At 39.3% G+C, this 461,373-nt stretch carries 337 protein-coding genes, 7 tRNA genes, 16 pseudogenes and 2 riboswitches (2 of these 362 cut by a window edge); of the genes and pseudogenes, 160 read left to right on the forward strand and 200 right to left on the reverse strand.

Features of this window, described 5'->3' with window-relative positions:
- The 6 genes and pseudogenes from gcvH to E2I05_RS15435 all read left to right on the forward strand — a co-directional run.
- Positions 1-97: the end of a glycine cleavage system protein GcvH gene (gcvH, locus tag E2I05_RS15410; RefSeq protein WP_121854810.1), read on the forward strand. The gene continues 293 nt to the left of window position 1, outside the view; only the last 97 of its 390 coding nucleotides appear in the window; its start codon lies beyond the left edge, outside the window; the stop codon is at positions 95-97.
- A gap of 72 nt (positions 98-169) precedes the next feature.
- Complete coding sequence (gene gcvP / locus E2I05_RS15415; RefSeq protein ID WP_121854809.1) at positions 170-3,058, forward strand: aminomethyl-transferring glycine dehydrogenase; 2,889 nt, start codon at positions 170-172, stop codon at positions 3,056-3,058.
- A 191-nt stretch (positions 3,059-3,249) separates the two neighbouring features.
- Entirely contained in the window at positions 3,250-3,447 is a 198-nt protein-coding gene (locus E2I05_RS15420) for a hypothetical protein (protein WP_121854808.1), read from the forward strand.
- 499 nt (positions 3,448-3,946) lie between these two features.
- Positions 3,947-5,011: a transposase gene (locus E2I05_RS15425; RefSeq protein WP_425325197.1), complete on the forward strand. Its 1,065-nt coding sequence runs from the start codon at positions 3,947-3,949 to the stop codon at positions 5,009-5,011.
- Positions 4,980-5,486 (forward strand): annotated as a pseudogene (locus tag E2I05_RS15430) (IS701 family transposase); the annotation flags it as partial. The gene E2I05_RS15425 and the pseudogene E2I05_RS15430, both read left to right, overlap by 32 nt.
- Positions 5,487-6,575: 1,089 nt before the next feature.
- On the forward strand, positions 6,576-7,031 hold the full coding sequence (locus E2I05_RS15435) for a c-type cytochrome (RefSeq protein ID WP_121855163.1): 456 nt from the start codon (positions 6,576-6,578) through the stop codon (positions 7,029-7,031).
- Between the two features lie 77 nt (positions 7,032-7,108).
- Here E2I05_RS15435 and E2I05_RS15440 read toward each other — a convergent pair whose 3' ends face one another.
- Positions 7,109-7,789, reverse strand: a complete 681-nt coding sequence (locus E2I05_RS15440; protein ID WP_121855164.1) for a cytochrome b/b6 domain-containing protein — start codon at positions 7,787-7,789, stop codon at positions 7,109-7,111.
- Between the two features lie 882 nt (positions 7,790-8,671).
- Between E2I05_RS15440 and hpf the strand changes: the two genes are divergently transcribed.
- From hpf to E2I05_RS15455, 3 genes and pseudogenes are all read left to right on the forward strand, one after another.
- The gene (gene hpf / locus E2I05_RS15445; protein ID WP_121855165.1) at positions 8,672-9,037 is read left to right on the forward strand and encodes a ribosome hibernation-promoting factor, HPF/YfiA family; all 366 of its coding nucleotides are present in this window, start codon (positions 8,672-8,674) and stop codon (positions 9,035-9,037) included.
- A 946-nt stretch (positions 9,038-9,983) separates the two neighbouring features.
- Positions 9,984-10,361 (forward strand): annotated as a pseudogene (locus E2I05_RS22650) (IS110 family transposase); the annotation flags it as partial.
- A 733-nt stretch (positions 10,362-11,094) separates the two neighbouring features.
- Positions 11,095-11,601 carry an IS110 family RNA-guided transposase gene (locus E2I05_RS15455; RefSeq protein WP_121855044.1) on the forward strand — a complete coding sequence of 169 codons (507 nt, stop codon included), beginning with the start codon at positions 11,095-11,097 and terminating at the stop codon, positions 11,599-11,601.
- Positions 11,602-12,129: 528 nt separating this feature from the next.
- On the opposite strand, the gene E2I05_RS15460 is transcribed toward E2I05_RS15455, so the two are convergent.
- Genes E2I05_RS15460 through aptA form a run of 5 tightly spaced genes read right to left on the reverse strand, consistent with a single transcriptional unit; the run spans position 12,130 to position 17,835 of the window.
- On the reverse strand, positions 12,130-12,315 hold the full coding sequence (locus tag E2I05_RS15460; RefSeq protein WP_121855045.1) for a hypothetical protein: 186 nt from the start codon (positions 12,313-12,315) through the stop codon (positions 12,130-12,132).
- Positions 12,312-13,754, reverse strand: a complete 1,443-nt coding sequence (gene hydA / locus E2I05_RS15465) for a dihydropyrimidinase (protein ID WP_121855046.1) — start codon at positions 13,752-13,754, stop codon at positions 12,312-12,314. Before hydA ends, E2I05_RS15460 begins: the two co-directional genes overlap by 4 nt.
- A complete protein-coding gene (locus E2I05_RS15470) occupies positions 13,754-14,998 on the reverse strand; it encodes a Zn-dependent hydrolase (protein ID WP_121855047.1) in 1,245 nt (414 codons plus the stop codon). The genes hydA and E2I05_RS15470 overlap by 1 nt, the downstream gene beginning before the upstream one ends.
- Positions 14,999-15,015: 17 nt before the next feature.
- On the reverse strand, positions 15,016-16,506 hold the full coding sequence (locus tag E2I05_RS15475; RefSeq protein WP_121855048.1) for a CoA-acylating methylmalonate-semialdehyde dehydrogenase: 1,491 nt from the start codon (positions 16,504-16,506) through the stop codon (positions 15,016-15,018).
- A gap of 9 nt (positions 16,507-16,515) precedes the next feature.
- Positions 16,516-17,835 (reverse strand): omega-aminotransferase AptA, encoded by a 1,320-nt coding sequence (gene aptA, locus E2I05_RS15480; RefSeq protein WP_121855049.1) that lies wholly within the window; start codon positions 17,833-17,835, stop codon positions 16,516-16,518.
- A gap of 637 nt (positions 17,836-18,472) precedes the next feature.
- Here aptA and E2I05_RS15485 point away from each other — a divergent pair.
- Positions 18,473-18,865 carry a helix-turn-helix domain-containing protein gene (locus tag E2I05_RS15485; RefSeq protein ID WP_133309734.1) on the forward strand — a complete coding sequence of 131 codons (393 nt, stop codon included), beginning with the start codon at positions 18,473-18,475 and terminating at the stop codon, positions 18,863-18,865.
- Between the two features lie 132 nt (positions 18,866-18,997).
- Here E2I05_RS15485 and E2I05_RS15490 read toward each other — a convergent pair whose 3' ends face one another.
- Entirely contained in the window at positions 18,998-20,062 is a 1,065-nt protein-coding gene (locus E2I05_RS15490; RefSeq protein WP_133309569.1) for an IS701 family transposase, read from the reverse strand.
- A gap of 54 nt (positions 20,063-20,116) precedes the next feature.
- Here E2I05_RS15490 and E2I05_RS22115 point away from each other — a divergent pair.
- From E2I05_RS22115 to E2I05_RS15520, 6 genes and pseudogenes are all read left to right on the forward strand, one after another.
- Positions 20,117-20,440 (forward strand): annotated as a pseudogene (locus E2I05_RS22115) (transposase); the annotation flags it as partial.
- A gap of 63 nt (positions 20,441-20,503) precedes the next feature.
- Positions 20,504-21,631, forward strand: a complete 1,128-nt coding sequence (locus tag E2I05_RS15500; protein ID WP_133309736.1) for an IS4 family transposase — start codon at positions 20,504-20,506, stop codon at positions 21,629-21,631.
- A gap of 55 nt (positions 21,632-21,686) precedes the next feature.
- Positions 21,687-21,872, forward strand: coding sequence for a hypothetical protein (locus E2I05_RS15505; protein ID WP_133309406.1), 186 nt, complete (start codon positions 21,687-21,689; stop codon positions 21,870-21,872).
- A 49-nt stretch (positions 21,873-21,921) separates the two neighbouring features.
- Positions 21,922-22,006 (forward strand): annotated as a pseudogene (locus E2I05_RS23070) (transposase); the annotation flags it as partial.
- A gap of 433 nt (positions 22,007-22,439) precedes the next feature.
- A complete protein-coding gene (locus E2I05_RS15515) occupies positions 22,440-24,461 on the forward strand; it encodes a hypothetical protein (RefSeq protein WP_121855246.1) in 2,022 nt (673 codons plus the stop codon).
- Positions 24,462-24,643: 182 nt separating this feature from the next.
- Positions 24,644-24,904: a hypothetical protein gene (locus E2I05_RS15520; protein ID WP_121855247.1), complete on the forward strand. Its 261-nt coding sequence runs from the start codon at positions 24,644-24,646 to the stop codon at positions 24,902-24,904.
- A 179-nt stretch (positions 24,905-25,083) separates the two neighbouring features.
- On the opposite strand, the gene E2I05_RS15525 is transcribed toward E2I05_RS15520, so the two are convergent.
- Both E2I05_RS15525 and E2I05_RS15530 read right to left on the reverse strand, forming a co-directional pair.
- On the reverse strand, positions 25,084-25,269 hold the full coding sequence (locus E2I05_RS15525) for a hypothetical protein (protein WP_133309406.1): 186 nt from the start codon (positions 25,267-25,269) through the stop codon (positions 25,084-25,086).
- 55 nt (positions 25,270-25,324) lie between these two features.
- Complete coding sequence (locus E2I05_RS15530) at positions 25,325-26,452, reverse strand: IS4 family transposase (protein ID WP_133309737.1); 1,128 nt, start codon at positions 26,450-26,452, stop codon at positions 25,325-25,327.
- A 281-nt stretch (positions 26,453-26,733) separates the two neighbouring features.
- Here E2I05_RS15530 and E2I05_RS15535 point away from each other — a divergent pair, with 281 nt between their 5' ends.
- The 3 genes from E2I05_RS15535 (at position 26,734) to E2I05_RS15545 (ending at position 29,132) form a co-directional block, all read left to right on the forward strand.
- Positions 26,734-27,105: a hypothetical protein gene (locus tag E2I05_RS15535; protein WP_133309502.1), complete on the forward strand. Its 372-nt coding sequence runs from the start codon at positions 26,734-26,736 to the stop codon at positions 27,103-27,105.
- Complete coding sequence (gene tnpB / locus E2I05_RS15540) at positions 27,102-27,434, forward strand: IS66 family insertion sequence element accessory protein TnpB (protein WP_133309503.1); 333 nt, start codon at positions 27,102-27,104, stop codon at positions 27,432-27,434. Before E2I05_RS15535 ends, tnpB begins: the two co-directional genes overlap by 4 nt.
- Before the next feature lie 90 nt (positions 27,435-27,524).
- On the forward strand, positions 27,525-29,132 hold the full coding sequence (locus E2I05_RS15545) for an IS66 family transposase (RefSeq protein WP_133309504.1): 1,608 nt from the start codon (positions 27,525-27,527) through the stop codon (positions 29,130-29,132).
- A gap of 686 nt (positions 29,133-29,818) precedes the next feature.
- Here the strand turns inward: E2I05_RS15545 and E2I05_RS15550 are convergent.
- The 4 genes from E2I05_RS15550 to E2I05_RS15565 all read right to left on the reverse strand — a co-directional run bounded on the left by E2I05_RS15550 (position 29,819) and on the right by E2I05_RS15565 (position 36,405).
- Positions 29,819-32,080, reverse strand: coding sequence for a class I adenylate-forming enzyme family protein (locus E2I05_RS15550; protein ID WP_133309738.1), 2,262 nt, complete (start codon positions 32,078-32,080; stop codon positions 29,819-29,821).
- A 538-nt stretch (positions 32,081-32,618) separates the two neighbouring features.
- Entirely contained in the window at positions 32,619-34,814 is a 2,196-nt protein-coding gene (locus E2I05_RS15555; protein ID WP_121854424.1) for a tetratricopeptide repeat protein, read from the reverse strand.
- 796 nt (positions 34,815-35,610) lie between these two features.
- Positions 35,611-35,811, reverse strand: a complete 201-nt coding sequence (locus E2I05_RS15560; RefSeq protein ID WP_121854423.1) for a hypothetical protein — start codon at positions 35,809-35,811, stop codon at positions 35,611-35,613.
- A 39-nt stretch (positions 35,812-35,850) separates the two neighbouring features.
- Positions 35,851-36,405 carry a UPF0236 family transposase-like protein gene (locus tag E2I05_RS15565; RefSeq protein WP_133309739.1) on the reverse strand — a complete coding sequence of 185 codons (555 nt, stop codon included), beginning with the start codon at positions 36,403-36,405 and terminating at the stop codon, positions 35,851-35,853.
- A 678-nt stretch (positions 36,406-37,083) separates the two neighbouring features.
- Here E2I05_RS15565 and E2I05_RS15575 point away from each other — a divergent pair.
- A pseudogene (locus tag E2I05_RS15575) lies at positions 37,084-37,254 on the forward strand (4-hydroxy-2-oxovalerate aldolase); the annotation flags it as partial.
- A gap of 53 nt (positions 37,255-37,307) precedes the next feature.
- Here the strand turns inward: E2I05_RS15575 and E2I05_RS15580 are convergent.
- The 7 genes from E2I05_RS15580 to cysS form a co-directional block, all read right to left on the reverse strand.
- The gene (locus tag E2I05_RS15580; RefSeq protein WP_121854421.1) at positions 37,308-37,616 is read right to left on the reverse strand and encodes a TapY2 family type IVa secretion system protein; all 309 of its coding nucleotides are present in this window, start codon (positions 37,614-37,616) and stop codon (positions 37,308-37,310) included.
- Positions 37,604-38,038 carry a type IV pilin protein gene (locus E2I05_RS15585; RefSeq protein WP_121854420.1) on the reverse strand — a complete coding sequence of 145 codons (435 nt, stop codon included), beginning with the start codon at positions 38,036-38,038 and terminating at the stop codon, positions 37,604-37,606. Before E2I05_RS15585 ends, E2I05_RS15580 begins: the two co-directional genes overlap by 13 nt.
- 3 nt (positions 38,039-38,041) lie before the next feature.
- Positions 38,042-41,584, reverse strand: coding sequence for a pilus assembly protein (locus tag E2I05_RS15590; RefSeq protein WP_121854428.1), 3,543 nt, complete (start codon positions 41,582-41,584; stop codon positions 38,042-38,044).
- 15 nt (positions 41,585-41,599) lie between these two features.
- A complete protein-coding gene (locus E2I05_RS15595; RefSeq protein ID WP_244935395.1) occupies positions 41,600-42,079 on the reverse strand; it encodes a pilus assembly PilX family protein in 480 nt (159 codons plus the stop codon).
- Positions 42,080-42,086: 7 nt separating this feature from the next.
- Positions 42,087-43,094, reverse strand: coding sequence for a PilW family protein (locus E2I05_RS15600; RefSeq protein ID WP_121854419.1), 1,008 nt, complete (start codon positions 43,092-43,094; stop codon positions 42,087-42,089).
- The gene (gene pilV / locus E2I05_RS15605; RefSeq protein WP_243641114.1) at positions 43,091-43,669 is read right to left on the reverse strand and encodes a type IV pilus modification protein PilV; all 579 of its coding nucleotides are present in this window, start codon (positions 43,667-43,669) and stop codon (positions 43,091-43,093) included. The genes E2I05_RS15600 and pilV overlap by 4 nt, the downstream gene beginning before the upstream one ends.
- Positions 43,670-43,858: 189 nt before the next feature.
- Positions 43,859-45,238: a cysteine--tRNA ligase gene (gene cysS / locus E2I05_RS15610; protein ID WP_121854418.1), complete on the reverse strand. Its 1,380-nt coding sequence runs from the start codon at positions 45,236-45,238 to the stop codon at positions 43,859-43,861.
- A gap of 196 nt (positions 45,239-45,434) precedes the next feature.
- Here cysS and E2I05_RS15615 point away from each other — a divergent pair, with 196 nt between their 5' ends.
- Together E2I05_RS15615 and E2I05_RS15620 are read left to right on the forward strand one after the other, a co-directional pair.
- Positions 45,435-45,929: a peptidylprolyl isomerase gene (locus tag E2I05_RS15615; RefSeq protein WP_121854417.1), complete on the forward strand. Its 495-nt coding sequence runs from the start codon at positions 45,435-45,437 to the stop codon at positions 45,927-45,929.
- A 9-nt stretch (positions 45,930-45,938) separates the two neighbouring features.
- A complete protein-coding gene (locus tag E2I05_RS15620; protein ID WP_121854416.1) occupies positions 45,939-46,649 on the forward strand; it encodes a UDP-2,3-diacylglucosamine diphosphatase in 711 nt (236 codons plus the stop codon).
- A gap of 59 nt (positions 46,650-46,708) precedes the next feature.
- Here E2I05_RS15620 and E2I05_RS15625 read toward each other — a convergent pair whose 3' ends face one another.
- The 4 genes from E2I05_RS15625 to miaE all read right to left on the reverse strand — a co-directional run bounded on the left by E2I05_RS15625 (position 46,709) and on the right by miaE (position 52,102).
- Positions 46,709-47,773 carry an IS701 family transposase gene (locus E2I05_RS15625; protein WP_133309569.1) on the reverse strand — a complete coding sequence of 355 codons (1,065 nt, stop codon included), beginning with the start codon at positions 47,771-47,773 and terminating at the stop codon, positions 46,709-46,711.
- Between the two features lie 43 nt (positions 47,774-47,816).
- Positions 47,817-48,881 carry a hypothetical protein gene (locus tag E2I05_RS15630; protein WP_121855155.1) on the reverse strand — a complete coding sequence of 355 codons (1,065 nt, stop codon included), beginning with the start codon at positions 48,879-48,881 and terminating at the stop codon, positions 47,817-47,819.
- 773 nt (positions 48,882-49,654) lie between these two features.
- Complete coding sequence (locus E2I05_RS15635) at positions 49,655-50,926, reverse strand: hypothetical protein (protein WP_121855154.1); 1,272 nt, start codon at positions 50,924-50,926, stop codon at positions 49,655-49,657.
- Positions 50,927-51,340: 414 nt separating this feature from the next.
- Positions 51,341-52,102, reverse strand: coding sequence for a tRNA isopentenyl-2-thiomethyl-A-37 hydroxylase MiaE (gene miaE / locus E2I05_RS15640; protein WP_121855156.1), 762 nt, complete (start codon positions 52,100-52,102; stop codon positions 51,341-51,343).
- A 605-nt stretch (positions 52,103-52,707) separates the two neighbouring features.
- Between miaE and E2I05_RS15645 the strand changes: the two genes are divergently transcribed.
- Entirely contained in the window at positions 52,708-53,310 is a 603-nt protein-coding gene (locus tag E2I05_RS15645; protein WP_121855153.1) for a Yip1 family protein, read from the forward strand.
- A 130-nt stretch (positions 53,311-53,440) separates the two neighbouring features.
- Here the strand turns inward: E2I05_RS15645 and ltrA (E2I05_RS15650) are convergent, their stop codons facing one another.
- The 8 genes from ltrA (E2I05_RS15650) to rpsP all read right to left on the reverse strand — a co-directional run bounded on the left by ltrA (E2I05_RS15650) (position 53,441) and on the right by rpsP (position 62,073).
- Positions 53,441-54,721 carry a group II intron reverse transcriptase/maturase gene (gene ltrA, locus E2I05_RS15650; protein WP_133309740.1) on the reverse strand — a complete coding sequence of 427 codons (1,281 nt, stop codon included), beginning with the start codon at positions 54,719-54,721 and terminating at the stop codon, positions 53,441-53,443.
- A gap of 1,207 nt (positions 54,722-55,928) precedes the next feature.
- Positions 55,929-57,602, reverse strand: a complete 1,674-nt coding sequence (gene glnS / locus E2I05_RS15655) for a glutamine--tRNA ligase (RefSeq protein WP_121855223.1) — start codon at positions 57,600-57,602, stop codon at positions 55,929-55,931.
- A gap of 298 nt (positions 57,603-57,900) precedes the next feature.
- Positions 57,901-59,052, reverse strand: a complete 1,152-nt coding sequence (gene ltrA, locus E2I05_RS15660; RefSeq protein WP_244935396.1) for a group II intron reverse transcriptase/maturase — start codon at positions 59,050-59,052, stop codon at positions 57,901-57,903.
- A gap of 246 nt (positions 59,053-59,298) precedes the next feature.
- On the reverse strand, positions 59,299-59,439 hold the full coding sequence (locus E2I05_RS22120) for a hypothetical protein (protein WP_170179642.1): 141 nt from the start codon (positions 59,437-59,439) through the stop codon (positions 59,299-59,301).
- A 681-nt stretch (positions 59,440-60,120) separates the two neighbouring features.
- Complete coding sequence (gene rplS / locus E2I05_RS15670) at positions 60,121-60,474, reverse strand: 50S ribosomal protein L19 (protein ID WP_121855199.1); 354 nt, start codon at positions 60,472-60,474, stop codon at positions 60,121-60,123.
- Positions 60,475-60,508: 34 nt separating this feature from the next.
- Positions 60,509-61,255, reverse strand: a complete 747-nt coding sequence (gene trmD / locus E2I05_RS15675; protein WP_121855198.1) for a tRNA (guanosine(37)-N1)-methyltransferase TrmD — start codon at positions 61,253-61,255, stop codon at positions 60,509-60,511.
- 15 nt (positions 61,256-61,270) lie between these two features.
- Entirely contained in the window at positions 61,271-61,801 is a 531-nt protein-coding gene (rimM, locus tag E2I05_RS15680) for a ribosome maturation factor RimM (protein WP_121855197.1), read from the reverse strand.
- Positions 61,802-61,821: 20 nt separating this feature from the next.
- Positions 61,822-62,073 (reverse strand): 30S ribosomal protein S16, encoded by a 252-nt coding sequence (rpsP, locus tag E2I05_RS15685; protein WP_121855196.1) that lies wholly within the window; start codon positions 62,071-62,073, stop codon positions 61,822-61,824.
- Between the two features lie 313 nt (positions 62,074-62,386).
- Between rpsP and E2I05_RS22785 the strand changes: the two are divergent.
- Together E2I05_RS22785 and E2I05_RS22790 are read left to right on the forward strand one after the other, a co-directional pair.
- Positions 62,387-62,938: pseudogene (locus E2I05_RS22785) on the forward strand (ISAs1 family transposase); the annotation flags it as partial.
- Entirely contained in the window at positions 62,919-63,326 is a 408-nt protein-coding gene (locus tag E2I05_RS22790; RefSeq protein ID WP_165905587.1) for an ISAs1 family transposase, read from the forward strand. The pseudogene E2I05_RS22785 and the gene E2I05_RS22790, both read left to right, overlap by 20 nt.
- On the opposite strand, the pseudogene E2I05_RS15700 reads toward E2I05_RS22790, so the two are convergent.
- Positions 63,285-64,445 (reverse strand): annotated as a pseudogene (locus E2I05_RS15700) (IS630 family transposase). The gene E2I05_RS22790 and the pseudogene E2I05_RS15700 sit on opposite strands and share 42 nt — an antisense overlap.
- A 113-nt stretch (positions 64,446-64,558) precedes the next feature.
- Between E2I05_RS15700 and E2I05_RS22380 the strand changes: the two are divergent.
- Positions 64,559-65,137: a hypothetical protein gene (locus tag E2I05_RS22380; protein WP_133372244.1), complete on the forward strand. Its 579-nt coding sequence runs from the start codon at positions 64,559-64,561 to the stop codon at positions 65,135-65,137.
- Positions 65,064-66,206 (forward strand): IS66 family transposase, encoded by a 1,143-nt coding sequence (locus tag E2I05_RS15705; protein ID WP_218939892.1) that lies wholly within the window; start codon positions 65,064-65,066, stop codon positions 66,204-66,206. The genes E2I05_RS22380 and E2I05_RS15705 overlap by 74 nt, the downstream gene beginning before the upstream one ends.
- 136 nt (positions 66,207-66,342) lie before the next feature.
- Here the strand turns inward: E2I05_RS15705 and E2I05_RS15710 are convergent, their stop codons facing one another.
- Complete coding sequence (locus E2I05_RS15710) at positions 66,343-67,098, reverse strand: transposase (RefSeq protein WP_133309741.1); 756 nt, start codon at positions 67,096-67,098, stop codon at positions 66,343-66,345.
- Between the two features lie 16 nt (positions 67,099-67,114).
- Positions 67,115-67,687, reverse strand: coding sequence for a transposase (locus tag E2I05_RS15715; protein ID WP_133309742.1), 573 nt, complete (start codon positions 67,685-67,687; stop codon positions 67,115-67,117).
- 185 nt (positions 67,688-67,872) lie between these two features.
- On the opposite strand from E2I05_RS15715, the gene E2I05_RS15720 reads away from it, so the two are divergent.
- Positions 67,873-68,070 carry a hypothetical protein gene (locus E2I05_RS15720; protein WP_121854972.1) on the forward strand — a complete coding sequence of 66 codons (198 nt, stop codon included), beginning with the start codon at positions 67,873-67,875 and terminating at the stop codon, positions 68,068-68,070.
- A gap of 31 nt (positions 68,071-68,101) precedes the next feature.
- Here the strand turns inward: E2I05_RS15720 and ffh are convergent, their stop codons facing one another.
- A complete protein-coding gene (gene ffh, locus E2I05_RS15725) occupies positions 68,102-69,475 on the reverse strand; it encodes a signal recognition particle protein (protein WP_121854973.1) in 1,374 nt (457 codons plus the stop codon).
- Positions 69,476-69,716: 241 nt separating this feature from the next.
- On the opposite strand from ffh, the gene E2I05_RS15730 reads away from it, so the two are divergent.
- Positions 69,717-70,505: a cytochrome C assembly family protein gene (locus E2I05_RS15730; protein ID WP_121854974.1), complete on the forward strand. Its 789-nt coding sequence runs from the start codon at positions 69,717-69,719 to the stop codon at positions 70,503-70,505.
- 88 nt (positions 70,506-70,593) lie between these two features.
- Positions 70,594-71,862 carry an HlyC/CorC family transporter gene (locus tag E2I05_RS15735; protein ID WP_121854975.1) on the forward strand — a complete coding sequence of 423 codons (1,269 nt, stop codon included), beginning with the start codon at positions 70,594-70,596 and terminating at the stop codon, positions 71,860-71,862.
- Between the two features lie 950 nt (positions 71,863-72,812).
- Here E2I05_RS15735 and E2I05_RS15740 read toward each other — a convergent pair.
- The 8 genes and pseudogenes from E2I05_RS15740 to E2I05_RS15775 all read right to left on the reverse strand — a co-directional run bounded on the left by E2I05_RS15740 (position 72,813) and on the right by E2I05_RS15775 (position 79,951).
- Positions 72,813-73,004 (reverse strand): helix-turn-helix transcriptional regulator, encoded by a 192-nt coding sequence (locus E2I05_RS15740; RefSeq protein WP_121854976.1) that lies wholly within the window; start codon positions 73,002-73,004, stop codon positions 72,813-72,815.
- Positions 73,001-73,426 carry a hypothetical protein gene (locus E2I05_RS15745; RefSeq protein ID WP_121854977.1) on the reverse strand — a complete coding sequence of 142 codons (426 nt, stop codon included), beginning with the start codon at positions 73,424-73,426 and terminating at the stop codon, positions 73,001-73,003. The genes E2I05_RS15740 and E2I05_RS15745 overlap by 4 nt, the downstream gene beginning before the upstream one ends.
- Before the next feature lie 396 nt (positions 73,427-73,822).
- Positions 73,823-74,029: pseudogene (locus tag E2I05_RS15750) on the reverse strand (IS630 family transposase); the annotation flags it as partial.
- Between the two features lie 301 nt (positions 74,030-74,330).
- Complete coding sequence (gene tyrA / locus E2I05_RS15755) at positions 74,331-75,470, reverse strand: bifunctional chorismate mutase/prephenate dehydrogenase (RefSeq protein WP_121854979.1); 1,140 nt, start codon at positions 75,468-75,470, stop codon at positions 74,331-74,333.
- Between the two features lie 364 nt (positions 75,471-75,834).
- Positions 75,835-76,206 (reverse strand): group II intron maturase-specific domain-containing protein, encoded by a 372-nt coding sequence (locus E2I05_RS22665; RefSeq protein WP_243641152.1) that lies wholly within the window; start codon positions 76,204-76,206, stop codon positions 75,835-75,837.
- Positions 76,207-76,328: 122 nt separating this feature from the next.
- Positions 76,329-77,024: a reverse transcriptase domain-containing protein gene (locus E2I05_RS22670; RefSeq protein ID WP_244935397.1), complete on the reverse strand. Its 696-nt coding sequence runs from the start codon at positions 77,022-77,024 to the stop codon at positions 76,329-76,331.
- A 450-nt stretch (positions 77,025-77,474) separates the two neighbouring features.
- A complete protein-coding gene (gene feoB / locus E2I05_RS15770; protein ID WP_121853257.1) occupies positions 77,475-79,724 on the reverse strand; it encodes a Fe(2+) transporter permease subunit FeoB in 2,250 nt (749 codons plus the stop codon).
- Complete coding sequence (locus tag E2I05_RS15775) at positions 79,721-79,951, reverse strand: FeoA family protein (protein WP_121853258.1); 231 nt, start codon at positions 79,949-79,951, stop codon at positions 79,721-79,723. Before E2I05_RS15775 ends, feoB begins: the two co-directional genes overlap by 4 nt.
- 1,537 nt (positions 79,952-81,488) lie before the next feature.
- On the opposite strand from E2I05_RS15775, the gene E2I05_RS15780 reads away from it, so the two are divergent.
- The 3 genes from E2I05_RS15780 (at position 81,489) to E2I05_RS15790 (ending at position 91,232) form a co-directional block, all read left to right on the forward strand.
- Entirely contained in the window at positions 81,489-84,101 is a 2,613-nt protein-coding gene (locus E2I05_RS15780) for a TonB-dependent receptor plug domain-containing protein (protein WP_121853259.1), read from the forward strand.
- 1,069 nt (positions 84,102-85,170) lie between these two features.
- Complete coding sequence (locus E2I05_RS15785) at positions 85,171-87,936, forward strand: TonB-dependent receptor plug domain-containing protein (protein WP_121853260.1); 2,766 nt, start codon at positions 85,171-85,173, stop codon at positions 87,934-87,936.
- A gap of 485 nt (positions 87,937-88,421) precedes the next feature.
- Entirely contained in the window at positions 88,422-91,232 is a 2,811-nt protein-coding gene (locus tag E2I05_RS15790) for a TonB-dependent receptor domain-containing protein (protein WP_121853261.1), read from the forward strand.
- Positions 91,233-91,462: 230 nt separating this feature from the next.
- Here E2I05_RS15790 and E2I05_RS15795 read toward each other — a convergent pair whose 3' ends face one another.
- The 4 genes from E2I05_RS15795 to E2I05_RS15810 all read right to left on the reverse strand — a co-directional run bounded on the left by E2I05_RS15795 (position 91,463) and on the right by E2I05_RS15810 (position 95,695).
- Positions 91,463-92,299: a c-type cytochrome gene (locus E2I05_RS15795; protein ID WP_165905474.1), complete on the reverse strand. Its 837-nt coding sequence runs from the start codon at positions 92,297-92,299 to the stop codon at positions 91,463-91,465.
- Positions 92,300-92,599: 300 nt separating this feature from the next.
- Complete coding sequence (gene focA, locus E2I05_RS15800) at positions 92,600-93,451, reverse strand: formate transporter FocA (RefSeq protein ID WP_121853263.1); 852 nt, start codon at positions 93,449-93,451, stop codon at positions 92,600-92,602.
- Positions 93,452-93,670: 219 nt separating this feature from the next.
- Positions 93,671-93,777, forward strand: a riboswitch (TPP riboswitch).
- A gap of 334 nt (positions 93,778-94,111) precedes the next feature.
- Complete coding sequence (locus E2I05_RS15805) at positions 94,112-94,864, reverse strand: hypothetical protein (RefSeq protein WP_121853264.1); 753 nt, start codon at positions 94,862-94,864, stop codon at positions 94,112-94,114.
- A 63-nt stretch (positions 94,865-94,927) separates the two neighbouring features.
- On the reverse strand, positions 94,928-95,695 hold the full coding sequence (locus E2I05_RS15810) for a hypothetical protein (RefSeq protein WP_121853265.1): 768 nt from the start codon (positions 95,693-95,695) through the stop codon (positions 94,928-94,930).
- Positions 95,696-95,797: 102 nt separating this feature from the next.
- Positions 95,798-95,896: riboswitch (TPP riboswitch) on the forward strand.
- A gap of 76 nt (positions 95,897-95,972) precedes the next feature.
- Here E2I05_RS15810 and E2I05_RS15815 point away from each other — a divergent pair.
- The 4 genes from E2I05_RS15815 (at position 95,973) to E2I05_RS15830 (ending at position 100,730) form a co-directional block, all read left to right on the forward strand.
- Positions 95,973-98,132 carry a TonB-dependent receptor gene (locus E2I05_RS15815; protein ID WP_121853266.1) on the forward strand — a complete coding sequence of 720 codons (2,160 nt, stop codon included), beginning with the start codon at positions 95,973-95,975 and terminating at the stop codon, positions 98,130-98,132.
- 704 nt (positions 98,133-98,836) lie between these two features.
- A complete protein-coding gene (locus tag E2I05_RS15820; protein ID WP_121853267.1) occupies positions 98,837-99,097 on the forward strand; it encodes a hypothetical protein in 261 nt (86 codons plus the stop codon).
- Positions 99,098-99,106: 9 nt separating this feature from the next.
- Positions 99,107-99,721 carry a nicotinamide riboside transporter PnuC gene (gene pnuC / locus E2I05_RS15825; protein WP_121853268.1) on the forward strand — a complete coding sequence of 205 codons (615 nt, stop codon included), beginning with the start codon at positions 99,107-99,109 and terminating at the stop codon, positions 99,719-99,721.
- Between the two features lie 4 nt (positions 99,722-99,725).
- Positions 99,726-100,730 carry a phosphotransferase gene (locus E2I05_RS15830; RefSeq protein ID WP_121853269.1) on the forward strand — a complete coding sequence of 335 codons (1,005 nt, stop codon included), beginning with the start codon at positions 99,726-99,728 and terminating at the stop codon, positions 100,728-100,730.
- A gap of 80 nt (positions 100,731-100,810) precedes the next feature.
- Here E2I05_RS15830 and E2I05_RS15835 read toward each other — a convergent pair whose 3' ends face one another.
- The gene (locus E2I05_RS15835) at positions 100,811-101,788 is read right to left on the reverse strand and encodes a zinc-dependent alcohol dehydrogenase family protein (protein WP_121853270.1); all 978 of its coding nucleotides are present in this window, start codon (positions 101,786-101,788) and stop codon (positions 100,811-100,813) included.
- Positions 101,789-101,966: 178 nt separating this feature from the next.
- Between E2I05_RS15835 and E2I05_RS15840 the strand changes: the two genes are divergently transcribed.
- Positions 101,967-102,869, forward strand: a complete 903-nt coding sequence (locus E2I05_RS15840) for a LysR family transcriptional regulator (RefSeq protein ID WP_121853271.1) — start codon at positions 101,967-101,969, stop codon at positions 102,867-102,869.
- 307 nt (positions 102,870-103,176) lie between these two features.
- On the opposite strand, the gene E2I05_RS15845 is transcribed toward E2I05_RS15840, so the two are convergent.
- Entirely contained in the window at positions 103,177-103,683 is a 507-nt protein-coding gene (locus tag E2I05_RS15845; RefSeq protein ID WP_121853272.1) for a hypothetical protein, read from the reverse strand.
- An 891-nt stretch (positions 103,684-104,574) separates the two neighbouring features.
- On the opposite strand from E2I05_RS15845, the gene E2I05_RS15850 reads away from it, so the two are divergent.
- Positions 104,575-105,240, forward strand: a complete 666-nt coding sequence (locus E2I05_RS15850) for a sterol desaturase family protein (protein ID WP_121853273.1) — start codon at positions 104,575-104,577, stop codon at positions 105,238-105,240.
- 56 nt (positions 105,241-105,296) lie between these two features.
- Here the strand turns inward: E2I05_RS15850 and E2I05_RS15855 are convergent, their stop codons facing one another.
- Both E2I05_RS15855 and murJ read right to left on the reverse strand, forming a co-directional pair.
- Complete coding sequence (locus E2I05_RS15855) at positions 105,297-105,734, reverse strand: acyl-CoA thioesterase (protein ID WP_121853274.1); 438 nt, start codon at positions 105,732-105,734, stop codon at positions 105,297-105,299.
- A 20-nt stretch (positions 105,735-105,754) separates the two neighbouring features.
- Positions 105,755-107,320 (reverse strand): murein biosynthesis integral membrane protein MurJ, encoded by a 1,566-nt coding sequence (gene murJ / locus E2I05_RS15860; protein ID WP_121853275.1) that lies wholly within the window; start codon positions 107,318-107,320, stop codon positions 105,755-105,757.
- A gap of 308 nt (positions 107,321-107,628) precedes the next feature.
- Between murJ and rpsT the strand changes: the two genes are divergently transcribed.
- Together rpsT and E2I05_RS15870 are read left to right on the forward strand one after the other, a co-directional pair.
- Complete coding sequence (gene rpsT / locus E2I05_RS15865; protein ID WP_121853276.1) at positions 107,629-107,895, forward strand: 30S ribosomal protein S20; 267 nt, start codon at positions 107,629-107,631, stop codon at positions 107,893-107,895.
- Between the two features lie 388 nt (positions 107,896-108,283).
- Entirely contained in the window at positions 108,284-109,684 is a 1,401-nt protein-coding gene (locus E2I05_RS15870; protein WP_121853277.1) for a M28 family peptidase, read from the forward strand.
- Between the two features lie 134 nt (positions 109,685-109,818).
- Here E2I05_RS15870 and E2I05_RS15875 read toward each other — a convergent pair whose 3' ends face one another.
- The gene (locus E2I05_RS15875) at positions 109,819-113,883 is read right to left on the reverse strand and encodes an ankyrin repeat domain-containing protein (protein ID WP_133309743.1); all 4,065 of its coding nucleotides are present in this window, start codon (positions 113,881-113,883) and stop codon (positions 109,819-109,821) included.
- A gap of 507 nt (positions 113,884-114,390) precedes the next feature.
- Positions 114,391-115,671 carry a group II intron reverse transcriptase/maturase gene (gene ltrA / locus E2I05_RS15880; RefSeq protein ID WP_133309744.1) on the reverse strand — a complete coding sequence of 427 codons (1,281 nt, stop codon included), beginning with the start codon at positions 115,669-115,671 and terminating at the stop codon, positions 114,391-114,393.
- Positions 115,672-116,815: 1,144 nt separating this feature from the next.
- Here ltrA (E2I05_RS15880) and E2I05_RS15885 point away from each other — a divergent pair.
- Positions 116,816-117,703 carry an RING finger protein gene (locus E2I05_RS15885; protein WP_121855299.1) on the forward strand — a complete coding sequence of 296 codons (888 nt, stop codon included), beginning with the start codon at positions 116,816-116,818 and terminating at the stop codon, positions 117,701-117,703.
- A gap of 953 nt (positions 117,704-118,656) precedes the next feature.
- On the opposite strand, the gene E2I05_RS15890 is transcribed toward E2I05_RS15885, so the two are convergent.
- The 4 genes from E2I05_RS15890 to E2I05_RS15905 all read right to left on the reverse strand — a co-directional run bounded on the left by E2I05_RS15890 (position 118,657) and on the right by E2I05_RS15905 (position 122,497).
- Positions 118,657-119,070 carry a hypothetical protein gene (locus tag E2I05_RS15890; protein ID WP_121854807.1) on the reverse strand — a complete coding sequence of 138 codons (414 nt, stop codon included), beginning with the start codon at positions 119,068-119,070 and terminating at the stop codon, positions 118,657-118,659.
- 396 nt (positions 119,071-119,466) lie between these two features.
- The gene (locus E2I05_RS15895; protein WP_121854806.1) at positions 119,467-120,099 is read right to left on the reverse strand and encodes a hypothetical protein; all 633 of its coding nucleotides are present in this window, start codon (positions 120,097-120,099) and stop codon (positions 119,467-119,469) included.
- A gap of 182 nt (positions 120,100-120,281) precedes the next feature.
- Positions 120,282-121,052, reverse strand: coding sequence for a peroxide stress protein YaaA (gene yaaA, locus E2I05_RS15900; RefSeq protein WP_121854805.1), 771 nt, complete (start codon positions 121,050-121,052; stop codon positions 120,282-120,284).
- Positions 121,053-121,063: 11 nt separating this feature from the next.
- The gene (locus E2I05_RS15905) at positions 121,064-122,497 is read right to left on the reverse strand and encodes an alanine/glycine:cation symporter family protein (protein ID WP_121854804.1); all 1,434 of its coding nucleotides are present in this window, start codon (positions 122,495-122,497) and stop codon (positions 121,064-121,066) included.
- A 445-nt stretch (positions 122,498-122,942) separates the two neighbouring features.
- Here E2I05_RS15905 and E2I05_RS15910 point away from each other — a divergent pair, with 445 nt between their 5' ends.
- The 4 genes and pseudogenes from E2I05_RS15910 (at position 122,943) to E2I05_RS15925 (ending at position 134,183) form a co-directional block, all read left to right on the forward strand.
- On the forward strand, positions 122,943-125,309 hold the full coding sequence (locus E2I05_RS15910) for a phosphoketolase family protein (protein ID WP_121854803.1): 2,367 nt from the start codon (positions 122,943-122,945) through the stop codon (positions 125,307-125,309).
- A 543-nt stretch (positions 125,310-125,852) separates the two neighbouring features.
- Positions 125,853-128,699 carry a hypothetical protein gene (locus tag E2I05_RS15915; RefSeq protein WP_121854802.1) on the forward strand — a complete coding sequence of 949 codons (2,847 nt, stop codon included), beginning with the start codon at positions 125,853-125,855 and terminating at the stop codon, positions 128,697-128,699.
- A gap of 716 nt (positions 128,700-129,415) precedes the next feature.
- Positions 129,416-130,179 (forward strand): annotated as a pseudogene (locus E2I05_RS15920) (IS1 family transposase).
- A gap of 269 nt (positions 130,180-130,448) precedes the next feature.
- Entirely contained in the window at positions 130,449-134,183 is a 3,735-nt protein-coding gene (locus E2I05_RS15925) for a pentatricopeptide repeat-containing protein (RefSeq protein WP_121855185.1), read from the forward strand.
- A gap of 173 nt (positions 134,184-134,356) precedes the next feature.
- Here the strand turns inward: E2I05_RS15925 and E2I05_RS15930 are convergent, their stop codons facing one another.
- On the reverse strand, positions 134,357-134,737 hold the full coding sequence (locus E2I05_RS15930; protein WP_170179643.1) for a group II intron maturase-specific domain-containing protein: 381 nt from the start codon (positions 134,735-134,737) through the stop codon (positions 134,357-134,359).
- 75 nt (positions 134,738-134,812) lie between these two features.
- Positions 134,813-135,637: a reverse transcriptase domain-containing protein gene (locus tag E2I05_RS15935; protein ID WP_133309747.1), complete on the reverse strand. Its 825-nt coding sequence runs from the start codon at positions 135,635-135,637 to the stop codon at positions 134,813-134,815.
- A gap of 946 nt (positions 135,638-136,583) precedes the next feature.
- On the opposite strand from E2I05_RS15935, the gene E2I05_RS15940 reads away from it, so the two are divergent.
- Positions 136,584-136,889, forward strand: a complete 306-nt coding sequence (locus tag E2I05_RS15940; RefSeq protein ID WP_121855068.1) for a hypothetical protein — start codon at positions 136,584-136,586, stop codon at positions 136,887-136,889.
- Between the two features lie 121 nt (positions 136,890-137,010).
- Positions 137,011-137,148: a hypothetical protein gene (locus E2I05_RS22125; RefSeq protein WP_165905572.1), complete on the forward strand. Its 138-nt coding sequence runs from the start codon at positions 137,011-137,013 to the stop codon at positions 137,146-137,148.
- Here the strand turns inward: E2I05_RS22125 and E2I05_RS15945 are convergent.
- Positions 137,139-137,504: a hypothetical protein gene (locus E2I05_RS15945; protein ID WP_121855069.1), complete on the reverse strand. Its 366-nt coding sequence runs from the start codon at positions 137,502-137,504 to the stop codon at positions 137,139-137,141. The genes E2I05_RS22125 and E2I05_RS15945 overlap by 10 nt on opposite strands.
- An 866-nt stretch (positions 137,505-138,370) precedes the next feature.
- Here E2I05_RS15945 and E2I05_RS15950 point away from each other — a divergent pair.
- The 3 genes from E2I05_RS15950 to E2I05_RS15960 all read left to right on the forward strand — a co-directional run bounded on the left by E2I05_RS15950 (position 138,371) and on the right by E2I05_RS15960 (position 143,267).
- On the forward strand, positions 138,371-138,706 hold the full coding sequence (locus E2I05_RS15950) for a hypothetical protein (RefSeq protein WP_145964475.1): 336 nt from the start codon (positions 138,371-138,373) through the stop codon (positions 138,704-138,706).
- Between the two features lie 435 nt (positions 138,707-139,141).
- Entirely contained in the window at positions 139,142-140,209 is a 1,068-nt protein-coding gene (locus E2I05_RS15955) for an efflux RND transporter periplasmic adaptor subunit (protein ID WP_121855072.1), read from the forward strand.
- A gap of 1 nt (position 140,210) precedes the next feature.
- Positions 140,211-143,267: an efflux RND transporter permease subunit gene (locus tag E2I05_RS15960; protein WP_121855073.1), complete on the forward strand. Its 3,057-nt coding sequence runs from the start codon at positions 140,211-140,213 to the stop codon at positions 143,265-143,267.
- 71 nt (positions 143,268-143,338) lie between these two features.
- On the opposite strand, the gene E2I05_RS15965 is transcribed toward E2I05_RS15960, so the two are convergent.
- Positions 143,339-143,545 carry a hypothetical protein gene (locus E2I05_RS15965; protein WP_121855074.1) on the reverse strand — a complete coding sequence of 69 codons (207 nt, stop codon included), beginning with the start codon at positions 143,543-143,545 and terminating at the stop codon, positions 143,339-143,341.
- Positions 143,532-144,295, reverse strand: a protein-coding gene (locus E2I05_RS15970) for an IS1 family transposase (protein WP_425325189.1) whose coding sequence is annotated in 2 segments (ribosomal slippage) — positions 143,532-144,005 and positions 144,008-144,295 — 762 coding nt in all. Because the reading frame shifts where the segments join, the coding sequence is not laid out codon by codon here. Before E2I05_RS15970 ends, E2I05_RS15965 begins: the two co-directional genes overlap by 14 nt.
- A gap of 127 nt (positions 144,296-144,422) precedes the next feature.
- On the opposite strand from E2I05_RS15970, the gene E2I05_RS23075 reads away from it, so the two are divergent.
- Positions 144,423-144,854, forward strand: a complete 432-nt coding sequence (locus E2I05_RS23075; protein WP_207805253.1) for an IS66 family transposase — start codon at positions 144,423-144,425, stop codon at positions 144,852-144,854.
- A gap of 451 nt (positions 144,855-145,305) precedes the next feature.
- On the opposite strand, the gene E2I05_RS15980 is transcribed toward E2I05_RS23075, so the two are convergent.
- Positions 145,306-149,106, reverse strand: a complete 3,801-nt coding sequence (locus E2I05_RS15980) for a hypothetical protein (RefSeq protein WP_121852020.1) — start codon at positions 149,104-149,106, stop codon at positions 145,306-145,308.
- Positions 149,107-149,371: 265 nt separating this feature from the next.
- On the opposite strand from E2I05_RS15980, the gene E2I05_RS15985 reads away from it, so the two are divergent.
- The 7 genes from E2I05_RS15985 (at position 149,372) to E2I05_RS16015 (ending at position 159,932) form a co-directional block, all read left to right on the forward strand.
- Positions 149,372-149,758: an H-NS histone family protein gene (locus E2I05_RS15985; RefSeq protein WP_121852021.1), complete on the forward strand. Its 387-nt coding sequence runs from the start codon at positions 149,372-149,374 to the stop codon at positions 149,756-149,758.
- A gap of 156 nt (positions 149,759-149,914) precedes the next feature.
- Positions 149,915-152,968: an amidohydrolase family protein gene (locus tag E2I05_RS15990; protein WP_121852022.1), complete on the forward strand. Its 3,054-nt coding sequence runs from the start codon at positions 149,915-149,917 to the stop codon at positions 152,966-152,968.
- 7 nt (positions 152,969-152,975) lie between these two features.
- On the forward strand, positions 152,976-154,253 hold the full coding sequence (locus E2I05_RS15995) for an amidohydrolase family protein (protein ID WP_376707910.1): 1,278 nt from the start codon (positions 152,976-152,978) through the stop codon (positions 154,251-154,253).
- Between the two features lie 64 nt (positions 154,254-154,317).
- Positions 154,318-154,686 carry an Rcs stress response system protein RcsF gene (gene rcsF / locus E2I05_RS16000; protein ID WP_121852024.1) on the forward strand — a complete coding sequence of 123 codons (369 nt, stop codon included), beginning with the start codon at positions 154,318-154,320 and terminating at the stop codon, positions 154,684-154,686.
- The gene (tsaA, locus tag E2I05_RS16005) at positions 154,679-155,386 is read left to right on the forward strand and encodes a tRNA (N6-threonylcarbamoyladenosine(37)-N6)-methyltransferase TrmO (RefSeq protein WP_121852025.1); all 708 of its coding nucleotides are present in this window, start codon (positions 154,679-154,681) and stop codon (positions 155,384-155,386) included. Before rcsF ends, tsaA begins: the two co-directional genes overlap by 8 nt.
- A gap of 370 nt (positions 155,387-155,756) precedes the next feature.
- On the forward strand, positions 155,757-157,292 hold the full coding sequence (locus E2I05_RS16010; RefSeq protein ID WP_121852026.1) for a hypothetical protein: 1,536 nt from the start codon (positions 155,757-155,759) through the stop codon (positions 157,290-157,292).
- 927 nt (positions 157,293-158,219) lie between these two features.
- Positions 158,220-159,932: a proline--tRNA ligase gene (locus E2I05_RS16015; protein WP_121852027.1), complete on the forward strand. Its 1,713-nt coding sequence runs from the start codon at positions 158,220-158,222 to the stop codon at positions 159,930-159,932.
- 40 nt (positions 159,933-159,972) lie between these two features.
- Here the strand turns inward: E2I05_RS16015 and E2I05_RS16020 are convergent, their stop codons facing one another.
- The gene (locus E2I05_RS16020) at positions 159,973-161,463 is read right to left on the reverse strand and encodes an ankyrin repeat domain-containing protein (RefSeq protein WP_121852028.1); all 1,491 of its coding nucleotides are present in this window, start codon (positions 161,461-161,463) and stop codon (positions 159,973-159,975) included.
- A 448-nt stretch (positions 161,464-161,911) separates the two neighbouring features.
- On the opposite strand from E2I05_RS16020, the gene E2I05_RS16025 reads away from it, so the two are divergent.
- Complete coding sequence (locus E2I05_RS16025) at positions 161,912-163,033, forward strand: patatin-like phospholipase family protein (RefSeq protein WP_121852029.1); 1,122 nt, start codon at positions 161,912-161,914, stop codon at positions 163,031-163,033.
- An 88-nt stretch (positions 163,034-163,121) separates the two neighbouring features.
- Positions 163,122-163,997 (forward strand): diguanylate cyclase DgcS, encoded by an 876-nt coding sequence (gene dgcS / locus E2I05_RS16030; protein WP_121852030.1) that lies wholly within the window; start codon positions 163,122-163,124, stop codon positions 163,995-163,997.
- 588 nt (positions 163,998-164,585) lie between these two features.
- On the opposite strand, the gene tilS is transcribed toward dgcS, so the two are convergent.
- From tilS to rpsB, 17 genes are all read right to left on the reverse strand, one after another.
- On the reverse strand, positions 164,586-165,980 hold the full coding sequence (tilS, locus tag E2I05_RS16035) for a tRNA lysidine(34) synthetase TilS (RefSeq protein ID WP_121852031.1): 1,395 nt from the start codon (positions 165,978-165,980) through the stop codon (positions 164,586-164,588).
- Positions 165,980-169,453, reverse strand: a complete 3,474-nt coding sequence (gene dnaE / locus E2I05_RS16040; RefSeq protein ID WP_121852032.1) for a DNA polymerase III subunit alpha — start codon at positions 169,451-169,453, stop codon at positions 165,980-165,982. The genes tilS and dnaE overlap by 1 nt, the downstream gene beginning before the upstream one ends.
- A gap of 60 nt (positions 169,454-169,513) precedes the next feature.
- Positions 169,514-170,134 carry a ribonuclease HII gene (gene rnhB / locus E2I05_RS16045; protein ID WP_121852033.1) on the reverse strand — a complete coding sequence of 207 codons (621 nt, stop codon included), beginning with the start codon at positions 170,132-170,134 and terminating at the stop codon, positions 169,514-169,516.
- Positions 170,134-171,285, reverse strand: coding sequence for a lipid-A-disaccharide synthase (lpxB, locus tag E2I05_RS16050; RefSeq protein WP_121852034.1), 1,152 nt, complete (start codon positions 171,283-171,285; stop codon positions 170,134-170,136). Before lpxB ends, rnhB begins: the two co-directional genes overlap by 1 nt.
- Before the next feature lie 272 nt (positions 171,286-171,557).
- The gene (lpxA, locus tag E2I05_RS16055) at positions 171,558-172,328 is read right to left on the reverse strand and encodes an acyl-ACP--UDP-N-acetylglucosamine O-acyltransferase (protein WP_121852035.1); all 771 of its coding nucleotides are present in this window, start codon (positions 172,326-172,328) and stop codon (positions 171,558-171,560) included.
- Positions 172,325-172,789, reverse strand: coding sequence for a 3-hydroxyacyl-ACP dehydratase FabZ (gene fabZ / locus E2I05_RS16060; RefSeq protein ID WP_121852036.1), 465 nt, complete (start codon positions 172,787-172,789; stop codon positions 172,325-172,327). Before fabZ ends, lpxA begins: the two co-directional genes overlap by 4 nt.
- 28 nt (positions 172,790-172,817) lie before the next feature.
- Entirely contained in the window at positions 172,818-173,843 is a 1,026-nt protein-coding gene (lpxD, locus tag E2I05_RS16065; protein ID WP_121852037.1) for a UDP-3-O-(3-hydroxymyristoyl)glucosamine N-acyltransferase, read from the reverse strand.
- Positions 173,844-173,846: 3 nt separating this feature from the next.
- On the reverse strand, positions 173,847-174,353 hold the full coding sequence (locus E2I05_RS16070; RefSeq protein WP_243641019.1) for an OmpH/Skp family outer membrane protein: 507 nt from the start codon (positions 174,351-174,353) through the stop codon (positions 173,847-173,849).
- Positions 174,354-174,461: 108 nt separating this feature from the next.
- Entirely contained in the window at positions 174,462-176,936 is a 2,475-nt protein-coding gene (gene bamA, locus E2I05_RS16075; RefSeq protein WP_121852039.1) for an outer membrane protein assembly factor BamA, read from the reverse strand.
- Between the two features lie 62 nt (positions 176,937-176,998).
- On the reverse strand, positions 176,999-178,390 hold the full coding sequence (gene rseP, locus E2I05_RS16080; protein WP_121852040.1) for a sigma E protease regulator RseP: 1,392 nt from the start codon (positions 178,388-178,390) through the stop codon (positions 176,999-177,001).
- A gap of 17 nt (positions 178,391-178,407) precedes the next feature.
- Complete coding sequence (gene ispC, locus E2I05_RS16085) at positions 178,408-179,598, reverse strand: 1-deoxy-D-xylulose-5-phosphate reductoisomerase (RefSeq protein ID WP_121852041.1); 1,191 nt, start codon at positions 179,596-179,598, stop codon at positions 178,408-178,410.
- Between the two features lie 4 nt (positions 179,599-179,602).
- Positions 179,603-180,457 (reverse strand): phosphatidate cytidylyltransferase, encoded by an 855-nt coding sequence (locus E2I05_RS16090; protein ID WP_121852042.1) that lies wholly within the window; start codon positions 180,455-180,457, stop codon positions 179,603-179,605.
- A 24-nt stretch (positions 180,458-180,481) separates the two neighbouring features.
- Positions 180,482-181,303, reverse strand: coding sequence for an undecaprenyl pyrophosphate synthase (locus tag E2I05_RS16095; protein ID WP_121852043.1), 822 nt, complete (start codon positions 181,301-181,303; stop codon positions 180,482-180,484).
- 82 nt (positions 181,304-181,385) lie between these two features.
- Complete coding sequence (frr, locus tag E2I05_RS16100; RefSeq protein WP_121852044.1) at positions 181,386-181,943, reverse strand: ribosome recycling factor; 558 nt, start codon at positions 181,941-181,943, stop codon at positions 181,386-181,388.
- Between the two features lie 43 nt (positions 181,944-181,986).
- Positions 181,987-182,709, reverse strand: a complete 723-nt coding sequence (pyrH, locus tag E2I05_RS16105; RefSeq protein WP_121852045.1) for a UMP kinase — start codon at positions 182,707-182,709, stop codon at positions 181,987-181,989.
- Positions 182,710-182,856: 147 nt separating this feature from the next.
- On the reverse strand, positions 182,857-183,708 hold the full coding sequence (gene tsf / locus E2I05_RS16110; protein ID WP_121852046.1) for a translation elongation factor Ts: 852 nt from the start codon (positions 183,706-183,708) through the stop codon (positions 182,857-182,859).
- 110 nt (positions 183,709-183,818) lie between these two features.
- Positions 183,819-184,547 carry a 30S ribosomal protein S2 gene (gene rpsB / locus E2I05_RS16115; protein ID WP_121852047.1) on the reverse strand — a complete coding sequence of 243 codons (729 nt, stop codon included), beginning with the start codon at positions 184,545-184,547 and terminating at the stop codon, positions 183,819-183,821.
- A gap of 323 nt (positions 184,548-184,870) precedes the next feature.
- Here rpsB and map point away from each other — a divergent pair, with 323 nt between their 5' ends.
- The 6 genes from map to E2I05_RS16145 all read left to right on the forward strand — a co-directional run bounded on the left by map (position 184,871) and on the right by E2I05_RS16145 (position 194,863).
- Positions 184,871-185,671 (forward strand): type I methionyl aminopeptidase, encoded by an 801-nt coding sequence (map, locus tag E2I05_RS16120; RefSeq protein ID WP_121852048.1) that lies wholly within the window; start codon positions 184,871-184,873, stop codon positions 185,669-185,671.
- Positions 185,672-185,695: 24 nt separating this feature from the next.
- The gene (gene glnD, locus E2I05_RS16125; protein WP_121852049.1) at positions 185,696-188,269 is read left to right on the forward strand and encodes a bifunctional uridylyltransferase/uridylyl-removing protein GlnD; all 2,574 of its coding nucleotides are present in this window, start codon (positions 185,696-185,698) and stop codon (positions 188,267-188,269) included.
- A 25-nt stretch (positions 188,270-188,294) separates the two neighbouring features.
- The gene (gene dapD / locus E2I05_RS16130; RefSeq protein WP_121852050.1) at positions 188,295-189,119 is read left to right on the forward strand and encodes a 2,3,4,5-tetrahydropyridine-2,6-dicarboxylate N-succinyltransferase; all 825 of its coding nucleotides are present in this window, start codon (positions 188,295-188,297) and stop codon (positions 189,117-189,119) included.
- A gap of 160 nt (positions 189,120-189,279) precedes the next feature.
- Positions 189,280-190,731 (forward strand): sodium/proline symporter PutP, encoded by a 1,452-nt coding sequence (putP, locus tag E2I05_RS16135; protein ID WP_121852051.1) that lies wholly within the window; start codon positions 189,280-189,282, stop codon positions 190,729-190,731.
- 765 nt (positions 190,732-191,496) lie between these two features.
- Positions 191,497-192,786 carry an OmpP1/FadL family transporter gene (locus E2I05_RS16140; RefSeq protein WP_121852052.1) on the forward strand — a complete coding sequence of 430 codons (1,290 nt, stop codon included), beginning with the start codon at positions 191,497-191,499 and terminating at the stop codon, positions 192,784-192,786.
- 250 nt (positions 192,787-193,036) lie between these two features.
- On the forward strand, positions 193,037-194,863 hold the full coding sequence (locus E2I05_RS16145) for a S8 family serine peptidase (RefSeq protein WP_121852053.1): 1,827 nt from the start codon (positions 193,037-193,039) through the stop codon (positions 194,861-194,863).
- Positions 194,864-194,899: 36 nt separating this feature from the next.
- On the opposite strand, the gene E2I05_RS16150 is transcribed toward E2I05_RS16145, so the two are convergent.
- From E2I05_RS16150 to queA, 7 genes are all read right to left on the reverse strand, one after another.
- Positions 194,900-195,817, reverse strand: a complete 918-nt coding sequence (locus tag E2I05_RS16150; protein ID WP_121852054.1) for a precorrin-2 dehydrogenase/sirohydrochlorin ferrochelatase family protein — start codon at positions 195,815-195,817, stop codon at positions 194,900-194,902.
- Positions 195,817-196,143 (reverse strand): putative signal transducing protein, encoded by a 327-nt coding sequence (locus E2I05_RS16155; RefSeq protein ID WP_165905424.1) that lies wholly within the window; start codon positions 196,141-196,143, stop codon positions 195,817-195,819. The genes E2I05_RS16150 and E2I05_RS16155 overlap by 1 nt, the downstream gene beginning before the upstream one ends.
- Before the next feature lie 78 nt (positions 196,144-196,221).
- Positions 196,222-197,169, reverse strand: a complete 948-nt coding sequence (gene secF, locus E2I05_RS16160) for a protein translocase subunit SecF (RefSeq protein ID WP_121852056.1) — start codon at positions 197,167-197,169, stop codon at positions 196,222-196,224.
- A gap of 13 nt (positions 197,170-197,182) precedes the next feature.
- Positions 197,183-199,033 (reverse strand): protein translocase subunit SecD, encoded by a 1,851-nt coding sequence (secD, locus tag E2I05_RS16165; protein ID WP_121852057.1) that lies wholly within the window; start codon positions 199,031-199,033, stop codon positions 197,183-197,185.
- Between the two features lie 17 nt (positions 199,034-199,050).
- The gene (gene yajC, locus E2I05_RS16170) at positions 199,051-199,380 is read right to left on the reverse strand and encodes a preprotein translocase subunit YajC (RefSeq protein WP_121852058.1); all 330 of its coding nucleotides are present in this window, start codon (positions 199,378-199,380) and stop codon (positions 199,051-199,053) included.
- Between the two features lie 55 nt (positions 199,381-199,435).
- Positions 199,436-200,560 carry a tRNA guanosine(34) transglycosylase Tgt gene (gene tgt, locus E2I05_RS16175; protein ID WP_121852059.1) on the reverse strand — a complete coding sequence of 375 codons (1,125 nt, stop codon included), beginning with the start codon at positions 200,558-200,560 and terminating at the stop codon, positions 199,436-199,438.
- A gap of 46 nt (positions 200,561-200,606) precedes the next feature.
- Positions 200,607-201,644, reverse strand: a complete 1,038-nt coding sequence (queA, locus tag E2I05_RS16180) for a tRNA preQ1(34) S-adenosylmethionine ribosyltransferase-isomerase QueA (RefSeq protein WP_121852060.1) — start codon at positions 201,642-201,644, stop codon at positions 200,607-200,609.
- Positions 201,645-202,825: 1,181 nt separating this feature from the next.
- Here queA and E2I05_RS16185 point away from each other — a divergent pair.
- Together E2I05_RS16185 and E2I05_RS16190 are read left to right on the forward strand one after the other, a co-directional pair.
- Positions 202,826-203,362, forward strand: coding sequence for a protein disulfide oxidoreductase (locus E2I05_RS16185; protein ID WP_121852061.1), 537 nt, complete (start codon positions 202,826-202,828; stop codon positions 203,360-203,362).
- Positions 203,363-203,492: 130 nt separating this feature from the next.
- A complete protein-coding gene (locus tag E2I05_RS16190) occupies positions 203,493-204,509 on the forward strand; it encodes an opioid growth factor receptor-related protein (RefSeq protein ID WP_133309748.1) in 1,017 nt (338 codons plus the stop codon).
- A 1-nt stretch (position 204,510) separates the two neighbouring features.
- On the opposite strand, the gene E2I05_RS16195 is transcribed toward E2I05_RS16190, so the two are convergent.
- From E2I05_RS16195 to E2I05_RS16215, 5 genes are all read right to left on the reverse strand, one after another.
- Entirely contained in the window at positions 204,511-205,743 is a 1,233-nt protein-coding gene (locus E2I05_RS16195; protein ID WP_121852063.1) for a sensor histidine kinase, read from the reverse strand.
- Positions 205,740-207,152 carry a sigma-54-dependent transcriptional regulator gene (locus E2I05_RS16200; protein WP_243641020.1) on the reverse strand — a complete coding sequence of 471 codons (1,413 nt, stop codon included), beginning with the start codon at positions 207,150-207,152 and terminating at the stop codon, positions 205,740-205,742. The genes E2I05_RS16195 and E2I05_RS16200 overlap by 4 nt, the downstream gene beginning before the upstream one ends.
- A 127-nt stretch (positions 207,153-207,279) precedes the next feature.
- Entirely contained in the window at positions 207,280-209,739 is a 2,460-nt protein-coding gene (locus E2I05_RS16205) for an ABC transporter permease (RefSeq protein WP_121852065.1), read from the reverse strand.
- Positions 209,736-210,464, reverse strand: a complete 729-nt coding sequence (locus tag E2I05_RS16210) for an ABC transporter ATP-binding protein (RefSeq protein WP_243641021.1) — start codon at positions 210,462-210,464, stop codon at positions 209,736-209,738. The genes E2I05_RS16205 and E2I05_RS16210 overlap by 4 nt, the downstream gene beginning before the upstream one ends.
- A 24-nt stretch (positions 210,465-210,488) precedes the next feature.
- On the reverse strand, positions 210,489-211,754 hold the full coding sequence (locus E2I05_RS16215) for an HlyD family secretion protein (RefSeq protein WP_121852066.1): 1,266 nt from the start codon (positions 211,752-211,754) through the stop codon (positions 210,489-210,491).
- A 262-nt stretch (positions 211,755-212,016) separates the two neighbouring features.
- Here E2I05_RS16215 and E2I05_RS16220 point away from each other — a divergent pair, with 262 nt between their 5' ends.
- Complete coding sequence (locus E2I05_RS16220) at positions 212,017-214,461, forward strand: carboxypeptidase-like regulatory domain-containing protein (RefSeq protein WP_121852067.1); 2,445 nt, start codon at positions 212,017-212,019, stop codon at positions 214,459-214,461.
- Positions 214,462-215,487: 1,026 nt separating this feature from the next.
- Entirely contained in the window at positions 215,488-216,141 is a 654-nt protein-coding gene (locus E2I05_RS16225; protein ID WP_121852068.1) for an RluA family pseudouridine synthase, read from the forward strand.
- 655 nt (positions 216,142-216,796) lie between these two features.
- Here the strand turns inward: E2I05_RS16225 and E2I05_RS16230 are convergent.
- Together E2I05_RS16230 and E2I05_RS16235 are read right to left on the reverse strand one after the other, a co-directional pair.
- Positions 216,797-217,177 (reverse strand): group II intron maturase-specific domain-containing protein, encoded by a 381-nt coding sequence (locus E2I05_RS16230; RefSeq protein WP_170179634.1) that lies wholly within the window; start codon positions 217,175-217,177, stop codon positions 216,797-216,799.
- A gap of 75 nt (positions 217,178-217,252) precedes the next feature.
- A complete protein-coding gene (locus E2I05_RS16235; RefSeq protein WP_133309747.1) occupies positions 217,253-218,077 on the reverse strand; it encodes a reverse transcriptase domain-containing protein in 825 nt (274 codons plus the stop codon).
- Positions 218,078-219,601: 1,524 nt separating this feature from the next.
- Here E2I05_RS16235 and E2I05_RS16240 point away from each other — a divergent pair.
- The 4 genes from E2I05_RS16240 to E2I05_RS16255 all read left to right on the forward strand — a co-directional run bounded on the left by E2I05_RS16240 (position 219,602) and on the right by E2I05_RS16255 (position 224,719).
- The gene (locus E2I05_RS16240) at positions 219,602-220,951 is read left to right on the forward strand and encodes an RsmB/NOP family class I SAM-dependent RNA methyltransferase (RefSeq protein WP_121854244.1); all 1,350 of its coding nucleotides are present in this window, start codon (positions 219,602-219,604) and stop codon (positions 220,949-220,951) included.
- Positions 220,952-221,582: 631 nt separating this feature from the next.
- On the forward strand, positions 221,583-223,211 hold the full coding sequence (locus tag E2I05_RS16245) for a PKD domain-containing protein (protein WP_121854245.1): 1,629 nt from the start codon (positions 221,583-221,585) through the stop codon (positions 223,209-223,211).
- 88 nt (positions 223,212-223,299) lie between these two features.
- Positions 223,300-223,782 carry a glutathione peroxidase gene (locus E2I05_RS16250; RefSeq protein ID WP_121854246.1) on the forward strand — a complete coding sequence of 161 codons (483 nt, stop codon included), beginning with the start codon at positions 223,300-223,302 and terminating at the stop codon, positions 223,780-223,782.
- Positions 223,783-223,858: 76 nt separating this feature from the next.
- Positions 223,859-224,719 carry a collagenase gene (locus E2I05_RS16255; RefSeq protein WP_243641104.1) on the forward strand — a complete coding sequence of 287 codons (861 nt, stop codon included), beginning with the start codon at positions 223,859-223,861 and terminating at the stop codon, positions 224,717-224,719.
- 207 nt (positions 224,720-224,926) lie between these two features.
- Here E2I05_RS16255 and E2I05_RS22130 read toward each other — a convergent pair whose 3' ends face one another.
- Positions 224,927-226,621 (reverse strand): methyl-accepting chemotaxis protein, encoded by a 1,695-nt coding sequence (locus tag E2I05_RS22130; protein ID WP_165905523.1) that lies wholly within the window; start codon positions 226,619-226,621, stop codon positions 224,927-224,929.
- Positions 226,622-226,952: 331 nt separating this feature from the next.
- On the opposite strand from E2I05_RS22130, the gene E2I05_RS16265 reads away from it, so the two are divergent.
- On the forward strand, positions 226,953-229,364 hold the full coding sequence (locus E2I05_RS16265; protein ID WP_121854248.1) for a Lon protease family protein: 2,412 nt from the start codon (positions 226,953-226,955) through the stop codon (positions 229,362-229,364).
- Position 229,365: 1 nt separating this feature from the next.
- Here E2I05_RS16265 and E2I05_RS16270 read toward each other — a convergent pair whose 3' ends face one another.
- Positions 229,366-229,608 carry a TIGR02922 family protein gene (locus E2I05_RS16270; RefSeq protein ID WP_121854249.1) on the reverse strand — a complete coding sequence of 81 codons (243 nt, stop codon included), beginning with the start codon at positions 229,606-229,608 and terminating at the stop codon, positions 229,366-229,368.
- Between the two features lie 307 nt (positions 229,609-229,915).
- Here E2I05_RS16270 and E2I05_RS16275 point away from each other — a divergent pair, with 307 nt between their 5' ends.
- From E2I05_RS16275 to E2I05_RS16300, 6 genes are all read left to right on the forward strand, one after another.
- Positions 229,916-230,245 (forward strand): hypothetical protein, encoded by a 330-nt coding sequence (locus tag E2I05_RS16275; RefSeq protein WP_121854250.1) that lies wholly within the window; start codon positions 229,916-229,918, stop codon positions 230,243-230,245.
- A gap of 2 nt (positions 230,246-230,247) precedes the next feature.
- The gene (locus E2I05_RS16280; RefSeq protein ID WP_121854251.1) at positions 230,248-233,364 is read left to right on the forward strand and encodes a hypothetical protein; all 3,117 of its coding nucleotides are present in this window, start codon (positions 230,248-230,250) and stop codon (positions 233,362-233,364) included.
- 116 nt (positions 233,365-233,480) lie between these two features.
- Positions 233,481-234,203: a YebC/PmpR family DNA-binding transcriptional regulator gene (locus E2I05_RS16285; protein WP_121854252.1), complete on the forward strand. Its 723-nt coding sequence runs from the start codon at positions 233,481-233,483 to the stop codon at positions 234,201-234,203.
- A 194-nt stretch (positions 234,204-234,397) separates the two neighbouring features.
- A complete protein-coding gene (locus tag E2I05_RS16290; protein WP_121854253.1) occupies positions 234,398-236,359 on the forward strand; it encodes an autotransporter outer membrane beta-barrel domain-containing protein in 1,962 nt (653 codons plus the stop codon).
- Between the two features lie 18 nt (positions 236,360-236,377).
- Entirely contained in the window at positions 236,378-236,704 is a 327-nt protein-coding gene (locus tag E2I05_RS16295) for a hypothetical protein (RefSeq protein WP_121854254.1), read from the forward strand.
- A 333-nt stretch (positions 236,705-237,037) separates the two neighbouring features.
- On the forward strand, positions 237,038-237,283 hold the full coding sequence (locus E2I05_RS16300) for a hypothetical protein (protein ID WP_121854255.1): 246 nt from the start codon (positions 237,038-237,040) through the stop codon (positions 237,281-237,283).
- A 1,282-nt stretch (positions 237,284-238,565) separates the two neighbouring features.
- On the opposite strand, the gene purL is transcribed toward E2I05_RS16300, so the two are convergent.
- On the reverse strand, positions 238,566-242,465 hold the full coding sequence (gene purL, locus E2I05_RS16305; RefSeq protein ID WP_121854964.1) for a phosphoribosylformylglycinamidine synthase: 3,900 nt from the start codon (positions 242,463-242,465) through the stop codon (positions 238,566-238,568).
- A 185-nt stretch (positions 242,466-242,650) separates the two neighbouring features.
- Here purL and mltF point away from each other — a divergent pair, with 185 nt between their 5' ends.
- Positions 242,651-244,036: a membrane-bound lytic murein transglycosylase MltF gene (gene mltF / locus E2I05_RS16310; protein WP_312018414.1), complete on the forward strand. Its 1,386-nt coding sequence runs from the start codon at positions 242,651-242,653 to the stop codon at positions 244,034-244,036.
- Positions 244,037-244,417: 381 nt separating this feature from the next.
- Here the strand turns inward: mltF and E2I05_RS16315 are convergent, their stop codons facing one another.
- On the reverse strand, positions 244,418-244,798 hold the full coding sequence (locus E2I05_RS16315) for a group II intron maturase-specific domain-containing protein (RefSeq protein WP_133309750.1): 381 nt from the start codon (positions 244,796-244,798) through the stop codon (positions 244,418-244,420).
- 90 nt (positions 244,799-244,888) lie between these two features.
- Between E2I05_RS16315 and E2I05_RS22675 the strand changes: the two are divergent.
- Positions 244,889-246,015 (forward strand): annotated as a pseudogene (locus E2I05_RS22675) (ISAzo13 family transposase).
- 11 nt (positions 246,016-246,026) lie between these two features.
- On the opposite strand, the gene ltrA (E2I05_RS16330) reads toward E2I05_RS22675, so the two are convergent.
- The 5 genes from ltrA (E2I05_RS16330) to E2I05_RS16350 form a co-directional block, all read right to left on the reverse strand.
- Positions 246,027-246,995, reverse strand: a complete 969-nt coding sequence (gene ltrA / locus E2I05_RS16330; protein ID WP_133309751.1) for a group II intron reverse transcriptase/maturase — start codon at positions 246,993-246,995, stop codon at positions 246,027-246,029.
- Positions 246,996-248,121: 1,126 nt separating this feature from the next.
- Positions 248,122-248,613 carry a tRNA adenosine(34) deaminase TadA gene (gene tadA / locus E2I05_RS16335; RefSeq protein WP_279387042.1) on the reverse strand — a complete coding sequence of 164 codons (492 nt, stop codon included), beginning with the start codon at positions 248,611-248,613 and terminating at the stop codon, positions 248,122-248,124.
- Positions 248,614-248,682: 69 nt separating this feature from the next.
- The gene (gene guaA / locus E2I05_RS16340; RefSeq protein ID WP_121854593.1) at positions 248,683-250,260 is read right to left on the reverse strand and encodes a glutamine-hydrolyzing GMP synthase; all 1,578 of its coding nucleotides are present in this window, start codon (positions 250,258-250,260) and stop codon (positions 248,683-248,685) included.
- Between the two features lie 73 nt (positions 250,261-250,333).
- Positions 250,334-251,800 (reverse strand): IMP dehydrogenase, encoded by a 1,467-nt coding sequence (guaB, locus tag E2I05_RS16345; protein WP_121854592.1) that lies wholly within the window; start codon positions 251,798-251,800, stop codon positions 250,334-250,336.
- 643 nt (positions 251,801-252,443) lie between these two features.
- Positions 252,444-253,424, reverse strand: coding sequence for a hypothetical protein (locus E2I05_RS16350; RefSeq protein WP_145964476.1), 981 nt, complete (start codon positions 253,422-253,424; stop codon positions 252,444-252,446).
- 162 nt (positions 253,425-253,586) lie between these two features.
- On the opposite strand from E2I05_RS16350, the gene xseA reads away from it, so the two are divergent.
- Together xseA and E2I05_RS16360 are read left to right on the forward strand one after the other, a co-directional pair.
- Entirely contained in the window at positions 253,587-254,933 is a 1,347-nt protein-coding gene (gene xseA / locus E2I05_RS16355) for an exodeoxyribonuclease VII large subunit (protein WP_121854590.1), read from the forward strand.
- 957 nt (positions 254,934-255,890) lie between these two features.
- On the forward strand, positions 255,891-259,439 hold the full coding sequence (locus E2I05_RS16360; protein WP_121854589.1) for a hypothetical protein: 3,549 nt from the start codon (positions 255,891-255,893) through the stop codon (positions 259,437-259,439).
- 91 nt (positions 259,440-259,530) lie between these two features.
- Here E2I05_RS16360 and E2I05_RS16365 read toward each other — a convergent pair whose 3' ends face one another.
- Positions 259,531-260,112, reverse strand: coding sequence for a thymidine kinase (locus E2I05_RS16365; protein ID WP_121854594.1), 582 nt, complete (start codon positions 260,110-260,112; stop codon positions 259,531-259,533).
- Positions 260,113-261,216: 1,104 nt separating this feature from the next.
- Here E2I05_RS16365 and E2I05_RS16370 point away from each other — a divergent pair.
- From E2I05_RS16370 to E2I05_RS16385, 3 genes and pseudogenes are all read left to right on the forward strand, one after another.
- Positions 261,217-262,461, forward strand: a complete 1,245-nt coding sequence (locus E2I05_RS16370; RefSeq protein ID WP_121854588.1) for a hypothetical protein — start codon at positions 261,217-261,219, stop codon at positions 262,459-262,461.
- 107 nt (positions 262,462-262,568) lie between these two features.
- Positions 262,569-263,695, forward strand: a pseudogene (locus tag E2I05_RS22680) (ISAzo13 family transposase).
- Positions 263,696-264,449: 754 nt separating this feature from the next.
- On the forward strand, positions 264,450-267,398 hold the full coding sequence (locus E2I05_RS16385) for an ankyrin repeat domain-containing protein (RefSeq protein ID WP_133309752.1): 2,949 nt from the start codon (positions 264,450-264,452) through the stop codon (positions 267,396-267,398).
- A 951-nt stretch (positions 267,399-268,349) separates the two neighbouring features.
- Here E2I05_RS16385 and E2I05_RS16390 read toward each other — a convergent pair.
- The 6 genes from E2I05_RS16390 to E2I05_RS16415 form a co-directional block, all read right to left on the reverse strand.
- Positions 268,350-272,720 carry a hypothetical protein gene (locus E2I05_RS16390; protein WP_121854891.1) on the reverse strand — a complete coding sequence of 1,457 codons (4,371 nt, stop codon included), beginning with the start codon at positions 272,718-272,720 and terminating at the stop codon, positions 268,350-268,352.
- Between the two features lie 1,114 nt (positions 272,721-273,834).
- On the reverse strand, positions 273,835-275,406 hold the full coding sequence (locus tag E2I05_RS16395; RefSeq protein WP_121854893.1) for a Na+/H+ antiporter NhaC family protein: 1,572 nt from the start codon (positions 275,404-275,406) through the stop codon (positions 273,835-273,837).
- Positions 275,407-275,692: 286 nt separating this feature from the next.
- Positions 275,693-276,973 (reverse strand): group II intron reverse transcriptase/maturase, encoded by a 1,281-nt coding sequence (gene ltrA, locus E2I05_RS16400; protein ID WP_133309548.1) that lies wholly within the window; start codon positions 276,971-276,973, stop codon positions 275,693-275,695.
- Positions 276,974-277,906: 933 nt separating this feature from the next.
- A complete protein-coding gene (locus tag E2I05_RS16405) occupies positions 277,907-278,830 on the reverse strand; it encodes an electron transfer flavoprotein subunit alpha/FixB family protein (RefSeq protein WP_121855057.1) in 924 nt (307 codons plus the stop codon).
- Positions 278,831-279,580: an electron transfer flavoprotein subunit beta/FixA family protein gene (locus E2I05_RS16410; protein WP_121855056.1), complete on the reverse strand. Its 750-nt coding sequence runs from the start codon at positions 279,578-279,580 to the stop codon at positions 278,831-278,833.
- A 560-nt stretch (positions 279,581-280,140) separates the two neighbouring features.
- Positions 280,141-280,995: a phytanoyl-CoA dioxygenase family protein gene (locus tag E2I05_RS16415; RefSeq protein WP_121855055.1), complete on the reverse strand. Its 855-nt coding sequence runs from the start codon at positions 280,993-280,995 to the stop codon at positions 280,141-280,143.
- Between the two features lie 257 nt (positions 280,996-281,252).
- Between E2I05_RS16415 and E2I05_RS16420 the strand changes: the two genes are divergently transcribed.
- Complete coding sequence (locus E2I05_RS16420) at positions 281,253-282,338, forward strand: hypothetical protein (protein WP_121855054.1); 1,086 nt, start codon at positions 281,253-281,255, stop codon at positions 282,336-282,338.
- A gap of 363 nt (positions 282,339-282,701) precedes the next feature.
- Here E2I05_RS16420 and E2I05_RS16425 read toward each other — a convergent pair whose 3' ends face one another.
- Both E2I05_RS16425 and E2I05_RS16430 read right to left on the reverse strand, forming a co-directional pair.
- Positions 282,702-283,046, reverse strand: coding sequence for a DUF805 domain-containing protein (locus tag E2I05_RS16425; protein WP_121855053.1), 345 nt, complete (start codon positions 283,044-283,046; stop codon positions 282,702-282,704).
- A gap of 100 nt (positions 283,047-283,146) precedes the next feature.
- The gene (locus E2I05_RS16430) at positions 283,147-283,650 is read right to left on the reverse strand and encodes a hotdog fold domain-containing protein (protein ID WP_121855052.1); all 504 of its coding nucleotides are present in this window, start codon (positions 283,648-283,650) and stop codon (positions 283,147-283,149) included.
- Positions 283,651-283,781: 131 nt separating this feature from the next.
- Between E2I05_RS16430 and E2I05_RS16435 the strand changes: the two genes are divergently transcribed.
- Positions 283,782-284,702 carry a polyprenyl-phosphate transporter gene (locus tag E2I05_RS16435; protein WP_121855051.1) on the forward strand — a complete coding sequence of 307 codons (921 nt, stop codon included), beginning with the start codon at positions 283,782-283,784 and terminating at the stop codon, positions 284,700-284,702.
- Between the two features lie 456 nt (positions 284,703-285,158).
- On the opposite strand, the gene ltrA (E2I05_RS16440) is transcribed toward E2I05_RS16435, so the two are convergent.
- The 11 genes from ltrA (E2I05_RS16440) to E2I05_RS16490 form a co-directional block, all read right to left on the reverse strand.
- Positions 285,159-286,433, reverse strand: a complete 1,275-nt coding sequence (gene ltrA / locus E2I05_RS16440; protein ID WP_133309753.1) for a group II intron reverse transcriptase/maturase — start codon at positions 286,431-286,433, stop codon at positions 285,159-285,161.
- An 840-nt stretch (positions 286,434-287,273) separates the two neighbouring features.
- The gene (locus tag E2I05_RS16445; protein ID WP_121855248.1) at positions 287,274-287,765 is read right to left on the reverse strand and encodes a phosphatidylglycerophosphatase A family protein; all 492 of its coding nucleotides are present in this window, start codon (positions 287,763-287,765) and stop codon (positions 287,274-287,276) included.
- The gene (thiL, locus tag E2I05_RS16450) at positions 287,765-288,721 is read right to left on the reverse strand and encodes a thiamine-phosphate kinase (RefSeq protein WP_121855249.1); all 957 of its coding nucleotides are present in this window, start codon (positions 288,719-288,721) and stop codon (positions 287,765-287,767) included. Before thiL ends, E2I05_RS16445 begins: the two co-directional genes overlap by 1 nt.
- A 105-nt stretch (positions 288,722-288,826) precedes the next feature.
- A complete protein-coding gene (gene nusB / locus E2I05_RS16455) occupies positions 288,827-289,237 on the reverse strand; it encodes a transcription antitermination factor NusB (protein ID WP_121855250.1) in 411 nt (136 codons plus the stop codon).
- A gap of 16 nt (positions 289,238-289,253) precedes the next feature.
- A complete protein-coding gene (gene ribH, locus E2I05_RS16460) occupies positions 289,254-289,730 on the reverse strand; it encodes a 6,7-dimethyl-8-ribityllumazine synthase (RefSeq protein ID WP_121855251.1) in 477 nt (158 codons plus the stop codon).
- A gap of 802 nt (positions 289,731-290,532) precedes the next feature.
- Positions 290,533-291,633: a bifunctional 3,4-dihydroxy-2-butanone-4-phosphate synthase/GTP cyclohydrolase II gene (ribBA, locus tag E2I05_RS16465; RefSeq protein WP_121854296.1), complete on the reverse strand. Its 1,101-nt coding sequence runs from the start codon at positions 291,631-291,633 to the stop codon at positions 290,533-290,535.
- Between the two features lie 239 nt (positions 291,634-291,872).
- The gene (locus tag E2I05_RS16470) at positions 291,873-292,532 is read right to left on the reverse strand and encodes a riboflavin synthase (protein ID WP_121854284.1); all 660 of its coding nucleotides are present in this window, start codon (positions 292,530-292,532) and stop codon (positions 291,873-291,875) included.
- Between the two features lie 11 nt (positions 292,533-292,543).
- Entirely contained in the window at positions 292,544-293,704 is a 1,161-nt protein-coding gene (gene ribD, locus E2I05_RS16475; protein WP_376707902.1) for a bifunctional diaminohydroxyphosphoribosylaminopyrimidine deaminase/5-amino-6-(5-phosphoribosylamino)uracil reductase RibD, read from the reverse strand.
- A 48-nt stretch (positions 293,705-293,752) separates the two neighbouring features.
- Positions 293,753-294,202: a transcriptional regulator NrdR gene (gene nrdR, locus E2I05_RS16480; protein WP_121854286.1), complete on the reverse strand. Its 450-nt coding sequence runs from the start codon at positions 294,200-294,202 to the stop codon at positions 293,753-293,755.
- 123 nt (positions 294,203-294,325) lie between these two features.
- Positions 294,326-295,579 carry a serine hydroxymethyltransferase gene (gene glyA / locus E2I05_RS16485; RefSeq protein ID WP_121854287.1) on the reverse strand — a complete coding sequence of 418 codons (1,254 nt, stop codon included), beginning with the start codon at positions 295,577-295,579 and terminating at the stop codon, positions 294,326-294,328.
- 154 nt (positions 295,580-295,733) lie between these two features.
- Positions 295,734-299,495 carry a hypothetical protein gene (locus E2I05_RS16490; protein ID WP_121854288.1) on the reverse strand — a complete coding sequence of 1,254 codons (3,762 nt, stop codon included), beginning with the start codon at positions 299,493-299,495 and terminating at the stop codon, positions 295,734-295,736.
- A 226-nt stretch (positions 299,496-299,721) separates the two neighbouring features.
- Between E2I05_RS16490 and ettA the strand changes: the two genes are divergently transcribed.
- The 5 genes from ettA (at position 299,722) to E2I05_RS16515 (ending at position 304,915) form a co-directional block, all read left to right on the forward strand.
- Entirely contained in the window at positions 299,722-301,389 is a 1,668-nt protein-coding gene (gene ettA / locus E2I05_RS16495) for an energy-dependent translational throttle protein EttA (RefSeq protein ID WP_121854289.1), read from the forward strand.
- Positions 301,390-301,849: 460 nt separating this feature from the next.
- Positions 301,850-302,437, forward strand: a complete 588-nt coding sequence (locus tag E2I05_RS16500) for a hypothetical protein (protein ID WP_121854290.1) — start codon at positions 301,850-301,852, stop codon at positions 302,435-302,437.
- 260 nt (positions 302,438-302,697) lie between these two features.
- Positions 302,698-303,765: a hypothetical protein gene (locus E2I05_RS16505; protein ID WP_121854291.1), complete on the forward strand. Its 1,068-nt coding sequence runs from the start codon at positions 302,698-302,700 to the stop codon at positions 303,763-303,765.
- A 218-nt stretch (positions 303,766-303,983) separates the two neighbouring features.
- A complete protein-coding gene (locus E2I05_RS16510) occupies positions 303,984-304,457 on the forward strand; it encodes a LabA-like NYN domain-containing protein (RefSeq protein ID WP_121854292.1) in 474 nt (157 codons plus the stop codon).
- A 14-nt stretch (positions 304,458-304,471) separates the two neighbouring features.
- The gene (locus E2I05_RS16515) at positions 304,472-304,915 is read left to right on the forward strand and encodes a thioesterase family protein (RefSeq protein ID WP_121854293.1); all 444 of its coding nucleotides are present in this window, start codon (positions 304,472-304,474) and stop codon (positions 304,913-304,915) included.
- Here the strand turns inward: E2I05_RS16515 and E2I05_RS16520 are convergent.
- Both E2I05_RS16520 and E2I05_RS16525 read right to left on the reverse strand, forming a co-directional pair.
- The gene (locus tag E2I05_RS16520; RefSeq protein ID WP_243641106.1) at positions 304,896-306,422 is read right to left on the reverse strand and encodes a putative bifunctional diguanylate cyclase/phosphodiesterase; all 1,527 of its coding nucleotides are present in this window, start codon (positions 306,420-306,422) and stop codon (positions 304,896-304,898) included. The two genes, E2I05_RS16515 and E2I05_RS16520, sit on opposite strands and share 20 nt — an antisense overlap.
- Positions 306,423-306,483: 61 nt before the next feature.
- Positions 306,484-307,326, reverse strand: coding sequence for an HDOD domain-containing protein (locus E2I05_RS16525; protein WP_376707901.1), 843 nt, complete (start codon positions 307,324-307,326; stop codon positions 306,484-306,486).
- Positions 307,327-307,514: 188 nt separating this feature from the next.
- Between E2I05_RS16525 and trhP the strand changes: the two genes are divergently transcribed.
- Positions 307,515-308,900: a prephenate-dependent tRNA uridine(34) hydroxylase TrhP gene (trhP, locus tag E2I05_RS16530; protein WP_121854295.1), complete on the forward strand. Its 1,386-nt coding sequence runs from the start codon at positions 307,515-307,517 to the stop codon at positions 308,898-308,900.
- Positions 308,901-309,027: 127 nt separating this feature from the next.
- On the opposite strand, the gene E2I05_RS16535 is transcribed toward trhP, so the two are convergent.
- The 3 genes from E2I05_RS16535 to trhA all read right to left on the reverse strand — a co-directional run bounded on the left by E2I05_RS16535 (position 309,028) and on the right by trhA (position 311,344).
- Positions 309,028-310,173 carry an ISAs1 family transposase gene (locus E2I05_RS16535; protein WP_133309417.1) on the reverse strand — a complete coding sequence of 382 codons (1,146 nt, stop codon included), beginning with the start codon at positions 310,171-310,173 and terminating at the stop codon, positions 309,028-309,030.
- A 319-nt stretch (positions 310,174-310,492) separates the two neighbouring features.
- Complete coding sequence (locus tag E2I05_RS22135) at positions 310,493-310,636, reverse strand: hypothetical protein (protein ID WP_165905589.1); 144 nt, start codon at positions 310,634-310,636, stop codon at positions 310,493-310,495.
- A gap of 45 nt (positions 310,637-310,681) precedes the next feature.
- A complete protein-coding gene (trhA, locus tag E2I05_RS16540; RefSeq protein ID WP_121855209.1) occupies positions 310,682-311,344 on the reverse strand; it encodes a PAQR family membrane homeostasis protein TrhA in 663 nt (220 codons plus the stop codon).
- Positions 311,345-311,544: 200 nt separating this feature from the next.
- Between trhA and E2I05_RS16545 the strand changes: the two genes are divergently transcribed.
- Together E2I05_RS16545 and hemL are read left to right on the forward strand one after the other, a co-directional pair.
- Positions 311,545-312,558: an aspartate carbamoyltransferase gene (locus E2I05_RS16545; RefSeq protein WP_121855208.1), complete on the forward strand. Its 1,014-nt coding sequence runs from the start codon at positions 311,545-311,547 to the stop codon at positions 312,556-312,558.
- Positions 312,559-312,582: 24 nt separating this feature from the next.
- Positions 312,583-313,872, forward strand: a complete 1,290-nt coding sequence (gene hemL, locus E2I05_RS16550; protein ID WP_121855207.1) for a glutamate-1-semialdehyde 2,1-aminomutase — start codon at positions 312,583-312,585, stop codon at positions 313,870-313,872.
- 1,248 nt (positions 313,873-315,120) lie between these two features.
- Here the strand turns inward: hemL and E2I05_RS16555 are convergent.
- Positions 315,121-316,176, reverse strand: coding sequence for a hypothetical protein (locus tag E2I05_RS16555; RefSeq protein WP_121855184.1), 1,056 nt, complete (start codon positions 316,174-316,176; stop codon positions 315,121-315,123).
- Between the two features lie 205 nt (positions 316,177-316,381).
- Between E2I05_RS16555 and E2I05_RS16560 the strand changes: the two genes are divergently transcribed.
- The 3 genes from E2I05_RS16560 to E2I05_RS16570 all read left to right on the forward strand — a co-directional run bounded on the left by E2I05_RS16560 (position 316,382) and on the right by E2I05_RS16570 (position 320,808).
- Positions 316,382-318,034, forward strand: coding sequence for an ExeA family protein (locus E2I05_RS16560; RefSeq protein ID WP_121855183.1), 1,653 nt, complete (start codon positions 316,382-316,384; stop codon positions 318,032-318,034).
- Positions 318,034-319,023 carry a general secretion pathway protein GspB gene (locus E2I05_RS16565; protein ID WP_121855182.1) on the forward strand — a complete coding sequence of 330 codons (990 nt, stop codon included), beginning with the start codon at positions 318,034-318,036 and terminating at the stop codon, positions 319,021-319,023. The genes E2I05_RS16560 and E2I05_RS16565 overlap by 1 nt, the downstream gene beginning before the upstream one ends.
- Positions 319,024-319,338: 315 nt before the next feature.
- Positions 319,339-320,808 (forward strand): ISKra4 family transposase, encoded by a 1,470-nt coding sequence (locus E2I05_RS16570; RefSeq protein ID WP_133309465.1) that lies wholly within the window; start codon positions 319,339-319,341, stop codon positions 320,806-320,808.
- A gap of 492 nt (positions 320,809-321,300) precedes the next feature.
- Here E2I05_RS16570 and E2I05_RS16575 read toward each other — a convergent pair whose 3' ends face one another.
- Together E2I05_RS16575 and E2I05_RS16580 are read right to left on the reverse strand one after the other, a co-directional pair.
- Positions 321,301-322,398 carry a pentatricopeptide repeat-containing protein gene (locus E2I05_RS16575; protein WP_121853443.1) on the reverse strand — a complete coding sequence of 366 codons (1,098 nt, stop codon included), beginning with the start codon at positions 322,396-322,398 and terminating at the stop codon, positions 321,301-321,303.
- A 351-nt stretch (positions 322,399-322,749) separates the two neighbouring features.
- Positions 322,750-325,770, reverse strand: a complete 3,021-nt coding sequence (locus E2I05_RS16580; RefSeq protein ID WP_121853444.1) for a pentatricopeptide repeat-containing protein — start codon at positions 325,768-325,770, stop codon at positions 322,750-322,752.
- Between the two features lie 283 nt (positions 325,771-326,053).
- Here E2I05_RS16580 and E2I05_RS16585 point away from each other — a divergent pair, with 283 nt between their 5' ends.
- Complete coding sequence (locus E2I05_RS16585) at positions 326,054-326,233, forward strand: hypothetical protein (RefSeq protein WP_133309754.1); 180 nt, start codon at positions 326,054-326,056, stop codon at positions 326,231-326,233.
- A 669-nt stretch (positions 326,234-326,902) separates the two neighbouring features.
- Here the strand turns inward: E2I05_RS16585 and E2I05_RS16595 are convergent.
- From E2I05_RS16595 to E2I05_RS16605, 3 genes are all read right to left on the reverse strand, one after another.
- Positions 326,903-327,841, reverse strand: a complete 939-nt coding sequence (locus E2I05_RS16595) for a hypothetical protein (protein ID WP_121853447.1) — start codon at positions 327,839-327,841, stop codon at positions 326,903-326,905.
- 353 nt (positions 327,842-328,194) lie between these two features.
- Positions 328,195-329,442, reverse strand: coding sequence for a sodium:proton antiporter NhaD (gene nhaD / locus E2I05_RS16600; RefSeq protein WP_121853448.1), 1,248 nt, complete (start codon positions 329,440-329,442; stop codon positions 328,195-328,197).
- Between the two features lie 984 nt (positions 329,443-330,426).
- The gene (locus E2I05_RS16605; protein WP_121853449.1) at positions 330,427-333,264 is read right to left on the reverse strand and encodes an ankyrin repeat domain-containing protein; all 2,838 of its coding nucleotides are present in this window, start codon (positions 333,262-333,264) and stop codon (positions 330,427-330,429) included.
- 297 nt (positions 333,265-333,561) lie between these two features.
- Between E2I05_RS16605 and rsfS the strand changes: the two genes are divergently transcribed.
- The 7 genes from rsfS to E2I05_RS16640 all read left to right on the forward strand — a co-directional run bounded on the left by rsfS (position 333,562) and on the right by E2I05_RS16640 (position 340,430).
- Positions 333,562-333,891, forward strand: coding sequence for a ribosome silencing factor (gene rsfS / locus E2I05_RS16610; RefSeq protein WP_121853465.1), 330 nt, complete (start codon positions 333,562-333,564; stop codon positions 333,889-333,891).
- Positions 333,891-334,361 (forward strand): 23S rRNA (pseudouridine(1915)-N(3))-methyltransferase RlmH, encoded by a 471-nt coding sequence (gene rlmH, locus E2I05_RS16615; protein ID WP_121853450.1) that lies wholly within the window; start codon positions 333,891-333,893, stop codon positions 334,359-334,361. The genes rsfS and rlmH overlap by 1 nt, the downstream gene beginning before the upstream one ends.
- A gap of 40 nt (positions 334,362-334,401) precedes the next feature.
- Positions 334,402-336,258, forward strand: coding sequence for a penicillin-binding protein 2 (mrdA, locus tag E2I05_RS16620; protein ID WP_121853451.1), 1,857 nt, complete (start codon positions 334,402-334,404; stop codon positions 336,256-336,258).
- Positions 336,255-337,361 (forward strand): rod shape-determining protein RodA, encoded by a 1,107-nt coding sequence (gene rodA / locus E2I05_RS16625; RefSeq protein ID WP_121853452.1) that lies wholly within the window; start codon positions 336,255-336,257, stop codon positions 337,359-337,361. The genes mrdA and rodA overlap by 4 nt, the downstream gene beginning before the upstream one ends.
- Positions 337,362-337,376: 15 nt before the next feature.
- On the forward strand, positions 337,377-338,384 hold the full coding sequence (gene mltB, locus E2I05_RS16630) for a lytic murein transglycosylase B (protein WP_121853453.1): 1,008 nt from the start codon (positions 337,377-337,379) through the stop codon (positions 338,382-338,384).
- A complete protein-coding gene (locus E2I05_RS16635; protein ID WP_179952728.1) occupies positions 338,371-339,162 on the forward strand; it encodes a septal ring lytic transglycosylase RlpA family protein in 792 nt (263 codons plus the stop codon). The genes mltB and E2I05_RS16635 overlap by 14 nt, the downstream gene beginning before the upstream one ends.
- A 107-nt stretch (positions 339,163-339,269) precedes the next feature.
- Entirely contained in the window at positions 339,270-340,430 is a 1,161-nt protein-coding gene (locus E2I05_RS16640) for a serine hydrolase (protein WP_165905478.1), read from the forward strand.
- 58 nt (positions 340,431-340,488) lie between these two features.
- Here the strand turns inward: E2I05_RS16640 and E2I05_RS16645 are convergent, their stop codons facing one another.
- A complete protein-coding gene (locus E2I05_RS16645; protein ID WP_121853455.1) occupies positions 340,489-340,938 on the reverse strand; it encodes a hypothetical protein in 450 nt (149 codons plus the stop codon).
- Positions 340,939-340,996: 58 nt separating this feature from the next.
- Entirely contained in the window at positions 340,997-341,362 is a 366-nt protein-coding gene (locus E2I05_RS16650) for a glutathione S-transferase N-terminal domain-containing protein (protein ID WP_121853456.1), read from the reverse strand.
- 162 nt (positions 341,363-341,524) lie between these two features.
- On the opposite strand from E2I05_RS16650, the gene E2I05_RS16655 reads away from it, so the two are divergent.
- From E2I05_RS16655 to E2I05_RS16675, 5 genes are all read left to right on the forward strand, one after another.
- Positions 341,525-341,601 (forward strand) — tRNA-Trp (locus E2I05_RS16655).
- An 856-nt stretch (positions 341,602-342,457) separates the two neighbouring features.
- Positions 342,458-343,027 (forward strand): alkyl hydroperoxide reductase subunit C, encoded by a 570-nt coding sequence (ahpC, locus tag E2I05_RS16660; protein ID WP_121853457.1) that lies wholly within the window; start codon positions 342,458-342,460, stop codon positions 343,025-343,027.
- A gap of 94 nt (positions 343,028-343,121) precedes the next feature.
- Positions 343,122-344,684, forward strand: coding sequence for an alkyl hydroperoxide reductase subunit F (ahpF, locus tag E2I05_RS16665; protein WP_121853458.1), 1,563 nt, complete (start codon positions 343,122-343,124; stop codon positions 344,682-344,684).
- Positions 344,685-345,161: 477 nt separating this feature from the next.
- Positions 345,162-348,134 carry a TonB-dependent receptor domain-containing protein gene (locus E2I05_RS16670; protein ID WP_121853459.1) on the forward strand — a complete coding sequence of 991 codons (2,973 nt, stop codon included), beginning with the start codon at positions 345,162-345,164 and terminating at the stop codon, positions 348,132-348,134.
- Positions 348,135-348,374: 240 nt separating this feature from the next.
- Positions 348,375-348,746 carry a hypothetical protein gene (locus E2I05_RS16675; RefSeq protein ID WP_121853460.1) on the forward strand — a complete coding sequence of 124 codons (372 nt, stop codon included), beginning with the start codon at positions 348,375-348,377 and terminating at the stop codon, positions 348,744-348,746.
- A 587-nt stretch (positions 348,747-349,333) separates the two neighbouring features.
- On the opposite strand, the gene E2I05_RS16680 is transcribed toward E2I05_RS16675, so the two are convergent.
- Together E2I05_RS16680 and E2I05_RS16685 are read right to left on the reverse strand one after the other, a co-directional pair.
- The gene (locus tag E2I05_RS16680; RefSeq protein ID WP_121853461.1) at positions 349,334-349,522 is read right to left on the reverse strand and encodes a cytoplasmic protein; all 189 of its coding nucleotides are present in this window, start codon (positions 349,520-349,522) and stop codon (positions 349,334-349,336) included.
- 74 nt (positions 349,523-349,596) lie between these two features.
- Complete coding sequence (locus tag E2I05_RS16685) at positions 349,597-349,974, reverse strand: DUF3224 domain-containing protein (RefSeq protein WP_121853462.1); 378 nt, start codon at positions 349,972-349,974, stop codon at positions 349,597-349,599.
- Positions 349,975-350,150: 176 nt separating this feature from the next.
- On the opposite strand from E2I05_RS16685, the gene E2I05_RS16690 reads away from it, so the two are divergent.
- Positions 350,151-350,570, forward strand: a complete 420-nt coding sequence (locus E2I05_RS16690) for a CBS domain-containing protein (protein ID WP_121853463.1) — start codon at positions 350,151-350,153, stop codon at positions 350,568-350,570.
- A 472-nt stretch (positions 350,571-351,042) separates the two neighbouring features.
- On the opposite strand, the gene clpB is transcribed toward E2I05_RS16690, so the two are convergent.
- The 5 genes from clpB to rluD all read right to left on the reverse strand — a co-directional run bounded on the left by clpB (position 351,043) and on the right by rluD (position 360,288).
- On the reverse strand, positions 351,043-353,616 hold the full coding sequence (gene clpB, locus E2I05_RS16695) for an ATP-dependent chaperone ClpB (protein WP_121853464.1): 2,574 nt from the start codon (positions 353,614-353,616) through the stop codon (positions 351,043-351,045).
- A 798-nt stretch (positions 353,617-354,414) separates the two neighbouring features.
- On the reverse strand, positions 354,415-355,695 hold the full coding sequence (gene ltrA / locus E2I05_RS16700; RefSeq protein WP_133309438.1) for a group II intron reverse transcriptase/maturase: 1,281 nt from the start codon (positions 355,693-355,695) through the stop codon (positions 354,415-354,417).
- A 1,091-nt stretch (positions 355,696-356,786) separates the two neighbouring features.
- Positions 356,787-358,472, reverse strand: coding sequence for a hypothetical protein (locus E2I05_RS16705; protein WP_133309756.1), 1,686 nt, complete (start codon positions 358,470-358,472; stop codon positions 356,787-356,789).
- A 102-nt stretch (positions 358,473-358,574) separates the two neighbouring features.
- On the reverse strand, positions 358,575-359,291 hold the full coding sequence (gene pgeF / locus E2I05_RS16710; RefSeq protein ID WP_121853414.1) for a peptidoglycan editing factor PgeF: 717 nt from the start codon (positions 359,289-359,291) through the stop codon (positions 358,575-358,577).
- Positions 359,292-359,316: 25 nt separating this feature from the next.
- Positions 359,317-360,288 (reverse strand): 23S rRNA pseudouridine(1911/1915/1917) synthase RluD, encoded by a 972-nt coding sequence (gene rluD, locus E2I05_RS16715; protein WP_121853413.1) that lies wholly within the window; start codon positions 360,286-360,288, stop codon positions 359,317-359,319.
- A 211-nt stretch (positions 360,289-360,499) separates the two neighbouring features.
- On the opposite strand from rluD, the gene E2I05_RS16720 reads away from it, so the two are divergent.
- The 3 genes from E2I05_RS16720 (at position 360,500) to E2I05_RS16730 (ending at position 362,738) form a co-directional block, all read left to right on the forward strand.
- Positions 360,500-361,258, forward strand: a complete 759-nt coding sequence (locus tag E2I05_RS16720; RefSeq protein WP_121853412.1) for an outer membrane protein assembly factor BamD — start codon at positions 360,500-360,502, stop codon at positions 361,256-361,258.
- 226 nt (positions 361,259-361,484) lie between these two features.
- Entirely contained in the window at positions 361,485-362,501 is a 1,017-nt protein-coding gene (locus E2I05_RS16725; RefSeq protein ID WP_121853411.1) for a hypothetical protein, read from the forward strand.
- A 161-nt stretch (positions 362,502-362,662) separates the two neighbouring features.
- A tRNA-Phe gene (locus E2I05_RS16730) sits at positions 362,663-362,738 on the forward strand.
- A 50-nt stretch (positions 362,739-362,788) separates the two neighbouring features.
- Here E2I05_RS16730 and E2I05_RS16735 read toward each other — a convergent pair.
- A complete protein-coding gene (locus tag E2I05_RS16735) occupies positions 362,789-363,100 on the reverse strand; it encodes a hypothetical protein (RefSeq protein ID WP_121853410.1) in 312 nt (103 codons plus the stop codon).
- Positions 363,101-363,208: 108 nt separating this feature from the next.
- Between E2I05_RS16735 and E2I05_RS16740 the strand changes: the two genes are divergently transcribed.
- Positions 363,209-364,630, forward strand: a complete 1,422-nt coding sequence (locus E2I05_RS16740; RefSeq protein WP_121853409.1) for a coniferyl aldehyde dehydrogenase — start codon at positions 363,209-363,211, stop codon at positions 364,628-364,630.
- 47 nt (positions 364,631-364,677) lie between these two features.
- Positions 364,678-366,087 (forward strand): hypothetical protein, encoded by a 1,410-nt coding sequence (locus tag E2I05_RS16745; RefSeq protein WP_145964477.1) that lies wholly within the window; start codon positions 364,678-364,680, stop codon positions 366,085-366,087.
- Here E2I05_RS16745 and E2I05_RS16750 read toward each other — a convergent pair.
- From E2I05_RS16750 to E2I05_RS16800, 12 genes and pseudogenes are all read right to left on the reverse strand, one after another.
- A complete protein-coding gene (locus E2I05_RS16750) occupies positions 366,080-367,435 on the reverse strand; it encodes a sensor histidine kinase (RefSeq protein WP_243641075.1) in 1,356 nt (451 codons plus the stop codon). The genes E2I05_RS16745 and E2I05_RS16750 overlap by 8 nt on opposite strands.
- A 20-nt stretch (positions 367,436-367,455) precedes the next feature.
- A complete protein-coding gene (locus E2I05_RS16755; RefSeq protein ID WP_121853407.1) occupies positions 367,456-368,799 on the reverse strand; it encodes a sigma-54-dependent transcriptional regulator in 1,344 nt (447 codons plus the stop codon).
- A gap of 131 nt (positions 368,800-368,930) precedes the next feature.
- On the reverse strand, positions 368,931-370,148 hold the full coding sequence (locus E2I05_RS16760; RefSeq protein ID WP_121853406.1) for an ABC transporter permease: 1,218 nt from the start codon (positions 370,146-370,148) through the stop codon (positions 368,931-368,933).
- A gap of 13 nt (positions 370,149-370,161) precedes the next feature.
- Positions 370,162-371,472: an ABC transporter permease gene (locus tag E2I05_RS16765; RefSeq protein ID WP_121853405.1), complete on the reverse strand. Its 1,311-nt coding sequence runs from the start codon at positions 371,470-371,472 to the stop codon at positions 370,162-370,164.
- Positions 371,473-371,483: 11 nt separating this feature from the next.
- On the reverse strand, positions 371,484-372,209 hold the full coding sequence (locus tag E2I05_RS16770) for an ABC transporter ATP-binding protein (RefSeq protein WP_121853404.1): 726 nt from the start codon (positions 372,207-372,209) through the stop codon (positions 371,484-371,486).
- 24 nt (positions 372,210-372,233) lie between these two features.
- The gene (locus E2I05_RS16775; RefSeq protein WP_121853403.1) at positions 372,234-372,443 is read right to left on the reverse strand and encodes a hypothetical protein; all 210 of its coding nucleotides are present in this window, start codon (positions 372,441-372,443) and stop codon (positions 372,234-372,236) included.
- Entirely contained in the window at positions 372,443-373,705 is a 1,263-nt protein-coding gene (locus tag E2I05_RS16780; RefSeq protein WP_121853402.1) for an efflux RND transporter periplasmic adaptor subunit, read from the reverse strand. Before E2I05_RS16780 ends, E2I05_RS16775 begins: the two co-directional genes overlap by 1 nt.
- A gap of 568 nt (positions 373,706-374,273) precedes the next feature.
- On the reverse strand, positions 374,274-374,666 hold the full coding sequence (locus E2I05_RS23125; protein WP_243641074.1) for a hypothetical protein: 393 nt from the start codon (positions 374,664-374,666) through the stop codon (positions 374,274-374,276).
- 21 nt (positions 374,667-374,687) lie between these two features.
- Positions 374,688-374,888 (reverse strand): annotated as a pseudogene (locus tag E2I05_RS23130) (ankyrin repeat domain-containing protein); the annotation flags it as partial.
- A gap of 84 nt (positions 374,889-374,972) precedes the next feature.
- Positions 374,973-375,764, reverse strand: a complete 792-nt coding sequence (locus E2I05_RS16790) for a hypothetical protein (RefSeq protein ID WP_121853399.1) — start codon at positions 375,762-375,764, stop codon at positions 374,973-374,975.
- Positions 375,765-375,792: 28 nt separating this feature from the next.
- Positions 375,793-377,655, reverse strand: a complete 1,863-nt coding sequence (locus E2I05_RS16795; protein WP_121853398.1) for an ankyrin repeat domain-containing protein — start codon at positions 377,653-377,655, stop codon at positions 375,793-375,795.
- Between the two features lie 49 nt (positions 377,656-377,704).
- Complete coding sequence (locus tag E2I05_RS16800; RefSeq protein WP_121853397.1) at positions 377,705-378,034, reverse strand: hypothetical protein; 330 nt, start codon at positions 378,032-378,034, stop codon at positions 377,705-377,707.
- A gap of 397 nt (positions 378,035-378,431) precedes the next feature.
- Here E2I05_RS16800 and E2I05_RS16805 point away from each other — a divergent pair, with 397 nt between their 5' ends.
- Positions 378,432-378,935: a DUF4447 family protein gene (locus E2I05_RS16805; RefSeq protein ID WP_121853396.1), complete on the forward strand. Its 504-nt coding sequence runs from the start codon at positions 378,432-378,434 to the stop codon at positions 378,933-378,935.
- Positions 378,936-379,052: 117 nt separating this feature from the next.
- Positions 379,053-379,745: a 16S rRNA pseudouridine(516) synthase RsuA gene (rsuA, locus tag E2I05_RS16810; RefSeq protein WP_121853395.1), complete on the forward strand. Its 693-nt coding sequence runs from the start codon at positions 379,053-379,055 to the stop codon at positions 379,743-379,745.
- Positions 379,746-380,306: 561 nt separating this feature from the next.
- On the opposite strand, the gene E2I05_RS16815 is transcribed toward rsuA, so the two are convergent.
- The 9 genes from E2I05_RS16815 to E2I05_RS16855 all read right to left on the reverse strand — a co-directional run bounded on the left by E2I05_RS16815 (position 380,307) and on the right by E2I05_RS16855 (position 389,341).
- On the reverse strand, positions 380,307-381,146 hold the full coding sequence (locus E2I05_RS16815; protein ID WP_121853394.1) for a DUF4097 family beta strand repeat-containing protein: 840 nt from the start codon (positions 381,144-381,146) through the stop codon (positions 380,307-380,309).
- A gap of 18 nt (positions 381,147-381,164) precedes the next feature.
- Positions 381,165-381,686: a hypothetical protein gene (locus E2I05_RS16820; protein WP_121853393.1), complete on the reverse strand. Its 522-nt coding sequence runs from the start codon at positions 381,684-381,686 to the stop codon at positions 381,165-381,167.
- The gene (locus E2I05_RS16825) at positions 381,683-382,216 is read right to left on the reverse strand and encodes an RNA polymerase sigma factor (RefSeq protein ID WP_121853392.1); all 534 of its coding nucleotides are present in this window, start codon (positions 382,214-382,216) and stop codon (positions 381,683-381,685) included. The genes E2I05_RS16820 and E2I05_RS16825 overlap by 4 nt, the downstream gene beginning before the upstream one ends.
- 1,274 nt (positions 382,217-383,490) lie before the next feature.
- On the reverse strand, positions 383,491-384,438 hold the full coding sequence (gene lhpI / locus E2I05_RS16830; RefSeq protein WP_121853391.1) for a bifunctional Delta(1)-pyrroline-2-carboxylate/Delta(1)-piperideine-2-carboxylate reductase: 948 nt from the start codon (positions 384,436-384,438) through the stop codon (positions 383,491-383,493).
- Positions 384,439-384,527: 89 nt separating this feature from the next.
- Positions 384,528-386,933, reverse strand: coding sequence for an ankyrin repeat domain-containing protein (locus E2I05_RS16835; RefSeq protein WP_170179644.1), 2,406 nt, complete (start codon positions 386,931-386,933; stop codon positions 384,528-384,530).
- 362 nt (positions 386,934-387,295) lie between these two features.
- Positions 387,296-387,532, reverse strand: a complete 237-nt coding sequence (locus tag E2I05_RS16840) for a YgjV family protein (RefSeq protein WP_121853389.1) — start codon at positions 387,530-387,532, stop codon at positions 387,296-387,298.
- Positions 387,533-387,808: 276 nt separating this feature from the next.
- On the reverse strand, positions 387,809-388,159 hold the full coding sequence (locus tag E2I05_RS16845; protein WP_121853388.1) for a glutathione S-transferase family protein: 351 nt from the start codon (positions 388,157-388,159) through the stop codon (positions 387,809-387,811).
- Positions 388,160-388,162: 3 nt separating this feature from the next.
- Positions 388,163-388,585: a glutathione S-transferase N-terminal domain-containing protein gene (locus E2I05_RS16850; protein ID WP_121853387.1), complete on the reverse strand. Its 423-nt coding sequence runs from the start codon at positions 388,583-388,585 to the stop codon at positions 388,163-388,165.
- A 6-nt stretch (positions 388,586-388,591) separates the two neighbouring features.
- On the reverse strand, positions 388,592-389,341 hold the full coding sequence (locus E2I05_RS16855) for a ferredoxin--NADP reductase (protein WP_121853386.1): 750 nt from the start codon (positions 389,339-389,341) through the stop codon (positions 388,592-388,594).
- 635 nt (positions 389,342-389,976) lie between these two features.
- Between E2I05_RS16855 and E2I05_RS16860 the strand changes: the two genes are divergently transcribed.
- The 5 genes from E2I05_RS16860 to E2I05_RS16880 all read left to right on the forward strand — a co-directional run bounded on the left by E2I05_RS16860 (position 389,977) and on the right by E2I05_RS16880 (position 394,952).
- Positions 389,977-391,104, forward strand: a complete 1,128-nt coding sequence (locus tag E2I05_RS16860; RefSeq protein WP_133309613.1) for an IS4 family transposase — start codon at positions 389,977-389,979, stop codon at positions 391,102-391,104.
- A gap of 55 nt (positions 391,105-391,159) precedes the next feature.
- A complete protein-coding gene (locus E2I05_RS16865) occupies positions 391,160-391,345 on the forward strand; it encodes a hypothetical protein (RefSeq protein WP_133309406.1) in 186 nt (61 codons plus the stop codon).
- Positions 391,346-391,492: 147 nt separating this feature from the next.
- A complete protein-coding gene (locus E2I05_RS16870; RefSeq protein ID WP_121853417.1) occupies positions 391,493-392,983 on the forward strand; it encodes an FMN-binding glutamate synthase family protein in 1,491 nt (496 codons plus the stop codon).
- A 224-nt stretch (positions 392,984-393,207) separates the two neighbouring features.
- Positions 393,208-394,428 carry a multifunctional CCA addition/repair protein gene (locus E2I05_RS16875; protein ID WP_121853418.1) on the forward strand — a complete coding sequence of 407 codons (1,221 nt, stop codon included), beginning with the start codon at positions 393,208-393,210 and terminating at the stop codon, positions 394,426-394,428.
- A gap of 257 nt (positions 394,429-394,685) precedes the next feature.
- Positions 394,686-394,952, forward strand: coding sequence for an Lpp/OprI family alanine-zipper lipoprotein (locus E2I05_RS16880; RefSeq protein ID WP_121853419.1), 267 nt, complete (start codon positions 394,686-394,688; stop codon positions 394,950-394,952).
- 89 nt (positions 394,953-395,041) lie between these two features.
- On the opposite strand, the gene E2I05_RS16885 is transcribed toward E2I05_RS16880, so the two are convergent.
- From E2I05_RS16885 to folB, 3 genes are read right to left on the reverse strand one after another with little or no spacing between them, the layout of a single operon-like run.
- The gene (locus tag E2I05_RS16885) at positions 395,042-395,845 is read right to left on the reverse strand and encodes an undecaprenyl-diphosphate phosphatase (protein WP_121853420.1); all 804 of its coding nucleotides are present in this window, start codon (positions 395,843-395,845) and stop codon (positions 395,042-395,044) included.
- 9 nt (positions 395,846-395,854) lie between these two features.
- Positions 395,855-396,346, reverse strand: a complete 492-nt coding sequence (gene folK, locus E2I05_RS16890; protein WP_121853421.1) for a 2-amino-4-hydroxy-6-hydroxymethyldihydropteridine diphosphokinase — start codon at positions 396,344-396,346, stop codon at positions 395,855-395,857.
- A gap of 29 nt (positions 396,347-396,375) precedes the next feature.
- On the reverse strand, positions 396,376-396,726 hold the full coding sequence (gene folB / locus E2I05_RS16895; protein ID WP_121853422.1) for a dihydroneopterin aldolase: 351 nt from the start codon (positions 396,724-396,726) through the stop codon (positions 396,376-396,378).
- A gap of 839 nt (positions 396,727-397,565) precedes the next feature.
- On the opposite strand from folB, the gene plsY reads away from it, so the two are divergent.
- Entirely contained in the window at positions 397,566-398,192 is a 627-nt protein-coding gene (plsY, locus tag E2I05_RS16900; protein WP_121853423.1) for a glycerol-3-phosphate 1-O-acyltransferase PlsY, read from the forward strand.
- Between the two features lie 481 nt (positions 398,193-398,673).
- Here plsY and tsaD read toward each other — a convergent pair whose 3' ends face one another.
- A complete protein-coding gene (tsaD, locus tag E2I05_RS16905) occupies positions 398,674-399,687 on the reverse strand; it encodes a tRNA (adenosine(37)-N6)-threonylcarbamoyltransferase complex transferase subunit TsaD (protein ID WP_121853424.1) in 1,014 nt (337 codons plus the stop codon).
- A 233-nt stretch (positions 399,688-399,920) separates the two neighbouring features.
- On the opposite strand from tsaD, the gene rpsU reads away from it, so the two are divergent.
- The 8 genes from rpsU (at position 399,921) to E2I05_RS16945 (ending at position 406,914) form a co-directional block, all read left to right on the forward strand.
- Positions 399,921-400,136: a 30S ribosomal protein S21 gene (gene rpsU, locus E2I05_RS16910; protein WP_121853425.1), complete on the forward strand. Its 216-nt coding sequence runs from the start codon at positions 399,921-399,923 to the stop codon at positions 400,134-400,136.
- 6 nt (positions 400,137-400,142) lie between these two features.
- A complete protein-coding gene (locus tag E2I05_RS16915) occupies positions 400,143-400,586 on the forward strand; it encodes a GatB/YqeY domain-containing protein (RefSeq protein ID WP_121853426.1) in 444 nt (147 codons plus the stop codon).
- 70 nt (positions 400,587-400,656) lie between these two features.
- The gene (dnaG, locus tag E2I05_RS16920; RefSeq protein WP_121853427.1) at positions 400,657-402,384 is read left to right on the forward strand and encodes a DNA primase; all 1,728 of its coding nucleotides are present in this window, start codon (positions 400,657-400,659) and stop codon (positions 402,382-402,384) included.
- Positions 402,385-402,584: 200 nt separating this feature from the next.
- Positions 402,585-404,408: an RNA polymerase sigma factor RpoD gene (rpoD, locus tag E2I05_RS16925; protein WP_121853428.1), complete on the forward strand. Its 1,824-nt coding sequence runs from the start codon at positions 402,585-402,587 to the stop codon at positions 404,406-404,408.
- Between the two features lie 197 nt (positions 404,409-404,605).
- Positions 404,606-404,682: transfer RNA gene (locus E2I05_RS16930), tRNA-Ile, on the forward strand.
- Positions 404,683-404,908: 226 nt separating this feature from the next.
- On the forward strand, positions 404,909-405,712 hold the full coding sequence (locus E2I05_RS16935) for a hypothetical protein (protein ID WP_121853429.1): 804 nt from the start codon (positions 404,909-404,911) through the stop codon (positions 405,710-405,712).
- Positions 405,696-406,283: an AAA family ATPase gene (locus E2I05_RS16940; RefSeq protein WP_207805280.1), complete on the forward strand. Its 588-nt coding sequence runs from the start codon at positions 405,696-405,698 to the stop codon at positions 406,281-406,283. Before E2I05_RS16935 ends, E2I05_RS16940 begins: the two co-directional genes overlap by 17 nt.
- On the forward strand, positions 406,267-406,914 hold the full coding sequence (locus E2I05_RS16945) for an HNH endonuclease (RefSeq protein WP_121853431.1): 648 nt from the start codon (positions 406,267-406,269) through the stop codon (positions 406,912-406,914). The genes E2I05_RS16940 and E2I05_RS16945 overlap by 17 nt, the downstream gene beginning before the upstream one ends.
- A 106-nt stretch (positions 406,915-407,020) precedes the next feature.
- Here E2I05_RS16945 and E2I05_RS16950 read toward each other — a convergent pair whose 3' ends face one another.
- Positions 407,021-407,245, reverse strand: a complete 225-nt coding sequence (locus E2I05_RS16950; RefSeq protein WP_121853432.1) for a hypothetical protein — start codon at positions 407,243-407,245, stop codon at positions 407,021-407,023.
- 990 nt (positions 407,246-408,235) lie between these two features.
- On the opposite strand from E2I05_RS16950, the gene E2I05_RS16955 reads away from it, so the two are divergent.
- The 3 genes from E2I05_RS16955 (at position 408,236) to E2I05_RS16965 (ending at position 414,761) form a co-directional block, all read left to right on the forward strand.
- Positions 408,236-408,673 (forward strand): cupin domain-containing protein, encoded by a 438-nt coding sequence (locus tag E2I05_RS16955; protein WP_121853433.1) that lies wholly within the window; start codon positions 408,236-408,238, stop codon positions 408,671-408,673.
- A 328-nt stretch (positions 408,674-409,001) separates the two neighbouring features.
- Positions 409,002-412,748, forward strand: coding sequence for a pentatricopeptide repeat-containing protein (locus E2I05_RS16960; RefSeq protein ID WP_121853434.1), 3,747 nt, complete (start codon positions 409,002-409,004; stop codon positions 412,746-412,748).
- 630 nt (positions 412,749-413,378) lie between these two features.
- Positions 413,379-414,761, forward strand: coding sequence for a hypothetical protein (locus E2I05_RS16965; RefSeq protein WP_121853435.1), 1,383 nt, complete (start codon positions 413,379-413,381; stop codon positions 414,759-414,761).
- 425 nt (positions 414,762-415,186) lie between these two features.
- Here the strand turns inward: E2I05_RS16965 and E2I05_RS16970 are convergent, their stop codons facing one another.
- Positions 415,187-415,738, reverse strand: coding sequence for a MarR family winged helix-turn-helix transcriptional regulator (locus E2I05_RS16970; RefSeq protein ID WP_121853436.1), 552 nt, complete (start codon positions 415,736-415,738; stop codon positions 415,187-415,189).
- A gap of 125 nt (positions 415,739-415,863) precedes the next feature.
- Here E2I05_RS16970 and E2I05_RS16975 point away from each other — a divergent pair, with 125 nt between their 5' ends.
- A complete protein-coding gene (locus tag E2I05_RS16975) occupies positions 415,864-416,226 on the forward strand; it encodes a hypothetical protein (protein ID WP_121853437.1) in 363 nt (120 codons plus the stop codon).
- Positions 416,227-416,377: 151 nt separating this feature from the next.
- On the opposite strand, the pseudogene E2I05_RS16980 reads toward E2I05_RS16975, so the two are convergent.
- From E2I05_RS16980 to E2I05_RS17000, 5 genes and pseudogenes are all read right to left on the reverse strand, one after another.
- A pseudogene (locus E2I05_RS16980) lies at positions 416,378-416,644 on the reverse strand (type I restriction-modification system subunit M N-terminal domain-containing protein); the annotation flags it as partial.
- Between the two features lie 444 nt (positions 416,645-417,088).
- Positions 417,089-418,957, reverse strand: coding sequence for a protein kinase family protein (locus E2I05_RS16985; protein ID WP_121853438.1), 1,869 nt, complete (start codon positions 418,955-418,957; stop codon positions 417,089-417,091).
- 427 nt (positions 418,958-419,384) lie between these two features.
- Positions 419,385-420,419 carry an ACP S-malonyltransferase gene (locus E2I05_RS16990; RefSeq protein ID WP_121853439.1) on the reverse strand — a complete coding sequence of 345 codons (1,035 nt, stop codon included), beginning with the start codon at positions 420,417-420,419 and terminating at the stop codon, positions 419,385-419,387.
- Positions 420,420-420,433: 14 nt separating this feature from the next.
- Positions 420,434-422,653 carry a dehydrogenase E1 component subunit alpha/beta gene (locus tag E2I05_RS16995; RefSeq protein ID WP_121853440.1) on the reverse strand — a complete coding sequence of 740 codons (2,220 nt, stop codon included), beginning with the start codon at positions 422,651-422,653 and terminating at the stop codon, positions 420,434-420,436.
- Positions 422,654-422,729: 76 nt separating this feature from the next.
- Entirely contained in the window at positions 422,730-423,905 is a 1,176-nt protein-coding gene (locus tag E2I05_RS17000) for an acyl-CoA dehydrogenase (RefSeq protein ID WP_121853441.1), read from the reverse strand.
- A gap of 122 nt (positions 423,906-424,027) precedes the next feature.
- Here E2I05_RS17000 and E2I05_RS17005 point away from each other — a divergent pair, with 122 nt between their 5' ends.
- On the forward strand, positions 424,028-424,861 hold the full coding sequence (locus E2I05_RS17005) for a LysR family transcriptional regulator (RefSeq protein WP_121853442.1): 834 nt from the start codon (positions 424,028-424,030) through the stop codon (positions 424,859-424,861).
- Between the two features lie 385 nt (positions 424,862-425,246).
- Here the strand turns inward: E2I05_RS17005 and E2I05_RS17010 are convergent, their stop codons facing one another.
- The 3 genes from E2I05_RS17010 to E2I05_RS17020 all read right to left on the reverse strand — a co-directional run bounded on the left by E2I05_RS17010 (position 425,247) and on the right by E2I05_RS17020 (position 426,550).
- Positions 425,247-425,501, reverse strand: coding sequence for a DUF1289 domain-containing protein (locus tag E2I05_RS17010; RefSeq protein ID WP_121854577.1), 255 nt, complete (start codon positions 425,499-425,501; stop codon positions 425,247-425,249).
- 25 nt (positions 425,502-425,526) lie between these two features.
- Positions 425,527-425,844, reverse strand: coding sequence for a BolA family protein (locus E2I05_RS17015; RefSeq protein WP_121854576.1), 318 nt, complete (start codon positions 425,842-425,844; stop codon positions 425,527-425,529).
- A 91-nt stretch (positions 425,845-425,935) separates the two neighbouring features.
- Positions 425,936-426,550, reverse strand: a complete 615-nt coding sequence (locus tag E2I05_RS17020; protein WP_121854575.1) for an alpha-ketoglutarate-dependent dioxygenase AlkB family protein — start codon at positions 426,548-426,550, stop codon at positions 425,936-425,938.
- Between the two features lie 105 nt (positions 426,551-426,655).
- On the opposite strand from E2I05_RS17020, the gene E2I05_RS17025 reads away from it, so the two are divergent.
- Complete coding sequence (locus tag E2I05_RS17025) at positions 426,656-427,801, forward strand: methyltransferase (protein ID WP_179952749.1); 1,146 nt, start codon at positions 426,656-426,658, stop codon at positions 427,799-427,801.
- Between the two features lie 66 nt (positions 427,802-427,867).
- Here the strand turns inward: E2I05_RS17025 and E2I05_RS17030 are convergent, their stop codons facing one another.
- Together E2I05_RS17030 and E2I05_RS17035 are read right to left on the reverse strand one after the other, a co-directional pair.
- On the reverse strand, positions 427,868-429,526 hold the full coding sequence (locus E2I05_RS17030; protein WP_170179645.1) for a pentapeptide repeat-containing protein: 1,659 nt from the start codon (positions 429,524-429,526) through the stop codon (positions 427,868-427,870).
- Between the two features lie 764 nt (positions 429,527-430,290).
- Positions 430,291-432,711, reverse strand: a complete 2,421-nt coding sequence (locus E2I05_RS17035; RefSeq protein WP_121854572.1) for a coiled-coil domain-containing protein — start codon at positions 432,709-432,711, stop codon at positions 430,291-430,293.
- Between the two features lie 323 nt (positions 432,712-433,034).
- Here E2I05_RS17035 and E2I05_RS17040 point away from each other — a divergent pair, with 323 nt between their 5' ends.
- From E2I05_RS17040 to E2I05_RS17050, 3 genes are all read left to right on the forward strand, one after another.
- Positions 433,035-433,394, forward strand: coding sequence for a hypothetical protein (locus E2I05_RS17040; RefSeq protein ID WP_133309758.1), 360 nt, complete (start codon positions 433,035-433,037; stop codon positions 433,392-433,394).
- Positions 433,391-433,855 carry a ribosomal protein S18-alanine N-acetyltransferase gene (gene rimI / locus E2I05_RS17045; RefSeq protein WP_121854570.1) on the forward strand — a complete coding sequence of 155 codons (465 nt, stop codon included), beginning with the start codon at positions 433,391-433,393 and terminating at the stop codon, positions 433,853-433,855. The genes E2I05_RS17040 and rimI overlap by 4 nt, the downstream gene beginning before the upstream one ends.
- Positions 433,856-434,000: 145 nt before the next feature.
- On the forward strand, positions 434,001-434,270 hold the full coding sequence (locus E2I05_RS17050) for a YfhL family 4Fe-4S dicluster ferredoxin (protein WP_121854569.1): 270 nt from the start codon (positions 434,001-434,003) through the stop codon (positions 434,268-434,270).
- Here the strand turns inward: E2I05_RS17050 and E2I05_RS17055 are convergent.
- On the reverse strand, positions 434,254-434,808 hold the full coding sequence (locus E2I05_RS17055) for a type II secretion system protein (protein ID WP_121854568.1): 555 nt from the start codon (positions 434,806-434,808) through the stop codon (positions 434,254-434,256). The two genes, E2I05_RS17050 and E2I05_RS17055, sit on opposite strands and share 17 nt — an antisense overlap.
- 460 nt (positions 434,809-435,268) lie before the next feature.
- Here E2I05_RS17055 and yiaY point away from each other — a divergent pair, with 460 nt between their 5' ends.
- From yiaY to E2I05_RS17080, 5 genes are all read left to right on the forward strand, one after another.
- Positions 435,269-436,417 (forward strand): L-threonine dehydrogenase, encoded by a 1,149-nt coding sequence (gene yiaY, locus E2I05_RS17060; RefSeq protein ID WP_121854567.1) that lies wholly within the window; start codon positions 435,269-435,271, stop codon positions 436,415-436,417.
- A 226-nt stretch (positions 436,418-436,643) separates the two neighbouring features.
- Positions 436,644-436,719, forward strand: a tRNA-Phe gene (locus E2I05_RS17065).
- Between the two features lie 21 nt (positions 436,720-436,740).
- Positions 436,741-436,816, forward strand: a tRNA-Thr gene (locus E2I05_RS17070).
- 24 nt (positions 436,817-436,840) lie between these two features.
- Positions 436,841-436,916 (forward strand) — tRNA-Phe (locus tag E2I05_RS17075).
- 21 nt (positions 436,917-436,937) lie between these two features.
- Positions 436,938-437,013 (forward strand) — tRNA-Thr (locus tag E2I05_RS17080).
- Between the two features lie 80 nt (positions 437,014-437,093).
- Here E2I05_RS17080 and E2I05_RS17085 read toward each other — a convergent pair.
- A complete protein-coding gene (locus tag E2I05_RS17085) occupies positions 437,094-438,386 on the reverse strand; it encodes an NAD(P)/FAD-dependent oxidoreductase (RefSeq protein WP_121854566.1) in 1,293 nt (430 codons plus the stop codon).
- Positions 438,387-438,420: 34 nt separating this feature from the next.
- Positions 438,421-438,759 (reverse strand): P-II family nitrogen regulator, encoded by a 339-nt coding sequence (locus E2I05_RS17090; protein ID WP_121854565.1) that lies wholly within the window; start codon positions 438,757-438,759, stop codon positions 438,421-438,423.
- Positions 438,760-438,954: 195 nt separating this feature from the next.
- On the opposite strand from E2I05_RS17090, the gene E2I05_RS17095 reads away from it, so the two are divergent.
- Positions 438,955-439,482, forward strand: a complete 528-nt coding sequence (locus E2I05_RS17095; RefSeq protein ID WP_243641128.1) for a GspH/FimT family pseudopilin — start codon at positions 438,955-438,957, stop codon at positions 439,480-439,482.
- Between the two features lie 86 nt (positions 439,483-439,568).
- A complete protein-coding gene (locus tag E2I05_RS17100; protein WP_121854564.1) occupies positions 439,569-440,117 on the forward strand; it encodes a GspH/FimT family pseudopilin in 549 nt (182 codons plus the stop codon).
- A 149-nt stretch (positions 440,118-440,266) separates the two neighbouring features.
- Here E2I05_RS17100 and E2I05_RS17105 read toward each other — a convergent pair.
- Positions 440,267-440,832: pseudogene (locus E2I05_RS17105) on the reverse strand (IS1 family transposase); the annotation flags it as partial.
- Between the two features lie 6 nt (positions 440,833-440,838).
- Positions 440,839-441,869, reverse strand: a pseudogene (locus E2I05_RS17110) (IS701 family transposase).
- 170 nt (positions 441,870-442,039) lie between these two features.
- Between E2I05_RS17110 and E2I05_RS17115 the strand changes: the two are divergent.
- The 4 genes from E2I05_RS17115 (at position 442,040) to E2I05_RS17130 (ending at position 445,518) form a co-directional block, all read left to right on the forward strand.
- Positions 442,040-443,179, forward strand: coding sequence for an ISAs1 family transposase (locus tag E2I05_RS17115; protein WP_133309760.1), 1,140 nt, complete (start codon positions 442,040-442,042; stop codon positions 443,177-443,179).
- 469 nt (positions 443,180-443,648) lie between these two features.
- On the forward strand, positions 443,649-444,284 hold the full coding sequence (cobO, locus tag E2I05_RS17120; protein WP_121855258.1) for a cob(I)yrinic acid a,c-diamide adenosyltransferase: 636 nt from the start codon (positions 443,649-443,651) through the stop codon (positions 444,282-444,284).
- Positions 444,284-445,105, forward strand: a complete 822-nt coding sequence (locus E2I05_RS17125; protein ID WP_121855257.1) for a cobalamin-binding protein — start codon at positions 444,284-444,286, stop codon at positions 445,103-445,105. Before cobO ends, E2I05_RS17125 begins: the two co-directional genes overlap by 1 nt.
- Before the next feature lie 29 nt (positions 445,106-445,134).
- Positions 445,135-445,518 (forward strand): MAPEG family protein, encoded by a 384-nt coding sequence (locus E2I05_RS17130; protein ID WP_121855256.1) that lies wholly within the window; start codon positions 445,135-445,137, stop codon positions 445,516-445,518.
- A gap of 1,004 nt (positions 445,519-446,522) precedes the next feature.
- Here the strand turns inward: E2I05_RS17130 and E2I05_RS17135 are convergent.
- Positions 446,523-447,658, reverse strand: a protein-coding gene (locus E2I05_RS17135) for an IS630 family transposase (protein WP_133309486.1) whose coding sequence is annotated in 2 segments (ribosomal slippage) — positions 446,523-447,235 and positions 447,235-447,658 — 1,137 coding nt in all. Because the reading frame shifts where the segments join, the coding sequence is not laid out codon by codon here.
- A 560-nt stretch (positions 447,659-448,218) separates the two neighbouring features.
- Here E2I05_RS17135 and E2I05_RS17145 point away from each other — a divergent pair.
- Positions 448,219-449,082 carry a hypothetical protein gene (locus E2I05_RS17145; RefSeq protein WP_133309762.1) on the forward strand — a complete coding sequence of 288 codons (864 nt, stop codon included), beginning with the start codon at positions 448,219-448,221 and terminating at the stop codon, positions 449,080-449,082.
- 41 nt (positions 449,083-449,123) lie between these two features.
- Here E2I05_RS17145 and E2I05_RS22800 read toward each other — a convergent pair.
- The 4 genes and pseudogenes from E2I05_RS22800 to E2I05_RS17165 form a co-directional block, all read right to left on the reverse strand.
- Positions 449,124-449,375: pseudogene (locus E2I05_RS22800) on the reverse strand (IS66 family transposase); the annotation flags it as partial.
- A gap of 20 nt (positions 449,376-449,395) precedes the next feature.
- Entirely contained in the window at positions 449,396-449,818 is a 423-nt protein-coding gene (locus E2I05_RS17155) for an IS66 family transposase (RefSeq protein ID WP_121855280.1), read from the reverse strand.
- Between the two features lie 31 nt (positions 449,819-449,849).
- Positions 449,850-450,290, reverse strand: a complete 441-nt coding sequence (locus E2I05_RS17160) for a helix-turn-helix domain-containing protein (protein ID WP_133309763.1) — start codon at positions 450,288-450,290, stop codon at positions 449,850-449,852.
- A gap of 192 nt (positions 450,291-450,482) precedes the next feature.
- The gene (locus E2I05_RS17165) at positions 450,483-451,235 is read right to left on the reverse strand and encodes a hypothetical protein (RefSeq protein WP_121852906.1); all 753 of its coding nucleotides are present in this window, start codon (positions 451,233-451,235) and stop codon (positions 450,483-450,485) included.
- 169 nt (positions 451,236-451,404) lie between these two features.
- Here E2I05_RS17165 and E2I05_RS17170 point away from each other — a divergent pair, with 169 nt between their 5' ends.
- Positions 451,405-452,529, forward strand: coding sequence for a hypothetical protein (locus tag E2I05_RS17170; protein ID WP_121852905.1), 1,125 nt, complete (start codon positions 451,405-451,407; stop codon positions 452,527-452,529).
- Positions 452,530-452,535: 6 nt separating this feature from the next.
- Here the strand turns inward: E2I05_RS17170 and E2I05_RS17175 are convergent, their stop codons facing one another.
- Positions 452,536-453,045 carry a hypothetical protein gene (locus E2I05_RS17175; RefSeq protein ID WP_121852904.1) on the reverse strand — a complete coding sequence of 170 codons (510 nt, stop codon included), beginning with the start codon at positions 453,043-453,045 and terminating at the stop codon, positions 452,536-452,538.
- Positions 453,046-453,938: 893 nt separating this feature from the next.
- Here E2I05_RS17175 and E2I05_RS17180 point away from each other — a divergent pair.
- On the forward strand, positions 453,939-455,132 hold the full coding sequence (locus E2I05_RS17180; RefSeq protein WP_133309764.1) for an alginate export family protein: 1,194 nt from the start codon (positions 453,939-453,941) through the stop codon (positions 455,130-455,132).
- A gap of 75 nt (positions 455,133-455,207) precedes the next feature.
- Here the strand turns inward: E2I05_RS17180 and E2I05_RS17185 are convergent, their stop codons facing one another.
- The 6 genes from E2I05_RS17185 to rppH form a co-directional block, all read right to left on the reverse strand.
- Positions 455,208-455,561, reverse strand: a complete 354-nt coding sequence (locus E2I05_RS17185; RefSeq protein WP_121852902.1) for a hypothetical protein — start codon at positions 455,559-455,561, stop codon at positions 455,208-455,210.
- 461 nt (positions 455,562-456,022) lie between these two features.
- On the reverse strand, positions 456,023-456,874 hold the full coding sequence (locus E2I05_RS17190; RefSeq protein ID WP_121852901.1) for a thymidylate synthase: 852 nt from the start codon (positions 456,872-456,874) through the stop codon (positions 456,023-456,025).
- Positions 456,874-457,680, reverse strand: a complete 807-nt coding sequence (lgt, locus tag E2I05_RS17195; protein ID WP_121852900.1) for a prolipoprotein diacylglyceryl transferase — start codon at positions 457,678-457,680, stop codon at positions 456,874-456,876. Before lgt ends, E2I05_RS17190 begins: the two co-directional genes overlap by 1 nt.
- Positions 457,681-457,722: 42 nt before the next feature.
- Positions 457,723-458,538, reverse strand: coding sequence for a sulfite exporter TauE/SafE family protein (locus E2I05_RS17200; RefSeq protein WP_121852899.1), 816 nt, complete (start codon positions 458,536-458,538; stop codon positions 457,723-457,725).
- Positions 458,539-458,628: 90 nt separating this feature from the next.
- Positions 458,629-460,857: a phosphoenolpyruvate--protein phosphotransferase gene (ptsP, locus tag E2I05_RS17205; protein WP_121852898.1), complete on the reverse strand. Its 2,229-nt coding sequence runs from the start codon at positions 460,855-460,857 to the stop codon at positions 458,629-458,631.
- A gap of 82 nt (positions 460,858-460,939) precedes the next feature.
- Positions 460,940-461,373: the 3' portion of an RNA pyrophosphohydrolase gene (rppH, locus tag E2I05_RS17210; RefSeq protein WP_121852897.1), read on the reverse strand. The gene runs 88 nt beyond the window's last position; the window shows 434 of its 522 coding nt (coding positions 89-522); the start codon falls outside the window, past its right edge; the stop codon is at positions 460,940-460,942.

Consider the following 461,373-nt stretch of genomic DNA (forward strand, 5'->3'; position numbering starts at 1 on the left):
TGAAGGCTGGTTATTCCGTATTATGCCTTCTGATGAGTCTGAACTAGACAACTTATTAGATGCTGAAGGCTATCAAGCCATCATCGACGAAGCGTAACTCGTCTGTTGAAACAAAGCCCCTACATTGGGGCTTTGTTTGTATTTAGTCCAAAATTATTCTGAGTTAATCATGACCAAACAAACCCTTACCCAGCTTGAGCAACACGAATTATTTCTCACTCGTCATATTGGGCCCGACGAAGTTCAACAACAAGCCATGCTTAATGTTGTTGGCGCTGAATCTATCGATGATTTAATCGGACAAATTGTTCCTGAGTCAATTCGTCTAGATCGCGAGTTAACCGTTGGGCGCCCAAACAATGAATCTGAAGGCCTTGATTACATTCGTAATGTTGCCAACAAAAACCAAGTATTTAAAAGTTATATCGGTATGGGTTACTACCCTACTCTAGTGCCTAATGTCGTACTGCGTAACGTGTTAGAAAATCCTGGTTGGTATACTGCTTATACACCATATCAACCTGAAATTGCCCAAGGCCGTCTGGAAGCAATTATCAATTTCCAGCAAATGTCGATGGATCTTACGGGACTTGACTTAGCATCAGCATCCTTACTTGATGAAGCAACTGCTGCCGCTGAAGCAATGGCACTGGCTAAACGGGTATCCAAAGCTAAAAAAGCCAACATATTTTTTGTTGCTAATGACTTATTCCCTCAAACATTAGACGTAATAAAAACACGTGCTGAATGTTTTGGGTTTGATGTTGTAGTCGGTCCAGCACACGAAGCCGTCAACTACGAGCTTTTTGGTGCGCTGTTCCAGTACACCAACCGCGAAGGCCAAATTCACGATTACACCGAACTATTTACAGAGCTAAAAGCTAAAAAAGCGGTAATTTCAGTTGCTGCTGACATCATGTCCTTGGTACTGCTTAAATCTCCTGGTGAAATGGGCGCTGATGTTGTTTTTGGTAACGCGCAACGTTTTGGTGTACCTATGGGATACGGTGGTCCTCATGCGAGCTTTTTTGTAACCAAAGACACACATAAGCGTTCAATGCCTGGCCGCATTATTGGTGTATCACAGGATACTCGCGGCAACCGCGCCCTACGCATGGCAATGCAAACTCGTGAGCAACATATCCGCCGTGAAAAAGCCAATTCTAATATTTGTACGGCTCAAGTATTACTGGCAAATATGGCATCTTTTTATGCTGTATTCCATGGCCCACAAGGTCTAAAAACCATTGCAAATCGCATTAACCGTTTCACTGATATCTTAGCGTTAGGCTTAGCATCGAAAGGTTTAAATCCAGTTAACAGCGCTTGGTTTGACACATTGACGTTTGAAAGCACAAACCTAGTTGCCATTAAAACACGTGCTGCAGCGGCTAAACTTAATTTACGTATTGATAGTGACCTACGTTTTGGTGTTAGCCTAGATGAAACAACAACACGTGAAGATATTGCACAGTTGTTTGATGTGATATTGGGCGAAGATCATGGCTTAGATGTCACTATAATTGATGAGCAAGTTCTCGCAGCAACGGAATCATCCATTCCTGCCAGCTTGCAACGTCAAAATGCCATTTTGACGCACCCTACATTTAACCGCTACCAAAGCGAAACTGAAATGATGCGTTATATCAAACGCCTTGAAAACAAAGATCTTGCATTGAACCATTCGATGATTTCTTTGGGCTCATGCACCATGAAGCTAAATGCGGTTGCCGAAATGTTACCGATCAGCTGGCCAGAGTTTGCCAACATGCACCCGTTCTGCCCACTTGAACAAGCCGAAGGTTACACTCAGCTTATCAACGAATTGTCTGATTGGTTAGTTGACATTACAGGTTACGATGCAATTTGTATGCAACCTAACTCAGGCGCTCAAGGTGAATATGCGGGTTTGTTAGCAATTCAGAAGTATCATGCTTCACGTGGTGATGGGCATCGTAATGTGTGTTTGATCCCACAATCAGCCCACGGCACTAACCCAGCTTCAGCACAACTTGCAGGAATGAAAGTTGTCGTAACGGCTTGTGATGCACAAGGTAACATCGACCTCGACGACCTACGTACTAAAGCGCAAGAAGTGGCTGAACACCTTTCTTGCATCATGATCACTTACCCATCTACTCATGGTGTATACGAGGAAACAGTCCAAGAGATTTGTGAAATCATCCACCAGTATGGCGGCCAAGTTTATCTTGATGGCGCGAATATGAATGCACAGGTTGGTATTACTTCTCCTGGTTTCATTGGGGCTGATGTTTCGCATTTGAATCTGCACAAAACCTTCGCGATTCCTCATGGTGGCGGAGGCCCAGGTATGGGACCTATCGGTATTAAAGCTCATTTAGCTCCGTTTGTTGCAGGACATACTATCATCAAACCAGGACTTGAAAGTGACAATAATGGCGCTGTATCGGCGGCACCTTATGGTAGCGCTGGCATATTGCCAATTTCATACATGTACATTCGCCTTTTGGGTAGTAAAGGGCTTAAACAGTCAACGCAAATGGCGATGCTTAATGCGAATTATGTAACCAAAAAGCTTTCAGAGCATTACCCATTATTATTTAGTGGTCGTAATAATCGAGTAGCCCATGAATGTATTCTGGATCTACGTCCGCTTAAAGAAACGTCTGGTGTCACCGAAATGGATATCGCTAAACGTTTAAACGACTACGGATTCCACGCACCAACCATGAGCTTCCCTGTTGCTGGAACGCTGATGATTGAGCCTACTGAGTCAGAGTCAAAAGTCGAGCTGGATCGTTTCATCGAAGCAATGATTGCTATTCGTGAAGAAGTAAGAAAAGTAGAAGCAGGTTTATGGCCAGCCGATAACAACCCGCTTCATAACGCTCCGCATACTTTAGCTGACATTATGGATCCAGAATTTGATTCTCGCCCATATTCACGTGAACTCGCCGTTTTCCCGACAGCCGTAACTAAAGCAAATAAATTTTGGCCAACAGTTAACCGCATTGATGACGTTTTTGGTGACAGAAACTTATTCTGCGCATGTGTGCCGATGGAAGATTACGAATAACCACATTTGTGTTTGATCAATACAATTGAAGTTGGAAACCGAACAAATGTAGTTAGAAACTGCAATTAAAGTTGGAAACTTCTGCTTCAGTCGTAAAAATGATAAAGGTGAGCAATTTAGCTCACCTTTTTTATATGTTAAAAATATTAGGTAAGGTAATATTATTTACAAATAAATAATAAGCGTAAATTGTGAATACTTTTTTTACTTGGCTCGGACAAGCTGACTTAACCAACATGCAGCAAGATAAGAATGCTTCTATTTCGTCGATAGCCACTAAGAGTGAACAGCACTTCGACAAAATAGTTATTCTTGCCAATACGTGGGATGAACAATGGCACTTATATGAAAATTGGGGAACCCATCAGATACGGGTAACAAATAAATGAGAAAATCTGAGGAGAAAAACGTTATTTATTGAGATAATAAGCCGACTAAAACTATTCTCAAAATAAAATGCCGATACTCGACCGAACACCGCTTAACTCCTCAGACAAATTCGATCTTCTCTTAAAAACTATCGCTTGCCAAGTGCATGGTGCAGTTTCTTCTCTTTCTGATGAATTTAATGTTTCTCGTAAAGCCGTTTACTCCGCTAAATATGCGGCTCAATCGGCACTAAAGTGCCTTGTTACTACCAACGACGAATCTGATGTCATTACATCTGTAAATGTTGACGTACCACATCTTCGCCGTTCTATTGTGGCTTTATCAATCACAGCACCTAACTCTATTCGAGCAATTGAAGAACAAATCCCACTCATTTATCCAGGCTGTAAAGTCAGTTACGGTTACATTCAAGGCGTTATCGTTGAAGCTCAAGAGCAGGCTGAGTTATTTAACGAAAAAGTGTCGCTATCAGCCATAAAGAGTGTGGCCATCGATGAGATGTTCAGCCAAGGTGACCCCGTACTTGCTGGGATAGATCTCGAAAGTGGTTATTTATTTTCACTCTCTCACGAACAAAAGCGTGACGGTGAAACTTGGGCACGAGTTTTAGGTGAAGCTAAATCACAAGGATTATCACCTCAGCACGTCGTTAAAGATGGAGCAAAAGGAATAGCGAAAGGCGTTAGCATGAGCTTTGAACATGCAGAGCAACGTGATGATGCTTTCCATGCGTTGTATATCGTAGGTAAGGCGCTGAGAAAGGTTGAACGTCGGGCGTACTACTACATTGATAAAGAGGCTAGTTTGGAAAAAAGATTGCGTAAAGATGTATTCGATACAGAGAAAAAGCAGCAGGCAATGGTTGATTTATTAGGCGTGCAAGCGAAATGTGAGCAAGCGATTGAGCAATATGAAAGTGGAACGAAAAGCAGAAATCATCTCCACCAAGCTTTGACCAGTATTTCCATGAAAACGGGTAGCCTCATGACGAAAAAACAGGCTGAAGCCTTGCTAACGAAGGCTGTTGATGGCTTAAAAAATACTGAGCATAAAGATGGCATCACCGCTGCTAGATACATAAAAAATCGTTTGAAAGGACTGACATTAGCAACTCAAGCACTTCACGAAAAGTTACTGAAACTTGGCGAACTTTATCCTCAAGAATGCGTTGAAGTGGCTTGTCGCTTCTCTGAACGAAAGCGCCAATTACGAAAAGCTAAACCTTGGAAAATAGCGCGGTATCAGAAAGAATTAGTTGGCAGTTATCAGTGGTTGCGACTCCGTTTAGGCAAGAGTGCCAGCGAACTTATGCTGCAAGTGGAAGCGTTGCATCAAACTCGCCACAGAGCATCAAGTGCCATTGAAGGGTTTAATGCCACTCTACGGTCTTACCTTTATGTCCGTAAAGGAGTCAATCAAGGTTTCCTCGAGTTATTTAAAGCTTGGTACAACCTTCGCTCAAGACGCTGGGGGAAACATAAAGGAACTTCATCGTATCAGAATATCACAGGGAAAAAAGTTGATGACTGGCCACAAGGATTTTATCATGGCGTGCAAATCTAATCGTCTTGTTTCTTTGAGTGAAGATGATAAGAAGCATAAGAAATCACAACGGGTTGATACACTTGAGTTTCAAGAAGGGCAGTCTGTCAAAGTTTGGATATCTGGGGTAGATTTTGAGTTACAGTTATCCAAGAAAGTCTTTAAAAACAAAGATGGAAGTACAGGCGAGCTTTACTTGTTATGCAGTGATTTAAGTTGTGATGATGAGTTCATCCAAGCGGTCTATCAAAAACGATGGAACGTTGAACTCTTCCATAAAAACCTGAAGTCAAATGCGGCAATTACCCGTTCTCCAGCACATACAGTTAAAACACAAAGTAATCATCAATTTTTATCAATTTATAGTGCATTTAGGCTTGAAACCTTAGCTTTAAAACTGAAAATGAATAAATTTCAACTGAGGGCGAAACTGTATATAAAAGCATTAAAAACAGCCTTTACAGAACTTCAAACTCTAAAAGCTGTTAGTGCGTAACATGAGTAAATAATAACGTTGCTGTCTCTGGTTTATGGCCATGTAATCGCTTGGCTGCGTATACGTTGAGACAAATCCCGCAACAGAATAAAGCGCTTCGTGGCGCTCCCTAGAAACATCAGTTGACTGCATTATCAAGCGTAGAAGAAATGACTGATAGTAAGGCGTAGCTTGCAGCAAGTAGTTATTCTACTTGCAAAAGTTACAACGCAGATAGCAGTCATTTTAGCAAGCTTGTGAGCGTAGAGCATTTCACTCATTGGATGAAAAACATAATAATAAAATCATCGTATTGCTCAAACAGTTACTCGTATACTCAGCGTTCAACTGATGTTTTACCGTGAAAATAGCCGCTAACACCTACTCCCAAGCCTGTTAGTGAAAGCATAAAAGCTAAAAATCACTTCGCCTTTAGCTTTAGGTTGGAAATAATCTTCAAATCTCAGCGAATACAATTTTCATTGTGTAGGGTGATAGAAAAAATAGTAGTCAAAGTAAACGCATATGACATCCATGCCTATCATGAACGTTTAGGTTTAAGCTTTTCTATAAAAGTCACTGGATACCAGCCTTTGCTGGTATGAAAAAAAAATTTAAAATATTGATTGGTACTTTCTAAATCGCTAGTTCCCTTAGATGGCTAAGCATCACTGCTCACGCCTTGAACAGATAAATGCTCAAATAGCACAAAATTTAATTCTGAAAGATCAACAGACCATAGGGGCTGTTGATCTTTCGTGATTATTTTTTCAGCGATAAATTGGTCGTTTTATACAAGACAGAGCTTGTGCGGTTTGGTATTCCAAATAAGCAAGCGATAACGCAGTAGAAATGACCAATTTACGCTGTCTTAGATGCTTTTGAGCGTTCACTGTTCTGTGTTGTAACCCGTTTTTACTTAGATAACTAAGCTTCACTGCTTACGCCTTGAATAGATAAACGCTCAAATAGCACAAAATTTAATCCTGAAAGATAAGCAGCCCCTAATACCCTTTAAAAATTTAACATTTTATTTCAAGTTCCCCTCTTCATTAACGAGTAGTTTCAGGTACAATTCTTCAATATTTTTTGAAATAGAAGCCACAAGTTATGTTTAAAAAGTTTATTATGTCAGCTCTGCTGAGCACCGCTATCACCACTCCCGCTCTCTCACATAGCTTTGATGGTGTAGAAGATGCAATCCAGTATCGGAAAGCGGCCTTTGGACTCATGGCTCATAATTTTGGTGAGATGGCTGCAATGCTGAAAGGCAAAAAGCCAATGGATAAAGTAATATTTGCACAAAGAGCCAACAACGTTGCCGCACTTGCTCAGTTACCCCACGAAGGATTTATTGAAGGTTCTGATAAAGGTGAAACAGACGTACTAGCAAAAATCTGGAAAAACAAAAGCGATTTTGATGACAAAATGAAAGCGCTTCAAATAAGCGCTAATCAGCTTGCAAAAGTTTCTCAATTAGATGATATAAAAGCCATTAAAAAAGCCTTTGGTGCTACGGGTAAGAATTGTAAAAGTTGTCACAAAAGTTACAAGCAAAGAAATTAATAACAATTTATCAACGTAATTAACCTATCAAATTTGACCTGAACTTTGCTGATTCAAAGCTCAGGTTGATTAGTGATCTACAGTCCGCTCAAAATTGGCCAAATCAAAAAATGACCTATCACTCCTGCTAATAACAAAATAAGTAAGATGGCTAATTTATTTGAGGCGAAACTCAACTCAACATTTGAATTCACAGGGATCGATTTATGCCCATGGATCAGTGCAGAAATAATTGCATCTCCTTTACAAACATGAATAAGCACAGCTAAAACATGAACCGCTACCAGCCCTAAAATTCCATAAAATAAGTTTAGATGAATCCATGTTAGCGAGTCGCTAATACCGTCACTCACGAACGGATATAATGGTCCCTCAGTGTAAATGTCATCTGTAGAAAATAAGCCTGTAACAAGTTGAAGCGAAATTAATACCAACAAAGCCATAACCATGTAACCACCCGCTGGATTGTGCCCAAGTGAACTTTCAATCGACTTTTGAGTACCTAGTGACTTTAGATAGGTTATAGTTTTAGCAGGAGAGTGAATAAACCCCTTAAACCTTGAGCTTTCGCTTCCTATGCCCCCCCATACCCACCTAAAACTTAAAATAATGAGCAGAGTGTATGCAAGTATCTGGTGCCATTCCATCTCTCCTTCTGATGCGGTCCACCAGAGCCCTACCATTAACAAAATCAGTGACCAATGAAATAGTCGTGTAGGAATATCCCACACTTTAATGTTTTTAGCTTTTACATTCATAAACGTCCTGCGCTTAACTTCCTAAATTCTGACTGACTTAACCTTATACCATTAATTACAGTAATTAATCTCTCACTCAGCAAGAGATAAAGGTTTTCAGTACAAAGCGCATGTTCGAAGTACTATCGGGATAATTCAAGAACGTGCAACGCAGTAATGGAAACCTTTAGCCTTGCCCTTCGGGAGCTTGTATGCGCACACTTTGGTTTATCGCACCTGTATTCGATTGAAAAATAATTAAATTTAAATGGATAAAACAAGTGGAACTTCATTCTATATAAAATACAAATTTCAACTATTTGAAAATAAATAGGAATTTTAATAAATCGTAAGTTATTAATATTTGAAGTTGGTTATTAACCTGTTGAAATTTTAATGTTTTTATTTGATTTAAAAGGTGCGGAATGTGGGTTATAAAGAATACTTCACAAAATTATCTCAACGTAGATAACTATGTTTTCACCAATTTCGTTTGCACTTTGTGCGCATACATAGCTCTGAGTTGAGCATTTAATTACTGTAATTGGTATTATCAAAAAAACCATGGAAAATAGGGCGCTCATAGTTAAATACTCAAGATTAATATTCTTTTCTAATAATTTTTAGAGACTTGAGACACTCTTTTAAAGTGTCATGGTGATGAACATTTTCGCCACATTTTCTGAATGATTAGCCGCTGATTAACTTGCAAATCCCATCAAATATGAAGGAGTTTTTAAGCCATGACAAGAGGGAGTTGGCTTTTATCACATACTTTTGATCTGGTCGATGAAAAATAAAACAATCGTGAATGGATAACACAATTGTGTGATGCAGATCACACTTTTATTTTTTCATGTTGGTAGTCTGAAAACACGGAAACAATAAGAAAAGGTTCGAAATATGTTAAAAATCACGAGCAAACATCTTGAAGTCACTCCAACAATCAGAAAGCGTGTTGAGGCAAGATACGCTAAATTAGCAAGGCACGATGTACCCCTTATTAATCCGCACATTATTATTACAAAAGAAAAACAAATCTTTAAAATTGAAACTTCTGTTGGTATACCTAATGGAAAGTTGTTTGCTCACGCTAAAAATGAAAATTTATACGCTGCTATTACCGCAATGGGTCAAAAACTAGAAAAGCAGTTAAATCGAACTCAAGATAAACCGACTGCACAACGCTATACTACTCCAGAGCAAAATGAAGAATTTATTTACGACGCAGATTTAGATAATGAACACAATGAAGAGTACGCCGCTTAATTAACTACTAGTAAGGAGCTTATTACATTATAGCGCTGTTGTGAAAAAGGCTGAGCATTTTAAAAAAGATAATTGATGATCTTCTATCAATCATTTGGTTATAACCAAAACAAATATTTGCCAGCCTTCCCCCTTTAGTATGAAGTTATGCAGCTATGAATGTAAGTTAATATTTTAAGTTAATATGTTTTGGAATATACAACACAAGAACAACAAAAGGAGAAGATGAAGTATTGTTAATACTTAATATCAATGCCTATGTTGGCATACCGGCGCACCTTTTTAGGTGCGCTTTCGTTTTTTATTCATCTTTCCATGATTTTATTTTTGCGACTTGAATATCTAATAATACCAATTACAGTAATTAACTTCCCACTCAGCAAGAGCTAAAGGATTTCAGTACAAGGCGCAAGTTTGAAGTACTATATACCCTACGGCCGCCATACAAAGCTGGCGTTCAACGCACTTCGTGCTTTTGTCGGGATAATTCAAAAACTTGTAACGTAGTCATGGAATCCTTTAGCCTTGCCCTTCGAGACTTGTATGTGTCCAAATTACTACGCAAAACTGTCTCAACGTAGCAATGTAAGTACCTGACCATAAGTTTCTTAAGATTTTCTAGTGCCCAGCTTCAGCACTCTACGGTGTTGCAACTTCGGTTACATAGCTACGGCTATGCGCCCTACATTGCGTCTTGTATAGCACTAAACCTGAACACAATAATTATCAAAGAACTTATCGACAGGTACTTAATAACGACAGTTTTGTATGTCGGTAATAACTATGTCTTCATCAATTTCGATTGCACTTTGCGCACATACATAGCTCTGAGTTGAGCATTTAATTACTGTAATTAATGGTATGGACTCTCCTCACTCCCCCTCGGCGTCAAAATGCGCCATGATATGTGGAGGAAAAAGCAACGAAACTTAATGAGGAGAGTCACATGGCTAAAATAACAATCGGAATTGATATTGCAAAGAACATTTTTCATTTAGTGTTTATTAACGCATCTGGAAAGGTCATTAAACGAGTTAAGCGTAAGCCTCAAGAGTTGCTGAAGTTTATAGTGAACACTGAGCCTTCAATTATTGTTATGGAAGCTTGTGGCAGTACCTATCATTGGGCGAGAGAATTTAACAAGCTGGGTCATTAAGTGAAAGCCATCGCACCTCAGTACGTAGTGCCTTTTAGAAAGGGGAACAAGAACGATTACAACGATGCTTTGGCAATAGCGGAAGCATCTCAACGAAACTCTATGCGTTTCGTCCCGATTAAAACGGTTGAGCAGCAAGGAATACAAGTACTGCACCGAATAAGGGACGTGGCGGAAGAATGTATACCAATTTTATCGTCACTCCTGCGAACGCAGGAGTCCAGAGTCTTTGGTTAATTTGGGCACAAGTCGCTGGATACCTGCGTTCGCAGGTATGACAAATTAAGCGTTGAAATTTAAATTGGTATTATTTGAACTGCGACATCCCTAAGAGAGCAACGGACTAAAATGCAAACAGCGCTAGGCAATCAAATTCGTAGTCTATTGGCTGAGTTTGGTATTACTGTAGCGAAAGGAGCCGTTAAGTTGAAAGCAGAGTTACCTTTCATCCTTGAACCTAAATAAATCGGTTGAACGCACAATTTAGATTTAATCTATTGAAGTTAAATACAAAACTAAACAACCCTAATTCACCCATCAGGTGAGTGCTGAACATTCATATACTTGCCAAAACCACCGCTAGCTGCGTTATAAATTTTGCAAGTAGAATCACTACTTGCTGCATTTCATGCCTTGCTATCAGTAATTTTTTCTGCGTATATGAACGCTCCCAACCGATTTATTTACCGTGAAAATAGCCGCTAACACCTATTCCCAAGCCTGTTAGTGAAAGCATAAAAGCTAAAAATCACTTCGCCTTTAGCTTAGGTTGGAAATAATCTTCAAATCTCAGCGAATACAATTTTCATGGTGTAGGGTGATAGAAAAATAGTAGTCAAAGTAAACGCATATGACATCTATGCCTATCATGAACGTTTAGGTTGAAGATGCCGAAAATGAATTGCCTGATGGCGTACGAGGTTGCCTGAGTGACTTACAAGAAGAATTGTTGCATATCAAAAAGAAACTCAATGAAATTGATGTAAAAATACAGCAAGTGAATCAGCAAAATTCACTTTGTCAGCAACTGATGACCATGCCAGGAGTTGGACCAATTATTGCGACCATTTTATATGCCTCAATGGGAGATGGTAATCAGTTCAAAAATGGTCGACATTTCAGTGCTTGGCTTGGCATTGTGCCTAAACAGTACACAACGGACGACAACCCGAACTTAAAAGGGGTAAGTAAGCGTGGCAATGCGTATTTAAGAAAACAATTGATTAACGGTGCTCGCTCTGTCATCACTCGGGTAGAGACGAAAAACGACCGAGTGAGCCGCTGGTGTCAGGAACTAAAGCAAGGATTGCCGTTCAACAAAGCCGTTGTTGCTTTAGCCGACAAAATGGCTCGTATGGCTTGGGCAATGCTTAACCACAACGAAGAATACAAGCTGAAAATAGCTTAACAGTAAGAAAGAGAATGAGTAGCAAAGCTACTAAATAAGGTTAATGTTCAACGGGTTGCTCCAGAATTTGCAACACATTAATTGGTGAAAAACGGTTCAGCACCGCTCTATTGAAACCTGATAATACCTAAGACCGTTATAGGTCGTGATAATTGATAAGGTAATAGGGGCGGATAACCATCAGGGCTACAAGGTTAATCTATTGATAAATAGGCCGAATATATGACAGCAATGAACCCTTTTTTTTAATAATTAATGCCTTGCAAATGGGGAGAGTCCATACATGGTATTAGGGTCTGTTGATCTTTCGTGATTGTTTTTGCAGCGATAAATTGGTTATTTTATGCAAGGCAGAGTTTGTGAGGTTTGGTTATTATCGACATACAAAACTGTCGTTACTTCGTTTCCAAATAAGAAAACGATAACGCAGCACCTTTTATTTAGAAAGAGCGACCAATTTACGCTCTCTCTTTTTTCGATGCTTTTGAGCATTCACTGTTCTGTGTTGTGACCAGCTCACTTAGATGGCTAAGCATCACTGCTCACGCCTTGAACAAATAAATGCTCAAATAGCACAAAATTTAATCCTGAAAGTTCAACAGACCCTAGTTTGTCTCCTAATGAATCAGCTTCTTCAATGATCGAGGCAAGCAAAAAGATGAAAATTACTCTGTTAGCCAAACCATCTACTGGCGAATAAGCGTCCACTCTCATTTTCTGTCAACTGCTTTTGCTTGATTGATTTGATTTTTCAATTTGGTTGCCGAATAGTAAGGCGCAAATGTGTCTCTGTTGATATAACGCCCATCACCAGCCTGAGCAATTACATCTCCGTCACGGTATGCAACTTTTCCAGCCAAAATGGTACAAACAGGAATGCCTGTGACCTTCATCCCTTCGAAAATATTAAAATCGACTTTCGACTTTTGAGTTTTTAACGATATTTTTTTATTCCTATTTTGATCCCACAGCACAAAGTCAGCATCTGATCCTATTTGAATCGCACCTTTTTGAGGGTAAATGTTAAATATTTTTGCTGAATTGGTGGATGTTAAAGCCACAAACTCATTAGCGGTAATTCGCCCCTTATTTACACCTTCGTTCCATAAAAGGGTTAACCTTTCTTCTACCGAGGAAACTCCGTTTGGGATCTTAGTAAAATCTTCTTTTCCCATTGCTTTTTGTTCGTCACAAAATGCACAGTGATCGGTTGCTGTAGTATGTAATGTACCTGATGTTAACCCATTCCACAGTGCCTGTTGATGCACTTTCGGACGAAAAGGAGGGCTCATTACATGAGCCGCGGCATATTCCCAATTGGTATTTTGATAAACACTGTCATCCATCGTTAAATGTACCGCTAAGCATTCTCCATACACTCTATGGCCATTATTTTGAGCGTACTGAATCGCATCGACAGTTTGTTTAGCAGATATATGCACAATATAAATCGGGCTCCCAATTGCAGCGGCAATAGTGATTGCACGGTTCGCGGCTTCTGACTCAACTATGGGTGGTCGAGATGATGGATGAGCTTCTGGGCCCGTTATTCCTCTCTCCAATAATGATTGCTGCAAATGGTATACAAGCTCACCATTTTCAGCATGTACCGTTGGTATTGCGCCTAACTCTAAGCATCGATTAAAACTGGCTATCATCATTTCATCTGTCGCCATAATGGCATTTTTATACGCCATGAAATGTTTAAAGCTATTGACGCCATATTGTTCAACAAGTGTTTTCATATCTTGGTAAACACTGTTAGCCCACCATGTTATTGCCACATGAAAACTATAATCACATGCTGATTTTTCCGCCCATTCACGCCATTGATGATAAGCATCCAAGATTCGTTGTTGTGGGTTTGGTATGACAAAGTCGATAATGGTCGTAGTGCCACCAGCCAAAGCCGCTTTTGTGCCAGATTCAAAATCGTCAATGGCAACGGTTCCCATAAAGGGAAGTTGCATGTGGGTATGAGGATCAATGCCTCCCGGCATGACCAGTAAACCTTCGGCATCAATAACTTCCATGCTTGACGTTTCTAGAATGCTGTTTTCGATAGTTGTAATCACACCGTTATCGCAAAGAATATCAGCTCGATAGGCTTGATCATGAGTCACGATGTTGCCATTTTTAATTAATAAGCTCATTACTCTACCTCCTGCCTAGCAAGTCGCTGGCTGGCCTCTAACATCGTGTGCAGTAATACATTGGCACCTGCTTCACATTGCTCAAGAGTGGTGTTTTCTATTTCATTGTGGCTAATACCATTTTCACATGGTGTAAACACCATGCCTGACGGCACTATGTCTGACATATAACAGGCGTCATGGCCTGCTCCTGCAACAATATCCATATGGGTGTAGCCTAACTTTTCTGCGGCTTGCTTGACGTCTTGTGAAGCTTTGAATTCGACAGGAGCAAAGTACCAAAAGTGATCAACTTTAATATCGACTTTTCGATTTAATGACACATCATTGCAAAGCTGATTAAATTCATCATGCATTCGCTCAAGTACATCGGGGTATGGATTTCTAAGATCAACACTAAACTTGACAGAGCCTGCTATGGTATTTCTTGAATTCGGACTGACTTGCAAAAAACCTGTTGTTGCAACCGCATGTTCAACGTTGTTCGCCAGTTTTTCTATCTCAGTGATAATTTCACAGCTTGCGGCTAATGCATCTTTTCGGAACCCCATTGGCGTTGTGCCTGAGTGTGATTCTTGACCCGTTGCATAAACATCGTACCAACGTATTCCTTGGCCTAAGCGCACAATCCCTACTTGCTGTTCTTGTTTTTCTAAAATTGGTCCCTGCTCAATATGCGCTTCAAAAAATGCGCCTATATTCCGTTGCCCGATAGGTTCTGAACCCAAGTAGCCTATTCTCTCAAGTTCGTCACGTAAGCAAACGCCATTGATGTCTTTTTTATTCCACTCAGTTTCAAGATCGAATCGCCCAACAAATACGCCAGATCCCTGCATAGCTGGTTGAAACCTTGAACCTTCTTCATTTGTCCACACGGTGAATTCAAATGGTGCATCAGTTTCAATATTATGCTCATTCAGGGTTCTCAACACCTCTAGACCAGACAATACGCCAAACACACCATCAAACTTTCCACCAGTGGGTTGTGTATCTAAATGACTTCCTGTGGCAACCGAAGGTAAGCCCTTATTTTTGCCCTTTCGTTTAGCGAAAATATTTCCAAATTGATCAATTGTTACCGTGCAGCCCGCTTCATTACACCACTGACAAAAAAGATCACGCGCCAGTTTATCCTCATCCGACAAAGCCAAGCGATTACAACCACCTTTTTTTGTTGCTCCAAACTGTGCCATGGCCATTAATGAGTCCCAAAGGCGTTGGCCGTTAACTCTGATTGAATCCATGAAGTACCTCGATAATGCTAACTGGGAAAAGAAAACTGAGCAGAGTGATCTTGAGAGGGTATTTTCCAGCGACTGGTTATTGTTTTACGCTGTGTGTAAAATCGAACGGCATCTGGACCGTATGCATTCAAATCACCAAAAATTGACTGTTTCCAACCACCAAAACTGTGGCACGACATCGGCACAGGTAAAGGCACATTAATACCGACCATTCCCGCTGCTACATTCTCAGAAAAATAATGCGCGGCACTGCCGTTTTGAGTAAAAATACAAGTGCCATTTCCATATTGGTGTTTATTAACTAAAGCTAAGGCCGCCTCAAGGTTTTTAACTCTCATGACACATAAAACGGGGCCAAATATCTCTTGTTGATAGATATCCATATCGGATGTGACATGATCAAAAACAGTCCCTCCCAAAAAATACCCCGACTCGAAGCCTTCTACAAATAACTGTCGACCATCACTGACTAACTTGGCACCTTGCTCAATGCCTGATTCAATGTGTTTTTCAACACGTTCTTTATGTACTTTTGAGATCAAAGGTCCCATTTCATTTTGTGTATCAAAGCCCGAGCCAACCTTTAACCCATCTATTCGCTGTTTTAACGACTGAACCAGTAAATCTGCACATTCATCGCCAATCACTACCGCTACTGAAATCGCCATACAGCGCTCACCACATGAACCAAATGCGGCACCCATAAGCGAATTAGCTACAAAATCAATATCAGCATCAGGCATAACAACCGCGTGATTTTTTGCTCCGCCGAGTGCTTGGCATCTCATATTATTTAGCGCGGCTTGTTGATAAATTGACTTAGCCACTGGCGTTGAACCTACAAAACTGACAGCTTTAACACACGGATCGTTTATCAATAATTCAGATGCTATTTTGTCTCCGTTCACGAGGTTTAACACTCCAGCTGGAAGTCCGGCTTGTTGAGCAAGTTCACAAATAAAGAAAGGAGCACTCGGCGCTTGCTCGGAAGGTTTGAGTACAAAAGTATTACCGCACATGATGGCAATTGGCCACATCCAAAGTGGCACCATTGCAGGGAAATTAAAAGGAGTGATGCCTACTACGACCCCTAGTGGTTTAAATTCACTCCATGAATCAATATTAGTGCTGATATTTGAGTTATGCTCACCTTTCAGTAATTGAGCTATACCGCAAGCAAAATCAATGTTTTCAATGCCTCTTGCCAGCTCCCCTCTCGCATCATCAATGACTTTTCCGTGTTCTTCTGTCAGCATATTGCAAATCTTGTCAGCGTTTTGCTCTATCAATACTTTCATGCGAAACATAATTTTTGCTCGATGATTTATTGGCGTTAGTTGCCAAGACTTCATTGCGTTTTGCGCAGCAATTACTGCTTCATCGACAATCACTTGTGAGGCTAATTCAACATCGGCAGTTTGCTGTGCTGTAGCGGGATTGAATACCGAAAGCGTCCGCTTGCTTTCAGAAAAAACATCGCCATTAATGATGTGACCTAAATATTTCATTATCATCACCTAAATTTGATTTAATACATCTGCAAGAGCAGTGACCACATCGTCAATTTGAGTTTTCTCAACGATAAATGGAGGCGCAAATTGTATGGTGTCCCCGCCCCACCGAACATAAAAGCCTTTTCGCCACATTGCCATTGCGATTTCAAACGGCCGCTGCGTTAACGATTTCGAGTAAGGCTCAATGGTAAAACCCGCTGCTAGTCCGTAATTGCGAATGTCAGTGATGTATTTGCCACCTTGTAAGCTGTGTACCGCACTTTCAAAATACGGGGTAAGTTTTTTAACTCTTTGAGGAATGGCGTCTTGTTGCAATACATCTAAGCAAGCAATCGCCGCCGCGCAAGCAAGTGGGTGGCCTGAATAGGTATAGCCGTGTGGAAGCTCGACATCATGAATCGGTTTATCAGTATCCATGTAAGCTTGGTAGATTTCATCGCTGCAAACTACAGCGCCCATAGGCACTACACCGTTAGTGAGTTGTTTTGCAAGATTCATAATGTCAGGTATTACGTCAAACTCTTGCGCGGCAAACATCGAACCAGTTCGCCCAAAACCAGTAATCACCTCATCGAAAATCAATAGAATTTGATGCGCATCGCATATTTGTCTCAGCCGACGTAAATAACCCTGTGGAGGGATGATGACTCCCGCCGAACCTGAAAATGGCTCCACTATCACAGCCGCTATATTTGATGCGTCATGTAAGGCAATAATATTTTCAAGTTCGTCTGCGAGATGAGCACCGTATTCAGGCATACCTTTAGTAAATCGATTTTCTTCAAGCAGAGTATGTGGCATATGATCGGCATCCATTCCCTGCCCCCATATCTTTCGGTTACCGCCAATTCCACCAAAACTAATACCTCCCCAGCTTGCGCCGTGATAGCCTTTGATGCGACCAATAATTTTTGTTTTTGACGCAACGCCTTTTTGACGCCAATAGCCTCTCGCAATCTTTGTCGCGGTATCTGCCGACTCTGATCCCGAGTTGGTATAAAACACACGGTTGAGTTTATCAGGGGTTAAGGACGCGATTTTGTGTGCTAAAGTAATCGCAGATGGATGTGCAAATTGAAATGATGGTGCAAAGTCTAAAGTTTGAAGTTGTTGTTTTACTGCCTCAACAATTTTCGGCTGCTGGTGCCCTAGACCGCTCGTCCACAGCCCTGATAACCCGTCAAATATTTTCCTTCCATCACTATCCGTTAAATAACAGCCTTGTGCTGAAGTGATGATCCTTGGCTCAGCTTTAAATTGACGGTTTGCTGTATACGGTAACCAATACGCATCTAAAGGTTCTTCTATTGTTTGATTTACCATCTGTTAACCTTTACCTCTGCATACTAAAGTTAACTCGTTGAAATATTTAATATCCTTATCGCACCATCGAGTATTTGTCGCATTGAATATTATGAGTAATCAAGAAAGTACATTGAATTTAAGGAATTAATAAATATTTTTAAAATATATAATATCTATCGTTTATTTGTGATCGATTTTGCCTAGCTAAAGAATGGTTTTTTCATCAATTCTAGCGGAGTAAATGGTTTAATTTTCTCTATTACCAAATAATACCAATTACAGTAATTAATCTCTCACTCAGCAAGAGATAAAGGTTTTCAGTACAAGGCGCATGTTCGAAGTACTATCGGGATAATTCAAGAACGTGCAACGCAGTAATGGAAACCTTTAGTCTTGCCCTTCGGGAGCTTGTATGCGCAAAAATTACTTCACAAAATTATCTCAACGTAGATAACTATGTTTTCATCAATTTCGTTTGTACTTTGTGCGCATACATAGCTCTGAGTTGAGCATTTAATTACTGTAATTGGTATAAAGTAGTCGACTAAAAGTTTTTTAAATCACAAAACTATTCAGAAAATTGAAGTTCCTCATAAAATTTTATTTTAAATATTAGTACCCTAAATATAGTTTTATCTCATGTGCGAGAGTTATCATGAAAAGAGTCGTAGCACTTTCAGAATTTGAAATTGAAACATTGAAAGCAGCCGTAGCACATCATCCCAAACATCGTAGTCGAACCAGAGCACACGCATTTCTGTTAAGTAATAAGAAGTTTTCAATTAAACAGATAGCTGACATTTTCGAAGTTTGCGAAATTACAGTATCAAACTGGATTACCGCTTGGTACGAGCAAGGTGTCTCAAGTTTATTTGATGACAAACATTCAGGTCGACCTAGCATTTACTCTCAAGAGGAAGCTTCACTCTTAAAATCATTTGTTGATGAAGAGCCTCATCAACTTAAAAGAGCGCAGTCTTTAATACAGAATTCAACAGGTAAAGAGTGCAGTCTAGGCACAGTAAAACGGACGATAAAAAAAATTTAACTACAGCCATAAACGCATGAGACATTCACTTAAAAAACAGCGAAATGAAGTCTATTTTGAAAGAGCCTACGATGAATTAGTGAGTTGTGTAGAAATGGAAAAGGAAGGGGTAATAGATCTTTATTACTCATGTTACGCACTAACAGCTTTTAGAGTTTGAAGTTCTGTAAAGGCTGTTTTTAATGCTTTTATATACAGTTTCGCCCTCAGTTGAAATTTATTCATTTTCAGTTTTAAAGCTAAGGTTTCAAGCCTAAATGCACTATAAATTGATAAAAATTGATGATTACTTTGTGTTTTAACTGTATGTGCTGGAGAACGGGTAATTGCCGCATTTGACTTCAGGTTTTTATGGAAGAGTTCAACGTTCCATCGTTTTTGATAGACCGCTTGGATGAACTCATCATCACAACTTAAATCACTGCATAACAAGTAAAGCTCGCCTGTACTTCCATCTTTGTTTTTAAAGACTTTCTTGGATAACTGTAACTCAAAATCTACCCCAGATATCCAAACTTTGACAGACTGCCCTTCTTGAAACTCAAGTGTATCAACCCGTTGTGATTTCTTATGCTTCTTATCATCTTCACTCAAAGAAACAAGACGATTAGATTTGCACGCCATGATAAAATCCTTGTGGCATTTGTGTTTGATAAACACCATATTTTCATTTGAACAGAACCAACTGTCTGCTAGAACATATTTGAATTTAAGTTGGTTTTGGTAACTAATTTGTAAAAGCTCTCTAAAATCTTCATTCTTAGTTGTTTCAGACATTCTGCGAACTTTCTTAGTTTTCAGATCACAATAGGGAATTGGCTTAGTGATCAACTTATAAGATACTGGAATTGATACACCTTGGGAGTAGTAAAGACAATTAAGAAGGTTAATCCCTTTAACGGTTCGATTTTTTGTGTGGTCGTAGTGGTAAGCGATCAAGTCGCTTTCGTCCGTATAAGGCTTTTCTTCAATCGTATCATCGAAAATAAGAACGGCATCATCTTCTTCGACCTGTCTTACAGTGGATTTAACCATTCCCCAAAGAGTTTTACTGGTGAACTCGTTAGTAGAAAGGAGTCTTGTTACCTGATCATGACTGTAAGCACCATCTAGTAAGTCTGACATCCCTGTTGCTGTTACTTGTCCAAAGCTAGATAGTTGGTAATCGCTATACAGCTCTAGTAATTCATCGTTCATAGCTTGATTATGCCACTAATTTTTAGGCGGTGCGTAACATGAGTTTATTATTTTGATGAATCTGGCTTTTCCCAGAAGTCGAACTTACCGTATGGTTGGAGTGAAAAAGGCGTTGCTATTGAATGCACTGCATATCAAAACAGCAAGAAACTAAACGTACTTGGCTTTTTGAGTAGGCAAGGTAAGGTTGTTTACCACGAAGTTGAGTGCACAGTGAATACAGACATCGTTATCGAAGCCTTTGAAAAGTTGGCAAAAGAGCTTTCAAGTAATAAGAAAACCATTGTTTATATTGATAATGCTCCAACTCACACATCGGAAAAATTCATAAACCATGCTTGGTTATGGGCCAATGGCACTAACTTAAGATTTAGCTGAAGGTTTACTAATTGAACAATAGAGAGTAAATCATACAGATTAAGGTTTTTCTAGTGTCACGCCATGAATACTACAACTCGCCAATTCTTCAATGATGCCCCAGAATTGTTACGTCGCTTTGCTCAAACGGAAGAAGATGAACTTTCTTCAATTCTCACTCTGCAAGATTTAGAAGATTTTCAAAAAGATAATACTCAAAGAGTACGCAAGTATCCCGCCTGCCACACACTTTCGCTTTTCATGAAGCAAGTTGCCAGTGAAAACAAGTCTTGTCGTTGCACACTAATCAGTGACGCTAGAGATCAAATTGCTATAGGTCGAGAGAAAAACAGCACAATTACAGGTCCCTACTGTAAAGCAAGAAAACGGTTATCTCCAGAGTCAATTAAATCGCTATTGAAGAAATCAGGAAAAAACTTAGATGAAGCGATTCAAGGGAAATACTTATGGCATGGTCGTAGAGTGCTATTAACTGACGGCTCAACACTATCTATGCCTGATACGCACGAGAACCAAGCCCAATTCCCTCAACCTAAATCACAAAAAGAAGGGCTGGGCTTTCCTCAGCTGCGGATTTTAGTGTTAATTTCTTTGGGTAGCGGTGCAGTCATTGACTCGGCTGTTTCACCTTGTAAAGGGAAAGGTACTGGCGAGCAGGCACTATTAAGAAGTATGCAGTCAGACTTGAAACAAGGTGACATTGTGCTGGGAGATGCTAATTTCGAAAACTACTTTGTTCTTGTAGGACTAATGGGGTTAGGCGTTGATGCTGTTTTCGAAAAAAACGGAGCCAGAAATGTCGATTTCAGAACCTGTGAAGAAAAGCTGGGTAAGCGAGATGGTTTATTTAAGCTAATTCGTCCATCCTGTCCAGAATGGATGACCCCAGAGGGTTACGCTCAAGTGCCAGAAGAGCTTATCGTCAGAATGGTAGGAACAAAGAAACGTATCATTGTTACCACGCTCACGGATAAAGAAGTCTATCCGAAGCAAGATATTATTGATTTATACGTTTCACGATGGCATATCGAGTTGGATTTTAGGTCAATCAAGACCATGATGAAAATGGATATTTTAAGGTGTGGTAGTCCAGATATGGTGCGTAAGGAAATTGATGTTCATTTGTTAGTTTACAACATGATAAGGGCACTTATGTGCCGAGCGGCAGAAAAAAAAAGGAATATCGCCTAGAGAGGCAAGTTTTAAAGCCGCACATGACGCATTACAAGATTTTCAGATATTACTTTTGCAAGCCACCGAAGGGATCATTGACACTTTATTGGATGTGATAGCAGATATTATCGGCGAGCATATCGTTGGCAATCGCCCAGGGAGAAAAGAACCGAGAGCAAAGAAAAGGCGACCGAAACCGACACCAAGGTTACAACATTCAAGAAAGCAAGCACGTAGGCTTAAGGTATATCAGAAGTAATTCTTAAGTTAGTGCCATTGGGTTATGGGCAGGGCAATACAACTTAGAGGTTAGATACTTGCCATCGTATTCCCCCGAACTTAATGCCATCGAAATTCTATGGCGAAAAATCAAATACGAGTGGTTATCCATTAGTGCTTACGAAACTTACTCCAAACTCAAAAAAGAAGTCGAAACTATTTTGGATAATTATCATTCAAAATATGAGATAACTTTTAGTTAGGTACTTAAGTAATCAGCAGTAACCACACTAGAAAATTTGTCGGCTGTAAAAATGTATTCTATTTTTAACTTAGAAACATCAGTTGACTGCGTTCTCAAGCGTAGAAAAAATGGCTGACCATAAGGCGTAGTTTGCAGCAAGCCGTTATTCTACTTGTAAAAGTTACAACGCAGATAGCAGTCATTTTTGCAAGCTTGTGAGCGTAGAGCACTTCACTCATTGGGTGAAAGCCATGATGATAAAATCATCGTATTGCTCAAACAGTTACTCATATACTCAAGGTTCAACTGATGTTTTAGGTTTAAGTTTCGATAACTTTGTTGTTAAGTTCAAGGAAGTAACTTATGAGTCTACGTCATATCATTTTAGTCTTCATCACGTTAAGCGCTGTTGTAGCCTGTAATAAAAATAGCTCTATTGCACAAAAAACTCAGTCAGGCTCATTGACTCTTAAAGGCGCAATTACTGACTCACAGTTGTCAAATGCAACAATATGCTTAGACTGCAATGGCTCTGTGCTATGTGAAGATAACGAGCCCGTAACTTATACTGATTCTAAGAGTGAATTTTCATTAATTAATTTAACTCAAAATCAGTTAAATAATTGTCCTCTTTTAGCTGAAATTACAAAGCAAACGATGAATGAAGCCACGCAGAGCTTTATTCAAAAACCTTATCTACTACGAGCCCTCCCGAAATCAAACAAACTTAATATTTTTTCAACGTTCACTGCCTACAAAGCTGAGTTTGAACATAACAATGGTAAAGCTAAACAAATAATCAACAAACTGATGGGTTCAAGTCTCTCGTTCAATAACAACCTCATAAACTCATTAAACACCGTTGAAACAAGTTCGCACACTTTTAAAGAAAGTATGCACATGATGCAAGTTTCTAGCATTGCTACAGAAATGCTAGCCCATAACACCCATGAACTGAGCGAATTATTGGGTCTTGAACATAACAAACACAAAGAAATCCAATTTTTAATTATTGATAAACTACTCAGCGGTATTAATGTGATGCACTCGGAGCTACATACCATCAATCAAAATAATGAGCTGACTCCTGATGACGTACTAAACTTCTTTGAAAGACACAAAGAGAGTCTTCCAGGTACCATTCAACAGATGAGCGTCATTAATAGAAATGATTTATCTACAAGCTCCAATAACGCACAAAACTTACCTTCACTTGAATCAACTCAAATGGAAATGCGCGAAGTCGTTAATCAACAAATAAGTTTGATGAGTCGAAAACTAAATGCATCACCTCTCAATCTATTTGATGCTTATCATTCAACGGAAACACAAAAGCAAAACATTTTTCATCCGAGAGCGGATGATATTAGTGTTTTTGGTGTAAGAGCATCATTTATTGGCCAAGATGTCATTGATTCTGAAGCAGAAAGTTTCACAATTCGAAACTATAAACGTAAACATTCGATTGGTGAGTTTAGCCCGAAAGAATTTATAAATTCAATTTTTGGAAATGAAAACTTCAGTGGGAAAAAAGCATACGTAGATGGTGAATTTCAAAACATAAACTCCACATACACAGTCCAACAGTTTCCAACTGGCGATTTTGTATTAACAAATCAAGGAGCACAAGCCAATAAAGTGAATGTGTCCGGAGGAAAGTATTCACTTGAAAGCCTTAACGCCAAAATGGTATTGACTGAAAATGATACCAACCGAAATTTGTCGCATTGGCGTAATGCTTTTGGTCAGTCGGAAACATTTGTTTCTGATTCATCAGCATATAATTTAACTCTTAGTTCATCCGGTGAACAATTTTTGTTTTCAAGGTTAAGAGATTGCAATCAGTCTAGATATTACTTTTCTGGCTGTAACCAAGTCGTCAAGCCAAACGTTCATAATCATTTCAATCGAACTGCAAATAGTATCCAAAATGACATCATTAACGACTCCGTAAATGATGGAATGGTTGTTAAAAGAAACAGACTTAATTCTTTAGATTCTGAAGATTACTATTTAAAGTTTTTTATACACTCAGATGGGCAGCATGGAATGCAACTTCTGCGAGTCGACGCAAATAGCAATCCTCATAGATTAGAGCAAATTATCGAGGAACAGCGTTGGTGGCAGGTGCAGCGTACCGATTCAGGTCACACTGTGATGACAATTACAATTCCTCCCCAGTTCCGTAGAAATCACGCTAATTTACTAAGGGACTTCCCTGACAACATCGCATTAATCGGATGGGGGAATAAAGTCTATTGGGGACGACACTATCGTGATGGTCAAGTTATTAACCATGATATTTTCACTCTTGATCACTCTGCAATGTCCGAAGCATTCTATCACGTTTCGCCTGATAGACGTGGTTTGCCGCTTGACTATTAAACGGGTTGATAAAATGATACGAATCAACTGATCCGTATCATTTACGCCAAGCAGTAATTTGCGCAAATAATCTGGAAAAACAGCAAGATTTGACTCTTAATAGCTAAGACTTAATACTACATCAGAAAGCTCACGCTAATAAAACTGAATGCTAGAAAAGGTATAGCTATGGGAGGTTATCAATGGCTATCGAAATCCAAACAGTCCATGTTCCCACTCATCTAATGACAAAAGATACGTCAGTTGCTTTGTTAAATTACAAGACGAAAGTTGAGCAAACGCTTGCTATCTCATTCTTAATCAACAGTAATACATATGATTTAAACGTGATACTTAATTTAGATAGAGTTGAGTCAGTAACCTTTACCGAGATATCTCACGCCAAAATATCAACATATTTTAATAACGAAACCATTTCTGAAATGGGTGCTCAGCCTAAATAATGTGAAGATATAAGAAGAGAGTTCCTTTATTTTAAATAAGTTAGGAACATGTAAAGGTTATATGTCCACTTAGTTCTTTCTAAATGATGTTAGCCAAAATTTCAAATTCAAAAAAATGCCAGATTTTGCTGTTTTAACCTTAAAAATAAGGTTAAAACTCAATGGCACTAACTTAAGAATTACTTCTGATATACCTTAAGCCTACGTGCTTGTTTTCTTGAATGTTGTAACCTTGGTGTCGGTTTCGGTCGCCTTTTCTTTGCTCTCGGTTCTTTTCTCCCCGGGCGATTGCCAACGATATGCTCGCCGATAATATCTGCTATCACATCCAATAAAGTGTCAATGATCCCTTCGGTGGCTTGCAAAAGTAATATCTGAAAATCTTGTAATGCGTCATGTGCGGCTTTAAAACTTGCCTCTCTAGGCGATATTCCTTTTTTTTTCTGCCGCTCGGCACATAAGTGCCCTTATCATGTTGTAAACTAACAAATGAACATCAATTTCCTTACGCACCATATCTGGACTACCACACCTTAAAATATCCATTTTCATCATGGTCTTGATTGACCTAAAATCCAACTCGATATGCCATCGTGAAACGTATAAATCAATAATATCTTGCTTCGGATAGACTTCTTTATCCGTGAGCGTGGTAACAATGATACGTTTCTTTGTTCCTACCATTCTGACGATAAGCTCTTCTGGCACTTGAGCGTAACCCTCTGGGGTCATCCATTCTGGACAGGATGGACGAATTAGCTTAAATAAACCATCTCGCTTACCCAGCTTTTCTTCACAGGTTCTGAAATCGACATTTCTGGCTCCGCTTTTTTCGAAAACAGCATCAACGCCTAACCCCATTAGTCCTACAAGAACAAAGTAGTTTTCGAAATTAGCATCTCCCAGCACAATGTCACCTTGTTTCAAGTCTGACTGCATACTTCTTAATAGTGCCTGCTCGCCAGTACCTTTCCCTTTACAAGGTGAAACAGCCGAGTCAATGACTGCACCGCTACCCAAAGAAATTAACACTAAAATCCGCAGCTGAGGAAAGCCCAGCCCTTCTTTTTGTGATTTAGGTTGAGGGAATTGGGCTTGGTTCTCGTGCGTATCAGGCATAGATAGTGTTGAGCCGTCAGTTAATAGCACTCTACGGCCATGCCATAAGTATTTCCCTTGAATCGCTTCATCTAAGTTTTTTCCTGATTTCTTCAATAGCGATTTAATTGACTCTGGAGATAACCGTTTTCTTGCTTTGCAGTAGGGACCTGTAATTGTGCTGTTTTTCTCTCGACCTATAGCAATTTGATCTCTAGCGTCACTGATTAGTGTGCAACGACAAGACTTGTTTTCACTGGCAACTTGCTTCATGAAAAGCGAAAGTGTGTGGCAAGCGGGATACTTGCGTACTCTTTGAGTATTATCTTTTTGAAAATCTTCTAAATCTTGCAGAGTGAGAATTGAAGAAAGTTCATCTTCTTCCGTTTGAGCAAAGCGACGTAACAATTCTGGGGCATCATTGAAGAATTGGCGAGTTGTAGTATTCATGGCGTGACACTAGAAAAACCTTAATCTGTATGATTTACTCTCTATTGTTCAATTAGTAAACCTTCAGCTAAATCTTAAGTTAGTGCCATTGGGTTAAAACTAGATATTTTTACCGAAATGGCGACTAAGTGGTTATAAAGGTGAAAGCCATTTACAGGTATTTTTATTTGTTCGCTCACAGAAAATCAATAAGTTAAAAAACTGTGAGTTTACGGCAGCATAGTGCAACTTTAACCCAATAATTTGATGTAATGATGGCAGATTAATTATCGGAGCCCATCATGCCAAATATAGAGCCATTAACTCGCGTCGCCACAGTCTTCGCCCATTGGCGCATAAATAAGCCGAGTCGCGGAACTAAAATACCAAACACTCTCCGCGAGCAAGCCATTTCATTGCTAGAGCATTACTCATCATCACAAATTTGCACCGCTTTACGTATCAGTAGCTCTCAATTTAAACAATGGTGCCAGGTATCAAACTCGGCAGAGTCCATTACAGACTTCATTGAATTACCCAACTTACCTGAGGTCATCAAGCCCAATTCCCCAGTAAAACTTGAGTTGAATCTATCTAATGGCGACAATATTCATATACAAGGTGTGGTGGATGTTCACTTTATTTGCGCCCTTATCTGGGCAATGAAATCATGATCTATTTAACTTCCAACAGTCGTATCTTCATTGCGACTCAGCCTGCTGATTTTCGCTGTGGTATCGATGGACTGGCGGCCGTGTGCCAACAGCGCTTGTCGAGTAATCCGCGTTCAGGCTCGATATTCGTCTTCATTAATCGCAACAAAACCATGATACGAGCCCTCACTTATGAGCATAATGGCTTTTGGCTGATGACCAAACGGTTATCAAAAGGAAAATTTCATGGATGGCCACGTCATCATGGCGTTATGCAACCGATGGCTGCGGCACAATTACGGCAATTACTGAGTGGTGAACCTTATTTATCTTCAAGTCGCTTGAAATAAATCGCACTTACCGGTTGATTATTTTATTTATCGGATCATACTGCCCGCCGAATTCATTTTTCCTATTCGCCTAAGCTGGACTGTCCTTTAATGAGTAAACCGTTTACTGATATCGACCACAACGCGCTGGAAGCACTGATAGTTCGTGTTACTGAAGCCAAAGAGCATGAATTAGCACTGTCTCCAGAAGATTGTCAGTTGTTACTTGATGCCTTAGTGACGTTATCGACGATGCAGCAACGATTAACCAATCACGATGTCACCGTGCACAAATTGCGTAAGTTACTTGGCATTGAAAAGTCTTCAGAAGCCTTGTCTCGTGTCAGTAAAAGCAATAAAGGAAGCGGTAAACACACTGCGGGTAAAAATCGTAAACCCAAAGAGAGCGGTGAAGATTTCACTCCCGCTAAGCCAGTTGTGATAGTGCATCAGAGTACAGATGTGAAAAAAGGTGATAACTGCCTAGAGTGCCACATGGGTAAAATGTACAAAACCGACCCAGGCAGTTTACTGCGTATCACAGGGCAAAGTCCGTTTAAGCCAGAGCAGCATGTCATGGAGCGCTTTCGCTGTAATGCTTGTGGCGCTTACGCTACCGCCGCTTTGCCAGTTGAAGTGTTAGCCGACGGGAGCGAGCAACAAAAATACGGCTACTCAGCTCGGTCATTAATGGCCATACACAAGTATTTTGCCGGGTTGCCGTTTTATCGCCAAGGGAGCATTCAAAAGCTGCTTGGTGTCAAAATCACTGCGTCTACTGTGTTTGACCAAGTTGAATATGTGGCCAATGATATTTACCCTGTTTATCAAATGTTGGTTAACCTCGCGGCCGATGCGAAGCATTATTATCTCGATGACACGACTCACCGAATTTTGGATGCTACGCCAATAGAAAAACCGGTGCGTAACAGTGACAAGACACAAATGCGCAGCGGCGTGTACACATCAGGTGTTATTGCGACCACTCAAGCCAATGATAGTATCGTGTTGTTTGAAACTAATATTGGTCATGCTGGCGAATTCATCGATAGCCTGTTGCACAAACGCGGTACTCATCAATCTAGGCCGATAATGATGAGTGATGCTCTGGTCAGTAATCGCCCTACGGTAAGAGAATGTCTGCTGTCATTGTGTAACAGTCATGCCAGACGACAATTTGTTGATGTCATTAACCATTTCCCCGATGAAGTCGAGCACGTACTGACACGTTATGGTGAAATTTGGGCTTACGAGCAGCACACTAAAGAGCAAAAGTTTACGGCAACAGAAAGGCTGAGTTACCATCAGCAACATTCGTTGCCTGTAATGAAAACCATCAAGCAGTGGTGTACAACACACCTTAACGATGAAACAGTTGAAGAGAATAGTGGTTTAGGTAAGGCGATGCGATATTTTGTCAAACACTATGTTGGCTTGAGCTATTTTTGCCACTACGAAGGTGTATACATCGATAATAACCGTATCGAAGCCATGTTAAAAATCATCGTTCGTGACCGAAAAAATGCGATGTTCCATAAGACGTTACTTGGCGCTACGATTGGTGATGTCATCACGTCAATGATTGCAACAGCAAGTGAAGCTGGCATCAATGTGTTTGAGTATTTCACATTTTTACAGAGAGAGAAGGATAAAGTGAAAACCAATCCTGAAGAATACCTACCGTGGAATTATCGAGAAACAGTCGGCACTGAAAAATAATACAGCTGTAAAAAATGGACTTGGGCTAATCGCCTAGGTCTAGCTGTACCTGAAATAATTTAGTTTTGCACGCTATGCTGCCGTAAGCTCACAAAAAACTAACATCAATTAGGCTGAACACCCTCTGAAATTGAAACCAAAATTAGAAAAACGTTGGAATATATAATTGAATAAGAAAGATTAACCACGCATTCTCATCGTCCCCACTTGGGTACAGTGACCAATGACTGTACCCAGTTTATGGGTACAGTGAGAAATCTTAACCAATAGAATCTAGGGTCTGTTGATCTTTCAGGATTAAATTTAGTGCTATTTGAGCATTTATCTGTTCAAGGCGTGAGCAGTGATGCTTAGCCATCTAAGTGAGCTGGTCACAACACAGAACAGTGAATGCTCAAAACATCGAAGACAGCGTAAATTGGTCATTTCTGCTGCGTTATCGTTTTCTTATTTGGAAACGAAGTAACGACAGTTTTGTATGTCGATAATAACCAAACCTCACAAACTCTGCCTTGCATAAAATAACCAGTTTATCGCTGCAAAAACAATCACGAAAGATCAACAGCCCCTAGCTTCAGACAAAATTACTATTTATTCTCGGTGCCCACTTGTCAAATTTAAGGTCAATTTTAGATATTTGATTTTCACAATGGTAATAAACCCTAAGAGGCGACGAAAATAATTAGCTAACCAAATTGAACAGAAAGAATTTTCTCGACAATTGATTGCAACTTGTTAGTGTCTACTTTACCTTCCTCTCCTTGTTCTTCGAGCATGCGAATGATTTCATTTGTCATATGTACTCGTTTAGGTTTGGCTGTGTCAGTTTGGGGGAACATTACATTTTTAGGCAACCGAATAATACATCCCTCTCTTGGTATGACAGCTTCATGAGCATGATTACCTCTCATAAACCCTTGAACATCTTCATCCGAGAGGGCGACATTGCCTGATATTTTTATTAGCAAAACGGTTAAGTCACTGCCGGCTTGATCAGAAAGATCTTTTGGTAACCTAAATACCATACTCTCGCTGATTCTTGGGTGTCCTTTGATTGTATTGTCTATTTCATCAGGATTATAATTAGCGCCGTTTACAATAATAATTTCTTTGTTTCGTCCAATAATTTCAAACTCCCCTTTTTCTCCAATTTGTTTTGCCGTATCGCCAGTGCGAACCCATTGGCGACCAAATTTATCTTTTATAAAAGTTTCTTGAGTTTTATCTTCTTGTTGCAAATAATGGCTAGAAACATTACCAGCCAACATTAAATCTCCTTCCCCATCAGTAAGTAAATCAAAGGGATTGAACCCTTCTGTAAATTGGTCAGCTTGATTACTGTCGAGAATACAATAGGTATTCCCTGCCATAGGAATATAACCTTGTTTGGGATTATTCTGAACTTGTAATGCGGATGCGATTCCTGTTTCCGACATACCAAAACCTTCTCTAACCTTCGTATGCAGGTGACGCTCTACATTATTTCTTGTAACTTCTGGCATTGCTGCTGCACCAGAGACAACAAGCGAAGGAGGGGTGTTTGCGTATAATCGAGTTAACTCGTCAGGAACCTTCTTTATCAGAACATCATAGATTTTGGCGACACCCATCAAAACCTCTGGATGGCCACTTTTGAGCGGTTGAATTAATGATTTAGGATCTCTAGGGTTAGTGACCAATATTATATGCCCCTGAACACTAGGTGTAAGCACTAGACTAACCCCAGCCCCGAATGCATGCCCAAGAGGCAATGGAAAATAAATATGTGGATTTTTAGATAATTGAACTTCAGGGTTTCCTAGAATATCAATTTTTAGCTGGATTGATAAAATTAATAGCTGCTCGTGCGTGAGCTCAATGGCTTTAGACTTTCCTGTCGTGCCACTGGTTAATAAAACTATTGCTGGCTCTAAAAGACTGCTCTTGGGGGTTATAAGTTCTTGTTTGTGGTTACAATGTTGGCACATGCTATATAGGGAATGAAAACCTTCAGGTACAGGTGATACCTTTCCTAAGAATCGACCTAAAACACTTTTAAAGGTCAATCCGACTGTTTTTACTTTTTGAGCTGCAGCTAATTCACCTACAACAAAATGTAACTCACTGTTTTTTTCTTTTAAAGCTTGCATGGCGCTGACGCAAGAAGGAAGTCCCATTCCCATCACCATTTTGGCTCCAGTCAATTTTAGTGCATTTTCCATTGCACTCAGGAGCTTTGTTTCGTCGAGGGTGAACAATATAGGTACTGGTGTCAGCCCTGCATCAATGACCCCGATCATAGCAACTAACAGCTCTGGTGTTGAAGGAAACGGCAGTAAAACTTTATCTCCAGCTTTCAACAGGGGTTCAGAGTCAAAGCTTCTTAAATTATGTGCGAGTGTTTTTGTAATTTGTTCAACCTCAGCATAATTAAGGCTGCCAAACTCACTACTTACCGCAGTTAATTCTCCCGATTCTTGAATTGTATTCCGCCAAATATCGGTTACTTTCTGAAAACCTGTTGCCTTTAATGCATCTGTAATACTAGGGTGTTTGTTAATTAAATCTTGAGTCTGCTGATTAAACAGCTCAAACCAAGGAACCTTGCTCCAGTTGAATTGACCAGTGTTCTTATCTATCCCTCCGATTCCACGAAAGAAATCTCCAGAAGGTGACAATTGAAAATCGCTTTTTTCTGTTTCATTTACACTAAAATTTGTACCACATACACTTTCTGTTTGATTACTGATGGCGGCTTCTGGATCAAAAGTGTGGAGGTCTTCTATTACAGTGCTAGTAGTATCTGTATTGGGGAATGGTAAAGCCATATTTATTACCTCTAGAGGAAAAGTCTTAAATACATAAGGAAAACTTTGAGAGTTAATATAAACAGTTAAGAAATATGAATAAGAAGTGCTGCAAAGTGATTTGCCAAAATACCCTTGAAAACACTGTTCATCAAGGCTCAAGTAGATTCGGTTTCAGATCAAATGTCCAGAATAAAAAAGTCATAAAAAATAATTTTATTTTCTTACTCTCAGCAAAGGCCGTTCCCAATTTAACCTGAGCTTTGCGTAACGAAATCTATAGGGTGCAGATCTTTTGAAACGACAAGATCTTAAAATAGATTCTGAAAGAACAATGACTTAAGTGAAAGTAAAATGAACAAGATTGACACACTCATGCAGTTAGGGACGTGGCGGAAGAATGTATACCAATTTTATCGTCACTCCTGCGAACGCAGGAGTCCAGAGTCTTTGGTTAATTTGGGCACAAGTCGCTGGATACCTGCATTCGCAGGTATGACAAATTAAGCGTTGAAATTTAAATTGGTATTATTTGAACTGCGACATCCCTTACCTTATTTTCCTATCGCCTGTCGTCATTTGATTAATGATAGGCTGGATATTATTGGATCGAGATGAAGCCTTGAGGCGCAGAAACGATATTAAAACTTCAGTCATATAGGTCGAGTAGCGATCTTGAACTTATTGGAAAGTCTAATTATTATATAACCCAAAAGATTGTCTTTTTCTGTTTTAGCGTAGGTAAAGTTTCATTTAACTGCTTTATGAAAGAGGATAACTTATCTAGCACCCTATTCAACTGCTCGCATTTCAGATTGTATTGTTGCATAGTACTCGTGTCAAAATCGGAATAACCTCTATTAATCAGTCGACATATCCCACCATCTTGCTGAACAATATCCCTTATCGTTTTAAATGCACCATAATTTAATTCATTATCAGATAAAAATGAATATGATGTCATCAATTTCTTTTCAGAGTTAAAATACCAAATGGCTAACCTATCACCCGTAAAATATAAATATACAGTGGCGTGTATACATGACATCAATGTATACCATATTGTCTCGTAGGAAAGAGGCAAGGTAATGCTATTCATATTGGTTTTTTCTGCACCATCATTTTGTGTGCATTGTTCTATAATGCAACGAGTGCGAGTTTCTTCAGTGACAACTAGTGCTTCATGCGGCAAACCCAATGTCAATAAACCATCTACTAATCGATGAAAAGCTCTTTGATTGTTGGACAAGAAAACTGGCCATAAATCACTTTTATAACGTTCAGCAGAATGCGCAAAGGTCGCTAGATGATGTTCTTTTAAGTGCGTAAGAGTTTCAACGCTCTTAGTTAATAACTGTTTCACTTCCTTTATTTTTGCTTTTTCACCTAAACCTGAGTGAAAGCCACAAATGATTGGATCACCTTGGATCATGAAACTCGGATGCTCGGTTACTTTAACAATTTTAATGTTTAACTGAACCTCAATGGGTAATTTGTCTTGATTAATGTGCGAACGAAGTTCAGTAGTTGCATATTCATACAAGGCACATCCGAGGTTATGCATACAATCCATTTTAGTTGAAGTATCGGGTTTCAAGCTTAGGATCACTCTATAGTGCAGTATTGCAGAAGCGTATTTTTTTTGTAAGACTGCGAGGTTTGCTATATTACCGTAAGCATTTGCTTGTCCAGCTTTATCATCACCGAATATGGCTTGCGAAAGTGCTAAACCATAAAGTTCTTCCGCTTTCGAGAAATCACCACTTGCTTGATATACCGTACCAAGGTTGTTATAGGCACGACTGATCGCTTGTGGTGTAGGTTCATGCTCTAAAGTGAGCGGTAAAGACGTTTCTGAGTGTTCGAGCGCTAGTGGCCAATTTTGTAGTCCAAGATAGGCAAGACCAGTGTTGCCATGACTCCAAGCTAAACTTTTTGAATCACCAAGTTGTATGGAGAGTTTGATGCAATTTAAGTAAAGGGTTAATGCGTTGTGATTATCGCCTAGTCGTCGTAATAGATTTCCCCATAAAGTTTGAACCCGCAGTTTTTCGTTGTCTGTTTTTGCCACAGTCAGAGCTATTTCATATTGCTTGAGCGCAAGTTCAAATTTTTTTTGATTCTTATAAGTTACTGCAAGTTTTAAGTGGACCGAAATGAGAGACGGAGATACTATGCTAAAGGTTGATGTGATTTTGGGCTTATCAGACGAATGTAAATTAATGGCTTTTTGGTAAATACCCTTTGCTGATTTGAAATTCTCTTCCTCAAAATAAACATCACCTAAGTACACATAAACAACAAACAAATCGGTATTTTCTGCTGATGGTTTTCTTTGTGTGACAAGTTTTAAACACTGCTTTGCTTGTTTAAATTGTCTCAGCTTTAAAAAAGTAATACCGGATATGAAATCCAAATGATCTTTGGATTCGCGATCAAAAGCAGAGCTATCAATGCATTCGATTTTTTTTTGCATTGATTGATAATATTTTGCATGTAAAAGCTCTTTTAGAGAAGTAAAATCAAATCTTATCTGAACAGGTTCAAATCGAGATGAAAATGTGTCTGCAGCTTGTGTGGGAGATTCTAATCCTGATTCAGTTCTTGTGTCTTGAGTCTTCGGACAGGTTATTTCTTGCTGTTCAGGTTCTCGATGCTCACTACACTGTTTAGGTGCTTGTGTTAAAGAGTTTGGCTCTTTATTTTCTGGCAATGGAGTCGAGGATAAATGAAATTCTGACAAGCTCGATTGAAGAGATTGTACCGATTGAACCTGATATTGAGTATGTTGAGCATCAACGACAGGTTCAGAATTGTGTTTGTCATCTCCTGTTGTTACTTTTTCACAATAGTCCGAAACTGTAAAGCTAGCACAGCTTTCGCTCAAACTTGCCATTATTCACCTCTGTCCATCTTACTGATATTGTGGTTATGATTTGTCTTATGGTCTTGACTAAGAGACTTGAAAAATCACAAAATAATAAAGTTATTTATGAAACGTTATTCAAAAATTTTGAACGCAGAATAAAATTCTTGTTCTTGATAGTAGGCATGAAAACATGAACTGAAATTTAGAAAGTGAATTAAAAATTTTATGTGATGCTCTGCACATCATACCAACAAACACTCATGCGAAAATATATGCATTTTAGTTAAGTAACAAGGTGTTTTTTAGAGTAATAAGTAATCTATTATATTTGTAATTTCTCAATAATCCGTGGCAGGCCTAGAGACCATATACGCCCTCTAGATTTTTGTAACACTAGCTCTCCAAATGGTGGGAACTGGTTGTTCGTTGAAAGCCTATGTTGTAGATATTCCCAAAATGATATTCTCAGCTTCTGGCAAGTCTTCTAGCTGTGGCTAAAACCAGCCAGTTTTATTTCTTAAATTTTCTTAAACTAGGTAGTTGTTGATAATCTTGCTAGCACGTTTGGGGGCGTGCGACGTGATGTCGTATGGAGCGCTGTTCACCGCTAGAAGAGTGAATCTGCCGTATCACCGGTTGAACCTAGGACTCTGAATGAAGTAGCGAGTCTGACAATGTAATGAAGTCGATTCGACGGGAAAATAATCCTGAGAGGACATTCCTCCTGATAACCACATGAATCGGGTAAATGCTAGGTAGTCAGTATGATCAACATAAGTGAATCCGAAAGATTTCTTGGTGGCACACGCAATGGACGAACATTTTAATTGTCGTTTCTAGACATGATCGATTCTGGGGGACGATGCAAAGGCTTGGTGGTGTATACCGCTGCAACTTCTACCATTCGTTTGCGGTCTTTCTTTTCTCCTGCACTTAAACGTCCCTTAAGCTTCTGTTGTTTTGCTGCTTTTTGCGTACACGCCCTCAAACTATTGGGTTGCATAACAATGCCTTTGTCATCCATGGTCAATACCAGTAAATCGGACGTGTTTCCTGGCTTAAGCTATCTATGCTGGAGATAAAAACCATCAAAATCTTGTGCAATATCCTGCACAATTTGCCTTGCTTGTCGCTTGGGAATGTGTGCACCTGTAGTGGTATCTATTGAGCTGATTGCATCATCATATGAGCCTTTGACAGCTTCTGTAGCGAGTCTTAGGCGTACACCATCTGAGTATTTGTCTTTTGAAAGGTTCAGCTCACCATCCATTGGAAACACGCTATCACATTGACGTTGACTGTAACCTTTTCGATGCACCGTTACGGTACCAAACAGACTTTCTAAGTTTCGTTTGCAGTTATTTTTCAAATAATTCAATGCTATGTCATGGTCGGAAAAAGCTTGCTGACGTGGCTCTTCAGCGGTTTTAATATCGAGGAAACCTTGAAATAAACATCGCAATAATTCAGTACCTTCGGTATTAATGTAAGCTTTAACTTCTCCATGTTCATCATGCAAAACATGTTTTTCTTCGAGATGCGAAACAATTCGCTCGAATTGTAATTTGGCTTCAGAAAAGAATGAATATTCGAGTGAATTTGAGTATGCTAGTTTCATGAAAGGAGCCTTTTTATAGACTTGTTGTGCTTGCAAACTGATAAATACTATAAAATTGCTCCTTTCGCACTATTTATTAAACTTATCCAATTGATATTTAATGATCTTTTCATGATTCTCGTCGCTCTAAAAGATCTACCTGACATTGCGCACACGGAATAGTTACGTGGTTAATGCTGAATAAGAAATCACTTTTTATCTATATTCTACTTAAAATTAACCGATATGAACATTTTCACAACGCAAAAAAATGAGTAACCATTCATTAATTTTGGGTTTTTAATAGATGTGCTCAATGTCAGATCTACACCCAACGCGGTTGCCACTCGAATGGGTGCTACAACGAATGTTGACGTATTTAAACTTATGGCAGTTGCTGAGGAAATTGTAGTACCCATGATGGAACAACCCATTCGAGTTGATCGAGATTCTTTAGTATTGGGTTATCCTAAATAAATCGGTTGAACGCACAATTTAGCTTTAATCTATTGAAGTTAAATACAAAACTAAACAACCCTAATTCACCAATCAGGTGAGTGCTGAACATTCATATACTTGCCAAAATCACCGCTAGCTGCGTTATAAATTTTGCAAGTAGAACCACTACTTGCTGCTATTCATGCCTTGCTATCAGTAATTTTTTCTGCGTATATGAACGCTCCCAACCGATTTATTTAGGGTTATGCTGGTGTTTACTCTTCATTTTTACTCCATGCCAAACGAGCTGATGAGAAATACCATGTTTGATCTGAAGATATTTTACTTAAACTCGCTGAAATGAAGACGGTAGGTGGTCAAGAAGATATGATTGAATATGTGGCAATTAACTTGGCTAAAGAAAAAAGGTGATGAGCATTCTTCACCTTTACAATTCACTCGCCCCAATTGCAGCAAAAAGAAGATTAGCGCAACTGCAAACGGTCTTTTTCTTGTGCTTTTGGAGTTTTAAAGCGTTTGTTTTCAGGTACGCACTCGATTATATCTTTTACAAAAGCACGTTTCCCGTTAGCAACCGTTACTCTTGAAGCCGGTAAATTGAATAATCGGGAATTAACTTTGGATTTTTTCCAACTAAAAAGGACAACTTGTTTGCCTGCACTTGTATCCAGATAGCATTTATAACCGACCTTTTTATCTGCTGCCAGAACACTTGGACTTATTAATAGCGCAATTATCGCAGTAGCATTAAACATTTTTGTTATTTCCAACATGCCTCACCTCCTTGTTCTGCTGGTATAGCTGAGTTTGCCGAGCCTTTCACACCTGCCGAAGTTAGCGTAATCATTGCACAGTCGGAGTCTCGTGTTGCCTGAACACCCTTTGCTGTCGCGGTAATTGTGAACGTTCTATTTGCCGCATCAATCACAGCATCAACGTCATAAAAACCATTTTCAACTTCAAATGGGTCAGCGTTTAACCCTAACTGGAGCATATTACTGGTATAAGTTCGATGATCTAGATAATACTGCTCTTCTAAGTTCGCGATTTCTACTAATGCTGCTAACGCATCAGCCCTCGCACCTTGCGCAACATATCGGGTATATGATGGATACGAAATCGAGGCAAGAATGCCAACAATTGCGACCACTATCATCACTTCAATTAAACTAAACCCTTTAATGAATCTTTTCATTTATTACTCGTTAACATGATAATAGATCCTTGATGCAGAAGGCCCAGCGTCTTGACACTTATCATCTCCTTCAGGGCACCCATCTTCATATCCATCCACTTTATCTAAGTTTAATCCTGCGGCACCAATACCGACTAAGTACATGTAACTTGGCCCAGTACCATTTGCAGGAACAACTAACTGAGGAGTATCAGGCACTCTGTCACTAATTTCATAAAAAGTTTGCCTGTAAGCTCGTGTACCACGATGAAGATCAAAACCATAGAGGCGGCCTTTTCCTGATATCAGACACTGGTTATCTGAGCCACTTTCACCTGGCACATAAGACGTAAAAAACACTTTACCTGCCACTATCGTTGCTGCTGACAAACTCTTCTCACCAGCAGCTTGAAAACTATAATACCAACCTCTTTTAGCCCCAAAAGCAATATTTTGTGCCGTAGAAGCTGGCGGGGTCGCTGTCACGTCATATAAGTTAGCAATAGTTAATGCATTAGGCACATCACCAGCTAAGTAGGATCTAGTAGTAATATTCCTGTCCTGCAAAGTGAAAAATATATCACTGCGTTCTTTATTAGATGGACTGGGTCGAAGCCCGCTGCCGATTACAACTGCATCATAAGGGATATCTTGATAATAAGTGTTCGTTGCCGTATTTCCGTCCACATCTGTTGTTGAATCTTGAATAACGTTGGTAAAAAGCGTTTTTATGGCAACTGGTTCTGCATAAAACCTTCGGTCTGAACTGATTAAGTTCCCACCTAAATCTGCAAACTTAAAAGCTGTCCATGTTGATTTGTTTGCTGACGGCATATCCATCCGCCAAACATTCCCCCCCGTATCCGTTGCATACAACCTATCTACAACGCCATCTCCAGTGCCATCTAACGTAGCAACTGAGTTGGGAATACTGTCGGTTAAATTAGGAATTGACGTAATGTTAGCACCGCTCGCATTACCAAAAAAATGAACTAAACTGCCATTTGTTGCGTCAACAATAAACACCCCTTTTCCTTCAAGATCAGCCTGCCCTACCCCTGTGATATCTTTTGTCGAAGGTGAGTAACCAGCACCGAATATAAGAACAGGATTCGTTATCCCTGGTAAGAATGTCACGACAGGTTCAGCCCATGTTTGCCCTAATTGAGCAACGCCTAATGATGCAGAATCAATTTTCCATTTAAATGTCGGTGAGTCAGGATCGGTGATATCAAGAGCATAATAAGATTTTCCACCTCGTCTCATCCCAAAGAAAAGCCAAGCTTTTTCAATCGTATTGCCATTGCGTTTTACGTAAGCGACTGGTGGGCTATCGAGGCCATAAACAGAGTGAACGCCTGTTGGGATGTTAGCACGCAGCTCTCTAGCATTAGGCAATAACTCATAAGGCATAAATGCCCAAGTCTCTGACACATTTGCTCCTGTGTCTTTAAACATGTGCATAAAACCATGGTTAGTGCCCATAATAATTCGGATATCGGGTAGACTGCTAGTCCCAAAATCAATCGCTAACGGCTTGGAGTGCAGAGGATCACCAAGAATATCAACTCGATGTTCAGTGATATTATTATCTTTATCATCGTCATCGACATCTTTACCTTTTATCCACTCGAAAGTATCTATTAGCTGCGCTTCATCCACTTGCATATAGCTCGCTAAATCAGCATCCCCTCCAGCTCGAGTCGATGCATTTGTTTTCGTGAGTGGTACAAGAGAGCCACTCTTGTTAAAATATAAATTTCGAGATGAAGCGTCTTGTAATACCTGTGCGGCTCCTCCTACAACAACATCATTACCATCACCACCATCGCTAGATAAACTACAGACAGAATCAGTAGTCCAATATGAACAAGCTGATGATTTTAAATTACCATCTTCTCCAATTGCATTAATACCATTTTTATCAACCACATCTCCTGAGCCCGTTACACGAAACTTTTTTAAATTTCCACGCCATCTTGGGCCTTTATTTGGAAGAAACATTGCATAATAAACTGAGTTATGTGTTTGCGTTCTATCAAAGTTATTACTTGCAATTGAAGGAGAGGTGAAACTGGCATTCACGTCTAAAATTTGGGTAAGAACTTTCTGCAAAGCAGACTGTAATTCAATAGCATTTCTTGCTGCAAAATATTTGCCGCCCCCAAGTCTTGCCGTTTCTGTTAGTAATTCTTCAGCATCATTAGCACCATCACTAAACCCAATCGTAAATGTTGTAACATGCTGATCACCTGGAAGGCTCGAATTCACATCTTGAGTATGCAACCATTCTGCAAGGTTTGGTAAATAACTTTGATTTGTTTCATAGTAGCTATCAAACACTGTATCGTTTTCAAAAGGATCAGTATCAACTCCTGGCAATCCCGCAATGTTCGTATCTGCATTGCGATCTGCTGTCGGCACGCCATCAGTGATTAAAATAACATAAACCTCATTCTGACAGGCTTTAAAGGGGGAATCATAATTACCGTCTTGGGTAACATTGGGATCTTGTGGTGGCTGATTGGGGATATATGAGCGCCAATTATAATCATCATCACCATAATCGACGCTTAATCCGCCAAAATAACGCATGGCTTCGTACAAACTTTCGCATAAAGGGGTGTTAGTATCTGACGTTAATCCATTAATTGTGTTAATAAGTGTAGATTTTTCTATTGCCGTGCGTTTTTTCACCTTAGCAATAATTCTTCCGCCATCTCCACCAGCATTGTCTCCCGCTCCTCTTACTAATTCTGTGGGAATATTGATATTAAATATTTGCAAGCCAAAATCTACACCAGGGGTCGTAATTAATGTTCTTTCTGCAACTTCTTTGGCGATTTCTAATCGCGAGCGTGAAACTGTGCTTTTAGTACTATTAAACCAGCGTATATAATTTTCAGTGTATATAGTAATTGCTTGGCCTGTTCCAAAACCTGTTTGTAGTGCTATTTCAGCAGCTGCGTCAATTTCATCTTGAGAGTTTGAGTTAACTGAAGTATAACGCTGGGGATTATCTGCTGTTCCTAAGCTATCAACTGGAAAACCATTTGGCTGACCAAGCGCATTACGCCATTCTTTTGATTCAATATCATCAAAGCAATCCAATGCAACTATGCTCGTACCATCGGTATCAGGAAGTTGATCCCATGTCCCATTTTGGCCTGCGAAACGGTATTCTCTAAAAAAACCTGTAAAAACACCGTATTCATTTAAAAATTGCTTCGAGGTTTCACAACCATTAATTTCAGTTGAAAAATATCGTAACTCACTTGGTTCAGCACGAGGTATAGATGTGACGCTCAATCCACCTTTGGAGTAAAACAAACGAGATGAATCAAGAGGGACACCATAATTAACATTTGGGTCATAAGAAGCTTCACTATTTGGTTCATTTGTTCTCATACTCCCTGAATTATCAAAAATAATAAGCACTTGTGGTCGAGCACCAGATCTTACGGACGACTCAAAAACATACAACTCTGTATCATCGGCAACACTCAATCCTGCAAACGCTATTAAGCTAAATAACGTGCTAAATATCCCTATCTTTGATATCGACATCATTAACAACCTCCATTACCGAATGTCTAAAACTTGTTGTTCCATGCCTGATGAAATCACAAGTTGTCCTAAGTTGTTTCGCCCATATCGAGCAGAAGTGGTCACTTCAATTTTTCTGCATTTAATGCCTAAGCTTCCTCTTGATTTTCTGGCACAACCTGTATCCAAAACAGGCGAGGTACAATTACTATCGGCATCTGGGTTACACCCTATAGGCATAACAGCATGAGAAACACCCATTTGTGCATCGTTTACCTGTGCTGGAGCGGTTAAATCAGTCATCATTGCATTACCCTGATTTTGAGTAATAAACCGTTCTTGAGAGCCATAAATGTGACTTATTGCCTCTAGCCTTTCTGCGCCAGAACCCGCCATTTTAATTGATTGAGTAGAGTTAACGGCCAGCGAAACACCTATAATAGTCATTAAAACTAATACTATTAGTGCAAAAAAAAGTACCACTCCCTGCTGTTTTTTCATTTTTAATTCCATCATCTCATACCTAATTCAACGAAAGGTTTTCAAGTGATATCGTTGTCGAAACTACTTTGCGCCTAAAATTATCATTAAAAGCATTTAAATTTATATCACCAAGTTGATACGTGGTTTCATTGGTATAACTTGGATCTCGCTCAAGTGAACGAACCAATAAAAATATTCTCAGTGCAACGATTTTAGCTTTAGGCCCATCAGGTGCTCCAAAGTCTTTGGGGGCATTATCCCAAAGGTCTTGCGTTACACTGTCTGCACCAACAAACACATCAGCAGATGGATCACCTTGATTGTCCACGCCATAAAGCACTCTAAGATTTTCAATACCTTCAACTAATTGTTCGTCAGAGCCAGCCATATTGTCGCCAACTAAAGTTTTTCTTCTTAAACTTGGGATGCCATCTTGGTTGCGTATGTAATAAATATGATGAGAAAGTTCCCAATATCTAATGCTTTCGCCAGCTGGAGCAGGCTGATTTCCTCGAAAGAAGATAATTTGATTATTACTTGTCGTTCCTGCGTAGTGCCGATTAACATTATTTGGAGCAAGAGTTGGCGGACCGATTAAGCGCTTAACTTGTAGAACGTCAGTGTTATCAACCACACTATTTAAACAAGCGAAACTATCGGGGCTGACATTAGATCGATATCCCCAAATCATTCTATATGGAACACTACTTACAACAGGTAAACTTCTATTATTTAATCCAGCACCAATACAATCATTCCCGTCATCAATATCCAAAGCATCTACTGTTATATTTTCACCTACGGTTAAGCGTTGCCCTGTAAGATCTCCCATAAATCCAGTTTGACTAAGGTCTCTTTCCAGTATTGCTAATGCTATGCGTCCATTTTCTTGCAGTTCATTAAATTGACTCGTCGTTGTCACATTTGTGGATGACATTCGAAACATCGTAAAAAGACCAAGGGTCAAAAACAGACCAACAACCATTGAAACCATAAGTTCAACGAGAGAAAAGCCCAGATTACGTTCTATTTTTATTATCTTATTCATATTCTTATAACCGTAGTGACGGTGTAGAGCCTTCGGCGATTACCATCGGCTCCACAGTCCTGAGCCACACCACTATAATGCCCCGTAGCACCGTCAGAGGTTTCACGAATACTTCGCCAACTGATGGCAACTGTGAGCAAATCGTCATCTTGAGTAATGCAAGCTACTGGTGTATCTAACCCTCCAACACCAATATCATCAAGCATTTCTGAATTACCAATAAGTAATTGCTCCCAAGAATATAAATCTGCCAGCCTCATCTGAGCCGGGCTACATTGATTATTAATATTATTGCAAAGCGTGGCGGGTGCAGATAAGCTCCCATCGTACCCATCTGTATTTAAATAGTTAGCTAATTCAGTCCGATTAACTTTAATTCGATTAACAATGTCATGAGCAAGGTAAGCCGCTTGGGTATGCTGATAGGATTCAAAGCTACCTTGCTTAGAAACAATATGAAGATTAAAAACGCCGACTAAGCCTATTGCTAAAATCACTAAGGCAACCAACACCTCAACAAGGGAAAGCCCTTTTTCATTGCCATTCATTGGCGTCAATCCTCCTACTGTTGCCATTTTGTTGACTCAATAAATACCCAAATTATCTTATTCTACGGCAAGTTAATAGTCTAAAGGAAAAAGATTTTAGGCTAAATTTTATCCAAAAGCCATAACCAGCATAAAAATTTAACATTTATGCATTAATTTTCATCAGAAATAAAAGGCCAACAAAATGCTGACCTTGTGTGTTTATTCTTGTAAAAATTACTTTTTCCGCCAAGTAGTACCGTTTATACCATCTTCAAGCACTACGCCTAACGCATTTAAGCCATCACGCGCTTTATCTGCTGCTGCCCAATCTTTCTCGGTTCTTGCTCGATTTCGTTCAACGATGAGAGCTTCAATTTCTGCAATTTCGTCTTGATCACCTTCACCTTTAAAGAAAGCTTCTGGCGTTTGATTTAATAACCCAAGCACTTCTGCAAGTTGTTTAAATTTTGCCCCTAAGGCACTTGCTGCCATTAGGTCAGATGTTTTCAAGCGATTAATTTCACGCGCCATATCAAAAAGCACTGAATAAGCTTCTGGTGTATTAAAATCATCGTCCATCGCAGATTTAAATTTACTGACGTATTCATCGGCATCTGCCGGCGTTACCGTTAAATCTAAATCTTTAATCGAAGTGTATAAACGCTCTACTGCGGCACGAGACTGATTCAAATTTTCTTCAGAGTAATTTATTTGACTACGATAATGGCCTGATAATAAAAAATAACGCACTGTTTCAGAATCATAATGTTCTAGCACATCACGGATCGTGAAAAAGTTATTTAATGACTTTGACATTTTTTCACGATCAATCATCACCATACCACTGTGCATCCAATAATTGACGTATGGGGTATCATGAGCGCAACAGGACTGAGCAATTTCATTTTCATGATGTGGGAATTGTAGATCTGATCCACCGCCATGAATATCAAAATGCAAACCCAGGTGCTTGCTGTTCATGGCTGAACATTCAATGTGCCATCCCGGACGACCGAGTCCCCATGGAGACTCCCATGTTGGTTCGCCAGGCTTAGACATTTTCCACAACACAAAATCCATAGGATTTTCTTTAGAGTTCTCAACTTCAACACGAGCACCAGCTTGTAATTGCTCTAGATCTTGTCCCGATAAACGACCATAGTCGTCAAATGACGTTACGCGGAACAACACATCCCCATTTAAAGCTACATAAGCATGATCGCGCTCAACAAGTCTTTCAATCAAGTCAATCATTTCAGGAATATGCTGAGTCGCTCTAGGCTCTAGATCTGGTCTAAGCATATTTAAGGCATCAAAATCCTTATACATGTCAGCAATCAATCGCTCTGTTAATACGTTACATGACTCGTTATTATCATTCGCACGCTTAATGATTTTATCGTCTACATCAGTAATATTTCTGTGATAGTCCAACTGGTAACCACTGAATCGCAAATAACGTGAAATCATATCGAAAGAAACAAACGTGCGACCATGACCAATGTGACAGAGATCGTAAATAGTAACCCCGCAAACATACATTCCAACGCGATCTGGACGGATTGGTTTGAACTCTTCTTTTTGACGGGTCAAGCTGTTATATATTTTCAGCATTTGCGATCTCTTTAATTCACTTTTAATAAACTTATTACCCGTTATTGACGAGAAAGACCTGAAACTTTCATCTTCATTAATGACGAGTAGTTAAAAGCAAAGTTTATCACGGCTGGATAAATCTTGAATACAGATCTTTATACCAATTCTCAGATACGGTAAACTTCGAACTTTATTATTTCGGTACTTAAGACTCATGATCATATTACACACGAATCACGGCGACATAAAAATTGAACTTAACGCAGAAAAAGCCCCAAATACGGCTGAAAACTTTCTGAACTATGTCAAAGATGGTTTCTACGACGGCACTATTTTTCACCGAGTAATCGATGGTTTCATGATTCAAGGTGGTGGTTTTACTGCTGATATGGATCAGAAGAAAACCGGTGAAATGATCAAGAACGAAGCCAGTAACGGTCTTTCAAACAAGAAAGGCACAATTGCAATGGCTCGCACACAAGCGCCGCATTCTGCAACCGCTCAATTTTTTATCAATGTAAGCGACAACACTTTCTTAGATTTTAAATCTGAAACACCTCAAGGCTGGGGCTACTGTGTGTTTGCTGAGGTTATTGATGGTATGGATGTTGTTGAAAAAATTAAGAATGTTGCAACTGGCACTAAAGGCATGCATCAAGATGTACCGCTAGAAACAGTTGTAATTGAAAGTGTTACGGTTGAAAGCTAACATTTAATAATGACGACATTATTTATTGGTGATCTGCATTTAAGTGCAGATCATTCATACATCACAGACGCCTTTTTTCGTTTCTTGGACACCCAAGCCAAGAAAGCCGAAGCCCTGTATATTTTAGGTGACTTATTCGAAGTGTGGCTAGGTGATGATGTCGCTGAGCCTTTTGCAGAAAATGTAGCGAGTAAACTACGAGCAGCTTCTCGTTACACAAAAATCTATTACATCAATGGCAACCGAGACTTTTTACTGAGTTATCAGTACGCTAAACGTGCTGGAATGACAATTCTTCCAGAACATCACACGTTAAGTCTTTATGATATTCCTACTGTTATTCTCCATGGCGACACCTTGTGCACGCTCGATGAAAGCTATCAAAAATTTCGTAAATTTCGTAATAATAGCTTTGTACGGTGGCTTTATTTCAGTTTTCCTAGCGCTATCAGGCGTTCCATTGCACAGCGTATACGTAACAAAAGTAAAAAAAGTAACCAAGGTAAAAGCCAAGCCATAATGGACGTTGAACCATCAGCGGTTAAATCGTTAATGAAATCGACTCAAACTCAGCGCATGATACACGGGCATACTCATCGTCCCGGTTTTAATGATGTAGCTGAAGGAAAAAAACGTATTGTCGTGGGTGACTGGTATGAAGAAGGCAGCGTTTTAGAAGTTAACCGAGAAGGTATTTCATTAACAACACTGCCTTTTTGACTTTTAGTGACTTCACTTACTTCTACATCAACCGTAACAAACTGGTTTAATAACTCATGTTACGCACTAACAGCTTTTAGAGTTTGAAGTTCTGTAAAGGCTGTTTTTAATGCTTTTATATACAGTTTCGCCCTCAGTTGAAATTTATTCATTTTCAGTTTTAAAGCTAAGGTTTCAAGCCTAAATGCACTATAAATTGATAAAAATTGATGATTACTTTGTGTTTTAACTGTATGTGCTGGAGAACGGGTAATTGCCGCATTTGACTTCAGGTTTTTATGGAAGAGTTCAACGTTCCATCGTTTTTGATAGACCGCTTGGATGAACTCATCATCACAACTTAAATCACTGCATAACAAGTAAAGCTCGCCTGTACTTCCATCTTTGTTTTTAAAGACTTTCTTGGATAACTGTAACTCAAAATCTACCCCAGATATCCAAACTTTGACAGACTGCCCTTCTTGAAACTCAAGTGTATCAACCCGTTGTGATTTCTTATGCTTCTTATCATCTTCACTCAAAGAAACAAGACGATTAGATTTGCACGCCATGATAAAATCCTTGTGGCATTTGTGTTTGATAAACACCATATTTTCATTTGAACAGAACCAACTGTCTGCTAGAACATATTTGAATTTAAGTTGGTTTTGGTAACTAATTTGTAAAAGCTCTCTAAAATCTTCATTCTTAGTTGTTTCAGACATTCTGCGAACTTTCTTAGTTTTCAGATCACAATAGGGAATTGGCTTAGTGATCAACTTATAAGATACTGGAATTGATACACCTTGGGAGTAGTAAAGACAATTAAGAAGGTTAATCCCTTTAACGGTTCGATTTTTTGTGTGGTCGTAGTGGTAAGCGATCAAGTCGCTTTCGTCCGTATAAGGCTTTTCTTCAATCGTATCATCGAAAATAAGAACGGCATCATCTTCTTCGACCTGTCTTACAGTGGATTTAACCATTCCCCAAAGAGTTTTACTGGTGAACTCGTTAGTAGAAAGGAGTCTTGTTACCTGATCATGACTGTAAGCACCATCTAGTAAGTCTGACATCCCTGTTGCTGTTACTTGTCCAAAGCTAGATAGTTGGTAATCGCTATACAGCTCTAGTAATTCATCGTTCATAGCTTGATTATGCCACTAATTTTTAGGCGGTGCGTAACATGAGTTAATAAGAAGGAAGTGGTGTTAAAGATAATTTAACACCAATCGCTATAGCTCGACGTTCCAAACAATATTTCAACTCAGTGAAATATTCCATCACATCTTTTTTGATATCTTTTTGTTCAGAATAATAAGCGCTGTCATTTATAGAACGTGCCGAGCCATCATCTTTTGTCGTTGGATTTTTATACCCCTCTGATTCAGGAATATCTCTAATTAATACAGAACATATATGATGCAATTTTTGCATATTTGATGCATTAGAAGCCGACTTTGCTTGAGTTTTAACATTCATAATTACCGTCTTTAACTTAGTCCTTGTATTTAATCTCTCCTCAAACAGCTTAATCTTGGGACATTTGCTACCATCTTTATTTTTTTTATTCGGATCTTCCCGGTAAGTATAGCAAGTCATCACTGAATCTAAATAATCTGCGCATTTATCAGACATTATTGGCCACGATGCTCCTCCTACGGCTAAAGATTGAAAAGGCATAGATGCACCTGAGCAACCGGAATTATCAGCTATAGTTAGAGAACTAAAGTTACTCTTTTCAATCTCAGTTAAATCAGTTTGCCTAGCTTCAAGCTGCTCTTTTGTCTTTTGCATTATGTTATCAATATTATTTTTTAGATATGGATAATTTTTCACTGCAGATTGAAACCATGGGAAAGTCATTGCATACTCATAAACACTCACAGATTCTTCTGGGTTTACATGAGCTAAGAAGCATAATCCTCTGATAAACATACCAATACCCATCTTAGGTTCTCTTCTAGTAGACTCGGTCAATGCATTATATAAATGCTGAGAGACAGCCATATCTAATGGAAAAGTGCTACCTATTGAATCAAAATCAAGCTCTTGATATGTAAACGGAAAATTCCCTTTTTCAACTTCTGAATCTATAGTAACAGAGAAATCAGAGTGTTCTTCTACCCAGCTTTTTTTTAATTCTTCAAATGCTATTTCGTATTTTCGATCAAACTCTTGAAAATTTTGTTTTGTTTGTACTTCACAAGAAAATGAACTTTGAAGCTGTCTTCCATCAACTGAAACTACGGCCATAATACCCTCGATCTTTTAGTATCTAAATTTAGAGTTATGAGATCCATCTTCGTATTTTTAAGCTGATAAGGAACCATATGTAATTTAAATATTAAAATCGAATTAAACCATTTTCATGAAAGTCTTTTAATATATTTCCGTGAAAGTGTTGAACAAGTGGATTAACACAAGCTTTCACTACGTAGAAGAATAAGCGTTGAAATGCCCACGCAGTAAGAGGCTAAGTACCTGACCATAAGTTTCTTAAGATTTTCTAGTGCCCAGTTACAGCACTTTACGGTGTTGCAACTTCGGTTACATAGCTACGGCTATGCGCCCTACATTGCGTCTTGTATAGCACTAAACCTGAACACAATAATTATCAAAGAACTTATCGACAGGTACTTACATTGCCATTAAAAAGTAACCAAGGTAAAAACGTATTGTCGTCGCTATTTAATATGAAGCAGGCAGCGTGTTAAACCTAAAAACATCAGTTGAACGTTGAGTATACGAGTAACTGCTTGAGCAATAAGATGATTTTATCATCATGGCTTTCACCCAATGAGTGAAATGTTCTACGCTCACAAGCTTGCTAAAATGACTGCTATCTGCGTTGTAACTTTTGTAAGTAGAATAACTACTTGCTGCAAGCTACGCCTTACTATCAGCCATTTTTTCTTCGCTTAAGAACGCAGTCAACTGATGTTTCTAGGTTAAAAGTGAATAGAAATGACGATTCACTTACAACACGGCCTTTTTGAATTTTCAAAAACATGGATAATTTATACTTTTTACAACTCGTCCATATACAATTCTATCTGAAGTTCGAATGCTTTAGATTCTATGGCGCTTAGAAGCGACTTAAAATATGGCAAAGCTAGCTTCATTAACTGAACTTGCTGATAGTAATTAGTAACACTCGCAACATAACTAGCACTACCTCCTCCCATTTCAACCACTTTTTTTGCTTCTGCAATAGCAGTCTCTTCATTGACTTCACTAAAATCCTGAAATTCATCTTTTCTCGGAATATCTCTAAGCAGCACTTTAACGGCCACATGCAAACAAAATAATCGCTCAGCATCTTCTGGCGAAGCGCTTTCCATGCCGCACAAATGCTTTACCTGAGACTTAAAACTGCCGTAGCGTTTAAAATCTTTTGTAAAAAGCTCAAAATCTTTGAGAGAACCACCCATTTTGTAAAATGAATCTATACAACTCTCCTTAATATAATATTCAACTAGGGGATCTAAATTTGGCACCTCACAGGGTTCAAGTTTTGTCGGGAGGCTCGAAAACTGCTTTAATGATGATAATACACTTTCTTGATCTAGGCTTTTACTTCCGATGTCTTTTAATTGTTCAGTAAATACAGGTTTGTAGTTTGAGTCAATTTCCATAGGAATATAGCCAGAACCACCAATCACTGTGCAAGGGTTTTCTTTTTTGTTTTGTTCTTGCTGTTTTTCTTTTATATCCTGTAACTGTGTTTTTGTGTCCCAGAGCTCACTAGAATTAAATAGATTACTGCCGTGAGCACTTTTAAATAGCTCTTCCCAATCAGAATACTCATTATCTGCTTCAACATGAGCTAAGAACTGTAAACATCGAACAAAATCTTCTTTTAATTCCAATAACAAAGGCGATGTTGGCTCAGCACTTCTCGCAAGTTCTTTACACTCATTCATTCTTGTTAATATATGAGTTTCTAATGGTTGCATTTTTGCTGTACTAATAGGGCCAACTTCTTTTACACCCTTCTGAAAGTCGTCGTAAGTGATAGGAACTTCACCACGTTTATAAGCCGTTTCATATTCAGCTTTAAATTGAGAATCAGTTGATAATGGGTTTCTCCAACAGCGTTCTAGTTCGGTATAACTTGGTAAAAGCCTCTCATTAAAAGCTGAACTTTCATCAACATGTAAGCTATCTTTTTCAGTTCCGTACATAGCTCTAGCCGAACTTAATAAAGAGCTTTCATCAGTTGCTTTCGCAGGCTCACCGACTCGCGGATCAGGGCACTGACTTAATGAACTCAGCGATTGTATTGATTCAAATGACATTTTAACTCTCAATGTAAATAATTTAATGTTTTTCGAGAGTAAACCGCCCTCCGAGCACAGACTAATTAATTAAAGTTAATTCAATTTAAACAATAATTTAACGTACAGATGAGTTTAAAATTCATACCAATTACAGTAATTAATCTCTCACTCAGCAAGAGCTAAAGGGTTTCAGTGCAAGGCGCGCAAGCTCGAAGTACTATCGGGATAATTCAAGTGCTTGTAACGCAGTAATGGAACCCTTTAGCATTGCCCTTTGGGAGCTTGTATGTGCTCAAATCACTTCTCAAAATTGTCTTGACGTAGAACAATTATGTCTTCATCAATTTCGATCGCACTTTGAGCACATACATAGCTCTGAGTTGAGCATTTAATTACTGTAATTGGTATTAAAAAAGATAACTGGTTATATGACTAAAAATTAATTTTTGGATTTCCACTATGAAATTTAAAATCTCTATCTGGTGAAGAAATTAATTCAGATTCTCGCTCACCAAAAAAAGCCACTCTTTCCGAAATATTTCCTGCCGCTATTTTCTCGGCCAAACTTAAGTAATCTTGATAATGACGTGCTTCAGAACGCAATAAAGATATGTAAAACTCTCCGAGTCTTTTGTTGACTAAAGGTGCCAGTTTTGCGAACCGTTCACATGATCTCGCTTCGATATAAGCACCAATGATAAGTTTATCAATTAACGTATTAGGCTCATGTGTTGTCACATGGCAGATCATCCCACTGGCATATCGGCTTGAAGTAATATTGACATACTCAATACCACATTCATCCATAATCTCTAACACTTGATAAAAATGATGCAACTCTTCTTTAATAAGCAGTACCATTTTATCGATAAGATCTTGCCCGTATTTCGAATTTGATTTAGGCACAACAGCTTTAGTTAATCGATTTAATTTCGGTAACTCACGCCAATCACCTTCTTTTTTATAAGCAAATGCTTCAAAGGGTTTTAACCATTTTAATAAGGCTTCACCACTTTCTTTATCTACGGCGTATTTTCGTATTAAATACATGGCCGACTGAGCGGCTTTTAACTCACAGATTAAATGATCAATTAAAATTATTGGTAGGTTTTCAGCTTTAGCGGCTTCATTCAGCCATTCTTGTGGGGTTTCGCAATGTAAAAATTGCTTAATTGGGGCGAGCAGTTGCTCCATAGGTGCCTGCATTTTCTGAGCGAATTCTTTATTAATTTTATCGTTTGCCAGAAGGCTTAGCAATTAACTACTTGACTCCAGCTGCTTTTTGTTTAATAAATAATCTATAGCCATAGTTTTTGTGGTAGAAATAAAAAGTAGTAGTAATACCAATTACAGTAATTAAATGCTTAACTCAGAGCTATGTATGCGCACAAAGTACAAGCGAAATTGGTGAAAACATAGTTATTACCGACATACAAAACTGTCGTTATTACATTGCTACGTTGAGATAATTTTGTTAAGTAATTTTTGTGCATACAAGCTCCCGTAGGGCAAAGCTAAAGGTTTCCATTACTACGTTGCACGTTCTTGAATTATCCCGATAGTACTTCGAACATGCGCCTTGTACTGATAACCTTTATCTCTTACTGAGTGAGAGATTAATTACTGTAATTGGTATAATACAGTCTTTTCAATTGTCTAGACCATAGAGTTTCGGATGTGGGTTAAGGCAGTTGCTTGAACCGTTTCATAAAAAGAAAGATTGGTTCGTACTGTCGGAGCGTAATTTGCTCTTTGTCGTAGCAGGTGTGAGCCATCAATGTCGACAAAAGGATAATTAGATGATCTTAAATCACCTGATGGGTTTATACACTCATCCCAAAAAAGAGTGGCACACCATAGAACAAAACCATGAATCTTTAAAAAGTAGCCTAAGCCATATTTTGCTTGTTGCGCTCATTCCTGCAATCTGTGCTTATATTGGCTCAGCGCACATCGGTTGGAACCCCACAGGAGAAGGTGAAAAGTTATTTTTAACCGATCAAAGTGCAATGCTCATGTCCGTTGGTATGTACTTTGGCTTAATTGCTGGTGTATTTGCACTGGCTTATTTGTCTTTTTGGATGGCAAAAACATTCGATTCAACACCAACTTTCACTCAAGCTCTTGAGTTAGCTTCATACACAGCAACACCTTTATTTATGGTCGGATTATCTGCTTTATTTCCGGTTCTTTGGTTTATGATGGTTGTAGCTTTATTTGGTATCGCCTACTCGGTTTATCTTCTTTACACAGGCATTCCAATTATTATGAATATTCCTGAAGAAAAAGGCTTTATTTACTCAAGTTCGGTAGTTACTTGTGGGCTTGTGTTGTTAGTTGCGCTCATGGCTGCAAGCGTTATTTTATGGAGTAATGGCTTTGGTCCTGCAATAGCGAATTAATGCCAATTACGTAGAGTAGGCTACTGGCTTCGCTATCGCTTATCCAGCAGCCCCTCTTCGATTCCGTGCATGAGGTTTTCCCTCACACGGCTCTGTTGTTACACTTCTCTCAGCCCCTTCACTTTGCTTATCATCTTGTCGTGGGTAAATACTCAAGACCAGCTTGGCGTAATTTTTCGTAAGCACCTCGTGATAGATACTTGCTGCGACGTTGACTTAAGCGACGATGCCATCGATAGAATCGGTTTACTACAAATCCATTTATTCTGAAAAATACTCCTCTGGGATATCCTATCCCAGCAAAATAGTGTTTCCATCCCCTCAGAACTTGATTAACTTTATTTATCAGTACGCCAAGTGTATTTGAGGTTCGATGCTTCACTATGTCTCTGAGTTTATTTTTCAGCTTTGTTTGGCTCTTCTTAGACGCCTGTATCTTAATGTAACTGGTGCCTTTGATGAGGCCTGTGATCCGTTGAAAGTTAAAACCGAGGAAATCAAACTCATTCATCAGCTTTCCCATATCCACACAGTGGGTTTTACTTTGATTTAGCTTCAGACCTTCATCACTTAATTGCTGTGTTATCCAGTCCAGTTGCTCTTGTGTGTAGGTTTGCTTATGAAGTACAACAAAATCATCTGCATAGGTAACGATTTTACACGGTGTTTTTTCGTGTATTTTCAAACAGAAATCGTTGAGATAGATGTTAGCCAGTAGTGGAGAGATAACTCCGCCTTGCGGAGTGCCACATCGGCTTGCTTCTATTCGCCATTTCCCGTTGACCGTCTCTATGCTGATGGGCGCTTTGATAAAGCTTTTCAGCAAACTCAGAAAGCTGCTGTCGCTTATTCGCCTTTCTACTTTTGCCATCAACTTAGCGTGCGGGATGGTATCGAAATAGGCGCTCAAGTCAGCATCGAGTACGTGCTGATAGCCTTGTTTTAGGCTCATTTCAATGACTTTTACCGCTTGCTGGGCGCTTCGACATGGACGGTAGCCATAACTGTGTTCATGTAAATGAGGTTCGTAGACGGGTTGCATCACTATTGTCATCGCCATTTGCACAATTCTGTCACTGATTATCGGGATCCCAAGTTTCCGCGTTTTGCCGTTGTCTTTGAGTATTTCTACTCGTTTGACTGGGCTAGGTCGATAGTTTTTCTGTTGTAATTGAGTTTGAATTTCTTTTAACAGCGCAACAACTTTCTTTTGCTGCTCTAGATAACTGAATGTGATGCCATCAATTCCTGCTCCGCCTTTATTGGCTTTGCATCGTCGATAGGCTTCTTCGAGTATATCTAGGCGACTGAGTTTATCGTACAAGCTGTAAAATCGTAGCTCCGAGTTAAGCTTTGAGCGTAAGTAAAGTTTTCGCTGTAATATTCTGATATTTACTGGAGTGTTAGCCATATGGCAATTTCACCTCAAAAGTTACGTTAAAAACGGGTGTAACACTGAGCCCCTTCCCTGATGTGAAGTTATGTTGTCTTCACGGTTAACGGTACTATGGGCTCATCCGACTGCCTGAGCGCCCTATCTGAAATTTCGGTTTACCTTATATTCGGATAGTGCAAGTCACTACCTTCCAACACTCAGGCTCTCCCACGTTCACTTTATTTCCTTCAATACATGCCACTTCATATTACGCCGGAAGATCAAACAGATGCATTTACCAGTTGCTTCTCTATTTGTGTCAGGGTTCGTCAACTAGGAAAGACTCCCCATCTTCATTTTTTGATTTACGACGCTTAACTGAATTCGCTTGATGCTGCGGTCTACATTGCATCTCAACCTTTATTCAAGGCCTTTGTCACAGGGCTTCATGTCATAGCGGTTACCCATTATGCATGCCCGTCAGATTTCGGGATGAACTGGTAATTATCCCGTCAGGTACGTTTCAACCTGATGGACTTATTATAAATAATAACGTTGCTGTCTCTGGTTTATGGCCATGTAATCGCTTGGCTGCGTATACGTTGAGACAAATCCCGCAACGGAATAAAGCGCTTCGTGGCGCTCCCTAGAAACATCAGTTGACTGCGTTCTCAAGCGTAGAAGAAATGACTGATATTAAGACGTAGCTTTCAGCAAGTAGTTATTCTACTTGCAAAAGTTACAACGCAGATAATAGTCTTTTTAGCAAGCTTGTGAGCGTAGAGCACTTCACTCATTGGGTGAAAGCCATTATGATAAAATCATCGTATTGCTCAAACAGTTACTCGTGTACTCAGCGTTCAACTGATGTTTTTAGGATTACTGTAATTAACTTCCCACTCAGCAAGAGCTAAAGGATTTCAGTACAAGGCGCAAGTTTGAAGTACTATCGGGATAATTCAAAAACTTGTAACCTAGTAATGGAATCCTTTAGCCTTGCCCTTCGGGAGCTTGTATGCGTTCAAATTACTACGCAAAATTGTCTCAACGTAGCAATGTAATAACGACAGTTTTGTATGTCGGAAATAACTATGTCTTCATCAATTTCACTTGTACCGTGTACTTTGCACACATACATAGCTCTGAGCTGGGAATTTAATTACTGTAATTGGTATTACAACCATTTCAATAAAAATGCCAGTCGATTGACTGGCATTTTTGTGTCTATTTCAATGAGTATTGATTACTCACCAAATGTGTCTCTTAAAGCAACAGTCAAGTTAAATACTAAGCTATCAGGCTTGGAATCTTTATTGTCGGCACAAAAATACCCTTCTCTCTCAAATTGATAGGCTTTTTCTGCTTTGGCAGTAACAAGGCTAGCTTCAGCAAAACCGTGTTTGACAACCAGTGAGGTAGGATTCAACACATCATCAATTGATTCTGCACCCGCTGGATTTGCTTCCGTAAATAAGCTGTTATAAATACGGAATTCTGCAGGTTTTGCACTCGCCGCTTCAACCCAATGGATAACACCTTTTACTTTTCGACCATCAGCAGGGTTTTTACCTAGTGTTTCAGCGTCATAACTGCAATAAACGGTTGTTACCTTGCCTTGCTCGTCTTTATCACAACGTAATGCTTTAATAACATAAGCATTGCGTAAGCGCACTTCTTTATCCAACACAAGACGCTTATATTTCTTGTTTGCTTCTTCTCTAAAGTCGGCTGCATCAATATACAATTCACGACCAAATGGTAGTTCACGCGTACCGAGGTGTTCATGAGTTGGATGTGCCGGAGCTGATAATGTCTCTTGTTGAGCTTCTGGGTAGTTTTCAATCACAACTTTAATTGGATCAACAACCGCCATTGCTCGAGGCGCATTTTCGTTGAGATCTTCACGAATGCAGGCATTTAACATTCCAACTTCAATCAAATTCTCAACTTTCGTCACGCCAATACGCTCACAAAACTCTCGTATAGAAGCTGGTGTATAACCTCGTCGACGTAAGCCCGCGATTGTTGGCATTCTAGGATCATCCCAACCACTTACAATTTTACGATCAACAAGATCGTTAAGCTTACGCTTAGACATCAAAGTGTATTCGATATTCAGTCGCGAGAACTCATATTGTCTAGTACGATTAGGCTTATTAAAGTCATCTAAGTTATCTAACACCCAATCATAAACCCGTCGATTATCTTGGAATTCAAGGGTACAAATTGAGTGAGTGATCCCTTCAATCGCATCCGAGATACAATGTGTGAAGTCGTACATTGGATAAATGCACCACTTATCACCAGCTTGGTGATGATGAGCAAATCGAACACGATAGATGATTGGATCTCTCATCACCATAAATGAAGATGACATATCAATCTTGGCTCGTAGTGCGCACTCCCCTTCTTTGAATTCACCTAAGCGCATTTTTTCAAATAAGGCTAAGTTTTCTTCTGGAGTGGTATCACGATATGGGCTATTTTTACCTGGCTTTGTAAGCGTGCCACGATACTCTCGTGTTTCGTCCGCATTTAAGAAGCACACATAAGCGAGACCTTTATTGATGAGTTCAATCGCATATTGATGGATCTGATCAAAATAACCTGAAGAGTAATGAATATCTCCTGACCACTGGAAACCTAACCAACGTACATCATCTTGTATAGAATGAACGTAATCAATGTCTTCTTTTTCAGGATTGGTATCATCAAAACGTAAATTACACTTTCCCTGATAATCTTTTGCTATGCCAAAGTTAAGACAGATTGACTTAGCATGCCCGATATGAAGAAAGCCGTTCGGCTCAGGCGGGAAACGAGTTTGAACTTGAGTGTGTTTACCACTTTCAAGATCGGCATCAATAATGTTACGTATGAAGTTACTAGGACGCACTTCAGTGTCCACATGGTCCATGAAATTCCTCTTTGCGAAAAAGATGATAATTATAATTAATGGCATAATCCTACAGTTGCTTAGTAGTTACAATGCCTCTAGCGAAAATCTTTTATATCGAGTAGGGTGAGGCGTTAGTGCCTCATCCCTCTCACAGACCCGTACATACGGGTCTCGTATACGGCTCCAGCTTAATTTTATTCAATTACTTTGTACTGAGCACATAGCCCGTTCGCACTTCTTCAAGATTGTATAGCCCCATCTCTGCAAACCATTTATTCGGCATTGCATAATGAGAGAGTGGACTACTTGCGTTCTTCTACTTCATCATTTGAATGAACTTAAATGGTGGCTTATAACCAAGTTGCTTAAGTCTTTGGTGTAGCCTACCTGGCTTTTTCCACAGTCTTAATTGTATGCTTCTCAGTCGTCGCCTTAACCATGCGGCTAGCTTCTTGAACTCGTTGCTCGCATTCGCTATTCGAAAATATTGGCTAAAACCTCTTAGTTTCGGGTTTAACTCTTTTATCACCCGCTGTAATGGCTTACCACCGTTGCGTTTGGTGAGCGCTTTAAGCTGCACTTTGAAGCTTTTCAGTTTCTTGGCTTGGATTGTCGTATAGTTACTGCCAATCTCTACTCCGAGAAACTTTACCCCATCATCACTATGCGTGATATGAGTTTTACTTCGATTTACTGTCAGCTTTAAGTCTTTTTCAAGTAGCTTTGTCGCTTGCTTCAGTGCATTCTCTGCACCTTTGCGACTACGACATAATATCAGGATGTCATCTGCGTATCTGACCATTCGATGATTTCTACGTTTCATCTCTTGGTCAAAGGCATCAAGGTAGATATTCGCTATCAGTGGACTGATAACGCCACCTTGTGGACCTCCTGTTACTGTTGCTTGCCAGTTGCCTCCTACGATAACACCACTTTCAAGGAACTGTTTTATCAACTTTAAGATACTGCCATCTTTTACCCTTCTGCTTATGCTCGTTAAGATTAGCTCTTGGTCGAGTAAGTCAAAGCATTTGGATAAATCCATATCCACCACATGTTTTAAGTCATATTGACGGATAAACATCATGGCTTTGTTTATGGCATCATGGCCGCTTCTGTGTGGTCGATATCCATAGCTTGATGGATGGAACTGCTCTTCAAATATCGGACTTAGTATATCGTTTAGGCATTGTTGTACGATTCGGTCTCGAACTGTTGGTATCCCAAGCTTTCTCACTCCACCATCATCTTTCGGGATTTCTACCCGTTTGACGGCTGAAGGTCGGTATTGCTTGGTCTTGAGTTCGATAAGAAGTTTATCAAGTTCGTTACTCAGATTTGAGGCGAATTGCTCTAAGCTCTGCTCATCAATTCCAGCAGTGCCTTTGGCTCTCCACACTTTCTTAAATCCGTTGTACAGTGATTCTTTGTTAAGTAAGCGACCATACAAGCTGTAATAAACTCTCATTGACCTCTCTGTGTGCGTTGTTTGGGTTCAGTGTCTTGTTTTCATCAGTTGGTGTATTTCACTCAGCCTCAAAGCCTTCTAGCCCTTGGCAATTTACTTTGATATGACTGAATTACTCCCGTATACGGCTTCGGTCTCCAGAGTCATTATTCCTAATGCCTCCAGTCGGAAATGCCTCACTCATCTTTTTGTGATTTTCTGTATCTTTGAAAAAAAATCCTGTCCATCACAAACTTAAATTAAGCTTCACCCCTTCGCCAACATCAAGGCTTTTGGCTGTTGATGCCGCCAATAAACTACGTCATTGGTCAATCCAGTTTTGCCCTCCACACCATTACTGGCTTTCATCGGCTTGATTTTACTCACTACTACGGGCTCATCGGCCACCTCGCACCAACTTCTACCTTGAGTTTCCTCTTGTATAAAAGCTTCTGGACTATCCCAGATAAGGTGTCAGGCTTCCCCAGTTACTGCACTCGCTCCCTGTTAGAAATCCCACCCTCAAGCACATGATCCTAAATAAATCGGTTGAACGCACAATTTAGCTTTAATCTATTGAAGTTAAATACAAAACTAAACAACCCTACTTCACCCATCAGGTGTGTACTGAACATTCATATACTTGCCAAAATCACCGCTAGCTGCGTTATAAATTTTGCAAGTAGAAACGAAGTAACGACAGTTTTGTATGTCGGTAACCACTACTTGCTGCTATTCATGCCTTGCTATCAGTAATTTTTTCTGCGTATATGAACGCTCCCAACCGATTTATTTAGGATGATAGAGCTGACTGAGTATATGGCGTTGCGCTATTTCGCACGCTTACCTCTCTATTATGCCGAATCAGGTTCGCTTTCGCTGTGTACCTCTAACTTCCTATGGCTTCCTTCAGACCTTGCCGTTAGCCCGCAATGCCCTTGCCATTCGGATTATCTTCCCCTCAGTCTGGGTGATACAGGCTTCTTTCTGCCTGTCGGGTTTGCCAGCTTCGCTGGGCAAACAAAAAACCGCCCATTAGGGCGGTTTCTCATGCGAACACTGCGTCTTAACTGTTGTGTATTGGTACTATTACTTAGTTCCCAATTTTTCACGGATACGTGCAGATTTACCCGAACGTTCACGTAGATAGTACAGTTTAGCGCGACGAACGCGGCCGCGACGCTTAACTTCAATCTTAGCTATTGCTGGGCTGTGAATTTGAAAAGCACGCTCAACACCTTCACCATTAGAGATTTTACGTACTGTAAATGCTGAATGCACGCCACGATTACGTCTAGCGATAACTACGCCTTCAAAAGCCTGTAGACGCTCTTTGTTGCCCTCTTTAACGCGAACTGATACTACTACAGTATCACCAGCGCCAAACTCAGGTACGTCTGTTTTCATTTGCTCATCGTTGAGCATTTTAATGATGTTGTTCATTTATAACTCCGTCCTAGTATTAACTGAGCTGCGGTTACGTCTTATGATTTGTATCTTTCACAAACTCATCGAGTAAATCCGTCTGTTCGTCAGTCAGAGCTAGATTTTCAAGTAATTCTGGTCGTCTTAGCAAAGTTCTACCGAGACTTTGTTTCATACGCCAGCTTCTAATTTTTTCGTGGTTGCCACTGAGTAATACTGCCGGCACGCTTAAATCATCCAAATGTTCAGGACGTGTATAGTGCGGACAATCCAGTAAACCTTCAGAAAATGAATCCTGTTCGGCTGAGGCTTGTTTTCCTAGTACACCAGGAATCAATCTCGATACTGAATCAATTAAAGTCATGGCAGGAAGTTCACCGCCAGAAAGCACGTAATCTCCAATTGACCACTCTTCATCCACTTCGGTTTGAATAATGCGCTCATCGATACCTTCGTAACGACCACACACTAAAACTAACTTCTGATTAATTGCCAACTCTTCTACGCCACGCTGATCCAGCTTGCGTCCTTGAGGAGACAAATAAACCACTTTTACGTCATCGCCAGCTGCAGCTTTTGCAGCATGGATAGCATCACGTAACGGCTGAACCATCATCAACATTCCTGGACCACCACCAAACGGACGGTCATCCACGGTATTATGCCGATCATGTGTGAAATCACGAGGATTCCATATACTCAACTCTAGTAAGCCGTTTTTTACGGCTCGACCCGTAACCCCAAAGTCTGTAACGGTTCGAAACATCTCTGGAAACAGGGAGATAATCCCTAACCACATGTTGCTAACCTCGACTTAAAAGTCTGGATCCCAATCCACTAAAATCTGTTTCTCAAGCAAATCAACATTCTTGATGAATTGCTCCATGACAAGAGGGATCATACGTTCCCGCTTGCCAAAAGCATCTTTAACATTAGCTTTAACCATCAATACGTCATTTGAACCAGTCTCAAGGATTTGATCCACTTTTCCCATATTGTAGCCATTCGTATTAGTCACTTCACATCCAATAAGATCACGCCAGTAAAAATCACCTTCAGGTAAATTTTGCATGCTCTCTTGCAAGACACCAATTTCACAATTTGTGAGTATTTGTGCTTGCTCTCTGGAATCAACACTTTCAAGAGAAGCAATAACGCCTTTCCCTTGTTGGCGCCAGCGAAGTACTTTTACTTCACGCCATTGCCCTCGTTCATTTAACAACCAAGGCGAATAGTCAAAAATACCGGTAACAGAATCGGTATAAGTTGTGATTTTCATCCAACCATTGACACCATGACTGGCGCCGATTTTACCTAAAACTACAGGCTGTTGGTCTTTGTTCATCAATTTATACCTTAACGCTATTAAGCTGCTGCTTTACGAGCGTCTTTGATCAATTTTTCTACGCGATCAGTCGTTTGAGCACCAGTACCAACCCAGTGTTCAACACGATCTAGATCCAAGCGTAGAGTTTCTTCTTGGCCTTTAGCCAATGGGTTGAAGAAACCAACACGTTCAATGAAACGGCCATCGCGTGCGTTACGGCTATCTGTAACAACGATGTTATAAAATGGACGCTTCTTCGCGCCACCACGAGCTAAACGAATGGTAACCATGCGTCTTAAATCCTCTAATGATTTGCCATAAGGCAAAAATAAAAACTGAAACCCTGTGTTCGCAGTAGAGTCTCAGAAAGAAAGCCGCAAAATTTTACCTGACTTTACGAAAAAAGCAAACTTAACTTATATATCGTTGGCTTTTTGGAGAAAATAAAACCCTTAATAACAGGGCGGGATCGTGCTTTAGGTCTTGAAAATAATTAAATCAATTTTGAACTTTCCTGAGTAACGATGATCAGATCGACAAATAAATACTGATTTGAGTCAGATTATGGACGTAATGAAAGAGATTGAATAAGTTGAAGATCATCGTGTTGAAGCCAATAAAGAGTATGATTTAGCTGATATTATTTTTCTTACAATTGCCGCAGTGCTTTGTGGTGCTACAGGCTGGAAAACCATCAACATTTTCGGTGAAGCTCAATTAGATTGGTTAAGACAATACCGGCCATTTAGTAATGGCATCCCGACACGACACTCAATCGGACGGATAATTAGAGGTGTTAAAGCCGAAAGTATGATGTCTTGCTTTATTAACTTTTCCAATACATTACGAGATCGAGATGGTAAAGAGCATATCAGTTTTGATGGTAAAGTTGCTTGTGGCTCTAAACACGGTGATGACATAGCGGCGCTTCAACTAATGACGGCAATGGTTGTAGATAATGGGCTGATAATACGTCAACATGAAACGTCGACCAAAACGAATGAAATCCCCGTAATGCAATCCATGCTAAAACACATGGATATTGAAAATGCAGTGATTACCGCTGACGCCATGCACTGCCAGAAAGAAACTGCAACCTTAATACGTGAAGGAAATGGTGATTACGTTCTTCAACGTGAAAAAGAATCAAGGTAAATTACTTGCTGAAATAGAAGCTTATTTTCATAAGTGCTATCGAGACACACCAGAGCTTTTAAAGCAGAATCACTTTACAGAGTTAGACGGTGAGCACGGACAAATAAATGAAAGACATTATCGCCTTTTGCCAATTACAAATTGGTTTGACGAAACGGCTAAATTTGTAGGCTGTCAGGCTGTTGTTGAAGTCACTCGGATGCGAGAAATGAAGAATAAATCAAGCCATGAAACGTCTTATTACATAACCTCGTTAGCCAGTGACGTGGAAGGAATCGCTAGATATATACGGAAGCACTGGACAATTGAAAATAGTCAGCATTGGGCTCTCGATGTCACTTTTAACCTAGTACCTCGACACAAAAGTTATGATCGATTGATTGATTGATTGATTGATTGATTGATTGATATTTGCATAAGCTTTCGCGAATTTCTCACGTTCACCGTCGACATTAAACATCCAATTTATGCTTGCCTGCGCATCGTTTCTCTGCATCTCCCAAGCCGAAAGCCCTTTGTGCTGCATTTCCCAGCTTTCTATGCGACGATCTAAGCATTGTTGATTCATATTACCGATTTCTATTTCAACCATATTGAGCCAACTGGCATGCTTAGGCGTGAAATGAAATTCAAGTTTGTTCAAAATCCTTAGCGCCTCTTCTGTCTTAAATGCTTTGTATAACGAGCCTGCCGTATGTGTCGTGTAATTATCCATTACCACATGAATTTTATGTGCATCCGGATAGTGTTCATCGACAAGTTCTTTCATGCACTGAGCGGAATCGACTGCGGTCTTACTCTGTGTTGCCTTAGCCTTTCTCCAGCCTCGATGGCGGTCAAAAAACATGAAAATATTAGCCACGCTAACCCGCTAATATTCATAATCGATTCTGGCTGATCGCCCTGATTTTACTGGGGATGGAGGGGCAACATCTGAAACCAATTGCTTCATCGCTTCGTCAAAATTAACCACTGGCTCAGCTGAGTTTTTAGGGCGAGCATAAACATCTAAAACATGTTCCATTTGTGCGATGTAATTTGCATTCATATTGCCTACACACCACATTTTTTTCTGCCAAGGTTTTAAGTCGTTTTCTTTAAAGCGTCTTCGCACGGTTTCTGTCGAAACTTCATCGAGTTCAGTTAATGCGATAAGTTTTTCCGTGATTAAACTCAATGTCCATCGACAAAGTCCTTCTGGTGGTTTGCTACAGGCTAAGGCAATAAGCAAGGCTTCTTGGTTACCATCCAAACACCGAGGCATGCCGCTTCGGGCTCTTTCATTCAGAGCAGCTTCAAGACCTTCCTCAACAAACTGTTTCTTTGTTCTATAAATGGTTGCTGTACCAACATTAAGCGCTAAAGATATTTCTTTATCTTGACTCATTCTATTGTTCGACATGAGCAAGATGTTGGCTCGTTTCAATTTTCTAGCCGATGTTTTCCCCTTTGCAATCAAGTCGACTAGGAACGATTTTTCTTCGTTTGAAAGCTGTAACTTCTCAATAACCCGTGGCAAAACACCGAAAGTGTAACAGTTCGTTACGATCGCAAGATCATGGTTGACCGATCTTGCCATAGCCCCATAATGCAGTTAACTTCATCTAATCATTGTTTAACTTGAAACTACCACTTCCAGATTTATCCATTTCAGTTTGCTCAGAGTGCCGACCAATTGTTGAAGCTTTGCAGAAAATTATTGAGCTTCAAGCACCAGAAATTGTCGAGCTTAAAAATCAAGTTGAAATTCTGGAAGATGAAATGCGAGAACTCAAAAAACTCAGCAAAAAACCTAAATTCAAGCCCAGCGGAATGGACAAAGGCACTGATCCAGACGAAGACCAAAATAAAGATGATGACGACATTGGCTCTGGTAAAAAGCGTTCAAGTAACCAGGGGAAGGGAAAACGCAGCAAAACCGCTTCTCTGAGTATTCATCACAAAAAAATTATCCAACCCGTTGAGCCTTTACCAAAAGGTGCAAGATTTAAAGGCTACAGAGAATTTGTCGTTCAAGACATGAAAATCGAATCATATAATACCCTTTATCGTCTTGCGCATTATCAACTTCCTGATGGCTCAACGTTGACGGGGAAATTACCAAAAGAGCTAAACGGGCAGCATTTTGGTAAACGAGTTAAGAAGTTATGTACTGTATCAATATCATCACTGTCAAGTCACTCAACCTTTATTATGTGAGCAATTACGTGATTGGGGAGTCGATATTTCATCAGGTCAATTAAACCAAATACTACAACAAGGTCATGAAGGCTTTCATCAAGAAAAAGATGATTTGCTTAATAAAGGCCTGAGCAGTACTGGTTACATTACGACTGATGATACTGGTGGACGTCACTTAGGGAATAATGGTTATGTGACTCATATTGGTAATGAGTTTTTCGCTTGGTTCCAAAGTTCAGATAGCAAAAGTCGAATTAACTTTCTCTCAATTCTTTGCGGTCAACAGCAGGGCTACAAGCTAAATGCTACGGCTTTTGAGTATATGAAAGAGTACAAGCTACCAGAAGTCCAAAGAAAGCAACTTGCCAACCATCCTTGCCAATTTTTTGAAACCAAAGAAAAGTGGGATGCACATCTTAACCAGTTAAACATCACTCGAAGGCACCACATGCGTGCCGCTACTGAAGGCGCATTACTAGCGCAAGCTATTGAGATACACTCCATTGAATCACTGGTTGTTGTCAGTGATGGTGCTGGTCAATTTAATGTTCTTATTCATGCGTTGTGTTGGGTTCACGCTGAACGCTTAGTTTATAAGCTTGTGCCATTGAATGAAGCGCACCGAGAAGGCATCAAAAAGGTTCGAGGTGAAATTTGGGATCTATATCGAGATTTAAAACGGTATAAAGCTCAACCACAACCCAGCAAGAAAACAGAGTTAGAAAAGGAGTTTGAGCGAATTTTCACTCAAAAAACCAGTTATCAGCTTCTCAATCAACAACTGAAGCGATTACATAAACATAAATCATCATTGCTTCGAGTATTAGACCGACCAGAAATACCACTTCACACCAATGGCAGTGAAAATGACTTAAGGGAACATGTAAAGAGACGAAAAATCAGCGGTGGGACGAGAAGTGATTTAGGGCGACAATGTAGGGATACATTTTCCAGTCTAAAGAAGACTTGTCGGAAACTGAAAATATCGTTTTGGCAATATCTTCAGGATCGACTTTCAATGAGCAATAGTATTCCATCCTTGGGAGAATTGGTGCTGAAAAAAACGAGGGCTGCCACGGGTTATTGAGAAGTTACGAAAAAAACCTAAAACGCCACGCAGTATTTACGTGCTTGCTCTGGATGAATTAATACCAACTTTAAAGTGAGTTCAATCGTTCATCTTCACTGTGTTTGGGTACTAGAAACATCAGTTGACTGCGTTCTCAAGCGTAGAAAAAATGGCTGATAGTAAGGCGTAGCTTGCAGCAAGTAGTTATTCTAATTGCAAAAGTTACTAATTTACAAGCAAAATCTAAATTTTGTAGACTGTCGCAAAGTAGGTTCCTTGAGTCACAGACTTTGCTGTTTTCATCATTTTGCTTCGCATGCAGAAGCAAGCAAAACCTCAACCCTGTTAGATGAATTGAAGCAATATAAGCACTGTAATGACGACTTTGCTCACTCAAAAAGCCAAGATGTTGTTTGGCTTCCTTGAAGTACACTTCAATTCCCCAACGCAAAGCGTAAATCTCAAGAATTTTTTCATCGCTTAGCGAAGCGTCCGTACTTAAAAATAATGCCCAATCGTGTTTACCTCCTTTTTTCTTATCAGGATTAACACCTCGACAAAAGACGAGTTTAACCTTAATCCAATTCGGCTCAAGCTTTGCCGTTTCTGCTAGATTCAACTCAACGACAATGGACTTTGTTTGATAAGGCAACCCTGCTAGTTTTTGCCATCGGCCTTTTACTTGAGTTTTGAATAGTTCGGCGGCACTGCACTCTGATTTATCCGCTAAGCGGTACTTCATTTTGTTTTTTTTCATTCGGAGAATAGCCGTCAAATCATGCTCAAGCGTCATGCTGATAATAGGCTTGGTGGCAAACCAAGAGTCTGCAAGAAAATAATCAGCTACAATACCTACTCCCAGCGCACGTTTAACCATACCTGCAACCATAGCAGGCTTAGTTTGAGCCACAGATTGCTTGTAACGTTTAATCTTTAAATTTATGGGTTAGAGGTTGTGCTTTGGTTTGACTGATGAAGAGTTCATTATCCAGTGGGACAAATTGACTATCAGAAGCGTAGCCAAAACTCAGTACTTGCTGTCCCATAACACAACGCCCTGTCAAATGGTCGAAGTGACTGGATACGCCGGGCATTTTCTTACCACGACGTTGCTTTACTGAATCATCGACAACAAAAGCTCTGACTTTACTCTTGCCTTCCTGTTTTATGAGTTTTTTAGCGGTGTAAAGTTGCAGTTTTCTCCAATTCAAGTCTTCTCGGTTGAGTAAATCATAAAGCACATCTTTCTTAGCAGAAGAAAAGCTGAGTAGTGACTCTTTAGCAAACATAGATATGGTATCAACCTTCAACCAAACCCAAAGCATTAGTAAGTAAACGACTTCGGTTGCTTCAATACCCGAACGTTTGCTGAAGCCACAAGATGTCAACATTGAAACAAAACCAAGCTGTTTCCATGATGTGCTGAACGAATTATCAATTTGAATGCCTGAACGCTGTAAAAAATTGGAAGTAAGTGATGGTAGAGAAAGTGATTTCATGTCAATATTTGTCTGAGAGTTGGTGTGTTTTAGTTTTTGTCTAAGCAACAAGATTATAACACATTAACTCTCATCTTTTCTTTATATATCAGTAAAATACGCTCACTTTATTATTGAATTTGAACTCCGAAACTTGAGTTATTATATACTCAATCAATTAAGTAAAAAGATTAAAAAGCTAAGTATTGAAAGAGCTCGATCAAGCGAACCCTCCAGAAGCAACTCAAAAAGCAAGATTGGATTATTTTTTTGATGATAAAATGATGCATGAAATAGAAAAAAAAGAAAATGAACGAAAAAAGCCTCATGCATGCGAATTGTTACAACATGAGGCATTTAGGGAAATACAAGATAAGAAACTTAACTTCTTAAAGTCTCCATGATTTCTAAAAAGAAAAACTTGATTGTGTTATTTTATCTTCCAGGAAGCTTCATTCCGCCTGGCATCATGCCTTGCATGCCGCGCATCATTTTAGCCATGCCACCTTTTGATGACATTTTTTTCATCATCTTTTGCATCTGGGTAAATTGCTTTAAAAGACGGTTTACGTCTTGAATTTGTGTTCCAGATCCAGCAGCAATACGACGTTTTCTTGAACCTTTGATGATATCAGGGCGTTTACGCTCCCCTTTTGTCATCGAATTAATGATAGCTTCCATTTGATTAGTCATCTTGCCATCTTGGACTTGAGCAAGTGCTTGAGGTGGTAGTTGACCTACGCCTGGCAGCTTCTCAATCATGTTCATCATTCCGCCCATATTCTTCATTTGATTAAGCTGTTCGCGGAAGTCTTCTAAGTCAAAGCTCCCACCCGACTTAACTTTTGAAGCCAGCTTCATCGCCTTGTCTTTATCGACTCCGCGTTCCACTTCTTCAATTAATGAAAGTACATCACCCATACCAAGAATACGTGAAGCAACACGATCAGGGTGGAATGGTTCTAACGCGTCAGTTTTTTCACCGACACCTAAAAACTTAATCGGTTTACCTGTGATATGGCGAATCGACAATGCCGCGCCACCTCGAGCATCACCGTCGACTTTTGTTAATACTACACCTGACAATGGCAAAGCTTCGTTAAATGCTTTCGCGGTATTAGCGGCATCTTGACCTGTCATTGCATCAACAACGAATAATGTTTCTACAGGATTAATTTGTGCATGAAGGTCTTTAATTTCGTCCATCATTGCTTCATCAACGTGCAAGCGTCCCGCCGTATCAACAATAACAACATCGATAAATTTTAACTTTGCATGAGCCATTGCCGCGTTGGCAATATCAATTGGCTTTTGGCTAACATCGGAAGGAAAAAACTCAACTTCGACTTCTTTTGCAAGAGTTTCTAGCTGCTTAATCGCTGCTGGACGATATACGTCAGCACTGACCACGAGCACTGATTTTTTATTTCGCTCACGTAAAAGTTTGGCCAGCTTGGCAACACTCGTCGTTTTACCCGCACCTTGAAGGCCTGCCATCATGATGACAGCCGGTGGCTGAGCAGAAAGATCTAATTCTTCGTTAGCTTCCCCCATCGCTTTTTCAAGTTCGCTTTGTACTATCTTAACGAACACTTGCCCCGGAGTTAGGCTTTTAGCGACTTCATGACCGACGGCACGCTCTTTGACACTGCTTACAAATTCACGTACGACTGGTAATGCGACATCCGCTTCCAACAACGCCATACGCACTTCGCGTAAGGTTTCTTTTACGTTATCTTCAGTTAAGCGACCTCGGCCGCTGATGTTTTTTAAGGTTCGTGACAGTCTATCACTTAGATTCTCAAACATTGTCTTGAGCTTTGCCTTTGATCAGTTCCATAGAATTGTTGGCATTATATACCCAAAATCGTTCAAGTTGCATGGTTTCAAATAAGTTTGAATTGCCCTAAAGAGGCAGAAGATGGTGAATAAACAATAATTATTAGTCTTGTCTGGCATTTGTGCGAAAATAAACTCGCTCTTGAAGCAAAAAACAGTTAAATTTTACCGTATTGGTTGCTAAGTAACACATAGGATAGGTCTTTCTTACATGGTCATTTTTTCTGCATTCTCAATGTTTTTTTATTGTTGTGCGTTGATACTGGTTACCAGCCGACTTTTTCACGCAAATGGCCCTAATCGCATAGCTGTTGTCGCCGTGGCCAGTATTGCAGTGTTGTTACATGCGACAGCGCTTTCTGAGGCAATTTTTACTCTAGATGGTCAAAACTTCAGTTTGACGAATGTTATTTCATTGGTGAACTGGATTATCGCTTTGTCGTTTACCGCATTACTGGTAAGAATGAGAGTCATGGTTGTGGTGCCTGTGATTTATGCCTGCTCAATACTCTCTGTCGGGTTACTCTGGCTTGTACCACCAAAATTTATTTATCATTTTGAGCTTTATCCTGAAATTCTTGCTCATGTCATACTGTCTCTTATGGCGTACAGTACGTTGATGATTGCAGCACTATATGCCATTCAACTTGCTGTCATCCAAAATAAGTTAAAAAGCAAACAGTTAATGTTGAGCTCAGCAATCCCGCCTTTAATGACGGTTGAAAAACAGCTTTATCATTTAGTAATGATTGGCGTCATTTTACTGAGTTTGTCACTGGCAACAGGTTTTATCTTTTTGGATGACATGTTTGCTGAAGGTAAAGGTCATAAGGCGGTGTTATCGATCGTCGCCTGGTTTGTTTATATTGCGATGCTTTGGCAGCAGTATTGGGTAGGCTGTAAAGTGAGAACTGCGGTGCTATACACTCTTATTGGAGCCACGCTTTTATCGCTAGGTTACTTTGGCGCAAGAATTGTCAAAGAGCTAATACTTACGTAAAATTGTTGACAGCAGGTATGGTCTAAATAATCATACCTTTTGTAGTGTTAACTACTTGTACATTTAATTATCAAATACGGAGCCATTTTTGGACGCTATCTCGACCGGAACCCTTCTGGTTATACTTGCAATTCTTATCTTTTGTTCAGCTTACTTTTCAGGTTCAGAAACAGCCTTGATGACTCTCAATCGTTATCGCCTTAAGCATCTTGCTAATGGCGGTCACCGAGGAGCTACTCGCGCAGCAAAGTTACTAGATAAACCTGATCGACTAATCGGCCTTATTCTGTTTTGTAATAATCTTGTCAATATTATTGCTCCAGTATTGGCGGCTGAAATTGGTCACAGGTTATCTGGTGATCTCGGTGTTGCTATTGCAACAGGTATTTTAACCGTTGTTATTCTTGTTTTTGCAGAAGTAACACCTAAGACGTTTTCTGCGCTTTACCCTGAAAAAGTTGCTTTTCCATCTAGCTATGTTTTGACATTTTTAGCCATTGTTTTACGCCCGTTTGTTTGGGGACTCAATGTCATTACCACCATGTTTTTACGCTTAATGGGAGCAGACAAAGCCACCTCTGCTAATGCATTAAGCCAAGAAGAACTGAGAAGTGTTGTGAATGAGGCTGGAGCACTGATACCACAGCGTCACCAAGAAATGCTACTTTCTATTCTTGATTTGGAAAATGTCACCGTTGAAGATGTGATGGTGCCAAGAGCAGATATTTATGCCATTAACGTAAACGATGATTTCAAGCTCATTAATAAGCAAGTGGTTCAAAGCCCTCATACGAGAGTTTTAGTCTATCGTGATAACGCCGATGATGTCGTTGGATTCATCCATTTGAGAGATGCATTACGCCTACAATCTAAAGAGCAATTCAGTAAATCATCATTATTAAGAGCCGTAAAAGAGCTTTATTTTATTCCAGAAGGTACGCCACTAAATGTTCAGCTAACAAACTTTCAACGCAACAAAGAACGTATTGGAATTGTGGTTGACGAATATGGCGATATTCAAGGACTGGTAACACTAGAAGATATTCTTGAAGAAATTGTCGGTGATTTCACCACATCCATGATGCCTGCACCAAGTGAAGAAATTATTGCCCAGCAAGATGGTAGTTTATTAATTGATGCCAGCATCAATATTCGTGAACTCAATAAAGAAATGAAATGGGACTTGCCGATAAATGGCCCGAAAACATTGAACGGTTTAATTATCGAATACCTTGAAGATATCCCGACCCAAAACACCAGCCTGCGTTTAGCTGGTTACCCAATTGAGGTCGTAGATGTGGGTGATAACATGATAAAAAATGTTCGGATAATGCCACAGCATTACAAAAAACCTTAAGCCTAAATAAATCGGTTGGGAGCGTTCATATACGCAGAGAAAATTACTGATAGCAAGGCAAGAATAGCAGCAAGTAGTGGTTACCGACATACAAAACTGTCGTTACTTCGTTTCTACTTGCAAAATTTATAACGCAGCTAGCAGTGATTTGGCAAGTATATGAATATTCAGCACTCACCTGATGGGTGAATTCGGGTTGTTTAATTTTGTATTTAACTCCAATAGATTAAAGTTATACCAATTACAGTAATTAATCTCTCACTCAGCAAGAGATAAAGTTTTCAATACAAGGCGCATGTTCGAAGTACTATATACCCTACGGCCGCCATACAAAGCTGGCGTTCAACGCACTTCGTGCTTTTGTCGGGATAATTCAAGAACGTGCAACGCAGTAATGGAAACCTTTAGCCTTGCCCTTCGGGAGCTTGTATGCGCACACTTTAGTTTATAAAGAATACTTCACAAAACTTTCTCAACGTAGCAATGTAATAACGACAGTTTTGTATGTCGGTAATAACTATGTTTTCACCAATTTCGTTTGTACTTTGTGCGCATACATAGCTCTGAGTTGAGCATTTAATTACTGTAATTGGTATTAAATTGTGCGTTCAACCGGTTCATTTAACCTAAAATCGTCAGTTGAACGCTGAGTATATGAGTAACTGCTTGAGCAATATGATGATTTTATCATCATGGCTTTCACCCAATGAGTGAAGTGCTCTACGCTCACAAGCTTGCTAAAATGACTGCTATCTGCGTTATAACTTTTGCAAGTAGAATAACTACTTGCTGCAAGCTACGCCTTACTATCAGCCATTTTTTCTACGCTTGAGATCGCAGTCAACTGATGTTTCTAGGTTTAAGTTAAGCGTTTAGTCATACATATAAAGGCGGCTATTTCCATAAAAAATAGCCGCCTTTTTTATTGTTACCGCAATCAGAGAATAACGCTATTCATCTTGAAAAATGTCTTCAATCTTCATTTCGAACAACTTTGCAGCTTTAAAAGCCAAGGGTAAGCTTGGATCGAATTTACCTTTCTCAATTGCATTGATGGTTTGCCTTGATACCCCAAGCTCGGCAGCCAAATCAGCTTGCGTCCAATCTCTTTGAGCACGAAGTACTTTTAAGCAATTTTTCATAGATAACGGATCCTGCCTGAAACAATACCAATCATATAAGTGGCAGATACTACCAATATCAAATGCGATGGTTCTAACACAGGAATTGTTGTTAACTCTTGAAGAATCGAGTACCCAGAAAAAGTAATGATCGTTGTACCTACGGACAGTGCTAACGCATCTAATTGAATTTTCTTTTCCATTTCATCTAGCTCTATCAACATTTTTCTATATGCCAATACCATCCCAACACCGATAGCAACATTCGTTATAACAGCGACAGCAATCATTAAAGGTGACATAAACCATAATTCTTTCGATCCATAATGAAAAATGACTAGACTGCCAACCCATGCCAATGCCCACAGATTTACTTTATTAGCATTCTTAATATCTCTTTTTGGTAAGCCTTGGCAAAAAATTGCACTAATTACCTTTTTCATGATCACTCTCCTTGTCTTTTAGTTAAGCTAACTTTACTTTTGTAGTTAATTTAGACAACAAACACTTTCATGTCAAGCTAACTTGACAAAATGGGGAACATACAATACTTATGTTCAGTTCGATAAGCGCCTAGTAGTCCATTCATATGAATTCTACAGTTAAAGCTGTTCTGGTAAACCATAGTCATAGGAGAGCTAAGAATCATGTATCGATATTTATTGTTTTAAACTCTTACTTAACTTTTGTTCACAATCAATTGACAAATAAGTGATGTCTGAACAAAACACTTCCTCCCCCCCCTTGGCAAGTCAGTAGGATTCTAGCTTTTCATGCTTTGATTAACGAATGTGTAACTGGATTTCGTTAATCAGTGAACTTCTGTTAAAAGGCTCACTTTACTCTGGGAGTACGGGGTAAAGTTTCTTTAATTTTATACGTGCCTCCTCAGTCGTGAACTGCCAGTTCATCTTAGCCTTGGACTCATTACGCTCGGTAATCCAGGCTTCGACTTCAGTATTTAGTGTTTCCTGATCGGGTATTCTTCGGTTTAAGCATTGCCTGCTCAAGATACTTAATTCAATTTCAGCCATATCCAACCAATTGTGAGCTTACGGCAGCATCGAGTGATAGCAAGGCATGAATAGCAGCAAGAAGAGGTTACCGACATACAAAACTGTCGTTACTTCGTTTCTACTTGCAAAATTTATAACGCAGCTAGCGGTGATTTTGGCAAGTATATGAATGTTCAGCACTCACCTGATGGGTGAATTAGGGTTGTTTAACTTTGTATTTAACCGATTTATTTAGGTTTAAGGAGATTTGGAAGCTTTTACCTCTCTCATACCCATGATACTTGAAGATGCATGGGTATGATAACAGAGGCGCTAATTACTAAATTTAGAGTTAGTTTACCTTCATATCTGCAGCGGTCTGTAACATGACCCTACTTTCTTGTTGAAATTGTGCAGAGAAATCACCTAACCAGTCAGCAACTAGATCAAATTTTTCAATGAACAATTTACGATCGCCACTTTTTAGCATTTCAAGGCCTTCTCGGAAATTTTCAAAATATCCTTCTATTTGTTCTACATTTTCAGTTTGCGCAAAAATAATATCGGCATATAACTGAGCATTCTGCGCAAATAATCGACCAACCATGGCAAGTTCGAGTCGGTAAATTGGCGAGCTGAATTGCAGCAACTGATTTATATCCGCTTTGCTTTCAAATAAGGCGACACCATATATGAATGTTGAAAAGTGACGTAATGCTTGTACTACTTGCATGGCTTCATCGTGTTTATTTGCTTCTGCTTCTACAAGCTTTGCCCCCCAAATTTCAATTTGTTCGAGCAGCCACTGATATTTTTCTTGCTCTCGGCCATGGCAAACCACAACGACTTGCTTAGCTAAACTGGTTACATCAGGGCCAAACATAGGATGAAAACCCACAATGGGACCTGAATGAGTCTCAAACATCGCTTCCATCGGGGATAATTTTATTGAAGTAAGATCTGCTAAAATACAATCTTCTGGAAGTTGTCCTAGTTTTTGTCTTATCAGATTGCAAGTAATTGAAATAGGAACGGTAACAATAACAAGACCAACGCCATCGAATAGCATATCTGCAAGATGCCAATCATCCGCATCTAAAATATGTACCTGATAACCTGATAAAGACAACATTTGCCTAAATAAATCACCAAGCTGCCCTCTACCACCAACTATGACTACATGGTTGATATCGGTATTAACCTGCTTGAAGCCAACGTTCTTTTCATTTTGATAAGATTCGCGCATTAATCGGCGGAGAATATCTTCAATTAATTGAGGTGAAACACCTAGTTTTTCAGCTTCATCACGACGTTTATCCAACATGGAAGCTTCACGTTGAGGCGCGTATATAGGTAAACCTGCATTATGCTTTACCTCACCGACTCTTGCGACTAGATTTAACCGCTGCCGAAGTAAATTTAATAAACCTTGATCTACTGTATCAATTTCATTTCGCAATTTTTCTAGGGCGGCAGTTGTCTTTTCTGTCATAGCGCCTAACGTCCAACAATACTGATTTATATGGATCTAGCACTGTAACAGTTGTCATGCTCATGACACAAGCAGCTTATTCTTGATTTTTCTCAGAAAACATCTAGTAGGGTGAGGCGTTAGTGCCCCATCCCTCTCACAGAACCGTACGTACGGATCTCGTATACGGCTCCTGCTTAATTTTATTCAATTACTTTGTACTGAGCACATAGCCCGTTCGTACTTCTTCAAGATTGTATAGCCCCATCTCTGCAAACTATTTATTCGGCATTGCATAATGAGAGAGTGGACTACTTGCGTTCTTCCACTTCATCATTTGAATGAACTTAGGGAACTAGCGATTTAGAAAGTACCAATCAATATTTTAAATTTTTTTTGTCATACCTGCAAAGGCTGGTATCCAGTGACTTTTATAGAAAAGCTTAAAGGCACTAGGCTCCAGTCTGCGCTGGAGTGACGAGGATTCATCGGTATACTTTCTTCCGCAGCATCCCTTAAATGGTGGCTTATAACCAAGTTGCTTAAGTCTGCGATGTAGCCTACTTGGCTTTTTCCACAGTCTTAATTGTATGCTTCTCAGTCGTCGCCTTAACCATGCGGCTAGCTTCTTGAACTCGTTGCTCGCATTCGCTATTCGAAAATATTGGCTAAAACCTCTTAGTTTCGGGTTTAACTCTTTTATCACCCGTTGTAATGGCTTACCACCGTTGCGTTTGGTGAGCGCTTTAAGCTGCACTTTGAAGCTTTTCAGTTTCTTAGCTTGGATTGTCGTATAGTTACTGCCAATCTCTACTCCGAGAAACTTTACCCCATCATCACTATGAGTTATGTGAGTTTTACTTCGATTTACTGTCAGCTTTAAGTCTTTTCGAGTAGCTTTGTCGCTTGCTTCAGTGCATTATCTGCACCTTTGCGACTGCGACATAATATCAGGATATCATCTGCGTATCTGACCAATCGATGATTTCTACGTTTCATCTCTTGGTCAAAGGCATCAAGGTAGATATTCGCTATCAGTGGACTGATAACGCCACCTTGTGGACCTCCTGTTACTGTTGCTTGCCAGTTGCCTCCTACGATAACACCGCTTTCAAGGAACTGTTTTATCAACCTTAAGATACTGCTATCTTTTACCCTTCTGCTTATGCTCGTTAAGATTAGCTCTTGGTCGAGTAAGTCAAAGCATTTGGATAAACCCATATCCACCACATGTTTTAAGTCATATTGACGGATAAACATCGTGGCTTTGTTTATGGCATCATGGCCGCTTCTGTGTGGTCGATATCCATAGCTTGATGGATGGAACTGCTCTTCAAATATCGGACTTAGTATACCGTTTAGGCATTGTTGTACGATTCGGTCTCGAACTGTTGGTATCCCAAGCTTTCTCACTCCACCATCATCTTTCGGGATTTCTACCCGTTTGACGGCTGAAGGTCGGTATTGCTTGGTTTTGAGTTCGATAAGAAGTTTATCAAGTTCGTTACTCAGATTTGAGGCGAATTGCTCTAAGCTCTGCTCATCAATTCCAGCAGTGCCTTTGGCTCTCCACACTTTCTTAAATCCGTTTTACAGTGCTTCTTTGTTAAGTAAGCGACCATACAAGCTGTAATAAACTCTCATTGACCTCTCTGTGTGCGTTGTTTCGGTTCAGTGTTTTGTTTTCATCAGTCGGTGTATTTCACTCAGCCTCAAAGCCTTCTAGCCCTTGGCAATTTACTTTGATATGACTGAAGCTGACTGAGTATATGGCGTTGCGCTATTTCGCACGCTTACCTCTCTATTATGCCGAATCAGGTTCGCTTTCGCTGTGTACCTCTAACTTCCTATGGCTTCCTTCAGACCTTGCCGTTAGCCAACAACGCCCTTGCCATTCGAATTATCTTCCCCTCAGTCTGGGTGATACAGGCTTCTTTCTGCCTGTCGGGTTTGCCAGCTTCGCTGGGCAAACAAAAAAAAGCGACTCTTTGAGTCGCTTTTTAACCGTAAAACCAATTTAAATAATTACTCGGCTACGATTCGTATTCCCGGAATAATCTGCTGTGCTTGTTTTCCTTTCTTTTTTAACCAACGATAAAACACAAAAAGCGTGATTAAAAAGCCACTTATCCAACAAAGTGATTGAACTGGATGGCTATTAAAGGTCAAAGCTTGATAAACAACTGTCCCGCTACCGTAAGCTAACCCGAATGTCCAAAGTGCCGCAAAACGCGCCCATTTAGCACCAAACTCATTCACTAATGCGCCCATAGCAGCAACACACGGCGTATAGAGTAAAACAAACAATAGATAGGAAAACGCAGCTGATTGAGTCACAAAACCTTTTTGCAACGCACTAAAGGTTGATTCATCAACCCCCTGTTCTTCCGCTGCAGCATTTAAATCTTTGATTTCGCCTACTGAAAGCGACAATGGATCTTCGATTTTAATGCCAAATAAGTTCTCAGGAATCGTCGCTAATGCTTCATTAAAGCTTTCAACAAAAGAAACTTCTTCCTCATTGTTATCTGCAGTGCTATACAAATTATTTAAGGTTCCTACGACAGCTTCTTTAGCAAAGATGCCAGTAATAATCCCTACCGTTGCAGGCCAGTTATCAGGCTCAATTCCCAGCGGGGAAAATAATGGCGTTACTTTTTGACTGGCAACACTCAAGACTGAGTTACTTGAATCTTCATTACCAAAACTTCCGTCCGTACCTATTGCATTTAAAAAGTTTAGGAAGGTGACCACAATCACAATGGTTTTTCCTGCACCAAATAAAAAGCTCTTAGTGCGCTTTGTCGTTCGAGTCATTACCGTTTTAAATTTTGGCATTTCATAATCAGGTAGCTCCATTACGGCCGATGAACTGTTACCTGGCAGCAATGTACTTCTCAGTAACAAGCCTGTACCAACAGCCGCAGCAATACCTAAAAGGTAAAGTAAGAACACTAAATTTTGACCTGAATGGGGAAAAAAGGCAGCGGCAAATAATGCGTACACTGATAATCGTGCACCACACGACATGAAAGGTGCCATCATGCCAGTCACGATACGTTCTCGCTCACTCCCCAGTGTTCTAGTCGCCATAATTGCAGGCACTGAACAACCGAAACCAACGATCATGGGTACAAATGCTTTGCCCGGTAAACCTATGCGGCGCATTAGCCCATCCACAACAAATGCAGCACGTGCCATATACCCAGACGCTTCAAGCACTGACAAGACAAGGAACAATGCCGCAATTACAGGAATGAATGTCGCAACTGTTTGTATACCTTGGCCAACGCCACCCGCTAATATGGTGATTAACCAAGCTGGTGCGCCAACATTTGATAGTAATGCGCCAAACTGATCGACAAATAAAGCCCCAGCAGTAATATCAAAAAAGTCTATAAATGCGCTGCCCACATTTATACTCAGCATGAACATCATATACATCATAAACAGGAATACTGGGATACCCATCACTGGATGCAAAGCAATTTTGTCCAGTTTATCAGTGAATGTTTGTTTGCCTGCATTATCAACAGCGATGTGATATAGCTTATCAACAAAGTTATACCTAACCGTCGCAACTGAAGTCTCAAAATCTTCTGTTTCTGCATGAAAGGCCTTATCTTTGCAGCTTTGCTTTTTGGTTAGTAACACCAAGGCCTGAGCACGATTGATTTCAGTATTCTCTTGCATCATGCTTGCGATACTAGATTCAATTTCCTGATCATATTCAATCGTAAGGTTTTGCTGATTATTTTCAGCAGATAAAAGCTTTTGTAATTCTGTTTTTACTTTTTCAATATCAGACTGATTGCGCGAGCAAACATCAATAACAGGACAGCCAAGCTCTGTACTTAGTCTTTTTAGGTCAGCTTTGATGCCGCGCTTTATCGCAACATCAAATTTATTGAGAACAACAATAACAGGAATGCCTAACTCACGAAGTTGTGTCGTTAAGTAAAGGTGACGTTCAATATTAGAAGCATCGACAAGGTTAATGATGGCATCGACTTTTTGGCTCGATAAAAATTCTTGAGCAATCAGTTCATCTAACGAGCAATCGCATCCCTCTTTTTCTGAAGATAAATCATAAATTCCCGGCAGATCCGTCAGCTTAATTGTCGCTTGATCAAGAGTAAATTCACCGGTTTTTTTCTCAACGGTTACACCAGCCCAGTTCCCTACTTGCTGGTTAGAACCCGTTAGGGCGTTAAATAACGTTGATTTACCCGCATTTGGGTTACCAACCGTAACGCAATGAAATAGCGTCTTCATTTATTTACCTCAATAGCATCTGCCAACTCATTACGTATACATAATCGACTGCCGCGAACATCAATCTCTAATCCTGATCCCATAGGCGCACGTCGCAAAAGTAAAACTTTGGCATTTGGCGTAATTCCCATAGACAACAATTTACGTTTTAATGATTGCGACATCTCACCATCACCTACTTTAGCAACGGTTACGCAATCACCTGGACTGAGTTCACTCAATTTCATTATTATATCCGCCTTGTCACAGCTTAATACTTCAGGCAAGGATTATACTCTGCCTTTCTTCTTATTACCTGTATCTGGATCATACTCCAACAATACTGGTAACGATAATGGTTTTCAATTCCATCAGCATTATGCTTCAAAAATGACTTTGAATAAATGCTTAGAGTTAATTGTTCAAGAAATAGAAAGAATTCCTTTAAACATAGAAACATCAGTTGACTGCGTTCTCAAGCATAGAAAAAATGGCTGATAGTAAGGCGTAGCTTGCAGCAAGTAGTTATTCTACTTGCAAAAGTTACAACGCAGATAGCAGTCATTTTAGCAAGCTTGTGAGCGTAGAGCACTTCACTCATTGGGTGAAAGCCATGATGATAAAGTCATCTTATTGACTCAAACAGTTACTCATATACTCAGCGTTCAACTGATGTTTTTAGGTTAAATAAGATGGCAAAAAACGTCCAAAATCCACTTACCTCCTACACTCTACCTTCAACACTCTTTGATGACACAAAACTATCTTCGTTAAACCTAAATAAATCGGTTGAACGCACAATTTAACTTTAATTTATTGAAATTAAATACAAAATGAAGCAACCAGAATTCACCCATCAGGTGAGTACTGAACATTCATATACTTGCCAAAATCACCGCTAGCGGCGTTATAAATTTTGCAAGTAGAAACGAAGTAACGACAGTTTTGTATGTCGGTAACCACTACTTGCTGCTATTCATGCCTTGCTATCAGTAATTTTTACTGCGTATATGAACGCTCCCAACCGATTTAATTAGGTTAAATTGAGTATGAATGCTCATCAGTTAATCTAATGCGCAATTATTATAACCTTTTGAATTTAATTGCTTTGTAATTCCTACGAAAGTAGAAATCCAGCGATTTTTCATTTTTAGAGCAAAAAGGCAATGGATTCCCGCTCAAAACATGCGGGAATGACGAAATTGCCACATGAAGTTATGTACATATCACTCACTCGTGGGTTGCCCTATTATTTAATAAAATAAGCTATGTGAAAGTAATTATTAATGTATTACTTAAATCAAAGAGAGCTTGTCATTAACATGTTGTATTTAATAAATTACAAACTTTTTTCAAACAACCAAATTAAATAAAACCTTACTAACTCCATCATTATTAGTAAACATTGATTAAAATAACCGCATTCAGTTTTACAGAGTTAAATTCAACACATTTATCAATAAAAAAACATTAAATAAACACTGATAACAAAAATAAAACTTAAAAAACCATAAATAAACAACAAAGCCATAAAATAAACTAAATAAGATTAATCGACACTCACATATTAATAAATTAGCAGCCTTAATATTATTAAGGTCACACTATTGTTAAAATTTAACATTTAATTATTAAGTTACGCGAAGGCTCTGATTATTGATGTAATTACTTTATTGTGTTTACATCTATCACGAAGTAAATCAAAAACGTTATTTATTCGTGATAATAAAACTGATTTGCAATTAAAAAAATAACTATTCAAGTGTTTGTTAGGGAGAAATAACAATGCAAGCTAATGCTGTATTAGCCAAAGCAGTACGCCTAGCGTTAATTGCTGGTGCAACATCTGCAACATTGTCGACCGCTACTGTAATCGCTGCGGAAGATTCTGAAAAAGTAGAACGTATTGAAGTTACAGGTTCACGTATTAAGCGTACCGAGCTTGAAGGTGCTTCGCCAATTACAACAATCGATGCTGGTAATATCGAAAAAACAGGTGTGTTGAGCGTAAGTGACCTACTTAGACAAAGTAACCTTAATTCGTTCGGTTCTTTCTCAGAACGTTCTGGCAGTTCTGCTCAGTCGCAAGCAAGCATTAACTTACGTGGCGCTGGTTCAGACCGTACTCTTGTATTGCTTAATGGTAAGCGTATGCCTGGTTCACCAACTTTAGGTGGAACATCAGTAAACCTTAATACTATTCCTACTGCAGCTATTGAGCGTGTAGAAGTTTTGAGTGATGGTGCATCTGCTGTTTACGGCTCAGACGCTATTGCTGGTGTTGTAAACATCATCCTTAAAAAAGATTTTGAAGGACTAGAGTTTTCAGCTTCAACATCTGCGCCGACACAAGATGGCGGTGAAGAATGGAAAGCGCACATTGTCGGTGGTGTTGTTGGCGAACGCGGTAACATTAGCTTCTCTATGGAACACTTGAATCGTGAAATCATTTTTCAGCGCGATCGTTGGTATTCGCAAGCTACTGGACAGGACGCTGTAAAATATAACGATACAACTGGTATCTCTTTATTTGCACGTAACTTCGAAGATGAAGCGACAGGTAAGCTTCAGCCTCTAGCTGCTTGTGATAATCCTAAAATGGTAGGAAACGGTCACATTTTTGATGCTGGAGGAGGCGATTATGCTTGTGGATATGATTATACTTCTGTTGCCGCTGATCATGCTGCTCGTAGCTATACTGCTGGTTATGTTAACGGTGAATATGAACTCACTGACGAAGTCATTTTCCAAGGACAAGGCTTATTCGCTCGTAACGAAACCTTCGGTCGCTTTGCTCCAGCAGCAGGCTCTTTTGACGTAGATGCAGGTGTTGTTGACGTCAGGAATTATGATGAAAACGGTAATTTTACTGGCATCACTAAAAATGCTAAGAAGGGAAGTATTTACTACCGATTCACTGATGTAGGTACTCGCGACTCCGAGACTGTTGATTACAGCACTGATATTCAACTTGCTTTAGTTGGTGAACATGATGACTTTAGCTGGGATGTGACTTATCACTACAGCTTAGCCGAAAACAATAACTTCGGTACTGGTTATGTGCATCGTCCCACAGTTGAAAAATACGTTCAAGACGGTACTTTCAACTTCGGACCTGAAGGCAACACAGCTGATGTTATTGCTGACATTTCTCACAATATTCTAAAACGCGATACCATGAAGTTCCACAGCCTAAATGCAGGTGTAACGTTTGAAGCCCTTGAATTACCAGCAGGTATGGTAGGTTGGTATTTTGGTGCTGAAGCACTTAAATACGACTTTAATGCAGATGTAGATGCACAAACTGCTGCTGGTGATGTAATTGGTTCATCAGGTAACGGTTCAGCTGGTACTCGTGATGTCGTTGCCGCTTACATGGAATCTATTGTTCCTGTAACAGATGATTTAGAAATCAACTTTGCACTTCGTTTCGATGATTATAACGATTTCGGTAGTGCCACTACGCCAAAACTAGGTTTAAGATATCAATTACTTGATGATGTAGTGGTTCGTGCATCATGGGGTAAAGGTTTCCGCGCTCCGTCACTGACTGACTTATATGCTGCCGACTCATTCAGTTCTGATAGTGCAACTGATTTCCATTACTGTGACGTAATTGACACTTCTGTGTCTGATTGTAAAGCAAAACAATATAATGTTACTCGCAAAGCAAATTCTGAACTTGAAGCTGAAAAATCAGATTTCTATAACGTAGGTATTATTTGGGATATCACAGATAACCTAAATGCTAAAGTAGAGTACTACAATCTTGATATTGATAACGTAATTCAATTCATCAGCCTAGATGCACTTCTAGAGCAAGAAGCTGTTGTTGGTTATGGTAATCTTGAGCAAGGTAAAATTGTTCGTGCAGGCAATAGCCCTGACGGAAAAATAATTGAAGCAGAAACACCACAAGTTAATGGAGCTGCTTTAAACACAGCTGGCATCGACTTCAGTATCAATTACACAGGTTTAGAAACTTCATTCGGTGAGTTTGGTACAAGTTATGACCAAAGCTACGTATTGAAGTATGAAGAAGAAGAGTTCTTCAATGGTCCAGTGGTTGATAAGATTGGTCGAAATGGCTTACCAAGTCTACGTTTCACGTGGACAATTGATTGGAGCATGGATGATCACCACGCTTCGCTTATTGCTAAGTATATCCACGGCCAATACGAAAAAACCACTAAAGGTGAATCTAGCGGTCACATAAACTCACAAGTTACCATGGACTTTAACTACAACTACCAAACTGAATGGGATGGTAAAGTAAGCTTTGGTATTCGTAATATTACTAATGAAGATCCAGTATTGGATAGCGACTTAAACTACGATTCTGGCTTGTATAATATTTATGGTCGTACTTACACGACCACTTATACTCAAAAGTTCTAGTTTTCCTAGCGTTCCGATATGAATCTTTTTAAAAGCAGCCTTATGGCTGCTTTTTTATTCTAGAAAAGAGACCAGGTTACGCTGCCTTTGATGCTTTTGAGCATTCAGTGTTGTGAGCCGCTCGTTTAGATAATAAAGCTTCACTGCCTACGTTTTAAACAGATAATCGCTCAAATAATACCAATTACAATAATTAATCTCTCACTCAGCAAGAACTAAAGGGTTTCAGAGCAAGGCACAAGCTCGAAGTACTATATTCCCTACGGCCGCCATACAAAGCTGGCGTTCAACGCACTTCGTGCTTTTTTCGGAATAATTCAAGTGCTTGTAACGCAGTAATGTAACCCTTTAGCCTTGCCCTTCGGGAGCTTGTATGTGCTCAATTTGGTTTATAAAGAATACTTCTCAAAATTGTCTTGACGTAGCAATGTAATAACGACAGTTTTGTATGTCGGTAACAACTATGTCTTCATCAATTTCGATTGCACTTTGTGCACATACATAGCTCTGAGTTGAGTATTTAATTACTGTAATTGGTATAACACAAAACTCAATCCTAAAAGTTCATCATACCCAAAAAATTATTTAAAATAATATAAAAAGTGGGTGATTTACCATCAAAATATAAGTCATGGCAATTCATCCTTGATCATATTCTTAATATGACTTCATCACTATTTTATTACAAAATAACATATTTAGATTAAATATTAAGCAATCAGATATTAAATTTAAATTATTACACTTGAAATTTTCTTACACAAACATCAAGCATAACAATTCAAAAAGAATGAATTTCGACCATCTGTTAACAATAGAGGTTACATTCTAACCACATGTTAATCAATAAGGTAAATAACATTCATATTTAAATTTAAAATATCTAGATTTAACATTTAACATTTGCCTAACTGTTTTTATGACATGTTGCTGGATAATTATTAATATGTTTATATCCTCCCAAGTAAATAAAGATACATATTTGTTAAGTATCAATTATATTTACAACAAAATAAAAACAAACAAAAAATTAAACGAACAATTAATTAATGTAGTTAGGAATATAATAATGAAAACCAATACAACATTAACAAATGCTATTCGCCTTGCTTTAATAGCAGGAACGGCATCAGCAACTTTACCTGTCACAAATGCTATTGCTGCCGATGGAGTTGATAAAGTTGAACGAATTGCTGTAACTGGCTCTCGTATCAAACGTACTGATATGGAATCAGCAAGCCCAATCAGCAGTATTGATAGCTCTACTATACTTGCATCTGGTGCTACATCAATTGATGATATTCTACAAAATATGACCGCTGCAGGCGGTGCCATGACAAACTCTGGCATCAATAATGGTTCTGGCGGTAACAGTCGAATCAACCTACGTGGGTTAGGTTCTAATCGTACTCTAGTACTTGTAAATGGCCGTCGTATGATTGCATCAGGTACTGGTGCTGCATCAACTGTCGATTTGAACACCATTCCAGTTTCAATGATTCAGCGAGTAGACATCCTAAAAGATGGCGCTTCGGCAATCTATGGTACTGACGCTATTGCTGGCGTAGTTAACGTGATTTTAAAGCGTGATTTTGATGGCTTAGAGCTGAACGCTCAAACAGGTATCTCTGGTCAAGGCGATGCTGACGAGACGAGCTTAGATTTAACATTAGGTAATACCTTTGATAAAGGTAATATCGTACTTAATGCCCAGTACACCAAGCGTGGTGATGCGAGCCAAGCTGATCGTGACTTCTCCGACTGTCCTATATCAGAATCAAAAGACGGTTTATATTGTGGCGGTAGCTCTTACTCACAAGGCGGCCATGTTTGGGGAAATAAAAACCACGAAATAACGAAGTCTGGTAAAGACAAAGATGGCAAACCTATTTATGCCGTTGGTGATAGTGGTTTTTACGGTAAATATGTTGCTGACAAAGATGGCAACCCAGTTTTTGAGTATCATGATGATGCTAAGAAACAAGCTGATGTTAGTGGTCGTGGTGGTGAATACCATGATTTCGTTAACACAGGCGAAAACAATGATAAATACAACTACGCTAAAGACAGCTATCTTTCTACACCAATGGAAAGATTGAACCTGACATTTGCTGGTACTTATGAAGTATCAGACACCACCATGTTCTTCGCTGAAGCGATGTATACCAAACGCTGGTCTACACAGCAAATGGCTCCACAACCAATTTGGAGTAAATCTGATTGGGTTTATGATCCTATCAGTGCTGGCGGTTGGATGACGGATGATTTAGTTGATTTTGTACAACCTGGTGAAGCGGTAAGTTATGGTCGCCGTATGGTTGAATCCGGCACTCGTGACTTTTCACAAACTGTCGACACAGTTCGTCTTGTTGTAGGTCTTGAAGGTGAGTTCGATAATGACTGGACTTGGGATGCATCATATAACAAAGGTAAAAATGACTCAGTCGATACACTAGCAAACCTACACAACATCGGCGCGATTGATGAGGCGGTAAAGAATAAGACATTTGATCCTTTCCTTCAGTCTTCATGGCAAGGCGAGAGCATTGCACCGTTCATTTACACTGAACTCAACAGTGGTGGAAGTGAGTTAGACATAGCATCCGCTAACTTAGCAGGTGAATTATTCGAACTACCTGCAGGTGTTGTTGGTTTTGCTTCTGGTGTTGAATACCGTAAAGAATCGGCACACTACACGCCAGACTCTTTAACGGCTCAAGGTTTAGCAAATGACCCACGTGTTGAACCTACTGCAGGTTCATTTAGTGTAAAAGAAGCTTATGTTGAATTAGCTATTCCTTTGTTGAGCGATATGCCTCTTGCTGAGCATGTTGAAATCAGCACTGCAATGCGTTTCTTTGACTACAACACATTTGGTTCTGATAATACTTGGAAGCTAGGTCTAACATGGCGCGTAAATGAAAGCCTAATGTTCCGTGGTGTGAGCTCTACCGCATTCCGTGCTCCAACAGTAAGTGAATTGTTCGGTGGAGAATCTCCATCGTTTGATCAAGTTGTTCACCCAGCAACAGAGCAAAGCCAAGCTCAAGTAACGGTTGGTGGCAACCCGTTATTGACGCCTGAAGAAGCGGATACAATCACGGCCGGTGTTGTGTTTGAACCAAGCTTTGTAGATGGTTTGTCTTTCACTTTGGATTACTACAAAGTAGACATTACAAATACTATTACTAAAGTTGATTCTAACTACATTGCGAATAAATGCTTAAGCGCAAGTGGTACTCAAATCAACACTGATACAGCTTTATGCCAATCAGCCGATATTAAACTAGATTCGACAGGTCGTATCACTTTCAATAACGGCTTACAAAACATTGGTGCTTCTAGCACGTCTGGTTTTGATTTCAATGCAGCTTATAATTTTGAAGCTTTAGGCCTAGATTGGAACGCTAACTTAGATACATCTATTCTTACTGAGTTTGAAGAGCTTGATCCAGATGGCAATGCCGTTGATTACCGTGGTTTTGTTACTGGTGGCGTTGGTGCGTATGCCAAGCTTAAAACTAACTTAAACTTGAAAGTGTCAGGTGATGACTGGTCAGCGACTTATGCGGCACGTTACATAGATGGAATGGATTCATTTGCTTGTAAAGATGATCCAAGTAAGTGTATCGCTCCAACTGTTGACAGCGTGATATATCATGATTTGTTAGGTTCGCTAGCCATAACCAACGATCTCACGATTTCAGGTGGCATAAAAAACATGTTTGATAAAACACCTCCTTATTACTCAGGTAATAATGACTCAAATACTGACCCTTTTACTTATGACGTAATTGGTCGCTATTTCTTTGTAAGAGCAAACGTTAAGTTTTAATTATCGTTTTTGTTCATAAAAAGATAAAGGCTCCATTACTGAGCCTTTATCTTTCCTCCAACTTTAAGGAATGCTATAAGATTAAACTTTGTATACCTTCTCGATAAAAACCATTTCCCAGTTGGTTAAAAAGAAACAATAACAAAACACAATCAAAAACTTATGTAACACCATATTTTACTCTTCTATCGATATAATTTTACAAATAAAATATAATGCCTTATAAAAATTAACGATTAAACATTATTAAAACAATATGTCACGCTTACCTGATTTTACAGGTGATTTCCATGTTAATATTATTACTTAAAAGATAAATCAGTCCTTAAATGTGCAAAAAAGCCACATATTGCACTCCCCCCTTCCTCTATGGTTATATCAGCGATACTGTGAACCAGATCTACTGTTTACCTCTACTCTCTGTTCTAGATCTGGCCAGTTACAAATATAAATAACTATCCAATGATGTATCCGGGAGAAACACAATGCATGCTAATCCATCGTTAACCAAAGCAATCCGCTTTGCGTTAATTTCCAGTGCAAGTTTGGCAACTATAACTTCAGGTTATGCCAATGCAGCTGACGGAGACAAAGTTGAAAGGATTCAAGTAACAGGTTCACGTATCCAACGAACAGATTTAGAAACGGCTAATCCAATTACCGTTTTTGATGCCAAAGACATTGAACAAACTGGTGTATCTACCATTTCAGATTTTTTACGAACCAATGTTGCGGCTGGCGGTTTTAATGAGTCATCGACGTTAAGCCAAGCTGCAGGAGCCTCATCCGTAGGTTTAAGAGGGTTTAGCTCTGACTTTACTTTAATCCTGCTTAACGGCCATCGTCTGCCGAAAAACTCCGCTGGGGGTATTTTTACTGATATTAACCAAATACCTCTCGCCGCTGTTAAGCGTATTGATATTCTCCCAGATGGTGCATCGGCCATTTATGGCTCTGATGCGGTTGCGGGTGTTATCAACATTATTACTAAAACAGATTTTGAAGGTCTCGCCTTATCAGCTAAATATGGCGCAGCCGTTGAGCATTTTGATGCTAATGAAGCCAACTTTTCCATTGTTGGTGGTGCAAGCAACGAGAAAACTAACCTACTTTTCACTGCAGAACATTTTGAACGTGATAAAGTTATGGCGTCCGATCGAGAGCTAGGCGGAAGCGCGTATATACCAGGCCACCCTGGAGGTGAAGGCCGATCTAGCTTTGGGATTCCTGGTTTTACCAGCATCAGTGTGAAAGATGGAGTGACCATTCCGGGTATCACCGATGGTGATATAGGCTCAAAAGCTTGGTCTGATTGCCCTGCCGATCAGATATCAAATGGCCGCTGCCGATATGATTTTGCGCCACTTTATCAATTGCAACCAGAATCTGAACGTCAATCAATCTATACTCAGCTCACTCATCAAGCGATGGACGATTTAATATTAAGAGGGGAGTTTAGATATTCAAGAGCATATACCCTTACCTCAAATGCCCCAGCTCCCGGTGTTATTGATGTTTCGAACAGTCCGTTTTTAAATGACTTTTTACGTGATGACCGATTTGGTGGTGATGCCACTAAAGCGCAAGCTATTATGGACGCGATTGCTGCTGGCAACGCTTCTGTGAGTGTTGGACGGCGTTATCTTGACTTCCCAAACCGTGAAAAAGACAATACCAATGAAACTTTCGAAGCAGTAGCTGGTTTCAACTACACAATCAATGATGACTGGGGACTTGATTTCAATATTGGCCACTCAAGACTGACAAATCGCCAGATTGGTGCTGCTGGACAATTGTTGGAACAACAAGTCGAAGACGCCTTTAACTCTTCTAACGCTGTGTTAAATCCTTTCAAGAAAAATACTTGTGAGGGGTTAAGTGCAGAGGATTGTATAACGCTTCAAAGCACACTAGATAGCTTGCAAGCTGCTATTCATCGTACAGGTGAATACACCATTAATTTTTCTACTTTAACGGTAAGTGGCCTTCCTGGGGTTGAGTTACCTGGTGGTGAGATTGGGGTTGCTGCAGGTATTGATACTCGCCGAGAACAATATATCGATCGCTCAGATCCAAGTTCTGTTGCTGGTGAGGTTATTGGTGGTGCAGCTTCAAATGGTGGCGGTAGCTTTGAAAACTATGCCGGCTTCGTAGAACTGTCGTTACCTGTCATTGAAGGAATGGACGTCAATTTAGCTGCTCGTTATGACAAAGCTGACTGGGGCATTTCTGACGAAGGAAAAGCCACTTACTCAGCAAAAATATCCTACCGACCAATTGATGACTTATTGTTACGAGGATCATACGGTACCGGCTTTAAAGCACCTAATTTATCTGATTTGTTCCTCTCATCATCTGAAGGTGTGGTAAGAGCAATTGATACCACCCTTTGTAATGCTGCGGGTAATGATCAAACAAACGGCGACTGCCAGTTACAAGAAATAAATTCTCAAAGCGGTGGTAACCCAGCTCTCACATCTGAAACTTCAAAGTCATATAATGTCGGTGCCGTTTATCAAGTCACAGATGAACTTTCTGCAGCTTTAGATTATTGGTCCTTGGAAGTTGACAATATTGTTGGCTCTTTAGGGGTACAAGAAATTCTTAATATTGAAGCTAAACCAGTCAAAACACCTGAGGAACAGGAGCTGATAGACCAATTGATAAGTCGCGATCCCAATACAGGTCGGGTAGATTCCACCAGTGATGGTTTTGTGAAAAGTAACTTACAGAATTTGAATGCTCAGAATGCCAAAGGATTAACATATTCTGTCGATTACACATCAGAGCTGTCTGGTGGTGATTTTGGTGCAAACCTTAAAATTGAGCAGTATTTATCAAGAGAGTCGCAAGCCGCTCCTGGGCAACCACTCTGCGACAGTATAAAAGACGATGCTGCAAGAAAATATCGTGTTAATGGCGGTGTAAGTTACGGTGCTAATGATTACGAAGTTTCGTTAAATATGCGTTTTTTACCTGGGTTTGATGATTATGACCAACGCAATACCATCGAAGATACATGCGAACTGATTGGTCATTATAATGCCAATACCAAGTTAAACGATGATGGGCATATTACTTCAGCAGGAGATCCACAACACGTTGCTTCCTACTTTCAAATGGATTTAACCAGTACATATCACTTCTTAGAAGATAACTCGGTTACCTTTGGAGTTCGCAATATTTTAGATAAACAACCTGTTTTTAGTTCGCCCAAAAATTGGCCGTTCTATGACCAAGGCAGTTACGACAACATAGGGCGCTTTGTGTATTTACAAATTGATTCCAAGTTTTAGTCGTTACACATAGAAAAAGCCGCATTTTCGCGTAATGCAGGTCAGTCAAGATAAATCTAGAGCAAATTATCGTCGCTCCTGTGAAGGCAGGAGCCTAGCGACTTTGATTTTACTATGTAAGTCACTTCATACTTGCCTTCGCAGGTATGAAATTTTCCCTTATCTGACTGGCATTCCGCATTTTCGCGACTTTTTATGATTATATTTAAATTTATAGACAGCTTTACAATTCAAAGATCATCTAATTTTTCAGTAGCTTTACGAGTTTTCATGGATTCAATATAAGCCAATATACTTTCTATATCTTGATCCGATAGTTCACTAAAACTTGGCATCTTGCTTCTCGCCCTAAAAGCATTTGAGTCTTTTATCCATTGTTGCAAAAAATCTAAGTTTCTATATTCAGTTATATTTTTAGGAATATTCAATTCCGGCCCTACTTTTCCGCCTACTAAGTTAATCGAATGACAAGCGATACACTTTACTTTAAACAGAGCAAATCCATGCTGAATGTCTTTGTTTTCTTGTATAGCAGGGGTGACTTCAAAATATGGGTCGTATTCATTATTAACTACAATATGGTTAATGGCGTAAGGCCAAGGAAACATTTTGTATGAACTAGATTCTTGCCACAATAAATAGAATGGCGCAGGGTTTGAAGTGGCCACGCCTTCATGGGCCAGAGTGAAGGCTTGCTCCTTCGGGGCTCCCAACTCTTCAAATGCGAGCCAAGGGTTTGGATACTTAACCAGTATAGAGCGTTCTAAAACTGCCTGATAATCATCCTTAGAAATGATTGATGTTTGCTGTGCCTTCATAATATCTATATTGGCGAGCTTAGCGACCTGTCTAAACTTAAACGCCCGATAAGTTATCGTTTTTTTGTAAACCGGATTAAACAAAGTAACAGTATAGGTTGGCAGCGCTTTTTGGATTTCAGCTAAAGTGAAGGTGGTTGTTTTATCATGAACACTGAACTGTATTTCAGCATTCGGTTCAAGTTTAGCTTGAACTGTACATGTGAAAACAATTAGCAATAAGGCATTAATCCACTTTTGAATAAACATGACGCATCCTTGCGAAGTATCTTGTTCAAAAGTATAGCTTGCCTTCAACCTAAAAAATATCAGTTGAACGCCAGTATATGAGTAACTGTTTGAGCAATACGATGATTCTATCATCATGGTTTTACCCAATGAGTGAAGTGCTCTACGCTCACCAGCTTGCTAAAATGACTGCTATCTGCGTTGTAACTTTTGCAAGTAGAATAACTACTTGCTGCAAGCTACACCTTACTATCAGCCATTTGTTCTACGCTTGAGAACGCAGTCAACTGCTGTTTCTAGGGTTCAAAGAAGACAGTTTATTCAGCTATTACTTTTCCTTAAATAAATAGCCCAATAGAATAATCCCACAAATAAGCCGCCGCCAATAATGTTGCCAATGGTCACTGGAATAAGGTTATTGATAACAAAAGTAGAAAGCGTTAATTCAGGAAAATCAGCGGCCGTCATTCCAATTCCCTGCCAGAATTGTACAGGAGCAAATGTTTTGATCGCAATAGCAAGAGGAACTTGAAACATGTTAGCGATACAATGCTCAAAGCCTGCTGAAACAAACATAGCTACGGGTAAAATCATGACCATGATTTTATCGGTGATACTTTTAGCGCTATATGTCATCCAAACCGCTACACACACTAATACATTACACATAATGCCGAGCATTACTGCCTGCCAAAAATCATGGTGTAATTTATGGGACGCAATATTCATCGTATTTAAACCCACTTGACCACCAGCAAACATATATTGTTTAGCAGCTAGCATAGCAAGCACGAGTAACAAAGCTCCGACTAAATTGCCAAAATACACAACAATCCAGTTCCGAATCAATTGAAGCCAGCTTATCTTGCCACTCGCTTTAGCGACAACGGTTAACACAGAACTCGTAAACAGCTCACCTCCTGTAACTGTCACCAAAATGAGCCCCAAACTAAAAGCTAACCCACCCATAAAATGTATTGGCCCCCAAGCAAGTTCAGATGTTCCAGTGGTAACCGAGGTATAAAAAACAAAGGCTATTGCGATGTGCGCCCCCGCTGCTATCGCGAGAAGAAATGATTTAAATTGATTTTTTTTGGCTTTACCCGCACCCACTTCGGCCGCCTGTTTTGCAGCTTGTTCAGGTAATGGTAAATCAAATTGGTTTGGATTCATGAGTCACTAACAAAAAACAAATTAGGACTTTATACTCTATTTTCAAAGCCAGTTGTTCAAGCAACAATTCAATTAGTATGTTGTTTTTATGACAAGAAGGACAGTTTCATCAATAACTGTTTTACAACGCCTTCTCTTTCTGGCAATTCAATTCAATGATTTTTGTGAACTGATTCAAACATTTTTACTGTTACTTAAATGTAGTCCTATTGTATAATCACCAAAGCCAAGGGGGGGAGGCCAAAAAGCCTAGACTGAGATGTTTAAACAACCCCTTAGAACCTGATCCGGCTAATACCGGCGTAGAAATGGATTAAAGTACAAGTGCAACTGACTCTTTTTATGAGCGTTCGCACTGATCACGCTTTCAAACCACTCTAGCTTTGCCGGATCTCAAACATTTTTTTGGTATTCCTGCAATCATCTAACGATTTATACACCTACATTCACGCTGAAACACAATCTATGTAGGTGTATTTTTTTTGCCTAAAAGTTAAGTACTTGACGATAAATTATTAAACATTTTTCTCATATCTTAAGCACTCTACAGCGTTGTGTCTCAGGTTGCATATCTACGGCTATGCGTCCTTCCCCACGTCTTGTATTGCAGTCAATCTATGAACAAAAAAGTACTCAATAACTTATACTCAGGTACTTAAGTTAGTTTACTGATATACGAATCTCTGAATAATAATGTTGCTCTATTACTGGGTTATACCCTCTAACTCTAACAATATATGTTTCTGGTTCCTGATAAGTAAATTCATAAGAGATTTTACATTCTTGACCAGACTTCAAGGTCTTACAATCATTAACATTACCAAGTTTTAAATTATCGCTAGGAGATAGGTTTAAACTTGTAGAATCTATATAAATGTATTTTTCTGGGTCATTTGTTAAATTTTTTATATAAATATCCCCAATAATAATTTGTCCTTGACGCCCTGTAACTGTAATCAAGTTTTTTACTGATGTGTCTTGCTCAGGAGAATAAAGTGTTACACCTGATTCTGTGGTATTTTCAAATAAGCAATCAGTACTGGAACCCAAACACGAATCCATTTTCCACTTTGGAAAATCAATTGGACTAAATTGCAGAAAATTTTGCTCTTCCGCTATTGCATAAATGTAATGATTAGCATCACTTTCAAACGTTGTGTAATAACACCATAAAGGAACAAAATCACTTTCATGCCCTGTTAAATTGGGCAAAGACACTAAAGAAAATTTTATTTTATAGTGACCATTTTCAATTCTACCACTTTGGTAAAGTAGCTTAAAATGCATATCCAATGTTTGAGGCCCATCTAAAGCACAATTTACTACTTTATCCTTTACGTGACACACTCCTGTATCGGGACAGCGCAGCGGCGTAGCTCCCACTGCAAAACTTGACCCCACAAAACAGATCAAACAGACTCCTACCTGAAAAGCTAACAAACACCTACATAATAAATTATTCATGACGTTACAAACCTAATAGACAAAGAAATCCATATTATTGATATATTTTTCTTCTGACTCTCCGACGCCGAGAAAAAGAATCTTCGACCAACCAGTCATCTTCGAAGTATACTCAAAATGATAATCCACTTCGCAGTCATCTTCAGGCACTAAGCTTTCACAACTCTTCGAGTACTCTATATTTAATTTTGGATCCGCTACAATCTGTATCGAATGAATTAAAGATTTTGTTGTATTTTTTAAAAAAACTTTACCTTGAACCCAATCGCCAACACTTTTATTTTGGACATCGATTCTATTTATTAATGCTCTATTTTGCTCTCTTGAATATACTCTAAAACCTTTTGATTTTGCATATTCAAAATTACAATCAAGGTTTGATGAACTACACTCTGAAACTCCTTCCCAAAAGGTTAAATTTTCAGGGTAAAACAAATGGTCTGCATACACTGAAACTAACATTGAGGATTTAGATTCAACAGGTAAGTTATAAAAGCATTGCAATGGGGTATAATGTTTTTTGTCCTTCACATAGCCAAAATTTGCACCAAGAACCACACGGCTAAATGACAACAGGTATTCTCCGTCGTAAGTGTCCTTACCGGCTAAGGTTACTCCTATTTTAAATGCGTTTGCATCACTACTTATAAAATGACAGTACTTTTTACCATCTTTTATCGTACAAGCAATATTTTCTGGGCAATGTAATACATCTTCAGCAACGGCATCATAAACAACCAACATCAATACAATCGTAAATATCAATCGGAAACGTTTCATACTTACCTACTTATTTGTATTTTGTAGAAAGTACAATATCTACTCAAAAGGAAAAAAAGCTCAATATTTTTTTACTTCTATTTATTCCTTTCAGATATAATCATACTACCCAAGGGGTGTTTGAGTACGACTCAAACTGAGATTACACCCTTAGAACCTGATCCGGCTTATACCGGCGTAGGAATGGAAAATTATTTACTCAGCGGATTTAAACTGCTGAGTCGTCATATTTACTGATCCCGCTCAGCCGGATCTCAAATTTTAATTTTGAGGTCCTATGCTCAACAAAACGTTTAACTCATATCGCCACAAGCTATCTCCACTAGCATTATCTGTTGCCGTAGCCTTTTCTGGCCAAGCTTTTGCACAAGATAACAATCCTGAAATTGAAGTCATTAAAGTTACTGCTGACTTTCGCAACCAAGAGTTGTTAACTTTGCCTGCGAGTGCCACCATCATCGGTGCTAAGCAAATCGAAGATGAAGGTAATCAACACTTTGAAGATGCGCTAAATTCAATCGCTAACTTTAACTGGTCGGGCGGTAGCTCTCGTCCACGTTACTTCCAAATCCGTGGCGTGGGTGAACAAGAAGATTATCAAGGTGCACCTAATTCATCGGTAGGATATGTGATTGATGATATCGATTTGTCTGGTCTTGGTATGGTTTCAAGCATGTACGACTTACAACAAGTGGAAGTCCTTCGTGGACCTCAAGGTACTAGATATGGAGCAAATGCACTTGCCGGTTTAATTTACTTAAAGAGCAATGACCCTGAAGTTGAACGTGAGAATGGCGCAGAAGTCTCTTTTGGTGATGATAATTTGCGCACCTTAAGCAGCTATAGCACTGGTGCAATCAACCAATCTGAAACGCTACTTTATCGTGCGACGATTCAGCAACATTACCAAGATGGCTTCCGGGACAACACATACTTAGGTCGCAGCGATACTAACAAACGTGACGAGTTTACAGGCCGTATTAAATTACGCTGGTTAGCGACAGATGTTCTAACAGCTAATTTAGCTATTTTACACGCCAACTTTGATAATGGTTATGATGCATGGACATTGGATAATAACGGTTTCAAAACCAATACCGATCAACCGGGTGTAGATAACCAAAAAACCACTGGTTCAAGCCTAAAGCTGAACTACACAGGTTTTGATAAATTTAACCTAACTTCTATTACATCTTACGCATCAACTGACCACCAGCATGCTTATGATGGCGACTGGGCAAACCCTGATTACTGGGCAAGCCGTAACTGTGGCACAGCAGAAGCACCTGAAGGTTGTGAATACGATTATTTGTGGGACAAGAAAGGCGATCGCCGCACTGTTTCTCAAGAATTCCGATTCAGCTCAAATGAAAATGGACGTATCTTCGCCGACTCAACAGATTGGTTAGTGGGTTTGTACACTATGAACCTGAAAGAAGACAACGACCTTTATTCAGAGTACAACACTTGGCCTGATGAAGTGATGCAGTCAAAGTATGATGCAACCAACTATGCAGTATTTTCACAATTAGATTCAAACTTTGGGAATGGCTATAACCTTTCAACAGGTCTTAGACTCGAACGCCGTAACAGCGAATACTCAGATACTAATGGTGATGCATTCAAACCATCTGAAAACATGTGGGGAGGTCATATTGCATTAAGCAAAAATCTGACTAACCAACACAGCACATACGTGCGTGTAGCTCGTGGTTACAAAGCGGGCGGCTTTAACATGAGCCTACCTGCTGAGCTGTCAGATAAGAAAGAATTTGATACTGAAATCCTTTATAACTACGAAGTTGGCTTAAAGTCTTTCTGGTTAGACAACGCTTTATCAACCAACTTATCTGTGTTCTACATGGATCGTCAAGAACAGCAAGTTTCAGCGTCTCAGCAAAACCCTGAAAGACCGCAGCGTTTCATCCTATTTACTGAAAATGCGGGTAGCTCTAAAAACTACGGTGCTGAGCTAGATACTAAATGGCAAGCTACCGATAACTTGGACTTATATGCCAGCTTTGGTTGGTTAGAAGCAACTTACGGTGACTACATTTATAAAGATAAATACGGTACGCCAGTTGAACTTTCAGACCGTGAATTAGCACACTCGCCAAAATTCACTAATAGCCTTGGCGCAACTTATCGTACTGATAATGGTATCTTTGTAAACTTACACTCCAGTGGCAAGAGCAAATTCTTCTACTCAGATAGCAATGACTCACAATCAAAAGGCTATCAAATTTTGAATGCGCGTATCGGTTATGAAGCGGATAGTTGGGGTGTTTACTTATGGGGTCGTAATTTGTTTGATAAGAAATATGGCGTACGTGGTTTCTACTTCGGTAATGAGCCAGATTTAGGATGGGCTGATAAGCAATACATTCGCTATGGCGATCCTCGCTCAATGGGTGTAACGGCTAACATTAGTTTTTAAATAAGTACCTGTCGATAAGTTCTTTGATAATTATTCTGTTCAGGTTTAGTGCTATACAAGACGCAATGTAGGGCGCATAGCCGTAGCTATGTAACCGAAGTTGCAACACCGTAGAGAGCTGAAACTGGGCACTAGAAAATCTTAAGAAACTTATGGTCAGGTACTTAACCTGAGCTCTGCGTAACGAAATCAGTAAACGTTTAACCTAAATAAATCGGTTGGGAGCGTTCATATACGCAGAAAAAATTACTGATAGCAAGGCATGAATAGCAGCAAGAAGTGGTTACCGACATACAAAACTGTCGTTACTTCGTTTCTACTTGCAAAATTTATAACGCAGCTAGCGGTGTTTTGGCAAGTATATGAATGTTCAGCACTCACCTGATGGGTGAATTAGGGTTGTTTAATTTTGTATTTACATTCAATGTATTAAAGTTAAATTGTGCGTTCAACCGATTTATTTAGGTTTAATTAGAAAACAATGCTCAATGTATTATCGACAATGCGGTTAGTTATTAGAAGTTCAAGGTGTAGTAGCCAAAAAACAACAGGCTATTTCGAGTTGCTACAACGCTGAAATCCGTATAAGCAGCTGTGCTGTAGAGGTTTGCTTACGCAGAGTTCAAGTTAAATATTGCACCAAAACTCTGTAAGTTAAGGCTGCTTAGCCTCAACTTTTTCATATTCATTTTAAGAGGCACACCATGAAACTCACTGCCGAAATTAGCATGTACCCATTTAACGAAAACTACCTTGAACCAATACAATGGTTCATCGATAGATTAAAAACTTATCCTAATATTGAGCGCGTGACTAACGCTATGGCGACTCAAATTTGTGGTGATTACCTTGAGGTGATGACCATGCTTGCTCACGAAATGAAAGCGGCGAACGAAAAATGGGGCAAAGCCGTTTTTGTTTGTAAATTTATTGGTTCTGAAATCGACTTAACCTACAAACAATAAGGCTAACTCATGGATATTTTCCAAACCCTATTTGGTGAAATGCACGCTATGACTGACTGGGAAATCATCGCGGTTGCGCTGGCACTCGCCTACTTGATCCTTGCGATGAAAGAAAACATATGGTGCTGGCCAGCAGCGTTTTTCAGTTCAGCGATTTATATGATCATTTTCTGGGAAGTGTCGTTGCTGATGGAATCAGTCTTAAGTTTCTATTACATTGGCATGGCCGTGTACGGCTTTTGGGTATGGACTAAAGGCGGCAATGAACACCAAGGTGTTAATGTGGTGTCTTGGTCAGCATCAAAACACTTTCAGATTATCGCAATAACTGGATTAATTTCCATTATTGTTGGCTACTTGATGGCTAAATATACTTCAGCTTCGTTCCCATACCTTGATGCGGCAACCACTTGTTTTGCGGTAATGACGACCTATTTAGTCGCACAAAAAGTACTCGAAAACTGGTTGTATTGGATGGTGATAAATTCCGTGTCTATATACTTGTACCTGAATAAAGGTTTAATACTGACATCAGTCTTATTTGTGATGTACTTAATCCTTGCAGTAATTGGGTATTATCAGTGGCGTAAATCGATGCAATCAGCGCAATCAATAGCGAGTTAAACGTATGCTCCAACCTCAATGGCCAAATTCGATAAAAAATGCTTTGCTGTCTTGCCAACAGCAAACTGGTTTGCTGCTCATAGAACCAGCAATCGAATTATCGACATTGTCAGCAGGTTGGAGTAACCAAAACTTTAAACTAATAACATGCAAGCAACAGTTTGTACTAAGAGTTAACTCCAAACAATCCAATGCAATTTGCAATCGTAATAACGAAGTCGAATGTTGGAGCATTGCCGAAAAGGCCGGTCTTGCGCCAAAGCTTTTTTGGGTCAGTGATGATAAGCAATATTACCTAAGTGAATACTTACCGCAGCCACAAAATAAGCAGATACAGACCGCTCAATTGCTTAATCTTTTAAATCGCATAAAGCGTTTACCTTTGCCAACCCATGCCATTACGACTTCAGATCAATGGAGGAGTTATTTCAAGCAAATCACAACAATCAATAACCAACTTCTTCTAAGAAAAAATAAAGCTCAAAATGCAATTTTATTAGCGCTTACCAAAACATGGTTGCAAGCTAAAGATGACCTCTTAAATAAAAAAAAACAGATTGAATCAGCGCTTACGGACATAGAGTCGTGTCAAATCAAACCTCAATTTTGCCATAGAGACTTGAATGCAAATAATATACTCATTAAAGACGACCAATTAGTTTGTATCGACTTTGAATACGCCTGCACTTCACACCCGCTATTTGAATTGGCTGCCGTCATTTGTAGCCATAATTTCAATAAAGCAGAAGAAGCATCATTAGTACGTGATTACTTAGTCAACAATTCTAATTTGACTGAAAATGCACATATAAACCTTTCCTCTGCTTGTAAAATATTTTGGTGTTTCTTCCATTGTTGGGCCGTCATTATGATGGGTAATACATTATTGTCTGATACCAACGAATTGCAAGGCGATGAAAAAGAAACTGAAAAGCAGAACGATGAAATAGAAAAAAGCTTTAATAATTATTTTCAGATCTGTGAGCAGTACAAAAACAAGTTTTTTTAGAATTAAAATTTGTGCGGTGAACTTTCAGTTTATAGAAAAGAGGCGATAATAGTGAATTACCGCCTGCAATAAATAAAACGTTAAGCTGTCAGAGTGATCTTACCTACCGCTTTACCTGACTCAAGTAAATCATGCGCTTTAGCCACTTCCCATATTGAGAAGTTACTTTCATCAATAATTGGCGTAATCTTTCCTGCGTCCACAAGCTCAGCAATATAAGTAAGAATGCGACCATGTGAAGCATGATTTAGGCCGTGACATAGTGGAATTAGCATTAAAACACTGTGGAACGATAAGCTTTTTAGTGCGACTTGCAACGGATCAGCAATTGGTAATGTGGTTGTTACGTGACCATTATATTTAGCCGCTTCAAACGATTTTTGTATGTTATCACCTGCAACTGGGTCAAAGATTTTATCAAAGCCCATGCCATCAGTATATTTTTCAACATACTGTGAAACCGATTCTTTAGTGAAATCGACTAAATTATCTGCGCCTACAGTTTTAGCGAGTGCTTCATTTGCTGGAGCGTAAGTTGAAGTTACCGTTGCACCAAGTACCTTTGCTAACTGAACCGCAATATGACCTACACCGCCAGTAGTGCCATGAATAAGGATATTATCACCTGATTGTACAGCCATTTTGTCGACAAGCGCTTCATATGAAGTAATAGCAACAAGTGGCAAAGCAGCAGCTTGTTTCATTGTCAGTGTTTTGGGTTTTAAAGCCATCAAACGTGCATCAACCAGCATGAATTCAGCCAAAGCACCATCGGCACCATTAATACCGCCAGCCATTCCGTAAACTTCATCGCCCACATTAAAATCAGTTACGTCTGTACCTATTTCAGTAACAATACCAGCCACATCACCATGCAGCACTTCTGGTAAATTGTTTGACCAAGGCAACTCAATAGAGCGAAGCATAGAATCAAGCGGATTCACACTAGTTGCTTTTACTTCTACAACCATATGACCTGATTTAGCGACAGGTTTTGCTTTCTCTGCCATCTGAAAAACGTCCGTGCTGCCGATTTCTTTGATGATCATTGCTTTCATAATATTTACTCTTTATTCGTTTGTTGATTTGGTCTTTCGTTTCAGTGGGGCTATATTAGCCCATGCAGTTAGGGCAACCAACCACCCTTATGGCAAATTACTTTTGCCTATTAGGCAAGGCGGGGGTAGAGTGATATGTATCCACTCTAAATGACAATAAACGATACAAAGAGGAATAATGAGCTCACTCAATCGTCTGCTGTATTTCAACTGTGTGGTAGAGACAGGGAGTATCTCTGAAGCCAGCAGAATATTTGATATTCAACCTTCTTCTATTTCCAGACAGTTAGCGGTTCTTGAACAAGAACTTGGCGTTCGCCTTTTAAATAAAACTACTAGAAACACAGGGTTAACAGAAGCTGGCCATAAATACTATGAATATTCACAACGCATTGTGTCAGAGTTTGATGAAGCAAAACGAGCGATAAACGACTTACAAGAAAAGCCAAAAGGTAAACTTAAGATAAGTATGACCGTAGGGTTTGGTGAAAGCGTTGTGCTACCACTTGTTTCCAAATTTATGTCTCTGCATCCCGATATTGATGTAAAACTTGAGTTAACTGAGCGTGTTGTAGACCTTGTCGAAGAAAATATTGATGTAGCCATTCGTAGTGGTCGATTACCCGATTCAACAATGATTGCCAAACGATTAGCTTTCAATAACTTTATTCTGTGCGCTAGCCCCCAATACTTAGCAAAGAAAGGGACGCCTCATCGCCCAGAAGACTTAATCGAACATCAATGTATACGCTACAGTTATTCCCGTTGGAAAGATTGGTTTTTAATGGCTGAAGAAAGAACAAAAATAACCATTAATAATGCGATTTCAGTCAACTCAGTAAATGGCCAAAAACAATTGGTGATAAATGATACTGGACTGGCACTAATGCCTTATTGGGCTGTTAAAAATGAATTAGCCGAAGGTTCGATAATCAGAGTGATGCCAGAGCATACCTTCAGCCCTTATGAAAAACTCACCGCCACTTATGCCATCTATTTAAAACGAGATCTGATTTCACCAAAGACTCGTGTTTTTCTGGACTTTTTAGCTGAGAACATCGTCGGTCTTGATATTGAGTAATACCAATTACAGTAATTAATCTCTCACTCAGCAAGAGCTAAAGGGTTTCAGTGCAAGGCACAAGCTCGAAGTACTATCGGGATAATTCAAGTGCTTGTAACACAGTAATGGAACCCTTTAGCCTTGCCCTTCGGGAGCTTGTATGTGCTCAAATTACTTCTCAAAATTGGCTTGACGTAGAACAACTATGCCTTCATCAATTTCGATTGCACTTTGAGCACATACATAGCTCTGAGTTGAGCACTTAATTACTGTAATTGGTATAAACATAATTTTACCGGTGTCATCGGAGATAAAAACTATCAAATTATGTTATTGATTTTGATGGTCTGTTCTTTATTTCAACATATTTGCTATCACAATTAAAATTAACCACGCTATTTTTTCTGGGAAATTGTTGTATAACTTGAAAGAATTTTTGCTTTAACACGCGGTCATATACCATTTTTGTTGCCTCGCTTTCAGATCTTTTTTTAAATTCCTTTGTATCTAAAGTTAAAAGATAGTCATATATTTCACTAATTGAAGCTGTTCCATTATTGTAAATCAAAGCTTGCGCTAATTGTTCAGACCAGTTTGAATTACATGGATATTTTATTTCTACAACCCACCCTTTGTCTTTTATCGTTGACGTTTTTAACCGAGTCCAAAGCTCGGTCGTTTGAAAAAATTGACTCACTTCAGAAGATGCAGAAGTGGGACGAACACTTTCTGACAATGTGGTTTTTTCTTTCTTAGCTAGAGAGGTCAACGGAGCCGAATTATTGTGTTCATATAATGTGCTAGCCTTTTCATATATGCTGCATCTAGCCATAATAATAGCCCTATATAGAAGGTAGATACCTGCCTTGCATTAACCTAAAAACATCCGTTGAACGCTGAGTATATGAGTAACTGTTTGAGCAATTGGATGATTTTATTATCATGTTTTTCACCCAATGAGTGAAATGCTCTACGCTCACAAGCTTGCTAAAATGGCTGCTATCTGCGTTGTAACTTTTGCAAGTAGAATAACTACTTGCTGCAAGCTACGTCTTAATATCAGCCATTTTTTCTACGCTTGAGAACGCAATCAACTGATGTTTCTAGGATTAACCAATGCTGCAATCCTACGAAAGATAACATTTACTGTTTTTTTCTGAACAAATTTAGCATAAATAAACTCTAAATCTATATTGTCTTTTGACAAATTACTGTGCCTGATATTTTGGTAAGCACAAGATGTTATTCACAAGAGTAGCTCATTTTTTTTAGAGCATCCAAACAGCACAGCCCCTATCTTTACCTGAATGTGTGGTTAATTTTTGGCAGAGATACAATGAAGTTCGAGGGTATGATAGCGGGCTTATTTCGCTGCAAAAGTTACAGCAGCACATTAGATTATCTTTCATAAAGTAGTCAAAGTTTCGCTGTAAAAAAATCTTAAAAGTTTTACACCCTCTAATTTTACTTTTCGATAAAGTCATGTAGAGTAAATAATCTGAGTTTTACGTAACGAAATCAATAATAGTTTGATTTACATCACATCTTAAAGTTTTATCTACTGTGCTGCTAATTATTTGAAGTTCAAGGTGTAGTTGTGAAGAAATAGCGTGCTATTTTAAGCAATTACAACGCTGGAATTCACATAATTAGTTGTGCTGTAGAGGCTTGCTAACGCAAAGCTCAGATTAATATCCTATAAAAACAACAACAAGGTTAACTTATGAGCGTAAAAGCGATGGAAGCTTTTCGAAAAAATTATCGCGCTAACATCAGCAATTGGTATAACGGCTGGCTACACATGTTGTCTGTATTAACTGTTGGATTAGCCGCTATTGGTTATTCTGTAGTTCAGCTAAGTGATATATCACTCTTTGAATGGCTAACATTACCAATCACAATTATTGTTGTGAATTTTGCTGAGTATGCAGCTCACCGCTGGCTTGGGCACCTTAGAACTAAATTAGGCGGGCTTTTTTATCAAAGGCATACTGGCGATCATCACAGTTTTTTCTTAGAAGATCACATGCCATTTCAATCAAAAAATGATTGGCGGGTTGTGCTTTTTCCAGTTTATTTGATTTTTGCCTTTCTGATTGGCTTAATTTTACCTATTGGCTCTCTGTTGTACTTTATCGTTTCCCCCAACACAGCCTATTTAATGGCAGTAGGTGGCATTTTTGGTTATCTATTTTATGAAGTTATGCATTTTAGTTATCACTTGCCCGACGGCAGTCTTGTTGAAAAGATCCCTATTTGGCGCGAGTTAAGGCAATTGCACAACCTTCATCACAGACGAAATATCATGGCTAAAAAGAACTTTAATATTACTTTGCCTATATTTGACCTGTTATTAGGCACCCTTCAATGGGAAAAAACTAAGCGCTAACTGACTCCCGAAGCAAAGTTGAGTGTTTATCCTGTATCGACATAAACACTCAACTTTTAATCGGCTTTGAATTCCGAATATTCGTTTAATAATTCCATCGTTTCAGAAGGTATATCGACCGGCCGACCTGAAGCATAATCGACCATCACAATCGTTGATGTTCCTTTGGTTGTAATCGCTTGCTGTTGCTTACTAAATACCGTGTATTCCATGGTAAATCGGTCGGATTCTATTTGGCAAATCGAGATACCAACTAACAATGTGTCAGGAAAGGTGACAGGACGTTTATATTTGGCATAGGTATCCGCCAATACAGGTCCAATCTTATCCATTTTATTTAAATTAAGCACACCAACTTTCGTACAGGCTTCTATCCGAGCTGTTTCAAAGTATCGAAAGTAAACGGCATTATTGACATGATTAAGCGCATCGAGCTCGCCCCATGCAACAGGTATTTCAGTGACTGATTTAAATTGTTCTACAAAGTCATTCATATCGTCCCCTTTTTTCAAGTTCAAGCATCCAACTCAGGCTTTAACTTCCACGGCTTAATGCCTAAAAGTAATAACGCACAAACGTATACTAAGCCACCTAAAGCAATCAATTTTGTCAATTCTCCAATCCGTTGCTCAAGTGAATATTGTAACCAAATACTGTCCGATGGAATGAGATATAGCAATAATCCTATCATTGAGGCCACAGCTAACACGTTTTTGAAAACAAAAATTAAGGTGGATATTGACAATCGATATACACCTGCTTTATGTAGCCCGCGGTATAAAAGCGATGCGTTTAGCAGCGCAGAAAGTGATGTCGCAATAGCTAAACCTACATAGCCAAAAGGTATGGCAAAAACAATATTAAACCCCATGTTTGAAACCATAGCGATAATGCCATAACGCACTGGTGTTTTAGTATCTTGCCTTGAATAATATCCTGGCGCGAGAATTTTAATCATCATAAAACTCAATAAACCACTGCCATACGCAATTAAACTCAACGAGGCTCGTTCAACACCCTCAAAATTAAACTCTCCTCGCATGAAGAGCACCATTAACATTGGTTTAGCCAACATTATTAAACCGACCATTGCTGGTATGCCTAACATCAAAATAATTTTAACTCCCCAATCCATGGTATGTGTAAATCCAGCCACTTCATCTTTAACATGTTTTCTCGATAAAGCTGGTAAAATAACCGTCGCAATAGCAATTCCGAACAAACCAAGTGGAAACTCAAGTAGTCGGTCAGAATAATATAACCAACTGATCGAACCTTCCATCATAAAACTTGCTATAAATGTATCAAATAAAAGGTTTATTTGGCTCACCGACACACCAAATAATGCGGGAATCATAAGTGTGCGAATTTTAACCACGCCTTGATGGTTCCAGCCCCATGAAGGCTTAATCAATGCCTTTTCTTTATATAAAAAAGGAAGTTGAAATAAAAATTGAACCAAACCACCAAAAAATACACCTAATGCCAATCCTATTTCAGGGTTTTCAAGCTTCGGAGAGATAAAAATAGCCGCTAATATAATGGCGACATTAAGAAACACTGGTGTAAATGCAGATACAGCAAACTTTTCACGCGAGTTTAAAATGGATCCCGCCAATCCCGTTAAAGTAATAAACCAAAGATAAGGGAAAGTGATTTTTAATAATAATGATGCCAGTTCATATTTAGCACCTGCTGGTTCATCATTGACCCAAGACCAAAACCAGCCCCCGCCAAAAAGAGCTGCAACAATAGGTGAGCCAATGACCGCAACTAAAGTCACTATGGAAATAATCACCCCGAGAGTGCCCGTCACTTTTGCTATCAACTCTTTGGTTTCTGCTGAAGTTTTATTCTCTTGATATTCAGTCAATACAGGCACAAATGCTTGAGCGAAAGCACCTTCGACAAAAAGGCGCCTCAAAAAGTTGGGAATACGATTCGCAAAGAAAAATACATCAGAACTTGCACCAGCACCAACTAAATTGGCAATAACAACATCCCGAACGAGTCCTAGCACTCGTGAAACTAAGGTCATGACACTGACGATCATCCCCGATCTTAATAACTTTTTACTCAAACGGCCTCCAATGACCTCAACATAACAATTATTTTTTTCATAATACCCGAATATAACAGCGGTTTGACCTGATTTCAGTGTTTCAACAAAACAGAATGAAACTATCGGCTTTAAACACCATTAAATCTCTAGCAAGGTGAATAATTTGCTGGTAGAATTGCGCCACATTTTACACGAGCTCGGTCGATGAGCGCTAAATCTTTCGGGATCGATTATTCTTAATCTCAATCTAATTGACATTTTAGTAATAATCGGGCATATTCCTCGGCCTTAATAAAGTATCAAATCCAGTTTTTAGGAGTTGCACCTTGGCTAATAGCAAGTCTGCAAAGAAGCGCGCGCTTCAATCTGAAAAGCGTCGTCAACACAACGCTAGTCGTCGCTCTATGCTACGCACATACGTAAAAAGAGTTATCGCTGCAATTAAATCAGGCGATCACGCTGCTGCTACTGAAGCATTTAACACAGCACAACCTATCATTGACCGTATGGCAACGAAAGGTTTAATTCACAAAAACAAGGCTGGCCGTCAAAAAGCACGTCTTAACACAAGAATCAAAGCACTTGCTGCTTAATTTTTGTTGATTGTGAAATTAAAAACCGGCTTAGGCCGGTTTTTTTATACCTGAAATTCTATTCTTTAGTCACTTCAATTAAACTAGGGGCTGTTTATCTTTCAGGATTAAATTTTGTGCTATTTGAGCGTTTATCTGTTCAAGGCGTAAGCAGTGAAGCTTAGTCATCTAAGTAAACGGGTTACAACACAGAACAGTGAACGCTCAAAAGCATCTAAGACAGCGTAAATTGGTCATTTCTACTGCGTTATCGCTTGCTTATTTGGAATACCAAACCGCACAAGCTCTGTCTTGTATAAAACGACCAATTTATCGCTGCAAAAATAATCACGAAAGATAAACAGCCCCTTATCTTCTGACTGTAAAGTAAAATAATAAAAGGATACCGATGAAAACCCTACCCTCGTTGAGTCTAGCCGGAATTATCATAACAAGTTTATTAGGATGCCAATCAAGCAACCTTCAATATCAAGACAACAAAACTAGCCATCAGCTACAACAATCAGCAGTAAACAGTAATCTTGGCTATGATATCGTTGAATCATTAACGGTTGAAGTTGGTCCTCGTTTAGCTGGCGGCAAAAATGATTTGGTTGCCGTAAAATGGGCTGAAGATAAATTCAAATCACTAGGCTATGACAAGGTTTACAAAGAGCCTGTAAAAGTGCCTGTTTGGAGTCGTGGCGATGCCAGTGCTGAAGTTGTCAGCCCCTTCCCTCAACCTCTGGTTATCACGGCTCTAGGTGGAAGTGTTGCAACCCCAGAAAACGGGTTAACAGCTGAAATTGTCCGCTTTCATACTCTGGCAGACTTGAAAAAAGCAGAGCCTGCTCAGGTGAAAGGTAAAATTGTTTTTATTGATCAAAAAACAGAGCGCCATAAAGCTGGTAACGGATACGGAAAAAGCGTCGGAGGACGCTCAAAAGGTGCTATTGCAGCTGCTAAAAAAGGCGCTGTAGCCATTGTGATTCGCTCAATTGGAACCGATCATGACCGTATGGCTCACACGGGTGCAATGCGTTACAAAGATGGCATAAAGAAAATTCCAGCTGCCGCTTTATCTGCTCCAGATGCCAACCAGCTGAATGCAATATTAAAGCGTGATAAAAAAGTGGTTATTTCACTTAAGCTTTCACCTCAACATTTAGGTTATTCGACTTCTTACAATGTAATTGGTGAGATAAAAGGGCAAAACAAACCTGAAGAGATTGTTTTAATTGGTGCCCACCTTGACTCATGGGATGAAGGTACTGGCGCTTTAGATGATGGTGCTGGTGTTAGTATTGTAATGGCCGCTGGTAAACATATTTTAGATTTACCTACTCGCCCAGCTCGCACTGTTCGAGTTGTTTTGTATGCAGCTGAAGAGCTTGGATTAATCGGTGGTAAGCAATATGTCAAAACTCACAAGAATGAACTGAATAATCACTACATTGCCGCTGAGTCTGATTTTGGTGCTGGTTATATTTATCGAATCGATGTTAATGTCGCACCGCAAAAATTTGAACAAGTTAAAAATGAACTGTCTTCCATGAAGATAAATGGGGTTGAGCTTGGCAATAATGAAGCCGGAGGTGGGCCTGATGTTTCTATGATGCCATCACTTGGCGTGCCTGTAGCATCACTGCGTCAAGATGGTCGTGATTACTTTGATTACCACCACACGCCAAACGATACGATTGATAAAATCGATCCGAAAGCTTTAGCACAAAATATTGCCGCTTATACCCAGTTTGCTTATTTGATGGCACAATCTACAACTGATCTGAGACCAATTAAGAAAAAATAATTACATTCTTCTAAAGGAGGGCTTTAGCCCTCCCATCTTGTAGTCGAATAAAAATTTATCTTACCAAACACAGCACATTTCCGAGCAAAGCAAATTTAACCTACAAATCAGCACGTTACACTTGCTTATGTTTTTTATTTTTTAGTAAAAAACACACCTATTTTATCTTTTGTGGACACCAACTCAATACCTTTCCATTTGAGTATGAGAGCAACTACAATCTTATGCTTATATTTACGTGCCAGTATTAGCGGTGACCTTCCAAATTCCTTACTAAACAATCGAATAGAATCTATCGGATGTGTGGATAAATAATCCAGTAGTACCTTCACTACTTTCTCTTTACCAAGACTGCAGGCCGCATGCAGTGGCGTATTCTTAGTATTTGAATTCTTCATGGTCAGCCCAATATCGGCATTAGGGTGCAGCTCCTTATAATTTAGCAGTACATTCACCACACCATCATGACCGGCGATACAAGCCCCATGCAGTGGCGTATTCTTAGATTTTGAATGCTCCCTGATTAGCCCGATATCGGCATTAGGGTGCTGCCCCTTATAATCCAGCAGTACCTTCACCACGTCATCATGACCATCGATACAAGCCTCATGCAGTGGCGTATTGGAGACGATGGCGTGCATTTTTGCTAGCCCAATATCAGCCTCAGGGTACTGTCCCTTATAATCCATCAATACCTTCACCACCTTCTCTTTACCAAGATTGCAGGCCGCATGCAGTGGTGTAGTCTTATTTGTGGAATGCTCCCTAGTTAGCCCGATATCAGACTCAGGATACTGCCCCTTATAATCCAGCAATATCTTCACCACACCATCATGACCAGCGACACTAGCCTCATGCAGTGGCGTATTCTTACTTATTGAATGCTCCCTGAACAGCCCAATGTCGACATTCGGGTGCTGTCCCTTATAATCCAGCAGTACCTTCACCACGCCATAATGAGCAACGCTACAAGCCTCATGCAATGGCGTATACATATGTGTTGAATGTTCTCTTGAGAGTCCGATACCAGCCTCAGGGTACTGTCTCTTATAGTCCAGCAGTACCTTCACCACACCATCATGACCAGCGACACAAGCCTCAAACAGTGGCGTATTCTTACTTGTTGAATTCTCTCTGGTTAGCCCTATATCGGCATTCGGATGCTGCCCCTTATATTCCAGAAGTACCTTCACCACCTTCTCTTTCCCAAGACCGCAGGCCACATGCAATGGCGTATTCTTATGTGTTGAATGTTCTCTGATAAGCCCGATATTAGCATCAGGGTACTGCCCTTGGTAATCCAGAAGTGCCTTCACCACGCCATCATGACCAGCGACACAGGCCTCATGCAGTAGCGAATTCTTATTTGTTGAATGCTCCCTCGTTAGCCCGATATCGGCATTAGGGTGCTGCCTCTTATAATCCAGCAAAACCTTCACCACACTATCATGACCGGAGGTGCAAGCCTCATGCAGTGGCGTATTTTTATATATTAAATGCTCCCTGATTAGCCCGATATTAGCCTCAGGGTGCTGCCCTTTATAATCTAGCAATACCTTCACCACCTTCTCTTTACCAAGACGACAGGCTGCATGCAGTGGCGTAGTCTTATGTGTTAAACGCTCCCTGATTAGCCCGATATCGGCATTAGGGTGCTGCCCTTTATAAACTAGCAGTAACTTCACCACACCATCATGACCACCGATACAAGCTGCATGCAATGGCGTAGTCTTAGATTCTGAATGCTCCCTGAACAGCCCGATATTAGCCTCAGGGTTCTGCACCTTATAATCCAGCAGTACCTTCACCACGCCATCATGGCCAGCGATACAAGCCTCATGCAGTGGCGTATTCTTAGATGTTGGATGCTCCCTGATCAGCTCAATATCAGCCGCAAAGTTCTGCCTCTTATAGTTCAGCAGTAACTTAACCACCTTCTCTTTACCCATATAGCAGGCTACATGCAGTGGCGTACTCTTAGATGTTGGATGCTCCCGAGTTAGCCCGATATCAGCCTTAGGATGCTGCCCTTTATAATCAAGCAGTACCTTCACCACTCCATCATGACCGACGATACAAGCCTCATACAGTGGCGTATTAGGGATATTGGCGTGGATTTTTGCTAGCCCTACATCTGCCTTAGGGTACAGCCTCTGATAATCCAGTAGCACCTTCACCACACCATCATTACCGGCAATACAAGCCACATGCAATGGCGTATTCTTAGATTCTGAATGCTCCCTAGTCAGCCCTATATCAGCCTCAGGGTTCAACCCCTTATAATCCAGCAGTACCTTCACCACACCATCGTAACCAGCGTTACAAGCCTCATGCAGTGGCGTACTCTTAGATGTTGGATGTTCCCTAGTCAGCCCGATGTCAGCTTCAGGGTTCTGCCCCTTATAATTCAGAAGTACCTTCACCACTTTCTCCTTACCAAGACGGCAAGCCGCATGCAGTGGCGTATACCCGTTTTTGTTAGCGCTATGAACCTCAATATCCGGAGTTTTCAATAATGCTTCCACCACATCCGCTCGCCCAAAGTACGCTGCGATATGCAACAGTTGATTATCATTTTTAAGGATTGGTAAAGCGTAATGTATTACTTCATTGAAATTAACCTGATGACTCAATAAATGAATTAATTTTGGCCAGTCTCTTGAATTTACCCAAGCTCGCCAATCAAGTGAATTTAAATGCACCTCATCTGCTCCAGAGTTACGAAGCGCCTGTATTGTAGAAAAACTGACGCCGCCTGAGATGCACTGCTGCAATAAGTCTTGTTTACGGTTTAACGGTAAGGTTTGCCAACACTCTCTGTTATTCAGGTATTTTTCTACTACATCATCGTATTTTGCATTAAATTCAGTTAATCGCTCAACAATTTGCTTACTCCAAACAGTGACAAACTCCGACTGAACTTTTAACTGTTCAAGGTGCCTACATAACGTATCACTGTAGAGCCTCTGCCATGTATGTGACAATAAACACATCATCAACGGACGTTTATCAAACACGGGAAGACAGTAAACAACAAGTGCTGCCAGCGCACAAAAATCACCACAATAAAGTTTTTTACACCAGTGGCTGACATTGCCAGTGTAATCCGTTAGCTCAGGCTTTTCCGGTATAAATGCACTTTCTAAAAAAAGTGTTAGCTGTTGGTCTGTGTGAATGCGCTTTAAAATCTCATTACTGATGCTATCTCTTGTCTGGCTGCCATAATAAAAATGGTTAGGAGCAAGTTTTAATAACGCAGACCAAGCGTTTTCCTTTAACCGATCAACTATGTCATTCATTTCAATTAACAGATCATCATCATCCTCTGACTGAATGTATTGCTCTTTCAGAAATAATACCTGCTGCGATAATTCCAAATAATCGTCAATACTGCTCAATAAACGGCGGTGATAATCTTCTGGGGCTGTGAGAAGTAAATCATAAATATCTGACGCACATAGGTCGTGCAACGGCAACTTAAAATGAGTGTCTTTCTGAGAGTCGATCCCCGTAAGCAACCAAGGTACCGCCGCCGCTAAATGTACCCGATAGCTAGACCTAACCTTTGAAGTTAACTTCAGTAATGCGTCACCCATTTGATCCCGACACAATAAATTAAAAATCGTTGTCGATGGCCTATCACACAAATCCAAACGAATTCGAAGACCGTCTATGCACAGCCATTCACCTTCGCTTTCAACCGCCATAGGAAAGGCACCGAGATGAAGCAGCTGCTGTGACTCAGGCCACAGTTTCATATCGTTCAGTCGGTTTGAAAATTCAACAAGAAAGCATAAGGCGTCTTCCGGTAATTGTTGAGCGAAATTGACCTGACCAATAATATGCGTCTTTAATTTTTCGAGTCGCGCAAAATAATCCTCCCTGCCTTTGGTGTCCCGAGCTAGAATGGCCCTCCCTTGTTGCTCAGCCCGCATTATCACGCCTGTTAATTTTTCATCAAAATTTGCCCCTGGTAACTTCGCTATATCATCAGGTAACTCCAGTTCAGCATGTTTTTCCGTTACTTCTTCATCACGAATAAATTTGAGGAATGCATCATATTGCCCAAGCGGGCTGACCATAAACAACTTACCGTCAATATTAACAGTGTTTGATTCAAGATTTGCCTGCTGAGGCTGAAAGTCTAACTGTGCAGCGATTGAAGTATTTGAGCTGACGGTGCCTAGGGGATTGCACATTCACGTTCCAATTCTTTGTCTTCGATGGTTGATAAATTGTAAGGGATCTAGCGATTTAGAAAGTACCAATCTTTGTCATGCCAGCGAAGGCTGGTATCCAGTGACTTTTATAGAAAAAGAAAAAGCAAAGGCACTAGACTACCGACATACAAAATTGTCGTTACTTAGTTTCCAACCTGCGCTGGAGTGACGAGAACTCATTGGTATACTTTCTTCCGCAACTTTTGTAAGCGGTCAATATGAAGCGTCTTTCAAAATTTAGTTTAATGCTAATACCTATCTCTTATATATAACTGCTTACCAATATACCCCCTATATAAGCAGAACACGTTAATTGCCAAGACTTTTTGTTCTTTTCTTAAACCCGAATTTTGCAAGACGTAATGGTTAACAGACTCATTGAATCCGAACAACAAAACTCTAAGCACAGTGATGTAGAGAAATACCTTGACAACAAGGCTATGAATCATGTAGGTTACACTTCTCTCAGCCCCTTCACTTTGCTTATCATCTTGTCGTGGGTAAATACTCAAGACCAGCTTGGCGTAATTTTTCGTAAGCACCTCGTGATAGATACTTGCTTCGACGTTGACTTAAGCGACGATGCCAGCGATAGAACCGGTTTACTACAAATCCATTTATTCTGAAAAATACACCTCTGGGATAACCTATCCCACCAAAATAGTGTTTCCATCCCCTCAGAACTTGATTAACCTTATTTATCAGTACGCCAAGTGTATTTGAGGTTCGGTGTTTCACTATGTCTCTGATTTTATTTTTCAGCTTTGTTTGGCTCTTCTTAGACGCCTCTATCTTGATGTAACTGGTGCCTTTGATGAGGCCTGTGATCCGTTGAAAGTTAAAACCGAGGAAATCAAACTCATTCATCAGCTTTCCCATATCCACACAGTGGGTTTTACTTTGATTTAGCTTCAGACCTTCATCACTTAATTGCTGTGTTATCCAGTCCAGTTGCTCTTGTGTGTAGGTTTGCTTATGAAGTACAACAAAATCATCTGCATAGGTAACGATTTTACACGGTGTTTTTTCGTGTATTTTCAAACAGAAATCGTTGAGATAGATGTTAGCCAGTAGTGGAGAGATAACTCCACCTTGCGGAGTGCCACATCGGCTTGCTTCTATTCGCCATTTCCCGTTGACCGTCTCTACGCTGATGGGCGCTTTGATAAAGCTTTTCAGTAAACTCAGAAAGCTGCTGTCGCTTATTCGCCTTTCTACTTTTGCCATCAACTTAGCGTGCGGGATGGTATCGAAATAGGCGCTCAAGTCAGCATCGAGTACGTGCTGATAGCCTTGTTTTAGGCTCATTTCAATGACTTTTACCGCTTGCTGGGCGCTTCGACATGGACGATAACCATAACTGTGTTCATGTAAATGAGGTTCGTAGACGGGTTGCATCACTATTGTCATCGCCATTTGCACAATTCTGTCACTGATTATCGGGATCCCAAGTTTCCGCGTTTTGCCGTTGTCTTTGAGTATTTCTACTCGTTTGACTGGGCTAGGTCGATAGTTTTTCTGTTGTAATTGAGTTTGAATTTCTTTTAACAGCGCAACGACTTTCTTTTGCTGCTCTAGATAACTGAATGTGATGCCATCAATTCCTGCTCCGCCTTTATTGGCTTTGCATCGTCGATAGGCTTCTTCGAGTATATCTAGGCGACTGAGTTTATCGTACAAGCTGTAAAATCGAAGCTCCGAGTTAAGCTTTGAGCGTAAGTAAAGTTTTCGCTGTAATATTCTGATATTTACTGGAGTGTTAGCCATATGGCAATTTCACCTCAAAAGTTACGTTAAAAAACGGGTGTAACACTGAGCCCCTTCCCTGATGTAAAGTTATGTTGTCTTCACGGTTAACGGTACTATGGGCTCATCCGACTGCCTGAGCGCCCTATCTGAAATTTCGGTTTACCTTATATTCGGATAGTGGAAGTCACTACCTTCCAACACTCAGGCTCTCCCACGTTCACTTTATTTCCTTCAATACATGCCACTTCATATTACGCCGGAAGATCAAACAGATGCATTTACCAGTTGCTTCTCTGTTTGTGTCAGGGTTCGTCAACTAGGAAAGACTCCCCATCTTCATTTTTTGATTTACGACGCTTAACTGAATTCGCTTGATGCTGCGGCCTACATTGCATCTCAACCTTTATTCAAGGCCTTTGTCACAGGGCTTCATGTCATAGCGGTTACCCATTATGCATGCCCGTCAGATTTCGGGATGAACTGGTAATTATCCCGTCAGGTACGTTTCAACCTGATGGACTTATTATAAATAATAACGTTGCTGTCTCTGGTTTATGGCCATGTAATCGCTTGGCTGCGTATACGTTGAGACAAATCCCGCAACAGAATAAAGCGCTTCGTGGCGCTCCCTAGAAACATCAGTTGACTGCGTTCTCAAGCGTAGAAAAAATGGCTGATAGTAAGGCGTAGCTTGCAGCAAATATTTATTCTATTTGCAAAAGTTACAACGCAGATAGCAGCCATTTTAGCAAGCTTGTGAGCGTAAAGCACTTCACTCATTGGGTGAAAACCATGATAATAAAATCATCGTATTGCTCAAACAGTTACTCATATACTCAGCGTTCAACTGATGTTTTTAGGATTATTGAGGCTATTTCGACACAAAAGCTGAAATGAAGTAATAAAAAATCATACCGAACAAAATACGGACATAAGCGAGTTTCACCCAAAGCTCATAATTAAATGTTCTCATGAAAAATATCCATACCAAATTATGAATATCAAATTGTTGAAAGCCACGATTAGCCCTAAAATACAACTTTAAAGCTTGCAGTAGATATAATAGAAGTGCGCACAACGTTGAATTATGTTAATTTTTTTTAACTTAATAAAATATTTATTTGGTTTACAATAATTTTAATTTTTATCAAAAAAGTATTTTATGGCCGCTATTCAAGTATTTTCTCCCGCAACAAACTCTTTTGTGTCGGGCGAAGTTACGCCTAAAGATATAGAATCTCTAAAAAAACAACCTAAATGCCCTATTTGTTTAGGTGCATTCAAAAATAAAGCTTACCAAATAACCAAAACAAACCCTTGCCCAAAAAACCACTATTTTCATTTATTTTGCTTGCAAGAATACGCTAAATCAACCTTAGAATTTAATGATAAGTCCTTTACTTGTACAGTGTGTAAAACAGATATTTTGAAAATGGGGAATGCTCTAGAAGTGTTGAGTATTAATCCAAGTAAAGATTTAGACAAAGCTACCCAATGGCTTTTATTAGGGAAAAAACAATTGAAAAAAGCTCGTACCAATCCTGATTTGATTACTGATGCTATAAATTTATTAAAAATGTCGTTAACCGTTGGTTGCTCTGAAGCCAAGCCTTTTTTGGCTGAAGCAGACTTTTTAGGCGGAAAACAATGCCTTGAAAAAGCTCGTACCGATCCTAGTTGGATTGAAGGCGCTGTAACTCTTTTAAGGCGTTCATTTAATGCTGGTTATAGTAACGCCAAACCTCTTTGGGCTGAAGCGGACTTTTTAGACGGGAAACATTGCCTAGAAAAAGCTCATACCGATCCTAATTGGATTGATGCCGCTGTACATATTTTAAAGCGTTCATTGGATGCTGGCTATATTAAAGCCAAACCTCTTTTGGCTGAAGCGAAATTTTTAGACGGAAAACAATGTCTAGAAAAAGCTCGTACCGATCCTCTTTGGATTGAAGCCGCTGTAGATATTTTAACGTATTCATTTGATGGTGGTTATATTGAAGCCAAATCTTTTTTAACTGAAGCGAACCTATTAAAGGAAAAGAAGAGCTAAAGCAGGTTAGCACCGTTCCAACTAAAATAGAAACTTTTTGATCCTTATTTTCTAATGCAGTTAACTCTGGTCTCGAAGCGGTAATCCCTTATTAAACTGATGCTGAAAAACTCGATAATTAACAATCCTATTTTCCATAACGCCTTCATGCATGCATTTCAAAAAGTAACTTCAACCTAAACTTTCATGATAGGCATAGATGTCATATGCGTTTACTTTGACTACTATTTTTCTATCACCCTACACCATGAAAATTGTATTCGCTGAGATTTGAAGATTATTTCCAACCTAAGCTAAAGGCGAAGTGATTTTTAGCTTTTATGCTTTCACTAACAGGCTTGGGAATAGGTGTTAGCGGCTATTTTTACGGTAAAAACATCAGCTGAACGCTGAGTATATGAGTAACTGTTTGAGCAATAAGATGACTTTATCATCATGGCTTTCACCCAATGAGTGAAGTGCTCTACGCTCACAAGCTTGCTAAAATGGCTGCTATCTGCGTTATAACTTTTGCAAGTAGAATAACCGCATACTGCGCAAATTGAGAAAAAAGCTGAAATGAAAGATCCCGCCCCAAGGGGCGAGGTATCGTTTTACGTTATCGTCACTCCTGCGAAAGCAGGAGTCTAGTGCCCTTGTTTTTTTTAAGAAAGTCACTGGATACCCGCCTTCTCAGGTATGACAACACAGAAGTCTCACAGGTTAGTTCGCCCCAAGGTGCGAGGAATTAAACCCGAAGAGATTAAGCCAATTAACAAATAGTGAGTTTCACCACAACAGCACTTGATGAATATTTATAGAACGAACCACTATAAACCCTAGCCATTAGGTCTGCTTCGTCACAACTCAGCCCCCTAATATCATGTTTTTAAGGACTAACCATTAGAAACAATATCGCTATGAATAGGCTTTGCTCGCTTGGTTTGGGGCATAAATCCGTCAGTTTCAAGTTATTAACTAATCTCCAACTTATTTTCCATTTCGAGTAATTTCAGCGTAAATTCCTTACATTGTTTAATTGATAGTGTTTGGTACAGAGGTTTTAAAAAATCTTTTAAATTAGCTCTTTTAGCAAAATTACCAATAATGACGCAGAGTGCTACTGGGGTGTATTCAGCATCTAGGTTCATATTTTGAGTAGTATTTTGCATTTCTTCATCAGTGCCTTGAGCAAATTCTCCTATTTGTTTAAGGGAAATTTCAGGCGCAATTTTTCCAATATGTGCGATCAACTCAGAATAAATAGGCCAATTCTGCTTAAATTCGCAGCTCAATTTAGGTACGTATGGCGGTTCAATTTCTTGATGTGAAATAGAAAATGGATCGTACTGCGAAAGCGAGGCATTTGGTTGAATGTTGCTTGCCATATTTTCACTACTGCGGTTTGACGTCGTTAATATCCTTATACATTAAAAAGCAGTTAAAAACACAAAGATGAAATTGTATTAATCTTTTGAGAGTCTTTATTTGCTTATCTTATGACATCAAGTAAAAATTTTAGTTTTTAAATAGGGCTAAATATTCGCTGTTAAAGGTAAGAATAAACTATTCAATAAACCCACGACTTTCGAAACTTCGAAGAATTTTTTATCAAAATGATGCTTCGCATCAAATAAAGATACTGAGCATCCTTTTTCAAAGTGTGAAGTGAAGGTAATGTACTGAATTAGCATTAATATAGTCGGTACACTTTGGGTCAAAAAGTGTATTTTCGCATAAAATTAGCGGCAATTTAATATAATTCTTTATGCCTCACGACACATTTATGCAAACTTATCAAAATCATTAAACATCTTTCTTTTGCAACCATTCATAGTTTTCTGATAGATATTTTCTAGGGCTTTCGTAAAGTAGCCACAAGATGGCAGTGTGCTTTTAGCAAGAGATAAACGAACAACCAAGGAGATGAGTAAACTCGTTTTTTTTGCATCAACAGCTTCCATTGCGTGCATTTGCGTAAAAATAATAAAAAAAGAATTGGCGATTGAATCTCCGCCCAGTGGCATTTGATGTGCAGGAGCCATAGAGCCAAGTGCTTGATTGACTGTATATAATAGGTCATTAAAAGTAATTAAAGCAGAGAGTTCGAGATTATCACTCAAAATATCATTTTTTGCAATGAAAACCAGTGCAAGCATTGATAAGGCTAAACCAGTAACTGACGCTAATACTCCTGCAGCTGAAGCTTCCCTTCGTCTTGCTTGCATTGTGCTGATTGCGCCCTCCGTACCTGTAGGTATTATGACACTGTCTTCATCCATATTTAGAGCAACTTGATCGGGTCGGAAAACAGGGGGATTTTCTTCTCCATTTACTCCCGCCGTCGTCATATTTCCATTTAACTGTGCTTCATAACTCGGCTTAGTACGTGTTTCAATATTGGGTGAAAAACTCATGAACAACTGCTTTTTGCCAATTGATATGGCGAAACTAACACAGATGACTTTTTTATTCAGAGGTGCGTAATGTATATTCAGTAAGAGTTCAGTTAGCCATTACAATGTTCATCCTAAAAAACAAAAATAGCTAACTGAAAACAGCTCCAAACAATCAAAACCTCAAGTTTAATATCGCAAACTTAGCTTTGCTCTGCCCTTAAAAAAACAGGCGTATTAAAAGTAGACTCCTCTGCACTATAGCGATAACCCACAGCATCAAAAGCTTCTAGTTGATCACGAGTTTGAATATCATTTTGAACAATAAAACGCGCCATCATACCTCGTGCTTTTTTGGCATAAAAACTAATAACTTTATACTTTCCCGCTTTGCAATCTTTAAACACTGGCGTAATTAAGTTTCCTTTAAGCAACTTTGGTTTAACAGACTTAAAGTACTCGTTGGATGCTAAATTAACAACAATTGTGTCGTCATCTAGTTCTGTGTTGAGCGTCTCAGTTATTCTGCTGTCCCAAAACTGATATAAATTCTTCCCTTTAGCATTGCCAAGAGAAATGCCCATTTCCAAGCGATATGGTTGCATTAGATCAAGCGGTTTAAGCACACCATATAAGCCTGAAAGTATTCTCAAAGTGCTTTGAGTTTTATCAAGTTCATTAGCCGTTAAGCTGTCGGCATCGAGTCCTGTATAAACATCTCCACGGAAAGCGAAAATGGCTTGTTTAGCATTATCGAGGGTAAAATTAGGCTGCCACTGAGTAAATCGTGCCACATTCAGTCCAGCAATTTTATCGCTGACTTTCATTAGCTTGGCAATATCTATTGCGGTTAGCTCTCTACAAACACTGATCAGCTGCTCACTGTACTTGAGCAACTGCGGCTGAGTGTATTTTTGTGTTGGTGATGGGTTTTCAAAATCCAGCGTTTTAGCTGGAGATACAAGTACTAACATCTTAACTCCATTTATTCTTCAGCTTTCGATGTGTTTTTCCAAATACCTTCTTCAAGGTGTGGCTTTATCTCTGGAAACTTATCAGAATTGAATTCAGGGGGCGCGCCCAATTTTATTTGGTTACGGTAATCTTTAATTACACTAACCGCGACACCTGACAGCAGTAACAGCGCTATGATATTCACAATAGCCATTAACCCCATTGCTACATCGGCTAAATCCCACACTAAACCAATTTTAGCTATCGCACCAAACATTACCATACCCAATACACCAAACCGCAGAGCATGAATGGCAAGTTTATTATGTCTAATAATAAATAGTATGTTGGTTTCCGCGTATGAATAATTAGCAATAATAGAAGTAAAACAAAACAACATAATAGCAAATGCGAAGAACATACTACCGAGCTCACCTATGTGTGAATTCAAAGCATGAATAGTTAAGGCTACACCGTCATGTTCATTACCTAAATCACCGGCTAATAAAATAATAGCGGCTGTAGCAGTACAAATAACGATAGTGTCAATAAATACTCCCATCATTTGTATATAGCCCTGTGACGCAGGGTGATTAGGATTAGGTGTGGCACTGGCTGCAATATTTGCCGCGCTCCCCATACCCGCTTCGTTTGAAAACAAGCCTCTAGCAATACCCGCTTGCATAGCTTGAGAAATAGCGTAAGCCACACCACCTGCTGCAACTTCTTGCCAACCAAATGCGCTTTTAATGACAAGCATAAATACAGTAGGCAATTCACTGATATTCATTAGCACAATAATGAACGACACGAGAATATAGACCATTGCCATAATGGGCACGAGCACCTCAGAAACGTGAGCAACTTTACGTAACCCTCCGACAATAACAAAAGCCGTTGCTATAACAACAGCAATACCCACACCCATTTCGCTAACATCAAAAATGCTCGTTAATGCGCTGGTCATGGTATTCGCTTGTACGGCACTAAAAATTAGGCCAAAAGATAAAATTAACAGAACTGAAAACAGGATCCCCATCCAGCGTTGGCCAAGCCCTTTCTCCATATAATAAGCAGGACCACCACGGAACTCACCATCATCATCTTTTACTTTATAGACTTGAGCTAAGGTTCCCTCAATCATTGATGTAGCCATACCAAGCACAGCAATAAGCCACATCCAAAAAACCGCACCGGGTCCACCAGCACCAATAGCTACCGCGACACCAGCCATATTACCAGCGCCAACCCTTGCCGCCATGCTGGTACAGAAAACTTGGAAAGAAGATAGGCCATCACCACTGTTTTGGCGACTGATCATCATCAATTTAGCAGCATGCTTAAAACCAGTAAATTGTATTAACCCAAGACGTATTGTGAAGAATAATCCAGCGCCTACTAACCCATAAACCAGTAGCTTTCCCCACAACAATGTATTTAAAAAATTAACGATCATTTCCAGCATAATTATTACTATATCCCTTTTCATTCACACAAAGTAATACCAATCGAAATAATCAACTATCGTAGTTTTTTTTGTTAATGTGCCCTACGCACTTCACTATTGCGATGAGTATAAAAATCCTTATAAATGTGAGCTCGACCGAAACCTCATCAAGAAACATTTATGAAAATTTTATTTAATCGATCACAGTATTTGAATTCTCACCTGTGATCAAGCTCACACTTGTTTGAATGCCTCACCAACGACATATCGAAACTCCAGTAAGGATACGCTATTGTCAGTTTTGATTACATGGAATTGTTGATATCTTTAGCAACAACATTTTTTCAAAATATTCTTGCCAAAGCCAAAAAATTGGAAGTAGGACACATTTTCGTAATTAAATTACATCTATAGTAGATATAGGTTTTCGTTTTTTAATTCAGTTTGCTCCAGTGAGGCTAACATGACCCAAGCAACAGAGATTACCGCTCTAAAAAAATTCGTAAGAGCTACCAACTTTTTAGCAACTTCCCAGATTTACCTAAAAAACAATGTGCTACATAAAAAACCATTATCACACAATGATATTAAACCTCGTCTGCTGGGCCACTGGGGAACTTGTCCTGGTATTAACTTTGTCTATGCCAATATCAATCGATTAATCGTTAATAAAAATCGCCCTTTTATCTACCTAGTAGGCCCTGGTCACGGTTTTCCTGCTGTTCAAGCAAACCTCTTTGTTGAAGGTTCACTGAGTCATTACTATCCAGACGTTATTCCATACAATGAAGACGGCCTCATAGATATTTGTAATAAATTTTCAGCAGCATACGGTTACCCTTCTCATGCCAACCCTGAAGCTCCTGGACAAATTCTTGAAGGTGGTGAATTAGGTTATTCATTATCAGTAGGCTTTGGCGCGGTTTTAGATAACCCAGATCTCATTGCGACTGTACTGATTGGTGATGGTGAAGCTGAAACAGGGCCTTTAGCGGCATCATGGTATGCAAACCGTCTCATAAATCCTGCAACCGATGGCGCAGTACTCCCGATTGTTCACATCAATGGTTATAAGATTTCTGGCCCAACTCGTATGGGACGGATGAGTCATGAAGAACTCGAATTAGAATTCCGTGGCTTAGGTTATCATCCAATTATTGTTGATGATGAGCTAGAAGAAGATGTTTATATCCAGATGGCTCAGGCTATGGATACCTCTTATGACATGATCAACGATCTTCAAGCACGCGCTCGTCAGGGTGAAGATATTGTTAAGCCACGCTGGCCTGTTATCTTAATGCGTACCGCTAAAGGTTGGACAGGTGTAGAAGAAGACAACGGTGAAAAACTGGCAGGAAACTGCGATTCTCACCAAGTGATTGTTAACAAGTGTGCGACAAACAAACAGCACCTAGACGCTCTTGATGCTTGGTTAGCAAGCTACAAGTTTAACGAGCTTTACGAAATGAATGCTCAAGGTGAACTTATTTTTGATAAGGACATTCAATCATTAATCCCAACAAAAGAAATATGTTGTGGTCGCCAGCATTTAGCATACGGTGGTGAAGTAGTAAGAGCTTTAGCCAATCCTGATTTGAATAAGTTGTCCTATGGTCCAGAAGTTCCTCGTGGTCAGCGCGGTTATTCTATGAATAAAATGGGCGAATGGATGCGTGACGCATTCAAACTGAACCGTGACCAGCGTAATCTGCGTATCTTCAGTCCTGACGAAACTTATTCAAACCAATTACAAGCGGTATTCGAAGAAACGGCTCGTGCATGGCAATGGCCTATGGAAGAGTGGGACAAAGACATGGCACGTGATGGTCGTGTCGTTGAACTACTCTCTGAAAACTTATTGTTCGGTATGCTCCATGGTTATACCGTAACAGGTCGTCACGGCATGCTTCCAACATACGAAGCATTCTCACAAGTAATTTCATCAATGGCAGATCAATATTGTAAATACGTATATGCTAGCCAAGGTGTGCATTTCCGCAAACCTTTGCCGTCATGTAACGTCGTATTATCTTCATTGCTTGAACGTCAAGATCACAACGGATACTCGCATCAAAACCCTTCATTCTTGGGCGCAATGTTAGAGAAACATCCTAAGATCATTTCAGCTTACTTACCTGCTGATGCAAACAGCACTCTCGTTTACACAGAGCAAGCTTATGCCGGTCGCGACAAGTTAAACATTATTGTTGCAGGTAAAAAAGAATTACCACAATGGCTTAACCTTGAAGAGGCGCGTAAACAAGCAAAAGACGGTGTTATGGTTTGGGATTTTGCTTCGGACGAAAACCCAGATGTTGTCATGGCAGCTTGTGGTGATTATGTGACACAAGAGTCAATGGCTTCACTGGTTCTAATCCGTGAAATGCTACCAAAAGTACGCATTCGTTTTGTCAGTGTTACTGAACTCACCAGCAGCGGTTTAGGCAGCCTTGAGTTCCAAGCTAAACCTTGGTTGATGGATGAAGTATTTACCGCTGATAAAGGTGTGGTATTCAACTATCACGGTTACCCAAATACTATTAAGAAACTTGTATTTGATTATAAGGGCAGCAAACGTTTCCGTATTAAAGGTTACGAAGAGGAAGGTTCAACTACAACACCATTTGATATGGGTGTTCGTAATGGTACTTCTCGTTACCATTTAGTTATCGATATGGCTTATAAGTTATTCCAGCAAGGTGTTATTGATGAGACTCAACATGTCGCTATCACCACTGATATGCTGCAACGTTTAGTTGAGCATCGTAACTACATTAAAGCCCACGGTGTAGATCCTGAAAACATCGAAAACTGGGTCTGGACTCGATAAGCAAACAGCACATCTTAGCCACTAAGCCTTCGCATTGACGAAGGCTTTTTTATACCTATTTATTCAATCGAAGCCAATTTTTTTATTTTTTCACCCTAAACTGTAAATTTCCCACTATAAGACTTATCACTTTATTAACTTTTCTGAATATATACTGAATAAAGTTGTACTTGAATTCTATCCTTTTTGAAGCTGACTATAATAATTTGTATACATAAAATAACAAAACAATAAAAAATGAATCATCCCACCTCTGAGGGGCAAGCTATCATCACTCCAGAGAAGGCAAGAAACAAAGTAACGACAATTTTGTATGTCGGTAATCTAACGTCTTTTTATTGTTTAGTGAAAGTCGCTGAATACCAACCTACACAGGTATGACAACACACAAACCTTTTGTGTGAGTTCGCTCCAAGGGACGAGGAATTAAACTCGGAGTAATTAAAATAACAACACACTTTAGATAAGTGATTACGCGCTCCATTTACTTCAAATGGCTAAATATAAATAGGCCTTGTTACCTTCATAGGAAATTGACTAATTATGAGTATTCCAACTCAATCAAAAAGTGCAGTGATTCCAAGTCAATTGCTTTTAGATCCTGTAAGGTTAGAAAATCACGAAACTCAAAAGCTTTCACTCAAGAATAAAGAAAGTGGGACAGACCTTGAGTACCGAATAACAACATCTAAACATGGTCAACTAGAGGTCTGGCTTGCAAAACCAGCTTCAGCTGAACAACAAGACGACTTTATTCTCATCGAGACAAACAAAATCGAAGCATCAAAATCTATTGAGGCTTCTTTTTGTGCATTAGGTGACCAAGTCCAATATAAAGATATTGCGGGTGGACTACTTAAGCAAGTTGGCTTTGAAGTCTATGGGGAAATAATCAATTCAGCCACTACGCTCAAATTTCAATTGTGTGAACCTTTGTCCATCCAAGAAGTTAAAGAACTCTCTCAGTGGTTGACACCAAAAAGCATCGCAAAGCTATACTCAAGTTACCAACAAAGTAAGAATCCAAATAAATACTATTTAATTGATTCACTTCATTCAGCGATTCCTGCATATAAACTAGTTCAAACACTCGAAGAAATGGGTGATACGCAGATGAGAAATTTACTCTACTGTTCGACGTCAGCAAGAACTGAAAGGTGCAAAGATGTGGTGAGTTCACTGAATGTAGATACAGCCATGAGATATGTGAATTTAAATGATAATTTAAATTATTTAATGCTTTTTTTTCATTACCTTTCCGAATTTAATCCCGAAGTTGGCGTCAAAGTGTTAGCCAATAACACTCGACCAAAAATCGGTGAGTGGCTATTATTAGAAAAAAAAATTGAAATAATGCTTCCATACATAAATGACTTACCAAGTGAATTACAACAATCAATAAGTCAACAACTCAGTGATCAATGTAAAGCTAGAGTTTTAAATTATTTGGATGAAGCCAATAAAATTCAATGGCTAAAAGATATGTCTGCCTCTAGTGCAGCACATTGCTTATCTCACCTTAAAAAGTCGAGTACTTTTTCATATTGTATGCATTTATTCAGTCAGTTGAGCCTTCAATTTCAAGTCGATTGCATTCATCATTTTTCTGAGGCTCAAAAATATCAATATATTCAGGAACTAAAATTAGAAGATCTTAAAAACTTAATATCTAATGGTGAATGCAGTTCATTTTTCAATTATTTATCCAACGAACGAAAAAAATGCATACTAGATAGGCTTACTGAAGAACAAAAATTAACGCTATTATTAAATGGAAACGAAATTGAAACTCAAAAATTCATATTCAATAATGGCCTTAAGTCTGAAGGATTAACAAAGCATTTAATGGAGTTATCAAAGTCTGAATTTAAAAAGTTCATTAGTTTTGTGGATTTTTATCCAGATCCTATTTTACAAGACATTATAATCCAAAGTGAACAGTTGACTCAACGCGTTTACAATTCGGAAGGTGAGAATTTTCCCTTTGGTTTAATCATCAAGATTTCTAAAATAAATATGCCAAATGCTGTTGGATTGTTATTAAAGTGCAAACGGAGCACTATTGATACTGTAATGACTTACTGGCTTAACCATATGTTGATGAATGAATCTAAACAATTCGTATTGTTTCATGGAATGACAGAGCAGCAACTGACAAGCCTTATTTGGATGTTACCTGCCCATCTAATGAAACGATATCTATTAGCAATTGACGAACCTCTTTTCTCAATTGTTTGTCCATTTGATAAATTCGACCAAGTTGTCACTATTTTGTCTGCAAAACCTCAACCTAATGACTTCGAAATTTTAGAGCGATTATCAGATGAAATGAAAAATAAATATATTCAAGAAGTATTCCCTGAATCTTTACTTATAACTGATCTGTCCCATTTAAAACAAAAAGCCAAATGGTTAAATCAAGTACCATTAAGCCACAACATTCATATTCTTGGCACTGTTTCTGATGAACTCGCCGCACAATTGCTTTGTTACATGGATTTAAACATCGCAATTTCACTATTTGAATCTCTTGACTTTCAACAGCAACAAGTACTGTATAAAATACCGTCAAAAACTAAGTTAATTGAGCGGTTTAGTTTTTTCAGACACCTTACTATAAATAAGTGGGGCAAAAATGAAAATTATAAGTCACTTTTTTTATTTCACCTTACTCAAGTTAGTCAAAAAGAATTCTGTCAAATACTGGAAGACGTACCTAATGAATTACTAATAGAATATTTCAAAATTCAAGCAGTCAGAGAGCAAATAAAAACATTGAAACCACGATGTTTTGAAGAGCATATTGTCAAACTTCCATACATGTCGGGTGATCGACTGTCATACCTTTCTCTTGCAGAAGTAGGAGATGAAGAAATAAATTTAGGTTCAATGGCATTAATCCACCAGCCTATCGATCATTGGTATCACGTAGCGCAGTATGTTCCCGTACCAAGTGTTGTAAAGATATTCTCAGGTTTATTAGAAGCATCGTTATGCAGCATTCATGACGAAGAGTGGATGAACAGCAAATTCATCCCTGCTATCAAAAGCATGACGTTTTCTCGAATGTGTGAAGCCATTCCTCTACTTCCTACTCAGATGGCAACTGAAGTGTTATTTCACTTAATTAGTCGGCCAAAAGATCTTCAATTAGAACCTGTAAAGAAAGCTAACGGCACGGAAAATAAGTATGAATTACAATTTTCTGAAGATAGCTTTATCTGTGACTTACTAATCAGTTTCGATAGTCGCAACTCACTGTCATTACTTAGAAATATAGATAAAAATAAATTATCTACGTTAATAAGCAACATTAGACCTTTTAGTTATGACTCATTAATATTAAAAGTAAGTACTGAGTGTAAGTTTTTACTTGAAAGAGCAAAATAACCACAACTTTATCAGCGACTTGAACCTTGAATTATTATCGCTCGATTGACGAACACAAAGGGTGACAACTTCTTGCGGTTGATAGCTGATAGCACTAAATTAAAGTTACAAATAAACGCATCAATGTTTTTCGAGCAAAAAACATAGACTTTATAGTCCCTCATTCCCATGAAAACGGAAAACCAGTAACATTGGCATTCAAATAAGTACATGTCGATAAGTTCTTTGATAATGATTGTGTTCAGGTTTAGTGCTATACAAGACGCAATGTAGGGCGCATAGCCGTAACTATGTAACCGAAGTTGCAACACCGTAGAGTGCTGAAACTGGGTACTAGAAAATCTTATGAAACTTATGGTCAGGTATTTATAAGGCGCTAGATTTCCACTCCCGTGGGAATAACGAAATAACCACATGGAGTTGTGTAAATCACTCATTCGTGCGGTTGCCCTGATTAAAGCTAGACTCTTTGAAAGTCTGCTTATAGTAAACACCATACTTAATGATAACCCTTTTTAAACATTAAAAATAATTAACTTGAGAGGAGTTTATTTACGCGTTAACTAGCTAATGAAAACACTTCAAAAAATAAGAAATATGACCGTAATTAGCCCATATCTAACTATTCCTCGCGCAACAACAGAAGGGTAGTGGGCTGAAGCAGTGAATTGATCTATCATGGTTGCACTCTAGTTTCATTTATTTTAGAGAATATCATGCGTCACTCTGTAGATGTTCAATGCCCTCACTGTCAAAGTACTTCAATATCAAAAGCAGGAAAAAGCCCAAAGGGGCAGCAAAGATATTTATGTACCAACTCTGAGTGCCCGAAAAAAACATCCCTACTTCATTATGTTAAGCGTGCTTGGGAAGATGGAGTAAAAGAAACAGCCATTGACATGGTACTTAATGGTAGTGGAATAAGGGATACAGGTAGAGTGTTAAATATACACAAGAATACAGTGATAAATGCCATTAAAAAAAAGAAAAGAGCATTGTCCACGTAAATCCTAATTACACTCAAAGAGATAGCAACTCAAACATTGAAATCGATATAGAGTTGGTCTGTGAAGAAGCAGAGATCGATGAGCAATGGTCATTTGTAGGTAAAAAGGTTAACCAGAGGTGGCTATGGCATGCCATAGACCATAGTACGAATACAGTTGTAGCTTATGTCTTGGGGAAAAGAACAGACGAGGCTTTCAAAGAGTTACAGACATTGCTCGAGCCACTAGGCATAAAGAAATATTATACCGATGACTGGGGTGCGTATAAGCGAAATTTACCACCAGAACAGCATGAAGTAGGAAAAACTAATACCCAAAAGATTGAGAGGAAAAACCTCAATTTTAGAACTTAGATTAAAAGGTTAGCACGAAGAACGATTTGTTTTTCAAAGTTAGAAAGTATGCACGATACGGTAATAGGTTTGTTAATCAATCGAGTAGAATTTGGGATTGATATTCATGCCTACCACTAAATCAGCCCACTACCAGTTGCACGTACGGCTCTTAGGAGGGCGGCATCCGGTAACAGGTGTCGACTATCCGACAAAACCAATTTACGCACAATTTCATTATTTTTTGTTCCAGTCTGAGATACAACGATGAGCTATGAAACGGCTCCCCTGTGCGGAGAATATTTTCTGTTATACATTTATAGAATGCCTTAAAGCTGAATATTTTTGTATTTATCTTTTTAGTGCGTTATTTCTTAGCCTGTTAATTCATTCACTTATTGAGTAATGTGATGGCGACAGTGCGCACTCCTGCTGAGCAACAATCAACATATAGATTCATGCTTAAAAGTCTCCAAGAATACCCAAGCGAAGCCGTATTATATCTGAACTTTGAGGTTTCAAAGTTTGATAGTGATGAATACTTACAACAGTGTTATCAACTATTAAGCAAAACCGATAGACAAAATCTGTATGACTTTTTCAACAATAAACCATCATCGACTCGCTTTAACTCTCGCACACGAGAGACTCATTATTGTAAGAAGCCAAGTAATGTTTACCGACGTTTTACAACTGAGCCCCGTCCCATTACTCCAAAATCGAGCACTCGATATACCAAGCAAATACAGCAACCACCTTCCTCCTCTAATTCCTTTTTTACTCAGACCAGTGCGCTTATTCACTCTTGGAAACTTAAACAGAAAAGCAAAAATCAACTGGGTATTGATTTAAATGCATTAATTGGTAGTTGCGCTAAACTTTCGCAACTTATTGAAATCATTCACACTTTAAAAAACGACAAACAGGTCATGGAAACATCATGGGACATAAGGTTAATCCATAAACTGTTACACAAAGCCGCCGAGTTTTCTGACAGTCATTCATCTAATTTCGACGGCATTTTTAGTGACATAATACGATTTAAATCGTCCTATGAAGCAAAAACATGCACACTATTACTGAAATTAATTAAGTTAAATTTAAATTTTTCAGATGCCAAAGGATTGGTGCTAGGCAATGCAGCTGAAGCCAGCGTAATGCAACAATGGAGCGTTGAGCCTAATGCTGCCATCTACAATGCCTTTATCACGGTATGCGCTAAAACTGGCCAGTTTGATAGTGCTTGGCAACTGGTGTGTGGCAATAAGCCCGTGATGGCACCTCATTTGTCATTAAAGGCCAATCAAATCACCTGCATGAATTTGCTGACGGCCTGCGCTGAAATGGAGCGTTATGCTGAAGCCAAATCATTGGTGTTGGGCGATGGCGATACAGCCAGCTTAATGCAACAATGGGGCATCAAGTCTAATGTTGCCATTTACAGCGTATTTATCACGGTATGCGCTAAAACTGGCCAGTTTGATAGTGCTTGGCAACTGGTGTGTGGTGATAAGCCCGTGATGGCACCTTACCTACCACTAAAGGCAGATTCAATCACCTGCCTGAATTTGCTGACGGCCTGCGCTGAAACGCGGCGTTATGCTGAAGCCAAATCATTGGTGTTGGGCGATGGCGATACAGCCAGCTTAATGCAACAATGGGGCATCAAGCCTAATGTTGCCATTTACAGCGTCTTTATCACGGTATGCGCTAAAACTAACCAGTTTGATAGAGCTTGGCAACTGGTGTGTGGTGATAAGCCCGTGATGGCACCTCATCTACCACTAAAGGCAGATTCAATCACCTGCCTGAATTTGCTGAACGCTTGCGCTGAAATGGAACGTTATGCTGAGGCCAAGTCATTGGTATTTGGCGATACAGATACAGCCAGCTTAATGCAGCAGTGGGACATCAAGCCTAATGTTGCCATTTACAGCGCCTTTGTCACGGTATGCGCTAAAACGGGCCAGTTTGATAGTGCTTGGCAACTGGTGTGTGGTGACAAGCCTGTGATGGCACCTCATTTGTCATTAAAGGCCTGTCAAATCACCTGCCTGAATTTGCTGACTGCCTGCGCTGAATCGGGGCGTTATGCAGAAGCCAAATCATTGGTGCTGGGCGATAAAGGTACAGCCAGCTTAATGCAACAATGGGACATCAAGCCTAACGTTGCCATTTACAGCGCCTTTATTACGGTATGTGCTAAAACTGGCCAGTTTGATAGCGCTTGGCAACTAGTGTGCGGTAATAAGCTCGTGATGGCACCTCATTTGCCATTAAAAGCCAATCAAATCACCTGCATGAATTTGCTAACGGCCTGCGCTGAAGTAAAGCGTTTTACAGAAGCCAAATCATTGGTGCTGGGCGATAAAGGTACAACAAGCTTAATGCAACAATGGGACATCAAGCCTAATGTTGCCATTTACAGCGCCTTTATCACGGTATGCGCTAAAACGGGCCAGTTTGATAGTGCTTGGCAACTGGTGTGTGGTGATAAGCCAGTGATGGCACCTCATCTACCACTAAAAGCAGATTCAATCACCAGCATGAATTTGCTGACGGCCTGCGCTGAAACGGGACGTTATGCCGAAGCCAAGTCATTGGTGTTGGGCGATGACGATACAGCTACAGCCAGCTTAATGAAACAATGGGGCATCAAGCACAATGTTCCCATTTACAATGCCTTTATCAAGGTATGCGCTAAAACGGGCCAGTTTGATAGTGCTTGGCAACTGGTGTGTGGCAATAAGCCCGTGATGGCACCTCATTTGTCATTAAAGGCCAATCAAATCACCTGCATGAATTTGCTGACGGCATGCGCTGAAACGGGGCGTTATGCAGAAGCCAAATCATTGGTGTTGGGCGATACAGCTACAGCCAGCTTAATGCAACAATGGGGCATAATATCTAATGTTGTCATTTACAATGCTTTTATCAGGGTATGCGCTAAAACTGGCCAGTTTGATAGTGCTTGGCAACTGGTGTGTGGTGATGAGCCCGTGATGGCACCTCATTTGCCATTAAAAGCCGATAAAATCACCTGCATGTATTTGCTGACGGCTTGCGCTGAAGCGGAGCGATATGCCGAAGCCAAATCATTGGTGTTGGGCGATGGCGATACAGCCAGCTTAATGCAACAATGGAGCATCGAGCCTGATGTTGCCGTTTACAGCGCATTTATCACGATATACTCTAAAACTGGCCAGTTTGATAGTGCTTGGCAACTGGTGTGTGGTGATAAGCCCGTGATGGCACCTCATCTACCACTAAAGGCAGATTCAATCACCTGCCTGAATTTGCTGACGGCCTGCGCTGAAGCGGAGCGATATGCCGAAGCCAAATCATTGGTGTTGGGCGATGGCGATACAGCCAGCTTAATGCAACAATGGAGCATCAAGCCTGATGTTGCCATTTACAATGCTTTTATCACGGTATGCGCTAAAACTGGCCAGTTTGATAGTGCTTGGCAACTGGTGTGCGGTGATAAGCTCGTGATGGCACCTCATCTACCACTAAAGGCAGATTTAATCACCTGCATTAATTTGCTGACGGCTTGCGCTGAAGCGGGGTGTTATGCAGAAGCCAAATCATTGGTGTTGGGCGATGACGATACAGCTACAACCAGCTTAATGCAACAATGGGGCATCAAGCCTGATGTTGCCATTTACAATGCCTTTATTAAAGTAGGTATTAAGGCTAAGGAATTTGACACTGAAATATGGTCTTTAGAAAAAATAATGAACAAATGTGACATGAGTACTCCTTCACAAATACATGCTCAACTTGCGCCGCTTGAAAAAAATAATTTTGCAAGCATGATTGATAAAGGGATAACAGAAGGAATATATAAAAAGAATGTTGGCTTAACGAATCATTGTATCGATTTGCATACGGATAAAATCGTCGAAGAACATTCAGGCAATGTTACACATATTCGAGGTGTTCCATTAGTTTTCGCAAAACTATTATTTTGTTACCACAAAAAAAACAATGAACCCAACATAACATCGATCATAACTGGATACCATGGCAATAATACGTTAAAAAATGGAATGATAAGTTTTCTCAAAGATGAATTTGGGCTTGAGTTTATCGAGGATAAGTTCAACTCTGGAATGATAGTATTGAGAGAGTCTAGCTATTAACTTGATACTAGCGAGCACACTTTTTAGTGTGTGCATCATAAAATAAACATCATGTAGAGTAGGCTACTGGCTTCGCTATCGCTTATCCAGCAGCCCCTCTTCGATTCCGTGCATGAGGTTTTCCCTCACACGGCTCTGTTGTTACACTTCTCTCAGCCCCTTCACTTTGCTTATCATCTTGTCGTGGGTAAATACTCAAGACCAGCTTGGCGTAATTTTTCGTAAGCACCTCGTGATAGATACTTGCTTCGACGTTGACTTAAGCGACGATGCCAGCGATAGAACCGGTTTACTACAAATCCATTTATTCTGAAAAATACACCTCTGGGATAACCTATCCCACCAAAATAGTGTTTCCATCCCCTCAGAACTTGATTAACCTTATTTATCAGTACGCCAAGTGTATTTGAGGTTCGGTGTTTCACTATGTCTCTGATTTTATTTTTCAGCTTTGTTTGGCTCTTCTTAGACGCCTCTATCTTGATGTAACTGGTGCCTTTGATGAGGCCTGTGATCCGTTGAAAGTTAAAACCGAGGAAATCAAACTCATTCATCAGCTTTCCCATATCCACACAGTGGGTTTTACTTTGATTTAGCTTCAGACCTTCATAACTTAATTGCTGTGTTATTCAGTCCAGTTGCTCTTGTGTGTAGGTTTGCTTATGAAGTACAACAAAATCATCTGCATAGGTAACGATTTTACACGGTGTTTTTTCGTGTATTTTCAAACAGAAATCGTTGAGATAGATGTTAGCCAGTAGTGGAGAGATAACTCCGCCTTGTGGAGTGCCACATCGGCTTGCTTCTATTCGCCATTTCCCGTTGACCGTCTCTATGCTGATGGGCGCTTTGATAAAGCTTTTCAGTAAACTCAGAAAGCTGCTGTCGCTTATTCGCCTTTCTATTTTTGTCATCAACTTAGCGTGCGGAATGGTATCGAAATAGGCGCTCAAGTCAGCATCGAGTACGTGCTGATAGCCTTGTTTTAGGCTCATTTCAATGACTTTTACCGCTTGCTGGGCGCTTCGACATGGACGATAACCATAACTGTGTTCATGTAAATGAGGTTCGTAGACGGGTTGCATCACTATTGTCATCGCCATTTGCACAATTCTGTCACTGATTATCGGGATCCCAAGTTTCCGCGTTTTGCCGTTGTCTTTGAGTATTTCTACTCGTTTGACTGGGCTAGGTCGATAGTTTTTCTGTTGTAATTGAGTTTGAATTTCTTTTAACAGCGCAACGACTTTCTTTTGCTGCTCTAGATAACTGAATGTGATGCCATCAATTCCTGCTCCGCCTTTATTGGCTTTGCATCGTCGATAGGCTTCTTCGAGTATATCTAGGCGACTGAGTTTATCGTACAAGCTGTAAAATCGAAGCTCCGAGTTAAGCTTTGAGCGTAAGTAAAGTTTTCGCTGTAATATTCTGATATTTACTGGAGTGTTAGCCATATGGCAATTTCACCTCAAAAGTTACGTTAAAAAACGGGTGTAACACTGAGCCCCTTCCCTGATGTAAAGTTATGTTGTCTTCACGGTTAACGGTACTATGGGCTCATCCGACTGCCTGAGCGCCCTATCTGAAATTTCGGTTTACCTTATATTCGGATAGTGCAAGTCACTACCTTCCAACACTCAGGCTCTCCCACGTTCACTTTATTTCCTTCAATACATGCCACTTCATATTACGCCGGAAGATCAAACAGATGCATTTACCAGTTGCTTCTCTGTTTGTGTCAGGGTTCGTCAACTAGGAAAGACTCCCCATCTTCATTTTTTGATTTACGACGCTTAACTGAATTCGCTTGATGCTGCGGCCTACATTGCATCTCAACCTTTATTCAAGGCCTTTGTCACAGGGCTTCATGTCATAGCGGTTACCCATTATGCATGCCCGTCAGATTTCGGGATGAACTGGTAATTATCCCGTCAGGTACGTTTCAACCTGATGGACTTATTATAAATAATAACGTTGCTGTCTCTGGTTTATGGCCATGTAATCGCTTGGCTGCGTATACGTTGAGACAAATCCCGCAACAGAATAAAGCGCTTCGTGGCGCTCCCTAGAAACATCAGTTGACTGCGTTCTTAAGCGTAGAAAAAATGGCTGATAGTAAGGCGTAGCTTGCAGCAAGTAGTTATTCTACTTGCAAAAGTCACAACGCAGATAGCAGTCATTTAGCAAGCTTATGAGCGTAGAGCACTTCACTCATTGGGTGAAAGCCATGATGACAAAATCATCATATTGCTCAAACAGTTACTCGTATACTCAGTAACTTCTCAATAACCCGTGGCAAAACATCGAAATTGTAACAGTTAGTTACGATCGCAAGATCATGCTTGACCGATCTTGCCATGCTTTCATAATGCCTTTAAATTAATCTAATCATTGTTTAACTTGAAACTACCACTTCCCGATTTTTCCAATTCAGTATGCTCAAAATGTCGACCTATCGTCGAAGCACTGCAGCAAATCATTGAGCTTCAAGCTCAAGAAATTGTCGAGCTTAAAAATCAAGTTGAAATTCTGGAAGATGAAATGCGAGAACTCAAAAAACTCAGCAAAAAACCTAAATTCAAGCCCAGCGGAATGGACAAAGGCACGGATCCAGACGAAGACCAAAATAAAGATGATGACGACACTGGCTCTGATAAAAAGCGTTCAAGTAAGGGATGCTGCAACTTAGGTTATACCGGCGTATAATCCAAACAGTGTAATTTACGGTTGCAGCAAAATGTCTACTTCAATTTACCTTTCTAGTGAGTCCAAAAGGATAATTAAACTTGCATCCAGTAAACTTCATAGGATCGAAAAAAGAGTTTTTATGGCCGAAGTATCCAAAACCTTCTGCTGTGGAAGCCCACGCTTAACTGAAACAGAGTTCGGCTGGTGTCGGAAGGCTGTTACACTTGGGCTTCATGAACAAGAAACTGGGTTTGAATGTTTCGGACACTATGGCTGAAAACCGGAAAGAAACTTGAAGCTTTCCAAGTCTTCGGCTGGGTCAGTAAACATTGCGTGATCATTGAAAGACCACTTAGGGAAATCCACTTTTACATCACCAAGGTCAGTAACGTGAATTGCCAACATCATGGTGCTCGACTGGAATACATAGAAGTAGTCCTTGTCGGTCTTACCTTCGATAAGGTGGCGAGATTGAACTGTAAGCTCGTACTCTTCCCCCTCATAAATGGTATCCAAGTAAACCAGAGCCTTATCTTTCTTCAGATATATTTCAGCAGGATGCTTATCGCCAAAGAAAGGTAGTAAATCATCGCTAGTCGAATCCGAACCAAAAATACTAAATGCGTTAATCATAATTTTTCCTCCGTTATTTGTTAATGCTCACGATAAACAGACCTGATGCACAGTTCTATAGAGCCGAGCTTCTATGGACTGCTGTATCGTGAAAAAATACATAAAGTAAATTGTTAAAGAGCTTTTGCCAGAGGGTATCGGTTAACCTGAATTACCCTATTCAGCGAACGAGTGGAATAATGCCAGTTGACTAGCTCAATGTAATTTCACGCTTAAGATCCGTAAAAAAATGAAAAAGCTTCTCACAGATGCAACTAGTTGAAATAATGAGAGTTTATGATTAAGGAAACGAACAAACTTATCGAAGAATAAATTGTATTGCATGAAGTATGGAGAATACTAAAGCTATACCAAGAGTACGAAAAGGCTAGATTTAAGTATGAATCGCTAATAAACGATAAAGGTAAAAAAAAGGAAGCGGAGAAAATTCTTCCGTACCTTAAAACTCAAGTTAACCAATTTCACAATGATATTTTTGCAGCATACCATTTGATAAGGGATGTCGCAGTTCAAATAATACCAATTTAAATTTCAACGCTTAATTTGTCATACCTGCGAACGCAGGTATCCAGCGACTTGTGCCCAAATTAACCAAAGACTCTGGACTCCTGCGTTCGCAGGAGTGACGATAAAATTGGTATACATTCTTCCGCCACGTCCCTAAAAGAAAATCAGATTGAGTTACCATTTGAACTGTTCGTTTTTATCAAGGGTTACGAATTAGGTCGTAGTCATGCAAACGCTAAAAAAATTGGCTAACTGACTTTAAGGACACTTTAAGTGAAGAGCTTGATGATGAAAAACTGGAAGTTGATGATGAAAATATATCAGAATTTACTGAGTATACTCTCATGGTAGATCTTCTAGTGGAATCTGTTAAACTCGGCATCAAAGATAAAGAAGGTAATAAAAAGCCGCTGTATGAAGGTGAACCAGTTGCTTATGTAGAAAATACTCTAGGTCATAAACTCGATCACCGAAAATTTGGATACCTAATGGGTTTCCACTATAAAAAAGCCAATGAATTGAAATATTACAAACGGTTTATTGAGAAGGCATTCAATCAGAGTGACTCAAAAGTAAACAAAGCGTTTGCTACCTATGAACTTAAAAAAATCATTAATTGTCGATTGACCCAACCGACTCTGGCTGAACTTGATCAGAAAGCAAACGTTAATTCATCAGAAGAGAAATCTGATTAATTAGATTTTGAATCACTTCGCCCCTAATCCTATTGTCATTTTTCTGCGATAACTGTAGGTTACGGTTTTCGCTACATGGATTTTTGACATTAGGATTTAACTTATATGAAATGATTAGTCCCACCTCTGGTGGTCTCAAAAAAAAAGGCATAATGATACCAATTACATTGATTAATTGCTTAACTCAGAACTATATACGAACGAAATTGATGAAAGCATAGTTGTTCTAACTTAAGACAATTTTGTGAAGTAATTTGTCAACATACAAGTTCCCAAGGTGCAAGGCTAAAGTCTTCCACTACTGTGTTGTATATTCTTGAATTATCCCGATAGCACTTCGAATATATGCATAGCTGTGAAAGCTTTATCTCTTGCTGAGAGAGAGGTTACTTACTGTAATTGTTACAAATATTTAAACTGTTTAAGAAGGCTAAGATGAAGACGAACAAAGCAAAAGTTTTATTACTTTCCTCAGCCATTGCAACGACATTACTCGTCGGTTGTGGCCAACAACAAGAACAACAAAAGTCAGTTGAGACTGTTCGCCCAGTTGAAGTTTATAAAGTAAAACCCGCTTCAGCATTAACTACTTGGAAATTTCCTGCAACTGTTGCAGCATACAAATCTACTGATCTTGCCTTCAATTCTGGCGGTAAGTTGATTGAATTTAATATCACTCAAGGACAACGTGTCAAAAAAGGTCAGCTACTTGCCTCTGTTGATCCTCGTGACTATAAAATCCAGTTAGAATCAGTAAGAGCTAACTACACACAAGCAAAGAATGCGTATAACCGTGGCCAACAGCTCATTAAGAATTCAACTATTTCTAAAAACGATTTTGAGCAGCTAGAGTCACAGTACAAAGTCGCAAAATCACAGTTTGAGTCAGCCGAAAAGTCCCTAAAAGACACTAAGCTTTATGCGCCGTATGATGGAGCTATTTCTAGCACCAGTGTTCAAAACCACGATACAGTGGCTGGCGGTCAATCTATCATTTCACTTATTGATTCCAGTAAATACAGTGCAAAATTCGATATTTCAGCAGATCGCCTTAATTATCTGAAGAAGCGTGAACCTAAAGGCGCTAACGTTGTATTCAATACCTTTAATAATGAGAGAGCTGCTGCTGACTTTAAAGAAATTTCTTTATTGCCTAGCAGTAACCAATCCTATGAAGTAACGCTTTCATTTACACCTCCGACAGATATTGCAGTTCTTCCAGGAATGAGCGTTCAAGTACAAATTGAAAATGATTCGGCATCAAGTGCAAAAGCCATGTTTGTACCAACAAAAGCAGTCATTAGTACAGGCAAAGAAACCTATGTTTGGAAAGTTGATTCACAAACTATGACAGCTCACAAACAAGACATCATTCTCAGTAACAGTATCGGTGAGTTTGTAACTGTAGCTTCTGGTTTGAAAGGTGGTGATCAGATTATTACCGCTGGTGCTCCATATGCTGTAGAAGGTATGAAAGTCTCAATTTGGCAACAAGGGAAGTAATATGAATATTGCAGAATTTTCAATTCGCAATAAAGTCCTTTGCGCTATTGCGATTATCGTAACGCTTCTTGCTGGTTGGAATGCATTTAAGAATATGGTTCGACTTGAAGACCCTGAGTTTATTATTCGTCAGGCTCAAGTAATTACCTACTACCCTGGAGCAACACCTAAGCAAGTCGCTGAAGAAGTTACTGACCCACTTGAAACAGCCATTCAGCAGCTTGCCGAAGTGAAAGAAATTACTTCAGTTTCCAGTAACGGTAAGTCTGAGATCAGCGTTGAAATTAAGTACGAAGCCTCAAAGAGCAAAAACCAGTTGCAAACCGTTTGGACAAAACTAAGAAACAAAGTTAACGACGCTAGACGTTCACTACCACCTGGTGCCAGTGACTCCATCGTCGCTGATGACTTTGGTGATTTGTTTGGTATGTATTACTTTGTTACTGGTGAGGACTATAGTATTGCTCAACTTCGTACTTATGCTAAGTCTTTTAGAGACGAACTGCTTCAAGTACCTGGAATAGCTAGAGTTCAGCTTGCGGGCGAATCAAGCCCTGCTATCTATGTCGCTTTCTCTCGTGAAAAAATGCAAGCATTGGGTGTTTCTGTTAGTCAGATCTATCAAAGCCTACAGCAACGTAACATTGTCGTTGATGCAGGTAATACCCGTGTCGGCGATTTAAGAATGTCAATTACTCCAACTGGTGGCATTGATTCAATTCAAGATTTGAACAACACCCTGATCAGCACATCTGATAAAGGTAATTTGATTCACTTAAGCGACATTGCCACGGTTACTCATGGTGAAAAACAACCAGATAGCACTATCATGTATTTCAATGGCAAGCGTGCTATTGCTATTGGTGTATCTGCGGTAAGCGGTGAAAACGTTGTTAAATTAGGTAAACGTGTAGAAGCTAAAGTTGCTGAATCTGTAAGTGCTCGTCCTCTTGGTATGCAAGTGGAACAGTTCTATCAACAAGGGCAAGAGGTAGAAGCTTCAATCAATAACTTCGTTGAGAACGTAATTGCTGCATTAGCTATTGTAGTCATCACCCTGCTTATCTTTATGGGCATGCGTCCGGCAATCGTAATTGGTGCTATTCTATTGCTTACCATTGCCGCCACACTTGCTGTGATGAACATTTCTGGTATTCCAATGCACCGCATCTCATTAGGCGCATTGATTATCGCACTGGGTATGATGGTAGACAACGCCATTGTTGTTACTGAAGGCATGCTAATAGGTATTAACAAAGGTGAAAACAAACTCGCTGTTGCTAAACGCATTATTAAACAGACGATTTGGCCGTTATTAGGCGGAACACTTGTTGGTTGTGTTGCTTTTGCGCCTATTGGTTTTGCTCCGGGTAGTACAGCCGAATTCACAGGCAGTTTATTCTGGGTGATTTTCATTTCACTGATTTTCAGTTGGGTGTTTGCTATTACTTTGACACCATTATTCTGTCATGACCTATTTAAACAGCCTAAGACAGCATCAGGTGAATACACTGATAGTGCTCTGAGCGTTAAATACAAAGCGTTCGTTCGCAATGCAATTCAGCATCGCTGGAAAGTAATTTCACTTACTGTAGCCTTATTTGTAGCTTCTGTTTATGGATTCAATTTTGTTAAAAGTGGTTTCTTCCCTGCGTCTACTACACCGCAGATTGTGGTTGACTTCTGGATGCCAGAAGGAACAGATATTAAAACCACACAAGACAGGATGAAGAAGCTGGAAACTTATCTGCAAAAGCTTGAGCATGTAAATACTGTTGAAACTTCTGTTGGCGCAGGTGGCTTGAGGTATATGCTGGTTTATCCACCACAGTCTCCAAACAGCTCATACGGGCAGGCACTTGTTATTGTTGATGATTACAAAAACATTGATGCCATGCTCGGCAAAATCCAACAACATATTGATAATGAGTTTCCTGCTGCACAAGCTAAAGTTTGGCGCTTCCAATTAGGCCCAGTTGGTGGTTCTAAGATTCAAGTTGAATTCTCAGGTCCAAATCCATCAGTACTTAGAGACTTAGCCGATCAAGCTAAAGCAATCATGCATCATGATGGGGGTGCGATTTCCATTAAAGATAACTGGCGTCAGCAAGTTGCAGCCATTGAGCCTATTTTCAATGAAGCAAAAGCCAGACAAGCGGGTGTGACTCGACAAGATATCGCTCAAGCGCTTAAACAAACTTATAGCGGCCGTGATATTGGTGTGTACCGTGATGGAAATACTTTGGTGCCAATCATTGCTATCGCACCACACGATGAGCAGGTTGATCTAGCCGATATTGGTCAAGTGCAGGTATTAAGTAGCAGTGGCGCAGTAGTCAGTCTTGATTCGGTAGTGAGCGGATTTAAAACGGTATGGCGTGATAACTTAATGCGCCGTGAAAATCGCAGCTGGATGATTAAAGCAGAGGCCGATCCACTTCCTGGTGAACTTGCTTCTGACTTACGAAATCGCCTTGTACCACAAATGGATAAAATCCAACTTCCTAATGGTTACAAAATGGAATGGGGTGGCGAATACAAAGATTCTAAAGATTCACAAGATGACTTAGCCAGTACCTTACCTCTTGGTTTGGGAACCATGGTAATTATCGTGTTCTTGCTGTTTGGAACGGTTAAACAACCAGTACTGATTTGGTGTGTTGTTCCACTTGCGTTAATTGGTGTTGTAGTCGGTCTTTTATCTACTGGTATTCCTATGGAATTTATGGGGATTTTAGGTCTACTTTCTTTATCTGGCCTTTTGGTCAAGAATGCCATCGTCTTGGTTGATCAAATTGATTTAGAGATTAAAGAAGGAAAACCGAGACTTGATGCAATTGTTGATGCGGCCACAAGCCGTGTTCGCCCGGTAACCATGGGCGCTCTCACTACAGTATTAGGCATTATTCCACTGTTCTTTGATGCGTTCTTTAAATCAATGTCAGTCGTACTAGGTTTTGGTTTAACCTTTGCGACATTATTGACTCTGATTGTTATGCCAGTGCTTTACAGTGTTTTCTTTAAAGTTGGTAATGATGAGCGTAAAACAGCTATGTAGGTAAAACACTATATAAAATGGACTTGTCATGGAATAAATCTGAAATTATTTCATGACAAATCCAGATGTCGTTATAAAGGTGCGGAATGCTCCAATGCCTCTGCTACCAAGTCTCGATAAGTGCAGACAATTTGATAATCACTCTTTTGAGCTCCACTACCATCACCGCCGCCAAAGCTAATAACTTGACGTAAATGTGGGGTTGATTTTTTGGTTAAGAACTTGGAGATTCCACTTAGATAGTTCCCAGGGTAGTGGGCTAATTTAGTGGTAGGCATGAATATCAATCCCAAATTCTACTCGATTGATTAACAAACCTATTACCGTATCGTGCATACTTTCTAACTTTGAAAAACAAATCGTTCTTCGTGCTAATCTTTTAATCCAAGTTCTAAAATTGAGGTTTTTCCTCTCAATCTTTTGGGTATTAGTTTTTCCTACTTCATGCTGTTCTGGTGGCAAATTTCGCTTATACGCACCCCAGTCATCGGTATAATATTTCTTTATGCCTAGTGGCTCGAGCAATGTCTGTAACTCTTTGAAAGCCTCGTCTGTTCTTTTCCCCAAGACATAAGCTACAACTGTATTCGTACTATGGTCTATGGCATGCCATAGCCACCTCTGGTTAACCTTTTTACCTACAAATGACCATTGCTCATCGATCTCTGCTTCTTCGCAGACCAACTCTATATCGATTTCAATGTTTGAGTTGCTATCTCTTTGAGTGTAATTAAGATTTACGTGGACAATGCTCTTTTCTTTTTTTTAATGGCGTTTATCACTGTATTCTTGTGTATATTTAACACTCTACCTGTATCCCTTATTCCGCTACCATTAAGTACCATGTCAATGGCTGTTTCTTTTACTCCATCTTCCCAAGCACGCTTAACATAATGAAGTAAGAATGTTTTTTTCGGGCACTCAGAGTTGGTACATAAATATCTTTGCTGCCCCTTTGGGCTTTTTCCTGCTTTTGATATTGAAGTACTTTGACAGTGAGGGCATTGAACATCTACAGAGTGACGCATGATATTCTCTAAAATAAATGAAACTAGAGTGAAACCATGATAGATCAATTCACTGCTTCAGCCCACTACCCAAGAAAGCAAGCACGTAGGCTTAAGGTATATCAGAAGTAATTCTTAAGTTAGTGCCATTGATCTATATCGAGATTTAAAACGGTATAAAGCTCAACCACAACCCAGCAAGAAAACAGAGTTAGAAAAGGAGTTTGAGCGAATTTTCACTCAAAAAACCAGTTATCAGCTTCTCAATCAACAACTGAAGCGATTACATAAACATAAATCATCATTGCTTCGAGTATTAGACCGACCAGAAATACCACTTCACACCAATGGCAGTGAAAACGACTTACGGGAACATGTAAAGAGACGAAAAATCTGCGGTGGGACGAGAAGTGATTTAGGGCGACAATGTAGAGATACATTTTCCAGCCTAAAGAAGACTTGTCGAAAACTGAAAATATCGTTTTGGCAATATCTTCAGGATCGACTTCCAATGAGCAATAGTATTCCATCCTTGGGAGAATTGGTGCTGAAAAAAACGAGGGCTGCCACGGGTTATTGAGAAATTACCCAATCTTAAGTTAACTAATTGAAAAATAAAGACTCATAGTTTCCAACTAGTATTGCTGTTATCAGTGTGATTAAGTATTTAAATTTTAGACAATTGAGGTACTTTTAAGCGACAGAATAAGCTTTATAGAGATATATTGTCTAAAATTATCTTAAATTCTTGTCTATTTTTTTAATACTCGAACACATTTGAATAAGTGCAATAGGCGGGTGGTGACAATAAGTCACCACCCGTTTGTTCATAATTTCAGGTACCTATAAAAAACAGCTTTGAAGAGCATCGTTATTTTGAGCTAAATATGCAATTTTTAAAGTCTGCTTAACTGAACACAACAGTTTTCTTTAATCATTTCCAATACGAATCGTTTTTTTAAGTGTGAAGGATGTTAGAAAAATCTATTACTAAAAAGCTCTGTACTTACAGGCATATCCACTTTTACAACTTAATTTTTAGAACGAAAAATTTTATCATTCAATCCAATAACTTCACTGCAAAAAATTTCACCAAAGCCATCTCCAGTCCTTAACAGGCATTCAAGTATTAAAAACTCAATTTCCAATCTATTTGTCTTTTCTGAAAAAGCTCTCCAGCGCCAGATACCATAATTTGGATCGAAAAAATATAGGTCAGGTACGTGCCCATCTTCTTTTGAACTTTCAATCGGATAATGAAGCACAACAACCACAGCATGATTGGAAGAAGTTAATACAAGCTCTTTTTTCTCCCTAAGTTTTGAAAAAAACAGTTCACGATTAAGGCGAGGAATGAATTGCTTTTCAGTAAACACGGATAATTTTGTTTTGTTTTGAATGAAATCTGAACACTTTATCTGTAAATAATGTATTTTCTCTGGATACATAGTCCACTTATAAGCATGTTCTTGTTTCATTACATAATTCATCGGATTGTTTTTTTTTGCTGCGAATTGTAAAAAATGTAAACAAAGCCCTCCACACACGCCATCTTGATTTAAGCTCGGATAATCTACCGTAATATGGTATTGACCGAAGTGATAAAAATCAGCTTGATGGTGATGCACTGGCTCATAAAAAACCTCAGCCTCATAATGACTAAATTTGTGCTTCCTTTTTGCTTCAGCAGTAATTATGCTGGGAGGCTCGTTTTTTACTATCGTTTTCGTGAGTTCAGAAATACCTGTAATTCCAGCTGCTCTCAACTGTAATTCAACAAATTTTATTTCGTCTTCTAAAATACAATCCTTGATATTCTGCCATAATACAGGATTAAAACACTCGCTTCTTACCAACTCAGCCAAAACCAAATGAATAGGACCTGTTCTGCGATATAAAGTAATTATATCTTTGGTAGAATCGATATGTTTGCTTAATAATATGACCCAAAAACGTGTCGTTGATGGTAACTTTGAAACTACTTTTTTGTTTCCCTCCTTTAATAACACATTAATCAGAAGTGGGTGTTTATTGACTAATTGAATTAAGGAGGAGTTGGATAATACATCTGCGCATTCGTAGTAATCAATCATTATACAACACACAAAATCACATGCTAAACCTAAAGTTAACCAATTTTGTTCATAATTTAGCAGTTGAAACCTTTGCATTCGTTCAATGAGATCCAAAATCATTGCACAGTTAGATTCGTCCAAGTCTGCATTTTCAATTAATTTTACAATTTGCGCAAAAGTTAATTTAATCTTATTGTTAGAAAAACTTTGTAGTAACTCTTTAGATAAAATTTTTGAGCAATAGATAGTTTCATATCCTACTTTTTCCATAATAAAGTGAAGTCGTTTAGAATCTTCTCTAGGAAATAGCTGAGGGTGACAATGTAATATGTTTACAATATCATCGGAATCGAGTAAATCCAAAAATTGACGGTATTTGTCATCTGTGAATACAGCTCTAGCAACATTTGGGTAAGTTTTACAAGCAAATACAATACTATTTTTATCAAGCTTATCCCAACTTGATTCATCACTTACAATTTCATTGAAATGGGCTAGATTCACAATAGTTGTATCTCCATTTGGAACAAGGTGCGGCCATATTCTAAAATACTTTAACGCTTCATCTCGATTCTTTTTCTGAAGTAAATATCGATGTAACGGATCTATGAAATCACATTTCGTAAATTGCCTCCAAGCCATAGATAAAATCAACTGATATTGTCGCGAAATGTTATTATTAAAATCAAATACCTCTGGGCGTTCTAACAATAATGAGGGACTATACAGGCTGCAGCCTAATTTAACTGGACGAGTGACGTATTTAAAAATCTTTTTCCCTAAAAGGTTTAATAAGGCGCACTTAACAAGATCATTATCGCCTTCAAGGATTTTTTTTACCGACTTATAAGTTATCAACTCCGGATAATGACGCATACAAAAATACAATATATCTTCGCGGTCATCCCTCTCTAGTGCCCATTGAAAAATACCGTCTTTCACTAAGTATTCGTTATTATTTGAACATAGGTGACTTAACGCCAATACACTTTGATCTAAAGTGTATTCATCCATATTTGAAAAATTAAGTTTTTTTAACTCATGCCATAATAAAAACCCTGCTTTCTCCCAATAACTTGCAACCATTCCACGCCAAGAAACACTCACATATCGATTTAATTTTCTTGCTACAAAGTCATCAGTAAAGAAGGGGTTAATAACACAAAGTTTAGCTAAAAAAGGAACCGCTTCTTTTGTTTTAAATTCGGGTGTACTAATTAATGTAGGAATAATGTCAGGGTGATAAAAGGCAATTTCCGCTTTTGCTTCGACTGATAATGTTTCATCCTGAATAAAATACAAAGCCGTTTTTTGCTCTAAACGTACAGCTAACACAACCTTCTGGCGTTCGGTCAACATTCGCTGATGTTTAACTACCGACAACCACTTTTCATGCTCCGTTGGTAACTCTAAGATTTCGATGACGAGTATATCTAAGTTTATTTCTTTTTCTTTTGGAGTGTAGGGCTTTCCTTTAACCGTTAATGCAGTCTTACCTATCATAGACCAGATTTGCTCAGCATAACCCCTCCCTGGCAGAAACAATAATTCGTCTGTTAAATCAACCAGTTGATTTATTATGGATTTTTTAGCAACTGAATTTTCGAATACATTTGGTACTTCAAGTAAACATATACAGATATTTGAGCTCATTCTGAGTAAATTAACATCCTCTATATTCATTTCTTCTTCATCAATAATTTGGTTTGAAACTGTCGCTACAAATTCAGATAACTCTTTAGCAACAATGAGATTAGAAATCACTATGTTAAATAAGTGATTCAATTCATCACCCAAGCATGATTCAGCGTATATTCTATCCTTTAACTCAATCAAAGTAGACATTATTAATGCATAGTCAAATACTTGCTTAGTGGACATTGTTTCATCATCGAAGCTCGAAAAATATCGCTGAGCACCTCGCCTAAGCAAATGGTAAACTTCCTTTTCATGCACTAAAGGCACATCATTTTCTGAGATGATAGAGGCCAATGACTCGATCTGTTTTTTTGATAACGCGCCTTCTGCACCAAATAAAAAACCAACTAACGCTTCGCCTTTATCACTGTCACAAAACTTAGCTTTAATAATATCTTCGAATACTGCTGGAATATGATGATGCCAAAGGTATATTTGCTCAACGGTCATTTTGAAACAAAAATGCATCTTTTCATCTATTTTGAGCAAAGCTAATTGCCTAAAAAGTTTATCCGAAAACTCTGGATTTTTGGATATTCGGAATGATATAAAGCTGGTTAATTTTTGAGCCGTCGTAAAACAGCATTCTGAGTCAGCGTTAGTAAGAGACTGATAAATTATTTTAGTTAAATTAGGGTCAATTAAGACTAAGTTAAATAAAACAGGTTCTGATAATGCACAAATCAAAGATTCATCACCTGACGAATGTATATGATGAGTCAAATAATGACTAAGCGCTTCGCGCTGTGGCAACTTAGGGAAAACATACCAAATTTTATTGATTTGTTTTGTAACTAACTGAACCTCCTTCCCCTCACAAACAAGTATTTCTAAATACTTAATTTGTTCTTGAAATACATGGTCAGTTATTAATGATGAAATGGGATTATCGAAAAACTTATGAATTACCTCTTTTTCTTTTCCCTCTTCCTTACCAATTGATAGTTTAAACTCTGTATTCGTTGAGTGAAGTATTGTATTTTCAATATCACTGACATCTTTACTTTCCGAGTTGATAGCTTTAACGTGCGCAGGGTTAGTATCAAGAACAATCGCCATTTAGCAACAACTTCCTCAAGTGACTTTCCCTGTATTTTATCGCTATTTAATATCTTTTTTTATTAATCATTATTAACATGCATAAACAAACCGCTTAATTAAATAGACTTGGTAAAACAATAAATTCCCTTTTATGAAGAAATTATTTACTAATGGAACTTGTAAACAATTATAAATAATATTGATACTTGGCAAATAAATAATTATTATACCGTCTGCTATAAAGGATTAATCTGTTATTAATTATTATTGGAAATAAAAACACATGAATGAGTTTCTAGAAATTTTGACCCATGGTCGCCGTTTTAAGGCTGCTGTAAAAGAACTAGCATTAGAAGAGCTTAAAGATTTAGCGGTTAAGCTTGATAAAGTCATTGTCGATCGCGAAGAGAAGCAAGCAGAAGAACAACAAAAAAATGCAGCTCGTGACGCTAAAATAGAAGAAATTCGCAAACAAATGGAAGAAATCGGTCTTTCTGTTGACGATTTAGGTGGTGTAAAAGCGGCGCCTAAAAAACGTGACCCTCGTCCTCCTAAATACCAAATTGAAGTAGACGGTGAAATGGTCAAGTGGACAGGTCAAGGCCGCATGCCAACAGTATTTAAAAATGAAATTGAAGCTGGCCGCAAAATCGAAGATTTTTTGATTTAAAAAGACTAACTCATCACATATCTATTGCCCAGCTTCATGTTGGGCTTTTTTATAAGCATTTATACTCGACACAAGATTACTTACAAAAAACACTTCTAAATCAGCTTCTCATTAGCGTATGCTATTGTCTCCCTCTTACTCAGCGCATATAGAAAAATGATAAATATAAGCAAAGTGATACCATCTTTTACTGTTGCGATGCTCACAATATCGTCTTCAGCTAACGCCAGTGTCCCTATTGTAAAACCGAATAAAAAAATCACAGCACTGACAAACGCAAATATTGTAGCCGCTCCAGGTAAACATATTAACAATGCAACATTATTGATTGAAGACAATCGAATAAAAGCCATTATAAAAAACAATCAAATCCCCGATGGTGCTTTTAGCATAGATTTAAGCGGTTATACTATTTATCCTGGTTTTATTGATCCCTTTACTCAATATTCAATTAAATTCGACTATCCTAAATTAGATAAAGAACGTCCTATCTATGATATTAGTCGAATAGGTGGTAATGCTGAGAATGGTGCTATTCATTCTGAAAAAGAATGGTTTAATTATATTCAAGCAGACAGTAACTCATCGTCTAATTGGATAAGCAATGGATTTACCAGTGTTCAAACTGCAAAATTAGACGGCATATTTCGAGGCCGCGGAACCACTGTATCACTTGCCAACAAGATTCCAAATAACATTATCTACCAAGCACGAAGTCATCGTTTTATGTCTTTAAATAAAGGCAGTTCTCAACAAGACTACCCAGCATCATTAATGGGAAGTTTAGCATTAATTCGACAAACAATTTCAGATGCTAATTGGTATCAAAAAAATAAATCTAAACCCGGAACAAATAAGCACCCAAATACAATTGAGTTTAATTCAGCACTTGAAAACTTAACTCATTTAGACAAGCAGCAAATTATTTTTGATACTAAAAACTTAAATAATCAATTGCGTGCTGCACGTATTATGTCTGACTTTAATTTAAAACCAATTCAAATTGGCAGTGGCAGCGAATATTCTCGTATTAACGAAATTAAAGCTCTTGATTATAAAATCATTTTGCCATTGAAATTCCCTCAAGCACCTGATGTTAGCGATATTGATAAGGCTCGCGAAGTGAGTTTGCAACGATTAAGACATTGGGAACGAGCACCATCTAACGCTGCTGAGCTCGAAAAAGCGGATATTAATTTTGCTCTAACTATGAATGGCATTAAAAGCAAGGACTTTTGGCCAAGAATACGTAAAGCTGTAAAAGCAGGCTTGTCACAAGACACCGCATTGGCCGCATTGACAACTATCCCTGCTGAAATGTCTGACATTGATGAGGTAGCGGGTAAAATAGAGCCAGGCTACATGGCTGACTTTGTTGTAGCCAAAGGCAACCTTTTCGAGGATGGTAAAATTTTCAGTGTTTGGTTACAAGGCCAAGAACAGATACAGCAAGACAGAAGCCTTGATACACTTGTTGGTGATTATCAACTTGCCATACAACAGCTACCTTTCGAGCTACAAATCACTCAAGACAACAAGTTAAGTGCTACGTTAAATAGTGGTGAAAACCAGATTGAACTGAGTAAACTTAAATTTGCCAATAATAAACTTAGCTTCACAGCAAAACTTGAAGATGCGGGTTATTCAGGTGTTAATCGGTTTACTTTATGGTTAGACGGAAAAGAGCTTTCAGGCCACATGGAAGATGCCTCCGGAGCGTCGATTGCTGTAGCGGGTAAAAAATCCGTTCCTGCACAATCTGATTCAAAACAAACGCCGAAAGCTACGACAGACACCCAAGCAGATGTCAGTTTTATAGGAAAGTTAACTCACCCCAATGTTGGTTATGGATTATCAAAACAGCCGACTTCGGAGCAAATTCACATTAAGAATGCCACAATATGGACGTCAGAGGATCAAGGTGTATTACAAAACTCCGATATTCTCATCGCCGATGGTAAAATTAAGCGCATAGGTAAAAACCTTAAAACGCCTAGTCGTTATCAAGTAATTGATGCTACGGGTATGCATTTAACCGCAGGGATTATTGATGAACACTCACACATTGCTATTAATGGAGGGGTAAACGAAGGGACTTATGCGGTAACTTCAGAAGTTAGAGTCGGAGATGTTGTTAATCCTGATGACGTATCTATTTACCGAGCTTTAGCAGGCGGCGTGACAAGTGCACAACTTCTGCATGGCAGTGCTAACCCGATTGGTGGACAAGCACAGTACATTAAAATGAAATGGGGAAGCAACGCCGAGCAACTCAAGTTTTCCAAAGCTCCGCCAAGCATAAAATTTGCATTGGGCGAGAATGTAAAACAAAACCATTGGGGCGATAACTTTAATCGTCGCTTCCCAAGAAGCCGCATGGGAGTGGATACTTTATTCAGGCAAACATTTGATGCAGCTCAAGATTATGAAAATGAATTAGAGCGTTTTGACGACCTAGGGCGAAGCAGCAAGCGCAAACAAGTTGCTCCAAGAGTTGATTACCGCCTCGAAGCCATTAATGAAGTACTCAATCATAAACGTGATATTCACATTCATTCTTATGTCGCCTCTGAAATTCTGATGTTTTTAAAAGTTGCCAATGCTTACAATTTCACCGTGAAAGCTTTCACTCACGTACTTGAAGGATATAAAGTCGCGGATGAACTCGCAAAGCACGGCGCTGGAGCATCAACATTTTCTGATTGGTGGGCATATAAATTCGAAGTTTATGATGCTATCCCGCAAAATACCTGCTTAATGAATCAAAAAGGTGTCATCACCAGCATTAATTCTGATGATTACGCCATGCAGCGAAGACTGAATCAAGAAGCAGCAAAATCCATGATGTATTGCGACATGTCTGCTGCCGATGCATTGAAAATGATCACCATTAACCCAGCGATTCAACTTGGTGTATCAAACTATGTTGGTTCAATTAAAGAAGGCAAAATGGCAGATATCGTACTTTGGGACAACAACCCACTGTCTATTTATGCAAAAGCTGACAAAGTATGGATTGAAGGTACTCCATATTTTGATCGCCAACTTGATAAAAAAATGCAACAAGATGTAGCTCAAGAGCGACAAGCATTAATCCAAAAAATTCTTAATAGCGATGTAAAAGCAAGAAGTGGAGAAAAACCTCTTTCACTGATCGAGCCACAATGGCAGTGCGATACGGTTTTTCATGCATGGCATCAGGCACATTAGGGAGGAAATGATGAAAATTAACACAAAAAAAACATTGCTAAACTTAGCTTTGTTAACAAGCTTATTAGCTCCAGTTCATGCAAACGATATGGTACCAAGCGCAGCACAATCTGAACCAATTTTGTTCACAAATGCGACGTTACATACAGTGACTGATGGTGTCATCAAAAATGGGGATTTACTGATTGAAAACGGCAAGATTCTCGCTATTGGCAACAATCTAGTGAGTTCCGATGCCGCTATCATTGACCTATCAGGAAAACACGTTTTCCCTGGGATTGTTGCATTAGATACAAGCATTGGCCTTGTTGAAGTGTCGGCCGTTAAAGAAAGTGATGATCGTCGTGAAATTGGTGCTGTGAACCCTCAGCTTTCAGTTACCACAGCTTACAATGCAGATTCAGAAGTCATTCCAACCGTCAGACACAACGGCATAGCTTATGCTCAAGTGGTTCCTTCAGGCAATGGTTTAGCGGGACAGTCAGCATTAGTAAACTTAGACGCATGGAATATTGATGACGCACTTTATCCAACAGGTTTGCAAATGCACCTTTATTGGCCTCAAATTCGTTGGCCGTCATCCGATGAAAAGCGATATAAAAAGCAACAGGAACAATTAAACAAACGGTTAAACATCTTAAATCAATCGTTCGAAGATAGTTACCGATTTTATATTGCGAATAAAAAACCATCAGGCGATCAAGCACTAGCATCTATGATGCCTTTATTTGCAGGTGAAGGTCAGCTCTATATTCATGCGGATACACAATCGCAGATTGAGCAAGCTATTTCATTGGCTCGCAAATATGACTTCAAAATAGTAATTGTTGGAGGATATGATGCATGGCGTTCGGCAGTCGCTTTAAATGAAATAGGTGCAAAGGTAATTTACACAAATACTTTAGGTTTACCTAAAAGACGTGATGAGCCTATCGATCAAGCATTTAAGATCCCATCATTGCTGAAACAAACAGGTGTAGCTTTTGCGTTAGGGTACTCATCCAGTTGGGATAGCCGTAATTTACCATTTGCAGCAGGGCAAACTGTTTCATACGGATTGACAAAACAAGAAGCTTTAAAAGCCATTACCTTAGATGCAGCTAAAATAATGAATGTCGATAACCTAGGTGCATTATCAAAAGGCTACAAAGCAAGTTTTATTATTTCAAATGGTGATATTCTGGACCCAAGCACAGCTAAAGTAGAGCAGCTATATATTGAAGGCCGAAAAGTTGATTTAAATAACCGGCAACAACAGCTTTATCAAAAATACTTAAAACGATAGTATTCATCCAATTCGGGCTGCTTTATATTTGGTATAAACAGCCCTCTTTTAACTGAGATGTATCATGAAACATATCATCCTATTTATATTCACCGTAGCTTGCAGTGGTTGCAGCAATTACACTTTCAATAGCAACATCGATGCACAAGCCTATAAAGATTACTTTAAAGCTTCTGATGTTGCAGTTTATGAAGCACAAAATCACCCTAAAAAACCTTTCAAAAATTTAAAAATGGTGAATGGTGACTCTTGTCAAATCAGTCAAAACGACAAACCTGCGAGCATTGCTGAGGCTCGTACCAAGGCGCGACGAACTGCGGCCGATCTAGGTGCTGATGGAATTATTATTAAGCATTGCTCTTTCATCAATATTGTAGATTCAAGCTGCATTACTCAAGCCATATGCACTGCACAAGCTATCAAGCATGATTAACTTTAAGCACTCTGTAGAAGCCATTGGTGTTTGTCATAGCCCTTACAAACAAAAGTTTGGGATCCCACGACAACCCGGCCTTGTAGACGCTAAGGGCACCATAGAATTAATCGGTGACTATAACCATCCTGACTTTGTAGAAGGTATCGAACAATACTCACATTTATGGTTAATTTTTAGTTTTCATGAAAACTTAACACAAGGTTTTAAAGCTAAAGTCCGACCTCCACGTTTAGGCGGAAATGACAAAATGGGCGTTCTTGCCACACGCTCTACTTTCAGACCCAATGGCATCGGGCAATCTGTTGTACGTTTACACAGTGTAAATCGTAAAAATGGACAGATACGGATTAATATTTCAGGTATGGATCTTGTTGATAGCACGCCAATTTTAGATATTAAGCCATATCTTCCTTTTTCCGATAACATCCAAGACGCAACGGCAGGTTTTGCTCAACAAGCTCCACAGCAATTAGATGTTCACTTTTCTCAAGCTGCCCTTCAAACTTTATCTGAGCAGACTAACCATTATGAAGTCGAAGCACTGATATCCCAAGTACTTTCTCAAGATCCTAGACCCGCTTATAAAAAAAACAATGAAGATTGTAAAATTTATCACATCAGTTTGTACGAATTAAATATTTCTTGGCAGGTAGTCGAGAATATAGTTATTGTAAAAAACATCACTAATATTTTTTAATTAAAATATTAGTGTAACTTAAAACCCATATAAAAATTAATAACAATTTACTTATAAAGAACATGGTTAATAGAATTTATCAACTTGCTCAAAGTATATAGCTTACTATACACATGAGCCACTTCATCGGCCACTACATTTACACTGAAAAACAAAACATACACTTAAAAAACCAAAGCATTCCACCTGTCTTTTGCTCACACAATAAATTTAATTTTAAACAACTATAATTAATAATTCGACATCCTTTCTATAAATTATTTTTATTAATCTATCACTTAATAAACAATTCTTAATTACCACTATTTGCTAATGCCAATTATATTTATAGTAAACCGTTAAATTAATCAGTAAATAAGGTCTTACAACTATGGCTACTGCAACAAATAGTACTACAGCGGCTACTTTTCAAATTAAAGTGGATAAGGATATGTCGATCACTAATTTGAATGGGGCATGTAAGGCTGACATTAGTCATGGTTCTATTTTAGATATTGATATTATCTCTCAAAAAGGGAAGTGCCAAAGAAGACAATTTCTGGTGTCATCTGCAACATTAACTAAAAATAAATGTCTCTTTTTCAGGTTTACTGCTGTCGGAAAAGACACCTCAAGTATGTCTAAAAAAGAACAAATAAACGAAGCAAATAGCGTCAAACAACTTACAAAAATTGCTAATCAATTCACCAAAGCTTGTAATAAACCTGATACAGGTTTATTTACTGTTTATGGTGAATTAAGTGCAAACAAAGATAAAATTCTACTCAAAAGTACGGAAAAAGCTATAGACGTAGTCGTTGGTGAAAATTTTACAATAGCCCATAAAGAAACTAATGCTAGTTTACCTGCATTTTTTACGTTTTCGAAAAGAAGAGTTGAAATAGTTAAACTCGAAACCGACAAAGAATTGGATGGTTACGTTTTATGTAATGACAAAGCCACACAAACTCGAGTATCTCTTGGACATATTAAAAACCTCAAAACTAAGCAACCATGTGAAACCGCCATTATTGATACTGAATCAGATGCAAAACTAGCAGCAATTGTAACCAAAGTTCTAATTGGAGAAGAAGATCAATTTGGGGAAAATTACACACCAGTAACAAGCATTCCGACAGTAATGCATGATGATATCGAAAGTATTGCTCAGTTAAAGGAAAATAATGAGCACTTAATCAACAAAAGAGTTCAGTCAGAGATTGAAGCTGAAAAAGCAAGATTAGCAGCAGAAGTCGAAGCTGAAAAACAAAAAGTAAGAGAGAAAGAAGCTGAAACGGCTAAGCTTAAAGCAGAACTTGAAGCACAAAAAAGTCAACTTTCACAGCATACTCATACTCAATCAAATGGTTCAACACCTCCACCACCTCCATTTGTAGGAGTAGGAGCACCACCGCCGCCACCTCCACCACTTCCTAGTATCAAAGCTCCGAGTGAAGACCCATTAGCAGACTTAAAAAAACGAAGAAAAAATAATGTTGGAGGTAACTCTCTTGATAAACAAAATGAAAATAAACCTACTTTAACCACTGAAGAACAAATAGCTCAAGAAATAATGAAAGGAGTCACCTTAAAAAAGGTGGTTCGCTCTAGCCCTGAAGCGGGAATAACGACTAAAGAACCAGCTCCATTTGGTCAAGGAACGTTAAAACGAAGAGGTAAACGTGCTGACAAAACAGAAACAAACTCTGCTACTGGGCCACAAATGTTCGAAAAAAGAGGCTCAATATCTTCAACAGGCTCAAGCGCCTCTAGTGAAGATAGAGTCGACACTAATAATGGGGTAATTAAACCTTTTGAAAATGAGATTCCTGTTGCACCTGGAAAAACTGAACCAGCAGCTAAAGCAAATTCAAATAGAAAGAAAAAAGCACCAGTTGCTGCCCCAGAGAAGAAAGCAAAAAAATGAGTTCTGTCTGTTAAACCTAAAAACATCAGTTGAACGCTGAGTATATGAGTAACTGTTTGAGTCAATAAGATGACTTTATCATCATGGCTTTCACCCAATGAGTGAAGTGCTCTACGCTCACAAGCTTGCTAAAATGACTGATATCTGCGTTGTAACTTTTGCAAGTAGAATAACTACTTGCTGCAAGCTACGCCTTACTATCAGCCATTTTTTCTATGCTTGAGAACGCAGTCAACTGATGTTTCTAGGTTAAATGGTCATCCGCTTATCTAAGGAAAGTTGCGGAAGAAAGTATACCGATGAGTTCTCGTCACTCCAGCGCAGGCTGGAAACGAAGTAACGACAGTTTTGTATTTCGGTAGTCTAGTGCCTTTGATTTTTCTATAAAAGTCACTGGATACCAGCCTTCGTTGGTATGACAAAGATTGGTATTTTCTAAATCGCTAGATCCCTAAGTAATACCAATTACAGTAATTAAATTCCCAGCTCAGAGCTATGTATGTGTTCAAAGTACAAGTGAAATTGATGAAGACATAGTTATTACCGACATACAAAACTGTCGTTATTACATTACTACGTTGAGACAATTTTGCGTAGTAATTTGAACACATACAAGCTCCAGAAGGGCAAGGCTAAAGGATTCCATTACTACATTACAATTTTTTGAATTATCCCGACAAAAGCACGAAGTGCGTTGAACGCCAGCTTTGTATGGCGGCCGTTAGGGTATATAGTACTTCAAACTTGCGCCTTGTACTGAAATCCTTTAGCTCTTGCTGAGTGGGAAGTTAATTACTGTAATTGGTATAACTATTTATTACTGCATTGGTCAAAATGCAATGTACATCCCTTCATATAATCAATAGTGACTTCCTAAAGTAAGATGTTAAAATATCGCCCATTCAAAACTCTATCTGGACTACGGTAATGCGAGTTAGCAAATACCTGCTATCAACACAAAAAGAAACACCTGCAAATGCAGAAGTTATCAGCCATCAGCTCATGCTACGAGCTGGTCTTATTCGTCGTAATGCTTCTGGCTTATACTCTTGGCTACCTACTGGTTTAAAAGTGCTCAGAAAAGTTGAAGCCATTGTTCGTGATGAAATGGAAAAAGCAGGTTCTTGTGAGATTCTTATGCCGATAGTTCAGCCTGCTGATTTATGGCAAGAAAGTGGTCGTTGGGAAGAGTACGGTCCAGAGCTATTGCGTATTAATGATCGAAATAACCGTGACTTTGTTCTTGGCCCAACTCATGAAGAAGTGATAACAGATATAGTTCGAAAAGAAGTTAACTCATACAAACAATTGCCATTGAACTTGTATCAAATACAAACAAAGTTCCGTGACGAAATTCGCCCTCGTTTTGGTATAATGCGTTCGCGTGAATTCTTGATGAAAGATGCTTACTCATTTCACCTTGATCAAGAAACCATGGATGCGACCTATCAAGATATGTATTCAGCATATTGTAATATTCTTACTCGCATCGGACTTAATTATCGCCCAGTATTAGCTGATTCTGGCTCTATTGGTGGCAGTATGTCACATGAGTTTCATGTGCTTGCTCAAAGTGGTGAAGACGTAATTGCTTACTCTACAGAAGGCGATTATGCCGCCAATATAGAGCGAGCTGAAGCCCCTAAACCAACTCAGTCACGTGCTGACGCCACTCAAGAAATGACCCTTATTGATACACCTAATGCTAAAACAATTGCTGAATTGGTAGCGCAGTTTGACATAGCTATCACAAACACAGTAAAAACCTTAATCGTTAAAGGTGCGACTGAAGAAAAGCCTTTTGTCGCTTTAATTATTCGTGGCGATCACGAATTAAATGAAATTAAAGCTGAAAAACTTGAGCTTGTTCAATCACCACTGACTTTTGCTAGTGACGAAGAAATTCGTGCTGTCATTGGTGCAGGCCCAGGCTCTTTAGGCCCTGTTGGATTAGATATGCCTGTTATCGTCGATAACAGTGTAAAAGTAATGAGTGATTTTTCTGCTGGCGCTAATACAGATAATAAGCATTATTTTGGCATTAATTGGGGGCGTGACTTACCTGAAGCACGTGCAGTAGACATTCGTAACGTGGTTGAGGGGGAAGCCGCACCAGAAGGTCAAGGCACCTATGCTATGGCTCGTGGTATTGAAGTTGGTCATATATTCCAGTTGGGCACTAAGTATTCTGAGGCGATGAATGCTAATGTTCTTGATGTGAATGGCAAAGCTAAAACTTTATTAATGGGTTGTTACGGTGTGGGTGTAAGCCGTATTGTAGCTGCGGCAATCGAACAAAATCACGATGACCGTGGCATTATTTGGCCTAAGGCAATTGCACCGTTCAAAGTTGGAATTTTACCGATGAACATGCATAAATCTCATCGCGTGAAAGAACTTGCAGAAGAACTGTATAAAACCTTTACCGATACAGGCATTGAAGTCATGTTTGACGATCGTAAAGAGCGCCCTGGCGTTATGTTTGCCGATATGGAACTCGTTGGCGTGCCCCATACGATTGTTATCGGCGACCGCAATATCGATGCTGGTGTACTTGAGTATAAAAATAGACAAAGTGGTGAAAAGCAAGATATTCCAATGAATGAAGTTGTAGATTTTATTAAGTCGGTAGCACTTTAAATATCCATTCAAATATAACGCGCTTAGTTAGCTTTGTGCGTTATATTACTTGCAATTTACGTCTGGTGAAGTTTGGTGACTTAAATTCAAGCTTACCCACTTTAGGTTCCTCTGTAGCAGCGCCCGAACTTACTGAACGATTTTCAGCAAATGTTATCGTTTCAAACTCTTCCCAGACAGTTTTAACAATCTTTGCACCATCTTTATCAACATCTTCTACAAGTCTGCCATCAAATGAAGCACATTTTACTTCCTTACTATTCTTGCTTGCACCGCTATCAAAATCAGTTTTTTTCTTCCAATTGCTTTCTGAAGAAGTACTTCCGTTTACATAGTATTTATCGTCTGCATGTAACAAACCTTGTTCAGCTGCGATTGCTTGCAATTCCGCACTGCAGCTGACATTACCACATTCCATTGATAATTTAAGCGCTGTTTTACCTGCGTGATTCCTAGTCGCTATACTAAAGCCTTCATCAAAAAGGGCTCTGCATAGCCCGCTATGTCCGTTTCTTGCCGCGAGATGCAACAGATTATCACCTTCTGAATTTTGATGATTATGTTTTGTAGATACACAAGAAAGTTTTTGAACCAATTTTGCACTTCCTGAAATAGCGGCATAATCAATCGGGCGATTTCCACTTGAGTCTTCTAAATTCAAAAATACTTCTCTAAGCTCAGGAGGACATTTCTCAAGTAAACAAGTTGCCACTTCGACATTTCCTTTTTTAGCGGCAAAATGTAGGACTCTATGATTTTTTGAGTCTTTTTCAGCATAATCAGCGCCTTTCAAGACTAATTCATTAGCAACGACGGAGTGACCACTTTCGATTGCTAAATAAAGTGCAGATTTACCATCTTCAGAGGCTAATGAAGGCTTAGCTCCTTTTACGAGTAAAGTTCTAACCAACTGCAGTTTTCCATGTTTCGCAGCTAGCCTTAACGCTCTGCTAGAAAGAACATGAGATTCACCGACTTCAGCGCCTGATCCAATCAGCAGCTCTATCATGGCTAAATCATCTTTTGCAGCTGCAATTTCAAATGCCGTGCAGCTATTAGGCAGACTTTGTCGACAATTTAAATCAACACCATCTTTGATATTTTTTCGGACTTTTGAAACTTCTCCACGAGCTACGGCCTTCAAGAAATCATCACTTTTATTTAACCGTCCTAATAGTAAGTCAGTATTTTTACGTAAAGACTTAACTTCGTTGTCTCGGCCTGTTAATTCTACATAGGGCGTATCAAAACTGCTCTTATGAAACTTCACTATCGATTTGAAAGCAAAACTTATTCCCTCATTCCTAACAGGCACTGCTGTGTAGTGAACTTTAACAATACTAATGCCTGAAGATTGACTCCGGAGTTTGAAAATAAATGTTAAACCAGTACTAGGAGATTCTGTTGAACCGGCCTGTGTTGTTGAAGCTACTTTACGAACTACCCTAGTTAGCACATCACTTGTAGTCAATTCCTTATATTCAGGAGATGTCGAAAAAAGATTTGTACAATTAAATGATATAGAAGACATACGTTCTCATTTATACAAAAAATATTATCTTTATTATAATAAAGGTCACTATGCTTAATGATAAATATTAAATGAATTATTGTTAGCCTAGGAATAATACCAATTACGGTAATTAATCCCTCAGTCAGCAAGAGCTAAAGGGTTTCAGTGCAAGGCACAAGCTCGAAGTACTATATTCCCTACGGCCGCCATACAAAGCTGGCGTTCAACGCAGTAATGGAACCCTTTAGCCTTGCCCTTCGGGAGCTTGTATGTGCTCAAATTACTTCTCAAAATTGTCTTGACGTAGAGCAACTATGTCTTCATCAATTTCGATTGCACTTTGAGCACATACACAGCTCTGAGTTGAGCATTTAATTACTGTAATTGGTATAACTACAACAAACATTATGTATCCCATATTCTTTTCATAATATAGTGTTGGGTTACCGCATATAACGGAGTTAATTTGACGGGAAAGACAGCTTTAGTTTTAGGTGGTGGTGGGGCAAGAGCGGCTTATCAAGTCGGTGTGCTCAAAGCCATAGTTCAAAATTACCCTCGAAATCACGGCATCCCATTCGATGTACTTTGTGGTACCTCAGCAGGAGCCGTCAATGCAACTTCATTGGCAACGCATGCAGGCTGTTTTCATTTAGCAGTAAAAAAACTCAACTACGTCTGGGGTAACTTTCAAACTGAACAAGTTTATAAAAGCTCTGTCTCGGGCGTACTCAAACATTTAGCTGAAATGGCTCTAAAAGGATTACAAGCAAACACTATAAATCCTGATTCTGGCTGTTTATTAGATAACGAACCTTTAAAACAGTTACTTGATAAGGTGATGGATTTTAATCGGATTGATAATAATATTGCACATGGAAACTTAACCGCTTTAAGTATCGATGCATCTTGTTATGATGATTCAAAATCGATAACGTTCTTTCAAGCCAAAGAAAGCATTAACAATTGGTCAAGAGCAAGGCGAAAAGGAGTGCGAAGCCAGCTTTATACTTCTCACTTATTGGCAAGTTCAGCGATTCCACTCGTATTCCCCTCGGTAAAGTTAAACCGCCAATATTTTGGTGATGGCTCTGTACATCAACTCGCACCACTTTCAAGTCCAATTCATTTGGGTGCGGATAAAATTTTGGTGATTAACTTAGATTGTGAAACAAAACCAACAAATCCACTATCTCGTCACCACCCCTCAGCGGCATCCATTGCTGGACACCTATTAGACACAATATTTTCAGACACCCTCAATAGTGATCTTGAACGGTTACAAAGGGTCAATAGTACAATTAGCTTAGTTCCAGAAAACCACCGAAAAGAATACGCTTTAAGAGCAATTGAAACGCTGGTTATTAAACCCAGTCAAGATTTAGGTGAAATAGCCGCAACCTACTATTACCACATGCCTTTTGCTATACGTAGTTTATTGCGAGTCTTTGGGATCAATCAACGAACCGAATCCAGTATCATTTCATACTTACTATTCGAAAAAGCCTATACAAACGCCTTAATTGAGCTCGGTTACAATGATGCAATGTCTCAATTAACAGTGATCAATAAATTCTTATCTCGATAAATTATTAGATTTTTTCTTTTAAAACGTTTTGGCATAAAAACTGTATTAAGTAGTCAATATTATTACGTTTTAGTTCAGAGATACTGTAATGGATTTTGGTTTAGCAGTTGGTTACCAATCAGATAGCTTTACACTCACTTCTCAGCCTCATGGCAGAAGTACCCTATCGACAGATCTTATTCACATCATACAGTCTCTGCATTCAAGCCTTGAGCCTAGGACAGTTTTTGCCAATTACGGCAAAATATTAGGCCAACATTTGCCGATTATCGGTGTGCAATTACAACTTGCTAATCACCACTTCATTTGGGGAATTGGTCAAGGCAAAGGCTTTAAGTGTTTTTTACCGCTCAATCAGCAATCCAGCGAGATACACTACCGCTTAAGTGATAACTTATCACCGCAGCAATTATCCCTATTAAAACAGATTGAAGAGTTATTACCGCAAGCACTAGAAAATGCGATGAACTTCGCTGATATGTCAAAAAAAGCCATGTTCGATGCACTGACATCTTTAGGAAACCGCCGTTATTATCAACAAATGCTAGAGTCGGCTATTGCGCGTTTCCAACGTGCCAACGAAGATATCTCTTTATTGATTTTAGATCTCGATAACTTTAAATCACTCAATGACCGTTTTGGTCATCAACTCGGTGATACCATTTTAAGTGAGTTTGGTGCTTTGCTTACAAAAACAACCCGCAATGCTGATCAAGCGTTTAGAATAGGTGGCGATGAGTTTGTCGTTATTGTTCATGGTGATTCTATTGCTGCTGAAAAGCTGTCTCAAAGAATCATTATGGAAATTAATGACAGTCCTCTGCTGCAGCAATTCGACGCACAATCCAGTATTGGAATCGCTCAATTAACTACAAAACAAACTAGCAAACAACTCTACGAGATGGCTGATAAAGCACTTTATAGCGCAAAGTTAAGTGGGAAAAATAATTTTAAAGTGGCATAAGGCTTGTTAGTTTTATTATCCACAGTTCAAAAATAAAGAAGCAAAAAAAATTAACTTAAAATAACCGTTCAACCTAAAAACATCAGTTGAACGCTGAGTATACGAGTAACTGTTTGAGCAATACGATGATTTTATTATCATGTTTTTCACCTAAGGGACGTGGCGGAAGAATGTATACCAATTTTATCGTCACTCCTGCGAACGCAGGAGTCCAGAGTCTTTGGTTAATTTGGGCACAAGTCGCTGGATACCTGCGTTCGCAGGTATGACAAATTAAGCGTTGAAATTTAAATTGGTATTATTTGAACTGCGACATCCCTAATGAGTGAAATGCTCTACGCTCACAAGCTTGCTAAAATGGCGGCTATCTGCGTTATAACTTTTGCAAGTAGAATAACTACTTGCTGCAAGCTACACCTTAATATCAGCCATTTTTTCTACGCTTGAGAACGCAGTCAACTGATGTTTCTAGATTTAGTTTCTGTAATTGGTATAACGCTGAAGATTAAACTATCCAAGGTAAAGTACGAAAATAAGCTAGAATAGGCATCTGTGAAGGAATTTCGTAGGTGATATGAAATAAAAAATTTAATTCTGTCGCACATAGATTGACTGACTTTCTACATCTGCTTGTGCGACTTTATCCACCCAATAACCAATCGCACAAACAAGCTGCTCATTATAAAAAAGAAGTGGGACTCTACTCCTTTCCCAAGGTGGAACTTGTAACTCTTGCCACAATTTTTTTAGTGATCGCGATTTATCCCGAAAAGTAGGCTTACACAATGTACTTCCTGCTACACCAAATCGTATTGACACTACCTCATTTAATTTCGGTAACCGTAATTGAGTTAACGGATCACTTTCATCTGTCATTGTTTTCTCAACAATAAGCGTGTTTAACGAATTCACTTTCAGCTCTACACGTTCAGACTTCGCCAATAGTTCAAGTAAATTAACCGCCTCAATGTCATCGGGCTTAATTAATTCTTGTGGATAGTCATGAGCATAAACTTGGTGATTAAATCGGCGAACTATAACGCCTGAAGCTTTGATCTCGACTTTAGCGCCAGCTTTGGCAGTTTGTAACTGCTCTAAAGTTTCATCTAATTGTATTTTTGATAAGTTTGGCAAATCGAGTTTGCTTAAGAATGTACGAAACAATTGCCTTTGCCACGCATAGGGTAATAAACCGAAGCTATTAATATTAAGTACATATTTCGCAAACGGCGATGCTTGTATATGTGCTAATAATTTTTGTTCAGAAACTTCATCAAGCAAAGATTGTTGTTCTCTACAAAGCTCAGCACTACGGCACGCGGTTGTTGCAATAGCAGGCCAGCGTTGTTTCAACTGTGGGATGACATTTAAGCGGAGAAAATTTCGGTCAAATCTCACATCTTGGTTACTGTCATCTTCAATGTTAGAAAGCCCATACTGTTTTGCATATTGTTCGATTTCAATTCGAGAAATATCTAATAATGGTCTCAGTTGAAGTAGCCCATTATCTAATGGCTGAGTCACGCCCATACTCGCTAGTCCCTTGGGGCCTTGACCACGCTTTAGGGCTAGCAATAACGTTTCTAACTGATCATCTTGATGATGAGCTGTAAATAACACGTCTCCTAACTTCATCTCACTCAATAATGCTTGATACCTTGCCCGGCGTGCTTCGGACTCAATACTTAATCTTGCACCTTGTTTAACCGCTACTTTTTTTACTATAAGAGGCAAATTATAGGCTAATGCACGAGATTCACAATGTTTAACCCAATCATCCGCATCTGGACTGAGTCCATGATGAATATGAATCAATACCGCACTGAGATGAGCCTGTACTCTTGTTAATTCACTAACCGCATGTGCGAGCACTTCTGAATCAATTCCACCGCTGTAAGCGATTATTAGCCGCTGACAACTTGCCTCAGATAACTCTTTGATGCTATGTAAAATAGATTGTGCAATGTTAGCTGTATTAGGCATTAGAACAACATTCTTACTTTGTCTGGCCCTATCAAGCTTTGTAGCGCCAGTAATAAATCATCTGTCGGGTTAACTTGCCAATCATCACCTAATTGAAATTGGCCTTTGGCATCTTCTAAGCGATAGTTAATCAATACAGGGGTTTTACCTGCTTCTTTCCAAGGCAATAATGTTTGTTGGAATGATTCTAAAACAGATTGATCAATCTGAGTGCTTTCGATATCTATTTCTAATCCTTTTGAAAAATGACCACGTGCTTCACTAATATCGATGATGTTTCTCGCTGTCATTCTGTTTCCGCCAGAAAAGTCATCAACGCTAACTTCACCTTCGCAGATAATGACTCGATCTTTTTCAATCAAATGATTAAATTTTTCATAAGCTTCGGTAAATAGCATAACTTCTAAGCGACCACTTTTATCATCCAGTGTTACCAAGCCCATTTTAGAGCCTCGTTTAGTCATCATCACCCTTGAAGCAACAACCAAACCTGCTATTTTAACTGTTTTACTGCGCCCTGTAGGGTGCGTATCTTTCAAACGACCATTGGTGTAATACTTTAATTCTTTCAGGTATTGATTGATTGGGTGCCCAGTTAAATATAAACCGAGAGTATCTCGCTCACCTTCTAGCCACACTTTGTCTGGCCAAGGTGTACAATCAACAAATTGCTGTTTCGCATCATTAGGATCGGTATTAAGCAGACCAAACATGTCATTTTGGCCAGTTGATTCTGCTTTCGCATGCTGTGCTGCTGCTAAAATCGCTTGAGGTAATGTTGCCATCATTGATGCTCGATGGGGGCCTAGAGTGTCCAAGGCACCAGCGGAAACGAGTTTTTCAATGACTCGTTTGTTCAGTTTTTTAAGATCAACTCTGGCACAAAAATCAAATAAATCGATAAATGGCCCTGACTTTCTGGCTTCGAGTATTGATTCAACAGGGCCTTCACCCACGCCTTTAATTGCACCAATGCCATAAATAATATTAAATTCGTCATCAACCGTGAACTTAAACTGACCTCTGTTCACGTCTGGTGGAATTAATGGCAGTCCCATGCGTTCACATTCATCAACGAGAGTAACAATCTTATCGGTATTATCCATATCCGCAGACATTACTGCCGCCATAAACTGTGATGGATAATGGGTTTTTAACCAAAGCGTTTGATACGAAACCAATGCATAAGCGGCTGAATGGGATTTATTGAATCCATATCCCGCAAACTTTTCAACCAAATCAAAAATTTTCATCGACAGTTCACCATCGATACCATTATTGTTCGCACCTTCTTTAAAAATACTCCGTTGTTTTGCCATTTCTTCAGGCTTCTTTTTACCCATAGCTCGACGAAGCATATCCGCTCCACCTAGGGTATAACCTGATAAAACCTGAGCAATCTGCATAACCTGCTCTTGATACAAAATAATACCGTATGTCGGCTCAAGCAGATCTTTTAATGATTCATGTTGCCATTGCGCGTCTGGATACGAAACTTCTTCACGGCCATGTTTACGCTCAATGAAGTTGTCTACCATGCCTGATTGCAAAGGTCCTGGACGGAATAAGGCAACAAGCGCAATCATATCTTCAAAACTGTCTGGTTGAAGACGCTTAATAAGATCTTTCATACCACGTGATTCGAGCTGGAATACCGCTGTGGTTTCGTAACGCTGCAATAGCTTGAATGAGGCGGGGTCATCAAGAGGAATTGATTCAATTCGAATTGGCTCAAGCCCTTTCTTCGCTTGAGTTGCATTCACCATTTGCAGTGCCCAATCGACAATGGTGAGTGTTCGTAATCCCAAGAAATCGAACTTAACAAGCCCTGCCGTTTCTACGTCATTTTTATCAAACTGAGTAACTGGGTTAAGCCCTTCAGCATCACAGTAAAGTGGGGAAAAATCAGTAATCTTAGTTGGGGCAATCACCACCCCTCCAGCATGTTTACCTGCATTTCGAGTGACACCTTCAAGGCGGCGGCACATATCAATCAGATCTTTTACATCTTCATCGGCTTCATAGGCTTCTGGTAAAGCGGGCTCGGCTTCAAAAGCTTTGGCTAATGTCATGCCCGGCTCAGGAGGGATCATTTTTGATATTCGGTCAACAAATCCGTACGGATGCCCAAGTACACGACCAACATCTCGAATTACCGCTTTAGCAGCCATAGTACCGAATGTAATGATTTGAGATACGGCATCACGACCATAAAGTTCAGCAACATGATCGATCACTTCATCTCGCCTATCCATACAAAAATCGACGTCGAAATCCGGCATTGAAACACGCTCAGGGTTCAAGAATCGCTCAAACAGTAAATCGAATTCAAGTGGATCTAAGTCGGTAATTTTTAACGCATATGCGACTAACGAACCCGCACCTGAACCGCGACCCGGTCCGACAGGGATATCGTTATCTTTACCCCATTGAATAAACTCCATCACAATCAAGAAATAACCGGGGAAGCCCATTTCGTTAATAACGTTAAGCTCAACGTCAAGTCGCTTGTCGTATTCACCCCGTTTTTCAGCTCTTTCTGTTTCATCAGGAAACAAGAACTGTAAACGTTCTTCTAATCCTTTTTCGGATACATCGACAAGGAAATCTTCGATCGACATGTCACCTGTAGGGAAGTTTGGCAAGAAGTACTCATCTAAACGAACCGTTACATTGCAACGTTTACTGATTTCAACACTATTTTGTAGTGCTTCAGGAATATCACTGAATATCTCACACATCTCTTCTTCTGATCGCAAGTACTGTTGTGAGCTATACTTTTTAGGTCGACGATTATCAGCAAGTGTAAAACCATCGTGAATCGCGACTCGGATCTCGTGGGAATCAAAGTCATCGGCGTGCAAGAATACTACTTGGTTTGTTGCGACGACTGGTAAGTTGTTTTGCATCGCGTGTTCGACTGCCATGTGTAAATAACGTTCTTCGTCTGCTCGTCCTGTGCGTAATAGCTCGACATAATAGCGATCGGTAAAATGGGTCTGATAAAAATCTGTGAGCTCTTGAGCTTGAGGCGCATTCCCTTTCAGCAACGCTTGCCCTAAATCACCGTCTTTTCCACCAGATAGCAACAATAACCCTTCATTATATTTCGGCAACCATTCTTTATCGATAACGGTCTTTCCTGCAATCTCACCTCGTAAATAAGCTTGGCTAATAAGCTGAGTTAAATTCTGGTAGCCGTCATTATTCATTGCAATAACAGTTAAACTACTTAAATCGTCAGATTCTTTGGATTGCATCCAAAAATCAGCGCCTATGATTGGTTTTATACCGCTCGAATGGCAAGCACCGTAAAACTTTACAAGCCCACAAAAATTATTCTGATCCGTTAATGCTATCGCTGGCATTTTCAGCTCGGCAGCACGCGACAGTATAGGTTTAACTTTTGCCACACCATCAGACATGGAGAAATCACTGTGGACTCGAAGATGCACAAAACGGGGTTCAGACATAATGACTTTTGGTTTCTTAATAAAATGAAAAGAGATATTGATTTAGCCTAACAGACTCGCTCAATTCGAGCCAGAAATTAGCACTTTTACAGGTTTAAAACTACGACGATATTCAGGCAAAACCCCGAACTCTTGCAGGGCGGCAAGGTGAGCTTTTGTTGGATAACCTTTATGGGCTGCGAAACCATACTGCGGGTGCAGTTTATCAAGCTCATGCATTTCTTTATCCCGTACCACCTTTGCAACAATAGATGCTGCGCTTATAGCAGGGATAACACCATCACCTTTCACAATTGCATGGGCCGTCATACTTAACTCAGGCACTCGATTACCATCGACCAAAACAACTTCAGGGATAGGTTTCAAACCAGCTACTGCGCGTTGCATGGCCAGCATAGTGGCATGCAAGATATTGATTTCATCGATTTCTGCTGGGCTTGCCCGCCCCACACTCACACAGAGCGCCTTTTCTATTATTTGCGCAAACAATGCATCACGCTTTTTTTCTGAAAGTTTTTTTGAATCATTTAAGCCTTCAATTGGGTTATTAGGATCCAAAATCACAGCTGCGGTGACCACATCACCTACGAGTGGCCCTCTACCAACTTCATCAACACCCGCATGTTGTATGCTGCAAATATCATTAACCTGTTCTAGGGTAATATTTTTAAAAACTGCCATTATTTTCTACTCTTAATCAACACTGAAACTGCTTGAGCGGCACATTGACTTGCATTGCAAGCAAGCGTTTTATGGATTTCAGTAAAGCGCTCGAATAGTGGAGAAAAGTCATCATTTAATTGCTTTGAAACGGCTGTAGATATATTTTGTGGCGTACAATCGGCCTGAATTAACTCAGGAATAATTGCTTCCCCAGAGAGCAGATTCGGCAATGAAAAATGGCTAATTTTCATCATTCGCTTTGCTATCGAGTATGTTACTGGACTCACCCGATAAGCAACAACCATAGGACGTTTGACTAACATGGCTTCTAATGTAGCAGTTCCAGATGCTAATAAAATGCAGTCAGCAGCTGCCATAACCGTGCGAGACTTCCCAATGACTAGCTCAATTTCTAGATCGGGAGCATATTGTTTTAATGCTTCAGTGAACTGCTTTTTTCGAGCCTCATTAACTAAAGGCGTAATAAACTTTAAGTCTGGATATTTCTGTTTAAGTTCGTTAGCCGCTTCTAAAAATGGTTGTGCAAGTTGTTTCAGTTCCCCACCTCTTGAGCCTGGTAAAATAGCTAAATACTCAGATTGGTGAGCTACCCCTAAAGCATCTCTTGCAGTAGCCTTATCACTTTGCATTGGGATATCGTCAGCTAAGGTATGCCCGACAAATGTGCAAGGCACATTATGTTGGTCATAAAATGCCTTTTCGAAAGGCAATAGAGATAACACCATGTCAGTGGCTGCAGCAATTTTGAAAATTCGTTTTGGTCGCCACGCCCATACTGATGGACTAACGTAATGAACCGTTTTGATGTTTAGACGCTTTAATTTTAGCTCAAGCCCAATATTAAAATCAGGTGCATCGATCCCAATAAAACAGTCGGGATTAATTTCGGTAATTTTTGCTATTAATTCTCGGCGTACTGTTATCAGTCTTGGTAACCGTGATAACACTTCAACCAAACCCATGACCGACAACTCATCCATTGAAAAGTAAGACTCAAACCCTAAAGCTTCCATTCGTGGCCCACCGATCCCAACAAATCGAGCGTCAGGATATTTTTTTTGCAGTGCTTTAACTAAGCCTGCACCCAAAATATCACCTGAGACTTCACCAGCTACCAATGCGAAAATAGGAACACGTTTTGAGGCCATAATGTCTTCTTAAAAGCTAAAAATTGGTTAATAACAAACAAGGCCTCAATGAGGCCTTGTTTAACATGGATAAGTTGTAAGGGATCTAGCGATTTAGAAAGTACCAATCGTTGTCATACCAGCGAAGGCTGGTATCCAGTGACTTTTATAGAAAAAAGTAAAGGCACTAGACTACCGACATTCAAAACTGTCGTTACTTCGTTTCCAGCCTGTGCTGGAGTGACGAGAACTCATCGGTATACTTTCTTCCGCAACTTTCCTAACAAACACTGTTATCGAATAATGCCACGACTTGAGTTTGTAGCAAAATCAAGCATCATTTTAACTTCTGAATAGGCTTTCGCGTCATCTTGCAACTCAGCAACGGCTTCTTCAATTGTCAGACTACTGCGATACAATTTTTTATAAGCGCGTCTAACTGCATTCTGGCTTTCGATAGAGAAACCTCTGCGCTTTAATCCTTCGCGATTTAAACCTCTAGGCACTGCAGGCTGTCCTGCAGCCATAACAAAAGGAGGAACATCTTGTAAAATCAAAGAAGCACCTGCTGCAAATGCATGGTCACCAATATGCACAAATTGATGCACACCAGTCATACCACCTAGAATAACAAAATCACCAACATGAACATGACCAGCAATTGAGGCATTATTCGCTAAAATAACATTATCACCCACAACACAATCATGCGCGATATGTACATAATTCATAAATAGGTTGTTCGAACCAATTTTCGTCTCACTGTTATCTTGTACTGTACCGCGATGGATGGTTACGTTTTCGCGAATAACATTATTATTACCCATGATTAGCTTCGTTGGCTCGCCAGCATACTTTTTATCCTGACAATCTTCTCCTACTGATGCAAACTGGTAAATTCGATTACCTTTACCAATAGTCGTTGGCCCTTTGACTACAACATGAGAGCTGAGCCAGCAGTCATCGCCAATCTCTACATCTGCACCAATATAAGTCCATGGACCTATGGTGACATTTTTACCAATTTTTGCATCAGGATGTACGAACGCTAATTTGTCTATCACTTTGTAATCTCTCTGCGAGCACACATAATTTCAGCTGAACACGCCAGCTCGCCGTCCACTGTGGCTTGACCGATAAAAACACCTATTCCTCGGCGCTCTTTTACCATTTTAACTTTAAAGTGGATCTGATCACCTGGCTCTACAACTCTTTTGAATCGAGCTTTATCAATGCCTGCAAAATAGTAGAGCACGTTTTCAGGTGGCACATCGTCGCTCATGGTTTTAAAGGCTAGTAAGCCAGTAGCTTGAGCCATGGCTTCAAGTAATAATACACCTGGCATAACTGGCTGTACTGGAAAATGCCCTTGAAAAAACGGTTCATTAATGGTCACATTTTTGATTGCATGAAGAGTGTCTCCAGGTGTGTAATCAAGTACACGATCAATCAATAAAAATGGGTATCTATGAGGCAGATATTTCAATATTTCATGAATATCCATCGTGTTCATTTCATTCGACACGAATACATTCCTTAACGTTGTGCAAATATTATTCTGTAGCTTTAGAAGCTTTTTCTAAAACTTTAACTCTGTTGAACAGGTCATCTAATTGTCTAAACCGTACCGTATTTCTACGCCAAAGTTTATTTGGCATGGCAACTGTTGCCGATGAAACGATACCTTTTTCTCGAACAACGCTTGTGACATTTGTACCGCCACTAACATGGACGCCATCAGCTATCGAAAGGTGGCCTGCCACTGCGCTGTTACCGCCAATAATACAATATTTGCCTATGGTACAGCTACCCGCTATTGTTGAATTACCTGCAATAGCAGTATGTGCACCGATGACAACATTATGTGCGACTTGGATCTGATTATCGAGAATTACGCCGTCTTCAATAATGGTATGCTCTATAGCACCACGATCAATACTCGTACTCGCTCCTATTTCAACACTATCACCAATACGAACACCACCAGTCTGAGGTATCTTAATCCATTTTCCAGCATCATTTGCGTAGCCAAAACCATCTGAACCAATAACTGCACCAGAATGAATAATGCAATTCTGACCTAAATGTACATCATGGTAAATCGTCACATTAGCCCAAATTCGACAATTTGATCCAATGATAGAATCTTGCCCAATAACAGTGCCAGCGCCAATTTCAGTGTTATCACCAACAATCGCTTTAGAACCAATTACAGCATTGGCGCCAACAGATACATTTTCACCTAACATAGCACTAGGATCAATTTGAGCACTGGGATGAATGTTATATGCAGCTTGAGGAGTCGTATCTAACCACTGTGAAACCAAAGCAAAGGCAACATAAGCGTCTTTTACTATTAGCGCATTACCATTATAGTGCTCAGCACTTTTTTCGCTAAGCAGTACAGCTGTTGCTTTTGTGTCGTCTAGTAAACTGCGATATTTTGAATTAGCCAAAAAAGAGAGTTGACCCTCGACAGCATTTTCTAAGGTAGCGACACTGTTAATTACAGCATCACCATACCCTTGTACTTTACCATCGAGACGGCTTGCCAACTCTTTTAATGAAATAGATTGCATCAATTAATTGCCTTTAGTTAAGGCCTCTACCACTTTACTGCTAATATCTGAAGTTGGTTTTACGTAAACTACAGATTGTCTTGGAAGTACGATATCAAACTGCTCTTTTTCAGCGAGTTTATTTACTGCATCCAATACTGTTTTAAGCAATTTATTTTGCTCTTCACCACTACGACGACGGAAATCTTCATTTAAAGCTTTACCTTTCAACTGTATATCAGAGCGCAAAGATTCCATTTTACGTTGCAATTCAGTTTGCTGATCTTTGCTCATGATTGCAGCATCACGTTGCTGGGTTTCTAGCATAGTGCGTAATTCTTGTTGTTTTTTCTTCAAACCAGCTTCTCTGTCAGCAAATTCTGACTGCAAGGTCTTAGCGACTTTTTCACGTTGTGGAAGTTGCTCGAATATTGCAGCCATATCAACAACTGCAATTTTTTCAGCTTGAGCCATTAGTGGAGCGCCAATTAGCGCCAAAGTCATCAAAGCCTTAGTTACCGTCTTCTTCAAAATTTACTCCTTGTTGTGCTTTAAAATTTTTAAACTTGCCGAGTATATACTTAAAATACTGCAAATTGCATCTTGAAGTATTTTAAGTATTCAAATTAAGCCATATATCTAGAAAGTTTGACCAATATTAAACGAGAACACTTCAGTGTCGTCGCCTTCGTACTCTTTAATTGGTCTTGCCAAGCTGAACACTAAAGGCCCCATTGGCGACAACCATTGAACGCTTAAACCGTAAGAAGCTCGGTACAAACTCGGATCGCTATAATCTTGAATTTTTGCAAATTCAGTAGCTGGCAAATCACGATAGGAGTCATAATCAAACTCTGTGTCCCATATACTGCCAGCATCAGCAAAAAAGGATGTTCTTACTGAGTTTGAATAAGCTTCGTCGAGGAATGGAATTGGTACGATTAATTCGAGGCTCGCTGTAGCAATGGCATTACCGCCTAGCGAACGTCCATTTCGTACAAAAATTTCATTCGGATTGGTTGGTAATGAACAGCCACTTCCCGATGGATCCGGACAAAACTCTTGATCTCTTGTAACAGAGAAAGATCTTGGCCCTACTGTATTGGTTTTAAAACCTCGTAGCGTCGTGCTGCCGCCAGAATAATAGTTTTCCCAAAACGGCAAGATATTGTCATTATCATTAGTTTGTCCATAACCATTACCATAGCCTAGACGTGCGCGCGCTAAGAATACAAAACTATGACTGCGCGTCAGTGGGAAATAGAATTTCGTATCTAAATCCATTTTAAAATATTGCACATCAGAACCTGGCGTAGTCACCTTAGTATTAAAGCGCTGAGATGAACCATTAGTTGGGAACGTGCCACGGTTTAGCGAACTTCGAGACCAACCGAGATTAAGTTCAAAGTTATCGAAACTTAACTCATCATTGGCTCCGTCACGATAAATATCGAAGAACTGATTCGTTTGTTGGTTATCCGAAAGTTCGGAAAGGGTGTTGTGCCTAAAACCAATACCGCCATTAATACGGTTATACTCATTTATCGGAAAACCTGAATTGAGAGCAAAACCATAGGATTGGTTTTTATATGCTTCTAGATTGGCTCGTCCGTAATCGGTTTTACTCCAATAAATACTGCCGCCTAAACTGATACCATCTTTGGTCCAATACGGATCTGTGTACGATAAGTTAATCTGTTTTTGATACTTATTGGTATTAATGTTTAAGCCGGCTTGATTACCTGTCCCTAAAAAGTTATTTTGCTGAACCCCAAACTGCAAACTCACACCTGTGCCAGAACCATAACCTACACCAGCATTAAACGAGCCTGATGGCTGTTCTTTTACCGTAAAGTCAATATCAACGATGTCATCTGTACCAGGCACTTGAATGGTTTCAGTATCGACTTTCTCAAAGAATCCTAAGCGATTTAAGCTCTCTTTTGATCGTTCTACTAAATCTGAATTTAACCAAGCACCTTCCATTTGAGTAAGCTTGCGTCGCATGACTTCATCTTTGGTAATGGTGTTACCGGTAAAGTTAATCGCACGTACATAAACACGCTTACCTGGCTTGATACCAACATTCAATGTAACTTCTTTGGTCTCATCGTCAATTTCAGGGTAGGTTTGCACTTCAGGGTAAGCATAACCAAAACGACCAAGGTACTTACTGTATAATTCTTCTGTAAACGTTACTTCAGCAGCGTTATAAGTATCGCCTTCTTTAATTGGTAGCAAGGCTTCCATTAATTTTTCACGTCCCATTAAGTCACCAGTCAAATTAACTTTGCTTACTTTGTATGGTTCGCCTTCATCGACATTGATCGTGATGTATAGGCCTTTGCGATCTGGTGTCATCGCAACTTGCGTCGACGTTTCCTTAAAGCGTATATAACCTTGGTTATGATAAAACGCTTTAATAGACTCTAAGTCTGCCTGTAGTTTTTGTTTTTGATAGCGGCGTTCACCAAATAAATCCCACCAAGCAACATAATCTTTTAGCTCTAGCATTCCGATGAGTTCTTCATCCGAAAACACGGTATTGCCTACGACGTTAATTTGGCGGATATCAGCGGCTAAACCTTCGGTAAACTTAAGTTTAAGTTCTACACGGTTACGAGGAAGATTGATAATTTCAGCTTCTACTTTCGCTCCGTACTTACCAACACCGTAGTAAAAGTCTTGTAAGCCTTTTTCGATTCCAGACAACATGGTGCGGTCCAATGACTCACCAATTTTAACGCCTGAGCCATCTAGACTTTCTTGAAGTTGTTCATCTTTGATGTCTTTATTACCATCAAAAGAGATTTCACTGATAGTTGGTCGCTCTTTAACTGCTACAATCAATACACCATCATCTCGACTCACTTGAATGTTTTCAAAGTTTGTCGAAGCATACAATGCCTTAATGGCTTGTTGCAGCTTGAGTTCGTCGATGGTATCCCCAACCTTCACAGGCAAGTTCAATAATGCTGCACCGAGTGCAACACGTTGCAATCCTTCGACTTGAATATCGGTTACCGTAAATGGCTGAAAAGACTCAGCCAGAGTATTGCCAGAAAAAGTGGCGCCGACTAGTAAAATTGAGGCAAAAAGTTTATTTAATCTCATAGAGCACTTCTAATTGTTATATCAATCCGCAAAACGCTAGATTGCTATCAGTCTGTCCTTGCTCAAAGTCGGGAGAAATCATTAAAAAGCGCAACGCTCATTAATAACAGCAACATCACTGCCCCAATTTTGAATCCAATTTCCTGCACCCTCTCTGGTACAGGCCTACCCGTAACAACTTCAATAAAGTAAAACAATAGGTGACCACCATCAAGTACAGGCACAGGCATCAAGTTGATGATCCCTAAACTAATACTGATCAAAGCAAGAAAACCTAAAAACCTTACCAAACCGTAATCAGCACTTCTTCCCGCTCCTTGAGCAATGGAAATAGGGCCGCTTAAATTTTTAACTGATACATCACCAGTAAATAATTTCGCTATCGTTTTTACACTCACGGCGGTGAGTTGCCAAGTTCGGTCCACTGCGTTTAACGCGGAGCCTACTATGCCATACTCCATTTGAATAAGCATGTTTTCCGGCCACTTAGGTGATTTAGGGCTAATACCTATTAAACCAACCAATTTACCTTCTGCATTCTTTTCAGCTTTAGGTGTTACAGGCAGAATTAATATCTCGCCATCCCGCTTTATTTTAAGTGATAAAGATTTATTTGCAGATTGCTGAACTAAAGCAACAAAACTTGCCCAGTCGCCATAAGGTTTATCATTGATTGATAAAATTGTATCGCCGACCTTAACCTGAGCTTGATCCGCTGCACTGCCTTCAATTACAGCACCAACAATAGGTTTTAAACTCGGCCTATAAACCTTTAGTCCTAACGCAGTAATCGGTGACTCTTTTTCAGGGTCAAATTTCCACGCTTTAGTATCTAATTGATATGTTTTACCAATAAGAGCTGCATCTTTTTCAGCATTCATGACTGGAGTCAAGTTTGCAAGAGATGCAACAGTAATTGATAGGTTTTGTGCACCAATATGACCAACTAGGGCTAAATTAACCTCTTCCCAATCTCTTACTTTTTTTCCATCAACGGCGATAACCTGTGACGGCTCAGTAACTTTAATAACTGACGCGGGCGAATCAGCAATGGTGTCACTAATAATCGGTTTTACTGAAGGCACTCCGATTAAAAACATAAAATACAACGCAATAATTGCGAAAATAAAATTCGCGATTGGTCCCGCACTGACAATGGCGATTCGTTGCCAAACAGACTTTCTATTGAATGCTTGTCCGAGCATATGCTCAGGAACATCCTCTACCCGTTCATCTAACATTTTGACATAACCACCAAGAGGTATCATTGCCAAAACATATTCTGTACCATCTTTACCTTTGCGACGCCAAATTGCTTTGCCAAACCCTACAGAAAATCGTTCTACTTTTACACCACATTTACGTGCGACCCAAAAGTGTCCGTATTCATGCGCAGTTACAAGAATGCCTAACGCAACAACAAAAGATCCAAGACTCCAAAAAAAATCCATCATTAGCAGTAACTTATTCCTTAACGATATTTATTTAACGCTTCTGTTGCTCGAGCGCGGGCTTCTGCGTCTAATGCAACAATATCTTCAATACTATCAAGTTTCGACTTAACCACGGCTGACACGCAATTCTGGTTAATATTGGCTATATCAGTAAATTTTATCTGTTTCGACAAAAATGCGGCTACTGCAATTTCATTCGCAGCATTTAACACAGTTGTAGCTTCTTGTCCTTGATGGCAAGCTGCAATCGCCAGTGCTAAATTCGGGAAACGATTAACATCTGGTTTACAGAAGCTTAATTCTCCGACTTCGAAAAAGTCTAAAGGTTCCACACCAGACGCAATTCGTTGCGGATAGGACAAACAATGAGCAATCGGGGTGCGCATATCAGGATTTCCCATCTGAGCAAGAACTGAACCATCTCGATATTGCACCATAGAGTGAATGACACTTTGAGGATGAATAACAACTTTTAGCTGCTCGGGTCGAGTATTAAACAACCAACGAGCTTCGATGTACTCTAAGCCTTTATTCATCATGGTTGCTGAATCAACCGAAATTTTCTGCCCCATAGACCAATTAGGGTGCTTACAAGCTTCTTCAGGAGTAACGCTCGATAATGAACTTAGATCTCGCGTCAAAAATGGGCCACCTGAACCCGTAAGAATAATATGAGATATACCTGAATCATCAAGATCACATGAACCTAATGCATTTTGAATTTTTTCAGGAAGACATTGAAATATTGCATTATGCTCGCTGTCAACAGGAAGTACTGTGGCACCAGATTGCTTTGCTGCTTCTATAAACAGCTGCCCTGACATCACAAGTGATTCTTTATTGGCTAACAGTACTCGCTTACCCGCTTTTACTGCTGAAAATGTGGGGATAAGTCCCGCTGCACCAACAATCGCGGCCATCACAGTGTCTACACTATCATCTGCAACTAACTGACACAGCACATCTGTCCCTGTTGTCACCTGAATATCAAGCTCTATTGGTAATCGTGTTTGAAGCAATTGAGCCGCGTTTTCATCCACCATGTGTGCAATGCGTGGTTTATGTATACGACACAATTCCAGCATTTTATCTACATTGGTATTAGCAACTAGAATGCTTGCGTAATAAAGTTCAGGATTACGGCTAATAACATCAAGTGTATTTACCCCGATTGAACCCGTTGCACCTAAAATGGCGACATTTTGCATATCATTACATCCAAAAGGCGAGATAAATCATGGTAAATACCGGAAATGCCGCCGTTAAACTGTCAATACGATCAAGTACGCCACCGTGACCCGGTAAAATGTTACCTGAATCTTTGATCTTAGCGACTCGTTTAAACATGCTTTCCGTCAGATCTCCTAACGCTGAAACTAATGCAACAAAAACTGTAACAGCAATAATCAATACTAATTCTTGTTCTGGCGAAATCGCCATCACTAGGGCAACAATAAACATGCTTGTAAACAACCCACCGACTAATCCTTCAACCGTTTTAGCTGGGCTAACATTGGGTATTAACTTAGTTTTACCGAATGATTTACCAACAAAATATGCGCCGCTGTCTGCGGCCCAAACCACCAACATTACGAGAAGAACAAGAAACGGCCCCATATAGGGTGCATTCATTGTGCCCAAAGCTTTAAGCGCGAGCAAAGAAGCAAAACAAGGTAATAAAGTTAAATGGCCGTAAACGGTTTTTAAAACGGCATTATTGACTATAGGTTTACTTTTTGGAAACGCTACGACCATCAGAAAGGCAGTTAACCACCAACAACAGCCGACTACAATAATCAACCAATATAAGGGATGCAATTGGCTGCTGTACCAAATTCCATCAGCAGGCACTATGATATTCAAGGTCACTAATACAAAAGTAAAACTAATGCTGAAGCAATATTGGGTAGTTTTACAATCAAGAGCAACAATTCGTCCCCACTCGCTGGCAGCAATGGCAAAAATAGCGACAAGCACCCAAGAAAAAATGCTCGCTGGCAAAAGGAATATGCCAGCTATAACTAATGGGATTAAGCAAAGTGCTGTTATTATACGTTGTTTAAGCAAAAAAAAGTCCTCAAAAAATCACGATTAATCATTCAAATCATCTATCTGTTTACCAGTGAGTCCGAAGCGCCTTTGTCGATTAGCAAAATTAGCGATTGCCTCGTGAAAAACTTGCTCATCAAAGTCAGGCCATAAAGTATCAATAAAGGTTAATTCCGCATACGCCGCCTGCCATAAAATAAAATTACTAATACGATAGTCACCACCAGTTCGTATCATAAGATCGACTTCTGGTTGATCTGACATATTTAAATGAGAACGAATATGATCTTCAGTCAGTTCCTCTGAGGTTAATTCACCGTTACTAACTTTCTGACTCAATACTTGAGTCGCCTGTAATATATCCCAACGACCACCATAATTTGCAGCGATATTGAGCACTAACCCAGTGTTATTAGCCGTTTTCTCTTCTGCTTTAATTATTTGTTTTTGTAATCGAGAAGAAAAACGAGTTTTATCGCCAATTATATTGAGTTGAACACCATTTTTATGAAGTAGCTTTATTTCACGTTGCAGAACTGTGAAAAAAAGTTCCATCAATAAACTCACTTCTTTATCAGGCCGCCCCCAGTTTTCGCTAGAGAATGCAAAAAGCGTCAACGACTTTACACCTAGCTCTCTGGCTGTGCTCACGGCTTTACGTACAGCAGAAACGCCAGCTTTGTGGCCCATAACACGTGGTTGACCTTTCGACTCAGCCCAACGTCCATTGCCATCCATGATAATGGCAACATGTTGCGGAATCGATTGCTTCAACAAGGAAGAAGCTTGCTGAGGTAATGTGACCGTCTGTTCTTCATCATGCTTCAAAGCTGACTCAGACCCTAATTCCTTTGTAGACGACATCAAATACAACCCTTAAAAATAAACAAACGCCGTGTAGTATACCCCTACACGGCGTCTAATCTCTAGCTTTACGATGAGTTGATTAGACCTCCATCAATTCCGCTTCTTTTATAGCCAATACGGCATCAACTTGCTTGATAAAAGAGTCTGTGATTTTTTGAATATCGTCTTCACCGCGACGTGCATCATCTTCAGAACAAGCTTTATCTTTTTCTAGAGTTTTAAATTCAGAATTGGCATCACGTCGTACGTTACGAACAGCAATACGACTGTTTTCAGCTTCTGCACGAACCACTTTAACTAAGTCACGACGACGCTCTTCAGTCAAAGCGGGAAGAGGAATGCGAATTGTCGCTCCTGCTGACATAGGATTTAAACCTAGATCAGAAGACATAATTGCCTTTTCTACCGCCTGAGTCATGCTACGATCAAATAATGTCACAGCTAGAGTACGAGAGTCTTCTACTGTTACGTTACCGACTTGAGTCAATGGCGTCATTGTGCCGTAGTATGATACTTGAATCGTATTTAATAAGCTTGGGTGTGCTCGTCCAGTTCGGACTTTAGCCATTTGAGCTTTTGCGGCTTCAATACATTTAGCCATACGCTCTTCAGCATTACTTTTAATTTCTTCAATCACTGTAAATGTCCTTTCAGGTCATCAAATAAATCTAATAAAAACTTTATTTTATAAGTGTGCCTTCAGCTTCACCCATAATAACACGTCGTAGAGCACCTGGTTTATTCATATTAAATACTTGAATGGATAAACCATGATCTCTTGCCAAAGTGAAGGCAGCAAGATCCATCACTTTAAGTTCTTTATCAAGTACTTCGGTGTGGGTCAGCTCATCAAATTTTACTGCATCAGGGTCTTTCATTGGATCTGCTGAATACACACCATCTACTTTAGTGCCTTTTAACACTACTTCCGCTTCAATTTCAATACCACGTAGGCACGCTGCAGAGTCGGTTGTAAAGAATGGGTTACCAGTGCCCGCTGAAAAAATAACGACTCGGCCTGATTTAAGCAAACTAATTGCCTCTGCCCAGTTGTAGTCATCACAAACGCCCTTAAGAGGAATCGCTGACATAACACGAGCATTAACATAGGCTCGGTGAAGCGCATCTCTCATTGCTAAGCCATTCATGACGGTAGCCAGCATTCCCATATGATCGCCTACTACGCGATTCATGCCTGCTTCTGCGAGCCCTTCACCACGAAATAAATTACCGCCACCTATCACAACACCAACTTGAAGACCTAGTTCTACCAGCTCTTTAATCTCTTGAGCCATACGATCAAGAACTTTTGGATCAATTCCAAAGCCTTCATCTCCCATTAGGGCTTCACCACTGAGTTTCAATAAAATACGTCGAAATGCGGGTTTTGGGTTGGTGCTCATAATTATTATCCTGTTGTGTCTACCTTAAGATTTGACAGCTTAGTAAGCATATCAAATGTTAAACCAGAAATATCATATTTTGCGATGACGAATATAACAAGACCGCAGCAAATGCCACGGCCTTATAAGTTCATTTAATGAACTAAATTAAGCGTTTTTAGACGCTTCGATTTGTGCAGCTACTTCAGCAGCAAAATCTTCTTCTTTTTTCTCGATCCCTTCACCTACTTCTAGACGAATGAATGAAGAAACAGTAGCGCCTTTCTCTTTCAAGAAATCGCCAACTGATTTTTTAGGTTCCATGATGAACATTTGACCAGTAAGAGAAATCTCACCAGTAAATTTCTTCATACGACCAATAACCATCTTCTCAGCGATTTCTGCTGGCTTCCCTTCATTCATCGCGATCTCTACTTGAACAGCTTTTTCTTTCTCAACAAGTTCAGCAGGAACGTCTGAAGGGTTTACGAATTCAGGCTTAGAAGCAGCAACGTGCATTGCTAGGTGCTTCAACGTCTCTTCGTCAGCATCACCAGCAACAACAACACCGATACGTGCACCGTGGCTATATGTCGAAAGGTTAGCACCTTCAATATATTCAACACGGCGGATATTCATGTTTTCACCGATTTTAGCAACCAATGCAACACGTGTGTCTTCAAATTTTGCTTTAAGAGCTGCGATATCTAAACGCTCAGCAACAGCTGCATCAACAACTTCATTTGCAAAACCTAAGAAGTTACCATCTTTCGCTACGAAATCTGTTTGGCAGTTTACTTCAACAAGTGCAGCAAAACCTTCACCTTTTTTGATGATGATAGTACCGTCAGCTGCAATGTTTCCTGCTTTTTTAGCAGCTTTAGCAGCACCACTTTTACGCATGTTTTCGATCGCAAGCTCGATGTCACCTTTGGTTTCTGTAAGTGCTTTCTTACAATCCATCATGCCTGCGCCAGTACGATCGCGCAATTCTTTAACTTGGGCAGCAGTAATTGCCATTGTTAAATCCTCTTTAGAAAATTCGACTAATAAAAAATAGGAGCCCTTAGGCTCCTGAAACCAATTAATTAAATTGGTTCTTTAAGGAAGATGAATTTCATCTCACCTTATTAAACAGTTTCTACGAAACCGTCTTGCTCAGCTTGAACCGCTAAATCTTGACCACGTCCAGATTTTGCAGCTTCAGAAACAGCTGAAGTATAAAGACGGATTGAACGCATCGCATCATCGTTACCTGGAACAATGTAGCTAACGCCATCTGGGTTTGAGTTAGTATCAACAATAGCAACAACTGGAATACCTAGGTTGTTCGCTTCTTTAATTGCGATATGCTCATGATCAGCACCAATAACGAATAATACGTCAGGTAGGCCGCCCATGTTTTTAATACCACCAAGAGATTTCTCAAGCTTGTCTAGCTCGCGAGTACGCATTAGCGCTTCTTTCTTAGTTAACTTGTCGAAAGTACCATCAACAGCTTGAGTTTCTAGCTCTTTCAATCGCTTGATTGATTGACGAACAGTTTTCCAGTTAGTCAACATGCCACCTAACCAACGGTGATCGACATAGAATTGATCACAAGCGATTGCAGATTCTTTAATTGCTTCACTTGCTGCGCGCTTAGTACCAACAAAAAGGACTTTACCTTTTTTAGCAGCAATGTTGCTGATGAATGCTAGAGCTTCATTAAACATTGGCACAGTGTGCTCAAGGTTAATGATGTGTACACCATTGCGTGGACCAAAGATGAACGGCTTCATTTTTGGATTCCAGTAACGAGTTTGGTGACCGAAGTGAACACCAGCTTGCAGCATATCGCGCATTGAAACTTGTTTCATTTGTAATACCTTAATAAGTAAAGAGGGGTTATTCCTCCACGTATCCCGCTTAATCGACCAAAATGATTAATTTCAGCACCCCGATAAACGTGACGATACGTGTGTGATTTCGTATTTAAATTAAATGCCATGTATAATGGCGGTCATATTCTACCTTGACTGATAAAATTAGTCTAAGCATCCTTTAGGATTACCGATTAAATTTTTCAGAAAATAAGGTTAAACACAACGGCGCGCTTTATACCATAAAAACGGCAATTGATGCAATAATAAACTGGTATTAGGGTTATTTCGCCATCACTACAAGATTTGAGAGAGATTGCATGAGTATTGTGATTAAAACCGCAGAACAAATTGAAAAAATGCGCGCGGCCGGTAAGTTAGCGGCCGAAGTATTGGAAATGATTGCACCTAGCGTAAAAGCTGGTGTAACTACGAATGAACTTAACGATATTTGTGCAAAATTTACTGATGAACACAATGCCATTTCAGCCCCTCTTAATTATCACGGTTTTCCGAAGTCCATTTGTACTTCTGTCAATCATGTTATTTGCCACGGTATTCCTAATGACACGCCTTTAAAAGACGGTGATATCGTCAATTTAGATATTACTGTCATCTTAGATGGCTACCATGGTGATACATCCAAGATGTTCCTCATTGGTGATGTAACCCCAAAAAACAAACGCTTATGCCGTATTGCCCAAGAAAGTTTATACCTTGCAATTCGAAAAGTGCGCCCAGGTATGCGATTAGGCGAAATCGGTACCACGATTGAAAAATTCATTAAAGCCAGTAAGACGGGGTTAGAGAAGTATTCTATCGTTCAAGATTACTGTGGGCACGGTATCGGCGAAGGATTTCATGAATCACCACAAGTCGTTCATTACAAAAATAATGATAAAACAGTATTACGCCCCGGAATGTGTTTTACAATTGAGCCCATGATCAACGCTGGACGTCACACATCCGTGCTTGATGCCGAAGATAAATGGACAGTCCGCACATCAGACGGAAAAAATTCAGCACAATGGGAGCACACCCTTTTAGTAACAGAAAAAGGCGTTGAAGTGCTCACTTTACGTGCTGAAGAAGACTTGCCGCGCGTTATTAATCATAAATAATTTAACAATAAAGCTAGGGACGAAATGAATAACACTGCACAGGAAGTCAAAGCAGCTCTCATTACACAAAATGAACACCTTTTAGATAGGTTTAAACGAAAGCATAATATCGTAGAACTTGTTCAATGCCGTTGTGATGCTGTTGACTCTTTGTTGCAGAATGCTTGGCAACAGTGCGGTATAGTTGATCATTCCATAGCACTGATTGCTGTTGGCGGTTATGGACGTGGCGCACTTCACCCTCATTCTGATGTCGATTTACTCTTTTTATTTGATGGTGAACTATCAAAAACTCTGCAAATTTTATTAGAGACATTTATTGCTTATCTATGGGATGTTGGTCTAGAGATTGGGCATAGTGTTCGCACTCTTGAGCAAAGCATTCAACTCGGAAAAGATGACCTCACCATTGCTACCGCGCTGCTTGAAGCAAGATTAATAGCAGGAGACACAAAACTATTTATTCAACTTCAGCAACAAGTTTGCTCACCTAAGTTTTGGCCTGCTCAAGAATTTTATACAGCTAAGCGACAAGAACAAGATGAACGGCACGAAAAATCCAGTGCATTTAATCTTGAGCCCAACTTAAAGAGCTGCCCCGGCGGGCTTCGAGATATTCAGACTATTACTTGGGTATCCATGCGCCACTTTAATGTTACTCACCTTGAAGATTTGGTCGAACATGGCTTTCTTGAAAAAATTGAGCTGGCTGAGCTCATTCAGTGTCGTAATTTTTTGTGGGATCTAAGATTTGCCCTTCACATCATCGCTGGGCGAGATGAAAACCGTCTACTGTTTGATTTTCAACGTGATGTTGCTGATCTTATGGGTTTTGAGGATGCCACTCAGCTTGCTGTTGAACAAATGATGAAACGCTATTACCAGACAATACGTCGAGTAATGGAGCTTAATCAAATGCTACTGCAACTCTTTTTTAGAGCAACATTAAAGCAAAGTAAAACCTTAGAAGTCCGCCCGATCAATAAACGTTATCAACGTCGGGGAAACTTTATTGAAGCCTTACCCGGTGTCGACTTCAGCCAGCCAGAGCAACTGCTCGAATTATTTGCCATCACATTAAAATATCCAAGTATTACGGGGATTTTTGCACCAACATTACGCACACTTCGAAGAGCAAGACGCTTATTGACACAGCCTTTAATGCTAGAGCCTGCTTGTCGTAAAATATTCATGGAAATATTACGCCACCCTAAAGGCATATCAGCGCTATCACTCATGCATAAACACAATATCATGAGCAGCTATTTACCAGAGTGGCGTAAAATTGAAGGACAAATGCAATTTGATTTGTTTCATGCATATACTGTTGATGAGCACACTCACCGATTATTAAAAAATCTTGACCGTTTTTTCCAGCCGGAATTTAAAGACGAATTCCCTTTAGCATCAATAGTGGCTAATCAACTCCCTAAACGCGGATTATTAGTTTTAGCGGCTATTTTTCATGATATAGGTAAAGGTCGAGGCGGAGACCATAGTATTCTTGGTTCAAGAGATGCTGAGGAATTCTGTAAACTTCATGAATTGAACGATCATGATGGTCGTATTGTTTGCTGGTTAGTGGAACAACATTTATTGATGTCAACCGTTGCTCAGCGTAGAGACATTTCAGATCCGGATGTTATCGTAGATTTCGCTGACAAGGTCCGAGACAATGATCATCTCAACTACTTATATTGTCTCACTGTGGCCGATATCAGGGCGACTAACGAAAACATTTGGAATAGCTGGAAAGATTCACTCTTAAAAGATCTGTACTTTTCAACTCAACGTGTATTGACTCGTGGTAAAGAAAAGCCCATAGACATGCGAGCCAGAGTCAGAGAACACCAAGCCAAAGCGAAAAGTGAGCTTATAAAACGTGGCGTAACTGAAGTTGAAATTGAAAAATTATGGCAAACCTTTAATGCGGACTACTTTTTACGTCACAATCCCAATCAAGTTGTTTGGCATACAAGCGCCATTTTAAAACATGGTTCAAATGAGCCTTTAGTTCAAATATCTAAGCACATGAGTCGTGGTGGCACCGAAGTTTTTGTTTATTGTGAAAACCGCCCAAAGTTATTTGCTACAGTAATGGCGATATTAGACAACAAGAATATCAGCATTAATGATGCTAATATCATGACCTCAAAAATTGAATACGTATTGGATACTTTTATTATTCTTGAAAGAACAGGTAAGACGGTTTCAAGCAGTTCCCGTATCCAATCATTACAGCGCACACTCTCAAAAGCATTAAAGACTAATACGACAAATTTACCGAAATTTAAGAAAATTTCTCGTAAAATGAAAAGCTTTACAGTGAAAACAAAAGTGACATTTTTACCCAGCACCCGTAATGGAACAACGATGATGGAACTCATCACCTTAGATAGGCCGGGATTATTGGCTAAAGTTGCTGATATTTTTTATCAATGCGATGTCACTATTGTCGGTGCAAAAATTTCCACTATTGGGGAACGTGCCGAAGACTTTTTCAGGCTAAAAAACAATGCTGGCCAGCCTCTTAGTTCATCTCAAAAGGAAGAATTAAAACAAGCGTTGATAAAAACATTAACTCATTTAAAACATTAATCTAAATTTTACTGGGAGTAATCCAATGCAAGCGTTACGTCAACGTATTGAAGCTGCTTTTGAGGAGCGTAACCAAATCACACCAACTTCGGTGAGTTCGGAACTGAAACAAGACATCAATACCGCCATTAATTTACTCGACTCAGGCGAAGCTAGAGTAGCAGAAAAAATAGATGGTCAATGGCAGATTAATCAGTGGCTTAAAAAAGCTGTACTACTTTCTTTTCGAATTTTTGACAATCAAGTTATTGATGGCAGCGAAACCAAATATTTCGATAAAGTCCCATTAAAATTTGCAAATTACGATGAAGCACAATTTAAAAAAGAAGCGGTTCGAGTTGTTCCACCAGCTACCGTTCGTCAAGGCTCATTTATCGGTAAAAATACTGTATTAATGCCATCTTACGTCAACCTAGGTGCGTATGTAGATGAAGGCACTATGGTTGATACTTGGGCAACCGTTGGTTCATGTGCCCAAATTGGTAAAAATGTGCATTTATCTGGCGGTGTAGGCATCGGCGGTGTGTTAGAACCATTACAAGCTGGCCCAACCATTATTGAAGACAACTGCTTTATTGGCGCCCGTTCTGAAATCGTTGAAGGTGTCGTTGTCGAAGAAGGCAGTGTTATTTCGATGGGCGTTTATATTGGTCAAAGTACACGAATTTTTGATAGAGAAACGGGCGAAATTCATTACGGTCGAGTACCTGCTGGATCGGTTGTTGTTTCAGGCACGCTACCTTCGAAATGCGGGACTTATAACTTATACGCGGCGATCATTGTAAAAAAAGTGGATGCTAAAACTCGTAGTAAAGTAGGTGTGAACGAACTATTGAGAATTGTTGATTAAAACTCAATGTGTACATAAAAATAACCCTTTAAAATTGAACACCAGCCCCTCTTAGGCTGGTGTTTTTTACACCTTATCAAATGATCTACATCACAAAATAGTTAATACGTCATAACTCTGGTAATATTTTTCAAAAATAAAATTACCACAGGGAAAATACATGAGTATCGACACCCCTCTTTTAATTACATTTTCAGGCTATCTAATCTTGATGTTACTGATAGGCTTCTGGGCCTATAAAGCAACAAACAGCGTAGATGACTATATCTTAGGTGGCCGAAAAATGGGGCCTGGAGTGACTGCTCTTAGCGTTGGCGCTTCTGATATGTCAGGGTGGTTGTTACTTGGTTTACCCGGTGCCGTTTATGTCGGTGGACTCAGCGAAGTGTGGATTGGTATAGGCCTACTCATCGGTGCTTGGCTCAATTGGATTTTTGTGGCTAAGCGACTTCGTATCTACACACAGTTCACTGATAATGCCTTAACATTGCCAGATTTTTTCGAAAAACGATTTAATGATCATAAAGGCATTTTAAAGATTATCTCTGCGGTGACTATTTTAATATTTTTCACCTTTTATACATCTTCTGGCATGGTTGGCGGCGCAATTTTATTCGAAAAAGTATTCGGTCTTGATTATGCCTACGCGTTATTGGTAGGCAGTATCATTATTGTTTCTTACACTTTCATTGGCGGTTACTTTGCAGTAAGTTGGACGGACTTTTTTCAAGGTTGCTTAATGTTAGCCGCCCTACTTATTGTTCCTGTGGCGATTTTTTCATCTCCAGAAAACCTACAAAACTTGTCACAACTTGATCCAAGTATGTTGTCGATAATCAACGATGAAACCACGTTGATTGGCTTATTCTCTCTCCTCGCATGGGGACTTGGCTACTTTGGACAGCCACATATCCTTGCCCGCTTTATGGCTATTGGTGATCCTAATGATTTAAAGGTATCTCGTCGTATCGGCATGAGCTGGATGCTCGTTTCGGTATTTGGTGCTTTAGCTGTTGGTCTAGCAGGCGCCGTACATTTTTCGGCTACGCCTTTAGACAATGCAGAAACCGTTTTCATCCACTTGACTCAGGCAGCCTTCAGCCCTTGGATTGGCGGTTTATTGATTGCGGCAATTTTATCGGCAATCATGAGTACCATTGATTCTCAACTTTTGGTCTGCTCAAGCGTGATAACGGAAGACTTCTATCGACGTTGGATAAGACCAAAAGCGTCAACTCAAGAGTTATTACTGATTGGACGTGCAAGTGTTATTACTATTGCAATCATTGCAGGGGTGATCGCTTTGGATCCCAAAAGTGATGTATTAACATTAGTCAGCTACGCTTGGGCTGGTTTTGGAGCGGCATTTGGCCCAGTAGTATTGCTTGCATTATTTTGGAGAAACTACAGTCGAAATGGCGCTGTTGCAACAATACTCGTTGGGGCAATAACCGTTATTGTTTGGAAAGAGCTTTCAAGTGGTATTTTTGATTTATATGAGTTATTACCTGCATTTATGTTTGCAACCATTGCCGGAATTATTGTGAGTGTGATATCACCTGCTTCAAATGCTGAATCCTCAAGCTTTGAAATGTTTAAATCTAAATTATAAAAGATAAAAAATCAGCATAAGTTCATTTACTTATGCTGATTAACTTTTATTAATTAAAAACACAACTAAATATCTAACAAATTCTTTACATAAATTATATTTAGCTAACTCTATAAATATTAAACAATAATATTAATTATTAAAGTCGTTAATTCTATAACCAAATAATAAACGCTAATAAATTCAACAATAAATCAACAAATTACACACTGGTCAGACTTGCAGCACCCTCTTCAGCTCCCTAGTATGTGCAAGATCATAACAAACAGTACAATAACGATTACAGCCCACTTTTATTAAGTGGTTTGGCTGAGATTATTATATGTACAAATAGATAAGTAGAAATAATACTAATTACAGTAATTAATCTCTCACTCAGCAAGAGCTAAAGGGTTTCAGTGCAAGGCACAAGCTCGAAGTACTATATTCCCTACGGCCGCCATACAAAACTGGCGTTCAACGCACTTCGTGCTTTTGTCGGGATAATTCAAGTGCTTGTAACGCAGTAATGGACCCCTTTAGCCTTGCCCTTCGGGAGCTTGTATGTGCTCACTTTGGTTTATAAAGAATACTTCTCAAAATTGTCTTGACGTAGCAATGTAATAACGACAGCTGTGTATGTCGGTAACAACTATGTCTTCATCAATTTCGATTGCACTTTGAGCACATACATAGCTCTGAGTTGAGCATTTAATTACTGTAATTGGTATATATAGTCTTTACTTATGTTGTCTATTTAATATAAATAATTGGATGATGAATACAATGCACCTACTCAATAAGACTAGCTTAGCAGTTGCCCTAGCTCTAGCAAGTACCCAAACACTGGCGGCAGGATTTCAACTTAACTCTCAATCAGCTACAGGCATTGGTCGAGCTTTCTCTGGTGAAGCCGCTATTGGTGACAATGCTTCTGTACTATCTCGTAATCCAGCCGCTATGGCACTATTTGACGAAAAAGCGTTGTCAATAGGCTTAACTTACGCACAAACCGATGTTGAAGTGAAAGATTTAGCCTACCAACAGGCACCTACAACAGGATTTGGCAGCATAGACGATGCGGCTGACAACAAATTGATCCCTAACCTGTATTACATTCAACCTTATAACAACAATTTTTCTTTTGGCTTTGCAGCCTTCAGTAATTTCGGTACTGGGACTGATACCAGTTCGTTCTTAACTGATAATCCAGGTGCGACACTCCCTGTTGATTTATTGGGTAACACTGAAGTCACCACAATTAATTTTAACGGCAGCTTATCTTGGAGAGTCAACAAGCATTTCAGTGTTGGCGCTGGCATTGACGCCGTTTATGGTGAAGGCTTATTAACTCGCCAAGGAAAAACAGCTTTTAGCGATAGTTCAACATTAGTCGATGTTGATGCTGATGGTTGGGGGTTCGGTGGTATTGTTGGTGCTTTAATCGAATTTAATAAAGATAACCGTATTGGTATCAGTTATCGAGAAAGTCCTGATATTAAAGTCAAAGGGGTCTTAAATACTTTAACACCAAATCAAGAAAAAACAGCACTTCTTCCCGTAGTAAGTGATGAGTTAGAAGTACCTTTACCTGATATCTGGCAAATTGGCGGATTCCATCAATTAACCGACCAGTTTGCTATCCATTATACCGCTCAGTATACAAGCTGGGGTGATTTTGAAAAAATTACTCTTCAAGGCAACAAGATAGGCACAACACAAGTTCCAGATTCAGCACTGAAAGTCTATAAATGGGAAGATTCATGGTTATATTCTATTGGTGGTACATACAGTGTTAACCAAGATTGGACCTTAAGAGCAGGCTATTTATTTGATGATGGTGTAGTTGGTGAGCTTAGCTCTATTTCAATCCCTGATTCAGATCGTGATTGGTATACTGCAGGTATCGGATTTAATTTAGACAAAAACAGCACAATAGACTTTGGCTTGGCTTATGTGAAAGGTGAAAATACAGAGGTAATTGAAAATAGTGCAATTTTAGGTGGTGTCAATATCATTGCTCACACCAACGCAAGTGCAACTTATTACTCCGTTCAATATAGCTATAACTTTTAATTATTAGGTTAATTACCCACTTTTTTTTAGATTTAAATGCCGTATCCTTTACGGCATTTTTATTTAAAAAATGCATCCTTACCCCAAGTTTCAAATTTAAAAATCGATTCTCGATTTTTAAATTAAACATGAAATAAAATTTAGAACCATTTACAACACTCAATTGACGCTATAGGTTTAAATTCGGCCACCTGTACAATTTTTTAAAAAGCATGGCATATCAGCTCAAGAGATGTAGTGGGGTTATTTTATGGTTAGTAAATTTAAAAAAAACGCAATACAGTTAGCAGTCGCTGTTTTGTTCGCTTTATTCGGAACAAACAATGCTGTTGCGAATAATCGTTTACAAAATACAAATATTAATCCGCCGACAAATAATTCTGCTCATCCCGTAAAAAGATATATAGTCCAATTTAAGGATCAGACATATTCTCCTGCACATTTTGGTACTCAGCCAAGCATGAGTCATTCAGCGCAGAATACTCAGGTACAACTTCAGCGCTCAGCATTTCGCGAAGCAAAAGTTGCTACTGCAACACGAATTGGACACAGTAACTCATATTCTGCTTCACTGTCTGAAAACGAAGTACGGAATTTACAGGCAAATAAAAACATTGAATTTATTGAAGAAGATGTCCTTCGTTATGCATTGAACAACACATTAAGTACTCAACATACTTCAAAACAATCGATAAATCGGAATATGAAATCCTCACTGCTTAGCGATATCAGCTGGGGAAACGAAGCCGTTGATGCACTAAGTTTAACTGATGCATCCGCATCCAATAGAACGGTTTGTATCATTGACACAGGATACGATGTCAATCACCCCGCGCTGGCTAATAACAATGTAATCGGTGAAAGTATGGGAAATACGGGAAGCTGGGATGCACCAGGAAACCCACATGGGACACACGTAGCCGGTATTATATCAGCAATGAAACCACTCAATCATTCTGACGACTTTGGGATACGTGGTGTGATGCCACATGGAAAGGTTAATATTGTCGCTATTAAAGCCTTAAACGATCAAGGTCAAGCATATAATTCTGACATTATGTCAGCCGTTGAAACTTGTGCAGATTTAGGCGCTAATGTGATCAGCATGAGTTTAGGTGGGATAGATACCAGCCGTGCAGAAAAAAAGCTATACAATAAGTATTCACGGCAAGGAATTTTGATTGTCGCTGCGGCAGGAAACTCTGGTGACACAAGCAAATCATACCCAGCATCATACAGTTCCGTAATGTCCGTGGCATCGATTGACAGTGGTAACGCACACTCAGTGTTTTCGCAAAGCAATAATCAAGTTGAAATATCAGCGCCGGGTGAAGCGATTATTTCAAGCGTGCCCGTTGGTCAAGGCAGGACGGCAGATATCTCTGTTGAAGGGCACTCATATTTTGCCAATGGCGTCGTTCCTGCGCAGCATTATATTCCATCAGGACCAGTCGACATTGATGGAAACATTCAATATATGATCAGCAACATTAATGATACTGCCGCTGGAGAGTTGGCTGAATGTGATACTAGCAGCGGCTCTTACCAATGTGAAAATATGACGTCAAAAGTTTGCTTAGTTCAACGCCTTGAGAATCAGGGCATGAACCCTAACGCTAAGAGCACTGATGAAATAAACCCTGAAATTCATGCCGTCAGTGCCTGTCAACAAGCAGGAGCTGTCGCTACTATTGTTTACAGTAATGATGAATTGTCAGGACTTCAAAACCCATTTTTAGTCGATAAAAATCAAGAAATATCTTCTGTAACCGTTTCTGTAGACCGTGAAACAGGTCAAGAGTTAGCCAGCCACATTGGCGAGCAAACTACCGTTTCTGCCGAAGGTAACAAAGATTATGAATACTTTAACGGCACTTCAATGGCGACGCCGTACGTATCAGGTGTGGCTACCTTATTATGGAGCCACCATACAGAATGCTCAGCACAGGACGTAAGGAATGCATTGGATGAAACCGCAAAGCATTTAGGTCAATATGGTAGAAATAACCAGTTTGGTTACGGACTAATTGATGCCGAAGCTGCCGATGAGTATCTAACTGCATCATGTAAAGGATAAACTTAAATAGACGAATAAAAGGTGCTTGAGTATTTTTTATTCGTCTAAATAAAATGACTCAATAAATTTTGTGTGCACTTTGCTCAATGCATCGCTATCAGCAATAATCAATACTTTCCCAATAATCCCATCCAAGCTTAACGATTCTGCACATTTAAATTGAGCACGAATAGCATCACGTCTAATAAGTTCATTAAGTTCAAATGGCACTTTTTTCTCACTAAGCACTAGCTCTATCTGCTGCAAAACTGGAATAATTGAGATAGGCAAATTAGAAATATTCGCCGTTTGTTTGAGTAGGATAATTTCACTCTGGGCGCTTGACTCTTTTTCTAATAACACATCATCTTTCGTTTCGATAAAGGCATTAGCCGTAAACTCTGTATATTCAACACCATTTCGCTCGAAAAAGCGTTGCCAAAACTGCCTTTTACTTTGTCCTGACTTAAATAAAGATTGAACCTCAGAACGTTTTTTAGCGACGAAGTCCATCAAACCTGAAACTGAACTTGGCAGCCAAGTCTCAATTCTAGCCCGCAATTGACTGACAAAAACTGGTGCGGCTCCACTGCTGCTGATTGCAATTTGTAATTTACCTCGGTCGACGATTGCAGGTGTGATAAAACTGCATTCATCTGGCGCATCAACAACATTAGCAAGTATATTTTTTTGATGAGCCACTTCCGCCATTTTATGGTTTAGTGCCGGATCTGAAGTTGCCATATAAAGAAGATGAATATCTCGGATATCTGATTTATTCACTTCACGCAGTTCTAATTTAATTTTGTTTTGACTGGCTAGTCCTAACACCTCATCACAAGCCGATAGCGCGATTACTGTTATTTCAGCTTCTGTTCGACACAATAGCTCCAACTTGCGCGCAGCAACGTCTCCAGCGCCAACGACAAGAGCTGATAACCTTTGAGTATCAACAAATAGCGGAAAATACTGCATCAAAGATCACTCTCTATATTTTCTGAACTGCATTTCCAGCAAATTTCAAAATTAAATTCATTTTGCTCACCACACTCACGGCAAAACCAAGGCTCACCTTTTTTGTTGTTCTGATCCATAATTGCTTTCGCTTGTTCAAGTTGCGATGAAGTTATCCAAATTTCAGCATAAGCGGCATCTAGTCCAAACTCACCCGTTGCCCCTAACAGTGCTTCTCCTCTTAACTCAACATCGATTCCTTGAGTTTCAAGCAACCCTTTAAAGGCATGCACCTCAATTAAACTACCTTTAATTAATAGCGTTTTCTCTGATGATAGATCGTTCATTGGCATAATTTCCCTTACAAAAAAGCCACCCGAAGGTGGCTTTTTAGAATACCAAAATATGATGCCTTAAAGAAAGATTTAAGGCATTACAGATTCTTGATCGGCACCTTCTTTTTCAATTTCAACGGGCATCATGTGATCGCGGCTTATGCCTAAACGAATCGCTAGATAGCTCGCTACATAAATTGAAGAATAAGTACCCACAAGTATGCCCATCAGCAATGCTGTGGCAAAACCATGGATCATCCCGCCACCTTTCAAGAACAATGCAATCACAGTGATTAACGTTGTAAAGGTTGTGATGATGGTTCGGCTCATCGTTTGGGTAATTGACGCATTCACCACTTCCGCGGGATCCGCTTTACGCATCTTGAGGAAGTTTTCACGAATACGGTCGTATACAACGATGGTATCGTTAAGCGAGTAACCTACTACGGTCAATAAGCCCGCTAACACAGTCAAGTCAAACTCGAGTTGCAATACAGAGAATACACCTAAGGTCACGATGACATCGTGCCCCAATGCAGCAACTGAACCCGCCGCCAAGCGCCATTCAAAGCGAAATGACACATAGACAAGAATACAAATTAGTGCGACTAAAACCGCTAAGCCACCTTGCTCAGTTAATTCTTTACCAACCTGTGGTCCAACAAACTCAACACGCTTTTGAATCACGCCTTCGTCAAATTTTTTGGCAGTCTCCATGACCAATTTCACTTGGTCATCGCTTTTCACGCCTTGTTTGACTTGCAAACGGATCAGAATGTCTCTGGTTGAACCAAAGTTTTGGATCACCGCGCCACTCGTGCTCTCATGATCTAAATCAGCACGTAGATTTTTTAAATCTACCGCGTGATCGAATTCAAGCTCAACTACTGTACCGCCAGTGAAATCAAGTCCCCAGTTAATACCATTAGTGGCCAACGAAACCACTGAACCAACCACTAAAAATAGTGAAAGAACACTGATTGGCAACGCATGGCGCAAGAAATTGACTGTGCCTTTAAATGCTAAAATTTGAAACATAATCAATCTCTCCCTAGATAGACAACTTCTTCACGCGCTTGCCACCCCAGATAGCGTTAACTATCGCACGAGTGCCTACAATCGCTGTAAACATTGAAGTTGCAATACCTATCATTAAGGTAACCGCAAAGCCTTTAATCGCACCTGTTCCGACAGAGAATAAAATCAACGCAGTCAAGAATGTGGTGATGTTCGCATCAGCAATCGTCGAGAACGCATTTCCATAACCTTCATGAATCGCTTGCTGAACACTACGCCCTGCACGCAACTCTTCACGAATACGTTCATAGATAAGCACGTTACCATCAACCGCCATACCAACCGTCAGTACCATTCCAGCAATACCCGGTAAAGTTAACACGGCGCCCGGTATCATAGACATAACACCTACAACCATGATTAAGTTGAAGCTCAATGCAAGATTAGCGATTACACCAAAGGCGCGGTAATAAATCAGCATGAACACTAAAACAATTGCCATGCCCCAAATCATCGCTTGAAGACCATTTTCGATGTTTTCAGCACCAAGGCTTGGACCAATGGTACGCTCTTCAACAATCGTTACTGGCGCTATTAAAGCACCTGCACGAAGCAAAAGTGCAAGCTCTTGCGCTTCAGGTTGATTTAACCCGTTGATAACGAAACGATGACCTAATTGCTGTTGAATGGTTGCTACCGAAATCACTTCTTCGGTTTTCTTCATCTTAACAGTGCCATCTGGGTTACGTTTGTCACTGTCTTTATATTCGATGAACAAAGTCGCCATCGGTTTACCGATGTTGACTTTAGTCGCTGCAGAGAATTTATTACCACCTTTAGAGTCAAGGGTGATACTCACTTCTGGACGACCATTTTGATCGAAACTTGGCTGTGCATCAGTAATGTGATTACCGGTTAGGATAATCTTTTTCTTCAATACAACAGGTTGACCATTACGACGTTTATGCAATATTGACGTTGCAGGTACACGCCCTTTCAACGCATTTTCGATATCCGCATTTTGATCAACCATGTGCAATTCAATCGACGCCGTCGCACCTAATATCTCTTTAGCACGAGCCGTGTCTTGTACACCTGGCAATTCTACGATAATGCGTTCAGCGCCTTGACGTTGTACCACTGGCTCAGCAACACCGAGTTGATTAACACGGCTGCGGATCGTAGTCATATTCTGCGCAAGTGCATCTTCCTTAACTTTCTTAAGGTAGACTTCATTCATCTTGGCTAACAACAGTGGCTGCGTATCAGTAGATACATCAGTAAACACCATATCGGGGTCTTTACGCTTTAAAAAGCGCTCAGCCTGTTCAAGTGCATCAGAATTACGGAACTTTATTTCAATACCACGAGGCGTTATCCGAACACCAGAGTAACGGATTTTTTCAAGACGAAGTTGCGAACGAAATTCAGAAACTTTCGAATCTTCCATTTTTCGAACCGCTTCACCCATATCCACTTCCATCAAGAAGTGAACACCGCCACGTAAGTCAAGACCAAGCTTCATTGGTGCACCGCCAAGTGCAGCCAACCATTCAGGAGTAGCTGGAGCGAGGTTAAGTGCGACAGTAAATTGCTCACCTAGTGCTTCGGCGATGACTTCTTTCGCTTGAAGCTGTTGCTCAGGATTTTTGATTCGTACGAGAACCTGTTCGTTGGCCAGCTCAGAGCGAATAACTCCAATACCTTTTTCTGCCAACAGTTCATTGATTCGAGCTTGAACCGATACCGTCACCTTAGCGCCACGGTTAGCTGCAACTTGCACAGCATGATCTTCGCCAGATAAATTTGGAGATGCGTAAAAAGCACCAATGACGATAATGAATATCACCATTAGGTTTTTCCACATTGGATACTTATTTAACACGCTTTAGCCCTCTTGGCTTATAGCGACTGAATAGAGCCTTTAGGCAATACAGCTGCAATATAATCCTTTTTGATCGTAATTTGAGTGCTGTCGTTCAAGCTCAACACTGCATAATCGCTGTCATCACTGATTTTTGCGATCTTACCTAAAATACCACCATTAGTTAGCACTTCATCACCTTTTGAAATCGATTCCATTAGGTTTTTGTGCTCTTTTACGCGCTTTGATTGTGGACGGAAGATCATGAAGTAAAAAATCAAACCGAAAATAACCAGCATGAAAACCATTTGCATTGTTTCGCCACCTGGCACGCCAGCTGGAGCTGCGTAAGCATTAGAAATAAACATAATCCTCTCTTCTTTTGTTACTTTTTATAATTAAAAATGTTGATTGTAAATTTTATTAGTCGTTCAGCTCAGGGACTTCTCGACCTTGACTGCTATAGAACTCGTGAATAAAGTCATCCAATGTACCTGCATCAATCGCCCCACGCAAACCTTCCATTAACATTTGATAGTATCGAAGGTTGTGAATGGTGTTTAAACGAGCACCTAAGATTTCACCGCACTTGTCTAAATGATATAGATATGACCGAGAATAATTTTTACAAGTGTAACAGTCACATTTTTCATCTAATGTAGCGGTATCATCACGATGCTTAGCATTACGGATCTTAATAACGCCTGTGCTGGTAAATAGATGTCCATTACGTGCATTTCGTGTAGGCATTACGCAATCGAACATGTCAACGCCACGACGCACACCTTCAACCAAGTCTTCAGGTTTCCCTACGCCCATCAAATAACGAGGTTTTTCTTCAGGGATTTTAGGGCAAACGTGTTCAAGAATACGGTGCATATCTGGTTTAGGCTCACCAACCGCTAAGCCGCCAATGGCGTAACCATCAAAACCTATGTTGGTTAACCCTTCTAAGCTTTCGTCACGTAAATCTTCGTAAACACCACCTTGAATAATACCAAATAAAGAATTTGGGTTTTCAAGGCGGTCAAACTCATCACGTGAGCGCTGTGCCCAACGCAGCGACATCTGCATTGATTTACGCGCTTCATCATGTGTGGCCGGATACGGTGTACATTCGTCAAAAATCATTACCACATCTGAGCCTAATGAATCTTGGATCTGCATCGACTTTTCAGCATCCATAAAGATTTTTTCACCGTTAATCGGTGAACGAAACATTACGCCTTCTTCAGTGATTTTACGCATAGCGCCTAAACTGAAAACTTGAAAACCACCTGAATCAGTCAAAATTGGGCGCTGCCAGTTCATGAAGTCATGCAAATCACCATGCTTACGCATAATTTCTTCGCCTGGGCGAAGCCATAGGTGAAAGGTGTTACCGAGTAAAATATCCGCACCTGTTGCGCGCACTTCTTCCGGTGTCATGCCTTTTACGGTTCCATAAGTGCCTACAGGCATAAATGCTGGTGTTTCTACAGTGCCACGGTCGAACACTAAACGACCGCGACGAGCGCGGCCTTGGGTTTTATCTAATTCAAATTTCATTAACTATACCTTGTCAGATAAACAGTCTGACTTCTTTAACTAAAAATTATTTTGTTTTTCGAGTGATGAACATGGCATCACCATAACTGAAAAAGCGATACTTTTGTTTTATCGCATGTTGGTAGGCATCCATGACCAGTTGTTGATCAGCAAAAGCACTGATCAACATGATAAGAGTTGACTCTGGTAGGTGAAAATTCGTTACCATCGCATCAACCACATTAAATTCGTATCCCGGATAGATAAAAATATCAGTATCTGAGCTGTACGCCGCTATTTTACCATCATTTTCTCTGGCGGCGCTTTCTAAAGATCGTACAGATGTGGTACCAACCGCAATTATGCGATTTCCAGCGGCTTTTGTTTGTTCAATTAAGTCAACCACACTTTGTGGTACATTCGCCCACTCTGAATGCATTTTGTGTTCAAGAACATTATCAACTCGTACAGGTTGAAAGGTTCCCGCGCCAACATGTAAAGTCACAAATGCCGTATTAACACCTTTATCTTTTAAACGTGCGAGCATTTCATCATCAAAATGAAGACCCGCTGTCGGTGCTGCAACCGCCCCTGGGGTTTCGTTATACACGGTTTGATAACGCTCTTTATCGGCATCTTCATCAGGACGATCAATATAAGGCGGTAAAGGCATGTGGCCAATTTCTTCCAGCACTTCTAAAATCGTAAGCTCTGATTGCAGTTCTAATTCAAATAAGGTGTCATGACGCGCCAACATTTTCATCTGGTAACCATTATCTAAATCAATAATGGCATCAACTTTCGGTGATTTTGAACTGCGCACATGAGCAAGAATCCGTTTATCATCCAACATGCGTTCAACTAAAATCTCTAGCTTCCCACCTGTCGATTTTTGCCCAAATAAACGCGCAGGAATAACTCGAGTATTGTTAAACACCATTAAGTCACCCGGTTGAATAAAATCGGATAAATCGTTGAACTGTTTGTCTGAAATTTGGCCAGTATTACCATCTAAGGTTAAAAGACGTGACGCTGATCGCTGCTCTGTGGGGTAACGAGCAATAAGTTCATCAGGAAGGTCGAACGAAAAATCTGCAACACGCATTAACTTGCCTCAAAATAGCATTAAACAAACCTAAAGCAACTGCAATACAGTTCTCTGGTTATGAAATATAAATGATGAATCTACGTTTTTAAATGAAAACGGCGGCTAGTCTATGACTATAGGCAGATGAATTCAAGATACAGAAGTGAACCTAGAAGAAGTTTGTTCGAATACAGAAAAGTTTCCAGTCAAACTCTCATACTTGAATTGTTAATATGAGAGTTCTGCAAGGTAAAGTACGATGGTGAAGAAAAGACTAAGAGTCGCTAGGTTCTTCTTTTTTTGACGGGTTGTGATACTGAAAATCAGTATAATCGAATGGCGGACCATCGATCTGCTCATATTGAATCTCAGAATACATTTTTACTCTGGGTTCTTTTTTAGGTTTTATGCGAAAAACCTTTTTAAGCCAACCTATCATCATCCGTGAACCTTTTTATTATTAGTTGTTTATATTGATTATAAATAATTAAAAAAATCAGCCGTTTAAAAAACGTATAATTGATATAAAAATACTCGACTCTTTTATGATACCGTTATTACACAAATTGTTTCAATATATTTTTTATGATTATAATTGAGTTATTGCCCCATTTTTTGTGTAACAGTAAGCTAGACAGACAAATCATCTACATAGCCAAGCGTAATCAACAAAATTCACTACAAGATCACAAAAGAAATAAAATTAACACCTACTTATAACATTTTGATATCTATTAGATTGAATGAACAATTGATAGTCTTTAACAGGTCTATATTAGGGTCTGTTCTTGTTTAGTGAAAGTCGCTGAATACCAGCCTACGCTGATATGACAAAGCACAAACATTTTGTGTTATACCAATTACAGTAATTAAATTCCCAGCTCAGAGCTATGTATGTGTTCAAAGTACAAGTGAAATTGATGAAGACATAGTTATGACCGACATACAAAACTGTCGTTATTACATTGCTACGTTGAGACAGTTTTGCGTAGTAATTTGGACACATACAAGCTCCCGAAGGGCAAGGCTAAAGGATTCCATTACTACGTTACAAGTTTTTGAATTCTCCTAATAGTACTTCAAACTTGCGTCTTGTACTGAAATCCTTTAGAGCTTGCTGAGTGGGAAGTTAATTACTGTAATTGGTATTAGTTCGCCCCTAGGGGCGAGGAATTAAACCCGAAGTGATTAAAATAAATATGTTAAAAAAAATTTCAACCCCTTTATATCAAAAGCTTAAAAGCCGTGAATTTTGGTTAAAGTTAACGAAAGAATTGGTTATTGTAATTGCACTTGTCAGTGCTCTCAGTTTCTATCTTCAATTTGAAATGGCTTCAGGCCATGCTCCCAAATTAACCACTGAAACCATCAATGGGAAACCGATTGACCTAGCGACTCTAAGCTCCGACAAACCCACGCTCGTTTATTTTTGGGGTTCATGGTGTGGTTACTGTAAATTTACGTCCCCAATGGTTGAATCAATATCAAAAGATCACCCCGTGATCAGTATCGCCATTGCCTCTGGTAAAAATTGGGAAGTGCAACAATACCTTGAACAAAAACAATTAAGCTTTGCTGCCATTAACGATATTAATAACACGATTAGTCAAGCTTGGGGAGTAAATGGAGTACCTGCAATTTTTGTGATTGATAAGAATGGAAATATTGCGTCAAAAACAACAGGGCCAACCAGTAATTGGGGAATGCGGCTCAGGTTATGGCTAGCAAGCTTTTAATTTTTAATATCAATTAGTTAAACATAGAATTAACCTTCATCCATTTTAATAGCAGTCAGTAGTCTGACTGACTATTATGGTTATACCCATATAGCTTCAAATATTTGGTACTGACTTTTTGATACCTAAATTGAATTTTTCATCAGGCTTAACCATTCCAGTCACTCATAGTGGCTGCTTTAGCCGTGCTACTACGCTAACGGGTTTTGAGCTTAATAATTTATATTATGAGCAAGATGACCATCAGTTAAATCAATTAACATCTTTAAAAGAACGTATCAAAAACTGGTTTAGAGGCGTTGATAAAGCCGACGCAGCCATTGCCTTTAGACGACTCGTACACTCTACAACCGCGGAGGAGGCAGACGCACACTTTTTAAAATTACAATCTTGTCTTGGTACCCAAGAAACCGACATAATTTTGTGCTTTTCTCATTTAAACAATAAGCATTACGAACTAAAGTTAGATAATTCAGTAGGGCATCTACAAATAACAAAATATTTAAAAAAAAGTACGCCGAGAAACTACCAAAGCACAGGTCAATCTACGCCGATACATAATCATCATACCATTTCAACTTCAGCTGTTGGTTCATCAAACTTTAGACCTCAGCAAAGTCCTTGGTTCCGTTTTATGAATGGCTCAGGCCGTTTATCAGGTCATTCAATCAGTGAAGTGCTCAAATTTGACGATAATAAACTTGAAAATTGCCATAACTTTATTCAAATGATCTTCCCAACTCAAACAACAAGCACTGTTGTTTCATCTGCCCCTTTACTTTCCTCTGCTGATGTACTTAACGTTCATTACACCCCTAAAACCCAGCATAACATCCAAAGGTGTATTGACGTTATGTTAAAGTTCTACGGATTAGAAAGATCAGGCGATCAAGTAAAGCAAATGCCCAATGCTAGTTCAATATCACTAACTAAATGGAAAAGCTTAACTTTCACTCATAACCACAAAAGAATTTCACGTATGCTGACATTCCTTATACTTTGCGGCTACCGTGATTTTGCCTCAAATCTGTTTGGGTTTTTTATTCAGAATCGTCAACACATTAGCCGAGGTGTAATGAAACATTGGCATACTTTACTAGAAAATCAATCTCTTATTGGTAGGCAATTCCGATTAAATTTTCAATAATTCAAACCGCTAAACTCATCTTTATACAAGCCCCGTTTTCAGTATTCATTACATGAAGCTTGCCATTGTGTCGCTCTACAATATCTTTACATAAAGCCAAGCCGAGTCCTCTACCGGTAGTTTTTGTGGTATAAAAAGGCGTTAGCGCATTGCCAAGGTTCATAAAACCCGAACCATTATCTTTAATTATTATTTTGGCGTCTGAGCCTTTATAGTAAACCTGCATATCTACACTTGTAGTGAGTACTTCTTTACCTGCTTCTTTTGAATTCTTGAATATATTAATTAATACCCGTTCAAATAATACTGGATCAATTTCTAGATAGTGCTCACCGCTATATCGAAACTTAATGCCTTGATCTTGTGCTACTTCATTGGCGAGTTTATATAAGTTTGTTCTCGTTGGTCTTGGTTCTGGTAACTGGCTCAGTTCTGCGTATGCTTTAACAAATTTTAATAATGATTCACTTCTGGCTCGAATACGTATTAGCACTTCACGAGTTAACTCCTCAGGCATTGATTCAGTTTGCAACAAGGTATCAGCCATTGACGCCATTGGCGTTAGTGAATTATTTAACTCATGTGATAAAACCCGAATTAAATCAATTTGGGATTGTTGTTTGGTGGATTGCAATTCACCTCGAATATTGTGAGCTAAAAATAAAGTTTGCTGACCAATACTAATATTATGAGTTTGCCAGTTTTGATCGAAACCAGAATGTGTAAACCGACTATTTTCAATTTTAAAACCGCATTCTTGCGCAGCAGCACCTATCAACAAAGGTACCTTGAGTTCTTTAAATAATGAATGATTAAAAAAAGTAATGCGCTGCTTTCCATCAAAAGTAATCACTGGCATCGGCCAATGTTTAAACACGCTTTCAATCACAAAATCATTCTGTTGAGATTCTGATAAAGATGGGGAACTAAAATCGGTTTTATGCAACAGCTTGGATAGCTCGTTAAGCAGTGAGCGATTACCATCTAAATTTAAACTGATGTTTGTTTGTCCCTCTTGCCGCGTTTTTACATATACCAAAAGTTGTTCTAACGGCTCAGTCTGTTTACGGTAAAAACTCACCGATAAATAAGCTAAAACATAGAGAAAAAAGATCCCGAAGGATAACGTAATCAGTATATCTTCACTGACCAAATAAACGTTTCCAGATAAAGACAATAAACCGAGCGTAGCAATAACAGTAAGCAATGCAATCAGCTTCCGATGATAATTCATTCCTCGCCCGCCTCTGAAATTAATTGATATTTATCCAATCGCCGATATAGTGCATTCCGAGATATACCCAATTCAGTTGCAGTATGGTTTAAATGCCCATCGTGTTGCTCAAGCGCATTAACTATTCTTTGCTTCTCCAGCGCCTCGAGGGTCATATCAGGAATATCCGATTGAACACTTCGAGTACTTGGCTCCAAAATGAGTTGCTGTGTATCGATTTTATTAGCCGAATTAATCAATACGGCTCGTTCGATAACGTGGCTCAGTTCACGCACATTTCCTGCCCATTCATGAGTGAGTAATTGCGTTTCAGCGGCCGCAGACATCGTCATGAGCGATTTATTGTATTTGTGGGCAAACATTTCGATAAACATATTGGCCAAAGGCAAAATATCTTGTTGCCGATTTCGAAGTGCAGGTAACGTGATGACAAAAGTATTCAGTCGATAATATAAATCTTGCCTAAACTCACCCTGCTCGATGGCATGACTGAGGTTTTGATTAGTGGCTGATATCAGCCTTGATTGTGCAAAGCACTCGGTATTCGAGCCTAATGGCGTGAATTCGCCACTCTCTAATACTTGCAATAACTTGGGTTGCAAATGATATGGTAGAGTCCCTATTTCATCTAAAAACAAGGTCCCTTTTTTTGCCCGACCAAAAGCACCTTGTCTGTCTTGCTTAGCATCCGTAAAAGCGCCTTTAATATGACCAAACAATTCACTTTCGAACAAGCTTTCTGGAATGGCCGCCATATTTATTCCTACGAAAGCTTCGCTAGCTCTGTGGCTCATAGCATGAATGCGTTTCGCGAGCAAAGACTTACCCGTGCCGTTTTCACCGAGAATGAGTAAATTGGCGTCTGTAGGTGCAAGCTGTTTAATGAGCATTTCAAGCTGTTGCATGGCAGGCGAATAAGCAATCCAACTGTCTTGATTTGATGGGTTTTCAGAAATGTTAATGTGACTCGATATTTTGTTGACTAACTGTCTTTTGTTCCAAGGTTTTTCGATAAAATCAACAGCTCCAGCTTGTAAACCTTGCACAACCAATTCAATGTTTGCCCATGCAGTCATGAGCATCACCGGCAATTCTTTAGGTGCGAGCTGTTTTAATAGTTTAAGTCCTTCTTTACCTGATGTCGTATCTTGCGAAAAGTTTAAATCCAGCAGTATTAAATTAGGTGTTATTCGCTCAATGAGTTGTAGGCAAGCCTTCACACTATCGGCTTCAATAACCCGATAGTCCTCACCACGGAGTAGTAAATTTAACGCAAAACGGATATCGGCATCATCATCGACCACTAAAACGATTTTTTGCTTCATGCACTCTTGCTGACAGTCATCACTGCCAGCTCCTTTAATTATTGACTGTTTTAACCTAGAAACATTAGTTGACTGCGTTATCAAGCGTAGAGCACTTCACTTATTGGGTGAAAACCACGGTAATAAAATCATCGTATTGCTCAAACAGTTACTCATATACTCAGCATTCAACTGATGTTTTTAAGTTTAAGTAGAGTAGGCTACTTTAACTTTAAAGCTCACGTAGCGCTTGCATGGGTTCGGCATTAATCACTCGCCATATCACCCAAAAAATTGCCGCAAAAACTATAGTAACCAATATTGCAGAAAAGAACAGCAAGGCTTCCCAAGAGAACGCGGGCAACGCTGAAATTTGCTGCTGTAAACCATAGTAAATTAATGCCGATGATACTAATGCAACCACCATAGTAGTACTTAACAGCCCGCTAAAGCTTTTAAGCATATTGTTAAGTAACATGGCTCGTGATGCACCAGTTGCCATGCGAATGGCTAACTCGAAGCGCTTAATTTCGGCAAAGCTTAACGCCATTCCAGTGGTGCCAAAAGCCGCGAGTAGCAAAGTCAGTAGTGAGAGCACCATGATGAAGTAAAACTGCAATAGCTTATTATCCAGAGCACGCCACATATACTCCTTCAATATCAAACTTTTTATTTCTGTAATTTGTGGGTGTGAATTTTTTATTAATGACTCGATAGCATTTACATCAAATACTTCTGCTTCAGGTAACTGCATCACAAAAACCATGGATGAAATGTTATCTGTATTTGCGAAATAACTGACAGCAAACTTTGTATCATGCTCACCAACTCTCACATTATCAGCAATAATACCAACAATTTCTTTGCCCCAAAACTGAGTACCTATCAGGTTTTTAATTGGCTCACCTTTGCTTAAATGTTTGGCTGATGTTTGATTGTTCAACTGCACAGGCGCAAGTGTGGTGTATTCTTGTTGAGTTATATTTCGGCCATATAAAAGCGGAATCTCGAACTGTGAAATGAAGTCATGTGCCACATCTACAACACGAAAACTCTCGGTTGTATTGGTGTCAGGATCGAATCTAATTCTTACCGAACCATTCATTCCAATATAAGGGTCTGCATTACTGCTCAAAACTTGAATACTACTATCGAGCTCACTTAATTTATTGATTATTTGCTGTTTAATCACTCGATTAGCTAAGGTATAGCTCTTTAGCTGTTTTTCTTGTTTTGATTGATTTTCACGATCATATTTTCGAAAATTTTCATCAAAAGTGGCTTTCACGACTAATGTATTACCAGCCTTGAATCCGTAATCAATATTCAAATCACTCCAAGCTGAATTCCCTACCATAGCCAACGTAGTTAACAATATCGCTGCTGCACTTATTTGCAATACAAAAATAGCTTTACTCAGTAAGCCCATTGATTGCCTTGAAACACCTTTATTCCCTGAAGATACTTGCTCTAATAACGTGTTATCGTCGAAGCGAAATACAACAACTAACGCGAAAAATAAATTAATACCCATAACCAGCAGTATCGCAACTATTGAGGTATAACTGTCCAACTGTATCAAATCAATAAACTTGATATTACCGCCAGAAATGATCGGAAGTAATCGAATAATCCAAGCCGCTAAAACTAGTCCGGTAAATGCTGAAGCAATAAATACAGCCAAATTTTCGAAAAACACCATTGCGAATAAACGCGATTTTGTTGCCCCTAAGCTAATTTGCAGTGCGAACTCTCGGTATCGTTGTTGGTAATAACCAATAAATAAGTTCAACAAGTTCAAACTCGCCATCAGTAATAGTGCTGTAACAGCCGCAATTAAAAACCACACCATGTTTTCTTGTTCCAGCAGTAATGAATCGCGATATTTCACGATGTTTACTTTTGTTTTTATGTTTCTTGCGATAGTAAAAGTAGACTCTATATGTTCTACTTTATATTTTTCCCAAAATGTACCAACTTCTTTAGCTGTAATAAGCCTCGTCTTCACTCGGAAAAGCGATGTGAAGTTACCAGTAAATTCCCCGTATTTTAAATCCTTATTTTTAAAGTCTTGTAAATTATACAATGACCAAACTTGTTGAGTATTACGTATTCCTCGTATTGAAAATGAAACAAAGTCAGTTACAACTCCTTTGACTAAATGCGTTTTATTATTAATTTTAATTTGTTCGCCGATTACACCTTTTCTTGACTCTAATGCGCTGCGCCATAATGTTTCTGAAATCCATACACCTTGCGCAATATTATCTATTGTAGGCGCATCACCTAATATGATTTCTCGGTCTGTAACATCAAAAATATTATGACTTGCTGTAAATAATATGCTGTCATACTGCGTTTCTGATACATTAAATAATGCTGGGAATTGATCACCATCCAGAGCAGCAAAATCCCCAATTGATCGATAATCGTCTGCTAGATGGGCGTAAGCTTTACTGTTAAAAATGCTCATTGACATTTCCCCGAGCATTACCTCGTTATTAATTATATAAAGCGAGTCTTCATCTTTAATATCTGGTAGTGGCTTGAAGATTAAATTACTGCTCATTGCTACAACCGTCAGGACGGCCGCCAATGTTAAACTTAAGGTTAAAAGTACGGGCAATGTTAACCTTGGCAAGGTGAACAGTCGCATCACGCCGTGTTGCAGTGCTCGTAAATAAAAGCTCATGCAATAGCCCCCTTAGTTTCGGCAAGTACTTCACCATCGAACAAGCGAATTTTCCGCTGCGCCATCAAGCTATATCGTTCGTCATGGGTCACCATAACAATGGTAACCCCTTGCTCGTTGAGCGTTTTGAGCTGCTGCATAACCAAGTCACCATTTCGGCTGTCTAAATTCCCTGTTGGTTCATCCACTAGCAAGAGTTTTGGTTCGCCGACTAATGCCCGAGCGATAGCCACTCGTTGCTGTTGACCACCCGATAACTGGTTCGGTTTATGGTGTTTATGGCTTTCCATATTGACCAATAAAAGATGTTTATCTACGGCTTGCTTGATAGTTTTTGAAGACTCACCGCGGTGCTCTAATGGCAAAGCGATATTATCAAAAACACTTAAATGTTCGATTAAATTAAAAGATTGAAAAACAAAACCAATGTGTTGGTTGCGTATTTTTGACCTTTGATCGACCGATAAATCACTTACATCAATATCGGTTAACTGATAATTACCCGTAGTGGCCGCATCTAACAATCCGAGAATACTGAGTAATGTGGATTTACCGCACCCAGACGGGCCTGAAATAGCAACAAACTCTCCTTGATAAATATCCAAACTAATATCATGTAATGCGTGGGTTTGTATTTGTCCTTTGGTGTAGATTTTGTTGATATCTCGTAATGTGACTAATTTGTTTTTGTGTTTTTTGGCGTTATTTTCCATGTCATTGTTCATTTTTATTGTCCTTATTTTCTGTATTTATTCTTTTATGTTTATTGTTTTAAACTCTTGCCAGTGGCTTAAATCATTAATGGCGATTTGATGCCCTATTTGTACGCCTTTATTAATGATAACTTTTCCTTTGGTGAGTTCACCAAACTCAACATTCACTTGCATTAGTTGATTACTTTCAAGCTGTGTCAAATCAGGTGGTAAGGAATAAAGCGTTTGAGTTGATATGGGCACTAAACCGGGTTGTTGCTCAGCAAATAGTGCATTGGATACATGTTCAACAAACACATAAGCATTTACGGGTTGTGCTGGTCGAATATTACTTGGCAAGTCACCTTCGAGTATGGCTTCAGCATTAATAAAACCTGACTCAATGATTGAACTTAATTGGGAGATCCGCGCGGTATAGCTTCCTTTTGGATTCCTTAATTCAACTAAGGCACCTAAACTCACTTTACCTGACAATCTCTGTGGTAGTTTAAGTTGAACCATTAGCTCTGATTTGGAACCAACTCTTCCAATTGATACACCTAGTACAAGCTGTTGACCCAGTTCAATATCTAGACTTTGCAAACTGCCTTCAATACCCGCAATAATCAGTAAATCTTTTATTTTATTTTGGGTTAATTCGAATTGCTGCTCCTGAATATGAACCAAACTCTGTTGTTGCTCTATTTCTAACAAGTGCATCTGCTGTTGTTTTTGATAAAGATTTTGGCTGTAACTCAACTTTTTTTCTAGCTGAATATAAGTTAATTGCGCACGCTCTAAATCTATTTTTGCCACAATGCCGTGCTCTGCGAGTTTTAGATTGGCATCGAGCTCAAGCTTCGCCGCTTGTAGCTGACTTTTGATTTCTGATAATTGAGATTCAGCTTCAAGTTGCTGACTTTGCTTTTGTAATTTGAACGTCTTAAATTCTGATTGCATACGCGCCAGATTGGTTTGCTCTTCAATCAGTTTCTGATCTAAATCTGGATTACTTAGGCGTGCTATTGCCGTATCTGGTTTTACATCGGTTCCCGCCCTCACAAATATCTCTACGACTTTTCCATTAACTGGAGCACTCAATAACCTCTCATATAAGGATGAGTATTCGCCATATACTGGTGCCATAATATCAATGTCACCTCGTTGAACTTCGACGGTTTGCAATTGTGAGCGTGAAATTGAAGGTATTGGTTGTTGATTTAATTGCCAAATCGAAAACACGCTGATTAACAATAAAAGGGTACCAATAATCACTTTCTTTATTTGGTTAAACTTATTCGGCTTATTTAAATCTATCTGCATATTCTTCAGCTGTGGTAAAACATAAACTAAGCTAAAGAAAGATTCATGCCAAAATAAAAAACCTTTATTTTCATGCGATTAATTAGCGCGCGCAATAATTGATATTTAAGCTTGTTCAAAATCAAACATTATATGTTCAACTATAAGCACTTTTGCATCAACACTAAAAACAACCCAGTAAGTTGAGATTGGCTATTTCATAACCTATAACTAAGTAACATTTGTAAAATTTCTTTTTTACTCAAGTCAAGGAGTCGATGTAATGAGTGCTTTAGAAAAGACTAAGTTACTACCACTAGCTATAATTATTTCAACCGTATTATCAGGCTGTGGTGGCAATGATAATGATGACAATACTATTATTCCAGATACACCAATTAACCTACCTCCTGTTGTAACTGCTGCAAATATTACTACTGCAGAAAACACTGAAGCAACTCTAACTGCTGCCGCATCTGACACGGATGGTCAAATCGCTTCTTACTCTTGGCGTAAAACTGCAGGCCCTGACATTACACTTTCCAATACAACTTCAAGTACGCTGACATTCACCGCACCGAGTGTATCTGAAGATACTGACGCGGTATTTGAAGTAACGGTTACTGACGATGATGGCGCAACAGCAGTCGCCACTGCTACAGTGTCAATTACCGACGTAGCTGAACCAACGCCTCAAGTTATTACAGTTAGAGGCAGAGTCACCGACAGCCCAATTCCAAACGCTCGGGTATCTATTGTTGTTGGTGATGATGATCCTATTGAAGTTCCTGCCGATGCAGAAGGTAACTATGAATTCCCATTAACTTACGATGCATCAAGAAATGATGACTTTGTAAAAATCACAGCATTAGGTGCGGAAGAAGGTTCAAATATTCGCTTAATTTCCAATGTTGGTAGCGTACAACAAATCCAACAAGCGGCTGATGAAACTACCAATGTTGTAACCAAAGATGACCTATTTACAGTGAACGTTACTAACGTTTCTACCGCTGTTGATGCATTAATGAAAAACGCAAATAATGGCAATGAAATTGATACCCTCGCTGAATTTGAAAAAAGCAGCCTAGAGTATGAGCCTGACATGGTTATGCCTTTAGCCACTGCTATTAAGCTCGTGATTGACTTTTCCGATGACGCCCAGCAACCACAAACGGTTGGAAATCGTGCTCCTGGTTTACCAGAGGGCTCTGATGACACAGCTGATTTAGTGAGTGACTTAAGTCAAGTTCAAGCTTACATTTTATCTGCGCTGCAAAGCAACAGTGATGAATATGACCAAGCTAATTCTGCTATCGAAGGTGATGCTGACTTAATAACAAGCAACGTCGGTAACGCGGCTACACTTACCGGCAACTTTTACTTGAAAGCCTCTGACAATATGTTCGAAGGTGACAGACTCACCCTTAACTCAGACAATTCTGGAGTGTTAAGAAACCGAACACTCGATGTATCACCTGTTGATATTACATGGGCAATCGATGAAAGCGGATTAGTATTAACTTACGGTGACAATGGTGTTTTGTCGCACGATAATACCGTCGTTCTACCTGAATCTTCAACTGAAGCATTTGAGGTGATTCGAACGAGCAGTTTAATTAGAATGATGTCATCAACAGGCGATTCGGCTCAAGTTTCGGTGCAACATACTCATGTAACTAGACCAGAAAATGCGACTGATAATACTGATGCGACTGCAGTTTCTACTCCTTCTTTTGGTGCTCAACTGCTTAAAGAAAGCATATTAAAAGATCCCAATGAATTTTTTGATACCACAGATGCTGAGTACACCATTCCAACGCCAAGTGGGATGACTGAGGATGACATTGTGAATTCTGGAGTACCAAATTATGTTGATGATCAATATAAAGGCTCCGGCCGAAGCATTATGAAATTAAACTTTAATGCTGATTCAGATGCGAGTCTCACTCGTTATCAGTTAGATAACAGTAATGAGTTCACAACTCAAACAATTCCTGTTACGGCTCAAGTTAATAATGATAATCATCTAGAAGCTAACGTTAATGGGCAGCCAATATCATTCGATTTTGCCTTCTTCAGTGAAACTTCACCGTTATACATCAATGGCATGTTAACTTCACCAGGTGAGGGTGAAGCCACAAGAGCTACACCTATTAGTAGTTACCTATTGAAGAAAGAAGATGATACCGCTTGGTCAGCAACGAATGCTTTAGGTATTTATACCTTGAACTGGAATATGGATACGCCAAATAAGCACTTCTGGATTGAGCTTAAAGATAATGGCCTTGCTGTTACAATAAAAACTGAAGATGCAAATGATAATGATCAACTCGAAAATAGCGAGTTCAGCATTGAAGCAGGTAAATGGGAAATTGGAAGTGATGGAATACTGACTATCCGTCGTTATTCGCAGGCCACAATTCCTGAAGAGCCTGGTAATCCTCAATCTTGCCAACCCGATGCATTCACTCCAAGTGAAACAGGGAATTGTAAAATTTGGCATGAAAGAAAATGGGATATTCAAAGTATTAAAGGAAACCAATACTTTGTAGTCCATAATCATCAATTCCATGAGCTGTCTGACACTTTACCAACAGCTGGTACGGTAACAGGTAATACTGTTTATTCTGCAATTGATAACCGAAAATGGACTAAAGTCGGCACCGAAGATAGCGCAAGGCCAGTAGCTATTCCGGCTGAACTATTACCACCTGCAAACAATCCATAAATTGTACTGCACATACTCAAAGGGTGAAGGTAATACTTCACCCTTTTTTATTTGTCTTTACTGCTAGGGTCTGTTGATCTTTCGTGATTGTTTTTGCAGCGATAAATTGGTTATTTTATGCAAGGCAGAGTTTGTGAGGTTTGGTTATTATCGACATACAAAACTGTCGTTACTTCGTTTCCAAATAAGAAAACGATAACGCAGCACCTTTTATTTAGAAAGAGCGACCAATTTACGCTGTCTTCGATGCTTTTAATCATTCACTGTTCTGTGTTGTGACCAACTCACTTAGATGGCTAAGCATCACTGCTCACGCCTTGAACAGATAAATGCTCAAATAGCACAAAATTTAATCCTAAAAGCTCAACAGCCCCCTAATACCAATTACAGTAATTAATCTCTCACTCAGCAAGAGATAAAGGTTTTTAGTAAAAGCGCATGCTCGAAGTACTATATTCCCTAATGCCGCCATACAAAACTGGCGTTCAACGCACTTAGTGCTTTTGTCGGGATAATTCAAGAACGTGCAACGCAGTAATGGAAACCTTTAGCCTTGCCCTTCGGGAGCTAGTATGCGCTCACTTTGGTTTATAAACCTAAACATCAGTTGACGCTGAGTATATGAGTAACTGTTTGAGCAATTGGATGATTTTATTATCATGTTTTTCACCCAATGAGTGAAATGCTCTACGCTCACAAGCTTGCTAAAATGGCTGCTATCTGCGTTGTAACTTTTGCAAGTAGAATAATTACTTGCTGCAAGCTACGTCTTAATACCAGCCATTTTTTCTACGCTTGAGAACGCAGTCAACTGATGTTTCTAGGATAAAGAATACTTCACAAAATTATCTCAACGCAGCAATGTAATAACGACAGTTTTGTATGTCGATAATAACTATGTTTTCACCAATTCCGTTTGTACTTTGTTCGCATACATAGCTCTGAGTTGAGCATTTAATTACTGTAATTGGTATTACTAGCCTCAAAAAATGGTAAAATTTAGATAGACCACTTTGAGACACAAAAATGCAAATCTTTGAATACAATCCACCATTAATCCCATGGCTCGATATCCGTTATACCGATAAAGACATTATTGTTATTAACAAGTCCTCAGGTTTATTGTCAAATCCAGGCAGAGCAACTCACACTCACGATTGTGCGATTACTCGGCTTCAACAACTATACCCTGAAGCTATTTTACTCCATAGGCTTGATTGCGACACCTCTGGAATAATGGTATTTGCTCGAAATAAAAAAGCGGAATCGAGTATCAAAACTCAGTTTCAAAATAAATTAACAAAAAAAGAATACATCGCAGAGGTCAGCGGTCTATTACAAAGTAAAATTGGCACCATTGATATAAGGATTGGCCCAGATAAAAGCAATCCGCCATTTCAAATTGCGACAGAGCTAGGTAAAAGTGCTGTAACCCATTATCAAGTGTTGAATGAACAGCAAGGTATTACTTTAGTGAAACTAATGCCTGAAACTGGGCGAACTCACCAGTTACGTGTTCATATGCACGAGTTAGGACACCAAATTCTTGGCGATAATTTCTATGGTTCACCCTGTATTGCAGGTTTAAGAAATCGTTTGAGCTTACATGCACAACGTTTAACTTTCTTTCATCCGTACACTGGTAAAGAAATGACATTCTTCAGTAAACACCCTTTTTAATTATATTCACTAAGGGAGCTAGCGAGTTAGAAAGTACCAATCTTTGTCATACCAGCGAAGTCCACATAAGTCTGGTATCCAGTGACTTTTATAGAAAAAAGCAAAGACACTAGACTACCGACATACAAAACTGTCGGTAACCACTACTTGCTGCTATTCATGCCTTGCTATCAGTAATTTTTTCTGCGTATATGAACGCTTCCAACCGATTTATTTAGGATTATACAGCAGCAACATCCATACCCGTATTATACCAATTACAGTAATTAATCTCTCACTCAGCAAGAGATAAAGGTTTTCAGTACAAAGCGCATGTTCGAAGTACTAAGGGAACTAGCGATTTAGAAAGTACCAATCAATATTTTAAATTTTTTTTGTCATACCTGCAAAGGCTGGTATCCAGTGACTTTTATAGAAAAGCTTAAAGGCACTAGACTCCAGCCTGCGCTGGAGTGACGAGGATTCATCGGTATACTTTCTTCCGCAGCGTCCCTAAGTACCTGAGTATAAGTTATTGAGTACTTTTTTTGTTCATGTAGAGTAGGCTACTGGCTTCGCTATCGCTTATCCAGCAGCCCCTCTTCGATTCCGTGCATGAGGTTTTCCCTCACACGGCTCTGTTGTTACACTTCTCTCAGCCCCTTCACTTTGCTTATCATCTTGTCGTGGGTAAATACTCAAGACCAGCTTGGCGTAATTTTTCGTAAGCACCTCGTGATAGATACTTGCTTCGACGTTGACTTAAGCGACGATGCCAGCGATAGAACCGGTTTACTACAAATCCATTTATTCTGAAAAATACACCTCTGGGATAACCTATCCCAGCAAAATAGTGTTTCCATCCCCTCAGAACTTGATTAACTTTATTTATCAGTACGCCAAGTGTATTTGAGGTTCGATGCTTCACTATGTCTCTGAGTTTATTTTTCAGCTTTGTTTGGCTCTTCTTAGACGCCTGTATCTTAATGTAACTGGTGCCTTTGATGAGGCCTGTGATCCGTTGAAAGTTAAAACCGAGGAAATCAAACTCATTCATCAGCTTTCCCATATCCACACAGTGGGTTTTACTTTGATTTAGCTTCAGACCTTCATAACTTAATTGCTGTGTTATTCAGTCCAGTTGCTCTTGTGTGTAGGTTTGCTTATGAAGTACAACAAAATCATCTGCATAGGTAACGATTTTACACGGTGTTTTTTCGTGTATTTTCAAACAGAAATCGTTGAGATAGATGTTAGCCAGTAGTGGAGAGATAACTCCGCCTTGTGGAGTGCCACATCGGCTTGCTTCTATTCGCCATTTCCCGTTGACCGTCTCTATGCTGATGGGCGCTTTGATAAAGCTTTTCAGTAAACTCAGAAAGCTGCTGTCGCTTATTCGCCTTTCTATTTTTGTCATCAACTTAGCGTGCGGAATGGTATCGAAATAGGCGCTCAAGTCAGCATCGAGTACGTGCTGATAGCCTTGTTTTAGGCTCATTTCAATGACTTTTACCGCTTGCTGGGCGCTTCGACATGGACGATAACCATAACTGTGTTCATGTAAATGAGGTTCGTAGACGGGTTGCATCACTATTGTCATCGCCATTTGCACAATTCTGTCACTGATTATCGGGATCCCAAGTTTCCGCGTTTTGCCGTTGTCTTTGAGTATTTCTACTCGTTTGACTGGGCTAGGTCGATAGTTTTTCTGTTGTAATTGAGTTTGAATTTCTTTTAACAGCGCAACGACTTTCTTTTGCTGCTCTAGATAACTGAATGTGATGCCATCAATTCCTGCTCCGCCTTTATTGGCTTTGCATCGTCGATAGGCTTCTTCGAGTATATCTAGGCGACTGAGTTTATCGTACAAGCTGTAAAATCGAAGCTCCGAGTTAAGCTTTGAGCGTAAGTAAAGTTTTCGCTGTAATATTCTGATATTTACTGGAGTGTTAGCCATATGGCAATTTCACCTCAAAAGTTACGTTAAAAAACGGGTGTAACACTGAGCCCCTTCCCTGATGTAAAGTTATGTTGTCTTCACGGTTAACGGTACTATGGGCTCATCCGACTGCCTGAGCGCCCTATCTGAAATTTCGGTTTACCTTATATTCGGATAGTGCAAGTCACTACCTTCCAACACTCAGGCTCTCCCACGTTCACTTTATTTCCTTCAATACATGCCACTTCATATTACGCCGGAAGATCAAACAGATGCATTTACCAGTTGCTTCTCTGTTTGTGTCAGGGTTCGTCAACTAGGAAAGACTCCCCATCTTCATTTTTTGATTTACGACGCTTAACTGAATTCGCTTGATGCTGCGGCCTACATTGCATCTCAACCTTTATTCAAGGCCTTTGTCACAGGGCTTCATGTCATAGCGGTTACCCATTATGCATGCCCGTCAGATTTCGGGATGAACTGGTAATTATCCCGTCAGGTACGTTTCAACCTGATGGACTTATTATAAATAATAACGTTGCTGTCTCTGGTTTATGGCCATGTAATCGCTTGGCTGCGTATACGTTGAGACAAATCCCGCAACAGAATAAAGCGCTTCGTGGCGCTCCCTAGAAACATCAGTTGACTACGTTCTCAAGCGTAGAAAAAATGGCTGATAGTAAGGCGTAGCTTGCAGCAAGTAGTTATTCTACTTGCAAAAGTTACAACGCAGATAGCAGCCATTTTAGCAAGCTTGTAAGCGTAGAGCACTTCACTCATTAGGTGAAAGCCATGATAATAAAATCATCCAATTGCTCAAACAGTTACTCATATACTCAGCGTTCAACTGATGTTTTTACCGTGAAAATAGCCGCTAACACCTATTCCCAAGCCTGTTAGTGAAAGCATAAAAGCTAAAAATCACTTCGCCTTTAGCTTAGGTTGGAAATAATCTTCAAATCTCAGCGAATACAATTTTCATGGTGTAGGGTGATAGAAAAATAGTAGCCAAAGTAAATGCATGTGACATCTATGCCTATCATGAACGTTTAGGTTCATGTTTAGGTTCATAGTTTGAGTGCAATACAAGACGTGAGGAGGGACGCATAGCCGTAGCTATGCAACCTGAGACACAACGCTGTAAAGTGCTTAAGATATGAGCAAAATATTTAATAATTTATCGTCAGGTACTTATATTCCCTACGGCCGCCATACAAAACTGGCGTTCAACGCACTTAGTGCTTTTATCGGGATAGTTCAAGAACGTGCAACGCAGTAATGGAACCCTTTAGCCTTGCCCTTCGGGAGCTTGTATGCGCACACTTTGCTTTATAAAGAATACTTCGCAAAATTATCTCAACGCAGATAACTATCGGCGGTTTTCACCAATTTCGTTTGTACTTTGAGCGCATACATAGCTCTGAGTTGAGCATTTAATTATGTAATGGATATAAGAAGCAGGCAGCAAGTGTTGTGCTTCTTATTTCGATCAATGTTAAAATTCTTGCTCATTTATCGCTTTCACATCTTCAGGCCCATTTTATGACTGATTTTCAGGTCTCATCACAACAAACTTGTTCTTTGATGGCGCAAACTCCCGCTCAAAAAAGAGCTTTAAGTTATGCCCTCACTATTCATCGTTTATTTACTCAGATAATGGACAGCAAACAACCGGCAGATCGTGTGTTAGCTCATTATTTCAGAGAAAATAAAAAGCATGGTTCAAAAGACCGTCGCGTGATACGTGAAACTTTATTTGCAATGTTTCGCTGGTGGGGCTGGCTAGGTAAAACTTTACCGATTCAATCAAGAGCAGATGTAGATTCCCATTGGCTTTCAGTCATGTTGAGTTCAGCACTTTTAGAAAAACAAAGTTGGCCTATAGTAATTAAGGCATGGGGTGAATTAGCCAATGTTGAGCATGAGTTAATAACTCATTCAAACGATATCGACACTCCATTAGCGGTTATTAAAAATTTATACCCTGAGATTGAATTCAAATTAACAGAATTATTGCCAGAAAGTTTTTGGAAACATCACGCCCTTGATAAACAAAACAGCCTTTCTTTAGTTGAGTCAATGTCATCACGTCCTCCTATTTGGGCACGTTCTCAATACGCTGAAACAAGCTATATCATTGAAAGTTTAAATAAACAGGATTTCGATGCGAACAAAAGTACCCACTTTCCTGACGCAATTAACTTAGGGCACAAAAGCCTTAACCTCAATCAATTAAAGCTTTATCAACAAGGTAAAATTGAGATTCAAGATCTAGCGTCACAAACTATCGGGCATGTATGTGATCCTAAACCTAATGAGCTGTGGTGGGATGCATGCAGCGGTGCTGGCGGGAAAGCATTACAGCTAACGGCAATGATGTACTCACAAGACACTGATAGAAAAGGCGAAGTCGTGGCTTCTGATATTAGAAAACAAGCATTAGATGAGCTTTATAAACGTATGCAGCGCGCTCAAGTGAATCATATTCAAATTAAGCATTGGGCGTCTGAGCATATTCCTGTTCCTATTGAACATTTTGATGGCGTTTTAGTTGATGCGCCATGTAGCTGCACAGGCACTTGGCGACGTAACCCTGACATGCGTTGGACGGATGATTTATCAACACTAGACGACGTTTCTGCACTACAGCTTGATATTCTTACTAAAAGTAGCGCGGCAGTGAAACAGGGTGGACGATTAATTTATGCGACTTGCTCAATAATTAAAGCTGAAAATGAAGATGTTGTTTCAACATTTTTAGCAAATAATCCTGAATTCAATTTAGAGCCAATTATTAATCCTTTCACTAATAAAGAGGCTTCTACGCTGACTATTTGGCCGTATGAAGCCAATAGCGACGGTATGTTTGTTGCCAGAATGATTAAAGCGTGATCCGCATCACACTTTAAAAACAATTAATTTTATGACAATGGCGCTTTAGTAAAATTTTTGCTAGTAATGACTAGGGTCTGTTGATCTTTCGTGATTGTTTTTGCAGCGATAAATTGGTTATTTTATGCAAGGCTGAGTTTGTGAGGTTTAGTTATTATCGACATACAAAACTGTCGTTACTTCGTTTCCAAATAAGAAAACGATAACGCAGCACCTTTGATTTAGAAAGAGCGACCAATTTACGCTCTCTCTTTTTTCGATGCTTTTGAGCATTCACTGTTCTGTGTTGTGACCAGCTCACTTAGATGGCTAAGCATCACTGCTCACGCCTTGAACAGATAAATGCTCAAATAGCACAAAATTTAATCCTGAAAGATCAACAGACCCTAATAATTGTTCTGAAGCAGCCAAATTCGCCTCAAACAGTTACAAGTTAAAAATCAAAAGGTTACGAAAAGGGAAGAATAACACTTACCAAGACGTAAATAATCTTTGTTACACGAAATCTCGACACGTTATCAACATGTCGACGCGAATATCCCGATGTTCAATAAATCGCGTTGAGACAAGTTCATCAGTTTTATAAGTGAAACAGATGAACGCTTAATATAACTGATTGAAGGTGTTTCAAATGATAATAAAGAAAGTTCTAAGCAGTGCCGCCCTCGCTTCACTTGCACTTATCAGCCAAGCGTCTTTTGCCACTACTCAAACAAGTCAGCAAGTTTCTAACGTCCAATCAACGATGCTTCAGACTGGTAAAGGTTACGAGGTAAAAGAATTCACCATGAACCAAGGTTTTCAAGGTGATCAACAATCTACAACTTTATATTTCATCTACTCAGCTCAAGGTGCAAAAAACGCAGCCGCAGAGGCTGGTTTGCCACTCAATGAGCGTGATGATGTCATCCAAGACTTTGCAAATGGTGGCCTAGGAGGTTGTAATGCTGCCAGTGATCACTGCTTTACGACTGGTGATGATGACTCTTATCAAATTATTATTATTGATAAAGATTTGGCTCAACAAGATAACTTTAAATCTACAGCGGATATGAATTCCTACCTCGCTCAGCGAGGCTTACTTAAAGCTCGCCAGCAAGAAATTAAAGCATTGCAGTCACAAGGAATAAAGGTAGACAGTAATAATTTGCAAACAATAAGCTGTTCCAGCACTAATCATGGAAAAAAAAGCTTCCACAAAACATTAAACTTTCCATTCAGTAAAACAGACTCTACGGGTGGCAATAATGCATCCCTTTCTTATTCTGTAGATGCTAATGCCCAAGTTGATGGTTCTGCCGCTGTAAACTACTTATATAAAAGTAAGTTCTGTGTACCTTATAAAGTACAAATCAGTCAAATCGATGCCGAAGCAAAATTTGCGTTAACAGGAAACATCAGTTTACAAGGTGTTGCAAAGGGTGAATTATCCCCATCCTCATGGAATTTGTATAATGGCAACATATCCAGTGGTTGGTTTTCTGTGGGCCCTATCCCTATCCAATATGATATCAATCTACCAGTAACCGCTGGAATATCTAAAGTAGCTTTTGAGGCTAGAGGAGATATCAGTCTTAAAAAAGACCTAAACATTACTGGTAACTATAAATACGCTTGCTATCAATCCAAATGCAGTAAAGTCAGTTCAAATTTTTCAGATAATGGAGCCTTCGATAAAGACAACTTAAGTTACCCTGTTCTCGCAACAGCTAAAGTCGTACCATTTGTTAAACTTTCGGTTCGCGGGAGTCTGTATAACGATTTAATTTGGGCTAGAGCAGGCACACAAGAAGATGTCTCTATTGGTTTAAATGGTTATGCTGGTAATCAATGTGGAAATGGTAACGGCATTGGAAATGACGATTATGTAACCTCAGCTATTGCGAACGTAAAATTACAAGCAAGAGCTTTCGCAGAGGGTCGTTTTTTCCATGATCAAAACTGGAACTTGCTTGATAAAAACTTAAAGTTCCTTGATCTGCTAAACCCAAGCACGGCTCTTTCTCCAATTGTGCGAGCCAATGTTCAAGGACAAAATGTTAACCTCAATGTATCAATTCGTTCTTGTATGAGAGATCTAGATAGCAGTTTCCAAAACTTTTCTGTGCAATGGGGGGATGGTGCTAGTGATAACATAAGTAATCTTTCAGGGGCTCGTAACATTCATCATTCATTTTCAAGTCCCGGTACATACAATATAACAGTGACACATGATAACGGCGCACAAACTCAGAGCGCAGTATCGATAGGCACTATCTAGCTGTATTAAATTTATATTTTAAACTGTGAAAACATTGCTGACCTGATACTCTTGAGTATCAGGTTTTTTTATTTATCAAGAGCTAACTATGTCTACATCCTTTTATGAGCTTTCGGCTACAGATATTAATGGCGACGAGCTACCACTGCGAAATTATCAAGATAAGGTATTACTCATAGTCAATACTGCAAGTGGCTGTGGGTTTACTCCACAATATCAAGGACTCGAATCACTTTATCAAAAGTACCAAACTGATGGCTTTACGGTGCTAGGTTTTCCATGTAACCAATTTGGTAAGCAAGAAAAGGGTTCTGAAAAAGAAATAGCCTCTTTTTGTGAGTTAAACTTTGGGGTTACTTTCCCTTTATTTTCTAAAGTTGAGGTGAATGGCGACAACACACATCCAATTTTTAAGTATCTAAAGCAATCTGCAAAAGGATTACTTGGCTCAGAATCAATTAAGTGGAATTTCACCAAATTTTTAGTGAACAAAAAAGGCGAAGTCATAAAGCGCTACGCACCAACAACAAAACCAGAAGCTATCAAATTAGATATTGAATCGCTATTGTAGTTGTTACTCTTACAGGAAGATATTATATTGTATGCAAAACGATGTAATATCTTCTTACTTAACAGGGACGACAATAATGAAAAAAACACTTGCTATGCTGACAACCTGCTTACTGCCTTTAAGCACACCATTAGCAGAAACTAACACTCCTTTAAATGATGTGTTAAACCAGCAACATCAATGCAGCCCTACAATTCAAATTCGCTCTCAAGATCTTACGGCTCAGCAACTAAGTGATGCCTGTAAATTGTTATCAAAACAAGAAGCACAATTTCACCGTTTTTTTAAAACAGAAAGTAACCCAGTGAACGATGATAACAACAATAGCATGAGAGCAAATGTCTACGCCGACAGAAATTCGTATGTTACTCATGTAACAAACCATTTTGATGTGCCAAGTGACAATGGCGGCATGTATCTAGAGGGCCTTCCCCATAAGCAAGACAATCACGCCGAATTTGTGGCCTATGAAAAAAACGGTAAAATTTGGAATTTGGCTCATGAATATGTCCATTATTTAGATGGCCGGTTTAATTTATACGGTGATTTCTGTGCCTCATTGCATGACTCACACAGCGCACCAGAATATTGTCCTAAGCCTTCTCCTGCATACCCTCATCTCGTTTGGTGGTCAGAAGGCATAGCTGAATACATCAGCAAAGGTGATAAACACCCAAACGCATTCAACGCCGCAAAAACAAATGAATACAAACTCAGTGAATTGTTTAATACAAGTTACGAAAATAACGGAGGCTCTAAGCGAATTTATCACTGGGGTTACTTAGCCACTCGTTTCATGATGGAAAAACATCGTACCGATGTAGAAAAAATGCTTGAACTAACCAGAGAAGGTAAGTACAAAGATTATCAATCGCTTGTGAAGAGCTGGGGAACTAAATTTGATGCTGAGTTTACTACATGGCTAAAACAATTTTAAATTATTTACTTTTTTTGGGAACCAATATAAAAATAGGCAGTCATAATTAATGAACAGATTATTTTAACTTAGTTAATAGCTTTGTTTGTTCATCATCATTCTCCCTTTATTGATGTATTTTTATCATAAACTTCCTAATAGGAAGACAGCGACCTAAACTAGGTCGCTTTTTTTTATCCAAAATTTGATGCTCTTTTTGGTAAGGGACTAACTTATTTTAAACTGTCCCACAAGATCTGAGAGTTCTACTGAAATTTTACTTAAGTCTTTGGTTGCAAATGTTACTTCTTCAGCACCTGCTAGTACCGTGTTACCAACATCAGTGATATTCACAACATTTCGATTAATTTCTTCCGAAACCAATGATTGTTCTTCGGTAGCCGCCGCAATTTGTATGCTCATATCACTAATTTGAACCACAGAGTTCATTGCTTGGTTTAAAGATTCATTAACACTTCTTCCCTCTTCAACCATTTCAGCAACTTGTTGCGAGCTTTTTTGCATTACTTCCACGGCCGTTGATGTACCATGTTGTATTTTGCCAATCGTTTCATTGATTTCAGAAGTAGATAGCTGGGTTCTTGTTGCAAGGGTTCTCACTTCATCTGCGACGACAGCGAATCCTCTTCCTTGCTCTCCAGCCCTAGCGGCTTCGATTGCGGCATTTAAGGCAAGCAAATTGGTTTGCTCTGCAATACTTTTTATGACTTCAAGTACAGTGTTGATACTTTCACCATCCTGCCTCAAACCGAGAATGGTAGTTTCAGCATCTTTAATTTGACTGGAGAGTTCTTCTACTTTGTTCACTAGCAAAACCAACATTTCTTTGGCGTTTTCAGACTCTTTTTGAGCTTGTTTTGCGGCATCTGCACTATTGTTTATATTCACTGATATTTCTGACGATGATGTGCTCATTTGGTTCATAGCACTAGCAAGTTGCTCTATTTCGGCTTGTTGAGATGAGCTATTATCGAGACTCACTGCAGCTGTACTTGATAACTCTTCCGATGTACTGGCCACCACACTCGATTGAGTAGAGATTAAATTTAGGGTATTGACCAGAGCATCTCTCATTGTCCCGATACCTTTCTTCAAATCTGTGATTTCATCTTTTCCTGAATAAATTATTTTAGTAGTAAGGTCGCCACCTCCAACTTGTTTGACAATCTCTACTAGCTCTTTTAATCGCACGTTGATTGACTGAGAAATAATCCAGCTTGAAACCCCGCCAAAAAGTGATGCAATAATTACAAGAACCGTAAGATTAACAATAACAGCTTCCTCATGATGCTCGGCTCTTAGTGCAGCTTGCTCGGTAAAACTGGCAATCTGATGTGATAGTTCTGAGAGCTGAGTCGATAAATGTTCAGCTTCCCCTTCGGCTTCTTGCCCAATCTTTTCACCTTGCTCGATATCACCTAAAGATATCGCCGCTATTGCTTCATTGGAGTGCTCAACGTAAACCAAATATTTTTCGTTAATACTTTTTAGCATACTTGTGACGTTAGCAAATTCTTTGGCTTCCTCTTCAGTTAAAGCATGGCCTACAGCCTCTTGGCTCGCTTTCGCAACCTGGATTAATTCGACAGATATTTTTTGATAAAGCTCTTCAAATTTCAACTTAGCATTGTTCAGTTTCTCATTCATTTTAGAAGAAGAAATACTCGACGATCCATAGTGAAATATTTTTTCAAATTCGACCAGCTGCTCTAAATGATGTTCGGTTATTAAAGCCAAACTATTACTTAAAGGTAAATCAACCTCAGCGATGGCAACAATATCCTTACCGATACTCTTCACTTGCAAAATACTGATCGTCATACTGGCGAACATCAGTATCAATGGAATTGCTGAGCCTAATAGAATTTTTTTGCGTAAAGATATGTTGTTTAACCAATCCATTTTTTTCACCATCATCCATTAATGTATACAACTGAAATTTCGGATTTAACACATAAAATAATCAATCATTCATTGGCTACTCTATGCACATCACTACATTGAAAAGTAGAAGTAAAGCGTGCCTATTTCAAACTTTAGATTGAATTAGTGATAAGAAAACCTAAGATAAAAGTCTAAACAATATTTTGGTAAATCATTTCCAAACCAAAAAATACAAAGTCACTTTGACTCTATACCTTATCTCTGGCATAAAAAGGTATTCGCTTTACCTTAGGGACAATAAGCGACTCTTGCGCTAAATGGATATTAACTCTCTGTTTCAGGATGGATTATGATCACATCAGATATATCGCTTTTATCTAGTATTTCTCCCGTAAAAAAATTAACCAAACAAGATGTTTATCGTCCCTGCCAGCTTCCATGCTTCACTTCCGGTTGCCTATCTACCGATGATCTTCAGCCTATCAACGATATTGTCGGCCAAACTCGTGCTCAAAAGGCTGTTGAGTTTGCAATGGGAATAAAAGAAAAAGGCTATAACATTTACGCGATCGGACAAAATGGTCTTGGGAAGCGTACTATGATGTTGCGTTATTTAACCCGATTGCAGAGCGAACGCGAGTTATTCGATTGGTGCTATGTGGGGAATTTTGACGATACACGAAGTCCAAAAGTCTTAAAACTTCCCAGAGGACAAGCAGTAACATTCAAACAAAATATTGAAAAACTAGTATTAAGATTAGTCAAAGCCTTGCCCCTAGCCTTTGATAATGAGATGTACTTTAATCGTGCGGATCAACTAAAAAAGCAACTGTCACAGCAACAAGAAGCTGCGCTTGAAGAACTTACTAAAGAAGCCAAAGCAAAAAATGTAAAACTTTTGATGACAGCCCAAGGCGACTATCAACTCATTGCTGTTAATGGTGAAGAACCACACACAGAAGAAAGTTATGAAGCCCTACCTGCTGATGAAAAAAAAGCCATAGAAAAGATTGTTGCAGGCTTTGAAACTCGTTTACGACAAATTGTGCGAACCTTTACTAAGTGGGAACAAGAATACAGCGATAAGCAGCAAGAACATGATGATCAAACAGCAAAAGAAGTACTCAGCCAATTTATCAAGCCCTTGTTGAGAAAGTATAAAAAAGATATTGATGTGAGTGAACATCTTAAAGCAATGCAAAAGGACATGATCGCTAATGTAGACATATTTCTTGAACAATCTGAAGAGCAGCTTGGTTTGGCTTATGCAACCCTAGATAAAAAAATGCCACGCCGTTATCTAGTCAATGTGTTAGTCAATCAAAAAGATACGCATTTTCCAATTCAAGTAGAGGAAAGTCCAAGCTATCACAGCTTGTTTGGATATATTGAGAACGCTACATTTAAAGGCACTGTATTTACTGACTTTTCATTGATTCGAGCAGGAAGTTTACACCAAGCGAATGGTGGCGTACTCCTCATTGACGCAACAAAAGTACTTGAACGCCCGTATGTATGGGATGGATTGAAACGGGCACTTCGCTCTCGTCAGCTTGATTTAAACTCTCTTGAGCGGGAAGTTTCTTTGTCTGGCACCATTTCAATGAACCCAGAGCCCATTCCGCTCAATGTAAAAATCATCATGTTCGGCGATCATCAAACCTACCAGCTATTACAGCATTACGATCCTGATTTCAGTGAACTATTTAGGGTTACGGCCGATTTTGAAACCAGCATGCCTCGCACCGATACTTCTGAAGAACATTATGCTCGATTTATTTCTTCAATTGTTCATGATAACGAATTGCTTCCTTGTGATAATTCAGCAATTGCTCGAGTCGTAGAATACAGCTCTAGACAAGCTGAAGACCAAAATAAACTCTCACTTTATTCCGCCGATATCGCCAACCTACTTAGAGAAACAAGCTTTGTCGCTCGCTCTCAACATGTTGACATGATAACGGCGAATCACGTGCAACAAGCACTCGATAACCAACAGCATAGAGTCAATAAATTACAAGATTCGCTATTAGATGACTTCAAGCTTGGCCGTACTCTTATGCAGGTCACAGGCAAGGTTGTTGGACAAGTGAATGCGTTAACCGTACTTTCTACCGCAGAATATCGCTTTGGTCTTCCAAGCCGTATAACAGCCAATACAGCTTTAGGTAAAGGTGAAGTGTTAGATGTTGAGCATAAAGTTAAGCTTGGTGGTCAAATCCACACTAAGGGAGTATTAATTTTGACCTCGTATCTTGCTTCAATGCTGGGTAAATCAGCAGAAATACCGCTAACTACATATTTAACCTTTGAACAATCGTATTCAGGAGTAGATGGCGATAGTGCTTCAATGGCTGAATACTGTGCAATCTTATCAGCTATCAGTAAGATACCACTAAAACAGAGTATCGCAATCACGGGATCAATGGATCAATTTGGTGTTGCTCAACCAATTGGTGGAGTGAATGAAAAAATTGAAGGGTTTTATGATGTTTGCTCAATTAAGGGGCGTCATGACGAACAAGGGGTTATCATCCCTGCTGCAAATATTGAAAACCTAATGATACGTAGTGATATAGCCGAAGCTATACACAATGGTAAGTTTCATATTTGGGCTATTAGCCATATAAATCAAGCGATAGAGTTACTTGCAGAAAAAGCTTCTGGTGTTTCAAAAGGACAAAGCTTTACCAAAAACTCTGTTTATCAATCGGCTCACTTAAAATTGCAAAAATTAAGAACGTTACAACAGAAAAAGTAAATTAATCTGTAAGAACCTTGGTTTCATAAACTCGCTCACCGAGCGAGTTTAATATTTTGCATTCACCTTCTAGCACCGCAATTATTGATTTTCCTTCACGAAATTCATCAGTTAGCAGCACTCTTCCGTTTGCGTTAACGGGTAAACTCTGCAAAACATCATTATGCATAACAAGACCAGCAGGGGCGTCGTAATAAAGTACGGTAACCGTCTTAACTTCAGCCGTAATTTTATTTTGATTCATGATAATTAACTCATTAATTAAATAAAAGGAACAATCTAGTTATAGCTTATGCCATTGAAAAAGGAGTAATTGAAAGTACAAAATCAATATAAATCCACCTTGCATTAGTTCGTGATTCGGGTAGACATTCAATGCTCGGAGTTGTTCAGAGCTTTGTTAGATTTTGATTTAACTAAGGTTCAGCCAAAATACAACTTCAGTAGGGTATAGTTCTTTGAGTAAGTTCATCATTCAATTTTGACGCTAATTTTTATATGCATGAACGACGTGTAATAAACATAATGTTATTAATATATAAGAGGTTTCAATGCTAACAGAGTCAGCAACTAGTTCTGTTGAAGGTTATATTACCCCAGAATTATCTACTCATGAAACAAGCAAAAAGCCCGTTGAACAAACCAACTTTATTTGTGAACCAATCCCTACCTCCGAGGTTCAAATCAATTCACTCCCCTCTCTTTCATCTCAAACAGTGCAAACTTCAGGATTTTTGGGTGACTTTAAGTTTTTAAAAAAATGCCCTACAGTACCTGACATCCCAGAGGGCTGTACTTGTGTTACAGATAAGCAAATCCGAACTATTCATGAGAGTTTTAAAAAAAAAATTTTCAAAACGTATTTAACGTATGCGCATTAATATTGGAGAAAACTACAAATATTGATGATAATGAGTTCGATGCTTTAGAAAATGTAATTTACTATTTAAGACAAATCCGAGCACTCAGTGCTTTAATTGCAGAAAAGAGCAAGTTTGAATTTAAAAACTGGGAAGCTGATGATTATCTTAGCTTTTGCAGCCATTTATCGGAAGCATTTGAACAAGGCAGTGAAGTGCTTAATGCTTCACCTCATAAACACTTATCTTTTCTCAAAAGAGTTGCTGATACCGGGCATCACTTAGCCAGACAAAAGTATCTTGATAACGTCTTATTAGGTCATGCTAATTTTGAAGTTTACCTCCCTGTTGAAGCAGAAAGGTTACTACTTTTAATGGCACGGGAGCAATACAACAATCCAATCTGCCATTGCCATGACTTTTCTCCAGAAGTAATTGAATTGCTTGAACTGATAAATGATTACGAACAGCAAAAAAATTCGATTTCTCAATCTCCTGCCCAATTTGAAGAAAAGCGTCAAAAAGTTTCAGAAAAATTTTTAAGAAATAGCTCGACTATGGTCAAGTTACTAGCACCTTTTATTTATGTCGCTCCTATATTCGGTCCTTTAAATCCCGAAGCTGCTCTAAAAGCAATCCAACAAATAAAAAGCAGTTCAATCTTAACCCCATATACGACTGACATATCAGATTATCTACAAGCGCGAGTCAAACTTAGTTCAGATGATAGCCAACATGTAAATGATGGGGTATTACAATTAGGTGTTCTTGCTCAAAAGGGAATGATTTCAGCTATTCACTCATTGTCGCTTCATTATTTATTCGCATTAGATCAAGAAAATTGTATCAAATTACTCTTGTTTGTTGTGACCACACAAGACTTTAATGCTATTAAAATGTCACCTTCTTTATGCTGCACTCTTGCACATAGTTACTACCGTTTTTGCCGTGAACTCACTCAGAAATCGATATCAATGATTGCAGAAAAACAAAACGCCGGATGGAAATCTATTGATGAGGAAACTGAAGATAAAAAACCGGATATTCCATCGGTTACATTATTAACTATTGAATACCTCCAAGCTTCGGAAGAGGAAGGAACTTGTAAATATTTTTTATTAAGGGGCCATGATATATTAAACGCAATTCATTTAAACATTTCTACTAGACCTAAGAAAGCTGGTGAAGAAAATGATGACTTAACATCTCAAATGCTGAAGTATTTAAATGACGCACATCATTCCATGACTCCAACAATACAAATTCTTAAATTAATAGTCGAGACCGATAAAAACAAACTTAAACTTGCTGATCAGATTATTCAACAGTCAATGGAACTAGACCCTCTAAATTGTGGATTTATTCTTGTTTTTGCTGAATTTTACACCTCAATCTGGACTAAAAGCAAAATAGCTAATTTGGTCGTTCAAGCTTTAGTCCATGCTGATATAAAAAGAGATTTATTTTGCATTGATGTACCCAGCATAAAAGGCACTATTGATACATTAACAGAGCTTTCCTTGTTATTAAGTTATCCAAATCCTCAAGAAGCTATTTTCACCTTAAGTAAGCTAAAGATAATGTTTGATAGGCACGCAAGATTAAAAACCAAAATATATCTAATGAATGGGGTTCACCCAGATTTAGTAAAACTTTATTCACAATACCTAAAAATAAAAAATAAATCGGAAGCACCTTCCTGTCCAGCTACAATAAAATATCCAAGTAAAACAAGCTCAACATTAAAAAATAGTGCAGATATTGCAAGTGCAAGCTCAGAAAGAGAGTCTTGTTCTCAAGTAATAGAAAGTGCTTTGATAACTAAAGATGTAGAAGCCGAACAGGCTCAACAAAAAATACAGGAGGAAAAGAACAAAGAAGCTAAAAGTATCATTGATGAATTCAATGAATTCTATCATTTTTCGTTAAGCGCACAACATCTATTAAGCATATCAAAAATAACCAAAGATAGAATGTCTATTTTTTCAAAGCCGACGAGAGAAGCTAAAGAGGAAAGCGAAAAAATAGAACAAATAGAATCTGAAATAATTAAAGTTGAATCATTTTACCAGCACGCCTTTTTAGAAAGTCCACAACTTATTTGTGACAAATTATCCCTCTGGAGGCAGTTAACACAATTTGAAAAATGGCCATTACCCAGAAAGAAAACTCTACTCTTGTTGGAATATATCCCGAAGCTAGATGTCAGCCTTGAGAACATAAAATTTCTGCTACATTCATTACAAGGTTCTGACGTTGCTCTTTTTTATAATTCAATGCTTAACGCTGCTGCAGTACAAATATCGGCTGTCCAAATCGGTTTATACCCAGCTACAGAACTTCAAGATAATGAAACAAAGATTTTGACTAAAATCCTACCTAGCAACTTTTTTGTCTCATCACATAATGTCGAAAGCTTTGAAATGTATACGATACAATGTGGGCCAAAATGGGAGAAAAACATTTTTAGTATTTTAGAGCGTTTATCCAACATGGATTCATTGATTCACATACTTAAACATTCTCGCGCTATTACAGAGCAAGCAAATATCCCGTTATTCGAAAGACTCACCTCCAAAATAAAAACATTCGACCAAGACACATTAAAGGCGCTGTGGCAGAGCCCAAATATTAACGATGAATTAAGAGTTGCTGTATTCAATGGTATGAAAACATCTTCAAATAAGGCAAAAATTGAAACTTTAATGTCTCACCCAAATTTAACTTCAGCTCAAAAAGCAGCATGCTTTAGTCGCTTAAACAGTAAAGATAAAGGTTTGTTATTGTTCCACGCTTCCGATGAGGCAATAGTGATACTCGAAAATGAGTTGTGCTTTTTAAAAGCTGTGCCCGATACCTCAGTTGAAATAACGTCAGCATCAAACGAAATTAGAAAATATATGCCATCGTGTCAACAACGAACATTTTATGAAGACCTACAGTTCATCTTAAGTATTGAAAATGACTCTACTACAAAAGCTCACCCACTGAGGACAAAACTCATCCTTCAAGCAATAGAAAAAGCTCGTAGATTTATTTGTCATTTGCAAAAAAAATGGGATATTAGCAAACGAACTCACAAAGATTATATGCTGTTAGCGCAAACAAAAACTTTTTTAGTTCTCTATGAAGAACATTAATTACATAGGAACGACTCTTTGACCCGATGAAAAAAGTATTGCAAAAATACAATTGGTATTAATACTGAACCTGTTAAAATCAACGTATATTTTCAATTTTTAACGTAGAGACTAAGATGGGAAGAGCATACCAAAACCGTAAAGAGTCCATGGCCAAAACGGCAGGAATGAAAACTCGACTGTATTCTCGCTACGGCAAAGAGATTTATGTTTGTGCGAAAAACGGTGGTGTAGAGCCTGATGGAAACATCGCATTGCGCCAATTAATTGCAAAAGCGAAAAAAGATCAAGTTCCGGCACATGTTATCGAAAAAGCAATTGATAAAGCCAAAGGAGGCGGTGGTGAAGATTATGAAACTGCCCGCTACGAAGGTTTTGGCCCCGGAAATTGCATGGTGATTGTTGATTGCCTAACCGATAACGTAAAACGCACCTTTACTGAAGTTCGCCAAGCATTTGTTAAAAATGATGCAAAATTAGGTGGTCCTGGTACTTGTTCTCACATGTTCGATCATTCAGCGGTTTTCGTCTTTGAAGGAGATGATGAAGACGCCATTCTAGAAATGCTCATGATGGAAGATGTCGATGTCACAGATGTAGAGCTTGAAGATGGCATGATAAGTGTTTACGCACCTCATACTGAATATTTCAAAACTCGCACCGCGCTTGCTGATGCTTACCCTAATATCGACTTTAAAGTTGATAACATTTCTTATGTGCCACAAAACATGACTGAAGTTCAAGGCGAAGATATTGAAGCCTTTGATAAGTTTATCGCCGCACTCGAAGATTGTGATGATGTTCAAAATGTTTATCACAACGCTGAAATTACTGAGTAGTTCTGCTTTTCAGCAGCTTAAATAAAGCTGCTGAAAACATTCATAATCAGGCTCAAGGATTATAAGTTGTTGTTTGAGCATTTGATGAGTCAGGTTCGTCTGTCCAATGTGCACCTAAATTAAATTCAGTTTCACATACTCTATCAGATGTTTGACTATCAGATGTTTGACTATTAGATCTTTGACGGAACTCGGTGGTAACTGGTTCTTCGAGATTGCTCTTGTTGGCGTTAGATCTCCAACTACGTATTTTCCATCCTCCAAAAAACCCTGTGAAATTTCCTCCGATAAAACCACCAAATACTGAACCAAGTATTATAACGAATTCACGCCATGAAGAAGTAGGCGCGGATGTCGGCGCTGGCGCTGGAGAGGGACATGGTTGTCTCTCATCAGGAAGAAGTCCGTTAACATCTCCACTTCCACTACTTCCAGAAGGGCAAACACAATCTGGAGTACCTGTTGGGGATGGAATAGGTGTTGATTCTGGGTTATCTGTTGGAGATGGAATAGGTGTTGATATTGGGTTACTAGCTGAAGATGGACTAGGCGTTGATATTGGGTTACTAGCTGAAGATGGAATAGGCGTTGATACTGAGTTAATTGTTGAAGATGGAATAGCTGTTGATATTGAGCTATCTGTTGGAGATGGAATAGGCGTTGATACTGAGTTAATTGTTGAAGGTGGAATAGCTGTTGATACTGAGTTAATTGTTGAAGGTGGAATAGCTGTTGATACTGAGTTAATTGTTGAAGATGGAATAGCTGTTGATATTGAGCTATCTGTTGGAGATGAAATAGCTGTTGATACTGAGTTAATTGTTGAAGATGGAATAGCTGTTGATACTGAGTTAATTGTTGATGATGGAATAGCTGTTGATACTGAGTTAATTGTTGAAGATGGAATAGCTGTTGATATTGAGCTATCTGTTGGAGATGAAATAGCTGTTGATACTGAGTTAATTGTTGGAGATGGAATAGCTGTTAATACTGAGTCAATTGTTGATGATGGAATAGCTGTTGATATTGAGCTATCTGTTGGAGATGGAATAGGTGTTAATACTGAGTTAATTGTTGATGATGGAATAGCTGTTGATATTGAGCTATCTGTTGGAGATGGAATAGGTGTTAATACTGAGTTAATTGTTGATGATGGAATAGCTGTTGATATTGAGCTATCTGTTGGAGATGGAATAGGTGTTAATACTGAGTTAATTGTTGAAGATGGAATAGCTGTTGATATTGAGCTATCTGTTGGAGATGAAATAGCTGTTGGTATTGAGTTAATTGTTGAAGATGGAATAGGTGTTGGTATTGAGCTATCTGTTGGTGATGGAATAGCTGTTGATACTGAGTTAATTGTTGAAGATGGAATAGGTGTTGATATTGAGCTATCTGTTGGTGATGGAATAGTTGTTGATACTGAGTTAATTGTTGGAGATGGAATAGTTGTTGATACTGAGTTAATTGTTGAAGATGGAATAGCTGTTGATATTGAGCTATCTGTTGGAGATGAAATAGCTGTTGGTATTGAGTTAATTGTTGAAGATGGAATAGGTGTTGGTATTGAGCTATCTGTTGGAGATGGAATAGGTGTTAATACTGAGTTAATTGTTGATGATGGAATAGCTGTTGATTCTGGGTTATCTGTTGGAGATGGAATAGGTGTTGATACTGGGTTACTCGCTAAAGATGAACTAGGTGTTGATACTGGGTTATCTGTTGGAGATGGAATAGGTGTTGATACTGGGTTACTCGCTAAAGATGAACTAGGTGTTGATACTAGGTTACTCGTTAAAGATGAACTAGGTGTTGATACTAGGTTACTCGCTAAAGATGAACTAGGTGTTAATACTGGGTTAATTGTTGAAGATGGAATAGGCGTTGATACTGGGTTACCTGTTAAAGATGAACTAGGTGTTGGTACTGAATTATCTGTTGAAGATAAAATAGGTGTTGATACAAGGATATCCGCTGAAGATGGAATAGGTGTTGATACAGGCTCACCCGTTCGAGTAACCTCCAGTTGTGGTTGCGATAATAATGTAGAAGTAGTAGAAAAAGGAGTCGATTGTATGTCATCACTACTCACCAGCGATATGCTCGGGCTTACTTTCATTTCATTTTCCGAAAACGACAGTGAAGGCAATATCTGACTAGTCCGAGCTCCTAAAGTGGTTGATGGTTGTATTGAGACACTTCCTGTATTTTCTACGCTCGATTGGATTTCAGAAGGTGCTAAATTTTCTGGGGGCTTGCCAGAACCATCTATCTCTGTAGGTTCAAAAGTGACTTGTTCTGTCACCTCTGAGGTGACCTCAATTTTTGTAGGATTTGCCTCTGTTGTTGCTTTAGCCTCTGTTGTTGCTTTAGCCTCTGTTGTTGCTTTAGCCTCTGTTGTTGCTTTAGCCTCTGTTGTAGTAGCCTGCTCCGGCGGTTTTTCAGTATTTTGTCTTCGCGCTCTTAAGAGCAATTCACTAACCCTATCAGATTCGAATTGATGTATATCTCCCGATGCATCATAAAAAATCTCGCCATCTCCATCTTCAAGGGATTCAAGTTCTGCATTTAATATTGCCTTATCTAGAGTAATTTTTCCCTTACTCTTAGTTTTCGTTGTAACCTCCCCTTCAAACTTAGTTAAACATCGCGTTGCCACATAACCGCCTGCATAACCACCGATAAAACCAGCTACCCGATTAGAGATAAACCGAAACCAGCTATCTTCTTTAACCCCTATTAGATCCACCACCTTATCGTTTATTTTTGTGCCCACAGTGGCACCCAAAACGGCACTTGATGTAACCGCAAGACGATAAACTAATTTTTTCCCAGTGGATACATCACCAAGCACTACAGCTGCTCCAAAAGCGGTTACAACTCCTGACAAAAAATCAGCAGTGCTATTTCCTACTTTTTTGCCTAACTCTGATCTTTCAGTTAAGAACTTTACTCCTACTTTAACTCCCCCTGCTACTGCACTAGTCACCGCGACACCTGTTAGCCCAGCAGGGCCTGTGCCGAAAAAAAGTAAGATAGGGATAGCGTTAGTTCCACTTTCTATAACGGCCATTGTATAACGCTTTAGAGGCGATGGAATTTTATCATTAACTCTTTCTATGCAATCACTTGCATTAGCTAATATTTTTGTATCTGTAAAGCAACTTAACGAAATTGAACTGCAATGCTCTGGAATTATTGCTGAAACGCCCATGCTCTATCCTTTCATTACACATTTTTTTTAGCATATCGAAGATTGCCGAACAGGAGCTGAATAGCCACTTAGCTTTTCATCTATTGTTAGTTTTAAAATAACACTGCTATAACTGATAGCTATATCCCCATGATTTTTGAAGAGGCAACTTCTCTTAACGACAAGTATTGCCATTTATCCTATGTTGCTTTTCCTTGTAATAGACTAGGGTCTGTTGATCTTTCGTGATTGTTTTTGCAGCGATAAATTGGTTATTTTATGCAAGGCAGAGTTTGTGAGGTTTGGTTATTATCGACATACAAAACTGTCGTTACTTCGTTTCCAAATAAGAAAACGATAACGCAGCACCTTTTATTTAGAAAGAGCGACCAATTTACGCTCTCTCTTTTTTCGATGCTTTTGAGCATTCACTGTTCTGTGTTGTGACCAGCTCACTTAGATGGCTAAGCATCACTGCTCACGCCTTGAGCCTAGATAAATCGGTTGAGAATGGTCATATACGTAGAAAAAATTACTGATAGCAAGGCATAAGTTGCAGCAAGTAGTGGTTCTACTTGCAAAATTTATAACGCAGCTAGCGGTCATTTTGGCAAGTATATGAGCGTTCAGCACTCACCTAACAAGTGAAGAAACATCATTAATTTTTGCAATATGCTTCAGTAGGTTAAGGGTGAATTGTGCGTTCAACCGATTTGTTTAGGTTGAACAGATAAATGCTCAAATAGCACAAAATTTAATCCTGAAAGAGCAACAGACCCTAATACCAATTACAGTAATTAATCTCTCACTCAGCAAGAGATAAAGGTTTTCAGTACAAGGCGCATGTTCAAAGTACTATCGGGATAATTCAAGAACGTGCAACGCAGTAATGGAAACCTTTAGCCTAGCCCTTCGGGAGCTTGTATGCGCAAAAATTACTTCACAAAATTATCTCAACGTAGCAATGTTATAACGACTGTTTTGTATGTCGCTAATAACTATGTTTTCACTAATTTCGTTTGTACTTTGTGCGCATACATAGCTCTGAGTTGAGCATTTAATTACTGTAATTGGTATAACTATCTGTACTGTTGATAATATTTTGAGTATCTTTTTAAAATCGCACTCTTAAAAATTTCGTTACGAAAACTCAAATTAATACCAATTTATTAACCTAAATTCACTCGTGCATTGCGGAACATGCGCATCCACGGGCTATCTTCGCTCCAATCATCTGGATGCCAAGAGTTTGCTACGGTTCTAAACACTCGCTCAGGATGTGGCATCATGATAGTGACACGTCCATCTGTTGTACTTAGCCCCGTAATACCATTGGCAGATCCATTTGGATTTTGTGGGTACTGGGTAGCAATTTTGCCGTGACCATCTACATATCTCAGTGCAATCGTGCCGCTTGCCTCAGCTGAAGTAAGCGCTTGAGCATTAGCAAACTCAGCCAAACCTTCTCCATGAGAAACAGCAATTGGCATTCGTGAACCCGCCATTTCATTAAAGAATAACGACGGACTTTTTTGTACTTCAACCAAACTAAATCTTGCTTCAAATCGCTCAGAATTGTTGCGCACAAAATGCGGCCAAAATTCACTTCCCGGAATAATCTCTTTAAGGTTTGACAGCATCTGACAGCCATTACACACACCCAATGAGAAACTATCATCACGAGCAAAGAAACGGCTAAACTCATCACGTGCACGTTGATTGAATAGGATTGACTTTGCCCATCCTTCACCAGCACCTAATACATCACCATACGAGAACCCACCACAAGCCACTAAGCCTTGGAATTCATCTAAGTTGATGCGACCAGCAAGGATATCTGACATATGTACATCACGGCTTTCGAAACCAGCCCGATCAAATGCGGCAGCCATTTCAACGTGTGAGTTTACCCCTTGCTCACGTACAATTGCCATTTTTGGCATAATACCTTTTAAAATATAAGGTGCGGCCACATCTTCAGCGGGATCAAAGCTTAAATTTACGGTTAAACCCGGCTCATCAGCTTGAAGCTTTAAATCAAATTCTTGTTTAGCTGATTCTGGATTGTCACGCATTGATTGCATTTTGAAGGTTGTTTCAGACCACAGTTTACGCAGCGCAACACGGCTTTCTGTGTACACCGCATTATCACCATCAGTGATGCTGATTTGGTTATCTTGTGTTATCTCACCCAACAAATGACACTCAACACCACCTGCGCGATATTGTGTTTGAATTTCATCGGCTTGCTCAGCATTAACCTGAATAACAGCGCCCAACTCTTCGTTAAATAAACGCTCCAAATATGTGCCAGTTAGCGAAGACAGATCAATTTTCAGTCCGGTATTGCCCGCAAAAGCCATTTCAACTAACGTTGTAAATACCCCACCATCACTGCGATCGTGATAAGCAATAATTTCTCTAGCGGCAACTCGCGCTTGTGTTACTTCAAAGAAATGACGCATCAGTGCAGGCGTGTTCAAATCGGGCGCCGTATCACCCAACTCACCAAACACTTGTGCGAGACACGAGCCGCCTAAACGATTATTACCTTCGCTCAAATCAACCAGTAGTAAACGAGTGCCCCCTTTATCACTGCGAAGTTCTGGTGTTACAGTGTTGCGAATATCACGTACAACACCAAATGCTGTTATCACTAGTGACATTGGCGATGTTACAGTCTTATCTTCACCGCTTTCTTGCCATGCTGTTTTCATCGACATTGAGTCTTTACCAACTGGAATAGTCAATTCTAACTCTGGGCACAGCTCTTCACCCACCGCTTTAACTGCTTGATAAAGGCCTGCATCTTCACCAGGATGCCCCGCCGCTGACATCCAGTTCGCGGATAATTTAATACGCTTAAATGAGCCGATATCCGCACCTGCGATATTCATAATTGACTCTGCAACGGCCATACGCGCTGATGCGCCAAAGTCCAATAATGCAAGTGGTGTACGTTCACCCATCGACATGGCTTCGCCAGCATACGAGTCAAAACTCGCAGCAGTTACAGCACAATCCGCTACTGGAACTTGCCAAGGGCCAACCATTTGATCGCGGTTTACAAGCCCTGTTACAGTACGGTCACCAATAGTAATTAAAAAGGTTTTATCGGCAACAGTAGGCAAACTTAATACACGCTTAACGGCTTCAGATATTGCAATGTTCTCTTGCGCTAAAGCTGGGCTTATCGCTTGCTTAGATTCAACATCACGAGACATTCTAGGCGCTTTACCAAGCAATACCTCAAGGGGTAAATCGATTGGTTGGTTATCGAAATGCGGGTCGTCAAGAATCAAATGTTCCTCAACTGTCGCTTCGCCAACAACCGCAAATGGTGCGCGTTCACGCTGACAAATGTCAGTAAAAATTTGCAAGTTTTCAGGAGAGACCGAGAGCACATATCGCTCTTGAGACTCATTACACCAGATTTCCAGCGGGCTCATGCCACGCTCATCTGATAACACATCACGTAAATTAAATTTACCGCCACGACCGGCATCGCTGACCAGTTCAGGCAATGCATTTGAAAGACCACCAGCACCAACATCATGAATAAACTGAATTGGGTTTTCATCACCAAGTTGCCAACAACGGTCGATAACTTCTTGGCAACGGCGCTCCATTTCAGGGTTTTCACGCTGCACGGATGCAAAGTCTAGATCTTCATTCGATTGACCTGATGTCATAGAAGACGCTGCACCGCCACCAAGTCCAATGTTCATTGCAGGGCCACCAAGTACAATCAGTTTCGCGCCTTCTGTAATTTCGCCTTTTTGAACATGATCTTCTCGGATATTACCGAGTCCACCAGCCAGCATGATCGGTTTATGATAACCACGAACCTCAACACCATTATGGCTACAAACTTTCTGCTCATAAGTACGGAAATACCCCAGCAATGCTGGACGACCAAATTCGTTATTAAATGCTGCGCCACCTAATGGCCCTTCGGTCATAATGTCTAATGCACTGACAATACGACTTGGTTTACCGTAATCTTTTTCCCAAGGCTGCACAAAGCCCGGAATATTCAAGTTAGAAACACTAAAACCTGTGAGTCCTGATTTTGGTTTAGATCCTCGACCAGTTGCACCTTCATCACGAATTTCACCACCTGATCCAGTTGCAGCACCAGGGTATGGACTGATTGCCGTCGGATGGTTATGAGTTTCTACTTTCATCAACACGTGCATAGGTTCTGTGTGATAGTTATAAGTGCCGTCTGGATCTGGGAAGAAACGTCCAGCAATACTACCTTCCATTACCGCGGCATTATCTTTATAAGCTGATAACACATGTTCAGGGTGAGTTTCATAAGTGTTTTTAATCATTTTGAACAATGATTTTGGCTGTGCTTCACCGTCAATTGTCCAGTCAGCATTAAAGATTTTATGACGACAATGCTCTGAGTTTGCTTGAGCAAACATCATTAATTCAATGTCATTTGGGTTGCGTTCCAGCGACCTGAAATTCTCAACTAAATAATCAATTTCGTCTTCTGCTAGTGCTAAGCCCATTTCAGTGTTGGCTAACACAAGTGCTTCACGGCCTTTACCTATAATATCAACGCTGGCAAATGGCTTTGGCTCAGTTTGAGTGAATAATATCTGCGCTTCAGATAAATCAGAAAAAACCACTTCAACCATGCGGTCATGAAGCAACGCTTTCAGCGTTTTTTTCTGCTTATCATTAAGGGAATCGAAGTCTTTCTCTTCAGCTAATTCAACGTAATAAGCGACTCCTCGCTCAAGCCGTTTCACTTTGCCTAAATCACAATTATGAGCAATATCTGTTGCTTTAGAAGACCAAGGAGAAATTGTACCGAGACGAGGAGTAACGAAAAACAGCATGCCTTGAAGGCGTTGAGTATCTTTTTTAGGGCCGTAAGTGAGGAGTTTTTCTAATTGTTGTTGTTCGTTGGAATTTAACGGATCGCTTAAATCGACTAAATGAATAAATTCTGAATGAATCTGTTTGACCGGAAGTGCCTTACTGTTACAGGCTTGCATCATTTTTTTAATATTAAAATCTGAAACTGCTGGGGCTCCGCGGATGATCTCCATCACGTCTATTCACCTTATTGTAATATGTGCAGGGTATTTGTTGGCGATATTATAAGTAAACGTGGCTTATAAATCATCACTCAAGCTTGCCCAAAAGCGCTTTTCCTGTGATATAAAGGAGTGATTTTGCGAAAACTATTTTCGTAAAAAAACGTTTTCAATTATTCACCTTTTACGGATGGCTTATGATGCGCTTTCTGTGTTTTTTAGGGATTATATTGTTTATCGGTGGCTGTAGGACATCAGTAATAGTGCCACCTCCTCAAAAAGAACCTATTTTCAAACCTAACGTGCTTCGTGTGGGGACTTTGTATGGTTCACAAATCTATATGATTGACGACAATGGCCCTAGCGGTTTTGATTACGAAATGTCTAAGGAATTTGCCCAATACTTAGGGTTACCTTTGGACATCCAACCATATCCGGATCGTTCCAGCCTATTTAGAGCCCTTGAGCAAGGCAATGTAGATTTGATTGCTGCTGCTTTTCAGCAAACACCTGCTAGAAATCGTCGTTTTCGCTTTAGCCCCCCGTTATACCGAGTTAATCAAGTGCTTATATATCGAAAAAATACTAAAGCACCTATAAACATTGATGACATTGATGAACCAATCAGTGTAATGGCTAACTCATCCTATGAAGAGACTTTAATAGAGCTAAAACAAACCCATCGAAATTTGAAATGGACACCCATTTACGGCAAAGATAATGAAGAATTACTGGAAATGGTTGATCGAGGCGAAATTAAATACACTATATCTGACTCAACCATCGTCAAAGTGAACCAACGCTTCATGCCTGAGATCCGCCAAGGTATTGTACTTGCGAAGCAAAGACCTATTGTTTGGATGTTACCACCGACTAATAGCGATAAAACACTCAGTCAACTGCTTGCGTTTTGGCATCAAGAGCGTAAGTCAGGTAATATTGCATTTCTTAAAGAGAAATATTTTGGCCATGTTAAGAAATTTGATTATGTCGACACCCGTGCCTTCATTCGCGCCGTAAGCTCTGTACTTCCACTGTACCAACCACTCTTTGAGTTACACGGCAAAGATATCGATTGGAGAAAGCTTGCTGCCACGTCTTATCAAGAATCTCATTGGAACCCAGCAGCCAAATCATTTACAGGAGTGAGGGGAATGATGATGCTTACTTCCACAACGGCCAAAGAACTAGGGATTAATGACAGACTCGATCCAGCTAAAAGCATACGTGGTGGTGCTACTTACTTAAGAAATATGCTTAACCGATTGCCTGATGTTATACCTGAAAATCAACGTATGTGGTTTGCTTTAGCTTCCTACAACATTGGGCTTGGCCACGTCATTGACGCTCGTAAATTAGCCGCCAAATTGAAGTTAAACCCAAATTCATGGCGAGACTTAAAAAAAGTACTTCCTTTATTGCAAAAGAGAAAGTACTACCGAAAACTGAAATATGGATATGGTCGAGGAAAAGAAGCTGTGCACTATGTTGATAGTATACGTCGTTATTACGATACCTTACTGTGGATCGACCAACAATCTACCAGAAAACAACTTAAAAAAAGTTTGATTGCAACGATCTAGGGTCTGTTGATCTTTCGTGATTGTTTTTGCAGCGATAAATTGGTTATTTTATGCAAGGCAGAGTTTGTGAGGTTTGATTATTATCGACATACAAAACTGTCGTTACTTCGTTTCCAAATAAGAAAACGATAACGCAGCACCTTTTATTTAGAAAGAGCGACCAATTTACGCTCTCTCTTTTTTCGATGCTTTTGAGCATTCACTGTTCTGTGTTGTGACCAGTTCACTTAGATGGCTAAGCATCACTGCTCACGCCTTGAAGTAGAGTAGGCTACTGGCTTCGCTATCGCTTATCCAGCAGCCCCTCTTCGATTCCGTGCATGAGGTTTTCCCTCACACGGCTCTGTTGTTACACTTCTCTCAGCCCCTTCACTTTGCTTATCATCTTGTCGTGGGTAAATACTCAAGACCAGCTTGGCGTAATTTTTCGTAAGCACCTCGTGATAGATACTTGCTTCGACGTTGACTTAAGCGACGATGCCAGCGATAGAACCGGTTTACTACAAATCCATTTATTCTGAAAAATACACCTCTGGGATAACCTATCCCACCAAAATAGTGTTTCCATCCCCTCAGAACTTGATTAACCTTATTTATCAGTACGCCAAGTGTATTTGAGGTTCGGTGTTTCACTATGTCTCTGATTTTATTTTTCAGCTTTGTTTGGCTCTTCTTAGACGCCTCTATCTTGATGTAAGGGATGCTGCGACTTAGGTTATACCGACGTATAATCCAAACAGAGTAATTTACGGTTGCAGCCAAATGTCTACTTCAATTTACCTTTCTAGTGAGTCCAAAAGGATAATTAAACTTGCATCCAGTAAACTTCATGGGATGGAGAAAAGAGTTTTTATGGCCGAAGTATCCAAAACCTTCTGCTGTGGGAGTCCACGCTTAACTGAAACAGAATTTGGCTGGTGTCGAAAGGCTGTTGCGCTTGGGCTTCATGAACAAGAAACGGGCTTCGAGTGTTTCGGAAACTATGACGGAAAACCTCGAAGTGAAGTGAGTCAGCCTCAATTAGAAATAGATATTAGAGCGTTAGTAGATCCTGAATCGCAAGCCGACCCGAAGTTTAAAAATACGTTTGTGTATACCCGAATTACAGCGAAAGGCGTCAGAAAAAAGTTAATTGAAGAAAAAGGCTGGCTACCTGAAGAATTACCTAAAGAAAGAACCATTAACGACATATTAAATCGACTGGGATACAGACTTCGACGAGTCCAAAAAACTAAACCCCAAAAAAAATTCCTCAAACAGACGCTATCTTTGAAAACGTAAACAAAATCAATAAAGAAACAACCGGTAATAAAAAAGTCATCCGTATTAGTATCGACTGTAAAGCGACAGTTAATGTTGGTGAGTATTCCCGTTACGGTAAATCTCGTAGTGCTGATGCTGTTCAAGCGTTGGATCATGATATGGAAATAAAAAAGAAAATGATCCCGTTCGGAATTCTTAACCTCGACAATGATCAACTTCATGTTTTTTATGGCAACTCAAATAAAACAAGTGACTTCATTTGTGACGCACTTGAATGGTGGTGGGATTCAGTTAAAAGTGAAAATCTAGAAGTGGAAGAACTCATTATTTTTTCAGATAATGGTCCTGAAAATAGTGGCTGTCGTACTCAATACCTGTTTAGATTAGTAGCGTTTAGTGAACAATCGAAACTCAAGATTCGAAACGTCTACTACCCGCCATACCACAGTAAGTACAACCCGATAGAACGAGTCTGGTCATCGTTAGAGAGGCATTGGAATGGCACATTACTGAGTACAGCCAAAACGGTAATAGAATGGACAAAAACAATGACATGGAAAGCGATGAGCCCAGTAGTCAATTTAATTGATAAAATTTACTCAAAAGGAGTCAAGCTCAATAACAAAGAAAAAGAAGAGCTGGAAAGTAAAATAGTCAGAAATAGTGAATTACCAAAGTGGGATCTTACAATCACTCCAATTGCGGTAGATTTTTAAATGCTAGATCCCTAACTGGTGCCTTTGATGAGGCCTGTGATCCGTTGAAAGTTAAAACCGAGGAAATCAAACTCATTCATCAGCTTTCCCATATCCACACAGTGGGTTTTACTTTGATTTAGCTTCAGACCTTCATCACTTAATTGCTGTGTTATCCAGTCCAGTTGCTCTTGTGTGTAGGTTTGCTTATGGAGTACAACAAAATCATCTGCATAGGTAACGATTTTACACGGTGTTTTTTCGTGTATTTTCAAACAGAAATCGTTGAGATAGATGTTAGCCAGTAGTGGAGAGATAACTCCGCCTTGCGGAGTGCCACATCGGCTTGCTTCTATTCGCCATTTTCTGTTGACCGTCTCTACGCTGATGGGCGCTTTGATAAAGCTTTTCAGCAAACTCAGAAAGCTGCTGTCGCTTATTCGCCTTTCTACTTTTGCCATCAACTTAGCGTGCGGGATGGTATCGAAATAGGCGCTCAAGTCAGCATCGAGTACGTGCTGATAGCCTTGTTTTAGGCTCATTTCAATGACTTTTACCGCTTGCTGGGCGCTTCGACATGGACGATAACCATAACTGTGTTCATGTAAATGAGGTTCGTAGACGGGTTGCATCACTATTGTCATCGCCATTTGCACAATTCTGTCACTGATTATCGGGATCCCAAGTTTCCGCGTTTTTCCGTTGTCTTTGAGTATTTCTACTCGTTTGACTGGGCTAGGTCGATAGTTTTTCTGTTGTAATTGAGTTTGAATTTCTTTTAACAGCGCAACGACTTTCTTTTGCTGCTCTAGATAACTGAATGTGATGCCATCAATTCCTGCTCCGCCTTTATTGGCTTTGCATCGTCGATAGGCTTCTTCGAGTATATCTAGGCGACTGAGTTTATCGTACAAGCTGTAAAATCGTAGCTCCGAGTTAAGCTTTGAGCGTAAGTAAAGTTTTCGCTGTAATATTCTGATATTTACTGGAGTGTTAGCCATATGGCAATTTCACCTCAAAAGTTACGTTAAAAAACGGGTGTAACACTGAGCCCCCTCCCTGATGTAAAGTTATGTTGTCTTCACGGTTAACGGTACTATGGGCTCATCCGACTGCCTGAGCGCCCTATCTGAAATTTCGGTTTACCTTATATTCGGATAGTGGAAGTCACTACCTTCCAACACTCAGGCTCTCCCACGTTCACTTTATTTCCTTCAATACATGCCACTTCATATTACGCCGGAAGATCAAACAGATGCATTTACCAGTTGCTTCTCTGTTTGTGTCAGGGTTCGTCAACTAGGAAAGACTCCCCATCTTCATTTTTTGATTTACGACGCTTAACTGAATTCGCTTGATGCTGCGGCCTACATTGCATCTCAACCTTTATTCAAGGCCTTTGTCACAGGGCTTCATGTCATAGCGGTTACCCATTATGCATGCCCGTCAGATTTCGGGATGAACTGGTAATTATCCCGTCAGGTACGTTTCAACCTGATGGACTTATTATAAATAATAACGTTGCTGTCTCTGGTTTATGGCCATGTAATCGCTTGGCTGCGTATACGTTGAGACAAATCCCGCAACAGAATAAAGCGCTTCGTGGCGCTCCCTAGATACATCAGTTGACTGCGTTCTCAAGCGTAGAAAAAATGGCTGATAATAAGGCGTAGCTTGCAGCAAGTAGTTATTCTACTTGCAAAAATTACAACGCAGATAGCAGCCATTTTAGCAAGCTTGTGAGCGTAGAGCATTTCACTCATTGGGTGAAAAACATGATAATAAAATCATCCAATTGCTCAAACAGTTACTCATATACTCAGCGTTCAACTGATGTTTTTAGGTTGAACAGATAAATGCTCAAATAGCACAAAATTTAATCCTAAAAGATCAACAGACCCTAATCAACAGAGATAATTTTGTTAAGCCCTTACATTGACATACTTTTGAAACAAACTTAATTTATATATGTGAGGAACATAGATAGAAATATGGAGATTAAATGAGAAGAAAATTAGTAAATAACGCGGCTCGTCGACGTATGCACAATAAGATTCGCCACATACGTACATTAAAACGTCAAAAACTATATTTTAATTTTTTAACGGCTAATGAACTACTGCAAAGCTAAGTTTGCTTTTGCTGTTTCAATAGCTTCTTTTCTTTACGTCGACGTTTAAAAAACTGACTCAATTGTTGTCCACATTCTTCAGCTAATACGCCGGATTCTACTTCAACCACATGATTCGCTGATGAATGTTGCAAGACATTCAATACCGTACCTGCTGCGCCCGTTTTTTCATCTTTTGCACCAAAAACAACACGACCTACCCTTGCATGAACAATCGCTCCGGCACACATTGCGCAAGGTTCTAACGTAATATATAAAGTCGTATCGATTAAACGATAATTTTCTAGCGCTTTGCCTGCATTTTGTAAGCAGAGGATTTCTGCATGTCCGCATGGGTTATGATCACCAATGCTCAAGTTATATCCCGTTGCTATAACTTCATTATTTTTAACCAATATTGCGCCTACTGGTACTTCTCCCATAGCTTCAGCTTGTTCGGCCATATTCATGGCTTGCTGCATAAAATGTTGGTCTTGCTCTGATTTCACAAAATTCGCCTGCTATTTATAAAAAAAGGCGCAAAATGCGCCTTTAAAAATTGTATATCAATCGAAAGCTTATTCCCACTCAATTGTCGCTGGAGGCTTACCTGAAATATCATAAACCACACGAGAAATACCATCGATTTCGTTAATAATACGGTTTGAAACACGACCTAAGAAGTCATAGGGCAAATGTGCCCAATGCGCCGTCATAAAGTCGATAGTCTCTACAGCTCGTAGTGATACTACCCAGTCATACTTACGACCATCACCCATAACCCCTACTGAGCGCACGGGTAAAAATACGGTAAAGGCTTGGCTAACTTTATGATAAAGATCGGCGGCATGAAGCTCTTCGATAAAGATGGCATCTGCACGACGAAGCAGATCACAATACTCTTTTTTCACTTCACCAAGTACCCGCACTCCAAGGCCTGGGCCAGGGAATGGATGACGGTAAAGCATATTGTATGGTAAGCCGAGTTCTAAACCAATTTTACGCACTTCGTCTTTGAACAATTCGCGTAATGGCTCAACAAGACCAAGCTCCATATCATCAGGCAAACCGCCCACATTATGATGAGATTTAATCACATGAGCTTTACCAGTTTTGCTGCCTGCCGATTCAATCACATCTGGGTAAATGGTGCCTTGAGCCAACCATTTTGCATTAACGCATTTTTTCGACTCTTCATCAAAAATTTCAACAAATACATGACCGATAATTTTACGTTTAGCTTCTGGATCAGCTTCTCCTTTCATCGCATCTAAGAAACGATTTTCAGCATCAACGTGAACAATGTTAAGGCCAAAATGCTCACCAAACATTTCCATTACTTGATCAGCTTCATTCAACCTAAGTAAGCCATTATCAACAAACACGCACGTTAATTTATCACCAATAGCACGATGTAAAAGCATGGCGACCACTGATGAGTCAACCCCTCCTGACAAACCAAGTATTACTTCGTCATCACCTATTTGCTTTTTCAAGCGTTCTATTGCATCTTCAATAATATTGCTCGGTTTCCAATTGGCTTCGCACTTACAGATGTCTAACGCAAATTGACTGAGAATACGCAGGCCTTGACGGGTATGAGTCACTTCAGGGTGGAATTGAACCCCATAAAACTGCTTGTCTTCGTTTGCCATTGCCGCAAAAGGACAAGTTTCAGTACTGGCTACCGCAACAAACCCATCAGGAATTTCTGATACTTTGTCACCGTGGCTCATCCAAACGTCAAGTAAAGGCTTACCAACTTCACTTACTGCATCTTCAATGCTCTTAAATAATGATGACTGGAATTGTAATTCGATTTGAGCGTAACCAAACTCGCCTTCACCGATACCTTGGATCACTTTACCACCAAGTTGCTCAGACATGGTTTGCATGCCATAGCAAATTCCCAAAACAGGAACGCCTGCATTAAACACGTATTCAGGTGCACGAGGAGAGTGATCAGCCGTTACACTTTCAGGGCCACCAGCGAGAATAATACCGTTTGGAGCGAATTCTCTAATGTCCGCTTCAGAAACGTCCCATGCCCAAAGCTCACAATAAACACCAATTTCACGAATGCGGCGTGCAATTAATTGCGTATATTGAGAGCCAAAATCTAAAATGAGAATTTTATGCTCATGGATATCGTTCATGTTCTACCTTTGTTTTTTATTTTTAATTCAGACCTAAAAAATAAGCGGCACTGTGGCCGCCTAATCAATGATGCTATACACCAGAGCGATAATTTGGTGCTTCTTTGGTCATGGTCACATCGTGCACATGAGACTCGCCCATACCTGCAGAGGTGACTTTCACGAACTCTGCTTTAGAGTTCAGCTCATTAATCGTTGCACAGCCTGTTAGTCCCATGCATGAACGTAAACCGCCCATTTGCTGATGAATGATTTCTTTCAAGTGACCTTTATACGGTACTCGTCCCTCAATACCTTCTGGTACTAATTTGTCGGCAGCGTTATCCGTTTGGAAATAACGATCTGACGAACCTTGAGACATGGCACCAAGCGAACCCATACCACGATAAGATTTATAAGCTCGACCTTGATACAACTCAGTTTCCCCCGGCGCTTCATCAGTACCAGCAAACATACTGCCAGCCATAATGCATGAAGCACCTGCCGCCAGCGCTTTAGCCAAATCACCGGAAAAACGAATACCACCATCAGCAATCACTGGAATATCTAAATCTTTGAGCGCAGCAGCGGCATCTGATACCGCAGTAATTTGTGGAACACCAACACCCGTAACAATACGAGTAGTACAAATTGAGCCCGGTCCAATACCCACTTTTACCGCATTAACACCAGCTTCAACTAACGCTAATGCGCCTTCTGCTGTCGCGACATTACCGCCAACTATTTGCAGTTCAGAATGCTTAGCGCGAGTTTCTCGAATGCGCTGCAATACGCCTTCAGAGTGACCATGAGATGAGTCGATAAGCAGGACATCAACACCAGCTTTAACTAACGCGTCGACACGTGCTTCGTTACCAGCACCAGCACCAACCGCTGCGCCCACTCGTAAACGACCGAGTTCATCTTTACAGGCATTCGGTTTCTGCTCGGCTTTCTCAAAATCTTTAACTGTAATAAGTCCTTTCAACTCAAAGCACTTATTGACGACGAGTATTTTTTCTATGCGATTTGAATGCATTAAGGTTTGAACTTCATCCAGCTCAGTACCTTCTGGCACAGTGATAAGGCGTTCTTTGGGTGTCATCACTTCAGATACGGTGCGGCTCCAGTCTGTAACAAATCGCACATCACGGCCTGTAATAATTCCAACTAGCTCATTAGAATCATTAATCACTGGGTAACCTGCAAAACCGTTTCGACGGGTTAGCTCTCGCAAATCAGTTAAAGTGGTTTCAGGAGTCACAGTAACTGGTTGCTGAACGATACCAGCTTCGTAAATTTTCACTTTACGAACTTCTTCTGCTTGCTGCTCGATACTCATATTTTTATGAATAAAGCCCAAACCACCTTCTTGCGCCATAGCAATAGCAAGGCGAGCTTCTGTTACGGTATCCATAGCTGCAGACACAATAGGGATATTAAGTTGGATTTTATTAGTTAAGCGAGTATTTAAAACGGCAGTATTTGGGAGGACAGTTGAATGCGCAGGCACGAGTAATACATCATCGAATGTTAGCGCTTCTTTTTTTAATCTTAGCATAGCAACATCTCCCTCAGTGTAGGGTGGAAGGTAAATATTGCGCCGGGATTATACCTTGCATATTGTCCTTGGTAAATGGTAATGCATACTTTTTATTCTTGTTAGGGGCTGTTTATCTTTCGTGATTATTTTTGCAGCGATAACTTGGTTGTTTTATACAAGACAGAGCTTGTGCGGTTTGGTATTCCAAATAAGCAAGCGATAACGCAGTAGAAATGACCAATTTACGCTGTCTTAGATGCTTTTGAGCGTTCACTGTTCTGTGTTGTAACCCGTTTACTTAGATGACTAAGCTTCACTGCTTACGCCTTGAACCTAAAAACATCAGTTGAACGCTGAATATATGAGTAACTGTTTGAGCAATATGATGATTTTATCATCATGGCATTCACCCAATGAGTGAAGCGCTCTACGCTCACAAGCTTGCTAAAATGAGTGCTATCTGCGTTGTAACTTTTGCAAGTAGAATAAGTACTTGCTGCAAGCTACGCCTTACTATCAGCCATTTTCTCTACGCTTGAGAACGCAGTCAACTGATGTTTCTAGATTGAACAGATAAACGCTCAAATAGCACAAAATTTAATCCTGAAAGATAAACAGCCTCTAGAGAGGTAAAAGCATTCTGATAACAGGAAACAGTGTTTTACAATCCCTTAAACCTAAAATTTCGAATTAAATCGACTTTCAAAGAGGAATAGGATAAATGAGAAGTTATTTCTACACTAGGTAACTGTACGCCATTTACAACATCATAAGTATAACATCCTGAAGAAAATGATAGATTCAAGTCAGCTATATGCTCCATTGAAATTATTAAAATAGGCTTATCTTCAGGCCACTCAGTAAAAGCAGGCCAAACATTTGCAACAGGGTTAACTGCCAATAATATATCATGAGACTCTCGATACTTTATAATTGCACTTTTGGCGTCCATAGCTTCTGTTTTGAATACACATTGTTCAAGTAATTTTTCATCTGGCTTATGAAAATTGATACTGCTGTTAGAAGTGTCCGATGTTAGATCCTTTGCATAAGAAATCTCCTCATCAAGATATTTCTGAAACCCATCTTCTTGCAAGGTAAGGCTAAAATGATGACCACTATCAGTTGCAGTCACTTTCACTTTTTCAAAGTTTAATCCAAATTCTTTATTAATCGCCTTGGCCCACCACCCCATGCCCGACCCGACCTCAAGAACGTTATGACAATTTAATTCCAAAAAAAATGTACGGATAGATAAAGCTATTTCAGGGGTTATTCCCGCAAAATAACAAAAATTAACAACAAATTTATCAAGACACATTTTCAACTTTTCAAACTGAGCATTCTCAAAGCTACATTTTACGAGGCTAGATAAATCACGGTGTTTACCTTTTAGAGGATGTTCAGGCGCAACCCGTGTAGACAAATAAGTTTTCAACACTCTCCAATCGGCTAAGTCCGATGGTATTTCTTTTTTTCTAAGCGAATTTATCTCTGATTTTAAAGTATGAAATTCATTAATTACTTTTTGATCCCTTGAATGCTGAACAGCAAAATCACAGAGTTCACAAGTTTCATCAATGGCTGATGATTCCATGGAAAAAATAGTATAGGGGAACGCTTGGGGACTCGCTATAGACATATTCTGTTTCTTTATTCGCTTAAAAACATTTAAATTTTATACATTTCCCTCTAGTCCATATAGTTAATATTTTTTAACGTAATAAATAACTTGAATACTGAATTATAGAAAAAATAAAGGTATTCTTGCTTTGAAACTAACAACTACAAAAAGTATCAAGTCATGACAAAAACCATTTACACCGTTTCACGCTTAAACGGTGAAGTTAGGCGAATTTTAGAGGGGGAAATTGGCCGAGTATGGCTCAGTGCTGAGGTTTCGAACTTTTCAGCACCTAATTCAGGGCATTGGTATCTCACTCTAAAAGATCATTTCTCTCAAATCCGCTGTGCAATGTTCAAAGGGAAAAATCGCAGTGTTAACTTTCAACCAAGCAATGGCCAACAAGTATTAGTTAAAGGCAATATTAGCGTCTACGAGCCTCGAGGTGACTATCAACTCTTGATTGAAAGTATGCAACCCGCTGGTGATGGTTTGTTAGCTCAACAGTTCGAAGCATTAAAAATGAAATTGGCCGCTGATGGTCTATTCGCTGCAGACAGCAAGCGAGCTATACCAAAGGTCATTCAACGAATTGGTGTTGTCACTTCAGCAACGGGAGCCGCTGTAAGAGATATACTCCACGTCCTACAACGACGAGATCCATCTATCGAAGTTATCATTTATCCTGCACAGGTTCAGGGTGACAGCGCAGCCACTCAATTATGCGACGCAATTGATGTTGCCAACCAGCGAAATGAAGTTGATGTCATTTTGCTGACTCGCGGTGGTGGCTCAATGGAAGACTTATGGTGCTTTAATGATGAAGGTTTGGCTCACACTATTTACAACTCTGGATTACCTATTGTCAGTGCTGTCGGACATGAAGTTGATACGACCATCAGTGATTACGTCGCGGATATTAGAGCTCCAACACCTTCGGCTGGTGCGGAATTATTATCTAAGGATGTCAGCAATAAAGTCCAGCAACTAAGCAGTTTAAAAAGCCGTCTGATCCAATCATACAAACTTCACACATTACAACAAGCTGGAATACTCAGTGAGTTTAGCCATCGTTTGCAGCGTCATGAACCACAAAATAAATTACAGCAATGGCAACAGCGATTTGATGAAATCCAGCTGAAATTGAATTCAGCCATTAATCAAAAATTTCATCATGATATTTTAAAGCAGCAACAGCTAAAGAATCGACTGAACGAGCAATCTCCCCATCATCGTGTCAAGTTATTGTCAGAAAAGCTCAATTACTTAGATTGCAAATTGAGTGACTCAATCAAAGCAAAATTAAAACAAAGCCAGCTTAAATTGCAACAAGCAGGTCATCAATTGAATGCTATCAGCCCCTTAGCTACGCTCAGTAGAGGTTATAGCATAACAAGCGACAACAATGGATGTGTTATCACTGAAGCAGCTTCATTAAAACAAGGTGATGAACTAATGACTCGGTTACACACTGGCACTGTAATCTCGTCAGTTGAGCAAATCCTTCATGAAGATTATTATCAGTAACTAAACGCTCAACTCAGAGCTATGTATGCGCACAAAGTACAAACGAAATTGGTGAAAACATAGTTATTACCGACATACAAAACTGTCGTTATTACATTGCTACGTTGAGAAAATTTTGTGAAGTATTCTTTATAAACCAAAGTGTGCGCATACAAGCTCCAGAAGGGCAAGGCTAAAGGCTTCCATTACTGCGTTACACGTTCTTGAATTATCCCGACAAAAGCACGAAGTGCGTTGAACGCCAGCTTTGTATGGCGGCCGTAGGGAATATAGTACTTCAACCTAAACGTTCATGATAGGCATAGATGTCATATGCGTTTACTTTGACTACTATTTTTCTATCACCCTACACCATGAAAATTGTATTCGCTGAGATTTGAAGATTATTTCCAACCTAAGCTAAAGGCGAAGTGATTTTTAGCTTTTATGCTTTCACTAACAGGCTTGGGAATAGGTGTTAGCGGCTATTTTTACGGTAAAAACATCAGTTGAACGCTGAGTATATGAGTAACTGTTTGAGCAATTGGATGATTTTATTATCATGTTTTTCACCTAATGAGTGAAATGCTCTACGCTCACAAGCTTGCTAAAATGGCTGCTATCTGCGTTATAACTTTTGCAAGTAGAATAATTACTTGCTGCAAGCTACGCCTTAATATCAGCCATTTTTTCTACGCTTGAGAACGCAGTCAACTGATGTTTCTAGGTTCAAACATGGCCTTGTACTGAAAACCTTTATCTCTTGCTGAGTGAGAGATTAATTACTGTAATTGGTATTAGCATTCTCAGATACCACTCCTTATGACATCTAATTTTGAAAAACATCTTTTTAGTCCATAAAAAACATAGTGTTAACTTTAATTAATCTAATATCTACTCTCTTTGAATTAATATAGCTATAGAGTTCAGAAAGTTTGGCCTTTTTGTGGCTAAACTTTACGAAAATGGACGATAACTGTGCAAGCCTTAGTTGATCCAAAGCTATTTATCTTTGAGTTGTTTAAATCTCATCAGGCAAGGTATTCACCTGCGATAATTTCAATAGTGACACCTCAAGGTTGGAAGCCAGAATACAGCTTAAGCGTTAGTTCTGATACAACAAAATTGAGCTATGAATGTGTAGAGTACTTCCATAATACTCACACTGTGGACTCCTCTCATTGCGAACATCTTTCTATCGATACCAAAGAGTCTGAGCAAAGCTATTTAGTCACTTTGTCTAAAACAACAAATCAAGTTACGCCATCTGTTCAATCGAGTTTATCCATTACGATTTTAAAATTTCACGATCAACATAAAACAATAGTCAGCACTCCAAGTGATGTTCAACATACAGAGTTGAGCAAAAAGCTTTCAGAACTAAAAGTGCAGTTAGTGAACCAAGCAATACAGTTCATTATAATTACATCAACACAAAGTGATATATTTCCATTAGTTACTGGTTCTTATATTGATGGCTTGATCCCTGATCAAGAAAAGGAAAATGCTAACTTTTGCATCAAGATCACTGATGTATCACAGCCAAACCTCACTATCGTCACAAAAGACAAAGAACAACTACAACAAGTAGCTACGACCCTTGCTAAGCTTATAGGTCAATATCACAAGGAAAATCAATCGCTAACATGCTATTCAGCTCAAGGTAGTGAAAAACAGACCTCAGTGGTGCTTACTTACCAACAAGAACCATTTTTTAAATTTTATCTTACCTATCCCACAGAGTATTTATCAGCGGAGCATGTGAAAAAGTGCACATTCCAAGCAACAAAATCGGCAAAGCCACTGCCCTTTCGTACGTTGAAGCATGTCGATCTAGAGCTGCTTGAAATTTCCGAGCAGCTAGGGCGCGAACGAGTCAATGCTTCAACCCTTGATATTATCGCCACTAGAGTTGCTGTAATTAATGATATTTCAGATAAAAACAAACAACTCTTTGATGCGGTAGTAGCAAAATACCAAAAACTTCACTTAGGCTCTGCCCCTAAAATCGATCCGATAACTCCAGCATTAATTCCTATGTCGTCAGTCCCTATGATATTTTCTCAACCGGATCTGCTCTATTTACAGCCTACATATCCAATGCTTATGCCATTCCCACTCGTTCAGTCACCTCCTACTCAACACCATGAAATACAGATAATTTCATCATCACAACCTCTGCAATCAAAGCAAAAAAAGAAACATAGCGTCTCCAAAGAAATAAAAATCACTGAACAAGTTTTAATAAAACTAAATATCCTTGCTCGAGAATCTATCACTCGAGTTGAAATGAACTATGCCAGTATTCAACATTTATTTGCTCAAAAAAACTCATCGAGAAGCCCTTCGCCTTCGACTTCCAAATCTAGAGTTAGCCGACTTAAAAGCATGGAGGAGAAATCGTCAAGACGAAGCTCGGGAGCACGAAAGAAACATAAAAAGGAGGAAAAAAAGAAGGCAAGACAAGAGCAAATGTTTACTTTATCTGGAACTGACGACGCTATAGCGTCACTTAAGTTTATTACCCAAACTTTGGTTGAAGAAAAGTCAAAAAAAGAATCACAAATGGATGAACTCTCCAGCTTATTTTCTCCATCAATTGCAGCTGATTTCATTGCATTAACTGCATTAGAAAATAAATCGGGTGTAATCACTCACACTTTTCCTTCTTTGCCATATCTTGGTATCGTAGAGTGCCAATACGCAGGAAAAACTGAAACTCATCTTGATGGCACAAAACGTCACTTCCAATCTGAAGACCGCTATCAAGTACTCGCAGCACAATGCTATCCCATAAGCGTTGCTATGCTTCAGCACTTTTTAAGTCGCCATGGATTAGAGAAGGCGGACTCAATCAAGATTGCAAGTTTGATTTCTGCCCTATTATTAAGATTTACGCAGTATATAAACATCAATGACGGCGAAAAGTTAATAGAGTTAACACAACTGCTTTCAGATGCAATTAATCACCTTGCAACCTTCCAAAATACACCGACATTTTCCATCAATGCTTGGCGTTCTCTCTGTCATACATTATTAATATTGTTATTAGATAAAAGGCTCGTTATTACAGCGACACACAAACAAAAGATATTGCAGGTCGCCACAATTCTCTTGGAGACATCGATAGCCCATGAACAGTATGATTTATGTGCTGGTATTACCTATCATTTCAGCCAACACTGGGGTAAATGGCACCCAAGCAAAAAATCTATAGCCACTGAAGCACTATCACATCAAATAATGGCCTTTGTTACTCTCGTGGACACAACGCTAACTTTCAACAAAATCACAAACCTAAACTTGGCACATAGAGCGAAAATTCAATGTGAGCTTATATCACTTATTGAGGATACTCATCCTGCTATTATCTCAGAAGAAAACGATAAACTTGAGCTCGTTGAATTAAAGAAAAAAGCACAAAAAGTTGCCGATGAAACATTAAATGATTTGATTACACTTGATACATGGGCTGAATCAGAAGCAGACAAGCAATCACAAAAAATTGAAGAAATTGCACGCGAGCATCATAATAAATTAAAACATAAAAAGAAGAATAAAACTCAAGGACACTCTTTAGCATCGGCGACTCAAAGCAGTCCAGACCTAACATCAGAAGCCGGATCATCAATTAGTTTTGGCACATCAGAAAGTGAAAACGAATCATTTGAAACATCACAATATGAAAATGAAACAACGAATATAGCAGTAACTGCACCGTTAGAAGTGTGGAAATCCCATGTGAACAACGCATTAGAAAAATATCGCCTACTCGATACTGCTGGTGGAGAAAAGCTAGAACAACAAGCACTTCAATGTGCAGATTCATACATTAATAAAGCATCAATATTAACAGAGTGCTCCACGACTCGGTTTCTAAAACATAAAGTTGCTTTAAAGAAGATGTGTGCATTAGCCAAGGCTTGTCATACGATCAAGAAAGATATGATAAATCACCTTTCTCAAGCACAGAGTTACTCTAAGGAAAGGTTTCCAAGCAAAGCAGCAGGGATAACATGGTTGAAAGGTAGAGCAATTCCCGAAGAAGAAAGCTTCACACTCCTCTTTGAGCGTTTCCAGCAGCAACAAGACATTGTGCAGATCTCGAACGTAGTGACTAAAACCATCGAAAGTTACCATCAAGCTTTATCCTACTTTGAAAAAGCCACTGAGGATGATAAATCTGACTATGCTGATTATGTTTTTGGCACCATTAAAGTGGCATTATTTGAGCTTAATGAGCAGCAACAACAAATCATCAATGCCAAATCAAACTTAATAGAAGCCATGAATAAAAGAAAAGCTCTATTTACTCATCTTGCCATTTATGGTGGTGACTTTAATCTGCCGCAGCCTACACAATCGGCTTGCCTTCACACATTCCAAAAAAGCGCTTACAGTCTCATGAAAGAAGCATTTAAAGAACAAGCGCAGGATTTATCTGCGCTATATAGTACAGCAGGTCAATATAAACGTGACATAAGTGAGCTTTTTAAAAGAATGCGAGAATTGGAGAAAGCCCAATAAACCTGAGCTAAATTGTTATGGCATCAAGCAAACTCTACTCAAGATCGTAGCGAGCAAGTAGTAGAGTTCGTTCATCCAAATAAAAAACGGCCTATTTATCCCAAATAAACTCTCTGAAATGCGTACGGCAAACCGACTCGTAACTCTCATTACCTCCAATAGCGACTTGCTCTCCCTCACTCATTACATTGCCGTTGCCATCAAGCCTAACCACCATGTTTGCTTTACGACCACAATGACAGATCGTCTTTAATTCAACAAGCTTGTCGGCCCAAGCCAGTAAATAACGACTACCTATGAATAATTCGCCTTGAAAATCAGTACGCAACCCATAACATAGCACTGGAACGTTCAGATTATCGACGACATGAGTTAATTGTTTTACTTGCTCTTTTGTCAAAAACTGGCTTTCGTCTACCAACACACAATGGATAGGAGTAGCTTCAATTTCTTTTTGAATGAGATCGATTAAATTAGAGTCTGCATTAAAAATACTGGCTTCTGTTTCTAAACCAATTCTTGAAGATACTTTACCAACACCGTATCTGTCATCAATTCCTGCAGTTAATACTAATGTACGCATGCCTCTTTCACGGTAATTGTATGAAGACTGTAATAAAGAGGTCGATTTTCCGGCATTCATCGCCGAATAATAAAAATATAACTGTGCCAAAAGACGATTCCCTTTGTTTTTCTGATTACCCATTAAGCTCTGGCAAAGTTACTGTGGGTTAAATAACTCATTAAGAAGTTTAGTTACTATATCGTCATACCCGCGTAGGCTGGTATCTAGTGTTTTTCGAAAAAACGAGAAAAGTATTAGACTCCATCCTTCGCTGAAGTGACGACAGAGTTCACTGAGCTTTGTAAGTAATCAGATAGTTTTTTTAATTAGTGAATATCATACCAGTATTCATATGCTTCACCAGCTTAAGTCAGGCAATATTCTTCTTTGACTTTGAAAATATCAAAAGCATACTAGGGGCTGTTTATCTTTCGTGATTATTTTTGCAGCGATAAATTGGTCGTTTTATACAAGACAGAGCTTGCTTATTTGGTATTCCAAATATGCAAGCGATAACGCAGCACCTTTGATTTAGAAAGAGCGACCAATTTACGCTCTCTCTTTTTTCGATGCTTTTGAGCGTTCACTGTTCTGTGTTGTAACCCGTTTACTTAGATGACTAAGCTTCACTGCTTACGCCTTGAACAGATAAACGCTCAAATAGCACAAAATTTAATCCTGAAAGATAAACAGACCCTAGTACTATTAGTCCAGTAGCATTTTAAAAAATCAAGCTATCAAATGCTATTGACCGGAATTCTAATTAATACCAATTACAGTAATTAAATGCTCAACTCAGAGCTATTATGTGCTCAAAGTGCAATCGAAATTGATGAAGACATAGTTGTTACCAACATACAAAGCTGTCGTTATTACATTGCTACGTTGAGACAGTTTTGCGTAGTAATTTGGACACATACAAGCTCCCGAAGGGTAAGGCTAAAGGGTTCCATTACTGCGTTACAAGCACTTGAATTATCCCGACAAAAGTACGAAGTGTGTTGAACGCCAGTTTTGCATGTCGGTAGTCTAGTGCCTTTGCTTTTTCTATAGAAAGCCACTGGATACCAGCCTTCGCTGGTATGACAAAGATTGCTACTTTCTAAATCGCTAGCTCCCTTAGCTCTTATTGAGTGAGAGATTATTGCAATTAATTGTATAACTAGCAGCATGGAACGCACTCAATTTTGTAATGACAAAGAGTGGTACCTTATGAAGATTAACAATTGGGTAGTGATTATCATATTCACTATTTTTCCATGTTGCTTATTCGCAGCAAGCCCCGCATCTAATGCGCTTACCCAAAAACAAGAACCGGGTGGAAATCCTCTCGATGCTGACTTAGCCATCAATAATCCACACGAATATGCATGGAAACTATTTTTCTATTTAAACCGACAATCACAAACTGGAGTTGCAGGCGTTCCTGATCCAGCTCAACATGGAATTAGTGACTATCAAGATGACATTCCAACGGTGTGGGAAAGTTGGGCAAATGAAACAGGCAGTATCTTCATTTTGCCTCGGCAAGCGAATACCAGTGAAGTTTTTCTTGAAAAAGGCACCAAGCCACTACCATGGGAGCAATTACCTAGAGATCATAAACAACCAAAATTCCTTGAGCCATCATTATCATCCGCGCTCCCTAACACACCGTTGAGTAATTTTAGCCCACATTACGTTGCTCCAGAGGTCTCAACGTTAAATGACTTCGAGGTTAGGATGAATCAGTCACTCTACAATCAAGTTCGTGATGATCACTTATATAGCGTTGAAAGTTTACAAGAAAAACTTAAAGCCATTCAAAGCGGTGAAGAAAATAATGCCATTGTTTTTAAAGACGATGCCAAGGAAATCAAAGCCGCTTGGGTTAAAATTACCGAAGAACAAAAAAATCAATATCATTGGAGAATAATTAACACTACTGATGAGAATGGATCACATATCTCTGAACTATGGGGACTTGCGGCACTGCACATTATCACTAAAGATATTTCCAATTGGTTCTATTGCGATTTTGAACACAAAAGTTTAATCCCCCAAGAAGAAAAAGATGGTCGACCTTTAAAAGATCCCACTACCACGGGAATTACAGCAACTTTTGGTAAAAATGGCATTCGTGACGAAACGATAGGCACTAAATGGGAGAACTATCGTCTAAAAGGCGTCCAAACGGCATTTTTAGATAATACTGGACGACCAACTCGCCTAGGAAACACCTTAATTGAACCAAAAGATGAAGGTATTTCATCTTGTATGAGTTGTCATGCAAGCGCAAGCATCGGAAATAACACGAGGTTTTTAGGCCGAGGAATGCCTTTCCAAGCCTCACATATTCGGCCTCAACATATTAAAGGCTTACCCAACCCGAAAGATTTTCTCGATGAAAATGGCAAACTTCTCTACTTAGGGATGCTGCGACTTAGGTTATACCGACGTATAATCCAAACAGAGTAATTTACGGTTGCAGCCAAATGTCTACTTCAATTTACCTTTCTAGTGAGTCCAAAAGGATAATTAAACTTGCATCCAGTAAACTTCATGGGATGGAGAAAAGAGTTTTTATGGCCGAAGTATCCAAAACCTTCTGCTGTGGGAGTCCACGCTTAACTGAAACAGAATTTGGCTGGTGTCGAAAGGCTGTTGCGCTTGGGCTTCATGAACAAGAAACGGGCTTCGAGTGTTTCGGAAACTATGACGGAAAACCTCGAAGTGAAGTGAGTCAGCCTCAATTAGAAATAGATATTAGAGCGTTAGTAGATCCTGAATCGCAAGCCGACCCGAAGTTTAAAAATACGTTTGTGTATACCCGAATTACAGCGAAAGGCGTCAGAAAAAAGTTAATTGAAGAAAAAGGCTGGCTACCTGAAGAATTACCTAAAGAAAGAACCATTAACGACATATTAAATCGACTGGGATACAGACTTCGACGAGTCCAAAAAACTAAACCCCAAAAAAAATTCCTCAAACAGACGCTATCTTTGAAAACGTAAACAAAATCAATAAAGAAACAACCGGTAATAAAAAAGTCATCCGTATTAGTATCGACTGTAAAGCGACAGTTAATGTTGGTGAGTATTCCCGTTACGGTAAATCTCGTAGTGCTGATGCTGTTCAAGCGTTGGATCATGATATGGAAATAAAAAAGAAAATGATCCCGTTCGGAATTCTTAACCTCGACAATGATCAACTTCATGTTTTTTATGGCAACTCAAATAAAACAAGTGACTTCATTTGTGACGCACTTGAATGGTGGTGGGATTCAGTTAAAAGTGAAAATCTAGAAGTGGAAGAACTCATTATTTTTTCAGATAATGGTCCTGAAAATAGTGGCTGTCGTACTCAATACCTGTTTAGATTAGTAGCGTTTAGTGAACAATCGAAACTCAAGATTCGAAACGTCTACTACCCGCCATACCACAGTAAGTACAACCCGATAGAACGAGTCTGGTCATCGTTAGAGAGGCATTGGAATGGCACATTACTGAGTACAGCCAAAACGGTAATAGAATGGACAAAAACAATGACATGGAAAGCGATGAGCCCAGTAGTCAATTTAATTGATAAAATTTACTCAAAAGGAGTCAAGCTCAATAACAAAGAAAAAGAAGAGCTGGAAAGTAAAATAGTCAGAAATAGTGAATTACCAAAGTGGGATCTTACAATCACTCCAATTGCGGTAGATTTTTAAATGCTAGATCCCTTAGGTACTGACTTTTTATGGTCAATTCCATTTAGAGTACGATCTATCCATTCTAAAGATGAATAACCTGAGTTCTACGTAAGTAAAACTCTACAGTACAGCTAATTATGTGGACTTAAGCGTTCAGCGTTAATTGCTTAAAATAAAGCCGACTCTATTAATGCTAATTTCAGTACATTATACCAATTACAGTAATTAATATCTCACTCATCAAGAGCTAAAGGGTTTCAGTGCAATGCGCAAGCTCGGAGTACTATATCCCCTAACGGCCGCCATACAAAACTGGCGTTCAACGCACTTAGTGCTTTTGTCGGGATAATTCAAGTGCTTGTAACGTAGCAATGTAATAACGACATTTTTGTATGTCGGTAGTCTAGTGCCTTTGCTTTTTTCTATAAACCTAAATAAATCAGTTGGGAGCGTTCATATACGCAGAAAAAATTACTGATAGCAAGGCATGAATAGCAGCAAGTAGTGGTTCTACTTGCAAAATTTATAACGCAGCTAGCGGTGGTTTTGGCAAGTATATGAATGTTCAGCACTTACTTGATGGGTGAATTAGGGTTGTTTAGTTTTGTATTTAACTTCAATAGATTAAAGCTAAATTGTGCGTTCAACCGATTTATTTAGGATAAAAGTCACTGGATACCAGTCTTCGCTGGCATGATAAAGATTGGTACTTTCTAAATCGCTAGATCCCTTACAATTTATCAACCATCGAAGACAAAGAATTGGAACGTGAATGTGCAATCCCCTAGGCGCTGTCAGCTCAAATACTTCAATCGCTGCACAGTTAGACTTTCAGCCTCAGCAGGCAAACCTTGAATCAAACACCGTTGATATTGACGGTCAGTTGTTTAGGGTCAGCCTGCTTGGGCAATATGATGCATTCCTCAAATTTATTCGTGATGAAGAAGTAACGAAAAACCACGCTGAACTGGAGTTAACGGATAATGTAGCGAAGTTACCAGGAGCAAATTTTGATGAAAAATTAACAGGCGTGATAATGCGGGCTGAGCAACAAGGGAAGGCCATTCTAGCTCGGGACACCAAAGGCAGGGAGGATTATTTTGCGCGACTCGAAAAATTAAAGACGCATATTATTGGTCAGGTCAATTTCGCTCAACAATTACCGGATGATGCCTTACTTTTTCTTGTTGAATTTTCAAACAGGCTTGACGAAATGAGACTCTGGCCTGAGTCACAGCAACTGCTTCATCTCGGTGCCTTTCCTATGGCGGTTGAAAGCGAAGGTGAATGGCGGTGCATAGACGGTCTTCGAATTCGTTTGGATTTGTGTGATAGGCCATCGACAACGATTTTTAATTTATTGTGTCGGGATCAAATGAGTGACGCATTACTGAAGTTAACTTCAAAGGTTAAGTCTGCCAATCGTGTACATTTAGCGGCGGCGGTGCCTTGGGTGCTTACGGGGATTGACTCTCAGAAAGACACTCATTTTAAGTTACCGCTGCACGACCTGTGTGCGTCAGATATTTATGATTTACTTCTCACTGCTCCAGAAGATTATCACCGCCGTTTATTGAGCAGTATTGACGATTATATGGAATTATCTCAGCAGGTATTATCTCTGAAAGAGCAATACCTTCAGTATGAGAATGATAATCTGCTAATGGAAATGGATGGCATAGTTGAACGATTAAAGGGAAATGCTTGGACTGCGTTATTAAAACTGGCTCCTAACCATTTTTATGATGGAAGCCAGACAAGAGAGAGTATCAGTAATGAGATTTCAAAGCGTATTCACACAAACCAGCAGCTAACACATTTTTTAAAAAGTGCATTTACACCGGAAAAGCCTGAGCTAACGGATTACACTGACAATGTCAGCCACTGGTGTGAAAAACTTTATTGTGGTGATTTTTGTGCGTTGGCAGCACTGGTTGTTTACTGTCTTCCCGTGCTTGATAAACGTCCGTTGATGATGTGTTTATTGTCACATACATGGCAGAGGCTCTACAGTGATACGTTATGTAGGCACCTTGAACAGTTAAAAGTTCAGTCGGAGTTTGTCACTGTTTGGAGTAAGCAAATTGTTGAGCGATTAACTGAATTTAATGCAAAATACGATGATGTAGTAGAAAAATACCTGAATAACAGAGAGTGTTGGCAAACCTTACCGTTAAACCGTAAACAAGACTTATTGCAGCAGTGCATCTCAGGCGGCGTCAGTTTTTCTACAATACAGGCGCTTCGTAACTCTGGAGCAGATGAGGTGCATTTAAATTCACTTGATTGGCGAGCTTGGGTAAATTCAAGAGACTGGCCAAAATTAATTCATTTATTGAGTCATCAGGTTAATTTCAATGAGGTAATACATTACTCTTTACCAATCCTTAAAAATGATAATCAACTGTTGCATATCGCAGCGTACTTTGGGCGAGCGGATGTGGTGGAAGCATTATTGAAGACTCAGGGTATTGAGGTTAATAACGCTAACGAAAACGGGTATACGCCACTGCATGCGGCTTGCCGTCTTGGTAAGGAGAAAGTGGTGAAGGCACTGCTGAATTATAAGGGGCAGAACCCTGAAGCTGACATCGGGCTGACTAGGGAGCATTCAGAAACTAAGAATACGCCACTGCATTCGGCTTGCATTGCCGGTTACGATGGTGTGGTGAAGTTACTGCTGAATTATAAGGGGCAGAAGGCTGAAATCGTGCTAACCAGGGAGCATTCAATATATAAAAATACGCTACTGCATGAGGCTTGTATCGCCGGTCATGATGGTGTGGTGAAGGTGTTGCTGGATTATAAAGGGCTGCACCCAAAGGTCGATATCGGGCTAACCAAGGGGCATCCAAAATCTAAGAGTACGCCATTGCATGATACTTGTATCAATGGTCATGATGCTGTGGTGAAGGCATTGCTGGATTATAAAGGGCTGAACCCTAAGGTCGATATAGGGCTAACCAAGGAGCATCCAATATCTAAGAGTACGCCATTGTATGAGACTTGTATTAATGGTCATAATGCTGTGGTAAAGGCACTGCTGAATTATAAGGTGCTGAACCCAGAGGCTGATATCGGGCTGAGCAGAGAGCATTTAACATATAAAAGTACGCCACTACATGCTGCCTGCAACCTTGGTAAAGAAAAGGTGGTGAAGGTACTGCTGGATTATAAGGGGCAGTACCCTAATGCCTATATCGGGCTAGCAAAAGTCCACTCCAACATCCCTAATACGCCACTGTATGAGGCTTGTGTCACCGGTCATGATGGCGTGGTGAAGGTATTTATGGATTATAAGGGGCTGCACCCTAAGGCCGATATCGGACTAACCAAGGAGCATCCAATAACTAAGGGGACGCCACTGTATGATGCTTGTATCGCCGGTCATGATGGCGTGGTGAAAATACTGTTGGATTATAAGGGGCAGCACCCTAATGCCGATATAGGGCTAACCAGAAAGCATTCAAAATATAAAGATACGCCATTGCATGCGGCTTGCTGTCTTGGTAAAGAGAAGGTGGTGAAGGTACTACTGGATTATTTATCCATACATCCGATAGATTCTATTCGATTGTTTAGTAAGGAATTTGTAATGTCACCGCTAAAACTGGCAAGTAGATGTAAGCATGAGGTTGTAGCTACTCTCATACTCAAATGGAAAGGTATTGAGCTGGTGTCCACAAAAGATAAAATAAGTGTGTTCTTTGCGAAAAAATAAAAACTGTAAGCGAGTGAAGATGGCGTCCCCCACTCGCCTATAACTATTAATGCGAGCATAATGGAATGATTTTTAAGTAAAAACTTATGTCAAAAATAATTTAAGTGACTAGGGTCTGTTGATCTTTCGTGATTGTTTTTGCAAAGATAAATTGGTTATTTTATGCAAGGCAGAGTTTGTGAGGTTTGGTTATTATCGACATACAAAACTGTCGTTACTTCGTTTCCAAATAAGAAAACGATAACGCAGCAGAAATGACCAATTTACGCCGTCTTAGATGCTTTTGAGCATTCACTATTCTGTGTTGTAACCAGCTCACTTAGATGGCTAAGCATCACTGCTCACGCCTTGAACAGATAAATGCTCAAATAGCACAAAATTTAATCCTGAAAGATCAACAGACCCTAGGGTTCTAGCGATTTATAAAGTACCAATCTTTGTCATGCCAGCGAAGGCTGGTATCCAGTGACTTTCATAGAAAAAAGCAAAGACACTAGACTACCGACATGCAAAGCTGTCGTTACTTCGTTTCCAGCCTGAGCTGGAGCGACGAGAACTCATCGGTATACCAGACATTGAGCTCATCCATTAAAAAAACAAAATTAATGAATACTTACTCATTTTTTCGTTGTGAAAATGTTCATATTAGTTAATTTTAAGTAAAACATAGATAAAAAGTGATTTCTTATTGACCCTTGACCACATAACTATTCCGTGTGCACAATGTCAGGCATACTTTCTTCCGCAACTTTCCTTAAGCAATTACAACGCTGAAAAAATTCATACAGAATTGCCTTTATTTTTATGCTGGAAAACTCGGAATTATACCAATTACAGTAATTAATCTCTCACTCAGCAAGAGATAAAGGTTTTCAGTACAAAATGGGTAATCAGGTAAATTTATCCAGAAAACGATCACCTTGATGTTATGAATGTTGAGATAACGTGTAATCACAAACAATCCATTACGGAGAGCTCGTCCTCATGGTTCGCGACATTTTTAAGTGAAATGGTTTTTTGCTGGATATCATATGCATTATCTAGTTGTTTGACTAACCTACTATCGACATCACTGCTTATTTTGCTCAGCATAATTGTTAACTCTGAGAGGGTGAACTCCTCAATGCGGGCTAACAGCACCTCAACGTCTTCTGCACCCAGTTGAGGCTTATCTAAAATTGGGTTGGGGTTTGCTTCAGGCGGTAAATCTACAAATAAACTTCTGGCCCATTCCTCATCAAACTCACTTAATTGCACAGGCTGATTATCCTTGCTTACCGAGGGAGTATTCAAAAAGTCATCGCCATCCATTAAAGACAAAATTGCCTCCTCTTCACCATCTTGGCTGACACTCGTTTCCATAGGCTCATGCTCTTGCGCCGTGTCACTCGTTGTTGCACTATCGTGATGCCATGAAACGAGCGGTATGTTTTGGTACTGCACGGATGAACTTAATCTCTCTCTTAATTCGCTAGGTATGTCGGCGAGGGAATATTTCTCAACGAGCGCTTTTACTGTAGGAGTGCTCAAAGAGTCTGCATAATACACAAGATTGCGGCGGACTTTCTGGTTCAAGGGCAAGCCTTTTTGCACACACTTTTCGATGATGCCCAAATTAAGCCAACTTTCCTGCTCTACTTCCGTGTTGATTGTGGCTGTTGACGTTTGCTTTTGTGATAACCGTTCCTCTCGTCGTGTAACGTAAGTACTGACAACTCTTTGTTCATTGCTGTCAGCAAACTCAACCGGAAAGTCACTACTTAATGTATCAATAAACAAAGAAAGCTCATCGGCAGACCAGTTGCGGATAGTGATACTTTTTGGACTACTTTGGCTTAACTGAGGAAATGGCAGCTCAATCACTTCCTCATCAATATTGAGCAGCGTCATTTGTGCTTGAGTTATATGATAAGGAGTCGGGGCGCTGGCAAAGGATAAGCTGAACCAATAACAAAAAAGTACCATGGGGCAATCTGTTTTTTTTGCTAGTGTATCAATGCATAATGTGACCCCTTTATCTGTATTCATACTGTCGGAAGATACACTAAACGTCACAGCATTTAATGTTGTAGGATGCTTTACTGGCAAGACTAACCCTCTGGTGACCAGCCCAAAATTCAGTGTGTTCATGGTTTTTACTTTGGGTTTTCCTGTTGTGTTTAGATACTGACCGTAATCTTTCCCTGCTAAGCAAAGGGTATAAAACTTCTTAGCTGGTAATGACATTGATAATTGATATAGGTCATTAGCAGTACTGAACACTTGGCATAACACCCCGCAACAGTTGGTATCGTTAATCAATCTCTTAGTTTCAGGCGTAGGTGAAAGCAGGCAGGCCGCAATTAAATACGCCTGAACCTGATTCACATTTTCATCCTCAACGCCCTTTAGGACGACCGGATACAATGTCTTATCCCATTGTTCTAATGTGGGACGTGAGCGAGTTACCCTACAAAAACGGAAGTAATGGCTTACACTCTCATGGCTCTGACGTTTCAAGTCGAGCGCACTGGATAGGATGGTTTTATTGAGTGGTTGACTGAGCAATCCTTCCCAGCGGGAGGATTCACTCACTTTCTTAGCGCTCATCGGGCGGTTTCCCTCTGGGCAAGGCGCATTTGCAAAGAACAATTTTAATCCCAGCTGACCGTTAGCAAAACTGATTTTACCGAGAACGCTCAATATCCCTTGATGGCTTTCTATTGCGCATGGAAACGTCAACCCCGTTATTTTTTTCGTGCTCAACGAGCAGTAGTTACGCAATTTCATAAGCATCTCAGGCTCACCTTTAATGGCCAATGCTAACGCTTTTAGCGATGTTAACTCATCATCGTTATCGCAAAAGTGAGTGAGCAGTTTGGCGACGGGTGAGCAGGAAAAAGCTTTTTCCACAGCTTTAAGAGATGATTGTTTCCACTCTTGAATGCAGAGTTGCAGTAGTTGATCGTCGGGTTGACCATCAATGCTTAATAAAGAAAGTAGGTGAGTTACCTCACCCTGTTTCGGCGGCAGAGGGAAAATCGAAAAAACACAAGCTAGACTGATAAGGTGGATTCTACCATTTTGCTGCAATGCAGGATTTTCAAGCAAGCAAAACCAGCCATCGGCATCATCAGGTCGACTCATCACCTTAACTAATAACAACCTATACAAGGGCAGATTTAACGTGCCGTCCTCCTGCAGTTGTGGCAGTTTCAGCAACTCAATAAAGCGCGTCATCGTCGCTTTATTAGGCAGACCGCAGCAATGAAATATCGACGACAGGGATTTGAACACCGGGAGGTTTAATTTGCCACCTTCCTGCAGTTGCGGCAGTTGCAGCAGCTCAATAAAGCGCTTCAGTGCCACTTCGTCAGGCAGACCACGGCCATCAAATATCGACGACAGGGATTTGAGCAGCGGCAGGTTTAATCTGCCGCCCTCCTGCAGCTGCGGTAATTCCAGAAGCTCAATAAAACGCCTCATCGCTGTTTCGTCAGGCAGGCCGCAGCCATTAAATATCGACGACAGGGATTTGAGCAGCGGCAAGTTTAATCTGCCGGCCTCCTGCAACTGTGGCAGTTGTAGCAAATAAATAAAACGTGTCATTACCTTTGCGTCAGGCAGACCATGACCATGAAATATCGACGACAGAGATTTTAGCCGCGGCAGGCTTAATCTGCCGCCCTCCTGTAGCTGCGGTAATTCCAACAGCTTAAGAAAGCGTACCATTGCCTTTTCGTCAGGCAAACCACGGCCATCAAATATCGACGACAGGGATTTGAACAACGGCAGACTTAATCTTCCGCCCTCCTGTAGCTGCGGCAGTTCGAGCAGCTTAATAAAGTGCGCCATTTCCACTTCATCAGGCAGACCGCGGCCACTAAATATCGATGACAGGGATTTGAACAGCGGCAGACTTAATCTTCCGCCCTCCTGCAGCTGCGGTAATTCCAGCAACTTAATAAAGCGCATCATGGCCGCTTCGTCGGGCTGCCCGCAACGACTGAACATCGATGACAGGGATTTGAACAGCGGCAGGTTTAATCTGCCGCCTTCCTGTAGCTGCGGCAGTTCCAACAGTTCAATAAAGTGCGCCATTTCCACTTCATCAAGCAGACCGCGGCCACTAAATATCGATGACAGGGATTTGAACAGCGGCAGACTTAATCTTCCGCCCTCCTGCAGCTGCGGTAATTCCAGCAGCTTAATGAAGCGCACAATTTCCACTTCATCAGGCAAACCGCGGCCATTAAATAACGACGAAAGGGATTTGAACAGCGGCAGGTTTAATCTGTCGTCTTCCTGCAGCTGCGGTAATTTCAGCAGCTTAATAAAGCGCACCATTTCCACTTCGTCAGGCAGACCGCGGCCATTAAACATCGACGACAGGGGTTTGAATCGCGGCAGGCTCAATGTTCCGCCCTCCTGCAGTTGCGGTAATTCCAGAAGATCAATAAAACGCCTCATCGCTGTTTCGTCAGGCAGGCCGCAGCCATTAAGTATCGACGACAGAGATTTGAACAGCGACAGACTTAATTTGCCGCTCCGCTGCAGCTGCGGCAGTTCCAACAACTCAATAAAGCGCGTCGTCGATGCTTCATCAGGCAGGCCGCGGCCGCTATATATTGACGACAAGGATTTGAGCCGCGGGAGGCTTAACTTGCCGCCCTCCTGCAGTTGCGGCAGTGTCAGCAACTTATTAAAGCGCGCTATTTCAACTTCGCTTGGTAGACCACGACCATTAAATATCGACGACAGAGATTTAAGTAACGGAATATTTAATGTGTCGCCCTCTTGCAATTGCAGCCGTTTTAGCAACCTATTAAAGTTCTTTATCGTCGATACGTCAGGCAAACCGCATTTATGAAAAATTGACGAAAAGGTTTTCATTGGTTGGGTTTTCGCCGCCAAAACAACGTGCTCATCACTGAAATTAAAGAACTTTTTTATCGTGCGCTCATTAACTATGCTGGTAAAAAAGCCGGTATCTTTTACCTTTGTATCGGCAATGTTTATGAAAAAAAAATTTAGTTTATTGCTGTACTGAGCTCGTTGCGTTTCGGATTCAACTTCGACTTTTGATAATAATTTTGTGAATGCAGATTTAACTTGAATGCCTCTGCTATTCATTGCTAGCTGAAGTTCTTCTGGTAGCTGATAATCCTTCGATACTAAATAACATTTACTCGCCGGAGTTGTGATATGCAATTTTTTAGGAGCAGGGTTGCCTTTATTATTAGTACTCACTCTCTTACGGTTTGTCTTCTTAGCGTTATTTGAGATCGAGAGGCTGTCACACATGGAACTGGAAGTAGCATTTGAAGTGGAGGTGAGTGCCATGTTTTTTACCTTTTTTAAGGACAGAAAAGTACAGATGTTTTTGAGTTTATATAAAGCCTCCCTCTTAAACTCAAGCCGCAACTAGCCGTTGGGATTCAAAATGGTAGATGTCATTTAAAATGAGGACAAATGAATTTTTTTTTAGATTTACAATCTGCGACAAGGAGTTAAGGGGACAAAGTAAATAATTCTTAAAGCCATGAATAAGGAAAATTTAAGTGTTAAATAACTAGGGTCTGTTGATTTTTCAGGATTAAACTTTGTGCTATTTGAGCATTTATCTGTTCAAGGCGTGAGCAGTGATGCTTAGCCATCTAGGTGAGCTGGTCACAACACAGAACAGTGAATGCTCAAAAGCATCGAAAAAAGAGAGAGCGTAAATTGGTCGCTCTTTCTAAATAAAAGGTGCTGCGTTATCGTTTTCTTATTTGGAAACGAAGTAACGACAGTTTTGTATGTCGATAATTACCAAACCTCACAAACTCTGCCTTGCATAAAATAACCAATTTATTGCTGCAAAAACAATCACGAAAGATCAACAGACCCTAATTTATAGCAGGACAACCGCACGAGTGAGTGATATATGCACAACTCTATGTTGTAATTTCGTCATTCCCACAAAAGTGGGGATCTAGAGCCTTATACCAATTACAGTAATTAACTTCCCACTCAGCAAGAGCTAAAGGATTTTAGTACAAGGCGCAAGTTTGAAGTACTATATACCCTAACGGCCGCCATACAAAGCTGGCGTTCAACGCACTTCGTGCTTTTGTCGGGATAATTCAAAAACTTGTAACCTAGTAATGGAATCCTTTAGCCTTGCTCTTCGGGAGCTTGTATGTGTTCAAATTACTACGCAAAATTGTCTCAACGTAGCAGTGTGATAACGACAGTTTTGTATGTCGGTAATAGCTATGTCTTCACCAATTTCACTTGTACTTTGAACACATACATAGCTCTGAGCTGGGAATTTAATTACTGTAATTGGTATTATATTTGAATAGCCAAAGTCAGTGTATTCACGAGAATGACGGTCTATAAAGCCTACGGTTTTTGCTAGAAAAACAATCATGAGTTTACCCTGCTTCAGTCACCAGCCGATATCAACTGATTTTTAACCTTTTTCAGGTTGCTCAGATAAGTATTTAAGAAAAAACAACGCGAGTATAAATGCTCCAGAACACATTAAAAATCCGGCCATCACAGATTCACTAAAGCCCATCACTAAATATCCTAAAAAGCTGATCCCAGCTGCAACTAACGCATAAGGCAATTGAGTCGTAACATGATCAATATGATGGCAACTTGCTCCAGTCGAAGACAAAATAGTTGTATCCGAGATTGGCGAACAATGATCGCCAAATACTGCTCCGGATAACACGGCTGCTAGCATAGGCAGCATCATAGCGCTATGGCTTCCCATTGCCATATCAGCAGCAATGGGCAACATAATGCCGAAGGTTCCCCAACTTGTTCCTGTTGAAAAAGCAGTAAGACCAGCGAGAAGAAACACAACAGCAGGTAATAACGCGAAGGGAATATTACCTGTAGCTAGACTCGCCATATATTTTCCTGTTTCTAGCTCACCAATAACAGCGGCGATAGTCCAAGCGAACAATAAAATATAAACAGCTGGCATCATTGAACGAGCACCACGTGACATTGCATATACCGTTTGTTTAATTGGTAAGCCTTGGCGCCAATTAAGAAATAAAGTAACCACAAGGCCAATCAGTGCGCCCATCACCAGTGATAATCCAACATCCGTGTTCTCAAACGCTTTAATTAAACTAAAGGGTATATCCTCAGCCATCAGTGCTTGCATACCAGTAACAATCATAAAGGCAATTGTTGCAACGACAAGGGTGGCTATAGGTAAAAACAGTCCTAGAACGCTACCGTTCTTATCTTCTTCAAGCACTGTAATGCTGCCCGGTGGCACACCTTTAGATTCATCGTATAAGTCGCCACGTTGAGCATTATTTTCATGACGACGCATCGGACCAACGTCTAGCCCATAAAAAGAGACAAACAACAATAATAACAATGAAAATATCGCATAAAAATTCATCGGGATCATTTCAACAAATGTGCCAAAATAGCTTGTTTTAGCCATACCGTGAGTTGTTAAAATGCCCCCAATTAGCGCAATAATGTATGCCCCCCAACTTGAAACTGGTGAAATCACACAAACAGGTGCAGCCGTCGAGTCAAGTAAATACGCCAGCTTTGCTCTTGATATATAATATCGATCAGTCAATGGGCGAGCGACTGAACCGACAACTAAGCTATTAAAATAATCATCAATAAAAATTACCATACCAAGCAACATGGTCATCAACTTGGCATCTCGTTTATTCCGTACCCGCTCTTTTGCCCATTTAGCAAAAGCTTGGGCGCTTCCGCTCACAGTTATTAACGCCGTGATCATTCCAAGCAAAACAATGAAGAGTAAAATATTTAAATTCCATGTATTTATCGCTCCATTATTCCAAAATAAGGCTTTGATCACACCGAGCAGATATTGGCCTGCTTGCGCAATAGAAAAGTTCGTTAACAACAAACTTCCTATCAGGATACCTGCTCCTAAAGAAAGTAGTACCCGTCGGGTAACAATCGCAAGAATAATTGCTAATACGGGAGGAATGACAGATAAAGCTGAATCGGAGTAAGAAAAAACATTCATTATGGACAGTCTTTAGTTCACTAGTAATTTAAATAATGTACTTACACCAATTACTGTAATTGGTATTATTTCACCAAGTTCAGTGACAACCGAAGATTACTCGATTGTCATCACTATTCCTACTTAATAAAGATTAATTATTTACAATGAGTGATGTTTTAATAAAGTAGAGTAGGCTACTGGCTTCGCTATCGCTTATCCAGCAGCCCCTCTTCGATTCCGTGCATGAGGTTTTCCCTCACACGGCTCTGTTGTTACACTTCTCTCAGCCCCTTCACTTTGCTTATCATCTTGTCGTGGGTAAATACTCAAGACCAGCTTGGCGTAATTTTTCGTAAGCACCTCGTGATAGATACTTGCTTCGACGTTGACTTAAGCGACGATGCCAGCGATAGAACCGGTTTACTACAAATCCATTTATTCTGAAAAATACACCTCTGGGATAACCTATCCCACCAAAATAGTGTTTCCATCCCCTCAGAACTTGATTAACCTTATTTATCAGTACGCCAAGTGTATTTGAGGTTCGGTGTTTCACTATGTCTCTGAGTTTATTTTTCAGCTTTGTTTGGCTCTTCTTAGACGCCTGTATCTTGATGTAACTGGTGCCTTTGATGAGGCCTGTGATCCGTTGAAAGTTAAAACCGAGGAAATCAAACTCATTCATCAGCTTTCCCATATCCACACAGTGGGTTTTACTTTGATTTAGCTTCAGACCTTCATCACTTAATTGCTGTGTTATCCAGTCCAGTTGCTCTTGTGTGTAGGTTTGCTTATGAAGTACAACAAAATCATCTGCATAGGTAACGATTTTACACGGTGTTTTTTCGTGTATTTTCAAACAGAAATCGTTGAGATAGATGTTAGCCAGTAGTGGAGAGATAACTCCACCTTGCGGAGTGCCACATCGGCTTGCTTCTATTCGCCATTTCCCGTTGACCGTCTCTATGCTGATGGGCGCTTTGATAAAGCTTTTCAGTAAACTCAGAAAGCTGCTGTCGCTTATTCGCCTTTCTACTTTTGCCATCAACTTAGCGTGCGGGATGGTATCGAAATAGGCGCTCAAGTCAGCATCGAGTACGTGCTGGTAGCCTTGTTTTAGGCTCATTTCAATGACTTTTACCGCTTGCTGGGCGCTTCGACATGGACGATAACCATAACTGTGTTCATGTAAATGAGGTTCGTAGACGGGTTGCATCACTATTGTCATCGCCATTTGCACAATTCTGTCACTGATTATCGGGATCCCAAGTTTCCGCGTTTTGCCGTTGTCTTTGAGTATTTCTACTCGTTTGACTGGGCTAGGTCGATAGTTTTTCTGTTGTAATTGAGTTTGAATTTCTTTTAACAGCGCAACGACTTTCTTTTGCTGCTCTAGATAACTGAATGTGATGCCATCAATTCCTGCTCCGCCTTTATTGGCTTTGCATCGTCGATAGGCTTCTTCGAGTATATCTAGGCGACTGAGTTTATCGTACAAGCTGTAAAATCGTAGCTCCGAGTTAAGCTTGGAGCGTAAGTAAAGTTTTCGCTGTAATATTCTGATATTTACTGGAGTGTTAGCCATATGGCAATTTCACCTCAAAAGTTACGTTAAAAAACGGGTGTAACACTGAGCCCCTTCCCTGATGTGAAGTTATGTTGTCTTCACGGTTAACGGTACTATGGGCTCATCCGACTGCCTGAGCGCCCTATCTGAAATTTCGGTTTACCTTATATTCGGATAGTGCAAGTCACTACCTTCCAACACTCAGGCTCTCCCACGTTCACTTTATTTCCTTCAATACATGCCACTTCATATTACGCCGGAAGATCAAACAGATGCATTTACCAGTTGCTTCTCTGTTTGTGTCAGGGTTCGTCAACTAGGAAAGACTCCCCATCTTCATTTTTTGATTTACGACGCTTAACTGAATTCGCTTGATGCTGCGGCCTACATTGCATCTCAACCTTTATTCAAGGCCTTTGTCACAGGGCTTCATGTCATAGCGGTTACCCATTATGCATGCCCGTCAGATTTCGGGATGAACTGGTAATTATCCCGTCAGGTACGTTTCAACCTGATGGACTTATTATAAATAATAACGTTGCTGTCTCTGGTTTATGGCCATGTAATCGCTTGGCTGCGCATACGTTGAGACAAATCCCGCAACAGAATAAAGCGCTTCGTGGCGCTCCCTAGAAACATCAGTTGACTGCATTATCAAGCGTAGAAAAAATGGCTGATATTAAGACGTAGCTTGCAGCAAGTAGTTATTCTACTTGCAAAAGTTACAACGCAGATAGCAGCCATTTTAGCAAGCTTGTGACCGTAGAGCATTTCACTCATTGGGTGAAAAACATGATAATAAAATCATCCAATTGCTCAAACAGTTACTCATATACTCAGCGTTCAACTCATGTTTTTAGGATAAAGGCTGCAATAAAAACACAAACGGCCCCGGAATTTCCATTCCAGAGCCGTTAAGCGTGACATGAGTCACTAAAAGTTATCAGTAAACTATAGGCTTTCAATAAGCTCAGGAAGCACTTTAAACAAATCAGCTTCTAAGCCATAATCTGCGACTTGAAAAATAGGCGCTTCTGGATCTTTGTTAATTGCCACAATGATTTTAGAATCCTTCATACCCGCTAGGTGCTGAATAGCTCCTGAGATACCAACAGCAATATAGAGATCTGGCGCAACAATTTTGCCTGTCTGACCAACCTGCATATCATTAGGTACAAAACCAGCATCCACAGCGGCACGAGATGCACCAACCGCTGCCCCTAATTTATCCGCAAGTTGTTCGAGCATTACGAAGTTCTCGCCATTACCCATACCGCGTCCACCTGAAACAATTACACCCGCACTAGCGAGTTCAGGACGTTCAGATACGGTCAATTCTTGTGAAACAAACTCTGTGGTCGCAGCTGTCGAGTATGACAAGGTCATTAACTCTGCGCTACCATCGTTAGCAACCGCATCAAATGCACTGCCGCGAACCGTCATTACTTTCTTGTCATCATGACTTTGAACTGTAGCTAACGCATTACCTGCATACACTGGACGAACAAAAGTATCACTGGAAATAACCTCAACGACTTCAGATAACTGTGCAACATCTAACAAGGCAGCGACTCGTGGTAATACATCTTTTCCTGTTGTCGACGCAGCAGCTAATATGTACTCATAATCTGCTGCGATATCTACTAGCACGTTTGAGAGATTTTCAGCAAGTTGGGCTTGGTACTCAGCGGAGTCAACAAATAACACTTTAGTAACGCCTGAAAGCGTTTGCGCTGTACTGGCTACTTTGTCACACTGATGTCCGATAACTAATACATGAGTTTCACCGCCAATAGCTTTTGCTGCTGCAACGGTTTTAGCTGTTTCTGCTTTTAAGGTGTCGTTATCGTGTTCTGCTAATACTAAAATTGCCATTTAGATCACCTTCGCTTCGTTTTGTAGTTTTTGCACTAGCTCTTCAACTGAAGACACCATAACACCAGCTTGACGTGCAGCAGGAGCATTCACTTTCAATACGGTTTGATGCTGTTTAAGAGTGACGCCTAAGTCATCAAGAGTAACAACCTCCAAAGGCTTACGTTTTGACTTCATGATATCTGGCAACTTCGCGTAACGTGGCTCATTTAAACGCAGATCTGAAGTCACTACAGCTGGCATTGGCATCGACAAAGTTTGTAAACCACCGTCAACTTCACGAGTCACTGTAACCTTGTCACCCTCAACTTTCACTTCAGATGCGAATGTTGCCTGAGGCATACCTGTCAATGCTGCCAACATTTGACCAGTTTGGTTATTGTCTCCATCAATAGATTGTTTACCCATTATGACCAAACCAGCTTGCTCTTTGTCTTGCAGTGCTTTCAATATCTTAGCTAACGATAAAGGCACAAGCTCTTCGTTTGCCTCTACTTGAATACCGCGATCTGCACCTAACGCCATTGCTGTTCGGATCTGCTCCTGAACAACTTTAGGGCCAATACTAACGACAACAACTTCTGTGGCCACTCCAGCTTCTTTTAAACGTACAGCTTCTTCTACTGCAATTTCACAAAATGGGTTTATCGCCATTTTTAAGTTTGCAGTGTCTACTTTTGTATTGTCAGCGTTGACCCTGACTTTGACATTGGCATCAACGACGCGTTTGACTGGTACCAAGACTTTCATAGGGCTTCCTTTTAAGGCTTGTGTTGTTCAAATTGCTCACTTGGCAGGAGTGCCAATGGCAGATAGCGAACACTTTAATCCTTGTTGACGTTTACGTCAACTAGCACCTTTTGATAATTACCTTGTTCAGACCAGTAAGGGATTAGCGATTTAGAAAGTACCAACCTTTGTCATGCCAGCGAAGGCTGGTATCCAGTGACTTTTATAGAAAAAAGCAAAGGCACTAGACCGACATACAAAACTGTCGTTATTACATTGCTACGTTGAGACAATTTTGCGTAGTAATTTGGACACATACAAGCTCCCGAAGTGCAAGGTTAAAGGATTCCATTACTAGGTTACAAGTTTTTGAATTATCCCGACAAAAGCACGAAGTGCGTTGAACGCCAGCTTTGTATGGCGGCCGTTAGGGTATATAGTACTTCAAACTTGCGCCTTGTACTGAAATCCTTTAGCTCTTGCTGAGTGGGAAGTTAATTACTGTAATTGGTATAAGAACTCATCGGTATCCTTTCTTCCGCAACTTTCCTAAAGTTTAGCTCTAAACACACAAGCGAAAACTAAAACCCGACAAACGGCATCGATGTAGGGCGAGTCAACCAGTTATCATCTAGGTAGTGACAATGACCATCAATAACATGAACCGCATAAGCATACCGAGATTTCTCACTCATGTTTGCACAACTTCGATGTGGTAGCCGTCCATGCAACAAAACGAGTGATCCTTTTTTAACTTCTAAAGCCAAATCAACCTCAGGAAATTCTTCATTACAAGTTTGTTCCATCACAGATTCATTATTCACTTTTCTGAATCGCTGACGTAAAGGAGAAAAATGCCCCTTATCAGAGATCATTAAACAGCCATTTTTAATGGTGGCATCTTCCAGTGCAACCCAAAAACCAATAACAGATTCTGGTTCAGTGTATAAAAAGGAACCATCTTGATGAGGAACCACTTCACCACCCACTTTCGGAGACTTGAAAATAAACATCGACTGTACCAGTAGAGGTTTTTTTATCCCCAATGCTTTTGATAGCTTAGCTAATGCTGGTTTGCGAGAGAACTGACTAAATATAGGGTCTATATCATGGAGAGCATGGCCCACTTTGTTCAGCTTATGGAATAAATTATTTCTAGAAGTTTTGGCATCAAAGCCTTTTTCGAGAAAAAGACTAATCTTATCCCCTGAATCAAATAAATGCTTATTCTTATTATGCTCTTCATCGTGAATGGTATAAAACACACCTAGATTATCTTGTGATTGCTTATCTACAATACCTTTCATACGCTCAATTAATTGATCGCACTCATCAGAAGCATAAAAGCGTTCAATCACGGCATAACCATGCTCTTTAAAAAAGTTATTTATATCCACATGCTTAGATTCAGGGTGAAACATCATAAATTTAGACATTGTTTATTATCTGCTTTTTTTAAGTACTTATTACTTATATTTGTAACGCTATAAATAAACGAACTCAAGAGATTATATTTTCAACCGTCTTAAAACCATGTTAAATATATAATTAACTTTATTTAACATTAACTAATAACCCTCTAAAAAACACAAATATCACGACGTTAAATTTAATGTTAAAAATAAATAATTATTTACTACTAACTTCCCAACTATCATAAATAACAAATTTAATAAATTAAGAAGTAAAGCCGATGTCAGTAATGGTAGCTAGTACAAGTGAACATTTAAATATACTTTTTTGGGACTCTACCAATAAGTCATTTGGTGAACATACTAAAAACATAAAATATGCAAGACCGCATAATGAATCAAATAAATATTTATATTTTGATTGTGTCGATTCTAACTCAGGAAAACATTGGTTATTCACTTTTGAGTTACTCTGTAAAAATAAAGTAAGTTTCCTTAAAGAGACTTATTTTACTTCTCCATGTGATAGCGCGCGTGAACCTTATAATGCTTATATGCAATTATGGAATAATAGACAGCTTACTTTAGCCGCTAAAAATGGTAAAAAGTTTGTTTCTGGTTTTAACCCATCAAAAAAACCTACTGACATTCTTAAACAAATAAAAGAGTCCTCAACTTTCAAAGATGCACCTCTTCCCCGAGACCTTCACGTTTCTGGCATGAATCTAGTACAGGAAAGCGAAAAAAATGCTGATGATAATGAATTTGGCATCATTAATACAACTGAGTCTGAATCACTTTTACCTCAAGCAGCAAATCACACCACGCCGATAACAAAAATAGTTACTGATAAAGTAACGGATAATACCATTCCCTTAGCAACACATGACGATATAGATAACCTTACTCGCAAGCTTTCCACTCAGGTTGAAGAGCATGGATTTAATGTTGAAGTCGGTGATAAAGTGCATAGTAAGAAACTTCTGTTATTTTTAAAAACAGAACAAAAAAGAGTCACTTCATCAAGGAAAGGCGTTGTATTGAAGCCTGTTTATATCACTCATCGCGGTCACTTTGATAGTAATCATTCCGTATTAGCTGTAATTTCACCTGAGCAGACTACTATCATTGAGCCTAAGCGTTTTTACTGGTATAGAAAAGTACCTACTATTAGAATGGGTTTCCAGCCCATCTTTAATACCACCATATGTGTGCATTCGAGTGCTTATACGCTGTCTAAACTCGTAAATAGATTCAAAACAGATGCTCAGTGTTATAAAACTAAGGCATTGTTAAATCAGACTATCAGAGAGATTAAAGAGAATGAAAGGCCAACAAAAGATACTCTGACACATTTTTTCGATTAAAACCGAGAGTTGACTGAATTGGGACTAATAATTTGTGAGTAAAACCATCGAAGTTTGAGTGTCTTTAAGGTTTGAGGAAGGTAGCAGAAAAAGAATTGGGAAGTTCAACACCCTCTAATGACTTTAACTAAGGAAAGTTGCGGAAGAAAGTATATCAATGAGTTCTCGTCACTCCAGCGCAGGCTGGAAACGAAGTAACGACAGTTTTGTATGTCGGTAGTTAGTGCCTTTGTTTTTTCTATAAAAGTCACTGGATACCAGCCTTCGCTGGTATGACAATGATTGGTACTTTCTAAATCGCTAGATCCCTAAGATGATGAGCTTCAACAACATGAAGCTCAATTAAATCTATTTCAACTTAAATTACCCAACAGACTTAGGGTTTGAGCCGTATTCATTATCTTCATGGCTATCTTGCACATAGAAAATTAATAGCACAATCCAACCAATGATTGGGATAAGCCCAAGCAATTGCCACCAGCCGGAACGCCCAGTATCATGTAAACGACGAGCAGCCACGGCTATTGAAGGCAATAGCAAACCCAAACTAAAAACTATACTTAATATTGTAGAACCTAAAATTGAGTCGACGATCCCAATAACGACATAAAGCACTACGTACACTAAAGCATACATCCAGTATTCTTGACGACGCGCACGCCCTGTAAAGTCAGCGTACTTTTTTAAACATCCGATAAAATGATCCAAAATTGCTCCTTGCAAATAATTTATTCCATTCTTTTATATCAAATATTTTTATTTGTTAGAACAATAAAATACAATTTCCGTTACATTTAACCAACAAACTTCAAGTTACCGGTTTTTCCGACACCCACAATTTAATCACGCCTTTCACTACAATTACATTATCTTTATCATAAGCCGTTACATAAACAAGCAAGTCGCCAGCTTGCCAAGCATCGCGTACTTCAGCTACACAACGAATATCAGTCCCTGCTTTGGCAGTGTAATCTAAAGACATGCCTTTAGGGATCCAACGTAAATGTTTTGGAATCGATGCTTCAGCAAGCACTCCCATGGCCATTTCAAGCCCATTACAAATAGCAATCACATGAACCGTGCCTATGTGATTTTGTACCCGCCATCTCTTACGTAAGTAACATTCGCAGTAATTTAATTTCAGCGTTTTTATTAAAGGCGAAATGGTAGCAAAATAAGGTGCGCGAAACCCTATCACAACTGAAAAAAACCAACGACCTAAAGGATAATTGGTTAGCTTTTTATACAGTTTAAGTACCTTATTAGGAGGTGACTGAATCGCAGATGGATTAGGCGAAGATGTTGAACTCATAAATTCCTTTTTTAATTCCTACGCACTGGTCAGATGAGTCTAGCACAGATTTTTACTTTTCTAAAACCTCGCTTAGGTACCGAATTTACGTATAATTCAAACCTTAAATGATGTAATGACAAGGATTGAGCTTGAAGTTTTTAAAAACCTATTTTAAAGGAATGGCTATGGGAGCCGCTGATGTTGTTCCCGGCGTGTCAGGAGGCACAATAGCCTTTATTACCGGAATACTTAATACTTTATTGGACAGCATCAATCTGATAAAACCTTCTTTATTAGGGATGCTCAAACGCGATGGTATTAAAGCGACTTTTATTCACATTAATGGCGGATTTTTGGTTAGTTTATTCGCAGGGATCCTCACCAGCGGATTTACTTTAGCCAAATTAATTTCATGGTTATTAGTGACTCACCCAATTCCTGTTTGGTCGTTCTTTTTTGGATTGATCATTATTTCTGTCATCCATGTTGCTAAACAGATAAATGGTTTCACTATGGCAAGAGTCTTATGCTTTTTATTAGGAACTGCAGTTGCATGGGGCATCACCCAACTTACACCATCATCAATTGATGTGAGCTTATTTACTCTTTTTGTCGGTGGCGCTATTGCAATTTGCGCTATGGTATTACCCGGCATTTCAGGTGCATTTTTATTGCTCCTGCTTGGACTTTATTCGACGGTTCTTGAGGGCGTTAAAAGTCTAGATTTTACCATTATTCTAGTTTTTAGTGCTGGTGCTATAACTGGCCTGTTAAGTTTTAGCCGTCTATTATCGGCATTATTGCGTAAATGCCATGATGCTACTTTGGCCTTTTTAACAGGGTTAATGCTTGGCACTTTAGGGAAAATTTGGCCGTGGAAAGAAACAGTTAGCTGGCGAACAAACTCTCATGGTGAATCGGTTCCTTTAGAACAACAACTACTATCACCATTTTCATATGAACAAGTAGTGGGCGAGCCTAATCAGCTTAGCATTGCTTTTGTTTGTGCTTCTGCGGCTATCATTTTGGTGTGGGGATTAGAGCGTTTTTCAAAGAAAGATACTCATTAAACTAATTACGAACAAGTGTAAATTATCATATCATTTACACTTGTCTTTTTAAGATTAGGGATCTAGCGATTTAGAAAGTACCAATCTTTGTCATACCAGCGAAGGCTGGTATCCAGTGGCTTTTATAGAAAAAAGCAAAGGCACTAGACTACCGACATACAAAACTGTCGTTACTTCGTTTCTACTTGCAAAATTTATAACGCAGCTAGCTGTGATTTTGGCAAGTATATGAATGTTCAGCACTCACCTGATGGATGAATTCGGGTGTTTAATTTTGTATTTAACTTCAATAAATTAAAGTTAAATTGTGCGTTCAACCTATTTATTTAGGTTAAAGTAGAGTAGGCTACTGGCTTCGCTATCGCTTATCCAGCAGCCCCTCTTCGATTCCGTGCATGAGGTTTTCCCTCACACGGCTCTGTTGTTACACTTCTCTCAGCCCCTTCACTTTGCTTATCATCTTGTCGTGGGTAAATACTCAAGACCAGCTTGGCGTAATTTTTCGTAAGCACCTCGTGATAGATACTTGCTTCGACGTTGACTTAAGCGACGATGCCAGCGATAGAACCGGTTTACTACAAATCCATTTATTCTGAAAAATACACCTCTGGGATAACCTATCCCACCAAAATAGTGTTTCCATCCCCTCAGAACTTGATTAACCTTATTTATCAGTACGCCAAGTGTATTTGAGGTTCGGTGTTTCACTATGTCTCTGAGTTTATTTTTCAGCTTTGTTTGGCTCTTCTTAGACGCCTGTATCTTGATGTAACTGGTGCCTTTGATGAGGCCTGTGATCCGTTGAAAGTTAAAACCGAGGAAATCAAACTCATTCATCAGCTTTCCCATATCCACACAGTGGGTTTTACTTTGATTTAGCTTCAGACCTTCATCACTTAATTGCTGTGTTATCCAGTCCAGTTGCTCTTGTGTGTAGGTTTGCTTATGGAGTACAACAAAATCATCTGCATAGGTAACGATTTTACACGGTGTTTTTTCGTGTATTTTCAAACAGAAATCGTTGAGATAGATGTTAGCCAGTAGTGGAGAGATAACTCCGCCTTGCGGAGTGCCACATCGGCTTGCTTCTATTCGCCATTTCCCGTTGACCGTCTCTATGCTGATGGGCGCTTTGATAAAGCTTTTCAGCAAACTCAGAAAGCTGCTGTCGCTTATTCGCCTTTCTACTTTTGCCATCAACTTAGCGTGCGGGATGGTATCGAAATAGGCGCTCAAGTCAGCATCAAGTACGTGCTGATAGCCTTGTTTTAGGCTCATTTCAATGACTTTTACCGCTTGCTGGGCGCTTCGACATGGACGATAACTGTGTTCATGTAAATGAGGTTCGTAGACGGGTTGCATCACTATTGTCATCGCCATTTGCACAATTCTGTCACTGATTATCGGGATCCCAAGTTTCCGCGTTTTGCCGTTGTCTTTGAGTATTTCTACTCGTTTGACTGGGCTAGGTCGATAGTTTTTCTGTTGTAATTGAGTTTGAATTTCTTTTAACAGCGCAACAACTTTCTTTTGCTGCTCTAGATAACTGAATGTGATGCCATCAATTCCTGCTCCGCCTTTATTGGCTTTGCATCGTCGATAGGCTTCTTCGAGTATATCTAGGCGACTGAGTTTATCGTACAAGCTGTAAAATCGAAGCTCCGAGTTAAGCTTTGAGCGTAAGTAAAGTTTTCGCTGTAATATTCTGATATTTACTGGAGTGTTAGCCATATGGCAATTTCACCTCAAAAGTTACGTTAAAAACGGGTGTAACACTGAGCCCCTTCCCTGATGTGAAGTTATGTTGTCTTCACGGTTAACGGTACTATGGGCTCATCCGACTGCCTGAGCGCCCTATCTGAAATTTCGGTTTACCTTATATTCGGATAGTGGAAGTCACTACCTTCCAACACTCAGGCTCTCCCACGTTCACTTTATTTCCTTCAATACATGCCACTTCATATTACGCCGGAAGATCAAACAGATGCATTTACCAGTTGCTTCTCTGTTTGTGTCAGGGTTCGTCAACTAGGAAAGACTCCCCATCTTCATTTTTTGATTTACGACGCTTAACTGAATTCGCTTGATGCTGCGGCCTACATTGCATCTCAACCTTTATTCAAGGCCTTTGTCACAGGGCTTCATGTCATAGCGGTTACCCATTATGCATGCCCGTCAGATTTCGGGATGAACTGGTAATTATCCCGTCAGGTACGTTTCAACCTGATGGACTTATTATAAATAATAACGTTGCTGTCTCTGGTTTATGGCCATGTAATCGCTTGGCTGCGTATACGTTGAGACAAATCCCGCAACAGAATAAAGCGCTTCGTGGCGCTCCCTAGAAACATCAGTTGGACGCATAGAAGTAAGATAACTAACTCAAGTTCAACCATAAAAGCCATAAAGTGTATTCATCCATTGAGTGAATGCTTGACGTTCGTTAACTGGCTAAAATTACCGCTTGCTGCGTTGTAACTTTTATAAGTAGAACCACTACTTACTTCAAGTCACGCCTGTCATCGAAAATTTTCTCTGTGTTTAAGAACGCCACCAACTGATTTTTCTAGGTTAAAAGAAGTAAAGCACGACCTGTAAGCAGACTAATGAGAATATTCCCGCGACAATATCATCAATCATAATGCCAAAACCACCCGATACTTTGGCATCTAACCACTTTATCGGCCATGGCTTGATAATATCGAAAAATCGAAACAGGGCAAAACCAACTAGTATCCATTGCCACTGCATAGGCACAGCAATAAGCGTGGTCAGCAGCCCTGCAACTTCATCCCAAACAATGGCGCCATGATCATGAACGCCCATATCTCTCGCCGCTTTATCACAAATGTAGATACCTACAACTGAAACAATAATCGTCACTAGAATATAACTAGAGACAGGTAAAAAACTCAGTAACAAAAATACAGGTAAAGCCGCTAATGTGCCAAATGTTCCCGGCGCTTTTGCTGCCAAACCACTTCCAAAACCCAAGGCTAAAAAATGTATTGGATTCTTTAGTGACAGCTTTTTTACATGAGTATCTTGAGTAAATAGATTCATCAGAAATGTTTAAATCCGTTTTGCTGAGGAACATAAGTTCTACCATCAAATGATAGCTCTAAGTCTCTACCTGCCGTTATTTGCCCTACTCTAGTGTAATTAACACCAGCATAATTTAGCGATGCGGTTAAAGCACCAACTTTAGCATCTGGAACCGTAAATAATAATTCGTAATCTTCTCCACCAGCCAGAGCATATTCAATTGCCTGTTCTTGCCCAACTGATGATATTAGCGCCTTTGAAAGCGGTAATTGGTCAACATTAATTATCGCTCCAACCTCAGATGATTTTAAAACATGCTGGATATCCGAAATTAATCCGTCCGATAAATCAATTGCGCTGGAAGCTATTCCTCGAAGCGATTGCCCTGCTAACATTCTTGGTGTTGGTCTGTAGTGTCTACCAATCAAATACTCTTTATTTTCGCTTTCAGCATCTCGGTTACCAAGCAAAATATCTAAACCGAGTGCGGAATCACCAAGTGTTCCAGTGACATAAACCCAATCACCCACGCCCGCCCCACCGCGCGTTAAAGCCATGCTTTCAGGTACTTGACCATTAACCGTAATCGTAATGCTTCTAGCGCCACGAGTCGTGTCACCACCTACTAGTGAGATATTATAGTATTCAGCAATTTCATACAGACCTTCACAATATTGTTTCAGCCAGCTTTCATCGATTTCAGGTAGCGTTAACGCTAAGGTCATCCATGCTGGCTCGGCTCCCATTGAAGCAAGATCTGAGAGATTTACTGCTAATGATTTAAACCCTACATCAGCCGCAGGCATATCCGAGAGGAAGTGTGTGCCTTCGGCGAAGGTATCACAGGAAATAGCAATAACTTTGTCATCAGCAGGTTGGACTAGCGCACAGTCGTCACCAACACCTAGTACTACATCTTTTCGCATCGGCCCTTGGCCTGCAAAATATTGTTCAATAATTTGAAATTCTTTCACTTTGAGTTCCGCTACAACAAGAGAATAATTTTGTAAGACTGCAACTATAGATCAGATATAAAACTTTGCTAAAAAAAACGGCATCCTAAGATACCGTTTTAAATATTATTTGCGTTTTTTGCCTGCGAGCTTATCTAGCACACCATTCACAAATTTATGACTATCATCTGCACCAAAGACTTTGGCGAGTTCGATAGCTTCATTAATCGCTACTTTATACGGTACATCCTTACGGAATGTAAGTTCAAAAGTAGCTAAGCGAACAATCGCCTTTTCGACTGGAGAAACATCTTCAACATCACGGTCAAGATGTGGTGCGTACAATTCATCTAATTTAGATGCTTTGCTCGCGACTCCAGAAAGTAACTCTTTAAAATAGCTAACATCAACACCTTTGATGTCTTGCTCTGTTAAGAACTCGTGTTCAACATCGGCAGTATTGTTGCTACTTAATTGCCAAGAGTAAATGGCTTGAACCGCAAGACGGCGTGCTTTGCGGCGCTCTGAAGGCTTCATGTTAATTCCTACTTAATTACAGCTGTTGCTCTAGTGCTTCTAAAACATTAACCATTTCCAACACGCTTAGGGCAGCTTCTCCACCTTTATTGCCTGCTTTAGTACCAGCACGCTCAATTGCTTGCTCTATGGTGTCAGTTGTGAGTACACCAAAAGCAACAGGTGTATCAAACTCTAAAGAAACTTGGGCTAAACCTTTATTGCATTCGCCTGCAACAAGATCAAAATGCGGGGTACCGCCTCGAATTACAGCACCTAGGGCAATAATACCGTCGAATTTACCACTTGCAGCAACACGTCGTGCCGCGAGCGGAAGTTCAACAGCACCAGGAACACGTACAACTGTGATATTGTCATCATTGACATTGCCAAAACGCTTTAGGGTATCAAGAGCTCCGTCCAACAAGCTTTCAACAATAAAACTGTTAAAGCGTGAAATTACGATGGCTACTTTAGCGTTTTTTGCTTCGATATTACCTTCAACTACGTTCATCTTTTTACCTAAGTTAGTACGCACCCGACAGGGCTGAAAATTAGCGCAATGATAGCATATTTCTAGCCCGAGTCTTGATGCAAATTACCAGAATTTAACTTTATACTAATTACAGTAATTTATCTCTCACTCAGCAAGAGATAAAGGTTTTCAGTACAAGGCGCATGTTCAAAGTACTATATACCCTAATGGCCGCCATACAAAGCTGGCGTTCAACGCACTTCGTGCTTTTGTCGGGATAATTCAAGAACGTGCAACGCAGTAATGGAAACCTTTAGCCTTGCCCTTCGGGAACTTGTATGCGCACACTTTAGTTCATAAAGAATACTTCACAAAATTATCTCAACGTAGCAATGTAATAACAACAGTTTTGTATGTCGGTAATAACTATGTTTTCACCAATTTCGTTTGTACTTTGTGTGCATACATAGCTCTGAGTTGAACATTTAATTACTATATATTGGTATTAGGGTCTGTTGATCTTTCAGGATTAAATTTTGTGCTATTTGAGCATTTATCTGTTCAAGGCGTGAGCAGTGATGCTTAGCCATCTAAGTGAGCTGGTCACAACACAGAACAGTGAATGCTCAAAAGCATCGAAGACAGCGTAAATTGGTCGCTCTTTCTAAATCAAAGGTGCTGCGTTATCGTTTTCTTATTTGGAAACGAAGTAACGACAGTTTTGTATGTCGATAATAACCAAACCTCACAAACTCTGCCTTGCATAAAATAACCAATTTATCGCTGCAAAAACAATCACGAAAGATCAACAGACCCTAGTCTATTTTCATCAGTAACAAATTTATTCTGAAATATACTCAGTCACTTCTAGCCCAAAGCCTGAAAGTGAGTGATAACGCTTTGGTGAGCTGAGCAAGCGCATTGTTGTTACCCCTAAAGAAGACAAAATTTGCGAACCAACGCCAACACGACGAGACGTACCTTGCCATTTAGCCGCCGGTTGTTGACCATTGTCTTCAGCTTCAAACGCTTTCACTTTGTTGAGTACACTTTCAGGTGTTTCGTAGTTGCTGAGTAAAACTAATACTCCGCCTTCTTCAGCAATACGTTCCATTGCTTTATCAATCGGCCAGCTACGCTCTTGACTGCGCTCTGAGAACAACAAATCATTAAAAGTATTTTGTAAATGTACTCGCACTAATGAGTTAGCCGTTACTTCACCTTTAACTAATGCAAAATGGATTTGATTATCAATGGTATCGCGGAAAGTGATCATCTTAAAATCACCAAATCGGGTTGGTAACTTACACTCAGACTCATTGATGATAGTAGTTTCTTTAGTGTTTCGGTACTCAATTAAATCAGCAATAGTACCAATTTTAATACCGTGCTTTTCTGAGAAGATTTCTAAATCAGGACAACGTGCCATTGAGCCGTCATCTTTTAGAATTTCAACAATCACACCTGAAGGCTCTAGCCCTGCAAGCCTTGCCAAATCACAACCTGCTTCTGTGTGACCTGCACGAACCAATACGCCACCTTCTTGTGCCATCAGTGGGAATATGTGTCCTGGCTGAACAAGATCAGCGGCCTTCGCGTCCTTAGCTACTGCGGCTTTAACAGTTACCGCACGGTCATGTGCAGAAATACCTGTTGTTACACCTTGTGCAGCTTCAATTGATACTGTGAAATTAGTGGAAAACTGAGCATTGTTATTATCAACCATCAACGGGATGTTTAATTGCTTACAACGACTTTCTGTCATTGTTTGGCAAATTAAACCTCGCCCATGAGTCGCCATGAAGTTAATGGCCTCTGGTGTGACCAATTCGGCGGCCATGATCAAGTCGCCTTCATTTTCTCTGTCCTCATCGTCCATCAAAATAACCATTTTACCTTGACGGATGTCTTCGATGATTTCTTCTATGCTGTGTAACGCCATGTTCTGACCTTTAATTTTAAGTAATACTGAACCCAAGACGTAAATGATTGCTCGTAAGCCTTAGGTTATACCATTTTGATAAGCCTGAGCTCGGGATAATGAAATCTACCACTCATTGTTTCATCGCGTAACCAACTGTAATAGCAAGCCTATTTCAGAGAAGCACAACACTTGAATAGGCAAAATAGCTGTGCTGTAGAGGTTTGCTTATCCAGAGTTCAGCTTGATTAATTTCAAAGCTAGCGCATAAAGCCTGCTTTGGCTAATGACTCAATAGTCAGGCCAGTCTGGGTTTTAGGTTCGTCTTTTTTGCCAAGCATTAATCGCTCTAAATAGCGCGCCACAAGATCAACTTCAATGTTAACCATACCGCCCACTTGAGCGTCCACTAAATTAGTTTCATCAAGTGTATGAGGCACAATGGTCAGCCTAAATTTACAACCATTCACCTCGTTCACCGTTAAACTGATTCCGTCAATGGTAATTGAGCCTTTGTGCGCAATATAATGAGCCAATTCTTTTGGCGCAGATAACCAAAACTCAATAGCTTTGCCACGTAATTCACGTAGTTCAATTTTAGCAATACCATCAACATGTCCTGAAACAAGATGACCACCTAAACGCGTTGTCGCAGTAACCGCTTTTTCCAAGTTCACTTTCTGCCCAACTTTGTAATGAGCAAAACCCGTTAATGCAACAGTTTCGGCGGATACATCAGCCACATAGCCATCACTGTTTTTTTGAACGACGGTTAGACAGACACCATTTGTAGCAATACTGTCTCCAAGTTGAACGTCAGTGAGATCAAGTTTTCCACTCGAAATCGTTAAACGTATATCATTTGATTGACGTACAATTTTGCTGATATGACCTACAGCTTCGATGATCCCGGTAAACATTTATCTCACCTTTACAACTTTTTGCTGGTTAACTTAAAACGAAAACAGCGATCTTCACCAATTTTTCGTTCATCGAGTAATGTAATTTCTGGCGTTTGGCTCATTTGCAGATAATCAGGCAAAGTTAAACAACTTCGCCCTTGGCTACCTAATAATATTGGCGCTTGATAAAGCCAGAGCTCATCTGCCAAAGCTTGTTCAATTACGGCTCCTGCCAAAGTAGCACCTGCTTCAATGAGCACTGAATTGCAATCCTTACCAAGGTGTTTAAATAACGACTTTAAATCTACCCGACCATTTAAAGAGGGTAATAATAAACACTCCACATGGCTTGGTTTCGAGTTTATAAATTCTGCAGAATATGGCTGAGTAGAAACCAACAAAATAGGCGTTTTGGTCAAAAAAAGTTTGGCTGATAATGAGATCTGGCAATTGGAATCGAGCACGACTCGTAACGGCTGTAAAATTGCGGTTTCAGCTAAAGATTCGGACAATTCGCCTAGCTCATTATGACGAACATTCAAACTACAATCATCTTCTATAACTGTATTGATACCTGTCACAATCGCGCAATGTCGTAAGCGAAGTCGTTGTACATCTCGACGTGACGCCGCAGCTGTAATCCATTTCGATATACCGTTAGATAAAGCTGTTTTACCATCAATACTAGCCGCAACCTTGACGCTCACGTATGGCATCCCTGTTTCCATTCGCTTCATAAAACCATCATTTACGGCTATGGCCTCATTTTGATACAAACCGACATCTACGTGGATACCTGCTTCACGTAATAAAGCAATACCTTTGCCAGCCACATTCGGATTTGGATCTTGCACTGCAACAACAACACGAGAAACTTTTGCATGGATTAGAGCTAACGCGCAAGGAGGGGTTCGCCCAAAATGACTGCATGGTTCTAGAGTGACGTAAGCCGTTGCACCACGTGCGCTTTCATTAGGATCAGTATTGGAATGGATATTGGATTTTGCTTGTTCGAGTGCATGAACTTCGGCGTGAGGCTCTCCTGCCTTTTTATGGAAACCTTCACCTATGACTTTTTGTCCAAGAGTCAGAACACAACCGACATTAGGATTCGGCCGAGTGGTATATCTGCCTTTTCGAGCCAACTGAAGTGCCCGAGTCATCATTTGTCTATCAAAAGTTGACCACATGCTCATTCTATCATTTCCAAGAAATCGTTTAACTCGTTGACACCAAACTTACTTTTGAAGTTTAGCTATGGCGTCGCCAAACTCTGAAACATCTTCAAATGCGCGATAAACAGATGCAAAACGAATGTAAGCCACCTTATCTAACGTCATCAACTGCTCCATGATTAAGTTACCAATCATTTCTGAATTGATTTCTCGCTCGCCAGTAGCTCTAAGTGTCGATTTAATTTTAGATAGTGCTTGCTCAATCCTATCCATCGAAACAGGACGCTTTTCACAAGCTTTTGACATACCACGACGAAGCTTATCTTCATCAAACGGTTGTCGAGAACCATCACGTTTTATGACTCTAGGCATGACTAATTCAGCCCCTTCAAAAGTCGTAAAACGTTCATGGCACTGAATACATTCGCGGCGGCGCCTAACTTGGTGTCCATCGGTGACTAATCGGGAATCAATTACTTTTGTGTCTGTCGTATTGCAAAATGGACAATGCATTGCGCCCCCCAATTACTTATATAAAAATAAATTAAGATTAAAAAAATGGCCGCATTTGCGACCATTCAGATTTTATCTTATTTCAAACGCTTCTGCTAGCAAGGCGAACAGCCGCAAGCGCAATTATGCGTAAACAGGAAAACGAGCACACAACTCTAGTACTTGCTGCTTGACGCGGTTAATTACGTCTTCGTTGTGAGCATCATCAAGCACATCACAAACCCAATTGGTAAGCTGTGTAGCTTCAGCTTCTTTAAATCCACGACGAGTGATAGCTGGTGTACCAATACGAACGCCAGAGGTTACGAATGGTGAACGAGGATCATCAGGTACTGAGTTTTTATTAACCGTGATGTTAGCGCTTCCCAAAGCCGCATCAGCTTCTTTACCAGTTAAATCGCGACCGATTAAGTCAACCAACATAAGATGGTTATCAGTTCCGCCAGAAACTATTTTATAACCACGTTGCTGGAATTGAGCTGCCATCACTTTGGCATTCGCAACCACTTGAGTTTGATACGTTTTGAACTCTGGTTCCAAAGCTTCTTTAAACGCAACAGCTTTGCCTGCAATGATATGCATCAATGGGCCACCTTGCCCGCCAGGGAACACGGCTGAATTCAACTTCTTGTACAAATCTTCGTCATCAGCCGCTGAAATAATCAAACCACCACGAGGGCCTGCCAATGTTTTATGAGTTGTTGATGTTACTACATGTGCGTGTGGCACAGGGTTAGGATAAACACCAGCAGCAATTAGACCTGCAACATGCGCCATATCGACAAAGAAATAAGCATTAATCTTATCTGCGATTTCACGCATTTTAGCCCAATCAACGATACCTGAGAACGCAGAAAAACCACCGATTATCATCTTAGGTTTATGCTCAATAGCAAGGCGTTCAAGCTCAACGTAATCAATTTTACCCGTTTCATCAATACCGTAAGGAATGATGTCATAAAGCTTACCTGAAAAGTTAACTGGTGAACCGTGAGTCAAATGACCACCGTGAGCTAAGTTCATCCCTAATACTTTATCACCAGGCTGAAGCAATGCCATATAGACAGCAGAATTGGCTTGCGAACCAGAGTGTGGCTGAACATTTGCATACGTTGCGCCAAATAGCTCTTTTGCTCGTTCGATGGCAAGAGCCTCAACCACATCGACATGCTTACAACCGCCGTAATAACGCTTACTTGGGTAACCTTCGGCGTATTTATTTGTCAACATAGAGCCTTGGGCTTCCATCACTCTTGGACTGGTGTAGTTTTCAGAAGCAATCAGTTCAATATGTTCTTCTTGACGAACACTCTCTAATTGCATTGCTTCATATAAATCAGGATCAAAATCCGCAATGTTCATATTTTTTTGTAGCATGACTCACTCCAGTAGCTCAGCTTTTTAGTTCTATATAGACATACACCTCAAATTAACAAGAGGTACATTCGTAGGTTGGGCGGCATTTTACTCTTGAATGATGAACAATCACAGTACCTTAATCCAAATTTTACTGTTTTAATCACCGTACATGTTAATGAGATTTAGTCTCATCACTTTTAAGTAGCAAAGGAACATGCAAGCGTTTTTGATTTTCAGTTGAAACAGGTCGAACATGACCAAGAGCGAAAAGCTTGTCCATTAGAGGGTGCCTAACTCGATGGTTCGAACGAAACCAACTAATAAGCGCAGCTTTAGTAGTGAGTTTCCACATACTTCCCCAATATGTTTCAACAACATCATCTTCGGGTATAAAATGAGTTAGCATTATAGGGCAGCACTCCGCACTCTCCTCTGTGACCTTTTCGGCTAGGGTGCTTGATATTACTTCAATAAGTCCTTGTCTATAATCATCTGAAACAATTTTTAGATTTATTTCTGATTGAATTCTATCTTCTCTTTGAGCGTATCTAGAGAGCTTAAATACTCGTGGTTTAATTAATTTTTTAATGCCTCTTAAAATCGAAAGGGCTTTTTCGGGATCTTTATCTTCATAAAAATCAACTCGGCTTATCCAAATTGACAATGGAAGCCATTGCTCCGGTTCACTAATTATTTCTTTTGATAACGAGATAACCTCATAACAAGCAAGCTGAGCTTCTTTAGAAAGACAAGTTAGCTTCTCTTTCATTTCTGCCTGAAGTTGAACTTCCGATTTAAAAGATGCTGTTTTTCCTAGCACTGCATCTTTTTTCAGCGCTGAGACCAATAAATTTATCCTAGAGTCACTCAGAGGGTCTTCTTCCTGTGAAAACTTTTTCAACCATTTTTCATTAGCCTTAACTGCATCATAAAAAGAAAAAGTTACTACATTTTCAAGACCATATTTAAAATAATTCATATCTATTTCAGATAATTCAATATCATCTGAGTCCTCAACATGGGTTAACCTTACTGAAATTTTTCCATTATGTTGATCCGCTGTAACTTTGAATACTAAGTGCTCTATTTGCCAATGCTGATGAACACTATCTATACCTCTTAGCTTAATTTCATTAAGGTAAGCATCTGTTACTCCATAGCAGTCAATATGTTGCTTAATAAATGTAGATGTTCTATCCCTGACAACGTCTTGAGCCTCTATCATTTTAGCTTGTAAACCTGAGGCTTTAGCAAGGCTTTCATCCATAATTTCAATAGCTTTAGCTAAACACTTAGCGGCTTCTCTAGGTTTCTTTTCTATAAGTGCATCTATATCTAGAAAGTTTGGGCAAAGTTCTTGAATTATTTCAGTTTCTAGCTCATCCAATTCAAGCAAAAAAAATGGTCGTGGTCCGATTGTGTCTTTTATTTCATATAGCAGCTGTAAAGCCGTATTCGGCTTTAGCTCTTTCATATATAAAAACTCTATGCGATAAATCCATACTGCCACTGGCAATTGTGTTCCGCGATAAAGACCCACACCTAGTTCAATTTGAGCTTCAATTTGTGCAGCAAGTGGAAGACTTTTAAGTCGGTTAACAATTCGTTCGCGTACATCGTCACGACCTATTTCTTTCACCACACTCCCTAATATTTCATCCTTTTCATAAAAAAAGTAAAGCCTACTGATATTATCCTCAGAAAGTGGCGACTTAAAATCAGGAGTATCCATAAGCCACTTTTCTTGAAGCTTTTCAGCATCTAATTGAACATCAACGCGGTTAACCACTGACTCTACTTTTGCGGCTATGCTGTTCAATTCTTGTTGAGAAAGCACGTCATATTTATTTCCCTCATTTACAATGCTAGATACTTCAATTTTATTGTTAGGGTAAACATACTCAAGGGTGAAATCGATACAGCTAAGGTGGAGGGAGGCATGAGTGTCCTCTATCCCATACTCTGTAATAGAGAACATATACGATTCTAAAATAAACGATTCATCTTCAAGTTGCGCTTTCAACCTTTCGTTGATGAGTGTTAGACACTGTGTAATTCGAGGTATCACGTTCATTTCAAGAACAACATCTTGTGGATAGTTATCCCTCAAGGCTTCTAGTTGCGTTATAGCCAGTTCTGGATATTTATCAATTTGCTCATCCACAGCTTTAGGTAGAAGCTCTACGCCTGAAAGTTTGTAAAGATTAAACAGGCGGGGCTCAAGATGAAACTTTACTTTAGTTAAAATAGCTAACGCATCAATTGGAAACTCTTCAGCAATGTGATTAATCCGATAAAACCAAACCGCTATGGGCAGTTCTACATCTTGTATTTTCACAAGTTTAGAGGCGAGAATTTGCCACTCAAATGGATAATTTTTGAGATCGTCACAAATTAAACAACGAATTGATTCAGTGGTTTTTGTATTAATCCAACACTTCAATACATCATCTGTTTTCATAATTGAAGCTAAATGCCACGTTACGACCTCTGACGTTGGTGATACGAAATCTGGTTGATTTTTTAGCCATTCTTCTTGATGTCCTTGCGCCTTTTTCTTCAAATCTATTTGATTGATGAAACGGCCTATAAATTCAATAACTTCTGTTTTATCTGAATAAGTAAAATAGAATGTTCCAGACATATGATTGACTAATCGAACAACGTATTTTGGGTTTTCAAAACCGCATAAAACCTTAAATTTAAGAGAGCATAACTCGAAATTCTCATGAGTTACATCCATACCACATTCTTTAATAGAGTTGTAGTATTGAGTTCGAATCCTCTCCTCATTCATAACCTCCTTCTTTAATAGCTCAGTGTTATTTTTAATCACACTTTCTAATTCTTTTTTTTTCGAGATCAAATAAAGAGCTAACTCTATAAACCCTTGGCGTGATGATACGTGCGTTAAAGAAATAAGCATTCTTAAAACTCTGTGAATTTCAGTTTCCTCTAGTTGCTCAACCTTTTTTAAGATGACAAAAATAGGGATGCCATTACCTCTATAGCAACTGAAAAGGGGATCACGATACTCAATAATCTCACATAAGTACGGCTGTAATTCATATGGGTATTTAGAAATGAAATAATGAACTTTATCAAACCACAACGGTCTTTCTGACTCCATAACTATTGTCATTATAGCTTCATTTTTATACATAAAGCCTGCCAAGCTTCCCCATTTAAAATTAAGTAACCTACGACTACAAATACTTTTTTCACTTTGTGGCGTTCTCAGCTCTCTCTTTATTACCTCGCGATCATTGACTAGAAATTCAACTTGTTGGCGGATCATTTCTGCATTTTTTGAACTTAAATTAGATCTTGCTTCGGAGAGTCGAGAATGAAAGGTAACTTTGAAGTCAAAAAAGGACATATTAACCAAATCAGGATCACGTGATAATCCTTCAATTGGTGCTGACCAAGGTGTAATTTTTAATAAAAGATTATTAACTCGAAAACATTCATGGGTACCTTTCAAACCTAATAATCGAATTGAATCAAAATAAATTTGTTCAAGCTTTTCTGGTGAAGGTATTCGTTGTGACGTCGAAACTAACAAGTCATCTAAAGGGATATCTCTCTTACACAGCCTCCGCCTTACTAAGGGGTTCACTTGCATGCAATGAATTGAGTCAAAAAAAGCCGCATTGGCTCTTACACCTTCAGAATTTAATATAACCCGATACTTTTTTAAATTCAATGTATCAATTGGGTGAAGCACACAGTGTTTAATATCGTAATCCCAAGGTATATTATCGGTAAATGGGAAAAGCCTTAGATTGCCAATTACATCAGGCCGATGAGTGACTTTGAAAACCTTACCCGATAACTCCAACCCATCATGAACAACGTCCTTGCCGAGTAATAGAATGTTTCGATAATATTCTTTTTCAATGCTTGAGCTTGTTAAAATTGCTAATGCAGTCATAAACAGTTCTATCTATCAATTACATGACAATAAAATGGATTTTAGCAGAGCAAGTATTGCTATCTAGTTAATAAATGTTAATGGCTACACTTCAGAGTGTAGATAACAATCGTTAATAAATGTGCCCGTTCATACACAATGAAACACGAATTAATAGATCGATTTGAGTTCAGTTCAGCTTTCAGTACAATTAGTTCATCTCCATTAACAAGAAGATTGTTTATCAATGGCACAATTTGTATATAGCATGCTCCGAGTGGGCAAGATCGTCCCACCTAAAAAGCAAATTTTAAAAGACATCTCATTAAGTTTTTATCCCGGCGCAAAAATTGGTGTGCTCGGTTTAAATGGCTCAGGTAAATCCACTCTACTTCGCATCATGGCGGGTTTAGATACCGAAATTGAAGGTGAAGCTCGTCCGATGCAAGATCTCAAAATCGGATATTTACCTCAAGAACCTAAGCTCGATGAAAACCAAACGGTTCGTGAAGCAGTTGAAGAAGCAGTGGCCGATGCAAAGCTCGCTTTAGTGCGTTTAGATGAGGTTTATGCGGCTTATGCTGAGCCTGATGCCGACTTTGACGCCCTAGCTAAAGAGCAAGGTCAACTTGAAGCAATCATTCAATCTCAAGATGCTCACAATCTTGATAATATTTTAGAGCGCGCGGCCAACGCATTACGCCTACCTGATTGGGATGAAAAAATTGCCGTCCTTTCAGGAGGTGAGCGTCGTCGAGTCGCAATTTGCCGTTTATTACTCGAAAAGCCTGAAATGTTGCTACTTGATGAGCCAACCAACCACTTAGATGCTGAATCAGTGGCTTGGTTAGAGCATTTTTTACAAGAATATACAGGTACCGTTGTTGCTATTACCCATGACCGTTATTTCTTAGATAATGCCGCAGGTTGGATTCTTGAGTTGGATCGTGGTGAAGGTATTCCTTGGGAAGGCAACTATTCCTCTTGGCTTGAGCAGAAAGATGCTCGTTTGCAACAGGAATCAGCAACAGAGAGCGCACGACAAAAAACTATCGCTAAAGAATTAGAGTGGGTACGCCAAGGTTCAAAAGGTCGCCAGTCTAAAGGTAAAGCTCGTATGGCCCGCTTTGAAGAACTTAATACTAGCGATCACCAAAAGCGTAATGAAACCAACGAACTATTTATTCCCCCCGGCCCGCGTTTGGGTGACAAAGTTATTGAAGTGAATAACCTCACAAAATCATATGGCGACCGTGTACTGATTGATAATTTATCATTCAGCGTACCTAAAGGTGCGATTGTCGGTATCATAGGTGCCAACGGTGCAGGTAAATCAACATTATTTAAAATGCTTTCTGGCGCCGAGCAACCTGACTCTGGTTCAATAGAGCTTGGCGATACAGTTCAATTAGCCTCCGTCGAACAGTTTCGTGATTCAATGAACGATAAAAATACCATTTGGGAAGAGATTTCTGGTGGCCAAGATATTATCCGAATCAACAATACTGAAATTCCAAGCCGTGCTTATGTTGGTCGCTTTAACTTTCGCGGTGGCGATCAACAAAAGATTATTGGTAGCTTGTCTGGCGGTGAACGAAATCGTGTTCACTTAGCAAAATTACTACAAGCTGGTGGTAATGTGCTGTTACTCGATGAACCAACCAATGATTTAGATGTTGAGACATTACGTGCTCTAGAAGAAGCCATTGTTGAGTTCCCTGGTTGTGCCATGGTCATTTCCCATGACCGCTGGTTCCTCGATAGAATTTGTACTCACATCCTAGATTACCGAGACGAAGGACAAGTGAACTTCTATGAAGGAAACTACACCGAGTACTCAACATGGTTAAAAGAACAGTTAGGTACAGATGTTATCGAACCTCATCGTTTGAAATATAAGCGAATGAGTAAGTAATACCATTAATTACAGTCATTAATCTCTCACTCAGCAAGAGTTAAAGGGTTTCAGTGCAAAGCACAAGCTCGAAGTACTATATATCCTACGGCCGCCATACAAAACGGCGTTCAATGCACTTAGTGTTTTTGTCGGGATAATTCAAGTGCTTTTAACGCAGTAATGGAACCCTTTAGCCTTGCCCTTCGGGAATTGTATGTGCTTACTTTGGTTTATAAAGAATACTTCTCAAAATTGTCTTGAAGTAGCAATGTAATAACGACAGTTTTGTATGTCGGTAACAACTGTGCCTTCATCAATTACGATTGCACTTTGAGCAGATACATAGCTCTGAGTTGAGCATTTAATTACTGCAATTGGTATAACCTGAACTCTGGTTAAGTCGCTTTCATGCGTTCCTATATGTAGATCACATCAAGCAGAGACATTCAGTCTCTGCTTTTTTATTAGGATAAAATTTATGAGAATATTTGTTGTCAGCGATATTTGGGGCGCAACAGAGCCATTTAAAAAACTATGTCAAGATATTGGTGATAATGTTATCTCTATCGATCCATATGACGGAGTCAACTTATCATTTTCAGATGAACAACAAGCATATCAACACTTCATCAAAAATGTTGGATTGGAACAATATACCCAATTAGTTTTCCACCAAGTAAGCCAGCATAAACAATCAGCAGGCATATTAATCGGTTTTAGCATAGGAGCCAGTGCAATTTGGAATATAAGTTCCATGTTGAGCGAATACCAAATCATGAAAGCCTATTGTTTTTATGGTGGACAAATTCGCCACAAAACAGACATGCTCCCCAGCATAGAAATTGAGTTAATTGCGCCTCAATCAGAAGCTCATTTTGACCAAAATGAAATGCTAAACGCTATTCAAAAAATAAAAAAAGTAAACATTCAACGTACACCCTACTATCACGGGTTCATGAATTCCCTTTCAAGAAATTTTGATAAGCAAGGGTATGAAAAATATTTAGATTTGTTAGTGAGACTTTCACATTACAAAATGAAAATTGCCGCTTACTTTTTATGGTAAAAGAACATCGATTTTACATTGCTGCACCTGAGAAGTGATCAGGGCGTGTATTTAGAACTTAATGTCTTTTTTACTGATCCTACTCTGAGTAAAATATGAATATAAATATAAAGTTGATGAAAAAAATATAATTTTCTGCTCGTCATTACTTCATCATGGTTTGTCTATAATAATGTTATGGGCAGTAGCTATGATGTTAACGTTAAAGTTCGAAATAAAACATCAAGGCTACTGGAGGTGTTATTTCAGAGAAAAGCATATTGTTAGCACTTGCAATTAACAACACTTGTACTGCGATATCGCCTCGCTATACATATAATAGCGAGTCTTCTATTAACCCTGCCTTTCAACATATTGCTGAAGGAGTGAACATTGAGCTAGGGGTAAACGAGCGACGAATTTACGCTTTAACAGAAGGTTTATGCTTTAATATTGGCTGTAAAAATTCACTAGGCAGCTCCTTAAGAAGTGTTGTTTCCCCTGAAATGCAAAATCAAGTTAATTGGAATGATCGCTATGGACACCCTTCTATTGCCAATGGAAAAAAGGTCTATTGTGCAGGCTATATGTATCGACGCGAGTCGTATTTCGAAGTCATTCATGCTTCAGGCCGATATCACCAATCTAGAACGAGTCAAACAAAAACTTGGATTGAACATTTTATAACCCAAAAAATATCCTCTCACTTTGGTCTTTCTGAAGTTAAGTTCTATGATGTTTCAAACATCGAGATTGTTGAAAATAACGGTTGGAAATTAATCAGAAAAATGTATACGTGCCGTTGCTATGATTTAAAGCATGTTCAGTTAATGCAAACAGTAGAAAATTTCTTTTTAAAGAGGGAATCACCATCTTTTGATACGATAAAATCTATAGGCATAATTTTAGAACGATTTACAGGTAAAGTAGACAACCAACTTCTCTCTCTTATTTGTCAAGATGATGAAGTAAGCCAGAGCTTAGCTGCAGCTTGTAACTATTTGGATTCTGGAAACTTTGGTTTATTAAATCGCCAAGGGAAATACGGAGTTAATAAAACAGAAGCATTTATTTTAAAGATTCTTGACCAGAAAAAAGTGAACATTAGAGATATACAGCAATGGGTTTTTGATTCAAGTTGTAATGAAGATTCAAGAATAAAACATGCTGCAAGCATCATTTTTTTACAAGAAAAGCTTGGAACTAACTTTTCTCAACAGCCTAATTTAGTTGTATTTAAACGCCAGTTGTTGGCGCTAAACGATGGCGAGCTAGAAGCTTCTTTCGACTCTATTTCATCTTATGTAATGATTGAACATCCCTCACTTTTGACAAATTCTCTTGAATAGAAATCTATTTTTTAACAATTGTTCGATTTAATAGGTATAACCTTTAAAGAATTTTTGATTTTTCAATCTTTGTTTAACACCGAACAGAATAAAAGTAAGCTATTAAACATTTTTATTCATTTCACTCAATAGTAATTCGCAGTAAAATATTTCAATACACTTTTAATGAATTAATCCATATACTTCGAGCAATGAATTGATACATTGAGACTGTTGGTTTGAAAAAAATTGCTATTTTTGTTGATGTCCAGAATATCTATTACACCTCAAAAGAAGCTTATGGTCGTCAATTTGATTATAAACGATTGTGGCAACAACTCGGCTACGAAGGTGAAATTGTTATTGCAAATGCTTATGCCATTGCCCGCAACGATAATGGCCAAATTAAATTTCAAGATGCCTTACGGCACATCGGTTTTGAAGTGAAATTAAAACCATTTATACAACGTGCTGACGGCTCTGCAAAAGGCGACTGGGATGTAGGCATCACGATTGATATTATGGAATGTGCGTCATCTGTCGATACTATCGTACTGCTTTCTGGAGATGGGGACTTTAGTTTACTGCTTGATAAAGTACGTCAAAAATACCACGTTGAGACCCAAGTTTTTGGTGTACCAAGTTTAACCGCTAAGGCATTAATCGATGCTACCACCATCTTTCATGAAATTAACCACAGTCTATTACGGTAACGGCTTAAATTTAAATGAATACACATAATCAAGTGCTTGCTCAAACACCAATAAGCAAAACCTTTCATTTCCCTGTTCAAATCTACTACGAAGATACAGACTTTTCTGGTGTTGTGTACCATCCAAATTTTTTAAAATATTTTGAACGCGCACGTGAGCATGTTATTGGCGCCGACAAACTTGACCGTTTGTGGAATCAATATAACTTAGGCTTTGCTGTCTACAAGACTGAAATGACGTGTCAAGAAGGTGTCGAGTTTGCTGACATTATTGATGTGAGAACTTATTTTTATATCGAAAGTAAATATAGAACCGTTTGGTTCCAAGAAATATGGAGACCAGAAGGGGTAAAACCAGCAGTAACCGCAAAAATAGAAATGATAAGCATGAATAAAGAAAGGCAATTAATCGAAATGCCAAACACACTACTCAAACAATTTAACCAACTAATTCTGTAGCGCTTTCAATCTCCGAGCAGGGGGTATTTAGCACAGCCCAGCATAATTCTAATTCAAGGGGTAACATTGGCATCGCGAAATGCTTCCCTTGTACTTTGTCTACCCCTATAAGACATAATAGCTCTCTAACTTTAGCTGTTTCAACGCCTTCCACAGTTACTGTTAAGCCTAGCTTCTTTGGTAAGCTAACGCTGGCTTCAAGGATATATAACGATTCTTTTTCATTAAAAATATTCTCTAAGAATGAGCGATCTATTTTTACTTCATCGATGGGCAATTGTTTCAAATAGGCTAATGAGGAGTGGCCGGTTCCAAAGTCATCAACCGCAATAGAAACGCCTAAATCACGTAATTGATTGAGGGTGCGAATGGCTTTTAACGTATCTTCCATCAAGCTACTTTCAGTTATCTCAATAATTAAACTATTCGCTGGCAGATTGTGACGTTCAAGTCCTGAAAGAATATCTTCTGCTAATGTGTCGCGACATAAATCATGAGAAGATAAATTAACGGCTATTTGCGCACATAACCCCACCGAGCGCCAATTAACTTGCTGTAACATTACCTGTTCAAGTGCCCATCGGCTCACAATATCAATCACTCCAGCTCTCTCTGCCAAAGGGATAAACTCTGCTGGTGACAACTGACCAAGCTTTTTATGCTCCCATCGGATCAAAGCTTCAACTTGGGTAAAACCTCCCTGTGTTAATGATTCCTTTGGCTGATACACCATATACAGTTCATTGCGTTTTAATGATGTAGGCAAACTACCAATAATAGTTAATTCACGATCTTGTATACGATCATCACCATATTTGTAGGCTGAAAATAAACTCGGTTGATCCGCAGCTTTAATAATTGCCAGATCAAGTCGCTTAAGCATTACACTTACGTCGGCATAGTGCTCTTCAATATCCAATTTTCCAATTTTAAGTTTAACGCTGATAGGAGTGCCCTTGATATCATATGGCATCTGTAATTGATTCTGTAACTGATGCAGTTGCTCTGTCGAAATTCCTAAGTCGAAATACATAAAAAATTCTGCACCGCTCATTCGCGCCAGCAATTTTGGTCGCTGCGGCAAATTTTTTAATCGCTCGGCAAAACGACAAAGGAGCTGATCACCAAGAGTAAAACCAAACAAGTCATTTACATAACGAAAACGGTGGATGTCGACCAAAATAAAGCAACCATGCTTTACAGGCATTAACATTGCCATACGCCCTTTTAAACCTAAACGATTCATTAAACCTGTTAGCTTATCGAGACCAGTAGGAGGAGGAAGCACTTTTAATAGGTTTTCAATGGAAGAATACAGTTCTTTAAATTTTGGTGGTATATGAGAAATTCGTAATTTATTGCGCTGTTCAATTTGCGAAGAAATTTTGAATGTAAGAAACTGAAGAAAGTCAGATTCTTCATGTTTTCTATTATACCTCTTGTAAACCGTGCGAATTACTACACACAAAAATAAGGTTACAGCTACATCAATCCCAAAACCAAACATGCCAATCATCCTTTTTATAGGCATTCATACTTTGTTTGATGCTTAACCATCAAAAAAGTATTTATTCGTAACTTTGTTTTATTGACCGATATTGAGCTAAAAATTCACTGCTGGCAAGTTCTTCATTATCTAATGGCAAACCTTTTTGCCTTAAAATTGCCATATGGTTGCTTGTTTTATCATTAATTTTTAAATTTTTAGTATATATAGCCGCAGCACGAACAAAGTCAACACAAGTCACATCATCGGATTGGTACTCTAAATCGTGCCAATGCTCAACCACTTCGATGATGTCTTCTGAAAACTCCCAGTGTTTTAATAGAGCAACACCAACTGGTGTTTGAAGCTTTTCAATAATAAGTTGAAGGGTATCTATATCTGAAATTTGATCGGAACGATTTTCTGCTTCCATTAACAACGGCAGAGCACCAATATTATAAACCAACCCCGCCAATGATAATGTATCAAGATTTATACGAAAATGTGGATGTTCTTTCTTGTAAATCAATAACAATGCACATGCAGCTGATGTTACATCTACTGAGCGTTCCCATATGTCATCAAGTAGCTCTCCAACGATTTCATTGCTGGAAATAAACAATTGTTCCGCCGCAGCTGAAATAACTAACGACTGAATTTGAGTTAGCCCAATTCGTGTCACTGCGGTCATGAGACTATTGGCAGCAGAACCTCTATAAAACATGGCACTGTTTGCCACTTTTATAATACGAGCCGATATCGCTGTATCTTTACAAACGACGGCGACGACTTGCTTAAGAGACGAACTAGGACGATTCACCACAGACTGTATTTCAATAGCGACATCCGGCAATGTAGGCAGGATTAAAGTATCATCCTCCAGTTTTACTAAGAAGTCCCTTAGCATAGAGCTTTCAACAGGCACTGCATCTTACCTTTTACATAATTTTCGATAACTATTAGCTTAGACAAATCTATTAATATTTCCTCTTTATGATTCACATCACAACGAGTTGCATTTTTATGAGTTTCATTTGCATCACAGGACATGGAGCGAGTAAAATAGCGCGCCGCAAAATGCGTTCATTCCACTTGTCCATATTGAGAATTATTATGTTTAAACCCGAGCTATTATCTCCAGCAGGCACGTTAAAAAATATGCGCTATGCGTTTGCTTATGGTGCAGATGCCGTTTACGCTGGCCAGCCGAGGTATAGCTTAAGAGTGAGAAATAACGAGTTTAGTATGGAAAACCTCGCTGTAGGTATTCAAGAAGCTCACGATTTAAATAAAAAATTGTACGTTGTTAGTAATATTTCTCCTCACAATGCCAAGCTAAAAACTTATATCAAAGATATGGAGCCTGTGGTTTCAATGAAACCAGATGCCATCATCATGTCCGATCCTGGATTAATCATGATGGTTCGTGAGGCGTTTCCAGATCAAGAAGTTCACCTTTCAGTTCAAGCCAATGCGATCAATTGGGCGTCGGTTAAGTTTTGGGAAACTCAAGGCATAAAACGTGTTATTTTATCTCGTGAATTATCATTAGATGAAATCGAAGAAATTCGTCAACGCTGCCCTAACATTGAACTTGAGGTCTTTGTTCACGGTGCTTTATGTATGGCCTATTCAGGACGTTGTTTACTTTCTGGTTATATTAATAAACGCGACCCTAACCAAGGTACTTGCACCAATGCTTGCCGTTGGAAATACGATGTACATGATGCAGAGCAAACAGAAACTGGCGACGTGATTGCCGTACAACCTCAATCTTCTACTGTACAAATAGAAACGCCAACATTAGGTGAAGGCCCTGTGACGGATAAAGTGTTCTTACTCCAAGAAGATAATCGCCCTGGTGAGTACATGCCAGCCTTTGAAGATGAGCATGGCACTTACATCATGAACTCAAAAGACCTTCGCGCGATTCAACACGTCGAACGTTTGGCAAAAATTGGCGTTGATTCACTAAAAATTGAAGGCCGTACAAAATCGTTCTATTACGTGGCTCGTACTGCACAGCTATATCGTCAAGCCATTGAAGATGCGACTTCAGGCAAAGATTTCAATCCTGGATTGATGCGCCAACTTGAAGGGCTTGCACACCGTGGTTATACCGAAGGTTTCTTACGCCGTCACGTGCATGATGAATACCAAAACTATGACTATGGATACTCAATCAGTGATACTCAGCAATTTGTTGGTGATATTACTGGTAACCGAAACGCGAGTGGCATGGCAGAAATTGAAGTTAAAAACAAATTCTTGGTCGGCGACAGTGTTGAGATAATGACACCTCAAGGCAACATTACGCTCACCATTGAAGCATTAGAAAACCGCAAAGGTGAAGCCGTCGACGCTGGTTTAGGTAATGGACATACCGTCTTTCTTGACATACCAAAAGAAGTTGATTTAACCAACGCCATTTTGTTGAGAAACCTGCCCCAAGGGCAAGACACTCGAAGCCCACACAGCCATGCATCGGCCACAACATAAAAGCTCAATGACGAAATGCTTAATAACCATTTTAGGGATCTAGCGATTTAAAAAGTACCAATCTTTGTCATACCTGCGACTTTTATAAAAAAAAGCAAAGGCACTAGGGTCTGTTGACAGGGCGGGATTATGCTTTGATGAAATATTCACCAAACAAAATCTCAGCCCTAAATTTTGCATCCCAGCAGGCTCTCTGCATCTTGCCAGCAACACTGTCTTTTGAAGAGTGACTTTTAACTAAGTTCAAAATCTTTCTTCTGATTGTAGCCAAATTTTTTGCACCATCATCAGCATAAATTTTACAGGCATCCTCTTTAAAAGTGACATCGAGAACCCAATGCTGACTATTTTCAATTGCCCAATGCTTCCGTATATATTTAGCGATATCTTTCACATCACTGGCTAACGAAGTTATGTAGTAAGACGTTTCTTGACTTGATTTATTCTTCAGCTCTCGCATTCGAGTGACTTCAACAACGGCATGACTGCCTACAAATTTAGCTGTTTCGTCAAACCAATTTGTAATTGGCAAAAGGCGATAATGTCTTTCATTAATTCGTCCGTGCTCACCGTCTAATTCTGTAAAGTGATTCTTTTTTAAAAGCTCTGGTGTATCTCTATAGCACTTATGAAAATAAGCTTCAATTTCAGCAAGTAATTTACCTTGATTCTTTTTCACTTGAAGAACGTAATCACCTTTTCCCTCACGTATTAAGGCTGTAGTTTCTTTCTGGCAGTGCATGGCGTCAGCGGTAATAACTGCATTTTCAATGTCCATGTGTTTTAGCATGGATTGCATTACAGGGATTTCGTTCGTTTTAGTCGACGTTTCTTTTTGACGTATTATCAGTCCATTATCCACAACCATTGCCGTCATTAGTTGAAGCGCTGCTACGTTATCCCCGTGCTTAGAACCACAAGCCACTTTACCATCAAAGCTGATATGCTCTTTACCATCTCGTTCCCGTAATGTGTTGGAAAAGTTAATAAAGCAAGACATCATACTTTCGGCTTTAACACCTCTAATTATTCTTCCAATTGAATGTCTTGTCGGGATACCGTTACTAAATGGACGGTATTGTCTTAACCAATCTAATTGAGCTTCCCCAAAAATGTTGATGGCTTTCCACCCTGTCGCACCGCAAAGCACTGCGGCAATAGTAAGAAAAATAATATCCGCTAAATCATACTCTTTATTGGCTTCTACACGATGGTCTTCAATTTGCTCAATCTCTTTCATTACGTCCATAATCAGGCTCAAATCAGTATTCATTTGTCGATCTGATCATCGTTATAGAGGAAAGTTCAAAATTTCTTTAATTATTTTTTTCAAGACCTAAAGCGCGATCCCGCCCTGGGTCTGTTGAGCTTTCGTGATTGTTTTTGCAGCGATAAATTGGTTATTTTATGCAAGGCAGAGTTTGTGAGGTTTGGTTATTATCGACATACAAAACTGTCGTTACTTCGTTTCCAAATAAGAAAACGATAACGCAGCACCTTTTATTTAGAAAGAGCGACCAATTTACGCTCTCTCTTTTTTCGATGCTTTTGAGCATTCACTGTTCTGTGTTGTGACCAGCTCACTTAGATGGTTAAGCATCACTGCTCACGCCTTGAACAGATAAATGCTCAAATAGCACAAAATTTAATCCTGAAAGATCAACAGACCCTAGACTACCGACTACAAAACTGTCGTTACTTCGTTTCCAGCCTGCGCTGGAGTGACAAGAACTCATCGGTAGACTTTCTTCCGCAACTTTCCTTAAGCATTTCGTCTTAAATCACACATAATGATAAATCAATGCAAAATGGCAAGCCGCTGCCGCTAATACCAATAAATGCCAAATTGCATGATTAAAGGGAATACTTTTTTTAACATAAAAGTACACGCCGATAGTATAAATGGCTCCGCCTGCAACAAGTAAACTCATGCCTTCAAAAGGCAATGTTTGAAACAGCTTATTAATAATGAATACAGATATAAAGCCCATAATTAAATAAGTAGCCAGTGAAATTACTTTATATCGAGTACCAAAAACCACTTTAAAACCAATACCTAAAATAGCCAAGCCCCAAACAATCCCTAGCATGGCGTAACCGACACTACCTTTTAATGTCACTAGCATGAGCGGCGTATAACTGCCTGCGATAAGCAAATAAATCGCACAATGATCGAGTAATTTAAATGTCGATTTTAATCTGGGTTTTGTCACAAAGTGATAAACTGTAGACGCTAAGAACAGCACGATCAGAGAGCTCCCATACACTGAAACACTAATGAGCTTAATAAGATTATCAGTATTAATTGCATCATAAATCAGAGCAATGAGCCCAATAATACTTAGAACAACGCCAAGCCCATGAGTTACCGAATTCATTAATTCTTCAGTAGCTGTATATGGCGTTTCTATATGCTGTTTTAGCTGGTTAGCATGTTGTGTCATGGGGTACTTATGTCATTTCTGTATTACATTCAGCTTACAGATGCACACTGAGCAAAACAATATGTATAAGATTCAACAATCATTTTATGTCGCAGTTTCGTAACATTTGCTCTTCTGGTAGAATGTGGTCTCAGCCACCCTACATAAAAATTTCGGCAACGCTGGCTGCGTTAGCCCCTACGATATTGGAACATAGGCTGATGACACAATTAGAAGGATCTCATATCCTCTCGGTTAACCAACTCTCACTTGATTCAATCAATACCATTTTTTCAGTTGCCGCTCGTATGCAACCTTATGCCCTAAGACAAAAAAGAACCAATGTGCTCGATGGTGCGATTCTTGGTAATCTATTTTTTGAGCCAAGTACTCGAACTCGCGTCAGTTTTGGCAGTGCCTTTAATTTATTAGGCGGTTCGGTTTGCGAAACAGTTGGAATGGCATCTTCATCATTGACAAAAGGTGAGTCTTTGTATGATACCGCAAAAGTATTGTCGACCTACTCTGATGTTATCGCCATGCGCCACCCAGAACCCTTTTCGGTTCAGGAGTTTGCCAAAGGCAGCAGTGTACCAGTAATCAATGGCGGGGATGGCGCAAACGAACACCCAACTCAAGCTTTGCTAGACTTATTCACTATAGAAAAAGAACTAAAAGCAAAAAACAAAGCCATTGATGGCATGCATATCGCACTTGTTGGTGACTTAAAGCATGGCAGAACTGTGCATTCCCTTTCAAAACTACTTTGTTTACATAAAAATATTCACTTTAGTTTGTTATCCCCTAAAGAATTGCAAATGCCAAGCTATGTTGTCGATGATATTGTTAATGCTGGTCATAAAGTCAGCATTCATGATGCCATTGAGGGTTATGCTTCTGGAGCTGATATTCTGTATCAAACTCGCATTCAAGAAGAACGTTTCCCATCCCAAGACGAAGCCAACAAATATCGTGGTAAATTTAAGTTAAACCAACAAATTTACACTGAGCATTGTAAAGATACTGCTGTTATCATGCACCCATTACCACGTGATTCACGCTCTGCTGCTAATGAGCTTGATAACGATTTAAACGATAACCCCAATTTAGCTATTTTCCGCCAAGCGGATAATGGTTTATTAATTCGTATGGCCTTATTTGCGCTAACACTTGGTGTTGATCGCCAACTTGAGCAACACGAACGTCCAGTTAATTGGTTCGTTCGTCAAAGTTAACATTTATATTCAAAGGACAAGATAATGACCCGTTCTGATACGCTGTTTGAACAGGCTAAGCAAAGTATACCCGGTGGAGTAAATTCACCCGTTCGTGCATTCAATGGTGTAGGTGGTTCACCACGCTTTATCGAAAAAGCTGACGGTGCCTATGTGTATGACGCCGATGGGAATGCTTATATCGACTATGTCGGCTCATGGGGGCCAATGATTTTAGGCCACAATAACCCTAAAATTAAACAAGCCGTAGTAGAAGCTGTACAGAACGGTCTGTCCTTTGGTGCACCAACTGAACTTGAAATCACTATGGCTGAAAAAGTCATCGCTATGGTGCCTTCTATCGAACAAGTACGCATGGTGAGTTCAGGTACTGAAGCGACCATGAGTGCCATTCGTTTAGCTCGTGGTTTCACTAATCGCGTTAAAATATTGAAGTTTGAAGGTTGTTATCACGGCCATGCGGATTGCTTGCTTGTTAACGCAGGATCTGGAGCATTAACTCTTGGTCAGCCAAGCTCACCCGGTGTACCTGAAGATTTTGCTAAACACACATTAACCGCCACTTATAATGATATTGATTCGGTTAAAGCACTCTTTGAAACTTACCCTAAAGATATTTCCTGTATCATCCTTGAGCCTGTGGCTGGCAACATGAACTGTATTCCGCCAGTTGAAGGTTTTTTGCAAGACTTACGAGATATCTGTGATCAATACGGTGCTTTGCTGATCATTGATGAAGTCATGACAGGCTTCCGTGTTGCAAAAGCTGGCGCACAAGCTCATTACGGTGTTACACCAGATCTAACAACGTTAGGTAAAGTCATTGGCGGTGGCATGCCTGTTGGTGCATTTGGTGGTAAGAAAGAAGTCATGCAATACATTGCACCTACTGGCCCTGTTTATCAAGCCGGAACACTTTCAGGCAACCCTATTGCAATGGCGGCTGGTCTTGCTCAAATGGAAGCACTAGAAGAAGACGGTTTATACGAAGAACTCGCTCGTAAAACCAAATACATCGCTGAAGGTTTTAAAGCACTTGCTGATAAACATCAGGTTCCAATGGCGATTAATTACGTTGGCAGCATGTTTGGTTTCTTCTTCACCGAAGAGCAACATATTACAAGCTTTGCTCAAGTCACGAAATGTAACATGGAACGCTTTAAAGCTTTTTACCATGGGATGCTCAACGAAGGCGTGTATTTAGCGCCAAGTGCTTATGAAGCTGGTTTCTTATCTATGGCTCACGATGATGAGGCTCTTGAGAAAACATTAACTGCTGCGGATAAAGTATTAGGGTCTGTTGATCTTTCGTGATTGTTTTTGCAGCGATAAATTGGTTATTTTATGCAAGGCAGAGTTTGTGAGGTTTGGTTATTATCGACATACAAAACTGTCGTTACTTCGTTTCCAAATAAGAAAACGATAACGCAGCACCTTTTATTTAGAAAGAGCGACCAATTTACGCTCTCTCTTTTTTCGATGCTTTTGAGCATTTACTGTTCTGTGTTGTGACCAGCTCACTTAGATGGCTAAGCATCACTGCTCACGCCTTGAACAGATAAATACTCAAATAGCACAAAATTTAATCCTGAAAGATCAACAGACCCTAGCGAGCTTATAACTACTTAATTTTCACAGGGAAGCTCATGGCTTCCCTAGATTATACCAATTACAGTAATTAATCTCTCACTCAGCAAGAGCTAAAGGGTTTCAGTTCAGCCTAGAAACATCAGTTGACTGCGTTCTCAAGCGTAGAAAAAATGGCTGATATTAAGGCGTAGCTTGCAGCAAGTAGTTATTCTACTTGCAAAAGTTATAACGCAGATAGCAGCCATTTTAGCAAGCTTGTGAGCGTAGAGCACTTCACTCATTGGGTGAAAGCCATGATGATAAAGTCATCTTATTGCTCAAACAGTTACTCATATACTCAGCGTTCAGCTGATGTTTTTACCGTAAAAATAGCCGCTAACACCTATTCCCAAGCCTGTTAGTGAAAGCATAAAAGCTAAAAATCACTTCGCCTTTAGCTTAGGTTGGAAATAATCTTCAAATCTCAGCGAATACAATTTTCATGGTGTAGGGTGATAGAAAAATAGTAGTCAAAGTAAACGCATATGACATCTATGCCTATCATGAACGTTTAGGTTCAAGGCACAAGCTCGAAGTACTATATTCCCTACGGCCGCCATACAAAGCTGGCGTTCAACGCGCTTCGTGCTTTTGTCAGGATAATTCAAGTGCTTGTAACGCAGTAATGGAACCCTTTAGCCTTGCCCTTCGGGAGCTTGTATGTGCTCACTTTGGTTTATAAAGAATACTTCTCAAAATTGTCTTGACGTAGCAATGTAATAACGACAGCTGTGTATGTCGGTACAACTATGTCTTCATCAATTTCGATTGCACTTTGCGCACATACATAGCTCTGAGTTGAGCATTTAATTACTGTAATTGGTATTATACTCCCTCAGTAACCTATGCTCAGGTTAAATATTATTTCATCTCAATGTCCTGTATTAAGAAAGCTAAATCTGCTTATTAATTGCTTTCATTTCCAGTATATATCTAAGAATAAAACAATGGATTAAAACTAAAAGGCTGTGTTGAAGATGACTCTGAAATATTCGTCACCCCATGTGTTGGCCTTTGTAGCATAACAGGAGACTGTCTTTCCACTCTCCTGTTTGTTGGCTTGCCTAAAAAATCAAAAGAATGAGGAATTGAAGTACTAGGGTAGCAGTACCCTTGAGAGTAAGGAATTGAAGTACTAGGGGAGCGGTAACCATGAGAGTAAGGAATTGAAGTACCAGAGGAGCAATATCTATGAGTGTAAGGAATTGAAGTACCAGAGGAACAGTATCTATGAGAGTAAGGAATTGAAGTATCAGAAAAGTAGGAGCCATGAGGGTAAGATGCAGGATGAGTCATTACTCCCTCTTTTTTAACGTCTCTTTCCAATTTTAATCGCTTTGTTTTTGCTTGAATATAGCCAAGACCATTTTGTATCCCTGCATTTATCCCAGAATTTACCCCACAATTTAAAGCTGAATGGTCAATAACATTTCCCCAAGGATCTAAACCGCTTCCTTTTTCAGTTTTAATTTTCATCGTGTGAGCGTACCATTGTCTTGTACTAGTTGCTTTTGCAGTAGCCTGAGATTGCTGGGGGACGCATTTTACATCCACCTGCTTACATGCAATTAACGTGGTTAATTTATGTTCCCTGGATGTTTGGATATCACCAGTTCTTAATAATAGGTAGAACTCATATTGAAGAGGTTGGATTGTATAGTCACAAAAGTAATCAAATTTATACTTCGAAGTATTTTTTAAATAAGCATTGAGCATACCAATTTCTGTTGTCATCTTTGGAATTTCGGCCGTCCTTAAACTAACTAAATGTTCTTTGAATCTCTCTATATCACCTGATTCAACATCAGGATGAACTAAAGGCCAAATCTTTTTAAATTTAGGGTATGGCTTAAATTCTGCATCAGTCTCAGCAATGACCTTTTCCCTGAGGACATCAAGTTCGTCAGGCTTTAAAGCATACTGTTCTAATTCAACAGCTTGTTCAAAAGTCAAAGGAGTATAGCTACTGCTCATTTCGCCACTTATCACATTGTTCTCCTACAAGTCATGCTTTCACTGATCATTCCGACCTTTTTAGCATATTTAGTGTTAAATTGATTTGAACACCAAATTAATAAATATTTAAACCTTAAATAAAGCCTTAAACACTCATGACAAGAACAATTATCTTTGACAAAAAAAGCACTTAGCCTTAACTTGTTGGCAGATTAAGCATATAAGGTTAATGATTAATATGTACAAAGCGTTTTATGGGCTCGATGATAATCCATTTTCTATTGCCCCTAATCCCCACTATTTATTTTTGAGTGATCGACACCGTGAAGCTCTCGCGCATTTAAGTTACGGATTAGGTGACACCGGCGGCTTTGTACTACTCACAGGAGAGGTAGGAACAGGTAAAACAACCGTTTCACGTACTTTATTACAACAATTACCTGAGAATACCGACACAGCTTTTATTCTCAACCCTGCACTTACCGAGCTTGAGTTGCTGGCAACTTTATGTGACGAATTACATATTACCTATTCAGAAAACCCTACCCTAAAGCAGTTAACAGATCGCATCAGTGAGTTCTTACTCAATAATCACAAAAAAGGTCGCGATACGTTATTGATTATCGATGAAGCTCAGCATCTAAAACCTGCTGTACTTGAGCAGCTTAGGCTATTAACCAACCTAGAAACTAACACTAAAAAACTGCTCCAAGTTATTTTAATTGGTCAACCGGAATTACAGCAGTTATTAAAGCGTCAAGAACTCAGGCAGTTAGCACAGCGAATTACGGCAAGATATCACTTACTTTCTCTTTCTGAAGAAGAAATAGGACGTTACGTCCAACATCGATTACAAGTCGCGGGTCGAAATGAGCCGCTTTTTTCACGTAAAGCTATTAAAGCATTGCACAAATACAGTGGTGGCATTCCAAGACTCACTAACTTATTGTGTGAAAGAGCTTTAATGGCCGGTTATGCTAAATCAGCAACACCAATCGATCATCACATGATTAATCTTGCAGCAAATGAAATCCTTGGTGAGCAAGAGCAGCAAAATTCAAATCTATTATGGCCCGCGATCACAGTTCTTACTCTTGGTATCGCTTTCGGTGGTGCTTACGCTTATTTCAATTCAAGCAATGATGATTCAATCACTATAACTGAAACCCAGCAGACTGAACTTCAACCTGTGAAGCCTCCTCAACTACCAACAACTCAGACTAAAGATAAAAGCAATGTAAAGCAGCTTTCTGCTACTAAGTCCATTTCAGCCGATCAACAAATTATTGATGCCGCCATATCACAAAGCGGCGATATTAATACCGCGTTTTCAATATTGTTTGATTTGTGGGGTAAGTCCGCGTATCAAGGACTGACTCCCTGCCAGTCAGCACAGTTACAAAAATTGAGCTGCCATCAACAGCAAGGTGACTGGCAAGTGCTGCTCGACTTAAATTATCCAGCTGTACTTTATTTACATGACGAACACAAAACGACTTATTACGCAGCGGCTTTAGCGCGGGATGAAAGACGCATTTTATTACAATTGGGCGAACAGCAAGTTTGGGTAGATAACGAATGGTTTGATAAACATTATAGCGGTACGTTTGAATTATTATGGCAAGCACCTTTTGGCACTGCGAAATTAATTAATCGCTATTCGCCTCTCAAAGAAGTGCAATGGCTTGAAAATCAATTAGCCAATATTGAACATCGACAGCCTCGTACTTTGGATCGTTTCGATAACCAGTTAAAAGAAAGCTTAATTGCATTTCAACAACGCCACGGGCTGAGAGCCGATGGTATTGTTGGCAACCAAACCTACGTCCAACTAAGTTTATATGGCAGTACAATCGGTCCTAGATTATTCAAGCAAATGGAGCGTGGTTAATGTCTATTCTACTTGATGCTGTATCTAAGAGTAAGCAACAATCCAATGATAAGCTTGACCCAATCATGAATCCTTATCATCAATTCCAGCAACAGCAAAAACACGGTCAACTGCCCTTTCGAGTTGCGCTGTTAAGCTTAACGGTAACGATTGGTGTAGCGGCGGCTTGGTGGTTTACTGCAACTGAGACTTCAACAATACAGGCGGCTCCTACGACGCAAATTGTCGATAAACAAGTAAAGCATATTCCTATAGAAGTCACTGACGACACCACCAATACAAAACCCAACTCAAATATCGAACTTGCAGGCAAGGTAGCACTACCATTACCAAAAGTGTACCAACCACAAATACAAGTAGAAGCAACAGGAGAAGAAATTTCCCTTGGCGCTCAACCCAATCATAAACCACAAAATGCAAACGATGTTGACCAAACTACTCAGCCTGAATTTGATGATGAATACAGTCAGTCACAAGCTAGTATTCAAGCAAATAATTCAGGCACCCCATCACCTTCAACGGATGAACAAACAGAAATTGTCTTAGGCGCACCTAAGACTAATATTGAAGCCCAAAACCTTGAAGCTCTCAAACGCCAAGTTGAACTTGCAGCATCAGATGTCGGTTTAAAGACTGAAGCCCAAAGAAAGCAAGACGATCTCGTTGATAAATTTCAAGCGGCACTCAGTCAAGTTGAGCTTGAACATTCATTGTCGAATTCAAACAATAGCGATTCGGATAAGCCTACAATAAAAACCAATATACCGAAATACGGCGAGCTTCCGGCAGGAGTACAACTGCAAGTTCCCGAGTTTAATATCAATGCTCACATGTATTCTACCGACCCAAAAGACCGAATACTGAGTGTCGATGGCGTAGAAATTAAAGAAGGCGATAAAATCAAAGGCAAGTTAAAAGTAATTGAAATTCGCCCAAGAGATGTCGTACTTGAAGTAGCCGGCAAGAAGTTTAAAGTGCCCGCCATTTAAAACAGAGAAAATGAGCCATCTTCTTAAGTAAGTGGCATTGTGTAAGCTCCCTAAAAGGGAGCTAAAAGCTTAACCTAATGCAAGTTGCTGTTATGTTCACGCTATTTCTCTTTTTTGAAACCTTATACCATTAATTACAGTAATTAAAGTAATTAAAGTAATTAAAGTAATTGGGTGTAGATCTTTTTGATCGACGAAAACCATGAAAAGATCATTAATTATCAATTGGATGGGTTTAATAAATGGTGCGAAAGGAGCAATTTTATAGTACTTATCAGTTTCCACACACAACAAGTATATAAAAAGGCTCCTTTCATGAAACTAGCATACTCAAACTCACTCGAATTTTCATTCTTTTCTGAAGCCAAATTGCAATTTGAACGTATTATTTCGCACCTCGAAGACGAGCAAGTTAAGCAAGAGAGCCATGGAGAAGTTGAAGCTTATATCGATACCGAAGGAACTGAGTTGTTGCGGTGTTTATTACAGGGTTTCTTAGATATCAAAACCGCTGAAGAGCCCCGTCAGCAAGTTTGTTCCAACCGTGACATTGCATTGAATCATTTGAAAAATAACTGCAAACGAAACTTAGAAAGTTTATTTGGTACCGTAACGATGCATCGAAAAGGTTACAGTCAACGTCGGTGTGATAGCGTGTTTCCAATGGATGGTGAGCTGAATCTTTCGAAAGATAAATACTCTGATGGTGTACGCCTAAGACTCGCTACAGAAGCAGTCAAAGGCTCATATGATGATGCAGTAAGCTCAATAGATACCACCACAGGTGCGCACGTGCCCAAGCGACAAGCAAGGCAAATTGTGCAGGATATTGCACAAGATTTTGATGGTTTTTATCTCCAGCAGAGATACCTTAAGCCAGAAAATACATCTGATTTACTGGTATTGACTATGGATGGAAAAGGCATCGTTATGCAACCTAATAGCTTGAGAGAGGGCACGCAAAAAGCAGCGAAACAACAGAAGCTCAAAGGACGCCTAAGTGCTGGAGAAAAAAAAGACCGCAAACGAATGGCAGAAGTTGCAGCGGTATACACCACCAAGCCTTTGCATCGTACCCCAGAATCAATCATGTCTAGAAACGATAATTCAAATGTTCGTCCATTACGTGTGCCACCAAGAAATAAACGTGTGTGGGCAAGCGTAGAAAGAAGCGCTGCGACTGTGATTGAAGAAGCATTTTTAGAAGCTCTGGAACGAGACCCAACTCAAAGCCGTCAGTGGGTTGTACTCGTTGATGGTCATCCTCATCAGCTAAAACAAATTTATCGGGTGATGAAGAAACTCAACATCAATGCAACGGTGGTCATGGATTTCATCCATGTGCTTGAATATCTCTGGAAAGCGGCGTGGTGCTTATTTGAAAAAGATGATCCAGAAGTCGAAGATTGGATAGAAAAGCGAGCGACTGAAATCTTACGAGGTAATGCGTCACAAGTAGCAAAAGGCCTTGGGATCAGTGCAACAAAACGGAAATTAAAACAACGAGAAGGCATTAATAAGTGCATCGGTTATCTATTGAGAAATAAATCAAGATTAGAATACGGTAAAGCGTTAGAGCAAGGTTTCCCAATTGCTAGCGGTGTCATTGAGGGAGCTTGTCGTCATCTGATTAATGATAGGTTGGATATCACTGGAGCGAGATGGAGTCTTGAAGGTGCAGAAGCTATATTAAAACTTAGGTCGTTAAGATCGAGTGGTGATATTGAAAAGTATTGGGAGTATCACAAAAAGCAATCCAAACAGAGGTTATACAGATGTGGATAACTTCGTCGTTTTAAAAGACCCACACCCAAAGTAATTAAAGTAATTAAAGTAATTAAAGTAATTAAAGTAATTAAAGTAATTAAAGTAATTAAAGTAGAGTAGGCTACTGGCCAGGGAAACCGCACGAGTGAGTGAAATATACACAATTCCATGTGGTAATTTCGTCATTCCCACAAAAGTGGGAATCTAGTGCCTTAAATTGGAATACCCAAAATCACTGGATTCCCGTTTTCACTGTAATGACGGATTATAAAGTCTACGGCTTTTGCTCTAAAAACATTCATGCGTTTCCCCTGATGCAAGAACGCAGCAAAAACTTAGAAGTAAGGGATGGAAGCTGGAGTGATTTCATGTCAATACTTGTCTGAGGGTTGGTGTGTTTTAGTTTTAGTTTTAGTTTTAGTTTTAGTTTTAGTTTTTGTCTAAGCAACAAAATCACAACACTTCAACCCTTAATTTCCACTTATATATCAACGCGATAAACATCTTCGGCTATTGAGTTTCAACTCCGAAACTTGAGTTGATACATACTTTAATAAAGGCATTGTAAATGGCAACATCAGGCTTGATGCCCCATTGTTGCATTAAGTTGGTAGTATCTGTATCGCCATCACCATCACCCAGTACCAATGATTTGGCTTCTGCATAATGCCCCGCTTCAGCGCAGGCCGTCAGCAAATTCATGCAGGTGATTTGATTGGATTTTAATGGCAAATGAGGTGCCATTACGGGTTTATCACCACACACCAGTTGCCAAGCACTATCAAACTGGTCCGTTTTAGCGCATACCGAGATAAAGGCGCTGTAAATGGCAACATTAGGCTTTATGCCCCATTGTTGCATTACGCTGGCTTCAGCTGCATTGCCTAGCACCAATTTTTTGGCATCTGAAAAATTTAAATTTAACTTAATTAATTTCAGTAATAGTGTGCATGTTTTCGCTTCATAGACCGATTTAAATCGTATTATGTCACTAAAAACACCGTCGAAATTAGATGAATGGCTGTCAGAAAACTCAGCCGCTTTGTGTAACAATTTATGGATTAACCTTATGTTCCATGATGTTTCCATTACCCGTTTGTCATTTTTTAGGGTGTGAATGATTTCAATAAGCTGCGAAAGTTTAGTGCAACCACCAATTAATGCATTTAACTCAATACCCAGTTGATTTTTGGTTTTCTGTTTAAGTTTCCAAGAGTGAATAAGCTCACTGGTATGAGTAAAAAAGGGATCAGGGGAGGAAGGTGGTTGCTGTATTTGCTTGGGATACTGAGTGCTCGATTTTGGAGTAATGGATCGGTGCTCGGTTGCAAAACGTTGGCGAACATTACTTGGCTTCTTACAATAATGAGTCTCTCGTGTGCGAGAGTTAGAGCGAGTCGCCGATGATTTATTGTTGAAAAAATCATACAGCTTTTGTCTATCGGTTTTGCTTAATCTTTGATAACCCTGTTGTAAGTCGTCATCATCATCAAACTTTGAAACCTCAAAGTTTAGATAGGATACTGCTTCGCTTGGGTATTCTTGGAGACTTTTGAGCATGAATCTATATATTGATTGTTGCTCAGCAGGAGTGCGCACTGTCGTCATCACATTACTCAATAAGTGAGTGAATTAACAAGCTAAGAAATAACGCACTGAAATGATAAATACAAAAATATTCAGCTTTAAGGCATTCTATAAATGTATAACAGAAAATTATCCACCGCACAGGGGAGCCGTTTCGTAGCTCATAGTTGCACCTCAGACTTAAACAAAAGATAATGAAATTGAGCGTAAATTGGTTTTGTCCCTCCCTTGCCAACTTGGTCGGCTGGCGCATTTTTACCCCAAAATCATTTATAACATTAAAACAAAAATGCAATTAACATTATAATATTGTCGTTGTTCTATGATGTTCATTTTATCATGCGATCATTCTAAAAAGTGTGCTCGCGAGTATCAAGTTATATGGGGAGACTCGCTCAATACTATCATTCTTGAGTTGAATTTATCCTCGATAAACTCAAGTCCAAATTCATCTTTGAGAAAACTTATCATTCCATTTTTTAACGTATTATTGCCATGGTATCCAGTTATGATAGATGTTATGTTGGGTTCATTGTTTTTTTTGTGGTAACAAAATAATAGTTTTGCGAAAGCTACTGGAACAACTCGATTATGTGTACCATTGCTTGGATGTTCTTCGAAGATTTTATCCATATGCAAATCTATACAATGATTAATTAAGCCAACATTCTTCTTATATAGTCCTTCTATTATCCCTTTATCAATCATGCTTGCAAAATTATCTTTTTCAAGCGGCGCAAGTTGAGCATGTATTTGTGAAGGAGTACTTATGTCACATTTGTTCATTATTTTTTCTAAATACCATATTCCAGTGTCAAATTCCTTAACCTTAATACATACTTTAATAAAGGCATTGTAAATGGCAACATCAGGCTTGATGTTCCATTGCTGCATTAAGCTGGTTGTATCTGTAGCACCATCGCCCAACACTAATGATTTGGCTTCTGCATAACGCCCCGTTTCAGCGCAGGCCGTCAGCAAATACATGCAGGTGATTTTATCGGCTTTTAATGGCAAATAAGGAGCCATCACAGGCTCGTCACCACACACCAGTTGCCAAGCACTATCAAATTGGCCAGTTTTAGCGCATACCGTGATAAAGGCATCGTAAATGGCAGCATTAGGCTTGATGCCCCACTGCTGCATTAAGCTGCCTATATCTGTATCGCCCAACACCAATGATTTAGCTTCTGCATAACGCCCCGTTTCTGCGCAGGCAGCCAGCAAATTCATGCAGGTGATTTGATTGGCTTTTAGTGGCAAATGAGGTGCCATCACAGGATCGTCACCACACATCAGTTGCCAAGCGCTATCAAACTGGTCACTTTTGGTGCATACCGTGATAAAGGCATTGTAAATGGCAACATTAGGCTTGATGTCCCATTGTTGCATAAAGCTGGCTGTATCTGTATCCCCACCGCCCAACACCAATAATTTGGCTTCTTCATAACGCCCCGCTTCAGCGCAGGCCGTCAACAAATTTATGCAAGTGACTTGATTGGATTTTAATGATAAGTGAGGTGCCATCACGAGCTTATCACCACACACCAGTTGCCAAGCACTATAAAACTGGCCAGTTTTAGCGCATACCGTGATAAAAGCATTGTAAATGGCAACATCAGGATTGATGCCCCATAGTTTCATTAAGCTGGCTGTATCTGTATCGCAATCGCCCAACACCAATGATTTGGCTTCTGCATAACGCCCCGTTTCAGCGGAGACTGCCAGCAAATTCATGCAGGTGATTGAATCAGCCTTTAGTGGCAAACGAGGTGCCATCACAGGCTTGTCACCACACACCAGTTGCCAAGCACTATCAAACTGGCCAGTTTTAGCGCATACCGTGATAAATGCATTGTAAATGGCAACATTAGGCTTGATGCCCCACTGCTGCATTAAGCTGCCTATATCTGTATCGCCCAACACCAATGATTTAGCTTCTGCATAACGCCCCGTTTCAGCGCATGCAGCCAGCAAATTCATGCAGGTGATTTGATTGGCTTTTAATGGCAAACGAGGTGCCATCACGGGCTTATCACCACACACCAGTTGCCAAGCACTATCAAACTGGTTCGTTTTAGCACATACCGTGATAAAGACACTGTAAATTGCAACGTTAGGCTTGATGTCCCACTGCTGCATTAAACTGTCTGTATCTGTATCGCCATCGCCCAACACCAATGATTTGGCTTCTGCATAACGCCCCGCTTCAGCGCAGGCTACCAGCAAATTCATGCAGGTGATCTCATCTACCTTTAGTGGTAGGTGGGGTGCCATCACAGGCTTAACACCACACACCAGTTGCCAAGCACTATCAAATTGGCCAGTTTTAGCGCATACCGTGATAAAAGCATTGTAAATGGCAACATCAGGCTTGATGCCCCATTGTTGCATTAAGTTGGCTGTAGCTGTATCGCCATCGCCCAATACTAATGATTTGGCTTCTGCATAACGCCCCATTTCAGCGCAGGCAGCCAGCAAATTCATACAGGTGATTTGATTGGCTTTTAGTGGCAAATGAGGTGCCATCACAGGCTCGTCACCACACACCAGTTGCCAAGCACTATCAAATTGGCCAGTTTCAGCGCATACCGTGATAAAGGCATTGTAAATGGCAACATCTGGCTTGATGCCCCATTGTTGCATTAAGCTGGCTTCAACTGCATTGCCTAGCATCAACTTTTTGACATCTGAAAAATTTAACTTTAGCTTAATTAATTTAAGTAATAGTATGCATGTTTGCGATTCATAGCACGATTTAAGTCGTGTTATGTCACTAAAAACGCCGTCGAAATTAGATGAATGGCTGTCAGAAAGCTCGGCCGCTTTATGTAACAATTTATGGATTAACTTTATGTCCCATGATATTTCCATGACTTGTTTGTCGTTTTTTAGGGTGTGAATGATTTCAATAAGTTGCGAAAGTTTAGTGCAACGACTAATTAATGCATTTAACTCTAGACCCAGTTTATTTTTGCTTTTCTGTTTAAGTTTCCAAGAATGAATAAGCGCACTGGTCTGAGTAACAAAAAAACTAGATGAGGAAGATGGTTGCTGTATTTGCTTGGTATATTGAGTGCTCGATTGTGGAGTAATGGAGCGGGGCTCAGTTGCAAAATGTTGGTGAATATTTCTTGGCCTCTCACAATAATGAGTCTCTCGTGTGTGAGAGTTAGAGCGAGTCGACGATGGTTTCTTGTTGAAAAAATCATACAGCTTTTGTCTATCGGTTTTGCTTAATAGTTGATAACACTGTTGCAACTCTTCATTATTATCAAATTTTGAAACCTTAAAGTTTAGATAGGATACGGCTTCGTTTGGGTATTCTTGGAGGCTTTTGAGTACGGATTCATATATTGATTGTTGTTCAGCAGAAGTACGCACTGTCGCCATTACATTATTCTATAAGTGAATGAATTAACAGGCTAAAAATAACGCGTTGAAAAGATAAATACAAAAATATTTAGTTTTAAGATATTCTATAAATGTATAACAGAAAATTATCCACCGCACAGAGGAGCCGTTTCGTAGCTAATAGTTGTACCTCAGGTTCAAGCAAAAAATAATGAAATTGAGCCTTGTTCAATATGAAATGAGTCTTACGAAGGATTAATTTCTAATATGAAATGAGTCTAAAGCTCAAATTCTGTTCATGATCACCATATTGAAGTTGATTATGAATATTGAAAATTTACTTTCTCTAGCTGCGCTAAAAGAATTTATTGACGGTAACCAACCTGTTGCGTTTACAGTACTCGGCTCCAAAAGTAAAAAGTATCAGTTCATTCAAAAGACATTGATAAAGCTCACCTATTTAACGCTTCCTCGGAGTGATAAAGGCATCGTTAAACGCTAATTCCTTTTTGAACTGCTAAGTTATGAATACATCACCGAAGTGTTTTCTGATTGTACCAAAAATCAGTTTTTGTCTTCTCTTTAGAATAAAAACGACATGGTATTTACAATCCAATCTAGTATGAGACAAACTCTTATAATACCAATTACAGTAATTAAATTCCCTGCTCAGAGCTATGTATGTGTACAAAGTACAAGTGAAATTGATGAAGACATAGTTATTACCGACATACAAAACTGTCGTTATTACATTGCTACGTAGAGACAATTTTGCGTAGTAATTTGGACACATACAAGCTCCCGAAGGGCAAGGCTAAAGGATTTCATTACCACGTTACAAGTTTTGAATTATCCCGACAAAAGCACTAAGTGCGTTGAACGCCAGTTTTGTATGGCGGCCGTAGGGAATATAGTACTTCAAACTTGCGCCTTGTACAGAAAACCTTTATCTCTTGCTGAGTGAGAGATTAATTACTGTAATTGGTATTACTTCTATGCGCCCAACTGATTTTTCTAGGGTTAAGTGCTGTTGTAATGAAATCACCATTTGTTGACTGACTTAATTCAACCATTTTTCATTAAGATCATATTTTCTTTTGTGCTGTTAGCGGTGATTTAACCCAAAGCCACTTTCTGAAATGTATTCAAGAGGGCGTTATGGTAAATGTACTTACCTTCTGGCTATGGTAATAAGTCTCGTATTTTCAAGTCTATCAATTACAGTATCTACACAAAAGTCATGGCCTAACTTATCATTTAAATAACGAACCATCTTTCCGAAATTATAAACATTGCTTAAGTGATAACGCGTTCTATTCTTATCAAAAGAGTAAATATGCTTAATCCCCATGGATAACTGAGAGCATTCAGGGAAACATTCAAAATCAGAAGATGTTGTAATAAGCACTCCATTCTTAACCAAGGCATAGGATATTTTTTTAAGAAAATTTAAACATAATATCTCAGCATCAAACTCAGAATGCTCCTCAGTAAATTTTCGAAAAACAAACTTTATAGACTGTGTTGCAACTATACATTTTATATTTTCATATAAATGAAAAGGAAATGTTTCAAAGTTACAAGGATAAATCAGGCAGTTTTCAGAGATATAATTAGACTCTATAGTTTTTTCTTTTGAATTTTCAGAATCTACAAATTTATTTAAAAACGTTGGAAGAAGATCTTTTCCTGAATAATCTTTTTTTGGATAATATAATGGAGATGAAAGTTTAAAATACTTACCTTCTTCGTGTTCGAAACCATCAGGTCTTTGGAAATTAGTTAAGACTTTTAAATTATTATCAACGGAAATTAATCTCACTGATTTTGGCATAACGGATAATATCTCGACTAACTGTGGACAACAGTGTCGAGTAATTAGTCTATCTGGGTACACCAACCCTATTCCAAGTTGTAATATGTCATCGCCAGCTATGAATGGAACCCTGCTAATAATACCTAGTAAGCTTGGGAATCTCAGCAGCTCTGTAAGATAGTTGTCATCATAAGCTAGTGATTTCTCTGACTCTTTAATTGTGCTTAATGCTTCTTTTTCAATTATCGGTGACGGCAAAACAGAATAGGTTGAAGCTATCTGAAGAAAAGCCATATACATGCTAATAATTAATTATAACTGTTGAGCATTATTAGTAAAAAAAAAGAAATAATAAAGTTAAATATATTTAACTTTATTCGTCGTTATACTTATTTCTGTTTCAAGTCCTAAGTTTACTTTTTAAGGTTAGTCGTGGCTTCCAGCGATTTGATGTTCACAATTTGGTTTTAGAGATACTTTTTCTAATGCAACCTGTTGATATTGTATTGAAACCTAATTTCATTAATGCCTAGCGATTTGTTACTTTCGGAATGAAACTCTAACCATCTAAACATTTGGAGTTATAATACATTAATCAAGTTTACTGAGAAGTCGGGGATGTATTTTTTACTCGAATTCGGTTCAACTTAGCTAAATAGTTGCTGCCCAATAATAATCGTCAGTCCATAGCCCAAGCTGTAGCAAATAAACAAAGCAGGGAAGTATTTTAAATAGCTTCCAAATGTCAGCTCTTTTACTTTGCTCATTGCAATTATTCCGGCCGCGCTTCCTATTACCAGCAATGACCCTCCAACGCCGACGCTATAGGTTAGTCCCATCCATTCAGACAATGACAAGGTTGGATCCGCTTTTAGCAAAGCAGCCGTCATCGGCACATTATCTAATAACGCCGATGCCATACCAGTAAAGAAGTTTGAAACGTCAGGGTTGTATATGCCGTACACGTTCGCGAGCATATCCAATACCCCTATTTGTTTTAACATGCCCACCAGCAGCAAAATGCCTAAAAAAAACAGTAAAGTCTCGAACTCAACTTGCCTAACATACTCCAACACTTGCACTTCTTCTTTCTCGCTTCGAGCAAAGGTTCCAATAAGAAACATTAAGGACAAACCGCTCAGGAACGTAAGCACTGGCGGTATAGCAAACACGATATTTAATATCATCGTCATGATAATTGTTGTTAAAAATAGCACAGCAATGGCAACATCGACCTTTTGATAGTTGCGAGTAACCTCTTGAGTTGTCACTGTACCTTTAGCGTTATACGAGAACATGAAAGATAGGAAAATGACACTGATTGCAGATGGTATGAGTAAACTCAATAGTTCAGACATTTGCACATGCCCACTTAAGAAAATCATTAAGGTTGTTACGTCGCCAGTGATCAGTGCCACACCTCCTGAGTTAACTGCAAAAATTACCAATACGGTCATTTTAAGCTTAATTTCAGAACTTAATTCAAAAGTACTCAATAGTCCGAGAGTCACTAAGGTTGCAGTAACATTATCGCAAAAGGTAGACAAAATAAGGGCAAACATAGCCACTTGAATCATCAGTATTCTCACGGATACCTTGCTTGGGAATATTTTTTGCACGATTACTTGGATCATCCCTTTCGCATTCAAATATGCCACGAATGTCATTGTCGACATCAAAAAAAGCCACAAGGTCGCTATTTCAAGCAAATTATCATTCAGCTGATTATCGATAAGTTTTGTTTGATTTGGATCTGACGCCGCAACAAATAAAAACACCCATGATAAACAACCTAAAAATAAGGTCGTTTTGGCTTTATTGATATGAGTAAGATCTTCAAAAATAATGGACAACAATGCAATAATTGAAAGGATGATCAGAAAAGTATTGAGCATTTCGTTTCCGCCAAGGTTCTATTTGTTACAGGTATTCATCTGAAATGACTAATTAATTTCAGTGTAGGTTAATTCCATAGAAACGCACGTGAGAACATCATGCTCTCTATAATTCCACGCGCATAAAATCACACTCATATTAAAATAACAACTCGTTGAGGGTTGATAAATACCGAAATTCATTATACATACAGACAACAAAAGACTTTGAAAGCATTTACAAAGTAATTAATATTCTTTCATGTTGTTCTGAGCGGCATAAAATCCACCTCATTATAAACCTAACTAAATCGGTTGAACGCACAATTTAACTTCAATAGATTAAAGTTAAATTGTGCGTTCAACTGATATATTTAGGATAATACCAATTACAGTAATTAAATGCTCAACTCAGAGCTATGTGTGCGTATAAGTACCTGACCATAAGTTTCTTAAGATTTTCTAGTGCCCAGTTTCAGCACTCTACGGTGTTGCAACTTCGGTTACATAGCTACGGCTATTCGCCCTATATTGCGTCTGGTATAGCACTAAACCTGAACACAATAATTATCAAAGAACTTATCGACAGGTACTTAAAGTACAAACGAAATTGGTGAAAACATAGTTATTACCGACATACAAAACTGTCGTTACTTCGTTTCCAAATAAGAAAACGATAACGCATCAGAAATGACCAATTTACGCTGTCTTCGATGCTTTTGAGCATTCACGGTTCTGTGTTGTGACCAGCTCACTTAAATGGCTAAGCATCACTGCTCACGCCTTGAACAGATAAATGCTCAAATAGCACAAAATTCAATCCTGAAAGATCAACAGACCCTAATTACTGTAATTGGTATAAGGCACTAGATTTCCACTTTCGTGGGAATAACGAAATCACCGCATCGAGTTGTGCATATATCACTCACTCGTGTGGTTGCCCTAATGATTGATTGCAATATAAGAAGACAATTTATGATTTTAAGAATTATGAGTACAATGTTTTTATTTAAAGGTCAGATTAAACATACCTGAAGCAAAACCTCCTGATTTTGCAACCTCCCTAACTGTTTTTCCACTCGAGTTTTTGAGCAACAGATCTTGACACCCACTCTTTCCTAATTTAGATACTATCGCTTTTCTGTTTAGTCTCATTGCCAAGAAAATCGGGAATTCACCAGAACCGTCAGGGGCATTGATATAAGAAGCTAGATTAATGAATTTACGGCTGGTTTCTTTCTGTTCCTCAGTAATAACAAAGTCTTCTTCGTCTTCTTCCGACTCTTCTCCAACCCAAATTATATTCTTAAGATTTTCAACGATACTTACACTATTATGTTTAACAGCTAAATGGAGCGGGGTTGTATTATGTTCGTCCCATGGCGCTGTTTGCAATAATAATAATGCACAATTGCTATGACGGTTTTCTAATGCTAGTTCAAATACCGTTTTATTATCGTTGGATAAGTCACTATGTTTAAATTTACTTGGCTCTGACAACATCAGCTCCATGATGTCTTTTTTACCTTCTTTACATGCTAATTGAAATGCTGAATAATTTTGTCCGCCATATACTTTAAATGGATCTAACTTAATACTTGTAGAAGACTCAAAAATATCAAAATCACCAATTTCACAAAGCCGAACAACAGCTGATGTATCACTATCGATAACAGCCGTATTTAACTCGTCTATTAACTCTTTGAGTGTTTTGCAGGGCTTTACTACTTCTATTGCAACCTGAGGGGCTGGTACATCGACTGCAACCATAGGCAGTAGCGGCGCAGTTTTAACTTCTGGCTGGCTTGTGCTTTGAATTCGAATTTTCGATTTATTAGGAGTTGCTATATCGACTGCAACCACAGGTGGTAGTGGCACAGTTTCACCTTCTGGCTGACTTGTAATACTCAACTCACTTTGTGTTGTAATTTTCGATTTATTAGGGGCTGCTACATCGACTGCAGCCATAGGAGTTAGTGACACAGTTTCACCTTCTAGCTGGCTTTCAGTATTCAACTCTTTTTGTGTTCTAATTTTCGATTTAATGCTTGGAGTTGTCGCAACGGCGCTTACTTTATTAATAGGCTTGGGGTCAAAGTCAATTGTTTCATTCAGTGTTTCTAAATATCTAACTAATTCTTTGTTCTCACTTTGAATTGCTGCATCAAAAATAGCTTTTGAAGCTTCAAGAGAACCGTACACATTTTGGACTTCTCCATATAGCATGGTACTTGCTAGCGTTACGTCCTCATCGGTAACAAAAATCTTTCCTTTCAGTTTTTGCGCTACTAAAACTTTTATCAGTAACTTAAATATCCTCACGTTGCCTGTTAAGGCAGCCTCATGAAGCGCATTACGCCCATCTATATTTTTTATCGATAAATCAACACCGTTACAGTAAAACAATATCAGCTTAGCCTCATCATAGTTATTACTTTGAATCGCAAAATGTAACGCTGTATTACCTTTTGGAGTAACTTTATTTGTATCAACATTTTCTTGGTTTAGTAAAAGCACCAAACTGAGTAAATCATTCTTTGACACAGCATGTTGAATTAAATAGGTTCCGTTAGCTAATCTACAATTAACGACATTGGGTGACGTACTGCAAGTCCTTGCCAAAGCAATATGGCCGTTATGACCAATCCCATCAAATAAATCAGCCGCTAGTTCGTCATTAGATCTATTTTGAACTTCAGTGCCTACCTTGGTCATTAAGTGACCAACAAATTCTTTTTCAAAATTTAATTTAATCAACTGCATAGTTAAGGTATTGACAGCCATTTGGTAGCGAACAAAATCTTCACAACTCTTTGCTTTGAACTGAATTAACTTTTTTGCAAACTCAAACAAAGACTCTTTATCATCTTCGGCTGCAATCACTTGAGTCATTAACGCCCAATTGACGGGTCGACTTCCATCCAATAAATCATATTCATAACCGTTTAAAATACAGATATCTGGAGCAAAACTCTTCTTTGAGGCCACTTCTGTTAAACGATAAAGCCCTGTACTTTCTCTGCTTAATATTACATTCGGGAAGAGCGAAGATGTAAGCGTTTGTCCTGCACTTATTTTTTGTGACGTTAACAAAAAACACTTCTTCACTACATTGGCATCTATTTTGTATTTAACAATAAGTAACTGCATTAACATTGAGGGAGAAATACAAGTTCTTGCAATCTCACGAACTCTTGATAACTGTGTTTCTGAAACTGTTGTGCATGTGGCTGCGATTCGATTTACGTACTTTAAACCCAACCCCATTTCGTTCGAGACAAAAGCTACACAAGCTGAAATATTGGCTAAATTTGGTTTTATTCTATTATGTGTTAAGTAGCTTCTGACACAAGAAAAAACAGTTTCAACCAATGCTTGCTCAAATTCGACAGTAATATTCTCTATTCCTGCGTTCAAGGTAATTAGTGCTCGATGGGTATTTAAATGCATTACTTTCCCTGTTGATGCTTCCTGCTCACATTGTAACTGTATGACTGCCGCTTCTTTAGATTCCATAGTTGACGGACCATTCAGTTTTATGCACAGTTCATCAATATGATCTTCAACGCTCCCAAACTGCTCTTTGTACACTTGATCTATCTTAAAATCATCAAACCTTTGAATATTGCTTTTAAATTGCTCTAGACGGGGATTAACCCGCACTCGTGACTCAACTGATAAGTTATTTTCAATAGCAACATATAAATCTTCGAGTTTTGAAACTAGTTTAGCTTTTGAATCCAAAGTCTTTGGATTGGCAACAACATTGACTTCGTTAGCTTCCGTCAGAGCACCTGAATAATATAGAGTAGAGCTTAATGTGTTTGAAAATTCTGGTGTCATTACCGTTACCCTTAAAACAATAAAATACGCTATTTCTATTTATACCAATTACAGGAAATATAGAGATGTACGCAGGGTATGGTTGTCCAACCTCGTCTGCAAGATTAGTGAAGCATAATTAATTAAATGGTTAAAAAGTAACGTGATGAAATTATGCACAAAATAATCGTACAAAGGTGTTACTTCCACCTTTCACATCCCTTAACAGACGGCATTTTCATTAGCTGAAAACTATATTTTATAGGCGCATCAGTATATACTTCGCAGCTATTTTTTATCCGTATTTGAGGTATGGGTGTGCAAGGTACAGAATTAAAAGAATTTATCGTTGACAAAATTGACGATTTAAAAGCAAAAAATATCATTACATTTGACGTAAAAGAGAAATCTACAATTACCGATTTTATGGTGATTTGCTCAGGAACATCAAAAACCCACGTTAAAGCAATTGCTGAATATATCGCTCTTGAAACTAAAAATGCTGGCGTACCTCCACTTGGTGTTGAAGGAAGAGATGGTAGCGAATGGGTATTGGTTGATCTCGGTTCTGTTATTTTGCATGTCATGCAAGAACAAACTCGTGAATTTTACCAACTAGAAAAACTTTGGTCAGATACTCCCGAGTAATGAAACTTCAACTTGTTGCGGTTGGCACTAAAATGCCAGCTTGGGTAACCAGCGGTTTTCAGGAATATCAGCGGCGTTTTCCTAGAGATATGGCGCTAGAGCTTGTTGAAATTCCTGCAGGAAAGCGTGGAAAGAACGCTGATATTGCTAGAATTCTTCAAAAAGAAGGCGAATTAATGCTTTCAGCTATTCCGAAGAGCAACCATATTGTATCTTTAGATTTGCCCGGAAAAAATTATACAACACCGGATCTTGCATCTGCCATGAATAAATGGCAACTTGATGGGCGTGATGTCAGTTTACTCATTGGTGGCCCAGAAGGTCTTTCACCTGCTTGTAAACTAGCCGCGAGCCAGAGTTGGTGTTTATCTGCTCTAACCTTGCCTCACCCTTTAGTAAGAATTGTTGTTGCTGAAAGTTTATACCGAGCTTGGAGTGTGAATAACAATCACCCTTACCATCGAGAGTAAGGGTAAATAATTTTAATTTGTTGCTGATTTTGGAGAGACTGTGCCGCCACAAAAGCGAATGACCATACATGATCACGCTGCAGAATCTTCACTGTTTAAACGCCGTGCTTTATTTACTTTTGTTTGCGTAATAGCTCTTATCAGTGTTTTACTTGCTAATCTATACCATTTGCAAATAAAACGTTTTAGCGATTATTCAACTCGTTCTAATGAAAACCGTATTCGTGTTGTACCTGTAGCACCCAGCCGCGGGTTGATTTACGATCGCCACGGTCAATTGCTCGCAGAAAATAGACCATTTTATTCGTTGCAGGTATTACCTGAAAAAACCAAAAATCTAGACGATTCTTTATTAAAATTAAAAACAGTTATTGATCTTTCTGATGAAGAAATCGAACTATTTAAAGAGTCATTAAAATATCATCGTCGTTTCAAACAACTTGCTCTTAAAAGCCGACTCACACCTGAACAAGTAGCGGAATTCACTGTAAACCAACACAGGTTTCCCGGTATTTTTATCGAAGCAGGTCTCAAACGTTATTATCCACATAGTGATGCGCTCACTCATGTGCTCGGTTATGTCGGAAAGATCAACCAAAAAGATCAAGCACAATTAGAGCAGAATGAGCAATGGATCAACTACGCGGCAACTCGTGATATTGGTAAACAAGGTATCGAGAAGTATTACGAAAGTCTACTGCATGGTATACCGGGGCATTTAGAGGAAGAAGTAAATAACCGCGGAAGAACCATTCGAACTTTGGCTAGTACACCTCCAGAACCGGGACAAGATATATACTTAACTCTTGATCTTGAGTTACAAAAGAAAGCCATAGAATTATTAGCTGGGCGTCGAGGCTCAGTGGTCGCCATAGATCCGAGAGACGGTGGCATTTTAGCCCTCGTCTCTAGCCCAAGTTATGATCCAAACCAATTTGTTCACGGTATTTCAGGGAAGTCATACAGCGCATTGCTCAACAACACGTCTCGCCCATTAATAAATCGTGCAACTCAAGGTCAATATGCGCCAGCATCAACGATAAAACCATTAATGGCTTTAGCTGGATTGGAAGGAAATGTTGTGGAAGAAAGAACCCGCATTTGGGATCCTGGTTTTTGGCAAATACCAAACGTTGATCATAAATATCGAGACTGGTACCGATGGGGACATGGTTGGGTAGATGTTCATGATGCCATTATCCACTCCTGCGATACGTATTTTTACGAATTGGCCTACAAACTTGGAATAACAAAAATTTCGACGTTCATGGAGCCATTCGGTTTTGGAGAGAATTCAGGGATAGATATTTTTGAAGAGGTTTCAGGTAATTTGCCATCGAAAGATTGGAAGCGACTAAAATACAATCAATCTTGGTGGAGAGGCGACACGGTTAATATCGGTATTGGTCAAGGATATTGGACGGCCACACCAATTCAGCTCGCAAAAGCCACCAGTATCATCGCCAATCGTGGAAATAGATTTGTCCCTCACTTGCTGAAATCTATTAAGGATGAAACAACAAAAATTGACTCACCAATTGATGAGTTACCTCCAATAGTTTTAAAAAATCAGCACAATTGGGAGATTGTTAATGATTCGATGTTCCGTACCGCAAATAAAATTCGTTTCAAAAACTCCCCTTATAAGGTAGCAATGAAAACAGGTACCGCACAAGTTGTGAGCATTGCTCAAGACGAAAAATACGACGCCAAAAATATCAGCGAAAAATACCGTGATAATGCGTTAATTGTTGCCTATGCCCCTTATGAAGCACCCACAATTGTGCTTGCCATAGTGATTGAAAATGCAGGTTGGGGTGGTGAAAATGCTGGACCTGTTGCCAAATCATTACTTGATGAATACCTATTGAGACCTAATCTGGAGGCTCAACCATGAACTCTGAGCACTACAGACAAAATATTTGGCGAAGAATGCATATCGACCTACTTCTTCTCATTGGGATTCTTGCTCTGATGAGTTTTGGGTCGTTTATTATTTATTCAGCCAGTGGTAATAATTTTGCCATGATAGAAAGGCAAGCAATCCGTATAGTTTTGTCCCTATTCGTGATGTTTATCGTTGCTCAAATCAACCCTGAAGTTTTAAGGCGCTGGGCACTGCCTATCTATTTGACTGGCGTGGCGTTGCTCATAGGTGTGATGTTTTTTGGAGAAGTGAATAAAGGCGCACAGCGTTGGTTAAATGTAGGTTTTATTGAATTTCAACCTTCCGAACTAATGAAGCTCGCTTTTCCGATTACTATGGCTTGGTATATCAGTAAATTCCCACTTCCACCCAAAAAGCGTTATCTAGCAGGTGCTGCGATACTGCTACTAATTCCTACATTATTAATCGCTAAACAGCCCGATCTTGGAACTTCTATTCTGGTCGCTTCATCTGGCATATTTGTTTTGTTTTTATCAGGAATGAGTTGGCGAATTGTACTCAGTATTATTTGTTCGGGTTTAGCCTTTTTACCTGTGCTTTGGTATTTCTTAATGCATGATTATCAACGTACACGAGTATTGACATTATTTAACCCAGAGAGCGATCCTCTTGGTGCTGGTTATCACATTATTCAATCGAAAATTGCAATTGGTTCTGGTGGGCTCTGGGGTAAAGGTTGGCTGCACGGCACACAATCCCAGCTCGAGTTTTTGCCAGAGAGGCACACTGATTTTATCTTCGCTGTTATTGGCGAAGAGTTTGGTTTAGTTGGTAGTCTCTTTTTACTGTTGATGTATTTATACATAATTGGTCGTGGGCTCGCTATTGCATCAAATGCACAAACCAGCTTTTCTCGGTTGCTCGCGGGCAGTATCACATTGACATTTTTCGTTTATATTTTTGTCAATATTGGAATGGTTTCTGGCATATTACCTGTAGTCGGTGTTCCGCTACCATTAATCAGCTATGGTGGCACATCTATGCTAACGTTAATGGTTGGGTTTGGTATTTTAATGAGCATTAATACTCATCGTCGTTTTGTTGATAAATAAGGAATGGAAACTATTATGCGCTTAATATCATCAGCGGTTATCAGTCTAGTAATTTGTGCTGTTCTACCCAGTTATGCCGACGAAACGAGTGCTCCAGAAGTTCTGAAATCTGAATTTATTGCGCAGCAAGTCCGCAACGGAATGACTAAGCAGGAAGTCACTTCTATTCTTGATAAAGCTCACTTTCAACAAACTATTATCGATTCTATTTCTCGTCCCTGGGAAGCCAAACCTTGGTATCAATATTATCCCATATTTTTAACGGACAATCGGCTTGAGGCAGGATTATCATTTTGGAAAAAAAATAAAGATGTCATCGCTCGCGCCGCTAAAAAGTTTCAAGTAGATCCACAAATCATTGTCGCAATCATTGGCGTCGAAACCTATTACGGTAAGTACTTAGGTAAACATTCAGTACTTGATGCGTTATATACGCTCGGTTTTTACTACCCTCCTCGCGCTAAATTTTTTCGTGGGCAATTAGGTGATTTATTAAAACTAACCAAAGAAGAACATTTGGATATTAACAACCTAAAAGGTTCATACGCTGGCGCAATGGGCTACGGACAGTTTATTCCTTCAAGCTATCGCTATTATGCAGTTGATTTTGACGGGAACGGCAGCCGTGACTTAATCGGAAGTCCAGCAGATGCTATTGGCAGTGTAGCGAACTATTTACACAAACATGGCTGGCAAAAAGGTATGCCAACGACCATAGAACTCGTCAATGAAAGTGATTCAGCTCCTGAAACAGCACCCTGGAGTGGGAAAAGATTAAAACTAAAAGCCGCCGATATTCTCACACCTCAATTACACCTTAAACACAGTATTGATATTGATATTGCTCAACCAGCAATACTGATTGAATTACAACAAGAAAGCGATAAAGAGTATTGGCTCGGTTTGAAAAATTTCTATGTCATTACTCGTTATAATCATAGCCCTTTGTATGCAATGGCCGTCTATCAATTTAGCCAACAACTTAAACAATCATACGAAAAGCAGGCTCATGAGAAACAATAACTTTATTTTATTTTCCATTATTACTTTCGTGGTAATGTCATTAATAGGCTGCGGTTCGTCAAGTAGCCAACGCTATCATTTAAAAAATGATTCTGCACCAATTAATCCTCCAGATTTGTCTAAAATCGAAGATGCACAACCACGTTATGAACCTCATTCCCGCCAAGGAAATAAACCTTATGAAGTGTTCAACAAAAATTATCAAGTTTTACCCACTGCGAAAGATTATGCGGAGGTAGGAAAAGCTTCTTATTATGGTTCAAAATTTCATGGCTACCTGACGTCTAATGGTGAAGTGTATGACATGTTTTCCATGTCTGGTGCGCATAAATCTTTACCGCTTCCAAGTTTTGTGCGTGTTACCAACCTTGATAACAACAAGCAAGTCATTGTCAGAATTAATGATCGAGGACCGTTTCATGCAGAGCGAATTATCGACCTTTCCTATGCGGCCGCTTATAAGCTAGATATGCTTAAGCAAGGTGTATCCAACGTTAAATTAGAAGCTATTCACATTGAAGCCCCGACAGAAAGCTCGTTTTTGTCAGCATCCACGCAAAAACATTACATACAAATTGTTGCATCTAAAGATAAAAAACGTTTGCTATTGATTGGTAAAGAGCTTGAGTCAAAATACAACTTATCTGCTAGAGTAAAAAGCGTGAAAGGACTGCATAAATTGCAACTCGGCCCAATGCTACATCCATTATTGGCCGAAAAACTTTTACAAACAATAAGACAACAAGGCTACCCACAAAGTTATTTACTTACAGATTGAAAAATAATTACATTTCAATGAACTTTATGTAATATCAAAAGTCAAACAGCTAATGCTATACTGTCGTCCAATATGTCTAACATCAACCAAAACGTGCCTAATTAATGATGAGTTTATTGAAAACCCCTGGTAAAGCATTATTGCTTTCTTTCGTTTCTTTTTCTTCTTTTGCTGTACCGGTTGTTATTCCTGAAGCACCTAGAGTTGCTGCGCAAGCCTATGTTTTGATGGATTACAATACAGGCCAAATCATTGCCGAAGAAAGCGCTTATAATCTACTCAACCCTGCGAGTTTAACAAAAATGATGACCAGTTATGTAATTGGTCATGAATTGAAGTCTGGCAATATTAAAGAGGAGGATGAAGTCACCATCTCCACTAATGCTTGGTCGAAAAACTTCCCTGATTCGTCAAAAATGTTCATTGAAGCCGGTAAAAAAGTCACTGTTTCAGATCTCAATCGCGGCATTATTATCCAATCAGGTAACGATGCTTGTGTGGCAATGGCTGAACATATTGCTGGCACTGAAGATGGTTTTGTTGACTTAATGAACTCATGGGCAAAACAGCTTAATATGACTGACAGTCATTTTGAAAACTCTCATGGTCTTGATTCTTCTGAGCACAAAACGACTGCATATGATATGGCATTATTGGGTGCGGCGCTCATCCGTGATGTACCCGAAGAGTACGCCATTTATAAACAAAAATCGTTTACGTATAACAACATTAAGCAATATAACCGTAACAGCTTGTTATGGGACAACAGTATGAATGTTGATGGCATTAAAACTGGCCACACATCAGGTGCAGGTTATAATTTAGTCGCTTCGGCTACCAAAAATAATATGCGCTTAGTTTCAGTGGTTATGGGCGCAAAAAGTACTGCAGCTCGCAAAGCTGAAAGCAAAAAGCTATTAAATTACGGCTTTCGCTTTTTCAAAACATTAGTGCCATACAAAGCTGGTGACAGCTTTGTTACTCAGAATATTTGGTTTGGCGATAAAGAGACTATCGATTTAGGTGTCAATACCGATACGCCAATCACGGTTCGTCGTGGCGCAGAAAAAGAGCTTCAAGCTCATTTTGAATTAACAAAAGAAATTGCGGCACCGATTGCTAAAGGTGAAACTGTAGGACGCATTTATTTTCAACTTGATGGTAAAGATATCGCCCAATTTCCACTCGTCACTTTGCAAGAAGTTAATGAAGGTAGCTGGTTTAGCAAACTTACTGATTACTTTAAAAAGAAAATAGCTGATTTCTAGCAGCTCTCTCTTCAAAGGCGCTTTATGCGCCTTTTTATTTACATCTTATTTCTTAAATTTATCCTCCTTCTTTACATTCACCATCTATTTCAATTTTTCTGTTTAAAATAGTACGTCTTAACTCTATATACCCGTCTCGACAATACTGATTCTGTTTCAGTGTTTCTCGCAATCCATGTTCAGCGGCAAGTTCCCATTGATCATTTTTTTGCTTTTTAGCTAAGTACTCACGCTTTAATTCTGATCGACTTTTAGATTTTTGTGAAATGCGTTTTTCATGAGGTAATGGTTCGTTGTTCAGACGAGTTGCCCCTATTTTAGTGATAGTATAAGTGAACAATTTTAAACCGTTACTCTTCATTTCCGTAGTAAAGCTATCTTTAACTTGGCCAACATAATCAGCATCATTAAGAACAGGTTTTGACGAACAACTAGAGAGCAACACGACTATTGCTATAGCTTGAAAACAACCATTAATATTAAAGCCTGTTCTGATATGAAGTGACATAAACATCCCTTTGATCTAAAAAAGGCGTTCAATCTCTTGAACACCCATAAAAAATAAATTACTTTGCTGACAACACTAAATCATTAAAATATCTATTAATTTCATCAGATTCATACAACCAAGTAACCTTCTTCCCTTCTTCAATTCGAAGACAAGGTACTTTTACTTTACCACCTTGAGTTTCAAGTACTTGGCGATTATCGGCTAACTTGGCGTCTACAAGTTTAATATTGAGTCCTTGACGACGTATTTCCCTGCGCACTTTGACACAAAACGGGCAAGCCGCAAATTGATAGAGTTGTAACAACTTGGTTAAATCATCCAGCTTTGCTTGGAGTTCAGCAGAGTGCTGGGCTTTTTTCGGAGCAAATATAAAATTTAACAGCAAAATAATACGACCTAGCACCCAACGAATAACAAACATGATCTACCTCAAATAATTGAATATTTTGAAAGTGTACCCAATAAGGTTGTCATATCATAGGCGTTTATCACTGAGCTGTTTGAAAAAACTCCACTTAATACCCAAAGCTATAAAAAGTCCTTTACCTTTCACGGGGCTTTTAGCATAATGCCCCACATCGACAGGGGTGTAGCTCCAATTGGTAGAGCGCCGGTCTCCAAAACCGGATGTTGTGAGTTCGAATCTCTCCACCCCTGCCAAAATTTAGAAAGCCTAGCAGCAATGCTAGGCTTTTGCTTTTTATAGCATTTATTATTTTTACTTACTTTTTTGCCCCTTGCAATTATCCAACTGCAACTAATGTCACATTTTTATTGTGACCAACTGTGACCACATCGAGATCAAGCAATAAATAATAGTAACTATTCAGTCTATTGATCAAATGTATCAAGTAGATGCCCATTAAACGACAGTTGTAGAGTCTTTGATGCACTGATACTTTGTTTGCGACAACTTGATATGTTATACCAATAAAGTAATTAATCTCTCACTCAGCAAGAGCTAAAGGGTTCAGTGCAAGACAAGCTCGAAGTGCTATATTCCCTACGGCCGCCGCCATACACAACTGGCATTCAATGCACTTCGTGCTTTTGTCAGGATAATTCAAGTGCTTGTAACGCAGTAATGGAACCCTTTAGTCTTGCCCTTCGGAGCTTGTATGTGCTCACTTTGGTTTATAAAGAATACTTCTCAAAATTGTCTTGACGTAGCAATGTAATAACGACAGTTTTGTGTGTCGGTAACAACTATGCCTTCATCAATTTCGATTGCACTTTGAGCACATACATAGCTCTGAGTTGAGCATTTAATTACTGTAATTGGTATAACGACAAGTACACCACAAAAAACAAAGTTAGTTCGCCCCAATGGACGAGGAATTAAACCCCGAAGAGATTAAAAATACCTTCTTAATTTATTTAATCTACAAAACAGATTACAGCAATAGATTTTATCAGCTATACAAGATTAACTAACTCACATAATATTCATTCCAACACAGACAGACTCGTTAATGAGTCAAGACAATATTAATTACCAATACACTTGGAGTGAAACATGACACAGTCAATCATCAACACAAAAATCAAACCATTCAAAGCAACGGCTTTTCATAAAGGTGAATTTGTTGAAGTTACAGAGCAAGATTTATTAAACAAATGGGCTGTTGTTTTTTTCTACCCTGCTGACTTTACTTTTGTATGCCCAACAGAACTTGGCGACATGGCAGAGCATTATGCAAAGTTGCAAGAAATGGGTGTTGAAGTGTACTCCGTATCAACGGATAAGCACTTCACTCATAAAGCATGGCACGACACGTCTGACACCATTAACCAAATCCAATTTCCAATGATTGGCGACCCAACTGGCGTAATTAGCCGCAACTTCGGTGTATTAGTTGAAGAAGACGGCGTTGCACTTCGCGGTACTTTTGTAAGTAACCCTGAAGGCGAAATCAAAATTGCAGAGGTGCATGACTTAGGTATTGGCCGCAGTGCGTCAGAGTTGCTCCGTAAGATTCAAGCGGCACAATATGTTGCAACCCATGACGGTGAAGTTTGTCCAGCAGCATGGACACCAGGTGAAGCTACATTAGCGCCTTCTTTAGATTTAGTTGGCAAGATTTAAATCGATTAAATAAATCATCACCTTTACTGGCCTGCTCTTTAGGTGTAGGCCAGATTTTTTTCATCTTGCATTCTTTTTATTTTTGGGAGTCATCATGTTAGATATTAATTTAAAAAAACAACTCGAAGCTTATCTGGCAAACCTAACACGTCCTATTGAGCTGCACCTTAGTGCTGATGACTCAAGTAAAGGAATAGAACTGGCTAACCTTGCCAATGAGATAACGATATTATCGAATAAAATTACTCTTCATCGAGTTGAAAATGATCGCCGTCAGCTGCTGACTATCGTTAATCCTGAAAATAACAGCCAAATCAGCTTTGCTGGTATTCCAATGGGACATGAATTTACTTCTTTAGTGCTAGCACTTCTTCATTCTGGCGGCCACCCTATTAAATTAGATGCGGATGTTATCGATCAAATTCGAACATTAGAGGGAAGTTTTAAATTTGAAACCTTCATTTCTCTCAGCTGTCAAAACTGCCCAGATGTGGTGCAGGCCATTAATATAATGGCGGCGATTAATCCTAACATTACCAATGTAATGATCGATGGCGCTTTGTACCAAGATGAAGTGAATGCTCGTAATATTATGGCCGTACCTTCTGTTTACCTCAATGGTGAAGTGTTTAGCCAAGGTAGAATAAGTTTAAAGGATATCCTTGCACGTATTGATACGGATTCAGTGAAAAAGCAAGCCGATAAAATTTCAGCCAAAGAAGAGTTTGACGTACTCGTTGTTGGCGGTGGCCCTGCTGGTGCAAGTGCAGCAATATATGCAGCACGAAAAGGATTAAGAACGGGTATTGTTGCCGATAAATTTGGTGGGCAAGTCAGTGAAACCGTTGGGATCGAAAATTTTATATCAGTAAAAGCAACAGAAGGCCCAAAGCTGGTCGCCAATCTCGAAGAGCACGTAAAAGATTACGACGTCGATATCATGGACGGTCAACGTGCGAGCCGATTAATTAACGGTCGCAACTTTCAACTTGAACTTGAGTCAGGCGCTCAACTTAGCAGTAAAACTGTACTTATTGCGACAGGTGCCCGTTGGAGAGAAATGAATGTTCCTGGTGAACAAGAATACCGTGGAAAAGGCGTTGCTTATTGCCCCCATTGTGATGGTCCATTATTCAAAGGAAAGCGCGTTGCCGTGATTGGTGGTGGAAACTCAGGTATTGAAGCTGCGATTGATCTTGCTGGAATCGTTGAGCACGTTACTGTTCTTGAATTTGATAGCAAATTAAGAGCTGATGAAGTTTTACAAACTAAAGCTAACTCCATGGGGAACATCGATATTATCACTCAAGCTCAAACAACTGAAGTCGTTGGTGACGGTGCTCGTGTTCAAGGACTAAATTATACAAATCGAGCGACGGGCGAAACCCATCATATTGAGCTTGCGGGCATTTTTGTTCAAATAGGCTTAGTCCCAAATACCGAATGGATTAAAGACGGTATTTTAATGAATAGCCGCGGTGAAATTGTTGTTGATAATAAAGGTCAAACAAGTATTCCCGGTGTATTCGCCGCAGGAGATGTTACTGACAGCGCCTATAAACAAATCATTATTGCCATGGGAAGCGGTGCTAACGCTTCATTAGGTGCTTTTGATTACATGATTCGTTTAGAAGAGCCTTTGGTTGACGCCGCTTAAATAAATTTACATATCTAAAAAAAGCCGCATCGCCTAAATATTGGGCGATGCGGCTTTTTCACTCAAATAAAACCAATATTATATTAACAAGTATTTTACTAAAAAATTAACTCGCCTAAAAAATAACAAATTAGATTACCAACAACATTTATCATATCCACATCAAAAAAACATTTTAAAAGAAGTAGTAATTTATAACGATTTTATCACGACACTTTTATTTTAATTCTTACAATAAAAACTTTTTTAATAATACCGATGAAATTTACCCACAATAAAACAACAAGTTAAAATAACTCCCATCACTCCATTATGATTTTTTAATGTTATTTTCAATAATTAAATAAAAAATTGAAATTAAACAATTGTACTACAGGTTATTAACTTTGAAGTCACCAAAATAACAAATGAATAGGCCATAAAAATTAATTTGGCTTATTTAAAAAATAATTAACCAATAGAGAGTGAAGGGTGTATATGAAAAAGTTTACTCGTTCAAAAATAACTCAATCAATAAAATTTGCCTGTTATATGGGCACAGCAGTTACATTATTGTCACCAATGGCGAACGCGGCTGAAGTTACTAATGAAGGAGCTGATAATGTTGAGCGTATTCAGGTTACTGGGTCTCGAATTCGGTCAACAGATCTTCAAGAATTCACTCCTGTACAAACTATTAGCGGAGCGGAAATCGATACGTCAAGTGTCGCGAACATTCAAGAATTACTTCTTAAAAACCCTGCATTTGGCTCTCCTGGTATCAGCCGTACCAACTCGAACTTTTCGACTTCTAGCGCCGGTGTAGCTACGGTAGATTTAAGAAATCTAGGTTCTTCAAGAACACTTGTTTTAGTTAATGGTAAAAGAGTTGTTTCAGGTATTCCTGGATCATCTGCTGTTGATTTAAACACAATTCCTGCACAGTTCATCGAGCGAGTTGAAGTTATCAGCGGTGGTGCATCAGCGGTCTATGGTTCTGACGCTTTAGCTGGTGTTGTAAATATTATTTTGAAAAAAGATTTCGAAGGTTTGGAGCTGGAAGGTCAGTTTGGGCAAAGCTCTGAAGGTGATGGAGAAGAATCTCAATTACAAGTTACCTTTGGTTCAACATCTGCGGATGGTAAAGGTAATGTCATGTTCCACGGTTCCTATACTGACCAAGGTGCTGTTTTTTCTCGCGATAGAGAACGCTCAGCTGTTGACCAAATATCTTTAGGTCGATTAACTGGAGACATCAATGATGTATTCACACCTAGTCGCCCATTCTTTTCTTCTTTTCCGCCGCAAGGTAGGTTCGATGCTGGTGATACACGTTTCACTTATGACTCAGCGGGCAATTTGATTAATTCCTTCTCCACAAACGGAAGTGATACTCAAGAAGCCAATGGCTTTAACCGCAATGCATTTCGTACTATAGCGATTCCAACAGAACGCTACCTTTTAGCAGGTTCAGCTAATTATGAGTTCACTGAAGGATGGGTTGCATCTTTAAACGGAAATTATGCCTCATCTCAAACTCAAACAGAGCTTGAGCCGTTTCCATTTTCAACTGATGATATTTATCCCGTTGATGGGCAGGCAGCTATTGAGTACGCTAATTTCATAGAGAATGACGCTGGTGAAATTGAAAAAATCATTCTCCGTAATGCATTTGTACCTGATGCTATCTTTGATGCTGCAACCGATACTAACGGAGATGGCCTAAAAGACATTTCATTTGCTCGCCGCCTTGCTGATATTGGTCCGCGTGGAAACATCGCTGATCGTGATTCATTTCAAATCACAGCATCTGTTGAGGGTGAATTGAGTGACACTTGGTCATTAAATGCTTTTTACAGCTATGGCCAAACTAAAGAAAGCCAAGTTTCAAGTGGCCAAATAAACGTACTTAACTTCCGCAGTGCGTTTGAATCAGTAATCAACCCTGAAACTGGTTTAGCTGAATGTCGTGATGAGATTGCACGAGCTCAAGGTTGTGTTCCATTGAGTCCATTTGGTGAAGGTTCGATTACACCGGAAGCTGCTGCATACGTAAATGCATCTGGTTTACTTTCGACATTTGTTTCACAAAAAACAGCAGGTGTTACCTTCTCCGGTGAGCTATTCGATTTACCTGCAGGTACTGTTGGTACTGCATTTGGTGTTGATTACCGAGAAGAGTTCTCACGAGATGAATTTGATGCATTACAACAAGCAGGGTTAAACGCTGGTAATGCCATTCCACGTACTGAAGGTAAATTTGATGTCATCGAATACTTCGGTGAAGTTCAAGTACCGTTGCTTGCTGATCTTCCCTTGGTTCAGCGTTTAGATTTAAAAGCAGCCGTACGCTTTTCTGATTATTCAACCGTTGGCAATACAACAAGTTGGGACGTTGGTTTAAATTGGGCACCAATTGATGAAGTAAAACTACGCGTAGTTAGAGCTCAGTCGACTCGTGCACCAAACATTGGTGAACTTTTCTCGCCACCAAGCCAAACGTTCCCATCGGTTACCGATCCATGTGTTGATGTAACATTAACTTCCACAGGCGCTCTAGACGATGCTTGTCGTGCCGATGCTTCGGTACTGTCGAATATTCAAGCAAACGGTGGAACTTTCACCTTAAACCAATCAGATATTCAAGGTGTAAGTGGCTTTAACCGTGGTAACCCTGAACTTAAAGAAGAAGTAGGTACATCACTTGTCGCAGGCATCACTTATTCACCTGAAGGTATCCCTGTACTAGAAAACTTCGACTTTAACTTTGATTATTTTGATATCGAAATTGAAGACGCAATCGTTAGCACACCTCGTAACTTTATTCTTGATCAGTGTTATGGTGGCGATACTACATTCTGTGACTTCATCACTCGCAGAAATGTCAGTTCAGCGACAAATAGTATTGGTTCTCTAGAGTTCGTTGATAGTGCCGTAACCAACAGTGGCGGTCTTGAAACATCAGGTTATGACATCGTGATTTCTTACTCTAAAGAATTAGAAGACTATAATTTAGTCGGTGATTTAAGTTCTCGTTTATCATATACGCATGTTATTCGAAATGACGTTACTCCACTTCCTGGCTCTCCAGTTGATCCGTCAAATGGTGAAATTGGCGCCGCTAAGGATAAGTTTTTCTTAACTTCTTCTTATGGGTATGAAGACTACGCAATCACATGGAACATGACTTACATTGGTGAGTCATATCTTGATGATCAATTCTTATTCAACACCTTTGAAGCAGCTCCAGAATCAGCAGGTGTTGGCAGCTACATTTATCACGATGTAAATGTTAGCTATAACCCAACAGAAAACTTAGAGTTATTCGCTGGTGTTAATAACGCATTTGATAAAGATCCTGCACCAATTTTAACCGGAGTCACAGGAAATAGCACTGGTACTGAAACTGCAGCTGGCATTTATGATCCTATCGGTCGTCGCTGGTATGCTGGCTTTAGAATGAAATTCTAAACCAAGCTTACATAATTAATCGTTTACCTTGATGTAGCTGTTTTCAGCGTACAAAAGACCCTGTCCCTCCCTCAGGGTCTTTTTCTATAATCCCCCCCTTATAACAAACCCTCTTATTGATATTTAAAAATCGGCTATAGAATCTGCTAAATATTATGGTATTTATCCATACTTCTTTTTAATGCGTGAATGAAGTATCGATAATCTAAAATGGATTTTGTAAGTAATGAGGTAACAAACATGAAAGCAATGGCCTGTAGCGCAGTATTCGCAGTTCTACTCACTTCTAATTTTGCATCCGCCGCGATATATCATGGTCAGAATATTGATAATAATTATTACCATTGTTCTGGCACTGTCACTGATACTTCAGGTAACTCTAAAAGTAGTGATGATGTGGTATGTAGTTTTAGTGGACAAAGTTTGACAACCAGTTTAACTGGCCTTCCTAAATTTACTTTTACATTAGAAAGTGAAACGATCACTTCTAATGTTTTTCACTTTACTAAACGAGTACTGATGAAAAAATATTATATCGACTTAACTGTAGACTTAGATAACCCACAGCAGCCAAGTAATTTTTTCTTCTTGTCAAGGAAGGGCTCTAACTAAAATATATTGATAAGAGTTTTAAATACTTGTGCCCATTAAGCCAATATCAATGGCTTAATAGGTCAGGACAACCGCACGAGTGAGTGATATATGCACAACTCCATGTGGTAATTTCGTCATTCCCACGAAAGTTGGAATCTAGTGCCTTATATTCGAATACCCAAAGTCACTGGATTCCCTTTCTCACAAGAATGACGGGTTGTAAAACCTAGGGTCTGTTGATCTTTCAGGATTAAATTTTGTGCTATTTGGACATTTATCTGTTCAAGGCGTGAGCAGTGATGCTTAGCCATCTAAGTGAGCTGGTCACAACACAGAACAGTGAATGCTCAAAAGCATCGAAAAAAGAGAGAGCGTAAATTGGTCGCTCTTTCTAAATAAAAGGTGCTGCGTTATCATTTTCTTATTTGGAAACGAAGTAACGACAGTTTTGTATGTCGATAATAACCAAACCTCACAAACTCTGCCTTGCATAAAATAACCAATTTATCGCTGCAAAAACAATCACGAAAGATCAACAGACCTTAATGTTTTTGTTCAAAAAACATTCATGCGTTTACCCTGCTTAATAGGTGACGATGAAAGGATCAAACTTTTATATTTATATTATGTCCAGCGTTGCCTACTGGCTGCAACCTATCTAAAGATGCCGCCTCAATTAATTGCATGGCCATTTGACCTTCCATCTCTTGCTGATCATTAGCCATTTTCAATACCTTGGTATTTGCAGTCTCATTACTAACATTAGGTTGAACTGATGCACCATTAATATTCATCTTTAATCACTCACAACTGTATATCACTTCCATGTATCGGCACGACATAAAAAGAGTAAAGAGAAAACGCCAAATTATTTAAGTTCTATGTGGTATTCAGCACATCCTGAATCACCTGACTTGAATCGACCTATACCAGCCATAGCTTGTTCGTTTTCAGAAGACAGTAACTCAAACTGACTTGAGGCCACGCCGTTGATGAACTCTCCCGTATGGCGTAACAAAATTGGAGCTAACTTGTTGTCACTTGGAGTTATCGTTTCATAACCTACAAATTCAGCACTCCCTGAGGGGAAGTATGACAAAAAGTAATGCACTTCACTGTCTCCCTCTATTTCTCCTTGATATGTTTGGGTAACTGTTGCTTGAGCAAGCTTAGATCCATCATCGCTAGAAGAAAGTGTTTTTTCATCCCATGAAGTCACTTGGAAGGTTCCATTTAGTATTGTCATTTAGCTATCCTTGTATGTGCTTTATATAAATTTAATCTACAGAACAAACTGAATGTGTTCAATCCGCAAAAAGATAGATCTCGATCAACTTATTAAAAATTTACTTAGCTGACAATGAATTATACCAACATGGAAGTAAGTAAAGGATTTTCAATCAGCAACCAAGGTAGATAGCTATGCGCAAAAATAATCCAATTTCAAAAATTATGTCTTCAGAGCTACATTATGTCCAAGAAGGACAGCCTCTCAGCGAAGTTCGTCATATAATGTGTAATTCAAATATTCATCATGTTCCCGTCGTACAAGGCAAAACATTAGTAGGGTTGATCAGCTTTACCGATATGATGAAGTTAAATTTAGTTGCGGATCAAAGCAATGAATATACAGCTGATGCGATCATCGATCAGCAATTTAGCATTTCGGATGTAATGTCGAGAGATCTTGTCACTATTAACGATAAAGATAATATCCGCACTGCGGCACGTCTGCTTTCAGATGGAAACTTCCACTCGCTTCCTGTTGTTTCAGATGAGAAAAACATCATCGGAATGGTAACAAGTACGGATCTTATCCGTTATTTAAGTGAATTGTATTAGGGTCTGTTGATCTTTCAGGATTAAACCTAAAAACATCAGTTGAACGCTGAGTATATGAGTAACTGTTTGAGCATTTATCTGTTTAAGGCGTGAGCAGTGATACCTAGCCATCTAAGTGAGCTGGTCACAACACAGAACAGTGAACGCTAAAAAGCATCTAAGACAGCGTAAATTGGTCATTTCTATTGCGTTATAGCTTGCTTATTTGGAAACGAAGTAACGACAGTTTTGTATGTCGATAATACCAAACCGCACAAGTTCTGTCTTGTATAAAACGACCAATTTATCGCTGCAAAAATAATCACGAAAGATAAACAGCCCCTAGATTATTGATACGACCTATTAAAAAATACCTGCTAAAGGCAGGTATTTTCATGTTGTCAAAAGGTTACTATTGCTCAAAAACCAACTTTGAATCTACGTTCAACACCATGATCGGTGTATGGGGTATTTTCATGTTGTCAAAAGGTTACTATTGCTCAAAAACCAACTTTGAATCTACGTTCAACACCATGATCGGTGTATGGGGTATTAAAGTGCCTTTTAAGATCTGTTGAGCCAATGGATTTTCAACTTCAGTTTGAATCGCTCGTTTCAGAGGCCTTGCACCGTAAACAGGGTCAAAACCCGCTTCAGCAATCAAATTCAGTGCATCATCACTTAACGATAATGTGTAATCTTTATCGGCTAAACGCTCACACAGTTTCTCAATTTGAATACTCGCAATGTGCTTAATATGCTCTTGCCCTAATGGGTGGAATACAACAGTTTCATCGATACGATTAAGGAACTCAGGTCTAAAGTTTTGAGTAACCACACCCATCACGGCGGTTTTCATTTCGTCATAATTGAGTGACGTAGTGTGCTCCTGAATTATGTCCGAACCCAAGTTAGAAGTCATGATCACAACCGTATTTCGAAAATCGACTGTCCGGCCTTGTCCATCGGTTAAACGGCCATCATCTAACACTTGCAACAAGATGTTAAATACATCTGGGTGTGCTTTTTCAATTTCATCGAACAAAATCACTGAATAAGGTTTACGGCGCACGGCTTCGGTTAAATATCCGCCTTCCTCATACCCTACATACCCTGGAGGCGCGCCTACTAGCCGAGCTACTGAATGTTTTTCCATAAACTCTGACATATCAATACGAACTAATGCTGAGTCGGTATCAAATAAGAAGGTTGCCAATGACTTACACAACTCTGTTTTCCCGACGCCTGTAGGCCCTAAAAATAGAAAAGAGCCTATCGGTCTATCGGGATCTGCTAATCCAGCTCTGCTACGACGAATCGAATTGGCTACCGCTTCTACAGCTTCGTTTTGCCCTATTACCCGCTCATGAAGTGCATCTTCCATCTGAAGCAGTTTATCTCGCTCACCTTCCATCATTTTAGCAACGGGAATACCTGTAGCTTTTGATAACACTTCAGCAATTTCTACATCGGTCACTTTATTTCGCAGTAATGTCATGTCTTGCATTTCAGCTTGCGAGGCTAAATCGAGCTGTTTTTCTAACTCAGGAATTTTACCGTATTGAAGCTCAGACATTCGCCCTAAATTACTAGCTCGACGCGCGACATCTAAATCCAATCTAGCTTGTTCTAGTTCAGTTTTAATGTGCTGAGTGCCTGCAAGCGCAGCTTTTTCTGTGTGCCATACTTCATTAAGCTCAGCGACTTCGCGTTCAACATCATTAAGATCATCACGGAGTTGCTTTAAACGCTTTGCGCTGGCGTCATCTTTTTCTTTTGCTAATGCACGTTCTTCAAGTTTAAGTTGAATTGCACGACGCTCTAACCTGTCTAATGGCTCAGGTTTTGAGTCCATTTGCATTCTAATCGATGAAGCCGCTTCATCAATTAAGTCTATGGCTTTGTCGGGCAACTTTCTGTCCGCGACATATCGGTGCGACATGCTCGCTGCTGCAACAATTGCAGGATCTGTAATTTCGACATGATGATGAAGCTCATAGCGCTCTTTTAAACCTCGCAGAATTGCAACGGTTGCTTCAACGTTTGGTTCTTCAACTAAGACTTTTTGGAATCGACGCTCTAAGGCTGCATCTTTTTCAATATATTGACGATATTCATCAAGTGTTGTCGCACCAACGCAATGCAATTCGCCACGTGCTAACGCAGGTTTAAGCATATTACCTGCATCCATCGCCCCATCTGACTTTCCTGCTCCTACCATAGTATGCAGTTCATCAATAAACAGAATAATTTGCCCTTCTTGATGAGAAAGGTCGCTCAATACCGCTTTAAGTCGCTCTTCAAACTCACCTCGATATTTAGCGCCAGCAATCAACGCCCCCATATCTAATGACAAAACTCGCTTATTTTTAATACCTTCAGGGACTTCACCATTGATGATCCGCTGGGCTAAGCCTTCTACAATGGCTGTTTTACCTACACCGGGCTCACCAATCAAAACTGGGTTATTTTTAGTTCGGCGCTGCAGGACTTGAACTGTACGGCGAATTTCTTCGTCACGTCCAATAACAGGGTCTAACTTGCCTTGTTCTGCACGCTCAGTTAAATCTATGGTGTATTTTTTGAGTGCTTGACGCTGATCTTCCGCATTGGGATCATCGATATTTTGACCGCCACGCACATCTTCTATCGCTTTTTCAAGCTTAGATTTGGTCGCGCCAGATTTTTTGAGTAATTTAGCCAGTGATTCTTTGCTTTCCATAACCGCCAGCAAAAATATCTCACTCGAAATAAATTTATCCTGTCGCTTCTGTGCCATTTTATCGCAAAGATTTAATAATCGTCCCATGCCTTGGGATAACTGAACGTCACCACCAGTACCTTCAACAATCGGCAGTCGGGCTAACTCGGCTGATAACTCTAGCCGTAAGCTGTTTACGTCAACCCCAGCATGTTTTAACAGTGGGGCTACTGTTGTACCACTTTGGTTCAAGAGTGCTGACAATAAATGAGTAGGCTCTATAAATTGATGATCTTTTCCTAGAGCTAATGATTGTGCATCGGACAGCGCCAGTTGAAATTTGTTGGTCATCCTATCGAGTCGCATAAATCCTCCTTTGATAACACATGAAATACAGTCTAGCTCAAATTAACAAGCTGTTCTTATGGTTATATAAATGGGGATGAATGACAGTATTTCAAGTAATACCAATTACAGTAAATCTGACATTGAGCACATCTATTAAAAATCCAAAATTAATGAATGGTTACTCATTTTTGCGTTGTTAAAATGTTCATATCGGTTAATTTTAAGTAAAACATAGATAAAAAGTGTTTTCTTATTCAATCTTAACTACATAACTATTCCGTGTTCGCAATGTTAGGTAAATGACTCACCCTGCCCCAGAGGGGCGAGATATCGTTTAACCTAAATAAATTGGTTGGGAGCGTTCATATACGCAGAAAAAATTACTGATAGCAAGGCATGAATAGCAGTAAGTAGTGGTTACCGACATACAAAACTGTCGATAGCCTAGCGCCTTTTTCTTATTTAGTGAAAGTCGCTGGATACCAGCCTACGCTGGTATGACAGAACACAAACCTTTTGTGTTAGTTCCCCCCCCTAGGGGCGGGAAATTAAACCCGAAGTGACTAAATGCTCAACTCAGAACTATGTATGTGCTCAAAGTGCAATCGAAATTGATGAATACATAGTTGTTACCGACATAAAAAGCTGTCGATATTTCACTGCTACGTCAAGACAATTTTGTGAAGTATTCTTTATGTAGAGTAGGCTACTGGCTTCGCTATCGCTTATCCAGCAGCCCCTCTTCGATTCCGTGCATGAGGTTTTCCCTCACACGGCTCTGTTGTTACACTTCTCTCAGCTCCTTCACTTTGCTTATCATCTTGTCGTGGGTAAATACTCAAGACCAGCTTGGCGTAATTTTTCGTAAGCACCTCGTGATAGATACTTGCTTCGACGTTGACTTAAGCGACGATGCCAGCGATAGAACCGGTTTACTACAAATCCATTTATTCTGAAAAATACACCTCTGGGATAACCTATCCCACCAAAATAGTGTTTCCATCCCCTCAGAACTTGATTAACCTTATTTATCAGTACGCCAAGTGTATTTGAGGTTCGGTGTTTCACTATGTCTCTGATTTTATTTTTCAGCTTTGTTTGGCTCTTCTTAGACGCCTCTATCTTGATGTAACTGGTGCCTTTGATGAGGCCTGTGATCCGTTGAAAGTTAAAACCGAGGAAATCAAACTCATTCATCAGCTTTCCCATATCCACACAGTGGGTTTTACTTTGATTTAGCTTCAGACCTTCATCACTTAATTGCTGTGTTATCCAGTCCAGTTGCTCTTGTGTGTAGGTTTGCTTATGAAGTACAACAAAATCATCTGCATAGGTAACGATTTTACACGGTGTTTTTTCGTGTATTTTCAAACAAAAATCGTTGAGATAGATGTTAGCCAGTAGTGGAGAGATAACTCCGCCTTGCGGAGTGCCACATCGGCTTGCTTCTATTCGCCATTTCCCGTTGACCGTCTCTATGCTGATGGGCGCTTTGATAAAGCTTTTCAGTAAACTCAGAAAGCTGCTGTCGCTTATTCGCCTTTCTACTTTTGCCATCAACTTAGCGTGCGGGATGGTATCGAAATAGGCACTCAAGTCAGCATCGAGTACGTGCTGGTAGCCTTGTTTTAGGCTCATTTCAATGACTTTTACCGCTTGCTGGGCGCTTCGACATGGACGATAACCATAACTGTGTTCATGTAAATGAGGTTCGTAGACGGGTTGCATCACTATTGTCATCGCCATTTGCACAATTCTGTCACTGATTATCGGGATCCCAAGTTTCCGCGTTTTTCCGTTGTCTTTGAGTATTTCTACTCGTTTGACTGGGCTAGGTCGATAGTTTTTCTGTTGTAATTGAGTTTGAATTTCTTTTAACAGCGCAACGACTTTCTTTTGCTGCTCTAGATAACTGAATGTGATGCCATCAATTCCTGCTCCGCCTTTATTGGCTTTGCATCGTCGATAGGCTTCTTCGAGTATATCTAGGCGACTGAGTTTATCGTACAAGCTGTAAAATCGAAGCTCCGAGTTAAGCTTTGAGCGTAAGTAAAGTTTTCGCTGTAATATTCTGATATTTACTGGAGTGTTAGCCATATGGCAATTTCACCTCAAAAGTTACGTTAAAAAACGGGTGTAACACTGAGCCCCTTCCCTGATGTGAAGTTATGTTGTCTTCACGGTTAACGGTACTATGGGCTCATCCGACTGCCTGAGCGCCCTATCTGAAATTTCGGTTTACCTTATATTCGGATAGTGGAAGTCACTACCTTCCAACACTCAGGCTCTCCCACGTTCACTTTATTTCCTTCAATACATGCCACTTCATATTACGCCGGAAGATCAAACAGATGCATTTACCAGTTGCTTCTCTGTTTGTGTCAGGGTTCGTCAACTAGGAAAGACTCCCCATCTTCATTTTTTGATTTACGACGCTTAACTGAATTCGCTTGATGCTGCGGCCTACATTGCATCTCAACCTTTATTCAAGGCCTTTGTCACAGGGCTTCATGTCATAGCGGTTACCCATTATGCATGCCCGTCAGATTTCAGGATGAACTGGTAATTATCCCGTCAGGTACGTTTCAACCTGATGGACTTATTATAAATAATAACGTTGCTGTCTCTGGTTTATGGCCATGTAATCGCTTGGCTGCGTATACGTTGAGACAAATCCCGCAACAGAATAAAGCGCTTCGTGGCGCTCCCTAGAAACATCAGTTGACTGCGTTCACAAGCGTAGAAAAAATGGCTGATAGTAAGACGTAGCTTGCAGCAAGTAGTTATTCTATTTGCAAAAGTTACAACGCAGATAGCAGTCATTTTAGCAAGCTTGTGAGCGTAGAGCATTTCACTTATTGGATGAAAAACATGATAATAAAATCATCGTATTGCTCAAACAGTTACTCGTATACTCAGCGTTCAACTGATGTTTTAGGTTTATAAACCAAAGTGTGCGCATACAAACTCCCGAAGGGTAAGGCTAAAGGTTTCCATTACTGCGTTGCACGTTCTTGAATTACCCCGACAAAAGCACTAAGTGAATTGCCAGCTTGTATGACAGCTGTAGGGTATATAGGACTTCGAACATGCGCCTTGTATTGAAAACCTTTATCTCTTGCTGAATGAGAGATTAATTACTGTAGTTGGTATTTCTGTAATTGATATAAGACCACTTCAAACAAAACTCATTTTAAGTGATGTAGATTCTCGCCTTTTTTTGACTCTGGTATTTGTGCTGGAGCATATATCGCGAACAGCTCTTTTGCTTTATGCGTAAGTCCATTCATTTCCATTGCTTGATGAATCGAGCTCCAACTGCAAAAGTTATCTTCTAAAGTAATCCAACTGCAAACTTGAACAATAAAACTTTCTCTACCTTTTTCTAAATGTAAATTCAAAAGTTGATGATCGACTTTCTTTTCTCCCACCATAAATTTAACCTTTGAATTTCCCATTGAAAGAACAGATAAAGCAAGCAAAATGTTTTTTATCTCATTATTCGTTAGCGATTCCCATATTAATTTTAAAAAAGGGTGATTCTCTGTTTTCAACCTCTTATTCCACTCTACCACTCTATGATGCACCGTTTGCAGCTCTTTCTTCACCTCAATTATGTCTTTTTTCTCAGCTCTTGAAAAACTTGGAGTTGAAGGTAAATCCCCCCCATAAGTCAAAACCTCATTTCTTACCATCGGTTGAACTGAATCAATTTGTGAGCTTGTGCCTGACACCTCTTGCTCTGGAATAACCCCAAATGAACCATAACCGAATGACTTACTTATCGGCAATACTCGAGGTTTATGCCCTTTTTTTGATTGATTTACCATGCCTCTTTGTGACGCAATATGGGGCATAGATGTACTTTTTTTAAGTTGCCCTTTATCCGATAACGGAAAAATTGATCCCACATTGTGGACTTGAATTGACGCTCTTCTATGACGATTTAACATTCTAAATTCGCTCTCTAGTTCGGCTTCTTTTGGCTCTCCTTCTGATTTTGGTAGTAAATGCTTAACCCTATCATTCGAACTTGCAGCAGCTTGTATTGACATTTGATGAAACCTTGCCTTCAACCCCTCTAATTCTGAAAGGTTAAGCGCCGAACCAGTATACTGACGCCTCTTGAGTGTGTCAGGTGTTCCTGGCGCTTGATATTGCGATAACTCTGCGTTTCTTTTAAATGGGAACATTCTCACGACGAAATTAAACATGTGTGTGTCACCTAACAACTCAAATGCTTTTGCTAAACTATCCCAGTTGGCACCACCACGTTCAACAACACTTTCAGAACACATTATCCATGCACCCACTAGATCAGCCACTGACATATCATTGTTGTGCCGTAAACAATTTATCCCAAGTAGCCCTCCTAGAATAATAAACTTTTCAGTACCATGATAACTGGAGTCTTCAATGCATTGTTCTACAAAAACGCTGTCACTTTGGGTTAACTCTTTAATATCGGCTTTAGGGCAGAATTGCTCGGCCAGCGCTATCTCGCAAGCAGGATAACGCTGACTTAACTGTTTTGCTTCTTTCATTGCACCTATATTGCATAATGCTTCAACGAACAACTTCATTGAAGGGTTATGGCCATCGTCTTTCATATTACCAAACCACTGACAAACAATTGAGATTGTATTCAAGGATTGGTAGCTTTTAAGCGCTAGCTGAGATAAGAAACATTCCTTCTTTTTACTAGGTAATGTGAAAATTATGTAAGCTACATCCGACCAATTTTTTTCTTGTGATAACGTTTTATCACTGGTCGCTTGAATGATTCTTTGTATGTCAGGGGAAGTAGCTTTAGGATTCGACATATACGATGAATATTGGGCTACAGTAGTACTATGAGGGGGAGTACATGACATAATTAACTCTCTCGTTTTTTTAATAAAAAGAAACGTCCAGTTAATTCCATGCTAATACAAGTGATTATTTTTGTTTTAGTTAAACATTTTTAATGTCAGCTGCTATTTCTTCAACCAAATCAGTGAAGCTTGTCGTCCAGTAATCTTATCTCTTCGATATGAAAAGTAATCAACATTATTATAAGTGCAGTGATTACAGGAAAATATTTTGGTCACACCAAGCTTTTTAATACGTTGAATTGCAAGTCCGCAGATATTAGCCAAATACTTATCATCTGCCGCTGTAAAACAACTCATGGCTTTTTCATCAACCTCACAAAAGGCTTCCATGACTTCAGTGCCGACTTCAAAAGCCTTAGGCCCAATTGCTGGGCCTAAATACGCAATCAATTCTTGAGATGAACAGTCAAATTTGCTTACGCCATTTTCGATAACACCGTTACACAATCCGCGCCAGCCTGCATGCAATGCGCTGACTTGCGTACCCGCTTTATCACACAATAAAACGGGTAAGCAGTCTGCCGTCATGACTGCGCAGACTTTACCCAATTCATTCGTGTAACTGCCATCAGCCACGATTGTGTCACTTAATGATAAATCGATAACTTCGGTGCCATGAACTTGATTTAACCAATGAGGCTCAGCGGGTAAATTTAACTTTGTAACTAGAACCTGTCGATTCACCACCACCTTCTTTTTATTGTCACCAACATGTTCACCTAGATTAAGGCTATTAAAGGGCGACAGACTAAAACCGCCATGACGATTTGTCATAGCAATTCCAACATTTTCAGGTACTGGCCAATCAATTTTTAACATCGGATGAACCTCAGTAAAAACCTTATTAATACGTAATTGGGTGATCTTGTGTGTCTTGTCGCAGTGCTTTGGTTAATTGCGCCATGTCATCAGGTATTGGCGCCGTCCAGCTCATGACATCGCAAGTTATTGGGTGTGCAAATTCTAATCTCACCGCATGCAAAGCTTGACGCTTAAAACCTTTAAGTACATCAATGAATTCGGCACTCGCCGCTTTTGGTAACCTAGGGCGGCCACCATAAACAGGATCGCCTACTAAAACATGTCCAATGTATGCCATATGAACACGGATTTGGTGAGTACGGCCGGACTCCAAGCGTAATCTCAATCGAGTATGTGCGCGAAATTTTTCAGCCACTCGATAATGAGTTACAGCTGGCTTACCTGAGCGCTCTACTGCCATTTGGGTACGTTGGGTGGGATGTCTGCCAATTGGTTCGTCAACTAAGCCACCAGCGGTCATGGTACCCAAAGCAATCGCCTCATACTCCCGAGTAATTGCTCTAGCCTGTAAGGCCGTTACTAAGTGAGTTTGTGCCTCAACAGTTTTAGCAACTACCATTAAGCCTGTTGTGTCTTTATCTAAACGATGCACAATGCCCGCTCTTGGAACGTGCTCGATGTTAGGGCAATGGTGTAATAAGGCATTCATCAATGTGCCATCCCTATTGCCAGCGCCTGGATGCACCACTAAGCCCGCTTGTTTATTTATCACCAGAATATGATCATCTTCGTAAACAATATCGAGGTCAATTTTTTGCGCTTTCGCCGTCACTTCTTCTTGAAGCTCTGTCACAATGGATACAGTTTGCTCTTCAAGTATTTTTGTTCTTGGTACATCAAGTACATGCCCGTCAACTGAAACCGCGCCAGACAATATCCACTCTTTAATACGAGTACGGGAATAATCAGGAAAAAGCTCAGCTAGCGCTTGATCTAATCTTTGCCCTGTTTGAGTTATCGAAAACTCACCATGTAAATTTATCTCTTGAGTCATATGAACCCTAACCTCTTTTCGAGGTCAAATAGTTGGATATCAGAAAAATCGATAGCGTTTCAGCAGATTTAATTGAATTAATCAAACCAAAATCGTTTATTTGTCGACGTTTTGAAGTAAATCTGGTATCTCTGTTACAATCGGATAACTTCCATTTTATCGCGAAATGGAAAAATTCTTAACCATAACTTAAAAAGAATTGAATTCACGTATGAATAGAGTTGCCAAAAGTGTTGCCTTATCCCTGTTTGCACTAGCTTTGAATGCTTGTAGCAGCAGCCCAGAGAATGATGTTGTATTGAATAAAGCCTCTCCTGATTTTTTGTATTCTCAAGCAAGAACATCAATGGAGTTAGGTAATTACGGCAAAGCCATCCGTACTTTAGAAGCTTTGGATTCTCGTTATCCGTTTGGGCCTCATAAGGTTCAAGTACAGTTAGATATGATTTATGCCTATTACAAAATTGATGATACGGCTTCAGCATTAGCCAATATTGATCGCTTTATGCGCTTAAATCCTACCCATTCTGATTCTGACTATATCCAATATATGCGTGGTTTGGTCAATATGCAGGCTGACGAATATTTGTTTCATGATTTATTAAACATTGATCGTACTGATCGTGATCCAAAGTATTCTGAAGATGCGTTTAAGGACTTTGGCAAGCTGATCAAGCTTTATCCAAACAGTAAATATGCCGTTGATGCCAAACAACGTATGCAGGCGGTCAAAAATCGTTTAGCTCGTTACTCCATCCACGTCGCCGAGTATTACTTAAAAATGAATGCTTGGAGTGCCGCAGCAAGCCGAGGCCAATATGTTTTAGAGTCTTTTTCAGGTTCACCTTCTACAGAAAGAGCACTTGAGATCATGGCTCAGGCCTATGAGGAACTTGGCCAGCAAACGTTAAAAGATCACGTATTGTTGGTGATGAAAACAAACTATCCTAATAATGGGTTAGTAAACTAAATTCAATTTTATGGCTGCTCATGTAAGTTGAGCAGCTATGCTTTCAACTTATATCAGCCAACATTAGCTCTAGATTAATTTTAATTAATCATTACAAATTATCCTGTTGAAATATATCAAAAACACTTATTCCACCTCCGTAAAAAAGTAAAAAGACTATTACTTTGTTCCTGCATATTGATAATTTTACTAACTAATATTAATTATCAATAAATAGGAAATAGCCATGGCTGCAATTGGTGTTAATCAACTTCCTTTATCTGAAAGTATTATTAATCAGCTTTGGCAAGACCCATACAAACATAGCGTCGAAGTGGATGATAGACGCTATACAATAATGTTACCAAAAACAGGAGCTTTTAACGCTTTCGTCAATTTTGTACTTTCAAATAAATGGCACATCACCACTGCTCCAGCTAAAGATGAAGCAGAAAAAAACGATTTAGAAGTAATGATGAATCACATCATTCATGTTTTAGATAGTGAACATATAGACCCTGTTTGCAGCTCTCTTTATTCTGAAGAAGATGAAAATAACAATGGCTCTACTCAAGTTGAAAAAAAGTCTACTTCTACTATTGCGTTTTGTGATGAGGAAACCATTAAAACCATTGAAACCACAAAACACTTTTCAGCAAGGGCTAAATCTAGCTTAAAGCCTAGCGTCAATGGATATCAGTATTCCCAAAATACAGGAGAACTGACCGAAATTGCCTCTGAGTTTTTTTCCTACTGTGAAGATTACGCCAGTCTTGAGCCTAAAGTTATTGGTTCAACTAGCATTCAACGATTTGTTTTTAATAGTAAATTTGGGGAACAAGCCCAAGCAGTAGTTTCACATATGTACTTAAAAATAGCTACCGCTGAACCAGAGGTAGATTTCACTTATTCGGACTCTTTTATTCCATTAAACTTATTTATAAATACTTATGTTTGTCCATTTACAGGAAAAGAATTAAGTCCCAAGAATGCCGTGCAAATGAAACTGATCAACAAAGAGTTAGTTGGCAATCAGAAGAGCCAACTTCAATGGTTTAATGTTTCTAGAGAAGGAGTAAGAAGGTATTTAACATCAAAGTCTGGTCAGTTTAATCTGCTTCCAAAAAATGTTTATACACCCAATCAAATTATCCCTGACAACCTAAGAGCCGTAACCTCGGAAAATATAAATGGCGCAGTAAAGTCAACCAGTACTTTTCATTTAGCCCCCACAGTTCCCCCAGCTGGAAGGTACCACATCTAACATTCAAATAAGCAGAGATCGAGGTAAATAAAAATCGCAAAAGGAATCCAAGATTCACTTAACAAAACTTGTAGAAAAAAACTACAAACGGCAGCGTTTTAACGCAAAACCACATAAAGTGGTTGACTATTTCCCAGAAAAACCGTTTAATTGCCGCCGTTGCCCGAATAGCTCAGTCGGTAGAGCAGAGGATTGAAAATCCTCGTGTCCCTGGTTCGATTCCGGGTTCGGGCACCATTTTTATTTCCTCTGTATTTATCCTTCTCTAAAATTAACAATCCCAAATGTTATTCATATTGCATTAGCTCTATTGGTGCGCCGTTTACTTCAATAAAAGCAACAATCAATCCATCACTCGGTGAATTAGGCTTTATAATTATCTTTTTCCCTCGCAGCTCTGATCCTAAATTTTTTACCACAAAAGCCACATGCGGCACTGTTTTAACAAGCTCAGGATAAGGAGCATTATCCCAATAACGCTGCCATTGAATTCCATAAGGATTGTTTTGATGATCTGACACCGTCATTTTTAAATGAGGTAAATCAATTTCACCTTCGAATGTATCAGTTGTAGGGATCCCAATATGATTAAACACCATATAAACACCTTAAATTTCGTGGAATTAACAACCAAAGTTGTAGTGCATAGAGCAAATACTGTAAAGTGAATTTATCCTAACTATTCCTTTCAACATGGAAGTCCGCCAATGAGCACTCAAATAGAACAACAAAAACAGCAACTCGCTCACACTTTCACTCAACAAAAAAATGCCTTTTCAGAAGCCCCTTTTTCCTCTTTTACAGAACGAAAAACAGCTTTATTAAAATTAAAAAAAGCGGTGTTAAATGAGCAGCAAGCACTTATTGATGCCGTTGATGAAGACTACAATGGCAGATCCAACCAAGACACTATTATTGGGGATATTTTACCTGCTATCTCTCACTTTAATTACACCTTAAAAAAATTAAAAAAGTGGATGAAACCTCAGCGTCGTCATGTCGGGCTACTTTTGGCACCAGCAAGCGTAAAAGTCCATTACCAACCTAAAGGTGTCATTGGTATTATCGTTCCTTGGAATTTCCCTATTGTATTAGCCTTCGCGCCATTAGTGACATCAATTGCGGCTGGAAATCGAGTAATGCTAAAACTTTCTGAATTCACACCAAAGACAAATCAAGTGATTAAGCAAATTGTTTCCAATGTGTTTTCTGAAAAACAAGTGGCAATTATAGAAGGAGAAGCTGACATTGCTGCTGAGTTTTCTTCCCTTCCCTTCGATCATATGCTCTTTACTGGTTCAACAGGTGTTGGCCATCATGTAATGCGAGCAGCGGCCAAAAATTTAACACCTGTAACTCTTGAATTAGGAGGAAAGTCTCCAGTTATTGTTGCCCCAGACATCTCGATTGAAATCGCCGTTGAACGGCTTATCTATGGAAAGTGCCTTAATGCAGGACAAATATGCGTTTCACCCGATTATGTGCTTTGCCCAAGAGAAAAGATCCAACAATTCATCGAAGTCTACAAACGTCGGTTTACCGAGATGTATAGCTCAGTTAGCAACAACACTGATTACGGTAATATCATCAATCAACGACAATTTGATCGATTGCAAGGCTTGCTCAGCGATGCCCAGCAAAAAGGGGCGACAATTATTTCATCTTCTAATGAAACTATCGCAGATACATCCAGAAAAATGCCAACACAACTCGTCACTAATGTCACAGACGATATGCTGCTAATGCAGGATGAAATCTTTGGCCCTATTTTACCTATTATTGGCTACAGCTCAATTAATGATGCGATTGAATATATTAATAGTCGTGCTCGTCCACTTGCACTGTATTTAATGAGTTTTGACAACAACACTCAAAAAACGGTGCTTACACACACGCATTCTGGCGGTGTTTGTGTCAACGACACCATTCTTCATGTTGCAGCAGATGATGCTCCATTTGGTGGCATAGGAGCCTCTGGCATGGGAAATTATCATGGCAAAGAAGGTTTCGAAACATTCAGCCATGCTAAAACGGTATTCAGTCGAGGGTGGGTTAATACGGGTAAGTTGGTGCAACCGCCATATGGAAAAGGGTTATCAAAATTAATGCTAAAGTTTTTTTTGAGATAATTGCTTAAACAATGATTAATCAAGCTGTTGTTTTAAATTGATATAATTTGTTTTGCATAAATTATCGAGTAAAAAAGGCAATGGCATCTGCGGTTATTTCATTATCACCTCTGAAGGAACCCTCAGAGGTTTTTAAAACCCAAGAAAACAAGTGTGATACGGTACTCCTACAAGCTACTTTATACAATATAGGGATAAGTGACTTTGACTCTGATTTTGAAATTGCCCAGTCGTTTCATACTTTTATGTACGACCGACACAATTTGTCTGAACAAATTCAAGCTGTAAAATCAACAAATGAACTTCTAGCACGTAAAAATAAAAATTATTTTGTACGCATAGCATATCAAGGCAATGAGATTAAAGTAGGAAGTAACAGCAATACGGCATATTTTCAGTTAATCAACCTAAATGAACTGGACGATAAGTGTTTTGCTACACCTTGCTATGAATCTCCGACCACTTACCTTCCATTTATTTGCTCACCTAAAGATGACACTGAATATAAATTAGTATCTGCTGATGATCCTTGGGACATACCCCATTCCACACTTATGGCTTTTAACCCAAGGTTGGCTAATCTTCTTCAGAAAAAAACGGACAATTTAACGGGTAAATTTGAAAGCCGAAACGATACGAGCAGAGTCAAAGACACAAAATTAAAATCCAATGAATCATCGGAAAAAGAGTCAGTCCCACAAATTAAACAAACTCAAGTAACACCCTCAAAGCCCTACCAAGAAAGACCTCTACCAAGCAATCCATTAACTTCAAGCATTATGCTTTCAGAAAATAAAACCCAAAAATGTACCAATAAAGTGGTGCAAGCACCGCATTCAACACCAAATGCACAACACAAAAAGGTTCATGTTGTCGCTGTACCAAATCGCTCTGGTACTGGTGTAACCTTAGTTTCTCAACCTAGAGCTATTAATATTCACGAACATAGTTCAAAACACCAAAAAAAACCAATTAAAGAAAGAGTGTTCGCGCCTTCTAAAAAAACAAGTGAGCTCAATAAGCCAGTGGTTTATCCGAAAGCCACAATATCATCCAATAAAAAGCCTCAGCCACCCAAAAGCCTGAGCCAATTTATCTCAGACAATAATAATTTTTTAATGTTTAGCCCTCTTCAGAAAGCAGTCGTTAAAAACTGTCTTTTACTGTTCCAAATCCTTTATCAAAGCAATGAAACTCCTAAATTGGCTGAAACTGCAACATTTGCACAATATTTAGCAGCCATTCACTTATCAAAAAATAAGCCAACTCAAGTTATTGATATTTTACTCGAACAATTGAATGATCTCAGTGAAAAAGTCCCCCTTGATCAACAGGAAACGTTGCGAATGGTTATTGCTAAAATTAAAAATGCGCTAACGATAAAAGTGTCACCGTTTCTCCCAAACATAGCGGCAGATATACTTCCACCTCCCATTAAGAGACCAAAATTCAATTAGAATTATTACATGGCAGCCACACTTGCACCGTTAAGCCCTTGTGCTGACGATGATGTAAGCTAATTTGACCTTCATGAGCCTCAATGATTTCTCGACATAACGGCAACCCTAAACCAGTACCAGACTGCTTAGTTGAATAAAACGGCAATAAAGCTTGTTGCATCACTTCGCTCGACATTCCGCTACCAGTGTCATGAACACAAATGGAGACGCCGTTTTTACCAAATGTTTCGGTAGCGGCAATTTGCATGGTGACTTCATTGATATCACTGCCAGATTCATGGGCATTTTTTAATAAATTTAATAATACTTGTTCAATTTGAATATGATCAAAATACCCAAGTGTTTGTGGCAAACTTCCAATTAATTTAAATGAATAATGTTGAGCTAATTGCTCTGTTAAGCTTTGCCAGTCAACATATGATTTTTGAGGTAAAGGTAATTTTGCAAAGCGTGCATAATTAAAAATAAATTGGCTTAAATGATTACAGCGGTTTTCAATGGTGTCGAAAATCAACTTCAGCTGACTACTGCTATTATCTTTGGTTAGCTTGCGCCCAGAGTTCACCATAGATGAGATAGGCGCAAGTGAATTGTTCAGTTCGTGACTGATGATCCGAATGACCTTTTTCCATACAGCAACCTCTTGCCGATTGAGTTCTTTCGTCATGTGTTTTAGCAATAATAAATTATGCTGAAGGTTATTGAGTAAAAATGCCCCGCGACTAATATGCCAACTTTCAACATCATCAGAATTAAGGGTGAAAATACCTTCTTGACTACTTTTTATCGCTTGTGACAGTTCTTCATCAATATTTGGTAACAATTCAACTAAATTCATACCAGAAATTTGCTTACCATTGAAAAAAAAGTGACGCGCAGCGTCATTTGAATAAATTATTCGTTGTTCACTGTCTAACAACAACATAATATTTGGCGAACTTTGAATGACTTTATCAAGTAGTAATTCGCGTTGATAAATATATTGTTTTTCACGACGTAAGGTTTGAGCCGACTCGTTAAACAACGAGATGAGTTGATTTATTTCAGGCTCTTTTACGCTTGGAACTGTGACACTAAAGTCATTATCTTTAAAATTAAGTAAGCCAATTTCTAGGGCTCGCAGACTATTGCTCAAATCACGAATAAAACAGCTCACCACAAACATGGCTAAAATAACAATGCCTATCATGAGTAACCACAATACCTCGATCCCTAACCAATCGCTTATGGCAGAAATAACATTACTTTCTTGTTGAGACCACTGTAGAACAGCAAATGACAGCCCAATAGCCAATAAACAAGTAAGCCCTGTGGCTGCAAGAATTTTGTTTTTTAATCTGAGCACGGGTTTCCACTCTTTTTGAATTAGCGGTTAATACCAAATTTATCGAGGCGTCGATATAGGGCTTGTCGGCTGAGTCCGACAGATTTTGCCACTCTCGCGATGACACCATCATTCGCTTTCATCGCATCAAGAATTTGCTGTTTTGTGACATCAATCTCAGCGTTATTTTCACTGTTTAACGATATCGAGTCAGCCTCTTTCAAGCCAAAATTTTCAGGTGTGAGTTTACTTTCTCTAGCCAGTAATGCTGCGCGTTTACAAGCATTTTGCAGTTCGCGAACATTTCCAGGCCATGAGTGCTTAATTAGCGCTTGCTGTGTCAATTTAGGCAAGTTAAATTCATGGCCTACAAAATGTTGCGTGAGGAGTACAATGTCATCAACGCGTTCACATAAAGCCGGCACTTTTAGCTCAATGACGTTTAAGCGGTAATATAAGTCCTCACGAAAAGTACCTTGTTGAATATCCGATTGAAGATCGGCATTGGTAGCGCTGATCACCCGCACATTACATTTGCGGGTTTGACTGCTGCCTAGACGCTCGTACTCGCCTGTTTGCAGCACACGAAGCAATTTCACTTGCCCAGATAACGGTAAGTTACCGATTTCATCCAAAAATAAAGAGCCACCATTTGCAGCTTCAAATCGCCCTACCCGAGCTTTCGTTGCACCTGTAAATGCACCCGCTTCTGCACCAAACAATTCCGCTTCAAGCAAATCCGCAGGAAGCGCACCAATATTAACCTTAATCATTGGCTTAGATTTTAAGGGTGAATTAGCATGCAAAATGTCAGCAATTTTGTCTTTGCCTGCACCATTAGGCCCTGTGATCAACACGGACACATCCGAGTCAGCCAGTTGCAATGCTAAATCGACTAAACGCTGCATCACACCACTGCCATAGACCAAACCACATAAATCCGCATCGGCTATCGCTGTGTTACCTTGTTCATCAACTCGAGTGAGTTGCTGATTGGTTTGGGTGAGTTTCTGCAACGAAATGAGGTTACTGATACTGGTTAATAGCTTATAGTCATCCCAAGGTTTCGCCATATAGTCAGCACGACCAGACTTGACTAATTCGACCGCCATTTCTAACTGAGTCCAAGCCGTGATTAATATGATGGGAAGCTGTGGTTGAATTTCTCTTATCAAGTGAAACAGTTGCTGACCTTCAGAGCCAGAAGTCGTATCTTCACTGAAGTTCATGTCTTGGATAACCAGTGAAATATCTTGCTGTTTTACTAATTCAAGTGCGTCAGATTCATTGTGACAATAAAGCGCATGATAACCATTAAGTTCAAGCATAAGCGCTAATGCCTGACAAACGGCCAAATTGTCGTCAACAACCAGAATGTTATCCATATTATATTTTTGTTTTCCATCGGTAAAAAAGAAAGCTATCCAGCTTGTAACTTACTAAACTGGTTAGCTTAATGCTAGTTTATCGCACCACAATCCAAGAAAAGACTCAATTGCAATTCAACTTATACCAATTACACACTTCTCGTGGCAATTGCCGGGGATATTGTCGCGGCTTTTCGAGCTGGTAAGAAAACGGCAATTGAAGTCACAATAAACAATCCTGCAATCGTCACTAATGGATAGGTTAAATCCAACGCTGGCAGACTATAATGTTGCATGAGCTGTTTGCCCAGTTGCACAGCTAACAACCCACCACATACTCCAGCGGCTAGACAAATAACATAATTTTCGACTAAAAACTGATTAATGATATCGCGCTTTCTTGCACCTAACGCTCGGCGAGTACCGATTTGCTTGGTACGACGCTGCACGTTAAACATCACCATACCCGCTAATCCTAATGAGCTGACAAGCAGTAATAACACGATGACAATCGACAATATGTACACCATTAACGCATCATTTTGGTAAGAGATATCTCTAGATTCTCGAACGGTTAGAAATTCGATGACAACACGATCAGGATCTTCAGCCAAGAATGCAGTTTCAATTTGCTGTTTCAACTCTGGAATATGTTCTTCATTCGCACGTACAAAATACATACCTCCAGCGCTCTGGCTACCAAAATCAATATTAAAAATAAAGCTATTATCTAGAAAGTCTGAATCCACCCATGCGCCTTGAAGTTTATCAACAACACCAATGACTTCGATTGGATATTCTGTACCATGATATAGAATCTTACCAATGGGTGACTCTTCTCCCCAATACTCATCTGCAAGTGGTTTTGAAACAATAACCTTTTGATTGGCATAGCCATGCTCATGCAATATTTCTTCAGGGTAAAAATTACGCCCTTCAACAAGAGTAAGCCCTAACGTATCAAGAAAGTGTTCATTTCCCATGTATTGTGCTGCTTGCGGTGTACGTTTAACGCCTTCTGCATTAGGATCTGGTTTATCTAACAAGCCAGTAGACCAACCTCCGCCACTCAAGGGAAACATATTAGTCGAAGAAACATTGATCACATTCGGTAAATCACGAAGCATCTGCTGATCACGCTTATTTTGTGCTTCATGATCTGTGTTTTCACTAAAGCTACTTACCCTAAACGTAAGCACTTTCGTTTCATCAACCCCTGATTCACGATCCATCAGTTCAAGTCGTTGATTAATTATCGAGCTGGCATTAGCAATAATGGCAACGGACAGCATCATCTGTAAGAACAATAAAAATGGACCACTTTTACTATGTAATAAACTGCTTATAATAGGTTTTATGTGTAACATCTTCATGCCCTCCTTATTGGCTTTTAAGATAAACGCTTGGTTTAGTACGGCAAACTATCCAAGCTGGATAAAGTCCAGCGAGTAATGCGGTGCCAATCGCTATCGTTGGGGTTAAAAACCACATTGAATTGTCAAGTTGAGTTAAAGCGGCATCAGTACCAAACTTATCACCGAGAACGGCCAATGCGCCCCACGCAAGTGCTAATCCAATAGCACCACCAATGAGTCCGATTACCCCAACTTCAACCATATATTGACTAAAGATTTGTCGGCGACTTGCTCCGATAGCACGGCGAACTCCTACCTCTGGTGCACGCTTTAAGAACTTAGTAAGCAAAAGACCTAAAATATTCACTAAGCAAACCGATAAAAACAAAAAACCAAGCCCTACCAGTATCTTGTTGTCTTCATCAACAACGTTTTCATTTTCTAGCCATTGCTCAACATTAACTAATTGCACAGAATCTTCAGGAGAACGGTTATCAGTAAATCGCCCAATGGCTTTTTGCTGCTCAACATAAGCCGCAAGTTGACGCTTATAATCTTCAATTTGCTCTGCATTTTCGAACTCTGCCCAAAACATGGTCCAAACTCTTTCCGAATTTAGTCTATCTTGAAAGTTATTGGTTTTTTCATACCGCCAACCACTAGTGTTTCCCCAAGTAGCTTGTTTCTCAATAGGCAATAATGAAAACGGTATAAATATTTGCTCCGCATCATTAAAGGCACCATTACTCGGATCATAATATTTAGGTTGTGGATTCCAGTCTTCAGTGATACCTACTACTTGGTATGGTCTTTTATCAAAATAAAAGGTTTTACCTACATTATTACCACTGCCAAATAACTTTTCATTTAATGAGCTTGAAATGACGGCATGATAAGCCGCATTTACATCGGCATCTGCAGCCCAAGGGGAGCCGTGTAAAAAAGAGACATCAAACATTTTGAAGAAATCTCTGTCTACAGAACGAACACTCTGCATCGACGCTGCAAAACTGGGATCATCCGTTTGTATGACGCCTCCCGTTCTGTGCATTGCGGTTTGTCTTACTAATGGCTCTATATTGCGAAGGTTCTGCACATCTTGATAAGTCAACAACTGTGGGAAGTTATCCCATGAGTCTGGGCCTTGGCTCCACAGTTGCACTCGAAGCAATTGATCGCTTTTTTCCCCTGCGGGGTTGAATGCCATCATCTTGTAAACATTAAGGGTCGTGATCGTTATTCCAATGCCCACAGAAATCGCTAACACCATGAGCAAAGATAATATCGGCGTTTTTTTGATGCTTCGCCATGCTAAGTCTAAATAATGTAAGAACATAGCTAAGCTCCTTATGCTATCGCTTCTTCAGCAGATTTAACGTCTGCAGAAGCTTTTTGCGGCTGATACATAGTAAAATCGCACACCTGACCATCGACAATTTGAATGTTACGCTGTGCGCGGCGTGCTAATTCTGGATCATGCGTCACCATGATAATGGTGGTACCTTGACGGTTAATTTCTTCTAGCAATTCCATGACTTGGCGTGCCATTAAACTGTCGAGGTTACCCGTCGGTTCATCGGCGAGTAAAAAGCGCGGCTCACCGGCTAATGCTCTAGCAATAGCAACGCGTTGCTGTTGACCACCAGAAAGTTGCGAAGGAAGGTGTTTTTGCCTTGAGCCTAAACCCACTTTTTCTAACGCTTCGGTGACCCGGCGTTTACGTTCGGCACTACCAACACCTCGATAACGCAAGGGTACTTCGACATTTTCAGCAAGATTTAAGTCAGGGATCAAGTTAAAACCCTGGAAAATAAAGCCTATTTTTTCATTACGAATTTTGGCACGTTGATTGTCATTCAGTTTTTCGACATTGACATCATCAAGCATGAACTCACCGCCAGTGAAACCTTCTAATAGCCCCGCAATATTCAAAAATGTAGTTTTCCCTGAGCCTGAAGGTCCTGTTACTGCAACAAATTCGCCCTCATTAACGGTTAAATCAAAATCTCGTAATGCATGGGTTTCGACTAAATCTGTTTTGAAAACTTTGCTGACTTTCTTCATTGATAACATGTGTTCTTTCCTTTGAAATAATGCTTATAAACTAAAATAAAATTTGCTTAGTGATTCTGTTAAGCGCTTAATCATTGATACATTGTCACTGCTAGAAGCTGGGCTTAACTGTTCGCTCCACTCCGCAGCAAACATGGCAAGCGTGAACCAATTATTTACTTCTGCTAATGCTGAATTAACTGCAACACCTAATACTGATAGCATCGCTATTGAAATAACTTTTTGAGTATTCATTAACGTATCCTTATTCGTTCTGATTTTTTGAAACGCTCTAAATCGGACACAATCCATACATCGCCTTCTTTGCCGCCAGAAACCACTTCAACATGACTCATACTTCGAGCGCCGAGTTTGATATTGGTTTTACTCGCCATGCCATGAGCAACTTGAAAGGTAAATCGACCACCGCTTGAATTGATGAATGCACCACGTTTAACCATCAGCACATTAGGTTTATTTTCTAGTAACACTCTGGCTGATAAACGTTGGTTTTGTCTCAGTGCCAATTGCGGGTTTTGCTCGAACCGTACGCGAGTCGTCACTTCTCGATTACGCACTTCAGGTGAAATTGAAGAGAGTGTTCCCATCACCAATTTACCGCCAAAGTTCAGTTCGACATCCATGTCGATTCCAAGCTCATCCGCATAAGATTCAGGTACCGACAGTTCTGCTTCAAAAGCGGTTAAATCAACCACGGTAAGAATCGGTTGGCTAGCCGCAATACGTGCTTTTTGCTCCGTAAGCCAATTACCAATAATGCCGTCTACCGGTGCTTTAATGGCGAGCTCTTCCACTTGTCGCTCTAACTCGGCCACCTCTAATCCTTGGCGTTCAACTTCTAAGGTTTTATTCTTAACTTCAAAAGCTAACGTGTCTTTCATTAGCGCGACTTCTTTCTGGGCATGGGCATGTTGCAGCTGTGCACGATTCAAATCATCTTTATTTTTTTCATAATCAATTTGTGAAATTAAATTATCTTTGATGAGTAACTCACCACGGCGATTTTCACGCTCGGCGGCATCTAGCTCAACCTGTGCAATGTCTAAACTACGGTTAGCTGTCAGTTGATCACGTCTTGCATTTAGACGGGTACGTTCTAATTCGCTTTGTAAACCAGCATAAATTGAACGCTGTTGCTGCAAACGATTTGTGAGTGTTGGGCTGGTAATAATGGCAAGTACTTGATCTTTTTTTACTCGATCCCCAGGATTACGCTTTAGTGTCACAATGCCAGCTTCGGTGCTATATAACACAGGGGCATTTGCTGCGACTATTTTCCCCGTTGAAGCAATGTCACGAGTCAACGTGCCCCGTGTTAGGGTCGCTAGTCGAAGATCGGCTTTATTGACCGATTTATCTGCGGTTTCACTGCTAAAACTTGCCCATGCAATTGTGATCACCCCCATTGCTATGGCTACAGCAATTAATGGACGTTTAAATTTTTGCCGAGTACTTGGTTTAACTTGACTGTCTTGGCCGCTGGTATCTTGGATCATTTCTGCTTTCCCAAATCATGAAACGAGTATGTCTAAACACTACATTTTGATTGGATAAAGCAGAGAGTGTGCCAGAAAGACAATTTAACTATAAATCAATACGTTAAATAGACATAAAGAGGATTTGTGTAATGTTGAAATTTATCTTACATGTCCGCGGACACATAAATGTGTCCGCTTATATTCGCCGTACACTAGCGAACGCTATGGTTACTCATCTTATACCAATTACAGTAATTAAATTCCCAGCTCAGAGCTATGTATGTGTTCAAAATACAAGTGAAATTGATGAAGACATAGTTATTACCGACATACAAAACTGTCGTTATTACATTGCTACGTTGAGACAGTCTTGCGTAGTAATTTGGACACATACAAGCTCCGAAGGGCAAGGCTATAGGATTCCATTACTAGGTTACAAGTTTTTGAATTATCCTGACAAAAGCACTAAGTGCGTTGTACGCCAGTTTTGTATGGCGGTCGTAGGGTATATAGTACTTCAAACTTGCGCCTTGTACTGAAATCCTTTAGCTCTTGCTGAGGGGGAAGTTACTTACTGTAATTGGTATTATTTTAAATTCCCTCTCCAATTAACCCAGCCTTTTGCTTTAGCCGCTTGCATTACTGTTTTTTCTTCCGTGTTTGTTTGTGCTTTATCTATCTCAGGCCGTTGCCACAATAGTTTAAGCATTTCTTTTTCTCCTAACTCAATAGCAATATGAGCAGGAACTTTTCCACTTGAATCTTTCTGGTTTATATAAGTAGATAAGTTAATAAAGTTACCTGAACTTACAGTTAAGTTTTCATAAAAATCATCATTATCGGCTTCTTCTGAATTTTCTATGGATTTTTCATCTGAATGATAAATTTCTGAAGCAGGAAAAAAGCCTATTTCTAATACTTGTAAAGGCTCTATTTTACGGTGTTTAATCGCTAAATGCAGAGGTGTTGTTTCTGTCACGTCCCACGCACTGTTTTTGAGTAATAAAAGGGCGCAATCAGTATGACCATACTCTAGCGCCAACTCGAGTGCGGTTTTATTCGTTGATGACATTACACTATGTTTGAATTTAAAATGCCCAGCGAGCATAATTTCGAGCAGCTCTTTTTTTCCATCGATGCAAGCTAATTGAAAAGCCGAATGCTCATTACCGTAAAGCTCGTTAGGATCAAGCTTTGGAATCCCACTTTCTGTATGAGTATGTTGATCAGAAGGAGAACCTTCAACTGGGCTACAAAGTGTTTGGACTTTTTCTAATTCATTCGCTTATACAGCATCATACAATTTTGTAAGAGAGCTGATCAGTTCAGGTGTTTTTTCCTGTTCATTACTGATTGTTTCAATATTTTGCACTGCATCTTCAACACCACCAATCCCTTCACTTTCCTCAAGTTCATCGACTAATGTTTCAGTTTGGTGAGTTACCCATTCAGCATCTTGATTATCTTTAACATCACCATTTATAGGTTCTCCGCTAGCTCCTTTCACACCTTCATTTAAACTTTCACCAGATTGAGATAGTTCAGCCACCACAGCGGAGACTGATTGTACGTCGATATTTTCATCATCCTTTTCAAGCAAGAGTTCTTCTGACACTCCTTCTTGAGAAGGCGCAGGTGAAAGTATTCGAGAAGGCGCAGGTGAAGGAGGCTCTACCACTGCGGGTAGCACAACACAATTTTGTGTTGATTCATCTTCAGCTGCTGTTTCTTGGCCAGTGGTTATTTTCTGCCGCTCACTTGCCGCCCTTGGCGCTTCTATCTCAGAATTCTCTGATTCCTCTTTATCGATCACTACTGTAACCAGTTCTTCTTTACCTTTATCATCCTGTATTCTTTTTTTGCTATCTACGTCAGGGATTTCCTCAAGGGAGATAGCTTCAGTTGGTATATATGTCTTTTCTAGTTGAGACTCCTCTGAGTATCCCAAATCAGTTACTAGAGATGTTTTTGATGTCGTAACACTGCTTACCGCTTTACTGCGCAACGTAATTCTATTCACCGTTTTTTCAAATAACTCGTACATTTCCGGCTGATGACTTCGGTCAATTGTTTTCATCGTGGATTCGATTAATTCAGACTGTGGACTACTCCCCCCTTTCAAATGCCTTCAATAATGTCACCGCCGCAATTAAGTTATTTTTATCTATTGCAACATCTAACACATTTTGTCCTAAATATTTGCAATCTAACTTCAAATAAGAAAAGCGCAGTAACTCATTTAACACTTGATTACTGCCACACCTTACCGCTCTTATAAGGGGAGGTTCTCGGTCTTTATCATTCCCATTCGGAAAAAAGCAACTTGTTTGTATTAAAAATTCAACTGTACGAGGTTGGTCACTCGCGATAGCAAGGTCCATAATATTGTCATGTTGTTTAGTTTTCTCAAAAAAATACAAAAAGTTAACTTGATCATAATCAAATGGATGCGCGAATTCTTTGGTTGTATCATTTGAATTGGCTTTAATCTTATTAATGAGCATGATTTCAAAAATTAATTCCACTATCTCAACGTCGCTTTCAATGACGGCTTCCTGCAGTACTGTACGCTGTTGTTTATTTTTAATGTTAAAGTCAACTTTATTGTTACTTTCTAGAATTAATTTAACCATTTCGATATTTCGATTTTGCACCGCAAGATGCAAAGCCGTGTTACCTTCTTTATTTTTTTTATTCACATCGATACTTCGTTGGCTCAACAAAAATTGAGCCGAAAGCAATTGTCCACCAGCTACAGCAATATGAACGGGGTACATTTTTTGCCCGTTGGCAGTATTGAGTAATTTTTTTTTATTTGAAGCGACACCAACTTGTTTTCCACATTCAGCTATACGGCCCTCTTCTACTGCTTTTAAAAAATCTATTTTTGATTCAGATTCATAGGGTTCTACTACTTTCGGACTGTGCTTTAACAAGGCTTGTGCCAACTTTGACGACGGAACAAGTCGAAGAATGGCGTGCATTTCTTGCTCATTCGAAGCGAATTGTTTCGCAAAAAATTCATGGCAATTTAACTCTGTTAGTTTTCGCTTTAAAGCCAACGTAGCCTGTGCATGGGGTAGTAAATCTCCCCCCATAACCTTAACTTTCATCATCCCTTTGCAATATTCTGTCAAAACTGAAACATCGCTTTCATTCACGATTAGCTGGCATAACAATGTCCAATTAACTGGGGGCTTAAACACCTCAAATTTCAATTCGTGCATCTTTGAAAAAGTTGGGGCTGATAGAGATTTTGTTCCTTCTGATTCAAGTACTAACTCATAACCCCAAAACTCGGTTCCAACACAACTTATTTCAATGTCTTGATCATTCAGAAAACAGGTTTGATGAAATAAAACGTTTGATTCAAGCTGAGACGGCTTACTTTCAGCACTTCGACTAGGTAACAAAGTTGGCATGCAACTCTTATAAATGGCTACCATTTTACTTCTTGCATTAGCAAGCGCTCTTTCTCCAAACTTTGAACTTGTGAGTTTTGAAATGTTTCCGATATCTCTTTCAGCCCCAAATAACCCTGCAAAAAAAGCGTATTCTGACTCAATGCTAGCACCACACTCTGTTTGAGATAACGACACTCGACTTGTCGTTGCCGAAATTAACGCTGAAGGCTGCATTACTTTGCGAAGTTTAATTGAAAAATCGTCCAATTGAGTCACTGTTACCGCTTGTTTGCATATTTCAGCCTTTATTACACTTTCACCACTTCTCTCCGGTTTTAATCCGTATTCCTTTGCCACTGAAGTGACACAAGCTTCAATATTGTTCCGATTTGGTGGCAAGCTTTGAGATAATAAATATTCTTTTGCCATTTCTTGAATCATAAAGTGATTTACAAATTCAAATTGACTAAACTTTCCCTGTTCGGCAAATTTTAATGTTGTAAGGATACGGTTCATATTTAAAAAAGTGGTTTTTTCACCTTTATCTGGTGAACCACATAACATCAATTGCTTAGCTGCAATTTGCTTTACGTAACATGTTATCCTTTGACTTTTAAATAATTTTTTTTATCTCTACTATATTCTCGTGCAACTTTTCAATCACTTTTGGCGCTGTACCAGTTGTAAACGAAAGTCTATCCACGAATGGTCGCTTAACCTCAGCGAGTTGTTCTTTTGCTTCCTTTTTTACATAAGACACTTGCATTTCATCAATAATGGTTTCTACAAGTTCATCAAAGTCTTGTTCGTAGTCAATAGAGTTACCTTCCGCTCTATTGTCGTCAATTGTGTGAGACTCATTTGACGAAATCGACGAAACCGACGAAACCGACAAAAGGGGTGAAGTTTTTAGAGTTTCGATTGCAGTAGTAGATGTTGCCATAATTATTTAATAACCATATTTTGTTTTAAGATAAACAATAGCTTTCAATATCTTGAACTTTTCCACAGTTGATAAAACTGAGAGTAAATAGAGCTTATTGGCAGGAAGTTTTACTATCAAGATAATTAAATTATAAATTATACTTATCTACACAATAGCAAAGTTTTAATCATCTATTTCAAAAGGTTAAAAACACTTACAATTAAAAAATGAAACTAGCAGTTTGAGAGAAAAGGTAAAAAACATAGGTTTTAGCTTCAATAGTGCTTAACTCTTGTTTTATTCTATCTTTAATTGAGACTCTACTGAAAAAGCCGAATACTAGTATTCCCTTTTAATGCAAACAGGTATAATCGGATTTACTTGTTATTCTTTCACTTTTATCACTGAGCATTTCATGTCTAAATTCGCCCCTCTCAATGCGCTTGAAACACAAGCTTTGCGCCTATCTTTAGGTTTGTCTCAAGCTCAAATAGCGGCTTTAACCAAACACTCCGAGGCTGATGTAGTTGCGTGGGAAGAAGGTACTCAAGCTTTACCTCAACAAGCTGAAAAGCTGTTATTAGAACTCGATGATGTAATTGAAATGCAAGTGCTTAATACTTGTGATGGTATTGAAGCTTTGTTTAAAAAAGAACCTAAACGTCGTTTGGCTTTTGTGGTTTACCCAAGTCAAGCTTTATATCAACAATACAATCCTGAGTTTTTAAGCTCACAACCTCTCACTGAGCTATACACAACAGCCGCTTGGCGTATTAAAAAAGAATGTAAGTTGGTACTAGAGGTTGACGTAAGCTTAGTGGCACTTGATGCTGAATCTTATAAGGCATATCGTGCTGACAACGGATTATCAGAAAGTCGCGAGTCTCGAGCTAAATGGGCGGCCGACCAACTAAAATAAATGGTATTATTTTATCATGCCAGAATTTTTCATTCTGGCTTTATAAAGCTTTTACCATTTTTCATATTCCCCCTCATGTTATAATTCAAAATTATTATTTTTTAAAACTGGAACATTGTGCGCTTAGATAAATTCATTTGTGAAGCGACTGAACTCACTCGTAATCTTGCTAAAAAAGCCATTAAATCAGGTGATATTAGTTGTGATGGTGTCATCATTAAAAATGCCGCTTTTAAAGTTCAAACAGATATGCAAATTTGCTTCGAAGGAGAGCCTATCGAAGTTATTGGTGACAGGTATATCATGCTCAACAAACCTGTTGACACGATTTGCTCAACAACCGACGAAGTGTATCCTTCTGTTATATCACTGTTAGATGTTATCAAGACTGATACTTTACACATTGCCGGCCGACTGGATGTAGACACCACAGGGTTAGTATTAATTACCTCCGATGGTCAATGGTCACATAAAGTAGCATCACCTAAAAAGGAATGTGGGAAGCGCTATTTAATTAATGTAGCCGAAGAGCTCGATAATGAATTAGTGAAACAATTCGAATCAGGCATTTGCCTTAAGAGTGAACCTGAACCGCTTAAGCCTGCAAAACTTGAAATCATCGATTCTCACACTGCGCGTTTGACGATCACCGAAGGTAAGTATCATCAAGTGAAACGTATGTTTGCAGCAACAGGTAATAAAGTCATTGGGCTTCACCGAGAAGCCGTTGGTAAAATTGAACTCGATGAAGATTTAGAAACCAGCGAATGGCGCTACCTTACTGACGAAGAAGTTAACTCAATAAAGTAAGGTCTGTTGATCTTTCAGGATTAAATTTTGTGCTATTTGAGCATTTATCTGTTCAACCTAAATAAATCGGTTGGGAGCGTTCATATACGCAGAAAAAATTACTGATAGTAAGGCATGAATAGCAGCAAGTAGTGGTTCTACTTGCAAAATTTATAACGCAGCTAGCGGTGATTTTGGCAAGTATATGAATGTTCAGCACTCACCTGATGGGTGAATTAGGGTTGTTTAGTTTTGTATTTAACTTCAATAGATTAAAGCTAAATTGTGCGTTCAACCGATTTATTTAGGTTCAAGGCGTGAGCAGTGATGTTTAGCCATCTAAGTGAGCTGGTCACAACACAGAACAGTGAATGCTCAAAAGCATCGAAAAAAGAGAGAGCGTAAATTGGTCGCTCTTTCTAAATCAAAGGTGCTGCGTTATCGTTTTCTTATTTGGAAACGAAGTAACGACAGTTTTGTATGTCGATAATAACCAAACCTCACAAACTCTACCTTACATAAAATAACCAATTTATCGCTGCAAAAACAATCACGAAAGATCAACAGGCTCTAATATTTCAATTATTTCTTTTTAAGCATCAAAGTACCACTGACAGTATTGAGAAACACATTGCCTCTTCCAATGCCAGTTTTGAATGACATTGATTCTGAACCTGTGTACTTTGCTTTAAAAGGTAAATCCTTCGATAGATGATTTCGAATAGAGCCACCTGGACCACCATTTAACGAAAATGCTGCTTTAGGCATTTCAGCAAAAACGAGTTCAATATCCCCGCTAACGGTTTGTGCTCTAAGACGTGTGAATTTATCACCCACATTAACAACGACATCACCACTCACATTTTTTACTCTTAACTCATTTGTCACAGAAGGGGTTGTTTCTATGTTGCCCGAAATTGAGTTCAGCCTTACCCAACCAGACAATTGTTTTGTACTCAGTGCTCCTGAAACCGTCTGCAACGACGGTTTCCCTGAAAGGTTTTCTGCGTCAATACTGCCACTTATCGTTTCAACGTGAATATCTCCATCTAAATCCTTTAAATTAAGGTTGGTACTAATGCCATCCAAGTTAAGGTTAAGACTTTTCGGAACTTTTATAATGAGTTTACTTCCGGATTTGTTCCCGCCGTTAAACTGGTTAGGTAAATCATCCTCAATTAAAACACTATCGCCATCACGTTTGAAAACGAAACCCTCGCTAAGTTCATCTAAGGTGCCAATGACTTGAATTCTATCTTTATCCCAGCTTTGTATATCAACACTACCTCGTTTTACATCTATGCTCACATTAGGCATCTTTGATACATTAAGGGTTTTATCCACTTTTTCTATTGCATAACCAAATAATGGGACGGTCAACATACTGAGAATTATGAGGATATTACTAAATTTCCGCTTCATTTTTTGCTTCCTTTTCACTCAAATTGAATAATAAGTTTGTGTTTCGATAAGCCCTTGCGCTTGTTCTAATAGCTCTATTTCGCGGCTTTGTAACCATAGCCACAATTCCCATAACTGTTTGTCATTTGGGTTTAGTCTTAATTGGTTACCCACCATTTTTGCAGCATTACGAAGTTCATGAATGCCAGCTCCAATCGGCCTAGTAAGTGGGCCGTTTTTCAAACTCACTGGCTTAATCACAAAGTTGAAATTTTCAACCTGCTGCTGATGTTGTGCCGCGAGTTCATCTATCAGGGTTATCATTGCCGTATTTGGTAAAGCATCCCCGTTATTAGAGTACTTATTAACTTGCCAACCAGTGAAGAACGCCAACAAAACACTCGACGCAATGGCTAGTCTTATCCATTTTGTGTTTTTTATCTTAAGAACATCCGTATCGAGTTTAGCTTCAATCTCACTCCAGAGAGGATCCTTAGGGTTAATTGATTTCGGTAACTCACTAATTAATTGGTTGAGCTGCTCATCTGAAATATTATTCATGACAACATTTCCTTCAGTAACTGCCTAGCACGGTAATATTGAGCTTTGCTCGTGCCAACGGCCATATTAAGCAAATCCGCAATTTCTTCATGTCGATATCCCTCAATGGCGAATAACACAAATACCACTCTTGCTCGTTCGGGTAACTTTAGTATCATTTGATCAAGTTCATGATAATCATCATTAATAGAATATTCAGGAAGAGCATCAGCACTAAATAAACGGTTCCAGAAGCTTTTTTGGCTTTTAATCATGGTCAGAGTTTGATTTACGCATAATCGATGCAACCAAGTACTAAACTGGCTTTCACCTCGATAACTTGGCAGCTTATCCCACAATCTAATAAAACATTCTTGAGTGATATCGTGAGCTAGGTCATGACCACCAGCCAATCGATAAGCCAGTGCATAAACACGCTTATGATGAGTTTCATAAAGTGATTTAAAAGCCTGTTTATCTCCAGAGCTAGCAAGAGCTATGAGCTGATGTTCTTCTGAAATTGGTAAATCAACTTCTGCTAGTGCAAGCACCAAAAATATCCTCTAATGTTGTTATACCAATTACAGTAATTAATCTCTCACTCAGCAAGAGATAAAGGTTTTCAGTACAAGGCGCATGTTCGAAGTACTATTTACCCTAACGGCCGCCATAAGAATCTGACATTCAACGCACTTCGTGCTTTTGTCGGGATAATTCAAGAACGTGTAACGCAATAATGGAAACCTTTAGCCTTGCCCTTCGGGAGCTTGTATGCTCACACTTTGGTTTATAAACCTAAAAACATCAGTTGAACGCTGAATATACGAGTAACTGTTTGAGCAATACGATGATTTTCTTATCATGTGTTTCATCCAATAAGTGAAATGCTCTACGCTCACAAGCTTGCTAAAATGACTGCTATCTGCGTTGTAACTTTTGCAAGTAGAATACTACTTGCTGCAAGCCACGCCTTACTATCAGCCATTTTTTCTACGCTTGAGAACGCAGTCAACTGATGTTTCTAGGATAAATAATACTTAACAAAATTATCTCAACGTAGATAACTATGTTTTCACCAATTTCGTTTGTACTTTGTGCGCATACATAGCTCTGAGTTGAGCATTTAAGTACTGTAATTGGTATTAGTTTTATGATTAGACAATTTGAGGTTAACAAAAGGTTTAAATGAATTAAAAATTTATTAGGGTCTGTTGATCTTTCGTGATTGTTTTTGCAGCGATAAATTGGTTATTTTATGCAAGATAGAGTTTGTGAGGTATGGTTATTATCGACATACAAAACTGTCGTTACTTCGTTTCCAAATAAGAAAACGATAACGCAGCACCTTTTATTTAGAAAGAGCGACCAATTTACGCTGTCTTCGATGCTTTTGAGCATTCACTGTTCTGTGTTGTGACTAGCTCACTTAGATGGCTAAGCATCACTGCTCACGCCTTGAACCTAAATATATCAGTTGAACACACAATTTAACTTTAATCTATTGAAGTTAAATACAAAATTAAACGACTCGAATTCACCCATCAGGTGAGTGCTGAACATTCATATACTTGCCAAAATCACCGCTAGCTGCGTTATAAATTTTGCAAGTAGAACCACTACTTGCTGCTATTCATGCCTTGCTATCAATAATTTTTTCTGCGTATATGAACGCTCCCAACCGATTTATTTAGGTTGAACAGATAAATGCTCAAATAGCACAAAATTTAATCCTGAAAGATCAACAGCCCCTAGAACAACTTGATTTGGATATTTTCATTTGAAGCGAACTACCAACTATATTGGCAGTACTCAACTGCATTAAGAATTAAAGTGTCTTTTGATACACCAATTGCGCACAAGCTAGATCGGCTAAAGCAGTACCTACCGATTTAAAAAGCGTGATGTCTTTGTCATTATCACGCCCATAAACGTCACCTTTACACAACTGGCTCAACTCCCCTTTAACTTCATCAAGATTAAACGCGCCCTCTTTTACTGGCATCAATAATTCACCCGCTTCTGAAAATGTATTTACTTTTGCGTCAACATACACTTCTGAGCGCACCACAAGCTGAGTATCAACTTCTCTGCAGGTTTTAACATGATTGCCAACTAAATCAACATGAGTGCCTTCTGTTACAAGAGAACTTGAAAATAATGGAACAGGTGATCGAGTTGCACAGCTTATGATGTCAGCCCAAGGTACATCATCTTCTAACGACTGACTTTCTGACACAATAATGTCTGGGCGTTTTTGCAGTATTTCATCAACCACATGTTGAATTTTATTACTGCTTCGTCCCCAAACTTTAATTTCTTTTATATTGCGAACACTCGCGTGAGCTAATGCCATATATGCCGCTAAATTTCCTGTGCCACATATCAATAATGTTGATGCGTCGCTTCTCGCTAAATAATCACAAGCGAGCGCAGAAACGGCTGCAGTACGCCAATAAGTCGCTGATGTGCCATCGACTACAGCTTGAGGCAAGCCGGTACTTCTATCAAAAATCATGATTTGTGCATAAATACTTTTTAAATCAGCAGACTGTTTCGGGTTATCAGGCAAATATGTAAAGGCTTTAACTGCAATAGTTTCATCATTCCATGACGGTAAAACCGCAAATGCATCATGGCTTGATGAGTTTTCATCAAGTTCATACACCTTACGTTGAGGCATTGAAAACGGCTTAGAAAAGGTGAGTTGCAAGGTCTGAATTAAATCAGCAAATGTTAGGGAGTTATGAACTACTTCGGCTGGTATGATTATCATTACTGTCTCGGCGCTATATTGATTACATACTGTATACAATAATTAATATAACTTTCCAAATTTTATCTCTAAAAACTGCTTTACCCATTTTATTGATCGGCAATTAACATCGCAACTTCAACAGAAAACCTCACCGTAAGTATATGAATTACACTGCTATAATCAGCACTTCCCCTTACTTCATTCAAGGCTAAAGCAAAAGCCAAAGCAGTCTCTTTACGGGTAGGTTCTAACTTTACTTTTCCTAAACCAATCAATAAACTTAGTGCCTTAACATGGCCTCGCTGTATCGCTATATCTATCGGTAGTTCACCTTGGTGGTTAACTGTGTTGACCTCAGCGCCCAGACGAATAAGGGTCTCAACAGCTTGATGAACGCCATAATAGCAAGCAATATGAAGCGGTGTATTATTGTCAACATCTCGAGCGCCCAAATCGATTCCATTAATTCTAGCAATTGACTCTAACTCTTCACAATGAAACGAACTAGCCTTATGCAACCAAGTTCCACTTTTACTATTAAACAACCTGAAATATTCGTTTGAAAACAATATCCTACAAAAGTGCTTATCATAAATTTCAGAATATATGTCTGCAGATGCATAAGCTAATGCCGTCCTTCCATAATTATCAAGTAGCAATACATTTAAATTGCTGGTGGACAATAGCATTTCGACAACTTCCTTTTGTTTGCATTGTATTGCAAAATGAAAAACTGTTTTCTTATGGAAATTTCTAATATTTACGTCACAACCATTATTTATTATTAGTAAAACTAAATTATGCATTCCAAATAAGCAGGCTAAGTGGAGTGCCGTGTCCCCTTTAAAGTTTACGGCTTGAATGAATCCAGCGCCCTCAGCTCTATGTGTACACCGTTGTAATATTACTTTTGCTATATATTCTTGCTTATTAATTATACTTATGTGCAGTAGAGAGTTTTGTTTATTATCTCGATATGCTAATTCCAACGGCTGCTTATCCAGCAACCAAAGGGCAATATCTTCTCGTCCAGTTTTTATCGCCACATGTATTAATGGCTTTCCATTTGGTGTGGCTTCATTGAGATTAAAGCGGCTGGTATTATTAAGCAAAATAAGTATATTCAATGAAGCCAACTGACAAAAAATATATAAAATTGACTTTCTGTTCCATTCTAATTCCCCAAAGTTTTCCACGTTCGCTATTAACCAAACAACGACTTCATTTTTTTTCAAATTGAGTGATTTAACGATTAAGTAACTCAATTGCCCTCTGGTAAAAAACTGTTTAAGTTCTGTAGCAGAAAATAACAGTAAGATATTGAGTGGGAGCTTTCTTACATCTTCACAAAGCAAGGTGCGATAATATTTTTTATGATGATTTACATAGGCTTTTGTATTGCATTCAACTTCAGGTAACAAACGACTTAACGCCAGAACACTTTCACATAACGGCCCTTGTTCATATTTTTGTAGCAGCTGGCTTTCCAAGGAAGAGGAAGATTGAAACCGTTCCACAATAATTAAACGTAAGTGCTCACCGTATGTCTGAAAGTAAGGAGAAGTGAGAAAGTGTTTGAAGCTTTCAGTTTGAATAAATCTAATTAACTGCTCTAAATCAGTTACTTGGCCGATAACTTGTTCCAACATATTAAAGCAAATATCTAGAGGAAACTCATACCAATCAACTTTACTTAAGTGATCTAATGTTAACTGGACAATACCGTTCTTACTTTTAAGGTAAAAATACAGCCCATGTGAACTTTCTAAATTCAATTGAGTGCTCGGTATACGAAGAGACAATTCCACCCTGTCCCGATGAGTCAACACCTGCTCTATTGACTGACAACCTCTCTCATAGATATTTGTAAATAATGTACTTAATTCTTTTTCCGAGCCTGAATTTAAGAAGCTGCTTTCCCATAAATCAAAATCAAAATCGTTAAATAAAGCCTGCAGATTACTATTTAATCGCTTTTCTTCGACTTGGTTATCCAACAGGAGTGCACACTGTGACTTAAAACAATGCCTTTTTTCTTCAACAACCTTAACGGCTTCATGAGCTATTTTATCGATAACTCTTGCTGCCACTCTTTTGTTTGTTGCCAGTAACTGCACTTGAGAACTTAAATCTGGCAAAGTACTCTGTTCGATACCTTCAGGTAGATTTAATTGCGGCTGATATCTATGGTTTGGTAAATCATAAAGAGTATTTTTCAGGTAATCAGTTATACTGTCAACATCTGATTCTTTCACTATTTGACTAGAATCACATTCCCATAACTCTTTCCTTACTAGTCGTGAAATAATGACTTTTCTCTGTTGAAGATTTGTAAGATAGATCCCCTTTTTTACTAGACTTATTTCGAAAATAGCAGCCATTATTCTATCTAACAACTCTCTATTATTTTGCGGTTTTTCAGAAGACACTAATGTAGTAACAATAAACTGAACGTCTGGTAGTTGCTCATCACTTGCTGTCTTGCGTATTAAATCGGTTAAATCTTTTAACAATTGAGTCAATTTGGTCGCAAATTGTGTCTTACTTTTTATTGAACCTGTATTAGTTACACTTTGAATTTGTATTAAAAAGTCTTCCAGTTTTATTCCTAATGGAATTAACTCATGCTTATCTTCTTGTGCGTATAAAACAAAGCTTTCTAATAACTCATAAGCTTTTGATCTTTGGTCGTTGAGCTCAGCCTTTCCTCTTGACTCATTCCACGTTATATTTCTATCGGGACTTTCTAGTAAAGCCGTTTGTGTAGGGCGACAACAAGACATAAGTATTACAACCAATTGTTAACACCTTCATATTATGTCAGCGTGTCATCAAGGGCACATGTTAATTTTTGTTAATTAACATGTGCCTTTTACTAATCTGGCTTACTCTGTTGATAGATGTGATATAAATGGTAAAGATTAATGAAACAGATCGCTGAATTCATACCCACAACAGGCCAAGCAGAAATATCAACGCCGTAGATAACGAACAAAAAACAACCGCTAAAATTTATCCAACGTAGCCAAATAATGTTTTTCATCATCAAAGATATCGCGATCAATAATGATGCAAAGTAACCCAGCATTTCTAGCCAATTAATCGACTCCATATTTCACCTCAATATAGTATTACGCCTAATGTTTTAATCATTTCGGGTTTAATTCCTCGCCCCTTGTGGCGAACTAACACAAAAGGTTTGTGTTTTGTCATACCAACGTAAGTTGGTATCCAGCGACTTTCACTAAAGGAGTTAGCGATTTAGAAAGTATCAATCTTTGTCATACCAGCGAAGGCTGCTATCCAGTGACTTTATAGAAAAAAGCAAAGGCACTAGACTACCGATATATAAAACTGTCGATACTTCTCCCCTCAGGGGCGGGGTGATTCAATTTGGTTTTGTCGCCAAAAAGCAGTCGAGTTGCCTGATATTTTGAAACCAGTTTGCTAAATTTTTATTTTCTAATTTCCATTCGATTTCTGGATGCCGAAAATCGATATAATCCAACGCACAAACTAACGTAATCGTGCAAGCGTTTAGATTTTCAGTCTGAAAAAGGTAGCCTTTTTCCATTTCAATACAGTTCAGTGTTTGTTTAATTGCCGAGCAAAACCGAGCTGTCCAAAAAGGCGAGCGGACGTTTTTATCTTCATCTTCACGCATTTGCTCTTGTCTCAACCCTACCGTACTATCAACTAAGGGATGTCGCAGTTCAAATAATACCAATTTAAATTTCAACGCTTAATTTGTCATACCTGCGAACGCAGGTATCCAGCGACTTGTGCCCAAATTAACCAAAGACTCTGGACTCCTGCGTTCGCAGGAGTGACGATAAAATTGGTATACATTCTTCCGCCACGTCCCTAAACCTTTTAAAAGCGAAAAATCGGTTGCAAATTGCCAATCAACTGTCTTTTGAAATAGTTTACTCTCGCCAAATGCTGCGTCTAAATATCGCATAATCACTTCGCTATCGTAGATTGAACCACCATCATTAAGGATTAAGCACGGGATCTTGCCAAGAGGGTTACACGTAATAAGCTCATGGTTGTTTTCAAAAGGATTAACAATGTGTTGCTCTATTTGCTCAGAGAGCTTTAGGCTATGGACTGCAACTCTTACCATACGCGCATAAGGTGATGCATCCGAATAAAGTAGTCTCATTATGCTTTACCAATACTTTTCAACGGTGATGTTCCCGGGAGCTCTGCGAAGGTTTTTCGTTAAACCTTTATCAAGCAAAATTGCTTGGGCATCGGTTATCATCCCAGGGTTTCCACAAATCATGACTTGCGAATTTTCTGCGCTTAACTTTAAACCGACTTTTTCTTCAATGACACCACTTTTTAAACCATCAGGAATACGCTGCGATAGTGCATCGCTATATGTCTCTCTTGTGACAGACAGCACAAGATGAAACTGAATAGGACGACGCCTTTTTATTTCTTTAAGTTGCTCAAGGTAAGCCAAGTCAGCCGCTTCTCTTACTCCATAAACTAAAATAACGCGATCAAAACGTTGCCATGGCTCATTGGTTTCCATTATTGAAATAAACGGTCCTACTGCTGTGCCCGTCGCTAAAAACCATAAATGTTTTCCTTGATGTTCGTTCTTAGGAATTTCATTCAACGTCATAAACCCTGCCGCTTTAGTCGAAACTTCTACCTCAGCACCTACGCTTAAATTATGTAGTGTTGGGGTTAATTGTCCGTCTTCGACAGCTATCGCTAACACTTCGATGTAATTTGTATCCGGTGCATTGACTAATGAGTAGGCTCTTGCAATGCGCTTTCCGTCTACAACTTCACTCAATTTAATGAATTGACCAGCAATAAACGGAGCCACATCTGCGGAAATTTTTAATGAAAATAACTTATCATTCCAATCAGTTCGTTCGATAACCTTACCAGTAGTCCACATAAGTTTTCCTTAAGAAAGTTGCACCTTGAACCTAAATAAATCGGTTGAATGCACAATTTAATTTTAGTCTATTGAAGTTAAATACAAAATTAAACAACCCGAATTCACCCATCAGGTGAGTGCTGAACATTCGTATACTTGCCAAAATTACCGCTAACTGCGTTATAAATTTTGCAAGTAGAAACGAAGTAACGACAGTTTTGTTTGTCGGTAACAACTATGTCTTCATCAATTTCGATTGCACTTTGAGCACATACATAGCTCTGAGTTGAGCATTTAATTACTGTAACTGGTATTACTATCAGTAATTTTTGCTGCGTTTATGAACGCTCCCAACCGATTTATTTAGGTTGAAGTATCACGAATATAAACCTACTTCAATCTGTAAAAATAATACACCCAACGAGATTATTTAGTTAATTATGGAGCATTAGTTTTTTATGCTAGCTTCATATTGAAAGATAAACGGACTTATGTTGGTTTATTAAGTAAAGCTTTGGATTGAAAGCTGCTTTTCTGGTGCACAATCAATCTATCTATAGTTCAATGGCACTAACTTAAGATTTAGCTGAAGGTTTACTAATTGAACAATAGAGAGTAAATCATACAGATTAAGGTTTTTCTAGTGTCACGCCATGAATACTACAACTCGCCAATTCTTCAATGATGCCCCAGAATTGTTACGTCGCTTTGCTCAAACGGAAGAAGATGAACTTTCTTCAATTCTCACTCTGCAAGATTTAGAAGATTTTCAAAAAGATAATACTCAAAGAGTACGCAAATATCCCGCTTGCCACACTCTTTCGCTTTTCATGAAGCAAGTTGCCAGTGAAAACAAATCTTGTCGTTGCACACTAATCAGTGACGCTAGAGATCAAATTGCTATAGGTCGAGAGAAAAACAGCACAATTACAGGTCCCTACTGTAAAGCAAGAAAACGGTTATCTCCAGAGTCAATTAAATCGCTATTGAAGAAATCAGGAAAAAACTTAGATGAAGCGATTCAAGGGAAATACTTATGGCATGGCCGTAGAGTGCTATTAACTGACGGCTCAACACTATCTATGCCTGATACGCACGAGAACCAAGCCCAATTCCCTCAACCTAAATCACAAAAAGAAGGGCTGGGCTTTCCTCAGCTGCGGATTTTAGTGTTAATTTCTTTGGGAAGCGGTGCAGTCATTGACTCGGCTGTTTCACCTTGTAAAGGGAAAGGTACTGGCGAGCAGGCACTATTAAGAAGTATGCAGTCAGACTTGAAACAAGGTGACATTGTGCTGGGAGATGCTAATTTCGAAAACTACTTTGTTCTTGCAGGACTAATGGGGTTAGGCGTTGATGCTGTTTTCGAAAAAAACGGAGCCAGAAATGTCGATTTCAGAACCTGTGAAGAAAAGCTGGGTAAGCGAGATGGTTTATTTAAGCTAATTCGTCCATCCTGTCCAGAATGGATGACCCCAGAGGATTACGCTCAAGTGCCAGAAGAGCTTATCGTCAGAATGGTAGGAACAAAGAAACGTATCATTGTTACCACGCTCACGGATAAAGAAGTCTATCCGAAGCAAGATATTATTGATTTATACGTTTCACGATGGCATATCGAGTTGGATTTTAGGTCAATCAAGACCATGATGAAAATGGATATTTTAAGGTGTGGTAGTCCAGATATGGTGCGTAAGGAAATTGATGTTCATTTGTTAGTTTACAACATGATAAGGGCACTTATGTGCCGAGCGGCAGAAAAAAAAAGGAATATCGCCTAGAGAGGCAAGTTTTAAAGCCGCACATGACGCATTACAAGATTTTCAGATATTACTTTTGCAAGCCACCGAAGGGATCATTGACACTTTATTGGATGTGATAGCAGATATTATCGGCGAGCATATCGTTGGCAATCGCCCAGGGAGAAAAGAACCGAGAGCAAAGAAAAGGCGACCGAAACCGACACCAAGGTTACAACATTCAAGAAAGCAAGCACGTAGGCTTAAGGTATATCAGAAGTAATTCTTAAGTTAGTGCCATTGATCTATAGTTCGAAATATAAATGATAAAAAAATTGCTCCAAACCCATTGAATATACACACATAAAACAGCTTATTGAACTAGGCTATTAACTAGTGCTTTAGCTTGCAATTGTTAGGGGAAATAAATATGGAAAATATCAGCTGGATTACAGAAGGGCTTAATTTTCTTGCCAGTCTATTCCTATTAGCCGTTGGACTTGGTGTACTTGCCATTATCTACATGTACTTTGTGGATAAAAAGCAGACGAAACAAGCCATTAGACATAACTACCCCGTTGTTGGCCGATTCAGATATTTATTTGAAAAACAAGGCGAGTTTTTCAGGCAGTATTTTTTCTCTCAAGATCGCGAAGAAATGCCATTCAATCGTGCTGAAAGGAGTTGGGTTTACCGTGCAGCCAAGAAAGCAGATCGTTCTATTGCTTTTGGTTCAACGCGTTTACTTGAAACCGAAGGTGCCATCATGTTTATGAATACGGCATTTCCCACATTAGATACAGATGCCGCACCATCAAAACCCCTTACCGTTGGCGAAGGTTGTCGTCATCCTTATACGACTTCAAAAATTTGCCACATTTCTGGAATGAGTTTTGGCGCTCTGTCGCGCCCAGCTGTACAGGCATTATCTAAAGGGGCGGCAAAAGCAGGTTGTTGGATGAATACTGGTGAAGGGGGGCTTAGCCCTTATCACCTTGAAGGTGGCTGTGATGTAGTTTTCCAAATTGGTACAGCAAAATATGGAGTCAGGAACTCCGAAGGTCACCTCGATGACGACAAATTAATGGAAGTTGCCGCTCATCCCGAAGTCAAAATGTTTGAAATTAAACTTAGCCAAGGCGCCAAACCAGGAAAAGGAGGAATACTTCCCGGTGTAAAAGTCACCCCTGAAATAGCCAAAATTCGCGGCATCCCTGTAGGGCACGACTCAATTAGCCCTAATGGTCACATTGAATTTAAAAATGTTGGGGATATCTTGGATATGATCCATCGAGTCCGCGAAGTGACAGGAAAACCCACAGGTATAAAAGCGGTAATTGGTGATACAACATGGCTTGATGACTTCTTCGACGAAGTAGAAAAGCGAGGGGTTGAAAGCGCACCAGACTTCTTTACGGTTGATAGTGCTGACGGAGGTACCGGCGCGGCACCACAATCTTTAATGGATTATATGGGATTACCACTTAAAGAAGGTTTACCTATTTTAGTTAACACGTTAAAAGAGCGAAATTTGAAGCAACGGGTCAAAATTATCGCTTCAGGTAAACTGGTTGTTCCTTCAAAAGTCGCATGGGCTTTAGCTATTGGTGCTGATTTTATCGCATCGGCACGAGGCAATATGTTTGCACTAGGCTGCATTCAAGCCTTACATTGCAATAAAGATACTTGTCCTACTGGTATTACGACGCATAACCCTAAGCTGCAACAAGGCCTTAATCCAATTGATAAAGCGGAAAGAGTAGCTAATTATAACCGTTATTTACATTATGATTTGGAGCTTATCGCCCATTCCTGTGGCGTCTCCGAGCCCCGAGAATTAGATCGCAATCATGTGAGAATCGTGATGGAAAACGGTTTATCGGTCTCATTAGACAAGTATTACTCAAACTTAAATCGGTAATTCATTTACCAATAATTTAACGGCTGCTATAAAATGCAGCCGTTTTTTTAAGTATTCTTTAACTTAAGTGGCTTGCTGATTCAAAATCTACCGTTAACGCAAAACATCCAACAGTCAAACACAAAAATAAACTCAAAGGAAATAACTATTTTTCTTGAAACATTCATAGATGCACTTCAATCGTTTATAGTTTTACTAGAAATAAATTTAAATTATAAATATTAATGAAAATATATTTAGTCGGTGGCGCAGTCCGAGACGCATTGTTAACTCTCCCAGTAAAAGACAAAGACTATCTTGTGATTGGAAGCACGCCTAAAGAGATGCTCAAACTTGGATATCAGCAAGTAGGAAAAGATTTCCCTGTATTTTTACACCCTAAAACTCATGACGAATATGCTCTTGCAAGAACGGAGCGTAAAACAGGCGTTGGATACGATGGTTTCAGTTGTGATGCTTCAAATTCAGTGACCCTTGAGGAAGATTTACTCAGACGAGATTTAACCATCAATGCGATTGCTCAGGACGAGCATGGGAAATTACATGATCCATATAATGGTGTTATCGATCTAAAAAACAAAGTACTTAGACACGTTTCTGATGCATTTATTGAAGATCCCCTTCGAGTGCTAAGAGTTGCTCGTTTTGCGGCTAGATTTTCTCACCTTGGTTTTACTATTGCGCCAGAAACTCTAACTCTGATGATTCAGCTTTCTTCGTCAGGTGAATTAAGCGAACTCAGCGCTGAACGCATTTGGCAAGAAACAGAAAAAGCACTGAGTTACGACCAGCCACAAGTTTATTTCGAAACATTGAACCAATGTGGAGCTTTAAAAGCGTTATTTCCGGAAGTAGCCGTTTTATTTGGCGTGCCACAGCCGAAGCAATGGCACCCAGAAATAGACACAGGAATTCATACTATGATGGTTCTAGAGCAAGCAGCAAAACTCACAATGGATAAACAAGTGCGTTTTGCTGCATTAGTTCATGATCTTGGTAAAGGCCTCACACCTTCTGAATTATGGCCTAAACATCATGGTCACGGACAAAAAGGTGTTGCTGTAATTAAGCAGCTATGCGAACGCTTGCGTATTCCTAATCAATATCGTGATCTTGCTGTAATTGTCAGTGCCCAACATCAAAACGTTCATAATGCAGCAGAACTTAAACCCTGTACGATTTTAAAACTATTTAACGCCATAGACATTTGGAGGAAGTACGAGCGCTTTGAGCAACTTTTATTCGCTTGTCACGCAGACTCTCGTGGCCGAACAGGTTTCGAGTCCATTGCTTACCCACAAGCGCAATATTTGAAACGGTGCTACCAACAAGCAAGTATGGTTTCAGCAAAAACAATAATAGAACAAGGGTTTGCAGGTTCAGAAATTAAATCACAAATAGATTTAAAGCGATTAGATGCCATAAAACACGTCAAGTTTGAATAATTAACTGAAATAGAATTTATTTGGTCGTAATAACAATAAAAAGACAAATATAAAATAAATTTATATCCTATAAACTTAATGTGTTACGGTCGTTAACTGAACATAAGCTTGCTAACAAAGAAGAAATATTTGAATTAACTTTAGCCAATTTGATTAATTCATGGCAAGTTAGATTCTTTATGACATAATTAGCTCGGTTCGATGGCAACATTTTGTAATCGAAGCATTTAATACAACCACTCTGTAAGGGATTTTTCATGAACAAAAAAGTACTAACAATCGCAGGTCTTGCACTTACTGCCCTATTAGGCGGTTGCGCGAACACTGCAGCTCTAGAAGAAAGTGTTGCTAACTTAGGTAATAAAGTTGATCAATTATCTGCAGAAGTTAGCTCTTTAAAATCAGAGCAAGGCCAACTTGCTTCTACTGTACGTAGTGCTAAATCTGCGGCAATGGATGCTAAAGCTGAAGCTAAGCGCGCTAACGATCGCCTAGATAACATGGCAACTCGTTACAAGAAGTGATTACTTCGCGATTGGCAAGGTAGTGATTACCTTGCCAGTTACTCATACCATTCTATTAAACAGAAAGCTCTCTCAACACTTCACAAGTATTAGCTTAAAAAAATAACCCCACACAATACCGCACCCAGTAGCAGACGATAAATCACAAATGGAATCATTCCCACTTTACTGATCACTTTCAAAAAGTAATGAATACAGATATAAGCCGATACAAAAGAAACAACTGTACCAAAAAATAGCGCATTCATGTCGATGCTTTGTGTACTTTGCAACAGATCTTTAGTCACTAAAATCGCCGCTCCTAATCCCGTTGGTATCGACATATAAAACGAGAACTTAGTGGCTGCTTCTCGACTCAATCCCATCATTAACCCTGCCGTCATGGTTACTCCTGAACGAGATGTGCCAGGAATGAGTGCTAACGCTTGAGCAACACCAATAAATAACGCTTTTTTCCAACCAGCTTGATACTCCGTCAGTTTCCGGTTTGATAAGCTATCAGCCCACCATAGCAACAAACCAAAAACAATGGTCGTAGTTGCGATAACTTCGATTGTTCGGAAGTTAGCTTTGATATAATCTTTGCCAAAATAGCCAAAAATTACAGCCGGAATCGTCGCCAAAATAATCCACCAAGCAAGCTTACTGTCAGGTGTCGTTTGCTGCGTTGCTATACTTTTGCTCCATGCGGTAAACATGTTCCATAATTCGGTACGAAAATAGATCACAATCGCAAGCAATGAGCCAGTATTCACTGCAACATCAAATGAAAAGCCTTGATCTTTCCAGCCCAATAATTGCGATGGTAAAATCAGATGGCCAGAGCTTGAAATCGGTAAAAATTCTGTCAGCCCTTGAATCAAGGCTAAAATAATAACTTGAAAAGTTTCCATATAATTAACCTAATTCTTCCATTTAAACGCTATCGGTTTTAGGTTTTGAGAAGCTTTATCATAATCCTCCCACATTGATTGAAAATCTTGATGTGTTTCAGGATGAATGAGTTCAGGCGCAATTTCAGCCATCGGCCACAACACAAAGGCATTATAAGTAATCTCAGGCCTTGGAAGCTGAACTGGGTGCATACAAATTTGATCATCATACAAGAGTAAATCTAAATCTAAAGTACGAGAGCTGAACTTTATCGCATTGGACTTTCTACCATTATTCTTTTCAATCGTTTTTAATACTTCAACAACTTCAGCAACACTCAAATCAGTAGTTGCGCCGACAACTGAGTTTAAAAAATCTCCGCCTTCAAAACCAACAGCTTCACTCTGGTAAATAGAAGATAAAATGAGCTTGCCAAAGATTGTTTCTAGTGCTTTGGTTCCACTTCTTATGTATTTGTCGGGCTCTATATTACTACCAACACTGATGTATATTTGTGCCACATCGCCTCCTGTGATTAAGTAACTTATTTCTAGCGTTGCCTTATTATTTCAACACCGACAGTATCAGCTTTCTCAATAGCCCCAGGCTTATGAACACAAACTTTTACCCACCTAACGTTAAACTCTGAAATCAAACACTGCGCTGTCATTTCAGCAACAGTTTCAATCAGTTCAATCGGTTTTTCTGTAATGAGTGCTTGGAGCCTGTTTGATACAGTCTCGTAGCAAAGTGCTTGACTATAGTCGTCGGCTTTAGCGGCATTACTGATGTCCCACTCCATATCAAGATCGAGGTAAAGGCTTTGTTCAAGCACTTTTTCCCAGTCATAAACACCAATTACAGTATCTATTTTCAATTGTCGAATTATCACTTTATCCATCTTCATGTCCTAAATACGTAGAGGTCTGATAAGCATTCAGCGACTTAATAGTTATAATGCCAGCCATAGCGAGATCCACAGTAGATTTTGCTCAGCAAAACTGAGTAAATTATAAGTTTGAAATTTTTATAAAATATTTAAAATACATACAAGGTTCTAACGATTTTAAGTCCGAGTAAAATACATTGAAAAATAAATGTTTCAGTTGAAATGTACTTTCAAACATTCGCTGTATAGTAAGAACATAGTCAGTAGTTTTGAAATCAAAGTGCACATGCTAATTTTTGTGGCGTGATAATACACGAATACTCATTTTTATAGAAGGTTACCGGCTCAGTGACAAAAATAATTTTAGTCCTTGCCGATTGATTGAAGTAATATGAGAAAGGGAATGAAAAATGGAAATTTTCACCCCTCTATAATAACTAATACCAATTACAGTAATTAAATTCCAAGCTCAGAGCTATGTATGTGTTCAAAGTACAAGTGAAATTGATGAAGACATAGTTATTACCGACATACACAGCTGTCGTTATTACATTGCTACGTTGAGACAGTTTTGCGTAGTAATTTGGACACATACAAGCTCCCGAAGGGCAAGGCTAAAGGATTCCATTACTAGGTTACAAGTTTTTGAATTATCCCGACAAAAGCACTAAGTGCGTTGAACGCCAGTTTTGTATGGCGGCCGTAGGTAATATAGTACTTCAAACTTGCGCCTTGTACTGAAATCCTTTAGCTCTTGCTGAGTGGGAAGTTAATTACTGTAATTGGTATAACCATTTGTATCATAGAAAGAACATACCAAAAATGAGCAAGTTAAGAGTAAGGAAGCCGATTTGAGCATAGTTGCACTCACTTTATTTATGATGGTAGCCGCCTATTTATTAGGCTCTATTTCGTCAGCCATACTTGTTTGTCGACTTCGCCGACTGCCAGATCCTAGAACTCAAGGTTCCGGCAATCCTGGTGCCACCAATGTACTTAGAATCGGTGGTGCAAGCTCGGCTGCGATGGTGCTCTTTTTTGACATGCTTAAAGGCGCACTGCCTACCTATATTGGTTATAAACTCAATATTGACTCAATATCGTTAGGCTTAATTGCAGTTACGGCGTGCATTGGTCATATTTTTCCTGTCTTTTTTGATTTTAAAGGCGGAAAAGGCGTTGCAACGGCTTTTGGAGCAATGGCACCAATTGGTGAAGGCTTGGCATTATATTTAATGGCAACTTGGGTTATTGTTGTATTGTTAACTCGCTACTCTTCTTTATCTTCAATCGCTACCGCACTTTTAGCACCTTTACTCACATGGTATCTTGACGAACGATTTACTATACCTGTAGCTATGCTCAGTATGCTCATTGTCATCAGACACAAAGATAATATTATTCGTTTAATTAATGGTGATGAACCTAGGTTTACCTTAAAAAACCGAAGCAAAAACAAGCAAAAAAAGTCTCCTTAAACCTAAATAAATCGGTTGGGAGCGTTCATATACGCAGAAAAAATTACTGATAGCAAGGTATGAATAGCAGCAAGTAGTGGTTACCGACATACAAAACTGTCGTTACTTCGTTTCTACTTGCAAAATTTATAACGCAGCTAGCGGTGGTTTTGGCAAGTATATGAATGTTCAGCACTCACCTTTTGGGTGAATTAGGGGTGTTTAGTTTTGTATTTAACTTCAATAGATTAAAGCTAAATTGTGCGTTCAACCGATTTATTTAGGCTGAACACATACATAGCTCTGAGCTGGGAATTTAATTACTGTAATTGGTATTACCACATGGAGTTGTACATATACCACTCAGTCGTGGGGTTGCCCTGCCCACATACCCGTGAAGGATAGTCGGAGGCTGGAAACGAAGTAAGGGATCTAGCGATTTAGAAAGTACCAATCTTTGTCATACCAGCGAAGGCTGGTATGACAATTAAACCCGAAGTGATTAAACTGGCTCTAATGTATCCAAAGGCCACCTTGGCTGTCCCTTAACGGATAAATCTTCAGTCTGCCCCGCTAACAATCGTTGAATACCTGCATAAGCGATCATTGCACCATTGTCAGTACAAAACTCAGGACGAGGATAAAATACCTCACCAGCTAAGCTAGACATCATTTCGGCTAAGTTCGCTCGTAATCTAGAATTCGCGCTCACACCTCCCGCAATAACCAAGCGGTTATATCCAGTCTGTTTTAGCGCTCGTTTACTCTTAATGATTAATGTATCTACAACCGCCTCTTCAAAAGCGCGCGCAATATTAGCACGTGTTTGTTCGTCATCGGGTTCTGCTGAAATAGTATTCGCAGCAAACGTTTTCAGCCCTGAAAAGCTGAAATTAAGTCCGGGTTTATCTGTCATCGGCCGAGGAAATTTATAATGAGTCGCTTCACCTTTTGCAGCCAGTTTCGCTAAACGAGGGCCACCTGGGTAATCGAGCCCCATTAGCTTAGCCGTTTTATCAAATGCTTCACCTGCAGCATCATCTACTGACTCACCTAACACTTCGTATTGACCCACGCCGTCTACTTTGACTAATTGAGTATGCCCGCCTGATACTAATAATGCGATAAAAGGAAACTCAGGTGGCGTGTCTTCAAGCATTGGCGCTAACAAGTGCCCCTCCATGTGATGAACACCTATGGCTGGAATACCTAATGAAAACGCTAGCGCGCGGCCTGCACATGCCCCAACTAACAATGCACCAACAAGTCCGGGACCTTTGGTAAAAGCAATGCCATCAAGATCGCTAAATTGGCAACCTGCTTCATCAAGAGCCTGTCTAATAAGCGGAATCACTTTTCTCACATGATCTCTTGAGGCTAATTCAGGCACGACACCGCCATAATCAGCATGCAGTTTCACTTGGCTATATAATGTGTGGGACATTAAGCCTAATTTTTCATCATAAACGGCGATTCCTGTCTCGTCACAGGAAGTTTCTATACCTAAAACCCGCATTTCTACTATTCTTTATAATCAATCAGGCGAACGATTCTACCCGTTGACTCATTGATTCACCAGCAATCGAAGCCATATAGACAAAAGTTCTATCTAACTCTTCGGTATTGCGCTTTACAAATCGTATCTTGTGAGTGTAAAATTCCGAACCAATTTAAAATCAACCTTGATTGAAAATTAACCCACATGGGTGTTTTCTTTCAAAATTAACTACACCTAAGGGGTGATGGCGTATGCCAATTGTTAAAGTACGTGAAAACGAACCATTCGACGTAGCTCTTCGTCGTTTCAAGCGCTCTTGTGAAAAAGCTGGAATCTTAGCAGATGTACGTGCTCGTGAATTTTACGAGAAACCAACGACTTGTCGTAAGCGCGCAAAAGCTGCTGCAGTTAAACGTCTAGCTAAGAAGCTTTCTCGCGAAAACGCACGTCGCGTACGTTTATATTAATCCACTATGAGCCTAATTGATCAGCTAAAAGACCAGATGAAACAAGCCATGATCGCTAAAGATAAAGCGAGATTGGGAACTATTCGTTTGGCACTTGCCGCCATTAAACAGATTGAAGTGGATACCCGCGAATCTCTGAATGATGATCAGGTAATAGCGGTCTTAACCAAAATGGTTAAACAGCGCCGCGATTCGATTGCTCAATATGAAGCAGCGAACCGCAGCGATCTTGCTGACATAGAAGCCGCTGAAGTGAATGTAATTAATACATTCCTTCCAAAGCCTCTAACTTCAGAAGAAGTTGACGCAATTATTGCGGAAACCGTCACAGAAGTAGGTGCAGCAACCATGGCGGATATGGGTAAAGTAATGGGTGCGTTAAAAAGCAAAATTCAAGGCCGTGCAGATATGGGTGCCATTGGTGCATTAATCCGTGCAAAATTGAAATAACCGCTTTTAACGTTACAGCAGGCCGTGCAATTGCGCGGCTTGTTTGTTTTAATCGGCATAAAGTGGAACTATGGCAATACCTCGTGATTTTATCAATGAGCTGGTTGCTCGCACAGACATAGTTGAACTCGTCAACCGCAAAGTGCCGCTCAAAAAAGCTGGCAAGAATTATTCTGCTTGCTGCCCATTTCACAGTGAGAAATCCCCTTCGTTCACTGTCAGTCATGACAAACAGTTCTATCATTGCTTTGGATGTGGTGTTCACGGAAACGCTATCGATTTCGTTATGGAATACGATCGTCTTGAGTTTGTTGATGCCATCGAAGAGTTAGCCTCACTGATTGGTTTAGATGTTCCTAGAGAAGAATATCGAGGCCCCAAAAAAGATCAAAACTTAAGCCGTGATCTTTATCAGTTGATGGATGAAGCCAATCGCTTCTATCAAACTCAACTAAGACAGCACCCAGAGAAAGAGAAAGTACTGAAATATCTTGAACATCGCGACCTATCAGCGGATGTAATAAGCTCTTTTGGTATTGGCTTTGCTCCAGATGGATGGGACAACTTGCTGGGTCGATATCGTGGCCAACAAGATTCACAGGACAAACTCCTTACCGCTGGCATGTTAATCGAGAAAGATAATGGTCGACGTTATGATCGATTTCGTGATCGGCTCATGTTTCCAATTAATGATAGACGTGGCAGAGTAATTGGGTTTGGAGGACGAGTATTAGGTGAAGGCACACCAAAATATCTCAATTCACCTGAAACACCTATTTTTCACAAAGGCAATGAACTCTATGGCCTCTATGAATTAAAACAAAAACATCGTAATCCTAAACAAATCTTAATTGTTGAAGGTTACATGGACGTAGTAGCATTAGCTCAGTTTGGTGTTGATTATGCCGTTGCCTCGCTAGGCACATCAACCACTGCCGAGCAGTTTCAATTATTACTGCGTAATGCTGAAGAAGTGATTTGTTGCTATGATGGCGATCGTGCAGGCAGAGAGGCCGCTTGGCGAGCCCTAGAAACAGCATTACCCCTACTGAAGCCCGGCGATCAAGTAAAATTTATGTTCGTTGATGATGGTGATGATCCAGACTCGATGATCAGGCGAATTGGCCAAGTTGCTTTTGAGCAATTGATTGCACAATCACAATCTCTTAAATCATTCATGTTTCAAAGCTTAACGGCAGAATCTGGTGGTGATAAAAGCAAGCTTGCTAAACAAGCAATGAATTTAATCGAGAAAATTCAAGATCAAATTTTACAAAACTTATTGCTTGATAATTTAGCCCATAAATTGGGAATGAACAGCAGTGAAGAACTTAAAAAGAAATTTGGTTTTAAAATTAATAGCAATTCAAACCCAATGGGTTCAAAAGCACTAAAAGGACGTGGAACACCACTCCGACTGGCTATTGCACTATTAGTTCAAAACCCAAAAATTGGCATCAATTTGCCACCACAACCAGCTTTGTCCTATTTATCTTTGCCAGGGCTGGATTTGCTTAACCAACTTCTCGACTTGACTCGTACTCGCCAACTAAGCAGTGCTCAACTGATTGAAGAGTATAGACAGTTACCACAGCTAAATACGCTTAAAAAGTTAGCTCAGTGGGAGCACCAAGTTAAAGAAGAAAACCATCAGTCTGAGTTTAAAAAAGCGCTCGTTTGGTTAAATAACCAATATTTAGAACAGCGATATCAAGAACTCAGCCTAAAACAAAACCACACCAAGGAAGAACGGGTACAGCTACAAAAGCTGATATCCATAATTCAAGGGCAAAGTTAATTCCCCTATCGCAAAGAAGAGATCACTTAAATATGTGATTTTTGCTTGCCATAAGGACGAAATATCTTTTTAAACCCTGCTCTTGGACTAGCACAAGGTAGTGCACAAGGTTATAATGGACGTTTTGCGTGGATATTTAGCTTAGCTAATAGTCCGAACGCTCATCGTCGTAAACTGTTTACCCAACTTGGATGATATCTATGGATCATACGCCGCAGTCGCAACTTAAGCTGTTACTTGCTAAAGGTAAAGAACAAGGTTATCTAACCTATGCAGAAGTGAACGATCACTTACCTGCAGACATGGTCGATGCAGATCAAATCGAAGATATTGTTCAGATGATTAATGACATGGGTATTCGGGTCTATGAAGAAGCTCCCGATGCCGATGACATTATGATGTCAGAGGACAGCACCGATGAAGATGCAGCTGAAGAAGCTGCTGCTGCATTAGCTACTGTTGAAAGTGAACTTGGACGTACTACCGATCCAGTTCGTATGTATATGCGTGAAATGGGCACAGTAGAACTACTGACTCGTGAAGGCGAAATTGTTATCGCTAAGCGTATTGAAGAAGGGATCAACACAGTTCAAAGCTCTGTCGCTGAGTATCCTCAAGCGATTGCAATGATCCTTGAGCAATACGACAAGTATGAAGCTGAAGAATTGCGCTTAACCGACATCATTTCTGGATTTGTTAATCCAGATGACGATGAAGTCGCACCGACAGCAACGCACATCGGTTCCGATCTTCCTAAAGAAGAACTCGAAAAAGATGATGACGAAGAAGATGAAGAAGAAGAAGGCAACAAAGGGCCTGATCCTGAAGAAGCAAAAGAACGCTTTGAGCAACTGAGAACAGCATTTGATGTAACACAAGCAGCCATTGAGAAACATGGCCGTGAGCATCATCTTGCAGTAAAAGAGCTATTCGAACTCGGTGAATTATTCAAAGAGTTCCGACTTATTCCAAAACAGTTCGATCGTTTAGTTAAAAGCATGCGTTCGATGATGGATCGCGTTCGTATTCAAGAACGTTTAATCCTTAAGCTTGCTGTTGATCAAGCTAAAATGCCTAAAAAGAACTTCGTTAAGCTTTTTTCAGGTAATGAATCAAATGATGAATGGTTCACTAAAGAGTCAACTGCAGGTAAATCGTATTCTGATGCTTTAATTCGCTCAGAAGGCGATATTAGACGTTGTATTTCAAAACTTGTTTCAATTGAAACAGAAACAGGTTTGGCTATTTCTGCCATCAAAGACATAAACCGTCGTATGGCAATCGGTGAAGCAAAAGCTCGCCGCGCCAAAAAAGAAATGGTTGAAGCTAACTTACGTCTAGTAATTTCTATCGCTAAAAAATATACCAACCGTGGTTTACAGTTCTTGGATCTTATTCAAGAAGGTAACATTGGTCTAATGAAAGCGGTTGATAAGTTTGAATACCGCCGTGGTTATAAGTTCTCAACTTATGCAACATGGTGGATCAGACAGGCTATTACTCGCTCTATCGCGGATCAAGCACGTACCATTCGTATTCCGGTACACATGATAGAGACCATTAATAAGCTGAATCGTATTTCGCGACAAATGCTACAAGAAATGGGACGAGAGCCTTCACCTGAAGAGCTAGCTGAACGCATGGTAATGCCTGAAGATAAAATTCGTAAGGTATTAAAAATCGCTAAAGAGCCAATCTCGATGGAAACACCAATTGGTGATGACGAAGATTCGCATTTAGGTGATTTTATCGAGGATACTACCCTCGAACTACCACTGGACAGTGCCACTGGCGAAAGTCTAAAAAATGCGACTCATGAAGTTTTAGCTGGTTTAACCGCTAGAGAAGCAAAAGTATTGCGTATGCGATTTGGCATCGACATGAATACCGACCACACACTTGAAGAAGTTGGTAAACAGTTCGACGTAACTCGTGAACGTATTCGTCAAATTGAAGCGAAAGCGTTACGTAAACTACGCCACCCTTCTCGTTCGGAAATTCTTAAGTCATTCTTAGACGAATAACAACGATTGCTATTCCCTTAAAAAAACTCTGCACATGTGCAGAGTTTTTTCGTTTTAAAGCCTAAATAATATCGCATTTGATTATCTGTTAACCATTTAATTCAAGTTGGTGGATTTCTTGGTCATTCTGGGGTGACAAGCTTAAATAAAGTTCGTATACTTCAGTTCGCTTTTGATAGTGACGACTATCTTAAGTCGGCCCCTTAGCTCAGTTGGTTAGAGCATACGACTCATAATCGTCAGGTCCGCAGTTCGAGTCTGCGAGGGGCCACCATTGATTCAAACGAAAAGAGCCTGTTTATACAGGCTTTTTTTGTATCTGGCGTTTAGTAACTCATTTCGGCTAATTCTAAAAATGCAAAATTGGGTCAGGTTCTGGGTCAGGTTGCATACCAATACAGTGATATAAAAAACAAATTAAAAAAATTTGTTCATCGAACTTAAAAAGTACAGTAGCCTATATAAATATTATATTTCGTAGTAAATTTAAGAGTGCATGGATGGATCAAATAACCTCTTTCCCACACGCGAACAGAAGTGTGCCATTAGTTATTCCCAGTGAGTTACAAGAAAACACGTTTAGTATTATTATTGGAAAAAATGGAATTGGAAAAAGTCGTCTCCTTAACAGGATGGTTCTATCCTATAGAAAAACGCATTACTTCCATGAGCCTGCCGTTTATAACCAATATGTTCTAGAAAGCTTTCAAAGTCCAAAAGTGATTGCAGTATCAACTAGCCCATTTGATAAGTTTCCAAACATACCTAAAAGAAAAACTAAAAGCTTTCGAGTGTCTAATTATAGATATGTTGGAATCCGCTCAAATTCATACGCCTCATCAGCAACAAACCTTTTTTCTTCAGTTAGTAACGCAATCATTGAAAGGTACTTAACGAAAAATAATTATGGACAACTAATAAGCGTTTTTGAAGCAATAGAGTACCTTCCGTCCATCAACCTAACCTTAAAGAGTAACTTGAAACAAGGTAATACCGTTAAGTTGGTTGGTTTATTCGGTTCTACAGTATCTCCTGTAACTTACCCACTTCTGCAGCAACTAAAGTTAGAAGAAACACCGCAGATTATCGAAGGGCTGGAGAGCCTAAATGATGAAGAGCTAGATTGTTTGCCTTCCGCAATAGAGTCTCTTCGCAGTCTTACTAAACAGAAAAAAGAAATTAAAATCAATATTGATTTTAAAGCTGAAAAAATTAATTTCCCAAATGATTCTCAGCTAGATGAAATTACTTTTTTTTACACATATCAGAACATTACTCAAACTCAACTTGATAAAACTGAGTGATTTCTTACTATACAAACAAAACTGGAAAGAACTTTCTTTACAAAAAGCAAGTTCAGGAGAGCAATGTATGCTTCTCATTATGCTTGGGATAGCTGGGCATATTACAGATCATTCGTTGATATTCATTGATGAACCTGAAATAAGCATGCATCCAAAATGGCAAGAAGAGTTTATGCCTATGCTTGTTAAAGCTTTTTCACAATATAAAAATTGCCAATTCTTCATTGCTACACATTCACCACAAATAATCTCAAATGTTAGTGACGAAAACTGCTTCGTTACCTCCCTGACTAAAAACGAAATTTATCCTTCATCATTTTTCAGGAATCGCTCATCGGACTTCCAATTAACAGAGTTGTTCGACGCACCGGGCTATAGAAATGAGTATATTAGCCGCTTAGCTTTTGGTTTACTTTCAAAAGTAAAAAAACAAAAAGCTGTAACGGATGACGATAAAGTAAATTTAGAAAAGCTTCTTGGGTTCATTCCTTTACTTGAGAAAGACGATCCAATCCATGATTTAATTTTATCAATCAAGGAGGTTTTAGAATTTTATGCCTCTAATAAATAATCAAATTAAATATAACGAGCTTCACTCTCTGGTAATTGAAGATAAATTATCAGATGAAGATTTCAAGCATCAAGATTGGAGCAAGGACGACTTACAAGAAGTTCGAAGCACTATTAGAGCTTTTTATCGTAATGAGCAAAGAGGTATATGCGCCTATTGCAAAGAGCACGTATCATTAGTTGCTGCAGGAAATGCAAATATCGAGCATATAGCCCCAAAATCTTTGTATCCCAACTTTATATTTGAACCCAAGAACTTATGCGTTATTTGTTGTGACTGTAATCAGATCAAAAAAGATCAAGAAGTGCTTGATAAAATACCAAATACGGTTGAAAGGCAGGATATTAAGCTATATCCACGTTCATCAGGTGCATTTAAGGTTGTTCACCCTTTCTTTGATAATTATGACGAGCACATTATCATTAAAGGTAAACTGTATATCGACCTCACTGATAAAGGACACTTTACCATTGGAGCTTGCAAGCTAAACCGTTATACCCGCCAATTTGGAGTTGAGCAAGAATTCATTGATGATGATGAGATAACAGCTCTAATGAATGAATTCATGGAGTCTAAAAGCTCAATACAAAAAGCTAAAATATTGCAGAAAATAAGTAACGTTACTACATAGCTTATCAATAAAAAGCACCATGACTGGTGATTGCTACTTCATAAAATCCAAGTTAACAGAATGTCACACCGAAAGAACTAGAATAATATCGATAACCTCTGTTAGATTAATGAAATTCAAACTCTTGAACTTCACCATAACGCAACGCCCTGAATACACCAAACCACCAATCATAAGTTATATTATATTTGCCCAAGGACTCATCAATTTCAACACGATTTTCAAGTGCCGTTTTGGCCACGCTGTATGCTTGCGCCGTATTGAAAACCTTATAAGTCCAAATGGATATTCCACATAAAAAAACTGCTAGCCACATTCTATTTTTATTCATTAGTAAGTCATTCCTTTAAATTTAATTCTACAACAAGCACAATCCAAGCCAAATAATAATAACAATAAAAATCAAGATGTTAACGCCACCATCAAAATACCTACTTTATGAAAGTGGCCAATAAACTTAAAAACTAGTTAAACATGCGGAAGTATGGAAAAACATAACGTTTTAGCATTTGTGCATTGCTCATTTACACGGATTGATATCCAAGCTCAGGTTGCACATAACTGATTGTTTTAATAATTCAAAAAATCATACCTTAAATATTGTCGTAGTGTAAGCATGCTGGCGCGTTCTTCAGGCCTGTCACCACTAAAGCTTATTTACCATAACGCCTTCTTGCATGCACTTCGAAAAGTAACTTCAGGGTGAAATCACCGCTAACATCACAAAAAAACATATTATCTTGACGAAAAATGGCTGAATTAAGCCCGTTAAAAAATGGTAGTTTTCATTACAACAGCACTTGAGGCAAACTTATAGCACGAGCCCCTATAAAAGTTAATTATTAGGTCTGCTTTGTTACAAAATAGTCTGTCGAAAGAATATGATTTTTAACGACTATTTATTAGAAATAGTATCGTCACGTATTGGCGTTGCTAGCTTGGAATGGGGCATTTCCGTGTTTCGTCCTGTAAACCATTTCTGGACATTTTCGTGTCAATTATACTGATTCGAAGCTGAACTGAATATTCAAAAACTGTTAGAAATTCAAACTTAATTAAGAGTTTTAGTCTATTTTTATATGAAACTTAAGAACTGATAATTTTTAATTTAGCAACAAATAAAGAGTTCTTTATCTCAAGCTAAGTTCAAGAATGAGTGTAGATCACATTTCGGTCAGTTCGGTGTGAATGGTTCCTCAATAAATGGACCATAAACATTAGCTCTGAGTTTGTTGAGGGACATAAAATTATGAGCCAAATCATCTCACAATCTTGTCCTGTTTTTTATCTGTTGAAATAAATGGTGTTATAAGGATATGAGATGAAGTCAAAAATATTGGAAGTAAAAAACTATCATGCTGAGTTACAAGCAAACTCTGTAGATACCACTACAGATGTAACTCAATCTGTTATGTCAGAAGCTGGTGAATATGGGTTCGTAGTCTTTAAACTTGATGCAAACCGTAAACAAAAGCCACACTTTCATACCTATGGTGATATTGATATATTCATGATAGTAGAAGGTTCTGGTATTTTACATTTAGCAGAAGTCAAAGATGATCAGGTTGTTTCTGGATCTAAAGAAGCTCTTCCGTTAAAGCAAGGAGATATATATTCTGTAAAACCATATTTTTTACACAGCATAGAAACTAAAGATGAACCTATTGTGATTGCAAATATTGCGCCTCTTGCTCACAGCGATTTAAAAGAGGGGAGAAAGAATCAAATAGCAATTGATCTTTTTTTCACGAAAAGTTAGGTTGTGACTCAACATCGTCTAAATTTAATGTGTCAGTCAATTCAACTGGCACATTACACTTCAATCAGATTTAAAACCAAAACACTTTGGGGCAAAAATGCGCCAGCCGACCAAGTTGGCAAAGGAGGGACAAAACCAATTTACGCTCAATTTCATTATCTTTTGTATGAGTCTGAGGTGCAACTATGAGCTACCAAACGGCTCCCCTGTGCGGTGGATAATTTTCTGTTATACATTTATAGAATGCCTTAAAGCTGAATATTTTTGAATTTATCTTTTCAGTGCGTTATTTCTTGCTTGTTAATTCACTCACTTATTGAGTAATGAGATGGCGACAGTGCGCACTCCTGCTGAGCAACAATCAATATATAGATTCATGCTTACAAGTCTCCAAGAATACCCAAGCGAAGCCATATTATATCTTAACTTTGAGGTTTCAAAGTTTGATGGTAATGAAAACTTACAACAGTGTTATCAAAGATTAAGCAAAACCAATAGACAAAAGCTGTATGATTTTTTCAACAATAAATCATCGTCGACTTGCTTTAACTCTCGTACACAAGAGGCTCATTATTGTAAGAAGCCAAGTAATACTTGCCGACGTTTTGTAACTCAGCCCCGCTCCATTACTCCAAAATCGAGCACTCGGTATCCCAAGCAAATACAGCAACAACCTTCCTCTCCTGACTCCTTTTTTACTCAGACCAGTGGGCTTATTCACTCTTGGAAACTTAAACAGAAAACCAAAAATCAACTGGGTATTGATTTAAATGCATTAATTGGTGGTTGCGCTAAACTTTCGCAGCTTATTGAAATCATTCACAGCCTAAAAAACGACAAACAGATCATGGAAACATCATGGGACATAAGATTAATCCATAAATTATTGCACAAAGTGGCCGAGTTTTCTGACAGCCATTCATCTAATTTCGACGGCATTTTTAATGACATAATACGATTTACATCGTCCTATGAAGCGAAAACATGCACTCTATTACTGAAACTAATTAAGTTAAATTTAAATTTTTCAGATGGCAAAAGGTTGGTGCTAGGCAATGCAGCTGAAGTCAGCGTAATGCAACAATGGGGCGTTGAGCCTAATGTTGCTATTTACAATGCTTTTATCACGGTATGTGCTAAAACGGGCCAGTTTGATAGTGCTTGGCAATTGGTGTGTGGTGATAAGCCCATGATGGCACCTCATTTGCCATTAAAATCCAATCAAATCACCTGCATTAATTTGCTAACTGCCTGCGCTGAAACTGGGCGTTATGCAGAAGCCAAATCATTGGTGTTGGGCGATACAGGCACAGCCAGTTTAATGCAGCAATGGGACATCAAACCTGATGTTGCCGTTTACAGCGCCTTTATCACGGTATGCGCTAAAACGGGCCAGTTTGATAGTGCTTGGCAACTGGTGTGTGGTGATAAACCCGTGATGGCACCTCATTTGCCATTAAAAGCCAATAAAATCACCTGCCTGAATTTGCTGACGGCCTGCGCTGAAACGGGACGTTATGCAGAAGCCAAATCATTGGTGTTGGCCGATAAAGGTACAACAAGCTTAATGCAACAATGGGGCATCAAGCCTAATGTTGCCATTTACAGCGCCTTTATCACGGTATGCGCAAAAACGAGCCAGTTTGATAGTGCTTGGCAACTGGTGTGTGGTGATAAGCCCGTGATGGCACCCCATCTACCACTAAAGGCAGATTCAATAACCTGCCTGAATTTACTGGCTGTCTGCGCTGAAGCGGGGCGTTATGCAGAAGCCAAATCATTGGTGTTGGGCGATTGCGATACAGATACAGCCAGCTTAATGCAACAATGGGGCATCAAGCCTGATGTTTCCATTTACAATGCTTTTATTACGGTATGCGCAAAAACGGGTCAGTTTGATAGTGCTTGGCAACTGGCGTGTGGTGATAAGCCTGTGATAGCACCTTATCTATCACTAAAGGTAGATTCAATCACTTGCATGAATTTGCTGGCGGCATGCACTGAAGCGGGGCGTTACGCAGAAGCCAAATCATTGGTGTTGGGCGATACAGCAACAGCCAGCTTAATGCAGCAGTGGGACATCAAACCTAATGTTGCCATTTACAATGCCTTTATCACGGCATGCGCTAAAACTGGCCATTTTGATAGTGCTTGGCAACTGATGTGTGGTGATAAGCCCGTGATGGCACATCATTTGCCATTAAAAGCCAATAAAATCACCTGCATGAATTTGCTGGCGGCATGCACTGAAGCGGGGCGTTATGCAGAAGCCAAATCATTGGTGTTGGGCGATACAGCTAAAGCAACAACCAGTTTAATGCAGCAGTGGGACATCAAACCTGATGTTGCCGTTTACAGCGCCTTTATCACGGTATGCGCTAAAACGGGCCAGTTTGATAGTGCTTGGCAACTGGTGTGTGGTGATAAGCCCGTGATGGCACCTTATTTGCCAGTAAAAACCAATCAAATCACCTGCATTAATTTGCTGACAGCTTGCGCTGAAACGGGGCGTTATACCGAAGCCAAATCATTGGTGTTGGGCGATGCCGATACAGCTAGCTTAATACAGCAGTGGGACATCAAGCCTAACGTTGCCATTTACAATGCCTTTATCACTGTATGCTCTAAATCGGACCAATTTGATAGTGCTTGGCAACTGGTGTGTGGTGATAAGCCCGTGATGGCACCTCATCTACCACTAAAGGCAGATTCAATAACCTGCCTGAATTTGCTGGCTGTCTGCGCTGAAGCGGGGCGTTATGCAGAAGCCAAATCATTGGTGTTGGGCGATTGCGATACAGATACGGCCAGCTTAATGCAACAATGGGGCATCAAGCCTGATGTTTCCATTTACAATGCTTTTATTACGGTATGCGCAAAAACGGGTCAGTTTGATAGTGCTTGGCAACTGACGTGTGGTGATAAGCCTGTGATAGCACCTTATCTATCACTAAAGGCAGATTCAATCACTTGCATGAATTTGCTGACAGCCTGCGCTGAAACGGAGCATTACGCAGAAGCCAAATCATTGGTGTTGGGCGATACAGCAACAGCCAGCTTAATGCAGCAGTGGGACATCAAACCTAATGTTGCCATTTACAATGCCTTTATCACGGCATGCGCTAAAACTGGCCATTTTGATAGTGCTTGGCAACTGATGTGTGGTGATAAGCCCGTGATGGCACCTCATTTGCCATTAAAAGCCAATCAAATCACCTGCACGAATTTACTGACAGCCTGCGCTGAAACGGGACATTACGCAGAAGCCAAATCATTGGTGTTGGGCGATGGTGATACAGCTAAAGCCAGTTTAATGCAGCAGTGGGACATCAAGCCTAATGTTGCCATTTACAATGCTTTTATCACGGTATGCGCTAAAACTGGCCAGTTTGATAGTGCTTGGCGACTGGTGTGTGGTGATAAGCCCGTGATGGCACCTCATTTACCATTAAAAGCCAATCAAATCACCTGCATGAATTTGCTGGCTTCCTGCGCTGAAGCGGGACGTTATGCAGAAGCCAGATCATTGGTGTTGGGCGATGGCGATACAGCCAGCTTAATTCAGCAGTGGGACATCAAGCCTGATGTTGCCATTTACAATGCCTTTATTAAAGTATGTATTAAGGCAAAGGAATTAGACACTGGAATATGGTATTTAGAAAAAATAATGAGCAAATGTAACATGAGTACTCTTTCACAAATGCATGCTCAACTTGCGCCGCTGGAAAAAGATAATTTCGCAAGCATGATTAATAAAGGGATAACACAAGGAATATATAAAAAAAATGTTGGCTTAATGAATCATTGTATCGATTTGCATATGGATAAAATCTTCGAAGGACATTCAGGCAATGGTACACATATTCGAGGTGTTCCATTAGCTTTCGCAAAACTATTATTTTGTTACCACAAACAAAACAATGAACCCAAAATAACATCGATCATAACTGGATTCCATGGCAATAATACGTTAAAAAATGGAATGATAAGTTTTATCAAAGATGAATTTGGACTTGAGTTTATCGAGGATGAATTCAACTCAGGAATGATAGTATTGAGCAAGTCTGCCCATTAACTGTAGTTGCTCGCATTTATCCGTCATTTTCTGCTCACAATAAATGACTTTATAAAAACCAGCTTGCTCACTTTAAACGATTCTATAAATAAACCAATTTAAATGAGCTACAAATTAAATAATATCAGCTGGTTGACTCGTTTTTGGACATAAATGAGCCAGAAATTTAAAAATCACAACACCATTTCGAATTAGAAAATTTATGGTAAACATAAACTTTCCACGTTACAAAAGCAGCTCTGAGCATTGCCTATTTATCGTGCTTGACTTTTTGAGTACGTCGAAACTTCAATTGGTTAGCGTTACTCACGATTTTATTGTGGATTTAATTCTGTAATTACAATTTATTGATTTTGTTAAAATAGAAATTACAACAAATAAAAACTGCAGGATCGGCTATTAACAATCTAGTTATCTCATACAAATCAACAGCCTTAAATGTAGAGACAAAGATACGACAGAACGTTGCGACCTCGATAAAACTAAAGGTTAATATTCATTAATGTATACTATTTTTCATTTTTTCAAAGTGTTAGCTTGTATAAGCTTTTAGATTAATTGACTTAATACTGAAAGATGCGGCCATACGACAAATAATTATTGAATTTGAATAATGTAAGGAGATTCTTAATGTCTGTCTCGCAATCTGATTTATATAGGTTACCTCCAGCACCCTATGCACCCACTCCTAGACAAGCATCACAGATAAAACCTGTAAATTATGACTCGCTAAAACGAGAGGTTACTCATAGTAGAACAATGAATACGAATCTTTCAGCCCACCCAATGGCCAGAGATGCGGTTGAGGAACACCTTTATCCTATTGAATTAGTACAAGTCGCACTACATATTAATGATGTTAGTAGGCATGATGTTCCATTAGAGTTTTCTAGCAGAAGGGTGCAGGCCAGGAAGTATTTAGAATTGTGGCAAAACGCTCGACCGTTTTGTTCAACGTTAAAAGAACTTGTGGCTGTTCTTGAAGAAAACCACTTCTGGGTTTCGGCCGAAAAACTATTTATCTATGTTAAAAAATTCGACTCAATGCAACATAATCGTGTAGATCAAGCAACGCCCACTTACGATGTCTCGGCGTTTCACCAAGGTGGGTATCAAGCACATTATTCAAGTGCACAAAACCCTCAACGTCAACCCTATCAACCTAAAATATTTCAACAACTTCCATCGATCCCATTAATTTCTTCAGAGGAATACTCATCACCAGACTCGCCAAAGCTGAATAAACATATTCCTGAATTATTAAGAGCAAGATACTTTACAGATGTTCAATTACAAAAAGCAGTACAAAATGGCTTTTTTGAGAGAATGATGACTGAAGCAGATATTGAAACAATATCAAAAGAACTTACTTTTTGGGAAGTAGCTGCAAGTGATTTCAAGCTAACAGATTCAGACATAAGCACTATTAACTTCAAATTCCATGGGCAAATAACAGAAAAAAGAAAAGAAGTACTATCTCTCTGGTGTGAAAGGAACATAGATTCAACTATGAGAAAATTTTTCGAAATGCTCTTATCAAGCCGTTATGCTCAAGTCGCTAATTATGGAAGCAAACAATTAGTAATACTTATCAAATTAGAAGGCGAAGATCCCCAAGTGCAAGCGTCAAAAGATTACGATGACACTGTCACTAAATTATTAGAAGCAAAGTATTTCACACAAGAGCAGTTACAGAAAGTAACAAGTGATGGACATCTTGATAAAACTTTGTCAGACGATGATATTCAAGATTTGGCGCAAGATTTTACTTTTTATAAAGAGATTACGAGTAAGCTTAACTTAACACGAACCGATTTGGCTGACATAGACGCTTCATACTCAAATCCTCTTGAACAAAGACAAGCAATATTGCGCCTCTGGTATGAAAAGAATACGAATCCTACGCATCAAAAATTTTATCAAATGCTATTTTCAAGCAATAACAATAAAGCCAAAAATTTTGGATATAAACATATGAAAACGACGGTACTAAAATATGCAATGAAGGATTAAAATCTTAACTTCGTATAATTTTGATATGCCTTAAACTGAGCACTAATCTCATTATTAAAACTAATGCAAAATTATATCATGACAAGTTTTTAAGAGTTAACACTCTAAAACACTTTGGGGCAAAACCTTGTTAGTAATGCCTTAACTTAATGGGATTTTTGGCAAAACAAGTAGGTAAAAATAGCCTCTGTTAGCGGCATTCATAGCATCTCCGTTCTTATTATTACTTAATGTGGGCTCTACCATTATGTTATCGAGCCCATTCTCAATTAATGTGATCTCAGAATGTCGGATGTAATCGAGCCCAAGTGATTATGTTATTGAGCCGCTACAGTTAGCATAAGTAACTCATTCAATTAAATTCACTTACTATTGTCCTCACTTAATGTAGGTCGAGACATTAGGAGCATAAGGTTTATAGCTCTTTATTCTAGGTGATATACACATATCTTTTGCAGATCAGACTTGGTTAACGTTTCTTTTGTTAAACCACATCTAAAAAAATCATCACTTCTGATTAAATGTTTACAACTTTCACAAACTCCAAATTTTTGATGCTGATTACTTTCTTGTATTGCTTTTAGAAAGCTATTTAAGTCACTTGCGAATGCAGATTGTTGTTCACTAGGTAATTGTTTAAGTGCATCAAACCATGGCTGATGTTGTTCTCGTGCTAGTTGCTGACCAGTTTTACTTAAGCACAAATGAACTTTGCGCTTGTCGACTAAATCAACAATTTTTACTAGGAACCCTTTCGCTTCCAACAAGGAAACTGATTTTGACGTTGTACCTTTGGTTTGGCCAATAAAATCTACTAAGTTTTTTAACGAGTCGCTATAACGGTTACAGCGTCCAAGATAATAAACAATTTGTAAATGAATAGATTGTAAACCTGTGATATTTGCAAGCTGCTTTTGTTCCGCTCTAAGTATAGTAAATAGAGCTTCTAGATAATCGATGGGATCATTATATGTCATCTCTACATTTTAAGTTATACCTTTAAGAGGATCAATTTATTTAAGTTTCGACTAAAAACAGTATTGACAATCATAATGTGTTACTTAATAATTGTTTCGACTCAAAACCAAATAAGGATAAATAAATGTCTTTTCGTTTTATTACCCCTACAATTCATGGGATTCTTGATTATACAGCTGCTTTAGCATTGATTATCGCCCCGTTTATGTTGCCAATCAGAACGGATTCTGAATTCGTTCATTGGTTTTCTATTGCTGCAGGAATAGGTCTAATTACATACAGTTTATTTACTGATTACCGTTTTTCTATGAAAGGGGTATTTTCTTATAAGAACCATTTACTACTTGATATGACAGCAAGTATTGCATTTATAGTCCTTGCTTTTTTACATCAGGGATCAATGTTGACCTTTAGCTATTGCTTAATCATGGGAGGAGGTGTGCTTGTTGTTATTGGGCTGTCCAAAAATCAACAGACAAACGATTAGAAATAATTGAATTAACTCAAATAGATTGAACTAATCAAAATGGCTATGCTATATAGTATCTAACTTAAATAATGTAAAAACTTACTCTTCAGACACAATTAGGCTGGCTGCGAGTATAATGGCTTGTAGTCGGGTAAGATTCATACTCGACTACCTTGATTAATCTATAAAAATTCAATATTAAGAAGTTGGCTGCATGCGTTAATAACTTATCTTGCGCCTCATAAGGCAAGACTTTTACCGCTTCATATTTGGTCAGCACTTAAGGCTTAGTGGTTTCAAGTACGCATTCTAAACGCCTTAATAACGTGAAAGGCAGGATAATTCGACCATATTGAGATTGCTTAAAATCACCACGAAGGAGATCGGCTACCGACCAAAGAAATGAAGCCGTTGAAGAAAAGTTATTTGTCATTATTGTGCTCTGAAAACCGAGAATGGAATGCAGTATATCAAAGCGTAATTTTTGTCTTTGCACTAACCTCATTTATAGATATTAAGTTGACAAATGTTGACTATTGTTTACTTTCTTTGACAAGAAGATAAGTGAACACGACAAGCTACTTGCTTCAACGAACAAAAGTAAGCCCTCAAATAGAGTAAGCTTACTTTTATTAGCTGATCAATTATTACAAAACTCACTCCTCTCTTTTTCTATCCTTAATCGACATAACCTGATTTTCTAATGTTGTCCGTGGTCCATCTTTCATTCGTTGTTGTAATTGGTACTCAAAAGCTGCACGCTGACTAGGCTTCGATTTATTGTCTAGCAGGTTAGCTCTCTGCTTTAAAATTGGCAGACCTTGCTGCTGCATTCTTGCAATTCTTTGGTACTCATCTTTAAATCGCTAATCCACTGGCTTTATTGCCCAATACGTTCCGTTCTATTCCAATCAATAACCTCAAGCACATGTTTATCTAATGGAAACTTGATAGGATCAGATAAGAAATTAAGCACTTTCGGTACATCTTCTGAGAGAACAATCTGTTCCACTGCATCGTAAATAACATCTTGTTGAACGCTATCTACATTTGCCTTGTTATTGAGGCCGCCACTATAGGGAAGGTTCTCATCATGTGGTGTGAAAGGAATACCTCTAATTTCAGTCGATGTACCTTCTAGCAGACATAGCAATAAAGCATAATCATCTGCGCTTTTTAATACACCTTCTGCTTTACTTTTTCTCTCAGGGCTATCTGTCTCGTATGATAATCTTGCTTCCAACAATTCGTATGTAGAGTAATAATAAGTTCCAACGCAACGATGTTTTTGCCCCACAGTCGGAGATACTAAATCATCAATATCAATCATCATGACTCTTGGGTTTTCGAGCTTTATTTTTTCTCCACTGACTCCTTCGAGTGTATCTCTGTATAACAAGTTGGCACTTTTAATGTCGCGAAAGTAGATAGAGTGCTCATGAGCTTGCGCAATATCTTTGCAGAGTTGTTGATAAGCCTTCAAGGGAATGATTTTTGTTGTAATTCCTCGACCTTGTGTTCCAAAAATTATTTTTTGTAAATCTTCACCACCATTTGCCGCAAGCAATTGTCCTTCAGGTCCCGAATAAACACCAAGTAACCCTGGGGCTATCGATGTACCTGTAAAAGAATTTCCGTATAAGGCTGATTTTAGTTCTTCTAATTGAGCCTGTCGTTGTTCATTCGCTTCTGCTTCAGTGAGTTCCAAAAGATAGTCAGTATCAATAATTCCAGGCCTAAAGCCTTTCAATTTAATATAGTTTTCATCTCGCTCCACGACTTCTTTAAATGCACCTTTGGGTTGAACATTTCCTGGTTGAACATTTACTTTGGGCTGACGAATTGGAGGTAACATTTGCTTTTTGTCTATTAAGTATGAATGGCTTACTGAAGGATCTTCCTTTGACGTGTAAGTCATGGTCACAAAACCATCTGGAGCCTTGTCCGTAGGCTGTTTTTCATTAGTGATTTTTTGATTTTTCCTTGCTTTATAGGCCTGCCAAGGCTTAATGCTTTGTCTGTTTTCAATGCGAGCCATTAAATTTAATTTTAATTCTTCATTTTCAGTATCGTTAGATGCCTCCATAACTCGAGCCACAAACTTTTCAATTTCTTGCTCTCTTTCACCGTCTGATACCCCGCTTAAATGGATCTCAAGCCGTCCTTGTATTTTTATCTCCAATTCATTTTTAATTTCATCTATTGAGCGATTCCAGTTAGATATAGCTTCGCTTCCAACTATGTTTTTTTTCCTTTCAAGCGGAATTTTAGAATGGTTTGCTTCACACCATTGTTTAATTAAATCTTTCTCTTGAGAAAATTCCTCATCTTCAACATGCATATGAGTTATTTTTGGAAAGGTGAAAGTGACTTCAGGAAACGTTTCTTCAAATCCAGCAATTTTAAAACTTACACGATGCTCTTCATGATGCCCTAACGGCCCTTGAGTTAGAGTCATTTTCAAACATTTTTCATGTTCAAAATCGACATGCTCCGCTAAGGTTACAAATGCTTCTACTTTCTCTTTTGCTGACTCAAATTCACTTTTATTTGATTTACTTTTGAGGATAAATAATAAACGGCTGAGTTCTGCTGTATCAGTGCCGCAAAACCAATCTTTTATGCGCTCAATACTTGTGACTTTTACAGCCTCTTCAATCGAAGCCGCTTTTTCTATCTTTTGTAATTTTTTTGCCCCCAGACTTCGTCTTCCCCACGCTCCCGGATTGCTTTTAACTAATAGGGACATAACACACCTCCTAATTGCTATTCACTCAAAACAAAAGCATTAAGCAATTAAATTACTGGTAAAAAATTAAAACATTGGCATTCTTTCAACTTTACAACTCATGCCGCCTTCTCTTTCCTTAATTGTCGTTTAATAAAGTATATTCAGCAAATTAATACCGCTTAACCCATTGTTAATACTGTTGTTAGCATAAAAATCGAATTTAATAGGTTTATGACATGCTTGATGGGTATTTTCTACGTATCAGATCTGATGGAGGTTTAAACTGCGCCAAAGATGAAGATTAATATGAAGGAGTTAATGCTTATGTATTGTTATCTCAAATAAATCCGTTTGATCATAAATAAAGCTTCCCACAAGCCTGTGAAACACAAAGCGTCATCATTAAGCGGAGGTCCATGTTTCACAAAAGCAAGACTATGGAAATTTAAGCTAATTTCCTTTGCTCTTCAAGCCCCATAGCTATCAAAATCGGCTCACTAGACTGTGCATCAACAAAGTCTTGTTTTGAACTCCAGTTAAACCAGTTGTGCTTTATTAACTCTTGAGCAATTGGGCCTGCTAGTGTATTTCCTGGGCCAAGCACGATAATTTTATCAGGCGCAAACTCTTTAACCGCAACCTCAATTGCTTTGCTGAAGTCATAAGTTTCGGTAACTTGATGGCTTAATGTGTAGTCCCTTAACTCATTCAAGTCACAATAATATGGACTCCAAATATTACCTTGCCCGTCTATAAGTGGCACATCAGGTCGTTGGAATAAATCTTCGTCTAAAGCAGACAGTCCTTTTTCACTAATTTCCTTCATTAAAGGAGTGTGGAAAGCGCCATGATTATATAAGCGCATCGGGTAGCGATTATCGTGTTGAGGTAACAAGGCTTCAGCTTGTTTCAATCCCGCCTCATTCCCAGCCAATACACGATAACCACCAAGGTTAATGGATGTATACAGCTCACAACCATTATGCTGATTAACTTGCTCTATAACACCATCAATAAGTGCTATTTTTTGATAATCTATTTGCCAATTATCGTCGATTTCGGGGTAAAGAAGTTGCCCCCCAATCAAGCCGCCTGCCATCATTGAGCCCATAGTATTGATGACATCTATTGCAGCATCTGGATCTAAAGCTCCAGCAAGCGCCAATGCGATATACCAACCCATTGAATTACCTGTAACAGCAACAATGTCATATTTATCGAGATCGATATCCATAAAGTCACCCGCTGCACAGGCATAGATAAGTGCTGATGCATTTTCTCCGGGAGTATGTAACTTAAATGAATACTTATTTTCAGCATCTAATTTGCTGATCGGCTGTTGCTTATGCTCTGCACGGTAATCATCAATTTCAGAAATAAAATCTCTTTTATCTGAATGATAACGTGTTAAGTAGCCTAACTCTTCTTTGTTATAGCAACCTCTACCCGGAGCGACAACGACAACTCTTTGTTTTTGCATTATGTGTAAGTACCTTAAGACTTCTTATTAATTAGATTCAGCGCGGCCTCAACAATCGCGTCTTTATCAGGAAGTGGCAGTGTTGCAGCATCGGCTAAGGGGATAAAACAATCTGCACCCGTTAACCTTGCCAGTTTGGGGCAGTTATCTGATAACTGCTCTTGCAACGATGTCATCAATGCTTCACTCACATTACCGCTACGACGACATTCATCGACAATCAACACATTTTCACTTTCTGATGCAATGGCTGCGATAGCCGGTTCATTCAATGGCGCTAAATAGCGAATATCCACTATTGAGCATTCAATACCTAACTCTGATAATTTTTTCTCTGCTTGTCGACTAAGATAGTAGCCATTGGCGTAACTGATGATGCATAATTTTTTACCTGTACCAAAACAAGTTGGCTCCCCAAAGGGTAACGGCTTTGCAACATCTTGTTTTTGATATTGATGACTCCACAAATTGTCACCCGTTTCGTGTAAATCTCGTGTCATATACAGTGCAATAGGTTCGATAAACACAACTAAGCGTTGTTCTTCTTGCGCTAAGCGCACGCATTCACGCAACATTCCCATCGCATCGGCGCCATTTGATGGGCAGGCTAAAATTAACCCCGGAATATCACGAAATACGGCTAGCGAGTTATCATTATGAAAATGCCCACCAAAGCCCTTTTGGTAGCCTAAGCCTGCAATGCGGATCACCATAGGGTTGGTGTATTGCCCATTAGAAAAAAATGGTAGTGTTGCCGCTTCCCCACGAATTTGATCTTCTGCATTATGCACATAAGCTAAAAATTGGATTTCGGGTATGGGTAATATACCGTTATGCGCCATACCAATGGCTAAGCCTAGTATTGAAGTTTCATCCAACAAAGTGTTAATCACGCGGTTAGGCCCAAAACGCTCCACCAGCCGTGAAGTGACATGATATACGCCGCCTTTTTTCCCCACATCTTCGCCACATACCACAATATTTGAGTGGCGAGCCATTAACTCAGTTAAGGTTAAATTGATTAACTTCCCCATGTGTACTGGCTTGTCTAAGGAGTTTTTATCTGCTTTCATAAGCTGATTAAAATCCTCAGATGAGAGTGAATTAGGCGTTGTTCCTTGTAATGATTTTGGCGGGATTACAGCTTTTATCGTGTCATCAATGTGTGATAATTTTGCGCGCATTGCGGCAACTTTTGACACGGATTCAATTTGTTTTTTTAATGCTTCATACCAAGCAATAATCTGCTCTGGATTAAGCAATCCGGCATTAATTATCTGTTTTGCCGTTATCAATAACGGATCTTGCCCTTCATTTTCTAGAATTTGCTCACGGGTTTTATAAGCAATTTCGGCATCACTACCAGCATGTCCCATTAACCGCACAGTACGAACATGTAAAAATGCAGGTTTTCGATGAAAGCGAACCCAGTCCGAAGCTTGTTTTGACACACGATAGCAATCTAATAAGTCTCTTCCGTCACAATAAAAATATTCAACACCTGCACGGTGTTTAAAGTTTTCCTCGACCCATCCTTTCGGGGTGATAGTTGAAATTCCAATACCATTATCTTCACACACAAAAAGTAGAGGCATTGGCACTTGCTGGAAAGCAGCCCAACCTGCTGCATTAATAGCGGTTTGGGCACTGGCATGGTTCGCTGAAGCATCACCAAAGTTACACAGCACGACAGCATCATGTGGTAAATCGGCATCGATGGACAAACGGTCAGTAAGCGGAATACTCAGCGCAGCACCTACAGCTTTAGGTAAGTGTGAGGCTATTGTAGAAGTTTGGGGTGGGACAAACAGTGTTTTGCTCCCCAATACTTTGTGACGCCCACCTGATATAGGATCATCACTTGATGCTGAAAACGAAAGCAACATATCCCACAATTGAGTTTCGCCAGCTACATGTCGACCGCGTTCTAACAAAAATGCCGCACTGCGATAGTGCAAAAATGCCATATCATTGGTTCTAAGTGCCATCGCATAAGCAGCATTACCTTCATGCCCTGAGCTACCGATGGTATAAAAGCCTTGGTTGCGGGCACGCATTTTTCGAGATTCTAAATCTAACAAACGACTTTTTAATTGAGATTCAAACATCCCCATAAAATCAGCATCGGTCAAACCAAGCCTTTTATGATCCCAGCCTTCATCAATATCTAAAAAATCTTGCTTTAAAATAGAATTTATAAATTGTCTTTCAACTGCTATCGCTCTGTCTTCCATTCCTACCCTCTTTGCTGTTTTTAGTTTTGGTGCAAAGCTGAGGTAGGAATGCTCACTCTACCTCAGTAGAAAATGACTACATAAAGGCTTGAATGCTGGTTTGAGCACGACCTAAAATCAATGCGTGAATGTCATGAGTACCCTCGTAGGTGTTCACGGCTTCCAAATTCATCACATGCCGTATGACATGAAACTCATCTGCAATACCGTTACCGCCATGCATATCACGGGAAATACGGGCAATATCCAATGCCTTTCCGCAAGAGTTACGCTTAATCATTGAAATCGCTTCAACAGGTAATGCGTTTTGATCCATCAATCGTCCTGCTTGCAAGCAAGCAAATAAACCCGTGCTGATCTCCGTTTGCATGTCTGCTAATTTTTTCTGAAACAATTGGGTACCAGCCAAAGGCTTATCGAATTGAATTCTATCAAGACCATATTGCCTTGCTGCATGCCAACAGAACTCTGCAGCGCCTAATGCCCCCCATGCAATGCCATAACGAGCCTTGTTTAAACAGCCAAACGGCCCTTTTAATCCCGTTACATCAGGGAAAATGGCATCTTCCCCCACCTCGACGTTATCCATTACAATTTCCCCCGTAATAGACGCTCGAAGCGAAAACTTACCTTCAATTTTTGGCGCCGATAACCCCTTCATACCTTTTTCGAGTACAAATCCTCGGATGACACCATCAAGCTTTGCCCACACCACAAATACATCGGCAATGGGGGAGTTTGTGATCCACATTTTGCTACCAGTAAGTCGATAGCCGCCATCAATTTTTTCCGCACGTGTTTTCATGCCAGCAGGATCAGAGCCTGCATCAGGCTCGGTTAAACCAAAACAACCGACCCATTCGCCTGTAGCAAGTTTTGGTAAATACTTTTGTTTTTGCGCTTCTGTGCCGTATTCGTTAATTGGATGCATCACTAACGATGATTGCACACTCATCGCGCTTCGGTAACCGCTGTCAACACGTTCAACTTCACGTGCGACTAATCCATAGCTGACATAGTTTGCACCTGCACAGCCGTACTTTTCTGGCAAAGTTGAGCCTAAAAGCCCTAACTCACCGAGTTCATTCATTATTTCACGGTCAAAATGCTCATTACGGTTTGCCATTAACACCCGACTCATCAGTTTTTCTTGGGCATATTCATGCACCATGTCACGGATCATCCGTTCTTCTTCAGTCAATAAGCTATTAAGTTGAAGCGGATCTTGCCAATCAAAATGAATGCGAGCCATCAGGAATTCCTTGCCATTAAACAATATCTTGTTGAGCAGAATACGCACAAATTGAACTTAGGCAAAATATTGTTTATCTTTAGATTCTATAGCTTTTTTATATATCTTACGTGAAGGTAAAGATGAATCTAAAGGGATTGAAGTATTTTGTTGCGGTTTTTGAAACCGGCAGTATTAGTGCAGCTTCAAAACAATGTTTCATTTCTCAGCCATCAATTTCAACCGCGGTCAGTAATCTTGAAAACCAATTAAACACCCAGCTTTTTCAACGCCACGGCAAAGGCGTTTCTGCCACGACTGAAGGGCAGCGCCTTTACCCACTGGCAAAACGTTTACTTAACGAAAGCCAAGCTATTCAATCATTGTTCGTGCAGCCCCAGCAAAGTACCCCTTTTCGGTTAGGATTAATTCGATCATTAGGGGTAGATAGAATGAGTCAACTATTAAAAGACTTTACTCAGGCGTGTCCAGATATGGAGTTAACGCTGGTAGAGCATACCGATGAAGCAGAAGCTCGAATTATTACAACCGCCGATTTATCGAGCCAAGAAAGCTTTTTTCCTATTTGGAGCGATACTTACTTATTGGCAATACCACCAGCAATGAACATCAGTTTAAAACCCAAAATTCAATTGAGCGATTTACATGAGCAACCTTTTATCCACCGTATGCCTTGTGAAGCATTGAGTAGTTTACAACAGCTTTTTGATGTTGAAGGGATAGCTCCACAAATTCGCGCCAGAATACAAACTGTAGAATACGCAATAGGACTTGTGGCAGCTGGGCTTGGCATTGCTATTGTTCCCGCTGTAACCTCGTTGACCGATAGACAAGACATTGTATTTAGGCCGCTAGATGACATTGAATTAAAACGAACCATTGGTTTAGCTCTGCCTCTGACTTCAAATAATAGTCAACACCAAGAGATACTGACTAAATTATGCCAGCAATACTAGGGTCTGTTGATCTTCCAGAATTAAATTTTGTGCTATTTGAGCATTTATCTGTTCAAGGCGTGAGCAGTGATGCTTAGCCATCTAAGTGAGCTGGTCACAACACAGAACAGTGAATGCTCAAAAGCATCGAAAAAAGAGAGAGCGTAAATTGGTCGCTCTTTCTAAATAAAAGGTGCTGCGTTATCGTTTTCTTATTTGGAAACGAAGTAACGACAGTTTTGTATGTCGATAATAACCAAACCTCACAAACTCTGCCTTGCATAAAATAACCAATTTATCGCTGCAAAAACAATCACGAAAGATCAACAGACCCTAACAACGCTCAGCTAACTTTCGTCACTCCTGCGAAGGCTAGAAACGAAGTAACGACATTCTTGTAGATTGGTTAGTCAAAGTCAAAACTGGTGTTTAAGTCTAACTCTTGCTGTGTCGTTCTTTGGGCTTGATAGATAGCATATCGATAACGCCGTTTTCGTTGTTTACACAAACGAATCACATCGACTTTCTTGGCTAGTGTAAATTGTTGCCATTGAAAACGTTCATCACGGCTACGAAAACAGCCAAGGCAATAACCTCGACTGTCGGTTTGACAAACGCTGATACAGGGAGACGGGACATCAAAAAATTCTAGCTGCTCCATAGTCCCCTTAAAAAATATCTATTGATTACCCTTTGCAGTTTGGAGTGCGAGGCACATTGCCTTCACCCTGCCACTCTTCTTCAGTATAGGTGTGAATCGATAGAGCATGAATGCTATTTTCGAGTTCAACGGCTAATACTTCATTTACCATTCTATGCCTAGCAATCAATCGTTTACCAGAAAAATTATCACTGACCAATACAACTTTAAAATGACTTTCAGAATTTGGAGGTACATTATGTCGATTGCTTTCATTCAACACGTCAATAAAACTTGGGTTAAATTCAGTATTCAACTTATCAGTAATAACTTGCGCTACAGGCCCTACTTTCGAGGAAGACATATCTATTGCTCAATTGATCTATGAAAGATAGCCGAAGGGTACTCACTCGATTTAAAAAGATCAATGATCAGCCTCATTGTTGTATAAGGAATCATTTAAAAAAGTGTGGTTGTATTTGCCTAAAGGTGTAATTTAGTCTCGACGCATTAACTTTCACTCGCTTAGGCACACTATGCAACCAATCGTGCTGCATAGGCCAATGCATAATGAGCAGATCACCACTTGCAAGATGATACGAGTATTTTTGCTTAGTCTGCTTATGTTTAACCACAAACTCTCTTTCAGCTCCAAGGCTGATTGAAGCAATATCACTGCATGGTTTAAATTCAGGCTCATCATCACAATGCCAGCCCATACTATCTTGTCCATTACGATACTGATTAACTAACACACCATTGTAATCAATACCAAAATCATGGGAAAGTTTAGCTTTGAGTTTATGAGCATAAATAGGCCAAGGCTCTGCCGTTACAGTCAAGCCTGAATAACGTGTATCACAGCCAGTGTCACCAAACCACGCCTGTTGCCGCGGGATAACATGCCGCTTTCCAAATATTTGTATTTGCGGTGAAGTAAATGGATAAAATATCGCTTCGGCCATCAAAGATTGCTTTTGCTTCTGTGATAAATACCCTTTAATCAGGGTAACAGGCGGAGAACTATCGTTTTCCTGTCCTTTAACCAAAAGCGGTAATTCAGTTTGCATTTTCTCTCACTGATTTATTCTTCCAAATTTATTCACCATCAATAGTGAGATCTGCGATAATTACGCATTATTTTTTTGCTGTCGACATTTATGAACATCGAGCTCATCACTACAGAATCTTCTGAAACTGATCTAAAAACTGAATTATCATTACTTTTGCAACGTTATCCAGCCAATCATAATACCAACTTACAAGCTTGGGACGCTGCCGATGAATACCTCTTGAAGCAGGTACATGAACAAGGCAGAACTGACAGTAACATCGCTATTGTTAATGACAATTTCGGTGCATTAAGCTGCGGCTTAAATCGATTGTTACCAGACGCACAGCTCTATATCGAGACCGATAATAAAACCAGTATTTCTGGTATCAACGCGAACTTTAATTCAAATCAGCTCAATATTGAACAGCTAAACTGGCATACAAGCCGCGAATTATTACCAAAAAGCGTGACATTAGTCTTGATGAAGCTCCCCAAAAACTTAAGTTACTTTAGTCAGCAGTTAGTGCGATTATCGCAAGTGCTGCCTGAAGGCACACAAGTGTTAATCGGAGCTAAAGCTAAATCAATTACGCCTACTGTTATTCAATTATTTACAGACAACTTAGGCCCAGCCAAAGCTAGCCTAGCTTGGAAAAAATGTCGAGTGATTAGCTGCCTTTCAGACGGTAAAGTTAGGCAAAACGAGAAAAATAAACAGTGGCAAATCCCTGAATATCGACTCAGAATGAATAACCTCAGCAATGTATTTGCTGCTAATAAGCTTGATATCGGTGCGAGAGTGATGCTTGAAAATATGCCAAAAGGTCAATTCGATACCATCATTGATTTAGGGTGTGGTAATGGCGTGCTAGGTATGAGAGCGGCTCAACTATTCCCTGATGCCGATATACATTTTGTTGACGATTCAGAAATGGCTGTGGCTTCTACAAAGCAAAACTGGCAAGCCAATAACTTTGATGAAGGTAGAGGTTACTTTTACTGGGATGATTGTTTAAGCAAACTGCCGACAAATGTAGAGCCTGATTTAATCCTTTGTAACCCACCTTTTCATCAAGGTGAAGCCATTACGGATCACATAGCTTGGCAAATGTTTTTAGATGCTAAACGCCGCTTAAAATCCGGTGGGTTGTTGCATGTTGTAGGCAACCGCCACCTTGGTTATCACATCAAGTTACAACGCATTTTTAGCAATTGTAAAACCGTAGCATCTAATGGAAAGTTTGTTATTTTACAATCAACAAAGTAGCCATGTAGAGCGCCAATCAAAATAGTAAGTGATTAATAGATATAGGCGTTATTTTTAAGCGCCTTTTTATGTGGAGTATGGTGATTGCTCTTCTTCAAAACACTCTGATTTTGTGGCGGCTTCTAACAATTGTTGCTTTAGTGTGGAATTTGTCATTTCAGCATGAAGTATGCCTTTTAGTTCTTCTAAACTTGCGCCATTGTTAGAACTCGCAGAACGCGAATAGAAACTATCAACTTCACTAGATAATGATGAGCTTGCTCGTTTTCTCCGACTCGGTATAATAGCTAACGAACCATCAACACTAGCAGCCATTGATAATGATGCTGAGTCTGCATACATTCTTGGTTCATCTAATTCTAAACCGCTATCATAATGCTGTAATGAAGCACTTTCATCTACTAATTCATCAAAAAAGTTATCTAGTTCAACCTCAAAAATTATCATTTGCGGTGGGCATTTCACGATACTTTTTACTGATGTAGCAGTGTTACCTCCACTACTTTCCATCACATTATCTAGGGTTTCATCCTCTAGTTTTGGCTTGCTATTTTCATGAACAATCGTTTCTTGCTCTTCTTCGTCGGTAAAAACTATTTTAGCCCCAAGCATACTCGCATTATGCCATTGAGTAATATTCGCTTCGAAATTTTTCATTGAAGCATTATTAAAATTTCCTCCTGTACAATCAGCGTATGAAAACACAGCCCCATCAAGTATCGCGCCATCGAAGTTGGCTTCAGTTAAATTTGCCCCTGTAAAATTAGCGTTTGTAAGATCTGCACCTCTAAAATCAGCGCAATGCAAATCGGCTCCTAAAAAATAAGCGTTTTTTAAGTTAGCATTGGTAAAACTTGTCGGGACTGACTCTGAGTAGCTAAAGAATCGTCCAAAACTAAAGTCAGCAAGCTCAGCATTCACACCTTCAAAATTAGCTCCCCAAGCGATGATACTTTCAGCGTTAATATCAAAGAGGTTTGCCCACTTTAAGTCCACATTAATCATCTCTGTTTCTTTTAACCATGCTCGCTCAAGATTAATACCACGCATTCTTGCTCCAACTAAACTGGCCTTTTCTAAACGACACTTAGCTAAGCATGAATGAGATAGGTCAGCGCTGGGCAATTGAGCACTGTTTAATTCGCAATCGATAAATTTTGTTCGCAAACAGTGTAATGGAGATTGATTAGCTTGTGCGTTGCTCATATCCACTCTGAGCAAGTTTGCGTCATTAATGACAGTGTTACTAAGCCTTGCTCCTACCATGCTGACATCTTGCATTTGCATAGCTGAACAATTTGCACCACGTAAAATAACATTTCGTGCATTAATATTACTAAACACGGCTTCGCGTAAATCAGCTTGAACAAGCAAAGTGCATTGCATTGAAACTCTATGCGCATTCATGCCACAGCAATTTGCTTTAAATAAACAACAATTGGTAAGTGACATGTTTCCCAAAACACATCTCGATAGATTTGCTCTTGTTAAATAAGCTTCACTGAGGTCTATGCCTGTTAGCTCCCAAGATGATAAATCGATGTCTTCGAGTCGTATTTTTTTATAAGGAATTTCAGAGCTTGGTAAAAGATATTTAGAATATACAAACTCAAATTCGACCAACCCATTGATAATTTTAAGCTGGAAACACGGATAGAAATCTTTCGAAGCGTAAAGCCTAAGCTCAACAAATGTTTTAAATAAGGCAACTGGATCCTTTGTCACCTTCCAAAACTTGAAAAGGCCCGCGCAATGCTGCTTGTCTCGGGGCGAGTATATGGACTGTAAAAATGATGCTTCAAAAGCGCAATGCTCTACGCCGCTGGCAGCATTGTTTAATAAACTCAATGAAGAGCCACTGACATTGTATGGTTTTGATATTTGATTGAACTGCTCTGCCGAGTGAAGCATAAGCACCTCAGCTTGTTAGCTTTCAAAGAATGTCTAATTATACTTCTAACACACTTTTTATCGAAACAATAATGACTTATTGTTCATTAATATTAAGCTAAAAAATATCAATTTATATTGCTGTTCATTAAACCTATATAAACCGATTTAACGCACAATTTAACTTTAATTCATTGAAATTAAAGATAAAATTAAACAGCCAGGATTCACCTATCAGGTGAGTACTGAACATTCAAGTACTTGCCAAAATCACCGCTAGCGCCGCTATAAATTTTGCAAGTAGAAACGAAGTAACGACAGTTTTGTATGTCGGTAGTCTAGTGCCTTTGCTTTTTTCTATAAAAGTCACTGGATACCAGCCTTCGCTGGTATGACAAAGATTGGTACTTTCTAAATCGCTAGCTCCCTAAGAGAAGTCGCACTACGAGGGCATTTCAACGCTTATTCTTCTAAGTTATGAAAACTTGAATTAGCCCGCTAGACCAACACTTTCACGCCTTGAAAAATGCACCTTGAAAGTGCACTGAAAAATGCATCTTCAAGTATCACGGGGATATGGTCTTTAGCAAGCTTCACCTTTATTCTGTATCCACTTTAATATCGACATCCAAGTCACCAAACTGCTTATTTTCAACCCAAGTTCGGTTGTTTAATAAATGGGTTTTCTCGAACTCACGAGCCCAATCGTCCTCGGTCCACCTTCCATTTTTATGCATTCCAACATCAATTTGTGATTGAGCTGAGCCAATAACGACGATACCTTGAACGGGTTTAGCTGCTTTCACATCGGTTTTAGGCTTTCTACCCTCAACCGTAGAAGATGCTGAAAGCTCACTTTCATCCATAGGAAGTTCGAACACTTGATCTTGTGACAACTCAAAAACCGTCATAGCCAATCTTTCCGGGTTTTCATCGACAACTTTTATGCAGGTAACACCTGTAAATTTCACTCTATCTGCTTTTTTGGTCTCTCGAATCTTTTTCCCTAGTGAATACTCATTGTCTCTAATTGTCTGCACAATTTCTTGAACCGTAGGCTCATCACCTGTTATGTGTGCGACTTTATCGTATGAAGTAAATTTATTTCTTCCTTTTTCATACTTAATCATTCCATGCGTTTTGAGCAATGCTTCACTTTCATCAACAGGTAAACGACTTAAAATCAAAATCTTCGTTTGCTCTGGAAAATCTGACTTCCTTCTTATTCTTTCGAACATTAATCCAGCCTTAGTTCCTGGTGAAGTCTTTATTACTTTTTGTTCTCCCCAAAAAGATGTACTTAGCTCATCAGAAACTAACAAGTTATCTAAATGGATTACTACAAGCGGGCAATCATATGTAACATCCATTTCTTCATCTAGTTTTACTACGTTTTCTATCGCCCTCAATTTAAATTTATTACTGCCTGGCTTAATTGTACTTCCCTCTTTCAACACCGCTGAAACTGTAAGTCCTGGGTTTCTATCTGCCACTGTTGAAGTGGAAATTGATAGATTCTCAAGCTTCAAATCTACAGGTATTGAATCGACAGCCATACCTTCGTCGGAGATTGAGTCTGACTCAATAGCTTCTCCCTCAAAATTTTCAATTGTAGAAGACTGCCTGTCATCTGGAGTATATTTTACATTTGACTGTTTGAGGATTGATTGAAGAGGTTTCTTTTCTGGAAGAGGTTTCTTTTCTGGAATAGCCTCGGTCCCTGTTTCACTGTATTCAATAGCTCGGGGAGTTGAGGAGAAAAAACTTCCAATAAAATTAGATACCAAACCAGTAGCATCATTAACTCTCTCTTTGACACTTTTTTGTTTTACTTCATCATTAAGCTTCTTTTCTTCAGCTTCAGCTTCAACTTTAGTTAGGCCTAGAACTCCTTTGTCCATTACTTTAAAATACTGCTGCTGAGATTTAATACCTATAGCATTTTCTTCTTCTTCATCAGACAGAACAGAACCACAAATACCAGCTGAACTTAATGCTTCCTCTGCTCTACTATTGGTATCTTCAATATGAAAAGTGTCTTCAATAATATCTTCAAGAATACCTTTTATAAAAACTTCATCTTCAGCATGCAGCTCACTATCAGCTGCAGCCAAGGCGTTTAAGGCTAAGTCACGACTAAGCGCTTCTATATTTTCTAATTTCTTTTTATCCGCAAACAATTTTTCATCATTAGCATTTTGTATTTCATCTACTATTACGCTTGAAATTATCTCTGAAGTTTTTCGCTCAGCTAGCTCATCAATCTCGTTCTCTAGTTCTTCTCTTTCTGTAGCAAGCTTTTCTTCATTCACTCGAATCAGCTCTTTGACTCCTTCATGAATAATTTTTTCAGATATTTTTTTTGATAAATCAGCTCTTGCCTTTTCTAGCTGTAATTCTGATTCCTGTTGCATTTTAAATTTAGCAAGCTCACGAGCGCATTGTTCTAAAATTGCTTCAAAAGCCATTTTTTCAGGCTCGTATTTATCTGGAGTTATAGGCCCCTGAGTTGCTTCATGACTCTGCCTTGAATTAACATTACTCTCATTAGCACCTTCAAAGTCATCTTTAACAGCGCTAATAACCAGTAAATCCCCTTCTGATTCTTCGATTTTATATTCATTATCATTAAATTTAACTTTCGAGCCACAGTCACTAAACTTAGCCTCCGAGCTGTCATTAGATTTCATTACTTCATATTCAATATCAGCTCCACTAGAGAAATGCTTATTGACTGCTGTTTCTATTTGTCTTGAGTAAATGTTATTGCTGTTATTATTGAATAATCCATTGATGCCAACATGAACCTCTCCTGTAGCTCCCCTTTCAACTATAAACTCCATGTCTTTGGCAGCTTGCCCACCAACTTTTATCGGAAAAGTCACTTTTAAATTATTAAATTCACCTTTTTTCCCGCTAAACGTGCCGGCCATAAATTCAACTTCATTAGATGTAAATTCATTTTGTGCGCCTACCTTCCATTGAATAGGATTACTCAGGCTTATATCAGCACCAGACATCAGTTACTCTCCTACGTATAGTAAATCGAATGTTATGTCTTCACTAAAGATAACCAGCTAAAAGATATAACAAATTTCTTATAAATCTAGCACTGAACGCCTTTACTTATGATGAATATTATGCGGAATTTTCATTAATAATTATTTAACCAACTTACTTGTATATGTATTTTTTGTAATTTAACATCACAGTTAAAATTATTTATCATTTGCCCACAACATCACCAAGGAATTTCCTCTCATAAGTGCAATAATTTAATTTCAAATAAACATTAATTTGCGGCATAATTAATTAAATAAATAGATTCAGATAATTTTTTTAAATGGATAAATTCGCATACATAGATGCTATGGGTATTCAACAATGGGTACCTGCACAAGAAGTAAATAGTCAACCACGTTATTTAATTCTTCATGATGACGATGATATGCCTGTATCAGAGCAATTTATTCACCATATATTATCGTTACTTAACCATTCTGAACTTTCTTTTTCTTTTTCAGAGAAACCAATAAAAGGTGCTGAAATTGTATGGGACATGCGAAGCCGCAAAACTCGTCCGCATCAAGCATGGATAGAATCCGAACCAATGAGTAAGCTTCTGAGTAACGGAGAATATAAAAAGCAGCTTTGGCATCAAATCTGCCTTTACTTAGAGAAAAAGAGCAAGATTAAATCGTGAACACTACCGCTCAAAATCAATTCAAATTTGTAACAACTAAAAAACAACATTTAGAACAAATACTTGAAATTGAAAACTCAGCCCATTCATACCCTTGGTCAGAATCAAACTTGTCATCATGTTTTTCACGTTTGTATCACAACACTGGTGTTGAACTAAATGGCAAACTCGTTGCATTTAGCATCATTCATCAAGTTGTTGATGAGTCTACGTTAATGGATATTTGTGTTCATCCTAATTACCAAGGTTTTGGATTTGGTAAGCAACTGTTAATTCATGCCATTGATCAGGCTAAAAACAGAAATTCTGCAGTAATGATGCTCGAAGTCCGAGCTTCTAATCATAAAGCACTATCACTTTACGAGCACTTAGGCTTTACAGAGACTCACAGAAGAAAAGAATATTACCAAGCTGACTCCAAGCGCGAAGACGCTATAATGATGGAGCTTCGATTCGATTAACCTCATTGATTTCACAGACTCATGCAGTAACTACTGTGGTATAATCTAGTTCTTCGTTTGAAACATAAGTAAGTCAAGGCAGCTTAATTCTTTCATAAAGAACAACTTTTACCTTGCAACTCTTAAGTATATTTGGAAAAACAAAGTGGCTTTACTAATCAATGACAGCTGTATCAATTGTGATATGTGCGAGCCTGAATGCCCCAATCAAGCCATCACTCTTGGTGAGAAAATTTTTGAAATTGAGCCTAATTTGTGCACTGAGTGTGTTGGTCATTATGCGAAACCCACTTGTGTTTCCGTATGCCCTATCGACTGCATTGATCCCGACCCAAACCGTGTAGAGTCACAGGATGAGTTAATGGTGAAACATGGGATTTTAACAGGTAAACTAAACGCTAGCAGCCATCTGTAAATACAATTATAGAAGCTTTTTTATTGGCACTAGCTTCTATATAACGAATAAAACAATTAAGCGTTCTCGGCGAAGGAGCTTTATCAGTTGAAGACCCATCTCCTGAATAGCTCCCTAGCCCAAACTCAAGTCCCGGTAAAATTGCGCCACCTTCAATAAATGAAACATTATGAGTAATCCAATCATACTGAGAATTTTTTGATCTAGCACCATACCCCCCGATTTTACCCAAATTAACCGATGCCTTAATACCATTTCGCGCATCTGGATAACCATATTTCAGTTCTATAACTGTATTATCAGTTGATAGTTCTGTAGATGCTGCATTAGCAACGCCTTCAATCTGTGCTTTCAGGTTAACTATTTTGATCGCACTTTTTATTGCACCAGCGGCCTGTTCAATTGTAGATTTACGAGCTTCTGACGAGAAATCAATGAATTTTGGAGCGGCTACAACGGCAATAACTCCCAAAAACAAAATGACCACAACAAGTTCAATAAGCGTAAATCCGTTTTTTGAGCAGATTTGTTTCAGCATAACAACTTTGAAAGAAATAATTCAGCCACTTACTTTACATCAAAATATAGATAAAAAATATCGGCAAAATCTATAATTTTAAATAAATACGAATAGAAGAGAAAAGTAGGTTTTCATAAACTTTATAGAATAAAAAACGGTATAAGAATAATTCATTATAAATTCTAAAAAATTCTAATAAACACTTAAATATTTCATGTTTTATCTAGGATTAAAGGTGACTTAATTTAGCTAATTGTACCTATCACCAGTTCATTTCAGTTCAGTTCATTTTTAACTCAGGTTCAAAATTCATTTGATATAGCTCAAAAATTTTATTCAAAATTGACCACTTCGACATATTTGATATAAAAAATACAAAACCTAAAAACTTTAGATCTAAATCACGTTATCTCCTTAGTTTCATTGTTAATTTAATACACAGAAAAGCTTTAACTTTTAAATTAAGAAAGGAAATACTATGGCGGCTAAATTTTTTATTCCCTCTGTTAATGTACTTGGTCAAGGTGCTGTTGATGAGGCGATTGCTGATATTCAAGCTTTATGTTTTCAACGAGCATTAATTGTTACTGATAAGCCACTAGTAGAAATTGGTATAGTTAATGATTTGATTGAAAAACTCGCTCAAGTTGGCATTCAATCAGTTATTTTTGATGGCGTTCAACCGAACCCAACTGTAGGCAATGTCGAAGCAGGTTTATCATTACTCAAAGAAAACGATTGTGACTTTGTAATTTCTCTCGGTGGGGGTTCACCTCATGACTGTGCAAAGGGCATTGCATTGGTAGCAACTAACGGTGGCAGCATTAAAGATTACGAAGGCGTGGATGTATCAAAACAACCACAAATGCCATTAGTTGCGATCAATACAACGGCTGGAACAGCAAGTGAAATGACTCGATTTTGCATCATTACTGATGAATCTCGGCATATTAAAATGGCAATTGTTGATAAAAACACCACGCCGATTTTATCAGTCAATGATCCTGAACTGATGAAAAAGAAGCCTGCTTCATTAACTGCTGCAACGGGAATGGATGCATTAACTCACGCAATTGAAGCTTATGTCTCCACGGCAGCAAACCCTATTACTGACGCTTGCGCACTAAAAGCCATTGAGCTAATTCAAGATAATTTGGTCAAGGCGGTTAAGTCAGGCCAAGATACTGATGCGAGAGAGCAAATGGCTTACGCACAATTTTTAGCTGGAATGGCATTTAATAATGCAAGCTTAGGCTATGTGCACGCAATGGCACATCAACTCGGTGGCTTTTATGACTTACCTCACGGTGTTTGTAATGCACTACTGTTACCTCATGTACAAGAGTACAACGCGCAAGTTGTACCTCAACGCTTAAAAGACGTTGCTGCAAACATGAGAGTTGATGTTTCTGCTCTTTCTGATGAAGAAGGCGCACAGGCGGCAATCAAAGCAATTAAAGAGCTTTCTGCTGCGGTAGGCATTCCAGAAAACTTAACTAAGCTTGGCGTTCAAGAAAAAGATATTCCAACACTCGCGGATAATGCATTAAAAGATGCATGTGGATTTACCAATCCAAAACAAGCGACACATGAAGAAATTTGTCAAATATTTAAAAACGCACTATAGGGTTTCTTGACATTTATGAAAGGAGCTCAAGCACCGAATGTAGCTTGAGCCCTTTTGTCTAAACAAATAAACAGAAACAACCACCCTCAAGTAATTGCACAGTAACTGGGCAATTAACTCAAATAATCTAAAAAGGACTTGCAGCCCGCAGTATCCCGCTATATTATGAGCCCCGCTTTGAGAGGCAATGGCTTACAAAACTGTTATTTCTCAATGCAATTGGTAAGCCCGAATAGCTCAGTCGGTAGAGCAGAGGATTGAAAATCCTCGTGTCCCTGGTTCGATTCCGGGTTCGGGCACCACTTCATCGTTAATGATGATACGCCGACATAGCTCAGTTGGTAGAGCAACTGACTTGTAATCAGTAGGTCCCGAGTTCGACTCTTGGTGTCGGCACCATTTCCTCTTTTAATTAAGAGCATCGCCCGAATAGCTCAGTCGGTAGAGCAGAGGATTGAAAATCCTCGTGTCCCTGGTTCGATTCCGGGTTCGGGCACCACTTCATCGTTAATGATGATACGCCGACATAGCTCAGTTGGTAGAGCAACTGACTTGTAATCAGTAGGTCCCGAGTTCGACTCTTGGTGTCGGCACCATTTTCAACTTCAATATTCTTAATTAACCCCGCACTAAATATCAATATTCTTTAATCGCTACTCTTAAATCGCATATATAGTTAATGCAATTTAAGTTTTGGTCTGTGCCAACGCAACATCTTTTTAGCCATTCGATAAATAATGGCAGAAAACCATCCAAAGAGACTTGAAAGATGTCTCTGATATAAAGACATATACATAACTCTTGCAAGGTGCCCTTCAACAAAAAATTGTCCTGAGCGTAAACTGCCCATTAAATTACCAACGGCTGAAAAACGGCTTAGGGACACCAAAGAGCCGTAATCACGGTATTCAAAAGGTTTTTGTTTACGGCCAGTAAATCGCTTTATCAAGTTTTTATAAAGCTGCTGTGCCATTTGATCGGCAGCTTGTGCTCTCGGCGGAACAAAGCTCCCATCAGCTAATTTCAATTCAGCACAATCTCCAATAGCAAATACATTTTCAGTACCAATCGCTTTCATAAACGAGTCAACTTCTATTTGATTACGTTTGGTCACAGGCAAAGTGGTAAACTGAGAAAAAACATCTGGACCTTTGACTCCTGCAGCCCAAACCTTTATGTCTGCTGGAACTGTATTACCGTCATGAGTAATAAAGCCTTCTTTAGAGATCTCTTTAACTTGAACGCCTATGTGAAGCTTTATACCAATTCGATCTAATAAGGACTGTGCCCGAGCGCTTACTTTTTCCGGCAATTGAGGGAGTATTTTCGGTGATGCTTCCAGTAAATGCACATCGAGATGGTGTTGAGTGACATTGACATAACCAAATTCTTTAACTGACTCGATCACGTGAAATAATTCAGCTGCGAGTTCAACCCCTGTAGCTCCTGCTCCTACAATACCAATGCTCACTTTTTTATCTGCTGATTCACTTAATTGAAGCAATGCATCAAGTAACTTTTGATGAAAGAGCTCTGCACTATTTAAGTTATCGAGCAAGATACAATGTTCATCGGCACCTTTGGTACCAAACGTATTAGAAACACTGCCTAAAGCAAGCACCAGAAAATCATATTCAATAGTACGCGTCGCAAGTAACAATTCACCATCTGCCGCATATACTGGCGCAAGCTGAAAAGTATTATTGCTATGGTCGCAATTTTCAATTTCACCGCGTATAAAGCGATAACCATTTTTTAAGCTGTGATCGCGATAAAGTAAGCCATCAATCGATTTATCGATGGCTCCAACAGCCACTTCATGCAGTTTAGGTTTCCAGATATGAATAGGGCTTTTATCAACTAAGCAGATATCAAAATCAGCTTTATGCCCGAGACGTCTCCCTAGTTTTGATGCCAATGCTAAACCGCCAGCACCACCGCCAACGATGACAATCTTTTTTACTGTCATAGCTTCCCTCTATCGACCACACATAATAAATGAATTAGATCGCGTCTTCGTTTTCTTCGCCTGTACGAATACGAATGACCCTTTCTATATCTGTAACAAAAATTTTCCCGTCACCGATTTTATTTGTTCGAGCCGTTTCAACAATAACATCAATAGCTTGATCTAATAATTCATCTTGAATGACAAGCTCAATTTTAACTTTCGGTAAAAAATCAACCATGTACTCTGCGCCACGGTAAAGTTCAGTGTGCCCCTTTTGTCGACCAAAGCCTTTCACTTCCATAACCGTCATGCCTGTGATGCCAATATCAGCGAGTGATTCCCTAACATCATCTAATTTGAAAGGTTTTATGATCGCCTCAACTCTTTTCATCAACCGCTCCTAGCTGTTTTGATACAAGTACTTGTTGTTAACATTTTAGCCTTATAAAACACGTATTGATAGAGCCAGCCTCAATCGTTGATGTCAACATAATATGTAATATCGCCAAAGTACAAGATTGTTATTAACATGCCATACTTTATAGAGTAAAATTTGTTCGCTATACAGGATTTCAAGGATGAAACCGTGAACAGGCTAAAAGGATTTACGCTCATAGAATTAATGGTAACAATTTCAATTGCTGCAATATTGCTGACTGTTGGTGCCCCGTCACTTAATAGCCTATATCAAAATACGAGAGCTGACAGCGGAATCAAGCAAATCCATCAAGCCTTATATTTTGCTCGCAGCCATGCAATCAGTCTCGGTCAAAACATTACCGTTTGCCCCAAAAATGGAAGCCAGTGTAATAATGGTAAAAATAATTGGAAAAACGGTATGATCGTTTTTATTGATAGTGATAGAAATGATGTACCCGATACACCGCAGTCTATTTTGATTCATGTGAGCGCCTTTCATGACAAGGATATTGTTCAATTTAACCGTGCAATCTCCATTAAATTTCAACCAGATGGGACTACTTTTGGAGCTGCTGGAACATTAACATATTGCCCTGACGAAGCAGATAATGAATCTTCTAAAGCTGTTATCATTAACTTTGCTGGTAGAATTCGTTATTCTCAAGACGCTGTCATCACGTGTTCAACTAACTGAATTCGAACATTAAACCATTTTTCTACTGAAACTTTCACAGTTTTTCAATATACTCTAAAATCATGAATCATTTTAGGTAACAAAAAATGAGATACATTCGCGGATTCACATTAGTGGAAGCTATGGTCACCATTGCCATTGCCGCGATTTTAATCCTCGTTGGTGCACCTTCATTGAATTCGTTTTATCAAAATGTTCGCGCTGAACAAAGTATTAATAAGATTCAAACCACACTCGCTTTTGCTCGTAACCAAGCCATGAGCTATGACATCAGCGTGGAAGTATGTCCAGCAAATGGTTGTGATGGCAATTGGAACACTGGAATACAGGTTTTTACTTTCGATGTACCTCAAGCACCACTTGTTCCAGGTCAAAGCGCAGATAGAGTTCAACCAGCCCGCATGATCTTAAGAGAAACTGGGGCATTTAATCGTAATGATACCGTTATGCTCACACCAACAACTTTTACTTTTTTAGGCTCAGGTAAAATAAATGGATTACCAGACAGACAACCAACAGACAACCCAATTACTTTGAGTTACTGTCCTAATTCTAAGAATGCAAATGCCATCGGGCTTGAAATTAGAAAAACGGGTAGCACACAACTTACCAACACAGGCTTAAGCTGCAATTAATCGACACTCTTGTTTTTATACCAATTACAGTAATTAATCTCTCACTCAGCAAGCGGTAACTTTAGCCAGTTTACAAACGTCAAGCATTCACTCAATGGATGAATTCACTTTATGGTATTTACGGTTGAACTTGAGGGTAGTGGGCTAATTTAGTGGTAGGCATGAATATCAATCCCAAATTCTACTCGATTGATTAACAAACCTATTACCGTATCGTGCATACTTTCTAACTTTGAAAAACAAATCGTTCTTCGTGCTAACCTTTTAATCCAAGTTCTAAAATTGAGGTTTTTCCTCTCAATCTTTTGGGTATTAGTTTTTCCTACTTCATGCTGTTCTGGTGGCAAATTTCGCTTATACGCACCCCAGTCATCGGTATAATATTTCTTTATGCCTAGTGGCTCGAGCAATGTCTGTAACTCTTTGAAAGCCTCGTCTGTTCTTTTCCCCAAGACATAAGCTACAACTGTATTCGTACTATGGTCTATGGCATGCCATAGCCACCTCTGGTTAACCTTTTTACCTACAAATGACCATTGCTCATCGATCTCTGCTTCTTCGCAGACCAACTCTATATCGATTTCAATGTTTGAGTTGCTATCTCTTTGAGTGTAATTAGGATTTACGTGGACAATGCTCTTTTATTTTTTTTAATGGCGTTTATCACTGTATTCTTGTGTATATTTAACACTCTACCTGTATCCCTTATTCCGCTTAGGACTTACGCATTGACAGAATTTTGAAATTTTGGTTCGAGACAACTTTTACCTTCTGAAAATGTTGCAATAAAACCTGCGACTACACCCTTGTAAAGATCACGTTGGTGTTTATACACATTAGATATGACATCAGCAGCCTGCATTTTTTGAAGATGAACAAAGCTGCAAATTGATGCAACTATATGATTTCTTATAGGTTGCTCATTGCGTACTTGAAAGTGCTCAATATGGCAGACTTGTTTAATTGTACGATGATATTGTTCAATCTGCCAGTGATGGTCATGGATGCTTAAAAACTCTTTTCTCAGCAAATAGTTAAAGCTGCCTTCTGGTAAGTAGACAACATAATGGCGTTGCTGGTCTTTTAGCATCGTCCGAAAAAGTTTCACTTTACCAAAGTATTTCAACCAGACTTCGAGACCATCATCAGGTACATCTAGGGCTTGAACTTGCTGCCACTTTCCCTTTTCAAGCGATACTGCTCTATTGCTTTCAACTGCAAACATAAAACCTGTTTGGTGATTTTTTACCTTCTTCAGCCGCTGTACCATGAGTCTCCCGTGACAAATGCTGGCTTCAAACCCCATGTTAAGACTTCACCCAGCATATCCTGAAAATAATCATTTTTAGTTTTGCCTTCAGACTTATCATAAATACGATAATTGACTGGCATGTGCTGACCATCTGGATCTGTGTAGTATAAAGTGATGAGATTAATCCCTTTCACAACTCGATGATGCTTACCTGACCAAAAATGTCCAACAAGTGCCATATACTTGCTATAAGGTTTATCCAGAACGCTGTCATCAACGCTAAGAGTGCCACCAATCAAGTTGACGCTGGTTTTTATTTCATTAAATAAATCAAATGGTTCAAACAGTTCTCTTTGAAGAAAACGGTTTACACTGTGATGAGAAATACCAGTTACCTCGGACAATCGAGTGCAAGTGGATGACTTGGGCTCACTGATCAAAAATCCCATATACATAGTTAAATTGCAGCGGGCTATAGTTGGTCGAGTGGTACTTCTTATCATCAGTTACAATATTTAGATTTTTGAAGGATTATCATTAACTACGCAAACCTGTCAATGCGTAAGTCCTACCGCTATAGGGCAAACGGGTCAAAAATAAGCAATCAAATTTGATCGTTTGCCAAACTATAGCGATCGTGGTTTATAATAGTCTTTGCTTGTTAATTTCTATGAAAACTACGACAATCAGCGACTTTTTTGATGGCCTACCCGACCCTCGTATGTCACGAACTTTACATCATCCTCTGATTAACATTATAACCATTACTCTATGTGCGGTTATCTGTGGCTGCGATAATTTCAATGCTATTGAAGAATATGGGAAATCGAAGAAAAAATGGTTCGAAACTTTTTTAGATATGCCTCATGGTGTCCCAAGCCATGATACCTTTAACGATGTTCTCAACCGCTTATGTCCTAAGGCTTTTCATGCCGCTTTTATAGCGTGGGCGCAATACCTTTGTACAATTGACGAAGATATCATTCCTCCTGATGGCAAGACACTCAGAAGAACTCTGGATAAAGTGAATGAAGTTCCAGCAATACATATCGTTAATGCTTGGTCAGTAAAAAATAATCTTTGCTTAGGGCAAATGAAAGTTGACGGTAAAAGCAACGAGATAACAGCCATTCCTAAGTTGTTAGAGCTCCTCGATATTAAAGGGGCAACCATTACCACTGATGCAATGGGTTGCCAGTTTAAAATTGCAGATAAAATCATTGAAAAAAAAGCTAATTATATTTTCGCCCTTAAAGGTAGCCAAGGTGAGTTCTTTGAAGATATCAAATTATTTTTAGATACAGAACTCGAGTCTAGATTTAAAAAAATTCACTGCGATATGTTTGAGGAAGTCGATAAAGATCACGGTCGAATTGAACAAAGAAAAGTTTGGGTCACGTCTGACGTAGAGTGGCTCAGAAAACGCCATAGTAGATGGTCAAGCTTAAACAGCATTGTAGTCGTAGAATCTACTAGGGAACAAAAAGGGATAGAGAAGACCATGGAAAGACGCTATTACATCAGTAGTCATTTGAAACCTAAAGCTGAGTTTATCTCAAATGCAATACGTTCTCATTGGTTTGTTGAAAATAAACTCCACTGGCAACTGGGTGTAAGCTTTGATGAAGACTCATGTCGGTTAAGAAGTGGAAACGCAGCAGAGAATATGGCTATCATGAATAAAACAGCACTCAACATGCTGAAAAATGAGAAAACAGCAAAAGTAGGAATAAAAAGCAAACGCTTAAAAGCGGGCTGGGATGAAGAATATTTGATGAAGGTATTAACTGTGGGCAAACTGGCTGTCTAATTTAGACCCGTTTGCCCTACTGCTTCACCCCACTACCGTTACTTCGTTTCCAGCCTGTGCTAGAGTGACGAGAATTCATAGGTATACTTTCTTCCGGAACTTTACTTAGTGAGAGTGTTATACCAATTACAGTAATTAAATTCCCAGCTCAGAGCTATGTATGTGTTCAAAGTACAAGTGAAATTGATGAAGACATAGTTATTACCGACATACAAAACTGTCGTTATTACATTGCTGCGTTGAGACAATTTTGCGTAGTAATTTGAACACATACAAGCTCCCGAAGGGCAAGGCTAAAGGATTCCATTACTACATTACAAGTTTTTGAATTATCCCGATAGTACTTCAAACTTGCGCCTTGTACTGAAATCCTTTAGCTCTTGCTGAGTTGGAAGTTAATTACTGTAATTGGTATTAGGTAAATATGCTACTTGATGGTTGTATCTCGATATTAAAAGAGTATTTAATCATGACTGAACTGAATAAAGAACAAAATAAACACGGCTCTGATGCCAGTAAAAATGAAAAGCATAAACAAAGACAGCAAAAGCTAAAAGAAACGGTTGATTCGAAAGTCGCAGCAGCTCAAAAAGAGCAAGGTATTTTATTAGTCTTAACAGGCAATGGAAAAGGCAAGTCAACTTCAGGGTTTGGTACAATCACGCGAGCGGTTGGTCATGGTAAAAAAGCTGCAGTGGTGCAGTTTATTAAAGGTGGCTGGGAGTGTGGTGAACGTAATTTGCTTAAAAAAGTCGGGGTTGAGTTTCATGTAATGGGTACAGGTTTTACATGGGAAACCCAAGATAAAGACAAAGACACTGCTGCTGCTGTTGATGCATGGGAAAAGGCTGAGCAATATCTGCAAGACGAGAGTATAGATTGCGTGTTACTTGATGAATTGACCTATATGGTGAGCTACCACTACCTTGATGTCGAGCGTGTGCTGAACGCATTAAAGAATCGTCCACCTATGCAGCATGTGATTATTACCGGAAGAGCTTGTCATCGTGAAATTATTGAACTTGCTGATACTGTCAGTGAAGTTAAGCCGACAAAGCATGCTTTTGAAGCGGGTATAAAAGCTCAGGTTGGATTCGATTACTGATGAAATTCCTCAAGTTTGTTCTTCTCAATACCTTATGCTTATTGGCTTTCACTGCCTACGCCTCGCCAGTGAAAAGAGTGATTGCCTTGTCACCACATGCCGTCGAGCAACTTTATGCTATTGGGGCTGGAGAGTTGATCGTTGCGACTACCGAGCATGCCGACTTCCCAGTGTCGGCAAAAAATATTCCAACCATTGGCGGTTTTCACGGGATACAAATTGAGCGTATTTTAGAGTTAGCCCCAGATCTTATCGTATATTGGGGGAGTGGTAATAAAACCGATGATATTCAACGTTTAAAGCAATTAGGTTTTAATTTATATAACAGCGATCCTAAGACCCTTCATGACGTCGTATTGGACTTAAAGGTGTTAGGCGAACTGACTGGTCGGCAAAAAATAACTGAAAAAGTGATTAATGATTTCAAGACAAAACTAACTCGATTAAGACTGGCTAATCATAAAAAAACTAAGGTCAAGGTATTCTATCAATTGTGGTCAAACCCATTAATGACCGTTTCAAAAAACAGCTGGATCCAGCAACTCATTCAAGTCTGCAATGGTGAGAATGTGTTTTATGATGCCGAAGGGGATTACCCACAAGTCAGTATCGAAAATGTTTTATTAGTTAAACCTGAAGTTATTTTAGCCAGTAAAGACAAAGGAAATTTACAGGGGATAAATTGGGAAAAATGGTCGATGATACCAGCGGTTAAAAATGGCAATATTTATCCACTAAATGCTGATTTATTACATCGTCCGACACCAAGAGCTCTCGACGGCATTGTTGCAATATGTCAAGCTATTGATACTGCAAGATAGTTTAATATTAATATTGGAAAGGGATTTTTATGTCTACTCTACTTATCTGTTTATTTATCGCAATGCTACTCCCTTTTTTAGCCAAAGCTCCCGTCGCTTATGCTATGGCAAAATTAGGAGGCTATGACAATCAGCATCCGAGGGAGCAACAATCCAAACTCACAGGGTTCGGAGCTAGAGCATTGGCAGGGCATCAAAATGCGTTTGAATCTTTGTTGGTTTTTGGTATGGCGGTACTTGCCGTTATTGCTACAGGAGATATCACAGAAACGGCCGTTACACTGGCAATTGTGCATATCGTTGCCCGTATTATGTATCACATATTATATTTAATTGATTTATCGACACTTAGATCACTCTCATGGTTTGTTGGAATTGGCGCGAGTTTCTGTTTGTTTTGGCAGGCCGTTTAAACTTAAACCTACCCTCCATTTTTATGAGTTTTATGCAGGCAACATTTGCAGTTAATTGATTTGGAGCTGTAATGCTGCGTGTCATCAATTACACACATTGTTGTATTGGGTAAGACTTCGTACTCTTTGAAGTGATGGTGGCGTCTAAGCTTTTCATGGAAGTCTTTAAATACTAGGGCAAAAGACTCGCTGGAAAGGTTATCTAACACCTCACGCATCTGGCTTTCTTTTGGCGTTTGATGAACATTAAACCTAAACGTTCATGCTAGGCATAGATGTCATATGCGTTTACTTTGGCTACTATTTTTCTATCACCCTACACCATGAAAATTGTATTCGCTGAGATTTGAAGATTATTCCCAACCTAAGCTAAAGGCGAAGTGATTTTTAGCTTTTATGCTTTCACTAACAGGCTTGGGAATAGGTGTTAGCGGCTATTTTCACGGTAAAAACATCAGTTGAACGCTGAGTATACGAGTAACTGTTTGAGCAATACGATGATTTTATTATCATGTTTTTCATCCAATGAGTGAAATGCTCTACGCTCACAAGCTTGCTAAAATGACTGCTATCTGCGTTGTAACTTTTGCAAGTAGAATAACTACTTGCTGCAAGCTACGCCTTACTATCAGCCATTTTTTCTACGCTTGAGAACGCAGTCAACTGATGTTTCTAGGTTAAAAAGCGTTTGCAGATTGCTGCGCCCTTTACTGGTTTCTAAACGTTGCTGAAACTGTACTAGTAGTCCATTCATATGAATTCTACAGTTAAAGCTGTTCTGGTAAACCATAGTCATAGGAGAGCTAAGAATCATATATCGATATTTATTGTTTTAAACTCTTACTTAACTTTTGTTCACAATCAATTGACAAATAAGTGATATCTGAACAAAACACCTCCTCCCACCCCTTGGCAAGTCAGTAGGATTCTAGCTTTTCATGCTTTGATTAACGAATGTGTAACTGGATTTCGTTAATCAGTGAACTTCTGTTAAAAGGCTCACTTTACTCTGGGAGTACGGGGTAAAGTTTCTTTAATTTTATACGTGCCTCCTCAGTCGTGAACTGCCAGTTCATCTTAGCCTTGGACTCATTACGCTCGGTAACCCAGGCTTCGACTTCAGTATTTAGTGTTTCCTGATCGGGTATTCTTCGGTTTAAGCATTGCCTGCTCAAGATACTTAATTCAATTTCAGCCATATCCAACCAACTTCCGTGCTTTGGCGTGTAATGAAATTCTATTTTATTGATCAACCTACGAGCTTCTTCTGGTTCGAAGGCCTTATAAAATGAAGCCGGTGTATGAGTATTCAAGTTATCCTCAACTAATACAATTGTCTCAGCGTCCTTATAACGCCCGTCTACTAAGGCTTTTACTTGATGAGCCCAATCAATGGCCGTTCTGTGTTCAGTGACTTCAACATGTCGCCAGCCCGCTAAAGGCTCAAATATCATGAACAGGTTGCTGACACCGTTACGCTCATACTCTGTATCGTATCGCTCTGGATAACCTGAAACTAAGGGTAACGGATTGCGAACTTCTTTAACTTGTTGTTTGCTGGTTTCATCAAGGCATACTAAAGGACGCTTAGGATTGTAAGGAAGTTTATAGAGTTCTAATATATCTTCCATAGCACTCACGAAAGCAGCGTTTTCCTCTTTAGGTATACACCACTCTTCTTTAAGCCATGGTTTAAGTTCGTTTTTTTTAAAGCATAATGAACAGAAGTTCTTGATATGTTATCGATATATTTGAGTTCAATCATCTTGTCTCTAAGAAGATTTAATGTCCAACGGCAACGTCCTTCAGGAGGCGTAGAGCAGGCCAGTGCAATTAGGTGGGCTTCGGCTTCGCCATCCATTATGCGTCTGCGGCCTTGATGGCTGTGTTTGCTATTCACAGCGACTTCTAATCCTTCTTCGACAAAACGCTTTCTAAGGCTCGTTACTGCAAGTGGTGAGATGTTTAGTGCTTTAGCAATCTGTTGATTGGTCAGTGGCGAATTATTCTCATCAATAGCAAGTAAAATTTGGGCGTGTCGTTTCTTATGTTGAGCAACACGTGGTTTCTTCTGCTTTATCAAAGCCTCAAGCATTGAACGTTCTTCATTACTCAAACGAACGTGGTATTTAACCCTCATAACAACTCCAGTGTTTCTTGTGTTCAGGAGTTGTTAGGATATAACCATTCGGTCATTATTTGTTCTTGAATGGACTACTAGTGATGGCTCTTGAAAGTACATACAAGTAAAGCCACTCATGACAACATCGTGATGAATGTGCTGAGACATTGAGCTGTTTCTTGGATCTGTACTTGCATTGATGTGCTGAGCCAAGCTCTTTCTAAGCGCATCAAAACTGAGATGTTTTTTTTCTTGTATTCGAGAAGCCAAGTTAAGCACTCTCTGATTAAAAATAATGCTCTATATGGTAATACAGAAATCACTGATAGCTTGTGATCTATTTGCCATAGTTGTTGTGATCTACCGCTGAATGTTTGACTTCAGTATTAGGTTTGTGCTAAAAAAATTCGCCATCAGCTTACCCATTGAATATTAAAGAGTTATTTCTTCACCGAGAATTACTGAATGGAAGTGACTCTGTAATTTTAAAAAAATAAACAATGATGTAATTGATACCGTAAGCTACACAAATTCAGAGGAAGGTATGTGGCTTAACTTTGGGGAATTAAAAGGAATTAATGATGGGTAATAAATACATTTTTTTGCTGTTAACTGTTATTTCTTTTTCGTCGATATCAAGTTCATATGGTGAGACAGAAGAATATAATCAAAACGAATCTTATCAGATGGGAAAAATAGTTAAATATGAAAATAATCTTTGGATTAATAGGTTTCCTGTACGTAAAAATGAAGAGCCTAGATTCAAAAATAATAGAGTATGGAAAAAAGTACAATTAGTTAATATTCAGCCTTACTCACATCAAGGAAAGGAAAAGAAAGTATTAGGTAACACCATATATGTTCCATATGCTTGGGGAGATTCAGTCATTCAAGGTGGAAAATATTTCACTTATGTTGGAGTTATTTCTAATGATGATGAAAATAGCCCTATTAATAGTAATAAGTGGATAGAGTTCTCTCATCCTGCTCTAGGCTTTGATATTCCAATATTTGATCCTAATTCAGAAGAAGCAAAATCATTACTAGGAATAGACTCCAACTCAAATGAAATAAGAGATGATTTTGAATTAACAATTGTCATGAGTGATTTAAATCCAGAAGTCAAAAAGATGGCTTTGAATTCTGGTGTCATTTATGGAGAGATTATGAATATTGGATTTAATCAACTTGATATATCAAGTGATAGAGCCAATAGTCTAGCCTCAGTTTTCATTTCTTCTCGACAATGTAAAAATGACCTTCACAAAGTGGAATTCTATGGGAAATCTTGGACTGAAACAAAATTTTTCAATTCAAAAGAAAGGCTGATAGCTAAATTTAAATATCAAAATTTCATTTTTGAAAGAACAAGTGTCAGTAAATTCACGGACGCATTTTTTAAATCTTGCGAAAAGGTCAAAAATTATATTGAATCAAGATAATGAAAAGTATAAAACTAATTCTCATTGTATTTATTTTGTAACTATTCATCCTGTTGAACAAAAATATAGAGAAGATGCCCAGTAAACAGTAGTTGTAGGGCAGTTGATGCGCTGATACTTTGTTTGCGACAACTTGATATGTAACTGCGAACCGCACAGAAAATTTCCGCTCCCTCTTCGCTTCGGAAGCAACCTGAAATTTTCTGATGAACTTTGGTCATCCTGATGTCATTTTCTGCCAAGTTATTGGTAAAAGGAACATCTGGGTTAACCATAAATCGCAGTACTTCTTTTTCGTAATTTTGTAGTCGCTCTAAGAGATTTCGGCTTTTACTTTTTTTGTTCTTCCTCGTTTCCCATCTATCTTGGGTGGCTCAGGACATTCTATCTCTGCATCTTTTAGCAAGGCTCGATATTCTTTCAATTTATGTTTCGCTCTTTGATAGCCAAGCCTTCCGCCATTATTCTCTACTTCCTCATGAGTTTCATAAAGAAAATCTTGTACTTTCTTCGCCCATTGCTGCTTTTCTTTATCATAGGCAAATTCAAGCTCTCTGATATGGTGAGCGTTGCACAAACTATGTAAACAATCGTATTTAAAATAAGGCTTCCAATGGTCATGAACGAGGATACCTTTATAATCAGGCAGTATTCCTGCGGCGTCCGTTGCTACCTTTCCACGTTTTTTATGCCCAAAAAAGTACGTCCATTTATGAGCGTTTTCCTCTTTAGGTATAAACCACTCTTCTTTAAGCCATGGTTTAAGTTCATTTTTTTAACGCATAATGAACAGAAGTTCTTGATATGTTATCGATATATTTGAGTTCAATCATCTTGTCTCTAAGAAGATTTAATGTCCAACGGCAACGTCCTTCAGGAGGCGTAGAGCAGGCCAGTGCAATTAGGTGGGCTTCGGCTTCGCCATCCATTATGCGTCTGCGGCCTTGATCGCTGTGTTTGCTATTCACAGCGACTTCTAATCCTTCTTCGACAAAACGCTTTCTAAGGCTCGTTACTGCAAGTGGTGAGATGTTTAGTGCTTTAGCAATCTGTTGATTGGTCAGTGGCGAATTATTCTCATCAATAGCAAGTAAAATTTGGGCGTGTCGTTTCTTATGTTGAGCAACACGTGGTTTCTTCTGCTTTATCAAAGCCTCAAGCATTGAACGTTCTTCATTACTCAAACGAACGTGATATTTAACCCTCATAACAACTCCAGTGTTTCTTGTGTTCAGGAGTTGTTAGGATATAACCATTCGGTCATTATTTGTTCTTGAATGGACTATTAGTGTCTTTGCTTTTTTCTATAAAAGTCACTGGATATCAGCCTTCGCTGGTATGACAAAGATTAGTACTTTCTAAATAAAACCAGATTATTTAACTTTCTACTTTTGTAAAACTCACTTATTAATGTGTATGTCTGGTCTGATAATCTCTTTTCCAAACACTTTCCGATGAAATTGTCTTGAAAGATTAAATGTTTCCATAACATCAGTCATCATAGTGACTAACTCAGGCGAACGGGCTTTCTTTTTACCGACTTTGAGCTTGCCATCATTTTCCACAATCAACTGTGCGTACAACTGCGCATCTTGACTGAGTTGTTCATGATCTTCTTCGGCCACATTATAGCGAGTACCGTAATATCGATAAGCTTGTTCTCGTAACATAACATCGTCATTGCATCCGATAATATCTGGTACAAGCGGAGACTCACTCATTAGCATCACTCGGTGAATGAAGCTCAATACTTCATCCTTACTAAAGGCATTAAATAACACCTGATGACGTTGCCATAACAAATACAGCTCTTGCTTTAATGCCACATCGGATCTGACATTAATATTCAGCGTTTCGATAGAAAATGTCCCAAAAAAGATAACTGCTAATTTTTGATCTTTTGATAATCGAGACGGCCATTGTTGATACCACTTATGCATTTTCTGTATTTTTTGATAATCAAGCTCAGTCCACAATTCGAAAAGATCATCTAATGCCATAGTATTCACGACAGAATGACCTAATTGCGGATCAGAAAATGCTTGTTTGGCTCGAGCAATAAAGCTTTGTTTTCTTTCCAACATTGCTGTCATTGAATTCATATCAGCGGGGAATAACTCTTTATGAGCATTAACCAGTGAGCCAAGTTCCATGTGTGTTTATCCTTTAATTGATATTAATTACAAGCTTAGTCGAATTTTTAATTTATTGAACGGAAGCGTTTATTACAACACGTCGATTAAAGACGTGAAAATAACTTAATGAGACTCTCCTACATTAATATGTTTAAAATATAAGCATCTATCAAAGTGCAAGTAAATTATGCTTACAAAAACTGAACTTACTGATAGTCAGAGCCTTTTTTTAGCAATGACTGAGGCTGTGCATAACAAACAACAATTTGAATTACAAACTGTCACAATAAATGAACGAACATGGTCTGCAATATTTCCGTATCATGATATAAAGTTATGTCCAATTTGCACTGATAAACCCACCTCCACAAGTATTTGCCAATTTATGGCTCACAATGTCTGCGAAGATTGCGCTCCAAAACTTCAAAAAGAATGCTGGGAATGTAAAAATATATTTGATGACAAAAAAATTATCGAAAACCAAAATTTGAATCTAAGACAACAACTCAATACTTTATTGTTAAATTGTTCAGTATGTAAAGAGCACCTCGAATACGCCGATATAATAACTCATATTAAATTCTGTTTGGTTGAGCGAAGCATATCAATAGAAAAATTAGATATAAAAAAGGTATTGATGATTATCATTAATCTTGCGGCAGAGTTTAGTAGCTCAGAGTTCAGAATATCAGAGTCAGATGCAGCAACCGTGATTACCGATTCTGTTAGTATTAATCCTGACTCAAAAACCAAACTCTTTTTTTCAAAAGTATCAGGTATTACTATCAATACTGATTTATCCAGTGATGACTTAGATCTCGAACCACTCGTTAAACTATATGGCCAGAAAATTAAACCTCAACTCATTGAACAGATTAAAGCAATACCAGTGGCATCTGTTATTGTTACTGATGAAGCACCGCTAAATCAATATGATAGTAGTAATCAGTGCTCAAAAAGAGCTTCTTTTCCTATAATTGAAGCTCAGCTATCAGCAAATTACACATATGATCTGGGCTGTAAAACTAAAGAGCAAGCCTTGCTATCTATTTTTAGAACCCTTTGCAGAGAGTGCGATATGCATAATTACTTCTCTCTAGAATTAGCGTGTGATGCTTTTATTCAGCTTGAAGAAAACAATCCAAGGGGGCCGTGGTTTGTTGATCGTATCGATGGCGTACTATTAAATTTAGTTTTTACTAATTACTCGATATGCTTCGAAAAGTTTTTATCGGTTTGGAGTGATGGAAAAGGCAAAAGAGTGATATCGGCATTGCATCTAGAAAAAACATCCTTGTTAGCTACACGTTAGCGTCTTCTATTCTGCATTAAATTTATAAGTAAGGTGCTCAATATCATTAATAAATGTACATTTCGCACCATTGAGTTCAAATATACGTGTCACTGGTTGAGCAGGCCCTTTTGCGGCCACGTAGAATAAACAGGTTTTTGTTGGTGAGTCATGAGTTTGCCCTTTATCAAGCACTTGCACCATTGAAAACAATAATGATGTATCGAAATCTTCTGACCTTCCAAGCTGGTGCCCAACGACCAAAGTCGAGTCAGGAGTAACATTCATGGCCGTCACTTGCTGCATGTTTTGGCTAATATCTGTTCCTGGCTCAATGGTATTGATGGGTTTACAACCTTGATCTAGCATCACTATGTCTCCAGCTTCATTCAAGTGCTGTACTTGGGTATGCCATGTCCCAGCTATACTGCTGAGCTTCATTTCGCTGTGAACATCACAAGGTAAGTCAGTAGCCCAACTTGAAGTTGGAACAAACAGAGCCGCTATGCTTGTAATCATTAATCTATACTTATTCATACCGTTACCTTTCGCATTTTTTGGGTAGGAGTGGCTTAATCTTACCCCCTAAGCTGACAGCAGTAGCTGAACTTTAACTGAACATCACTTAACAATATTCATGCGTGTTTTCATTTTTTTGTTAGCATGATTTTTTAGCTTAAACTCTTTTGTCATGAATAAACCAATACAAGTTAAACTGATAACAATAAGCAGTTCTTGCATTGAGTTATACGATTTTGCCCTTCTTATTTTTCTCGGCCCACTGTAAATTCAAATATTTTTTCTCTTGGGTATTTAAACCGAATAATTAGGTGGGCTTTAGTTTGACCATAAGGGGGACACAAAGGGACGCAAGCCAAGTTATATCCAGATCATTACTCTTTTGGCCACATCAACATTGTTAATTGCTTTACTCCCTAGTTAAACCAATTACAGTAATTAATCTCTCACTCAGCAAGAGATAAAGGTTTTCAGTACAAGGCGCATGTTCGAAGTACTATATACCCTAACGGCCGCCATACAAAGCTGGCGTTCAATGCACTTCGTGCTTTTGTCGGGATAATTCAAGAACGTGCAACACAGACTCCAGTACAGGCTGGAAACGAAGTAACGACAGTTTTGTGTGTCGGTAGTCTAGTGCCTTTGCTTTTTCTATAAAAGTCACTGGATACCAGCCTTAGCTGGCATGACAAAGATTGGTACTTTCTAAATCGCTAGAACCCTAATTTAAGTTTATCAAGTGACGAGAGCTAGTACCTAAATCACACAATTAACAAAACACCTATGAGTTTAATAAAAAACGTTAGAGAACCTTGATATTTGTCAAACCAATCAGTGAAGAACCTGAATATAGTGACACCATAAATTCAGAATCGATCCACAGTGAAATTAACACGGTGAGGGTAATCATAATGAACAACGCTTTGTCATGCTTTAAAAAGTCTGCTCTATTCATTTCAATACTGAGTAGTATCGCTGCCACAAACACTTTTGCCGCTGATGATACTGGCTTTATTGCAGGGAGTGAAACTAAAGTAAACTTCAGATACCGTTTTGAAAATGTTGATCAAGACGGTCAAACTAATGATGCACAAGCTTCAACCCTGAGAAGTAGAATTAGCTTTAAAAGTGGTGAAGTCAGTCACTTTAGGCTTAATGCGGAAGTTGACAATGTCACGACCATTGGTGCCGATGACTACAATGATGCTTCTGGTTTCCGTTCAAATACAGGCTACCCTGTTGTAGCCGACCCAACTGGAACCAGCTTAAACCAGTTGAACCTTACTTACAAAAATGATGGTACGTCAGTCACGTTAGGTCGACAAAGAATCAATCTAAATAATCAACGTTTTGTTGGTGGTGTTGCATGGCGACAAAACGAACAAACTTATGATGGTATTCGTGGACAGCATTCCTTTAACGATGCACTTTCTGTCGATTACAGCTACATCTATTACGTTAGCCGTATTTTTGGTCCTGATGGTCCAAAACGTGGTCTTGACGGTGACTTTCATTTCATTAATGCCCACTATAAGCTGAATAAAGATCACAAGTTTACAGGTTTCGCCTACTTGTTGGAGGATGACAGCTGGGCTAATTCTAATGACACCTATGGCATCGATTACAACGGTAAGTTTGGTTCGCTGAAAGCTCACGCCAGCTTTGCTACCCAGTCAAACGGTGATTTTGATGCAAACTATTTTGCAATAGATGGCACAATGAAATTAGCTATGTTTAATGTCACTGTAGGTTTAGAGCAACTCGGCAGTGATAATGGCAATTATGGTTTCAGTACGCCACTCGCAACAGCGCACAAATTTCAAGGCTTTGCCGATAAGTTCTTAGGTACACCCAAAACCGGTGTAAAAGACTATTACAGTAAGATTGCAACCAAAATAGGTCCTGTTGCCGTCGCCGGCTTCTATCATCAATTTGATGCCGTTGAAGGCGATCAAAATTACGGTAGCGAAATTGATTTAGTTGCAACTTATAAAGTTCACAAAACAACAACTTTGCTTGCCAAATATGCAGATTATAATGCCGATGATTTAGCCACAGATACTCAGAAATTCTGGTTGATGGCGAACGTTAACTTCAGCTTATAATTAACTTAGCAGTGTATTTGTGAGTGTTTTACGAAGGTAAAAAGGCGATACGATGTCGCCTTTTTACCTTCAAAACTACAAAATATTTGGGGATTCTGTTACAGCTTGAACTTGATATCCATTACCTGTTTCATGCAAGGTATATTTCAATGATTGCCGATTACAACTCGCATAGTAACTGTTTTTTTCCGTATTCATAACATAGAGCTGGCTCAATTTCTTACACCGAGCTGCGACTTCAAATTTTGACAATGCTGACCAAATTTCAGCGACTTTATGCCCTGAGCCAACAAGCTCGTCCGAAGCTTCAAAGTCAGCCTCAATCATTGTTGGATCAACAGGAATATCAAATATAAAACCACTATTTAAATTAACGCCACAACCACATAGTGGTATAACGCTTACCATTATCCATTGTCGAAGTTTCATAAAATCCCTTTTTATACCAATTACAGTAATTAATCTCTCACTCAGCAAGAAATAAAGGTTTTCAGTACAAGGCGCATGTTCGAAGTACTATATACCCTAACGGCCGCCATACAAAGCTGGCGTTCAACGCACTTCGTGCTTTTGTCGGGATAATTTAAGAACGTGCAACGCAGTAATGGAAACCTTTAGCCTTGCCCTTCGGGAGCTTGTATTCGCAAAAATTACTTCACAAAATTATCTCAACGTAGCAATGTAATAACGACAGCTTTGTATGTCGGTAATAACTACGTTTTCACCAATTTCGTTTGTAATTTGTGCGCATACATAGCTCTGAATTGAGCATTTAATTACTGTAATTGGTATTATTATTTAACGGTTCTAAACCAGTTTTTTAACTACAATTCATGCCTTACGATATAGCACTAATCAAAATAAATTCAGCAGAGCTCATCTATTGTTCGTTATACCGAAAACGGGTAATTAATGGCCTCGTGATGCTGATAACCTGTCACTTCGAAGTCATCCAAAGTCACCCATGTTTCAAGATCTTCAAAAGACTGAATCTTAGGGTTAATGTTTAATTGCGGCAAAGTCATTGGCTCACGTTTTAGTTGCACATCGCGCATCAGCTCAAGTTGATCTTCATAAATATGTGCATTGACAATCTTATGATAAGCCTTACCCGGTTTTAACCCTGTAATTTGTGCCATTATTTTTAATAATGCAAATACCTGAACAGCATTGAAATTACCACCTAGCGGAACATCTTGGCTTCGCTGATAACTGTTTAAATACAAAGTATTGTCCAGTATCGAAAATTGATGCTGAAACATGCAAGGGCGTAAACAACCTAAATGAAATGAAGCGGGATGATAAAAAGTGATTATCTCGCCTCGGTTATCTATTCCTTTCGATAAGTCATCAACAACTTGTCTGACTAAATCAACGCTGCCACCATCAGGCTTTGGGTAATTTCTCGCAACCGCACCATATACAAACCCCATATCATCTTCACCTTTTCGGTGAGGGTTAGCCAACCAATCACTATTATCGTTGGCGTTGGCGTTCCAAGTATTGCAACCAATAGCGCGAAATTGAGCCGCACTATCATAGCCTCTTAAATAGCCTAGCAACTCTGCAATTGCCGCTTTCCAAAAGCTTTTGCGAGTGGTAGCGAGTGGCATTTCATTTTTATCAGCATGATAAATCATGTCAGCGTTTATTACCGTTAAACAGCGTTTACCGGTTCGGCTGTTTTCAATCCATGTACCTTCATCAATAATTCTCTGACAAAGATCTAAATACTGTTGCATTATTTCTGCCCTTGTTTTCTAAACATAAGATATAGCCCGAACATCATCATCGGAGCTGACAGCATTTGTCCCATGGTAAAGATCCCGAGGTAAAAACCCAGTTGTGAATCTGGTTCTCTGACCGTTTCAACAATAATGCGGAAAACACCGTAGCCTAATAAAAACATACCTGAAACAGCACCGACTTTATTAGTCCGTTTGCTTGTCAAATACAATAATACAAATAACGCAACACCTTCCAATGCGAATTGATAAAGCTGCGAAGGATGACGTGCTAGCGGTCCTCCTCCTGGGAATACCATTGCCCAAGGTACATCGCTGACTCGGCCCCACAACTCTCCATTAATAAAGTTACCAATTCGACCTGCACCAAGCCCAATAGGAACAACTGGAGCAACCATATCAGCTACTGCGAAGAACTGGCGTTTTTGTTTCCATGCTATATACAACATGGCCGCAATCACCCCCATCAGCCCGCCATGAAATGACATGCCGCCTTCGGTGATTTTGAATAAATACAAGGGGTCAGCAATAAAATAGTCGAAGTGATAGAACAACACATAACCGACTCTTCCGCCCAAGATCACCCCAAGAAAACCATAAAAAAGCAAATCTGAAACTTGCTCTTTATTCCAAACACCATTTGATTGATCCGCTTTTCTATTAAGCAAAAGCATGGCCGCTAAAAAACCAATGAGATACATAAAACCATACCAACGTAAAGCTGGTTCGAACGTGGTACCGAACAATTCATAGGTGCCTAAATGCACCATGATCGGGTCTATTTGAGGAAATTCAAAAGCCATAAAGGATCCAATTAATGAGTAACTAATTAATGCAATTATAATTTATCTGCCAAAAGAGCTAAATACAAGCTCAAGACCAATGCAGATTAATAAAACAGAAAATACTTTTTTAAGTGTTGATGTTGGCCAAGTCATTGCCGCTTTCACGCCAATGGGAGCCACTAAAATAGAAGTAAAAGCGATACCAAATAACGCCGGTAAATAAATATAGCCCAATGTACCAGCCGGTAGGTTTTCAACATTCCAGCCAGCTATGATGTAGCCAATGCTACCAGCCATAGCAACGCAAAGCCCCATAAGGCTAGATAAACCGACAGCGCGGTTCATTTTAAGGCCAAAAAAGCACAGTAAAGGCACGAGCATCACTCCGCCACCTATCCCTAACATGCCTGAAAGCATGGCGATTGCAGTCGTAATGATAAACAGCAGCCAATTCACGGGCAAGGATAAGGCTTGCTCTTGTGGCTTTACTGGGCGCGCCATATTTATCGCCATCAAGATAACAAATACAGCAAACAATTGTTGTAATTGGTTAGCCGAAATCAATGACGCAAGAGTGCCTGAACTTAATGCACCAATGATCACACCAGGAACCATAATTTTAGCGATACTCCAAGAGATATTATTTCGTCTATGATGAGCAGCCACAGCGGATGTAGAAGTTAAAACCATATTAGCCAGTGACGTAGCAATGGCAAGAAGCATCACAAATTGCTCTTGAATACCAACTAATGGAAGCAGGTAGAGTAAAGCTGGAACGACAATTAAACCACCACCAATCCCGAGTAAACCCGCCAGAAATCCAACAAGCGTACCCAAAAGCATACACGTGCCAATAATAAAAACTAAACTATCCAATTTGTTTCTCCGCACAACAACTATTGCTGATGCTACTTCTGATAGTAACTTGCTGCTAATAAAGTGCTTAGGTTTGGGTTATGAAGCTAACTAAATCATATCAATATTTTGTTGATTAAAGTAATCGAGTAGCAACTCTCTTACTTGAGAGCCATCATCCATTTTAAGAGCTTGGCGTAGGATACACTGTAATTCAGCAAAATTAACACGTCTGAGCATGTAATTTACTTTTGGGATACTTCCGTGATTCATACTGAGCTTGTTGCAACCCATAGCAAAAAGTAAGGCTGCACCAAATGGTTCGCCCGCCAATTCTCCACATACGCTTACATCTAATTGATGTTGACGGCTGTCTAACATAATCCGTTGTAATGCCCTCAACACTCCGGGATAATAACTGTCGTACAAGCTGTTTACTCTAGGGTTATTACGATCTACTGCAAGTAAATATTGGGTTAAGTCATTACTGCCTACTGAGATGAAATCTACTCGCTGCGCTACTTGATCGAGTTGATATACAAGACTCGGCACTTCGATCATCACGCCGATTTTTGGCCGAATAAATGTTTTACCTGTCTCGGCTTGTACCTCAGCATAAGCACGTTCTAAGTAACTTAACGATAAATCAATTTCTTTTAATTGGCTCACCATGGGAAGCAATATTTGCAATTGGCCGCGATTTTGATCCGCTTGCAACATTGCTCTAAGTTGAATCAATAATAATTCAGGGTGATCGAGCGATAACCGAATACCACGCCATCCAAGGAAAGGGTTATCTTCACTTATTGGAAAATATGGCAAAGCTTTATCGCCACCCACATCAAGGGTTCGCATGATGACGGACTTATTCGGCATTGCATCCAGCACTTGTTTATAGATCTCTACCTGCTCTGATTCACTAGGAAATCTTGGCTGCATCATGAAGGGGACTTCGGTACGATATAACCCTATGCCATCGGCTTCACGAACCATTTCATTTTGAATGCCGCTTAACAGGCCAGCATTAATGTATAAATGTGCTTTTTTCCCATCTAGCGTAATTGCTGGTTCAAATATCTCCGCAAGATATTTTTTTTCTAATAACTCTTCTGCATTAAGTAACTCTTGATACTCTTTTAATACGGCTTTTGTTGGAGATAAAACAAGCTGACCTCGATGCGCATTCATGATCAACCGCTTCCCATCGATATCGGCTAAAAGGAGTTGATCAACACCTACAATTGCAGGGATCCCCAGGGCCCTTGCCATAATACAAGCGTGAGAGTTTACCCCTCCAAGTTCGCTGACTACGCCAACAAGTTTGTGCCTAGGAAATTCGGCCAAAATCGTTGCGTCAGCTTCACGAGTAACTAATATAACTTTATCTATTGAATCAAGCTTCATACGGCCAGGTTCAATCAACTGCCGCAATACTCGCTGACCTAAATCTCGTATATCACTCGCTCGTTCTTTTAAATACAGATCGTCCATTTCTGAAAACTGTTGAATAAACTTAAGTGAAACTCGGCTTACCGCCGACTCAGCACTCCAGCCCAACATCACTTCACGTTCGTATTCGCCACCGAGACTTGCATCGTCTAACAATAATTTCAGTGCAGTAAAAATAGATAATACTTCTTCATCATTTTCGTTATCGAAACGTTGAGAAACATCATCGAGCATGGCTTTTGTTCGAGTTATCGCAGCACATAAACGCTGGTATTCAATATCAATATCGACGGCTGGGGTGTCCGGCTGCTCGATAGTTATTTGTCCGCCAAGCACTAACGCTGGCGCAATCGCAATCCCCGTGGCAGCTGACTCACCTTCGAAAAACACTTGCTTGCGCGAAGCCTTAACGAGTTCTTTCTGTTTTAAACCACCAATAGCCTGCGACACTTGTGCGGCGATAGTAATTAAAAACGCTTCTTCGTTTTCAGTAAATTGACGTGGCTCAACTTGCTGAACAGCGATCACACCCAAGACTCGTTTTTTATGAATAATAGGAACAGATAGAATGGAGCGAAAGTCATCTTCTTTGATGGCAGGATATGACTTAAAACGCGGGTGTAATTTTGCATCCGCAATATTAACAGGCTCTTCCCGCTGAGCCGCAAGTCCAATAATGCCTTCAGATATAGGTACTTTGACTTTACCCACTGCTGATTGTTTTAATCCATCAGTAGCAGATAACACTAAATGATTTTGTTCAAGCATGAAAATTGAACAGCATTGCGTATTCACGGCTAACTTTGTTTTAGTTACCAAAATGTTCAATGCCTGCTCAAAATTCTGAGAGGAAGCCATTTCTTGGCTTATTTTCTTAAGCGTATTTAACAACTGTTGTCTCCTATTGGCACTATCCTTTGGCCATTAAAATACAATTTCCTCTCTACTCATTGACATTTACTTGTGGAGCAAACTAGTTCCTTCGTTTTTTCCAACCATTACGCTGGCCATCTTTTTGCTGAAAAGATAACACAGTCGGCGCAAATTCTTTCATTACCTTACGATACACATCCCTCTTAAAGGATACTACTTGTCTTACTGGATACCAATAATTAACCCAACGCCAGTCATCAAATTCAGGATGACCTGACGCATTAAGGTTTATCACATTTTCATGATCATTAAGTTGCAACAAAAACCATTTTTGCTTTTGGCCAATACAAACAGGTTTACGATCTTGCCTCACGAGCCGTTTTGGTAATCGGTAACGTAACCACGAACGACTTATTGACAAAATTTTAACGTGTTTAGGCAATAACCCAACTTCTTCATACAATTCGCGATACATAGCTTGTTCAATTGACTCGCCATCGTCGACTCCACCTTGTGGAAATTGCCATGAATGTT

The organism is Parashewanella spongiae (assembly GCF_004358345.1).
Taxonomy (GTDB): Bacteria; Pseudomonadota; Gammaproteobacteria; order Enterobacterales; family Shewanellaceae; genus Parashewanella; species Parashewanella spongiae.

What these genes read in the sequence shown, in the direction of transcription:
- gcvP (WP_121854809.1), top strand. Translation starts at nt 170, where the DNA reads ATGACCAAACAAACCCTTACCCAGCTTGAGCAACACGAATTATTTCTC.
- E2I05_RS15425 (WP_425325197.1), top strand. Translation starts at nt 3,947, where the DNA reads ATGTTCAGCCAAGGTGACCCCGTACTTGCTGGGATAGATCTCGAAAGT.
- E2I05_RS15435 (WP_121855163.1), top strand. Translation starts at nt 6,576, where the DNA reads ATGTTTAAAAAGTTTATTATGTCAGCTCTGCTGAGCACCGCTATCACC.
- E2I05_RS15440 (WP_121855164.1), bottom strand. Translation starts at nt 7,789, where the DNA reads ATGAATGTAAAAGCTAAAAACATTAAAGTGTGGGATATTCCTACACGA.
- hpf (WP_121855165.1), top strand. Translation starts at nt 8,672, where the DNA reads ATGTTAAAAATCACGAGCAAACATCTTGAAGTCACTCCAACAATCAGA.
- E2I05_RS15460 (WP_121855045.1), bottom strand. Translation starts at nt 12,315, where the DNA reads ATGAGAGTGGACGCTTATTCGCCAGTAGATGGTTTGGCTAACAGAGTA.
- hydA (WP_121855046.1), bottom strand. Translation starts at nt 13,754, where the DNA reads ATGAGCTTATTAATTAAAAATGGCAACATCGTGACTCATGATCAAGCC.
- E2I05_RS15470 (WP_121855047.1), bottom strand. Translation starts at nt 14,998, where the DNA reads ATGGATTCAATCAGAGTTAACGGCCAACGCCTTTGGGACTCATTAATG.
- E2I05_RS15475 (WP_121855048.1), bottom strand. Translation starts at nt 16,506, where the DNA reads ATGAAATATTTAGGTCACATCATTAATGGCGATGTTTTTTCTGAAAGC.
- aptA (WP_121855049.1), bottom strand. Translation starts at nt 17,835, where the DNA reads ATGGTAAATCAAACAATAGAAGAACCTTTAGATGCGTATTGGTTACCG.
- E2I05_RS15485 (WP_133309734.1), top strand. Translation starts at nt 18,473, where the DNA reads ATGAAAAGAGTCGTAGCACTTTCAGAATTTGAAATTGAAACATTGAAA.
- E2I05_RS15490 (WP_133309569.1), bottom strand. Translation starts at nt 20,062, where the DNA reads ATGAACGATGAATTACTAGAGCTGTATAGCGATTACCAACTATCTAGC.
- E2I05_RS15500 (WP_133309736.1), top strand. Translation starts at nt 20,504, where the DNA reads ATGAATACTACAACTCGCCAATTCTTCAATGATGCCCCAGAATTGTTA.
- E2I05_RS15515 (WP_121855246.1), top strand. Translation starts at nt 22,440, where the DNA reads ATGAGTCTACGTCATATCATTTTAGTCTTCATCACGTTAAGCGCTGTT.
- E2I05_RS15520 (WP_121855247.1), top strand. Translation starts at nt 24,644, where the DNA reads ATGGCTATCGAAATCCAAACAGTCCATGTTCCCACTCATCTAATGACA.
- E2I05_RS15530 (WP_133309737.1), bottom strand. Translation starts at nt 26,452, where the DNA reads ATGAATACTACAACTCGCCAATTCTTCAATGATGCCCCAGAATTGTTA.
- E2I05_RS15535 (WP_133309502.1), top strand. Translation starts at nt 26,734, where the DNA reads ATGCCAAATATAGAGCCATTAACTCGCGTCGCCACAGTCTTCGCCCAT.
- tnpB (WP_133309503.1), top strand. Translation starts at nt 27,102, where the DNA reads ATGATCTATTTAACTTCCAACAGTCGTATCTTCATTGCGACTCAGCCT.
- E2I05_RS15545 (WP_133309504.1), top strand. Translation starts at nt 27,525, where the DNA reads ATGAGTAAACCGTTTACTGATATCGACCACAACGCGCTGGAAGCACTG.
- E2I05_RS15555 (WP_121854424.1), bottom strand. Translation starts at nt 34,814, where the DNA reads ATGGCAAGTTTGAGCGAAAGCTGTGCTAGCTTTACAGTTTCGGACTAT.
- E2I05_RS15560 (WP_121854423.1), bottom strand. Translation starts at nt 35,811, where the DNA reads ATGGATGACAAAGGCATTGTTATGCAACCCAATAGTTTGAGGGCGTGT.
- E2I05_RS15565 (WP_133309739.1), bottom strand. Translation starts at nt 36,405, where the DNA reads ATGAAACTAGCATACTCAAATTCACTCGAATATTCATTCTTTTCTGAA.
- E2I05_RS15580 (WP_121854421.1), bottom strand. Translation starts at nt 37,616, where the DNA reads ATGTTGGAAATAACAAAAATGTTTAATGCTACTGCGATAATTGCGCTA.
- E2I05_RS15585 (WP_121854420.1), bottom strand. Translation starts at nt 38,038, where the DNA reads ATGAAAAGATTCATTAAAGGGTTTAGTTTAATTGAAGTGATGATAGTG.
- E2I05_RS15590 (WP_121854428.1), bottom strand. Translation starts at nt 41,584, where the DNA reads ATGTCGATATCAAAGATAGGGATATTTAGCACGTTATTTAGCTTAATA.
- E2I05_RS15595 (WP_244935395.1), bottom strand. Translation starts at nt 42,079, where the DNA reads ATGATGGAATTAAAAATGAAAAAACAGCAGGGAGTGGTACTTTTTTTT.
- E2I05_RS15600 (WP_121854419.1), bottom strand. Translation starts at nt 43,094, where the DNA reads ATGAATAAGATAATAAAAATAGAACGTAATCTGGGCTTTTCTCTCGTT.
- pilV (WP_243641114.1), bottom strand. Translation starts at nt 43,669, where the DNA reads ATGGCAACAGTAGGAGGATTGACGCCAATGAATGGCAATGAAAAAGGG.
- cysS (WP_121854418.1), bottom strand. Translation starts at nt 45,238, where the DNA reads ATGCTGAAAATATATAACAGCTTGACCCGTCAAAAAGAAGAGTTCAAA.
- E2I05_RS15615 (WP_121854417.1), top strand. Translation starts at nt 45,435, where the DNA reads ATGATCATATTACACACGAATCACGGCGACATAAAAATTGAACTTAAC.
- E2I05_RS15620 (WP_121854416.1), top strand. Translation starts at nt 45,939, where the DNA reads ATGACGACATTATTTATTGGTGATCTGCATTTAAGTGCAGATCATTCA.
- E2I05_RS15625 (WP_133309569.1), bottom strand. Translation starts at nt 47,773, where the DNA reads ATGAACGATGAATTACTAGAGCTGTATAGCGATTACCAACTATCTAGC.
- E2I05_RS15630 (WP_121855155.1), bottom strand. Translation starts at nt 48,881, where the DNA reads ATGGCCGTAGTTTCAGTTGATGGAAGACAGCTTCAAAGTTCATTTTCT.
- E2I05_RS15635 (WP_121855154.1), bottom strand. Translation starts at nt 50,926, where the DNA reads ATGTCATTTGAATCAATACAATCGCTGAGTTCATTAAGTCAGTGCCCT.
- miaE (WP_121855156.1), bottom strand. Translation starts at nt 52,102, where the DNA reads ATGGAGCAACTGCTCGCCCCAATTAAGCAATTTTTACATTGCGAAACC.
- E2I05_RS15645 (WP_121855153.1), top strand. Translation starts at nt 52,708, where the DNA reads ATGATCTTAAATCACCTGATGGGTTTATACACTCATCCCAAAAAAGAG.
- ltrA (WP_133309740.1), bottom strand. Translation starts at nt 54,721, where the DNA reads ATGGCTAACACTCCAGTAAATATCAGAATATTACAGCGAAAACTTTAC.
- glnS (WP_121855223.1), bottom strand. Translation starts at nt 57,602, where the DNA reads ATGGACCATGTGGACACTGAAGTGCGTCCTAGTAACTTCATACGTAAC.
- ltrA (WP_244935396.1), bottom strand. Translation starts at nt 59,052, where the DNA reads ATGAGAGTTTATTACAGCTTGTATGGTCGCTTACTTAACAAAGAATCA.
- rplS (WP_121855199.1), bottom strand. Translation starts at nt 60,474, where the DNA reads ATGAACAACATCATTAAAATGCTCAACGATGAGCAAATGAAAACAGAC.
- trmD (WP_121855198.1), bottom strand. Translation starts at nt 61,255, where the DNA reads ATGTGGTTAGGGATTATCTCCCTGTTTCCAGAGATGTTTCGAACCGTT.
- rimM (WP_121855197.1), bottom strand. Translation starts at nt 61,801, where the DNA reads ATGAACAAAGACCAACAGCCTGTAGTTTTAGGTAAAATCGGCGCCAGT.
- rpsP (WP_121855196.1), bottom strand. Translation starts at nt 62,073, where the DNA reads ATGGTTACCATTCGTTTAGCTCGTGGTGGCGCGAAGAAGCGTCCATTT.
- E2I05_RS15715 (WP_133309742.1), bottom strand. Translation starts at nt 67,687, where the DNA reads ATGAAATCACTTTCTCTACCATCACTTACTTCCAATTTTTTACAGCGT.
- ffh (WP_121854973.1), bottom strand. Translation starts at nt 69,475, where the DNA reads ATGTTTGAGAATCTAAGTGATAGACTGTCACGAACCTTAAAAAACATC.
- E2I05_RS15730 (WP_121854974.1), top strand. Translation starts at nt 69,717, where the DNA reads ATGGTCATTTTTTCTGCATTCTCAATGTTTTTTTATTGTTGTGCGTTG.
- E2I05_RS15740 (WP_121854976.1), bottom strand. Translation starts at nt 73,004, where the DNA reads ATGAAAAATTGCTTAAAAGTACTTCGTGCTCAAAGAGATTGGACGCAA.
- E2I05_RS15745 (WP_121854977.1), bottom strand. Translation starts at nt 73,426, where the DNA reads ATGAAAAAGGTAATTAGTGCAATTTTTTGCCAAGGCTTACCAAAAAGA.
- tyrA (WP_121854979.1), bottom strand. Translation starts at nt 75,470, where the DNA reads ATGACAGAAAAGACAACTGCCGCCCTAGAAAAATTGCGAAATGAAATT.
- feoB (WP_121853257.1), bottom strand. Translation starts at nt 79,724, where the DNA reads ATGAAGACGCTATTTCATTGCGTTACGGTTGGTAACCCAAATGCGGGT.
- E2I05_RS15775 (WP_121853258.1), bottom strand. Translation starts at nt 79,951, where the DNA reads ATGAAATTGAGTGAACTCAGTCCAGGTGATTGCGTAACCGTTGCTAAA.
- E2I05_RS15780 (WP_121853259.1), top strand. Translation starts at nt 81,489, where the DNA reads ATGCAAGCTAATGCTGTATTAGCCAAAGCAGTACGCCTAGCGTTAATT.
- E2I05_RS15785 (WP_121853260.1), top strand. Translation starts at nt 85,171, where the DNA reads ATGAAAACCAATACAACATTAACAAATGCTATTCGCCTTGCTTTAATA.
- E2I05_RS15790 (WP_121853261.1), top strand. Translation starts at nt 88,422, where the DNA reads ATGCATGCTAATCCATCGTTAACCAAAGCAATCCGCTTTGCGTTAATT.
- E2I05_RS15795 (WP_165905474.1), bottom strand. Translation starts at nt 92,299, where the DNA reads ATGTTTATTCAAAAGTGGATTAATGCCTTATTGCTAATTGTTTTCACA.
- focA (WP_121853263.1), bottom strand. Translation starts at nt 93,451, where the DNA reads ATGAATCCAAACCAATTTGATTTACCATTACCTGAACAAGCTGCAAAA.
- E2I05_RS15810 (WP_121853265.1), bottom strand. Translation starts at nt 95,695, where the DNA reads ATGAAACGTTTCCGATTGATATTTACGATTGTATTGATGTTGGTTGTT.
- E2I05_RS15815 (WP_121853266.1), top strand. Translation starts at nt 95,973, where the DNA reads ATGCTCAACAAAACGTTTAACTCATATCGCCACAAGCTATCTCCACTA.
- E2I05_RS15820 (WP_121853267.1), top strand. Translation starts at nt 98,837, where the DNA reads ATGAAACTCACTGCCGAAATTAGCATGTACCCATTTAACGAAAACTAC.
- pnuC (WP_121853268.1), top strand. Translation starts at nt 99,107, where the DNA reads ATGGATATTTTCCAAACCCTATTTGGTGAAATGCACGCTATGACTGAC.
- E2I05_RS15830 (WP_121853269.1), top strand. Translation starts at nt 99,726, where the DNA reads ATGCTCCAACCTCAATGGCCAAATTCGATAAAAAATGCTTTGCTGTCT.
- E2I05_RS15835 (WP_121853270.1), bottom strand. Translation starts at nt 101,788, where the DNA reads ATGAAAGCAATGATCATCAAAGAAATCGGCAGCACGGACGTTTTTCAG.
- E2I05_RS15840 (WP_121853271.1), top strand. Translation starts at nt 101,967, where the DNA reads ATGAGCTCACTCAATCGTCTGCTGTATTTCAACTGTGTGGTAGAGACA.
- E2I05_RS15845 (WP_121853272.1), bottom strand. Translation starts at nt 103,683, where the DNA reads ATGGCTAGATGCAGCATATATGAAAAGGCTAGCACATTATATGAACAC.
- E2I05_RS15850 (WP_121853273.1), top strand. Translation starts at nt 104,575, where the DNA reads ATGAGCGTAAAAGCGATGGAAGCTTTTCGAAAAAATTATCGCGCTAAC.
- E2I05_RS15855 (WP_121853274.1), bottom strand. Translation starts at nt 105,734, where the DNA reads ATGAATGACTTTGTAGAACAATTTAAATCAGTCACTGAAATACCTGTT.
- E2I05_RS15870 (WP_121853277.1), top strand. Translation starts at nt 108,284, where the DNA reads ATGAAAACCCTACCCTCGTTGAGTCTAGCCGGAATTATCATAACAAGT.
- E2I05_RS15875 (WP_133309743.1), bottom strand. Translation starts at nt 113,883, where the DNA reads ATGTGCAATCCCCTAGGCACCGTCAGCTCAAATACTTCAATCGCTGCA.
- ltrA (WP_133309744.1), bottom strand. Translation starts at nt 115,671, where the DNA reads ATGGCTAACACTCCAGTAAATATCAGAATATTACAGCGAAAACTTTAC.
- E2I05_RS15885 (WP_121855299.1), top strand. Translation starts at nt 116,816, where the DNA reads ATGGCCGCTATTCAAGTATTTTCTCCCGCAACAAACTCTTTTGTGTCG.
- E2I05_RS15890 (WP_121854807.1), bottom strand. Translation starts at nt 119,070, where the DNA reads ATGGCAAGCAACATTCAACCAAATGCCTCGCTTTCGCAGTACGATCCA.
- E2I05_RS15895 (WP_121854806.1), bottom strand. Translation starts at nt 120,099, where the DNA reads ATGAGTTTTTCACCCAATATTGAAACACGTACTAAGCCGAGTTATGAA.
- yaaA (WP_121854805.1), bottom strand. Translation starts at nt 121,052, where the DNA reads ATGTTAGTACTTGTATCTCCAGCTAAAACGCTGGATTTTGAAAACCCA.
- E2I05_RS15905 (WP_121854804.1), bottom strand. Translation starts at nt 122,497, where the DNA reads ATGCTGGAAATGATCGTTAATTTTTTAAATACATTGTTGTGGGGAAAG.
- E2I05_RS15910 (WP_121854803.1), top strand. Translation starts at nt 122,943, where the DNA reads ATGACCCAAGCAACAGAGATTACCGCTCTAAAAAAATTCGTAAGAGCT.
- E2I05_RS15915 (WP_121854802.1), top strand. Translation starts at nt 125,853, where the DNA reads ATGAGTATTCCAACTCAATCAAAAAGTGCAGTGATTCCAAGTCAATTG.
- E2I05_RS15925 (WP_121855185.1), top strand. Translation starts at nt 130,449, where the DNA reads ATGGCGACAGTGCGCACTCCTGCTGAGCAACAATCAACATATAGATTC.
- E2I05_RS15930 (WP_170179643.1), bottom strand. Translation starts at nt 134,737, where the DNA reads ATGAATGAGTTTGATTTCCTCGGTTTTAACTTTCAACGGATCACAGGC.
- E2I05_RS15935 (WP_133309747.1), bottom strand. Translation starts at nt 135,637, where the DNA reads ATGGCTAACACTCCAGTAAATATCAGAATATTACAGCGAAAACTTTAC.
- E2I05_RS22125 (WP_165905572.1), top strand. Translation starts at nt 137,011, where the DNA reads ATGGCCGAAGTATCCAAAACCTTCTGCTGTGGAAGCCCACGCTTAACT.
- E2I05_RS15945 (WP_121855069.1), bottom strand. Translation starts at nt 137,504, where the DNA reads ATGATTAACGCATTTAGTATTTTTGGTTCGGATTCGACTAGCGATGAT.
- E2I05_RS15955 (WP_121855072.1), top strand. Translation starts at nt 139,142, where the DNA reads ATGAAGACGAACAAAGCAAAAGTTTTATTACTTTCCTCAGCCATTGCA.
- E2I05_RS15960 (WP_121855073.1), top strand. Translation starts at nt 140,211, where the DNA reads ATGAATATTGCAGAATTTTCAATTCGCAATAAAGTCCTTTGCGCTATT.
- E2I05_RS15965 (WP_121855074.1), bottom strand. Translation starts at nt 143,545, where the DNA reads ATGCCTACCACTAAATTAGCCCACTACCCTGGGAACTATCTAAGTGGA.
- E2I05_RS15980 (WP_121852020.1), bottom strand. Translation starts at nt 149,106, where the DNA reads ATGGCGATTGTTCTTGATACTAACCCTGCGCACGTTAAAGCTATCAAC.
- E2I05_RS15985 (WP_121852021.1), top strand. Translation starts at nt 149,372, where the DNA reads ATGAATGAGTTTCTAGAAATTTTGACCCATGGTCGCCGTTTTAAGGCT.
- E2I05_RS15990 (WP_121852022.1), top strand. Translation starts at nt 149,915, where the DNA reads ATGATAAATATAAGCAAAGTGATACCATCTTTTACTGTTGCGATGCTC.
- E2I05_RS15995 (WP_376707910.1), top strand. Translation starts at nt 152,976, where the DNA reads ATGATGAAAATTAACACAAAAAAAACATTGCTAAACTTAGCTTTGTTA.
- rcsF (WP_121852024.1), top strand. Translation starts at nt 154,318, where the DNA reads ATGAAACATATCATCCTATTTATATTCACCGTAGCTTGCAGTGGTTGC.
- tsaA (WP_121852025.1), top strand. Translation starts at nt 154,679, where the DNA reads ATGATTAACTTTAAGCACTCTGTAGAAGCCATTGGTGTTTGTCATAGC.
- E2I05_RS16010 (WP_121852026.1), top strand. Translation starts at nt 155,757, where the DNA reads ATGGCTACTGCAACAAATAGTACTACAGCGGCTACTTTTCAAATTAAA.
- E2I05_RS16015 (WP_121852027.1), top strand. Translation starts at nt 158,220, where the DNA reads ATGCGAGTTAGCAAATACCTGCTATCAACACAAAAAGAAACACCTGCA.
- E2I05_RS16020 (WP_121852028.1), bottom strand. Translation starts at nt 161,463, where the DNA reads ATGTCTTCTATATCATTTAATTGTACAAATCTTTTTTCGACATCTCCT.
- dgcS (WP_121852030.1), top strand. Translation starts at nt 163,122, where the DNA reads ATGGATTTTGGTTTAGCAGTTGGTTACCAATCAGATAGCTTTACACTC.
- tilS (WP_121852031.1), bottom strand. Translation starts at nt 165,980, where the DNA reads ATGCCTAATACAGCTAACATTGCACAATCTATTTTACATAGCATCAAA.
- dnaE (WP_121852032.1), bottom strand. Translation starts at nt 169,453, where the DNA reads ATGTCTGAACCCCGTTTTGTGCATCTTCGAGTCCACAGTGATTTCTCC.
- rnhB (WP_121852033.1), bottom strand. Translation starts at nt 170,134, where the DNA reads ATGGCAGTTTTTAAAAATATTACCCTAGAACAGGTTAATGATATTTGC.
- lpxB (WP_121852034.1), bottom strand. Translation starts at nt 171,285, where the DNA reads ATGGCCTCAAAACGTGTTCCTATTTTCGCATTGGTAGCTGGTGAAGTC.
- lpxD (WP_121852037.1), bottom strand. Translation starts at nt 173,843, where the DNA reads ATGCAATCTATTTCATTAAAAGAGTTGGCAAGCCGTCTCGATGGTAAA.
- bamA (WP_121852039.1), bottom strand. Translation starts at nt 176,936, where the DNA reads ATGAGATTAAATAAACTTTTTGCCTCAATTTTACTAGTCGGCGCCACT.
- rseP (WP_121852040.1), bottom strand. Translation starts at nt 178,390, where the DNA reads ATGATGGATTTTTTTTGGAGTCTTGGATCTTTTGTTGTTGCGTTAGGC.
- ispC (WP_121852041.1), bottom strand. Translation starts at nt 179,598, where the DNA reads ATGCAAAATGTCGCCATTTTAGGTGCAACGGGTTCAATCGGGGTAAAT.
- E2I05_RS16095 (WP_121852043.1), bottom strand. Translation starts at nt 181,303, where the DNA reads ATGTCGTCTACAAAGGAATTAGGGTCTGAGTCAGCTTTGAAGCATGAT.
- pyrH (WP_121852045.1), bottom strand. Translation starts at nt 182,709, where the DNA reads ATGAGCACCAACCCAAAACCCGCATTTCGACGTATTTTATTGAAACTC.
- tsf (WP_121852046.1), bottom strand. Translation starts at nt 183,708, where the DNA reads ATGGCAATTACTGCTGCCCAAGTTAAAGAATTGCGCGATCGTACTGGC.
- rpsB (WP_121852047.1), bottom strand. Translation starts at nt 184,547, where the DNA reads ATGAAACAAGTTTCAATGCGCGATATGCTGCAAGCTGGTGTTCACTTC.
- map (WP_121852048.1), top strand. Translation starts at nt 184,871, where the DNA reads ATGAGTATTGTGATTAAAACCGCAGAACAAATTGAAAAAATGCGCGCG.
- glnD (WP_121852049.1), top strand. Translation starts at nt 185,696, where the DNA reads ATGAATAACACTGCACAGGAAGTCAAAGCAGCTCTCATTACACAAAAT.
- dapD (WP_121852050.1), top strand. Translation starts at nt 188,295, where the DNA reads ATGCAAGCGTTACGTCAACGTATTGAAGCTGCTTTTGAGGAGCGTAAC.
- putP (WP_121852051.1), top strand. Translation starts at nt 189,280, where the DNA reads ATGAGTATCGACACCCCTCTTTTAATTACATTTTCAGGCTATCTAATC.
- E2I05_RS16140 (WP_121852052.1), top strand. Translation starts at nt 191,497, where the DNA reads ATGCACCTACTCAATAAGACTAGCTTAGCAGTTGCCCTAGCTCTAGCA.
- E2I05_RS16145 (WP_121852053.1), top strand. Translation starts at nt 193,037, where the DNA reads ATGGTTAGTAAATTTAAAAAAAACGCAATACAGTTAGCAGTCGCTGTT.
- E2I05_RS16150 (WP_121852054.1), bottom strand. Translation starts at nt 195,817, where the DNA reads ATGCAGTATTTTCCGCTATTTGTTGATACTCAAAGGTTATCAGCTCTT.
- E2I05_RS16155 (WP_165905424.1), bottom strand. Translation starts at nt 196,143, where the DNA reads ATGAACGATCTATCATCAGAGAAAACGCTATTAATTAAAGGTAGTTTA.
- secF (WP_121852056.1), bottom strand. Translation starts at nt 197,169, where the DNA reads ATGTTTCAAATTTTAGCATTTAAAGGCACAGTCAATTTCTTGCGCCAT.
- yajC (WP_121852058.1), bottom strand. Translation starts at nt 199,380, where the DNA reads ATGTTTATTTCTAATGCTTACGCAGCTCCAGCTGGCGTGCCAGGTGGC.
- tgt (WP_121852059.1), bottom strand. Translation starts at nt 200,560, where the DNA reads ATGAAATTTGAATTAGATAAAACCCAAGGCCGCGCTCGTCGCGGTCGT.
- queA (WP_121852060.1), bottom strand. Translation starts at nt 201,644, where the DNA reads ATGCGTGTTGCAGATTTTTCGTTCGACCTTCCTGATGAACTTATTGCT.
- E2I05_RS16185 (WP_121852061.1), top strand. Translation starts at nt 202,826, where the DNA reads ATGTTAAAAAAAATTTCAACCCCTTTATATCAAAAGCTTAAAAGCCGT.
- E2I05_RS16195 (WP_121852063.1), bottom strand. Translation starts at nt 205,743, where the DNA reads ATGAATTATCATCGGAAGCTGATTGCATTGCTTACTGTTATTGCTACG.
- E2I05_RS16205 (WP_121852065.1), bottom strand. Translation starts at nt 209,739, where the DNA reads ATGAGCTTTTATTTACGAGCACTGCAACACGGCGTGATGCGACTGTTC.
- E2I05_RS16210 (WP_243641021.1), bottom strand. Translation starts at nt 210,464, where the DNA reads ATGAACAATGACATGGAAAATAACGCCAAAAAACACAAAAACAAATTA.
- E2I05_RS16215 (WP_121852066.1), bottom strand. Translation starts at nt 211,754, where the DNA reads ATGCAGATAGATTTAAATAAGCCGAATAAGTTTAACCAAATAAAGAAA.
- E2I05_RS16220 (WP_121852067.1), top strand. Translation starts at nt 212,017, where the DNA reads ATGAGTGCTTTAGAAAAGACTAAGTTACTACCACTAGCTATAATTATT.
- E2I05_RS16225 (WP_121852068.1), top strand. Translation starts at nt 215,488, where the DNA reads ATGCAAATCTTTGAATACAATCCACCATTAATCCCATGGCTCGATATC.
- E2I05_RS16230 (WP_170179634.1), bottom strand. Translation starts at nt 217,177, where the DNA reads ATGAATGAGTTTGATTTCCTCGGTTTTAACTTTCAACGGATCACAGGC.
- E2I05_RS16235 (WP_133309747.1), bottom strand. Translation starts at nt 218,077, where the DNA reads ATGGCTAACACTCCAGTAAATATCAGAATATTACAGCGAAAACTTTAC.
- E2I05_RS16240 (WP_121854244.1), top strand. Translation starts at nt 219,602, where the DNA reads ATGACTGATTTTCAGGTCTCATCACAACAAACTTGTTCTTTGATGGCG.
- E2I05_RS16245 (WP_121854245.1), top strand. Translation starts at nt 221,583, where the DNA reads ATGATAATAAAGAAAGTTCTAAGCAGTGCCGCCCTCGCTTCACTTGCA.
- E2I05_RS16250 (WP_121854246.1), top strand. Translation starts at nt 223,300, where the DNA reads ATGTCTACATCCTTTTATGAGCTTTCGGCTACAGATATTAATGGCGAC.
- E2I05_RS16255 (WP_243641104.1), top strand. Translation starts at nt 223,859, where the DNA reads ATGAAAAAAACACTTGCTATGCTGACAACCTGCTTACTGCCTTTAAGC.
- E2I05_RS22130 (WP_165905523.1), bottom strand. Translation starts at nt 226,621, where the DNA reads ATGGATTGGTTAAACAACATATCTTTACGCAAAAAAATTCTATTAGGC.
- E2I05_RS16265 (WP_121854248.1), top strand. Translation starts at nt 226,953, where the DNA reads ATGATCACATCAGATATATCGCTTTTATCTAGTATTTCTCCCGTAAAA.
- E2I05_RS16270 (WP_121854249.1), bottom strand. Translation starts at nt 229,608, where the DNA reads ATGAATCAAAATAAAATTACGGCTGAAGTTAAGACGGTTACCGTACTT.
- E2I05_RS16275 (WP_121854250.1), top strand. Translation starts at nt 229,916, where the DNA reads ATGCTAACAGAGTCAGCAACTAGTTCTGTTGAAGGTTATATTACCCCA.
- E2I05_RS16285 (WP_121854252.1), top strand. Translation starts at nt 233,481, where the DNA reads ATGGGAAGAGCATACCAAAACCGTAAAGAGTCCATGGCCAAAACGGCA.
- purL (WP_121854964.1), bottom strand. Translation starts at nt 242,465, where the DNA reads ATGGAGATCATCCGCGGAGCCCCAGCAGTTTCAGATTTTAATATTAAA.
- mltF (WP_312018414.1), top strand. Translation starts at nt 242,651, where the DNA reads ATGATGCGCTTTCTGTGTTTTTTAGGGATTATATTGTTTATCGGTGGC.
- ltrA (WP_133309751.1), bottom strand. Translation starts at nt 246,995, where the DNA reads ATGGCTAACACTCCAGTAAATATCAGAATATTACAGCGAAAACTTTAC.
- guaA (WP_121854593.1), bottom strand. Translation starts at nt 250,260, where the DNA reads ATGAACGATATCCATGAGCATAAAATTCTCATTTTAGATTTTGGCTCT.
- guaB (WP_121854592.1), bottom strand. Translation starts at nt 251,800, where the DNA reads ATGCTAAGATTAAAAAAAGAAGCGCTAACATTCGATGATGTATTACTC.
- E2I05_RS16350 (WP_145964476.1), bottom strand. Translation starts at nt 253,424, where the DNA reads ATGTCTATAGCGAGTCCCCAAGCGTTCCCCTATACTATTTTTTCCATG.
- xseA (WP_121854590.1), top strand. Translation starts at nt 253,587, where the DNA reads ATGACAAAAACCATTTACACCGTTTCACGCTTAAACGGTGAAGTTAGG.
- E2I05_RS16370 (WP_121854588.1), top strand. Translation starts at nt 261,217, where the DNA reads ATGAAGATTAACAATTGGGTAGTGATTATCATATTCACTATTTTTCCA.
- E2I05_RS16385 (WP_133309752.1), top strand. Translation starts at nt 264,450, where the DNA reads ATGTGCAATCCCCTAGGCGCTGTCAGCTCAAATACTTCAATCGCTGCA.
- E2I05_RS16390 (WP_121854891.1), bottom strand. Translation starts at nt 272,720, where the DNA reads ATGGCACTCACCTCCACTTCAAATGCTACTTCCAGTTCCATGTGTGAC.
- E2I05_RS16395 (WP_121854893.1), bottom strand. Translation starts at nt 275,406, where the DNA reads ATGAATGTTTTTTCTTACTCCGATTCAGCTTTATCTGTCATTCCTCCC.
- ltrA (WP_133309548.1), bottom strand. Translation starts at nt 276,973, where the DNA reads ATGGCTAACACTCCAGTAAATATCAGAATATTACAGCGAAAACTTTAC.
- E2I05_RS16405 (WP_121855057.1), bottom strand. Translation starts at nt 278,830, where the DNA reads ATGGCAATTTTAGTATTAGCAGAACACGATAACGACACCTTAAAAGCA.
- E2I05_RS16410 (WP_121855056.1), bottom strand. Translation starts at nt 279,580, where the DNA reads ATGAAAGTCTTGGTACCAGTCAAACGCGTCGTTGATGCCAATGTCAAA.
- E2I05_RS16415 (WP_121855055.1), bottom strand. Translation starts at nt 280,995, where the DNA reads ATGTCTAAATTTATGATGTTTCACCCTGAATCTAAGCATGTGGATATA.
- E2I05_RS16420 (WP_121855054.1), top strand. Translation starts at nt 281,253, where the DNA reads ATGTCAGTAATGGTAGCTAGTACAAGTGAACATTTAAATATACTTTTT.
- E2I05_RS16430 (WP_121855052.1), bottom strand. Translation starts at nt 283,650, where the DNA reads ATGAGTTCAACATCTTCGCCTAATCCATCTGCGATTCAGTCACCTCCT.
- ltrA (WP_133309753.1), bottom strand. Translation starts at nt 286,433, where the DNA reads ATGGCTAACACTCCAGTAAATATCAGAATATTACAGCGAAAACTTTAC.
- E2I05_RS16445 (WP_121855248.1), bottom strand. Translation starts at nt 287,765, where the DNA reads ATGAATCTATTTACTCAAGATACTCATGTAAAAAAGCTGTCACTAAAG.
- nusB (WP_121855250.1), bottom strand. Translation starts at nt 289,237, where the DNA reads ATGAAGCCTTCAGAGCGCCGCAAAGCACGCCGTCTTGCGGTTCAAGCC.
- ribH (WP_121855251.1), bottom strand. Translation starts at nt 289,730, where the DNA reads ATGAACGTAGTTGAAGGTAATATCGAAGCAAAAAACGCTAAAGTAGCC.
- ribBA (WP_121854296.1), bottom strand. Translation starts at nt 291,633, where the DNA reads ATGGCGTTACACAGCATAGAAGAAATCATCGAAGACATCCGTCAAGGT.
- E2I05_RS16470 (WP_121854284.1), bottom strand. Translation starts at nt 292,532, where the DNA reads ATGTTTACCGGGATCATCGAAGCTGTAGGTCATATCAGCAAAATTGTA.
- ribD (WP_376707902.1), bottom strand. Translation starts at nt 293,704, where the DNA reads ATGTGGTCAACTTTTGATAGACAAATGATGACTCGGGCACTTCAGTTG.
- nrdR (WP_121854286.1), bottom strand. Translation starts at nt 294,202, where the DNA reads ATGCATTGTCCATTTTGCAATACGACAGACACAAAAGTAATTGATTCC.
- glyA (WP_121854287.1), bottom strand. Translation starts at nt 295,579, where the DNA reads ATGCTACAAAAAAATATGAACATTGCGGATTTTGATCCTGATTTATAT.
- E2I05_RS16490 (WP_121854288.1), bottom strand. Translation starts at nt 299,495, where the DNA reads ATGACTGCATTAGCAATTTTAACAAGCTCAAGCATTGAAAAAGAATAT.
- ettA (WP_121854289.1), top strand. Translation starts at nt 299,722, where the DNA reads ATGGCACAATTTGTATATAGCATGCTCCGAGTGGGCAAGATCGTCCCA.
- E2I05_RS16500 (WP_121854290.1), top strand. Translation starts at nt 301,850, where the DNA reads ATGAGAATATTTGTTGTCAGCGATATTTGGGGCGCAACAGAGCCATTT.
- E2I05_RS16515 (WP_121854293.1), top strand. Translation starts at nt 304,472, where the DNA reads ATGAATACACATAATCAAGTGCTTGCTCAAACACCAATAAGCAAAACC.
- E2I05_RS16520 (WP_243641106.1), bottom strand. Translation starts at nt 306,422, where the DNA reads ATGTTTGGTTTTGGGATTGATGTAGCTGTAACCTTATTTTTGTGTGTA.
- trhP (WP_121854295.1), top strand. Translation starts at nt 307,515, where the DNA reads ATGTTTAAACCCGAGCTATTATCTCCAGCAGGCACGTTAAAAAATATG.
- E2I05_RS16535 (WP_133309417.1), bottom strand. Translation starts at nt 310,173, where the DNA reads ATGAATACTGATTTGAGCCTGATTATGGACGTAATGAAAGAGATTGAG.
- E2I05_RS22135 (WP_165905589.1), bottom strand. Translation starts at nt 310,636, where the DNA reads ATGAGTTCTTGTCACTCCAGCGCAGGCTGGAAACGAAGTAACGACAGT.
- trhA (WP_121855209.1), bottom strand. Translation starts at nt 311,344, where the DNA reads ATGACACAACATGCTAACCAGCTAAAACAGCATATAGAAACGCCATAT.
- E2I05_RS16545 (WP_121855208.1), top strand. Translation starts at nt 311,545, where the DNA reads ATGACACAATTAGAAGGATCTCATATCCTCTCGGTTAACCAACTCTCA.
- hemL (WP_121855207.1), top strand. Translation starts at nt 312,583, where the DNA reads ATGACCCGTTCTGATACGCTGTTTGAACAGGCTAAGCAAAGTATACCC.
- E2I05_RS16560 (WP_121855183.1), top strand. Translation starts at nt 316,382, where the DNA reads ATGTACAAAGCGTTTTATGGGCTCGATGATAATCCATTTTCTATTGCC.
- E2I05_RS16565 (WP_121855182.1), top strand. Translation starts at nt 318,034, where the DNA reads ATGTCTATTCTACTTGATGCTGTATCTAAGAGTAAGCAACAATCCAAT.
- E2I05_RS16570 (WP_133309465.1), top strand. Translation starts at nt 319,339, where the DNA reads ATGAAACTAGCATACTCAAACTCACTCGAATTTTCATTCTTTTCTGAA.
- E2I05_RS16575 (WP_121853443.1), bottom strand. Translation starts at nt 322,398, where the DNA reads ATGACGACAGTGCGCACTCCTGCTGAGCAACAATCAATATATAGATTC.
- E2I05_RS16580 (WP_121853444.1), bottom strand. Translation starts at nt 325,770, where the DNA reads ATGGCGACAGTGCGTACTTCTGCTGAACAACAATCAATATATGAATCC.
- E2I05_RS16585 (WP_133309754.1), top strand. Translation starts at nt 326,054, where the DNA reads ATGAATATTGAAAATTTACTTTCTCTAGCTGCGCTAAAAGAATTTATT.
- E2I05_RS16595 (WP_121853447.1), bottom strand. Translation starts at nt 327,841, where the DNA reads ATGGCTTTTCTTCAGATAGCTTCAACCTATTCTGTTTTGCCGTCACCG.
- nhaD (WP_121853448.1), bottom strand. Translation starts at nt 329,442, where the DNA reads ATGCTCAATACTTTTCTGATCATCCTTTCAATTATTGCATTGTTGTCC.
- E2I05_RS16605 (WP_121853449.1), bottom strand. Translation starts at nt 333,264, where the DNA reads ATGACACCAGAATTTTCAAACACATTAAGCTCTACTCTATATTATTCA.
- rlmH (WP_121853450.1), top strand. Translation starts at nt 333,891, where the DNA reads ATGAAACTTCAACTTGTTGCGGTTGGCACTAAAATGCCAGCTTGGGTA.
- rodA (WP_121853452.1), top strand. Translation starts at nt 336,255, where the DNA reads ATGAACTCTGAGCACTACAGACAAAATATTTGGCGAAGAATGCATATC.
- mltB (WP_121853453.1), top strand. Translation starts at nt 337,377, where the DNA reads ATGCGCTTAATATCATCAGCGGTTATCAGTCTAGTAATTTGTGCTGTT.
- E2I05_RS16635 (WP_179952728.1), top strand. Translation starts at nt 338,371, where the DNA reads ATGAGAAACAATAACTTTATTTTATTTTCCATTATTACTTTCGTGGTA.
- E2I05_RS16640 (WP_165905478.1), top strand. Translation starts at nt 339,270, where the DNA reads ATGAGTTTATTGAAAACCCCTGGTAAAGCATTATTGCTTTCTTTCGTT.
- E2I05_RS16645 (WP_121853455.1), bottom strand. Translation starts at nt 340,938, where the DNA reads ATGTCACTTCATATCAGAACAGGCTTTAATATTAATGGTTGTTTTCAA.
- E2I05_RS16650 (WP_121853456.1), bottom strand. Translation starts at nt 341,362, where the DNA reads ATGTTTGTTATTCGTTGGGTGCTAGGTCGTATTATTTTGCTGTTAAAT.
- ahpC (WP_121853457.1), top strand. Translation starts at nt 342,458, where the DNA reads ATGACACAGTCAATCATCAACACAAAAATCAAACCATTCAAAGCAACG.
- ahpF (WP_121853458.1), top strand. Translation starts at nt 343,122, where the DNA reads ATGTTAGATATTAATTTAAAAAAACAACTCGAAGCTTATCTGGCAAAC.
- E2I05_RS16670 (WP_121853459.1), top strand. Translation starts at nt 345,162, where the DNA reads ATGAAAAAGTTTACTCGTTCAAAAATAACTCAATCAATAAAATTTGCC.
- E2I05_RS16675 (WP_121853460.1), top strand. Translation starts at nt 348,375, where the DNA reads ATGAAAGCAATGGCCTGTAGCGCAGTATTCGCAGTTCTACTCACTTCT.
- E2I05_RS16680 (WP_121853461.1), bottom strand. Translation starts at nt 349,522, where the DNA reads ATGAATATTAATGGTGCATCAGTTCAACCTAATGTTAGTAATGAGACT.
- E2I05_RS16685 (WP_121853462.1), bottom strand. Translation starts at nt 349,974, where the DNA reads ATGACAATACTAAATGGAACCTTCCAAGTGACTTCATGGGATGAAAAA.
- E2I05_RS16690 (WP_121853463.1), top strand. Translation starts at nt 350,151, where the DNA reads ATGCGCAAAAATAATCCAATTTCAAAAATTATGTCTTCAGAGCTACAT.
- clpB (WP_121853464.1), bottom strand. Translation starts at nt 353,616, where the DNA reads ATGCGACTCGATAGGATGACCAACAAATTTCAACTGGCGCTGTCCGAT.
- ltrA (WP_133309438.1), bottom strand. Translation starts at nt 355,695, where the DNA reads ATGGCTAACACTCCAGTAAATATCAGAATATTACAGCGAAAACTTTAC.
- E2I05_RS16705 (WP_133309756.1), bottom strand. Translation starts at nt 358,472, where the DNA reads ATGTCATGTACTCCCCCTCATAGTACTACTGTAGCCCAATATTCATCG.
- pgeF (WP_121853414.1), bottom strand. Translation starts at nt 359,291, where the DNA reads ATGTTAAAAATTGATTGGCCAGTACCTGAAAATGTTGGAATTGCTATG.
- rluD (WP_121853413.1), bottom strand. Translation starts at nt 360,288, where the DNA reads ATGACTCAAGAGATAAATTTACATGGTGAGTTTTCGATAACTCAAACA.
- E2I05_RS16720 (WP_121853412.1), top strand. Translation starts at nt 360,500, where the DNA reads ATGAATAGAGTTGCCAAAAGTGTTGCCTTATCCCTGTTTGCACTAGCT.
- E2I05_RS16725 (WP_121853411.1), top strand. Translation starts at nt 361,485, where the DNA reads ATGGCTGCAATTGGTGTTAATCAACTTCCTTTATCTGAAAGTATTATT.
- E2I05_RS16735 (WP_121853410.1), bottom strand. Translation starts at nt 363,100, where the DNA reads ATGGTGTTTAATCATATTGGGATCCCTACAACTGATACATTCGAAGGT.
- E2I05_RS16740 (WP_121853409.1), top strand. Translation starts at nt 363,209, where the DNA reads ATGAGCACTCAAATAGAACAACAAAAACAGCAACTCGCTCACACTTTC.
- E2I05_RS16755 (WP_121853407.1), bottom strand. Translation starts at nt 368,799, where the DNA reads ATGGATAACATTCTGGTTGTTGACGACAATTTGGCCGTTTGTCAGGCA.
- E2I05_RS16760 (WP_121853406.1), bottom strand. Translation starts at nt 370,148, where the DNA reads ATGTTACACATAAAACCTATTATAAGCAGTTTATTACATAGTAAAAGT.
- E2I05_RS16765 (WP_121853405.1), bottom strand. Translation starts at nt 371,472, where the DNA reads ATGTTCTTACATTATTTAGACTTAGCATGGCGAAGCATCAAAAAAACG.
- E2I05_RS16770 (WP_121853404.1), bottom strand. Translation starts at nt 372,209, where the DNA reads ATGTTATCAATGAAGAAAGTCAGCAAAGTTTTCAAAACAGATTTAGTC.
- E2I05_RS16775 (WP_121853403.1), bottom strand. Translation starts at nt 372,443, where the DNA reads ATGAATACTCAAAAAGTTATTTCAATAGCGATGCTATCAGTATTAGGT.
- E2I05_RS16780 (WP_121853402.1), bottom strand. Translation starts at nt 373,705, where the DNA reads ATGATCCAAGATACCAGCGGCCAAGACAGTCAAGTTAAACCAAGTACT.
- E2I05_RS16790 (WP_121853399.1), bottom strand. Translation starts at nt 375,764, where the DNA reads ATGAAAACAATTGACCGAAGTCATCAGCCGGAAATGTACGAGTTATTT.
- E2I05_RS16795 (WP_121853398.1), bottom strand. Translation starts at nt 377,655, where the DNA reads ATGTTATGTGGTTCACCAGATAAAGGTGAAAAAACCACTTTTTTAAAT.
- E2I05_RS16800 (WP_121853397.1), bottom strand. Translation starts at nt 378,034, where the DNA reads ATGGCAACATCTACTACTGCAATCGAAACTCTAAAAACTTCACCCCTT.
- E2I05_RS16805 (WP_121853396.1), top strand. Translation starts at nt 378,432, where the DNA reads ATGTCTAAATTCGCCCCTCTCAATGCGCTTGAAACACAAGCTTTGCGC.
- E2I05_RS16815 (WP_121853394.1), bottom strand. Translation starts at nt 381,146, where the DNA reads ATGAAGCGGAAATTTAGTAATATCCTCATAATTCTCAGTATGTTGACC.
- E2I05_RS16820 (WP_121853393.1), bottom strand. Translation starts at nt 381,686, where the DNA reads ATGAATAATATTTCAGATGAGCAGCTCAACCAATTAATTAGTGAGTTA.
- lhpI (WP_121853391.1), bottom strand. Translation starts at nt 384,438, where the DNA reads ATGATAATCATACCAGCCGAAGTAGTTCATAACTCCCTAACATTTGCT.
- E2I05_RS16840 (WP_121853389.1), bottom strand. Translation starts at nt 387,532, where the DNA reads ATGGAGTCGATTAATTGGCTAGAAATGCTGGGTTACTTTGCATCATTA.
- E2I05_RS16850 (WP_121853387.1), bottom strand. Translation starts at nt 388,585, where the DNA reads ATGAGACTACTTTATTCGGATGCATCACCTTATGCGCGTATGGTAAGA.
- E2I05_RS16855 (WP_121853386.1), bottom strand. Translation starts at nt 389,341, where the DNA reads ATGTGGACTACTGGTAAGGTTATCGAACGAACTGATTGGAATGATAAG.
- E2I05_RS16860 (WP_133309613.1), top strand. Translation starts at nt 389,977, where the DNA reads ATGAATACTACAACTCGCCAATTCTTCAATGATGCCCCAGAATTGTTA.
- E2I05_RS16870 (WP_121853417.1), top strand. Translation starts at nt 391,493, where the DNA reads ATGGAAAATATCAGCTGGATTACAGAAGGGCTTAATTTTCTTGCCAGT.
- E2I05_RS16875 (WP_121853418.1), top strand. Translation starts at nt 393,208, where the DNA reads ATGAAAATATATTTAGTCGGTGGCGCAGTCCGAGACGCATTGTTAACT.
- E2I05_RS16880 (WP_121853419.1), top strand. Translation starts at nt 394,686, where the DNA reads ATGAACAAAAAAGTACTAACAATCGCAGGTCTTGCACTTACTGCCCTA.
- E2I05_RS16885 (WP_121853420.1), bottom strand. Translation starts at nt 395,845, where the DNA reads ATGGAAACTTTTCAAGTTATTATTTTAGCCTTGATTCAAGGGCTGACA.
- folB (WP_121853422.1), bottom strand. Translation starts at nt 396,726, where the DNA reads ATGGATAAAGTGATAATTCGACAATTGAAAATAGATACTGTAATTGGT.
- tsaD (WP_121853424.1), bottom strand. Translation starts at nt 399,687, where the DNA reads ATGCGGGTTTTAGGTATAGAAACTTCCTGTGACGAGACAGGAATCGCC.
- rpsU (WP_121853425.1), top strand. Translation starts at nt 399,921, where the DNA reads ATGCCAATTGTTAAAGTACGTGAAAACGAACCATTCGACGTAGCTCTT.
- E2I05_RS16915 (WP_121853426.1), top strand. Translation starts at nt 400,143, where the DNA reads ATGAGCCTAATTGATCAGCTAAAAGACCAGATGAAACAAGCCATGATC.
- dnaG (WP_121853427.1), top strand. Translation starts at nt 400,657, where the DNA reads ATGGCAATACCTCGTGATTTTATCAATGAGCTGGTTGCTCGCACAGAC.
- rpoD (WP_121853428.1), top strand. Translation starts at nt 402,585, where the DNA reads ATGGATCATACGCCGCAGTCGCAACTTAAGCTGTTACTTGCTAAAGGT.
- E2I05_RS16935 (WP_121853429.1), top strand. Translation starts at nt 404,909, where the DNA reads ATGGATCAAATAACCTCTTTCCCACACGCGAACAGAAGTGTGCCATTA.
- E2I05_RS16945 (WP_121853431.1), top strand. Translation starts at nt 406,267, where the DNA reads ATGCCTCTAATAAATAATCAAATTAAATATAACGAGCTTCACTCTCTG.
- E2I05_RS16950 (WP_121853432.1), bottom strand. Translation starts at nt 407,245, where the DNA reads ATGAATAAAAATAGAATGTGGCTAGCAGTTTTTTTATGTGGAATATCC.
- E2I05_RS16955 (WP_121853433.1), top strand. Translation starts at nt 408,236, where the DNA reads ATGAAGTCAAAAATATTGGAAGTAAAAAACTATCATGCTGAGTTACAA.
- E2I05_RS16960 (WP_121853434.1), top strand. Translation starts at nt 409,002, where the DNA reads ATGGCGACAGTGCGCACTCCTGCTGAGCAACAATCAATATATAGATTC.
- E2I05_RS16965 (WP_121853435.1), top strand. Translation starts at nt 413,379, where the DNA reads ATGTCTGTCTCGCAATCTGATTTATATAGGTTACCTCCAGCACCCTAT.
- E2I05_RS16970 (WP_121853436.1), bottom strand. Translation starts at nt 415,738, where the DNA reads ATGACATATAATGATCCCATCGATTATCTAGAAGCTCTATTTACTATA.
- E2I05_RS16975 (WP_121853437.1), top strand. Translation starts at nt 415,864, where the DNA reads ATGTCTTTTCGTTTTATTACCCCTACAATTCATGGGATTCTTGATTAT.
- E2I05_RS16985 (WP_121853438.1), bottom strand. Translation starts at nt 418,957, where the DNA reads ATGTCCCTATTAGTTAAAAGCAATCCGGGAGCGTGGGGAAGACGAAGT.
- E2I05_RS16990 (WP_121853439.1), bottom strand. Translation starts at nt 420,419, where the DNA reads ATGCAAAAACAAAGAGTTGTCGTTGTCGCTCCGGGTAGAGGTTGCTAT.
- E2I05_RS16995 (WP_121853440.1), bottom strand. Translation starts at nt 422,653, where the DNA reads ATGGAAGACAGAGCGATAGCAGTTGAAAGACAATTTATAAATTCTATT.
- E2I05_RS17000 (WP_121853441.1), bottom strand. Translation starts at nt 423,905, where the DNA reads ATGGCTCGCATTCATTTTGATTGGCAAGATCCGCTTCAACTTAATAGC.
- E2I05_RS17005 (WP_121853442.1), top strand. Translation starts at nt 424,028, where the DNA reads ATGAATCTAAAGGGATTGAAGTATTTTGTTGCGGTTTTTGAAACCGGC.
- E2I05_RS17010 (WP_121854577.1), bottom strand. Translation starts at nt 425,501, where the DNA reads ATGGAGCAGCTAGAATTTTTTGATGTCCCGTCTCCCTGTATCAGCGTT.
- E2I05_RS17015 (WP_121854576.1), bottom strand. Translation starts at nt 425,844, where the DNA reads ATGTCTTCCTCGAAAGTAGGGCCTGTAGCGCAAGTTATTACTGATAAG.
- E2I05_RS17020 (WP_121854575.1), bottom strand. Translation starts at nt 426,550, where the DNA reads ATGCAAACTGAATTACCGCTTTTGGTTAAAGGACAGGAAAACGATAGT.
- E2I05_RS17035 (WP_121854572.1), bottom strand. Translation starts at nt 432,711, where the DNA reads ATGTCTGGTGCTGATATAAGCCTGAGTAATCCTATTCAATGGAAGGTA.
- E2I05_RS17040 (WP_133309758.1), top strand. Translation starts at nt 433,035, where the DNA reads ATGGATAAATTCGCATACATAGATGCTATGGGTATTCAACAATGGGTA.
- E2I05_RS17055 (WP_121854568.1), bottom strand. Translation starts at nt 434,808, where the DNA reads ATGCTGAAACAAATCTGCTCAAAAAACGGATTTACGCTTATTGAACTT.
- yiaY (WP_121854567.1), top strand. Translation starts at nt 435,269, where the DNA reads ATGGCGGCTAAATTTTTTATTCCCTCTGTTAATGTACTTGGTCAAGGT.
- E2I05_RS17085 (WP_121854566.1), bottom strand. Translation starts at nt 438,386, where the DNA reads ATGACAGTAAAAAAGATTGTCATCGTTGGCGGTGGTGCTGGCGGTTTA.
- E2I05_RS17090 (WP_121854565.1), bottom strand. Translation starts at nt 438,759, where the DNA reads ATGAAAAGAGTTGAGGCGATCATAAAACCTTTCAAATTAGATGATGTT.
- E2I05_RS17100 (WP_121854564.1), top strand. Translation starts at nt 439,569, where the DNA reads ATGAGATACATTCGCGGATTCACATTAGTGGAAGCTATGGTCACCATT.
- E2I05_RS17115 (WP_133309760.1), top strand. Translation starts at nt 442,040, where the DNA reads ATGAAAACTACGACAATCAGCGACTTTTTTGATGGCCTACCCGACCCT.
- cobO (WP_121855258.1), top strand. Translation starts at nt 443,649, where the DNA reads ATGACTGAACTGAATAAAGAACAAAATAAACACGGCTCTGATGCCAGT.
- E2I05_RS17125 (WP_121855257.1), top strand. Translation starts at nt 444,284, where the DNA reads ATGAAATTCCTCAAGTTTGTTCTTCTCAATACCTTATGCTTATTGGCT.
- E2I05_RS17130 (WP_121855256.1), top strand. Translation starts at nt 445,135, where the DNA reads ATGTCTACTCTACTTATCTGTTTATTTATCGCAATGCTACTCCCTTTT.
- E2I05_RS17145 (WP_133309762.1), top strand. Translation starts at nt 448,219, where the DNA reads ATGATGGGTAATAAATACATTTTTTTGCTGTTAACTGTTATTTCTTTT.
- E2I05_RS17160 (WP_133309763.1), bottom strand. Translation starts at nt 450,290, where the DNA reads ATGAGGGTTAAATATCACGTTCGTTTGAGTAATGAAGAACGTTCAATG.
- E2I05_RS17165 (WP_121852906.1), bottom strand. Translation starts at nt 451,235, where the DNA reads ATGGAACTTGGCTCACTGGTTAATGCTCATAAAGAGTTATTCCCCGCT.
- E2I05_RS17170 (WP_121852905.1), top strand. Translation starts at nt 451,405, where the DNA reads ATGCTTACAAAAACTGAACTTACTGATAGTCAGAGCCTTTTTTTAGCA.
- E2I05_RS17175 (WP_121852904.1), bottom strand. Translation starts at nt 453,045, where the DNA reads ATGAATAAGTATAGATTAATGATTACAAGCATAGCGGCTCTGTTTGTT.
- E2I05_RS17180 (WP_133309764.1), top strand. Translation starts at nt 453,939, where the DNA reads ATGAACAACGCTTTGTCATGCTTTAAAAAGTCTGCTCTATTCATTTCA.
- E2I05_RS17185 (WP_121852902.1), bottom strand. Translation starts at nt 455,561, where the DNA reads ATGAAACTTCGACAATGGATAATGGTAAGCGTTATACCACTATGTGGT.
- E2I05_RS17190 (WP_121852901.1), bottom strand. Translation starts at nt 456,874, where the DNA reads ATGCAACAGTATTTAGATCTTTGTCAGAGAATTATTGATGAAGGTACA.
- lgt (WP_121852900.1), bottom strand. Translation starts at nt 457,680, where the DNA reads ATGGCTTTTGAATTTCCTCAAATAGACCCGATCATGGTGCATTTAGGC.